General features: G+C 48.4%; 388 protein-coding genes, 3 tRNA genes and 4 pseudogenes (2 of these 395 cut by a window edge). 198 read left to right on the forward strand and 197 right to left on the reverse strand.

Annotated features, from left to right (window positions below):
- Both CWM47_RS00725 and CWM47_RS00730 read right to left on the reverse strand, forming a co-directional pair.
- Window positions 1-496 carry the 5' portion of a thymidylate synthase gene (locus CWM47_RS00725; RefSeq protein WP_100985898.1) on the reverse strand. The gene continues 296 nt to the left of window position 1, outside the view, so 496 of the gene's 792 nt are visible here — the first part of the coding sequence; the start codon lies at window positions 494-496; its stop codon lies off the left edge, out of view.
- A 239-nt stretch (window positions 497-735) separates the two neighbouring features.
- A complete protein-coding gene (locus CWM47_RS00730; protein WP_100985899.1) occupies window positions 736-1,197 on the reverse strand; it encodes an OsmC family protein in 462 nt (153 codons plus the stop codon).
- A gap of 87 nt (window positions 1,198-1,284) precedes the next feature.
- Between CWM47_RS00730 and CWM47_RS00735 the strand changes: the two genes are divergently transcribed.
- From CWM47_RS00735 to CWM47_RS00775, 9 genes are all read left to right on the forward strand, one after another.
- On the forward strand, window positions 1,285-1,638 hold the full coding sequence (locus CWM47_RS00735; protein ID WP_100985900.1) for a hypothetical protein: 354 nt from the start codon (window positions 1,285-1,287) through the stop codon (window positions 1,636-1,638).
- Window positions 1,639-1,822: 184 nt separating this feature from the next.
- A complete protein-coding gene (locus CWM47_RS00740; protein WP_100985901.1) occupies window positions 1,823-3,253 on the forward strand; it encodes a glycosyl hydrolase in 1,431 nt (476 codons plus the stop codon).
- Window positions 3,250-4,695, forward strand: coding sequence for an oxidoreductase (locus tag CWM47_RS00745; RefSeq protein WP_100985902.1), 1,446 nt, complete (start codon window positions 3,250-3,252; stop codon window positions 4,693-4,695). Before CWM47_RS00740 ends, CWM47_RS00745 begins: the two co-directional genes overlap by 4 nt.
- Window positions 4,692-5,477 carry a 3-ketoacyl-ACP reductase gene (locus CWM47_RS00750; protein WP_100985903.1) on the forward strand — a complete coding sequence of 262 codons (786 nt, stop codon included), beginning with the start codon at window positions 4,692-4,694 and terminating at the stop codon, window positions 5,475-5,477. The genes CWM47_RS00745 and CWM47_RS00750 overlap by 4 nt, the downstream gene beginning before the upstream one ends.
- 117 nt (window positions 5,478-5,594) lie before the next feature.
- On the forward strand, window positions 5,595-6,899 hold the full coding sequence (locus CWM47_RS00755; RefSeq protein ID WP_100985904.1) for a Gfo/Idh/MocA family protein: 1,305 nt from the start codon (window positions 5,595-5,597) through the stop codon (window positions 6,897-6,899).
- A 228-nt stretch (window positions 6,900-7,127) separates the two neighbouring features.
- A complete protein-coding gene (locus CWM47_RS00760; protein ID WP_206170588.1) occupies window positions 7,128-7,601 on the forward strand; it encodes a 5-fold beta-flower protein in 474 nt (157 codons plus the stop codon).
- 284 nt (window positions 7,602-7,885) lie between these two features.
- A complete protein-coding gene (locus CWM47_RS00765; protein ID WP_100985905.1) occupies window positions 7,886-9,106 on the forward strand; it encodes a PQQ-binding-like beta-propeller repeat protein in 1,221 nt (406 codons plus the stop codon).
- Window positions 9,107-9,180: 74 nt separating this feature from the next.
- Window positions 9,181-10,380, forward strand: coding sequence for a DUF4249 domain-containing protein (locus CWM47_RS00770; RefSeq protein WP_100985906.1), 1,200 nt, complete (start codon window positions 9,181-9,183; stop codon window positions 10,378-10,380).
- A gap of 36 nt (window positions 10,381-10,416) precedes the next feature.
- Window positions 10,417-13,818 (forward strand): carboxypeptidase-like regulatory domain-containing protein, encoded by a 3,402-nt coding sequence (locus tag CWM47_RS00775; protein ID WP_100985907.1) that lies wholly within the window; start codon window positions 10,417-10,419, stop codon window positions 13,816-13,818.
- Window positions 13,819-13,981: 163 nt separating this feature from the next.
- Here the strand turns inward: CWM47_RS00775 and CWM47_RS00780 are convergent, their stop codons facing one another.
- From CWM47_RS00780 to CWM47_RS00810, 7 genes are all read right to left on the reverse strand, one after another.
- A complete protein-coding gene (locus tag CWM47_RS00780) occupies window positions 13,982-14,398 on the reverse strand; it encodes a hypothetical protein (RefSeq protein ID WP_100985908.1) in 417 nt (138 codons plus the stop codon).
- 183 nt (window positions 14,399-14,581) lie between these two features.
- Window positions 14,582-15,124 carry a hypothetical protein gene (locus CWM47_RS00785; protein WP_100985909.1) on the reverse strand — a complete coding sequence of 181 codons (543 nt, stop codon included), beginning with the start codon at window positions 15,122-15,124 and terminating at the stop codon, window positions 14,582-14,584.
- Window positions 15,125-15,554: 430 nt separating this feature from the next.
- Complete coding sequence (locus CWM47_RS00790; protein WP_100985910.1) at window positions 15,555-15,929, reverse strand: nuclear transport factor 2 family protein; 375 nt, start codon at window positions 15,927-15,929, stop codon at window positions 15,555-15,557.
- 202 nt (window positions 15,930-16,131) lie between these two features.
- Entirely contained in the window at window positions 16,132-16,479 is a 348-nt protein-coding gene (locus tag CWM47_RS00795) for a DUF6970 domain-containing protein (RefSeq protein ID WP_240625660.1), read from the reverse strand.
- Between the two features lie 147 nt (window positions 16,480-16,626).
- Window positions 16,627-17,508: a monofunctional biosynthetic peptidoglycan transglycosylase gene (gene mtgA, locus CWM47_RS00800; RefSeq protein WP_206170589.1), complete on the reverse strand. Its 882-nt coding sequence runs from the start codon at window positions 17,506-17,508 to the stop codon at window positions 16,627-16,629.
- A 95-nt stretch (window positions 17,509-17,603) separates the two neighbouring features.
- Window positions 17,604-18,728 (reverse strand): radical SAM family heme chaperone HemW, encoded by a 1,125-nt coding sequence (gene hemW, locus CWM47_RS00805; RefSeq protein ID WP_100985911.1) that lies wholly within the window; start codon window positions 18,726-18,728, stop codon window positions 17,604-17,606.
- Window positions 18,729-18,882: 154 nt separating this feature from the next.
- Window positions 18,883-19,335, reverse strand: a complete 453-nt coding sequence (locus tag CWM47_RS00810; protein WP_100985912.1) for a GNAT family N-acetyltransferase — start codon at window positions 19,333-19,335, stop codon at window positions 18,883-18,885.
- Window positions 19,336-19,386: 51 nt separating this feature from the next.
- On the opposite strand from CWM47_RS00810, the gene CWM47_RS00815 reads away from it, so the two are divergent.
- Complete coding sequence (locus CWM47_RS00815) at window positions 19,387-20,766, forward strand: hypothetical protein (protein WP_100985913.1); 1,380 nt, start codon at window positions 19,387-19,389, stop codon at window positions 20,764-20,766.
- Between the two features lie 330 nt (window positions 20,767-21,096).
- Here CWM47_RS00815 and CWM47_RS00820 read toward each other — a convergent pair whose 3' ends face one another.
- The 6 genes from CWM47_RS00820 to CWM47_RS00845 all read right to left on the reverse strand — a co-directional run bounded on the left by CWM47_RS00820 (window position 21,097) and on the right by CWM47_RS00845 (window position 24,204).
- Window positions 21,097-21,927, reverse strand: coding sequence for a PhzF family phenazine biosynthesis protein (locus tag CWM47_RS00820; RefSeq protein ID WP_100985914.1), 831 nt, complete (start codon window positions 21,925-21,927; stop codon window positions 21,097-21,099).
- A gap of 49 nt (window positions 21,928-21,976) precedes the next feature.
- Window positions 21,977-22,654, reverse strand: coding sequence for a hexitol phosphatase HxpB (hxpB, locus tag CWM47_RS00825; protein ID WP_100993676.1), 678 nt, complete (start codon window positions 22,652-22,654; stop codon window positions 21,977-21,979).
- Between the two features lie 32 nt (window positions 22,655-22,686).
- Window positions 22,687-22,881 (reverse strand): hypothetical protein, encoded by a 195-nt coding sequence (locus tag CWM47_RS00830; RefSeq protein WP_100985915.1) that lies wholly within the window; start codon window positions 22,879-22,881, stop codon window positions 22,687-22,689.
- A gap of 28 nt (window positions 22,882-22,909) precedes the next feature.
- Window positions 22,910-23,197 carry a YciI family protein gene (locus CWM47_RS00835; protein WP_100985916.1) on the reverse strand — a complete coding sequence of 96 codons (288 nt, stop codon included), beginning with the start codon at window positions 23,195-23,197 and terminating at the stop codon, window positions 22,910-22,912.
- Between the two features lie 142 nt (window positions 23,198-23,339).
- Window positions 23,340-23,642, reverse strand: coding sequence for a HEPN domain-containing protein (locus CWM47_RS00840; protein WP_240625661.1), 303 nt, complete (start codon window positions 23,640-23,642; stop codon window positions 23,340-23,342).
- Window positions 23,643-23,868: 226 nt separating this feature from the next.
- Complete coding sequence (locus CWM47_RS00845; protein ID WP_100985917.1) at window positions 23,869-24,204, reverse strand: nucleotidyltransferase domain-containing protein; 336 nt, start codon at window positions 24,202-24,204, stop codon at window positions 23,869-23,871.
- 72 nt (window positions 24,205-24,276) lie between these two features.
- Between CWM47_RS00845 and CWM47_RS00850 the strand changes: the two genes are divergently transcribed.
- Window positions 24,277-26,745 (forward strand): prolyl oligopeptidase family serine peptidase, encoded by a 2,469-nt coding sequence (locus CWM47_RS00850; RefSeq protein ID WP_100985918.1) that lies wholly within the window; start codon window positions 24,277-24,279, stop codon window positions 26,743-26,745.
- Between the two features lie 43 nt (window positions 26,746-26,788).
- Here the strand turns inward: CWM47_RS00850 and CWM47_RS00855 are convergent, their stop codons facing one another.
- Window positions 26,789-29,107 (reverse strand): T9SS type A sorting domain-containing protein, encoded by a 2,319-nt coding sequence (locus CWM47_RS00855; RefSeq protein WP_240625662.1) that lies wholly within the window; start codon window positions 29,105-29,107, stop codon window positions 26,789-26,791.
- A 111-nt stretch (window positions 29,108-29,218) separates the two neighbouring features.
- Window positions 29,219-29,713, reverse strand: a complete 495-nt coding sequence (locus tag CWM47_RS00860; protein ID WP_100993677.1) for a hypothetical protein — start codon at window positions 29,711-29,713, stop codon at window positions 29,219-29,221.
- 397 nt (window positions 29,714-30,110) lie between these two features.
- Between CWM47_RS00860 and CWM47_RS00865 the strand changes: the two genes are divergently transcribed.
- From CWM47_RS00865 to CWM47_RS00895, 7 genes are all read left to right on the forward strand, one after another.
- A complete protein-coding gene (locus tag CWM47_RS00865) occupies window positions 30,111-30,848 on the forward strand; it encodes a peptidase (protein WP_100985920.1) in 738 nt (245 codons plus the stop codon).
- 87 nt (window positions 30,849-30,935) lie between these two features.
- On the forward strand, window positions 30,936-31,766 hold the full coding sequence (locus tag CWM47_RS00870) for a transglutaminase family protein (protein ID WP_100985921.1): 831 nt from the start codon (window positions 30,936-30,938) through the stop codon (window positions 31,764-31,766).
- A gap of 103 nt (window positions 31,767-31,869) precedes the next feature.
- A complete protein-coding gene (gene glmM / locus CWM47_RS00875; protein ID WP_100985922.1) occupies window positions 31,870-33,282 on the forward strand; it encodes a phosphoglucosamine mutase in 1,413 nt (470 codons plus the stop codon).
- 247 nt (window positions 33,283-33,529) lie between these two features.
- On the forward strand, window positions 33,530-33,886 hold the full coding sequence (locus CWM47_RS00880) for a YtxH domain-containing protein (RefSeq protein ID WP_100985923.1): 357 nt from the start codon (window positions 33,530-33,532) through the stop codon (window positions 33,884-33,886).
- Between the two features lie 270 nt (window positions 33,887-34,156).
- Window positions 34,157-35,113, forward strand: a complete 957-nt coding sequence (locus tag CWM47_RS00885) for a TolB family protein (RefSeq protein ID WP_100985924.1) — start codon at window positions 34,157-34,159, stop codon at window positions 35,111-35,113.
- A 24-nt stretch (window positions 35,114-35,137) separates the two neighbouring features.
- Window positions 35,138-36,538 carry a Gfo/Idh/MocA family protein gene (locus CWM47_RS00890; protein ID WP_100985925.1) on the forward strand — a complete coding sequence of 467 codons (1,401 nt, stop codon included), beginning with the start codon at window positions 35,138-35,140 and terminating at the stop codon, window positions 36,536-36,538.
- Between the two features lie 113 nt (window positions 36,539-36,651).
- Window positions 36,652-37,776 (forward strand): esterase, encoded by a 1,125-nt coding sequence (locus CWM47_RS00895; protein WP_100985926.1) that lies wholly within the window; start codon window positions 36,652-36,654, stop codon window positions 37,774-37,776.
- A gap of 374 nt (window positions 37,777-38,150) precedes the next feature.
- Here the strand turns inward: CWM47_RS00895 and guaA are convergent, their stop codons facing one another.
- Window positions 38,151-39,683: a glutamine-hydrolyzing GMP synthase gene (gene guaA / locus CWM47_RS00900; RefSeq protein WP_100985927.1), complete on the reverse strand. Its 1,533-nt coding sequence runs from the start codon at window positions 39,681-39,683 to the stop codon at window positions 38,151-38,153.
- A 76-nt stretch (window positions 39,684-39,759) separates the two neighbouring features.
- A complete protein-coding gene (locus tag CWM47_RS00905) occupies window positions 39,760-41,829 on the reverse strand; it encodes a sialate O-acetylesterase (protein WP_240625663.1) in 2,070 nt (689 codons plus the stop codon).
- 344 nt (window positions 41,830-42,173) lie between these two features.
- Between CWM47_RS00905 and CWM47_RS00910 the strand changes: the two genes are divergently transcribed.
- Window positions 42,174-43,400 (forward strand): ABC transporter permease, encoded by a 1,227-nt coding sequence (locus tag CWM47_RS00910; RefSeq protein ID WP_100985928.1) that lies wholly within the window; start codon window positions 42,174-42,176, stop codon window positions 43,398-43,400.
- A 5-nt stretch (window positions 43,401-43,405) separates the two neighbouring features.
- Here the strand turns inward: CWM47_RS00910 and CWM47_RS00915 are convergent, their stop codons facing one another.
- The 12 genes from CWM47_RS00915 to CWM47_RS00975 all read right to left on the reverse strand — a co-directional run bounded on the left by CWM47_RS00915 (window position 43,406) and on the right by CWM47_RS00975 (window position 61,324).
- On the reverse strand, window positions 43,406-44,884 hold the full coding sequence (locus CWM47_RS00915; RefSeq protein WP_100985929.1) for a T9SS type B sorting domain-containing protein: 1,479 nt from the start codon (window positions 44,882-44,884) through the stop codon (window positions 43,406-43,408).
- The gene (locus CWM47_RS00920; protein WP_100985930.1) at window positions 44,877-45,737 is read right to left on the reverse strand and encodes a glycosyltransferase family 2 protein; all 861 of its coding nucleotides are present in this window, start codon (window positions 45,735-45,737) and stop codon (window positions 44,877-44,879) included. Before CWM47_RS00920 ends, CWM47_RS00915 begins: the two co-directional genes overlap by 8 nt.
- A 23-nt stretch (window positions 45,738-45,760) precedes the next feature.
- Window positions 45,761-46,840, reverse strand: a complete 1,080-nt coding sequence (locus CWM47_RS00925) for an acyltransferase family protein (protein ID WP_100985931.1) — start codon at window positions 46,838-46,840, stop codon at window positions 45,761-45,763.
- A gap of 12 nt (window positions 46,841-46,852) precedes the next feature.
- Window positions 46,853-47,950 (reverse strand): glycosyltransferase family 4 protein, encoded by a 1,098-nt coding sequence (locus CWM47_RS00930; RefSeq protein WP_100985932.1) that lies wholly within the window; start codon window positions 47,948-47,950, stop codon window positions 46,853-46,855.
- A gap of 38 nt (window positions 47,951-47,988) precedes the next feature.
- Complete coding sequence (locus CWM47_RS00935) at window positions 47,989-48,861, reverse strand: alpha-1,2-fucosyltransferase (protein ID WP_100985933.1); 873 nt, start codon at window positions 48,859-48,861, stop codon at window positions 47,989-47,991.
- A gap of 228 nt (window positions 48,862-49,089) precedes the next feature.
- Window positions 49,090-50,046, reverse strand: a complete 957-nt coding sequence (locus CWM47_RS00940; protein ID WP_100985934.1) for a hypothetical protein — start codon at window positions 50,044-50,046, stop codon at window positions 49,090-49,092.
- Between the two features lie 27 nt (window positions 50,047-50,073).
- Entirely contained in the window at window positions 50,074-51,510 is a 1,437-nt protein-coding gene (locus CWM47_RS00945; protein ID WP_100985935.1) for an MOP flippase family protein, read from the reverse strand.
- Entirely contained in the window at window positions 51,507-53,741 is a 2,235-nt protein-coding gene (locus CWM47_RS00950) for a GumC family protein (protein WP_206170590.1), read from the reverse strand. The genes CWM47_RS00945 and CWM47_RS00950 overlap by 4 nt, the downstream gene beginning before the upstream one ends.
- Window positions 53,742-53,745: 4 nt before the next feature.
- Window positions 53,746-54,606 (reverse strand): TolC family protein, encoded by an 861-nt coding sequence (locus CWM47_RS00955; RefSeq protein ID WP_240625664.1) that lies wholly within the window; start codon window positions 54,604-54,606, stop codon window positions 53,746-53,748.
- Window positions 54,607-54,622: 16 nt separating this feature from the next.
- The gene (locus tag CWM47_RS00960; protein WP_100985936.1) at window positions 54,623-55,843 is read right to left on the reverse strand and encodes a glycosyltransferase; all 1,221 of its coding nucleotides are present in this window, start codon (window positions 55,841-55,843) and stop codon (window positions 54,623-54,625) included.
- Window positions 55,830-57,332 (reverse strand): O-antigen ligase family protein, encoded by a 1,503-nt coding sequence (locus CWM47_RS00965; protein WP_100985937.1) that lies wholly within the window; start codon window positions 57,330-57,332, stop codon window positions 55,830-55,832. The genes CWM47_RS00960 and CWM47_RS00965 overlap by 14 nt, the downstream gene beginning before the upstream one ends.
- 536 nt (window positions 57,333-57,868) lie before the next feature.
- Window positions 57,869-61,324 (reverse strand): carbohydrate-binding protein, encoded by a 3,456-nt coding sequence (locus tag CWM47_RS00975; protein WP_100985939.1) that lies wholly within the window; start codon window positions 61,322-61,324, stop codon window positions 57,869-57,871.
- A 156-nt stretch (window positions 61,325-61,480) separates the two neighbouring features.
- Between CWM47_RS00975 and CWM47_RS00980 the strand changes: the two genes are divergently transcribed.
- Window positions 61,481-62,671: a glycosyltransferase gene (locus tag CWM47_RS00980; protein ID WP_100985940.1), complete on the forward strand. Its 1,191-nt coding sequence runs from the start codon at window positions 61,481-61,483 to the stop codon at window positions 62,669-62,671.
- A 23-nt stretch (window positions 62,672-62,694) separates the two neighbouring features.
- Here CWM47_RS00980 and CWM47_RS00985 read toward each other — a convergent pair whose 3' ends face one another.
- Entirely contained in the window at window positions 62,695-63,528 is an 834-nt protein-coding gene (locus CWM47_RS00985; RefSeq protein WP_100985941.1) for an SdiA-regulated domain-containing protein, read from the reverse strand.
- Between the two features lie 190 nt (window positions 63,529-63,718).
- On the opposite strand from CWM47_RS00985, the gene CWM47_RS00990 reads away from it, so the two are divergent.
- The 4 genes from CWM47_RS00990 to CWM47_RS01005 all read left to right on the forward strand — a co-directional run bounded on the left by CWM47_RS00990 (window position 63,719) and on the right by CWM47_RS01005 (window position 67,248).
- Window positions 63,719-64,072, forward strand: coding sequence for a hypothetical protein (locus tag CWM47_RS00990; protein ID WP_157815869.1), 354 nt, complete (start codon window positions 63,719-63,721; stop codon window positions 64,070-64,072).
- A 100-nt stretch (window positions 64,073-64,172) separates the two neighbouring features.
- Window positions 64,173-65,360, forward strand: coding sequence for a sensor histidine kinase (locus CWM47_RS00995; RefSeq protein ID WP_100985943.1), 1,188 nt, complete (start codon window positions 64,173-64,175; stop codon window positions 65,358-65,360).
- 51 nt (window positions 65,361-65,411) lie between these two features.
- Window positions 65,412-66,188, forward strand: a complete 777-nt coding sequence (locus tag CWM47_RS01000; RefSeq protein WP_100985944.1) for a LytR/AlgR family response regulator transcription factor — start codon at window positions 65,412-65,414, stop codon at window positions 66,186-66,188.
- 139 nt (window positions 66,189-66,327) lie between these two features.
- Window positions 66,328-67,248, forward strand: coding sequence for an RluA family pseudouridine synthase (locus CWM47_RS01005; protein ID WP_100985945.1), 921 nt, complete (start codon window positions 66,328-66,330; stop codon window positions 67,246-67,248).
- A 103-nt stretch (window positions 67,249-67,351) separates the two neighbouring features.
- Here the strand turns inward: CWM47_RS01005 and CWM47_RS01010 are convergent, their stop codons facing one another.
- The gene (locus tag CWM47_RS01010) at window positions 67,352-68,035 is read right to left on the reverse strand and encodes a glycosyltransferase family 2 protein (protein WP_100985946.1); all 684 of its coding nucleotides are present in this window, start codon (window positions 68,033-68,035) and stop codon (window positions 67,352-67,354) included.
- A gap of 40 nt (window positions 68,036-68,075) precedes the next feature.
- Window positions 68,076-69,539, reverse strand: coding sequence for an ArnT family glycosyltransferase (locus CWM47_RS01015; protein WP_100985947.1), 1,464 nt, complete (start codon window positions 69,537-69,539; stop codon window positions 68,076-68,078).
- Between the two features lie 272 nt (window positions 69,540-69,811).
- Here CWM47_RS01015 and CWM47_RS01020 point away from each other — a divergent pair, with 272 nt between their 5' ends.
- The 3 genes from CWM47_RS01020 to CWM47_RS01030 all read left to right on the forward strand — a co-directional run bounded on the left by CWM47_RS01020 (window position 69,812) and on the right by CWM47_RS01030 (window position 74,049).
- Window positions 69,812-72,622: a TonB-dependent receptor domain-containing protein gene (locus CWM47_RS01020; protein ID WP_100985948.1), complete on the forward strand. Its 2,811-nt coding sequence runs from the start codon at window positions 69,812-69,814 to the stop codon at window positions 72,620-72,622.
- A 153-nt stretch (window positions 72,623-72,775) separates the two neighbouring features.
- On the forward strand, window positions 72,776-73,492 hold the full coding sequence (locus tag CWM47_RS01025; RefSeq protein WP_100985949.1) for a DUF4405 domain-containing protein: 717 nt from the start codon (window positions 72,776-72,778) through the stop codon (window positions 73,490-73,492).
- Between the two features lie 209 nt (window positions 73,493-73,701).
- Window positions 73,702-74,049 (forward strand): DUF3024 domain-containing protein, encoded by a 348-nt coding sequence (locus CWM47_RS01030; protein ID WP_100985950.1) that lies wholly within the window; start codon window positions 73,702-73,704, stop codon window positions 74,047-74,049.
- A 620-nt stretch (window positions 74,050-74,669) separates the two neighbouring features.
- On the opposite strand, the gene CWM47_RS01040 is transcribed toward CWM47_RS01030, so the two are convergent.
- The 9 genes from CWM47_RS01040 to CWM47_RS01080 all read right to left on the reverse strand — a co-directional run bounded on the left by CWM47_RS01040 (window position 74,670) and on the right by CWM47_RS01080 (window position 83,187).
- A complete protein-coding gene (locus CWM47_RS01040) occupies window positions 74,670-75,863 on the reverse strand; it encodes an MFS transporter (protein WP_100985952.1) in 1,194 nt (397 codons plus the stop codon).
- A gap of 38 nt (window positions 75,864-75,901) precedes the next feature.
- The gene (locus CWM47_RS01045) at window positions 75,902-76,405 is read right to left on the reverse strand and encodes a carbonic anhydrase (RefSeq protein ID WP_240625665.1); all 504 of its coding nucleotides are present in this window, start codon (window positions 76,403-76,405) and stop codon (window positions 75,902-75,904) included.
- Window positions 76,387-76,713 carry a SulP family inorganic anion transporter gene (locus CWM47_RS01050; protein ID WP_157815870.1) on the reverse strand — a complete coding sequence of 109 codons (327 nt, stop codon included), beginning with the start codon at window positions 76,711-76,713 and terminating at the stop codon, window positions 76,387-76,389. Before CWM47_RS01050 ends, CWM47_RS01045 begins: the two co-directional genes overlap by 19 nt.
- Before the next feature lie 218 nt (window positions 76,714-76,931).
- On the reverse strand, window positions 76,932-77,588 hold the full coding sequence (gene pgmB / locus CWM47_RS01055) for a beta-phosphoglucomutase (protein WP_100985954.1): 657 nt from the start codon (window positions 77,586-77,588) through the stop codon (window positions 76,932-76,934).
- Between the two features lie 41 nt (window positions 77,589-77,629).
- Complete coding sequence (locus CWM47_RS01060) at window positions 77,630-78,361, reverse strand: DUF4386 domain-containing protein (protein WP_100985955.1); 732 nt, start codon at window positions 78,359-78,361, stop codon at window positions 77,630-77,632.
- A gap of 28 nt (window positions 78,362-78,389) precedes the next feature.
- Window positions 78,390-78,839 (reverse strand): hypothetical protein, encoded by a 450-nt coding sequence (locus CWM47_RS01065; RefSeq protein WP_100985956.1) that lies wholly within the window; start codon window positions 78,837-78,839, stop codon window positions 78,390-78,392.
- A 101-nt stretch (window positions 78,840-78,940) separates the two neighbouring features.
- Entirely contained in the window at window positions 78,941-79,504 is a 564-nt protein-coding gene (locus CWM47_RS01070) for a Crp/Fnr family transcriptional regulator (RefSeq protein WP_100985957.1), read from the reverse strand.
- Window positions 79,505-79,552: 48 nt separating this feature from the next.
- Window positions 79,553-81,157 (reverse strand): sensor histidine kinase, encoded by a 1,605-nt coding sequence (locus CWM47_RS01075; protein WP_100985958.1) that lies wholly within the window; start codon window positions 81,155-81,157, stop codon window positions 79,553-79,555.
- Window positions 81,158-81,309: 152 nt separating this feature from the next.
- A complete protein-coding gene (locus CWM47_RS01080; protein WP_100985959.1) occupies window positions 81,310-83,187 on the reverse strand; it encodes a glycoside hydrolase family 13 protein in 1,878 nt (625 codons plus the stop codon).
- A gap of 151 nt (window positions 83,188-83,338) precedes the next feature.
- Between CWM47_RS01080 and CWM47_RS01085 the strand changes: the two genes are divergently transcribed.
- The 3 genes from CWM47_RS01085 to CWM47_RS01095 all read left to right on the forward strand — a co-directional run bounded on the left by CWM47_RS01085 (window position 83,339) and on the right by CWM47_RS01095 (window position 87,068).
- Entirely contained in the window at window positions 83,339-85,072 is a 1,734-nt protein-coding gene (locus CWM47_RS01085) for an alpha-amylase family protein (RefSeq protein WP_170069395.1), read from the forward strand.
- Window positions 85,073-85,134: 62 nt separating this feature from the next.
- On the forward strand, window positions 85,135-86,016 hold the full coding sequence (locus tag CWM47_RS01090; RefSeq protein WP_100985960.1) for an N-acetylmuramoyl-L-alanine amidase-like domain-containing protein: 882 nt from the start codon (window positions 85,135-85,137) through the stop codon (window positions 86,014-86,016).
- Window positions 86,017-86,087: 71 nt separating this feature from the next.
- The gene (locus tag CWM47_RS01095) at window positions 86,088-87,068 is read left to right on the forward strand and encodes a hypothetical protein (RefSeq protein WP_100985961.1); all 981 of its coding nucleotides are present in this window, start codon (window positions 86,088-86,090) and stop codon (window positions 87,066-87,068) included.
- 70 nt (window positions 87,069-87,138) lie between these two features.
- On the opposite strand, the gene CWM47_RS01100 is transcribed toward CWM47_RS01095, so the two are convergent.
- Window positions 87,139-88,734 (reverse strand): S53 family peptidase, encoded by a 1,596-nt coding sequence (locus tag CWM47_RS01100; protein WP_100985962.1) that lies wholly within the window; start codon window positions 88,732-88,734, stop codon window positions 87,139-87,141.
- Window positions 88,735-88,857: 123 nt separating this feature from the next.
- Window positions 88,858-89,271: an EamA family transporter gene (locus tag CWM47_RS01105; protein ID WP_100985963.1), complete on the reverse strand. Its 414-nt coding sequence runs from the start codon at window positions 89,269-89,271 to the stop codon at window positions 88,858-88,860.
- 222 nt (window positions 89,272-89,493) lie between these two features.
- Here CWM47_RS01105 and CWM47_RS01110 point away from each other — a divergent pair, with 222 nt between their 5' ends.
- Window positions 89,494-91,983, forward strand: a complete 2,490-nt coding sequence (locus CWM47_RS01110) for a TonB-dependent receptor domain-containing protein (RefSeq protein WP_100985964.1) — start codon at window positions 89,494-89,496, stop codon at window positions 91,981-91,983.
- A 136-nt stretch (window positions 91,984-92,119) separates the two neighbouring features.
- Here CWM47_RS01110 and CWM47_RS01115 read toward each other — a convergent pair whose 3' ends face one another.
- Window positions 92,120-92,332: a hypothetical protein gene (locus tag CWM47_RS01115; RefSeq protein WP_100985965.1), complete on the reverse strand. Its 213-nt coding sequence runs from the start codon at window positions 92,330-92,332 to the stop codon at window positions 92,120-92,122.
- 153 nt (window positions 92,333-92,485) lie between these two features.
- Here CWM47_RS01115 and CWM47_RS01120 point away from each other — a divergent pair, with 153 nt between their 5' ends.
- The 6 genes from CWM47_RS01120 (at window position 92,486) to mnmE (ending at window position 98,766) form a co-directional block, all read left to right on the forward strand.
- On the forward strand, window positions 92,486-94,060 hold the full coding sequence (locus CWM47_RS01120) for a serine hydrolase domain-containing protein (RefSeq protein ID WP_100985966.1): 1,575 nt from the start codon (window positions 92,486-92,488) through the stop codon (window positions 94,058-94,060).
- Window positions 94,061-94,092: 32 nt separating this feature from the next.
- Window positions 94,093-94,611 carry a GNAT family N-acetyltransferase gene (locus CWM47_RS01125; RefSeq protein ID WP_100985967.1) on the forward strand — a complete coding sequence of 173 codons (519 nt, stop codon included), beginning with the start codon at window positions 94,093-94,095 and terminating at the stop codon, window positions 94,609-94,611.
- 169 nt (window positions 94,612-94,780) lie between these two features.
- Complete coding sequence (locus CWM47_RS01130) at window positions 94,781-95,161, forward strand: response regulator (protein WP_046575488.1); 381 nt, start codon at window positions 94,781-94,783, stop codon at window positions 95,159-95,161.
- 93 nt (window positions 95,162-95,254) lie between these two features.
- Window positions 95,255-96,016: an MBL fold metallo-hydrolase gene (locus CWM47_RS01135; RefSeq protein ID WP_100985968.1), complete on the forward strand. Its 762-nt coding sequence runs from the start codon at window positions 95,255-95,257 to the stop codon at window positions 96,014-96,016.
- Between the two features lie 119 nt (window positions 96,017-96,135).
- Window positions 96,136-97,230 carry an oxygenase MpaB family protein gene (locus CWM47_RS01140; RefSeq protein ID WP_100985969.1) on the forward strand — a complete coding sequence of 365 codons (1,095 nt, stop codon included), beginning with the start codon at window positions 96,136-96,138 and terminating at the stop codon, window positions 97,228-97,230.
- Between the two features lie 159 nt (window positions 97,231-97,389).
- Window positions 97,390-98,766 (forward strand): tRNA uridine-5-carboxymethylaminomethyl(34) synthesis GTPase MnmE, encoded by a 1,377-nt coding sequence (gene mnmE / locus CWM47_RS01145; RefSeq protein ID WP_206170591.1) that lies wholly within the window; start codon window positions 97,390-97,392, stop codon window positions 98,764-98,766.
- A gap of 105 nt (window positions 98,767-98,871) precedes the next feature.
- Here the strand turns inward: mnmE and CWM47_RS01150 are convergent, their stop codons facing one another.
- Window positions 98,872-99,915 (reverse strand): glycosyltransferase family 4 protein, encoded by a 1,044-nt coding sequence (locus CWM47_RS01150; protein WP_170069396.1) that lies wholly within the window; start codon window positions 99,913-99,915, stop codon window positions 98,872-98,874.
- 272 nt (window positions 99,916-100,187) lie between these two features.
- Here CWM47_RS01150 and CWM47_RS01155 point away from each other — a divergent pair, with 272 nt between their 5' ends.
- Both CWM47_RS01155 and CWM47_RS01160 read left to right on the forward strand, forming a co-directional pair.
- Complete coding sequence (locus CWM47_RS01155; RefSeq protein WP_100985972.1) at window positions 100,188-101,243, forward strand: glycosyltransferase family 4 protein; 1,056 nt, start codon at window positions 100,188-100,190, stop codon at window positions 101,241-101,243.
- 76 nt (window positions 101,244-101,319) lie between these two features.
- The gene (locus tag CWM47_RS01160) at window positions 101,320-103,158 is read left to right on the forward strand and encodes an ABC transporter ATP-binding protein (RefSeq protein WP_100985973.1); all 1,839 of its coding nucleotides are present in this window, start codon (window positions 101,320-101,322) and stop codon (window positions 103,156-103,158) included.
- 2 nt (window positions 103,159-103,160) lie between these two features.
- On the opposite strand, the gene CWM47_RS01165 is transcribed toward CWM47_RS01160, so the two are convergent.
- The 5 genes from CWM47_RS01165 to CWM47_RS01185 all read right to left on the reverse strand — a co-directional run bounded on the left by CWM47_RS01165 (window position 103,161) and on the right by CWM47_RS01185 (window position 113,231).
- Complete coding sequence (locus tag CWM47_RS01165; protein ID WP_100985974.1) at window positions 103,161-104,396, reverse strand: glycosyltransferase family 4 protein; 1,236 nt, start codon at window positions 104,394-104,396, stop codon at window positions 103,161-103,163.
- A 315-nt stretch (window positions 104,397-104,711) separates the two neighbouring features.
- A complete protein-coding gene (locus CWM47_RS01170) occupies window positions 104,712-104,855 on the reverse strand; it encodes a hypothetical protein (RefSeq protein WP_157815871.1) in 144 nt (47 codons plus the stop codon).
- 254 nt (window positions 104,856-105,109) lie between these two features.
- Window positions 105,110-107,215, reverse strand: coding sequence for an outer membrane protein assembly factor BamB family protein (locus CWM47_RS01175; RefSeq protein WP_100985976.1), 2,106 nt, complete (start codon window positions 107,213-107,215; stop codon window positions 105,110-105,112).
- A gap of 182 nt (window positions 107,216-107,397) precedes the next feature.
- On the reverse strand, window positions 107,398-109,899 hold the full coding sequence (locus CWM47_RS01180; RefSeq protein ID WP_100985977.1) for a bifunctional YncE family protein/alkaline phosphatase family protein: 2,502 nt from the start codon (window positions 109,897-109,899) through the stop codon (window positions 107,398-107,400).
- Between the two features lie 173 nt (window positions 109,900-110,072).
- Entirely contained in the window at window positions 110,073-113,231 is a 3,159-nt protein-coding gene (locus CWM47_RS01185) for a TonB-dependent receptor (RefSeq protein WP_100985978.1), read from the reverse strand.
- Between the two features lie 360 nt (window positions 113,232-113,591).
- Here CWM47_RS01185 and CWM47_RS01190 point away from each other — a divergent pair, with 360 nt between their 5' ends.
- The 12 genes from CWM47_RS01190 (at window position 113,592) to CWM47_RS01245 (ending at window position 133,702) form a co-directional block, all read left to right on the forward strand.
- Window positions 113,592-115,301, forward strand: coding sequence for a tetratricopeptide repeat protein (locus CWM47_RS01190; RefSeq protein ID WP_100985979.1), 1,710 nt, complete (start codon window positions 113,592-113,594; stop codon window positions 115,299-115,301).
- Window positions 115,302-115,564: 263 nt separating this feature from the next.
- The gene (locus CWM47_RS01195) at window positions 115,565-118,321 is read left to right on the forward strand and encodes a TonB-dependent receptor (RefSeq protein WP_100985980.1); all 2,757 of its coding nucleotides are present in this window, start codon (window positions 115,565-115,567) and stop codon (window positions 118,319-118,321) included.
- A 26-nt stretch (window positions 118,322-118,347) separates the two neighbouring features.
- Window positions 118,348-119,619: a hypothetical protein gene (locus CWM47_RS01200; protein WP_100985981.1), complete on the forward strand. Its 1,272-nt coding sequence runs from the start codon at window positions 118,348-118,350 to the stop codon at window positions 119,617-119,619.
- 104 nt (window positions 119,620-119,723) lie between these two features.
- Window positions 119,724-120,785 (forward strand): phytase, encoded by a 1,062-nt coding sequence (locus CWM47_RS01205; RefSeq protein WP_100985982.1) that lies wholly within the window; start codon window positions 119,724-119,726, stop codon window positions 120,783-120,785.
- Between the two features lie 280 nt (window positions 120,786-121,065).
- Complete coding sequence (locus CWM47_RS01210) at window positions 121,066-122,082, forward strand: YncE family protein (protein WP_100985983.1); 1,017 nt, start codon at window positions 121,066-121,068, stop codon at window positions 122,080-122,082.
- Window positions 122,083-122,292: 210 nt separating this feature from the next.
- Window positions 122,293-125,055 carry a TonB-dependent receptor gene (locus CWM47_RS01215; protein WP_100985984.1) on the forward strand — a complete coding sequence of 921 codons (2,763 nt, stop codon included), beginning with the start codon at window positions 122,293-122,295 and terminating at the stop codon, window positions 125,053-125,055.
- A gap of 58 nt (window positions 125,056-125,113) precedes the next feature.
- Complete coding sequence (locus CWM47_RS01220) at window positions 125,114-126,544, forward strand: hypothetical protein (RefSeq protein ID WP_100985985.1); 1,431 nt, start codon at window positions 125,114-125,116, stop codon at window positions 126,542-126,544.
- A 123-nt stretch (window positions 126,545-126,667) separates the two neighbouring features.
- Window positions 126,668-128,113, forward strand: a complete 1,446-nt coding sequence (locus CWM47_RS01225) for a purple acid phosphatase family protein (protein ID WP_100985986.1) — start codon at window positions 126,668-126,670, stop codon at window positions 128,111-128,113.
- Window positions 128,114-128,210: 97 nt separating this feature from the next.
- Window positions 128,211-128,951, forward strand: a complete 741-nt coding sequence (locus CWM47_RS01230; protein ID WP_100985987.1) for a DUF4405 domain-containing protein — start codon at window positions 128,211-128,213, stop codon at window positions 128,949-128,951.
- A 487-nt stretch (window positions 128,952-129,438) separates the two neighbouring features.
- Entirely contained in the window at window positions 129,439-130,362 is a 924-nt protein-coding gene (locus CWM47_RS01235) for a metallophosphoesterase family protein (RefSeq protein WP_100985988.1), read from the forward strand.
- An 83-nt stretch (window positions 130,363-130,445) separates the two neighbouring features.
- Window positions 130,446-132,293 (forward strand): alkaline phosphatase, encoded by a 1,848-nt coding sequence (locus tag CWM47_RS01240; protein ID WP_100985989.1) that lies wholly within the window; start codon window positions 130,446-130,448, stop codon window positions 132,291-132,293.
- A gap of 26 nt (window positions 132,294-132,319) precedes the next feature.
- Window positions 132,320-133,702, forward strand: coding sequence for a purple acid phosphatase family protein (locus CWM47_RS01245; RefSeq protein ID WP_100985990.1), 1,383 nt, complete (start codon window positions 132,320-132,322; stop codon window positions 133,700-133,702).
- Window positions 133,703-133,763: 61 nt separating this feature from the next.
- On the opposite strand, the gene CWM47_RS01250 is transcribed toward CWM47_RS01245, so the two are convergent.
- The 4 genes and pseudogenes from CWM47_RS01250 to CWM47_RS40000 all read right to left on the reverse strand — a co-directional run.
- The gene (locus tag CWM47_RS01250) at window positions 133,764-135,299 is read right to left on the reverse strand and encodes a RagB/SusD family nutrient uptake outer membrane protein (protein WP_100985991.1); all 1,536 of its coding nucleotides are present in this window, start codon (window positions 135,297-135,299) and stop codon (window positions 133,764-133,766) included.
- Between the two features lie 69 nt (window positions 135,300-135,368).
- Window positions 135,369-138,713, reverse strand: a complete 3,345-nt coding sequence (locus CWM47_RS01255; protein WP_100993681.1) for a SusC/RagA family TonB-linked outer membrane protein — start codon at window positions 138,711-138,713, stop codon at window positions 135,369-135,371.
- A gap of 39 nt (window positions 138,714-138,752) precedes the next feature.
- On the reverse strand, window positions 138,753-139,622 hold the full coding sequence (locus CWM47_RS01260; protein WP_100993682.1) for a hypothetical protein: 870 nt from the start codon (window positions 139,620-139,622) through the stop codon (window positions 138,753-138,755).
- Between the two features lie 384 nt (window positions 139,623-140,006).
- A pseudogene (locus CWM47_RS40000) lies at window positions 140,007-140,266 on the reverse strand (ATP-binding cassette domain-containing protein); the annotation flags it as partial.
- Between the two features lie 304 nt (window positions 140,267-140,570).
- On the opposite strand from CWM47_RS40000, the gene CWM47_RS01270 reads away from it, so the two are divergent.
- Entirely contained in the window at window positions 140,571-141,881 is a 1,311-nt protein-coding gene (locus tag CWM47_RS01270; RefSeq protein ID WP_100985993.1) for an esterase-like activity of phytase family protein, read from the forward strand.
- A gap of 278 nt (window positions 141,882-142,159) precedes the next feature.
- On the opposite strand, the gene CWM47_RS01275 is transcribed toward CWM47_RS01270, so the two are convergent.
- Both CWM47_RS01275 and CWM47_RS01285 read right to left on the reverse strand, forming a co-directional pair.
- Entirely contained in the window at window positions 142,160-144,112 is a 1,953-nt protein-coding gene (locus CWM47_RS01275; RefSeq protein ID WP_100993683.1) for a KUP/HAK/KT family potassium transporter, read from the reverse strand.
- 951 nt (window positions 144,113-145,063) lie between these two features.
- Window positions 145,064-145,483, reverse strand: coding sequence for a response regulator (locus CWM47_RS01285; RefSeq protein ID WP_100985995.1), 420 nt, complete (start codon window positions 145,481-145,483; stop codon window positions 145,064-145,066).
- 240 nt (window positions 145,484-145,723) lie between these two features.
- On the opposite strand from CWM47_RS01285, the gene CWM47_RS38895 reads away from it, so the two are divergent.
- From CWM47_RS38895 to CWM47_RS40155, 3 genes are all read left to right on the forward strand, one after another.
- Window positions 145,724-145,969, forward strand: a complete 246-nt coding sequence (locus CWM47_RS38895) for a hypothetical protein (RefSeq protein ID WP_206170592.1) — start codon at window positions 145,724-145,726, stop codon at window positions 145,967-145,969.
- A complete protein-coding gene (locus CWM47_RS40150) occupies window positions 145,891-146,187 on the forward strand; it encodes a PQQ-dependent sugar dehydrogenase (RefSeq protein ID WP_206170593.1) in 297 nt (98 codons plus the stop codon). Before CWM47_RS38895 ends, CWM47_RS40150 begins: the two co-directional genes overlap by 79 nt.
- Window positions 146,188-146,323: 136 nt before the next feature.
- Complete coding sequence (locus CWM47_RS40155; RefSeq protein WP_157815872.1) at window positions 146,324-146,608, forward strand: hypothetical protein; 285 nt, start codon at window positions 146,324-146,326, stop codon at window positions 146,606-146,608.
- 79 nt (window positions 146,609-146,687) lie between these two features.
- On the opposite strand, the gene CWM47_RS01300 is transcribed toward CWM47_RS40155, so the two are convergent.
- The 5 genes from CWM47_RS01300 to CWM47_RS01320 form a co-directional block, all read right to left on the reverse strand.
- The gene (locus CWM47_RS01300) at window positions 146,688-147,002 is read right to left on the reverse strand and encodes a hypothetical protein (protein WP_100985997.1); all 315 of its coding nucleotides are present in this window, start codon (window positions 147,000-147,002) and stop codon (window positions 146,688-146,690) included.
- Between the two features lie 161 nt (window positions 147,003-147,163).
- Window positions 147,164-147,376, reverse strand: a complete 213-nt coding sequence (locus CWM47_RS01305) for a hypothetical protein (RefSeq protein WP_100985998.1) — start codon at window positions 147,374-147,376, stop codon at window positions 147,164-147,166.
- Window positions 147,377-147,602: 226 nt separating this feature from the next.
- A complete protein-coding gene (locus CWM47_RS01310) occupies window positions 147,603-147,848 on the reverse strand; it encodes a hypothetical protein (protein WP_100985999.1) in 246 nt (81 codons plus the stop codon).
- 83 nt (window positions 147,849-147,931) lie between these two features.
- Window positions 147,932-148,381: a hypothetical protein gene (locus tag CWM47_RS01315; protein ID WP_100986000.1), complete on the reverse strand. Its 450-nt coding sequence runs from the start codon at window positions 148,379-148,381 to the stop codon at window positions 147,932-147,934.
- 122 nt (window positions 148,382-148,503) lie between these two features.
- Window positions 148,504-149,070 (reverse strand): DoxX family protein, encoded by a 567-nt coding sequence (locus CWM47_RS01320; protein WP_206170594.1) that lies wholly within the window; start codon window positions 149,068-149,070, stop codon window positions 148,504-148,506.
- A gap of 123 nt (window positions 149,071-149,193) precedes the next feature.
- Here CWM47_RS01320 and CWM47_RS01325 point away from each other — a divergent pair, with 123 nt between their 5' ends.
- On the forward strand, window positions 149,194-149,796 hold the full coding sequence (locus tag CWM47_RS01325) for a hypothetical protein (protein WP_100986001.1): 603 nt from the start codon (window positions 149,194-149,196) through the stop codon (window positions 149,794-149,796).
- Between the two features lie 43 nt (window positions 149,797-149,839).
- Here the strand turns inward: CWM47_RS01325 and CWM47_RS01330 are convergent, their stop codons facing one another.
- The 5 genes from CWM47_RS01330 to CWM47_RS01350 all read right to left on the reverse strand — a co-directional run bounded on the left by CWM47_RS01330 (window position 149,840) and on the right by CWM47_RS01350 (window position 155,097).
- The gene (locus CWM47_RS01330) at window positions 149,840-150,376 is read right to left on the reverse strand and encodes an arsinothricin resistance N-acetyltransferase ArsN1 family B (RefSeq protein WP_100986002.1); all 537 of its coding nucleotides are present in this window, start codon (window positions 150,374-150,376) and stop codon (window positions 149,840-149,842) included.
- A 6-nt stretch (window positions 150,377-150,382) separates the two neighbouring features.
- Complete coding sequence (mgtE, locus tag CWM47_RS01335) at window positions 150,383-151,735, reverse strand: magnesium transporter (protein WP_100986003.1); 1,353 nt, start codon at window positions 151,733-151,735, stop codon at window positions 150,383-150,385.
- Between the two features lie 66 nt (window positions 151,736-151,801).
- Window positions 151,802-152,617 carry a 16S rRNA (adenine(1518)-N(6)/adenine(1519)-N(6))-dimethyltransferase RsmA gene (rsmA, locus tag CWM47_RS01340; RefSeq protein ID WP_100986004.1) on the reverse strand — a complete coding sequence of 272 codons (816 nt, stop codon included), beginning with the start codon at window positions 152,615-152,617 and terminating at the stop codon, window positions 151,802-151,804.
- A gap of 168 nt (window positions 152,618-152,785) precedes the next feature.
- Window positions 152,786-153,181, reverse strand: a complete 396-nt coding sequence (locus CWM47_RS01345) for an endonuclease domain-containing protein (RefSeq protein WP_100986005.1) — start codon at window positions 153,179-153,181, stop codon at window positions 152,786-152,788.
- 185 nt (window positions 153,182-153,366) lie between these two features.
- Window positions 153,367-155,097 (reverse strand): Ig-like domain-containing domain, encoded by a 1,731-nt coding sequence (locus CWM47_RS01350; RefSeq protein WP_100986006.1) that lies wholly within the window; start codon window positions 155,095-155,097, stop codon window positions 153,367-153,369.
- A gap of 202 nt (window positions 155,098-155,299) precedes the next feature.
- Between CWM47_RS01350 and CWM47_RS01355 the strand changes: the two genes are divergently transcribed.
- From CWM47_RS01355 to CWM47_RS01385, 7 genes are all read left to right on the forward strand, one after another.
- On the forward strand, window positions 155,300-156,808 hold the full coding sequence (locus CWM47_RS01355; protein WP_100993684.1) for a hypothetical protein: 1,509 nt from the start codon (window positions 155,300-155,302) through the stop codon (window positions 156,806-156,808).
- A 105-nt stretch (window positions 156,809-156,913) separates the two neighbouring features.
- Window positions 156,914-157,357, forward strand: coding sequence for a hypothetical protein (locus CWM47_RS01360; protein ID WP_100986007.1), 444 nt, complete (start codon window positions 156,914-156,916; stop codon window positions 157,355-157,357).
- Window positions 157,358-157,472: 115 nt separating this feature from the next.
- Window positions 157,473-158,963 (forward strand): hypothetical protein, encoded by a 1,491-nt coding sequence (locus CWM47_RS01365; protein ID WP_100986008.1) that lies wholly within the window; start codon window positions 157,473-157,475, stop codon window positions 158,961-158,963.
- Window positions 158,964-159,092: 129 nt separating this feature from the next.
- A complete protein-coding gene (locus tag CWM47_RS01370) occupies window positions 159,093-162,527 on the forward strand; it encodes an acetate and sugar kinases/Hsc70/actin family protein (protein ID WP_100986009.1) in 3,435 nt (1,144 codons plus the stop codon).
- A gap of 72 nt (window positions 162,528-162,599) precedes the next feature.
- Window positions 162,600-163,946, forward strand: a complete 1,347-nt coding sequence (locus CWM47_RS01375) for a hypothetical protein (RefSeq protein ID WP_100986010.1) — start codon at window positions 162,600-162,602, stop codon at window positions 163,944-163,946.
- Window positions 163,939-164,511 (forward strand): retropepsin-like aspartic protease family protein, encoded by a 573-nt coding sequence (locus tag CWM47_RS01380; protein ID WP_100986011.1) that lies wholly within the window; start codon window positions 163,939-163,941, stop codon window positions 164,509-164,511. The genes CWM47_RS01375 and CWM47_RS01380 overlap by 8 nt, the downstream gene beginning before the upstream one ends.
- A 48-nt stretch (window positions 164,512-164,559) precedes the next feature.
- Window positions 164,560-165,978: a WG repeat-containing protein gene (locus tag CWM47_RS01385; protein WP_100986012.1), complete on the forward strand. Its 1,419-nt coding sequence runs from the start codon at window positions 164,560-164,562 to the stop codon at window positions 165,976-165,978.
- 3 nt (window positions 165,979-165,981) lie between these two features.
- Here CWM47_RS01385 and CWM47_RS01390 read toward each other — a convergent pair whose 3' ends face one another.
- From CWM47_RS01390 to CWM47_RS01400, 3 genes are all read right to left on the reverse strand, one after another.
- A complete protein-coding gene (locus CWM47_RS01390; protein ID WP_100986013.1) occupies window positions 165,982-166,842 on the reverse strand; it encodes a hypothetical protein in 861 nt (286 codons plus the stop codon).
- 302 nt (window positions 166,843-167,144) lie between these two features.
- Window positions 167,145-168,236: a hypothetical protein gene (locus tag CWM47_RS01395; protein WP_100986014.1), complete on the reverse strand. Its 1,092-nt coding sequence runs from the start codon at window positions 168,234-168,236 to the stop codon at window positions 167,145-167,147.
- 5 nt (window positions 168,237-168,241) lie between these two features.
- Window positions 168,242-168,577, reverse strand: coding sequence for a PKD domain-containing protein (locus tag CWM47_RS01400; protein WP_100986015.1), 336 nt, complete (start codon window positions 168,575-168,577; stop codon window positions 168,242-168,244).
- Between the two features lie 157 nt (window positions 168,578-168,734).
- Between CWM47_RS01400 and CWM47_RS01405 the strand changes: the two genes are divergently transcribed.
- On the forward strand, window positions 168,735-172,439 hold the full coding sequence (locus CWM47_RS01405; RefSeq protein ID WP_100986016.1) for a PAS domain S-box protein: 3,705 nt from the start codon (window positions 168,735-168,737) through the stop codon (window positions 172,437-172,439).
- A 74-nt stretch (window positions 172,440-172,513) separates the two neighbouring features.
- On the opposite strand, the gene CWM47_RS01410 is transcribed toward CWM47_RS01405, so the two are convergent.
- From CWM47_RS01410 to CWM47_RS01420, 3 genes are all read right to left on the reverse strand, one after another.
- The gene (locus CWM47_RS01410) at window positions 172,514-175,798 is read right to left on the reverse strand and encodes a CotH kinase family protein (RefSeq protein ID WP_170069397.1); all 3,285 of its coding nucleotides are present in this window, start codon (window positions 175,796-175,798) and stop codon (window positions 172,514-172,516) included.
- Window positions 175,799-176,074: 276 nt separating this feature from the next.
- Window positions 176,075-176,914, reverse strand: a complete 840-nt coding sequence (gene ypfJ / locus CWM47_RS01415) for a KPN_02809 family neutral zinc metallopeptidase (protein ID WP_100986018.1) — start codon at window positions 176,912-176,914, stop codon at window positions 176,075-176,077.
- 100 nt (window positions 176,915-177,014) lie between these two features.
- On the reverse strand, window positions 177,015-178,070 hold the full coding sequence (locus CWM47_RS01420; protein ID WP_100986019.1) for an NADH:flavin oxidoreductase/NADH oxidase: 1,056 nt from the start codon (window positions 178,068-178,070) through the stop codon (window positions 177,015-177,017).
- 81 nt (window positions 178,071-178,151) lie between these two features.
- Here CWM47_RS01420 and CWM47_RS01425 point away from each other — a divergent pair, with 81 nt between their 5' ends.
- The gene (locus tag CWM47_RS01425) at window positions 178,152-178,406 is read left to right on the forward strand and encodes a DUF6582 domain-containing protein (protein ID WP_100986020.1); all 255 of its coding nucleotides are present in this window, start codon (window positions 178,152-178,154) and stop codon (window positions 178,404-178,406) included.
- Between the two features lie 111 nt (window positions 178,407-178,517).
- Here the strand turns inward: CWM47_RS01425 and CWM47_RS01430 are convergent, their stop codons facing one another.
- The 7 genes from CWM47_RS01430 to CWM47_RS01460 form a co-directional block, all read right to left on the reverse strand.
- Window positions 178,518-179,624, reverse strand: a complete 1,107-nt coding sequence (locus CWM47_RS01430) for an alpha/beta hydrolase (protein WP_394341974.1) — start codon at window positions 179,622-179,624, stop codon at window positions 178,518-178,520.
- 35 nt (window positions 179,625-179,659) lie between these two features.
- Entirely contained in the window at window positions 179,660-180,703 is a 1,044-nt protein-coding gene (locus CWM47_RS01435; RefSeq protein WP_100986021.1) for a proline iminopeptidase-family hydrolase, read from the reverse strand.
- Window positions 180,704-180,914: 211 nt separating this feature from the next.
- On the reverse strand, window positions 180,915-181,706 hold the full coding sequence (locus CWM47_RS01440) for a 3-keto-disaccharide hydrolase (protein ID WP_100986022.1): 792 nt from the start codon (window positions 181,704-181,706) through the stop codon (window positions 180,915-180,917).
- A 118-nt stretch (window positions 181,707-181,824) separates the two neighbouring features.
- A complete protein-coding gene (locus CWM47_RS01445; RefSeq protein WP_100986023.1) occupies window positions 181,825-183,027 on the reverse strand; it encodes a DUF2235 domain-containing protein in 1,203 nt (400 codons plus the stop codon).
- 103 nt (window positions 183,028-183,130) lie between these two features.
- Window positions 183,131-183,943 (reverse strand): M90 family metallopeptidase, encoded by an 813-nt coding sequence (locus tag CWM47_RS01450; protein WP_100986024.1) that lies wholly within the window; start codon window positions 183,941-183,943, stop codon window positions 183,131-183,133.
- A gap of 11 nt (window positions 183,944-183,954) precedes the next feature.
- Window positions 183,955-185,328, reverse strand: coding sequence for a DUF4403 family protein (locus tag CWM47_RS01455; protein WP_100986025.1), 1,374 nt, complete (start codon window positions 185,326-185,328; stop codon window positions 183,955-183,957).
- 215 nt (window positions 185,329-185,543) lie between these two features.
- A complete protein-coding gene (locus CWM47_RS01460) occupies window positions 185,544-186,092 on the reverse strand; it encodes a DinB family protein (protein ID WP_100986026.1) in 549 nt (182 codons plus the stop codon).
- A 140-nt stretch (window positions 186,093-186,232) separates the two neighbouring features.
- On the opposite strand from CWM47_RS01460, the gene CWM47_RS01465 reads away from it, so the two are divergent.
- Together CWM47_RS01465 and CWM47_RS01470 are read left to right on the forward strand one after the other, a co-directional pair.
- A complete protein-coding gene (locus tag CWM47_RS01465; protein ID WP_100986027.1) occupies window positions 186,233-187,264 on the forward strand; it encodes a S66 peptidase family protein in 1,032 nt (343 codons plus the stop codon).
- 84 nt (window positions 187,265-187,348) lie between these two features.
- Window positions 187,349-187,588 carry a DUF3820 family protein gene (locus tag CWM47_RS01470; protein WP_100986028.1) on the forward strand — a complete coding sequence of 80 codons (240 nt, stop codon included), beginning with the start codon at window positions 187,349-187,351 and terminating at the stop codon, window positions 187,586-187,588.
- A gap of 34 nt (window positions 187,589-187,622) precedes the next feature.
- Here the strand turns inward: CWM47_RS01470 and CWM47_RS01475 are convergent, their stop codons facing one another.
- The 3 genes from CWM47_RS01475 to CWM47_RS01485 all read right to left on the reverse strand — a co-directional run bounded on the left by CWM47_RS01475 (window position 187,623) and on the right by CWM47_RS01485 (window position 193,984).
- Window positions 187,623-190,325: a M14 family metallopeptidase gene (locus tag CWM47_RS01475; protein WP_240625668.1), complete on the reverse strand. Its 2,703-nt coding sequence runs from the start codon at window positions 190,323-190,325 to the stop codon at window positions 187,623-187,625.
- 185 nt (window positions 190,326-190,510) lie between these two features.
- Window positions 190,511-192,424 (reverse strand): hypothetical protein, encoded by a 1,914-nt coding sequence (locus CWM47_RS01480; protein ID WP_100986029.1) that lies wholly within the window; start codon window positions 192,422-192,424, stop codon window positions 190,511-190,513.
- 198 nt (window positions 192,425-192,622) lie between these two features.
- Window positions 192,623-193,984: an amidohydrolase family protein gene (locus CWM47_RS01485; RefSeq protein ID WP_100986030.1), complete on the reverse strand. Its 1,362-nt coding sequence runs from the start codon at window positions 193,982-193,984 to the stop codon at window positions 192,623-192,625.
- Window positions 193,985-194,140: 156 nt separating this feature from the next.
- Between CWM47_RS01485 and CWM47_RS01490 the strand changes: the two genes are divergently transcribed.
- Window positions 194,141-194,803 (forward strand): NAD-dependent epimerase/dehydratase family protein, encoded by a 663-nt coding sequence (locus CWM47_RS01490; protein WP_100986031.1) that lies wholly within the window; start codon window positions 194,141-194,143, stop codon window positions 194,801-194,803.
- 156 nt (window positions 194,804-194,959) lie between these two features.
- On the opposite strand, the gene CWM47_RS01495 is transcribed toward CWM47_RS01490, so the two are convergent.
- The 3 genes from CWM47_RS01495 to CWM47_RS01505 all read right to left on the reverse strand — a co-directional run bounded on the left by CWM47_RS01495 (window position 194,960) and on the right by CWM47_RS01505 (window position 197,345).
- The gene (locus CWM47_RS01495) at window positions 194,960-196,006 is read right to left on the reverse strand and encodes a LiaI-LiaF-like domain-containing protein (RefSeq protein WP_100986032.1); all 1,047 of its coding nucleotides are present in this window, start codon (window positions 196,004-196,006) and stop codon (window positions 194,960-194,962) included.
- A gap of 59 nt (window positions 196,007-196,065) precedes the next feature.
- On the reverse strand, window positions 196,066-196,578 hold the full coding sequence (locus tag CWM47_RS01500; RefSeq protein ID WP_100986033.1) for a PspC domain-containing protein: 513 nt from the start codon (window positions 196,576-196,578) through the stop codon (window positions 196,066-196,068).
- A gap of 131 nt (window positions 196,579-196,709) precedes the next feature.
- Window positions 196,710-197,345: a phosphoribosylanthranilate isomerase gene (locus CWM47_RS01505; protein WP_100986034.1), complete on the reverse strand. Its 636-nt coding sequence runs from the start codon at window positions 197,343-197,345 to the stop codon at window positions 196,710-196,712.
- Between the two features lie 433 nt (window positions 197,346-197,778).
- On the opposite strand from CWM47_RS01505, the gene CWM47_RS01510 reads away from it, so the two are divergent.
- From CWM47_RS01510 to CWM47_RS01535, 6 genes are all read left to right on the forward strand, one after another.
- Window positions 197,779-198,117, forward strand: a complete 339-nt coding sequence (locus tag CWM47_RS01510; RefSeq protein ID WP_100986035.1) for a PadR family transcriptional regulator — start codon at window positions 197,779-197,781, stop codon at window positions 198,115-198,117.
- A gap of 109 nt (window positions 198,118-198,226) precedes the next feature.
- A complete protein-coding gene (locus CWM47_RS01515) occupies window positions 198,227-200,854 on the forward strand; it encodes an ABC transporter permease (RefSeq protein WP_240625669.1) in 2,628 nt (875 codons plus the stop codon).
- Between the two features lie 76 nt (window positions 200,855-200,930).
- The gene (locus CWM47_RS01520; protein WP_100986036.1) at window positions 200,931-203,594 is read left to right on the forward strand and encodes an ABC transporter permease; all 2,664 of its coding nucleotides are present in this window, start codon (window positions 200,931-200,933) and stop codon (window positions 203,592-203,594) included.
- Between the two features lie 337 nt (window positions 203,595-203,931).
- On the forward strand, window positions 203,932-204,270 hold the full coding sequence (locus CWM47_RS01525) for a PadR family transcriptional regulator (RefSeq protein WP_100986037.1): 339 nt from the start codon (window positions 203,932-203,934) through the stop codon (window positions 204,268-204,270).
- On the forward strand, window positions 204,267-206,924 hold the full coding sequence (locus tag CWM47_RS01530; RefSeq protein WP_240625670.1) for an ABC transporter permease: 2,658 nt from the start codon (window positions 204,267-204,269) through the stop codon (window positions 206,922-206,924). Before CWM47_RS01525 ends, CWM47_RS01530 begins: the two co-directional genes overlap by 4 nt.
- Window positions 206,925-207,017: 93 nt before the next feature.
- Entirely contained in the window at window positions 207,018-209,426 is a 2,409-nt protein-coding gene (locus CWM47_RS01535) for an ABC transporter permease (RefSeq protein WP_100986038.1), read from the forward strand.
- A 90-nt stretch (window positions 209,427-209,516) separates the two neighbouring features.
- On the opposite strand, the gene CWM47_RS01540 is transcribed toward CWM47_RS01535, so the two are convergent.
- A complete protein-coding gene (locus tag CWM47_RS01540; RefSeq protein ID WP_100986039.1) occupies window positions 209,517-209,879 on the reverse strand; it encodes a DoxX family protein in 363 nt (120 codons plus the stop codon).
- Window positions 209,880-210,032: 153 nt separating this feature from the next.
- On the opposite strand from CWM47_RS01540, the gene CWM47_RS01545 reads away from it, so the two are divergent.
- The 3 genes from CWM47_RS01545 to CWM47_RS01555 all read left to right on the forward strand — a co-directional run bounded on the left by CWM47_RS01545 (window position 210,033) and on the right by CWM47_RS01555 (window position 213,621).
- Complete coding sequence (locus CWM47_RS01545) at window positions 210,033-210,437, forward strand: winged helix-turn-helix transcriptional regulator (protein WP_100986040.1); 405 nt, start codon at window positions 210,033-210,035, stop codon at window positions 210,435-210,437.
- Window positions 210,438-210,587: 150 nt separating this feature from the next.
- A complete protein-coding gene (locus tag CWM47_RS01550) occupies window positions 210,588-210,932 on the forward strand; it encodes a PadR family transcriptional regulator (protein ID WP_100986041.1) in 345 nt (114 codons plus the stop codon).
- A gap of 46 nt (window positions 210,933-210,978) precedes the next feature.
- Window positions 210,979-213,621: an ABC transporter permease gene (locus CWM47_RS01555; protein WP_240625671.1), complete on the forward strand. Its 2,643-nt coding sequence runs from the start codon at window positions 210,979-210,981 to the stop codon at window positions 213,619-213,621.
- Window positions 213,622-213,841: 220 nt separating this feature from the next.
- On the opposite strand, the gene CWM47_RS01560 is transcribed toward CWM47_RS01555, so the two are convergent.
- Window positions 213,842-215,440 carry a hydrolase gene (locus tag CWM47_RS01560; RefSeq protein ID WP_100986042.1) on the reverse strand — a complete coding sequence of 533 codons (1,599 nt, stop codon included), beginning with the start codon at window positions 215,438-215,440 and terminating at the stop codon, window positions 213,842-213,844.
- A gap of 229 nt (window positions 215,441-215,669) precedes the next feature.
- On the opposite strand from CWM47_RS01560, the gene CWM47_RS01565 reads away from it, so the two are divergent.
- The 8 genes from CWM47_RS01565 (at window position 215,670) to CWM47_RS01600 (ending at window position 229,217) form a co-directional block, all read left to right on the forward strand.
- Window positions 215,670-218,027 (forward strand): ABC transporter permease, encoded by a 2,358-nt coding sequence (locus tag CWM47_RS01565; protein ID WP_100986043.1) that lies wholly within the window; start codon window positions 215,670-215,672, stop codon window positions 218,025-218,027.
- A gap of 196 nt (window positions 218,028-218,223) precedes the next feature.
- Window positions 218,224-218,562, forward strand: a complete 339-nt coding sequence (locus tag CWM47_RS01570; RefSeq protein WP_100986044.1) for a PadR family transcriptional regulator — start codon at window positions 218,224-218,226, stop codon at window positions 218,560-218,562.
- A 99-nt stretch (window positions 218,563-218,661) separates the two neighbouring features.
- Window positions 218,662-221,340: a permease prefix domain 2-containing transporter gene (locus CWM47_RS01575; RefSeq protein WP_100986045.1), complete on the forward strand. Its 2,679-nt coding sequence runs from the start codon at window positions 218,662-218,664 to the stop codon at window positions 221,338-221,340.
- Between the two features lie 97 nt (window positions 221,341-221,437).
- Complete coding sequence (locus CWM47_RS01580; RefSeq protein WP_100986046.1) at window positions 221,438-221,662, forward strand: permease prefix domain 2-containing transporter; 225 nt, start codon at window positions 221,438-221,440, stop codon at window positions 221,660-221,662.
- Between the two features lie 13 nt (window positions 221,663-221,675).
- Complete coding sequence (locus tag CWM47_RS01585; protein ID WP_100986047.1) at window positions 221,676-224,090, forward strand: ABC transporter permease; 2,415 nt, start codon at window positions 221,676-221,678, stop codon at window positions 224,088-224,090.
- Between the two features lie 129 nt (window positions 224,091-224,219).
- Window positions 224,220-225,953, forward strand: a complete 1,734-nt coding sequence (locus CWM47_RS01590) for a serine hydrolase (protein ID WP_157815873.1) — start codon at window positions 224,220-224,222, stop codon at window positions 225,951-225,953.
- A gap of 188 nt (window positions 225,954-226,141) precedes the next feature.
- Window positions 226,142-226,477 (forward strand): PadR family transcriptional regulator, encoded by a 336-nt coding sequence (locus CWM47_RS01595; RefSeq protein ID WP_100986049.1) that lies wholly within the window; start codon window positions 226,142-226,144, stop codon window positions 226,475-226,477.
- A 124-nt stretch (window positions 226,478-226,601) separates the two neighbouring features.
- Complete coding sequence (locus CWM47_RS01600; RefSeq protein ID WP_240625672.1) at window positions 226,602-229,217, forward strand: ABC transporter permease; 2,616 nt, start codon at window positions 226,602-226,604, stop codon at window positions 229,215-229,217.
- 55 nt (window positions 229,218-229,272) lie between these two features.
- Here CWM47_RS01600 and CWM47_RS01605 read toward each other — a convergent pair whose 3' ends face one another.
- From CWM47_RS01605 to CWM47_RS01620, 5 genes and pseudogenes are all read right to left on the reverse strand, one after another.
- On the reverse strand, window positions 229,273-229,665 hold the full coding sequence (locus CWM47_RS01605; protein WP_100986050.1) for a VOC family protein: 393 nt from the start codon (window positions 229,663-229,665) through the stop codon (window positions 229,273-229,275).
- 174 nt (window positions 229,666-229,839) lie between these two features.
- A pseudogene (locus CWM47_RS40005) lies at window positions 229,840-230,343 on the reverse strand (ABC transporter permease); the annotation flags it as partial.
- On the reverse strand, window positions 230,333-230,932 hold the full coding sequence (locus CWM47_RS40010; RefSeq protein WP_394341975.1) for an ABC transporter permease: 600 nt from the start codon (window positions 230,930-230,932) through the stop codon (window positions 230,333-230,335). The pseudogene CWM47_RS40005 and the gene CWM47_RS40010, both read right to left, overlap by 11 nt.
- A complete protein-coding gene (locus tag CWM47_RS40015) occupies window positions 230,826-231,176 on the reverse strand; it encodes a permease prefix domain 2-containing transporter (protein ID WP_157815874.1) in 351 nt (116 codons plus the stop codon). The genes CWM47_RS40010 and CWM47_RS40015 overlap by 107 nt, the downstream gene beginning before the upstream one ends.
- On the reverse strand, window positions 231,173-231,508 hold the full coding sequence (locus CWM47_RS01620) for a PadR family transcriptional regulator (RefSeq protein ID WP_100986052.1): 336 nt from the start codon (window positions 231,506-231,508) through the stop codon (window positions 231,173-231,175). Before CWM47_RS01620 ends, CWM47_RS40015 begins: the two co-directional genes overlap by 4 nt.
- A gap of 315 nt (window positions 231,509-231,823) precedes the next feature.
- On the opposite strand from CWM47_RS01620, the gene CWM47_RS01625 reads away from it, so the two are divergent.
- The 11 genes from CWM47_RS01625 to CWM47_RS01675 all read left to right on the forward strand — a co-directional run bounded on the left by CWM47_RS01625 (window position 231,824) and on the right by CWM47_RS01675 (window position 243,988).
- Window positions 231,824-233,080 (forward strand): exo-beta-N-acetylmuramidase NamZ family protein, encoded by a 1,257-nt coding sequence (locus CWM47_RS01625; protein ID WP_100986053.1) that lies wholly within the window; start codon window positions 231,824-231,826, stop codon window positions 233,078-233,080.
- A 257-nt stretch (window positions 233,081-233,337) separates the two neighbouring features.
- Window positions 233,338-234,528: a tRNA 2-thiouridine(34) synthase MnmA gene (gene mnmA / locus CWM47_RS01630; protein ID WP_100986054.1), complete on the forward strand. Its 1,191-nt coding sequence runs from the start codon at window positions 233,338-233,340 to the stop codon at window positions 234,526-234,528.
- Window positions 234,529-234,739: 211 nt separating this feature from the next.
- Entirely contained in the window at window positions 234,740-235,477 is a 738-nt protein-coding gene (locus tag CWM47_RS01635; RefSeq protein ID WP_100986055.1) for a 3-keto-disaccharide hydrolase, read from the forward strand.
- Between the two features lie 82 nt (window positions 235,478-235,559).
- Window positions 235,560-235,787 carry a hypothetical protein gene (locus tag CWM47_RS01640; RefSeq protein WP_100986056.1) on the forward strand — a complete coding sequence of 76 codons (228 nt, stop codon included), beginning with the start codon at window positions 235,560-235,562 and terminating at the stop codon, window positions 235,785-235,787.
- 11 nt (window positions 235,788-235,798) lie between these two features.
- A complete protein-coding gene (locus CWM47_RS01645) occupies window positions 235,799-236,485 on the forward strand; it encodes an HAD family hydrolase (RefSeq protein WP_100986057.1) in 687 nt (228 codons plus the stop codon).
- Window positions 236,486-236,591: 106 nt separating this feature from the next.
- On the forward strand, window positions 236,592-237,635 hold the full coding sequence (locus CWM47_RS01650) for an agmatine deiminase family protein (protein ID WP_100986058.1): 1,044 nt from the start codon (window positions 236,592-236,594) through the stop codon (window positions 237,633-237,635).
- Window positions 237,636-237,798: 163 nt separating this feature from the next.
- Window positions 237,799-238,137, forward strand: coding sequence for a n-acetylglutamate synthase (locus CWM47_RS01655; RefSeq protein WP_100986059.1), 339 nt, complete (start codon window positions 237,799-237,801; stop codon window positions 238,135-238,137).
- Window positions 238,138-238,217: 80 nt separating this feature from the next.
- Window positions 238,218-238,922: a hypothetical protein gene (locus tag CWM47_RS01660; protein ID WP_100986060.1), complete on the forward strand. Its 705-nt coding sequence runs from the start codon at window positions 238,218-238,220 to the stop codon at window positions 238,920-238,922.
- A 91-nt stretch (window positions 238,923-239,013) separates the two neighbouring features.
- The gene (locus CWM47_RS01665) at window positions 239,014-241,383 is read left to right on the forward strand and encodes a peptidylprolyl isomerase (RefSeq protein WP_100986061.1); all 2,370 of its coding nucleotides are present in this window, start codon (window positions 239,014-239,016) and stop codon (window positions 241,381-241,383) included.
- 136 nt (window positions 241,384-241,519) lie between these two features.
- Window positions 241,520-242,899 carry a peptidylprolyl isomerase gene (locus CWM47_RS01670; protein WP_100986062.1) on the forward strand — a complete coding sequence of 460 codons (1,380 nt, stop codon included), beginning with the start codon at window positions 241,520-241,522 and terminating at the stop codon, window positions 242,897-242,899.
- Between the two features lie 126 nt (window positions 242,900-243,025).
- Window positions 243,026-243,988 carry an AAA family ATPase gene (locus tag CWM47_RS01675; RefSeq protein WP_100986063.1) on the forward strand — a complete coding sequence of 321 codons (963 nt, stop codon included), beginning with the start codon at window positions 243,026-243,028 and terminating at the stop codon, window positions 243,986-243,988.
- A 50-nt stretch (window positions 243,989-244,038) separates the two neighbouring features.
- On the opposite strand, the gene CWM47_RS38725 is transcribed toward CWM47_RS01675, so the two are convergent.
- The 3 genes from CWM47_RS38725 to CWM47_RS01685 all read right to left on the reverse strand — a co-directional run bounded on the left by CWM47_RS38725 (window position 244,039) and on the right by CWM47_RS01685 (window position 246,971).
- On the reverse strand, window positions 244,039-244,215 hold the full coding sequence (locus tag CWM47_RS38725; RefSeq protein ID WP_170069398.1) for a hypothetical protein: 177 nt from the start codon (window positions 244,213-244,215) through the stop codon (window positions 244,039-244,041).
- A gap of 60 nt (window positions 244,216-244,275) precedes the next feature.
- Complete coding sequence (locus tag CWM47_RS01680) at window positions 244,276-245,280, reverse strand: ABC transporter ATP-binding protein (RefSeq protein WP_100986064.1); 1,005 nt, start codon at window positions 245,278-245,280, stop codon at window positions 244,276-244,278.
- 68 nt (window positions 245,281-245,348) lie between these two features.
- Complete coding sequence (locus tag CWM47_RS01685; protein ID WP_100986065.1) at window positions 245,349-246,971, reverse strand: NADP-dependent glyceraldehyde-3-phosphate dehydrogenase; 1,623 nt, start codon at window positions 246,969-246,971, stop codon at window positions 245,349-245,351.
- Between the two features lie 229 nt (window positions 246,972-247,200).
- Between CWM47_RS01685 and CWM47_RS37940 the strand changes: the two genes are divergently transcribed.
- A complete protein-coding gene (locus CWM47_RS37940; protein ID WP_012925412.1) occupies window positions 247,201-247,368 on the forward strand; it encodes a lmo0937 family membrane protein in 168 nt (55 codons plus the stop codon).
- 121 nt (window positions 247,369-247,489) lie between these two features.
- Here CWM47_RS37940 and CWM47_RS01690 read toward each other — a convergent pair whose 3' ends face one another.
- Together CWM47_RS01690 and CWM47_RS01695 are read right to left on the reverse strand one after the other, a co-directional pair.
- A complete protein-coding gene (locus tag CWM47_RS01690) occupies window positions 247,490-247,762 on the reverse strand; it encodes a hypothetical protein (RefSeq protein ID WP_157815875.1) in 273 nt (90 codons plus the stop codon).
- A 188-nt stretch (window positions 247,763-247,950) separates the two neighbouring features.
- Window positions 247,951-248,493: an RNA polymerase sigma factor gene (locus tag CWM47_RS01695; RefSeq protein WP_100986067.1), complete on the reverse strand. Its 543-nt coding sequence runs from the start codon at window positions 248,491-248,493 to the stop codon at window positions 247,951-247,953.
- Between the two features lie 103 nt (window positions 248,494-248,596).
- On the opposite strand from CWM47_RS01695, the gene CWM47_RS01700 reads away from it, so the two are divergent.
- Window positions 248,597-248,776, forward strand: coding sequence for a hypothetical protein (locus CWM47_RS01700; protein WP_100986068.1), 180 nt, complete (start codon window positions 248,597-248,599; stop codon window positions 248,774-248,776).
- 304 nt (window positions 248,777-249,080) lie between these two features.
- Here CWM47_RS01700 and CWM47_RS01705 read toward each other — a convergent pair whose 3' ends face one another.
- Window positions 249,081-249,410 (reverse strand): hypothetical protein, encoded by a 330-nt coding sequence (locus tag CWM47_RS01705; protein WP_100986069.1) that lies wholly within the window; start codon window positions 249,408-249,410, stop codon window positions 249,081-249,083.
- 334 nt (window positions 249,411-249,744) lie between these two features.
- Here CWM47_RS01705 and CWM47_RS01710 point away from each other — a divergent pair, with 334 nt between their 5' ends.
- The 3 genes from CWM47_RS01710 to CWM47_RS01720 all read left to right on the forward strand — a co-directional run bounded on the left by CWM47_RS01710 (window position 249,745) and on the right by CWM47_RS01720 (window position 252,592).
- Window positions 249,745-250,023, forward strand: coding sequence for a hypothetical protein (locus CWM47_RS01710; protein ID WP_100986070.1), 279 nt, complete (start codon window positions 249,745-249,747; stop codon window positions 250,021-250,023).
- Window positions 250,024-250,076: 53 nt separating this feature from the next.
- Window positions 250,077-251,999 (forward strand): exo-alpha-sialidase, encoded by a 1,923-nt coding sequence (locus CWM47_RS01715; RefSeq protein ID WP_100986071.1) that lies wholly within the window; start codon window positions 250,077-250,079, stop codon window positions 251,997-251,999.
- A gap of 179 nt (window positions 252,000-252,178) precedes the next feature.
- Window positions 252,179-252,592, forward strand: a complete 414-nt coding sequence (locus CWM47_RS01720; RefSeq protein WP_100986072.1) for a nucleoside deaminase — start codon at window positions 252,179-252,181, stop codon at window positions 252,590-252,592.
- Between the two features lie 162 nt (window positions 252,593-252,754).
- Here CWM47_RS01720 and CWM47_RS01725 read toward each other — a convergent pair whose 3' ends face one another.
- The 3 genes from CWM47_RS01725 to CWM47_RS01735 form a co-directional block, all read right to left on the reverse strand.
- Window positions 252,755-253,378: an HAD family hydrolase gene (locus CWM47_RS01725; RefSeq protein ID WP_100986073.1), complete on the reverse strand. Its 624-nt coding sequence runs from the start codon at window positions 253,376-253,378 to the stop codon at window positions 252,755-252,757.
- A 424-nt stretch (window positions 253,379-253,802) separates the two neighbouring features.
- A tRNA-Leu gene (locus CWM47_RS01730) sits at window positions 253,803-253,886 on the reverse strand.
- Window positions 253,887-254,019: 133 nt separating this feature from the next.
- Window positions 254,020-255,258 carry an ABC transporter permease gene (locus tag CWM47_RS01735; RefSeq protein WP_100986074.1) on the reverse strand — a complete coding sequence of 413 codons (1,239 nt, stop codon included), beginning with the start codon at window positions 255,256-255,258 and terminating at the stop codon, window positions 254,020-254,022.
- 163 nt (window positions 255,259-255,421) lie between these two features.
- Between CWM47_RS01735 and CWM47_RS01740 the strand changes: the two genes are divergently transcribed.
- Window positions 255,422-256,684, forward strand: coding sequence for an asparagine synthetase B (locus tag CWM47_RS01740; protein WP_100993691.1), 1,263 nt, complete (start codon window positions 255,422-255,424; stop codon window positions 256,682-256,684).
- A gap of 28 nt (window positions 256,685-256,712) precedes the next feature.
- Here the strand turns inward: CWM47_RS01740 and CWM47_RS01745 are convergent, their stop codons facing one another.
- Window positions 256,713-260,459, reverse strand: coding sequence for a sensor histidine kinase (locus tag CWM47_RS01745; RefSeq protein WP_100986075.1), 3,747 nt, complete (start codon window positions 260,457-260,459; stop codon window positions 256,713-256,715).
- A 437-nt stretch (window positions 260,460-260,896) separates the two neighbouring features.
- The gene (locus CWM47_RS01750) at window positions 260,897-261,976 is read right to left on the reverse strand and encodes a DNA/RNA non-specific endonuclease (protein WP_100986076.1); all 1,080 of its coding nucleotides are present in this window, start codon (window positions 261,974-261,976) and stop codon (window positions 260,897-260,899) included.
- A gap of 61 nt (window positions 261,977-262,037) precedes the next feature.
- Between CWM47_RS01750 and CWM47_RS01755 the strand changes: the two genes are divergently transcribed.
- Entirely contained in the window at window positions 262,038-263,264 is a 1,227-nt protein-coding gene (locus CWM47_RS01755; protein WP_100986077.1) for a BaiN/RdsA family NAD(P)/FAD-dependent oxidoreductase, read from the forward strand.
- 1 nt (window position 263,265) lies between these two features.
- Here CWM47_RS01755 and CWM47_RS01760 read toward each other — a convergent pair whose 3' ends face one another.
- From CWM47_RS01760 to CWM47_RS01805, 10 genes are all read right to left on the reverse strand, one after another.
- The gene (locus CWM47_RS01760) at window positions 263,266-264,195 is read right to left on the reverse strand and encodes a bifunctional riboflavin kinase/FAD synthetase (RefSeq protein WP_100986078.1); all 930 of its coding nucleotides are present in this window, start codon (window positions 264,193-264,195) and stop codon (window positions 263,266-263,268) included.
- Window positions 264,192-264,908, reverse strand: a complete 717-nt coding sequence (gene truB / locus CWM47_RS01765; RefSeq protein WP_100986079.1) for a tRNA pseudouridine(55) synthase TruB — start codon at window positions 264,906-264,908, stop codon at window positions 264,192-264,194. The genes CWM47_RS01760 and truB overlap by 4 nt, the downstream gene beginning before the upstream one ends.
- A gap of 115 nt (window positions 264,909-265,023) precedes the next feature.
- A complete protein-coding gene (locus CWM47_RS01770) occupies window positions 265,024-265,869 on the reverse strand; it encodes an undecaprenyl-diphosphate phosphatase (protein ID WP_100986080.1) in 846 nt (281 codons plus the stop codon).
- Window positions 265,870-265,958: 89 nt separating this feature from the next.
- A complete protein-coding gene (locus CWM47_RS01775; protein ID WP_100986081.1) occupies window positions 265,959-266,297 on the reverse strand; it encodes a DUF3098 domain-containing protein in 339 nt (112 codons plus the stop codon).
- A gap of 109 nt (window positions 266,298-266,406) precedes the next feature.
- On the reverse strand, window positions 266,407-267,288 hold the full coding sequence (locus tag CWM47_RS01780) for a cell division protein FtsX (RefSeq protein WP_100986082.1): 882 nt from the start codon (window positions 267,286-267,288) through the stop codon (window positions 266,407-266,409).
- Window positions 267,289-267,434: 146 nt separating this feature from the next.
- Entirely contained in the window at window positions 267,435-268,199 is a 765-nt protein-coding gene (gene truA, locus CWM47_RS01785) for a tRNA pseudouridine(38-40) synthase TruA (RefSeq protein ID WP_100986083.1), read from the reverse strand.
- Between the two features lie 96 nt (window positions 268,200-268,295).
- Window positions 268,296-269,720 carry a DUF6600 domain-containing protein gene (locus tag CWM47_RS01790; protein WP_100986084.1) on the reverse strand — a complete coding sequence of 475 codons (1,425 nt, stop codon included), beginning with the start codon at window positions 269,718-269,720 and terminating at the stop codon, window positions 268,296-268,298.
- A 178-nt stretch (window positions 269,721-269,898) separates the two neighbouring features.
- Complete coding sequence (locus tag CWM47_RS01795) at window positions 269,899-270,723, reverse strand: mechanosensitive ion channel family protein (protein ID WP_100986085.1); 825 nt, start codon at window positions 270,721-270,723, stop codon at window positions 269,899-269,901.
- Window positions 270,724-270,834: 111 nt separating this feature from the next.
- The gene (corA, locus tag CWM47_RS01800; protein ID WP_100986086.1) at window positions 270,835-271,785 is read right to left on the reverse strand and encodes a magnesium/cobalt transporter CorA; all 951 of its coding nucleotides are present in this window, start codon (window positions 271,783-271,785) and stop codon (window positions 270,835-270,837) included.
- Between the two features lie 94 nt (window positions 271,786-271,879).
- On the reverse strand, window positions 271,880-272,572 hold the full coding sequence (locus CWM47_RS01805; RefSeq protein WP_240625674.1) for an N-acetylmuramoyl-L-alanine amidase: 693 nt from the start codon (window positions 272,570-272,572) through the stop codon (window positions 271,880-271,882).
- A 262-nt stretch (window positions 272,573-272,834) separates the two neighbouring features.
- Between CWM47_RS01805 and CWM47_RS01810 the strand changes: the two genes are divergently transcribed.
- Window positions 272,835-274,154 carry a chorismate-binding protein gene (locus CWM47_RS01810; protein ID WP_100986087.1) on the forward strand — a complete coding sequence of 440 codons (1,320 nt, stop codon included), beginning with the start codon at window positions 272,835-272,837 and terminating at the stop codon, window positions 274,152-274,154.
- Between the two features lie 79 nt (window positions 274,155-274,233).
- Here the strand turns inward: CWM47_RS01810 and CWM47_RS01815 are convergent, their stop codons facing one another.
- The gene (locus CWM47_RS01815; protein WP_100986088.1) at window positions 274,234-274,413 is read right to left on the reverse strand and encodes a hypothetical protein; all 180 of its coding nucleotides are present in this window, start codon (window positions 274,411-274,413) and stop codon (window positions 274,234-274,236) included.
- Window positions 274,414-274,498: 85 nt separating this feature from the next.
- Window positions 274,499-274,756, reverse strand: coding sequence for an adhesin (locus CWM47_RS01820; protein WP_100986089.1), 258 nt, complete (start codon window positions 274,754-274,756; stop codon window positions 274,499-274,501).
- 163 nt (window positions 274,757-274,919) lie between these two features.
- Between CWM47_RS01820 and CWM47_RS01825 the strand changes: the two genes are divergently transcribed.
- Window positions 274,920-275,993: a glycoside hydrolase family 130 protein gene (locus CWM47_RS01825; RefSeq protein ID WP_100986090.1), complete on the forward strand. Its 1,074-nt coding sequence runs from the start codon at window positions 274,920-274,922 to the stop codon at window positions 275,991-275,993.
- Between the two features lie 41 nt (window positions 275,994-276,034).
- Here the strand turns inward: CWM47_RS01825 and CWM47_RS01830 are convergent, their stop codons facing one another.
- Window positions 276,035-276,712: a DUF6624 domain-containing protein gene (locus tag CWM47_RS01830; protein WP_157815876.1), complete on the reverse strand. Its 678-nt coding sequence runs from the start codon at window positions 276,710-276,712 to the stop codon at window positions 276,035-276,037.
- An 81-nt stretch (window positions 276,713-276,793) separates the two neighbouring features.
- Between CWM47_RS01830 and CWM47_RS01835 the strand changes: the two genes are divergently transcribed.
- Complete coding sequence (locus CWM47_RS01835) at window positions 276,794-279,751, forward strand: alpha/beta hydrolase family protein (RefSeq protein WP_100986092.1); 2,958 nt, start codon at window positions 276,794-276,796, stop codon at window positions 279,749-279,751.
- A 51-nt stretch (window positions 279,752-279,802) separates the two neighbouring features.
- On the forward strand, window positions 279,803-280,957 hold the full coding sequence (locus CWM47_RS01840) for a hypothetical protein (RefSeq protein ID WP_100986093.1): 1,155 nt from the start codon (window positions 279,803-279,805) through the stop codon (window positions 280,955-280,957).
- Here CWM47_RS01840 and CWM47_RS01845 read toward each other — a convergent pair.
- Window positions 280,917-282,116, reverse strand: coding sequence for an alpha/beta hydrolase family protein (locus tag CWM47_RS01845; protein ID WP_240625675.1), 1,200 nt, complete (start codon window positions 282,114-282,116; stop codon window positions 280,917-280,919). The genes CWM47_RS01840 and CWM47_RS01845 overlap by 41 nt on opposite strands.
- Window positions 282,117-282,418: 302 nt before the next feature.
- On the opposite strand from CWM47_RS01845, the gene CWM47_RS01850 reads away from it, so the two are divergent.
- The 5 genes from CWM47_RS01850 to glgX all read left to right on the forward strand — a co-directional run bounded on the left by CWM47_RS01850 (window position 282,419) and on the right by glgX (window position 286,662).
- On the forward strand, window positions 282,419-283,132 hold the full coding sequence (locus CWM47_RS01850; protein WP_100986095.1) for an OmpA family protein: 714 nt from the start codon (window positions 282,419-282,421) through the stop codon (window positions 283,130-283,132).
- Window positions 283,133-283,199: 67 nt separating this feature from the next.
- Window positions 283,200-283,418 carry a hypervirulence associated TUDOR domain-containing protein gene (locus CWM47_RS01855; protein WP_100986096.1) on the forward strand — a complete coding sequence of 73 codons (219 nt, stop codon included), beginning with the start codon at window positions 283,200-283,202 and terminating at the stop codon, window positions 283,416-283,418.
- A gap of 2 nt (window positions 283,419-283,420) precedes the next feature.
- Complete coding sequence (locus CWM47_RS01860; RefSeq protein WP_100986097.1) at window positions 283,421-283,768, forward strand: DUF3140 domain-containing protein; 348 nt, start codon at window positions 283,421-283,423, stop codon at window positions 283,766-283,768.
- A gap of 177 nt (window positions 283,769-283,945) precedes the next feature.
- The gene (locus CWM47_RS01865) at window positions 283,946-284,401 is read left to right on the forward strand and encodes a ferritin-like domain-containing protein (RefSeq protein WP_100986098.1); all 456 of its coding nucleotides are present in this window, start codon (window positions 283,946-283,948) and stop codon (window positions 284,399-284,401) included.
- A 134-nt stretch (window positions 284,402-284,535) separates the two neighbouring features.
- Window positions 284,536-286,662, forward strand: a complete 2,127-nt coding sequence (gene glgX, locus CWM47_RS01870; protein ID WP_100986099.1) for a glycogen debranching protein GlgX — start codon at window positions 284,536-284,538, stop codon at window positions 286,660-286,662.
- 156 nt (window positions 286,663-286,818) lie between these two features.
- Here glgX and CWM47_RS01875 read toward each other — a convergent pair whose 3' ends face one another.
- The 5 genes from CWM47_RS01875 to CWM47_RS01895 form a co-directional block, all read right to left on the reverse strand.
- A complete protein-coding gene (locus CWM47_RS01875) occupies window positions 286,819-287,550 on the reverse strand; it encodes a DUF3891 family protein (RefSeq protein WP_100993693.1) in 732 nt (243 codons plus the stop codon).
- Between the two features lie 83 nt (window positions 287,551-287,633).
- Window positions 287,634-288,140: a pyridoxamine 5'-phosphate oxidase family protein gene (locus tag CWM47_RS01880; RefSeq protein ID WP_100986100.1), complete on the reverse strand. Its 507-nt coding sequence runs from the start codon at window positions 288,138-288,140 to the stop codon at window positions 287,634-287,636.
- 60 nt (window positions 288,141-288,200) lie between these two features.
- The gene (locus tag CWM47_RS01885; protein WP_100986101.1) at window positions 288,201-288,407 is read right to left on the reverse strand and encodes a DUF2188 domain-containing protein; all 207 of its coding nucleotides are present in this window, start codon (window positions 288,405-288,407) and stop codon (window positions 288,201-288,203) included.
- Between the two features lie 285 nt (window positions 288,408-288,692).
- Window positions 288,693-290,171: a hybrid sensor histidine kinase/response regulator gene (locus CWM47_RS01890; RefSeq protein WP_100986102.1), complete on the reverse strand. Its 1,479-nt coding sequence runs from the start codon at window positions 290,169-290,171 to the stop codon at window positions 288,693-288,695.
- Between the two features lie 92 nt (window positions 290,172-290,263).
- The gene (locus tag CWM47_RS01895) at window positions 290,264-290,683 is read right to left on the reverse strand and encodes a response regulator (RefSeq protein WP_100993694.1); all 420 of its coding nucleotides are present in this window, start codon (window positions 290,681-290,683) and stop codon (window positions 290,264-290,266) included.
- 697 nt (window positions 290,684-291,380) lie between these two features.
- Between CWM47_RS01895 and CWM47_RS01900 the strand changes: the two genes are divergently transcribed.
- Complete coding sequence (locus CWM47_RS01900; RefSeq protein WP_100986103.1) at window positions 291,381-292,025, forward strand: porin family protein; 645 nt, start codon at window positions 291,381-291,383, stop codon at window positions 292,023-292,025.
- Between the two features lie 119 nt (window positions 292,026-292,144).
- Here CWM47_RS01900 and CWM47_RS01905 read toward each other — a convergent pair whose 3' ends face one another.
- Both CWM47_RS01905 and CWM47_RS01910 read right to left on the reverse strand, forming a co-directional pair.
- Entirely contained in the window at window positions 292,145-293,620 is a 1,476-nt protein-coding gene (locus CWM47_RS01905) for a sigma-54-dependent transcriptional regulator (RefSeq protein WP_100986104.1), read from the reverse strand.
- A gap of 90 nt (window positions 293,621-293,710) precedes the next feature.
- Window positions 293,711-294,085, reverse strand: coding sequence for a response regulator (locus tag CWM47_RS01910; RefSeq protein ID WP_100986105.1), 375 nt, complete (start codon window positions 294,083-294,085; stop codon window positions 293,711-293,713).
- A 493-nt stretch (window positions 294,086-294,578) separates the two neighbouring features.
- Here CWM47_RS01910 and CWM47_RS37945 point away from each other — a divergent pair, with 493 nt between their 5' ends.
- The 4 genes from CWM47_RS37945 to CWM47_RS01925 all read left to right on the forward strand — a co-directional run bounded on the left by CWM47_RS37945 (window position 294,579) and on the right by CWM47_RS01925 (window position 297,201).
- Window positions 294,579-294,746, forward strand: coding sequence for a lmo0937 family membrane protein (locus tag CWM47_RS37945; RefSeq protein ID WP_111348847.1), 168 nt, complete (start codon window positions 294,579-294,581; stop codon window positions 294,744-294,746).
- Between the two features lie 415 nt (window positions 294,747-295,161).
- The gene (locus CWM47_RS01915; protein ID WP_100986106.1) at window positions 295,162-295,413 is read left to right on the forward strand and encodes a YtxH domain-containing protein; all 252 of its coding nucleotides are present in this window, start codon (window positions 295,162-295,164) and stop codon (window positions 295,411-295,413) included.
- Window positions 295,414-295,451: 38 nt separating this feature from the next.
- Window positions 295,452-295,826, forward strand: a complete 375-nt coding sequence (locus CWM47_RS01920) for a YtxH domain-containing protein (protein ID WP_100986107.1) — start codon at window positions 295,452-295,454, stop codon at window positions 295,824-295,826.
- A gap of 211 nt (window positions 295,827-296,037) precedes the next feature.
- Window positions 296,038-297,201 carry an efflux RND transporter periplasmic adaptor subunit gene (locus tag CWM47_RS01925; protein ID WP_100986108.1) on the forward strand — a complete coding sequence of 388 codons (1,164 nt, stop codon included), beginning with the start codon at window positions 296,038-296,040 and terminating at the stop codon, window positions 297,199-297,201.
- Between the two features lie 77 nt (window positions 297,202-297,278).
- On the opposite strand, the gene CWM47_RS01930 is transcribed toward CWM47_RS01925, so the two are convergent.
- Window positions 297,279-297,551, reverse strand: coding sequence for a DUF4242 domain-containing protein (locus tag CWM47_RS01930; RefSeq protein WP_100986109.1), 273 nt, complete (start codon window positions 297,549-297,551; stop codon window positions 297,279-297,281).
- A 164-nt stretch (window positions 297,552-297,715) separates the two neighbouring features.
- The gene (locus CWM47_RS01935; protein ID WP_100986110.1) at window positions 297,716-300,388 is read right to left on the reverse strand and encodes a sodium-translocating pyrophosphatase; all 2,673 of its coding nucleotides are present in this window, start codon (window positions 300,386-300,388) and stop codon (window positions 297,716-297,718) included.
- Window positions 300,389-300,612: 224 nt separating this feature from the next.
- Between CWM47_RS01935 and CWM47_RS01940 the strand changes: the two genes are divergently transcribed.
- From CWM47_RS01940 to CWM47_RS01955, 4 genes are all read left to right on the forward strand, one after another.
- Complete coding sequence (locus CWM47_RS01940; protein ID WP_100986111.1) at window positions 300,613-303,630, forward strand: DPP IV N-terminal domain-containing protein; 3,018 nt, start codon at window positions 300,613-300,615, stop codon at window positions 303,628-303,630.
- A gap of 364 nt (window positions 303,631-303,994) precedes the next feature.
- A complete protein-coding gene (locus tag CWM47_RS01945; protein WP_240625676.1) occupies window positions 303,995-307,282 on the forward strand; it encodes a SusC/RagA family TonB-linked outer membrane protein in 3,288 nt (1,095 codons plus the stop codon).
- Window positions 307,283-307,372: 90 nt separating this feature from the next.
- Window positions 307,373-308,803, forward strand: coding sequence for a SusD/RagB family nutrient-binding outer membrane lipoprotein (locus tag CWM47_RS01950; RefSeq protein WP_100986113.1), 1,431 nt, complete (start codon window positions 307,373-307,375; stop codon window positions 308,801-308,803).
- 125 nt (window positions 308,804-308,928) lie between these two features.
- On the forward strand, window positions 308,929-311,487 hold the full coding sequence (locus CWM47_RS01955; RefSeq protein WP_100986114.1) for a PIG-L family deacetylase: 2,559 nt from the start codon (window positions 308,929-308,931) through the stop codon (window positions 311,485-311,487).
- Window positions 311,488-311,625: 138 nt separating this feature from the next.
- Here the strand turns inward: CWM47_RS01955 and fdhD are convergent, their stop codons facing one another.
- Both fdhD and CWM47_RS01965 read right to left on the reverse strand, forming a co-directional pair.
- Window positions 311,626-312,480: a formate dehydrogenase accessory sulfurtransferase FdhD gene (gene fdhD / locus CWM47_RS01960; protein ID WP_100986115.1), complete on the reverse strand. Its 855-nt coding sequence runs from the start codon at window positions 312,478-312,480 to the stop codon at window positions 311,626-311,628.
- A gap of 116 nt (window positions 312,481-312,596) precedes the next feature.
- Window positions 312,597-315,170, reverse strand: a complete 2,574-nt coding sequence (locus CWM47_RS01965; protein WP_240625677.1) for a DUF5686 and carboxypeptidase-like regulatory domain-containing protein — start codon at window positions 315,168-315,170, stop codon at window positions 312,597-312,599.
- Window positions 315,171-315,551: 381 nt separating this feature from the next.
- On the opposite strand from CWM47_RS01965, the gene CWM47_RS01970 reads away from it, so the two are divergent.
- Window positions 315,552-316,733, forward strand: coding sequence for a glycoside hydrolase family 88 protein (locus CWM47_RS01970; protein ID WP_100986117.1), 1,182 nt, complete (start codon window positions 315,552-315,554; stop codon window positions 316,731-316,733).
- A gap of 87 nt (window positions 316,734-316,820) precedes the next feature.
- On the opposite strand, the gene CWM47_RS01975 is transcribed toward CWM47_RS01970, so the two are convergent.
- Window positions 316,821-317,513, reverse strand: coding sequence for an SGNH/GDSL hydrolase family protein (locus tag CWM47_RS01975; RefSeq protein WP_100986118.1), 693 nt, complete (start codon window positions 317,511-317,513; stop codon window positions 316,821-316,823).
- A 175-nt stretch (window positions 317,514-317,688) separates the two neighbouring features.
- Between CWM47_RS01975 and CWM47_RS01980 the strand changes: the two genes are divergently transcribed.
- Together CWM47_RS01980 and CWM47_RS01985 are read left to right on the forward strand one after the other, a co-directional pair.
- On the forward strand, window positions 317,689-318,291 hold the full coding sequence (locus CWM47_RS01980) for an RNA polymerase sigma factor (protein ID WP_100986119.1): 603 nt from the start codon (window positions 317,689-317,691) through the stop codon (window positions 318,289-318,291).
- A complete protein-coding gene (locus CWM47_RS01985) occupies window positions 318,281-319,957 on the forward strand; it encodes a hypothetical protein (protein ID WP_100986120.1) in 1,677 nt (558 codons plus the stop codon). Before CWM47_RS01980 ends, CWM47_RS01985 begins: the two co-directional genes overlap by 11 nt.
- A 70-nt stretch (window positions 319,958-320,027) precedes the next feature.
- Here CWM47_RS01985 and CWM47_RS01990 read toward each other — a convergent pair whose 3' ends face one another.
- From CWM47_RS01990 to CWM47_RS02005, 4 genes are all read right to left on the reverse strand, one after another.
- Window positions 320,028-321,344: a PQQ-dependent sugar dehydrogenase gene (locus tag CWM47_RS01990; RefSeq protein ID WP_100986121.1), complete on the reverse strand. Its 1,317-nt coding sequence runs from the start codon at window positions 321,342-321,344 to the stop codon at window positions 320,028-320,030.
- 56 nt (window positions 321,345-321,400) lie between these two features.
- Entirely contained in the window at window positions 321,401-321,763 is a 363-nt protein-coding gene (locus CWM47_RS01995; RefSeq protein WP_100986122.1) for a DUF3471 domain-containing protein, read from the reverse strand.
- Window positions 321,764-321,832: 69 nt separating this feature from the next.
- Window positions 321,833-322,240 (reverse strand): GNAT family N-acetyltransferase, encoded by a 408-nt coding sequence (locus CWM47_RS02000; RefSeq protein WP_100986123.1) that lies wholly within the window; start codon window positions 322,238-322,240, stop codon window positions 321,833-321,835.
- 1 nt (window position 322,241) lies between these two features.
- A complete protein-coding gene (locus CWM47_RS02005) occupies window positions 322,242-323,189 on the reverse strand; it encodes a threonine ammonia-lyase (RefSeq protein WP_100986124.1) in 948 nt (315 codons plus the stop codon).
- Between the two features lie 241 nt (window positions 323,190-323,430).
- Between CWM47_RS02005 and CWM47_RS02010 the strand changes: the two genes are divergently transcribed.
- The 3 genes from CWM47_RS02010 to CWM47_RS37950 all read left to right on the forward strand — a co-directional run bounded on the left by CWM47_RS02010 (window position 323,431) and on the right by CWM47_RS37950 (window position 326,916).
- Entirely contained in the window at window positions 323,431-324,357 is a 927-nt protein-coding gene (locus CWM47_RS02010; RefSeq protein ID WP_100986125.1) for a sugar phosphate isomerase/epimerase family protein, read from the forward strand.
- Window positions 324,358-324,509: 152 nt separating this feature from the next.
- Complete coding sequence (locus tag CWM47_RS02015) at window positions 324,510-326,120, forward strand: aldehyde dehydrogenase (NADP(+)) (RefSeq protein ID WP_100986126.1); 1,611 nt, start codon at window positions 324,510-324,512, stop codon at window positions 326,118-326,120.
- 115 nt (window positions 326,121-326,235) lie between these two features.
- Window positions 326,236-326,916, forward strand: coding sequence for a hypothetical protein (locus CWM47_RS37950; protein WP_157815877.1), 681 nt, complete (start codon window positions 326,236-326,238; stop codon window positions 326,914-326,916).
- Window positions 326,917-326,937: 21 nt separating this feature from the next.
- Here the strand turns inward: CWM47_RS37950 and CWM47_RS02030 are convergent, their stop codons facing one another.
- The 3 genes from CWM47_RS02030 to CWM47_RS02040 all read right to left on the reverse strand — a co-directional run bounded on the left by CWM47_RS02030 (window position 326,938) and on the right by CWM47_RS02040 (window position 328,863).
- Window positions 326,938-327,639 carry an SDR family NAD(P)-dependent oxidoreductase gene (locus CWM47_RS02030; RefSeq protein ID WP_100986128.1) on the reverse strand — a complete coding sequence of 234 codons (702 nt, stop codon included), beginning with the start codon at window positions 327,637-327,639 and terminating at the stop codon, window positions 326,938-326,940.
- Between the two features lie 71 nt (window positions 327,640-327,710).
- Window positions 327,711-328,469: a GTP cyclohydrolase I FolE gene (gene folE, locus CWM47_RS02035; RefSeq protein WP_100986129.1), complete on the reverse strand. Its 759-nt coding sequence runs from the start codon at window positions 328,467-328,469 to the stop codon at window positions 327,711-327,713.
- On the reverse strand, window positions 328,432-328,863 hold the full coding sequence (locus CWM47_RS02040) for a 6-pyruvoyl trahydropterin synthase family protein (RefSeq protein ID WP_100986130.1): 432 nt from the start codon (window positions 328,861-328,863) through the stop codon (window positions 328,432-328,434). The genes folE and CWM47_RS02040 overlap by 38 nt, the downstream gene beginning before the upstream one ends.
- A gap of 297 nt (window positions 328,864-329,160) precedes the next feature.
- Here CWM47_RS02040 and CWM47_RS02045 point away from each other — a divergent pair, with 297 nt between their 5' ends.
- From CWM47_RS02045 to CWM47_RS02060, 4 genes are all read left to right on the forward strand, one after another.
- Window positions 329,161-330,246 (forward strand): MBL fold metallo-hydrolase, encoded by a 1,086-nt coding sequence (locus CWM47_RS02045; protein WP_100993695.1) that lies wholly within the window; start codon window positions 329,161-329,163, stop codon window positions 330,244-330,246.
- Between the two features lie 254 nt (window positions 330,247-330,500).
- Window positions 330,501-331,877 carry a Gfo/Idh/MocA family protein gene (locus CWM47_RS02050; protein ID WP_100986131.1) on the forward strand — a complete coding sequence of 459 codons (1,377 nt, stop codon included), beginning with the start codon at window positions 330,501-330,503 and terminating at the stop codon, window positions 331,875-331,877.
- 163 nt (window positions 331,878-332,040) lie between these two features.
- On the forward strand, window positions 332,041-333,261 hold the full coding sequence (locus CWM47_RS02055) for a sugar MFS transporter (protein WP_100986132.1): 1,221 nt from the start codon (window positions 332,041-332,043) through the stop codon (window positions 333,259-333,261).
- Between the two features lie 96 nt (window positions 333,262-333,357).
- Window positions 333,358-334,443, forward strand: a complete 1,086-nt coding sequence (locus CWM47_RS02060; protein ID WP_100986133.1) for a GHMP family kinase ATP-binding protein — start codon at window positions 333,358-333,360, stop codon at window positions 334,441-334,443.
- A gap of 216 nt (window positions 334,444-334,659) precedes the next feature.
- Here the strand turns inward: CWM47_RS02060 and CWM47_RS02065 are convergent, their stop codons facing one another.
- Both CWM47_RS02065 and rbfA read right to left on the reverse strand, forming a co-directional pair.
- On the reverse strand, window positions 334,660-335,868 hold the full coding sequence (locus CWM47_RS02065) for an ABC transporter permease (protein WP_100986134.1): 1,209 nt from the start codon (window positions 335,866-335,868) through the stop codon (window positions 334,660-334,662).
- A gap of 91 nt (window positions 335,869-335,959) precedes the next feature.
- Complete coding sequence (gene rbfA / locus CWM47_RS02070; RefSeq protein ID WP_100986135.1) at window positions 335,960-336,343, reverse strand: 30S ribosome-binding factor RbfA; 384 nt, start codon at window positions 336,341-336,343, stop codon at window positions 335,960-335,962.
- 216 nt (window positions 336,344-336,559) lie between these two features.
- Here rbfA and CWM47_RS02075 point away from each other — a divergent pair, with 216 nt between their 5' ends.
- Complete coding sequence (locus CWM47_RS02075) at window positions 336,560-337,969, forward strand: hypothetical protein (RefSeq protein WP_100986136.1); 1,410 nt, start codon at window positions 336,560-336,562, stop codon at window positions 337,967-337,969.
- Between the two features lie 92 nt (window positions 337,970-338,061).
- Entirely contained in the window at window positions 338,062-338,850 is a 789-nt protein-coding gene (locus CWM47_RS02080) for a queuosine precursor transporter (RefSeq protein WP_100986137.1), read from the forward strand.
- A gap of 3 nt (window positions 338,851-338,853) precedes the next feature.
- Here the strand turns inward: CWM47_RS02080 and CWM47_RS02085 are convergent, their stop codons facing one another.
- Window positions 338,854-340,728: a cytochrome c peroxidase gene (locus CWM47_RS02085; protein ID WP_100986138.1), complete on the reverse strand. Its 1,875-nt coding sequence runs from the start codon at window positions 340,726-340,728 to the stop codon at window positions 338,854-338,856.
- A 71-nt stretch (window positions 340,729-340,799) separates the two neighbouring features.
- Window positions 340,800-341,555 carry a TrmH family RNA methyltransferase gene (locus CWM47_RS02090; RefSeq protein WP_100986139.1) on the reverse strand — a complete coding sequence of 252 codons (756 nt, stop codon included), beginning with the start codon at window positions 341,553-341,555 and terminating at the stop codon, window positions 340,800-340,802.
- 31 nt (window positions 341,556-341,586) lie between these two features.
- On the opposite strand from CWM47_RS02090, the gene tamL reads away from it, so the two are divergent.
- The 6 genes from tamL (at window position 341,587) to secG (ending at window position 349,395) form a co-directional block, all read left to right on the forward strand.
- Complete coding sequence (gene tamL, locus CWM47_RS02095) at window positions 341,587-344,235, forward strand: translocation and assembly module lipoprotein TamL (protein WP_100993696.1); 2,649 nt, start codon at window positions 341,587-341,589, stop codon at window positions 344,233-344,235.
- 202 nt (window positions 344,236-344,437) lie between these two features.
- A complete protein-coding gene (gene miaB / locus CWM47_RS02100; RefSeq protein ID WP_100986140.1) occupies window positions 344,438-345,904 on the forward strand; it encodes a tRNA (N6-isopentenyl adenosine(37)-C2)-methylthiotransferase MiaB in 1,467 nt (488 codons plus the stop codon).
- A gap of 122 nt (window positions 345,905-346,026) precedes the next feature.
- Window positions 346,027-347,397 carry a sigma-54 interaction domain-containing protein gene (locus CWM47_RS02105; protein WP_100986141.1) on the forward strand — a complete coding sequence of 457 codons (1,371 nt, stop codon included), beginning with the start codon at window positions 346,027-346,029 and terminating at the stop codon, window positions 347,395-347,397.
- Entirely contained in the window at window positions 347,387-347,947 is a 561-nt protein-coding gene (gene lptE / locus CWM47_RS02110; protein ID WP_100986142.1) for an LPS assembly lipoprotein LptE, read from the forward strand. Before CWM47_RS02105 ends, lptE begins: the two co-directional genes overlap by 11 nt.
- 114 nt (window positions 347,948-348,061) lie before the next feature.
- Complete coding sequence (locus tag CWM47_RS02115) at window positions 348,062-348,916, forward strand: hypothetical protein (RefSeq protein ID WP_100986143.1); 855 nt, start codon at window positions 348,062-348,064, stop codon at window positions 348,914-348,916.
- A 74-nt stretch (window positions 348,917-348,990) separates the two neighbouring features.
- Window positions 348,991-349,395 carry a preprotein translocase subunit SecG gene (gene secG, locus CWM47_RS02120; protein ID WP_100986144.1) on the forward strand — a complete coding sequence of 135 codons (405 nt, stop codon included), beginning with the start codon at window positions 348,991-348,993 and terminating at the stop codon, window positions 349,393-349,395.
- 57 nt (window positions 349,396-349,452) lie between these two features.
- Here secG and CWM47_RS02125 read toward each other — a convergent pair whose 3' ends face one another.
- Window positions 349,453-350,160: a hypothetical protein gene (locus CWM47_RS02125; RefSeq protein WP_100986145.1), complete on the reverse strand. Its 708-nt coding sequence runs from the start codon at window positions 350,158-350,160 to the stop codon at window positions 349,453-349,455.
- A gap of 248 nt (window positions 350,161-350,408) precedes the next feature.
- Here CWM47_RS02125 and CWM47_RS02130 point away from each other — a divergent pair, with 248 nt between their 5' ends.
- The 3 genes from CWM47_RS02130 to CWM47_RS02140 all read left to right on the forward strand — a co-directional run bounded on the left by CWM47_RS02130 (window position 350,409) and on the right by CWM47_RS02140 (window position 353,063).
- Complete coding sequence (locus CWM47_RS02130; RefSeq protein WP_097124490.1) at window positions 350,409-350,705, forward strand: co-chaperone GroES; 297 nt, start codon at window positions 350,409-350,411, stop codon at window positions 350,703-350,705.
- A gap of 111 nt (window positions 350,706-350,816) precedes the next feature.
- Window positions 350,817-352,457 (forward strand): chaperonin GroEL, encoded by a 1,641-nt coding sequence (groL, locus tag CWM47_RS02135; protein WP_100986146.1) that lies wholly within the window; start codon window positions 350,817-350,819, stop codon window positions 352,455-352,457.
- A 177-nt stretch (window positions 352,458-352,634) separates the two neighbouring features.
- Window positions 352,635-353,063: a DoxX family protein gene (locus CWM47_RS02140; protein WP_100986147.1), complete on the forward strand. Its 429-nt coding sequence runs from the start codon at window positions 352,635-352,637 to the stop codon at window positions 353,061-353,063.
- 304 nt (window positions 353,064-353,367) lie between these two features.
- Here the strand turns inward: CWM47_RS02140 and CWM47_RS02145 are convergent, their stop codons facing one another.
- Window positions 353,368-354,030 carry an ABC transporter ATP-binding protein gene (locus tag CWM47_RS02145; RefSeq protein ID WP_100986148.1) on the reverse strand — a complete coding sequence of 221 codons (663 nt, stop codon included), beginning with the start codon at window positions 354,028-354,030 and terminating at the stop codon, window positions 353,368-353,370.
- Between the two features lie 140 nt (window positions 354,031-354,170).
- Between CWM47_RS02145 and sucC the strand changes: the two genes are divergently transcribed.
- Window positions 354,171-355,388, forward strand: coding sequence for an ADP-forming succinate--CoA ligase subunit beta (gene sucC, locus CWM47_RS02150; RefSeq protein WP_100986149.1), 1,218 nt, complete (start codon window positions 354,171-354,173; stop codon window positions 355,386-355,388).
- A 121-nt stretch (window positions 355,389-355,509) separates the two neighbouring features.
- Here sucC and CWM47_RS02155 read toward each other — a convergent pair whose 3' ends face one another.
- Window positions 355,510-356,343 carry a M48 family metallopeptidase gene (locus CWM47_RS02155; protein ID WP_100986150.1) on the reverse strand — a complete coding sequence of 278 codons (834 nt, stop codon included), beginning with the start codon at window positions 356,341-356,343 and terminating at the stop codon, window positions 355,510-355,512.
- A gap of 198 nt (window positions 356,344-356,541) precedes the next feature.
- On the opposite strand from CWM47_RS02155, the gene CWM47_RS02160 reads away from it, so the two are divergent.
- From CWM47_RS02160 to CWM47_RS02205, 10 genes are all read left to right on the forward strand, one after another.
- Window positions 356,542-357,153: a fumarylacetoacetate hydrolase family protein gene (locus CWM47_RS02160; RefSeq protein ID WP_100986151.1), complete on the forward strand. Its 612-nt coding sequence runs from the start codon at window positions 356,542-356,544 to the stop codon at window positions 357,151-357,153.
- 70 nt (window positions 357,154-357,223) lie between these two features.
- Window positions 357,224-359,293 carry a M23 family metallopeptidase gene (locus tag CWM47_RS02165; protein ID WP_100986152.1) on the forward strand — a complete coding sequence of 690 codons (2,070 nt, stop codon included), beginning with the start codon at window positions 357,224-357,226 and terminating at the stop codon, window positions 359,291-359,293.
- A gap of 54 nt (window positions 359,294-359,347) precedes the next feature.
- A complete protein-coding gene (gene bcp / locus CWM47_RS02170; RefSeq protein WP_100986153.1) occupies window positions 359,348-359,797 on the forward strand; it encodes a thioredoxin-dependent thiol peroxidase in 450 nt (149 codons plus the stop codon).
- 58 nt (window positions 359,798-359,855) lie between these two features.
- On the forward strand, window positions 359,856-360,713 hold the full coding sequence (locus tag CWM47_RS02175; RefSeq protein ID WP_100986154.1) for a transketolase: 858 nt from the start codon (window positions 359,856-359,858) through the stop codon (window positions 360,711-360,713).
- A gap of 39 nt (window positions 360,714-360,752) precedes the next feature.
- Window positions 360,753-361,730, forward strand: a complete 978-nt coding sequence (locus CWM47_RS02180) for an AAA family ATPase (protein ID WP_100986155.1) — start codon at window positions 360,753-360,755, stop codon at window positions 361,728-361,730.
- 143 nt (window positions 361,731-361,873) lie between these two features.
- Window positions 361,874-362,296: a hypothetical protein gene (locus tag CWM47_RS02185; protein ID WP_157815878.1), complete on the forward strand. Its 423-nt coding sequence runs from the start codon at window positions 361,874-361,876 to the stop codon at window positions 362,294-362,296.
- Window positions 362,297-362,328: 32 nt separating this feature from the next.
- On the forward strand, window positions 362,329-363,282 hold the full coding sequence (locus CWM47_RS02190; protein WP_100986157.1) for a transketolase family protein: 954 nt from the start codon (window positions 362,329-362,331) through the stop codon (window positions 363,280-363,282).
- An 87-nt stretch (window positions 363,283-363,369) separates the two neighbouring features.
- Window positions 363,370-363,942 carry an RNA polymerase sigma factor gene (locus CWM47_RS02195; protein ID WP_100986158.1) on the forward strand — a complete coding sequence of 191 codons (573 nt, stop codon included), beginning with the start codon at window positions 363,370-363,372 and terminating at the stop codon, window positions 363,940-363,942.
- Window positions 363,943-364,011: 69 nt separating this feature from the next.
- Window positions 364,012-364,476 carry a hypothetical protein gene (locus CWM47_RS02200; protein WP_100986159.1) on the forward strand — a complete coding sequence of 155 codons (465 nt, stop codon included), beginning with the start codon at window positions 364,012-364,014 and terminating at the stop codon, window positions 364,474-364,476.
- 10 nt (window positions 364,477-364,486) lie between these two features.
- Window positions 364,487-364,939 carry a hypothetical protein gene (locus CWM47_RS02205; RefSeq protein ID WP_100986160.1) on the forward strand — a complete coding sequence of 151 codons (453 nt, stop codon included), beginning with the start codon at window positions 364,487-364,489 and terminating at the stop codon, window positions 364,937-364,939.
- Window positions 364,940-365,030: 91 nt separating this feature from the next.
- Here CWM47_RS02205 and CWM47_RS02210 read toward each other — a convergent pair whose 3' ends face one another.
- The 6 genes from CWM47_RS02210 to CWM47_RS02235 all read right to left on the reverse strand — a co-directional run bounded on the left by CWM47_RS02210 (window position 365,031) and on the right by CWM47_RS02235 (window position 372,352).
- Window positions 365,031-367,826: a M14 family metallopeptidase gene (locus tag CWM47_RS02210; RefSeq protein ID WP_100986161.1), complete on the reverse strand. Its 2,796-nt coding sequence runs from the start codon at window positions 367,824-367,826 to the stop codon at window positions 365,031-365,033.
- 153 nt (window positions 367,827-367,979) lie between these two features.
- Entirely contained in the window at window positions 367,980-368,753 is a 774-nt protein-coding gene (locus CWM47_RS02215) for a glycoside hydrolase family 25 protein (RefSeq protein ID WP_100986162.1), read from the reverse strand.
- 113 nt (window positions 368,754-368,866) lie between these two features.
- Window positions 368,867-369,112: a hypothetical protein gene (locus CWM47_RS02220; RefSeq protein WP_100986163.1), complete on the reverse strand. Its 246-nt coding sequence runs from the start codon at window positions 369,110-369,112 to the stop codon at window positions 368,867-368,869.
- A gap of 219 nt (window positions 369,113-369,331) precedes the next feature.
- Window positions 369,332-369,967 carry a peroxiredoxin gene (locus CWM47_RS02225; RefSeq protein WP_100986164.1) on the reverse strand — a complete coding sequence of 212 codons (636 nt, stop codon included), beginning with the start codon at window positions 369,965-369,967 and terminating at the stop codon, window positions 369,332-369,334.
- 146 nt (window positions 369,968-370,113) lie between these two features.
- On the reverse strand, window positions 370,114-370,770 hold the full coding sequence (locus CWM47_RS02230) for a response regulator transcription factor (RefSeq protein WP_100986165.1): 657 nt from the start codon (window positions 370,768-370,770) through the stop codon (window positions 370,114-370,116).
- A 4-nt stretch (window positions 370,771-370,774) separates the two neighbouring features.
- On the reverse strand, window positions 370,775-372,352 hold the full coding sequence (locus tag CWM47_RS02235) for a sensor histidine kinase (RefSeq protein WP_100986166.1): 1,578 nt from the start codon (window positions 372,350-372,352) through the stop codon (window positions 370,775-370,777).
- Window positions 372,353-372,443: 91 nt separating this feature from the next.
- Between CWM47_RS02235 and CWM47_RS02240 the strand changes: the two genes are divergently transcribed.
- On the forward strand, window positions 372,444-372,941 hold the full coding sequence (locus CWM47_RS02240; protein ID WP_100986167.1) for a DUF3299 domain-containing protein: 498 nt from the start codon (window positions 372,444-372,446) through the stop codon (window positions 372,939-372,941).
- Window positions 372,942-373,055: 114 nt separating this feature from the next.
- Here CWM47_RS02240 and CWM47_RS02245 read toward each other — a convergent pair.
- Window positions 373,056-373,129 (reverse strand) — tRNA-Ala (locus tag CWM47_RS02245).
- A 168-nt stretch (window positions 373,130-373,297) separates the two neighbouring features.
- Between CWM47_RS02245 and CWM47_RS02250 the strand changes: the two genes are divergently transcribed.
- Window positions 373,298-373,552, forward strand: a complete 255-nt coding sequence (locus CWM47_RS02250; RefSeq protein WP_100986168.1) for a GIY-YIG nuclease family protein — start codon at window positions 373,298-373,300, stop codon at window positions 373,550-373,552.
- Window positions 373,553-373,613: 61 nt separating this feature from the next.
- Here CWM47_RS02250 and CWM47_RS02255 read toward each other — a convergent pair whose 3' ends face one another.
- The 3 genes from CWM47_RS02255 to CWM47_RS02265 form a co-directional block, all read right to left on the reverse strand.
- Window positions 373,614-374,237, reverse strand: a complete 624-nt coding sequence (locus CWM47_RS02255) for a C40 family peptidase (RefSeq protein WP_100986169.1) — start codon at window positions 374,235-374,237, stop codon at window positions 373,614-373,616.
- A 68-nt stretch (window positions 374,238-374,305) separates the two neighbouring features.
- Window positions 374,306-376,447 carry a Tex family protein gene (locus tag CWM47_RS02260; RefSeq protein WP_100986170.1) on the reverse strand — a complete coding sequence of 714 codons (2,142 nt, stop codon included), beginning with the start codon at window positions 376,445-376,447 and terminating at the stop codon, window positions 374,306-374,308.
- Between the two features lie 151 nt (window positions 376,448-376,598).
- Complete coding sequence (locus CWM47_RS02265) at window positions 376,599-376,790, reverse strand: cold-shock protein (protein ID WP_012925283.1); 192 nt, start codon at window positions 376,788-376,790, stop codon at window positions 376,599-376,601.
- Window positions 376,791-377,020: 230 nt separating this feature from the next.
- Here CWM47_RS02265 and CWM47_RS02270 point away from each other — a divergent pair, with 230 nt between their 5' ends.
- Entirely contained in the window at window positions 377,021-377,812 is a 792-nt protein-coding gene (locus tag CWM47_RS02270) for a M23 family metallopeptidase (protein ID WP_206170666.1), read from the forward strand.
- A gap of 74 nt (window positions 377,813-377,886) precedes the next feature.
- Here CWM47_RS02270 and CWM47_RS02275 read toward each other — a convergent pair whose 3' ends face one another.
- From CWM47_RS02275 to CWM47_RS02285, 3 genes are all read right to left on the reverse strand, one after another.
- On the reverse strand, window positions 377,887-378,096 hold the full coding sequence (locus CWM47_RS02275) for a hypothetical protein (protein ID WP_100986171.1): 210 nt from the start codon (window positions 378,094-378,096) through the stop codon (window positions 377,887-377,889).
- A gap of 97 nt (window positions 378,097-378,193) precedes the next feature.
- Entirely contained in the window at window positions 378,194-379,669 is a 1,476-nt protein-coding gene (locus CWM47_RS02280) for a CCA tRNA nucleotidyltransferase (RefSeq protein ID WP_100986172.1), read from the reverse strand.
- Window positions 379,670-379,734: 65 nt separating this feature from the next.
- A complete protein-coding gene (locus CWM47_RS02285) occupies window positions 379,735-380,298 on the reverse strand; it encodes an L-threonylcarbamoyladenylate synthase (protein WP_100986173.1) in 564 nt (187 codons plus the stop codon).
- Window positions 380,299-380,456: 158 nt separating this feature from the next.
- Here CWM47_RS02285 and CWM47_RS02290 point away from each other — a divergent pair, with 158 nt between their 5' ends.
- Entirely contained in the window at window positions 380,457-381,578 is a 1,122-nt protein-coding gene (locus CWM47_RS02290; protein ID WP_100986174.1) for an AI-2E family transporter, read from the forward strand.
- Here CWM47_RS02290 and CWM47_RS02295 read toward each other — a convergent pair.
- A complete protein-coding gene (locus CWM47_RS02295) occupies window positions 381,575-382,582 on the reverse strand; it encodes a nitrilase-related carbon-nitrogen hydrolase (RefSeq protein WP_100986175.1) in 1,008 nt (335 codons plus the stop codon). The genes CWM47_RS02290 and CWM47_RS02295 overlap by 4 nt on opposite strands.
- 271 nt (window positions 382,583-382,853) lie before the next feature.
- On the opposite strand from CWM47_RS02295, the gene bshB1 reads away from it, so the two are divergent.
- Entirely contained in the window at window positions 382,854-383,573 is a 720-nt protein-coding gene (bshB1, locus tag CWM47_RS02300) for a bacillithiol biosynthesis deacetylase BshB1 (protein WP_100986176.1), read from the forward strand.
- Window positions 383,574-383,744: 171 nt separating this feature from the next.
- On the opposite strand, the gene porG is transcribed toward bshB1, so the two are convergent.
- The 6 genes from porG to CWM47_RS02330 all read right to left on the reverse strand — a co-directional run bounded on the left by porG (window position 383,745) and on the right by CWM47_RS02330 (window position 388,855).
- On the reverse strand, window positions 383,745-384,416 hold the full coding sequence (gene porG / locus CWM47_RS02305; RefSeq protein ID WP_100986177.1) for a type IX secretion system protein PorG: 672 nt from the start codon (window positions 384,414-384,416) through the stop codon (window positions 383,745-383,747).
- Window positions 384,417-384,500: 84 nt separating this feature from the next.
- Window positions 384,501-385,520 carry a DUF6089 family protein gene (locus CWM47_RS02310; RefSeq protein WP_100986178.1) on the reverse strand — a complete coding sequence of 340 codons (1,020 nt, stop codon included), beginning with the start codon at window positions 385,518-385,520 and terminating at the stop codon, window positions 384,501-384,503.
- A gap of 167 nt (window positions 385,521-385,687) precedes the next feature.
- The gene (locus CWM47_RS02315) at window positions 385,688-386,563 is read right to left on the reverse strand and encodes an NAD kinase (protein ID WP_100986179.1); all 876 of its coding nucleotides are present in this window, start codon (window positions 386,561-386,563) and stop codon (window positions 385,688-385,690) included.
- Window positions 386,564-386,676: 113 nt separating this feature from the next.
- Window positions 386,677-387,345 carry a CBS domain-containing protein gene (locus CWM47_RS02320; protein WP_100986180.1) on the reverse strand — a complete coding sequence of 223 codons (669 nt, stop codon included), beginning with the start codon at window positions 387,343-387,345 and terminating at the stop codon, window positions 386,677-386,679.
- Between the two features lie 119 nt (window positions 387,346-387,464).
- Window positions 387,465-388,241, reverse strand: coding sequence for an alpha/beta fold hydrolase (locus tag CWM47_RS02325; protein WP_100986181.1), 777 nt, complete (start codon window positions 388,239-388,241; stop codon window positions 387,465-387,467).
- A complete protein-coding gene (locus CWM47_RS02330) occupies window positions 388,238-388,855 on the reverse strand; it encodes an anthranilate synthase component II (RefSeq protein WP_100986182.1) in 618 nt (205 codons plus the stop codon). Before CWM47_RS02330 ends, CWM47_RS02325 begins: the two co-directional genes overlap by 4 nt.
- Before the next feature lie 218 nt (window positions 388,856-389,073).
- On the opposite strand from CWM47_RS02330, the gene CWM47_RS02335 reads away from it, so the two are divergent.
- Entirely contained in the window at window positions 389,074-390,390 is a 1,317-nt protein-coding gene (locus CWM47_RS02335; protein ID WP_100986183.1) for a protoporphyrinogen/coproporphyrinogen oxidase, read from the forward strand.
- Window positions 390,391-390,476: 86 nt separating this feature from the next.
- On the opposite strand, the gene CWM47_RS02340 is transcribed toward CWM47_RS02335, so the two are convergent.
- Entirely contained in the window at window positions 390,477-392,102 is a 1,626-nt protein-coding gene (locus tag CWM47_RS02340) for a carboxylesterase/lipase family protein (protein ID WP_100986184.1), read from the reverse strand.
- A gap of 171 nt (window positions 392,103-392,273) precedes the next feature.
- On the opposite strand from CWM47_RS02340, the gene CWM47_RS02345 reads away from it, so the two are divergent.
- Both CWM47_RS02345 and CWM47_RS02350 read left to right on the forward strand, forming a co-directional pair.
- On the forward strand, window positions 392,274-393,014 hold the full coding sequence (locus CWM47_RS02345; protein WP_100986185.1) for an NUDIX hydrolase: 741 nt from the start codon (window positions 392,274-392,276) through the stop codon (window positions 393,012-393,014).
- Between the two features lie 35 nt (window positions 393,015-393,049).
- Window positions 393,050-393,877: a hypothetical protein gene (locus CWM47_RS02350; RefSeq protein WP_100986186.1), complete on the forward strand. Its 828-nt coding sequence runs from the start codon at window positions 393,050-393,052 to the stop codon at window positions 393,875-393,877.
- Window positions 393,878-393,921: 44 nt separating this feature from the next.
- Here the strand turns inward: CWM47_RS02350 and CWM47_RS02355 are convergent, their stop codons facing one another.
- Complete coding sequence (locus CWM47_RS02355) at window positions 393,922-394,863, reverse strand: hydrogen peroxide-inducible genes activator (RefSeq protein ID WP_100986187.1); 942 nt, start codon at window positions 394,861-394,863, stop codon at window positions 393,922-393,924.
- A gap of 342 nt (window positions 394,864-395,205) precedes the next feature.
- Between CWM47_RS02355 and hemH the strand changes: the two genes are divergently transcribed.
- A complete protein-coding gene (gene hemH, locus CWM47_RS02360) occupies window positions 395,206-396,267 on the forward strand; it encodes a ferrochelatase (RefSeq protein ID WP_100993698.1) in 1,062 nt (353 codons plus the stop codon).
- A gap of 237 nt (window positions 396,268-396,504) precedes the next feature.
- Here hemH and CWM47_RS02365 read toward each other — a convergent pair whose 3' ends face one another.
- The 4 genes from CWM47_RS02365 to CWM47_RS02380 all read right to left on the reverse strand — a co-directional run bounded on the left by CWM47_RS02365 (window position 396,505) and on the right by CWM47_RS02380 (window position 400,295).
- Entirely contained in the window at window positions 396,505-397,497 is a 993-nt protein-coding gene (locus CWM47_RS02365; protein ID WP_100986188.1) for a c-type cytochrome, read from the reverse strand.
- 187 nt (window positions 397,498-397,684) lie between these two features.
- Window positions 397,685-398,272 carry a carboxymuconolactone decarboxylase family protein gene (locus CWM47_RS02370; RefSeq protein ID WP_100986189.1) on the reverse strand — a complete coding sequence of 196 codons (588 nt, stop codon included), beginning with the start codon at window positions 398,270-398,272 and terminating at the stop codon, window positions 397,685-397,687.
- Between the two features lie 92 nt (window positions 398,273-398,364).
- Window positions 398,365-398,919 carry a peroxiredoxin gene (locus CWM47_RS02375; RefSeq protein WP_100986190.1) on the reverse strand — a complete coding sequence of 185 codons (555 nt, stop codon included), beginning with the start codon at window positions 398,917-398,919 and terminating at the stop codon, window positions 398,365-398,367.
- A 293-nt stretch (window positions 398,920-399,212) separates the two neighbouring features.
- Window positions 399,213-400,295, reverse strand: a complete 1,083-nt coding sequence (locus CWM47_RS02380) for a hypothetical protein (RefSeq protein ID WP_206170595.1) — start codon at window positions 400,293-400,295, stop codon at window positions 399,213-399,215.
- 203 nt (window positions 400,296-400,498) lie between these two features.
- Here CWM47_RS02380 and CWM47_RS02385 point away from each other — a divergent pair, with 203 nt between their 5' ends.
- Complete coding sequence (locus CWM47_RS02385) at window positions 400,499-401,431, forward strand: OmpA family protein (protein WP_100993700.1); 933 nt, start codon at window positions 400,499-400,501, stop codon at window positions 401,429-401,431.
- A 92-nt stretch (window positions 401,432-401,523) separates the two neighbouring features.
- On the opposite strand, the gene CWM47_RS02390 is transcribed toward CWM47_RS02385, so the two are convergent.
- The 8 genes from CWM47_RS02390 to CWM47_RS02425 all read right to left on the reverse strand — a co-directional run bounded on the left by CWM47_RS02390 (window position 401,524) and on the right by CWM47_RS02425 (window position 411,840).
- Entirely contained in the window at window positions 401,524-402,381 is an 858-nt protein-coding gene (locus CWM47_RS02390) for a DMT family transporter (RefSeq protein WP_100986191.1), read from the reverse strand.
- 55 nt (window positions 402,382-402,436) lie between these two features.
- Window positions 402,437-402,736, reverse strand: coding sequence for a DUF5615 family PIN-like protein (locus tag CWM47_RS02395; RefSeq protein ID WP_100986192.1), 300 nt, complete (start codon window positions 402,734-402,736; stop codon window positions 402,437-402,439).
- Window positions 402,733-402,972 (reverse strand): DUF433 domain-containing protein, encoded by a 240-nt coding sequence (locus tag CWM47_RS02400; protein ID WP_100986193.1) that lies wholly within the window; start codon window positions 402,970-402,972, stop codon window positions 402,733-402,735. Before CWM47_RS02400 ends, CWM47_RS02395 begins: the two co-directional genes overlap by 4 nt.
- 27 nt (window positions 402,973-402,999) lie before the next feature.
- Complete coding sequence (nadE, locus tag CWM47_RS02405) at window positions 403,000-405,099, reverse strand: NAD(+) synthase (RefSeq protein WP_100986194.1); 2,100 nt, start codon at window positions 405,097-405,099, stop codon at window positions 403,000-403,002.
- Window positions 405,100-405,366: 267 nt separating this feature from the next.
- Window positions 405,367-407,856 (reverse strand): S9 family peptidase, encoded by a 2,490-nt coding sequence (locus CWM47_RS02410; RefSeq protein ID WP_100986195.1) that lies wholly within the window; start codon window positions 407,854-407,856, stop codon window positions 405,367-405,369.
- Window positions 407,857-407,916: 60 nt separating this feature from the next.
- Window positions 407,917-408,858 carry a phosphatase domain-containing protein gene (locus tag CWM47_RS02415; RefSeq protein ID WP_100986196.1) on the reverse strand — a complete coding sequence of 314 codons (942 nt, stop codon included), beginning with the start codon at window positions 408,856-408,858 and terminating at the stop codon, window positions 407,917-407,919.
- Between the two features lie 154 nt (window positions 408,859-409,012).
- Entirely contained in the window at window positions 409,013-410,191 is a 1,179-nt protein-coding gene (locus tag CWM47_RS02420; RefSeq protein WP_100986197.1) for a hypothetical protein, read from the reverse strand.
- Window positions 410,192-410,331: 140 nt separating this feature from the next.
- Window positions 410,332-411,840 carry a nicotinate phosphoribosyltransferase gene (locus CWM47_RS02425; protein WP_100986198.1) on the reverse strand — a complete coding sequence of 503 codons (1,509 nt, stop codon included), beginning with the start codon at window positions 411,838-411,840 and terminating at the stop codon, window positions 410,332-410,334.
- A 152-nt stretch (window positions 411,841-411,992) separates the two neighbouring features.
- Here CWM47_RS02425 and rpoN point away from each other — a divergent pair, with 152 nt between their 5' ends.
- From rpoN to CWM47_RS02455, 6 genes are all read left to right on the forward strand, one after another.
- Window positions 411,993-413,444, forward strand: coding sequence for an RNA polymerase factor sigma-54 (gene rpoN, locus CWM47_RS02430; RefSeq protein WP_100986199.1), 1,452 nt, complete (start codon window positions 411,993-411,995; stop codon window positions 413,442-413,444).
- Window positions 413,445-413,578: 134 nt separating this feature from the next.
- Entirely contained in the window at window positions 413,579-414,166 is a 588-nt protein-coding gene (locus tag CWM47_RS02435; protein WP_100993701.1) for a phosphatase PAP2 family protein, read from the forward strand.
- Window positions 414,167-414,181: 15 nt separating this feature from the next.
- Entirely contained in the window at window positions 414,182-414,979 is a 798-nt protein-coding gene (locus tag CWM47_RS02440) for an enoyl-CoA hydratase/isomerase family protein (RefSeq protein WP_100993702.1), read from the forward strand.
- 66 nt (window positions 414,980-415,045) lie between these two features.
- Window positions 415,046-415,122: transfer RNA gene (locus CWM47_RS02445), tRNA-Arg, on the forward strand.
- Between the two features lie 149 nt (window positions 415,123-415,271).
- Entirely contained in the window at window positions 415,272-415,847 is a 576-nt protein-coding gene (locus tag CWM47_RS39045) for an ISAon1 family transposase N-terminal region protein (RefSeq protein WP_240625678.1), read from the forward strand.
- Between the two features lie 134 nt (window positions 415,848-415,981).
- Entirely contained in the window at window positions 415,982-416,614 is a 633-nt protein-coding gene (locus tag CWM47_RS02455) for an ISAon1 family transposase (protein ID WP_449448543.1), read from the forward strand.
- Window positions 416,615-416,625: 11 nt separating this feature from the next.
- Here CWM47_RS02455 and CWM47_RS02460 read toward each other — a convergent pair whose 3' ends face one another.
- Window positions 416,626-416,829: an SDR family NAD(P)-dependent oxidoreductase gene (locus CWM47_RS02460; protein ID WP_394341976.1), complete on the reverse strand. Its 204-nt coding sequence runs from the start codon at window positions 416,827-416,829 to the stop codon at window positions 416,626-416,628.
- 128 nt (window positions 416,830-416,957) lie between these two features.
- Between CWM47_RS02460 and CWM47_RS02465 the strand changes: the two genes are divergently transcribed.
- Window positions 416,958-417,317 carry a winged helix-turn-helix transcriptional regulator gene (locus CWM47_RS02465; RefSeq protein WP_100986200.1) on the forward strand — a complete coding sequence of 120 codons (360 nt, stop codon included), beginning with the start codon at window positions 416,958-416,960 and terminating at the stop codon, window positions 417,315-417,317.
- Between the two features lie 42 nt (window positions 417,318-417,359).
- On the opposite strand, the gene CWM47_RS02470 is transcribed toward CWM47_RS02465, so the two are convergent.
- The gene (locus CWM47_RS02470; RefSeq protein ID WP_100986201.1) at window positions 417,360-417,716 is read right to left on the reverse strand and encodes a winged helix-turn-helix transcriptional regulator; all 357 of its coding nucleotides are present in this window, start codon (window positions 417,714-417,716) and stop codon (window positions 417,360-417,362) included.
- 162 nt (window positions 417,717-417,878) lie between these two features.
- Between CWM47_RS02470 and CWM47_RS02475 the strand changes: the two genes are divergently transcribed.
- From CWM47_RS02475 to CWM47_RS02490, 4 genes and pseudogenes are all read left to right on the forward strand, one after another.
- Window positions 417,879-418,751, forward strand: a complete 873-nt coding sequence (locus CWM47_RS02475) for a pirin family protein (RefSeq protein ID WP_100986202.1) — start codon at window positions 417,879-417,881, stop codon at window positions 418,749-418,751.
- A gap of 91 nt (window positions 418,752-418,842) precedes the next feature.
- Window positions 418,843-419,391: pseudogene (locus tag CWM47_RS02480) on the forward strand (YceI family protein).
- Between the two features lie 121 nt (window positions 419,392-419,512).
- Window positions 419,513-420,076: a Gfo/Idh/MocA family protein gene (locus CWM47_RS02485; RefSeq protein WP_100986203.1), complete on the forward strand. Its 564-nt coding sequence runs from the start codon at window positions 419,513-419,515 to the stop codon at window positions 420,074-420,076.
- The gene (locus CWM47_RS02490; RefSeq protein ID WP_157815879.1) at window positions 419,992-420,633 is read left to right on the forward strand and encodes a Gfo/Idh/MocA family oxidoreductase; all 642 of its coding nucleotides are present in this window, start codon (window positions 419,992-419,994) and stop codon (window positions 420,631-420,633) included. The genes CWM47_RS02485 and CWM47_RS02490 overlap by 85 nt, the downstream gene beginning before the upstream one ends.
- 1,122 nt (window positions 420,634-421,755) lie before the next feature.
- Here CWM47_RS02490 and CWM47_RS02505 read toward each other — a convergent pair.
- The 8 genes from CWM47_RS02505 to CWM47_RS02545 all read right to left on the reverse strand — a co-directional run bounded on the left by CWM47_RS02505 (window position 421,756) and on the right by CWM47_RS02545 (window position 429,477).
- The gene (locus tag CWM47_RS02505) at window positions 421,756-421,953 is read right to left on the reverse strand and encodes a hypothetical protein (RefSeq protein ID WP_100986207.1); all 198 of its coding nucleotides are present in this window, start codon (window positions 421,951-421,953) and stop codon (window positions 421,756-421,758) included.
- A 578-nt stretch (window positions 421,954-422,531) separates the two neighbouring features.
- Window positions 422,532-424,019: an MBOAT family O-acyltransferase gene (locus tag CWM47_RS02510; RefSeq protein WP_100986208.1), complete on the reverse strand. Its 1,488-nt coding sequence runs from the start codon at window positions 424,017-424,019 to the stop codon at window positions 422,532-422,534.
- A 12-nt stretch (window positions 424,020-424,031) separates the two neighbouring features.
- Window positions 424,032-425,108: a hypothetical protein gene (locus CWM47_RS02515; RefSeq protein WP_100986209.1), complete on the reverse strand. Its 1,077-nt coding sequence runs from the start codon at window positions 425,106-425,108 to the stop codon at window positions 424,032-424,034.
- 40 nt (window positions 425,109-425,148) lie between these two features.
- Window positions 425,149-426,003 carry a hypothetical protein gene (locus CWM47_RS02520; RefSeq protein WP_100986210.1) on the reverse strand — a complete coding sequence of 285 codons (855 nt, stop codon included), beginning with the start codon at window positions 426,001-426,003 and terminating at the stop codon, window positions 425,149-425,151.
- 627 nt (window positions 426,004-426,630) lie between these two features.
- On the reverse strand, window positions 426,631-427,467 hold the full coding sequence (locus tag CWM47_RS02530) for a hypothetical protein (protein ID WP_100986212.1): 837 nt from the start codon (window positions 427,465-427,467) through the stop codon (window positions 426,631-426,633).
- Window positions 427,468-427,671: 204 nt separating this feature from the next.
- On the reverse strand, window positions 427,672-428,427 hold the full coding sequence (locus CWM47_RS02535; protein WP_100986213.1) for an SDR family NAD(P)-dependent oxidoreductase: 756 nt from the start codon (window positions 428,425-428,427) through the stop codon (window positions 427,672-427,674).
- A 26-nt stretch (window positions 428,428-428,453) separates the two neighbouring features.
- Window positions 428,454-428,951, reverse strand: a complete 498-nt coding sequence (locus CWM47_RS02540; protein ID WP_100986214.1) for a hypothetical protein — start codon at window positions 428,949-428,951, stop codon at window positions 428,454-428,456.
- A gap of 25 nt (window positions 428,952-428,976) precedes the next feature.
- Entirely contained in the window at window positions 428,977-429,477 is a 501-nt protein-coding gene (locus CWM47_RS02545; protein ID WP_100986215.1) for a nuclear transport factor 2 family protein, read from the reverse strand.
- A gap of 556 nt (window positions 429,478-430,033) precedes the next feature.
- Between CWM47_RS02545 and CWM47_RS02555 the strand changes: the two genes are divergently transcribed.
- The 7 genes from CWM47_RS02555 to CWM47_RS37955 all read left to right on the forward strand — a co-directional run bounded on the left by CWM47_RS02555 (window position 430,034) and on the right by CWM47_RS37955 (window position 437,072).
- The gene (locus CWM47_RS02555; protein WP_100986217.1) at window positions 430,034-432,046 is read left to right on the forward strand and encodes a histidine kinase; all 2,013 of its coding nucleotides are present in this window, start codon (window positions 430,034-430,036) and stop codon (window positions 432,044-432,046) included.
- Window positions 432,043-434,061, forward strand: a complete 2,019-nt coding sequence (locus tag CWM47_RS02560) for a sensor histidine kinase (protein ID WP_100986218.1) — start codon at window positions 432,043-432,045, stop codon at window positions 434,059-434,061. Before CWM47_RS02555 ends, CWM47_RS02560 begins: the two co-directional genes overlap by 4 nt.
- Before the next feature lie 108 nt (window positions 434,062-434,169).
- Window positions 434,170-434,925 (forward strand): LytR/AlgR family response regulator transcription factor, encoded by a 756-nt coding sequence (locus CWM47_RS02565; protein ID WP_100986219.1) that lies wholly within the window; start codon window positions 434,170-434,172, stop codon window positions 434,923-434,925.
- Between the two features lie 535 nt (window positions 434,926-435,460).
- The gene (locus CWM47_RS02570) at window positions 435,461-435,640 is read left to right on the forward strand and encodes a hypothetical protein (RefSeq protein WP_100986220.1); all 180 of its coding nucleotides are present in this window, start codon (window positions 435,461-435,463) and stop codon (window positions 435,638-435,640) included.
- Window positions 435,610-436,209, forward strand: a complete 600-nt coding sequence (locus CWM47_RS02575; RefSeq protein ID WP_157815880.1) for a DDE-type integrase/transposase/recombinase — start codon at window positions 435,610-435,612, stop codon at window positions 436,207-436,209. The genes CWM47_RS02570 and CWM47_RS02575 overlap by 31 nt, the downstream gene beginning before the upstream one ends.
- A complete protein-coding gene (locus CWM47_RS02580; protein ID WP_100993703.1) occupies window positions 436,151-436,510 on the forward strand; it encodes an integrase core domain-containing protein in 360 nt (119 codons plus the stop codon). Before CWM47_RS02575 ends, CWM47_RS02580 begins: the two co-directional genes overlap by 59 nt.
- Before the next feature lie 322 nt (window positions 436,511-436,832).
- Entirely contained in the window at window positions 436,833-437,072 is a 240-nt protein-coding gene (locus CWM47_RS37955; RefSeq protein WP_157815882.1) for a hypothetical protein, read from the forward strand.
- 166 nt (window positions 437,073-437,238) lie between these two features.
- Here CWM47_RS37955 and CWM47_RS02590 read toward each other — a convergent pair whose 3' ends face one another.
- On the reverse strand, window positions 437,239-437,763 hold the full coding sequence (locus CWM47_RS02590; RefSeq protein ID WP_100986223.1) for a DinB family protein: 525 nt from the start codon (window positions 437,761-437,763) through the stop codon (window positions 437,239-437,241).
- 439 nt (window positions 437,764-438,202) lie between these two features.
- On the opposite strand from CWM47_RS02590, the gene CWM47_RS02595 reads away from it, so the two are divergent.
- Both CWM47_RS02595 and CWM47_RS02600 read left to right on the forward strand, forming a co-directional pair.
- Window positions 438,203-439,033 carry an AraC family transcriptional regulator gene (locus CWM47_RS02595; protein WP_100986224.1) on the forward strand — a complete coding sequence of 277 codons (831 nt, stop codon included), beginning with the start codon at window positions 438,203-438,205 and terminating at the stop codon, window positions 439,031-439,033.
- 76 nt (window positions 439,034-439,109) lie between these two features.
- On the forward strand, window positions 439,110-439,604 hold the full coding sequence (locus CWM47_RS02600; RefSeq protein WP_100986225.1) for a nuclear transport factor 2 family protein: 495 nt from the start codon (window positions 439,110-439,112) through the stop codon (window positions 439,602-439,604).
- Between the two features lie 741 nt (window positions 439,605-440,345).
- Here CWM47_RS02600 and CWM47_RS02605 read toward each other — a convergent pair.
- Window positions 440,346-440,981 (reverse strand): methyltransferase domain-containing protein, encoded by a 636-nt coding sequence (locus tag CWM47_RS02605; protein ID WP_100993704.1) that lies wholly within the window; start codon window positions 440,979-440,981, stop codon window positions 440,346-440,348.
- A 744-nt stretch (window positions 440,982-441,725) separates the two neighbouring features.
- Between CWM47_RS02605 and CWM47_RS02610 the strand changes: the two genes are divergently transcribed.
- From CWM47_RS02610 to CWM47_RS02640, 7 genes are all read left to right on the forward strand, one after another.
- Window positions 441,726-442,589 carry a pirin family protein gene (locus CWM47_RS02610; RefSeq protein ID WP_100986226.1) on the forward strand — a complete coding sequence of 288 codons (864 nt, stop codon included), beginning with the start codon at window positions 441,726-441,728 and terminating at the stop codon, window positions 442,587-442,589.
- Window positions 442,590-442,605: 16 nt separating this feature from the next.
- Window positions 442,606-443,217 (forward strand): NADPH-dependent F420 reductase, encoded by a 612-nt coding sequence (locus CWM47_RS02615; RefSeq protein ID WP_100986227.1) that lies wholly within the window; start codon window positions 442,606-442,608, stop codon window positions 443,215-443,217.
- Window positions 443,218-443,280: 63 nt separating this feature from the next.
- A complete protein-coding gene (locus CWM47_RS02620; protein WP_100986228.1) occupies window positions 443,281-443,562 on the forward strand; it encodes a GNAT family N-acetyltransferase in 282 nt (93 codons plus the stop codon).
- Window positions 443,563-443,727: 165 nt separating this feature from the next.
- A complete protein-coding gene (locus tag CWM47_RS02625; protein WP_100986229.1) occupies window positions 443,728-444,720 on the forward strand; it encodes an alpha/beta hydrolase in 993 nt (330 codons plus the stop codon).
- Between the two features lie 32 nt (window positions 444,721-444,752).
- Window positions 444,753-445,499 carry an SDR family NAD(P)-dependent oxidoreductase gene (locus CWM47_RS02630; RefSeq protein WP_100986230.1) on the forward strand — a complete coding sequence of 249 codons (747 nt, stop codon included), beginning with the start codon at window positions 444,753-444,755 and terminating at the stop codon, window positions 445,497-445,499.
- A 153-nt stretch (window positions 445,500-445,652) separates the two neighbouring features.
- Window positions 445,653-446,012, forward strand: coding sequence for a nuclear transport factor 2 family protein (locus CWM47_RS02635; protein ID WP_100986231.1), 360 nt, complete (start codon window positions 445,653-445,655; stop codon window positions 446,010-446,012).
- 33 nt (window positions 446,013-446,045) lie between these two features.
- Window positions 446,046-446,900, forward strand: a complete 855-nt coding sequence (locus tag CWM47_RS02640; protein WP_100986232.1) for an NmrA/HSCARG family protein — start codon at window positions 446,046-446,048, stop codon at window positions 446,898-446,900.
- Window positions 446,901-446,963: 63 nt separating this feature from the next.
- Here the strand turns inward: CWM47_RS02640 and CWM47_RS02645 are convergent, their stop codons facing one another.
- Window positions 446,964-447,557, reverse strand: coding sequence for a Crp/Fnr family transcriptional regulator (locus tag CWM47_RS02645; RefSeq protein WP_100986233.1), 594 nt, complete (start codon window positions 447,555-447,557; stop codon window positions 446,964-446,966).
- Window positions 447,558-448,033: 476 nt separating this feature from the next.
- Between CWM47_RS02645 and CWM47_RS02650 the strand changes: the two genes are divergently transcribed.
- On the forward strand, window positions 448,034-448,852 hold the full coding sequence (locus tag CWM47_RS02650) for a CPBP family intramembrane glutamic endopeptidase (RefSeq protein ID WP_100986234.1): 819 nt from the start codon (window positions 448,034-448,036) through the stop codon (window positions 448,850-448,852).
- Window positions 448,853-449,020: 168 nt separating this feature from the next.
- On the opposite strand, the gene CWM47_RS02655 is transcribed toward CWM47_RS02650, so the two are convergent.
- Together CWM47_RS02655 and CWM47_RS02660 are read right to left on the reverse strand one after the other, a co-directional pair.
- Window positions 449,021-450,265, reverse strand: coding sequence for an RNA polymerase sigma factor (locus CWM47_RS02655; protein ID WP_100986235.1), 1,245 nt, complete (start codon window positions 450,263-450,265; stop codon window positions 449,021-449,023).
- Window positions 450,266-450,604 carry a YciI family protein gene (locus CWM47_RS02660; RefSeq protein WP_100986236.1) on the reverse strand — a complete coding sequence of 113 codons (339 nt, stop codon included), beginning with the start codon at window positions 450,602-450,604 and terminating at the stop codon, window positions 450,266-450,268. It lies immediately after the preceding gene.
- Between the two features lie 343 nt (window positions 450,605-450,947).
- Here CWM47_RS02660 and CWM47_RS02665 point away from each other — a divergent pair, with 343 nt between their 5' ends.
- Window positions 450,948-452,222, forward strand: a complete 1,275-nt coding sequence (locus tag CWM47_RS02665) for a flavin-containing monooxygenase (RefSeq protein ID WP_100986237.1) — start codon at window positions 450,948-450,950, stop codon at window positions 452,220-452,222.
- Between the two features lie 230 nt (window positions 452,223-452,452).
- On the opposite strand, the gene CWM47_RS02670 is transcribed toward CWM47_RS02665, so the two are convergent.
- A complete protein-coding gene (locus CWM47_RS02670; protein ID WP_317046710.1) occupies window positions 452,453-452,821 on the reverse strand; it encodes a winged helix-turn-helix transcriptional regulator in 369 nt (122 codons plus the stop codon).
- A 115-nt stretch (window positions 452,822-452,936) separates the two neighbouring features.
- Here CWM47_RS02670 and CWM47_RS02675 point away from each other — a divergent pair, with 115 nt between their 5' ends.
- The 4 genes and pseudogenes from CWM47_RS02675 (at window position 452,937) to CWM47_RS02690 (ending at window position 455,784) form a co-directional block, all read left to right on the forward strand.
- Entirely contained in the window at window positions 452,937-453,986 is a 1,050-nt protein-coding gene (locus tag CWM47_RS02675) for an NtaA/DmoA family FMN-dependent monooxygenase (protein WP_262512038.1), read from the forward strand.
- Window positions 453,987-454,016: 30 nt separating this feature from the next.
- Window positions 454,017-454,697, forward strand: a complete 681-nt coding sequence (locus CWM47_RS02680) for an NADPH-dependent F420 reductase (RefSeq protein WP_100986239.1) — start codon at window positions 454,017-454,019, stop codon at window positions 454,695-454,697.
- 448 nt (window positions 454,698-455,145) lie between these two features.
- A pseudogene (locus CWM47_RS02685) lies at window positions 455,146-455,349 on the forward strand (IS3 family transposase); the annotation flags it as partial.
- A gap of 18 nt (window positions 455,350-455,367) precedes the next feature.
- Window positions 455,368-455,784: a metallophosphoesterase gene (locus CWM47_RS02690; protein ID WP_100986241.1), complete on the forward strand. Its 417-nt coding sequence runs from the start codon at window positions 455,368-455,370 to the stop codon at window positions 455,782-455,784.
- Between the two features lie 98 nt (window positions 455,785-455,882).
- Here the strand turns inward: CWM47_RS02690 and CWM47_RS02695 are convergent, their stop codons facing one another.
- Window positions 455,883-456,677, reverse strand: coding sequence for an NUDIX hydrolase (locus CWM47_RS02695; RefSeq protein ID WP_100993705.1), 795 nt, complete (start codon window positions 456,675-456,677; stop codon window positions 455,883-455,885).
- Window positions 456,678-457,304: 627 nt separating this feature from the next.
- On the opposite strand from CWM47_RS02695, the gene CWM47_RS02700 reads away from it, so the two are divergent.
- Both CWM47_RS02700 and CWM47_RS02705 read left to right on the forward strand, forming a co-directional pair.
- Window positions 457,305-458,999, forward strand: a complete 1,695-nt coding sequence (locus tag CWM47_RS02700; protein ID WP_100986242.1) for a TolB family protein — start codon at window positions 457,305-457,307, stop codon at window positions 458,997-458,999.
- Between the two features lie 210 nt (window positions 459,000-459,209).
- Entirely contained in the window at window positions 459,210-460,739 is a 1,530-nt protein-coding gene (locus CWM47_RS02705; RefSeq protein ID WP_100986243.1) for a hypothetical protein, read from the forward strand.
- Window positions 460,740-460,859: 120 nt separating this feature from the next.
- Here CWM47_RS02705 and CWM47_RS02710 read toward each other — a convergent pair whose 3' ends face one another.
- Window positions 460,860-461,373: the 3' portion of a GMC oxidoreductase gene (locus tag CWM47_RS02710; protein WP_100986244.1), read on the reverse strand. The gene runs 1,202 nt beyond the window's last position; the window shows 514 of its 1,716 coding nt (coding positions 1,203-1,716); the start codon falls outside the window, past its right edge; its stop codon occupies window positions 460,860-460,862.

Below are 461,373 nucleotides of genomic sequence, written 5' to 3' on the forward strand. Positions count from 1 at the left end.
TCCGCTGGTAAAGCTGGCAGGACAGTTTATTATCGGCTACATAGAACTGCATCAGCAAATGACAGGGCGGCAAAGCCATGCTGGGTACATCAGCGGGATTCCAAGCCGATATGATCATCCGACGCGAATCGGGAGTGTTTTTGAGTTGCTTCAATACGTCGCTTAGCTGGTCAATCGTTTTACCATCCGACTGCCAGCTACGCCACTGTTTCCCGTACACCGGCCCCAGGTCGCCGTTTACATCGGCCCACTCATCCCAGATCGAAACGCCATTATCTTTCAGGTATTTTATATTCGTATCACCTTTAATAAACCACAGCAATTCGTGGATAATCGACTTTGTATGGACTTTTTTGGTAGTCAGCAGTGGGAAGCCATCCTGAAGATTAAAGCGCATTTGATAACCAAATACACTGATCGTTCCGGTGCCGGTACGGTCGGTTTTGCGCGTGCCATTGGCAAGGATATGGCGAAGCAGGTCGTGATATTGTTGCATGAACAAAAGTCGTAATACAAACGCTATTAAAAAAATACCCCCCCGCCAGAAAGGCGGAGGGGCTGGATAAGTACATACGGCAGAAAGGCATTTAGGCCTGAGCTTTTTTCATGCAGCACGCATGGCTTTTATCACAATTTAAGGTTCTTAACGCATTAACGTGCATTCCCAGAATTTATGCAAAAACTACGCCATTTATCGAGCAAACCTATACGATTTTTGAACCCTTATAGGTGTTGTTATTCCTGAATCTCAAACGAATACGTAATCTCAGCTGATGGCCGAAATTGAGCAGTTGCCGAGCAGTATTTATCCATCGACAGATCGATAGCCCGTTTCACTTTATCAGCGTTCAGTTGGCCTTTCAGAAGATAGGTGATATGTATTTTTTTGAACGGTGCGGGTATCGCGTCCTTTTCGCGCATACCATCCACTTTCAGACGGAAGTCTTCGATAACCTGTTTTTGTTTTTTCAGGATTAAAATGACGTCAATAGCCGAGCAACCTGCCAGTCCCATCAACAACATTTCCATAGGGCGAGCGCCAGCATTATGGCCACCAATATCTGTTGCTGCGTCGATATGCTGGGCTACACCCGATTTACCAAGTGCTTCAAAATGAAACCCATCGTCGACGCGTACCAGCTCAACCTGCATCGTATTAAATTCCTGAATGGCCTCAACTGGTTGTGTATCAAGCATTGTCTTTTTTGCGTTTAATAGAAAGAGTTCGTATTTTCACCGGCTCAGACCCGTTTTTGCGGCTCAAGAGAACAAATTTAACTAGTCATGTCCGAAAAATTCACCGACGACCTTTTCGATCTTAAAAACGACCGGCGGCTGAGTGTTTACCTGTATCGATCAGGCTTCGGTGCCTGGCTTCTTTACATCCTGTCGGGTGCAAGGTTCATGCACCCGGTGAGTATGTATCGAACAGATTTTGGTGTGTTCTCGTTCTTTTTAATGGTCATGGGCTTGTCGGCGTCCATGATCTATGATTACTACCACCATCCGGTGGAATTTGCCCAGAAAAAAAAGTGGCTGGCTTTCAGCTATTTAGTTTTAGCTGGATTAGTTTACTTCCTTATCCTGCATAACAAACCTGTTGCCTTGCCGCACGTCTTCGGGCAGGGACTCTTCTAATTTTCGTCTGTTACTTTCTGCTTTCGCCTGGCTGTCCTGAGGAATATTTTCTATCTGGCCAAATCCGAATGAGTAAGTATTAGCTCGCCTTATACAGTAGCCATCTGTGTTCTTATCCTTTGCTGGTTTAGACTATTCCGTGATAAACTATTATCCGATCTCTAAACCTGCTGCTTCCCATTCAATGCAGATTGATAACGCCATCCATCCCGCCGACCTCTCGTCAAAACTCGCTCAGTTCTGGGAACTCTCCGGTCAGAAAATACAACTCATTGAAAACGAATACGATGTAAGCAAAGGCTCACCGGTCTTTACAGCGCAGGGCCACTACACGACTCGCGGCTGGACAGAATGGACCCAGGGATTTCAATTTGGCTCGGCAATTTTACAGTTCGATGCCACCTACGATGTTGATTTTCTGGAAATGGGCCGTCAGAAAACATTGTCTGTAATGGCCCCGCATATCAGCCATATTGGTGTCCACGATCATGGCTTCAATAACGTCAGCACCTACGGGAACCTACTCCGGCTGATGCAGGAAGGCCGAATTCCGACCAATGATTGGGAGAAAAACTTTTATGAATTAGCCCTGAAAATTTCCGGGGCCGTACAGGCCAGTCGATGGACACCCATCAAAGACGGAGCAGGATTTATCAGTTCCTTTAATGGCCCTCATTCACTCTTTGTCGACACCATTCGCTCATGCCGGGCTCTGGTGCTGAGTCACGCACTGGGGCACGTTTTTCAGGGCGAAGGCGATGTAAAAATCAACTTACTGGAGCGGGCTCTTCATCATATAAAAGCTACCGCCGACTACTCAGTGTTCTACGGGGAGGGCCGCGACTCATATGACCTTTGGGGCCGTACTGCTCACGAAAGCATATTTAACGTGAAAGACGGGAATTTCCGATGCCCAAATTCGCAGCAGGGCTATTCGGGTTTCACGACCTGGACACGCGGACTAGCCTGGGCCATGTGCGGATTTGCCGAACAACTGGAATGGCTCACAACGCGCGAAGATGCCGAGCTGGAACTCGTTGGCGGGCGAACCCGTATTGAAGCGTTTATGCTGAAAGCGGCCACCGCTACCTGCGATTTTTACATCGCCCATACGCCTATCGACGGTATTCCATATTGGGACACGGGTGCCCCAAACCTACACCGCCTGGGCGATTACCTTAACCGCCCCGCCGATCCCTACAATGACGTCGAACCGGTCGACAGTTCGGCAGCGGCCATTGGCGCACAGGGACTGTTACGGCTCGGCAACTACCTGACCAACAAAGGCAATGCAGAAGCAGGGAAACGGTATTGGCAGGCAGGCTTAACGGTGCTTAACACCCTGTTCGACGTGCCCTATCTGAGCACAGACCCGGCGCATCAGGGCCTGATTTTACACTCCATTTACCACCAGCCAAACGGCTGGGATTACGTACCTGCCGGAAGCAAAATTGCCAACAGCGAATCGAGTATGTGGGGCGATTATCATGCCCGCGAGGTGGCACTCTATCTTCAACGAATTATTCGTAACGAACCGTACTACACATTCTTTAACCGGGTCGCCGAACCGCGGGTCGCCGGAACGCCGGACCGCCAACCGTCCCTACCTCAATGAGCGAGAAATATAAACCCGCTTTCCCCCGCATGGCCCAGTTAAAAACGGCTGCCGACCTGCGAAACTACCTGACAAACAACGACATCGACCTGCCGTTCGACGATACCCTATTACCCCCCGCCGAAAGTCCGTTCAACCGACCTATTCCCCTAAAGTCAGGCCAAAAAATTGGCAACAGCCTTTGCATTTTACCGATGGAAGGCTGGGATGGAACCCTCGACGGTCGACCAACCGACTTTACCCGGAATCGCTGGAAGAAGTTTGCGATTAGTGGCGCCAAACTCCTGTTCGGATGTGAGGCAGTGGCGGTTTGCCATACCGGAAAAGCCAACCCAAATCAGTTGGTATTGAACAACGACACGTTTTCTGATTTTGTCGACCTGCGGCAATTGATTCTTGATGAACATACCGAAGCGTTCGGCACGACAAACAATTTAGTGATTGGCCTCCAGCTTACACATTCGGGGCGTTTTTGTAAACCAAAAAGTACCAAAGCTTTTGAACCGAAGATTCTGTACAGCCATCCGTTCCTGAACAGCAAGTTTGGTATGAGCGCCGACTACCCGGTGCTTACAGATGACGACATTGACAAGATTATTGAACAGTATGTGGAAGCTGCTGTGCTGGCGCAGAAAGCGGGTTTTGATTTTGTGGATATTAAGCACTGTCACGGCTACCTCGGCCACGAGTTTTTGAGCGCTGTAAGTCGGGAAGGGCGCTATGGGGGTTCTTTCGAGAACCGAACGCGCTACCTTCGGAACATCGTTGCGGGTATCCGGCAGGCCGCGCCGGGCCTGGAAATCGGTATGCGTTTGAGCGCATTCGATATGATCCCCTTTAAAAAAGACCCTACGGGCACAGGAATGCCCGAAGCGGCCGAGCAGTATCCATTTGCTTTTGGCGGGAAACCGAACGGCTTAGAGCTTGATCTGACCGAGACAAAATCCTTACTGACACTAGCCGAATCGCTCGGTATCCAATTGGTTTGCATTACCGGCGGCAGTCCCTATTACAACCCGCACCTGATGCGCCCGGCTTTGTTCCCGCCCTCAGATGGCTACCTTCCTCCCGAAGATCCGCTGCTGGGTGTAAAACGGCAAATCGACGTAACAAACGAGTTGAAACAGGCTTTTCCTGAGTTGGTAATCATTGGGTCAGGCTATTCGTATTTGCAGGAATGGCTTCCAAACGTAGCTCAGGCTGTGTTGCGCCAGGGCATGGCCGACAGCGTAGGGTTTGGGCGTATGGTGTTATCCTATCCAACCATGCCCGCCGATATGCTGGCGGGTCGACCACTTGTTCGAAACCATATATGCCGCACGTTTTCTGACTGCACAACGGCCCCGCGCCACGGTCTGATTTCGGGCTGCTTTCCGTTAGACCCGCTCTACAAAAAAAGCCCTGTAGCCGAACAGCTTAAGGCGATAAAAGAAAGCCTGTGAAGAAACTAGATCGTCCTCAGGTAGCCTTTATAACGGGCGGGAGCCGGGGCATTGGGTACGGAATTGCGGAACAGTTAGCCGATGCCGGATTCGATCTGGCCATCAACGGCGTTAGGCCCGAAGAAGCGGTGAGCGAAGCATTGGATGCGTTGCGAAAGCGAGGGAGTAAAGTAATTTACTGTCCCGGTGATATTGCCTCTACGGAAGCCAGAGCCAATATGATACAGCGCATTAAAGACCATTTCGGTCGGCTGAACGTGCTGATAAATAATGCGGGCGTAGCGCCAAAAGAACGTAGGGATATTCTCGAAGCCACCGAAGAGAGCTTTCAACATGTGCTGTCAACGAACCTGCAAGGGGCTTATTTCCTGACACAGGCGACCGCCAACTGGATGATTGAACAGGGAACAGAGCGAGCTGATTTCTGGGGATGTATTATCAATGTATCGTCCGTTTCGGCCACGGTTGCGTCGGTGAACCGGGGCGAATATTGCGTAGCGAAAGCCGGGCTGAGTATGGCAACCCAGTTGTTTGCCGCCCGACTTGGTGAATACAACATCCCGGTTTATGAAGTACGTCCGGGAGTCATTAAAACGGACATGACGGCGGGCGTAACCGCCAAATACGATGCGCTCATCGACAGCGGGCTATTTGTTCAGAAGCGCTGGGGCTTACCTACCGATGTGGGTAGGGCCGTAGCTTCGCTGGCAAAAGGCGACTTCCCCTACTCGACCGGACAAGTCATTCTGGTCGATGGTGGCATGACGATACCAAGACTATAAAGGGTATTTGGTTTATGGTTTTCGGTAGGCTGACGCGTTCAGCACTCGTGCGCCAGCCAGCCGAAAACCATAAACCGAATACAGAATACCATAAACCTTAAACCCAATTTCAAACTCATGAACGAAAAACAAGTTTCCCGGCGGTACGTCCTCAAGGCAGGGGCGGTTGGTTCGCTGGCGGCAATCGGTATGCCTACTTTCATTCCGGCCAATGCCTTTGGGGCAAATGACCGGGTTCGCGTGGCGGTCATTGGTATAAATGGTCGCGGTAAAGATCACATTCAGGGGTTTTCGCGCCTGAAAGATGTAGAAGTAGCTACGCTTTGCGATGTAGACAGCACAGTTCTCCAAAACGGAGCCGCTGATTTTGAAAAGAAATACAACAAAAAGGTGAAGACCATGCCCGATCTTCGGCAAGTCTATGAAGACAAAGACATCGATGTCGTAAGCATTGCCACCCCCAACCACTGGCACGCGCTGGCGGCCATCTGGGCGTGTCAGGCAGGCAAAGATGTGTATGTCGAAAAGCCGGGTGCACATAATATTCGGGAGGGCCGTAAGCTGGTCGAAGCGGCCCATCACTACAAACGAATTGTGCAGCACGGCGTGCAATTGAGGAGTTCGGTGGCTATTCAGGAAGCGATTAAGCACCTCCGCGATGGACTGATTGGCAACGTGTATATGGCTCGCGGACTGGTGTACAAGTGGCGTCCGGATATTGGCAACAAAGGTCCCTCGCCCGTTCCGGCAGAGCTAAACTGGAATATGTGGCAAGGCCCGGCCCAGGCGAAAGAGTTCAGCAAAAACTACGTCCATTATAACTGGCACTGGTTTTGGGATTATGGCAACGGCGACATCGGCAATCAGGGCATCCACGAAACAGATCTGTGCATGTGGGGGTTAGACGTAGGCCTCCCCGAAGAGATAACCTCAGCCGGCGGTAAATTCCTATGGAAAGATTGCAAGGAAACTCCTGAAACACTGACCTCGATCTATAAATACCCATCGTCGGGAAAAGTGATTCAGTTCGAGGTTCGTCCCTGGATGACGAACAAGGAAGACGGTGTCGAGATTGGCAACCTCTTTTACGGCGACAAAGGTTATATGGTTATTAACGGGTATGACGACTACAAAACCTTTTTAGGGAGAGAGAGAACCCCAGGCCCAGCCCGAAAAGAAGGGGGCGACCATTACCTGAACTTTATCGAAGCCGTTCGGGCGCGGGATACATCGAAGCAAAATGGCCCCGTCGAAACAGCGCACCTGGCTTCGGGTATTGCGCATCTGGGCAACATCGCCTACCGGTTAGGCCGCACACTGCACTTCGATCCGAAGAACGAAGTATTCACCAACGATAAGGAAGCCAACCAGATGCTTACCCGCAAATACCGCGCTCCGTTTGTGGTGCCGGAGAAGGTATAATTTCTTGATAATAAAGCAGGTTGATTTCTGTAGAGCGGGTAAAAAGTGGCATAAATGAGTAAAGTCATTGGTTTGGCTGACGCAACTCTATACGTCACAATGGCACCCGCTCTATGTTTGTACCCAACAGTGTCTGACTTCGCGGGCGTTTAGTCAACGGGCAAATTTGCCCGGACAAACCCGGCCTACGTTTAACACCAACCATAAAACAGACAATCAACCTGCCAAATGAACAAACTAGCATTTTATTTCGCAATCGTCCTGGGCTTATCGACTTCAGCGGCCTTTGCCCAACAACCTCAGGATTTCAAAGGCCACTACATTAACGCCAAAGGGGATGTGTATGTCCAGGGAGAAAAAGTTGGCTTAGTGACCAAACAGGGCATTATTCAGGATGCCAAAGGCAAGAAGGTAGCCTTTATGAACTCCGATGGCACCGTGTCGGATGCCAGCGGCAAGAAAATGGGTAAAATTGCCAAAAATGGTGAATCATATTATAACACCAACGGCGAGCTGGTTTTTACGGTGAAAGACAAAGCAGGCGAAACCTGTGATATTTTTGATGCGAAAGGCAAAAAAATTGGTTCGGTCGATGATGGGCTAAAAGGTTCAGCCTGTGCCCTGCATTGTTTGAGCAATGGTCTGGATATGACTACCCATCAAAAACCGGTAGCTAAAGTAGCAAAGAATGCCAAGCCCTGATACGTCCATTCAATCCTCTTCTCAGGGCCGTGTCCTCACGGCCCTGAGAAGGGCCTGCCAGCATTTGTAAAACCACCCTATGATAAATACAGCGGCCGATCTCTCGTAAGAGTGGATCGACCGCTGTATTATTTTTTTGACCCGTAAGAAAACAATCGGCGCTTGAGTGAGTTTAGTCTTTTTCATATGTAATTACTTCCCGTGCCAACGGCGCATTCAGGCTAGCGTGATTCCATCTTCGGGCAGGTAGCCGCTATTGAACAAGTCATAAATTACTTCTCGTTATGACTGCCCTCTACAGTCCTGCGGCCATAGTAAATTACGTTTCCAGGGCGCTACAAGTTTGGCGGTTGGCTGGACTTCTGTGTTTCCTGACAGGGCTTGCCAGTTGCTTAACAGGTTGTGGCTCCACATCTAAATTAATTGTAAAGCCCGTTCCCACGCCACCCGCAGCTGTAACGGCCACCACACCACCCACCACAGTCGTTACGGCCCCACTCGTATATGTTGCCAGCTTCGACCGGAATCTATATGCGCTCGACACGGCTACGGGCGTTCAGCGATGGGTGTTTAGTGCTGATACCGCCATTCAATCCAGCCCGGTAGTGGCCTATGGAATGGTATATGTAGGCAGCAATGACAACAACCTCTATGCCATTGATGCCACAACGGGCCAGAGACGGTGGACATTCAAAACAGCTGGCTTTGTTCATTCCAGCCCGGTAGTCATGAACGGAATTGTGTACGTTGGCAGTCAGGATGGCAATTTGTATGCCATTGACGCCACTATGGGCAATCTACTCTGGGTGTACACCGTTGGGTTTGGGCTTTATTCCAGTCCGGCAGTGACTAACGGGATCGTCTACATTGGCGCACAGGACAACCGGTTCTATGCCGTCGATGCCGGTAACGGGATTCTGCGCTGGCGGTTCGATGCCGATGGCTATTTTTTGTCGAGCCCGACCGTGTCGAACGGGGTTGTTTATATTGGGTGCAGCAACCGTAAACTCTACGCGATCGATGCCGATACGGGCCGTCAGCGGTGGGTATTTCTGGCGGCTTCGGATATTGAATCTAGCCCCGTGGTAGCCAACGGACTGGTCTACGTAGGCAGTAATGACAACAACCTGTATGCTCTTGATGCAGCCTCAGGCCAGCTAAAATGGAAATTTGGGACAAATGGCGTAATTTTTGGTAGTCCGGCGGTTGTCGATGGCGTTGTGTATGTTGGTAGCCGCGACCACAAGCTCTACGCGATTGATGCCGCAACAGGCGTACAGCGCTGGTCGTTCAGCACGAACTTCGACATTTACTCGACCCCAGCCGTTACGAATGGTGTGGTGTATATAGGCAGTAATGATTATAATTTATATGCCATCAAAGCGGCTACGGGTCAAAAACGTTGGTCGTTCAGAACCGGGAATGTCGTTGTGTCCAGCCCGGTTTTTGCACAGAAAAGTGCGTCACAGGGAGCCTACCCAACCATTAGCGGGGCAGGGAAATAATCGGTATTGACAGACTATACACAGCAGCTAAGGCTCGGTATAATTGTAAGCGTTTTTAATTGCTCAGCGTACTTATGGCGTTCTTTTCGCAGGTTATTCGGTGGATTGGTTGTAGTTGTTTGTTGGTCGGTTTGCAGGGATGCGTGAACGCGTATGACCCCAGCCTGACGCTCAACGCCAATTTGATTGTTGTTAGTGGTATCATAACAGATTTGAACGAGACACAAACGATTAGCCTTAGCCGTTCCCGTTCCAGTGTCGACAGCCTTAATGTGACAATTCCCATTCAGCGGGCTATTGTTACCGTCACCGTTAACGGCACCACACCCATTTCGCTGGTTGAAGCGCAACCGGGCATATACCAGTTCCCGGCCGATTTTCGGGGAAAGGTGGGGAACAGCTATCAACTCCACTTTCAAACATCCGAAGGTACTGTCTATGAATCGTCGGTCGAAACGATGGCCTCCGTACCCGCCATTCAGCGAACCTACGACCAGTTCAACCCCCAGGGGCCAAAAAAAACGGCCGATGGCCTGCCCATACCCGCCAACGACATTTATCTGGACATGCAGGACCCCGCCGATGGGCGCAACTTTTACCTCTGGCGGTGGCGGCTCTATGAGATTCAGCTGTGGTGCGCTACCTGCCAGCAGGGGCGGTATGTGGTGCGGGATATTGGCCCCGTAGGCGCTGGCCCGATTGACATCATTGGCTGTATTCGGGATACAACCGTGGGCACGACCAACCTTTTCGATTATCCATGCCGGGGTTTATGCTGGGATATTTTTCACAATACTGACGTCGATGTTTTTTCGGATGTGTACACCAATGGGCAGGCGCAGGTGGGGCATAAGGTGGCCAGTATTCCCATCTACCAGCGCGACCCGGCCCTGATTGTGGTGGAGCAACTGTCGATATCGGCCAATGCGTACCGATACTATCGACTATTCGCCGATCAGGTTCAGAATACCGGAACGCTAGCCGATTCACCTCCGGCTCCTATTTCGGGGAATATCAGAAACGTAAATAACTCATCAGAAAACGTGGTGGGCTATTTTTCGGCGGCTTCAGTCGCCGTCAGTCGACACAAAATAAGTAGGCAGAGCGTCAATACAGGTATGTTTCAGGGGCTGTTTTACGCCATAAACGGCCGGGCACCCCGACTGGAAACATCACAGCCGGGTAGCAGTCCATTTGGCAGCACGGCATCGTCGGCGCTTTGTATTCCGAATAACAGCCGCACGGATCAGGTGCCACCGGGCTGGAATGAGTAACGGTTATCTATATTCACTCCCTGCGCCCTGTTTATCATGACTAAATCTATCCTCTTTCTGTGCCTATTGCTGTTCATCGACACGCGGGTAGTTGCCCAGACCGTGTTTCGGCTTTATGATGGCATAGCTCCTGGGTCCGAACACTGGACATGGAATGAACAGCTCGAAACAGATAGTCTGTCGAAAAACCGTGTCGTTACGAATATAGTTACCCCCTCAATAACAGCTTTTATACCCGACAAAGCGGTAGCTACAGGAACGGCAGTGCTGCTGTTTCCGGGTGGAGATATGAAGAGTCTTTTCTTTGATGATGGTGTCGTCATAGCAAAGCAACTTACGGCAAAAGGGATAGCTGCTTTTGTTGTAAAGTACAGGCTTGCCCGACGCAAGACTCCGGGCACAACAGGACCATCGCAGTCGGCAGACGTTACCGAATCTGATTCGGCTCATACGATGCCCCTGGCTATTGCCGACGGTAAGGCTGCCATCGACTACCTCCGCCAGCATGCCGAAACATTTGGCATTCAGCCTAATCGCATTGGGGTATTGGGCTTATCGGTAGGTGGTACCCTTGTGCTCAACCTCGCTTATCAAAACGTGGATGATAGTCGGCCCGATTTCGTGATTCCAGTAAATGCCCGATTTGGCACACTTACTACCCTAAACGTACCACCGAATGCACCTCCTTTGCTCATTGTTTCGACCAGTGGCAATTCCCGGCAGGATGCCGTACAGGGTGCAACGGTATATCAAAACTGGATTCGAGCTGGCCAGTCGGCGGAGTTTCATAGTTATATAGAGAGCGGGACTGATCCAGACCTAAAAAAACAGGATTTACAGCCCATCAATTGGGTTGGACTTTTAACAGACTGGTTAGCAAGAAAGGGTTATTTGACAAAGCAGCTTACTGTCGCACCAGTCCAGACACACATAAACAAGGAGTCGGCGGTTTCGGCAAAGCAACCGGATACCGAACGTATTTCTCAGGCAAAAGAGCCTGCGTCCAATGCACCTCTTCAACAGGCTAACCAATCCAGTGTACCTGCGAAATTGAAGCAGGAGCCCCGTGTAAGAACGAGAATCCAGGCTGCGGCCAATCAATCAACCGGTTTTCGGGTCAGTGGAACGGTGCGCGATTCGGCAACGGGTCAACCGCTACCGGGTGTTGCTATTGTTATCGACTACCGGAAGCACCTCACCGGCACAAACACCAATGCCGAAGGGCAATACAGCATCGAATTGCCGACCGGTAATCACATTCTGCTTGCCCGACTGGTTGGCTATACACCCATACGGAAGGAAATACGCTTAGTCGACAATTCGCTTACGGTCGATGTAAACATGGTGAGTGTAGCAAGCCAACTGGAAGAAGTCGTTGTAACGACCAAAGGCTTTGATCAAACTTTGCGTCAGCCTATGCTTGGTGCCAACCAGCTAAATATCAACGCCTTGAAAAAATTACCCTCTGCACTTGGCGAAGTTGATTTGTTACGGGGACTGCAAATGCTGCCGGGTGTTACGAGCGTAGGAGAAGCCTCGAACGGGGTAAACATTCGGGGTGGTACAACCGATCAGAACCTGATTTTGCTGGATGATACCCCTATTTTTAACCCGACGCATATGTTCGGCTTGTTCTCGGTATTTCCGCCCGATGCGCTGAGTACTGTCGACTTGTACAAAGGTAACGTTCCGGCCCGCTTTGGGGGTCGGGCCGCTTCGGTACTCGATGTGTCGCTTCGGAATCCCAGCCTCGACCAGTTTAGCCTGTCGGGAGGAGTGAGTGTGGTATCAAATAAACTCACCGCCGACATACCGATTGTAAAAGGAAAGTTCGGGATTATGGTTTCCGGGCGGGGCGCTTTCAATGATTTCCTACTTCCCATCATATCCGACCGGCTGGCCAATATCCGGGCAAAGTTCGGCGATGGTGTGCTAAAGGCTTTCTGGCGAATCGACAACAGAAATACGCTGACCGTTACAGGCTATGCCAGTCTGGATGTATTTCGAACAGACTTGCTGGCGAACCTGCCCAACGTGAACGGAACGGCAACGCGCTATAATCATCAGACGATTAATGTAATGGCCCGTTGGTTTCGGACGCTTTCACCCCGTCTGAACCTGCAAACGACTGGTATATATGGACATTATGTACCAAAAATTCTATCGCCTGAATTAAGCGGTAATCTGGTTACGTTGCGGTCATCGGTCTTGCAACGGCAACTGAAATCAAACCTGAACTACCAGCTATCCAATCAGAAAATTGAAGTTGGCATTAGCGGAACGCACTACCGACTTGAGCCGGGAACCCTGTTGCCCGGCCAAAGTGATCGGGTTAATTACATCACAACACCCACCGAAAATGCACTCGAACTGGCTCTTTATGCCGATTACGAACGAAGTTTAGGCCCCAGACTAGCTATTTCGGCGGGGCTTCGATACTCTCAATTCCTCTCCCTTGGGCCATCGCTGGTGCGACACTATGCCGTGGGCGAACCCCGCGACGACTTCTCAGTTGTCGACTCCACCCGTTATAACGCAGGTCAGATTACGCAACGCTATGGTGGCCCCGAACCCCGGCTGGGCATACGCTACTCGCTGGGCACTAACTCATCGGTTAAGCTGGGCTACAATCTGATGCGGCAATACTTGCAGGTAGTGACCAACACCACCACGCCCCTACCCACCTCGCGCTGGAAAACATCCGACCCCAACGTGCGACCCCAGATCAGTCAATTGCTGACAGCGGGCTATTTCCACTCGTTCAAAAACAATATTTATGAACTAACCCTCGAAGGCTACTATAGGGCCACGGAGCACATTATTGACTACCGTCCGGGGGCTGATTTTTTGCTACAGCCCTACCCTGAAACGCAACTTTTGCAGGGGCGCAGTCAGGCGTATGGCATAGAGTCGATGATTTCCAAAAAGAAGGGAGAACTGACCGGCTGGATTAACTACACCTATTCACGAACACTCAATCAGGTCAATGAAGGGCCCAGCGTGCAGCAAAACGTAAATAATGGCAATTGGTATCGAGCTAATTACGACCGTCCTCACTCGGTGAATGCCAACATGACCATCGACGTAGATCGCCATAACAGTTTTGGGTTCACCTTTGCGTATAGCACTGGTCGGCCTTATTCGGCCCCTACCGGCTTCGTTACGATTGATGGGGCGCAATACCCTTACTACGGCATTCGTAACAACGAGCGGCTCCCGGACTACCACCGGCTCGATTTCACCTGGAATATCTACAATCCCGGTATGCGTGCCAGGCGGTGGGAAGGCCGATGGGCGTTTACGGTGTATAATATTTATGGAAGAAAAAATGCTTACTCTATTTTTTTTAAAGCGGAGAACGGAAAAACAAACGCCTATCAGCTACAAATCTTTGCCGCTCCTATTGCTTCGTTATCGTATAATTTTGTGTTTAAGTAAGGCTTTTGCATAAAACTGAGATCCAACTTCACCAATAAAACAGGGCAATTCTACCCTAATTCTTATAACATAATTATTAGTTATATAACCGTACTCAATAAAATACAATGTATGGGTACTTATTAGGGTGACCACGCATTGCATTTATCAATAAAAGCTATCTTTAAAGACACCTACCAAGTTCTTGATTGGGTCTTGATAAGGAGTCAACTTTGTTCAGACTTTTCTTTGACATAGCAGCCTGTTGCAAAACAGTTTTACTAACCTGTTTCCATTGACACGCCATTCCACTATGAATGTCAACTTCAATAGCTAACTCATTTGAGGCTTTGTGATACCACATAGAATTTCTACTAAAATCTCCAGGATCAGCATCTCGGAAAGAATATATCACTTTATAATATTCATTCTGAGGCAATGAGCCATACTGACTCAGTATATGAGTAATCGCCTTGTTTTGTGCTTCTAATTTGGTATCGAACGTACCTAATTCTTTATAGCTGCTTTTCAAAAGATCAGAATCACAGGCTATACTGAGCATGATTAATAAACAAAGGGAGATCTTAATCGTGAATTTCATATTTGACGTCATTAGAGAGTAAGGTATAAATTTTTAATGATTTGATTACTAAAACATAGTTGTACTTATTCAAGATTTGTTGTATGACTACCATTATGTAAAGGGATTAAAAACCGACTGCTTTAATGAAGATGCAGAATAACTTCTCTTAAAAATCTTATTCTTCCCTTCGCTCAAACTAATTTAATCGGTCTCTTCATTACTCAATTTGTATCGTTTTACTTGTTGAAATCGGTAGGACAAGCCTATCAGTGCACTTAAGCCAACAGCCGAGGCCTGTGTGTTGACCTGATAAAAGGTTGGATCACTGTTTTGTTGTAACTGGGCACTCTGTGTGACTATAGCCTGATGGCTAAATAAGCGATTTACTTGTAGGGTCAAATCAATTTGTTTTAACAGTTGATAACCTACCGTAATACCTAAAGTGGTTGATAGAAACGTACTTTTTGACGTTGTCTCCTTAACAGATCTAATCGTACTTGTTGTGCCATCCGACTTGCCACTAATGAAGGTGACTGTTGAGGTAGAGGGTAATAAATTTTCCTCCAAGTCTGCATTGATAGCCGCTCCGGCCAGTAGGCCTATCTGGAAGTGCTTACCTAGTTGCCAAAGGGTATATTGACCCGTTAGGGGAAACTGCCAATAAGTAACCCGCACTGCGGATCCAATGATGGTTTGGTCGTCACTCGTAAAACGAAAACCAGTATAAACGGGAAATCTAATCATACCCGTTTCTAAATTAAATCGACCTACATGATAGCCAATAGCTAATCCATAACGTGAGTTTCGCAGATCATGAGGATGCGAGTTACTAAAATGAGGATCTCCCTCATATTTGGAGTAAGACCAGTGTAGACCCAATAAGGGTTTTACATAGTAAAAAATTGTGTTGCTTGTAAGACTAGTTAATAGATTGTCCTGTTGAGTTGACTGGGCTTGTATATTTTGTACATGTAGACTCAAGCAAAACACGAGATGTGTAAGACACAGCTTGGAACAGAGTCTAGGGAAGCATTTAAAAAAGTGATTTTTAAGCGACTGCATTGTGTCTACAATTTACAAGTCCAGTAAAATACGAAACAGAGGAAACGTAATCTCTTTCGCAAGGCCAAGCTGTTGTATAAGTGAACGTTATGTTGACCTAAGGCACTATATGTCAGTTGGCAGGATTGTCCAGATAAAGATACAGTTCTTTGATCAACCCATTCTCAATAATGGCAATGTCCATTCCTGTCGCGGCAGGTGTCGCTTGAGCGGCTCCTAATGTCCAAGCTACTTGACTAACGCCGTGGTTGATAACGGCTGGCTTGACCAGCGTAAAGACGAACTCTGATGGCCACTGGTCTTGTAGTTTCTCAATCAGTGAATTGATGGCTTGATGACCTGTAATAACTGGACCATTATCGATTTCATAAAAAGCGATGTCGGCGGCATAAATCTGCTTCATGACCTCCAATCGTTGCTGGTTGTCGCGTTCACTCCAAACTTTCAATAGGCTGTCTTCTAACAAGTGCACAGTAGCGTAATTCATATTGTTCTATTTACAAAAGCCTTAAACATACCGGGGTAATTGGAAAAAACAAAAGTATCTGGTGAATCTGCCTTTACATTTAGTTCTCTAATCTCTTACATGTCAACTAGATATAATAATTTTCAAGAAATCCATTCCGATAAAATCACTAAATTCCTAATCTTTCACTTGTACAATTACGCAGCGACACCAAAAATCTCCGCTATCGTGAATCTTTCCAGATCAATTTTTCATCCGATCGAACTTTGAAAAAGTCAGTGCATCCTCCATCTCCCCCACCGCTGATACCTCCATCGGGCGAGCAAACAGTATTGCATTGTTCATCTAACAGGACACTGGGTATATCACAACACCGTTGGGGGATAAAATAAACGACTTTTCCTTTATACACGTAGCGATAAATAGATGCTGGTGGACTCCATTTGTCCTGGCTCTTGATTTGATTGATCATGTTGACAATACAATCCGGCGTTCCGGTGGGTATTATGTCATTTTTACAATCGACCAGGAGTAAGCCAATGAAAGCGAGGTACTGTGTTGTACGTTTCATTTGAGGCTGCGTTTGGCGTGTTAGTAGTCATTTCTTGTAAGACGCCCTTCTGCCTAAAAACGTTGGAATTGATTGGCCAATAAGTATAATTTATTTTATTTATGGCGAACTTATACAACAAGCAATCAACTCAATAGCACCAGCTACTTACAAATTCCGAATATACTTTTGCCCGCCCAGGTAGCGCATCTGGCGGGCAATCTGCCGAGTCCGGCGTTGAATATAATTAGAGGGCTTTTTGATTGAAAACAGACGAGGATTGGGCAATACAGCCGCAATACGAGCGGCTTCGTCGCGGGAGAGTGACACCGACGAATGGCCGTAGTACCGTTGTGAGGCAGCCTCTACACCAAAGGTCATTGGCCCCATTTCGGCTATGTTCAGGTACACTTCCAGAATGCGTTTTTTACCCCAGATCAGCTCAATCAGCGCGGTAAAATAGACCTCCAACCCCTTTCGGAGATAGCTGTGCCCGTTCCAGAGAAATACATTTTTGGCTACCTGCTGCGAAATTGTGCTGGCACCCCGAGCACGTTTTCGGGTTTGATTCTCTTTGATAGCGTCCTGAATTTCGTCGAAATCAAAGCCCCAATGCTGTGGAAACGCCTGATCTTCAGAAGATACTACTGCCAGTGCGGCTTCTTTGCTGATCTTGTCATAAGGACGCCATTTTTTATACACCTGGCTGCTTTCGTCTGTACCAAAGGTGTCCACCCAACGCGAAACGATCAAAGGCGTTACCAAAACCGGCACATACTTCAGGGCAATTACATAGACAAATGACCCAAAAAATAACCACAAAAAGGCTTTGATGACAAACCAGTAAACGCGTTCCAGCAATGGCCGCTCGCGCATGAACCGACGTGCCTGCTGCCACCTCCGCGACATCCCGCCTGCTGACGCGTTCTGGCCTGACGATGGCTTACGCCCGGCGGGTTGCGTCCGCCTTGTAGACGCCTGATCGGGCTTGGGCCTTGGAATCGGCGCTGGCTGCGTGCGGAAGGTATTGACTGGGCGTTGCTGGCTCATATACGTGATGTCATACTGCGAAAATAACAGTCAGTCGGTTGGAAACACGCACGTGTGGCTGATTTAACGTGTAAGTTCCAAAAAAAACGTCACACCTAGTCTTCGACAAATAAAGTGGCGGCCACCCGGTCGGCAAAGAGCTTACCCGACTGAGTCAATAGTAATTGGTCGCCATTACGTGAAAGCCAGCCTGTTGCGTACATTGCGTCGAGATCACGCGCCTGTTTTTTCGAGAAATCGCCCGATAACAAGGTGTCAAGTTCGGCCAGAGAACAGCCCCATTTAGTACGAAGCCCGGTCAATAAATATTCATTTACCTGATCGGCCATCGATAGCACCTCGACCGTTGCCGGTAACTCTCCCCGCCGGATTGAGGCAATATACAGGCTGTTGTTCGCTATATTGTATTGCCTCGAATAACCATTGTACGAGTGCGCACTCGGCCCTACGCCCAGGTAAGATCGCCGTTGCCAGTAGGCGCTGTTGTGCCGGGCATACTGGTCGGGTTTGGCAAAATTCGAGATTTCGTAATGCTCATATCCGGCATCTGTCAATACCTTCGCGAGTTCTTCAAACTGATCGGCAGCAAGAGCTTCGTCGGCAGGGGGTAGCTTGCCTTTTTTTTGCCAACGGCCAAAAGCGGTATCAGGCTCGATCGTCAGGGCATAAGCCGATAGATGAGGTACGCCGAGCGCAAGAATCTTCTGCAAATCGAGCTGCCAAAGCGACTTATTGCGATTGGGGATTCCGTAAATCAGATCGACACTCATGTTCTCAAAACCGGCCTCCCGCGCCAGTTGAACACAGGCTTCGGCTTCGGTAGCGGTATGCGCCCGGTTCATCCACCGCAGTGTGGGTTCATCAAAGGTCTGGATACCGATACTCAGCCGATTAACATACCGACGAAGTAATTGAAGTTTCTCCCGGCTCAAGTCGTCAGGGTTAGCTTCGAGGGTTATTTCAGCCGTTGCCGATATGGTAAAGTGTGCGTGTATAGTCGAAAAGATTTGCGCTAACTCACTCTCAGTCAATAAAGAAGGCGTTCCTCCACCAAAGTAAATCGTGTCTAACTCCCGACCGGGCAGGTACTCACTCTGCCGCGAAATCTCAACACAAAGCGAGTCAATCAACACCGATTTCTGCCCCATGCTGGTGCTAAAATGGAAGTCGCAGTAATGGCAGGCCTGCTTACAGAACGGTATGTGAAGATAGAGATGCATCTAGCCTAATGACAACAAAGCTGGCTGATGGGTTCATTTGGCATCTATGTGATAATGTAAGCTAGTGTAATGGTTAAGTGAGTGCAGCAATCCAACCAACAGCGAGCCGTAGTGGCACGGATTTACTCACTGCACCTACTTTACTAACCACTGATTATAAGTTCTTTTCCAGAACAATTGTCAGCCCATGTTTTCCCTGCAAGGTTCCGATAATATCGAAACCAACACGAAGGTTAAGTATCAGCATACCCCGCCACTGATTATAGGTCTGCGTTCGGACAGTATGATAGTTCTGTTGGCGACACCAGTCGTGTTGTCTGCGCATCAATTCAGATGCAATACCATATCCTCTAAAATCGGGATGAACGCCCCCTAACCAACTGTAAAAATGATGGGGCTTCCGTTCATAGCCAAGCTTACAACCCACTACCTGTCCGTTGCTAAAGGCGAGTACTAATTGCAGAGCTGTGCGCTCCTGCTGATACGTAAGTTCGGTGAGTAAATCAGCGCGGGACTGGTTGCTGAATATAATCACGAGTTGGTCAATAAGCGAGGCAAGTATAGGTTCGGCGGGTAATCCGATAATTAATTCATAGCGAACATCCATAGCGTAAAAATACAGAGAAAACCCTATTTTGCAGTTCAACCGAATTGCAGCATGGATCTCCCTGAACCACTTAAGTCTGAAACTTCGCCCGCCGAAGAAGCAAACCAGCCCCATCAACTTAGTGATCTCACCAGTCAAAGCTGGAATCTGGAGCTGGTTATATCGGGCGCAGCCTTATTCGCGACGCTGAACCTGCCCGATTTCCTGGATAGTGTGCTAGCCTACTATCACTATAACCTCATGACGGATACAGATTACATTCATGAAGCGTTACCAACGCAGACGATGGCGTTGATAAAAGGGGGATCTTACTTCTTGTTTGGCGCGTTTCTGGCCCATTTTATCATGCGGGCCTTTTGGGCCGGACTCGTGGGACTGCTGGCCGTTTATCCTGACGGTATTCGCTACAATCAGATTTACAACCTAAGTCAATACGCCCAAAAACAGTTTGCTCAGAAGATGGGCTCACTGCCGGATTATATCATTCGGCTAGACCGGCGGTGTAATATTATTTTCGCCCTGGCTTTCAGCCTGGTTCTGCTCTTACTCGGCATAGCGGCTGCGTATGGCCTGTTTATTCTTTTCGAAATTAGTTTACAACTACTCCTTCCAAACACACTGTACAACACCACCCGAGAACTGGTAGGCTGGATATTTGGCATTGGGGTTGGTGTGATGAGTGTTGCCAATTACATCTTAAATCTTCCCAGATTTCGCGAAAATCCCCGGCTTGCCCCTTTATCATTTCGGCTGATCCAGTCATCTTCGGCTGTGTTTCTTGGGTTATATAAGCCTTTGCTTTATATCACATACACGTTCTACAGCCAGATTCCCAAAGAAGTACTGAAACGGCGACTGGCCTGGTTTCTAACGATCTTTTTCCTGGCAGAATTTTCGTTTATGGGTGTAGAGCTATTGCAAGGTCTGGGGGCATCTGATGTACTGGACAGCCGATCGTTTATTACGCTGCGTGTTCCCGATAAAACAGCCAATGCTAATTCATTTGACAATTTACGCCCCCCGAGTGAACAGATTAACACGGCCAGTATTCAGGCCGATGTGATTCGGGAACCGTATGTACGGTTGTTTGTGAGCTATCCAAAATCACTGGATGCGGAGTTGAGCAAGCGATATCACGAACCGAACTGGCCGGATAGTCTTACCCGAAAAGAAAAGCGCGAACGGCGGGCTACCTGGTATTTAAGTGTATTCGAAAGCTATTTCGGGGTCTACCTGAATGATTCACTCTACAAATCGCCCGGCTTTCTATTTACGCAACACGTCGATACCGGCCAGCGTGGACTAACAACGGTGTTGTTAACGGCTAATCTTAAAAAGGGCGGGAATCTCCTTAAACTGACAGTTCCGGATTCGACGAATAAACCAATGCCTTACTACCAGATTCCATTCTGGTATGTGCCCGAAAATTGAGTATCAATCAGGACATTTTTTGCAGCGTTTACCTTTCTTGTATTTTTTACAACACTTTTTCAGAACACACTCGTGACCCATGAATGGGTTAGTCTGGATAAGTGTTTTTGCGTCATTGGACGACACAGAACATTCGGAAGCGTTAAGGTCAAGCGTCATTCACAATCGTTGTTTATGAAGGCAAAGGTACGCTTGTTTAGATTTATTACAAATTAAAATAAGGCAATAGTCTATTTTTTCAAACACAGAGTTGCACAGAGAAAACGGAGACACACCGAGCAAAATAACTGCCTGGTATATCTCCGTTTTCTCTGTGTCTAAGAAAGTAGATTATTGATGGATTTCGCCGGTTAGATACAACTGCACCTGCCCTGAAATATCGACCCGGCTGGGGCCTTCGCCGTTATCATTAAGTTTACAACGCAGGTAACCACCCCGTTTTGATAGCTGGCGGGCCGTAAGTTCGGTTTTGCCCAGTTTTTCGGCCCAATAGGGCACCAGCGTTGTATGGGCTGAACCCGTAACGGGGTCTTCGTCGATACCGGACTGCGGCCCGAAAAACCGCGATACAAAATCCACTGCTTCTCCTTCGGCATCACCGGCACGACCCGGAGCCGTAACAATTACGCCCCGCGCTGGCACACTACTCATCTCCCGAAAATCGGGAGTCAATGCCTCAATTTGGGCCTGTGTTTCATAAACAAGCATGTAGTCAGTCTTTCCTTTGAAGATAGCAACCGGCTTTTCACCCATGCTGGTTACCAGAGCGGGCGGTTGAACATTCGCTTTATGCACCACATCAGCAGGGAAATCGAGTGTAAGCCAACCGTTATCGCCCCGGCAAACCTTTAATAAACCGCTTCGGGAGTTAAAATAGATTTGGTCGCTGTCGGGCGAGGTATTTTCCAGAAAAAACACCACATAACCCGAAGCTAAGGTGGCATGACCGCATAGATCAACCTCTACAGTAGGCGTAAACCAGCGAATGTGATAGGTGGCGTCTTCGTTTGTTTTGACGTAAAAGGCCGTTTCGGCTAGGTTGTTTTCGGCGGCTATCCGCTGCATCTGATCATCGGGCAGCCACTCGGACAGTGGCACCACAGCCGCCGGATTACCCGCAAACAGCTTGTCGGTAAAGGCATCAAGTTGATAAATTCTCATAGATTTTTCAGCCTGCAAAAAGGCAAGGTTTAGGATATTAGGACTGTTATTATTTGGCCTGCAAGGTGTCAAAGATTTCCACAGAGAAGGCCGTTAGTGAAGGAATTACATGATCGGCGATGGCGAATTTAGGGTCGCCATACTCAAATTCAGCAGGTACGGCCACCGTGAGCATACCGGCAGCATATGCCGACTTCAGGCCGTTACCCGAATCTTCAAAGGTTATGCAGTTAGCTGGCAAAACGCCCAGTTTACGGGCCGTGCCCAGATAAACATCTGGAGCGGGCTTGTTACGGGCTTCGAGCGTGGCCGAGTGCCAGAGGGTTAGCATATCCCGAATACCCAGGCGGTCAACGACTACCTCGATCAGGCTCATGGGCGAAGCCGAGGCAATTGCCGTTGGAATTCCTCGGCTGGCAAAAAACTGAAGCGTTTCGAGAGCGCCCGGCATAGGCTCGGCCAGGGTAGCGATTCGTTCATGAACCCCGTCTGTAATAGCATCGGCAAGGTCCTGCTGGGTTTTACCCGCTGCGGCTTCCTCCGTCCAGGGCGCACGTTCAAACCAATAGCGTATTACCTCCGGAATAGGCAGTCCGGTTGTTTGCTTACATTCATCGTCGGTTAGGTGCAGGCCAACAGTGGCAAACACAACCCGTTCCATAGCACGCCAGTGGGGTTCAGAGTCCACCAGTAGCCCATCCATATCAAAAATTGCTGCGTTTATCAAAATTCGTACTATATAAGTTTTATACGTGGTAATCAACGAGCGTGCTCTGTTTGTTTGGATTTGGGCACGTCATCGACTTCAAGCGTATCATCATCGACAATGGTTGTATCAACCGGAACAGCAGCTGCTCTTGTTTTTTCTTTCTGCCCACAGGCCGACATCGACCCTAAGAATATCAGCAGGCAAACACCGGTGAGGTGAATTAAACGAATAGGGGGAGTACTCATTTTTATGAGCGAACGAGTTGATGGTTTGTTATACATCGGCCTGACGAAACGGCTTCACATCCACCTTATCCCACACGCCCTCAATGATATAGGGGTCTGTTTTCAGGTAGTCCTGAAGCTGGCTCTCTGTGTCAAACTCAAGTAGAATCATCGACCCAATCATGGTTCCCTCAGGGCTGAGAAGGGCGCCACCTAACAAAAACTGACCGGTTTCTTTTAGCTGACGCATATAATCGAAATGATGGGGCCGGACAGTCATACGCCGGGCGAGCGCATCTGCACCGGTATGATCGTAAGCGTGTATAACGTACTTCATCGACTGAATTAAGGTTTCTTTAAGCAAGATACCACCTTTCAGTTGTCGGTCAATATTACCTAACTGGATTTTTGGTAAAGTAATCGAGCGTCAGTTCATAGAAGGTTCGGGCTCCATTTAATAAGTGCTCAGCCTGTTCTTCTCAAAGGTCGGCCTCCATATCATAATCAGCAGATTGACGGGCTGCAAAATTTCGTTCCAGAATCTGACCTGCTTCCCGAGTGAAGCGGCCTGTTTTCACAAATAGTTCATGAAATTTAACCCGTGCCCCTTCGTGTTTTTTTGTGGTGATTCCCTCTGTAAGCAGTAATGCAGAAGCACAATAGAAAATAGCATAATACGACCTGTTAGCGAGTGCTAAAATACGTCCACCTTGATGCAGAAAATTAACATCATCCAGCGCGTCGGTGGCATGGTCTAAAAAACGTTTAATCTGTTCCTCCATGTAGATATACTCTGTCTATCAACAACTTATTTTATCTTTCAGGAAAGCCCCGTTATGAAGTTGTTTAAACTTTTATTTCTCAGGTAGAATTAGGTGTTTTTTGTCATCCCGACGATAGGAGGGATCTTCGCTAGCAACAAAAAAGCCTACTACCGAAGATCCCTCCTATCGTCGGGATGACAAAAAACACCCATTGCAAGCTTGATTGTAAAAGTTTAAACAGCTTCTATATATACAGTCCTTCGCGACGGGCATTTTGATAAACTGGCCCAAATGATTTTCGATACCGTCTCGCAGAAATGGGCAACACAGATATTGCTTTACCATATCGGAGTATATAATCCAACGTAAAATCACTTAACCGAAAAATCTCCGCATACGTATCCACCTGCTCATCGGCCAGCAGAATCATCAGATCAATATCTGACTCTTCGTTGCAATCGCCACGGGCGTAGGAACCATACAAAACCACGTCGCACAGGCGATCTCCGTAAAGCGCTTGCACAGCCGCTTTAAACTCCCTAACAATAGGCTCGATAGCCGGATTGATGCGCGTTTTCATGTCGAAAAGTAAGTGTTTCGCTGTTTTCTTCCTAATTTCCGGTTTTACCAGAATCACTCACTTCATTCATCAATGAATCGTTTCCTCTTCGGGTTACTTGCACTCTCCAGCGCATCAATTTTTGCGCAATCTCCTCAAAAAAGTCCGACTCCGCTCACCGTCGAAACCATCATGCAGGACCCGAAACTATGGGTCGGCACGTCGCCATCAAACCCGTTTTGGTCCGATGATTCCCGAACGCTTTATTTTAACTGGAACCCCGATAAGGCCAAGGGAGATTCGCTTTATAAAGTAACACTCAACAAGACAACGGGCCGTTCCAGCCGCGCCAGTGTGTTGACAGCCTCGCAGCCCCAAAAAGTTAGCCCAGCCGAGCGTCGTTTGTTGGCAACGCCCCCCGTGTCGGCCTACAACCGCGCGTATACTCAACGCCTTTTCGACCGGCAGGGCGATCTATTTTTGATCGACTTAAAGTCGGGCAGTACTCGGCAATTAACCAACACGGTCGAAACCGAATCAGACCCCGTTTTTTCGGGCGACCAGCAACAAGCTGTCTTCCGACGCGGATCCAACCTGTACAGTATCGACCTTAAAAGCGGCCTGATTGCTCAACTGACCGATTTTCAGACAGGAGCGAAAAAAGCCGAACCTAAACTGACCGACGAAGAGAAATTCCTGAAAAAGGATCAACTCCGCTTATCGTCGGTGTTGACGGAACGGAAGGAAAAGAAAGATGAAGCCGACCGGATTAGTAAGGCTGATCGTCCCAAACGGCCAAAGGAAATTTACCTCGACGATAGAACGGTTGTCAATCCGCAACTCAGCCCCGATGGTCATTTCGTTACCTATCGACTGACCAAACGGGCAACCAACGCTAAAACGACACAGGTGCCTAATTACATAACCGAATCGGGTTATACAGAGGACATTTCGAGCCGGACTAAAGTGGGGGCTCCTGTGGCCAGTCAGGAATTTTTCGTTTACGATATGGCCAAAGACACCGTTCGGGCCGTTTCGGTGAAGGATATTCCGGGTATAACAGATAAACCGGCTTATCTGCAACCAGCCCGAAACGCAAAACCCGATACAGCAAAAAAAATGCGTCCGGTTACGATCGGCGGGCCGGTATGGTCGGATGATGGCAAGCTGTGTGTGGTTGTTATAAAGTCGCTCGACAACAAAGACCGCTGGATTATGCGGTTCCAGCCCGAAACGCTGAAACTCTCCCTTCTCGACCGTCAACATGACGACGCCTGGATTGGCGGGCCGGGTGTAAGCTCATTCAATTCAACAGGCAACATGAACTTCCTGGCCGACAACCAAACGCTCTGGTTTCAGTCTGAGGCCGACGGTTATTCGCACATCTATACCGTCAATGTACTTACCGGCGAAAAAAAGCAATTGACATCGGGCAAGTTTGAGGTGCAGCAGGTCGTGTTATCGAAAGACAAAACCACCTTCTTCCTGCAAACCAACGAAGTTCACCCCGGCGAGCAGCATTTTTACCGTATGCCGGTGACTGGCGGGCAACGGAAGCGCCTGACAACGTTGACCGGCGCCAACGACGTAACACTCTCCCCCGACGAAACCCGGATGGCCATTCGGTATTCGTCCAGCACGCAGCCGTGGGAACTGTATGTATTGGATGTCAGCCAACAGTCGGTCGGTAGCGGCAGAAAACAGGCTCCTCAGGCAGGAACACCCCAAACAGCTGGCACAGCGACGAAACTCACCAACTCCCTGACAGACGCGTTTAAAGCCTACGCCTGGCGGGAGCCCACCATCGTGACGATTCCGGCCCGCGATGGGCAACCGATTTACGCCCGGTTATATAAGCCGGCAAACGCCGAGTCTGGCCGTGGCAAGGCCGTTGTGTTTGTACACGGAGCCGGTTATTTGCAGAATGCGCATAAATGGTGGAGTCAGTATTCGCGCGAGTACATGTTCCATAACTTACTTGTTGAAAAGGGGTATACCGTTCTTGACATCGATTACCGGGGCAGTGCGGGCTATGGCCGCGACTGGCGTACGGGGATTTACCGGCATATGGGCGGCAAGGACTTGGAGGATCATGTCGACGCGGCCAAATGGCTGGTGCAAACGCAGGGCGTCGATGCCAAACGTATTGGCCTTTACGGTGGCTCCTATGGCGGATTTATTACCCTAATGGCGATGTTCACTACGCCCGATGTATTCAAAGCAGGTGCAGCCCTGCGGCCCGTAACGGACTGGGCAGCGTATAATCACCCTTATACGGCCAACATCCTGAACGAACCCCAAACCGACTCACTCGCCTATCAGCGTTCGTCGCCCATTAACTTCGCCGAGGGCCTGACCGGTTACCTGCTCATCTGCCACGGCATGGTCGACACGAACGTGCATTTTCAGGATGCCGTTCGGCTGGCGCAACGACTTATCGAGCTTAAAAAAGAAAATTGGGAGCTAGCTCCCTACCCCGTCGAAGATCACGGTTTTGTGGAACCAACGAGCTGGATGGACGAATACAAACGGATTCTGAAACTGTTTGAAGAGCGACTTTAACCCTGTAATATGAGCCCGATTCTATGGTAGAATCGGGCTTACGCTATTCGACCAACACCCTAACCGTCGACTGGCGCGAGCTGGCATTCACTTTCAGGAGATAATTACCTGCCGCAAGGCCCGTTAGCGGCCATTCAGCTTGTTTTTTGCCTGTGAAGGCGGGGAGTTGGCCAGCCATTACGGCCCGTCCTGATGCATCAAATAACTCAACCGTTACTGCCGACCGTTCGGCTTGCTCGATTTCCAGCCTCAGCCGATCAATGACCGGGTTCGGCACTACCCGAACAGCCAGCAATGCCGTTGGTTCCGCCAAGGCAGTGAGCACAAAGTTAATGGCGTCTGATGGTGGTGATGAGCAGCCATTGGCCGTTACAATCACATAATACTGACCACTCTCAAAAGGCACAATGGTCTGGCCGGTTGCATTGGGAACGGGCTTGCCCGAATCGCTACCCGTACGAATATACCATTGAATACCCAGCGCTGGATCAACCAGCAAAATACTACTTCCCGTTTGCGTGACTGTGGGCTTTGAGGGTATAGGATAGGTTGATTTCAGGGGAATAAACAGCGCATTTGCCGTACACCGATTGCTATCGACAACACTAACGGTGTAAGTACCTTCGGAAAGACCGGTTTGAGAAGCGACCAACGCGCTGAGCGTATCCCGGCGCTCGGTTGCCCAGTAGACTGTAAATGGCTTGGTGCCTCCCGCAATCTGAACGGTTGCTTCGCCATCACGGCCACCCTGACAGGTAACATTTTTACTAGTGCCCACTGAGAGGGAAATGGCATTCCCATTCGTCACAATGGCAGATAAAGATTCTGTACAACCTGCTTCATCCGCCACCCGAAAGCGATAGGTATTGGGACTTAAGCCGTTAATCTGACTGTTGGTCTGGTAAGGCTGGCCAATAACCTGATACTGACGAACGGTGCCTACACCGCCGGTAGTCGTAAATTTCACAGCACCTGTGGGGCAAACACAACAGGTGGCGGCAATGGAAGTTGCTTGCACTTTCAACGGAGGGGCCTTATCCACCGTTACCGACACGAGGCCCGTACACCCATTGGCATCTGTTCCAACAACAGTATAATCGCCCTCAGACAGTCCCGTAAAAACCGCACTGCTTTGTAGTGTTTGGCCCGTTGTAAGCTGATACTGCACAGCCCCTGTACCACCAGCGGGGGTAACAGTGATGGCACCACTGGCAGCGCCAGAGCAACTAACCGGTCTCGAAACAGCCGATAACGTAAGGGGCGTTGGTTGCTCGACCGTTACCGTTTGTTTACCGAGGCAGCCGTACCCATCCTGTACCGTCACTTCGTAGGTAGTGGCAGCCAGCCCCGTAAACTGAGTACCTGCCTGAAAAGCCCCTGTACCAATCTGGTATTGGTAGGCTCCGGCCCCACCCGTAACGGATACCGTGACACTACCATCAGCTGAGCCAACGCAACGGGTTGGCTTCATGGACAGTTTAATATCGAACGGAGTGGCAGCCCCGATAGGTACCTGTTTGTAGAGTATACAAGTATTTTTGTCGGTTACGGCCAGCGTATAGGTTGTGTTCTCTTTTAGATTGATAAATGTACCATTCACCTGAGGTAAGCCCGATTCGAGGATATACCGGTAGTCGCCTACCCCACCTGAGGCTACGGCAAACAGGGCTCCGTCTGATCCACCTATGCACTTAGGTGTTATTGGGGTAACACTCACGCTCAGCGCGGGAGGTTGTTTAACGTCAATCGTTGACTGAACTGTACAGCCGAGTGCATCTTTAACGCCAACGGTATATGTTCCTGCGGTTAAATTCCCAAAGGCAGAATTAGTTGTCTGAAACGGTTGCCCATTAAATTGATACTGTAACGCACCTGTACCTCCCAAGGCATTAATAATTACCTGACCATCTTTCCCGCCATTACACGATGTCGACAAAGACGTTGGCGTGAGCACAATGGGTTTGTATACCTGAACGGTTCCCGCAGCGGTTGTTGTGGCGGCAGATGGGCCCGTTACCTCACAAATAGCGGTGTAGGTCGTAGACTGTACCGGACTTACGATAATGGTCGCACCTGTCTGTGTTGTCGACCAGCGAACAGCCCCATTGGCCGGACAGCCAGCAGCAGTAAGCGTTGTACTGGCACCCGCACAAACCGTTGCTGAGCTCACCGAAACCGTTAGTACTGCCGGGGCCTGATCGGGTGTTTTCTCTATCGCCCATGCCGCAGTTGGTAAGCCAGCAAACATGAATAAACAGAGCAGACTTAGTTGGCTGAAACGCAGGAAAAGACAATGATAAGCTGGTAAATGATTATCCATAATGATGAGTTTGGGCCACCACAAAGGTAGTTTATCAGACATAAATCTTGTACAGAGAGCGGGCGGTATACCAGCAAGGCCACTCAGATAGTGTCTGAGTGGCCTTGCTGAGCGTAATTTTTCAATCAATATTTTCCTGATGACTTGTACCAGCTAGTAAAACAACCCCCAATCATCCGGAGCGTCGTTATCTTTATCAAACCCGTTCACCCATTCGACAAACAGCAGTCGAAATTGCTCGATTTCTTCCCTCAATACGTTCAGGTAGGCCGTTTGAGCCAATTTTTCGGCCTTGCAATAAGAGGTTTGAGCCAGGAGTTCGCGCGCATGCATTTTTATAATGACGGCATTTTCCATGCGCAGGGTATAAAGATCACCCCCTTCTGCACCAACAATTTTAGGCGCCAGCATCATGGCATTAGCCAGCATTTGTTCATGCATCATCAACACATCTTCTTCCTTGTTAATGGTCTCGACAATAGCCTGTGTCAACTCCATTAATTCATTAGCCTTTCGCAGAATAGGCAGATTCTTAATACGCCGATTTTCGGCCTCCATCTCGGCACGGGCTTCTTCGGGATCATAGTCCTCATCGAAACCATCCCAGTCCATGAAGCTATCGTCGTCGTCTTCGTCGTCAAAGTTCATTGCAAAAAGGGCAGAGGGAACAAACACCATCTGAATGCCAAAGTAACACAATCGATAACCAAAAACAAACCCTTCCCCCCCAAAAAGCTATCCATGAAACCCTGAAGTAACTACCAAACCAACTTGTTAATTTGCACGTAACAGAAAACGTTCGACTCTAATTTGAACAGGCCTTTTTACAGGTCAGAAAATAGCCGAACAATAGCTAACATTCTGCATGTCAAGAACTTCATATAATAACAAAAGACAAAACCCGCTGTTTTTCAAGTTTACCAACAAACATAAATTGGGATATTTAGCCTTGCAATTTCGAGAAAACAGAAAGCTAAATCGAACAAAAACGGGGGTAACCTGTATATTTGTTGGGTTTACCACCTGAATTTTCCCACTGTATAGAATGACGTATTGTTTAGGAATTAAAGTTGCGTCGGGCTTAGTTGCCATCGCCGACAGACGACTGACCTCAGGCTCCGAAGTTTCGTCGAACCGGAAAATTTCGGTTCATGAAGTCGAGAATCACTCCCTGTTTATCATGACATCGGGCTTGCGTTCCGTACGCGACAAAGCCATTACCTATTTTAAGGAAGTACTGGCAGAACAGGACCGTTCATTCAATAAACTGTATAAAGCCGTTAATGCATTTGGCGAGCAGGTGAAGCGGGTAGCGCTGGAAGATAAAACATCTATCGTTGCCAGCGGTTTAAATTTCAACCTGAACGCCATTGTAGGCGGTCAGTTGGAAGATGATGAAGAACACAAATTGTTTATGCTGTATCCCGAAGGCAACTGGGTTGAAGTTGATCAGGGATCTCCCTTTAAAATAATTGGCAATTCAGGATACGGAAAGCCGTTGCTATTCAGGAATTTATCCTACGAATCCAGTATGGCCGATGCTTTGAAGATTGGCTTTTTAGCCTTCGATGCAACCCGTGTCAGTGCCAATGATGTGGATTACCCGTTAGATGTCGTGATCTATCCGAAAGATAGTTTTCACATGACAGAGTATCGACTTGAAAAAGAAGATATGGACGAAATTTCCCACCAGTGGAGTGCCCTTTTAGGAAACTCAGTGCGCAAAGTACCCACGTATTGGATGGACCCTATTTTTGAGAAAGTAAAAGCTGCCCATAAATGATGTATGATATATCATATATAATGTAGGGTGTATTTACCCATGTGGTAACTCGTACTGTACAGGCGGCACAATCATTTATCATTTACTATGCAGCTTCACGTTCGGCACGAATCCGAATACAGGTACGATTACCCGGTTGCCCTTGGCCCGCAAACGCTCTATCTGTATCCGCGAGCCTATCCCTACCAGCGTCTGCTAAAGTACGAACTGCTGATTGACCCACAACCGGCGCGAATGGTGCGGAATGTTGATGTAGAAGGGAATGTTCAGCAAATGGTTTATTTCAATCGACCAACAAGGCATCTTCGTGTATCTGTCGAAATGGAACTTCAATCCGACGAGTTCAATTCGTTTGACTTTGTTCTGTTTCCATTCGATACCAAACGGGTGCCTTTTCGCTACCCGAAACCGATTCAGGACTTACTTCAACCCTACCTGGAGCAAGTTGGCGTATCAGAGCGGGTAGCTAGCTGGGCCAGGGAGTTAGCGGCCGAAGCCAATTGGAAAACAACCGGATTTCTGATTGCGCTGAATCAGGCCATTCGAAAGTTTACATACGAAATTCGTGAAGTTGGGGCCCCTTTTCCGCCCGAGCAAACGCTGATTTTGCATAAAGGCTCATGCCGCGATTATACTACGCTGTTCATGGCCGCTTGCCGGAGTTTAGGGATAGCCGCCCGTTTTGTCAGCGGCTATTTATTTGGCAATCCGCAGCAGGAACACCAGCTTCATGCGTGGGCCGAGGTTTATTTGCCTGGTGCCGGCTGGCGAGGTTTTGACCCAACAGAGGGTTCTTTGGTCGTGAACCGACATATTTTTCTGACGTCGACGGCAAAACCAGAATTGGCGGCCCCCATTAGTGGTACATTCCGGGGACGAGCCAATTCGTCCTTACAGTCGGAGCTTACCTTTATTTAACATACTTATTAGTTGGTAGAACTTTACAATCGCCGAACAACTTTTGCTTGCCGACTATCGACTATCTTTGCAAACTCATTAAAATTACTTACCAATCCATAACGTGGCATTAATTAAGTCTATTTCCGGGATACGAGGGACGATTGGGGGGCGCAGCGGAAACGGACTGACCCCTTTGGATGTAGTGAAGTTTACGGCCGCCTTTGGACAATGGCTCCGGCTACGTAATCCGGAACGGCAATCGGTTGTGATTGGCCGCGATGGCCGGTTGTCGGGCGAAATGGTCTCAAAACTGGTAGCCGCAACTTTACAGGGACTCGGCCTGACGGTTATTGACCTGGGCCTGTCTACTACACCAACTGTCGAACTGGCCGTTACCGGCGAAGGGGCATCGGGCGGAATTATCCTGACAGCCAGTCATAATCCCATTCAATGGAACGCCCTCAAACTCCTGAATGAAAACGGCGAATTTATCTCAGCGCAGGATGGTGCCGAGGTGCTCGCCATTGCCGAAAATGAATCCTTTGAGTTTGCCGAAATCCGTAAATTAGGAAAATACACAGCCGACGACACCTGGCTAAAAAAACATATCGACCTGATTCTGGCGTTGCCGCTGGTTGATCGGGATGCTATTGCTACTCGTAATTTTCGGGTTGTTGTCGATGCCGTCAACTCGACTGGCGGCATCGCCGTTCCCATGCTACTGGAAGCGCTGGGCGTTGAAAATATTACCAAACTACACTGCGAGCCAACGGGCAACTTCGCCCATAACCCGGAGCCCCTGCCCGAAAACCTGCGCGACATCATTAAAGAAATGGAGAAAGGCAATGCCGATCTGGGCATTGTGGTCGATCCGGATGTTGACAGGCTGGCGCTGATATGTGAAGATGGATCAGCATTTGGCGAGGAATATACGCTGGTAGCCGTTGCCGATTACGTACTCAAGAACGGACCGGCAGGCAATGGAGGCAATACCATTTCCAACATGTCGAGTACGGTTGCGCTGCGGGATGTAACCCGGAAATATGGTGGGCAACATTTTGCTTCGGCTGTTGGCGAAGTTAACGTGGTAGAAATGATGAAGGAAAAAGACGCTGTTATTGGCGGAGAAGGCAACGGCGGTATTATTTACCCCGACCTGCACCACGGCCGTGACGCGCTTGTCGGCATTGCGCTCTTCCTGACGCATCTCGCTAAATCCGGCAAATCGGCCTCAATGCTGCGCCGGACATACCCGAACTATTATATTTCCAAGAACAAGATTGAGTTAACGCCTGATATTGATGTAGATGCCGTACTCGACCGAATTCAGGCTAAATACGCTAAAAACCCAATTAACACCATCGACGGTGTGAAAATTGAGTTTGATAAGGAATGGGTGCATCTGCGAAAGTCAAATACCGAACAAATTATTCGTATTTACTCCGAATCGGACACACTCGCTACTGCCGACCATCTGGCCGGAAAAATTATCAATGATATACGGGAAGTACTCGCCGAAAATAGACAATTGTAAGTAAGCAAGCTTTCTAAAACGACAACGTTCCGGGCCGCTCATTAATGAGCGGCCCTTTGTTTTGCCCATTAGAAACCCCTAAGCTGTGGAATAATCTACTCACCAGAACGAAAGAAAAGTGTACGAAAAAATAATCTAAGCTAGTCAATCCACTAATAACCAATGGATTATTCGCACGAATGTACCTATGGCACAGTTTTTAGACAATATGGGTAAACCCAAAAACGAGATTTAAACAAACACGATTATGAGCTTTATAAGAGGAATACTGGCAGGTTTGGCGATTGGTTATCTAACAGCACCCCGTAGTGGTAAAGAAACCCGCGACAAACTCACAAAAAGCGCGAATGATTTACAGAGCCAGTGGGAAGAAGGCGTATCACAGGTAAAAGCGCAGGTTGATAAGCTGGTCGGTAATGCTGAAGCAAAGGCTAATCAATATGCCGATAAGGCCGAAAATAAGTTCGATCAATATAAAAATGAAGCACAGTCGGCCTATAATAAAGACCGCGCTAAGTCGAGTTATAACGATGCAGTTGATAACACTGCCGACGCAGCGAAGTCGGGTGTAAACAACATTGAGGACGCATTGAAACTGAACTAATCCGGTTCTTTTTCCGAAAAACAGTAAGTAGTATTTACGCACTTGCCCGTTTCTGATTTAACCAGGAACGGGCGAGTGCGTTTTATAGCCTCTATTTTTCTCTACCAATTATCGATTACTTATTATCCATTTACGTATCAGGGCTTGCGTATAAAATGACCTGTTTGCAAGTCAGATTCCGAAACGCCAGCCCCGATAAGACTCGATAGCACAAATAGTTTCCAAAACGTCTAGTTAAATGCCTTTAATCGATTACCCAAATCAATTTTTATGAAAAACTATCGTGCAATCCGTTCTTCGCTGCCCGGTTTCAGATGGCTTGGCCTGGTCGTCCTGTTTTTGTTGTACTCGTTGTATTCTGTGGCACAAAGCAAGCGCGATACCACGAGTTATATTCAAACGCTCGACATCAAAACCGGCAGGATTGATACTGTCTTTAGCACCCGTACCCATTTTGAAGCACCTAACTGGCACCCTGACAACTACCTAATTCTCAACAGCAAAGGCAAAATCTACACCTTGGATTTGGCGTCTAAAAAAGTAACCGAGCTCAACACGGGTTCTGCCAACCAATGCAATAACGACCACGGTATTTCGCCCGACAAAAAATGGTTGGTCGTCAGTCATAACGACAAAACCAACCCTTCGACAAAATCATATAAATCAGCCATTTTTCTGGTGCCTATCGCTGGTGGGCAGCCCAAGCTACTCACCCCCGAAGTTCCCTCCTACTGGCATGGCTGGACTCCGGATAGTAAGACAGTGGCCTATTGTGCCGAACGCAATGGCAATTACGATATCTACACAATAGGTATTAACGGAGGCACCGAAAAACGGCTGACCACTACAGAGGGACTCGACGACGGCCCCGATTATTCGCCCGATGGGAAATATATCTATTTCAACTCCTACCGCACGGGACACATGCAAATCTGGCGGATGCTGGCGGACGGATCTCAACCGGAACAATTAACCTTCGATGAGCATTCGAACTGGTTCGCTCACCCTTCGCCCGACAACAACTGGATTGTGTATATTGCTTATACATCCGACGAAAAACAAGCTCATTTATTTGGGAAACAGGTCAAACTCCGTCTGATGAACCTCAAAACGAAAGCAATTAAAGACATCACTCCTGTCTTCTTTGGCGGTCAGGGCACAATCAACGTGCCTTCCTGGAGCCCTGACAGTCAAAAAATTGCCTTTGTCAGTTACCTTGTCAACTAATCGTTATTCTTACCCTTTATTTTAATGAAAAAAGACAGTTCAGCCTCTAGAAGGAAGTTTTTACAGCAAATTGGTGCCACCAGTTTAGTAGCTGCGTCCGCTCCGTTGTCCTCGCTGGCCGCTCAGGAAAAAGCAGAAGTACGCATCCTGCAGTATGAAAGACCGGTCTCGGCCAATGACACCATCCGATTAGGGGTCATTGGGTATGGTGTTCAAGGTCATTTTGACCTGGCTACTGCCCTCAAAGTGCCGGGTGTCGAATTGGCCGGCATTTGCGATTTATACACGGGCAGGCTGGAAAACGCTAAAGAGAAATTTGGCAATGAGTTATATACTACCCGTAACTACAAAGAACTTTTAGACCGGAAAGATATCGACGCGGTGATCATTGCTACCCACGATGTCTGGCACGCGCGTATCGCCCTGGATGCATTGGCCAAAGGCAAGCACGTGTACTGCGAAAAACCAATGGTCTACAGGATCAGCCAGGGTTATCCGGTGATAGCAGCCGCAAAAAAAGCGGGTAAGGTGTTTCAGGTGGGCAGCCAGCGGGTGAGCAGCATCGGGTATGCCAAAGCAAAAGAATTGCTGGCGGCTGGTGAAATTGGTAAACTCAACATGGTGAATGCCGTTTATGATCGGCAAAGCTCGATTGGCGCCTGGGAATATACGATTCCAAAAGACGCCGATGCGATGACAACCGACTGGGAGCGATTTATTGGCGTGACGGCCAAAATGCCGTTTGATGCCAAGAAGTTTTTCTGGTGGCGGGCCTTTAAAGAAGTGGGCACTGGCGTAGCAGGCGACCTGTTTATCCACTTGCTGAGCGGCACCCACTTTATAACCAATTCTAAAGGCCCAAAAAGTATTTATAGTACAGGTCAGTTCAGCTATTGGAAAGATGGTCGGAATCTGCCGGATGTCATGTCGGGCGTGATGCAGTACCCCGATAGTCCGGAACACTCGGCTTTTCAGCTGACCCTACAGGTAAATTTTATCAGTGGTACGGGTGGACAGGAGGTGATCCGGCTGGTTGGTTCGGAAGGCGTCATTGATGTGATTGGCAATAACATTACGGTTAAGCATAGTTTAATGCCTGAAGCGCCCGGCTTTGGCGGCTATGATTCGGTGTTCACGTTCTCAAAAAGTATGCAGGATCAAATGCAACAGGAGTATGATGCCAAATGGACTGTCGACCAGCGAAAAAGGCCAAGCAAAGCGGATATTGTCTTTAAGGCCCCAGACGGCTACAGTGACCATCTGGACCACTTTACCAATTTCTTTGATGCAATTCGGATGAACAAGCCTGTCGTTGAGGACGCGACGTTCGGATTGCGGGCAGCCGCCCCTGCGCTATCCTGCAACGCTAGTTTTTTGAGCAAACAGATTGTGCATTGGGACCCTGTCACCATGAAATTGACGTGATTTGGCGTAATCAAACGAGAAACATGGCTCCTAATATGCCAGAGGATGGACCAGCCAAATTAGTTTGACTGAAGAGTGGATTTACGTGAATTTCGAAAACCAGACCGTATAAAATGAAAAAGATGCTCTTTATGTGCCCGTTGTTTTGGGGAGCCTTATCTGCCTTGGCGCAGCCTGCCCGGCCCGCACCTACACCGAATGACACACTAAAATCTGTCCATGTATCGTCGGCCAATCAACTGGTTTTTAACCTCTATGCACCTAAAGCAACTACCGTAACGGTGTCTGGGGATTTCAGTAAGAGCTATGGCCCTAAAAATCTGGTCAAAGCAGAATCTGGCGTATGGACATACACCACAGAACCTATTCGGCCGGATCTGTACAGTTATGATTTTGTGGTGGATGGGGTAAAGACAATCGATCCTAAAAACACCCAATTAAAGGAAGGCGAGAATGGCTACTCCAATTTGTTTGCCATGCCGGGTTCGGAGATGGACTATTGTGCCATTAAGGATGTACCTCATGGTACACTTGAACAGGTTTATTTCTTTTCCAAAGTGACGGGTAAAACCAGTCGTTTTCACGTGTACACGCCCCCAGGATACGAAAAAATGAAGGCTTCGTTACCCGTATTATATTTACAGCATGGAGGTGGCGATAATGATGCATCCTGGTCAACGGCAGGCCGGGCAAACTTCATTATGGATAATTTATATGCACAACATAAAGCCAAACCAATGGTAGTAGTTATGCCGATGGGACATCCGGGAAGTGGCTTTTACATGAACCCTGGTATTGATGAAGACCCCTACTATAAGCAATTATTTGACGAAATCATGCCCCTGGTCAGCACACGGTACCGTGTACAGAGTGATCGAAACCATACGGCCTTTGCCGGGCTGTCAATGGGTGGGCTTCAGGCGCTGAACATTGCTTTGTTTAGTCCGGAGAAGTTTGGGTATGTATTGCCGTTAAGTACGGGCTATTTTCCTCCGCAGCAGAAAATGCTGGAGGAAAAGTTTGCTGCTCAACTACGTAATCCTGAAATCAATCGGTTGAAACTATTTTGGATTGCTATGGGTGGAGAATCTGACATTGCCTACAAAAATGGCGTGGCCGTTAATGCCCTTTTAGATAAATACGGGATAAAATACCAAACAAATTCCTACGATGCAGGTCATACATTTATTACGTGGCGACATAATCTAGTCGAATTTGCTCCCTTATTATTTAACTGAGTCGAGTTACGCCGGTATATATCATGAATGGGTATGGTTCCTACTTTCAAAAAATCAATCATTATGGAACCCACCATCGTCATTTCGTCGTAACTACATTTCACAAAGAATGAAACTTAGCTGATATAAAAAGGCCAGTTTTTGTCATCCCGACGCCAGGAGGGATCTTCGGTAAACCCGAAAAGCTTAGTATCGGCCGAAGATCCCTCCTGGCGTCGGGATGACAAAAACTCATTAAATAATCTCCTGATTATTAACGAAATACCTCGAAATTTTTCCACAATACACGTTACTTGATTGTCATACAACATACCGCATAAAAATGCCCGATACAGTTTCCTGTATCGGGCATTTTATTAACCAGTTTAGTGACTCTACTCCCACTCAATTGTGGCGGGTGGTTTCGACGAAATGTCGTATACAACGCGGTTAACCCCTTTTACCCGGTTAATAATTTCGTTCGATATATCGGCCAGGAATTCGTAAGGTAAGTGTGCCCAGTCGGCGGTCATACCATCTATACTTGTAACAGCCCGTAAGGCAACAACACGTTCATAGGTGCGCTCATCGCCCATAACGCCAACCGACTGCACAGGCAGCAGCATAGCACCCGCCTGCCACACTTTATCATACAAACCTTCGCGCTTTAGCCCGTCGATAAACAAGGCATCGACCTGTTGCAGAATCTCGACTTTTTCGAGGGTTACATCGCCCAGTATCCGAATGGCCAGGCCAGGGCCGGGAAACGGATGGCGGCCCAGAATTGCCTCTGGCAAGCCCAGCGTACGACCGACAGCCCGTACTTCATCTTTAAACAGGGTATTTAGCGGCTCTACAACTTTCAGTTTCATGAAGTCGGGAAGGCCGCCCACATTGTGGTGCGATTTTATCGTTGCCGAAGGCCCTTTTACCGAAACGGATTCAATAACATCCGGGTAAATAGTCCCCTGCCCTAACCACGATACGCCTTCTATTAAATGAGCTTCGTGATCAAATACCTCGATAAAGGTCCGTCCAATTGCTTTTCGTTTGGCTTCAGGATCGGTCAATCCGGCAAGCGCCGTATAGAATTGCTCTTTCGAATCAACTCCTTTTACATTCAGGCCCAGCGTTTTGTATGACTCCAGAACGCCCGAAAATTCGTCTTTCCGAAGCACCCCATTGTCAACAAAAATGCAGTAGAGGTTTTTGCCGATTGCCTGATGAATCAGTACGGCGGCAACCGATGAATCGACTCCACCCGACAAGCCCAGCACGACTTTATCGTTTCCAATTTGTTCCTTCAGGCGAGCTACTGTCGTTTCGGCAAATGACTCAGCCGTCCAGTTCTGCGAACAGCCGCAAATATCGACAACGAAGTTATGGAGCAATGTTTTGCCTTGCAGTGAGTGCGTTACTTCGGGATGAAACTGAATCCCATAAGTGGGCTCATTGTTTACCTGAAACGCTGCCACCCGAACCGTGTCGGTTGAGGCAATGATGGTAAAGTTATCGGGAACACTGGTGATGGTATCGGCATGCGACATCCAAACCTGTGAGTGTTGGTCGATTCCCTTCATAAGCGGGTTTTCGCTATCGACAGTACCCAGTTTAGCACGTCCATATTCGCGGATGGCCGATGCTTTCACCTCGCCCCCGCTGGTATGAGCCAGCAACTGCGCACCATAACAAACGCCCAGAATAGGCAGCTTATGCCGGAAAGCGGCTAAGTGAACCTCGGGCGAATCGATGTCGCGTACAGACGATGGACTGCCAGAGAGAATGATGCCCTTCACATCGGGCGTAATGGTTGGGAGTTGATTATAGGGATGGATTTCGCAGTAAACGTTCAGTTCGCGCACCCGGCGGGCAATGAGTTGAGTGTACTGCGAACCAAAATCCAGAATCAAAATCTGTTCGGTGGCCATGAATTGGTCTCTAAAATGCAAAGTTAGGGCATTTTTTGTGAAAATGCCCTACCCATGTTACCTTAAGTCTGAATCGTTAATGAGTAACCACCAGCCGACACCGCACACCACCCGTTGTATACTGCATGGTTAGCACATAGGTTCCGACGGGTAATGATGCTACAGAAAAAGACAGAAAGGGCGTTCCTGCCGATACCTGATTGTTTCGCTGCAGGGCAATGTTTCCTGCTTCGTTGGTCAAGGTGAGCAACACAGCACCACCCGACCAGTCCAGTGGCAATCTGACACGAACCTGATTACTTGCAGGATTTGGATAAACCAGCACACTCGAATTAGCTAACGAACCGGTATAATCCAATTCCAGTTCAGGCCCTACCTTCGGAATCACGGGCAATTGGAAAGATACACTTGCAACTGGTGAATAACCCGACTCAGCCAGTCGCCCGATAGCCTGCACACGGTATTTATATAGCTTTCCAATTATAAGAGAATCAGGGCCATTAGCATTGCGAAGGTCAAGGTAGGTGGTCGAATTACCCGGCAGTAGGGCCAGCGAATTAAATGTACCGGCGCTATCTGCCCGCTCGATGGCCCACTGTTTAACACTATCTGACTTGGCGGCCCAGGTAAGTTTAATAGCGCTTGTATCGACCGGAACAGCCTGCAAGCTGGTTGCAGGCGCCAACGGTGCGGCTATTGGCACTTGATAGAATGTCAGTGCCCTCATTCCCCGGCGATTACGAATAACAGGCCCAGCATAATACCCTACCTCAATATCCTTATACGATGACGGCAAATAAGTAAAGTGCTTAGCCGTACTCGGTTTTGTCAGTTTCAGGACAAGGCGATTTTCCTGTTCGGTTACAGACTTGATTGTAACGTTCTCGCCCGTTGGGTAGTCCGTGAAGACGAAACTGGATAAACTTTGCGTGTATTTCCGTCCCGTAGCTGGATTTGTAATGATTGTATCGGCAGGCCAATGCACTTCCTGACCGGTGTCGAATTCAAGTGTAATTTCGTCCTGTTCGGGCGTGCTGTAATAAAGACGTTGTACGTTCGGTGAGCGAATGTTGCTGGTATCGGCAGAGGCATAAAAATCACGGGCAATGAGTCGGTATAATTCCAGGCCATATTGCCGATAGCCTGCTTCATTATAATGTAACCCCTGATAACCGGGTAAACCTACTGTGGCAATTGGCTCGTTATCGCCAAACGTGGCGTTTGATCGTCGTTGAAAATCACGTAAAGCGCCTGCTCGCACTACATTCTCTGCCAGAATATTCAACTGGGAATGATACACCTTTTTCAGTCCCGGATAGTCTTTTTTCCAGTAACTATACAGCCGGGGAAATACGCGTATGTAAACATCCGGGTCATTAGCGGCTTCGGCCTCACCCTGTCGCCAGATCATGGCTTTAACCTGGCTGGCTACACCCGCTTTACTGGCTCTGTAATAGAGACGCCCATACAGGCTGTTCATAGAGGCTGGCTGATTGGCATCCCGTTTGGCATGACTGGTGATATCCGTTGAGCCAACGGCGCCATTGATGATGGCGGTCGGAATGCCCTGTTTCTCTTTTATATAGCGCTGTAATTCAACGCCCCATAAAGTATTTACCCCTTCGCTGGTGTTTGTCAGACACCAGGCGGTATCAGCTGGATTATAGCCAACATCCCCTTTATTGACACCAAACGTACGGCAGAATTCACTTCGAAACGGGTTGCTGTCAAACCGCCCGACAGCATTCGACTGGCCCATGATCAGGAACACATCGCCACAAACGATACTATCGCGAAAGGCGACCTGAATCGAATCATGAGTTATTGTCCGATGCGCAAATACCTGAAAACTATACTGACTCAACTCAGCTTTAATAATAGGTTTGAAAGCAAAACGACCTGTTAAGGAATCTGTATTTGTACGGGCATATTTGTATCGCTGCTGATTTCGAAGCACAACCAAGGAGAGGGTCGTTACATCACCTGTCGACACACGACCGGCAATTGATACGGTACAATTGCTTGTCTGGTCACGCGGGTAAAGTTGTAATCTTGCAGGCCACTGCTCAAACACAACTGAGCTTTGCCCTAATCCGTAGAAAGGGCAAAGAAAAAATATGAACAAAAAAGTTAATACGAACTTCACAGTGTTACGGAAAAGTACAATACAGTACATGAAAACCAGTACAAATATATTGAGTTTTAAGTAAACTTTTTGCACACACATTGTAACATCGACATATGCCCTTTTGAGATGGTTCCATTAAGATGGACAAGACAAACAGACGAAATTCAATAAAAACAGCGTTCTGAGCAAAGTCTGCCGGATAAGCGGGAAGTGCATCACTCAAAATCCTTACTTTTACAAAGGAAAAGAATTTAAGTGAGTAAGTCAGTAAGTTGTAAGTCGGCGAACGTAATATCCATGTGGTAGCCACTTACAACTTACTCACTTATCAACTTACTCACTTATCAACTTACTGACTCATCTTGAACGTTCCTGTTTTTTTAGCTCGCAAAGTTCGTCATGCACCGGAGGGCAGTTTTTCTGCCACCGTCACACGCGTAGGTGTTGCCAGTATAGCGCTTGGACTAGCGATTCTCATTGTGGCATTTGCCGTTTTATTCGGCTACAAGAGGACCATTGAGCAGAAGATCTTTTTGTTCGGAGCGCACTTGCAGGTCAGCAAGTTCACAAACAATGCGTCGTACGAAGAAACGGCTCTTCCGCTTAACACATCTCTTTACCGCGACAGTACCCGGATTCCGGGTGTGCGCCATATTCAGGCCGTTGCGCTGAAAGCAGGTATTTTAAAAACGCCGGAGGAATTGACCGGGGTAATCCTGAAAGGTGTAGGTCGTGACTATGACTGGAATCTGTTCAGGGGATCGCTGGTTGCCGGTGAGGTGCCTACTGTTGGTGCCGATACAGGATCTGGCTCAACACAATTGCTGATCAGTAAGTTGATGGCGACTCAGTTGAAAGTAGGCGTTGGCGATGCGATACCGCTCTATTTTCTGGGAAATCAGCCACGCGCCCGCAAAATGACGGTGGTTGGCATTTACGAAACCGGCCTCGAAGAGGTTGACAAAACAATTGCTCTCGGCGACATTCGACTTGTCCAGAAATTAAATCGCTGGGGGCCCGATTCGGTAGGTACTTACGAAATATATGTCAATAATTTCGATCAGCTGAAATCCGCTGCCGATAATGTATTTGAGGCTATGACGCCCTACATGCGCCTGACCCGCGTAACGGACCAGTACCGACCCCTCTTCGACTGGATGCTCCTGCTCGACCGGAACATGGTCATTTTGCTGACCCTGATTACATTTGTCGCTTCCTTCAACATGGTGTCCGTACTGCTGGTACTCATGATGGAACGAACGCCCATGATTGGTTTGCTCAAAGCCCTTGGCGGTGCGAATTCGCTCATCCGACGCATGTTCGTCTTTGTCGGGCTGAATATGGTTGGCTGGGGGTTGCTTATTGGTAATACGGTGGGATTGGGCATATGCTTTGTCCAGGAACGCTATAAATTGATTCCGCTGGACCCCAAAAATTATTTCATCAGCTACGTTCCTATTGCCTGGGACTGGCAGACGATTCTAGCTCTAAATGCGGCAACAGTCGTGATGATTGGGCTGGTACTCTGGCTATCTACGGTTATCATCAACCGGATTCAACCCATCAAGGCGCTGGCGTTCAAGAAATGATATCTTCACCGCACCAGCATCACCCGTCCGCTTCGGACAAAATGATGCGTCTGGTTCAACGGATTCAGCACACTGTAATCAGCCGTCCAGGCATAAATACCGTCGGAGCATGGTCGGTTCAGAAAGGTGCCATCCCAGCTTACATCTATTTGACGACTTACAAAAATAAGGTTTCCCCACCGGTCAAATACCCGGAAGGAATAGGTTAAAAACGCACCTGCATGGAAAACAACCAACTGGTCGTTGTGGGTATCGTTGTTGGGCGTGAATGCATCGGGGACATAAATATCATCGAGTCGACAGTTTTGGGATTCGACAATGACACTATCCCGGTATGTACAGCCGTTGAAATTTGTTTCCAGCCAGTAAGTACCCGCCAACGAGACCGTTAGATTCTGACTTTTACTTTGGTCAGACCAGACGAATGTAGTTCCGGCTGGCAAAGATGTCGGTGCCGGTATCGCTTGTGTTGTACCCTCACAAAGCACCTGATCCGGACCGAGGCTAAATGGCGAATCGGGAAGCCCGTTAACCACCAGCACATTTGATTCGGCAGAACACTGCGCCCGACCTACGGCCGAAGCATTGATGGACTGGGTGTTTCGAAGCCGATAATACGTTCTGCCCGGTCGAACGGGGTTAATGGCGTAAGTAGAAAGAGTTGCATTGGGTATGGCCGTCCAGGTTACGTTATCCTGACTTTGCTGCCACAGGTAAGCAGGACTGATATACCCGGTAGCGGTCCCTACCGTCAGGGATAGACGGGTATCGGCGCAAACCGTTGTTTCAGCATCCGGCGAGTTCGAGAACTGAATGGATAAACCGGGATGAACGGGCCGAAAGCCTATATCGTCGATAACCAAATCGTTGCCGCATCCGCCAAGCCCTTTGTTGACCAATTTTACCACAATGTCGTTGCTACTCGTGGGTATCGAGAATTGCATGGACAACGAAACCCAGATGGGTGTTGCGGTTCGGGTAATGGCAGGCTGAATTATCTCTTTAATTAATGTACCATCGGGCTGTTCAATCCGCATGGCAATAATTGGGTTGCGCAGGATGTATTCATCACAGGCACCGGCAGTCAGAATACGGTTCAGATTCAGTGCCCACAACGAAAACTCGTATATGACGCCAGGGCATAAGCCAGCTACCTTCTGGCTATAAAACTCACTGGGTTGATATGACGCGTTAACAACGAACATGTTGCCCCGCACATCGTTGGGCGTGTGATCTTCCAGAATAGGATGCCAGGCCTGACCATGACAGTCGCCGGATACTGTATCCAGTAGCGTGTATTCGCCATCATCGGGGCAGGCTCTGGCCCGGTAAGTGAAATTAGTTATCCCCTGCGGCAGCAGACCACGCGGCCCACTACCAAACGTTTCGCAAATGATAGCGCCCTGGCTGCACTGTGCCCGGCACACGACGCTTGTCTTTATCACCAGCAACAGCAGGATAACGAACGTCACCGTCTTACTCATTCACTGACGTTTTTGTATCATGAGGAGGCTGCGGCACAAACATGCTGGTCAATCGCTTGAGTTCGATACCTATTTTCAGGAAGAGCGTTCGTGAAAAACTACCATCTTTTTCCAGCGTTCTGGTGCCGGTCCAGACACGGGCTTTAGTCGATTTTACTTGCTTTACCGTTCCGTATTTCATCAGGTCGAAGCACATCCGACCATCCTCACCCCGCACTTTATGCATCACATACCCTATTTTCAGGCCATATTCCCGAATGTATCCAACACTAATACCATATGCATTGAGGTGTGGACGTTTGAGATGGCGGATTTCGGAGATCGTGTCTTTCAACGCTTCATGCAGCGTTAATTTCCAGCGGGGAAAACCCTTCGAAGGAATGAAGGAGTAGCGGCCGTAGACACAAATAACGCCCGGCTGCTGTAGCACAGCCATCATTTCATTGATCCAGTCCTTTGGATATACTCCATCGGCATCGGCCGTCAGCAGATATTTTCCTTTAGCTCCTTCCAGCCCCATTTGCCGGGCGGGGCCCCACCCCTGGATGGGCTGAAATACACTACGAACATGAAGTTTATCCAGCGTTTTTTGCATCTGATCCGTCGAGTTGTTATTGACAATCAGAATTTCGACCGGGTAAGTCGTTTTCGATTTAGCCAGCGATGCAATACTTCGGAGGATGTTCACCTCTTCGTTCCAGCCCGGAATGACAATACTAACAAGGGGTTCGGGATGTTGAAGGTTGTCAAGATCCTGATTGATGGCATCAAAAACAGGCTGAGGAATCTGCTCAAACGATTCGTAGGGGAAGTTAAATTGATCGAGCCAACTAGGCGCTTTACGAATATTCATCGGATATAACGGTTAGATCGACCCTACATAGGCGCCATTTCGGCAACCGGTTTGCTGGTTCGACTGGGTGGAACAGATTGAAGAATTAATTCAACATGACGATAGGTGAAGACAGACAGCAGATGGATGCAGACAAGGCAGCTCAGCACAAAAAAGAACTCACCCGCAGGTGAATGAGGGAGCTTGACCAGTTTAAAAAAAAGCAGATCCATCACCGCCAGCACAACCGTGTGATTCAAGTAGTAGGAATAGGATAATTTGCCCAGAAAAGCGAAACGATCAGCGGCCAACAGGTTGGAAACAGCCCCCTTTTCGCGGGAAAACACAACGATAACCAACGCAAACAGCAGTGGCATCAACCAGCTTTCGGCGTGGGTAAACGAGCTCACAGCCAGTATAGTAAAGCCAAGCAGCAATACTTCGACAAGTGAATAGGCATTGCGATTGAGAGTATCCGGCAACTGATGACCAAGTCGATAAGCCAGCATCCCGATCAGGAAACTATACAGGCAGCGAACGAATCCATAATCATAATTATAAATAATGCTGCCGTTGTGTTGCACGATAAACCAGGCCAGCAAGGCAAAACTGATGCTGCACAGGAGGGCGACGTTTTTGCGAAACAGCACCAAACAAAAGGCCCAGACAATGTAGGTATAGAACTCAACGCTAATGCTCCAGCTAGGGCCATTCCAGGTAACCCCATGAAACAGGTTAAGCGATTGTGTTAGTGTTAGATTGGCAATAAATGATGGCAGATTCTTATCCTCGGCAAACACAGGATTGCTTAACGGAACGACAAACCGATTTACTCCATACCGAAACAGTTCGAAAAGCAACACCAGCAGGAGCGTAACCAAATGGAGTGGATACAGTCGTTTGAATCGCTTGACGACAAAGGGTTTGATGCTGGCCAGATTTGTGATTTTAGTGAAATTGCTGTGGGTCATGACAAAGCCCGACAGCACAAAAAAGAAGTCGACAAAGATGTCGCTCTTCGCAATAAAAGCACTGCCCGACAGCAGGTCAAGATGTTGTAGGTGAAACAGAATAACCAGTATGGCAGCCATGCCCCTAAATGTATCAACCGCTCTGAATCTCATGGCAACAGCTAATTAGGCTAACGATTTATACACCTCCAGGGTCTGATCAATGGACTTTCGGAGCGAGAAATCCTTGAGTCGTTGCGTTCCTTTCTCCACAAGTTGGGCTTTCAGGGCTGTGTTCGTCAGCGTATCAGCCAGCGTCTCGACCAGATCGTCAAGGCTGGTCGGGTTGAAATACACGGCTGCATCGGCGGCTACTTCGCGAAAACAGTCGGTATCACTTAGCAGGATCGGACATTTTGCTTTGAACGCTTCCAGAATAGGCAATCCAAAGCCTTCATACAGTGAAGGATAAGCAAATAACTGAGCCTGCTGATAGAGGTAGGTAAGCTGTCCATCTGTAGCGCCAATGTGCCGTACCCGATCGGATAACTTTAGTCGCTGAATAAACTCCATATCGGCCACCTCCAGCTTTCCTCCACCCGCGAGGATCACGTGCAAGTCCGGAAAACGGGCCGTTAGTTTGCTTACGGCATTCAGGAACAGGTAGAAATTTTTGTAGCCGCTCCGATCTCCCACAAACAGCACATACTGCTCAGGCAAATTGGCGACCGGCTCCGTTACCAACGGACTATCGAGGTCTATTCCATGATAGATAATCGATACTTTTTTGGGGTCGACATCGAAAAAGCTGAGCAGATCGTTCCGGGTCGTTTTCGAGATCGTGATGATCGAGTCGGCCCGAAGGATATTCTCCCGTTTTTGGCGGGTGAGCGGGTCCTGCGCCCAGAAATATTCGGGCAGACGCTCATAAGTCATGTCATGAATCGTAATGACCAGCGGTTTCTTTAACTGCTGGAAATAATACGGATCGTAATACGTGGGATGGAACACGTCAAAATCGGCCTTACCAAGCAATCGTTTACAATACAGCTCATTCAGCCGGTAATCGTAGCGGTCATTACGGTTCAGGACCAGATCGCTCAAATGGCCTTTTACGGGCAACGGTTCGTTCTGGATGTAATGATTCTGGGCATGTATTACGCCCAACTGATAGCTAACATTGTCGGTACGCTTGATGCCCTGAATAATATTGGCAAAGTACCGGCTGATACCCCCATACCGCTGCGTACTGAATTTCTGGTGATCGATAAATACTTTAGTCATTATACACAACGGTCGTACAAGTGGGTCATAGAATCAGGTTAAAGAGCTAGCCAAGTGGCTGGCAGCAAATCTTTGGTGTTCCAGGTTGGTTGTTGTTTGTACCACTGCCGGGGCGAAATGACCAGTTTAGCGGGGTTTGGATTGAGCCAGGCACCCCACCAGCTAAAGGAGCTGTTCGCGATGATGTGGTGACGACAGTGGCTCATCAGCATCATATCGGCAACATCGGCATTAGGGCCTGTATTCTGCACAAAAACCGTATCGTCGGGCAGGGCCAGGTTTTGATGAACCCACTCATGATCGTCGCTGAAAACAAACAGACGAGCATTTTCATGTCGGGCATTCAGTTCCTGGAGGGCCTGTTTGTAGTAATCTATACCTACGAAACCAAACGTCTTGCTGAATTCCGGATGGTTGACATAATCGCCCCGCCGGATATGAATAGACACGGGCGTTGGCGTATTGGCAATGAGTTGCTGGTACTGTTCGAATTCGGGACTGGGTATGCTGTTCAGCGTCAGTTCGCGCCTGATCGTATCGGCACTATCCCGAAAATAGGCTTCCGATTGCCAGAAACCTTCCAGCGTAATGCAGTTGGCCCGTGCCTGAATAACACTGTTGTCGAAGTGGAACTGTTTCTCTTTCAAAAACAGAAAAATGGGCGGCAAACTCCGGTTTGGCAGGAGTTTTGTGGCTTTGGAAACGTACTCCATTGGCGACTTCTGGAGCAGTTTGTAGGGAACAGCAAACTGTCCTAACTTAAAAGGCCTCACCGTATCTGTTGAGTACTCATAGAGATAATAACTCAAGTCCAGGTACAAGGCTGTTTTATTTTTCAGCGCGAGATGCCGGGCAGCAGCGTACTGAAAAAGCTGATTTCCTAAGCCACTGGTAATTCTGCCGATAACCATAGTAAAAAATTACTAGCAGGCAGGTACTGGCACGTTTGACACATCCCTGAAACTACCCTCCTGCCTTAATTATTTAATTTTATCTTTATAGACTATCTATTAACTATAATAAATTCCTTTGACGTATAAAAATACACTATATAAGTGAAAATAAAATATTGTAAACAAAAATTTAGGGTATTTTTTTGTCATTCCGACCTCTAAAGGGTTATTAAGGTTTACTATCCTTCAATAATTCATCTTTAAATGAGTCAGTACTTCTTCTCTGGTACGAGCATGTAAAATTTTAGCTCCCGACAGGTTAGGGAATAAGTTTTCGTATTCATTGAACGGATGCTCTTTTCCCCAGTTTGGATTGGACAGGATAATATTTGTACCGCCAAAACAGCTCGCCAGTGCCGCTGTGCCGCCGTGCATGGAAATAAAATGGTTGCAGTTGGCGTATACCATCAGCTGCAGGTGATTGTAATTGTTGACAACCGATGGATGATGCTGCCTATATAGATCATCCATCAACACCACCTGAGGGTGATTTTTCCGAAGCCATGCATGTTCGTCCAGCACCAGCGTTTCGCTATTGTCCTGCACAATCTGGCTGGGTAAGGGTCGATTATAGACGATCTGATAATCAGATTCGTATGTCTTGATGATCTGGTCGAGCGTAGGGATGTCCAGAAAGTTGATTGGGTCCTGATCCCACTCAATGTTGTATTTGTTGGCGATGACCAGCAGTGGCTTATCGAAGACAAACAGGTCATTTTTGAAATGATCCTTATAAGGCACCCGCGCCCACTTACGAAAGCTATAGGTGTTACTGTGCGTCATATTAGGCACGTTGTAGTGGCTGTAGGATTCCAGCCAGACGCGCTTATCAAACCGTTCCTCGTGATTTGAACTGAAAAAATAGAACTCTTTTGTGTCTTTGGCCGAGATCGTTTTATCCAGCGTGCCATTCAGGTAATGCCAGTACGCAAATGGAATCACATAGCGGAGTTCCTGATCAAACTCGCCGTGGTAACTAATGACCTTATACTTTTTCTTCAACAGGTAATCCTGAAACACATAACGCCCCTGAACCAGCTTACAGTAATAATTATCACGCACAAAATAGCCCAGATCCGATGGCAGATCTGGGTATTTAACTCGTGCAAGCACATACAGGGATTTCAAAATTAACTTTTGCATAGACGAAATAAACAAGGTCGTACACTATCAAGTAGCCTTTCCAAGGGTTTTTAGTTCATTGAGAGAGTATTTATAGCGAAATGTTAGCCCGATATAAATAAGTGCGCCCATAGCAACTTCCACACTGATATTGATCACATTGATGGAATCGGCATAGGATTTATAGAGCGAAATTGCCCCGACCATAACCAGGCAGAATACGATTGGCTTGACGATATTCTGGGAAAACTCCCCCAAAAATGACCCAATGAGTGAGTACACTATTCGGAAATTAATGAGGAGGTTGGCCATTGTTGCCACCAGAAAAGCGGACGCAATGCCTATCACGCCCCACTGCTGAGCAAAGAAATAAACCAGCGGTATTTTGATGAACAGCGTAATCACGTTTAGGAAAAACAGCAACTTCGGCTGTCCTTTTGAGAAGGCGAGCGTGAAAAGCGGATTGCTCAGGAAGGTAAACAGGCTGACGAAAACGAAGATCCGGATCAGTAGAATAGTCGGCTCCCAACCCGGCCCGTAGAACAGCGGCACCACACTATCTGCCGTAATGAACAAGCCCGCCAATAGCGGCAAATTCACGTAACTGAGCAAATCCAGAATGGTCAGGTACGACTTTTTCAACTCGTTGGTATCGCCCTTGAATCGCGCCAGAATAGGATAAGCTACCTGCAACACGATTGGACTCAGCCTCGAAATCGGGAAAACAGCCAGTTGCGATGCCAATGTATAATAACCAAGTTGTTTTACACCCAGCATCCCGCCAACCAGGATGTTGTCTGAGTTGGCCTGAATGAAGCCAACTATACCGTCGCCCACGTTGTAAAGACCGAATCGAAGGTGATCTTTGATCAGGCTCAGGTCGAATTTCAGTACCGGCGAAAACAGGCTGGCCCCATAGACGACCTGCAGCAGTGACTTGATGGCCTGCTGGGCCAACTGTCCAATAATCAGCGATAATTCTGCATAGCCATTATAGGCCAGCGCTACCGTAATGATACTGCCAACCACGGTTCCGGTAATGTCTATGCTGGCGACAGACTTAAATCGAAGCTCTTTCTGAAGTAGAAACAGGTAAATCTGCCCGAAATAAACGATGATAAAATACAGCGACGACAGTTTGATAACCTGTTCCAGGCGGGGTTCTTTGTAATACCCCACGACCAGCGGCCAGCTAAAAAAAACGACAATGCCGATGATCAAACCCAGCGCCAGATTGAGTAGGTAAATGGTAGACAATACCTGCCGATCTTCTTCCTGTTTGTAAATAATGGAGTTTGAAAACCCCAGATTCGCAAAAATGCTGAAGAAGGCAATCATCAACGTACTCACGCTGACGATCCCAAAAACCGACGGCTCCAGTAGCCGGGCCAATACGGCGACCTGGCCAAACTGAAACAGTGTGGAAATCGCTGTGGACATACTCATCCACTTACCACCACTCAGCGCCTGTTTTTTATGGTTCATTTAGCTTGTTGATCAAGGGCAGTTTCGGCCACGGGTGTGCTAGCAATCACTGTGTTAGGTTCGGCAAAGCGTTTGGTTCGAACCATTCCCTGTTCGATATCACCCAGTGTTGGCGCGTCGGTATCTTCACCTTCCACTTTGTTGAGGGCAATCAGGATAGGGTGTTTGGCAGCTTTTGCATACAAGCCAAATAATTGCTTGTCCCGACGTCCCCAGATCGTGTGAACGCTCAGGGCCATAATCGACACGGCACTCTGGTTTATCAGGTGCAACGGAATTGGACTACCAACCAGGGCGGGCAATTCAAGAATGATTTTAGTAAATGTGCTCGTTTCGAACAGCTCGTTACGCGTCAACAAATCCGTCAAATCCCGCGCGTTCATGAACGTAGGATGTAGTTCGTAAGGCACGAACATAATTCCTTCCTGCTCAAAGCGTTTATCGCTATCTGTCAGGCGGGGATAGAAATAGGCTACCTGATCGCCCGACTCCGCATACATGCGGGCGAGGCCATGTGCAATCCATGTTTTCCCCTGCTTCGACCGCATACTGAACAGCGTGATGAGCGCGGGGTGCACGGGTACGCGCTGATTTTCGATGTCGATATTGATGGCATTCCCCAGTTGTTCGAACATACCCACGGCGGCCCGACTGGCCCGCGAGTTGACGGCGAATTTTTTAACCAGTGGAAATACGGCCATTACTGAGCGACCAATCCACTGTTCGGCCTGTTCGAGTGAGTTGATTCGCTTGTCGGCCCAGAAACGGATAGCGGCCAGCAACAGGGCAATAACAAGCCCGGCTCCCGCAGCGATAACACTGAATAGCATACGCTTGGGTGCCTGTGCCGATAGCGGAAAGGCAGGTGGGTCGAGCACCGACAGCGAACCATCAACGGTAATGTCCTGCCGGTGCGTAGTTGCCTGATTCAGCGACTGAACCAGCGTGAGGTATTCTTTTTCGGCAACGTCCAAATCGCGGGTCAGTTGGCGCTGCTCAGACTCAAGTGGAGAGAACGTTTTCGATTCGGCCTGATAATCGTCCAGTCGTTTCTTGATCGGTCCCAGTCTGGCACCGGACTCTTCGAACTCCAGCACCTTACCCAGCCATTCATTGACCAGTTTCTGCTTCGGTACGGACTCCGACGAATTGTCGGCGGCAAAATAATTCTGGGCAATCACCTTTAATTCTTCCGATGCCTGATTGATTTTAGCCTGGTATTTATCCAGTACAGCCTGGGGTTGCCCATTGGTGCGGGCATTGATCAGTTGTCCTTCGGCAGCCGTCAGTTCGGCCTGTTTGTCGGTTAGGGCGGTATTGATCTTGAGCAGACTCCCCCCCTGCGTCATGCGCTGACTCAAGGCATTCATAGAGGCTTTAGCCCCCTGGTTCCGCATTACTTCGTTGTTATATTCAGCAACCAGAGCCTCGCGGGTAGCCGAACGGGTTTTCAGCTCATCTTCAAAGTTGAGTACATTATGCTGCACGTTAAATCCCCGAAGTTTCGCTTCGGCATTGTCCAGCAGGCGCTTCGCATCCTTTGCTTTACCTTCGTAATACTTTACAACTGGGTTGGCCTCCCCCCGTTTCAGGGCTGTGTATCGTTCGTTAAGTTCGGTCACGGCTATATTCAGTGTTTGCTGTGCGATGGCCGGATCATCGGCTTCGTATTCCAGATCCAGCATGTCACTCCCGCTTCGGCGGTTGGCTTTCAGCTTCTTACCGATATAGTCTGCCGAATAATATGAATCGGAACCAAGCAGTAGCTGCCGGATCGGATTATCGGTCTGGCTTTTTGCCAGGCTGTCGAGCCGAATGCGGGTATAAGCCGGGTCGCCCGGGCGAACCAGCGACTGCCACAAACTGGCAGGAATCGTTTTTTGCAAGTTCTGAAAACTGGCAGCCGAGAGTTGATAGGGCGTTGGTTTACTGAGTTGCAGGTGTTCACTCAACATGTTCAAGCCTACGTAATAGAGCGTCTGATTGGAGTTGAGCGTTGTCAGGATATTGTCGAAGGCATTACTAACGGCCGAGTAATCTGTTTGGAAACCTTCCTGCGCCGAACGCAGCGAGTAACCAGACGTAAAGCCTGTATACAGCGTTGCTTTAGTTTTGTAAACCTTCGCTTCATTGCGCATGAAGTAATATACTGTTCCAGCAGCCAGGCAGGGGAAAAGTATGAACCAGATAAGATGCTGCTTCAGGAGCCGCCAAAGTGATTGAAGTGTCATATGGCTAGTTGCGTTTCAGTTGATGAATAGGAACCCCTACGACTAATTCGAGGGCGTAAATATTTTTAATAAACTGGGTCTTGGCCTGTTCCACCGTTGACCGGGTTTCGGCATAGCGGTTGCTGTTGAAGGCGTGTGTTTCGGGCGTGATCTTCCCCTTCTGCAACTCCACCTCGGCAATCCGAAATGCTGCCAGCGATGCCTGATCGTCGCGCAGGCGAATCTGCAAGACCCGCTGCGATAAAATCAAGTCCTGATACAGATTGAACAGGTCTCTTTTTAGCCCAATTTCGGCTGTCCGCTTCCGTTCTTTTGTCGCTTCGTGGTTCCACCTAGCTAACCGAATCTCCTGCGGACGAGCGAATAGATCGTGAATACTGATAACTACGTTTACCCCGGCCCGGTAGCCATTTGAAATTTGTGCCAGTTGATCCGACGCACCCGTTCCGGTCGATATTATAGCCTGATTACCAGTTGAGTAATTAACAAAGCCCGTAAGATTTTGCAGTACCTGAAGTTTGGAAAGATGCAATGCCGATAGCTGTGAGTTTGCCACGGCCCCCTCAAATTTAACCAGGGGTGAGTAAGCCAGCGCCAGCGTATAGAGCTCGTCGAACGGGATTAACTGGATTGAAATTTCCCGATTGAAATCGAACGCCATGGTATCGATGGGTAACCCATCGGCGGCTGTTATCAGTGGTTTAGCCGCAACTGTTGGTGTCGTAACGCCACCCTGCCCATAAACAGCGCTGCCCAGTATGGCCCACATGACCAGACCCAATATCCATTGACGCAGTATGAATGGGTGGTTCAGTCGGTTTTTATTACACCCGTTGAAGTAGAATTTTTTGCGGTATAAAATCATGTCTGTACTCGTTTCCTCAATGACTATTTAGTAATGTAGCTGTCTGTTCCTGCCGCCAGAATTTGGGCAGGCTCTGTATAACTGATTCAAATTCTTTGGCCCGATGCTTCCAGGAGTTGGCTTGTGCCATATCGACCCGTTGCTGAACGCGTGGCGCATCCGTATCGACCAGCGCCCGTTGCAGGGCCTCGGCAAAGAGCTGGGGAGTACGGGCTATCTCGATAATGCCGGTAAAATCGTCCAGAATGGAAAATGGCGTTGCCACAACCGGCAAGCCGGCAGCCAGGTACTCGTTTATTTTAAGCGGATAAATAGTATACGTGTGCTTGTTGCACACAAATGGAATAATGCCCACACTCAGTTTTGCCAGTAAGGGGGGTAAATCGGCGGGTTGGCGGGGCGGAATAAATTTGACATTGGTATAGGTACTCAATCGCTTCGTCAAGGCTGGCTCATACACTTCGCCAATAAATTGAAAGTCAACATCCGGCATTGTACGGGCGCAGTACTCCATGAGGTCAATGTCGATTCGATTATCAGCCGAGCCGAGGTAACCAACGATTGGTTTTTGGGGCGGGTGTTGTTGAGCCAGTTGTCTGGCCTGGTTAAACAGATCGAAGTTGACTCCGTTCTTGACGCAGAACGTTTGAGGTTGCAGCTTCACCTTGTCCTGTTGTAAGGTTTCGGATGTTGTAATAACGGCATCGACGCGCCGGATGAATTCGTCTTCGTACCGGTTTCCGTGTCGGCTCATCCATTCGCCCGCCGTCGTGATTTCGTCAAAACAGTAATAGATCGTACCACACTCATTCAGCTTACCCAACAAAGGCAACCCAGCCACTGGGTTATACGCATTAATTACCAGTGGCCTGCGCATATCCAGGCGCTTCATGATGCCTTTCAGACTGCTGGTCAGCACGTTCGTATTCCAGCCAAGCAATCGATCGTGCGATTTTTGAGAGAGCCAGTTAATCGGCAACATCAGCGGTGGCGTCCAGACATACAGTTCGCCACCGGGTTCGGTCTTCACCTTCATCAACGGGTTTTTGAGCCGCATCGCTTCCCGAGCCGGCAACTCCTTTCGCCCCGTTGCCAGGTCTTTAACGGTGTACAGATAATCGACAAACAACACCCGGTTACGAACCGACAACTCAGTCATGAGCTGCACAACGGCCTTCTGAAAATCGCCCGTCCAGGGGGTTTGTGTAATACAAATGATGCTGTCAAATTGCTTCATAACGATCAAGCTTAAGTGAGGCAGTTTCTTCAGTCACGGAGCCGTCAATTGATGGGGCGGTGTCCCAACGGTTGCAGGTTGCAACCAGCATGGTACTGATAAAAATCACACTACTGGTTGGAAATTGACCCAGCACCGGATTCGAATATCCCATGAGGGCAATCCCGACAAATTCGGCCAGAAATCCGTACATAATTTTAATTAGCCAGGGGTCTTTTAACTGCCATACCCGGTATACGCCGATCCCGGCAAATCCCATCAACATCAGTATATACAGGGCGACCCCCACGCGGCCCGTTTCGATCCAGAGTTCAACATACCAGCTATCGGGCGGGGTTTGGGCAGCCCAGTGCCAGGGCGAAAAACGCGCACCCATGTCGGTCGATGTCCCGATACCTGCGCCAAACGGGAGATCTTTCAGATACCCCTTCAGCTTTTCCTGATTCTGAAGACGGAGTATGAACGAAGGGTCGTTCATGGGTGTAAGGGCCGACCGCATACGCTGAACCTGGTAATTCGAACTGCCAATGCTGGTGTACATCAGCAGCAAAAGCAGCGGTACAGCCATCGCCGATCCAATCATCAGTTTCAGCAAATCGCGTTTCAGCACCAGGTAAAAGGCGAATCCGGCTACCAGAACAAACAGGGCACTGCGTGTTCCCGAAATAGCATAGCCCCAGAAGTAGATCAGCGTGAGGCAGGCATATACGACTTTGGTTACCAGCTTTTTCTCTTCGAAAACCCGGATCAATGCCACCAGCGTTACCCCCGCCATCTCGGCCCCGAACTGAGCCGCATCCGAGTAAAACGAGAAGCAGCGAAGTTGCCCGAACAGCATGTGTGTTCGGGCATTGAAGCCACTATTGAGCCAGACTACTTCGGCGGGCGACAGCCCCAGATACTGTTGTTTGAACGCCCAGAGAGCCGCCAGTAATGACCAGATAAGCCATGAATTAACGAAAAACCGGATGTCTTTTCGGCTGAGTGGCGTGACCAGTATGATGCAGGCCACCAGAAACCAGTGCAGTGAAAAGGCTCTTACATGGAAAAACCAGGCCGGGCGGTAAGGTGCTTCGGGATTGATCAGTTCGATAACCGTATATACAAACCAGATTGTTATCAGGGCAAATGTCAGGCTGCGCAGCCGTCGCCACTCCATTCGTTGCCCATTTACGAATAAACTGAGCAGCGTAAGAGCCAGTAGCCCGTCGATCAGCAAACCAACCGGAATATCGATCTGAACAAAGCGCGTGAACCCGACCGTAAAACTGAGCTGCACATAGAGCAACATGCCTACCCGTGGGTCCAGCAGTACGAAGACGACCAACGCTATAACAACTGGCGCCAGTACGGCTAAAATGGCACCTGATGCACCCATTTTACTGACCAGATACCCAACCATGATGGTATATAGCCCTCCCATGAAGGTATACAGCCAAAATTGAGGTAATCCCGTGTTTTTATTCAGTAAAAATGCTGGCTGAGCCATAATAGGTGCCTGTGGTATATAATTAGTTTATGTTTGTTCAGTTAATGAAGTTGCACGGTATCAAAGGTTCCTTCAGGCAATTAGCTTGCCAACTAGGGTTGGGCAAGCCTTCCCGATTGCCATTATCGACCACAACAATGACAAAATAAGGCCAGCTAATTGATCGGGTCGACTTCAGCAAATGGCAGGCACTGTTTGTTTGATTGTGATTGATAGTAATTAGCGATATGAGCAGTGTTGTATATGCCGTTTTTATATCTGCCATATTTAATATGTGTATAATAGAGATGAGGCACGTATGCTGAGATTACCAGAGATTGGCACATCATCGATAAACTAAATGTGTACTTGATACTTACTTGAAGGTAGCTTATGGGAAGATTTATTTATAAATATAAAAGTAAACTCAATAGATTCATTATAAAAATAAAGTAAACAATATTTTTTTATATATACTCTATTAATTCATTTTTCAATGTAGTCAATAACAGTGAAGTTAAGCTTTAAGGCCCGACTTCACTATTATTGACTACACTTTATTCCACTTTTAACACTTTCCGTACTATTCGCTCGGTGCCTTGTTTTATTTCCAGTAAGTAGGTGCCCACCGGCAGACGCGACAAATCGACCTCACCCGAAAAACGGTCACCTTGGCCCTGAATCTTTACTTGTTGGTGCATATGACTCATGCCTGCATCAAACACATTTATTTTAAGTGAATACGTAGATGACCGCTCTGCCTGAACCGTTACGAAACTGGCCGTTGGGTTAGGAAACACCCGAACAACTTCGTCCAGACTTTTTACATCTGACGTGGCAACGGCTGCCTGACGTGCGTTTGGTGCGATATTTCCCGGCATCACGAACAGGGGGGTTTCGGTAACGGTAAGCTGCAACTTGCCCTGGTTTGTACTGACAAGTTCCATATCCATGTCATTGCTACCCACTTTGGGTCGGTAAACGCGGGCCTGGGTCGCGCTGCCCAGATCGAGTGTGTAGGTAGCCGTACGGCCAACTTCGTCGGGTACTACAAGTACATAAGCCGAGTTACCGTTTCGCTCATAGCGATCCACGAATGGGTTTCGGTTGATGGTTTCTTTGTAGATGTAATCGCCGAATAGCTTTTTGGTCTGATACAGGTAATCGGCGGCTGGTCGGCGAGTCAAGTTATCTCCATTCGCCAACCCCGACGTGCCGAACATGCCGCCCGTCGAATTGTCGTCGTAGAGCTGATAGAAAAACACTTTCTCGATTCCCTGCCGGGCATACAATAAAGCCGTTCGTAAGATCCAGTCCCCCTGCGTTTCCAGCGCCGATTTGTTACCGATAGGAATGGCCCGTAATGGACTACCCTGATTGACATCATAACCCGTTTCGGTAATCCAGACCGGCATATCGTAGGACTGCCGGTGTGCTGTTTGCCGGAAATCCTCCGCAATCAGGTTAACAGGCGTTACCTCCGGTGCCGCTCCCCGCGTGGAGGTACCACTCTGCGACGACGACGTATTATCGGAATACATGTGGTAGTTGATAATGTCCCAGCATAGGTTAACGGTACCATCGGGTTTGTAGCCACGATACTGTTTGCACCAGTCGATCATCCCTTTTACATAATCTGACCCGCTCGATGCCGAGGCCAGTCCGCCAATAACCACTTTTACCGTAGGGTCAGCATTTTTTACGCCTACACCCGGCCCCATGCTGTTTTTATGGCCATCATAAAACGCCGACAGGTTCGCGGCATATTCGCGGGCTGTCTGGTAAGCTTTCCGGCCTTTCCACCACTTGTCGCGTTCGTTGTCGCACTCAATGTATTTGATTAACCCCATGCCTATTTTTATTGAGTTTGGGGTGTCACCCGTCCAGCGGGGAGTCGAGTTAACACTCAGCAAGGCCGGATTCACATTTGTGTTATAGCCGTATCGGGCCATGTATTGAAAACCCATTTTTGCCTGCTCCAGATAAGACGTTGGGTCGGCGAAATCTTTACCAAACCGTAGGGGTGTATTCTCGGCATCGCGCTGATCCTGCGGATAGGTGTTGACCATCCAGTCGGGAATGGTTTTCAGACAGGCCAGCACCTCAATACCATCTGCTTTACAGCGTTCATAAATAGCGTCGAAATTCCAGCCACCGCTCATCGTTGGGCTGTATGAGTAACTGGCTTCATTGGACTCAAGCTTATTCCAGTCCATGTAATGCCGGATGCCGGAAAACCCTTTGACGATGTTCATTTTGGCCTCATTGACCATCCAGGGTGTATTGCCATCTTCGAAGTTCCACTCATAAGCGTTCACGCCCAGCATATCGCCAAGTTTAACAGACTTTGCCGGTACCGGGGTTGGTGTCTGGCTGGGTGGCGTGTAGGAACCGTAAAGTTCCATCTCGGTGGGGAAAGCACCGTACGTATTGATGACCAGATAGCGGGCGTTGCTGATTGGCTGATCCAGTTTAAAACGCATATTACCGCTCGTTGACCGGTTGGGGTACGGCCCTACCCAGTTCGCATAGTCGCTGCCCGTAAAGGTGGCAACCGGAATCCGCTGCCATTGGTCGTTGATCACCCACAAGGTCATTGGGTTATCCTGACACGAGCCGACAAAATCATACAACCGCACGCTTTCGAGGGTTATCGTCTCGCCGTTGAGTAACGGATAATAGGCATCGTACTGAGGCAGCACTTTACCCCAACCCGTTTCTACCACGGCATCTGTAACCCCATCGAATAGTCCCTGTAGCCCGTTGCTTACATTGGTAAGCTGATACCAGCGTTTGGCATCGATTGGAATTTTCTTTTCGGGCGCAATGATCGAAGAGGCACGAACAACCTGCGTTTGTACTACATTTTCGGCCGCTAGGAAGGTAGATGATGCAACCTGCGATGCGGTAATTATTGCCGTTCCGGCAGCCACGACAGACGCCTTCCACGAACCGGAAGCGTTCGACACAGTAAGTACAGATGGATTAGATGATGTGAATGTAATAGGCGTATCCGTATTGGTACTCGTGGCGATTAGCGCAAACTCACCGTCGTCGGTTGTTTTATCGGGCAACGCGGCAAAACTGATGCTTGCCGGTGCCAGAATTATGCCCCCCTGAGTGATGTTGACCCAGTTGAAATTCCAGGCTCCGCGCACCGAGTAGATACGCAGCACCTGACTCCCGGCTTGCAGCGTAGCCGTTGTGTTGACGGTTGTCCAGTTTTGCCAGCCGCCCGTGCGAGGTACGTCGAGGCTACCCAACACCACCCCCGCTTCATTTTTTATGTTAATTAATCCATTGCCCCAACTGTTGGCCACCCGAAACCCAAACGTGTAGACGCCCGTTGTGGGCACCGTAACGTTATAATCCATCCAGTCGTTGTCGTCAATATAATTAATGTCGATTCCGCCATCGGTATCAGACGCTTGTTCAGGGCGAACATCCGTTGCCACATCGAAGCTTTCAGCCTCCAGTTTTCCGGGAAGGGTATGTCCATCGGCGGCTTCGAACCAGTTGAGATTCCAGTCGCCTTTCAGGACATAAATCCGCAATGTTTGGCTGCCTGCGTTCAGGCGGGCCGTTGCACCAATCGTCTGCCAGTTTTGCGTGCCGCCCGTTCGGGGCACACTAACGGTACTCACCACCGTGCCATTGGCCAACCGAAGTTCAAAAGCCGAGCCATCGCCATAGCCATTGGCGACACGAAACCGGAATGAGTAAACCCCGTTGTGCGGCACATTGATGGCATAGTCCATCCAGTCGCCGGTGTCGATGTTTCCAACATTTTGACCACCGCCATCATCAGCTGTTGATTCGGTGCCAATTCCCTGCATAGTGGCGTAATTTTCAGCTTCAACACGGCCTGGTAAGTTTACAGCTAGCAGGCTGGTCGACATGAAATTAAATCGACTCTGCTTTTTCGATGTAAAAGCGAATAAACTGAAAGCAAGTAAACCTATACTATTAACAATGAGTATATAGGTGTAAGCAGAACGTAGAAATTTGCTCATATATAGAAAAGGGGGTTTAATTATGGCTAAAATTTAAAGTTTTATTTATTATTATAAAATAAAACTTACTAAATAGAACCTTTATCTAAAAATTGTTAATATTGTGTACTTCTTTTCAGCATTATATATAATATACTCATAGTCTCTTTAACCATAATGGCTTTTATACTGTATTTCACTTGTGTATTTATAGGTGGCTACCTTTTATTCAACGTTGCTTATTTTCTTATATCGGCAATTGCCGGTCGTTTAGGCAGCGCCGACGATGTTTCTCCATCAAAGGCTGTGGATCGATTTCGCCGGATTGCGGTGCTGATTCCAGCCTATAAAGAGGATGCTGTTATTGTGGGCTCAGTAATAGCCAATTTAAACCAGACCTATCCATCGGATTTATTCGACCTGATCGTCATTGCCGATTCGTTTCAGCCACAAACACTGGAAAAGCTTTCCCGCTATCCAATACAGGTCATTCGTGTTGAATTTGAGCAGTCGACCGTTCAAAAATCCATTATATATGCTCTCAATTCGCTTCCTGAAAATGTATATGATATTGTTGTGATTTCTGACGCTGATAATCATATGGCGGCCGATTTTCTGGAGCGAATCAATCAGGCATTCGGGCAGGGATGGCGGGCTATTCAGGGACACCGGGTTGCCAAGAACACTAATAAAGGCGTAGCCATTTTCGACGCTATGAACGAAGAGGTTAACAACAATCTATTCCGGGCAGGACAGCGGGCGCTGGGGCTTTCGGCTATGTGTACAGGATCAGGCATGGCATTTGAGCCAACTTTGCTGAAAGATGCGCTGGATCAGATAAAGACAGTAGGTGGTTACGACAAAGAGCTGGAAATGCTATTGACGATAAATCACATTAAAGTTGGCTATTTGCAAGAGGCTATCATTTATGACGAAAAAGTACAGAATGTAGCGGTATTCAACAAACAGCGAACACGATGGATAGCCGCTCAAGTGTACTTCGTAAAAGCCTACTTTACAATTGGTATACAGCAACTGGTCAAGGGCAATGGACAGGCCTTCAATTCAATGTTTCGCTCGCTGTTGCTTCCCCGACTGATTTTATTGACTATTTTATATCTACTGGCATTTGCGAGCCTTTTTATTGACAATCAGGAATTTAAACTTTTAAGCTTGGGAGCATTTGGGTTTATGGTCATAAGCCTGGCCATATCAATTCCTGTCTCTTTATGGCAAAAATTATCAATACGCGACTTTTTGGTGCTACCGATGTTGATCTTCAGCATGTTTAAATCGCTGCTTAACTTTAAAAAAGCCAGCAAAGTATTTTTACATACGCCCCACGCCGAAACATCGGACGTGAACTAAGCAGCAATTGAGGCTGGCCAACCTTATTTCTGATACCTGAACTTCAGAATATATCCTTTTTTCCCGTCGCCCTCACTGGCAATGTACAGATCGCCGTTTGGCGCAAAACAAATGCCTTCGGGCTGTCGAAACGCTTTTGGATCGAGCGATTCTGAATAAATAATTTTAGCTTGTCGGCTGGTAATAAGCAGGCGTTTCCCTGCCGATGTAAGGATGTACCACTCCCCGGTAATGGGATGTACGGCAATGCCCGATGGTTTATAGGTTTTGGGGTCAATCCCCGCCCCTTTCAGTTGCTCGTCGTTGAGGCTCATGTCTTTAAAAACAGCCCGATTCAACAGATCGAACGAGTAAACAGCTTTATCGCTCGACCCTTCACCATTTTTTACAGCTATAAGCAGTCGTTTCGTTTTAGGGTTATAGCCAAGTCCTTCTACTTCGGTTTTTTTGGGTAAGTCGGTTTTTGTCCGGCCAATTTTTGTTGATTCGGGTTTAAATCGGAACAACGTACCGTTACTTTCAAGGACATACACTTCGTCGTTTACATACTCGATGCCCTCAAAATCGCCATAACCACCAAAGCCAAAATCCTTTACGACATTTCCTTTTTTTGTATCGAATACATATACGACAGCCTCTTCGTCCTGAACGCACAACAACTGATCGTCCTTATAATAGGTTAAGCCCGATATTTCTTTCAACTCTTTTGGCAGCGTGTAGTTTTCGTCAGGCTTACTGAGTTGGTAAGGGAGTTTAAATACGGCATCAAGCGTTCCGGTTTCCGGCTTGTCGGTTTGTTTGGCCGAGGGGCCGCAGCCTGCCAACAACACTAGTAATCCGATAACAAAGCGATTCATAAAAAAACAGGTTTGGGTTAACTGTATAGAATTGACATCAAGGCATATGCCACCCGACAGCCTATTGCACTTAGCCCGCTGAAAACCAGAATCATACCAGAAAAAGTGGCACTCGTCAAGTTTTAGTTTCGGGTAGCGTGTTCAACCTACACCTTTGTTTCAGTTAAACGAAACAAAAACTAAAGAAGCCATGAAAAATGTACTCATTCTGATGCTGGGTTTGGTAATCGGAACCACATCGTTCGCTCAAACAACAGAACACATAACGCCCGTCGCCACCGTTTCCATCACCACCGACCAGAAACTCAAGCTGGTTGTTGATCGGGAAGATGCCGTTGCCAGCGTGACCCTGCGCGATACACAAGGGCATTTACTTTATAGTTCTAACGTCAATCTTCGCGAAGGGTTTACGCAAAAATTCAATATTGACGAACTCACGGCTGGCTCCTATCAATTGGCCGTTGCAGTTGGTAACGATTCATTCGTTAAGACGTTTGTGGTTGCAGACCAACCCGCTCAGAAATTAATAGCCTTACGTTCATGAACAGAATGGCGTCATTCAGATTCCCGAAACCGGCATTCCGCCGGTTTCTTTTTTGTTGGTTTTCCAGAATTACTAGTTTTGATTATAAACCTTACCTACCATGACGTACCGTTTAACGACTTCGCAAAAGTGGCAGCTCGCCGTTAGCGTGTTCGTTATATACTTTCCTATTCGATTATATGTCAATGTCCCATCGCTGAGTTGGTTATTAATGGCCCGCAGCGTTCCCTTCTGGATACTGGAAACGGCCCTGACTGTTTTATTCTTTTATGCCTGGCTCACCGTAACCGAGTGGCTTCAGCAGGAGTTATTCAAGCGTTTCGGCGAGGATTTCCTCATTGAGTTCAAGATACCGGCCCAGCTGGCTACCCTGGTCATTGCCAGCGCCCTGGCCCTTGTTTTTAACTTTGCCTTTTCCATGACATGGCGGGGTCTGGATACCGTTCTGGAAAATAATTTCGGTATTTATCGTGAACAGGACATTCGTCCACAACGACCAGCGATGACACCTACCATCCTGGAAGAACGGCGCAAACGAGCCGAACAACGCCGACGGGTAAACAATGGCTTGACGGTTATGGCTATGCTGTCGGCTTTTTATCTGGCCGCTAACCGCCGGGCTTACCGGGAGCTGGAAGTTGTGCAGGTACGCGCCGAACGGCTGGAAAAAGAGAATGTTCAGGCGCAGTTTGCGGCCCTGAAAAGTCAGGTGAATCCTCATTTCCTGTTCAACAGCCTCAGCATATTATCCTCTTTAGTTCATGCCGATGCGGAGCTATCCGAGAAATTTATTGACCAGTTGTCCAGGGCTTACCGCTATATTCTGGAACAGAAAGATAACGAGCGGGTGCTGCTCAAAACCGAACTGGAGTTTATTCAAGCCTATCGCTTTTTATTGAATATCCGCTTCGAGAACAAATTCGATGTGCTGATCACGGTGCCTGAGGCCGACCAGACCCGGTACAGCATAGCGCCACTTACCTTACAATTATTAGTAGAAAATGCGGTGAAGCATAACCGAATGTCGGCAAAAGAGCCTCTGAAGGTGCATATTATGCTGGATCAGGATTGCCTTGTTGTCAAGAACAATTTGCAGCCCCGCCCGCAGTCAGAAACATCTACGGGTATGGGCTTACAAAACATCATAACCCGGTATGCCCTGCTCACCGCCCGCCCCGTTTGGGTGGGCGAAAGCGAAGGCAATTTTGTTGTGAAGGTTCCATTATTACTCAATGAGCGAATGAATGAATCCGCGAGTGACCGGGCAAGTGTTTCCCGATCATCATAGCCTGTATGCGCTATTCTCGCTGTCAATTATTCGAGCATCCCTATTACTTATATGAATGTAGTCATTATCGAAGATGAAAACCTGACAGCTAAACGGCTCGAAAGTTTGCTCCACAAATACGATTCGGCCATTACCGTTCTGGCCCGGATTCCATCGGTTGCCGAAGCCGTCAGTTGGTTTGATGAGTCGAATAGCCCTGTCGACTTGATCTTCATGGATATCCACCTCGAAGATGACCTTGGATTCCGCATCTTCGAACAAACACAGCTGACTACGCCAGTTATTTTTACAACGGCCTATGATGAATACATGATTCAGGCCTTTAAGGTCAATAGCATCGACTACCTGCTCAAACCCATCAATTACGATGAACTGGTGGCGGCCATTGAGAAATACAAAGCTTTGAAAAAGCAGTTTGGCCAGGCAACATCAACCTCCCACGACCTCGAAACACTCTTGAACCTGATTGGCAAATCGAAGCAAACCGATTATAAAGAACGGTTTATGATTACGGTTGGCACGAAGATTCGCAGCATCGAAACCGGCGACATCGCTTATTTTTACCTGGAAGAAAAGGTCGTTTTTTTAGTAACGAAAGACGGCCTGACGCTGCCCGTAGACTATAGTTTAGACAAACTGACGCAGGTCCTGAATCCACGTCGTTTTTTTCGCATCAGCCGCCAGTTTCTGGTGTCGTTGTCTGCCATTCAAACCATTCATACGTTTTCGGCGGGTAAGCTCAAACTTGATATGACGCCTAAATCGCGCCAGGAAGTCTTTGTTAGTGGCGACCGGATGACCGAGTTTAAAGAGTGGTTGGGAAAGTAAGCCCGTTTACCCGCAAGCACGATATGCGCCTTCATGAATTGATTCTTAACCTGATTCTGAGCAAATAACTACGTTCGTAAAACGAACAAGAAAGAGCGCCAGACGGGTAAGATCGGGAATGAAGGTGTACCTTTGTAGCATGGAGAACCCAAACCAGCCCCGTAAGCAACGTGGTCAGCGGACCGACGCTACTCTTACCGTTTCGGAACCCGCCGAACTAATGGCGTTTTTGATTGCTCAATTGCCGCATAAAAACCGGAACAATATCAAGTCACTGCTTGGCAACAAGCAGGTGCTGATTGATGGCAAAGTTTATACACAGTTCAATCATCCCCTGACACCGGGGCAAGTTGTAACCGTTGCCGGAAACCGGGCGCCCGAAACGTCGCAATACCGGGGCCTGACTATTTTATACGAAGACCAGAGTCTGATCGTCATCAATAAGCAGGCAGGTTTGCTGTCGATGGCAACCAATAAAGAGCGCGATCGCACAGCCTACGGTATCCTAAGCGACTACGTCAAAAAAGAGAACCCCAAAAACAAGATATTTATCATTCACCGACTCGACCGCGAAACGTCGGGTGTAATGATGTTTGCGCGAAGCGAAAACGTGCAGCGGCTGATGCAGGAGTCCTGGAATGCAACGACCAAAGAGCGGACTTATGTAGCCCTGGTAGAGGGCGTTCCCGAACCGGAACAAGGCCGCATTACATCCTATCTGCGTGAGAGTAAAGCCCTTATCGTTTACTCGAGCCAAAACCCCGATACAGGGCAGTTGTCTATCACTAACTATAAAGTACTGAAGGCAAACAACGGCTATTCGTTGCTGGAGCTGGAGCTGGAAACGGGCCGTAAGAACCAGATTCGGGTCCATATGCAGGACATTAAACACCCCATTGCGGGCGATGCCAAATACGGGGCCACCTCCGACCCCATCGGGCGGCTGGGCCTTCATGCCGAAACCCTGGCCTTCGAACACCCAATCACCGGCGCTCCCATGCGTTTCAGCGCCCCCGTACCCAAGCTGTTTCAGGCAGTGATGAAAACGGTGAGTGAGTAAGATAATGTATAATGAAAAATGGTTAATGAAGAATGAAAAAAGGCTGATTTCCAGACCGCAATTCATTCTTCATTAACCATTTTTCATTATACATTATCTTAGCTTACTTCACAATCCGGTACTTGAGCAGCACCCAGATTGCTTCGATACCGTCCAGCCATGAAATCTTTTTACCCTCGGCAATGGAGCGGGGATAATAACTTATGGGTAACTCCCGAATACGGATACCCCGTTTAGCTACTTTAGCGGTCACTTCGGGACAGAACTCAAAACGGGTACATTCGAGGGGAATAGACCGCAGAAAATTAGCGTCGAATACCTTGTAGCAAGTCGGCTCATCGGTGAGTCGCTGGTTGAAAAGCAGGTTCGTCAACAGTGTAACTACTTGTCCACCAATATAAAAGCTAAAATAGGAATGGCGATTTTCGGGTTTCAGGAACCGGGAGCCGTAGATAACTTTCTCCTTTCCTTCGGCAATAGGCCTTACCAGAAACAGATAATCCAGGGGTTCGTACTCTAAATCTGCGTCCTGTACAATAGCAATATCGCCCGTCATGTGCTTAATAGCCGTGCGAATGGCAGCCCCTTTACCCTGGTTGTGATCATGAAAAACAACACGAATGTTGGGTACTGACTCGAAGGTTGCCAGACGTTCGCGGGTACCGTCCGTCGAACCGTCGTCAACAATAATTATTTCTTTCGTTAGAGGAACAGCCTGTATTTTCTCAAGTAACGTATCAATAGACTTAATTTCGTTGTAAGCAGGAATAAGAACAGATAGCAGCATAAAGCAAAGATAAGCGATAACGGGCAAACAATTTTTCGGGTTACTTACGCACCCAGTATATCAACGGAAAGCGGGGATTTTTTACTTTAACAAAATTCTTTTGCAATCCCTCCCGCAGTTGGCGGATGGCATACGCATTGGCCGGTTGAGTTAACGCCGTACTATCGTCAATAACACTCGACCGATTTCCAAAAACAACGACCTTCAGACTGGTATCGGCCAGCGCGCGCCCATAGGTGTCAGGGTGTGACTCTATGTAGTGCGAGGTCTGCATCTCCGTAAAAATAAACGGAACATTAGGCTCCCGATCCGACAGGTAATACAAACTCATGCCATTATCGATCAGGAGTGCCTTTCCGGTCGGGCCGGTTTGTTCACGGATAAAGTCACCAGCCTGTTGTTCACCCGAATAATCGGCAATACTTATAAAACGCTTAATTGTAGCCGGACGATAAAGAAGACCGCTGATTAATAACAACGCACCTACTACTCCAACGCCCGCCAGTACAAACCGGTAGGGTAATTTCCGGTTACGGGACTCATACTGCCCAAGCCATAGATCGGCCATAAAGCCCAAGTGCAACACAAAGAAAACTGCAGCCGGAAAAAAGTAATGACTGGCCTGCGTTTTCAGCATGGCTACACAGGAAAACACAGCCAGCAGCAGGGCCAGCCACAAAGCCGGTGTTTGCCGATACACATTTCGGTAAGGCGGCTGCCATACCAGCACAAACGAAACAGCCAGCAACAGCAACAGCCAACTTATTTTGATCAGAAATTTGACCAGAAAAATCGTGTGGGATGGATAACCGCCAAACGGATAAATATAGGTCCACTCCAGATGGTCGTCTAATCGATTGGTAGCGTAAAAATAGAGTGCAGACAACCCTAGAGGCAGTACGAAGCCCAACAAAACCAGCATTCCCCGGCCAACCATTGACCAGAATGTGAGTCGTCCTGCGAACCAAAGCAGAAGAATAAATGCCCCAAACCCTACGACATAAAAAGCGGCTACACTTTTGAAGCACATGGCAATGCCCAGCAAAACGCCAGCCCCCAGCCAACGCAGGTTGGCAGATCCTTTGTTGCCAACAGCCAGGGCAAATGCATTTAGCCCAAAGATGGCAATCCAGCTTTCGGGTTCCAGAAAATTCATTTCCATGAATGCACAACAGGCCGCCGTCAGCCCAACCGTAACGAGCGCTACCCGTTCACCAAACAGACGTGCCGCCCGCCAGGCCGATAGCAAAACACCTGTGGCCAACAGTGTTATCAGGGCCGAAACACTGACGTGGTTGTAGCCACCCAGCAAATTCAGCAACACATTGGTCGATGAATAGAGCAGATAAGATTTCGACGGAATGAAGTCATACAAGGCATATCCCTCATTGAGCGAGCGTGCTATTACCAGATATTCATAGGCATCGTAACCATAGCCAGAGTTATAGGCGAATAAAAAAAAGAGCGGACAGAATAGGGCAAGAAATAAAAAAAGTCGCGTCATAGAAGGTCAAAACGGTGCCGGACAAGTTACCAGCCAGCCAACAAATGTACTGGTTTACGCACTAGCTACCAGCTTGAAAATGCCTTTTTATTGCCCACTCGCTCACTCAAAGGCACGGTAGAGTACAACAAATCAGGCCGAAATCTCTTTTCATCTGTTTATACTTCACCAGTCTATTTTTTGCTTTCGGCATTGAAAAAACGGCATTCAGCCAAATAGTTTTTCGCGTATAACTCTATGGACTCAACTTTGACTCGCTAATTAAAAATCACATGAAAGCCCTGCTACTCTCTTTACTCATCGTTAGCGCGACAACATCATTCGCCCAAACGCCTACTGTTCCTACCGCGCCTGCCAGCGGGACGGTAGCCGCTCCGGCAAGCAACCCGACCCCTATCGTTACCCCAGCGGCCCCGGCAGTGTCCGATCCGTTTGGCAAAACGCCAACCGATACTACGCCCACCAGCTTCACCGCACCTGGTGGCCCAACAATGATTCAGGCACCCGGCACACAGCCACAACCGGCAGCAACGACTTCAGAAGCCGAGCCCATTGCCCGCGGAAACGGCAAAATTACGGGTACGTTAATTGACTCGACCTCCAACAAACCCGTTGAGTTCGCTACCATTGCCTTACTAAATACCGCGACCAACAAACCCATCGACGGAACAACAGCCGATGCCAAAGGTCAGTTTACGATTGGCAAACTGGCTCCCGGAAAATATCGCCTTCAGTACTCGTTCATTGGTTATAAAGACAAGCGTAGCGCCCTGATTACAGTTGACCGGGGTAGCGCAATAAACGTTGGCTCGGTTAAACTTTCTGCCGATGTTCGGACATTGAACGAGGTAAACGTGGTAGGTCAGGCGGCTATGATCGAAGAGAAAGTAGACCGGCTGGTGTATAACGCAGATAAAGATATTGCCGCCAAAGGGGGCGACGCCGGTGATATTCTTCGCAAAGTACCGATGCTGTCGGTCGATCTGGATGGCAACGTTAGTCTGCGCGGAAGCGCCAATGTAACGGTACTGATCAATAACAAACCATCGACTATTGTAGCCAGTAGTGTTGCCGATGCGTTGAAGCAGATTCCGGCCGACATGATCAAAACTGTGGAAGTAATCACCTCGCCATCGGCTAAATACGATGCAGAAGGCTCAGCCGGTATCATTAACATCGTTACCAAGAAAACAACGTTACAGGGTGCCACACTCGATGTGAACGGGGGCGGTGGCAACCGGGGAAGTAACCTCGGCCTGAACGGTAACTACCGTACCGGCAAAATGGGCTTCTCGTTAAGTGGATTTGGCCGGGCAGAATATAATGTGAAAGGTGCCTTTGCCAACGATCAGACGACCCGCAACTACGATGCCGCGACTAACACCTACTCGGCCAGTACACGGACAATTCAAACTGCCCAGACGCAAAGACAGAATCTGTTTGGCAACTATCAGTTGGGTTGGGATTATGATATCGACAAGCGTACGTCACTTACCGCCAGTATTCGGTACGGCGCCCGCAATGGCATAAATAATCAAAATAACCTGCTGACGCAGACAACGTCTCCGCTAAGCTACTTCCCGACAATAAGCGACCGGAACGTAAAAACCACTGATTTGTCGGGAACGGTAGATGCCAACCTGACCTACACAAAGACCTTTAAACCTCAGAAAGAATTTAGTATTCTGGCCTTGTTCAGTCGGAATAACCGCACCAATAATTTCGTATCGGACATTTTGGGCGGCACCGATTTCCAGACAATTACATCACGAATCAAAAACGATAACCTGAGTTACAACCAGGAATCTACACTCCAGATAGATTACCAGACACCCATCAAAACCAATCAGTTAATTGAGTTTGGTGTTAAAGGTATTTTCCGGAAAGCGAACAGTGACTACCAGTACTACCTCGCTAGTGGCGACACGGGTGATTTTGTACAGGATAACACCCGGCCAGCCAACACGCTGTTTTACAATCAGAACATTGCGGCTTCTTACCTGTCCTATACGATGACAACCAAGAATAAATACACCATTAAAGCCGGGGCACGTTACGAATACACGATGATTGACGCCCGTTTCAGCAACGAATCAACGGGAACCGCAACAGACATTCCGAATTATGGAACCCTGGTTCCAAGCATCAACGTCTCGAAAAGTCTGAAAGGCGGCAAGATCATTAAACTGGCCTACAACCGCCGGATTCAACGGCCGGGTATTCAGTTCCTGAACCCGAACGTTAACTCGGCCAACCCAACCAATATATCCAAAGGTAACCCATTGCTATCGCCGGAATTCACCGACAATCTTGAGTTCAGCACCAGCGCGAACATTAAAGGATTGTACCTGAACGGGTCTTTGTTTGCCCGTCGGACGAATGGTGAAATCACGGCCGTTCGCGATGTAATCCAGCAGCCCGTTGGCGACCCGACTAATCAGGTTTTCCAGCAGGTCATTCAAACCACGTATCAAAACGTTGGTCATCAGGATGCATACGGTATCAACCTGTTTGGTAACGGAACCTTATTCCGTAAACTTCAACTTGGTGGTGGCCTCGACCTGTATCATGTTAGCCTGACGAATAATAACGCAAATCCAGTTTATTCGGCTTCCAATTCGGGTCTGGTCATTGCCGGACGTATTATGAGCAGTCTGTCGCTCAGCAACGGTTGGGGATTCCAGTTGTTCGGTGGTGGTCGCGGCAAACAGGTGCAATTACAGGGGTATCAAAGTGCCATGTATTTTTACAGCCTGGGTATGCGGAAAGAGTTCAATGATAAGAAAGCAAGCTTAGGGCTGGCTGTTGAGAATATCTTCAACCACCCATTTGTCCAAAATTCCGAACTGTCATCGCCCATCCTGTCTCAGAATTCGCAAACGAGCTTTTACAACGCCGGTGTTCGGTTGACTTTCAGCTACAAACTTGGCAAGATGAGCTTCGATGCACCACAAAAACGCAAAAAGTCAATCGATAACGACGATGTTAAAGGCGACGGCGGTGGTGATAACCAGCAGCAGGCAGCCCCCGCAGCAGCCCCAGCAGGTGGCGGTACCCGGACGGGCGGAGGACGGCCCCGCTAATACCAAAAATTTACGCCCTGCCATGTAGCATGACAGGGTTCATGATAATTAGATTAGGTTGGTGATCAATCCCTCTTGCTTTGCAGGAGGGGTTTCTTGTTTTTACATATTTCATTTACATTTACTTGTACATTTCCTCCCTTCACGTTTCTTATGAAATCAAAAAATCTGGTTAGCCTTTCGGTTGCCGCTGTATTTTTCGTACTGGCCATTACGGGTCTCTTAATTTATTTTGGACAAGGTTCTCACGTTGTTGAGCATACCCATGCCTGGTTTGGCGTTCTTTTTGTTGCCGCTGCGATATTCCACATCATGAATAACTGGGCATCGATTGTAGGTTATTCCAAAAATCGACGGACGGGAGGTATTCAAAAAGAACTTGTTGTTCCAGTTGTTATTGTAGCCATTTTCGCGCTCGGTATTGGCTTTGACTTACCCGTTTTCGGGAAACTGGCCAATTTTGGAAAAGGATTATTTAAGGGCGAACGGCCACGTGGTGGGCCTATGGAACAAACAAAAGTCGATTCTATTGCCAACGCCGTTGAAACAGCCTATGCCACGGCCTATACCAAAGGCGACACGGGTGCATTGGCAAAATTATTGCCCATTAAAACGTCTCTCCTGACCGAAGCCGGCACCATTTTGAGCGGTTCAGATATTCAGAAGAATATACTGAAACGGACAGCTCCGGAAGTCGTAAAAACGAAAGTTGACCGTGCCGAATCGCTCGATGAGCGCACAATCCTGGTGTATGGCACGTCCACAAACTCTACAACCACATCGCCGACTGTTTTCTCGCACCTCTTGAAAGAGCAGGACAAAAAGTGGACAATCATAGCGGCTCAGCGCGCCTTTCCTGCGGTGCAGTAGGTAATCGACATTGCCGCAATTTTATGAAACAGGCATACTGGCTATTTTATCGGATAGACATTATCTGCCCGATTGTGTAAATAGACATGCCGCTTCGTTATCGATAACGAAGCGGCATGTCTATTTGGTGAGTATAGAAACAATGTACTTGTCTTCGCCAAACTAGCGGTAGGTCCAACCAGGTATTTGAGATAAATCAGTGAGAAGCAATGAGCCTTGATATACTATTGACGCTGGATACCATTGAGGTACTGGAAAACTACATTGATAAAGTTCGACCGATCGAAGAGCTTCGGGATCAGGTTGATGTAGCTTACAAAATAGAAAACCAGAGTATTATTATTTATGAGATCAGGCCCCGGTTTAATCAGCCTGACCAAACGTTTGAATCAGCCATTGCTAAAGCTACGTTTGTGAAAGCGACAGATTGCTGGAAAGTATTTTGGCAACGGGCTGATTTAAAATGGCATACTTATAAACCAAAACCTATTGTAAAGACAATCAAGGAGTTTGTGACCCTGGTCGAAAAAGATGAACACTATTGTTTTTGGGGATAATTACCGGCGGCTGGCTTATACAGGCATAAAGCGTAATCCAAAAAATAAAAAAGTAGCGACAATGAAATAAAAGACGGCCGCTAAACTACACTTAACCCGGCACAGTTTACCCAAATCAGTATAAACGGCCTCGTGCAGAAAACTGCTAAACATAGCGAGCTGTAAGACAATCGAAATACCAAAGAATATAAGCTTCATGGCCGGGGGTTGCAAATATAAAGTTTGATCAAATAGAACTACTTGTTTACAGATTTACGTACACACATTGCAATGAGATAATAAAGTTACATACGTACATTTATATAGTCAATACTTGCACGAAAAATTAGTTGTTTTTACTCAGGCTAAAACTACTCAATGCTCGGATTGCTTTCCGGTTGAATTGAGATCATGAAACACACATTCAATTTATTTATGCAACGTTGAATTCCTTTTGTACAGGGACCTACATGCCCGGCCAACGTGACTTCTGTTACCGAAATACACCCATTCATAATGTGCTTATATAGTTTTATCACACGAATGGGCAGGGCATACTGATGGTTACCCCGGCCGTTACAAACCCCGGCCAGACCATTGAGCAGTTCACCATGATTGTGATAAGTAGTGAAGACAGGACTTTATTTCACTTTCCCTTTCAAACCATACCCGAGTGCGACGAGCAATAACACCAGAGATAAGAAGCCTAAAGCGGTGGATAAGGAAAACTGTTGAGCAACAAAACCCAGTATCGCCGGGCCTGCCAGCAGACCGGTATAACCGATCGTCGTTAGCGCCGATATACTGACCGTTGGCGCAACACCAGGTATCGTACCGGCGGCACTGAAGAATATTGGCACAATATTGGCCACCCCCAACCCCAGTAGTACAAAGCCAACCAGTGCCCCATAAATCCATGGACTCATTATGGCCATCAGCAAGCCTACTGCACCAAGTAAACAGCCTCCCACAACGACCGTTTTGCTGTTCAGGCGTGCCACTAATTTATCGCCCACCAAGCGCATTGTGGCCATAGCAACCGAAAAGGCGGCATAGCCCGCCCCTGCCAACTCCGGTTCAATTCCTTTGGTGTCCCGCAGAAAGATGGCACTCCAGTCGAGAATGGCCCCTTCTGCCAGAAAAATAGCAAAGCACATGATGCCCAAAAATAAGACACTGCCGTGCAACCAGCCGAATCGCTGCTTACCCTGTGTTGGCTTGTCGGCTATCGTTGAGAACCGGGCAATAATCCCTCGCTCTGCAGCAGCCCCAAATAAGTACTTGTATTGGGTAAGGGTAATGATTATCATCAGCGCGGCAATACTGACAATGGCATAGATCGGGTTAAGTCCCAGCTTAATTAAAAAACCTAACCCCAGAGAACCAAACAGCCCTCCTACGCTAAAGAGGCCATGTAAGGACGACATGATGGGTCTCTCATACAGGTTCTGTACTTGAACACCGTGCGCATTCATCGCTACATCGACGGAACCAACCCCAGCACCAAAAATGAATAGTGCAAGAGCCATAGCAACGGGAGAGGTCAGAATGAGCAACAACGGTAGCGAAAGAGCCATGACCAACACGGCAGCCGTCATGACAAGGCGGCTACCCAAACTGCTCACCAGCCAACCCGAGGTAGGCATCATCAGCATGGCCCCGGCGCCTAATAGCAGCAATAATAGCCCCAGGTTAGCGTCGTTCAAGGCTAAACGGTCTTTGGCATAAGGCACCATGGGCGCCCAGCTAGCCATACCCAGCCCGCACACCAGAAATATCAATTGGGTAGCCCTGCGGGCCTCACGAATATGATCTGAAGGTATAGTTACATTCATAAAGTAAAGAAGTTGAGTATAAACCTAATCAATAGGGGTTAGCGGATGCTTGCCGTCAGTTTTTCTTTTTCTGCCACAGGCATAAGAGGTGGCACCAGATTAACTACTTCATTCAGCAAACCACTACGGAGGTTAAATACCCAACCATGCAAACTTGGTATTTTATGGTTAGCCCACATAGTTTGCACGCTTGCGGTTTCAACCAGATGATTGACCTGCTCAAGCACATTTAATTCTACCAGCCGATCAAACCGGGCATGGTCATCCGCTATCTGGTCTAACTCAGCCTGGTATTTGTCCCGGACATTCTTGATGTTGACGAGCCACTGATCGATCAAGCCTAGCTTTTTGCCCGCCATAGCCGCTTTCACGCCCCCACATTCGTAATGACCGCAGACAATAACATGCTGCACCTTAAGGACTTCTACTGCATACTGAACAACGCTTAGTATGTTCAGATCACCTGGAACGACCATATTGGCAATGTTTCGATGAACGAACATTTTGCCCGGATCAGCTCCTGCTATATGTTCGGCCGACATACGACTATCTGAGCAGCCAATCCACAAAAAGTCTGGCTTTTGGTCATGCGACAACACATCGAAGTAGCCATCGTTGAGCTCAAGTCGATCTTGCTAACACTAACTTCGGAGCCAGATAATGAGCCAACAATAAGTCCGCCAACAATACCCGCGATCAAACCGGCGAGCGAAGGTGCCCCTGAAGCTAATGCAATGCCCAGACACAGCGGTAGCGACGCAAAAAAAACGGATAGTCCAGCCGTCAAATCGCCCGACAAATAATCTGGCCGGTACTGTTGAAGTGTCTTGAATGGATTAGTGAATGGCATTCGTCTTGTGAGTTTTGTATCTCAAACTGATTTATATACGGTGATACACCAGAAAACTAATCTCAAGTTATAGCCCCATAGCTAGCTGTTGCCTGTACGTCAACAAGCTAACGACTATAACAAACCGTTTTATGAGTTAAATCAGCCCCTAAATAGATGCATTATTATTTACAAAACCACGACAGATTAAAAAGTAATTAAAATAACTTAATTGAACATTATGAACATGCTGTTAGAACGGTTTCCACCGTGAGGCTCTCCAGCGATGGAGCTACCAGATCGGCTTGCGCGAGTGTATCGGGAGAGCCAAGACCAACCACAAACATGCCACCCCGTTTACCGGCTTCAACGCCTGCCACAGCGTCCTCGAATACCACACATTCTGCCGGACTTACGCCCAGTTCAGCGGCTCCTTTCGTGAACACTTCCGGGTCGGGCTTACCCTTGCTGATCTTGGTACCGTCGATGATAGCTTCGAAGGCGTCGGTCATGCCGATACGTTCCAGAATAAGGGGGGCGTTTTTACTGACGGAGCCAAGTGCGGTTTTTAATCCGGCCTGGCGAACCTGCGAGAAAAAAGTAGCCACGCCCGGCAGGATATCGTTGGATGACATGCGGCTGACGAGTTCGAGGTACCAGTCATTTTTCTGAGCGGCCAATTCGGTCTTTTTCTCGTCGGACAGGGTCAGGCCGCCATGAGCCAGAATGAGGTCGAGGGAATCGGTACGGCTAACCCCTTTGAGCCCTTCGTTAAATTCTTCGGAAATATCGAAACCAAGTTCGTTGGCCAGCCGTTTCCAGGCCTGGTAATGGTAAATGGCGGTGTCGACAATGACCCCATCGAGGTCGAAAAGGAATGCTTTTATCTGACTCATTTGTGCGTTATCTGCTGAATAAGGCCCAAAGGTAGGCAGATTTAGACAAGTGCAGCCACAGTCTTATGCCCGGCCAGTCGCAAAAAATGTACACCTATAATAAGTACCCACACCAACCAGAGCGTACTCCCCAACAATCCCGCCAGATGCCAAACTGGAAAGCCGGGTATAACTGTTGCGAACAAATCGCCCTGCGCCAGCAAATAAATGGCCGATGCACCATAGGCAAACCAGCTTGTCCATTTTGGGAATAACCTCAGCGTGTTAAAAGCCGACGCGATCATGACTGTCCAGGCAATCGTCAGCAATTGACCCAGATGCTCGCCCAGCATAACCCCGCCGTATTGGTGAATTGTCTGAAATGCCACGACACTGGCCGCCCGGATAGCCGGGTTAGTTGACTGCACATAGTTGTCAGCCAGCACCGGTACAACAAAAGTCCATCGCAGCAGACCTATGATCTGCACCAGACCAGAGATTACGCCCAACATGGTAGCCAATCGAACGTAGTACAGTTTGTTTTCCAATCGCTCACCTATAAGCCTGTAGGCTTGCAACAAGGGTAGACACGTAATGGCAAATGACCACCATACAGCAATAAGCGTTGGCCCACCCGCCTGAAATCTCGTTAATACAATGCCAGGGGCCTGACGTAAAATACCAGGGTAATCGAAGATAATAGTCAGAATAGTATAGGGAATAAACACAAGAACAGCACCCGAGAGTAGTAGGCGGCCAATGAGTCGGTTAGAGGAATCAGTAGTCGTTTCCATCAGTAAATGAGGTTTTATGGATGATTGACTACCAGAAAAACGAATAGCTGATACCGGGCGTCGGGTTGACTTTAAGGTCTTCGCCGGGAGCTGTCAACACGGCTGCACCAATACGAAGATTTAGCCCTTTCCAGACCATCCAGCGAAAACCTACTTCGCCCATTAGCCCGTTTTTTCCTTCGTATTCGCGATCCATACCCCGAACGTACGATGCTGATGCGTAAAACGACGATGGATTGGCTTTCTGTCCGACGGGCAGAAACCAGTACGTCAGGCCCGTTCGGATAAACGAGGTGGTAATACCGGGTGTAAATCGGGTAGGGTAATAACCTGCGCGAACAGATACATGGCTCCTGCGGTATTCCAACCCGATAGAGGGGTTACGAAAACCGTTTATACTAAGCTCATTGCGGGAGAATTGTTGTGCAAAGAGGGGGCCGGACAAGAGCAGCAGACCGAGCAGCGTAATTGATTTCATATCGTCTTTTGTTTGTGATTTACGATACAAAGTTGGCCGACGGCTCAGCGGATCTACTGGACAAATGTCTAAATCGATTGCAGGGTCCGAACTAATTTAATTTACCGGACCTGCCCACGAATACGACTCAGATGACGGGGCGTCATCCCCAGCATGGAAGCCAAATACTGGAGCGGGACTTCCTGCAACAAGCGAGGCTCTTCATCGAGCAATTTCTGATACCGCTCTTCGGCCGTGAGCGTGAGCAGATTGAACCGGCTTTGGTCAATACAATTAATTTGATATTCCAGCAAACCGATGTAAAACGTTTCGAAATAAGGAATTGCCCGGCGTAATTGATCGAATGCCGGCTTCGGGATAACCCAGAGTACACTGTCTGTGAGGGCGCGAATGCTTTCGCGGGTGGGCTGCTGTCTCAAAAAACTCCCTAACGATACCACAAAGCCGCCTGGGCCCGTCGTGTACGTCGTAATTTCTTCGCCCTCCCGTAAACAGAAAAACTGAAATAGCCCCTGTTCTACAAAACCAAGCTGCAGACTAATTTGTCCTTCCTGAAGGTAAAAATCGCCTTTGGTCAACACCCGTCGAGTAAACTGCTGCGTGATTAGTGCTAGTTGTTCCTCATTGAAACCACTGTCAAGTAAGAAAGCTCTTAGCTTTTCCATTGGACCTAGACTAGTTTAATAGTGGTAATCATGCAGGAAAAACTCAACTCACATAGGCAGATAAACGGTGAAAACAGCCCCCTTTCCCGCTTCACTTTGCGCCTGAATAGCCCCATCGTGCAGTTCCACCACTTTTTTAACGACTGCCAAACCGATACCCGTACCCTCAAATTGTTGCCGACCGTGTAGGCGTTGAAAGATCTGAAAAACAAGATCAGCATGCTTTTGGTCGAAACCAATACCATTGTCGGCAACGCAAATAGCCCAGTACGAGCGATTTACGGATAAATTTTGTCTCACCTCTACAGGAAGATCTGCTCCTCTAACTTCAGAAGCGCAGACGTTTATGATCGGTGGAATGGGAAGTCCATCTGCCCCGGTCCGGTAAAATTTCAGGGCATTGGATAGCAGATTTTGAAAGAGCTGGCGCAACTGAAAGCGGTCGCCAACCAGTTCGGGTAGCGGTTGGTCATCATCTTTGCCAAAGTCAATGCGGGCCTTCGTCTGCTGAATGGGGTGCCAAAGGTCTTCGAGAATATCGTCGAGCAGTTTGCTTAGCGAAAATGGATGAAACATATCCCGCTGGGCCGCAATGCGGGAATAGTCGAGCAAATCGCGAATAAGTGCCGACATCCGTTCTGCCGCCGACTGCATGCGGTCAATCATGTGGCAGCCATCGGTATCCAGCACTGGTGCATACTGTTCTTTGAGAAGATCGCCAAACGCCTGAATCTTTCGTAGTGGCTCCTGCAAATCGTGGGAAGCTATGTAAGCAAAGGATTGTAGGCTTTCGTTAGACCGTTTCAGTTCCATATTGGTCGCTTCGAGCTGCTGGCGGTAACTCCGGTTTTCGGTGATGTTCATATTGGAAATGACCACACCATCGCCAGACTTCGCTGTAATCCGCAGCCACCACTGATCGCCAATCGAAAATTCGGCAAAATCCGGCTCGCCCGTTTCAACGACCCGTACATATTTCGGAAAATCTTCTTCTTGCTGAACGGGTGTACTTACCTCAAAAAATGTTTTCGTCATAATCGGCTCGGCAAACTCTTCCCACATGGCTTTGGACTGTCGATTCGCCATAACCGTCCGAAAGTCAACAATTTGGTTTGTCGTATTCCTAATGGCAGCATGAAGTGAAATAGCGGCCTGAGCATTATCGAGTACGGTCTGAAACAGCTCAGCCTGTTTTTTCACCAGCCGTTCGGCCTGTTTGCTGTCGGTAACGTTCATGAATGTCACTACGACCGTGTCATTTCCCTGACGCACCGCCGACACGGCAAACCAGGCCTCCAGCCCGTGAACGTCGTTATAATACTGTGTCGTTTTTTCAGGTTGCCCAGTGTTGATCACACTAACATAAAGGTCAAACAAACCGGATTCAATATTACCAGGAAAGGTGTCCAGCAATCTTGTTCCAATGATTTTGTCTGGTGTCATAGACAGACTCTCTTCAACAGCCGGATTAGCCGACCGCATTAAAAAGTCTACAACTTTTCCGTCAGCATCCCGGATCGCCGTCATAGAAATAATACTATTCAGTGACGCATCGAATGCAGACAAGGCCAAACGAATGGCTTCAGGCGACCGCTCTGCTAGTGGATCAACAGGCAATTGATCATCGAGACCAGGAACAGGCGACAGATTCATGTAGTTACGGCTTATAAAAATTGGTTATCTATTCGCCCGTTAAATTAATGAAAAGTATGTTATAGCCAACAAATTTCAATGCAAACGGCCATGTCCAGTGGTGACAATCAGGGGGGCACCCTACACACGGCCGTTGTATGTATTGCGTAGGCTTACTTCATCAACTCCAGTACAAGAGCTGTTTTAGCCGGTAACTTCACCAGTTTAAGGTCAGTCAATGTAGCATCGGTCAGTACGTTACGGGCCGAGGTGTAGCCGTTCATCCGTTCGGCGAAGCGGGCGGTATCGAGCGAAATTTCCTTATCGCCGGTGTTGGTCGCCACCATTACGGTTTTGCTGCCATCGTAACGAAAGTATACATAGGTTCCTTCCTGTGGCAGAAACTGCATGAGTTTTCCCGTGTGCATAACCGGATTATCGCGCCGGTAGGTCGCCAGTTTACGCACAAATAGATAAGCGGCATTTTCCTTATCAGTCCGTCCGGCGGTTTCAAATTTATTGTCTTTATCGCCGGGGAAGCCGCCGGGAAAATCCTTACGTACTTCGGCATCGCTAGGGTTTTTGGTGCCGTTCATCAGGATTTCGGTTCCGTAGTACCAATGCGGAATACCGCGTGTGGTCAGCAGCCAGGTAACCCCGATTTTGTACTTATCGTAATCATTGCCAATTACCGATAGGTAGCGGTCTGAATCGTGATTTTCCAGAAATGTCACCAGCTTGTTGGGGTCTGCATACACATCATCCTGCGCCAGTACCTGATGAATCCGGTTCACTCCCGAATCCCAATCGTATTTCTGATTCAATGCGTCGTTGAAGGCATTATACAGCACAAAATCCAGCGCACCCGGCTGATTACTTTTGAACGGAAAGCCAACGGTATTCTTCACAAAGAAAGCTTGCCCGACAGGGTTGTTCACCACCGATTCGCCGAAGAGGTGAATTTTCGGATACTCGTTCATGAGCGCCTGATTGCAGCGATTCATAAACGCCAGATCATTGTATTTGTACGTATCGATACGCCACGCATCGAGGCTGAACATTTCCGTTGACCAGATGGCGTGCTGAATCAGGAAGTTAGCTACATACGGGTTGCGTTGATTAAGATCCGGCAAAAACGGGGTAAACCAGCCATCTAACAACGTTTTCTGATCACCTGCTGCTCCATGCGGGTCATAGAGGGGCTGTTCTTTATGAGTCGAACCGGTATAGGTTGGCCAAACGTTGACCCAGTCTTTCATGGGCTGATCCTTAAAAAACCAGTGGTCGTCGCTGATGTGGTTGTAAACTGCATCCTGCACCAGTTTCATCCCGCGCTTATGCAGGGCAGATGCCAGTTCAATATAGCCCGCATTGCCGCCAAACCGCTTGTCGATTTTGTAATGGTCGGTGAAGTGGTAGCCATGATAACCCGCCTGGTTACGGTCGGGGCCTTCCTTTTTCAGGCTTTCATCATTATCAATGACCGGGGTCATCCAGAGGGCCGTTACGCCAAGATCCTTCAAGTAATCGAGCCGGTTGATAACACCCTTGAAGTCACCTCCATGCCGCAGATACGGATTTTTGGTATCGGCCTGTGGGTCGAGCATATCGGCAAATTTGTCATTTGTCGGGTCGCCGTTAGCAAAGCGGTCAGGCATGATGAGGTATATAAAATCGGCGGCTGTAACGCCCTGCCCTTTTGGCGATTTGTCGCGAGCTTTTAGTTCAAACGGCTGTGTGAGCGTCTGACTACCGCGCTTGCCCACAATACGCATTGTACCTGCTTTGGCAGTGGGCGCAATCGTCAAATCCAGAAAGGCATAATTTGGATTTTCAACCGTGTGGGCCTTCACTAATTTCACCCCGGCATAGTTGATTGTATAGGTCAGGGTTCCGGCATTGGGGCCATAAACCAACAGTTGCAAACTCGGATTTTTCATACCGACCCACCAGTTTGTGGGGTTGACCCGCTGAATCTGCGCATTCTGGGCAAGTACCAACGAAAAGCCCGTTGAGACTGCCAATAAGAACGTAAGTAAGATTGTCTTCATAGATTGGTTACGCATAAACGCACTTGGTTCTGTTTTTGACTAAGAATAATGCAACAAGAACGTAAAAATAACCCAACCTTTTCGCCTAAAAAGGCCATAGTTTTGTGTTCCGTGACGTAACTATTCACGCAACCCGATTCAACCAGACCTTATGCATACGACATCCGTTGTTCCTGTAATGGATAAATTGATTATCTATCAGATTTTTACGCGCCTGTTTGGTAATCAAACCACCACCAACAAGTGGAATGGAACCTATGCTGAAAATGGCGTCGGCAAATTCAACGATATCAACAATGCAGCCCTGCAGTCCATCCGGCAATTCGGGGTTTCGCATATTTGGTATACGGGTGTTATTGAACATGCAACCCAAACCGACTACTCAGCCTACGGTATCCAGCCCGACGATCCAGCCGTCGTAAAAGGCAAAGCCGGTTCGCCCTATGCCATCAAAGACTACTACGATGTCGACCCCGATCTAGCCGAAAACGTGCCCAATCGTATGGCCGAATTCGAAGCGCTGGTGCAGCGGACCCACGCCCACGGCATGAAGGTACTTATCGACTTCATACCAAATCACGTAGCCCGGCAGTACAAATCCGACGCCCGGCCAGCAGGGGTTACCGACCTGGGGCAGGACGATGATATGTCGGTAGGCTTCGCGCCAGACAATAATTTTTATTACCTGCCGGGTCAAACGTTCAGCCCCCCTACCCCCCAGAGTGGTGTTTCGGCTTCGCCTGTAGGCATGGGTTGGGTAGAATATCCGGCCAAAGTTACCGGCAGTGGCTCCATCACGGCCACGCCCGATGGTAATGACTGGTATGAAACGATAAAGCTGAATTACGGCGTCAACATATTCGACGGCCGTTGTCATTTCGACCCGATTCCCGCTACCTGGCATCAAATGCTCGACATTCTGTTATTCTGGTCGGAGAAGGGCGTCGATGGTTTCCGGTGCGACATGGCTCATCTGATACCTGTCGAATTTTGGAAATGGGCCATTCGTCAGACCAGGCAACGGTATCCGAGCCTGATTTTCATTGCAGAAATTTATGATCCCGGCTTATATCGGTCTTTTATTTTCGATGGTGGTTTTGACTACCTCTATGATAAAGTTGGTCTATATGATGCTGTTCGGCGGTTAATGGAAGGGCATGGCTCCTGTTATGAACTGACGCGCGTCTGGCAACAGGAATCCGGCGACTTTGGGCAGCATATGCTCCGCTTTCTGGAGAACCACGATGAGCATCGGGTTGCTTCCCGTTTTTTTGCCAATAACCCCTGGGCGGCTGTACCCGCCATGACCTTGTCGGCTACCATGCATACGGGTCCGCTTCTTATATATTTCGGACAGGAAGTTGGCGTACGGGCCGAGGGTGCCGCAGGATTCAGTGGCGACGATGGCCGAACGACCATATTCGATTACTGGGGTGTAACCGAATGGCAGAACTGGCTAAGCGACGGCCGCTTCGACGGGGCCGGCTTAACCGATGAGCAGCGGCAGTTACGGGCTTTCTATCAGCAGTTGAACTACCTCGTTAGCGGGTCAGATGCCATCCAGAACGGGTATTTTTATGATCTGCAATACGTTAACGATAATGGACAAAGTGCCGGCTATGACGCGCATCAAGTGTATAGTTACCTACGGTATACAGACCGACAGAAATTGCTCATTGTCTGTAATTTCTCTCAGCATTCGACCTATTACGCAACCATTAACATTCCCACTCAGGCATTTGATGCGATGGGCCTCAATGCAACTCAACCGCTTCAATTGACCGATATTTTTCTTGTGAACTCGACAATAGAGACTGTTGGTCAGACGGGTGTGCCTGTGGTACTGCCCCCCTGGAGTGTACGGGTGTTGGAAATTAAATCGTAGATTTATGGTACCTTTTGGGTATAACTCCGTCAAGAGAGTACGCCCAAAACGCTATCCCACGAATGAAAAAACTGTTTACTGCCTTTTTCCTGCTGTTGGTATGCTCCCTTGTACGGGCACAGGATGGTACATCCAGCGATATACGTTCGCTAACGCTGCTGAGTGGAAAAACACCCGCCGAGACAGCCATTAATATCGGCAAACAGTTTTTGGGCAAACCCTACATTCCACACACCCTCGACATAAACCCCACGGAGCAATTGGTGGTCAATCTGCGTGAGTTCGACTGCACCACCTACCTGGAAAGCGTATTGGCCCTGACCCTCGCCTGGCAGGAGGTGGCTACCCGGCCAAATCCGGTACTTGCCGAACAATCATTCCGAAACTACCTGACCCGGCTTCGTTACCGAAACGGACGTATTGATGGCTATGCCAGTCGTTTGCACTACTTCTCGGACTGGCTTCGCGATAATGAACGGAAAGGCTTGATTGCCGATGTAAGCAACGAGCTGCCGGGTAACCTGACGGTTGCGAAGCCGGTATCGTATATGACGACAGCCACCTACAAATACCCTCACCTAAGCAACCCCGATACGTTTAAACAGCTTGCCCAAACCGAAGCCTCGCTGAGCCAGCAAACATTTGCCTTTATTCCAACCAAAAACATACGGCAGGCCGAAGCGCAATTACACGAAGGCGACATTGTTATGTTGCTTGCCGCCAGACCCGGTCTGGATATGAAACATGTGGGGCTGGCCATCCGGCAGCCCAATGGCCGGATGCATCTTCTGCACGCATCATCCGATCATGGGATGGTCGTTATATCGCCCTACCCCATCAGTGAATACCTGATTCAGCACAAACGTCTTTCCGGTATTCGGGTAGCGCGACTGCGTCCGGCACAGGGTGGCGTAGCCAGTATGACTGCCGGGGAAGGCAAGTGACCCCGGTTGCTAAAGAAGAGTCCAAAGAAATCAATACTCTTTAAGGCCATCAAGTACATTATCAACTACTAATGAGATTCACTCATTTATGGGCTCTTGTGCTAATTGCACTACTCAGCAACTGCAATCAGGCCAGTCAGAATAACCCTATAACCGGTTTATCAGGCACATCAAAAACGGGATCAAAAACCGATGCCGCTTTCAGAGTTAAGTACTCACCTACTCAAGTCAAGGCAGATACAACCCTTTTTACGCAGCCCCAATGGCTTGGGAAGCTAACCGATGAGTCGACAGTTGAAGCCTCAGGAATAGCCCTGAGCCAAACGAATTCGGGTTGCTTATGGACGGAGGAGGACTCAGGGAACCCAAATCAAATTCAGCTTTTAAATCAGGATGGCACCGTTGTCGCCCGTTTCGTACTTGATGGTTTAACCAACAACGATTGGGAAGACATTGCCGTCGGGCCTGGACCCGTGCCCGGCCAAAGCTATGTTTACCTGGCGGAGATCGGTGACAATCAATTTCAGTATCCTCAAAAAATCATTTATCGGTTTCCGGAACCAGACGTCAGCAGGCAAACCTTGCCTGTAGAGAGGCATATTTCAGCCATCGACGTTATTCGGCTCCAATTACCCGAAGGCCCACAAAATGCGGAAGCAATACTGGTTGATCCCATCACAAAAGACCTGTTTATTCTATCGAAAGATGACGTCACAACGGTGTACCGGGCCGGATTCCCGCAATTGACAACGAAGGTTTCGCTAATGACTCCGGTACTGGTTTTACCTTTTGAAAAAGTTACGTCGGCGGCAGTATCGGTTGATGGCAGCGAGATATTGATCCGAACCTACGAACGGCTTTATTATTATATCCGTAGCCGTGGCGAGTCCATCACAGATGCCCTCAAACGCGAGCCGAAGATGCTGCCCATGGCCTATGAACCCCAGGGCGAAGCTGTTGGCTGGGCAGTTGACGGTTCGGGTTATTACACGACGTCAGAAAAAACATTCTCAACAACGCAGGTTCTTTATTTCTATCAGCGAAAGAACTAACAGCCGCCCGGTCTCCGCACGTATGAGTGGAGGCCGGGCGCCTGTTAGTTTACCCGTACATGAGTGTCGATCAGGCTATCGTTTGTTCGCCTAACACGCCAGCTAATTTCGTCCCATCGGCAACGCCGAGTCCGGTGCAGGCATCCCAACCCGCTGTGGCCGAATAGCCTTTATTCCCCGTCGTTGTGCTGTTATTCCCCTGTATTATATCCCGAAACGCTTTCGGGTTGGCGTAGATGATGGGGTGAATAAAGCCAACCGCTTTGCCGCGTTTCTGATTAATCAGCGCAAGCAACCCAGCCATTAGGGGTGCCACGGCACTGGTTCCCCCAATAATAAGATTACTGCCATCGACCCGAACGGCGTAGCCCGTGGCCGGATCAGCTACGGCAGCCACATCGGGAACGCCCCGACCAATTCGCGTTTTGTCATTCACCGACGGTGGGACGTGGCTATTCTGTTGGTAATCGGGCAGGTCGAATGTATCGCTGATACCGCCCCCGGTGGCACTGGTTTTACTTTCGTGCCAGACAACCTCCGTCGAAATTACGTTTCCCGAGACTGTCAATTTAGTACCACCGCAAGCCAGTACATAGGGACTCGAAGCGGGAAAATCAACATGGGCTTTTCCATCTCCTACGCTATCGTCAGAACCCGTATCGCCCGCAGCGGCACAAACCGTAACACCCAAAGCGGCTGCCGCCTGGAATGCCTCGTTGAAGGATGTAAGGGCTTGCGGTGTCCAGTTCGTTTCGGCAGCGCCCCAGCTGATAGAAATTACGGATGGTTTATTTTTTGTATCGTGAATGGCCGTAGTAATGGCATCCAGAAAACCCTGATCTGTATTCGGAGCAAAGTATACAACAATACGGGCACCGGGAGCAACGCCACCCGCCACCTCAATGTCAAGCATCACTTCGCCATCGGCCCCGTCGGCGGTACCAGGAGTGTTATGGCCACCATCCACAGAAACCGCCACAACAGAGGGTGCCTTTAGCCCCAGGCTGGTGAAATAAGCCGTTATATCGGCTTTGCGAAAGCCCCCTCCTAACTCAATAATGCCAATACACTGCCCTTTGCCCGTTACGCCGGTTGGGTAATTATAAAGCCGGGCCAGTTGAGGGGGCGTAAATGAAACACTGGTCGCCAGAGGAGCAACTTTCGTCTTACTATCAGGCTGATACACCTGAAAGTGAGGCTGAGCCTGCGGACGATCATCCAGCCCAAATACGCCTTCTATGCTGCCGACTAACTCAACCGGCACATGGATAGCACCGGCACGACCCCGAAATTCAGTTCCGTCGGCCATGCGGTAATTGGCCAGCGAAACACCAAATGCCCGTTCCAGTTGTGCAACGGTGCCGCGCAACAACACACTACGACGGGCAGCGCTTTGCTCCACCAGACTCAGGTCATAAGCCGTGGCAAAGGCTTCAACCTGTTTCAGAACGGCAGGTTCCGCACCATACTGGCTGGCATAGGCACTACGGCTGATGACTTTATTCACAACCGACCTTGTGCTAACCATAGGCGTCAGCGATTTCTTCCGGTTAACGCGAACGGTAACGGTCAATACCTGATTCGGGGCGAGGGTGTCCAGTGGCGTGGCATCCGGGGCCGTTTTTTCGCTACCCGGTAGCGGAACGAGTTGATCAAAAGCGCTCATAGTAGGTTGAATTAGCGGAAAAAGTAAGTCATTGAACCAGTACTTTAGTAACGATTCGTACCTTCATTTGTCAGATTAATTTTTCATTAATCTGCCGATTCAACCTGCACAGCCTATACCCTCTTACAGAATCAATACAAGTGTTCCTCCTATAATCAGGATGGCTCCGAGAGCGACTTTCCACGTAAGCACTTCGCCCAGAAAAAGAACGGAAAACAGAATGGCAATAGCCACGCTGAGTTTATCGACCGGGGCCACCTGCGATACCTTGCCAAGTTGCAGAGCTTTGAAGTAAAAAATCCATGACAAACCTGTAGCCACTCCCGATAAAATCAGGAAAATCCAGTTCTGCCTTGTCAGCGTTGGGAGCGATTCGATGCCACCCCGCGCGAATACGATGCCCCAGGCAACAAACAGAATAACAACCGTGCGAATGGCCGTTGCCAGATCGGTATTGACGCCTTTAATACCAATTTTTGCCAGTATGGCTGTCAGGGCCGCAAACAATGCAGACAGTAAGGCATAAATCCACCACATAATCGTTTCGTCAAAATTGCTTCAGAATCCGGGAATAGCTTTGCAAGCTAAAACCAAACACCCTGAATCAGGAGGTTGGTTGGGATAAATCATTACTCACTCCCCAATAAAAGCCTTTAAACGATCAAAAAAGGGCACTCGGCATACTCCATTTTTGAAAAGGCTTAGTAGCAGGCACCTTTGCTATAGTCAATACAACCGTCAACTTTAACTGATTGCTCAATGCGGCATTATTTTACCGGATTTCTTTTTTTACTGTCAACAGGTTTTGCCCTGGCGCAAACACCAGGGACCCCACCCGCCACAACTTCTTCGACTGGACTTACGGAGGATTCTCAGACAAAAGGGAACGCCAAAATTATAGGTTACGTAGTCGATTCGACCCTGACCAGGGCAGTTGAATTTGCCAATATCGCCTTATACAACAGCTTGACCAATAAGCTACTTGATGGAACGGTTGCCGATGAGAAAGGTAAGTTCAGCCTGCCCCGCATTGCGCCCGGTCAATATAGGCTCCTTATCTCGTTTCTGGGATTTACCTCAAAAACTATTGAGAATGTAGTCATTGTAAAAGGGCAGACAAAGGACATGGGCGCTATTCGGCTCAGCGCCAGTACCCGAACATTAGGCGAAGTGACCGTGACGGGTCAGAAAGCCCTGCTCGAAGAAAAAGTAGACCGGCTGGTGTACAATGCCGACCTCGACCTGGCGGCCAAAGGGGGCGACGCGACTGATATTCTTAAAAAAGTGCCGATGCTGTCTGTCGATCTGGCGGGCAACGTGTCCCTTCAGGGAAACAATAATGTACGGGTGCTGATCAATAATAAGCCGTCGTCTATTCTGGCGGGTAATCTGGCCGACGCCCTCAAGCAAATCCCCGCCGATCTGATCAAAACGGTCGAAGTTATTACCTCGCCATCAGCCAAATACGATGCCGAAGGCACAGGAGGTATCATTAACATCATTACCAAGAAAAACACTTTGCAGGGACTGCACCTCGATGTGGACGGTGGCGTTGGCAACCGAACGTCCACGCTGGGGCTGAATGGCAGCTTCCGGCAGGGTAAGCTGGGCGTAAATCTCAATGGCAACGGCCGGGCCATTTATAATAAAGCCTCAACAGAGCTTGACCAGAGTACATTTATTAATGGAACAACCGTTCGCACCAGTCAACAGGCCGATGCCTTTGATCATGGCATGTTTGGGCAGTATGCATTGGGCTTTGATTACGATCTGGCTAAAAACCAGTCGCTCACGGCGGGGGCTCGGTTTGGCATTCGGAATTTCAACCGTGACCAGCACCAGACAACGACGTTGTTTACGGACGAAATAACCGGTTCGCCCTCAAAACGGGATGTGTTCAGTAAAGACCTGTCAAATTCCATTGACCTGACTGTCGATTATCTGCACACCTACAAACCCCAGCAGGAATGGAGTATTTCGACTCAATACAGCCAGAACAACCTGACTAATAATTTCGACGCTAATTTGCTCGACCTGGCAGGTAGCCTGACCAGCCGCCAGCGAAACCTCAACTTTAATACGAACAAAGAATTTACCTTTCAAACCGATTACCAGATGCCCTTGACCAAAGCATCGTCGCTGGAGTTTGGCGGAAAGGCCATTGCAAGACAGGTGAGCAGCCAATATCAATACCAGTTGGCTGGCGTTACGCCCGATTTCGTGACCGATGACAAACGCCCGGCGGGGTCGCTCAATTACGACCAGACCATCGGCGCGGCTTATTTATCGTACACGCTCACAACCCTGAACAAAATTACTATCAAGGCGGGGGCGCGGTATGAGTACACCGATATTCGGGCAACAGTGGGCGACAATAAGGCCATTGCTATTCCCTCCTATGGCAAGCTGGTTCCGAGTGTGAATCTCTCGAAAAAAATAAGCGAAAAATCAACTCTCAAGCTGGCCTATAATCGACGTATACAACGCCCCGGCATTCAACAGCTTAACCCCAATTTCAACACGGCCAACCCGCAAAATATCACCGTTGGCAATCCGTTGCTCAAACCCGAAACGACAGACAAAGTCGAGCTGGGCTACAGCACATACATCAAAAAAACATACCTCAACTTCACGTTGTACACCCGACTGAACACCGACGATATTCAGCAAATGAGTCAGCGATCCGATACGCTGGCGGGTGCGGTGATCACCTCGTTTCAGAACATCGGCAAGGAATATAACTACGGGAGTAATCTCTTTGCCACGATCAATATTACCCCCAAATGGAGTGTTAACGGCAATATTGACTTCATGTACCGGTACATAAGCGGGTATGCGCCCGACTTATCGGGTCAGTCGGTACTTGTTACGAACACAGGCCTCAGCATCGGCGGGCGTCTTGACACACAGGCACAGTTGGGTCATGGCTGGGCTATTCAGGGCAATTTCGGGACGCGTGGCCGACGCATTCAGTTGCAGGGCTACAGCAGTGGTTTTATTCAATATTCGCTGGGGCTTCGCAAAGAGTTTGTCAACAAACGAGGCAGCGTCGGATTGGCCGCCGAAAATTTCCTGACGAACGGTATGGTCTTTAACACCGTGCTGAATTCGGTGGCGTTTAACCAGATGTACCGGCAAAACATTTATAATTCAAGTGTCCGGCTCACGTTCAGCTATAAAATTGGCAAACTAAGCGTAGCACCACCCAAGAAAAGCCGGTCGGTTCGCAATGATGATGTAATCGAGTAAGAGCAGTGGTAAGGCCTCAATACAGGTTTATTCTATAGGCTATGTGACCAATAGAATGTCCGTTTGGTCTAAACCAATGTAATTACCAACCTATGATAAAAGCCCGACAAGCATTCTGCAAGTCGGGCTTTTTGGTTTACTCTGTTTTCGTTTCGTCTTCTAACCGTTGCTTAATTCGTTTAAGCATCTCTCTACTAGCGCCATCCCCGGCCCGAATCCCGACAATAGCCAGGTCTATGGTGTTTTTCAAATCGAATGTCGAGTCCCAGGCTGAAATCTGGAAGTAGCCTTTTGGCGGCAATTTTCGCCCCTTAAAAAAGGCAATCAATTTTTCATCGTCACTGTTCATCAGGCAAAAATACGACCCAGGCGACCTTCCCTCCGCCCGAAAAATGTTTATTTGATTAAGTGGTATCCGTAGTTATCAGTAGTAAAGGGTTGATTTAGCAGTTATTCACTATGTTAGCACTCTCGAAACATAACTACACGCTTCACTGCTGACATGAAATTTCTTTATCCTGCTTTCCTTCTCTTTACTTCGGCTGCACTGGCCCAGCAAACGGCTCCGGGTCGTGTAGCAACGCACATCGCAACCTACCAACCGCCTGTTTTTAGCGATGCCAACCGCCTGAAAACACTGGAAGCTGCCTTTCCAATCGTCGAAAAACTGTACAAAGACTTTTCCGAAAAACGGCATATCCCCGGCCTGACCTTCGGTATTGTAGTTGATGGACAACTGGTTTATTCGGGTGGAACGGGCTATACCGATGTGGCGAAAAAGACAGCGGCTACCCCAAAGTCGCTGTTTCGCATTGCGTCGATGACCAAAAGCTTAACAGCGATGGCCATTCTCAAACTGCGGGACGAAGGCAAACTGCGGCTCGATGACCCCGCCGAAAGCTACATTCCAGAACTTAAATCGCATAAATACCTTACCGCCGATGCACCCCGTATTACGGTCCGTAACCTGATGGCCCACTCGGCAGGCTTCCCGGAAGACAACCCCTGGGGCGACCGCCAACTAGCCGACTCCGACGCAGATTTGCTCAAACTTATCAACAGCGGTATCTCGAATGCCAACGTACCAAGTTTTGCCTACGAATACAGCAATCTGGGCTTTGCCATGCTTGGCCACATCATCACCGTTGTTACGGGCAAACCTTACCAGCAATACATTACCGACACTATTTTGAAGCCGCTGGGCATGAACGATACGCAATGGGAATACAGCCGCGTTCCGGCCGACAAACTGGCACTGGGGTATCGCTGGCATGACGACGGGTCAGGAACAGCCAAATGGCTCGATGAGCCGCTCCTGCACGACGGTTCTTATGGAGCAATGGGTGGGTTGATCACATCTATCGAGGATTTTAGTAAGTATGTGGCCTTGCATCAGGCCGCCTGGCCAGCTCGAAATGACGCTGACAATGGGCCTGTTAAGCGGAGTTCGGTACGCGAAATGCAGCAACCCTGGACGTTTTCGGGGTTGTCGGTACAAGCCAGAAACGCGGCAGGGCAACTATGTCCCGTTACGAGCGGCTATGGCTACGGACTAAGCTGGAATAGAAACTGTGTCGGACAGGTTTGGGTTGGCCACAGCGGTGGACTGCCCGGCTTTGGCAGTCAATGGCGCATTTTGCCCGATTACGGTATTGGTATTATTTCGTACGGCAACTTAACTTATGCCGGGATGGGCTCAGTGAACTCGGCGGTGATGGACACGCTGATGGCCATCGGCCACTTACAGCCCCGCCAACTGCCCGTTTCCAACATTCTGGCCCAACGAAAAGCCGAAATCGTCAAGTTGATCCCCGACTGGACAAACGCTGAGCAAAGCGGCATTTTTGCGGAGAATTTCTTTCCCGACAAATCGGTAGCTATCCGCAAAAAAACCGTGCAGGACTTATACGCCAAAGTGGGTGACATAAAGCGCGTTGGCGAGTTAATCCCCGAAAATCAGCTACGCGGCCACTTTTTGCTCGAAGGTGACAAAGGAGCTATTGATGTATTTTTCACGCTAACTCCCGAAAACCCCGCACTGATCCAGCAGTTAGATTTTCGGGAGGTAAGTAAATAAGGACACGACCTCACCGGCCAACTACTAATTTTATGGCAGAATTTTTACTACCTACCGCCACCGAACAAGACATTTCAGCCCTGGACCATCTGGTGAATAGTGCCTACAGGGGCGACAGTTCCCGTAAGGGTTGGACGACCGAAGCCGATCTACTCGACGGCATTCGCACCAGTGAAGAATCATTGCGAACGATGATACAAAACCCAAACGCTTCGATCCTGAAGTACGAGGAAGCGGGCCAGTTACTGGGTTGCGTGTATCTGGAAATGAAAGGTAATGACCTCTATCTGGGCATGTTGACCGTTTCGCCCGAAGCACAGGCCAAGGGCATTGGCAAGCAATTGCTGTTGGCTGCCGAACACATTGCCCAAAGCCGAAAATGCCATGCCATTACGATGACGGTCATCACGGTTCGGCATGAATTAATTGCCTGGTATGAACGGCGCGGCTACAAAAAAACCGGCAAAATAGAACCCTTCCCCAATGATCCACGCTTCGGTATCCAGAAGCGGCTACTTGAGTTTATGGTTCTGAAAAAGGAAATTATTTAGGCCTGAATAGTACATCTAGCCTGTTTTTTATTGATTTATCAAGAGCAAATCGCGTCGTTTTCGCTAAAATAACCACTTGTTTAAGTGCCGAATCCAAACCCTTTTTGCGTTTGCCGATTTAACTCTATAATTTCACCACAGTAAAACGAAACACGATACGTCAAGCCTTATGTCAGCTTCCAAACGAGTCCTGATTGCCGAAGATAGCTCCGTTATCCAGAATCTGGCCCGCAAAATTCTTGAGTTTCAGAACTACGACATCACTGCCGTTAAAAACGGAGAGCAGGTGTTACAAATTCTCGAAAAAGAAGATTTTAGTATCCTTCTATTAGACATCAACATGCCCTTGATGGACGGTATGGAGTGCGTTAGGCGAGTGAGAGCCCTACCCGAAAAAGAAAAAGCCAGTGTTCCTATCGTAGCCATTACCGGCAACGCCAAAAACTACACCGAAGAAGAATTCAAAACCGCCGGCTTCAACGATGTGCTGGTGAAACCCCTTAACTTCGACCGCCTGGTAGAAGTCGTTAATCAACTGACGGATAAATAAAGTATGTAGGAGCGAGGAGTGAGAAGATAGGAGTTGCTGACGCATTTATGCTGCCGATGACTCCTCACTCCTCGCTCCTCACTCCTCACTCTCATGTTCATCACACTACTAGGTACGGGCACATCGTCGGGGGTGCCGCTTATTGGCTGCAGCTGTGAGGTATGCCGTTCAGTCGACTTTCGGGACAAACGACTCCGCACCTCCGTTCATATCGCCGTAAATGGCCGTAGTTTTGTCATTGACACTGGGCCCGATTTTCGCCAGCAGGTCCTTCGCCTGAACCTGCAACAGCTTGATGCTGTACTGTTTACACACGAGCACAAAGACCACACCGCAGGTTTAGACGAGATCAGAGCCTATAATTTCCGGTCGGGACAGGATATACCCGTTTATGGTCGACCAACGGTTCTGGCGCAGTTACAGCGCGAATTCGCTTACGTCTTTGCCGAAAATAAATATCCCGGCACGCCCCACGTTGAGCTTCATAACATCATTAATGAGCCTTTTGAGGTATTGGGTGTTCCGGTCATCCCAATTGAGGTAATGCACCATAAACTACCCGTTTATGGCTATCGGGTTGGGGACTTCACCTACCTCACCGACCTCAATTACATTTCGGACGAAGAACTGGAAAAGGTGTATGGAACAAAAGTCCTCGTCCTCGATGCGCTCCAGTTGAAGCCTCACATCTCGCATTTTACCCTCGATCAGGCCGTTGCCCTCGCCAAACGCGTTGGTGCCGACCGAACGTATTTCGTGCATATCAGTCATAAACTAGGCATGCATCGAGAAGTCGAAAAAGAACTCCCGCATGGTATTCGCCTTGGGTATGACGGCCTGCAGATCAAATTATAGTCATGGCTAAGCTCTGGCTTGGCCCTTGTCATTTCTACGACTAAGCCAGAGTTTGGCCCTGACAGCATCAAACCAATTCCCTTCACGCATCGTTAGCCTTTAAGAATTACCTCCCTACGATGCAGACCCTAATTAAACCCTCCCGCTCCTTTACCGACCCACTTTTAGATCGTTATCGCCAGCAGGGCGATCCGGTGGCCGATGCGGTTATTGCTACTATTGTGGAAACAGAAACGGCAACCGGTTTACGAAATCTGATGCGCTGGCTGGGCGATACCAACGATTTTTCGACCACGAACCAACATCCGGCCGTACAGGACTTTTTTGAAAAATACGCGGCTCTACCCACTTGGGCAGAGCCTGTCCGGATGAAGCGGGGCATGGTTTTTTTCAAGAAACATGCGCAGCAGATCGGCCTCACACTCGGCTTCTTTTCTTTGCCTTACTCCTACCTCGGTGCGCATGGAGCGCAGGTTCTGTGGCTAACCGAACGCATAAAAAACGACACCGCCCGCCGATTGCAGGAAACCGGCGAATGGGTATTTGCCGTCAATAATGCGAAAGAGTGGCGTTTTGATTCACTTCAACCAACCAAAAACGAAGGAAACGCCCTGACACGAACGGTAAAAATTCGCCTGATCCACGCCGGAGCCCGTTGGTTTTCTTTACATTCCGGTCGATGGAATATGGCTTGGGGATACCCTGTCAATCAGGAAGATATGGCCGGCACCAGTCTGTCATTCTCCTACGTTGTTCTTCAGGGATTACGAAAAGCGAAAGTAACCATGACGGAGCAGGAAGAGGAAGATTATCTGCATCACATTAACGTAGTTGGTTATCTGAATGGTGTTGCCGAAGAACTCATCCCCATAAATCTGCGTGAAGCCTATAACCTCGGCACGGCCATTGCCAGACGGCAGTTCGCTCCATCCGAAGCGGGAGTGGGTTTAACTCGTTCTCTATTAAATGCTATAGCCGCCGTTGCTTCATCCAGCCAGCTTTCACCCAACAACCCTGGGCAAACAGCCGGTTCTTCGAAATCCAAAGTAATTGGCCCCGAAACCATTCGGAACCTCGCAGCCGGTGAAATGCGTTTCTTCATGGGCGATCAATATGCCGACTGGCTCGGCATTCCCAACGTCCCTATCGAAAAACGGGTGGCAGGTCTGCTGAATCGCCTGCCTATTTTTCAACAGCAGTTATTAACTCTGTAAGCAGGATTCCCTTAGTAGAGGATATAAATTACACATTAGTCAGGGTTGGGTGGGTAGTTGGTTGGGGCAAACGCCATATCTTAAAGATATGGCGTTTGCCCCAACCAACTACCCACCCAACCACCCAACCCTGACGCAAGCCAACTTATAACTACGAACTTGTATCAATTAGAACCCATTGCTGCGCTGGCCACTGCACCCGGTATTGGCGCTATCGCCGTTGTGCGTGTGTCGGGCGAAGGTGCCATTGAGGTAACGAATCGCCTGTTTCGGGGAAAAGACCTGACACATCAAGCCAGTCATACCGCCCATTTCGGCACCCTCCGCAACGACGACGGGAGCATTATCGACGAAGTGTTGGTAACCGTTTTTCAGTCGCCAAAGTCCTTTACGAAAGAAGACGTTACAGAAATTTCGTGTCATGGTTCGGAGTTCATCATCCAGCAAATTTTGCGTCGGCTCATGCAGGAAGGCGTTCGATTGGCCCAGCCGGGTGAGTTTACACAACGGGCGTTCCTGAACGGTCAGTTCGATCTGGTTCAGGCCGAGGCCGTTGCCGATCTGATTGCTTCCGACTCCGACGCCAGCCACCGGGCGGCTCTGAATCAATTACGCGGAGGATTTTCCAGACAACTCAAGGCCCTTCGGCAGCAACTCATTGATTTTGTAGCCCTTGTAGAATTGGAACTTGATTTCGGCGAGGAAGACGTTGAATTTGCCCACCGCGATAAACTTCGGCAGCTCATGCTCGACATTCGGCGCGTGCTCCACCCGTTGATCGACTCATTTTCCACTGGCAACGCCATAAAAAATGGGGTGCCAACGGTAATTGTGGGAAAGCCCAACGCGGGCAAATCGACGCTGCTCAACGCGTTGCTGAATGAAGAAAAAGCCATCGTTTCTGATATTCCCGGCACCACCCGCGATGTTATTGAAGATGAACTTTTCATTGACGGTATTCGCTTTCGGCTCATCGACACCGCCGGACTGCGCCAGGCCACCGACCAAATTGAGGCCATTGGTATCGAACGCACTCAGCAGAAAATGCGCGATGCCGCCCTGGTGGTGTATCTGTTCGATGCTAAAAACGTCGAATCCGGCGAATTGCAAACGGCGGTCGATGAGGTTCGGGCATCCGGTAAACCCTATCTGCTCGTCGGCAATAAACTTGATGCAATCACCGATGCCACCCGCGAGTTATTGGAAACGATGTTGGGCGAACCGGTTGTCTGGATCTCGGCAGCTAAACAAACGCATTTGGAAGAACTCAAATCGGCCTTATCGGCCCGTGTCCGCACCGATGCCGCCGTACAAACAGGCAGCGCGGTAGTTACCAACGCCCGCCATTACAATCACCTCACCGGAACCGACAATGCGCTGGCCCGTGCTGTTACCGGACTGGACTCCGGCGTCACCCCCGACTGGCTGGCGATGGATTTACGCGTGGCATTACAACATCTGGGCGAGTTGACGGGAGAGATAACAACAGATGATTTGCTGGAGTCGATTTTCAGTAAGTTCTGTATCGGAAAGTAACCGCACTTAATACCTTATGCCACAGATTACATGTGACAGCTTTCAAACCTGTCAGGTGAATAAATCCCCGCGCTGTCTGGCGTTTACGCCCCCGGTATGTTTTTTTCAACTCATTAATGACTGATAAAGGGTTAGATACTGTCTGGCGCTTTCTTCCCAGCTAAAGCGCGAGGTATTTTGGACAATAGCTTCGGCCCTTGAGGTGCTTTTGTAGATTTTCATTCCCTCTTCAAACACGCCCTGCACTACCTCAGCCTCATAACTCGGAAAGTAGAAAGCCGCATCGCCCCCCACCTCGGGCAACGACGTAGCCATTGACAAAAAAACCGGCTTACCGAACTGCATGGCTTCAAGGACAGGCAACCCAAAGCCTTCTGCCAGCGAGGGATGCAGGAACGCTTTGCAATGCTTTAAATACCAGGCTTTGTCTGCTTCAGAGACGGCCCCCAACAGATGCAGTCGCTGGTCAACGCCCATGCGCTGGGCAATCTGCCGCATCTGGTCGACGTAAACCGGATCGTCATGATGCCCTACCAGTAGCAGTTCCAGGTCAGGTTGCGATTGAAGTAAAGGCAGCAGGACGTGAAAATTTTTTTTTCGATTCTGATAGCCAATACCGAGCAAAAACTCGCGGTCAGGTTTGTAGGAAACAGGTTGCTTTTCTACCTGAGCGGGCACTTTATTAAGACCATTGTAAATGACGTGTACTGGTGTATTACCGACGTCGCAATGAGTTAACACGTCGCTTTTTGTAAAGTTGGAAATACAGACAATGGCATCACTCCGATCAATTAGGGATTGAGTGTGGGCCAGACTTTTTTGCTGTAAAGCCTCCGATTTTCCTTCGTGCAGGACGTTCAAATCATGAATGGTCAACACGACCTTAATGTTGGGATAGCGCTTTTTGCTGGGCAAAATCCGCCCGGACTGAAATGGCGCATGCCATACCCGGCAGTCCTTCAAAAACGGCCGAAACAGCTTGTGCCATCGTTCTTCAGGCAAGTGATGTGGCTCAGCATCGAGTTTCAGGGTTCGCCGTGGGGGCAAATATAGTTGCATGAGCGGCTGTTTTTCTGCCCTGAGTAACGGATTGATATGGTTGCCAAGTTGCTGACAATACTGGTATAACCCAGAATGTGAATACTTCATCAGGTGACAATCCAATATGATTCGAGACATAGATTAGAATTATACGTTTGCTGAAGGCATACCCTCATTTTTTAACAGTTTATACAACATTATCGGGCATAAGACGGTATTTATTACAGGACATATTACTCCGGCAACTTCCAACCCTTCCATCAGCTTAAGGCTCTGCATTAATAAACGAAGTGTCGAGCGCCTGAATCGTACAGGCATGCGATTATTTTTCGCCACGACACTTCCTGTTCAGCTAATCAACGTAGAAAAGCAATTTCTTTATGCATCAAATCATTTTTGACTGCGAGCGAATGAAATACGTCAACACGGGTTTGTACTATTTTTGTCTCAATCTGGGTAGGGCCCTTCAACAGAATACAAGTCGGGAAGCGCTATCGGTATACATGCCGAGCCACATGCCATCCACGTTTGGCCCCTCAGTTCCTGTCTTGCCACAGCACTCATTGCAGAAATTCTTTATGCCATCAGTTAGCCAGTATCAATTGTGGCACTGTACGTATCAGAGTTCAAACTACCTGCCCCATCGGAACAAGAAGATAAAGGTACTGCTGACGATTCACGACCTTAATTTCCTGTACGAAGATAAGCCCGACCGGAAAAAAATCCGGTACCTCCGGCATTTACAGAAGAACATCGACCGTAGTGATGCCATTGTCTGTATATCTGAATTTACCCGCAAGGATGTGTTGACCCACTGCGACGTCGGCAACCGGGCCGTGCACGTGATTTATAACGGCACCAACGGTTTACCTAAACCTGTGCTGGAAGAAAAATCATACCAACCCGCCGTTCCCTTCCTGTTCAACATAGGTGCCATTACCCGCCCAAAAAATCAACATCGGATTTTACCACTTTTACAGAGCAATCCCAGCATGGAACTGGTACTGGCCGGTCGACACCAGGACAAAGCATACGCGGATTATATCCGGCAGCAGGCATCAGAATTGAACGTAGCCAGCCGAATGCACCTGGTTAATGAAGTGACTGAAGGCGAAAAGTCGTGGTACTATCATAACTGTCAGGCTCTGGTTATGCCGTCGCTGGCCGAAGGGTTTGGCTTGCCCATCACCGAAGCTATGTCGGTTGGGAAGCCCGTATTTTTGTCGAAACACACGGCCATGACAGAGATCGGCAAAGACCTCGCCTTTTATTTTCAGGATTTCGACAACATGCACGACGATTTCCAGTCCGGGATGCAGCATTACCAAAAGTCCGGTAGCTATATCCGGGAAGCAATGAAAGCCCACAGCGCTACGTTCAGTTGGGATAGTGCTGCCCGGGAATATCTGAACATTTACCGATCTTTGCTCAAGTAAACCACCCACATTAACCCAGTTAAATCATCTGATCCGAAGGCGGATTGATGACATTAATACACCTTACGACCAACGAATGAAGGTATATAGACGGCTCATGGCGTATGCCAGGCCTTATGGAAAATTCATCTTCCCTTTCTTTTTCTTTACGATCATCAGTGTGTTTTTCAACATTTTTCAGTTTGCGTTGATTATTCCACTGCTCAACTTTCTGTTTGATCCAATCAACACTGCCGACGCGGCCAGGTATGCGTCGATGCCGGAATTTCAGCTAACAGGGACTTACTTCAAGACTATTTTTTACCATTTCATTTATCAGTTCAAAACAACAAATCCGATCTATGCGCTTTATTTCCTGGCGGGAATGATCGTGGTGGCCGTGATCATGACCAATTTATTCCGGTTTCTGGCACAGCGGTGCTTATTGGGAGCCAGAACACTGCTGGTCAAACGATTACGAGAGGCTTTGTTTGCCAAAATCAACCATCTGCACCTGGGTTACTTCACCAAGGAACACAAGGGGGATCTGCTTTCCCGGCTCAACGGCGACGTGTACGCTATTGAAAGCGTGGCGGCCAGTTCGATCGAGGTTGTCTTTAAAGAGCCCTACATGCTGATCGGTTATTTTGTGGCGCTCTTCCTGATATCGGCCAAACTGATGCTCTTCACGCTCGTCATCATCCCTATTTCGGCCGTAGGCATTGCGGCTGTCACCAAGCGGCTTAAGAAGGAAGCCAAGGATGTACAGTCGTCAATGGGGCGGATGCTTACACTCATGGACGAAACGCTGATGGGTATGCGGATCATTCGCTCGTTTAATGCGACTCCGTTTGTGTTGCAGCGGTTCAGCGTCGAAAACGACTTTTACCGTAAAGCCAGTCTGGAAGGTTTCAAACGACGGGAAATGGCTCCTGCTTTTTCCGAAGCATCAGGCGTCTTCATTGTTGCCTGTATCCTGGTGTACGGAGGTAGTCTGGTGCTCAACAGCGAAAGCAATTTACAGGCCAGTTCATTTATCGCGTTCATTGCTATTTTCTCCCAGGTGATTCGGCCCGCCAAGGCTATGGTAGTGGCCATCACCACTATTCAACAGGGACAGGCCGCTGGCGAGCGCGTTATCGAACTGCTGGACAAACCGGTCGAGATTGAAGACAAACCAAACGCCATACCCTTGGAACGGTTTCAGCGAGATGTTGTCTTCGAGAACGTCAGTTTCCGCTACGGCGACAAACCTGTGCTGAAAAACATTAATTTCCAGATGAAAAAAGGGCGAAAAATAGCGCTGGTTGGCCCTTCGGGCGTTGGCAAATCGACCATTGCCGATCTGATTCCCCGTTTTTACGAACCCACCCACGGCCGCGTCCTCATCGACGGCGTCGACGTGAGCGACTACACGATGGAGTCGTTACGGAAACAGATGAGTTTTGTGACGCAGGAAATCATTCTTTTCAACGACAGCATCTTCAATAACATCGCCCTCGGCCAGCCGGACGCCCGACTGGAAGACGTTATGGCTGCGGCTAAGGTCGCCAACGCCCACGCGTTTATTATGGACACCGAACAGGGGTATAACACGAACATTGGCGATCGGGGTATCCGTTTGAGTGGCGGGCAGCGCCAGCGATTGAGTATTGCCAGGGCGGTGTTCAAAAAACCATCCATTCTCATCCTGGATGAAGCAACCTCTGCACTGGATGTCGATTCCGAGAAATCGGTTCAGGAAGCACTGAACAATTTAATGGAAGGCCGGACGACACTGGTTATCGCACACCGTCTGAGTACCATCAAAGAAGCCGACGAGATTCTGATTATGGAAGGTGGGGAGATTGTGGAGCGCGGTAGCCACTATGATCTGCTCAACCGTACTGGCAGCATCTATAAACGACTAAACAGTATGCACGAGAATCTTCAGTAGATCTATGGCTGCGTCGCTACATAGTCCACGGCTTTGTTAAATTTGGCAAGTACAGTGTCCCAGGTATAGTACCGCTGAACGTAGGCGCGGCCGTTATTGGCCATTTCGGTCGAATCCTGGTTTAGTATCTGATCGACTGCCGTTTCAAACTCTTCGTAGAGCCGATACAGCAGTCCCGCCTGACTCCCGACGATATGGTCGCGTAGAACGGCGCATTCAGCGGTGGCAATAACGGGGATGCCCACGGCAAAACTTTCCAGCGTCACCATCGACAGGCTTTCGTAGGGCGACGGCATGATCAGCGCTTTCGCGTGCTGCAACAGACTCGCTTTTACAGGTTCGTCCACAAATCCAACCGGCAGCACATCAGGGTGCTCCGGAATTGGCATCATCGCCTGTCCGACCAGTACCAGTTTTAACGGCGATGGATGTTCGGCTTTATATCGTGTGAAAAATTCGAACATCTTGTCGCAGCCCTTGGCCGGATCAATTCGGCCAATATATAACAGATAATCGGCATCGGTACCCAGTAGTTCACTTACCGTTTGTTCGGCTAACCTGGTGGCCGGTTCGATGCCTACGCCGACGACGTCATTTGGAATGGAATCATTTCTGAACAGCTTGTGCACAAAGCTCTGTTCGGCCGGAGTAAGAAATAAAATGGTCCGGGGCTTCTGGAACAGCTTGCGGAACAAGGGCAGATAGATCGGAGTTTCGTCGTGCGCCGTGGGAATAAAGATCGACTTGTGGGGCGCTATGGCCAAACCGGCAATGGTAGGGTAATACAGGTACGTAATGAAGATCAGCGCGTCGTATTGTTGATGGTTTCGTTTCAGGTAGGTAATCAGGTCGGGCGTATAAGGCCCCTGGTAGGTTGCCCACAAGCGGCTATACCGCCTGATGTGCTTACCCACCAATGCCCGCGCCCACATCTTGAGTCGGTTGAGTCCCTGGCTCTGCTCGGGCCGGGACCATTTATTAAGTTTATGCTCAGCGCGGGACGTTTGTTTGAGCAATCGTTCGTGCTTCGTGGCAAACCGATGAACCCTTACTCCGTTGATGGTTACGGTTTCGGCCGGATACCAGTTGGCCCAGGTAACGTATTCCAGAGCGCAGCTGGTCAGCACGTCCACTTCGTAGGTATTTGCCAGCCGCTCGGCCATCAGTCGACAGTAGTATTCGGCCCCTCCATTGACGTCAACACCGTACCGCTGCACAACAAACGCTATTTTCTTCATGTAACAAAATAAAGGGATACTGCCCGATTTTTGGCGGATTCCCGGCTTATTTCACCGGGATACCTCAACTGCGTGTATGATAAACCTGGTTTATTTTTTGAAATATAGCTACGGATGTGCGTTAGCAGCTAGTAGAATCGTACCATATCACCTATCCACCTGCCTTGTTTAAACGTGTTAGTTTAACGATCCTGTTCAACCTGGACAACCGGTTGAACCGTAAAAAGAAAAAGGGCCCAACAATATAGGTAGGCCCTGGAAGGCGAGTATTACTGTAAGGTCTGGTATGCTCCTGCGCACCCAACCGACCGCTTGCTAACTCGGCTTTTGCTCTGTTGTAACGGTCTTGGTCGTTTTCTCTTCCCCATCCGGGGTATCATTCGTTTGGGTTACCGTCGTTTTGGTTTCTTCGGTATGTGAATCCTGATCGATCTCCTTGGTTTGTTCTGTATCTGGCATACTTAGTTCGTTTAAGTTGAGCCTATAGAACCCTAAGAGAGACTGTTTGTTCTGGAGAATACTGCCCAGCTCCATTGCGCCCACGGATGTAAAGACAGTGGATGAGTCGCTGTAGATGGTAAGCTTAGCCCCTTCTCCCCATCTAATCACGGTTCGAACACCGGTAAATTTTCAGAGCATGACAACTTCTTTGCGTCGCCAAATTTGGGTAGCATAGATACCTTTAAGCGATCACTGAACGACCAGCTGGCTGTTTACGGTAATGCAAACGCTACGTACCGATCCCCCGACTTCGTTTTGAGTTTACCGCCCCCGCAGGCAATCACCACGTATTGCTTGCCATCAACGGCGTAGGTACTCGGCGAAGCATACCCGGCAGCAGGCAGTTTGGCCCGCCAGAGTTCACGGCCCGTTTTTCGGTCGAAAGCCCGAATCAGTTCGTCACGAGAGGAGGCAATGAAGAGCAACCCGCCCGCCGTGACAGCCGGGGCACCATAGTTGTCGGTGCCCGTTGGGGGTATGCCCTTCGCCACTAGTTCAGGGTACTCGCCCAGCGGGACTTGCCAACGGTGTTCGCCCGTATTCATATCAATTGCCGTCAGCGTGCCCCAGGGCGGGCGGCTCACGGGGTACCCGGCCCGGTCGTACCAGCGGGTAAACCCGGTATGGTGATAGGGGGCGGTGTTAAGCCCCCCCTTACTGGCGACAGACGTTGTTTTGCCGAACAAAAAATCCACGATGGCCTTCCGCTCGGCTTCCTTCAGGTTGGTGAAGGCAGGCATCATGCCCTGGCCTTTTGCCAGAACCTGGGCCACCGACGTCTCGTTGCGTTTTTGAGAGATGCTGACCAGAGCCGGGTAGCTCCCGTCATGACTGCCTTCGCGATTTTGGCCGTGGCAGTTGGCACAATGGGTTTGGTAGAGTTGGCTACCCGTGCGCTCAACGGTCCTGACTGACAACGAACCGGCGGGGGTCGGAACCAGCGCCATGGTGACCGGAATTTGCTTCGAGGGAACGTACATGATGCCGGCTTCGTCCACCGCTGCTCCACCCCACTGTGCGCCCCCGTCGGTGCCGGGAAAAAACACGGTTCGGTTGGGGCTCAGGGGAAGGGGAAAAAATTGTTTTCCTGATTGCCAGCGCCGGAGCTGAGCCAGTACAGTGTCGCGGTCGGTGACAAAGTCGTTTATATCGCTTTCCGGAAACGATTGCCGGGTAAAGGGCGCAGGTTTGAGGGGAATCGGCTGGGTGGGCCAGGCTTTTTCTCCCGGAACAGTGGAAGCGGGCATGGGTCGTTCCTCAATCGGAAACAGCGGCTTACCCGTAACCCGGTCAAAGGCAAAGAGGAATCCTTGTTTGGATAACACCGAAACGGCATCCACCTTTTTACCATCATGAACAACGGTAAATAAATTAGGGGGAGCCGGAATATCGCGGTCCCAGATGTCGTGGTGGATCGTCTGGAAATGCCAGCGTCGCTTTCCTGTGGCCGCGTCTAGGGCTATAAGGCTGTTGGCAAATAGATTCTGGCCGGGCCGGGTACTGCCGTATAAATCGAATGCCGCAGTCCCCGTGGGGACATAAACGATGCCGCGCTGCCGGTCGATGGCCATGCCCATCCAGTTATTGGCTCCCCCGAAATTGCGGTGACCATCTTTGGGCCAGGTGTTAGCCCCATACTCGCCGGAGTGTGGAATGGTGTGGAAGGTCCAGACGAGCCGCCCCGTGTGCAGGTCATAGGCGCGCACGTCGCCGGGCAGGGCCGGTGCAACTTCCGACACCCGGTGACCCATGATGAGCAGATTTTTATACACTACGCCCGGCGTGTTGCTCACCACGTACTCATCGGCTCCGGGTCGGGCCAGGCCTTCTTTTAAATTGATTTTCCCACCTTTACCAAAACTGGTCACCGGTTTCCCCGTTCGGGCGTCGAGGGCGTAGAGCAGCGAGCCATAGGCGAAGTAAATCCGGGCTTGCCGCCCATCCGTCCAGTAGGTAACACCCCGGCTATTCATGGCGAAGGTATCGTCGGTGAAGGCCGTTTTCCAAAGTTCCCTGCCCGTAGCCGCGTCGAGCGCAAAGGCCTGCGACCCTGCCGAAACCCCGTACAGCACACCGTCGATGATGAGCGGGTTGCACTGAATCTGGGTATTGTTTTTGAGCGTGTCGACTCCACCCGAAGCATATTCCCAGGCGACCTGTAAGCCCGCCACGTTGCCGGCATTTAGCTGCGTGAGGGGCGAGAAATGATTACGATCGGGCCCGCCATTGTATTCGGGCCAGTCGGTGGTGGCGGGTTTTTCGGTCAGGCTGAGCAGACCAACGGTCAGGAGTAAGGCTGGGTAGGTGAACCGTTTCATGAGCAGGTTTAGAGGAAAGTACAAATGAACACAAAATGACCGAAAGTTGTGGTGACACCTCGGCTTGTATTCACACGGTTCATTTTATTGATCGACAAACCTGATCTCCTGACTGCGGGTCTGAACTACCCCGCTGTTACCGTGAGCACCTTACGGCCAGAGTAAGAAACTGTCTACATCTTCTAATCATCATCATCATCATCGGTCAAGCCCGTTTTTCCTGATCGGACAAAAGCACCCCGGCGAGGGGCAGGCATGTTACTAGTTGCGCCACGTACCGTTTGCCAAACAATCTCACTGAAAATCAGGTCGTCAATCTCGTCGGGACGGCTCAGATTGAACATCGACGATCGTTTCGAATTACGATTGATCGCTACATTTTTCTGGTTAATGTCAATGCCCGGTTCGAGAGATTCAAACCCGGCAGGATCAGCTTGCTTGCTGAAACAACGCCACAGGGGTGTCGCAGCAGCATCGTATTGACTCATGGGTTTTAGTCCTAAAATCAATTCGATGGTTCGCAGCAGCCCCGACGTAGAATACATAGTATGATCGACAAAATGACGTTTCACAAAACCACCGGCCACAAACGCAATCGAGCGGTGTGCATCAACATGATCGGGACCATTTTGGGCATCATCTTCCAGTATAAATACGACAGATTCTTTCCAGATTGGACTTTTGGACAGGTGCTCGACAAACCGGCCTACGGCCAGATCATTATCAGCCAGGGCGGCATCGGGTGTAGGCATCCCAATGCGGGCCCCTGATGTATGGTCGTTGCCAAAACGGACCGTACTGAGTTGAGGCACTTTACCAGCCGCTACCAACTCGTCGAAGTCCTTTTCCCAAGCTTCCTCTCGCTTACTATCCAGGTAACCCAAATTATACCCTTTAAAGGTGGGGCAAAACTTACCTTCCAATGTTTTAATATTAGGCTTCTCGTCATCGGCAAACCAGCCATAACTCCGGAAACTGACACCGGCCCGCAAACAGTGATCCCAGATAAAGCCGTCGCGCGGATGGGCAATTTCTTTTTGACCTTCGTAATCATACGTGCCACCCCGACCGCCATAGCTAGTCACCCAGTTTTTTTCGACGTAATCATTGGCATATGCGGCTGATGACCAGTTATGCCCGTCGGCGCTGACTTCGGCATCGACATAAAAATTGTCCAGTAGCACAAATTGTTTCGCCAGTGCATGCTGGTTTGGAGTAACTTTTTGGGGAAATAAACAAAGGGCGGCATCGCCATTGCCTTCTTTCATATCGCCCAATACCTGATCGTACGTTCGGTTTTCCTTAATAATGTAAAACACGTATTTTATCGGTGAGCGTGCATTTCCCCCTACCCGCATCGGGATTGGGTTTCCCGCTTCCCCTTCCGAGCGGAGTTCCTTGCTCTTGGTGTACGGTGTATTGGCATAAACCAGTCGCGAATAGGCCGCTAATACCTCGCTATCAGGCATGTCGATGATCGAAAGGGTGCCTTTGAATAAGCCAGCTATGTACTGAACCGGCCCTGGGTTAGCCTGCGGATTGGGCCCGACTTGCTGGGGTGTTCGCGTTCGAACGGGATTTGGCCCGCGGGGGTTGGCTTGCGAAGAAAACCCTTTCCCATTCGTAACGAACAGTTTGGAACCGATCACTTTTACCGCTGTCGGATACCAGCCGGTGGGAATAAATCCGCTGGATTGGCTGTGACCTTTCCGGGTCACATCAAACACCGCCAGACAATTATTGTCGGCGTTGGCAATGTATAGTGTGTTTTCATTATCACTCAGGGCCAGTCCATTGGGTGTGCTCCCTACCGGAGCATCCGGAAATAGCGACGTCGTCATGGTTTCAATAACTTGCTGTTTAGCCACATCAATTAGCGCAACCGTGTTATCATTGCCGTTGGCCACAAAAAGATGCTGTCCATTTCGAGTCAACAACAGATCGTTCGGGTTTTTATTGGTCTTGATTTTAGCCACTATTTTCGGCGTATTGACATCAACAATCAACACGCTGGCGCCCCCCCACAGCGATACGTAGAGCTGATTTTTATCGGGTGACAATAGGCATGTATAGGCGGCAGCTCCTATAGGTAGCTTATGCAGAATCTGCCGCGTTTTCGTGTCGGCGATATACAGGGAACTATCCTCTTTAGTGACCACATAGAGCCGATTTTTGGCATCATCGACGCACAGACCCGTTGGTGAAATTTTTGTTGGCCAAGGTTTCCCCAGCACAATTGGCTCATCGGGCAGTAACTTCTGGTTTTCCAGTTTATAAACAAGAATCCGATTGTCGTTACCACCCGACGCATACAACCTCGTCTCGTCTTCGCTAAAGGCAAGGCCCAGATAGGATTTACCAACCCTAACTGTATCCAGAATTTTTTCAGTAAGGGCATCCAGCAGCGTAATACTTTGGGTGCTCTGCCCATTGTTGGTAACAGCCAGGTATTTCCGGGATGGAGACACCACCAGATTTAAGGGTAAGTCATCCAGATCGAGGCTTCGTCCAGGGGGTGTGAGGGCCCAGCCATTAGGCAAATTGACCCGCTTTGCCACCAGTTTTTTATATACCTCAACTTCCTCTGTTGCTGGAGTCGAGCTATTTTTTCGATTACATCCCGCCAGAATCGACAGGATAAGAAGCACCCAAACGCTATAGAAACTAGTTGAACGGTTCATCATTTGAGAATTGGACATACGCTTGTTTTAAGTTAATTAAAATCACGTCAAATTCTACTGAATGCGTCGAAGCATCTTCGCGCTTATTCGTCACATACGCCAAACGAGGTCACCTGAAGTAGGTAACCTCGTTTGGTTAGCAGAACTCGACAACACGGGCTGAATAACGAGTGCCGCTAAAACCCGTACCGGGCGCCAAGTTGAAATTGATATGGATTTCCACTTAACCCGGATACACCTGCGTTGGTATTGACGGCATATTTATAATTGTTGGTAGTCGTATCGAACCCAGATCTCGACAGCAGCGTGGTAGCTCCCAGCGCATGGTTAACACCCCATGATTTGTTGATCAGGTTGGCCGTATTAAACAGATCGCCGGAAAGTTCGAGGTATTGTTTTTTGAACGTTTTTACTTTGTAGGTCAGGCGCAAATCAACTGTTCCATAAAAAGGGTTCACCCCGCCATTACGTTCAGCAACCTTCCCAAAGCTATTACGGATGTAATCTTTTGCACTTTTTTCCACGTTTGGATTGTTCAGAATCGAATTGATGCCGTCTCTCAAATATTGTGGCGTTTCTGCGCTGGTCGGGTCATACACAAAAGCCAGATCGTTTGTTTCTACGAAATCGCCGTTGATATTGCCATTCACAATCATCGAGTAGCGCGTGCCACTCAGGCCTGAAAACCGGAACCCCAGGTTAAATCCGTAGAACGTAGGCGTATTCCCATAAACCACAATTTTGGTCCGGAAATGGTTATCCGAGTAATTCATCTGGTTCAGGGTGCGCGGGTCGCCAGCCGTGTATTGTACCAGTGTTGCCGTATTGGCTACGTTTCCGTTGTAAGACGTGTTATCCTTGGTCTGGTTCCAGGTATATGAGAAGGCAATTTCTCCATCTTTGAAATACCGGTAATTGGCATCAACAACAACGGCAGCCTGATTCACTTTACCCAAACTTTCCAGTTGCAGCACGCGGCCTACGTCAGTTGTTTTACGGCCCAATATCCAGTTTTGGGAACCATTCGACGTCAGAATGGAGGAAGCAGGCACGTAAACGGGCCGGTTGGCTTCCTGCGACAAGGTGAAGTACGGCTGATCGACCATATTCTTGTCGATATAGGTGTAGTTGTTCCGGGCGAACGACATATAACCCGCAATACTCATTCTGAAATTACTACTGAAGAAGTGGCTATACGATCCATTGATTTTATAAACGGTGGGTACTTTGGCGTCCTTGCCATTCATATTGATGGTGTACAGTTTAGGTATGTGGGGATTATTGACCAGATCAACACCCGGCGCCGAGGCTGGGTTAGCGCGATAAGCGGGGAAGTTTGGTGTAGGAACCAGATTGCCCGTTACATCAATGCTGGCAATGTGGCTACCGTCAAACAGCATATTATTGATCATGGAATAAGGGTTCAGGGCTGACCCCAAAATACCACCCCCTACTCGAATGATATCTTTCCCGTTCTGGCGAACATCCCAGGTGGCCTGTACACGCGGCTGTACCTGAAGGGTAGCCAGTCTGTTATCCGTTCTTAGCCCCAGCGTGTTGAATACCGTTTGATTGAAATTCGGTTTAGTCAGATAGTCGGTATAGTCCACCCGGATACCCCCTGTAACGTTCAGGCCCGGCGCAACGGTCGTTTGTGCCTGGGCGTAGATGGTAGGAATAAGTACGTTGAATTTAACATTGGGTGTGTTACTCAAATAAACATCCCGGGTGAAGCGATAGGGTGCCAAATTCTCAAACGCGGCCAGTCCGGTATACCAGAAACGGCCGTTGGTTTCACTGCCATAAATGGAATTTTGGTTGCTAAACGTCACACCCGCCCCAAACGTGAAGTTGAATTTATTGGTATTCACGTACACATTGTTAACCAGTTGGATCAGGTTATTATTAAAATAATCCCCCCCGTATCGCTGTCCGCCCAATTGAATGCTCGTGAACAACGACTTGGTTGAATCGATCGGATTGACAGATGCTACGTTGGCCACCGTTGCTCTTGGGATATTATCTTCCGGCAACTGGGGGTTGGCATACATTTTATTATACTCCCAGAAGTGCTGAATTTTTAACTCATTGGTCACCTTCGGATTGATCGTTGTTCGCAACGAAGCCATCAGGCTATTGTTAGAACTTTTACGGGTGCTGTATACTTCATACATGTTGATGGCCGTATTATCTCCGTCCGACTGGTTATCCAGATCATAGATATAATTATTGCGGATCGTAAGCAGGTTTTTGGCATTGATCTGCCAGTCAATACGGGCAAAAAGAGCCTGCGTATTTTTGAAACGGGTAAACTGGCCAAACTGAGGAGCGTTGCCCACACCATATTTGCTCCGGGCGATACTCAGAAACCTGTCTTCGGTAGCTTGAGTGACGTTGTAGCGCAAAGCATCGGCAGTTGATTGAATAGGTGCGATTAATAGCGGTTGCGTACTGGCCTGACGGTCCCAGGCAACAAAAAAGTGCAGTTTGTCTTTAATAATGGGGCCACCCAGTGAAAAGCCGTACTGAGCCGTGTTGAAAGGAAGGTTTCGTTTTTGTTCATTTAGTCCGTAAGGACTTGACAGCCAATTCGTTCTCAGGAAAGTAAATGCACTGCCGGTCAGTTTATTCGTCCCCGACTTCGTTACCGTACTGATAGTACCTCCCCCGGCGTTTCCGTAGGTAACGTCATACTGGTTAGTCACCACCTGAAATTCCCGAACGGCCTCCATCGTAATCGAATAAGCACCGGTAGGCTGTCCACCGGCAATGGTGCTTCGGGCCGCCATACCATCAATGGTAAAATTGGTAGCAGACCCTAACTGCCCACCCAGACTATTCCCGGTGGACAGTGGCGAAAGGTCAGCCAAGGTCGAGAAGTTCCGTCCGTTTACCGGTAGCCGGTTAATATCTTTGGCTGTAATAGCGGTTGACGTACCAATGTTTTCGATCTTGTTGGTTAAGGAGTTTGAGGAAATCACGACCGTTTCCAACTGCTGGGAGTTTTCGACCAATTTGAAGGATACCTGTAGCAGATCTCCCTGGTTGAGCGCAAACCCGGTTTGTGCCTGAGTGGCCATTCCGACAAATTGGACCGTGATGGAATAAGGCGCGCCCAGTGGTAATTCCTTTAAACGAAATTCCCCTTTCTCATTGGACACTGAATTGGCTCTAAAACCGGTCGATTCATTTTTAATCTGAACGGTCGCCATTTCCAGCGGCTTCCCATCCTGATCGGTTATTTTTCCAGAAATGCCCGCCAGGTTGGTCTGGGCTTTTGAGAGATGAACTGTAAATAGGAAAAGTACAAAAATAAGCTTTGTAAAATTGAGCATTGTGTGAGGCTTTTTGTGCCCTCAAAGGTCTCTACAGAAGATTTCCTGGGTGTGACTTATATGTTATCTTACTTTAAATAGAACAAGAGTTATGTTTATAAAAAGTAAACATAACCCTTGTTCCAGTTTCAGTCGTTTCCCTTATGCAACTGATTACCGTATGCTAGGCCAAAGGTTGATAGGCGATCCCTTTTTTAATTTGTCAGCAGACTGATTGAGTTCGTAATTAAAGAGACACGACAAGTAACTGGTTTTTAGTGCGTTATCAGACTGGAATAGTATCACACTTGATAACAAAAACTTCATACTGTATCCTGCGGGATACCCGCTAATTTTACGAGTTAGATCAATCCATACAGGATGCATCCTATTTATGCTTTCGCTGCTTTCTCCCTACCTGCTTGCTACCTGCGTTCACGATTAAGGTTTTTAAGTTTAATCGTGTGGATCGTTAGTTGTTCTGCTATAGTAGCCAAAGCGCAGGCACCTGTTAATACAGAACAATTATCCCGTCAGTATCCCGATTCAGCTTACCGGCTAGTCAAGGTTAGGCTCGATAAAGCTATCAGCCAGAGCGATAAGCTGACCGAGGGCGATTGTCTGCAGCAAATAGGGCTTCTGTTCTATCATCAGGGCAGCTACGCACAGGCTATAAACTATCTGCTGCAGGCACAGAAAATTTTCATCAGCACGAATGATGGCAATCGCCTTGCCCGCAACCGCAATGAACTTGGCACCGTTTATTATTACAATGAGCAGGCCGATGGAGCACTTACTCAGTTTAACGAAGCCTTAGCGTTCTACATCAAAAGCCATGATGCACAGGGCCTGGCCCAAACGTATGCAAACATTGGGCACATCTACGAAAAACGACACGACCCCAAACAGGCTTACCAGTATCAGAAGCTTGCCCTCACAAATTGTCTGGCGGCAAATGACGTAGCTAGCCTGGCTAAAATTTACGAGAATCTGGGCAGTATTTTCGAAGATGAAGCCCGGTACGACTCGGCTTACTCATATTACCAGAAAGCACTAACCCTCAGTCAGCAGACCCGTGATGAAATCGCGCAAATCGAAATTATCAATAATCTGGGCGATGTCTACCGAAAAACAGGCCGCTACCAAAAGGGGCTAAGTCACTCACGTGAAGCCATGCAACGGGCCACTCGACTGGGCGAAAAGTACCAACTAAGTGCGGCCCTCCGCGACATAGCCAAGACGTACAGACTACTGAGCCAGCCCGATAGCGCCTATAATTATCTGGAACGAAGTCGCGATTTAGTCGATGCAATCTATGCGACTGAAAACACCCGGCAGATTGCCTTGTTGCAAACGCTGTATGAGGTGGAGCGGAAAGACAAGGAAATCGTACAGTTGAACGCCCAAAAACGAATCGACTTCATTATTATTCTGGCGACCAGTATTGTATTGGTATTGATTGGCATTCTTGGAGCCGTCATCATTAGTCGGCAGCGGCTGAAAATCCGGAATGAACAGGCCCTTAATCAGCAAAACCAGCAGATCTTTCAGACCCAGAACGCATTGATGCAGGTTGAATTAAAGAACCAGCAACTGGAAGAAGAAAACCTGAAAGGACAACTCGAATTAAAGCATAAGGAACTTACGACCCATACGCTGCAAATTATTCAGAAAAATCAGGTACTCGAAGAGCTGAAAGAAGATTTGACTGCCATACTGAAAGACGATAAACGCGATCAGAAAAAGCAGATCAAACAATTGGTGGATAAGATCAGCCTGAACTTCAGCCAGGATAAACACTGGGACGATTTCAGAACAATTTTCGATCAGGTGCACCCCTATTTCTTTACGCAGCTGACCCAACAGTTTCCCGACTTAACCGCCACAGACCTGCGTCAGATTGCTTTACTTAAAATAAATATCAGTTCTGCCGACATGGCTACCTTACTCGGTATTTCGTCGGATAGCCTGCGGGTTTCCCGATACCGTCTTCGCAAAAAGATTGGCCTTTCGGAAGGGGAATCACTATCGGCCTACATTCAACGGTTCCCTCTTCAGCCGATGCCCTCCCCGGAAATCAGTCTGATTTGACTCCTTCGGTTGGGCTTCACAATTAGGAAACAGTTTGGTAACAATAACATAATGGCTATTATCCCCCTCAATAAAGCACTGAATATCAGCAGGATAATTCAAAAATAATCTACTTGTTGCTTTTCTGCATACGGTTATAATCAGCATGTTGCCTTTCTGTTCACGGTTAAAATTTGCCGGGCACCTTCACTCCCCCCCACCTTTGCGTCATCAACGACAATGGCCTTGGATAGGCCACGTTGTCATTGCCATTCGCAAACCGTATGAACCGACTAGTACTGATAATCGTTTGCCTGCTTCTTGTCTCCAGAACCTGGGCGGGTACCATCCGGGGGCGAGCTATTGATGTCACAACGGGTCAGCCCGTTATTGGGGCCACACTCCTTCTGGAAAACAGTAAACTGTATGCGGTATCGGGATTAGATGGCTCCTACCTGATAAAAAATGTACCCGTAGGCAGCTATAAAATCCGGGCTAGCTACGTCTCGTACAAAACGCTAAGCCGCGACATTGAGGTAACAAATCCCGAGCAGATCATTACGCTGGAGTTACCCATGGAGCCTGAAAATGATCGTCAGCTTACCGAAGTGACGGTGAAAGCCAGACGTGATGGGAGCAGCGACCGTACAGCCCGCGACCTCGAACGGAATGCCCTCCAGGTAACCAACATCGTATCTGGCCGAACCATCGAACTCTCCCCCGATTTAACCGTTGCGAATGTCATCCAGCGCGTATCGGGCATTTCCATCGAGCGGAACAGCAACGGCGACGGGCAGTACGCCATTCTGCGAGGCATGGACAAACGCTACAACTACACGCTCGTCAATGGTGTAAAAATTCCCAGCCCCGACAACCGCTATCGCTACGTTCCACTCGACATTTTCCCGGCCGAACTTCTGGATCGACTGGAAGTCTATAAAGCCCTGACACCGAGTATGGAGGGCGATGCTGTTGGGGGAGCCATTAATATGGTCATGAAAGATGCCCCCGACCGGATGACGGTTCTGGCGAATATCTCAAGCGGTTATAGCGAGCTGTTTTTCAACCGGCCGTTTGTAAGTTTCGATGCGAAGCACGTCAATTCGCAGTCGCCTTACGAGCAGTTTGGTAGCCAGTACAGCGCTAAATTTTCCGATTTCAACAAAGCCTCAACCACCTACACCAGCCAGGCTCCACCCCCAAACTTACTCGGCAGTTTTGCCGTAGGTAACCGATTCTTCGACCGGCGATTTGGGATCATGCTGGCGGGCAGTTTGCAAAATACATTCCGCGGTAGCAACAGCCTGTTTTTCAATGGCGACGTGGTCGATACGCTGCGCGGAATAACCCTCACCAAACAAAGCGAACGGCAGTATTCGGAGCATCAAACGCGCTACGGTCTCCATGCCAAAATGGATTACCGCCTTAATGAAAACAACAAAATCCAGTGGTTCAATGCCCTTATCAGCCTGGAGAATCAGCAGATTCGGGAAACCAGGTCGACCGAACTGGGCATTGGAGGATTCGACCCCGTGCTGGGTAATGCCACCCTTGGTTACGAAACCCGCTCGCGGCTGACGAAGCAGAAAATCTATACCAGCACTCTTCAGGGTACACACCAACTTACGCCAGCTTTCGGGATCAACTGGTCGGCGGTGTATTCACTGGCCACCAACGAAGTGCCTGATCAGACTTATATACCGTTGCTGGGTATCCGCAAAAACTTTGTGGATCAACGCACAACCGTCAATGATGGCCAACGCCGTTGGGAGCATAATTCGGATACGGATCTGGCCGGTTACCTGAATCTGACACTCAAAACGAATCTGGCAGGCATAGCCGTCGAATGGATGGCGGGTGGCCTCTACCGGGACAAACAGCGGACTAATTTCTATAACAATTACACCCTGCGGCCCAGCAATCCATTTGCCCAGTACGGCGTCGACTTTACAGACTACAATCAGATTGCCTGGAACATCCAAAACCCGCTCGGTTCGGTCGCTTCGGCACTGAACTATGATGCAGCCGAGAAGACGGCATCCGGCTATCTGCAATTCCGAACTACCGATCAACCACTCGAAATTACCGGTGGTGTCCGCATCGAGCACACCGATCAGGGGTATGCAATGAAATTCCCGATTGGTGAGGATAACCCAACGGGTAGCCAGATTTACACGGATGTGCTGCCGAGCCTGCACTTTCGGTACCGGCCGGATGAGCGCACCAACTGGCGGCTGTCTTATTTCCGGTCGCTGAACCGGCCCGGCTTTTTCGAGATTGTTCCCTATCGGATTGTCAATGAAGAATACCAGGAGCGCGGCAACCCGAACCTGAAACGGGCTATTGCCGATAACGTTGATCTGCGTTACGAGTTTTTTCCTCGTCCGCTGGAGCAGTTTATGGTTGGCCTGTTCTACAAACACATCCAGGACCCAATTGAATATACGCTTCAGAAAGATGCCATCCGTGGTCAGGATCTGTATTATGGACCGGGCAACTTCGGCAACGCAACGAACCTGGGGCTGGAGGTAGATGCTATTAAATATTTCCGACAGTGGGGTATAAAAGCAAACTATACCTATACCAACTCCAGCATTACCACGCCCAAATCGAAGCGTATCCGCAACGCCCAGGGCGATCTGCAAACCATCACCGTTAATCAGACGCGGGCACTTTATGGGCAGTCGGCTCACGTTGCCAACCTATCGTTGCTCTACAAAGATGCCGCGCATGGCTGGGATAGTCAACTGGCAGCCAGTTACACCGGTGGACGGATCAACACCGTTTCGCAGTTCGTCGATAATGACCTCTACCAAAAAGGGTTCATTCAGATGGATGCATCAGCGGAGAAGCGGCTAGGCCGGGGTTTTCTCCTATTTGCCAAAGCCAACAACCTGCTGAATACACCCACCGAGATATTCATCAAAAATGCCAGTAGTAAAAATTCCGACGTACCGAATCAGGACCTCTCGGGCAAGACCCTTATCCGGCGCGATTTCTACCAGCGTTCCTATGTGCTTGGGGTACGTTATAAGCTTTGAAAATCATTACTAACCAATTAATTACCATGAAACAAGTTCTTATTCTAGCCGCTTTCTCCGCTGCCCTGCTTGTGGGTTGTTCCAAGAGTAGTGACGATACCAGTGCGGTAACCCCTACGCCGACGCCCGTTGTGAAAGAAGCCGTATCGGGCGATGTTTCCGGCACCTGGACAAAAGGGAATACCTACAAAATTACGGGACACTTGCAGGTTCCCACCAGCCAGTCCTTAGTGATCGAAGAAGGGGTCAATGTCATTTTCAGCGACTCAACGGTAAAGCCTGAGTTCATTGTAAAAGGAAACCTATACATTATGGGTACCTCGGCGAATCCGGTAAAACTTACGGTACCCGATGCCTGGAAAACTGCCACCAACCAATGGGGTAGCCTATGGGGTGGCATTATTGCGGCCCCTACCTGCGCCGAATTGCTGATCGACAACGCCATCATTGAATATGGCGGAGCAGTAACAACTGAGAGTTCACCTTCGGTAAAAGCGGGGCTATACAAAGCGGCAGCGGGTAACCACGTTCCAGCCGTCAACTACTCGAACGTAAATGGCAAACTAGTCATTGTTAACAGCCGGTTGAACAACCAGAATGAAGATGGTTTTTATATTGAAGGGGGCAAGGTCATCATTGCCAACAACAAGATTTATACGCAGGGTGTATCGGGTGGCGATGCCATTAACATTAAATCGGGTGTTCAGGCCGATGTAGCTTTTAACCTGGTGTATAGCCCCAACACAAACGCGTTAAAACTCTCGAACACCGGCGACCGTACACCGCAAGCCTATGTCATTGCTTATAACAACACGGTGCTGAACGCAGGCTGGCGCAGGCCGACCATCAAAGGTGGTTCGATTTGGGTAGAAATAGCGGTTCGGGCTGAGTTATACAATAACCTGCTGGCCAACGACCGGTTCGGTGTTAAACGGGACCCTAAAAATCCGGAAGATGCCCGTACCAAAGTGAGTAACAATCTCTATTACGGCGCTACGCAGGATGGCGTTACGGGTTTCCAGCCCACCACCGAAATTCTGACCGGTACCAACGATGTTATCAGCAAAACCGTTGGCGACAATGATCCGAAGTTTGTGAACTATCCGCTGACTACCGATTCTAAAAACGCGATCTTCAATACGGCCTGGGATTTCCGCCTGCAAGCGGGTTCGCCTGCTATTGGCAAAGGCACAACGAGCTTTACCCGCCTGTATGCTGATGGGATTTCGTTTGCCAACGGCACACTTTACAAATCACCTGCTCCGTCAACGACCATTGGCGCCTTCGGTACGAACTAAGTTTAAAAAATATAACACAGAGATTACAGAGAAAAACGGAGGCTCACAGAGACCTCAGTGTACCTCCGTCTTTCTCTGTAATCTCTGTGTTACCACTTTTCTACATGAAAATTTACCTTCCGTTGCTGCTGGTTTTCCTATCGGCTTGCCATAAGCCTGCCGCCCAGACAACAACGCCCGAAACAAGCCAGACTGCCGTTGTTCAGCCTGTTTATATTACTGACACCGTTCGGCATGATACCGACGACCCGGCTATCTGGATCAATCCAAGCGACCCGGCTAAAAGCCTGGTTATTGGAACCGATAAAGACCAGGATGGTGGCCTGTACGTCTTCAATCTACAGGGCAAGATCGTTAAGGAAATTCATGACCTCAAGCGGCCTAACAATGTAGACATTGCCTACGGCCTGACGCTCGGCGGCAAACCCACCGACATTGCCGTAACCACCGAACGGTTTACGCACAAGCTTCGTATTTTCTCGCTGCCCGATATGCAACCCGTTGACAATGGCGGGCTTGAGATGTTCGTTGGCGATACAAGTGCTGGTTTTCGGGACCTGATGGGTATAGCGCTTTACAAGACGGCATCTGGTGTCATGTATGCGATGGTCGGCCGGAAATCAGGCCCAACCGATGGTACCTATATTGGCCAATACCGACTTGAAGACAATGGAAATGGGCAGGTAAAGGCTACGCTGGTACGAAAGTTCGGGATGTATAGCGGTAAGAAAGAAATCGAGTCGATTGCCGTCGATAACGAACTCGGCTATGTCTACTACTCCGACGAAGGGGTAGGTGTACGTAAATACTACGCCGATCCTGCAAAAGGTAATCAAGAGTTGGCTCTATTCGCTAAAACAGGCTTTTCGGAAGACCACGAAGGAATCTCCATTTACAAAACGGGGCCTAAAACGGGGTACATACTAGTCTCAGACCAGGGAGCCAATCAGTTCCACATCTTCCGTCGAGAAGGAGAAGCGGGCAATCCGAATGACTATAAATTGCTGAAAGTGGTAAAAGTGGCCGCCCAGGTTAGTGATGGTTCCGATGTTACGAACGTCCCCCTAGGCAAGCAATTCCCTCATGGCTTGTTTGTGACGATGTCGGAAGGAAAAACGTTTCACTACTACCGCTGGGAGGATATTGCAGGGAAAGATTTAAAGTAAGAACATACCAATCAATACAGCTAAATTCATACATAATTTATTAACACATCCTGTTTGATTTTTTCGACCTCCCTTGAGACCCAATTGCCCAAAGCGTATGTTTTCGCCTGATAAACTGCGCTTTGGGTCATATAGGAAATAAAGAATGGCGTCTATTCTTCAGATTTCCTCCAGAATGTTTTAATGTAAATATTACCTTTCTGTAAAAACTAAGATAGTGCCATTTTACTAATAGTCAGTCAGTTAGCTTTGCAAAAAAAAGTTACGTAACTGAATTGCTATGCAGAAGCGACATTATCTACTTATCCTATTTATTCTTTCCGGTTTCAATAAGGCGCACGCCCAAACTCCTCCTCAGTATCAGTTCCAAAGAAAGATAAATCTTCCCACTGGCGAGGGAAAATGGGATTACCTGAAAATGGACGGCGAACGTGAACGACTCTTTGTTTCGCACTTCGACCGGGTACATATTATTGACCTTAAGACCGATAAACAGATCGGTGAGATTACCGGGCTGAAAGGCGTACACGGCATTGGTCTGGCGAAGGAGTTGAATAAAGGATACATCACCAATGGTGCCGACAATACTGTTACGGTTTTTGATTACAATACCTTCAAGGTTCTGCAAACCATAGCGATTACGGGCAAAAAGCCGGACGCCGTTATGTACGACAAAGGGACAAAACAGGTTTTTGTCTTCAACAATGGCAGTGGCAACGCAGTCGTGATTGACGCGCAAACGGATAAAGTCGTTGGCAATGTAGAGATGGGTGGCGCACCCGAATTCGCCGTTTCGAACGAAAAAGGCAGTATTTTCAACAATAACGAAGATACCAACGAGATTTTTGAGATCGACGTGAAGACGCTGAAAGTCAAAAATAAATTCTCATTAGCACCCAACGGCGTGCCAACGGGCTTAACAATCGACGTTGCAAACAACCGGTTATTTTCCGTCTGCCGAAAGCCCCAAACGCTGGTAATTCTGGATGTGACTACGGGCAAAATTATTCAGACGCTGCCTATTGGCGGGGGCGTTGATGCTGTCGTGTATGACAAGGAGCTAAAATTAGTCATGACCTCGAACGGCGAGGGCAACGTCACGATTGTACATCAGGACTCACCCGATAAATATTCTATTGTTCAGACGCTAATGACAAAACCCGGCTGTAAAACGCTGGTTCACCGCGGAACCACCCATCGTATATACCTAAGCGGTGCCGACTACCAGGCCGATGGAAAAACTCCTGCTGCCGGTACGTTTGGCGTATTTGTTTACGGCCCAACCCTAAAACAGTAACCGCTCAGAGCTGTAAGGTTTTTGAAAGTGCTTTGGCGGTTCGACTTACAGATCTCCATTCACTCGAATTACAGTTTTTTTTATAAAGCCTGATTTCAGGCTTGCAGGGCCACGCTTTGCCTTTATCTGTCTGGTGGAGGAGCATTAAGACCGGGCATTTTTCAGAGAAAGTACCACTGGATGTACGGATTACCATTTACGTTCAAACGAATGAAATACACACTTTACTTATTCTTGCTGCTGGGCTCGTTTACGGTTCAGGCTGCTACACTAAAAGGGACAATTACCGATGCTCGTACGGGAGAGCCACTGATTGGCGCTACCGTAATGCTGGCAAATACAAAATTCGGAGGCACCGTTGGACTGGATGGCAACTACGTAATCAAAGGTGTACCGGCCGGAACCTACACGTTCACAGCCCAGTACATCAGCTATCAGAAAACCCAGAAAGTTATTGTGGTTGGTAACGAGTTAGGGGTAGTCATTCACAACTTTGCACTGGCCGAATCGAGCCACGATCTGACCGAGGTTATCATTACGGGTCATGCCGACCGCGAAAGCGATGTAAGTACCCGAAAAACCGAGCAACAGGCCGATAACGTCCTGAATATCATTGGTGCCAAAGCGATTTCGCTCCTGCCCGACATCACGGTTGCCAACGTACTACAGCGTGTATCGGGGGTATCCATTGTGCGAAACAGCACGGGCGACGGGCAATTTGCCGTCATTCGGGGTATGGAGCGTCGGTATAATTACACGCTCGTGAACGGCATTAAAATTCCCAGCCCGGACAACAAAAATCGCTACGTGCCAATGGATATTTTCCCGGCCGATCTGCTCGAACGTCTGGAAGTAGTCAAAGCACTTACGCCTAACATGGAAGGCGACGCCATTGGTGGGTCGATGAACATGATTATGCGTTCGGCTCCCGATTATCTAGTGCTCTCGGCTACGGCATCGGGTGGGTATAGCCAACTATTCAGTAGTCAGCCCTTTTCGGGGTTTAGTGCCAAAGGCATCAATTTCAAATCGCCGTCGGAAGTATCCGGGAGCAACACCACCTATGCCCAACCGGAAGAATTCTCCCGGCAATCGCTCAATTACAAAAATGTGTCGCTACCCGTCAATGGCCTGTTCAGTCTGTCGGTTGGTAACCGGATTTTCAACCATAAACTTGGCTTCTTATTAGGCGGCAGCTACCAGCACACCTACCGGGGCAGTACTACAAAATTTGTGGGACTCAACGGGCAGCCAAGCCCCGATCCAAAACCCAATACCCCCATTTTCAACTCAGTAGATACTCGGCTTAATTCCAACGAGCTAGCCCGGACGGGCCTGAATCTGAAACTGGATTATGCATTTAACGCCAACAACAAGCTAAGTCTCTATGGCTTATACATGAACCTGGATGACAAACAGCACCGTACCATTCTGGGCGATCAGCTTACGGCATTCGGCGATGTGAGCACCAGTGAGCGATCGGTATTCCGGCGTCAGAATGTCTATAACGGCACCTTACAGGGCGACCATAACCTGACAGACAAACTAAAACTAAACTGGTCGGCGGTTTATTCGCAGGCGAAAAGTCAAACACCCAGTTGGGGTTCGTTTGGGCTTACCTACCGCGTAGAGCCGGATATAAACGGCAATCCGGTTCGGGGAGCTGAATACATCAACTCGGTAAGTTATATCTGGACGCACAACAGCGACCGCGATCTGGCAGGTTATGTCAATTTTATCTACACGCTGGCTCCAAATGCTGAAGTATCGGCGGGTGGACTTTACCGCGATAAAGACCGGGCGAATTTCTACAACGATTATTCGCTGGCCACAGTGCTAACCGGTGGCGACCGGCAGGTATATACCAACATCAATAACGCTATACTCTCTTTCCGGCCTATTTCAACTGCGTTGTCTGACAGTGCCAACGGCAATAATTACACGGCCAAAGAACAAATTGCAGCGGGTTATATACAGGGCAAAGTCACCCTTGCCGATCGTTGGCAGTTTGTTGGCGGTGTTCGGGTTGAAAACACAAACCAGACTTATTTATCGGCCTTGCCAATTACTTCCGCAGGTAAAACAGGCACTATTCAGTACATGGATATTCTGCCAAGCCTGCACCTCAAGTACATGTTGTCGGCAAGGGAAAATGTACGATTTTCCTATTTTCGGGGTATCAGCCGACCCGGCTTTTTTGAACTCGTACCGGCCAACTTTCCCGGAGATTTCTACACCGAATCAGGTAATCCATACGTCAAACATACCGTTGCCGATAACGTTGACCTGCGCTACGAATTCTTTTCCCGTGGCAGCGAGCAACTGTTGATCGGTGGTTTTTACAAGAATATCCAGAACCCTATTGAATACGGGTTCAATGTGGTCAGCAACGTAAACACGGTATACCAACCGTTGAACTTCGGCACGGCGACCAATTTTGGGGCCGAGCTGGTATTTGCCAAGTTTTTCAACAACTGGGGTGTATCAGGCAACTACACCTTCACCAAGTCGAGTATCACTACCACGAAGCGGATTTACAGTCGCGATGCATCGGGAAGTATTATCTCTACAGAAGGTACCCAAACGCGCCCTCTACAGGGGCAGTCCGATCACATTGCCAACCTCTCGCTGATCTATAAAAATCAAAAAACTGGATTCGATGCTCAACTGGCCTGGGTGTATACGGGCAAGCGCATCAATATCGTATCGCCATTCTTAGGACTTGACTACTGGCAACGCGGCACCTCACAAGTGGACTTTTCGGCCGAAAAGCGCTTTGGGCTGAAACAGGGTGCTTCCCGATTTTCAATTTTCGTGAAGCTGCAGAACCTGCTGAACAACCCTATTATCGTCGAAATCTTACAGCCCAACAGCCTGACCAATTTACCTGACCAAACCCGTACCGACCGGATTCTGGTGCAGAAAGACGTGTTTCAGCAAAGCTATATTCTTGGCTTTCGCTACAAACGCTAAGCGAACGACTACACACATTATTTATTCATAATCAGTTCTTAATCAAGCAAGTAAATCAATGAAAATGCAAATCAAACTCAATGCGCTGGCTTCTTTACTTGTTGCCGGAGTCATGGCAACGCTAACGGGTTGTAACAAGTCGCAGGAAGACGTAGTGGTATCGGCTCCACAGTTTAAAGTTGGGGCAGCTATCAGCACCAAAACACCGCTGGCTGGGGTTATCAAAGGCACGCTTCTGGCCGATTCAACGTATCGGGTTACAGACAACGTATTCATCAACGAAGGCGATACGCTGTTAATCCAGCCCGGCGCCAAGATTCACTTCGATGGCAAAGGCGTATGGAGTTTCATCGTGAAAGGGTCATTATTATCATTGGGCACGCAGGATAAGCCCGTTTATTTCACGGTTCCAACGACAACCAAAACGGATGTACTCGGTGCCGACGTTACCAAAGATCCGGCTTATTCTGGATTATGGGGCGGTATTCTGGGCGAAACAACGTTCAAAAACATTATTATCAAATGGACACACCTGGAGTTTGGCGGTGGTCGGGTAGTTACGTCGCCCGTATCGTTCATTGCCAATGGTGGAGTTGCTTATACTCTTTCTTCGGCCAACTCCGACGGCATCGTGGTACTTGAAGACTCATGGGTCTACGGTGCGGTCGATGATCCAATGCGGCCTTTTGGTGGCAAGTACAACGTTATGCGGAATACGTTTGAAAAATGTGGATTTACGGGTGGAGAAGCCTGGAACGTAAAAGGCGGCACCGTAGGGAATTTTGCCTACAACCTAATCATAGGCTCGGCAACGAATGGCCCTAAAGGCTCCAACAACGGTCAGAAACCAGGTCAGCCACAAACGAACCTCCTGTTCTACAACAACACCATCGTTCACAGTGGGTATCGCCGGTCGGCCGATGGTCGTGGGGGTTCGATCAACTTTGAAGAAGGCTCACGCGGTGGTTTTTATAACAACTTGATGATCAACGACAAATACGGCCCACGGATTGTTGGTGCAACGGCAAACTATGCCGGTAACGCCCTGGTTGTTGCCGATACGGCCAACATCAAATACAGCAATAACTACAACTACGTCGATTCGCTGAAAATGGCGAACCAGATTTATCCGGTCCTGTTCACGACCAAGCCACAGGCCAGCGATATTCCGGCCCCTAGCACTTTCCTGCCAACCGGCTACAAACTGGGTCAGGCGTATGACGGATCGGCGGTAGTTCAGAAAAACAATCCGCTGTTCGTAAACTTCCCGCTGCCTTACGTTGCCACCAAAAAAGTGGCCGATGTAAGTTTTGTTGGCACCTGGAATTTCCGTTTACAAGCCAGCTCACCCGCTATTGGCAAAGGCACAACCAGTTTCACACCGATGGCGGTTGTGCCCGTGAGTGCGAACTTCGGATCAACGGAAATCACCCCACCAAGCACAGATGTAGGCTGCTACCCAAGCAACGGAAAAGGAAACCTGCATTAAGGCAAACTAACGAAAGAGTGAAAGAGCGAAATAGTGAAAGAGTGCCTGGCACTGAGACGTATGTCGCCGGATAGCTTTCGCTCTTTCACTCTTTCGCTCTTTCGCTCTTTCGCCCATTCACTCATGAAAAACACACTTATAGCGCTTTTGTTGATCGGGCAGATCGTGTTAGCCCAGACCTGTGTGGCACAGGAAAGGAAAACGGATGAACCGTTCATTGCCCGACCCTATCTTCAGATTGGCCGCACTCCTTCGCCCGAGACCTTACAACTCCTTTGGCATACGCCCGACGCCAGCACCGACTGGGCTGTTGAATACCAAACGAAAGCCAACGGTACTTGGAAAAAAACGGACGCCCCAACCTCCGTTCGGGTGGCCGTGGCAGGTATTGAACCGCATCTGGTTTATGATGCCACGTTTACCGGCCTGACACCGGGCAGCAAATTCAATTACCGGCTGTTGAAGGCGGGCAAAGTGGTGTTTACCGCCGAAGCACAAGCCACGAAAAAAGCCGACCAGCCTTATCGTTTTGTCGCATTTGCTGACATTGGTGCCGAAACGCCAGCCCAGAAAAAACTTGCTTCCCGTGCTTTTCTGGCAAAACCAGATTTCGTAGTGGTTCCCGGCGATATTGTCTATGAACGAGGTCTTATTTCGGAGTACCGCACCCGATTCTGGCCAATTTATAACGCCAATCAAATCGACTCGACAGGAGCCCCACTATTACGGTCGGTGCCTATGATCGTTGCCCCCGGCAACCACGATACCGACACACGTGACTTAGACAAATATCCCGACGCACTGGCCTATTACTACTACTGGAATCAGCCACTGAACGGCTTGGGCGGCACAGAAGGCGGCCCGATGGTACCAATCCTAACAGCATCAGTTGACAATCGAAAAGCCTTTACCGATGCGGCTGGTGATGCCTATTTGAAAATGTCGAATTACTCGTTTAACTATGGCAATGCCCACTGGACGGTGATCGACTCGAACCCCTACGTCGATTTTACGGACAAAGCCTTGCAGGAATGGATCGCAGCTGATTTAGCCAGTGCCAAAGACGCTACCTGGCGGTTCGTGATGTTCCACCATCCGGGTTTCAACTCGGCTCGTGAGCATTACGAACAGCAGCACACCCGACTTTTGTCGCCACTTTTTGAAGCCGGAAAGGTCGATGTGGTATTCACAGGTCACGTACACAACTACCAGCGCTCGTTTCCATTAACGTTTGTTCCCGACCGTAAAGGCGTTTTGTTAGTAGCGAGCATGGGGGCCAAAACGGCGCGGGGACGGGTAGTGAACGGCCGCTGGACACTCGACAAGTCATTTGACGGCAAAACTAAAACTACGCCAAAGGGAATCATTTATCTGGTAACGGGTGCGGGTGGCCAAACGCTTTATAACCCGGAGCAAAATAATGATCCCGATTCGTGGCAGAAGTTTACGGATAAATTTTACTCGAACGTCCACTCCCTCACGGTAGCCGATGTAGATGGCAAAACACTAACTGTCCGCCAGGTTGATGTCAATGGCAAAGAACTCGATTCGTTTAAAGTAACTAAGTAACCCCTGTAAATCTGGCAGCCTGCCGAGACGAATCGTTGCGGCAGGCTGCCAGATTCTTTTTGTAAAACGGACTATTTCGTCAAAGCATATCTGTTATATGAAATCTAAAAACCTGGTTAGCCTTACGGTAACTGCCGTTTATTTCGTGCTGGCGATTACTGGCCTACTGATTTATTTGGGACAGGGAAATCATTTCTCAGCCAAACACATTCACGCCTGGTTTGGTATCCTGTTCTTCGTTGCTACTGTTTTCCACATTATCAACAACTGGTCTTCGATCAAAAACTATTCGGTTAACCGCAGGGAAGGTGGTTTCCGGAAAGAATTGATTCTGCCGGTGTTTATTACTCTGGTATTTGTGGGTGGCATTGCCGCTGATCTACCCGTTTTCAAAGAGTTAGCCAACGCAGGTAAAAAAGCGTTTGGCCCCGAAAAAAAGAAAGAACGCGGGTTGGCGCAACAGGCGGTTGATTCCATTTCCCGAAAAGTGATGATGGATTATGCGCTGGCAGTTAGTGAGGGCGATACGGCCCTACTAAGGCGCACAATTGCAAAGCGGGCCATGATTAGTAGTGAAGAAGGTAAGTTTATCGAGGAAACAACATCAACGAATCCCATCAAAAAAAATACCACAGCCGAGAAGACAATCATTCAGGTCGAACAGGCAAAGGCACTTGACGAACATGTCATTGTGACAACGGGAATCACGAGCACTCGCTTGTCTGGTACAGACCTGATACGTTTTACCGGTGTTCTCAACGAAACCGACGGTCATTGGCAAATTGCGGCTTTACAACTGGCCAACTTACCCATGCAGAAGCACGTGGCGGTTCGTTAATTTATTAGTTCTTATCTGAACGCAAAGCGGGTGCACAGTAGATCTTCACTTGAGTACCCGCTTAATACGACCTCTTCAACTACTCCTGGCGCATCACAATTTCATAATATGAAATTTCTTGCTCAGTTATTTATTTTCAGGCAATTAACCATATAAATATCTGAATGATAAGACATTATATTAACGAACTAATGAATTTAGTAGCAGGAAATAGCCGTTACGTTCATTATTCGTGGAAGTGGCAACTTATTTTTTCACTTGGTCTTCTTCTTATTCTGTCCATTCCGGTTCTACTATTCTACTTTTTATAGATTCTGGCTTTCCTCAAGTAGAACATTGGCGTCAGTTAACCAACGTCCCTAGAGTCTTATTTAGCTGCCTTTGTTAACAAATATCGCTAACAAGAAACATTCCCTAACAGAAATGTAAAGCGGCCTTAATCAACACGTAATAGTTAGCACCTTACTTTGCGCAAACCAAAGTATGTATGAATCGTCGGGATTTAGTTAGGCGAATGGGTGCTGGCCTTGCCGCTCTTTCAGTAAACAATTTAGCCTCCGGGCATACCCTGGTAAAACCGAAACAGCGGGTATTCCGGATCGCTCACCTCACCGATGTACACATGCAACCTATGGTGGGGGCAGCCAAAGGCTTCGAAAAATGCCTCCATCATGTACAGAGTCTCCCCGATAAACCAGATCTGATTATCAACGGGGGTGATGCAATCATGGAAGCGCACGGCCGGGGAAAAGATAGCGTGAGCCGGCAATGGAGCCTCTACCAATCTGTGCTCCGTAGTGAAAATGCGTTACCCATCTTAAGCTGCATCGGAAATCATGACATCTGGTGTAAAAAGGAAACCAAAGTTTGCTTCGAAGCGGGTCGGCAGTGGGCGATGGATGAATTTCAGCTAGCGAAACGCTATTACAGCATTGACCGAAACGGCTGGCATATCATCATGCTGGACAGCGTACAGCCCAAGCCTGACGAAAGCTGGTATACCGCCCATCTGGATGAAGACCAGTTTCAATGGCTCGAAGCCGATCTTAAAGCAACCCCCGTCGAGACGCCAATTCTGGTTGTTTCGCATTTACCCATCCTGGCCGCCTGTGTGTTTTTTGACGGCGACCGTTTTACGAGCGAAAACTGGAATATCCCTGCTCGCTGGATGCATAGCGATACGGTTCGTATAACCAACTTATTCCATAAGCACCCGAATGTAAAGGCCGCTTTGAGCGGCCATATTCATTTAGTTGATCGAGTAGATTACAACGGCATTTCTTATTTCTGTAACGGAGCCGTGAGCGGAGCCTGGTGGTTTGGCAAGTATAAACAGACCGCTCCGGGTTATGCGCTTGTCGACTTATTCGACGATGGATCGGTTGAGAACACGTATACCCAGTACGTCTGAACCCAATTTTTGCAGAATCAGCGTATACTCTCCTTCTTTCCCGCCCGGTGTGTCTATTTCGGTTAGCGATTCCTGATAAATCCATGAAAAAACAGATTCTATTGGTTCTTGCCGCCTGGGTTGCCGGGATTTTGATGGCGAGAGCCCAGCCGCGCACGTCCTACTCACCCGCTCAGGCACACTCGCATAATGATTATGAGCAAACGATTCCGTTCCTGCAAGCCTATGACCAGGCCTTCGGCTCAGTAGAAGCGGATATCTATGCCCGCAACGGCCAGCTTTACGTAGCCCACGATTCGGCCAATATTACCCCCGCCCGGACATTGGAAGCGTTGTACATTAACCCCATTGTCGAAAAAGTACGCGCGAACAAGGGTAAACTGTATGCCAACGCCAGCTACGGCCTGCAATGGCTAATCGACTTAAAAACGCCTGCCCGCTTGTCGCTGCCTATACTGGTAAGGGCGCTAAGTGCTTATCCGGATATTTTTGGTTCTGGCGGGCCGGTAAAGGTTGTCGTGAGTGGCAACGTACCGACACCTGACCAGTTTAAAAATTACCCCGACTGGCTCCAGTTCGATGGACGCCCCGAGGTTGTTTACACGCCTGAACAACTCGCGCATGTTGGCCTCATCAGTCAGGCGTTTCCCGTCTATACGCGCTGGAATGGAAAAGGCTTAATCGTCAAAAATGAACGGGCCAGGATCCAGACGGTTATCCAGCAGGTACATCGACAGGGTAAAAAAATCCGTTTCTGGGCAACACCCGATAATATCAACACGTGGAAAACGCTAATGAATATGGGTGTCGATTACATCAATACCGACCAGATTACCCCCCTCGGGCATTTTCTGAGCCAACGTCAGACGGCCGAATACCAGAACCCAACGCCCCATACGCTCTACCAGCCAACCTACCGGAATAACGATAGCCGCAGCCGGGTCAAAAATGTGATCCTGCTGATTGGCGACGGCATGGGGCTTGCCCAGATTTACGCTGGACTAACGGCGAACCGGGGCGATTTAAATCTGGCGAAACTGTTGAACATTGGCTTTTCAAAAACGAGTGCGGCTGATACCTACATTACCGATTCGGCGGCCGGAGCAACGGCCATGGCCACAGGGCAAAAAACCAATAACCGTGCCATTGGAGTCGATTCGTCAGGTAATCCGGTACCTGCGATTCCGACATTGATCAAGAAATGGAACATGGTGAGCGGGCTGATATCGGCGGGTCCAGTTACCGACGCGACACCAGCGGCTTTTTATGCCCATCAGCCCGACCGCATGTTCGAACGGGAAATTGCGTCTGATTTTCTTCGTAATCCGGTTCAGATTCTGATTGGGGGCGGCTATCGGTATTTTAAGGAACAGAACGTTCTGGACACGCTCCATCAGAAAGGGTATCAGGTCGGCACGGCATTCGATCAACTGGAGAGCCTGAAACGCCCGTTTGTGTTACTGGACGATCAGTCAGTGGTGGCGGTGAGCAAAGGGCGGAAAGACTTTTTGCAGCGAAGTCTTCAAAAAACACTGCATGACCTTGACCCTAACAAAGCGGGCTTTTTCGTCATGGCTGAGGGTGCCCAGATTGACTATGGCGGACATGCCAACGACATGCGGTACGTTGTTGACGAAATGCTGGACTTTGACCGGACCATTGGCGATGCCATTCGATTCGCCGACTCGAATGGTGAAACGCTGGTTATCATCACGGCGGATCATGAAACGGGCGGATTGAGTCTTTTAGATGGCGATCTGAAGCGAGGGTATATCGATGGCAACTTCAGCACCAACGACCATTCGGGCATTATGGTGCCGGTTTTTGCCTACGGCCCACATTCGCTGGATTTTCGGGGTGTTTATGAAAACACAGAGATTCACCACAAAATCATGGCTATTTTACAGAAATATCATTTCCCTGGCAATTAGACTACCACCGGCATCAATCGCGGATTATGAAAACTATTTTCCAGATTTTCTGTCTTGTTCTGACACAGCTTTCGGTTCAGGCCCAGCTTCATAAAGACTATCCCGCGTCGGCTTATCCGGATCGGGTCATTCTTGGCTGGCAGGCTAATCCTGCTACCTCGCAATCGGTCAACTGGCGAACCGACTCGACGGTCACTAAAGCAGTTGGCGCTATTACCGAAGCAGATCCGTCACCCGATTTGGCGAGTAAAGCAACGCTCATTTCGGCCACTACCGAGCGCGTCGGGATGGATGGAAAAACGGTTCTGTATCATTCCGTTCATTTCAACGACCTGAAACCAGCTACTAAATACAACTACCGGGTGGGCGATGGCACCCACTGGACGGAGTGGTTTCAGTTTACAACAGCGCAGGATCATCCGGCTCCGTTCTCGTTCCTCTACTTTGGTGATGCTCAGAACGACATCCGCTCGCTGTGGTCGCGTGCCATTCGCGGAGCCTATTCCAAGTTGCCTACGGTAAGCCTGATGATTCACGCCGGTGACCTAATCAACAGTTCCAATGCCGACTGGCAGTGGGCCGAATGGTTTGAAGCCGGTAGTTGGATCAATGGCGTGGTGCCAACACTGGCCGTGCCCGGCAATCACGAATATTTTAAAGATGAACAGGGCAAAGCCCGTGTGTCAAGACACTGGCGACCTTCGTTTGTATTACCCGAAAACGGCCCAAAAGGCTTTGAGGAGACTGCGTACTCGTTCGATTATCAGGGCACTCGGTTTATTTTTCTGAATTCACAGCTCGCTCTGGTCGATACGTCAGCCATGACTCGTCAGGCTAATTGGCTGATTCAGACCCTGAGCAAGAATCCTAATCGCTGGACCGTGATCACCCACCACCATCCCATTTATTCAACGGCTAAGGGCCGGGATAACAACGAATGGCGGGAGCGCATGGAACCAATTTACCGAAAATACCACGTTGATCTGGTGTTACAGGGTCACGACCACACCTACGGACGAGGCTTGAACATGCCTTTAGGAAAAAGCCGTAAACATCCGGATGGACCAATCTACGTCGTGTCGGTGAGTGGCCCGAAGATGTATGATATTGGCTTACAGGACTGGATGGATCGGGCAGCTTCAAACACACAGCTTTATCAAACCATAACGATTAACAGCGACAAGCTGACCTATCAGTCCTACACCGTAACGGGTGAGAAATACGATTCATTTGAACTGGTCAAAGCCAGTAACGGACAAAACACCCTCAATGATCAGGCACTCGTATTAGCACCCGAACGGCTCGAACTACCCGTAGAGTACCGAAAAAAATATACCCCCGAACAGCTTGACGAGTACCAAAATCGTTTCAAGAACTACAAAGCGCGTAAACAGGCGAAGAAGGAATAAAGAAACATATATAAAAAGGGGCTGCTTGCTAACACCGTTCAGCAAGCAGCCCCTTTTTATATCAGTAACCCGGGTTTTGGTACATACCGGTCGGATTCAATTTTACTTCGTTGAACGGGATTGGATAGTAATAATCCTTCGTTCCGAAGTTCGTTAATTGGGCAGCCCCAAAGTCGGCCTGGCTTTTCGAGCGTATGTACGCAACCAGTTCCGTGGGTGTAAAGAAGCGTAGTAGATCAAACCAGCGTTGGTTCTCAAAAGCCAGTTCAACCCGCCGTTCGTGGAGGATAGCCAGTTTGAGCGTTGGGAATTTAGCACTGTAGTCAGGGTTGGTTTTGGCAATACTATACACCGGTAACTTGGCCCGTTCCCGAACCTGATCCAGAAACCCGATAGCCGTTGCTTCGTCGCCCAGATACAGATTTACTTCGGCCAGCATCAGGATAACATCGGCATACCGCATCAGAATCCAGTCATTGCCGCCATAGCCACTCGTTCCGGCGGTTGAACTGGCATCCCGAAATTTGGTGACGAAATAATCTTTCACCACCGCTGCGTTCGCATATTTGATGGAGTAATCCTTCCGAACATCACCGTCTTCGTATTCTTTTACCAGATCGGGGGTTACGTTACCCCCAACGCCCGTTGTTGTCCGAAGAGAATTGATCGTTTCACCCTGTGCCTGATTATTTGCGGCTATACTCGACGAATAGTTGATGTCGCCCTGTTTGTAAACAATCTGAAAAATCGTTTCCGGATTGGTCGTTTTCTTACTCACATCGAACACATCCGCGTAAGGAATCTCTTTCAGTAAACCGAACGTCCGCTTGCTGTAGGCATTGGTCAGAAAGGTTTTCGCCTGTGTCAGATTAGCGTTTCGGTTTGCCTGATCGAGTGTTGTTGCCATCGTCAGATAAACCTGTCCCAGGAGGGCGTTACCAGCCACTTTCGAAACCCGGCCTTTATTGGCAGCGGCCTGAACATCGGGGAGCGGGCTGTTTATTACGTCCGTCAAATCGGCAACAATCTGCTTATATACCGTTTCTTTTTTCTCCCGAAACGTGTTGGCCGTAACCTCTTCCGTTGTGGTAAGGGGTTTGGTCACTAAAGGCACGTCACCCCACTTGCGAACCAGCGTAAAATAGATCAGCGCCCGGATGAATTTAGCTTCCGCCTGGTACTGCGTTTTTGTTTCCGGCTTCGCAAAGGTTACCATCTCAGAACCGGCCAGCACATAATTTGCCCGCGTGATCGTCTGGTAAAGGGAATTCCAGTGCGTTTGCAGGTACGAATTACTGGGCAGGAGCGCAAAGGCGTTAAACTGAAACGGCTCTCCGGCGTTTGACTGGTTATCATTCCGACCGGTATTATCGGAGCGTTCTTCCGAAAACAGGCCACTGTTCTCGGCAATCCCGTTGTTATCGCGGAGGGCTTGATAGACGCCGTTCAGCGCCAGCAGCACATCGTTTTCGGTCTTGTAATAATCGGCCGTTACAATCGCGTTCGGGTTGTTTTCGATCAGGAAATCCTGACGGCATGCGCCCAGCAGAACCAGTATCAACACTGGTAAAAATCGAGAGAATAGTTTATACTTCATGATTTTTCAAGATTGGTTACCGGGCGAAAGCAACACCAGCGCCCGGCGTTTTCACTATCTGGTTATGGCTTAAAATGAGATTTTAGCGCCTATGTTGTAGCCTCTGGCCAGTGGGTATTTACCATAATCGACACCCGGCGACAGGTTTGCACCGTTGTTGTAATCGACTTCGGGGTTATACCCTTTGTACTTCGTTAGGGTAAATGCATTGTTTACGTTAACGTACAACCGAATACCACTTACCCGCGCTTTGGTCAGTCCGGCCACGGGCAGGTTGTACCCCAGGGTGATGTTCGTACAGCGCAGATAGGAGCCGTCCTGTAAATAGAAAGAAGATAACCGGGTACTGTTGCTCTGGGTACCTCCACGCGACGCCCGGTACACCAACCCATTGCCCGGCTGCTCTTCAGAACGATACCGGTCAGCCACGGTAGAGTACTGGTTGCCAGACCCTTCCATATTATAGACGTAATAATCCTGCCCGTCGAGCACCTGATTTCCGTAAGAACCGTTGAAGGACGCACTGGCATCAAACTCTTTATAACTGGCGTTTACCGAAAACCCATAAGTGAACTTTGGATACGGTGTACCAATCACCTGTTTGTCGGCATCCGTTACCACACCATCGCCATTGACATCCTGAAAAATCAGATCGCCGGGGCGGAGTGGGTTCGTGGAGGCTACTGACCGGGCGGGGCCTTTCAGCACATAGCCGCTTGGAAATGACTGGGTTGAGGCATTATACACCGCATTGTCGGCGGCAATATTATCCACGTCTTTCTGCCGCACCATGCCAATTACCTTGAACCCGTAAAACATCCCAACGGGCTGGCCTTCCTGCGTGATGTGGGTAATGTAGGAGCGCTCGGCACCCGCCACCAGAATGGTATTGGCACCGCCCATATTCAGGACTTTGTTGCGGTTGAACGAAATGTTTCCGCTCAGATTCAGTTTGACATCCTGCGTTGAGATAGCCCGGCCATCGACCTGAAACTCATAACCCCGGTTCTGAATTTTAGAGTTTCGCAAATTCGTCAGGATACTTGTGGCCCCGGAAATAGCCGAAATGGGCTGATTGAACAGCAGATTATACGAGTCACTAAGGTAGGTATTGGCAATAAGCAATAGCCGGTTGTTGAACAAGCCCACATCAAGGCCCAGATTAAATTGCGAGGTAGATTCCCAGCCTAGTTTCTGATCTTTGAGCGCACCGGAGTAGAAAGCTGTCTGAATCGTGCCTGATCCGAAAACGGCACCCGTCGGACTGGCCATTGTCTGCTGATACCCATACAGCGGAATATTGTAGTTACCAGTCAGGCCCCAGCTTCCCCGTAACTTAAGCGTTGAAGCTGCCCCGAGCCAGTCGGTATAAAAAGGCTCGTTGGAAATTGTCCAGCCTGCCGACAGGGACGGAAAACTACCCCAGCGGTTGGCCGGGCCAAATCGCGATGAGCCATCTGTCCGGAAGGCCGCTGTCAGGTAGTACCGGCCATCGTAGTTATACTCGGCACGGGCCAGGTAAGAAAGCAGTGTTTCTTCCTGTTTCCCTGTTCCCGTAAACCCAACACTACTGGTGGTATTGCTTTGAAAGAAATTGGTTGGGTCAGCACCTTTGGCCGTTATTTCCTGCACGGCATCATTCTGGAAACCCTGCGCCGATACACTGATCTGATCGAGGTTCGTTTTCTGAGCCGTATAGCCTACCAAGCCGTTCAGATAGTGTTTGCCAAGCTGCTTCGTATAGGTTGCGGTAAATTCGGCCAGCACGTTCTGCGTACTGAGCGTCAGGGCCGTAGCAGTAGCGGCTGCGATGGCCTGGGGTGAATAGGGCGGATTGTTCCCGTTGCTCAGGCTCGTGGGCAGGTAGTACTCGTACTTTTCGCTATAGGTCTGTAAACCGAGATTGGCTTTGGCGATGAGGCCCGGAATAATTTCGTAGCTAGCTGTTCCGTTATACGTTCCCCGTAATCCCTTACGGTTAATGTTTGTTTCCATGGCCAGCGCCACGGGATTTTCGATGGTCTGATACCCATAGACCGGCTGCTGGGCGGCTACTTCATTTTTCACCAAATTTCCCTTGTCGTCGTAAGCTCTGAAGGTTGGCGGCATAATCAGCGCTCCCAAAATGGGCCCCTGATTGAATCGTCCCTCCTGTACCTCACGGTTCGTATTTGAGGTCACAAAAAGGCTCGCGCCAACTTTGAACTTCTTGCTGATTTCGCCGTCGATGTTCGCCCGAAAGTTTACCCGTTCCTGCTTGGTCGCGACGATGATCCCCTGTTGATTTTGATACCCTCCGCTAATCAGGTAGCGCAAGCCGTTGTTACCGCCCGAAAAGGTAAGGTTGTGGCGACTCATGGACGCATTCCGGTAGAGGGCGTCCTGCCAGTCGGTGTTGTACTTAGGGGTGATCAGTTTTTGATTCGCGAAATCGTAAATATCCGTGGGGATACTCACTGAACCGGCATTCCCTACTTTGCCAATACGGGTCGCATTATCATCCGAAAACATCGCGTCGGTCCAGGTTTTGCCACTGTTCTGGACCAGATCGCGGTAGGTGTTGTTTCGTCCGTCGATAACGAGTTGAGCAAAGCCACTGGCATCCAGCAGTTTTACTTTTTTTGCCAGTTGGTTAATGCCATACTGGTACTCATAATCAAACTTACCTTTCCCGTCTTTCCCCCGTTTCGTTGTAATAATCACAACACCCCCCGACGCCCGCGAACCATAAATAGCTGCCGAAGCAGCATCTTTCAGCACGTCGATACTCTCAATATCATTGGGGTTAATGAATACATCATTACCTGCCGGAAATCCGTCGATAACATAAAGCGGATCTGAACTGGCGTTGATCGAGCCAATGCCCCGCACCCGGATTTTAGTGGTGTTATAGGGTGCTCCACCCGTCTGGGATACCTGTACACCGGCGAGTTTACCTACCAATGCCTGTCCAAGCGTTGGGGCTGTAACATTCAGTTCACGCGCTTTCACGTTTGAAATGGCACCGGTTACATCGCTTTTGCGTAAGGTTTGATACCCCACGGCTACCACTTCATTGAGTTGATTGACATCTTCTTTAAGTCTGATGGCGAGTGTCAGTTGGGAGCCAACCACCACTTCCTGCGTAGCGAAACCAACTGATGAAAATACCAGTGTGGCACCGGGATTTACGTCCAGTGTAAACTTCCCCAGAGCATCCGTAACGGTGCCTTTCCGGGTTTGTTTTTCAACGATATTGACGCCGGGAATCGGTTGATTTTGCTCATCCGTTACTGTACCCGTTATTGTCGCGGCATGGCTCAAAAGCCATCGGGCTGTATGTCTGTCAGCCAGCGTTAGTGAGTTGGGAACCAAACTGCCCAGTACCAGCAGGCAAATCAGTAACCTGCTCAATTTTGTTGAGTAGTGATTCATAATCATAGGGGTTGTATTATGGTTAGAGAAAAGCCTCTCCTACCAGGTGAGGCCTACAAAATGCACGTTACTGGTTCGTGACGACGTTACGGCCAGGCCCGTAGCCTGATCGTTGAGGAGCGTAAAGCCTTCCAGTTCATCGGCTTTATCGATGTCGATTTCTTTAATCACCTGCTGTTTGCCTTGCTTAACAGACTGATTCAAATCCACGAATGTGAACCGCCAGCGCCGACCTTCGATCTGATTCTGAATAAGTACGAGTATACCTTTGGATGGTATCCAGTGCAGGTTTTGCACCCAGGGTGAGCAGGTGAATCGCTTGACCACAACACCGGGATCGCTGGTCTTTTTTGCAGTAGCCAGACGTTCGGGGTCGTAAAGTCTTACTTCATTGCGTTTATCGCCATAATCGGCGGTAGCCACGTACCATTTATTTTGGTACTGGACGTATTCGGGACGCGTACCCTGAATGCAGGCGTCGTCTTCAATGGTATTCAGCAGATTACCGTCCAGTGTACCCGTGCGGAGCAGGCCCTCCCAGTTGACATTATAAATAACGGCACGCCATTTAGTGCCTTCGGGATTCAGCCGAATACTATTGCCGATAAACGTGGGGCCTTTACCCGTATACGCGATGCAGGTTGGGTGGTTAATAACGTCCTGGCCACCTTCTGTCAATTTGACTTCCTGCCCTGTGTAGGTAATGTTGTTTTTTTCGACAGTATAGGTACGGATAACCCCTACTTCACGGTCACCATACAAATACGCTTTATTCCCCTGATAACTAACCCCCTGGCAGGCACCGAGCGAATCAAGCGTCAGGGATGAGGAGAGCGCCAGATTAACGTCTACCCTTGAAAAGGTGACGATTTCAGCGGTGCAGATTAAGATGAAGTAGAATGCCCTCATGGGTAATTGCTGGATGAAGTTTAAGTGGGCGATGGCAGGTTTGGCCAATGTTGAATGCCCCAAAACCAGATAAAGAAGTACCCTCAGTTGATCGCTTTTTAAAAGTACAAAGGACGCCTTCGTAGATTACCTGAGTTTTAATCCAGCATTTCTATAGTGTTATTATTCTATCAGATTTTTATTAAAGAAATAAACCGGTCTTGCAGGAGATCTACAGGTCAATTATTTATTTTATCCAGCCATACAAATAAACGACTGAATGACAGGAAATTAGATTAATAAATTTATGAATCTGGTTGCCGAAAATAGCCGATACGTTCAGTATACCTGGGGAAGGCAATTTATTTTTCTACTGCTATTCTCCTCTTTCTATCTATTCCGGCCAAGGCCCAATGTGGGTTCATCCAATAGCAGTACGGCTGGTTTAATGGCTGATGCCCTTGCAATGCACAACAGTTGCTGCTGGCCACCTGATAGTGTCAGCGCCGATTTTTTGAAGTCGTCTTTTACCTCGCACCACAAACCAGCCTGGGTCAATGAGGCTTCTACGGTTTCCTCCAGTTCATCTCTTGTTGGTAGCCGATTGATTCAATTCACAACCCGCAAACTATATTGCCAAATATGAACTTCGGAAACGGGTTGGGCTACTTTTTCAAGAAACTTTACCAAGCGCAGCCCCAATCTTTAGACGATTTACCATGAGTTGCTACTTCTGAAGCGTTGATCAATTTGTCGAACCTGATTGCGTTTGCAATGGTAACCTTACTAAAATGGACGCCTTTTTCCGCTGGCCAAACAATTCATTGGTGTAATTGAGCAGTCGGGGGTATTTTCAGCCAGATCATTGACAAAAGGTTTAAATTTAACAATGGCCTAACAAAGCCAATCGTTATATTACATTTAGGTAATGTAGGACACAATAGCTTTGCGATAAACAAAGCTGATCTTATGAGATTATCCTCTTTACCTAGCTCAATTGCCACTAGTTGTGTTCTTATAAGTGGCCTTCTGGTAGCCGCCTGCGAAGACCACCGAATCCCGGCTATCCTTCCTTCGTTTGCCGAGGCATCAAATCCAGCGGTGCTGTCAACCTCCCCCAACGGTACGGTGCTTTATAATGGTGGATTCGGATCGGCCATTGCTCAAGATCCTAACGATCCGACCGTATTTTATTTACTAACAGATCGGGGACCAAATGCAGCCGGTTCAGCCGCCAATACCATTATTTTTGGCAAAGCGGATTTTACACCCCAAATCGGCCGGTTCCATGTAGTGGGCAATCAACTGGTTTTAGAAAAAACAATTTTGCTCAAAAACGTAAATGGACAGGCATTGACGGGATTACCAAACCCAACAGGTCAGGGTAATACCGGCGAAATTGCCCTTGATCTGAATGGGCAGACGATTGTACCTAGTGCCGATGGTATTGACTCGGAAGGGCTTGTGCTGGCATCAGACGGAACGTTCTGGATCAGTGATGAGTATGGCCCGCATATTGCGCATTTTGACGCCACCGGTAAAACAATTGAGCGGATCAATCCCTTTGGTTCGGGTACCGGTGGACGCACCTTGCCTAAAGTGCTGGCCCGGCGTCGACCTAACCGGGGTATGGAAGGACTAACGATAACACCCGATGGAAAAACATTGGTGGGCCTGATGCAGTCGCCCATGTACAATCCATCATCAGGAGCCATAACGGGTTCAACCGTAATCAGAATTGTCACCTTCGAAATAGCGACCGGCCTAACGAAACAATATGTGTATTTGATGGAAAATGCCAGCTTGACAGGATGCAGTGACATTGCTGCCATTACTAACACAACCTTCTTAGCACTAGAACGTGACGGCGATTATGGTGGTAATCCAGTAAAGCCAGCCACATTTAAGCGGGTATATAAATTTGATCTGGCGGGCGCAACCGATATATCGGATCCAACAAATAGCGACGGTGGCAAACTCTATAATGGTTTGACTGTCGAGCAACTAAAAGACAAAGCTGGCTTGCAAACTGCGGGCGTTATACCCGTTACGAAAACGCTGGTCTTCGATCTACTAACGGGGATTTCTCCGGTTTACCCACACGATAAAGCAGAGGGTATTTCTATACTGAGCGCAACCCAACTGGCTATTTCCAATGATGATGATTTCGGCGTGGTCGATAACGGTAAGAATGGATTCACTGCCAAAATTCTACCTGCCACAGGTAAAGTTGATCTGAATCGAATTTATTTCGTGACACTACCAACCCCGCTTAAGTAAAAATAGCTTGGCTGGTCTGGTGAACCAGTCGCACAGAATCCTTGGAATAAAGCCCTTTCTTAATAGAAAGGGCTTTATTCCAAGGATTCTGTGCGACTGGTAGTTGTTGGCAGTTAGTAAATCAACGTCTTCACATTTACCTTTTACTTTATTTTAGTCAAAAAAAACGTCCGATTTAAATCGGACGTTTGCGCACAAATTTCAACATCTGTCCAACTAGATCAATAGCCTGCTCACACGTTTCGATGCTTTCCTGTAGAACAGAATATAGTTTATGATCAGGACGTAATCCGTTTTAACTGAACGTTTTCCACAGGTCGGATAACCAGTGGCACTTTCTCCACTTTAACCGAACTGCTGTCCAGCCCGAACCAACGGGCCTCGGGCGTGGTGACAGATTTTATCGAAAAGTAAATGTTCATAATGAAGCGCTCCACGGGCGGCAGCTCATTCTCAAAGGAAAGAAATTTCTCCAGGACCACAAACCGAAAATCACCAATCACATTCTGTCGACTAAGTGATTCATAGCGGCTCGTAATGTCGACCTCCTTGTTTCGAACCATGTCTTCAATCACCTTGCGGAAAAACAGATTGATCCGCTGTTCAACCCGAAACCCCAACCGAAAGGTTACTTTGTAGGCATCATCGGGGGCGATGGTATTTACTTTGTATTCCATCGTGTAGGGATCGTCGGTAATATCGACGTGCACGAACCAATAGATGTCGGCTCGTTTGGGACGCTTTTGAAAAATTGAGTAAATGATTTTCGATTCAATTTCAGACTGACGGGCCGCATTGCTCATAAAGACAATGTGGGTGGCGTACTTGGGAATACTTATATCGCGGCTAAGTTCCTTGATCGCCTGCGTATACTGATCGATTCGTACATATTCGGTCAAGCGTAGCTTAATCCGAAAGGCTTGCAGCCAAATGTACATGACCCCGGCTATGATCGACCCAATCAGCACTGAAACCCAGCCCCCGTGGGGAAACTTGATCAGATTGGCCACCAAAAAACTACCTTCTAGCCCCAGATATATCGTCAGAAATAAGACCACCCACCAGGCCTGATATTTATGGGTATACAGATAATACGACATAAGCAGGGTCGTCATCAGCATCGTTAAAGTAATGGCCAGTCCATAAGCGGCTTCCATGTGGGCCGATTCCCGAAAGTAAAGCACGACCCCTACGCAACCGCTCCAAAGCAGGAAATTAATACTGGGCACATAAAGCTGTCCCTTTTGGGCACTGGGATAACGGAGTTGAACCTTGGGCCAGAAATTGAGCCGAATCGCTTCGCTTATCAGCGTAAAGGAACCGGTAATTAAGGCCTGGCTGGCAATAACGGTAGCGGCAGTAGCGATAAAAATGCCAATAGTTAAAAACCAGGAGGGCATGATTGCATAGAATGGAATCCGATCCTGCAGGGATTGTCCCGCCTGGCTCAACAGCCAGGCGCCCTGCCCAAAATAGTTGAGCAGTAAGCAGGTTTTGACAAACACCCAGCTAACCCGGATATTGGCCCTGCCACAGTGGCCCATGTCAGAATACAGGGCTTCAGCCCCCGTTGTACAGAGAAATACCGACCCTAACAACCAGAAACCACCCGGATATTCGGCTAATAACCACCAGGCGTAATAGGGATTCAGCGCGGAAAGAATAGCTGGTGCCTGAACAATTTGCAAAGCCCCCAGCGTACCCAGCATGATGAACCAAACCAGCATAATGGGCCCAAAAGCGGTTCCTACTACACTGGTGCCAAAGCTTTGGATTAAAAACAGGATCGTCAGAATACCAATGACGATTTGAATAATAAGCCCATCGCTAATGGTAGGATATAACAACCGTAAGCCTTCAACCGCCGAAGAGACCGAGATGGGCGGGGTAATGATCCCATCGGCCAGTAGTGCCGCTCCGCCAATGATGGCGGGCACAGTCAGCCAGCGAGCGTGGCGACGAATTAGTGCGTATAAGGCAAAAATACCCCCTTCTCCCCGGTTATCGGCCCGTAATATCAAGATGACATACTTAATGGTGGTTTGTAGAGTAAGCGTCCAGAATACGCAGGAAATCGCTCCCCGAATAACATCTGCTTTGATGGTTGCTGTCGGCCCGATTATGGCTCGTAAGGTATACAAGGGTGAGGTCCCAATATCACCATAGATAATGCCCATGGCGACTAATAGTCCCGCAGCAGATACTGTATCAAGGTGGCTTTTATTATTCATACTGACTTTAAATAGTTTCCGCATAACCCGCTCATACGGACATACGGCTAGTTTTCGCTGGGCATTGCCAACTTAAGTATAGGGGAGATAATCCAATTCATGGGGAGCGCACGCTGATTCACCGATTGTGGCGCATTGGTGCAAAGAACTTAACTGGCGAGCTGCACATAGCTAATTCCGGCTTTTCACTAGTTCAGAGAAAAGTCAAAGAGACTGGTTCGACAGTTATACAATTGACTGATCTCAGGCAGTGCCATTTTGATTTTGGAGGCCCGGCTGAGTGAACTTACCGGGCATTATTCAGGACCAGCACCTAATTCATTCATCGCCGACCAGAGCCGCCTGATTCCAGCCATCGAAAAAACGAACTGGTTTCATACAACAGCTTTTCAAAGCTGGAAAGCATGCCTGTGCCTGAAAGCTTTCCTACTTAAGCCATTGACAGCACCGAAGGTAAATTCGCCTGAAAGGGCTAAATGATGACCGGTTACTGTGCTGTATAAAGAGAGAGTCTGGTGCCAGGAACAGGCTGACAAACGATATAGTCTGGCTGATTTGTTCTGTTGACCGCAACGTAGAGACCGTAGCCGATTGGATTGAATTGGCGACATACTTGACAGGTAAGTAGGTCTCGCAATAATCCCCCCAGGTATTGACTATCTTCTGGGTATTCACTTCAACAGCTGAAATGAAGAAACACAGGGTCAAGAGGTGTAGAAGCCATAAACGCCAGCGGGTGTTCATAGGTGCAAAGATATCAATTTAGGGAATTCTCATCACGGTGCAGCCCTTATTCTTTTCAGTTGTTTCTGCCAGGACACGTGTAAACATTCGCTACGTATCCGTAGATGGCTTGTAATAAGTGATGACCTGATTGATCAATAGAAAAAGGGTGATCATGTTTGACGTTAATTTGTGCCGGAAGTACTGCTCAATTCTGTTGAATCTGAATTAAGCGGCCATTGATACCTGATTCAATTCCAGCCAGTATTGACAAATGGTTGACATAGAGACCTGTAACGAAGCTGGATCCAGACGTTTTAGTATAAATGAATTAGCCCCTGATTCATAACAGTTGTTGATCTCACTACTAGAGGCATGAGCACTCATCATGACAACCGGAATCCGTTTATAGCTAAGATGTTGCTTTAAGATTTCCAGGGTCTGATGCCCATCCAGACCGGGCATATGCCGGTCGAGTATGATTAGGCTAGGTGGCTGGCTCATCTGAGGAAGGGCATCTAAAAAAGATTGACCACCTGCAAACAGGCGAATGAAGTACCGGGGACAAGACTGTTGGAAGAATAGCTGGAATATTGCGCGATAATCGGCATCGTCATCGACGACACAGATCCATGGAGAAGATGTCATCAGGTTGTGTCAGTTGGTTGCAGACTATAACCGTCCAACTAGTCTTGTTGACTGATCTTGTTCAACAATATTAAGGGAATGGGACAGCGATAAACACTACTTTTTGACAGGCAGGCCTTACTACCTGTCAACCGGTTATCTATAGCCTGAGGTGTTGTCACTTAGTTGTAATTTATACGTACATTCAATACAGTTACAGGCAGTAAACGAAATCCATAAATCATCCAACTAAACGTTAACATGAAAAGTAGATACCTGTTCATTTCACTTGGGAAAGCAATCGCTGGCTTCGCCCTGCTTTTTCTGGTTCAGTGCCAACTGGTGCTGGCGCAAAGTTTTCCGGGCAATTTTGCTGGTGTTCAGGTAGCGACCGGGCTAGACCCGGTTGGAATGGACATTGCTCCTGATTGGCGCGTTTTTCTGGCGGAGAAAATAGTAAGCTGCGAATCGTCAAAAATGGCGTACTATTATCAACTCCTTTTCTGACGATTCCCAATGTAGACAACTTTAATGAGCGAGGGTTGCTGAAAGTGGTACTAGACCCTAATTTCAGCACTAACAACTTCCTCTATGTTTATTATACTTACAAAGCATCGGGCAGTTCGGTTAGTAATAATCGCATCAGCCGATTTACGGCGAACGGGGACTACTATAAGCACTCTAGTTACACGAAAGCAGGTAGATGGCTACTGGTATCAATATGACTGCAGCAGCAGCAAACATCGCCCTTCTTTTAAATCTACCTGTCTTTACCTCTATCAGTTTGAGAAACCTGTAGGCTGCCTTTATACCTTTCCTTTTGTATACGCCGATTGCCTCTATCGGGATAATTTGCCTGGCATGGTCAACCTGTCCCGATTCATAATCAGCGTAAAACCTTTTCGCTCGCTCCTTAAACGTAAGCGCATTGATCTGGTTTTGGTCATCTTGATACTGGAGCAGCTGTTGCTCAGCATTCCAACTAAAGCCGCAATGCAAACATTGCCGATCTCGGTTGTCACCGCTGAACAAATCAGCCAGCACTTGATTTTCTTCTTCTTTGTTGAAACTTATATCAGTAAGGCTAATCGGTTGCTTATTGCCAAACCCAGCCAGCTGATCCGACCCACACTTCGGACAATGTAACAGATTATACATGTTGAAAAACGAATAGTTGGTTAATGGACTTAAACGGATTGACTTGTCAGGCTTATAAGATGACGAATTACGCTTCCTGTAGCTGCTTTACTAGTTTTCGAAACCGTTCCTGTAACCCTTCCAGCGCATATGTTTTGCGCTCGGCTGGCTGGGGACTGAGCGTATTGACGCTAAGGAAGTAGTCATAGTCTGCATTAAATACCTCTTCCGGTCCTATTATATTGGCAACAGGTCCCGATTCAGGTTTTGCCACTACCTGATCTGCCAACGCGGTGATCAGCGTATACTGGGAAACAATAGTATCGTTATCGGTATTGACCGTATAAGTCAGGAACTCTTTGAGTTGACTAATTAGTCGCGACTTTACATCGTCAGTTTGCATAGTTACAGCGAAAGATTATTTTATCTTATTAACGCCCATTAGGTAGCAAGGTTTGAATAAGCCGTAAGCAGTTCGCCAAATGACCCGACCAGAAATGCGTTAGCCGCCTGTAGTAAGCGCAGACAGCGAGTGTTCAGGCGGTGCTATAGTAGCTCTCTTTATTAAAGCGTCACGTTGCGTTTCACAAAACGAATGGCGAGGTAGGTATACAGACCAAGGGCTGATGTCTCCCCGGCCGCTTCCAGATAGTTCTTTCGGTAAACTCCCGTCTGAACGTCATCCACCCAATCCATCCAGGCGTAACAATAACCCATAAACCCGACGAAGGCGCCTACCATAAGAAGTAAAGCGAAGAGCATTTGGCGCGTGGTCATAAAGTTGACTAAGTCGAGCAAGTCGATGGAATTAATTTCGATCAACTTAACTTAGACAAAATCCTTGCCAAATAAACTGGTCATCAATTCTTTTCAGGTAAGACCCTCATCAAGGAGCAGCACCGTCATCTGCCTGGCCATACCGTGTAATAAGGGAGAATATGATCACAAAAAAAGCTTGCTACTGGTCAGTAGCAAGCCGCATAATTTATTGTCCTGACTTGATCTAGTCACTTCCTTCTACTTTCACTAGTTTATTATACAAGCCAAGTATCAAAAAGGGAGCCGCCCATTGACCGATGAATAAACTACGATCACGGTCGCCGGTATATTGAAGGTATAATGAAGCGCCCATGGAGCCCAGAGCTGCCCATAAAAATAAGTCAGAAGGGAGCTTAGCCGTTTGTTCTTCAATCGTCTTGGCGACAGGGCCTTCTTTGTGTTCTGGATTGGAATTATCTGGATTAGCCATGAGGTGAATTAATAAGTTTAGTGACTACCCTGTAACAGAACGTTTGTAATAAGGTTTGATCATTTTTTTGCCGCCGGAGTTGGTTAGTGAGCCAGATACATGATCGTCGATGCACCGATCGACTTGGAGAGCTTTTTAACCAGATCGTTCAGTTGATTGAACCCGCTCCGTTCGACCCCGCTTCCAGAGCCTTTATTAGCCAGAGGTACGTTGGTGTATTTATTACCCGACACCTCCGCTTCGCCATATCCTCTAAAAGTAACTGTATTGTTCTGAATAGAAACGACCACTTTTATGGCGATCTCATCCCCCATATTTTTGAACTCCGTTATCATGAACCCTTTGCTCTGGTCTGACTGATCCATAAAAAAACCCAACGTCTCAAGCCTGAATTCAATCATATCGAACAAGGCCGTATCTGACAGGGCGGTCGTGATTTCAATTCGGTTGGCACCTTTCGGGATTAACAGCTTTTGGGAATAACTCGCACTAAAAATCAATAAAAACAGGAGCGTATAAAGTCCACTTTTCATAGTACAGCAGGTTTGCCGTAAAGATAACCCCTATCCGAATTGGTTCTGCCCAGAGGAGTTGCTGTTCAGGCTACTTTGTTTCGCTCTTGTATCGTCTTCACCATTTCTTCAGGCAATCCGTTTTATACGGCCGCGACCTTACCGGCAAGGCGTTTCACACCATATACACCAGGAATACGCCCTTTCAGGGTACTTCGTAAACTTTTGGGTTCGGCAACAATGCGTGCGCCCGTCCAGGTGGCGGCAATCACCATGCCAGCCGCTACCAGTATGATATCCTTAATGATGTACTGAGCGGCTAACGTTGGCGCATGCAAGGGACCGGGGAACAGTTCGCCGGGATAGATGAGCAAAGGCGACATCGCCCCTATCATCTGGGCGGCCATCAGCCAGACACCAACCCGTAGAAATCGACCTGTAACAAAGCAGATGCCGATTATACACTCCAGAGCAGCTACGAAGTCCATAGCGTTATGTCCGGTAATGACACCCAAGGTGAGTACCGTTGTGGTTCGGGTGGCCAGCGATTCAATGGGGCTGATACCCGGAAAAAACTTCAGAATCCCGAAACCAAGAAATATAATACCCATACCGATACGCAATAGTAAAATGCTATAGGTAACAAGCCATCGATTGATGTTTGTATCCAGCCGGTCGAAGCGGTTAAAAAGATTCATTAGTGTTCTCATAGTCGTTAAGTCGGTAGCAGGGTTTATTTTTGTTCATACTAACGCACAAATCGCTACTTATAGATTTACGCGGTACGAATGGTACTAACCAACACCTTATCACTTTCCCGTTTATAGCGACTTATGAGACATTTCTGCTTGAGAAATAGCCTGTATATATTTCTGTTCTTAACCCTCTCGACCCGCTATCTTCGGGCCCAACAGTCAGTAAAAGACTCGGTAAAAGCTACATTCAATTTTAAGCAGGCCCCCTGGTATGCCAGATCGGTGCCGTTTGCCATTTATACAGGAGCAGGCAAAACAAGCGACCGGGTGGCCCAAAATATTGAAATTGGTAAAACATTCCACGTTATTGACATAGGTGTCGCTTTCGGCAGAAACACCCTTAGACCCGATACGACCCTATTCTTAGAAGGACGGGTAACGATGAACGTAGCCAATTATGGCATCTTTGCGAATGAGATGGCTCTAGGCGCGGGCAAGCTTTTCGACTCAAAAGGAAGTTTAATGCTCGAACTGAGCTACAATATTTTTGCGCAGCTTTCGCCTAAACTCGGCTTTGGTTTTACCACAGGCTATTATGATTTCAGCAACGATTCGTTCGATAGCTCAAAAACATTCTATGGGTTTATCCTTCGCTATGGCTTACCCCGAAATGACTCAGGCGGTATTGTTGGCCTTGGGCGGGGTGGCCGTCGGATTCGGGCAAGGCATGTACACCGATGAGTGAATTTCCCAAACCTATAAGGTTTCTAGAAACCTTATAGGTTTACAATAGCAGCCCGATGGGCAATGGATTAGTTGGGTTTAGCTCGTGAGGCTGCAAAGTCAGTTGAAACCAGGCTACATCGTGCCAGCCACCCATTTTGTAGCCAATATTGGCGTACGTACCAATGTAGTCGAAGCCCATAGCCCGATGAAACGTCTCGCTTTTCAGGTTCGGGCTTGTGATCCCCGCATAGGCATTATAATAGCCCTGCCGACGCAGAAACTCAAACAACAGAGTATAAAGCTGGCGGGCAATGCCCCTTCGGTACCCATCGGGATGGACATACACCGACGTTTCGACCGACCATTGATAAGCAGGTCGGTCCCGGTGCTTCGACGCATAGGCATAGCCTAGAATTTGCCCGTCCAGTTCGGCCACTAAATACGGAAACTGTTGCTGAATGGTCTGGATTCGGGCGGCAAATTCCGCTACCGTTGGCACCTCATACTCAAACGTAATGGTGGTACCGAGAATATAAGGCGCGTAGATGGCCAGAATAAAAGGGGCATCGTCGGGTGTAGCGAAACGGATAGTCATAGCCTGTTAAACTTCGGCCAAAAGCCATTGTGCAATCATGAAATAAACACCAATGCCAATCAGGTCATTGGCTGTTGTAATGAATGGTCCCGACGCTACAGCCGGATTTATCCCTATTTTATTGAGTAACAGGGGCGTTACCGTCCCCATGAACGACGCCAGCATAACAACGGCAAGCAGAGACGTAGCCACCACGAAAAACAAACGCGGTTCGCCAATGATAAATGTATACGTTCCGGCGATCAGGCCCACCACCAGCCCGTTGATAACCGCCACCAGCAACGTTCGCAGCAACCGCCGACCAAACGTTACGCTCAATCCCGAGGTATCGGCCAGGCTTTGTAAAATCAGCGATGACGTCTGAATGCCAACATTACCGCCGGTCGATCCGATAATAGGAATGAAAGCAGCCAGAGCCGCAACTTTGCCTAATTCACTCTGAAATCCATTGATGACGGTGGCTGCCATCAAACTCCCCAACGCCCCCGCCACCAGCCAGGGAAGCTGCACTTTGGAGCGTTGCCAGACGCTATCGTCCTCCTCTACCTCGCCCGAAAGCCCCGAAATAACCTGAATATCTTCTTCGGCCTGATCGGTAATAACGTCGACCACGTCATCAATCGTGATCCGGCCCAGGAGCCGCTGCTGCACGTTTACAACCGGAATAGCATCCAGGTCATACTTCTGCATCACCTCGGCTACTTCGGCAACCGGGCGATACGTTTCGACAAAAACGATGTCTTCATCGTAGATATCAGCAATCTTGGCGTTCTTCCGGGCCAGCACAATCTTCTTCAGCGATACCAGACCCAGTAATTTCCCAACATCGTCGACAACGTAAATCGCATACACATTTTCGACATCTTCGGCTTGCTGGCGAATCTCCTCGATACAGGCGTTGACCGTTAGATTGACATTGATCCGAATCAACTCTTTCTGCATCAAACTACCCGCAACACCATCCTCATAGTGGAGCAAGTCCAGAATAAATCGAGCCTGTTCGCGGTCTTCCAGAAAACCGATCACCTCTTCCCGAATCTGAATAGGCTGTTGATTCAGGACGTCCACGGCATCGTCGGAGTCCATCTGGTTGATGAAGGGCGCTAGCTCAGCCGATGTAAACAGTTTGAGCAAGGCCGTCCGCTCGGTCTGGTCGAGGTTAGCTAGAATTTCGGCACCAACCGTTTTATCAAGCAGGCTGAGTAGGTAATGGGCGGATTCGGGGGTTAACTCATCCAGAATCCCGGAAATGTCGGCGGGAAACAGTTCCTCCATTTCCGTCCGCAACAGCGTATCATCGCTCGCATCAATAGCCGACTGAATATGATCGAGGTAGTCTTTGGTGAGTTCGAAAGTCACAGTTGTAAAGAGCGAAAGAGTAAAAGAGCGAAAGAGTGATAGACCGGCATTCCGGCTGGCGTATGTTCACTCATTCGCTCTTTCGCTCATTAACGAAGTTAATTCCACAAACTCGGCCACGCTCAACTGTTCAGCACGTTTATCCATAAAAGGGCTGGCAAGAGCAACTTCGGGTGGACTTAATGGTTTGAGCGCGTTACGCAATGTTTTTCGGCGCTGGCTGAATCCCGCCTTTACGACCTGTGTAAACTTCCGCTCGTCGCAACCGAGATCAGTAGTGCTGTTTCGCCGGAGTGAAATCACGCCCGAAAAGACCTTTGGGGGTGGATTGAACACGATGGGGTCAACCGTGAATTCATACTTAATATCGTACCAGGCTTGTAGCAATACGCTCAGGATTCCATAGTCTTTATTGCCTGGCCCGGACGCTACCCGCTGGGCTACTTCGCGTTGAAACATACCCACAATTTCGGGAACCCGTTCGCGCATTTCGAGTGCTTTAAACAGAATCTGGGTTGAAATATTATAGGGAAAGTTACCAATAATGGCAAACGGCTCGACGCTGTCGGGCTTTTTTGTTGGTAATAAATCAGGCCGGATATTCAGAAAGTCGGCACCCAGAATTTTGCCTTCCAGCGCAGGAAAATGCACTTTCAAATAATCGACTGACTCGCGATCAATTTCGATAACGTAGGTTTCGAACTGGTCATTCTGGAGCAGAAACTGGGTCAAAACGCCCGTTCCCGGTCCAATTTCGAGGATTCTTTTATAAGGCACCCCATCGACGCCCGGATGTACGGAAAGGAGTTCAGCAATTCGTTGGGCGATGCTCAGGTCCTTCAAAAAATGTTGACCGAGTTCTTTTTTAGGTTTAACGTACATAATACCGATGGGTTTTGGGTGAGGTTGGCAGCCCAGTGCAAAGGTAGAGGGAATTGGCTGTCTACCACCCCCAACCCCCTCCTAAAACAGGAGGGGGCTATGCCGAAGGGTATTTGGTCACTGGCTCCACCAGGGTTAGGAGAGGAATATGCCAAGAGTACCCCGTTACTAAGCCCCCTCCTGTTTTAGGAGGGGGTTGGGGGTGGTGAAATGTTGTTGAATCTCACTGAGCACTTTGCTCACATTTTTTAGAACGTCTGCATTCTGAAAGCGAAGAACCCTAATATCCAGGGTCTCAATCGCTTTTTGCCGTTCTTCATCATGGATTTTAACATCAGGGGCATCATGTATCCCTCCATCGACTTCAATAGCAAGCCGTTCAGATGGGCAATAAAAATCCAATACAAACAACCCAATACTATGCTGTCTCCTGAATTTTCGGCCAGCTAGTTTACTACCTTTTAACTGCTCCCAAAGAATTTTCTCCGAATCGGTTGCGCCGTTCCGTAGCTCCTGGCGGATAAATGTCAATACTTTCAAATTGTTCAACTGCCCGTTGCGCATTGTTTTGTAGGTGTTTGATTGGTAAATGACCACCCCCAACCCCCTCCTAAAACAGGAGGGGGCTTTTTAAAAGAGCGATTTTGTCAACTTTCCCATCTGTTTTAGTCAGGGGCTAAAAAAAGAATACACCTCTGCGGAGCCCCCTCCTGTTTTAGGAGGGGGTTGGGGGTGGTAAACCCACCCCCTCAAAAATCCAGATCCGTCAATTCGAAATCCTGCTTGACCCGAATAGTCCCGTTCTCTTCGGTGCCGGGATTGTAGATCATTCGTTCGGGTTGGATGCCCTTCTGCACATTGCCGATGTCACGTTTCCGGTTTTTATTGGCGTCGATAATTAATCGAAGTCGGTATAATCCCGGTTTAAGTCGGCCAAAGCTATAAGCTGGTGTGTTGTAGGCCGTTCGAATAACCTGATATTTCTCATCCAGTAACTCGACAAGGAAATTCGTACCGGCGGCTCCCAGGGTTGCGGGATTCACTTTGCCAGCGATCAGGCCGTAACTGTCATCTTTCGCAATCAGATACCGGGCTGAGTAGCGGGGCAACGTATCGCCCTGCACACTGATAAAAGCCCCTTTTTGAAGTCGGAAGAGCAATGTATCACGCAAATCGGTTTTCTGCCTGATGACCAGACGGGAAGAATTATTGCTCCACGTCAAACTAGCCGGTGTCAGTTTCATTGGCTTGGTGCTATCGGCCCCAATGATGACCAGATCGGTTTTAAACTGAAATACCGGCTTGTTAAACGTCAGCGTAAATTCCAGATTATAGTCAATCGGCTCACTCGACGGAGGACTTATCTGTACGGATAAAGGGGTACGGTTCTTCGCTTTAGTTTTCAAAGGCGAGAAATAAACGCGCTCTCTCAACTCCGTGATGTTACCCACCGAATCCTCGGCCATAATGGTCATGTGGAGCGTATCGTCGGCAGCCCGATTGGCAGGGCGATACAGGCGAATCATTTTCGGATTTTCCAGAAATGAAATCAGCGTATCCTTCGAGGTACTTTCCGGCGATACGGTTGATGCACCAGGAGAAGTACTGGTTGCCGTCGTGGATACGGCTGTCGTAGATACAGCCGACGTGGATACAGGTCTACCGAATCGTATTTTGTAGCTGGCAATACCCGTACTGAGTTCCAGCCCCAATGTCTCGTCAGTACGCTCGCGTCGGCTGATACGCGGTTTGCCATAACCGCGAAAGGCAACCATATCCAGGCCAGTATAATTCCGGTTCAGATTCAGTACGCTATCACGGAAAGCTACGCGCTCACCGGGCGTGTTATTCACCAGATTCAAATCTTTATCATCGAATCCGTAAATTTTATACAAACCCGCCTTCACATTTTCAATACGGTAATTGCCACTGCTGTCTGTTCTCGCAAAATACTGGGGCCGTTTTCGATTGATTGGCAACGTATCAGTCGAGGCAAACAGCCCGACCACAAAGCCAAGCAGCGGCTGGCGGCTTTCGTCGTCAACTACGTTGCCCGCCAGAGAAAGCGAATCAATAAATGGCCCTGTGCTGAAAACGATCTTGGAGTTTTTGGCAATGTTTCGCTCTGTGATGTCGCGAATGCCATCAGCGAAGTCAATGGTGTAGGTCGTATTGGGCAGAAACGCCTTGTTAAAGTTCAGCCGGAGGCCCAGCGGCAACGATTTCACCACAAACGTATTACTGTCCTGTGGCGTAATCGTTATTTTTTGCTGAATGTTTTCAGTTTTTACGTATTCGCTAAACTCCAGTTCGACAGACTTACCGGTATAATTCAGTTGGCGGGCGGTGGGCATACTGCTCACCAGTTTCGGCGACAGGGTATCTTTCTTGCCGCCAGGGGGTTGAGCCACCTGTGCGCAGTTTTGAAGAAGAACGGGAAGAACCAGCAAAAAAATCAGTACGAAATGGCGAAGCGTCATGTTGGGTGTAATCAGAACTACAAAGGTAAACGTCCGTTCATCGTTTATCCGTACCGATTGACATAAAATGGCTCACTGGTTCGTTACGTTCTATAGTAATTTAAGAAAATTTAAGGTCACTTAGTTAATGGCGGGCTCGTCTGTGCGCGATTTGGTACATTTGCCGCTCGTCAGTTGCTTACCCAATCACCCAAAAACATTCATGATCCACCCCCGTTTTTGTTTGTTGCCGCTTCTTGTTCTGTCGCTGGGCTGGCTATCCGGCTGTTCCAGTTCGGGCGATAAATTAGATGACCAGATCAGTGATGCCCTGAGCAATGACAACGCTATTGATGTAACAGAAGCCGATGCCTTACGCGTCTTTATTGCGCAGGAAAGCAAAGAACTTGGCGACGACAAAAAAACAAAGGCACTCCTGACACCCGATGGAAAAATCAGCGAGTCGGCGCTGGAAGCCTATATAAAACGCAATCGTACGTATCGAAAACTGGCGAAAGAGGGCAAAACGCCTGCCGTTTCGCTGGCGGGTGCCGTATCATCCAGTAAACCATTACGATTAAAACTGTATCTGGAGGCTAGTGGCAGTATGTTTCCCTACGACGCCCCTACCGGAAATGGGGCTTTTAAGCGAACGCTGAACGATGTGCTCACCGAATTTGACGGGATCAATCCGAATCAGGGAAAGCTGTTCGTCGTGAATACCGAAGTGAACGACATGGGCCTAACTCTGCCCCAGTTTTTCAAAGAGAAAAACATCTTTACGGTAGCCAAAACGAAAGGCAAAACGACTAGTACTGACTTCGAACGGATTTTCGGCGACATTCTGCGAAACACGTCTGGCGATGACCTGAGCGTACTCGTTTCGGACCTGATCTATTCCGACCCTGGTTTGGCGGGCATGAGTGCCCAGAAAACCCTCGACGCGGCCAGTTCACTCTTGACAACGGTTTTCAACCCCTACGCCAGTACCCACTCGATGCTGGTAATCAAACTCAAATCCGATTTCGACGGTACGTATTATAGCTGGAACAATGCCAAGAAAAAGTACACCGGCGAGAGGCCATATTACCTCTGTCTGATCGGTCGAAACGAAACCATGAAACGGCTGTATCAGGATCAAACTTACGAGACCATCCGCCGGTTCGATCAGTTGCCGGGTTATGCCGACTCCTGGTTTTTCGGCCGGGATACAAAAGCTGTTACCCCTTTTTACAGCATTCTGGTCACGGACCCCGCCCGCAAAGGGCGTTTCAAGCGGTCGGACGAAGAGGTGCGCAGTCATGCCAAAGCCATTCATTCGCTCGCCGATGTTCAACCTGATGTTACGGACAAAAACCTGACAATTCCGGTAGCGGTCGACCTGTCGGCCATGCGCCTGCCTGCGTCGCTCCTGACCGATGCCAGCCAGTATGTTGTTGAGGGTAAGGACAACTTCAAGGTGTCGGCGGTGCAGGCGTATTCCGGGGCGAACAGCACCACGCATAAGCTGCTTCTATCAACTGATAAACCCGCCCGGGGCAACCGCACGGCAACAATTCGACTTCGTCGCCAGTTTCCACCTCGCTGGATTGCCAGCACCAACACCACCAACGATGCCTCGCCGGATGCCAACTCAACCTTCGGTATCCAAAACCTTTTGCAGGGCGTCGAACGAGCTTACAACCCAAATAACCAAACCGAATATTTCACGCTGATAATTAATTTAGAATGAGTGAAAGAAATTTAAAGAGCGAAAGAATGAATGAGCGAAAGAGCGAAAAACTGCCGCGAGTTTCCTTTCACTCTTTCACTCTTTCACCCTTTCGCTCTTTAACAAATGGAAGAATCACTTTATAACTTTTACAACCTGTTCGTTAACGGCAGCCTGCTCGAAGATTTGTATCAGGAAGAACTGCTGTCGCCCCTGACCTGGACGGCCATAGGCCTTGCCTTCGTTGTTGCATTTGCCTTTTATATCTGGCCCTTCAACAGGGTGAGTTTTAGTGGCTTTGGTAGCTGGCTTTTAATGACAGGCGTGAGTGCACTGCTCCTGTTCGTCATTACGCTCGTGACCTGCTACCAGAAAGCCAACCAGGAAATTCCGCGCGACGAAGCCGACCTCAACCAGGGAACGATTTTCGATCAGGGAATTAGCGTATTTCTAAGCTACGCCTTCGAAATGGCGCTACTCACAGCCCTTATCTTCTTTATCATCTCGATGATGCTGAAAAACTTTAGTAAAAACGCCAAACACCGGCCCATGCTCTGGCCGTCGAAATAATAATGTACCAAACACCATCCTGGTGTTTGAGCCGCCATAGCGGCTAACTATTGGCTACATTGTTAGTCTTCGGCTCAAACACCAGGATGGTGTTTGGTACAATAACCCAAAAAACATGGCAAAATTATTTGTATTCGCCATTGGCGGAACCGGCTCACGGGTATTGAAAGCCCTCACGTTTTTGCTGGCGTCGGGCGTTAAAATGAACAATACCGACGAGGTTATTCCAATCATTTTGGACCCCCACGCCACCAACGACGACCTGCTGCGCACGAAAGACCTGCTGCGCGAGTACGGAAACATCCGCGCTGGGTTGCAAACCAAACCGACATCGGGTTTTTTCAGTACCGAAATTAAGACGCTCAATCGGGCCATTGGGGGCAATGCCACCATTGCCGATACGTACGTTTTTGAATTACAGGGTGTTCAGCAGGAGAAATTCCGGGACTATATTAATTACGAAGGGCTGGATGCACCTAGTAAAGCCTTCGCCAGTTTGCTCTTTTCGGAAGAAAACCTCGAAACCAAAATGGATATTGGCTTCGTGGGCAACCCGAATATTGGCAGTACGGTACTGAATCAGTTCCGCTATTCGGATGTATTTCAGGCGTTTGCCGAGAACTTTGGCGCCAACGATCGGATCTTTATTGTCAGCTCCATTTTTGGTGGAACGGGTGCCGCTGGTTTCCCGATTTTGCTCAAGAACATCAGGGGCGCGCAGGCCATTGGCCAGATACCTAATCCGGCCTTTCTGACGAATGCCAAAATCGGAGCTGTTACGGTTATGCCCTATTTTAGCCTGACCACCAACGAGAACAAACTCATCGACCCGGCCTCGTTCATTGCCAAAACCAAAGCCGCGCTTAATTACTACCAGAAGGGCGTGAATCCGTCGGTAAACGCGCTGTATTACATTGGCGACGATCAGACGAAAGCGTACACCTATGACCCTGGCGCGGGCGGGCAGAAGAACGAAGCGCACTTTGTGGAGATGGCCTCGGCGCTGGCTATTGTCGACTTTATGAACACCGACGATAGTAGTCTGGCCGTTTCGAACGGTCGGCCAACGAACCCGATTTACAAAGAGTTTGGTATTGAGCAGGATGGTCTGAGTATTCAGTTGGGCCATTTGGCAGCCGGGACGAAGCAACTCATCAGCTTGCCTCTTTCGAAGATGGCGCTGTTCAGCACCTACCTCAGCCAACGGCTTAAGCAGGCGGCTGGCACGGTGCAGTGGTCGAAAGGCAATCCCCAAATTTCGACCTCTTTCCTGAACTCGGGCTTCTTTACAAGCGTCAAAAACTTTGATACGTCCTTCCGGCAGTGGCTGTCCGAAATGCGGGGCAACAAACGGTCGTTTGAACCATTTTTGCTCGATGCGACTAATCTGGGCCACACCGTTCGGGGTTTCGAGCCGAAGAAGAAAGGAATTTTCGGCGGTGAATCCGATGTGAAGCTCGACATTGTCGACGACCTGGATCAGACGCTGAACAAAACCGCTGAAGGCAAAGCCTACGGCAGTGAGGCCGATAAATTCATTCAGTTATTTTCAGAAGGCACCGAGCAATTCGTCCGCGAACGTCTCCCGAAGGTACTGGACTATTAGATATTAGTGGAGTTACTCAAAGTAGGTGGAATTAGTAAAATGGTGATGTGGTGGAGTGGGGAAATAAGTACTTACTGTACTACTTAACTTACTCCACCACTTCACTAACTCCACTACAAACTACAAAACATGCCAACAACATTCAGTTTACATAACCCTACTCCCGGCCTGCACTGGTACGTCAGTAAGCCCCTCGGCACCGACCAGATTGCGGCCATTCGTGACCCGCAGGGTGGTCAGACGATCAAGCAGCCTACGTCTATTCCAAGTCCGTTTGCGCGGATGGATTTAGTACGCTCCGCCTTTTTGAATCTTGCCATTAAACCAGACCTCAGCGGCACCGTCAACGACCAGCGCGTTGTGTCGGACTGCCTTGATGTGGGTGAGCTATTTTTCAATTACGACAAGCTTAAGACGTTCGTTACCATCACGCCTTTCGATATTCGCACCGACCTTGACCGGTTGCGGCAGTCGAGCAGCCAGGGTCATAAACGGTTGGGCGATGCGCTGAAACTGTTTCTGGATCAGGATGCGGCCGAGTACAACTTTGGCGACATCAACCGCCTGTTTGTCCTCAGCTATCGCGGTCGCGTTGTTGGCGGCACATCACCAAAAACGCTGTTTTTCAGTTCGGGAAATGATTTAAGTTGGGTCGACGTGTCAATGGGAAGCGACCGTCTGTTCGACTCGTCGGTTTGCCCGTTACACCAGCGCGACATCGAATACCAGAAGTTCTGGTACGCGATCAAGCTTTTTATGCCCAACTTCCGCGACCGATTCCGCGAGGTAGACGACTACCTCAACCGCAGTCGGGCTCTGTTACAGCAGCAAAACCCGACGATGTTCTACGACCACATCGAGTCGCAGAATGGTCAGCCGCTGTTAACACGGGAGCAGTTCGATCAGGATTTTGATGAGCTGACTACTGGCCCCGGCGATGTAGTAGAGGTGCTTGGGTTCCCGCTCCGCAAGAAAAAATCCGACGCCCGCGCCATCGACAAGGTCAGCGACTTTATTATCCGGTCTGACAAATACACCCGCCTGAATCCGAACCAGCCACGCCCTATGGCGTTGCAGAATCGGTTTTTCCGGCAGTTCACCTATGTGCCGCAGGCGCAGTGGAATTCGAACACGCCTGTCCCCTATTACGCCCGTGAATCGTGGCGGGATAACCAGCGGCCGTTGCCGGGTCAGCCGGGAAATTACCCCTGGCTCACGGTCAGCGATATGCTGGAACCGTACCTCATTCGTCTGCCATTCCCCACCGACCGGGGACGGTTCTTCGACGGCAATCTGCAAACGTCTGCCACCGATAAGGGCTTTCTGTTGCCTCTCAAAAAAGACTTCTTCGATTTCTTTGACATCGACGATCTGTTGCAGGGCCGAGTACGTATTAAAATGACGCCACAAGGCGCAGGCATCAACGTCACGCTCGACATTCCCGTTACCGCGCCCAATCAGCCCGGCAACCAGTTCGTCACCTTCGAGCGGCTGTATAACCCAACCGTTGGCACCTCGAATGCGCCAAACGAAACTACTAATGAAGGCATCATTGTCGAGAACTCGTTTACGGTCAATATTTATCCCTTCGTGCGCTCAGGAGCTGTTACCGTTCCTGCCGATTACCGGGTGCAATTGATCGAGTCGGGATTCGACAGCCAGAATCAGTACGAATTAACCTATTTTGGTCAGCGAAACAACACCGAAGTCAAAGCCGAATCGAAACACCAGCGCACCGTTCGGCAGCAAAATACCGACGGGTCGAGTGTATATTATGTCCTTCGCGAAGAGTTCGACTACCTGCAAACGCACATCCGCGCCGATGGCCGCGAGATGAATGGCTTGCTTATTCCGCGCTGGCAGGAATACAGTGGCGGCAGCAAGGTGTTTGAATTCTCGGTCGATTTTGGAACAACCAATACCCATATTGAATACAAAGTAGATGGCGGTTCGCCACGCCCCTTCGATGTGGCCGAACTAACCCCGCAGGTGGCTACACTGGTGGCTCCGGCGCAGTACAATCCGGCCTTGTTCGAGCTGTTTTTGCTCTATGATCTGGAGTTTGTGCCGCCCACCATTGGCCCCGGTCGCCCGGATAACTTTCCGACGCGCACGGCCATTGCCGAGCCCATGAACCTGAGCTTTAACCAGCAAACGCAGGCCCTGGCCGACTTCAACATCCCATTTTACGTCGAACGTCAGCCAGCCGGTTCCAACCGGATCACGACCAACCTGAAATGGGCAAAAACCAGCGACCAGACCGAGCGACGCGTAGAAGCGTTTCTGGAAGAATTGCTGATGCTGATCAAAAACAAAGTGCTGACTGAAGGCGGCAACCTGTCCCAAACGACCGTTTACTGGTTCTTCCCGGCCAGTATGACACCCGGTCGGGTAAGCCAGCTTCGTGCCGACTGGCAATTACTCTACGACCGCTACATTGGCGGATCGGCAGGTCGGTTGCGCGAAGTGTCGGAGTCTGTGGCCCCGTTTTATTATTACAAGCAAAACCCAACGTTGAGTGCGTCGGCACGTCCGGTTATCAACATCGACATTGGTGGCGGCACCTCCGATGTGGTCGTGTATGAACGCAATGAACCCCGCTTGCTGACGTCCTTCCGATTTGCGGGAAACGCTATTTACGGCGATGCGTTCAGCGAGTATGGAGCCGCCAGCCACAACGGTTTCGTTCGCAAATACAGCGACCGTATCCAAACGCTTTTAGACAGCCAAAGCCTTGGAAATCTGAGCGATAACAACCGCCGAATGCTGGAAACGAACCGCTCGGAAGACATTATGGCGTTTTGGTTCTCCATCGAGAAAAGCAACGATGTAAAGGCTAAAAGTATGCTATCCTTCAATGGTATGCTGGCCAAGGATGAGGACATGAAAATAGTTTTTGTACTCTTCTATACAGCCATGATCTACCATGTTGCACGGCTAATGAAGCACCGGAATATTAATTTGCCGGGAGCCATTACGTTTAGCGGTACCGGCTCGAAGGTGTTGACGATCATCAGTTCCGACGATCAAATGTTGGGTAAACTGGCGCGGGCCATCTTCGAAAAAGTCTATGAGCAGCCTTACGACACCAGTGGGCTTACGCTATTCTACGAACGCAAAGGCCCCAAAGAAGTAACCTGTAAAGGTGCTCTGATGCAACCGGCCAACAGCCGCCCGGTTGATACCGAAGCCATCAACTATGTGTTTCCAGCTACGTTCAATGACGAGTATCCGACTCTCACTTACGCTGATTTACGAAAACCAGAGGTGGTCGATTCACTTCTGAAAGAGACGAACGCGTTTATTGATTTCTTCTTCGCCCTCAACCAGCAGTTCAGTTTTGTTCGGAACCTGAACGTATCGGCCCGCTCGCTGGTGGTAGCACAGCAGGAATTACGCACGCATCTGGACACCTCACTTATGGACGGAATTCAGCGGAAAGAGAGCGACGTAGCCGCCGAGTACAGCGGTATGCTCGACACGCTCAGCGCCCCAATCGAAGAAACGCTGTTCTTCTACCCGCTGATCGGTGCCATCAATAAATTAGCAAATGCACTGGCGTAGTGTATTTGGTTTTTCAGCGTCGCCGGGTTCAACCCCGAAGACGCTGAAAAACCTGTTCTTTAACCTTCTTTTATGCTAAGACTATCTTGTATAAGCCTCTTTGCCTTACTCACATCCGCATCGCTGGTCGTTGCACAAACTCCCAATCAGGCAGCCGTTGATACGTTGACCAAAGACGTGGCTATAGCTGTTTTTTCAGGCATCAGTCAACCCAAAGCGCAGGAAATTCATGCGCAATTACTGGCCTGCGGGGATGGCTGCGACCCACAGCAGGTTATTCGGGGCGTGGGCAGTTGGGATCAGGTTGGGGTAAAAATGCAGGAACTGGCAACGATAAAAAATACGGCCACCTTTGTCGCCATGTCGCCCGCAGATGCCAATACGGCCATTCGGAAGCAGCTGGCCCAGTTTTACGCAAAATACAAAAGCGACAAAAATTACGGAAAACCGCTAAATCCGGCGGTTCAGGCCCAGTTACTGGCCAAACTGGATGAAATGCTCACGCCCGTCCCTGTAGCCGAGCCCGTACCAGCAGCCGACAATACATCGGCCGTTTCGGGAACGTCGGCAGATGAGGATACCGGTATAACGCCCGAAGCCATTCAACTCAGTCAACTGGAACGCCAGACAAAAGCGGCAGAAGAAAAACAACTTTGGATGATGATACTAGGGGCAATTGTTGGGTTGATAGTGGGTGCCGGAGCGGTTTATCTACTCGCCTATCGTTCGTTAAAAAATGAAGTAGACCGCCTGAACAACGAGAATAACAAACTGAGTCGCCAGTTCGATAGTTTGCGCAACAAAACCGTTATGGCGACCAATGAACCCAGGCAACCACAGGGGCAGGGCGATCTCCGGCAAAAAGCGAATGCCTACGATGCGGTTCTGGCCGAGCTAGGCACCGACAATGCACTGATGGCTATCCGGCAGTTGAAACAGCAAACGAGCCGCTCGGTACCACCGACCGCCAAGGTCGTACGCTCTGGTGAGCCGGTTATTGAGCCGAATCAACAGATAGAACCAAGCCCGGTTCAGACGCAGCCTATGCCTGTGCAAACACCAACCAAACCGGTTGAAGCACCATTGGCAGCCCGCTCAGAGGTGTTTTATTTCCCGCCCCCCGATCCAACAGGCCAGTTCGACAGTCAGCAGAAAAGCGAGACACTTTCACCCGAATCGGCGTACCGGTTCAGCATCAACGCCACGAATCCGTCGGTTGCTACGTTTCGATTTGAGGCCGAACCCGGCCGGGTCGCGCGTTTTTTGACCTACCGCAACTACATGGTGGAACCCGCCTGCGAAAGTGAAAATAGCTTTAGCAGCACCTATACCCGCATCACGATGCGCCGGGATGGCGAAGCTATTCTCGAAAACGGGAACTGGCGGGTAAAGACCAAAGCACAGATCCGGTATGAATAGATTCCTCATCGTTTTGTTCCTTGTTGGCAATCTGCTTTATCTGGCTGGCTGTTCGGGCTGCTCACGTTCGGGTAGTCACCAGCCGCGCCGGAATAAACGCAACACCGATAAACCCGAACAGACAATTACCGAGACAACACCGCCAAAAACGAAACCAACGTTGACCAAAATTGGTAGTGGCCCCACAGAGGTGGCCATGGAAAAAGTAAATGGCGTGTACAAAGTGCCCGTTACGATCAATGGTACACCCATGAAGTTCATTCTGGATACCGGTGCCAGCCTGATTTCCATCACATCGACAGAAGCTGACTTTATGATGAAGCACGGCACCATTACCGATGCCGATATTGTGGGGCAATCCCGGTTTCAGGATGCGAATGGCACTATTTCGCCCGGTGCGGTAATCCGGCTCAAATCCGTTCAGATTGGCAACCGGGTACTTGAGAATGTCAACGCGAATGTCGTGGCAAGTGCCAAAGCCCCTTTGCTATTAGGCCAGTCTGCGTTGTCACAATTCGGAAAAATTTCGGTGGATTATCGACGTAATGTTGTGACGTTCGATTGAAATTCGGTGTTTTGTGTTTAAACAGGCTAAAACCTGTCATCTTTTTCCATGACCGAAACCGAACTGACCGACCGACTTCGTGAAGCCATCGTGCTCAACGGCCCCGATGTTTGGCGTACAAACGGGTATCTTGACGATGCCCGACAGGCCGGTATTCCACAGGCTGATGCGATAAAAAAAGCCACTGAGATAAGTCAGGAGGTTGCTAACAACAACCTGCTTTTCCAGAATATACAGGCCCGCATTACGCGCATGGCGCAGCCGTCGCGGGCACAATACTATGACCAGGATTTAAACCAGATTGTTAACGCGGCCAGTTCGCTGAAGCTCTCTGCCGACTTTGTCAGAAACAAATGGGTACCAACCGTCCTGAACCGGATAGTGGCCGAATCAACCCCTAAGCAGCCTGAACCTGTTATTGCTCCCACTCCTCCGGTAGTTGCTACGCCCGTTGCAACACCAACGTATGAAGCGTTAATAGAGAATAAGCCGGAGCCGCCAAAACCAACCGTTACCGATCTGGCAATGCCCAACACCCCGGCAGTTGAAAAACCTGTTTATGTAGCCCCGCCGGTTGCTCCCGTTGAGCGGCCCATCAAACCGCCAAGTCCGCCGGAGCCAGTTCCCATTGTTCGCTCCTTTACGGCTACGCCCGCCCGCGTACAAAAAGGGCAACCCGTTACGCTGGCCTGGGAAGTCGAGAATCTGCTGGCCGTTACGATTGATGATCTTGGTGAAGGTTTGTCGCCCAGGAACCGAGGATGGGTAAAGCCATCTAAAACAAGCGATTATACCCTTTTCGATGCGAACAACAACCCGTTAAGCACTGTCCGAATCGAGGTAATTCAACCCGACCGAAGCGGGCTTTATGGCGTTTTGTTTGCGCTGGCCTTATTGGCAATCATCTACTGGTTTATAAAGAGTAACAATGCCAGTGATAACACGTTACCCAGAACTAATAATAAAACGGAACAGACAACAGGCTCGTCTAAGGAAGATGGCTCAAGTCGAAAAAAAAAAGTAAACCAAGACGAGCTTCCGGTAGAAAACGAACCAACACCAGAAACGGCCAACCCACAGCCAACTGAAACCACCAGCGAGCCAACAGTCGCGGTACCCGATAATACGCCAAAAGCGGAAGCGCCCATTACCAAATCAACACCTGAGGAAAAAACGGCATCCAGCGAGCCAGCGCCCAAACCAGCTACACCGGCAGATGCCCGGCAGGGAAAATACGAGGAGTCGTTTGGCGACAAACCCTACGATAAAGTTGAACTGGGAGCCGATGAGCGCGGCTGGCGTCGTGCCCGAAGCAATGGCCGCTGGGGCTACATCAACGAAGCCGACGAATGGGTAATTCGCCCCGAATTTGAAGCCGTTACCCCTTTCCGGGGCAATACCGCAGCCGTTTTCCTGAACGGCCAGCTTCTGAAAATTAATCGGGAAGGTGAGCAAGTAAGAAATTAATGCTTACAACCCCAGTGTGACGGTCAGCTTCTGGAAGGACGTCCAATAACCTGAGGCCATCAGGCCAATACCGTTTCCGGCAAACATTTTGAACGGATAGGGACTACTTCGTATTTCAACGGCGTTTACGTAAAAATGCAGTTCGTCACCCCGTCGCTGTATGCTAAGTCGATCACGGTTTTTTTCGACCGATACCCCCGGCGAAAAGAAATCACCGGGCATATAATCGCCGAATGTACTTCCATTCGCCACCCGAATAATTGATACTTCACCCTTCGCATTCAGGGTAAAGGCATTGTAATTGAGCGAATCTTTTATGCCAAATACAATACCACCCGATGGAACCTGACCCGAATCGGCCAATACATCTACTTTTATCGTGAAGACCTCGGCACGGTTCAGATTGATGTCTGCGGGTAGTTCAACGGTGCTCAACGCGACCTGGGTAGTATTCGTATTCCGCTTGCGAATGCTGTAGCGCCCCAGGCCAATCTGGAAATAATAATCCCCTTTAATCCCCGCTTTCCATCCGTTGCGGTTTGTAGCGAAGTCGCCGGTGAAGGCCGGATGATAATCGGAATTTACGGTAGGATATGGAGCCGTGCGGGCAGGGGCCATAACCTCCGTCGGATTCGTTACAGTTACTGGTGCCGCCTGACCAACAGGCGAACTTGCTGGCTTCTCAACGGCTGTTGATGGCCTGCCAGATGGGCTTACAGCTAAGGCACTCGTTGGCTTCAGCGTTACCTTCTGCCACTCGCTGGACGCAGAGAAAATAGCCATTTTCGGACGCCGTCCCGTCGATTGTGCAACGCTGTTGACCAGAGTAATAACTACAAGAGCGGTTGTCAGGAATAAACGCATAGTCAAATTAATGGATAATGGAACAATGTAAAATGAATAATTGAGAACGACTGATTACTCACAAGGATTCATTCTACCTTGACCTAAATTATGGATGATTTAAAAAGTAAACTATGCGTTTTTTTGTCATCCCGACGCAAGGAGGGATCTTCGGTAAGATGAATCACTTCGTCTTGTCCGAAAATCCCTCCTTGCGTCGGGATGACAAACCTAATTAGTTGAATTTCAACACCTTAATCACAAATTCAACTATTATCCATTCTACATTTAACATTATACATTATCCGGTCGATTGGGCCCTATTAAAACGAAAAACGTACCAGCGCCGTAGGCTGTCCGGCCTGTAGACTCGGGCTAAGGGAAACAGATTGATTTCGTCTTGCTTCCTTCTGCTGCTGACTATTCCGAAGTCCTTTAATAAACGTTAGCACAACATCGGCAGCCGCAACAATAACCGCCCCGCGTGTTGCCATAAAATAGGCATGATGGTGATCATTTGCCGTCTTATAATAGGGTTCGCCAGCCGCCATATTCTTCTGTTGTTCGTAAAGCGCATACTCATCCTGCGACTTCTGCCGCTCCGACAATCCATAAATCAGCAAGCCATAACACCCCACTGTCAGCAAAGGTCTTAACCCTATTTTTGGCTTCGGTGTTTGTACGAAGATATTACCAATGCCGGGTGCTACTGCCGATACTAACGCCCAGGCAGGCCCGGCATAACGCCCCCTGCGCGACCGTACTGAGTCAGTAGGTGCCGCTGCCGGACTGCGTTCAGTTGATTGAGCCAATGGCTGGGTGTCTGGTGCTTTGGGCTGTGCTACAACAACTGTTGGCTTTGGTTGCGACGAAACGGAATCGGTCGAAAAGATAGACGACTTTCTCCCTTTCGTTTGCTTTGCCGGAGAAGCAGGCTCGGGTGTTGGCTCACTGGTCTTTTTCTCCGATACAGCTATTGGGTCACGTTGAGTCACCTTTGGCGGGGCCGCTTTGACCGGGGGCGTTGTTGCAGATATAGGCGATTGCTGCGCTACGACAGGTGCTGCTGGTGTAGTCATGGAAGCGCCCGTTTTAACGAGTACCCTGGCCTGGATTTCTTCATTGAGCGAGTAGCCATTCGCCAGTGCATTCCAGACAATGCGCCGGTCGGAACCCGCCGTTATACGAGTCCCTAAATCGCCCCTTACAAATTCGGGCGAAATACGTAAAGCACCACGCAGACGGCTGACAACGTTCAGATAAACCGAGTCGCCAACTCGTGTATTGATCAGATCATACCGAATTTCGAGTTGCGATGAATCGACCACTCGTACCCGAACATTTCGAACACGCTCCTGCGCCTGACTCGATAGGGCCGCAATGACACAAAGAAAAAAAGTGAAAAGTAAACGCATAGTCGTTAGTTCTGGACGGTAATTTGTTTGGTGGTCGTAAAATTATCGTCGCAGGAATTGGCGAGTACAAGGGTAACGGTGTAGGTACCTGCCTTGTCGTATGTGTACGTTACCCGGCTTCCAACGCGGCTTTTGCCTTTACCGTCGCCAGCGTCCCAACCCACAACACCAATATCGCCTTGTGGATTATCGAGAAAAAATGTAACATCTAATAAACCAACAGTATAGCCAATACCTGCCGAGGGTTTAGCACAGGTTGGAAACGTTTTTTTTGTCAGGTCGAACGGTTCACAGGCCATCATCGCCAGTAACACCAACAGGTAAATTGATCGTTTTAACATAAATGGGTTTAGTATTCTTAGCAAAGTAAACAATACTTGGGGAAACGTTTATGGTCTACACAACCCCGCATTGTGATTCATATCGAGAATAGCCGAATACCGGGATTTTTCGTAAATTTATAAAGTCCAACGACACATTAACTCACTGCCCTATTCCATGCGCTGGTCTGCCAAAACCAAAGATGAACTAGTAGCCGAAATTCAACGGCTTCAACACGAGCGGAACGACGTAGCCGTAACCGATACTGTGCCCGCTTTTGACGTTCGCCATACCGTTGACCAATTGAATCTGGTTGGCCTTACCATTGAACGTGACGGAACCCTCAGTTACGTAAATCCCTACACTTACCGTGTCACGGCCTGGCAACCGGAACACATTATCGGTCAGAATTTTTTCGACGTCTTCATCCTGCCTAACGACCGCGACCGACTCAAGACCGAGTTCGAGGAAGCACTGGCCAAAGGTGGTTTCCCGGAACAGAAAGAAATCATTATTCTGGCCCGAAGCGGAGCTTTACGCAGTGTTCAGGTTAACTCATTCATCCTGAACGGTACCGATAATCATGTCAGTTCGTTTACGATTATTGGTGAAGATGTAACCAACAAACGGCGGGTGGCCTCGGCGCTGTCGAACACCAATGCGCAGTTGCAGGATTTGGTGGATAACACCTCCGACCTGATCCAGTTACTGACCCTTGACGGTAAATTTATTTTCGTTAATCGGGCCTGGCGCGAAGCACTGGGATATAGTTCCGAAGAAATCTCGGCCCTTAACCTGCGCGACGTTCTCCATCCCGATTACGCCGAAAGTACCCTCGGCCTGCTCAAACGCATTCAGGAAGGTGATCAACTCCCCTATGTCGAAACGGTGTTCAGGACAAAATCCGGAAAAACACTGTTTCTGTCGGGGAGTGTCAACTGCCGCTTCGACAATGGTCGGCCAACGGCTTTCCGTTGCATCCTGCACGATACAACAGGCAAAATCCGGGCCGAAAAATCGCAGAAGCTCTATTATAGTATTGCAAACTGGACGATCAATACGCCTAACCTTGATGAGTTGTACCATCGAATTCATGAAGAACTGGGCAACATCATCGACGCCCGTAACTTCTTTATCGCCCTCTACGATGCCAGCAAAACGTATTTATCGTTCCCCTATTATGTCGATGAATACTTTGGTGGAAATGTGCGCTTCACGAAACGAAAGCTGGGTAACGGCCTAATCGAATACACGATTCTAGCCAACAAACCCCTGTTTTTATACGAAAAAGACATCCGGCAACTGGCTGATCGCGAACATGTTGATCTATATGGCCAGCTTCAGCCGCAGGTAATGCTGACCGCTCCGCTCCGTATTGGCGATGAGATTACGGGTATAATAGGCGTGAAATCATATGATGATGCCCAGACATACGGGCCTCGTGACCTCGAATTGCTGGAATTTATTTCGGGACAGGTGGCGCTGGCCATTGCCCGGAAGCAATCCGAAGCCCGTCTGGATAAGCAGAATGCCCGCCTGAACGCCATCTTCGACAGTAGCACCTACCTGATCTGGTCAGTCAATAAGGCATTGAAACTGACGTCGTTCAACAAAAACTACGCCCGCCTGATCGAGTACCAGCTAGATGAAATTCCATCTATCCAGACAAGTGCGCCCGACCTCGGCTGGCGTATGATAGGTAACGAAAACCGGAAACGGCTGGAAGAACGATATCGCCAGGCGTTTCGGGGGTTTGCGCAGAATTTTGAATTGTTCTTTGAAACGCCTAGGGGTGAGACCTATCTCGAATTCCACCTCAACCCGATTCTTCTGGCAGGCGGGGTAATTGACGAAGTGTCGGGTATTGCCCGCGACATTACCAACCGCAAACGGGCCGAAATCACTACCCGGCAGAGTGAAGAGAAATTCCGGGGTATTTTCGAGAATCTTCAGGATATATATGCCCGTGTGGATCGCAAAGGGCACATTACGATGATAAGCCCATCTATCTTTAAACGGATGGGTTACACCCCCGACGAAGTACTAGGGCAGGATATAACCCAATATTTCATCGACGAGAACGATATCCGCCACGCCATGTTCAAGCTTGGCCGGAATCGTAGTCTACGCAATTTTGAAGCCAGCATGCGCCGGAAGGACGGCAGTGAACGGCAGTTTATGTTTAACATGCTGATGCTCAATGATGGCACCAGCGAATCCAATCGAAGCAGCGATTCGGTTGTGGCTGTGCTGGCCCGCGACATTACCGAATTGAAAAAGCAATCGGCTGAGCTGGTGAAAGCGAAGAACGAAGCCGAACGCTCACTGAAAGTGAAAGAACAGTTTCTGGCCAACATGAGCCACGAAATCAGAACACCGATGAACGGCATCATCGGCATGATCGACCTGCTCAACGATACAAGCCTGGACGAAGAACAGCGTAGTTATGTCAAGACGGTGAAACGGTCGTCGGAAACGCTGTTAAATATCCTCAACGACATTCTGGATTTGTCGAAAATCGAGGCCGGGAAAATGGTTCTCCACGAGTCGCCGGTGGCGTTTAAGGAGATTTTCGAGAAACTCATTGCCCTCTTTGGGCAACAGGCCAATTCCAAGAACAATGAACTGACATACCATCTCGGGTCTGACCTGCCCACATTCGTCATTGCCGACCAAACGCGGCTATTGCAGGTGCTGTCCAACCTGACCTCCAACGCCATCAAATTCACCGAAAATGGTACTATCCGGGTCGAAGCAAAGCTGCTCAGCAAGCACGGTAAGTTCAACCGCATCCGAGTGTCGGTCAATGACTCAGGTATTGGTATTTCGACGCAGAATATCAACCTACTGTTCAATTCATTTAGTCAGGTCGATACCTCGTCGCGCAAATCATTCGGCGGTACCGGCCTGGGGCTAGCCATTTCGAAAGAGCTGGCCAGTTTGATGAAAGGTGAAATTGGCGTCGACTCAACCGTGGGCATGGGCAGTTCATTCTGGTTCACTATTGAACTTAAGGAAACCAGTATCAGCCCAACGCAACAGGCCACAGAGGTGGCCGAAATTGCCCTTGCCAACTTCTTCAGCGATTACCATCCAAAAGTGTTGCTGGTCGATGACAACGCCGTGAACCGGAAAGTTGCCAGCGAAATTCTGCGCAAATCAGGCTGCGTAGTCACCACGGCCGACAGCGGCCCGGCAGCCATAAACGAAGTTCAAAAAGCCCATGACCTGAAAGGGAAAGATGGTTTCGGCGGCTTCGATGTCATTTTCATGGACATTCAGATGCCCGATATGGATGGTGTCGAAACGACCCAAAATCTGCGCAAACAATTTGGTAGTCAACTGCCCATCATTGTGGCCATGACGGCCTATTCGATGCGCGAAGACCGCGAACGTTTCATCAGTCAGGGTCTCGACGACTATATTGCCAAACCGATTCGTGCTCAAAGTCTGATTGCCAAAGTGAAGGAACTGACCGATGCCAACCGGGCCAGGCAAGAGCCGGAGAAACCACTCTTACCCAAACCCGTTTCAACAATAGCAGACGTTAAGCTGCCAGTTATCGACGATGAAATTGTGGGGCAGCTCCGCGACATAGGTGGTCAGGAACTTGTCGACAGCATCATGGAAGAGTTCGTAACAGAGGCAAACGATCTGGTTACCGGGGCATTGTCGGCTTACGATCTCGGCGATATACCCACGGTGAAAAGCCATTTACACACCCTCAAAGGCAGTGCCGGAACCATTGGCGTAGCCCGTATGGCCGATATTGCCCGCACGGCCGAAGGCAAGCTTAAAGTAAATGATACCAGCGGTTTGTCGGACGCGCTCCAGGCGTTGAAACAGGCGTTTGATGAGTTCTTGGCCGAATGGAAAAAGTAGCGCTCTAAACCAGTGTTTTCAATCACCAGTCTCGCTGGCAAGTACCGGCTGACTGGTGATTACATGCCGACAAATCAAGGCTGCTGTATCAATAGTTTTGCCGTAGTGTTGTCATATTGAAGCCTGGCGTTGGTGCCAAATTGTACGCTTTTCGCCTGAGCATTGCCGATCGTCAGGTTGATAACATGGCCATTGTTTATCACGACATCGTCGCACACCGTGGGTATCCGGCCGCATGTCCAGGTGGCGGTGGTACTCCAGTTGCCGGAAGCCAGACTTTCGCATTTGCCCCGGCTCACGACGATGTCATCCAACCGTAATTGATCCCGCGACCCCGACGCACCCACACCTGTCCAGTAGTACTGCCATAGCAACTGAACATAGGGTTTATCAAGTAAGGTGGCGGGTAAACTGACCGGCCCAATAAGCTGGCTATGTCCGGCCGTGGCATTCCGCACATATTCGACGGGATTGTTCGAACCATCGAGTAGATCCTGAAACACACCACTATCCCCGATCCGGTAGCGTAACCGAATTCTATATTGACGGCTGTTGGGCGTAACGGTACCACCCCGCCATTGAACAGCCGCTTGTGTCAAACCCGTTGTTCGTATCGCCAGTAAAGCCCCGCCGAGTGCGCTGGCCGCATAACCTGTATTGCCTCCTCCGGTGTTGATAAACGAGATTCCATCAGCGCCAAGGCCATTGATACGGGTACTGCTGGTTAAGTTATAGGCCCCGGTAACGGTATCGGCAATGGTGGCCGATAAGGTAGGGTCAGTCTGATTCATGACCACAAACTGCATATTAGCCGGGTAAGTGGCGGCTGGTGCTGTGGCCGACCAGTTCGAAAAGTTGTATTCGCAGTTTAGCAGCGTAAACGATAACGGGTTGGAATTATAGGACTGATCCAGATCGAATACGGCCTGTAAACTCCGGTCAGCCGTAGGGTTAAAACTATAGGCCGTGTCTGTCGACACAACGGTGTTGCCCTCTTTCCAGGATTGGAATTTATAGCCCGCTTTAGCTTTGGCAACAACCCTGATGGCATTACCCTGAAAATAAATACCCGTCCAGGGGTAAGGTGTGCTGGATACGCCAACTGTGGTGGGCAATATATCGATGGTGTTGACTTTTACATAGCCCTGCGCTGTGTTGGAGACATTAACGGTCAGGCTGCGGTTGGCGGTCAGACTAAATTTATTCCGAAATTGATCGCGAACGTAGGGCGACCGCTGCTGTACAAAATTTTTGATATTGGTTATGTTAGCCAGCCAGCCATCGTAATTATTACCGGAAGGCCACCGGGCAAAATGTTCCTGCATATACGGCTGATAATTCTGCTGAAATGTGTTCAGTAAATCGACCGTTCGAGTGGGCAGAAATGTTGTGTTGAGCAGATCGGCGGAGCGGTTGATAAAGTAACTTCTGAATTCGGGAATATCCAGCAACCGTCTAAAAAACAAGGTGTACTGATTATCTTCAGTAGCGTTGTTAAGGGTTGGTTGCGTGTATGTGCCCACCAGGCTGAGGCCAAAATCCATGTCCTTCAACATCCATCGCCAGCGGCCATCCTGCCCCCGAGGTGCATTGGGTAGGTATTGACTGGTTCGTTTCCGCCAGTTCAATTGATTGTTATGCGGCCAGTCGGTGTTGGCCGCAAAGATCTCCGAGATTTCATAATCAGCTAAATTTTCGACATCGATTTTGGTTTTTGCGTAGGCATAATCAACAGGATTATTCTGGTTAAAATAGGTAACCAATGCGTTGTAGCTAACTAAATCGCCTTCATCGGCCGAAAAACCGGATCGGATATCGACCATATCCACACTATCCGGGTCAACACCGAAATTCCGGTTTATGTAGTACTTATCGTATCGCTCATCAAGATTATGTACACCCCAATATTCGCCATTCATAAACACGGCGCTCGGGCGGGTCGACTGGGTTTCGACGTTCAGATGGCGCACCATTGTTTGCATATACGAGTCGATGAGCATCGTATAGGCCCAGTCGTTGCCGCCACTTCGCAACAACAGCCGATTATAAAAAACAGAGGCTGGCCGATTGGAAAAGAAAGGATATTGGAAATCGCTGTCGCCATACAGCCGGACGCTTTTTCGGGGAAACAAGCGGGAACAGCCGCCGTGTATCCTCAAGCCAATTGGCTGATTAATTATTGACGAGTTATTGAGAAAGAACTCCACGTTGGCAGGCCGCTCCCAGTCGTCACCTTCCATCGTATAATTTCCCACTGTACACCCATCGACCAGCGTAGATGGGTTGGCCGTTCGAAAATTGTCGAACACGGCACCGGCCGTATAAATACCTGTATTATAGTCAAACAGATGCTTTTCGTTTAGCGAAATCGACACGACGGGAATTGAATAGCGTGTCGTAGAGGGCGTAATAAAATAGGTCTGGGTAACAACGTCGCTGGCAAGCGCATTGGCTTTGTAGGCCACGGCACGCACAACAGTCCCTTTGAAAACCGGATTAGGGGGAAAATAAGGTTGATACCCTGTCGACGAAAAATTATTGGTCGATGACTTTAGCGATACACTATTAGGGCTGCTCGTGCGGTCGCTAATGGGAAGAGGAGCACTATAGGCAAATGTTTTGTAAGAGCCTGTTAAAGTTGGCCCAAACGCTTGACCCGGTTGTTCGGGATAGCTGTTTTTGTAAGGAAAGGTAACTGCATTCGTGTTTGTCGGATTAGGGTCGGAGCCATCCATTGTATAATAGATGGTTACCGATGGGTCTGTTGAGCCGATGGACAGGTTGAAATTGCTGGTATAAAAGCCCCCCGGTTGCGAAAAAGTTGGCGCAGTCAGAAATTGAGGATAGCCTGTTTTGCCATTATTGGATGCTCCGGGGCTCGTATTCGCTCCCTGAAAATAGAGCCAATTGGCATTGCCATCCGGTTGGCGCCCCCGCGAAACATCGGTCCGTTGAGCACCAAACGTGGTGCTATCCACGACCGTGACCCCATCAGCTCTATACAAACCGATCTGTTCGCCCTCTGCTCCCAGTTTCCAGCTAACATGAAGCGGCCCCCTGGTAACTTCTCCACTAGCCCACATAATCAGGTAGCCATTTGCGGGAATAATCGTTTGGGAGGAACCCGTTGGAATTTGGTACTTGGTAGGATTGCTTAAGTTATCCGTGATGTAATAGCCACCAATGTTAACTGAAACCGAGTTCGGATTATAAATTTCGAACCAGTCTTCATGAGCACCTGTCGCATCACTTATCGACTGGCTATTGGAGGCCATCAGCTCATTGATATATAGCTGCTGGCTATACCCAACACGGTAAAATCCTGCTAGAAGAAAAAAACATAGTAAATTCTTTTTCATAATTATAGTATACATTATGGTGGGCTTTAGTATATTTTATTGAATAAAATATACTATTAAAATATTGAGTAACAAATAATACACCTAGTAGTTACTTTTTGACATTTTACACCATTTTCCTAGTGTACGGCCCTTATATCATCTACTTCTCAGCAGAGTTGATGACACACGCAGTACCAGAGTGGGCAGATGCTGATGAATTTATGGATGGATATGGCACAAAAAAAAGCCGACCCTAATGAGGCCGACTTTCTTGTATGCAGTAAATCGGTGTGCTTATAAGTTGGCGTCTTCGCGACTGTTGAACGTATCGCCCTGATTAATGTCGCCGGTTTTTAGACCTTTCGAGAACCAGTATACGCGCTGGGCGGAGGTGCCGTGCGTAAACGCATCCGGGACAACTGTTCCCTGGGTTTCCTGTTGAATGCGATCATCGCCAATGGCATTGGCAGCAGTCAGCGCACTTTCAACGTCGTTTTTATCAATAGAAATACTTTGTCCCTGAGCATGATTAGCCCACACACCCGCAAAGAAATCGGCTTGAAGTTCGAGCCGGACAGAAACCTTGTTATATTCTTTTTTGCTCAGGCGACTGCGTTGCTCATCCACTTTGTCCATAATGCCTAGTTGCTTCTGGATGTGGTGCCCCACCTCGTGAGCAATAACGTAGGCCATCGCAAAATCCCCCGGTGCGTTGAACCGTTCTCGAAGCTCATCGTAAAACGATAAGTCAATGTACAACTTCTGATCGGCGGGGCAGTAAAATGGTCCCGATGCCTGCGAAGCCGTTCCGCAGCCCGACTCAGTCATATTACGAAACATCACGAGTGTTGGGCTACTATATTGGGACCCCTGATCGGCAAACAACTTTTTCCAGACATCTTCTGTACTGGCCAGCGTTTTACGGGTAAATGCAGCGGCTGCGTCATCGGCTTGCTGGTTCACCGGTTCCTGACTAGACGAACTCTGTAAAATTTGTGACGGATCGCCACCCAGCAACATGACGATTACGGCAATAACGACCGAACCGATGCCCCCGCCAACGAGCAGTCCGCCACCACCACTCCCCCGGCGATCTTCAACATTATCACTTTCACGTCCTCCTAACCAGCGCATGATTTCTTATAGTTTACGAACAAATGGATTGTTCTCGTTTGACTTCTGATGGCAAGATTACTATTTCTAGGGACAAAATGTTTACATCCACCTCAATTATTCATCGGGGTTTCGCGCGTTCATACTGTATCGGCCAGGTCACTGCATCGCCGAGCGTATGGGCCGCATGCAACGGAAAATACGGATCACGTAAAAATTCACGGGCCAGCAGAATCAAATCGGCCTGCCCATCTGTCAGGATTTTATCGGCCTGTTCGGCGGTGGTAATCAACCCAACGGCGGCTGTTTTAATACCGGTTTCCTGTTTGATACGCTCAGCAAAAGACACCTGATAGCCTGGACCAACCGGAATTTGGGCATGAGCCACATTACCCCCCGTCGATGTATCGATCACATCAACCCCTTTTTCTTTTAATACCGCCGACAACTTTATAGACTCTTCCGGCGTCCAGTCGGTGGCGGATATACGCACAAAAATTGGCAAGTCCGATGGCCATACCGTTTGGACGCGTTCGATAATTTCGAGTAAAAAACGAATACGATTCTCGAATGAGCCGCCATACTGATCGGTACGCTGGTTGCTCAACGGAGACAGAAACTGGTGCAGCAAATAACCGTGTGCGGCATGCAGCTCGATAACCTGAAAACCTGCCGATACTGACCGTTCGGTAGCTGACACAAAATCGGCTCGTACTTTTTCCAGCCCCTCATCGGTGAGCGCCAGCGGTTCGGGACTCTCGTCGCTAAATGGTATGGCGCTGGGTGCTACGGTTTGCCATCCCTGTTCATCTGTTGGAGAGATTCCCTTACCACCCTCCCACGGGCGTTGCGTGCTGGCCTTCCGCCCGGCATGTGCCAGTTGAATTCCCGCCACAGCACCCTGTTGTTTAATAAATTGGGTGATCCGTTTCAAGCCGTCAATGTGTTCATCTTTCCAGATACCCAGGTCGTTAGGCGATATACGGCCTTCGGGCGAAACAGCCGTTGCCTCGGTAATAATCAGGCCCGCGCCCCCAACCGCCCGACTCCCTAAATGCACCAGGTGCCAGTCGGTCGAGAAGCCGTCTTCGCTGGAATACTCGCACATGGGCGAGACAACAAGGCGGTTTTTGAGTTGGATGCTTCGAAGGGTAAGCGGAGAAAAAAGAGCAGACATATTCGTTAGTTGCGACGTTACTCCTGATAAACATTCATTGGCGATTATCGTTAGAAATACCACAACAAAAACTCAATTGATATGGCAAGCGATTCGAAAATTGACAAACGAGATGATGTGCTTCCAACAGAAGGTGAGCACAAATATGGCGACGTTGATTTCGCCGACCGGACGAACAAAAAGTACCCTATCGACACGCCTGAGCACGTTCGGGCGGCATGGAGCTATATTAACCACAAAGACAATGCCGCCAAATATGATGCCGACGAAGTGGATGTGATTAAAGAGCGCATCAAAAAAGCTGCGAAAAAACACGATGTTCATATTGAGGAGTAAGAAGTAATGACTTGACAAGTTAAATGCCCCAACGCCCGGTTTATCTAACCGGGTGTTGGGGCGTTTTTGCATTATGCTATGAGACAGCTTTTCAGATTAACCGATATCTCCTCACTTTTCCTTCCCTCCTTTCACCAGTTCCGTCGATAGGTTTGCGGTGAAGAACGGCAGCATCTTCTGTTCAATGCGCTCGGCAATTCGGTTGATGTGGTCGCCGTCGTATTCTTCGTAGGTATGTACAATTTTGTAGTTGGTGAGCATACCATCCAGCACTTTGTTGGTGGCGGCTATTGTCGCGTCTTTTGAGCCTGCATCGAACGCCAGCGCGTGCAGTTGCCTTATGTTGCCAATATTCTGGTCGAGGGTAGCGAGGGGTGCGTTGGCCGCCCATTTGGCCGTAACCAGTGGCTGCGGCTCACCTTCTTTAGTGGGTAGGTCCAGAAAGAACGGGGCATTTGTCGGGTTGGGCGACCAGGAGGCTGCCGAAGCAAACATGGCTTTCGTGCCAAAATCCGCTTTTTGCAGGTCGGCCACAGTCTTCACCGCTTCCATGCGGCTCACCATTTGCGGGTTACCCGGCATGTTAGGCGTCATGCAGCAGGGACTCAGCAGGTATAGACTGGAGAAAATTTCGGGGTGTTTCTGCCCAATGCGGATGGTGCCGTAGCCCCCCATCGAATGCCCCGCCAGCCCCCGACTGGCCGCTTGCGGAATTGTCCGGTATTTTTCGTCCATATAAGCCACCAGCTCTTTGGCTACATAATCTTCCCAGTTGCCAATCGTTACCGAGTTGGAGTACATGCTGCCAAAATACCGGTTGTCGGCGTTTGGTGTCACAATGATAAACTCCCCGGTTTTGCCATCGGCCAGCGTTTTATCCGCCACGGCAGGCAGATTAATCCAGTGCTTCGTGAATCCGTACCATTTATCGTCGCTGTCTGTAAATCCATGCAGAAAATAGATAACGGGATAATGCCGCTTCTTATCGGTCTGGTAACTGGGCGGCAGGTATACAGACACGTCGCGGTCGGGCGAATCGCCGGCGAGGTTGCCCTCCAGCCCTTTGCCGTGTACTTTGATGCGCTCGACCTTACCGGTCTTCATCGGGTTGGTCTGACTATATCCTGGGGCAGCTCCCGCCAAAGCAGCCAACAAAAACAGGATCCGACATAAACGATTCAAGGATATAAATTGATGACTCATGGGACGTTTGTTCATGTCGATAGAAGAAAGATAAGCGCCGTTTTTACTTCTCACAGACTTACCTTCTTCTCTCCGGTATCCACGCCTTTTATGAATTTGATCAGCCCCTTCATGTATGTTTTCTGGTCATCGTACATGGCCATGTGGCTACCGTTGGGGCAATAGAGGTAGCTGCCGTTGGGCAGTTGAGTAGCCATCCATTTCATGTGTTCGGGGTCCATCGTGTCATACTTCGCCCCAATTGTTAATGTGGGTGCCGTAATTTTAGGCAGCTCGGCCTTGACATCCCAGTTGGTCAGGTTGCCCGCAATCCCGAATTCACTTGGCCCCTGCATGGTTACATACAGCGACTGGTTTGATTTGCCCAGCGCGCGTGTCATGGGTTCGGGCCATTGGTTCAGAGGAATACGGCAGATGTGTTTGGCATAAAAGTTCGGCATGAGTAACTCCATATACCGGGGACTCGTATACGCACCTTTGGCTTCAATGTCATTTACCTCTTTTACTACGGCGGGGTCCATCTGTTTAGCCAGTACATTATCGGCATATTTGCCGTAGTCGGGACAACTGGACATCATATTGGAGATCACCAGTCCCTTCAGATTCTTGCCATATTTGAGCGCATACTGCATGGCCAGAATCCCGCCCCAGGAGTGGCCCAGCAAATAAAAGTTATCGGGGGTGAGGTTCAGGGCAGCACGAACCTGCTCAACCTCTTCCACGTATCGGGGCAAACTCCAGAAGGTGGTGTCATTAGGGTTATCTGAATTACCTGTACCTAACTGGTCGTAGTAAATGAACTCGATACCTTCGGCGGGCAGGAAGCTTTCCATCACCTCAAAGTATTCATGCGTAGCACCGGGTCCGCCGTTGAGGAGCAGCAATTTGATTTTCGGGTTATTGCCAAAGCGCTTCGTCCAGACGTTAAAGGTGCGATTAAGCGTCTTGATCGGAATAATCCGTACGCCCCCATCAGCTACACCACTGGTATCTGAAGAGAAATACGTTTTCAACGTGTCTGTATCCGTATTCCCTGAGCGGCAAGCCGAAACCAGAAAAGTCGTGCAAACCAGTAGAATGAAGAGGTGTTTCATTATAAAAATGGCTAAAGATGAGTACATTGGCAAGTATACACATCTTTAGCCATTTCTCCAGATACTGTTCTTTCGTTTGACAGTAGCCCGGCAGCGCGAACGCATCCAGTGTCAACTTTCAGACAAAATGAACACTGGTTATTTTGTCAGCATGATAAAAAGCGCCTGAATCGACTTAAAAAAAGTCAACCAGCTTCTTGCCTCGTACAGCTTAAAAATCGGTGTTAGGCTGCTTTATATCCATTGGCTTGATCCAGATATTGCGGTAGAACACATCGTGTCCTTCGGCTTGTAGCTTGATGCCGCCGGGTGTATCGGTCACGCCTTTGCCACCATCGTTACCCCCGTCGATACCCGAATTGGGGCCACCCCACACCTGGGTTATTTTCTGATTGGTGTGTGCTTTTTTACCGTTCAGATACATCGTTACCATAGCGGGCTCGGTACGTTTGCCATCGGTGAACCGGGCCGCCCGAAATTGAATATCATAGGCGTTCCATTTCCCAATGCCCGTATAGAGTTTATAGGGTGATGGCGATTCGTTGATTACAGCACCCAGGCCATGAGTAGTCGTGTCGCCGTCAAAAATCTGAATCTCGTAGCGATTCTGGAGGTATACGCCACTGTTGCCACCCGCCTTGCTCACGTAGAACTCCACATGCAGCCGAAAATCGCGGAACGTTTCCTTCGTCACAATATCGGCGGCACCGTAGAGGCCGCCCGCAGCGGCCGGATCATTGGTATTCATGACCGTGCCGTTGCCCGCAGGATCTTTTTCGATCTGCCATTTAATAGGCATACTTGCTTTAAGCCGTGGCCCCTCCCAGTACACCCACTTTTCGTCGAGCATCTTCCTCGACCCGTCAAAAAGCACTTCGGCTTCTTTTGGTGCTTTGGTACCAACGCCTAGCGGCTCTTTGACCAGTGGGACCATAGCTACAGTTAAAATAATCATAACTACGTCCGGAAGGAAGGCATACAGTTTTTTAGCGGAGCGTTTCATTGAGTCAAAATTGATTTGATATGTATCCTATGGTAAGGAAGCCGGGCGCAGTATTTACTTATATCGACCCTGAATACTGTGGCTGCCCGATGGATACAGACCAGAAACCCTGCTTACATCAAAACCCTTTTTCAACGTGGTGTTTTTGGGGCAGACTCACTTTATACGGTTTCTTACAGATAACTGACTTTTGCCGTTCAATAGCACTTTCAGCAATGACGGGCACAATACCTACTTTCGTACAGATCTCTTCGAGGTTACGAATCCCTTTTTGAAACAATACCCGTTTTATCCAGCGGGTTCGTTCATCCCGAATTTCGCCATAAAACGTATCGGCCTGTGTATACCGGGTTAAGTATGAATCCGAGAATTTAAGGCCATGCTGTTTCGCCTGTTCCACCATCCAGAGCAGCGCATTATCTGACAGGCCCGAATCGGCATAACCTCCACCAACATTACTGTGAATACCCGTAAACCACACCTGCTTAACACATTGATGAGATTGCAGGCTGGTTTCATCCCAGAGGGTTGGCAAAAACGCCCGCCTGTTTTCGTCGATAGACAGCGCGTGATAGGCCGCTTTCACCTTACTATTGAGCCCCACGTTCAGAAAGCGATAATTCCCTAATAACCACTTCGACAGGCGTTCCGACACTGTTTTGCCGAGTAACCATTCCGGAATCAGCAAGGGTATTCCCAACGAGCCTACTGTATCCCAAACGCCAATCATTTCGATATGGGGCTCATAACAGTCATGCTTGCTTTTATAATCGCTGACGACATGATCGCTTTGTTCTGCTTTCAGCCGTTTGTAAGCCAAACGAAGTTGGGCGAGGTGGTCAATCGACTGGTTAGCCTGCGTTGTTGATGTCTCCTGAGGGCGATTGTCTTCGGTTGTAATGGCTGGCTTGTCTGCTTGTGCCGGGTCAGTTGGTTTAGGTTGGGCAAGGGCTTTGTTTGTCAGGGCTTTGTCGATACCAAACTGGCCAATCAGCCCCGCCAGACTCCGTACTGTATAGGCCCCGCGACTAAAGCCAAAAAGGAAAATTTTGTCGCCGGGCTGATAGCGTTCGGCAATAAAATGATAGCATTCAAAAATATTATGAAGCAACCCATTGCCCGTAAGGCCACCCATAAACCGGTCCAACCCTTTCCCGGTGCCAACGCCGAGATCATAGAAAATATCCTCTTGCCCCTCGGCTTTCGCCAGGGCCAGCGCACGGGCAATTTTTACAACATTGGTAGGTACCAGACTCCCCCGGTCAAGTTGTTCGGGGTCATTCCAGGTGCCATCGGCACAAACAATAATATTCTTACTCATGGTGCAGTTTTTTTCAGATCAAAAACTACTGAAAAGTAGCATCCAGCGGGCGAGTAATTTATTTACCGTACATGATTCTGTACGAGTGTATTTATTCCATTGGTTATGAACCCGTTTCGGGCGCGGATGAGTCTACTGATTTATCCATTTCTGCCGGATTCTGCCGGAATATTTCTTCCAGCCGGGCAAAGAGTTCAGGGTGGTTTTTCTCCAGCAAATCCGGGCGTTTGAAAAAGTATTCGGACACAACGGCAAAGAACTCTGCTTCGTTCGTGATGCCATACGGGTTGATGTCTGACTGATTAGCTTTTATCTCACCAATACTCTTATGTATAAGTTGCACCCAGGGCTTTACATGCTCTTTTTCAAGCAGGTTTTCCGGAATTCCGTCGGTAGCTCCATCCGTTTTATCGAGCAGGTGAACAAACTCGTGAATACCCGTATTTTCTTTGCTGGTGTCGTTGGCAAATCCTTCATACAGCGCCGGCTTTGACAGGACCATTGTACTCTGCAAAGCTCCGCCCTCACCCACCATACCCAGAATATTCCGGTCATCGCCGGTGGTTTGGTAATCGGCATTGAAGCGGTCTTCGTAGAGCAACACATTGGTAAGCGGGTAATACCAGTCATCAAAACCAAAAATGGGAATTATCGCACTACTGGCTACCAGGATCTTATCGACATCATTGATGGTTGTGCCGACTCCTTCCACTGTGGTGGTAGCCAGGAACCGGCTCACCCGATCTTCAAATACCGTTTTCCTATCGTCCGAGAGTGCTTTGTAGTACGAAACGTGTTCCTGCAATAACTGAGGATACGTGGCGAGCAAAGGCTCAACGGGCGTCCGTTTCTGACTCATGTATTGCCAGCCAAACCAGCCTGCCACGAGTAGTGTGATGCTGACGAAGAGTACCATGTTCGATTGGTTTATAGTTGATTTACCTTCACCTTTACCTTCGATTTCACAAAAATTAGCGCCTGGATACCATCAGGTCGAATAGCTATTTTTTGGGGTACAAACCGAAATGTTTGAATACTCAGATCCGTCTTTTTACCTGGTCCTCCCTGCTCAAACGCTTTGTCAATTGCCTGGGGCAGTTTGGCGATATCATCGCCCAGCGGAATTGTCAGCAGGCTTTCCAGCAATTTCCGAAGTCCGGAATGCCAAATGGAATCACTGCCTTTGGGGAGCACCTTCCAGGTTTCCGAGTCGAAATCCAGATTACTGATGTGCAGTGTGTTGGTTAGTGTATCAAATACGGGTCGGCCCCGCAAATAGACCGTTCCATCCATCAATCCGCTCACATCGGCTTTAACAATAAGAGCATGCTGACCGCCATATACCGATAGGGTATTGATCGTCAGGGAGCCAAGAGCCAGTTTTTTGTTTCTGTTATTGGTTGTTACGGCCAGCATACGATTGATGTCGGCATAGGGGATAAAGCTCATCAGGTGCAGATCGGAGGTTTGCGAAACAGTATCCCGTTTCTGCAACTGAGGCAGGGGCGTCCTTGCATGTTTCGGCTCGCTGGGCTTCAACTCGGTTTGTGTCTCAACGGCAATCCGGATATGCGTGGTTAGTTGGTTACCATTGCCCGTAACCGGACCAGCTGCCACACTGATAGGCCTGGGCGTGAGCCAAAGACCATATTCCTTATTGATCAGCAATGGATTCTGCAGATCGTGCCAGATTGGCTTCACCATCTTGTCAAAACGCAATTGGGTATGAACGGCCGAGTCGATGGCCATTTCTATGTCCGTTTTGTGCTTGTCCAGTATATTCTGAACGATATTCGTCAGGGAGATTCCTGCTAGTTTAGGCTGAACGATCCATTTGTAATCTGTAAAGGTGGTACGGCTCCCTAATCGCCAGTTGGGCGTTACGCTGATTGGGCTTTTGAAGTTAACGTCTATCGCGCAAAAGGGGGTTTTAGGTGCTGCGGTATCCCGGCTAAACGGTTTTGTCAGCCACATTTGGATGGGTGCGGATAGCTTTATCTGCTGATCGGCATACTCAACATGCACGGGTCCCAGGCGTTTTACCCGAAACGAAATAATACCTTTTGTCTTGCCGTCTTTTGTCTGCTTCCCCACCAGAACGGGGTCCAGCTCTTTGTTGATCTTATTTTCCAATTCACGAAGCTGAAAGGTAATCGGGCCAGCCAAATACGAGAGAGCGGGTGGAATGGGTGGGTCAAACCCTTCGGCTTTGGGCGCTTCTGGCTTTACTTTCTGGCATTCAGCCAGAAGAAACATAAGTCCGAGGCCAATAAAATAGTAACGAAATGGTGGTGTTTTCATTAATGGTGGTAGGCGTCAGTTAACTGTAAACCACGACTTTTTTACAACCCGACTATGGAATAACTGATGTTTCGGTTAGGATGTTTTCACCTTCCCTATACGCAGAAACAATGAAGGCCCGCCACTGGCGAGCCTCATGTAGTACCGACCGTCCCGGTCGGGTGAGAAATGTTAAATACAAGCCTAACCGATACGGTCGGCACTACTCCAATCTCTTAAAACAGTTTCTCATTGGGCGGCTTAACGCCTTTCATGCGGATATAGATCGTGCATTGTCCCCGGTGGTGGGTCTGGTGTTCGAAGGCTTTGGCCAGTACAACTTCTTTCGTCATTTCACGTGGCCCCATCTTCACGCTTTCGGCCAGTTGGGCTTCTGTCATGCCTTTCACTGCGTCGATCATAAAATCGTAGCTGTCCATAACAGCCTTGGTCAGAGCAGCTTTAGTTTTCAGCTCGCTCATTTCTTCCAGTTTCTTTCCTTGCATCGGATTCGGTTTTCCACTGGCCAGTGCACCAAAGTTGTAGTTGGCGGCTGTCAGGTGCAACATTTGCTCGGCAAAGCTGCGAATCTCTGGCGTTGGCTTATAGTTCACGCCATCCTCGGGCATTACATCCAGATACTCTTTCGTGTATTCCTTCGCGCGTTGCCAGTCGGCTGTCATTTGCGCGATCGTCGTCATGGGAGCAGCGGCCTGAGCAGCCGAAAATGCCCAAAGCAGGCTTACCAGGGCTAGTAAAACCCGGACAGGTAGTTTAGTGATCATTGCAGGATTTTGATTGGTTAGTAGCTAATTTTGATTTTTACTTATAAAAGTTTGCCAAAGGCATAAGCTACTGATTTGGTTTGCCCACATGCCCGTTTTCGGTTATCTTTCTGCACTGTTCTGATTCACGCACCAGCCCGATGTCTTCACGCCGTTCCTTTTTACAAGCCACTTCACTTGCCCCGTTTCTGTCGCTGACAAGCAGCCTGCCTGCCCCTCTGCCTACAATTAAACCAGACCGTTTACGAGCGGGTGATACCATCGGACTGTTTTGTCCGGCGGCTCCGGCCTATAGTCGAGAAGCGGTACAGATTGCACAGGAGTCGCTCCAGGCATTAGGGTTCAAAACGATTGTAGGGCCGCACGCCTTTGACCGGTACGGCTACCTCGCCGGGCGTGATGCCGACCGGGCTTCCGATCTCCACGCCCTGTTCAACGACCGAAACGTTAAAGCGGTGATGGCTATTCATGGCGGCTGGGGCAGTGCCCGTATGCTCCCGTTATTGGATTACGACCTAATTCAACGCAACCCAAAAATCCTGATTGGCTACAGCGACGTTACAGCCTTATTATTGGGTATTTACGCCAAAACAGGGCTGGTCACCTTTCACGGTCCGGTAGGCTCGGCCACGTTTAACGGATACACAGTCGACTGGTTTAAACGGCTCCTGATCGAGGGCGAGGCCGTTACCATGAGTAACCCCACCGACAAAGGCGACAATCTCACCCAAACACAGGATCGAATCACGACGATCCATCCGGGTCTGGCTCGTGGGCGGCTGGCAGGGGGAAATCTCACCGTGTTGAGCCATATTATCGGGTCGCCCTACCTCCCCGACTGGAAAAACACGATTCTGTTTCTGGAAGATACGCACGAAGATATTTACCGGATGGATCGAATGATGACCCAACTCAAACTGGCTGGTATTCTGAATCAGCTGGCGGGTTTCGTCTTTGGCAAATGCAGTGACTGCGGACCGAGTAGTGGTGGCTACGGCTCACTAACTCTGGACGACATTCTGACCGAGTACATTATTCCATTGAACAAGCCCGCTTATTCGGGAGCCATGATTGGACATATTAAGGATAAATTTACCGTTCCTCTGGGCATCGACGCCGAACTGGACGCCACGGCGGGCACTATTCGACTGCTGGAATCGGCAGTTGGGTAACTATTCATTTCTCCAATTTGCGAGAAACGTTGCAATTCAGTTGATTGCAACGTATGTACAACTCATCAACATACCAGAGACGACATGGCTGACGAACCCGCACAAGGCAACACCGATATTTTACGGGAATTGATTCATTATCAGATGCCCTTCGGCAAATACAAAGGGCATCTGATCAGAACGCTACCGGTTTCTTATCTGGAATGGTTCGTACAAAAAGGGTTTCCAGCGGGTAAACTGGGTATGTTATTACAAACGATGTACGAAATCCGGCTCAATGGACTGGAGTATTTGCTGGATGGATTGAGGAAGGGAAAAATGTGATCATTCTGGCGCGGGTCGCGCCAGAATGATCACATCATTTTGCTGCCGGAACCAACGGTGTTTTCCAGAACTCCGGCGCGCCATACTTTCCTTTGGCAACGTCACCACTATATAGTACCGAGTTGAGCAACACCCGGTAAGTACCCAGAGGTTGCCCGCGCCACTGAGGGCGGAAACCATGTAGAATGACATTCCCTTTTCCATGCTGAACATCCAGCGAAGCTGCGTATCCGTGTAAATATTTTTCACCCAGCAAATACCCCGACCGCAAGGGCGAACCGCCTACGGCAAACTTCGCCAGTGCCTGCCCTTTAAAGCCGTCGAGAGTGGCAAAAACAGGGCTACCTTCTACGAAGACAGCGGCCCGAGTTGGCATGCCGGCCATGACCGGGTGGGTGGCGTCGGTTTCGATTTCCAGGAGCGATCCACCCGTAAAAAAGTCTTTGCTGTTAACTCCCGCCACCACATTTTTGACGGGCAAATTCAGGGCTTCGATAGCGTAGTCGCTACTGGCGTTCAAACAAACGAGTGTGCCGCCCTGACTCACAAAACTATTCAGATTGCTGGCCCCCAACTCGCCCAAACCACCTTCGTAGGCGGGTGGAACCGAGCCTTTTGTAAATCCATCTTTGATATTTCTGGGCCGATCAGACGCAATGAGGATAACATCGAACCGGTCGTTCAGATCGCCCGCAAAAACGTCGGCATTGCTGATGTTGACGAAAGGGAATTCGAACTGTTCCAGCACCCAATGCGTCCAGCCTTCGTCCATGCTGGCCGTCCAGGGTTTGTAGACGGCAATACGAGGTTTCACCGTTGCTCCAGATGTATTGGTGGTCAGTTCGGCGGTCACGCCCAGGTCTTTTATCCAGGGCTCCAGGGTAGTTCTCCCAACTCCACTGATGGCATAGCGCTGGTTGTCTTTGCTGTACTTGACCGTTCCGCCCGCTTTCAACGAGCGGGCAATGATTTTAAAGGCATTGTTCTCGACCGGGTTAACCAGCGCTATCGTACCCGCACCGGTCAGCCGACCTTCGGGCGCTTTTATACCCGCCGATACCGGGTTCGTATCGAACCCAATACCCATCACAAAATCGGCGGGGTTGGCGTCTTTACGGTCATCGGCTGTCCAGTCTTTTCCAGTGCCCGTTACCAGTTGAATAGCTCCTTTCAGGTCGGCCGTTAAGGGCGTTGTGGCCGGAATAACATTCAGTTCAAATTGTAGCGGCAGTGTCCAGCCAGCCGCATCATACGGTTGCTCGGGTGGCCCACCCGGAAACTCGCGCAAGTCGGGATACGATTGCACATCAAGCAGTTGTTTCGTCAATTCACCATACTCCTGATTCATGGGTATGACCCAGGTGCCTTTGGGGTAGATTCGTCCTTCAAAGGCAACTTCTTTACTCAACTGACCAATGCGAATGCCGTGAAAGGCCAACCGACGCAGGAGTTCGGCAGGGCGGGCGGGGTCGCGCTGTTTTTGGGGAATGAAATAAGCGTATGGCGGTTCCTGTTCATATTTTTTGATGGTGTTTCGCCCCGCCTGATAGCGATTATAGAGGAGCACGTCGCCGTATTTAGCGGCATAATCCAGGGTAGCCAGCGAAGCCGTTTCCATATAGGCCATCGCGTCGCTGATACGCCACCAGCCACCCGGCCACGGACTCGAATATAACGACTCCACCCGAAGCTCATTTTTGTCTTTCGGGAAGTCGCGAACGGTATAAAAGTGGGGCGTGGCGTAGTTATACAAGGCCGTTTCGGTCCAGAAAGCCGGAATATTTTGCAGCACCGGCATGTAGTCGATATAGCCGGGATACCAGGCATCGAAGCCCGTACCCATGTGTGTGGCCCCTTTCTGGCCGTTGCTTTCCAATGCCTGCGCCATTGCCATACCAATCATATTCACTTCGCGGGCAATAATGGGGGGCGTCTGCGACGCAATCGGTTCGGCAAAGGGTGGCAACCAGATTCGCGTTGGAAACGGTGCCGTTTGGTGGTGAACAAAGATGATATTCGGCTCCCACTCGCGCCAGGTGCGGATCACCACCCGCGACTCGATCATGTTGAGCATATAGGCATCGCGGTTGTTGTCGTGACCAACATATTTCTGATACAGAAACGGCGGTGGGGCGATTTCGTAGGGCGTGCCAACATTGGATTTGTACCAGTCGCCAATCATCGTTTGCCCATCGGGGTTGAGCGATGGCCACAGCAGCAGAATCACATTATCCAAGATGTTCTTAATCTTGGGATCATCTGCTTTGGTGAGGATATCGTAAGCCAGCGAAATCGTGTGTTGCGCTCCGGCCACTTCCGATGCGTGCAAGCCACCGTCGATATGCACTAGCGGTCTGCCTTCCAGCGACAGTTTTTTGGCTTCTTCATCTGTCAGGCCCGCCGGATGCGCCAGCCGTTGAGCAATAGCTCGGTACTTGTCGATATTATCGAGGTTCTTTTTGGCTGAGATCAGGGCAAAATACCAGGGTCGTCCTTCGGAGGTTTCGCCCACATGCACCAGCTTAACCATGTCGCTGGCGTCGTCCAGTTTTTTAAAATAGGCCAGTGATTGTTCGTAGGTAGCGAGTTTAAAATCGGCCCCCACGGGAAAGCCAAGCGTTTCTTCAGGTTTTGGAATGGCTTTCTGCTGCCCGTTTACGAATGAACTGGTTAACCAGAAATAAGTGCATACAAGTAGTGAAATACGTTTCAGTCCGCACAGTGGGGAGATGTTCATTGATATGATTCAGGTTGTAGTAAAGGGCAATTTTATAGGGCATCTGATAACGTCAACACCACAAAAAAAGAAGAATCTTATTTAGCATTTCTATAAGACCGCAATATTTTCACAAACATACTTAACGCTTCTGTAAAATTTAATTCGGCATTACTATCAATATTCATTTTAATCTTCACTCAGCACTAATCCTTCGTTATTTTCACATTACTGATGTACGCCTTTATATTTTCCGAATCATCGCTGATGTTCTCCCAATTGATGGTGGTGAATTGAATGCCAGTTGGAATCAGGCAATATGCACAGGGTTTACCATATTTGGTTTTGAAGTCAGCGGTAGTAGCTACTTGTTTGTCATTGATAAACAGCGTCACACGATCGCTTCGCTTTTGTAAGGTCACGTGCACTTTGTTTCTGCGGTTGGTGAAAACCATTTGCGGCAAAATGGACTCTCCTCCCGCGTCCATCTGGAAATTTGATTTGTCTACCGGATAACTGATTACCTCAATTTTGACCTGCCCGCGATAGTTACTGCTAAAATTCGCTTCGTTTCCGGAGGTAACGTCTACCCGAATACTGGTAGCGGCTGTTTTACCATCGCCCCTCATGCCCCCTTCCAACGTCAACCGAACGGCCCCGCCGGTACGCGTGGTAAAGTCCGGGCTCGTGGCCAAATCATAGTCCAGCGTAAAGTTTTCGGGGAGTGGTTTTTTGAGCGTTGTCGGGTCGATTTTGTTGTTGTAGCCAATCTGCACCCAGTTGCCCGGAAAGCCTTTTAAGGTGGTCACCCGCGATGCTTTCCCGAAAGAAGAAAAAAACCATCCATTGGGTCGAGTACCCGGCTCATTATTGGCAAAATCGTCCTGAAAAAGAACGCCAGCAGGTAAAGCCGTGCCAGTCGATGCCGCATTTTTCCAGTATGCCCGTTTACTGTAGTTTGCTAACGTAGCCTTGAGCAGGGCTTCATTGACAGGTTTGTAGGGCTGCCCTTGTACCTTGGAGGGGTCAAAAAAATAGTCGTAGACGTAATCGAAGTTGAAATGCTCCGTAATGGCCCGGTACAGTTCGTACTTCTTTCTACCATCTTCTTTGGTGGCATACGGGAAGTTGATAGCGATCCACTGCGGCTGGTCCGTCAGGCATTTTTCGTTAACCGTAGATTCATAGGTGTAAACGCCATAGGCATGACCTAGCTCCTTTTCAGATGCGTCAATCTGAAACGGGTCCATAAAGCCATCGACTGTATGAATAGTGGGCTGCATATCCTGAATCACGGCTGGCTCATTCAGTTTACTGCTGTATTTTGCCCGTAAAGCTTTCAATTTCTCCCGATACGTTTTCACCTTTTCCTGTTCCAACACCATCACTTCGCCCTGGGCTTTTTCGCTGGGAAACTGGCGGGCCACGTCCTCTTTTTTCTGTTGTAGGTAGCGATCAAATGACTCATCCGACAACTGGATAAATTCGCCTTTCGTGAGCTGCCGGATCGGCAATTTATTGCCCGGCACTAAATACACCGTTAGGCCACCACTGCTTACGACAGTCAGGTACTTGTAAACGTTAGGGTGAATTTTCGGGTCTCTACCGCCAAAGTTTTTCCGAAAAGCATCACCATCCATATAGCCCTCCGGGACAAGTGTGAACAGGTACTGCGACGGGGTATTGAGGTAATAAGCCGGGTTGGCCTCAGCTATCCAATTGGCAACGACTTGAAACGGCACGCCGGTTTCGGGTTCGGGCAAGAAATGCCCCTGCTTGTCCAGTGTGCGGAAGTCAACATCAAACGTCTGAAAAAATGCACTGTACGCATGCGGGAAATATTGATCTTTTCGGGCGTAATATCGCTTTCTGAACACCCCAATGCCGCTCACGGGTGTGTAGGTCTGCTGCATCCATTGCACAAATAAGTTCGTGATTTCCTGTTGCCGGATTGAAAACGTCTGCCCTCCCGACAGCAACGGTTTTACGGGTTTATCGGCAAGGGTAAGTTTCGTAAACCAGCCAACAACGGTATCTTCAATCATTTGCTGCCTACTCGGCTGGGCAACTAAAACAGAAGTGCTAAGCAGGAGTGAAATAAGGAGTAAGCTGTTTTTCATAAATACGTGAATGCGTTAACTTCTCGCCAATTAATTCACCCGCCTGGCGCGGGCATTTGCCGCACAGGCGGCCCTGCCGTGCTTGTTAATATAGCAAGCATTCGCCTGCGTCAGTGAATACTGACTTTATATAAAGGCACGGGCGAATGCCCGCGCCAGAGGGGGCACAGGCGGCCCTGCCGCGCCAGGAAATGTACATTACTGTTTCTCCAGCTTCTTCAACTCTTTTTGGATATAATCTTTCGACAGCCAGTTCGTGCCGATCATCACGCCATCAATATTTTTGGTTTGCGAGATGTCGGTTAACGGGTTGCCGCTCAGCAATACCAAATCCGACACATTGCCGGTTTTAATGACGCCCCAGTCGGGCTTGTTCAGGTACGAAGCGACATTGACGGTGCCCGTTCGCAGCACCTCGTAGGGTGTCAACCCCGCATCGACCATGTATTTCATTTCGTGGTGAATCGAGAAACCGGGTACGTTGAAAATCTGGGGAGCATCGGAGCCCAGTAATAAATCAACACCATTTTTCTGGCATTCATAGATCAGTTTCCGGCGAATCTGAATGAGCTTTTCGGCATGTTCTTTCGAGAAGTTAGGATTAGCGAGGTAGCCTTTTTTCGTATTTTCCCAGCCTGCCACTTGCTCCGGTTTCATGTATTTCATTTCGGGGTCGTTGGTAAAGGCATCGGCCGGGAGGGGTGAAAGCCAGCGTTCGGCCAGGGCTTGCGTAGGAACCACCCGGATGTGTTTTTCGCGAAGCCCCTTCACGAGTTTGGGAATCTGCGACGCATCGGCCCGGTACGCAATCCACGACGCGAACAGGCCGGTTTCGTGCTCAGCCAGCGTGTCGGAGCGGGGAACAATGGCTTCGACAAACCCATCCATATGGTCGATGGACGAGTAGTCCGCATCGATGGCCCGCCAGACGCCCACATTGAACGACACATGCCCTACAAACGGAATACCAACTTCGTGCGCAGTTTTGGCAATGGCCGGAAACGTCTCTTTGGTCAGGCCGGGGTGCAGTTTCAGAAAATCGTAGCCAGCGGCTTTCTGCTCACGCACCATCTGGGCTCCTCGTTCGGCCGTTTTCACGGTTTGCCCGTTGAAGGATGGGCCAGTGGCATAAAAGTGCGGACCCAAAATTTCCCCGCTGTTTATTTTACTGCGCAGTTCCAGGTGTTTTGGGTGCCCCAGCATACCCCGAATGGTGGTAATCCCATTGGCCAGATACAGTATCATCACCTCTTTCATTGGCTCAATGTCGTCGATGGGCGGCACGTGCGCGTGGATTTCGGCCCAGCCCGGCGTCAGGTATTTACCTTTGGCGTCAATGACCAGGGCGTCTTTGCCGACAGTCACTTTCCCTTCGTTCCCAAGAGCGGTTATCTTCCCATTCCGCACGACCACCGTCTGATTTTCGATAACCAGCTCCCGATCCATCGGAATAACGTTTACCGATTTAAATACAATGTCACGCTGACCGTTGCTGACAAGTTCCTGCGCAGACACAGACGATGTTAAAGCGAGAAGCAGAACAAAAAGTAGACTTCGCATAGAATCAAGCGTTTAGACAAGGGAGGCAATACTGGCCGCCTATGAACTTATTCCATTTGGTTCTAATTTGGACAAGTAAAAAGCAGGTCGGTAAATTTATTCAATTCAACCTGAATAACCGACGGGCAGCCCTCCCTTGACAAAACGATTTACTACATGAAAATCAGAGCAATTATAACCGGTGCTACGGGTATGGTAGGCGAAGGCGTTATGCACGAATGTCTACAACAGCCCGATGTAGAACAGGTACTTCTAATTAACCGCAAACCCAGTGGCGTATCGCATCCGAAAGTAAAGGAGATCATTCACAAGGACTTTTTCGACCTGTCGGCTATCGAGTCGCAGTTGAGCGGGTACAATGCCTGTTTTTTCTGTCTGGGCGTGTCGTCGGTCGGAATGAAAGAAGACGAGTACCGCCATCTGACCTACGACCTGACGTTACACGTGGCCCAGACATTATCGAGGCTCAACCCCGACATGACTTTCGGCTATATTTCGGGTGCAGCTACCGACAGTATAGAAAAAGGGAGCAGTATGTGGGCGAGGGTGAAGGGAGCGACAGAGAATGCGCTGATGCGTCTGCCGTTCAAAAAAGCGTATATGTTCAGGCCGGGCTTCATGAAACCGACCCCCGGATTAAAAAATACGCTGGTCTATTATAAGTACATTAACTGGCTGTACCCCATTGGCCGGGCGCTTTACCCGGCTGGCTTTTCCACCTTGCAGGAGTTGGCACAGGCGATGATCAAGTCGGCCTCAATTGGCTATGAAAAGCCTGTTCTGGAAGTGAAGGATATTGTAAAGCTGGCTAATCGTTGACCGCACAGGCGGCCCTGCGGGATTTTAGCAAGATTTAAAGGCTTAAACAAGATTACAGAACCAAGCTGACTGTGTCAGCAGAAAGTCTTTAATCGGCTGTAGTAATCAGGAAAATCCTTTAAATCTTGCTAAAATCCCGCAGGGCCGCCTGTGCGGTCAGTAGCGCACCACCTTGAACTTTGAAATACCCCCGTTGAATCGGATGGTCATTTTCTTTTTTGTGGCATCGTAACCGGAGCTTACGAATTCTCCACCGCCTACGTCGGTAAAATCGTCCAGTTGTTCAATGTTGAGGGCTCCGTCTTTCTTAACCCGGCATCCCACTTCTTTAGGGACCCGAACGGTAACTGAAGCTGCACCAACATCCAGTTTCACATCGGCCTGATCGACTTTGGCACCCAATTTCAGGTCCAGTTCAGCTGCACCGGCACCGAGTTTCAGGCTTCTAACCGCATACGAACTTAAATCGAGATCTGCCTGCCCCGCGCCGAGGGCCACATCCATCGACCAGACGGGCGTAGCGTTCAGGTGTACATCCACCCGGTTTTGGTAGTTGCCATCTTTCAGGTCAATATGATTTTCTTCGTCTGTTGGCTTCAACTCAATGGTTGGCGTGTGGGTCGTTTCATCACGCTCTACCGACATCGAATAGCTTCCAACGGTCTGTTTGGTATCGGCTTTGATGAGTTCGCTGGTAGGTTCACTGATGATAAACCGACCTGCCCCACCCGATAATTTCAGCACAGCCTCCCGCGTATCGCCCTGCATGGATTCGGCAAAGGTGTTGGTGTGCGTCTGCGTGCTTTCGGTATCCCGGTGATCACGCTCCGACCGATACTCTTCTTCATTGTCGTTATCGTCGTCATTGCCGTTATCATCATCCGAATCGCTCTCATTGTTATTGTCGTCGTCATCGTCGTCATGATTCCAGCGCATATTGAACCCATCGCGATCCCGGTCATGCGACAGAAAACCAAAGAGCGTTGTTGGCACCGCTACGGCCAGCATCACCGTTGTGATAAACGCAGCGGGATTCCCGCGTCGTTCCAGAATCAGGTTTACGCCTGCCAGAATCAACAGAACCGGCCACAAATTCACCAGCGAATGCCAGTCTACATCTAACCAACCTGCCCGCCGGGCCAGGAAAAGTACCCCTAGCGTGAGCAGAAAAATGCCCCAGAATAATCCGTTACTTCGTTTCATAAGAAAGGATTGATAAAAAGAAGATGAATGATTTTTAACCATCCATCTTCCTTCATCATTTATAATGTTCCGTTGTTGGGGTCGTTTTGCGTTGGGTCGTTTTTGTAGGGATCGTTCTTGTAGGGATCATGTTGATTCTGATCGAACGGGGTTTTGATACGATCCCGGAAAATCAGCCATAATCCGATGGCAATCAGAATGAACGGCCACAGATCGCGGAAATTGATGTCGAAATAGCGGTCAATCAGGAACATTACGCCAAGTAAAATCAGAACAGCTCCGCCAACGAGGCTACGGTCGGGCGATGCGGGCTTATTGGGATTGTAAGGATTCATGGAGAAAACAGGGTTTGCGTAAACAGTTGATTGAGCCACAGAACCGGCAAAATGACGAACAGGTAATGCGATCCACAAGATAACATAAATGATGACAGCCGGGAAATGGGGCAGAAAAATCCCGATTACAAAAAGTACGCGTACCAACGCGCGATCGATTCCAAAATAATCGGCCAGACCAGCGCATACGCCCCCAATTTGGGCCTGGTCAGCAAAGCGTTCTAATCGTTTGTTCATGGCTTCTAGTGTCTAAAACCATTGTAAACCTAGCAGATGAACAAATGCTGTGGAAGGAGATTAGGAAGAATGGATGCGCTTATGGATGGATGTATGTTTTCAATGATAGTAGGTAATGCATAGTAGTGGTTTTAGTCCTCCTCTATCGCTTCGAGGATATCCATCAACTCCCCAAACTCCTTGTTGCCGGGTTGCTCTTCGAGTCCTCCGCTTAGGGAAATACCGCGCACGGATAGCTCATCCAGTAAACTATGAACGTTTTCGGCAGAGATACCGATTCCGAGCAGGATAGGATAACGGGCGGCATACCGCTGAAGAAGCGCTTTCAGGTCATCGTCCAGATGCACCGGGCCATTGCTCTCGAGCAGAACATAGTCGGCACTGGCTGCCCCTGTCTGCAAAAGTGTATCGAGTTGGTCGAGGGTTAGGTGAGCTATATCTATGCGTAAAATATAGCGCAGTTCATTCTCAGACTTACTGAGCGTACTCAGATAAGGAAGTAAAGCCGATTCGTCGACCTGAAGTAAATCGGGTTGGTACGACTCCAGCAATTGCTCAATCACGTCCGGGTCGGTGGATGTGGTTTCACCAACGATTTGTACACCCGCTACCCAACCGCGGATTTCGGCAAACTTCTTTGGCTCAACATAGTCTGGCGAGTCGGCATCCATCGAAAAACCGAGCATATCAACACCCATACCCGCACAATAGCGAGCATCGCTGAGATTTGTAACATTAGAAATTTTAACCAGCGTTTTAAGGGCCATAGTAGTAGGTAACTGTAAGCGGTGAATACTAGCAATATGTGACTGCGAAGTTACGGACACACACCCAATCTATTACTTGACCAATTTAATTGTTATGCTAATTGAAGGACGAGATCTTGTCTGGGCCAAGCTCTGGCTTGGCCTTGGAAATTTATTTCGCATTGCGTGTTTTTTTGTCATCCCGACCAAAGGAGGGATCTTAAAGTCGACTAATAGGCAAGTTTAAGATCCCTCCTTTGGTCGGGATGACAAAAAAACGCCCTAAATCTCACCAAAAGACGAACTCCCCCTATCCGGAATGTTCACCATCGGACAGCGGTGTACGATTTCGGACAAACCTACTTGTCCCGATAAGGCGAATGCAAGCTCAGGACAGCGTTTTTAGAACTTGGCAAAGCATTTGTTCTACAAAAGTTGATCTTATTCTTTTGGCATGAAACGAACGTACCTGGGTGAGTTTGAAGAACTGGTATTACTGACGGTTGCTGTCCTGCACGAGAGTGCCTATGGTGTTGCCATCACCGACGAACTGGACCGGCAAACAGGTCGCTCGGTGAGCATCAGTGCGGTGCATGCGGCCCTGCATCGGCTGGAAGAGAAAGGCATGCTTAAGTCGCAAATGGGCGAAGCCACCGCCGAACGGGGCGGACGACGCAAACGTCTCTTTACGGTTACGGCTCTGGGTAGCCGTGCCCTACACGACATCCGCGCTATGCGTGACCAGTTGTGGGATTCCATTTCTCCAACTGCCTTACCGGCCATTGCAGGTTAATGGAAAATGTGTAATGTATAATGTACAAAAGGGTACCGCCGGGTGTAAATCACGCTCCAAATCAATTGAATACATTTTATTATTCATCATTCATTAACCATCATTCACTATGAACATGCCGCCCCGCTGGGCCGACCGCCTGCTCGAATGGTTCTGCGCTTCTCACTTGCTGGAGGAAATACAGGGCGATTTGCACGAGCGGTTCATACGTGATGTCCAAATGGCGGGCTCTGCAATAGCAAATCGTCGTTACTGGCTCAACGTGCTTCGTTTTATACGGCCATTTGCGCTGAAACGTCAATCCGAACTATACCCTTCAGTCTCCTTATTCAGCCCGGCTATGTTACAGAACTATATTAAAATCGCCTTCCGAAACCTCGCCCGAAACAAGGCGTACTCGGCCATTAATATTATCGGTTTGAGCATTGGTCTGGCAGCGGCTATGCTGATCATGCTGTATACCAAAGACGAAGTTAGCTACGACCGCTTTCATGCGAAAAACCCGTCTATTTACCGGATCACCAGCAAATCGCTGACACCGGCTGGCATTGTTGACTACTTACAGGCATACATCGGTGTTTTTCCGGGGCCAAAATTCCACGAGGGAGTCCCGGAAATAACGGACTTTGTACGGTATCGGGAAAACCAGCTGGATATGAAACAGGGCAATGAAATAAAAAGCCAGGCCGTTCATTTCGCCGATACCAGTTTCTTTTCAATTTTCACATTCCCACTGTTAAGCGGCAACCCAAAAACCGCGCTGCAACAGCCAAAAACCGTTGTTATATCGGAGGACATAGCGGAGAAAAACTTTGGTACGACAAACGCGCTGGGCAAAACGCTGTTTTTTAAAGACTATGAAGACAAATTCGAGCCTTACACCGTGACGGGCGTAGCGAAAAAATGCCCACAAAATTCGTCTATTAAGTTCGATGTGCTTATGCCGCTGGTGATCGGGGCTGAAGAGATGGCCAATAATGAGAATTGGTTCAGTGTCTTCATGAACACGTTCGTACTGGTCAGCCCCGGAGCAAACCTGAAGGCGGTGGAGGCTAAAATGAATCAGGTCTACGTAGCCGATGCACGGGAGAGTATTAAATCAGTTACCAAAAAGTTCGGCATCATGGGCAAAACGGTGTACATGCTTCAACCGTTTACCGACATGCACCTGAGTAAAGAACTACCGGCCAGCAACGGACTTGTTGACGAAAGCAACCCTACCTTTTCGTATATTTTATCGGGCATTGCGCTCTTCATTCTTCTGATTGCCTGTATCAACTTTATCAATCTGACCGTGGCCCGCTCCCTGAAACGAGCCAAGGAAATAGGTGTCAGAAAAGTAGTTGGCGGGGCCAGAACGCAACTGATCATCCAGTTTTTAGGCGAATCGTTCCTGTTGTGTTTTGCGGCCTTTCTGTTTGCTATCGTCCTGATTGAACTGGCCTTACCAACGTTCAATCAACTGGCAGACAAATCTCTTGCGCTCTCGTATCTGTTTGACGCTAAACTGGTTGCGGGCTACTTCGCCCTGTTTATTATCACAAGCCTGTTATCGGGATTTTACCCCGCCCTCATTTTATCGGGCTACAGTCCGGTTCAAACACTGTATAGTCGATTTAATCTTTCCGGGAAAAACTACTTGCAGAAATCACTCGTAGTACTCCAGTTTACGCTGGCTTCTTTTCTGATCATTGCCTCCCTGACCATCTACTCTCAATTCAATTTTCTGACCAGTAAAGAATTAGGCTACGACGATAAAAATCTGGTAGTGATCGACAAGTCGAACATGAAACGAAGCGAAGCCAAACTACTAAAAGAAGAATTGATCAAGAGTCAGAGCATCATTGACGTCGCACCCAAGAATGGCGGCTTTTGGGGTACAACGGCTAAAATTAACGGGGAAACGCAAGTGAACTTTACCTACGAAACAGTCAACGAAAACTATCTACCGCTCTTTGACATACCGATTGTGAAAGGGCGAAATTTTTCAGCATCGTTCCCCTCCGATTCGTCGCATTCGATACTGGTCAACGAAACGTTCGTTAAAGAAGCAGGCTGGAAAAAGCCTATTGGTCAAGTCGTTGACTTCTGGTTCAAGAATGAAAAGTACACCGTCGTCGGCGTCGTGAAAGATCATCATTATCAGTCGTTGAGCGAGAAAATAAAGCCGCAACTATTTACCATGAGACAAAGCAATGACTATGGTAAGGCGTTTATTAAAATCAAACCGGGTACAGAAACGGCCAGTCTTCGGCACATCCAGAAAGTCTTTAAACGGCTATTTCCCCTTAACCCCTATTCGTATAAGTTTCTGGATCAGGAAAACCTGAAACGGTACGAGTCGGAGGCCAAATGGAAGCAGATGATGCTCTACGGAGCCATCCTTACCATCTTTATTTCCTGCATCGGCCTGTTCGGGTTAGCCACCCTTTCGGCCGAGCGACGCACGAAGGAAATCGGCATTCGGAAAGTACTGGGTGCTTCGGTTGGCAGCGTTGTTCAGTTGCTGTCGACCGACTTCCTGAAGCTGGTTTCGCTCTCGTTCATCTTCGCCTTCCCGGCCGCCTGGTATGCTATGCAGGAATGGCTTAGCAACTATCCTTACCGCATCAGTATTGGCCCCTGGATGTTCATCGCCACCGCACTTATTGCGATTTCAATTGCCTTTCTAACCGTTAGCGGGCAGTCGTTACGGGCCGCCATGATTGATCCGGTGAAGAGTTTAAAAGCGGAGTAAGTGTAGTGCCGGCCGACTCGGTCGGGTGAATAGCCTATTGTTAATCTCACAGCCGACCGAAACGGTGGGCACTACAATGAAAAACACACCACCCCGCCGAGCCGACAGGTTTCTCGAATGGTTCTGTGCCCCGCACTTACTGGAGGAGGTACAGGGCGATTTATATGAGCGGTTTTTGCGCGATGTACGGGATGTGGGTAGCCAACGTGCCAGCCAGCGTTACTGGGTCAACGTGTTGCGCTTTATTCGCCCATTTGCCCTGAAACGAGAACCCAGTGAATTTGTTTCATCTCCCATTCTACGTCCTGTCATGCTACGAAACTACCTCAAAACCTCGCTCCGCAACCTGACTAAACACAAAGTCAGCACGCTCATTAACCTGTTCGGGCTTACACTGGGTATAACGGCCTGTCTGGTTATTTACCTCATTACGAACTACGAACTGAGCTACGATACATTCCACCCCGATAGCGGCCGGATTTACCGGCTGGTAGGCGAGTCGCAATACGGTAAGTCGGGGGAGAAGCATCCCGTAGGGTTCATTCCCAATGCTGTTCCCGGAGCCATTCGACAGGAGATTAGCGGGCTGGAAACGGTGGCAGCGTTTCACAATATCTCGTCTGATGTGCTCATCCCAACGGGACAAGAGAAACCGAAGCGATTTCAAAGCAGCAGACATGATGAAATCGTGGTGGTAGACCCGCAGTATTTCGACATTTTCAAGTACGAATGGCTGATAGGCAACCCTAAGAACGCCCTCAATGAACCCTTCAAGGTGGTACTCTCCGAGCAGAAAGCCCGTACTTATTTCGGGGATATTCCGCTCAATAGTATGGTGGGGAAAGAGATCATTTATGAAGATTCGGTGCAGGTGAGTGTGGCGGGTATCGTGAGAGCGTGGAAGCAGCCAAGTGATTTTGTGTTCACCGACTTTATCTCATTTGCCACCATCCGGGCCAGTCAACTCAAAAAAAGCATCGACCTCGATCAGTGGAATGATATCTGGTCGGCCTCACAGGCATTTGTAAAACTTCCCGAAGGTGCGGCACCTGCTCAGTTCACAAGCCAGTTTCAGCGGTTTGGAAAACTCCATTTCCCGAAAAGTATGGAGTTAAAATTTACGCCCGCCCTGCAACCCCTGGCCGACCTCCACTTCAACGATGATTATGACGACAACTACTCCCGTAAAGCGCATTTACCCACGCTCTATGGCCTGATGGCGATTGCCGCGTTTATTTTGCTGATCGCTGCAATCAATTTCATTAATCTGGCCACGGCACAGTCGGCACAACGGGCTAAGGAAACCGGTATTCGTAAAGTAATGGGCAGTAGCCGGGCTAATCTGGTGTTCCAGTTTCTGAGCGAAACCGCCACGCTAACGCTTGTTGCCGTTCTCATTTCTTTGCTACTTGTTGGCCCCATACTCAGCGCGTTTCAATCGCTGACACCAGAAGGACTCACAATCAATTTGTTCAGTTGGCAAACGTTGGGATTTCTGCTTTTTGTTACCATAACCACCTCACTATTAGCCGGATTTTACCCTTCCTGGATGCTCTCTTCGTACGTACCAGCCTTAACGTTAAAGGGCCAGACGACCAGCAAAGGCGGGGAGAAAGGATACTTACGAAAGGGTTTGATTGTGTTTCAGTTTACCATATCGTTGGTGTTCATAATCGGCACGCTCATGGTGAGTCGACAGCTTAACTTTATGCGCAACAAGGACCTGGGTTTTAGGGCAAACGCTATCGTTTCGATCCGGCCGGGCCGCGATGAAAAAGGGCCGGTACTGGCTCAGAAAATAAGGCAGTTAGCGGGTGTCGAGCGAGTTACGATGGAGTGGTTTCCGCCTATGGGACAGGCCTTCATGGTGACTAAACTAACTTATCGGGGGCCGAAAAAGGCTATAGACATGGACGTTTCGGCCAAAGTAGGCGACGAGAATTTTATTCCCCTCTATCAACTGAAGCTTCTGGCTGGCCGGAATTACCTAAAAAGCGACTCTCTCCGCGAGATGGTCATCAACGAGACGTATGCCAAAGCCCTAGGCTTCAAAAAACCAGCCGATGCCCTGAATCAGTTGATTAGTTTTCAGGACAAAACCGTCCCGGTTGTTGGTGTGGTAGCCGATTTTCATGAGCAGTCGTTCCACGAGAAGATCGGCCCGGTATTCATCGCCAACATGCCGCAGGCTCGAAACATAGGTGTAAAACTGGCTACCAAGGGCAAACAGCTCAGCGACCTGACAACCACGCTTGCCCGTCTGGAACAAGCCTGGAAAACCGTTTACCCCGACCGCAAATTTGAGTATTCATTCCTGGATGACTCCATTGCTAAACTCTACGAAAAGGAGCAAAAAACCGGTCAGCTTGTCAACATGGCTACGGCTATTGCCATTCTGATTTCATGCATGGGTCTGTTCGGGCTGGCTACGTTTACCGCACAGCAGCGCACTAAAGAGATTGGCGTCCGTAAAGTGCTGGGGGCATCGGTAGCGAGTATCGTCACGCTACTTACTAAAGATTTCCTGAAGCTGGTTTTTGTCGCCCTGTTATTAGCATCTCCCCTTGCCTGGTGGGCTATGAGCCAATGGCTTAAGGATTTCGCCTACAAAGTCGACCTCGATTGGTGGGTCTTCGCGTTGGCGGGTGCTCTGGCTGTCGTCATTGCCATGCTGACCGTCGGCTTTCAAAGTGTTAAAGCGGCCCTGATGAATCCGGTGAATTCGTTGCGGAGTGAGTAGGGATTACCGCCTTTTACCACCCCCAACCGAAACGACCACCCCCAACCCCCTCCTAAAACAGGAGGGGGCTATGCCGAAGGGTAGCCTGTTCTTGCTCCCATCTATACCAGGATAAGACAACGCTAAGGGTATCCTTGTTTAAGCCCCCTCCTTTTTTCAAGGAGGGGGTTGGGGGTGGTCAATCCGGTTACCCCTGTCCCATACCGTACAGATTTTGTCCGAATCTGGACAACCCAATATCAGTTCTTCCTCAAAAAGTCCCTTAAAAGCCCTCTCAGTGGGCTTTTTTTGTTATGGCAAGGCATTTGCTCAGCAAAAATAGAACTAATGAACCGCTATGAAACGGACCTACCTGGGCGAGTTTGAAGAGATCGTACTACTCACCGTTGCTGTACTGGAGGGGCAGGCGTATGGGGTTGCCCTCACCCACGAGATCATTGAACAAACCGGTCGCTCGGTGCGGCTGAACCAGATCCACGCGGCCTTGCAACGGCTGGAAGATAAGGGCATGGTGAAATCCGAAATGGGCGAACCTACCGCCGAGCGCGGTGGCCGCCGGAAACGGCTGTTTACGGTGACTGCCTATGGTCGGCGGACGTTGCAGGAAATTCAGGAGGTTCGCGTTAGTCTGTGGAGCCGCCTGGTCAACCCGTTTAAACCCGTAACCAGCGTATGATAAAGCCCCGAAACGTAGGACCGCCCCGTCTGGCTGACCGCTTACTGACGTGGTTCGTGGCACCGCACCTGCTCGAATCGCTGCAAGGCGACCTGCACGAAGAGTTTGCGTATCAGGTACAGCGCGTTGGCGAACGACGTGCCAAGTGGCGATACTGGCGGGATGTACTGGGATTCTTCAATCCATCTACTATCAAACGAAAACCGGCAAGTAACCCAATTCAGCGTGCCGAATTCACTCACTACTCACCATCAAATTACCGGACTACGTCTTCACTCAATCCTGCTATGATCCGCAACTATTTCAGAACCGCCTGGCGCAATCTGGTCAAGAACAAATTTTACTCCTTCATCAACATTTCAGGTCTAACCGTCGGGCTGGCGGTTGGCATTTTGATTCTTTTATGGGTGCAGGATGAGTTGAGCTTCGACCGGTTTCATGCCCAATCGTCGTCTATATACCGACTCGAAAACTGGGCGGGTACTGGCAGCAGTCGGCAAATCTGGACAACTACCGTCGCACCCATTGCGGGCTTCGCCAAGCGGGAAACCCCGGAGGTAAAAGAGGCCGTTCGGCTAACGGAGAACTACGCCTATACGCTGTTTAAATACAAGGAGAAGACCATCAGCGAAGAGAAAACGTTCTTTACCGACCCTACCCTATTCTCGGTATTTGACTTCAACCTGATCCGGGGCAACCCGGCGAAACCCTTTACCGATAACAACTCAATTGTTATTACTGAAACGACGGCTAAACGGTATTTCGGCGACGAAAATCCGATTGGCAAAGTACTGGCGGCTAACGATAACACCGCGTTCACGGTCAGTGGTGTTATTCTGGATTTCCCAAAAAATTCGTCTATTCAGGGCGATATGTTTTTACCACTCTCCCTGTTCTTCAAGAATATATACGCAGACAACAGGGATGGAAAAAACATGGACAACGATTTTTCGCAGTTCAGGTATTCTACTTATTTGCTAGTTCAGCCAAACACATCGATTGCAAGTCTGGCGACTAAACTGCGCACGATTCACCTCCGCAATAAACCCGACGATACTGACCTTACCTATCTGTTACAGGCCCTGCCCGCTATGCACCTGTACAAAGCCGACGGCACGGAAGGAGGCATCGAAACAGTCAGGATGTTCTCCATTATTGCGTTGCTGATTTTAGCGATTGCCTGTATCAATTATGTAAACCTGTCTACTGCCCGCTCTCTGCTGCGCTCCAAAGAAGTGAGTATGCGTAAAATTGTGGGAGCCGCCCGGAGTCAATTGTTCGTACAGTTTCTAGTCGAAACCACGCTCCTCTTTTCGCTGGCAGCCGTGCTGGCCCTTAGTCTGCTCTATGGTTTACTGCCCTTTTATAATGAACTGGCGGGCAAAGAACTCGTTCTGAATGTCAGCGACTACCACATCTGGCAGATTATCGGACTGACTATCATCGGTACGCTGGCCGCGTCGAGTATCTACCCGGCGGTGCTGCTGTCGTCGTTTGAGCCCCTGAAAGCACTGAAAGGCAAAGTGTCGGCCCGGTTAAGTGAAGCCTCGTTTCGGAAACTGTTGGTCGTGGTCCAGTTTGCCGTTTCGGTCATTCTTATTGCGGGGACGTTTATTATCAACAACCAGCTGCAATACATCCGCTCCAAGGAACTAGGGTATGACAAAACGCATGTGTTCGCTTTTTTTATGCGGGACATGAACAAGCATTACGACGCGGTGAAAGCCGACCTCTTAAGTCAGCCGGGTATAACGGCCGTTACCCGCGCCAATGCCAATATTGTCCAGTTGGGTGGCCAGACCGGTGACAATGACTGGGATGGAAAAGCACAGGGCGAAACCATGATGATGCACACTGTAGCTATCGACAAAGACTTTATTCCGTTCTTCGATATGAAGCTACAACAGGGTGCCAACTTTAGCGGAGCCGTTGCCGACTCGCTGCATTTTATCCTGAACGAAACGGCGGTTAAAGCCGCCCGACTCGATAATCCGATTGGCAAGCGGTTCCGGCTCTGGAAGCATAACGGCACCATTATCGGTGTAGTAAAGGACTTTCATTTTGCGTCAATGAAGCAAAAAATAGAGCCTTCCATATTTTTTTACGAACCCCAGTACTCGGGGGCAATCTATATCAAGACAACCGGAAAGGAGGCTGAAAACGCCATAGCCTCGGCAAAAAAGTCCTGGAAACACTACAATGCCGACTTCCCGTTTGAGTACTCATTTCTGGACGATGTATTCAATAACCTCTACAAATCCGAGCAGCAAACCGGGCTTCTGTTCACGATCTTTTCGTCCATTGCCATCCTCATTTCGTGCTTAGGCCTGTTCGGGTTAGCGGCTTATACGGCACAGGTTCGCACCCGCGAAATTGGCGTTCGTAAAGTATTGGGGGCTAGTGTTACCAGCGTCATTCAGTTACTGGCAAAAGACTTTATCCAATTGGTTATAATCGCTATTGTCATTGCCGTTCCGCTTGCCTGGTGGGCTATGAGTCTATGGCTTGAGGGCTTTGCGTATCGAATCGACATTGAGTGGTGGATGTTTGCCATTGCCGGTCTATTGGCGCTGGCCATTGCCTTGCTGACCGTCAGTTTCCAAAGCATCAAAGCCGCTTTGATGAACCCGGTGAAATCGTTACGGAGTGAGTAAAGTGAATAAATACAAATGCTCCTTAACAAATATTAACGGTCTGTCTATAAATAACTTACGTATCTTTCTGACCGACTAAGCTACGGATAGACCATGTTACGAAACTACCTTAAAATTGCGATCAGAAATCTGCTCCGGCGCAAATTCTATGCCCTGCTTAACATCATTGGTCTAGCCGTTGGTATGACGTTCACGCTGCTTATTGGCAGCTACGTCTGGAGCGAATTACAGGTAAATAACGAATTACGAAATGCAACGAATCAATACATCATCCGCAGTAAATGGAAACAGCCCGGTTTAGGTTATGAAGATGTAACGGTGGCCCCGCTGGGAAAAACGCTGAAAGAAAAATACCCCGACTTAGTCGCTAACTATTACCGGTTCGACGTACTTACTACCGCCATATCCAACGGGAACAAGCATTTTGTCAGGGAGGTAGCCCAAGCAGGTGATTCAACTATGATTTCCATGTTTGGGTTTACCATGCTGTATGGCGATGCCCGAACAGCCCTCAAGGCGCCAAATTCAGTGGTGATTACGGAAGAAAACGCCATCAAGTATTTTGGTAAAACGGATGTACTCGGGCAAGTCCTTACTCTGAGCAATTACACTGGCAGTAAGCAGGAATTTGTGGTAACGGGCGTATTGAAAAGTCTGCCCAAAAACTCGGTTACCTACCTGTGGGATTTGCCGGTAAACGTCTTCATCCCTTTCAATAGTTTGCAGGGCCGCACGGATGCGGATGGCTGGATGACCTGGAATATAGCCAACTACATCGAGTTAAAAGAAGGCATAAACCAGGAAGATATACAGCAGCCAATGGAGCAGATTCTGGCCACCTACGCTCCCAAAACCGTTCGTAAAAATCTACAGCCCTACCTCACACCACTTAAAGATTACTACCGCGATTTTAACAAGGGCATTGTCCGGAAAACGATCTATACGCTATCAGGAATAGCCTTGTTTATCCTATTGATGGCTATCGTCAATTTCGTCAACAGCGCGGTGGCCAACTCAAGCTCACGCATTAAGGAGATTGGCATACGAAAATCATTGGGTGGGCAAAAACAGCAATTAATCGTCCAGTTTTTGGCTGAGTCGACCATAATAGCGATGCTGTCGATGACCGTATCGCTGCTTTTTTACGAGTTATTCCGGTCTTCATTCGGCGATATAGTCGGCAAGAAAATCGACTCACTTTGGACGGTATCACCTTATTTCCCAGTTGTACTTAGCTTGTCGACGCTCCTGATTGGACTGTTGGCCGGACTCTATCCCGCACTTATCCTATCTTCTTTACCGTCGGTCGATTCCTTAAAAGGTAAATTGAAATCAGTAAAAGAGGGGATCGTCTTCAGGCGGTTCCTGATAACGACTCAGTTTTCCATTGCGCTGCTTGTGGGTTGCGGAGCTGTGATTGTCTCCCAACAGGTTACCTATTTATTTGACAAAGACTTAGGCTACAATAAAGAGTCGATTGTACTGCTATCCCTACCCCGTGACTGGACACCACAGGGCGTGGCCAGCATAGAAGCCGTTCGGAACGAATTGGCCCGATTGCCCGTGGTAAAAGACATAAGTATTTCCTCATCGAGCCTCAAAGGCGGTCCGGCCTACGACCTGCACCTGTATCCGGTTGAAAAAGATTCTACCGAAGCCATGTCGACATCCATCCTCCAAACCGACGAAAATTTTGTTCGAACATACCAGATACCACTGCTTGCCGGTCGGTTTTATACGTCTTCAGCGCGGGCAGAGCAGGAAAACAAACTCGTGCTTAATGAGTCAGCCGTGAAGGCATTGGGTTACCACAACCCGGAAGCGGCTCTTGGACGACAGGTCTATATCCAGGGTTACCGAAGTCCCATAACCATCATTGGCGTGACGCAGGATTTTAGCTTTCGCTCGATGAAGGAAAAGATTATGCCTGCGGCCATCGGCCATATCAACGGAGCCGGTTATCTGTTCGCTTACTTTTCGGTTAAACTTAGCTCCGGCGATTTACCCGGCTCTTTGGCCAGTATCGAGAAGAGATTCCACGAACTGCTCCCTGACGCGCCTTTCGAGTATTCGTTTACCGACGAAGCATTGCAGCAATTGTATCAAGCCGAAATTCAACTAAAAAAAGCGTCACAGACAGCTACCCTACTGGCGCTACTTATTGTTATGTTGGGTATTCTGGCGATGGTTTCGCTGAGCTTAGTTCGGCGAATGAAGGAAATGGGCATTCGCAAAGTACTGGGCGCGGGTGTGCCAGGGATTGTCCTGTTGTTTATGAAGGAGTTTATCCTGGCATGGTTAATCGCGATGCTGGTAGCGTACCCCGTAGCCTATCTGCTTATGGAGAATTGGTTGCAAACTTTCGCCTATCACATCGACGTCAGCATGTTCTCATTTGGTTTCATTAGTTTGTTCTTTCTACTACTCATTGGCCTGATCGTCAGTTTCCAGAGCATCAAAGTGGCCCTAATGAACCCAGTAAAGAGTTTGCGTAATGAATAGTAAAATGGTGGAGTGAGTGAAATAAGTGGAGTGAGTGTAGTACCGACCGGGACGGTCGGTACTACACTCACTCCACCAATCACCACTCCACTACTCCACCGACGCAGGCAAAAAAATCGTTTTGTCGCGCAGGAAAGCGGCAATCCAGATTAGAACAAGAGGAAGAAATGCGTTAAGGGGCGAACCGTGAGTCATTTCGGTGGCGAGTGCCCCGGCAAAGTAGCAGGAAAGCAAAATGAAACCCAGTTTCATGGTTTTAGGGTAGATGAACAGAGCAGCAAAGCCGATTTCCATCAAGCCCAGACTAATTGCTTTGTCCCCTGCCCCCACTTTCGTGAGTGTGTCAACTACCTCTTTCGACTGGGTCAACTTCATTACTCCACTGAGAATGGCCATACCAGACGCCAAAACGGTCATAACGATTGTGAGGATACGCATTATTTTTGGATTCATGATAAGTACAATTAACAGTAACCTTCAGTTATTACAGATTAAAAAGCAAACCTACCAAAACCAGCTATCTTTTTGTAAGCACTATACCAAAGGATACCACTATACTTTAGGATACTTCATGGCCTTATGAAACTAGCCTGTTACCTTTAATTCATGAGCACTATTCCTGAGGCAACTCCTTCACCTGTCAACGGCTTAAGACCCGCCCATTCCGCAGCAGACTGTACACAGAGCTCACAAGCGGTTCAGGACGCCCTCTATGTTCTGAGTGGCAAGTGGAAACTACCCATAATCGTTGCGATGAGCGGTGGGCCAAAGCGCTTCGGCGAGTTGCAGCGGCTAGTTTCGGGAATTACAGCCAAAGTCCTCAGCAAAGAATTGAAAGAACTGGAAATGAACGAGTTTGCTGTTCGGCGTGTCTACGCGACAATGCCTGTCACGGTCGAATATGAACTGACCGAATACAGCCAGTCCCTGAACAGCATTATCGAAGCCTTACGCGATTGGGGCATCCAGCACCGGGCCAGGATTCTTAGAAAAGATAAGCTGGACATGTAACCCACCCTGTCCAGATACGTACGAGACTTGTCCGTTTCTGGACATTATTACTACGAGTCACAGTTTAAAAAGTGCCATTCCAAATCGGGGTGGCACTTTTTTTAGTTTGGCCGTTCATTTGTTATACATATACACAACTAATGATCGGCCATGAAGGGAACCTACTTAGGCGAATTTGAAGAAGTGGTATTACTGGCGGTAGCGATCCGGTCGGGAGATGCGTATGGAGCAGCCGTAGTTACAGAAATCGAGCAGCAGATGAACCGCTCGGTCAACCTGGGTGCTGTACATTCCGCCTTGAACCGGCTCGCCGAAAAGGGACTGGTGACGTCAGAATTAGGTGGCGTAACAACCGAACGCGGTGGCCGGCGAAAGCGACTTTACTCCGTTACAACGGCTGGTCGACGGGCATTGCAGGAGGTGCGGCAGGTGCGCAATCAGATGTGGGAGGCCATAGTAACGAATAATGTAGAATGGATAGTGAATAATGGGTAATGAATAATCAATAACTCCGCAATTAATACATTCTACATTCTACATTATGTCTCCGCCCCGCTTCGCCACGCGCCTATTACACTGGTTCTGCGCTCCCCACCGGATCGATGAACTGGAAGACGATCTGGATGAGTTATTTCAGCAACGCATCGAACAAATTGGCTTGCGACAGGCTCGCTGGCGCTATATAAAGGACGTCTTGAGCCTAATGCGACCCAGCCTAATGCGGCCCAACCTGATGAAACGACAACCAACTAGTGAATACAGTCAACCTTTTTTTGTAAGCCCTGTTATGATCCGCAACTACGTCAAAATCGCCTGGCGAAACATTGTTCGCAACAAAGCCTTTTCGGGCATTAACCTGGCAGGTCTTGCCCTGGGTATGATGAGTAGTTTGCTCATCTTACTTTGGGTGCAGGACGAACGTAAAGTGGATAGCTTTCATGCCAACGGGAAGCATCTATACCAGATATATGAACGGCAGCACTTCGATGGAAAAGTGTACGCCAGCTATTTTACCCAGGGGCCACTGGCCGACGAACTGAAGCGGTCCTTTCCCGAAATACAGTATGCCAGTAGCCTGGAGTGGCCATACAGCACCACTTTTGAAGCAGGGGATAAAATCAATAAGTTATATGGAACATTCGCCGGAGCCGATTTTTTCAAGATGTTCAGCTATCCCTTTTTGCAGGGAACGCCCGCTACAGCCCTGAACCGACCGGGCAGTATTGCCATCTCCCGCAAGATGGCCGAACAGTTTTTTGGTAGTCCCGAAAAAGCCATTGGCAAATCCATCCGGTACGAAAACAAGGAAGATTTACAGGTAACCGGCGTTTTTGAAAACTTACCCGCCAACTCGTCGGTACAGTTCGATTACCTGCGTCCGTGGAGTGATTTACTTAAAGATAACGAATGGGCAAAAACCTGGACCAGCACGGACCCCGTCACCTACGTGCAGCTTCGCCCCGACGGTGCTGGTCAACCAGTTGACGCGGCTCGTGTGGAAGCGAAGATCAAGGATTTTATGTATAGATACCTACCCAAAACCAAAGGTTTTCTGGTCGAATTGGGTTTACAGCCCTACCCGGAAAAGTACCTCCATTCTACCTTTAAAGATGGGTATCTGGACGGAGGTCGTATTGAGTATGTACGTTTATTCAGCATCGTGGCCATTTTTATTCTGCTCATTGCCTGCATCAATTTCATGAACCTCAGCACGGCACGTTCGGCTAAACGGGCAAAGGAAGTAGGTGTGCGAAAAGTGGTTGGTGCAGCCCGCTCGGCGCTGATGGGACAGTTTGTGGGCGAGGCCATGTTGCTAACGGTCCTGGCTATGGGTATGGCTGTGGTACTGGTAGTGGTTTTGCTGCCAGCGTTTAACACCCTGACGGGTAAAATGCTGATCCTGCCGATCAATGACCCACTTTTTTGGGCTAGTTTGCTGGGTCTGCTTCTGCTGACAGGCTTTGTTGCCGGTAGTTATCCGGCCCTGTTTCTGTCCTCGCTCAACCCGATTCGGGTGTTGAAAGGGAGTGGTCCGTCATCACGGCTCCGGTTTAGTTCGGGAGCCACCTTTTTCCGGCAGGGGTTGGTGGTGTTTCAATTTGGTTTATCGATTCTGCTCATTGTTGGCACAATTGTCATTTACCGGCAGATGAACTACGTACAGACGGCGAATCTGGGCTTCAACCGCGAGAATCTGGTTTACATACCCATCGAAGGTGATCTGACACAGAAATTCGACCTTTTCAAAGAAGAAGCGGGCAAGTTGACCGGTGTTTCGACCATATCCCGAATGCGGGAATCTCCAACCGGCATTGGACACCATGTAGATGACATTAGCTGGTCGGGGAAAGACCCGAATTTGAGAACGGCTTTTGCCAATACGGCCGTTGGGTATGACTTTGTCAAGACGCTGAATCTTCAGCTAAAGGAAGGACGGGATTTTTCAAAAGAGTATGGCACAGACTCCCTCGGGTTTATGATTAACGAAACGGCCCTGGCTAAAATCGGGTATCAAAACCCGATTGGCAAGCCGCTGGACTGGGGTGGAATTCATGGCAGAATCATCGGTGTCGTGAACGATTTTCATTTCAATTCCATGCGTCAGGCCATTGAGCCTTTGATCATTCGCCTAGACCCCAAACCAAAATGGGGGACTATCCTGATCCGTGCCGAAGCGGGCAAAACGAAAGAAGTCATTACAGGTCTGGAGAAACTTTGTAAGGAGTTAAACCCCAAAACACCCTTCTCGTACCAGTTCTCCGATCAGGAATATGAAAACCTTTATCGGAGCGAACAGGTCGTCAGTCAGTTGGCCAACTACTTCGCACTGCTGGCCATTTTCATCTCCTGCCTGGGTCTATTTGGTCTGGCAACATTCACAGCCGAGCAGCGTACCAAAGAAATCGGGGTTCGAAAAGTGCTGGGGGCTTCAGTTGCCAGCGTCGTCACTTTGCTATCGACCGACTTCCTGAAACTGGTGCTGATTGCCATTCTCATTGCGTCTCCCCTGGCATGGTGGGCTATGAATCAATGGCTTCTGAGATTCGTTTACAAGGTCGATATCGAGTGGTGGATATTCGCACTGGCGGGGTTGCTGGCCATCGGCATTGCTTTATTGACGGTCAGCTTCCAGAGCATCAAAGCCGCCCTGATGAACCCGGTAAAGAGTTTGCGCTCCGAGTAATATAGCGGCTACTAAATGCTGAGGCCTATTCGTAAAACGAGGTTGCCCGTTCTCGCAAATTCATAAACCCGGTGGTTGTTTCTGCGTTTTTCAACAAAAGTCAGAAATCAGCCACCGGGTATTTTCTTGTAGATACTGACGCGTATTGGGGCAATGCCAGCATATCAACATAGCCACAGTATATTTCAGGACAGCGTGATTCGACTACCACACGGCTGTTTTACTGAATCTTAGCCAGCCACAGCGACGCATTGATATGCAAGGCCGGGTGAGACGTAAATCCGGATGGAGAATCGCCCGACCAGCCATTGAACAGGCTATCGTTCGTATCTCCGGTACCATCGTCGGCGGGGGAGCTATCGCCCACAAAAACAACCCGTCCGGTACCATAGGTCGATAGCAGTGCCATCACGCCGGTTGTCCCGTTCAGGGTGCTGCTCGTCCGCCAGAAAAGGCCCTGAACATTCGTGTTATTGGTCGGATATAGCGTAGCCGTCGAGCCATTGTAGAAGGCCAGTTTAGAGGCCGTTCCGGCCAAACCACCAAGTACTTTCTGGGCATTGGTATTCGTGCCGGTATATACCTTGGTAGTTGGCTGATCGCTGATGTCGACATAATCTATTACGAAACCAAATGGCTTGTTGTTGTTGATGCCGTTGTTGGACATCAGGTCATTCCAAACGCGGGGCGAGTCGAAGCCATCGCCATCACGGTCTGATGGATTATACCCGTTGGCATCGGTACCGGCGGTGGTCGCAGCCGTGTGATCGGCAATCATCATCAGACCACCACCATTGGAAACGAAATTCATGATCGCCGTTTTTTCCGCTGCTGTAAATAGCCGATTGGGCTCCACAACTACAAAAACGGCATAATTACTCAAATCCTGCGCATTGGTCGAATTGCCATAGGTTATGACAGAGCCGCTTGGCAATGTTTCGACCCGATTTCCGCGCTTCACCAGTTCTACGGCCCACGACGAAATACCGCCTTTCCAATAGGTTTCGGGCGTGGTTGAGGTAATGCCGGTGTAAGAAGGTGTTGGCACTCGCTGCGCTTTGGTTTCTACCGTTGTACCGCCAGTATACATAGGTACGCTTTCGGTACCATCGGCGTCGATCTGCCAATCGGCACTACCTGCATTTTCCAGATGGCTGGCATCGAACAGGAAGACTTTGCCAGTCGGTGGTGGTGGTGTGCCGCCCGAATAATCGTTAATGAGAATATCGTCGATGTTGATTCGATTCGTTGAGCCCGACACTTTACGAATCTCCAGCCGAACGCTTCCCGTTACATTGAGGGTAAAGGTTTGGGTTTGAATTGTCGACGTTGTTGTGGTAGCAACTCCCGTTTGAGTCCAGCTACTACCCGCATTGGTCGAGTACCATAAACTCCATTGGCTGGCGGCATCGGTGCCATAGGTGCCGTGTTTAATGCTAACCGTGCTGATGCCGGTTGTGACATCGAACAGCATAGTAATCTTACCCGTATTTCGAATTCGTGCCGACCAGGCACCTGCCTTCAAATCGCCACTGAGGTTACCAATCACTGCATCGTACAAGTTCCAGGATTTAGTTTGAAGCGTAACATTGTCGCCACTGGATGAGCCAGCGGGCGAAACATCGTAGGCTGTTTTAGGATTTGTTGATCCTACCTCAAACCCTTCAGACAAGCTGACCGCTTGCAGTCGGGCTGAACGAATCAAATCGCTGGTGTCAACCGTTGGTGTTAGTTCGCTGAACGAATGGCATCCAACCAGCATTGACCCCGCTATCAGGCAGGAAACATAAATGGTTCTCGTTTTACTAAAGTTGGTCATAAAACAGAAGAGTTAACAAAACAGAAGAGATACATACAAATAACTTAATTTAACCAACATACAAACTACAAAAAGTTATTACTATTCTGTTATGTTATACCGGATACTTATTCTAAAACAAAGGCTACATATAGTAAGCAGGAGATTCGCCGATGTTGTGCGTAGGTGAAGCAACGGAACAGGATTTCCTGCGTCTTTCTGGCATCTATGTCCTCAACCGCTGGAAAGCATGTTCCGAAACTATCTCAAAATCGCCTGGCGTAACATTGCCAAAAGTAAAACCTTCTCCTTTATCAATGTGCTGGGCCTTGCCCTTGGCATGACCAGCAGCCTGCTCATTTTACTCTGGGTGCAGGACGAACGCAGTATCGACCAGTTTCACACCAACGGCCCGAACATCTATGCAGTATTGGAGAACCAGCAATGGACAGGCAATGATATCAGTACTACGCCATCTACACCTGGTCCGCTGGCCTTCGCGCTTAAAGCTGACGTTCCGGAAGTAGTACTTAGCGTTAAGGTTACTTGGCAGGAGGAACACCTGCTCTCGGTTGGCGAGAAAGCTTACAAGGAGAAAGGTCGGTATTCGAGCCCCGATTTATTTCAGGTTTTTTCGTTTCCATTCGTGCATGGCGACCCAAAAACAGCCATTGCGGAGCCAACGTCTATCGTTATCTCCGAAAAAGCGGCTCAAAAGCTTTTCGGTCGAACCGATGTCCTTGGGCGGATGGTTCGGGTCGATAACAAAGAGGATCATAAAGTAACGGGGGTGGTGAAGGACATCCCCGAAACATCCTCCCTTAAGTTTGACTTTGTCTTACCCGAAGCCCCGTATGAGAAGGAAAATAATTGGCTCGAAAAATGGGATAACAACGGTATTCGTACCTATGTGATGCTGAGCCCCGGCGCTAATGTAGACGCTGTTAATGCCAAAATCCTGAACTTCATCAAGAAGCACGACAAGAACGTGACGACCATCACGACGTTCATGTTCCCTTATGAGAAAGCGTATCTACAATCGAAATTCACGAATGGTAAACCCGATGGCGGGCGGATCGAATACGTTCGGATTTTCACCATTGTCGCTCTATTCCTGCTCATCATTGCCTGTATCAACTTCATGAATCTGGCTACGGCCCGCTCGGCCAAACGGGCAAAGGAAGTCGGTATCCGGAAGGTTGTTGGGGCCGAAGGTTCATATCTGGTGGGTCAATTCGTTGGCGAAGCGATACTAACGGCCCTCTTTTCCCTGCTCGTTGCCATTATTCTGGTTCAGGTACTGCTTCCAAGCTTCAATACGCTGACGGAGAAACATATAGACATTCAGTATACGAATCCTTTTTACTGGCTCACCCTTCTTGGGCTGGCGCTAATAACCGGGCTTGTGTCGGGCAGTTATCCTGCCCTGTTCTTGTCGTCCCTTCAACCGGTTAAGGTTTTAAAAGGCACACTTCGGTTTAACACGGGGGCCGTACTGTTTCGACAGGGGCTAGTCGTTTTTCAATTTGCTCTTTCCCTGCTCCTGATTATCGGGACGCTGATCGCTGGTCGCCAGATTGACTATATACGCACGAAAAACCTGGGACTTGACCGGGAGAATGTGGTTTATATGGATCTGGAAGGTGATTTACAAAAACGGTTTGATGCTTTCCGGGAAGAACTGATACATGCCCCCGGCATTCAGTCGGTATCGTCGGCGGGCAATGACCCCATGCAAATTGGCAGTTCAACTACCGGCGTCGAATGGACAGGAAAGCCCGAAGGTGACAAGACACTGTTTACACAGTTGCCCATCAGCTATGACTTCGTAAAGACCATGAAAATTAAGCTGCTCGACGGCCGCGAGTTTTCAAAGGGTACGATAACGGATAGCACCAATTACATTGTCAATGAAGAAGCAGCCCGACGTATGGGTATGAAACAGGCCGTGGGTCAGGATTTAAAATTCTGGAATAAGTCAGGGAAGATCGTCGGCCTGATCAGGAACTTCCACCTGAACTCCCTGCGTGTTGCCATTGAGCCCCTCATTTTGCGGTTAGACTCGACGAACAACACCCTGCTGGTGCGTACAACCCCCGGCCAGACAGAAAAGGCGCTCAAGAGTATGGAACGACTGGCCAAACAATTTAACCCAGCCTATCCATTCGATTATAAATTTGCCGACGAAAGTTTCAAGGAGCAGTACAAAAGCGAAACGCTGATTGGTACACTGGCCAACGCCTTCGCCATTATCGCCATATTTATCGCCTGCCTGGGTTTGTTTGGCCTGGCCATGTTTACGGCCGAGCAACGCACGAAAGAAATTGGGGTTCGCAAAGTGCTTGGAGCCTCGGTGCCCAACATCGTCGCCCTTCTCTCGAAGGATTTTTTAAAGCTGGTGATGATTGCCATTCTCATTGCGTCTCCCCTGGCGTGGTGGGCCATGCATCAGTGGCTCAAAGACTTCGCCTATCGAATCGACATCAGCTGGTGGGTCTTCGCATTGGCGGGCATCATGGCCATCGCCATCGCTCAACTCACCGTAAGTTTCCAGAGTATCAAAGCCGCCCTGATGAATCCCGTGAAAAGTCTGCGAAGCGCGGAGTAATAGTCTTGTCGATATGGTTAAAACAAGGCAGCCCGAACGTCGGGCTGCCTTGTCCGTTTTACGGACAAACCGTGTCCAGAAACGGACACTTCACTCACCGTCTATAAGTCATTTATGGCGATTCCAGTCAACCAACAGTAATTTTATGAGTTGGCATCGCATTTGATCGACATTATCGTAGCAAATAACTTTTGGTATGAAACGGGCCTTTTTAGGAGAGTTTGAAGAGATTGTGCTACTCACCGTTGCGGTACTGGACGAGGGAGCGTATGGCGTAAACGTTACGCAGGAGATCGAACAGAAAACGGGGCGGACTGTCGGTTTCAGCACGGTTCACACGACGCTGCAACGGCTGGCTGAGAAAGGTTTTTTAAGCTCTCACATGGGTGGTGCAACAGCCGAACGCGGTGGCCGACGAAAGCGATTCTTTACCGTTACGGTCGCCGGTCGACGAGCCTTGCAGGATGTCAAACAAGTGCGGGAAGAGTTATGGAATGCCCTCCCACCCCAAACGCTGCAACTCATGGGCGGGTAAACCAATGGTAAATGTACAATAGTCTGTAGATCAGCCGTTCCACTTCCATTATCTGTTTTACGTTTTTCACTACTCATTGTCTATTATTCATTATCTACGATGAAACCACCCCGCTGGGCAACCAAACTCCTGAGTTGGTGGGGCCACCCCGATACGCTCGAAGAAGTGCAGGGCGACTTGCTCGAACTGTATAACTACTGGGTAGAAACCGTGGGCGAACGACGCGCCAACTGGCGATATGCATTGAGTGCTCTGAAATTGCTACGGCCATTGGCTAGCCTGAAAAGAAAGGAGCAGTATACCTCCCCTTATTCATTTAGTATAACCATGATCCTCAACTATATCAAAATAGCCCGGCGTCAACTATGGCGTAATCGACTTTTTACGGCGCTCAATGTTGTCGGCCTATCCATCGGATTAAGCGCTTGCTGGGTCATCTACCGCATTGTTTCCTTCGATTTCAGCTTCGATACCCAAAACCCCAATCGGGACCGAATTGTACGAGTGGTCAGTCGGTTTGTGTTTGACGGAAAGGAACAGGGAAATCCGGGCTCCCCCCTTCCCATGGCTAATGCCGTTCGAAAGGAACTCAGTGGTGTCGACCGGGCTATTCCAATATGGGAAGAAGGGATTGAACACGTTCAGATTCCGCAGCTAACGGGTAAACCGGTACAGTTTACGGATGTAAAAAATGTAATCGCTACCGATTCCAACTACTTCCGGATGGTACCGTACCAATGGCTGGCTGGCAATGCCCGCCGGGCACTCTCCCGGCCTAATCAGGTCGTTATTACCCAAAGCCGGGCGGCTCAGTATTTCCCCGGATTATTACCCCAGCAACTCATAAATAAGACTATAACTTACTGGGATTCAGTCAATGTGCAAATTGCCGGTGTTGTGGCCGATCTGCCGTACGCATCTGATTTTACGGGCCAGGAATTTCTATCGATTCCGACAATCAAAAAAGAAATCGGGAAAAATGAGTGGGGAAATACAAATTCCGATGTCCAGCTTTTTCTGATGCTTTCGGATAAAGCAGACCCAAAGCAACTAGAAAAACAGGTCAACCTGCTGTCCGGTAAATACTCAAACGAGATTCTGAAACAATGGGGTTCCTTTAAACGATGGCACCTCCTGCAACCGCTGGCCGATCTCCATTTCGGGATCGACTATCGTGAACGAGCCCGTCGGGCCAACAAAAATGTCTTATACGGCTTAATTGGCCTGGCAGGATTTATACTGGCGCTGGCGGTTGTTAATTATGTAAATATGGCCTCGGCGCAAGTGCCACAACGAGCCCGCGAGATTGGTATTCGTAAAGTATTAGGTAGCCGCCGTCGGCCGCTTATCGTTCAGTTTCTAGGTGAAACAGCCGCCATTACGTTATTAGCCTTTGGTCTGGCTTTCGTCTTTTCGAACTTCTTTTTCACAAAATTCAGCGATTTAATTCCGGAAGGTATCGACCAGCACATCAATTGGCCATGGCTTGTTTTATTTCTGGCTGGCCTCCTGATCAGTGTAACGTTACTGTCGGGCCTGTATCCGGCCTGGCTTATTACCCGGTTTCAACCGGTAGCTGTCCTGCGAGGCCAAACGGGCTATGCCGTAACGGAAGGGTCCAACCGGCTAACGCTCCGTAAAAGTTTGATCGTCTTTCAGTTTTTTATTGCGCAACTGTTCATTGTCGGCTCCTTCATCGTCAACCAGCAGTTAAACTACTCATTACAGGCCGATCTGGGGTTTGTGCGTGACGCTGTTGTAACGGCCTCTACCCCCTGGAAACCAGACGAAACCAACCGGGCAAACAGGCGTTTTGCGCTCAAGCAGGAATTACAAAAACTACCCGGCATATCGGCGGTTAGCCTGGGCGATCAACCCGCATCGAGTGGGTATTCGAGCAATGTTCATCAGTACGTCGGTAAAAAAGGCAAGGTTGAGCTGAATATCTTCCGTAAACATGTAGACACCGATTTTATTCCCTTCTATAAACTTCCGCTACTGGCCGGCCGAAACCTGCAACCGAGTGATACCGTTCGGGAGTATGTCCTGAACGAAACAGCTGTTAAAGCGTTCGGCTTCGAGCGACCTCAGGATGCCATTGGAGCCATAATCAAAGAGAACGGTGGCGATGCGAACCGGACAGTGCCCATTGTGGGAGTGGTTCGCGATTTTCACACCCGCTCCTTCAAGGAAAAAATTCAGCCGACAGCCCTGATGACAAATCGCGAAAACGCCAACACGTTCAATATCAAACTGGCATCGGGTAATCCGGAAAACTGGCAACATACATTAGCCGAAATCAACACAGTCTGGAAGCAATTTTATCCGGATGATCCGTTCGACTACAAATTTTACGACCAGACGCTGGAGGAGTTTTACAAGCAGGAGCGGCAACTATCCAGGGTTGTTAATCTGGCAACGGGAATCGCTATCCTGATCAGTTGTCTTGGCTTGTTCGGACTGGCAACGCTGATGGCTTATCAACGTACCAAAGAAATTGGCATACGAAAGATTTTAGGAGCGAGCGTGACAGGCATAGTGGCCTTACTATCAAAAGGCTTCCTGAAACTGGTGATTATTGCCATCCTGATTGCCTCACCTTTAGCCTGGTATGGAATGGACAAATGGTTACAGGATTTCGCCTATCGAATTGACATTGAGTGGTGGGTGTTCGTACTGACCGCTTTACTGGCCATTGGCATTGCTTTACTGACAGTTGGTTTCCAGAGTGTAAAAGCGGCTCTGATGAATCCCGTTAAAACGTTACGGTCGGAGTGATCATTGGATAATGAACACTGGCCAATGGAACGAACCCTCATTCCCGGTCAAGCGCCATCAGTAGCCAGTACTCATTGTACATTATTCATTATAAATTATGCAACCACCCCGCTGGGCACAAAAGCTAATCGAAACCTATGGACATCCCGATACACTCGAAGAAGTGCAGGGCGACCTGCTCGAACTGTATGCCTATTGGGTGGAAACGGTTGGCAAACGACGCGCCAACTGGCGATATACTCAGTGTGCTGAAATTGTTGCGGCCACTGGCGAAACCGAAAAAACAGCATTATTCAAGACCGGAATACCGGACCACCTATAGCCTAAACCCCGATATGCTTCGCAATTACGTTAAAATCGGATTCAGAAATCTTGTTAAGAACAAGGTCTATTCGGGCATTAACATTGGCGGATTAGCGCTGGGTATAGCCTGCTGCCTGCTCATCAGCCTTTATGTGTATGACGAATTCAGTTACGACCGGTTCAACGCCAATTACAGGCATATTTACCGGATTGTTGAACGACAGAAACAGCCCGAAGGTATTTTCGATGTAGCGACTACACCGGGTCCGCTGGCTGCTACCCTTACGAAGGACTTTCCGGAAGTACAGCGTACTACCCGTGTTGGTCGGTGGAACGGGCTACTGACGCAGGGCCGCCACCTGATCGAGCCGGAGCATTTTTTGATTGTTGATCCCAGCTTTTTCACCCTGTTCACGTACCCACTCGTGTTGGGCGATACCAGCACAGTTTTCCGGGGACCCAACGAAGTGGTTTTTAGTGAAGCTGCCGCCGAACGTTTTTTTGGTCCCGACTGGCGTCAGAAGAATGTGTTGGGGCAATCCATTAAACTCAATAATGAACAGGTACTCAAGCTGGTGGGTGTAGCCAAAAATCCGCCCATTCAGTCGAGTATCCAGTTTGATGTGCTGATTCCATTCAAGTGGCTCGAACGCAACGACGAATGGAGTATGAAATGGAACAGCAACAGCTACCACACCTACGTTCAACTCCGGCCAGATGCAGTCAGGGAAGCGGTCAGCCCAGTCTTCTTCGGCACCAAAATTCGGGAGCAGCTTAAGCGATACGATTCAAGGAATGAAACGCCACTGCTTTTACAACCCTTATCGGACATTTATCTGTATTCGAAATTTGCCTTCCAAACCGATTATGGCAAACGCAGCGACATCGCCTACATCCGCATCTTTGTGGCCGTTGGGCTCATTGTGCTGCTTATTGCCGTAGTTAACTTCATCAATTTAGCAACCGCACGGGCGTCGCAGCGGGCAAAAGAAGTGGGCGTCCGCAAAAGCGTTGGGGCACAGCGGTCAAGTTTAATTGCCCAGTTTTTAGGAGAAGCCTTCCTGATGACGAGCCTTGCCATGCTGGCGGCTCTGTTTCTGGCCGAACTACTACTGCCCGTATTCAATGACCTGACTACTAAAACGCTGAAAATCCCCTATCAGCTTCCGGCCTTCTGGCTCGTATTGATTGGTCTGACTGTCGTAGTCAGTTTATTGACGGGCCTTTATCCTGCGTTCTTCCTTTCGTCATTCCGGCCTGTCAGCGTATTAAAAACGGGTATCGCTGGTCAATTTGCCAATGCACGAACAGGGCTGAGTCTTCGGCAATCACTAGTGGTGGGCCAATTTGTTCTATCTATTGCACTGGCCATCAGTACGGTAGTCATCTATCGACAACTAGCTTATTTGCAGAGCACCAAACTGGGATTCGATAAATCACAATTGCTCTACGTTGGGCTCAAAGGCGATTTGAAACAAAATGCCCAGCGATTCAAGACTGAAGTGGCGCAATTGCCGGGGGTGGAACAGACGTCCGCTGCCACGAGCAATCTGGTCGACATGAATAATAGTACAACTATTGAATGGGAAGGCCAGATGCCAAAAGATGAATTTTTGATCACTCAGATGAACATAGACGCCGACTTTATAAAGACAACCGGCATGTCGATAGCAGCGGGGCGGAATTTCTCGGCTCAGATTACGAGCGATACACTAGGCAAACTCGGGGCTTACATGATCAACGAAACGGCGGCCAAACGTATGGGCTGGACACCCGCTAAAGCACTGGGCAAACGGGTCAAGTTTTGGGGAACGGATGGCTTCATCATCGGTGTCGTGAAAGACTTCCATTTCCGTCCCCTGCGCGTTAGTATAGAACCGTTTATTTTCCGGTTTCGGCCCAAGGAGTTTTATTTCACGCTATTGGTTAAAACTAAACCCAATCTAGTAGCCCACACCCTGACTGATGTAGCCGGCGTATACAAAAAACTAGACCCTAGCACCCCCATCTCTTATGGCTTCGTTGATCAGGATCTTGATAAGCAGTACCAGTCCGAACAACGTATCGGTCGGGTTATTCTCTACTTTGCCATCCTCACAATTCTGGTTTCCTGCCTCGGCTTATTCGGCCTGACCGCGTTTACGGCAGAACAGCGCACCAAGGAAATCGGCATTCGGAAGGTATTGGGTGCTTCGGTCACCAGCATTGTGGCCCTGCTATCCAAAGACTTCCTGAGACTGGTGCTGATTGCCCTCGTCATAGCCTCCCCAATCGCCTGGTACGCCATGAACCAGTGGCTGCAAAGCTTTGCCTATAAAACCGATTTCGAGTGGTGGATGCCCGCTCTGGCCGGATTGATGGCCGTTTGCATTGCCTTGCTCACCATCAGTTTCCAGAGCATCAAAGCGGCCATTGCCAACCCGGTGAAAAGTTTGCGGAATGAGTAGTTTGTTTGGCCTAAGCGCTGGCTTGGCCCTAGAAATAACAAAGGCCATGCCAGCGCTTGGCCCAGACTTACACGCAACTATTTCTTATTCTTGCTGTCCTTTACCCGTACTCTTTCTTACTACATGTTTATGCGTCATCCTCTCGCTGTCATTTCCTTACTCCTCCTCGTTTCGCCGGTCCTCGCCGACGATCTGGACGATTTCATTCGTGACCAGTTACGAAAACGACACGTACCCGGTTTGTCAATCGCCATCATTCAGGATGGCAAGATTGTGAAGGCTATGACGTATGGCTCAGCGACTAAAAATGGAACGACACCCCTCACAACGGCCACCCTGTTTCAGGCAGGGTCCATCAGTAAATCGGTGGCGGCTGCTGGCGCGTTGTACCTGACAGAAGCGGGCAAATTATCACTCGACGAAGACGTGAACGTGAAGCTACGTACCTGGAAAGTGCCGGAAAATGAGTTTACGAAAGACAAAAAAGTAACCCTGCGCGGGTTGCTCAGCCACACAACGGGGCTAACGGTTCATGGCTTTCCTGGCTATGAAGTCGGTAAACCGATACCAACAATCCCGCAAATTCTCAACGGAACAGCTCCCGCCAATACAGCTCCCGTTCGGGTCGATTTTGTGCCCGGAACCAAATGGCGGTATTCGGGTGGGGGCTACACCGTCATGCAGCAACTCATGCTGGACGTGACCGGCAAACCCTTCCCTCAGTTTATGAAGGAAACGGTGTTGGGGCCAATGGGCATGGCTGAAAGCACGTATCAACAACCATTGCCTGCTGACAAAGCCAAATTGACAGCTACAGGCTATTATGGAGACCGAAGCGAAGTAAAAGGACGTTGGCATATTTACCCCGAAATGGCCGCTGCCGGACTCTGGACGACACCGTCTGACCTGGCACGTTTTGCCATCGGCATTCAACAGGCGTTCGCCGGGAAACCGAAGGCCGTCCTGTCGCAGGAAATGACCCGGCAAATGCTCACCGATCAAAAAGACAACGACGGGCTGGGCGTTTTTCTGGAGGGCGAAGGCCACACAATGCGTTTTGGTCACAATGGCCGCGATGAGGGTTTCGATGCGCTGCTCACTGCCGGTGTCGAAACCGGGCAGGGTGTGGCTATTATGATCAACGCCAACGATAACTCCCGAATGATGGGACGGATTGTGGATGCCGTAGCTAAAAAATACAACTGGACGGGTTATAAAGTAACGACGGCCATCGAGCGCAAAGCGGTTGCGGTAGAGGCTAAAACGCTGGCGGCTTACGAGGGGCGCTATGAGTTTGCCAATAACCGAATGATCACGTTCATGGCCGATAAGGGTCGGCTGGTAACGCTCGTGGATGGTTTTGCCGATGAAGAATTTGTCCCCGAAACGCCAACTCGGTTTGTATCGGTAGATCGTGATGCCTATTTGACAGTTACACCGGATGAAACCGGAAAAATAACCGGGCTGGTATGGAAACACGGTACAGACGAACGAACAATACCGCGCATCGGTCCACTTCTGAATATGCTAAAACCCAATAAAGACTCGAACGAAGCCCGTACCCATCAAATTGAGACGGCACTGAAGGCAACAATTCAGGGCGGTAAAAGCGTAGCCGATGTTCCTGGTATGTCGCCCGGTGCCCGCCGGGACTTTGCCAGTGGCGTGCCGGAGTTGGCAGGTTTCAAATCCATTGTGTTCATTAGTGATGCCGATGTGACTGGTCGCGGTATAGAGCGACATGATGGCAAAGTAGCGCATGTACTGAACTATAAACTCACTTCGGACAAAGCCTCTAAATACATACTGGTCTATCTGACATCCGACGGGTTACTGACAGATTATGACGTAGTAGACAAATAGAGCTAACAGCGGCTAAATTTCTGTCCGTTTCTGTTCGCACAATGTCCGTTTCTGGACAATAGGCAGCACTAATCATTCACAAAAGAGCCCTTCCTGAAACAGGAAAGGCTCTTTTGTTCTTTGGCACCGCATTTGACATACAGAAATAGAGGAAATAAAACAAAGCGCAGCATCTTAACCATTGACTCATGCGACGGAGTGATTTAGGCGAGTTTGAAGAGGTCGTTCTACTGGCTGTGGCGGTATTGACTCCCAAAGCCTATTCGGTCGTGATTGCCGAAGAACTGGAACGGGAAACGGGCCAGACGGTCAGTACTGGTGCCGTACATGCCGCCCTGCAACGGCTCGAACAAAAAGGCTACCTAAGCTCCGTCCTGGGCGAGGCAACAGCCGAACGGGGTGGCCGCCGGAAACGGATATTTACCATCACGGCCCTTGGTGGTCGCGTACTGAGCGAAGTGCAGGCAGTACGTGTCCGGTTTTGGGATCGTATCATTCCAAACATCCGGCTAGAGTGGAGTTGACTGTAGGGAGGTGATGGGTAATGGTCAATGGATAATAATTAATGAAAAATGTATCCAACCTGTAAAAACTCCTGCCTTCATTATTCATTACCCATTCCCCATTATTCATTATTCATTCCCCATTATGAAACCGCCCCGCTTAGCCGACCACCTGCTTACATGGTTCTGCGCCCCTCACCTGCGGGAAGAGGTGCTGGGCGATTTGCACGAACGCTACGCGCTGCGGGTCACTCGCCTGGGAGAAGCAAAAGCCCGACGACGCTACTGGCGCGATGTGCTGGCCTACGTGCGGCCTTCAATAATTAGACGACAACCAACCCAGTTCTCAACACCAAAAACAACAACAATGCTACGCAACTACCTCAAAATCGCTCTACGAAATATTGTCAAGAACAAGGCCTATTCAGCTATTAACATTGGTGGGCTGGCGGTAGGTATGGCCGTGGCCATGCTGATTGGGCTGTGGATTTACGACGAACTATCCTACGACAAATACCACCAGAATTATAACCGTGTGGCTAAAGTCATGCAACGCGGCATATTTGAAGGAGTGTTTGGCGCAGGGGGCTACATGCCTCTTCCACTAGCCAATGAATTACGCACCGATTTTGCCGACGACTTTACGTACGTTGTCATGTCGTCCTGGACCAGAGAGCATATTCTGGCCTTTGGCGACAAAAAATTCACAAAACAGGGAAACTACCTCAGTCCGGAAGCGCCCGATATGTTCACATTGAAGATGCTTCGGGGCACGCGGGCGGGCCTGAAGGATCCAGCGTCGATTATGCTGTCGGAGTCCGTTTCTCAGGCACTTTTCGGGAGCGACGACCCGATGGGAAAAATCGTAAAGATCGACAACAGACTGAATGTAAAAGTGACGGGCGTATATGAAGACTTGCCCTACAATACCGAGTTCAGAGACATGAACTTCATTGCTCCCTGGGATCTATATGTATCGTCGGAGGAATGGGTAAAGCGGGCACAGGACAATGTAGAATGGAATAATAATTCCTGGCAAATACTGACTCAGATTGCGCCAAACGCGACTTTCGACGCTGTTAATGCCAAAATCAAAGGCTTACGGGTAAAGCACGTTCCGGAAACGGCTCCCTACAAAGCAGAAGTTTTTCTACAACCTATGAGCCGCTGGCACTTATACACCGGCTGGGATAAGCAGGGCAACGTGGAAGGACGCATTCAGTATGTCTGGCTCTTCGGTATTATTGGCCTGTTCGTCCTCCTGCTGGCCTGCATCAACTTCATGAATCTGAGCACTGCTCGCTCTGAAAAACGGGCCAAAGAAGTAGGTATCCGTAAAGCGGTGGGGTCGGTACGCGCCCAACTCATCAGCCAGTTTTTCAGCGAATCGCTGATGGTTGTTGCATTTGCGTTTATCCTGTCTATGCTGGTGGTCATTCTCGTACTTCCCCTCTTCAATGAAGTGGCCGATAAGCAATTAGGCATCTTATGGACCAACCCTATGTTCTGGCTTTCGGGCATCGGGTTTAGCCTGTTCACAGGCATCATTGCGGGTAGCTACCCGGCGCTTTACCTGTCTTCGTTTCAGCCGGTAAAAGTCCTGAAAGGCACTTTTCGGGTAGGTCGTTTTGCCAGTATGCCCCGGAAGGTGCTGGTGGTTATCCAGTTTACAGTTTCGGTTACGCTCATTATTGGGACCATTCTGGTTTTTCGCCAGATTCAGTATGCCAAAAACCGTCCGATCGGTTATGATCGCAATGGGTTGATTACGATCACCATGAACACACCCGAGTTGCACACTCATTACAATGCTCTGCGGGAAGAGCTATTACGAACGGGTGCCGTTATAGACATGTCTACTTCATCGACACCCGCAACGGATTTGAATTCACAAAATGGCGGATTCGAATGGGAAGGAAAAGACCCAAATTTCAAAGCTCAATTCGGGACTATTGCGGTAACCCACGACTTCGGCAAAACGGTTGGCTGGCAGTTCAAAGAGGGCCGCGATTTTTCCCGAAACTTCACCACCGATTCAGCAGCTCTGGTCATGAACGAAACAGCGGCTAAGTACATGGGCTTGAAAACCGGCTCGCCAGTGGGTATGATCGTAAAATGGAATGGCAAACCCATGCGGGTATTGGGCGTTATCAAAGACATGGTGATGGGATCGCCGTTTGAACCAGTTGTCCAAACTGTTTTTATGCTGGATTATAACTGGGCGGGTGTTATAAACATCAAACTCAATCCGGAACAAAGCGCACCAGAATCACTGGCCAAAATCGAAACTGTTTTTCGAAAATTCAATCCCGGCAGTCCGTTCGATTTCAAATTTACCGATCAGCAATATGCCCTAAAATTTGCCACCGAAGAACGGATTGGCAAGCTCGCTTCAATCTTCGCTATGCTCGCCGTCTTTATCAGTTGTCTGGGCATATTTGGTCTGGCTTCTTTCGTAGCCGAACAGCGCACCAAAGAGATTGGTGTACGAAAAGTGCTGGGAGCCTCAGTCTTTAGTTTGTGGGGCTTACTCTCTAAAGATTTTGTGGTGTTGGTTACCATTGCTTTCGGTATTGCCACGCCCCTTGCTTATTACTTCCTGAGCAACTGGCTCCATAAATATGAATACCGAACCGACATATCCTGGTGGATTTTTGCGGTAACAGGCGCAGGTGCCCTGGGTATTACGCTGCTCACGGTGAGTTATCAAAGTATCAAAGCGGCCCTGATCAACCCGGTAAAGAGTTTGAGAAGCGAGTAGAGTCGTCCAGATTTAGAATGAAAAGTTGACACATTCAAGTAACAAACTTATCTCATCATTGCCGTTGCCCATAGCAGTAACAAAGTCCATCGGGCGCAACGACGAAAAAGACTTTCCACGTTACATTGCCATGTTGTTGCTGGCTAAAGTCGGGCGTTATATTGTCGAAGCCTGTTGCCATTAGTTCTGTCAACATCGTTTCGACATCATCGACTTCAAAAAAGCAACCGTCCTGCTGCGGGTCGCCCCCGTTTTCGGCTAGGTCAATCTGAATACCGTCGCGCTCCAGTACCGCCGATTGATGGGGCGTTTCACTTCGTGATACCAGCCGAAAGCCCAGAATGGTTTCGTAAAAAGGTAAAGCCGTTTCCAGATCGGCAACAGGTAAGTTCATTTGATCCTGCTGGTAAGGCCAGGCGTTTTTCAGCGTTGCTTGGGGTGACTGCATCTGTCGGGTTGCTTAATGAGCACAGGTAAATGTTTCGACACAAGTATACACCGCGCAGGACGTAATCTTTTTATGTCCTTGCTGAGCTTCGAAAAAAGTAAAAGGGTTTTACGAATTAATTTCGAATAGGGGAGAACATACGCCATATCTTGGAAATATGGCGTATGTTCTCCCCTATTCGCTCCGTAAACTCTTCACTGGGTTCATTAGGGCAGCTTTGATACTCTGGAAGCTAACCGTTAGCAATGTAACGACGAGAACGCCAGCTCCCGATACGGCGAAAATCCACCACGAGGGATCGGTTTGGTATTCGTACTGCTGAAGCCAGTTTGTCAGGAAGTAGTACGCGATGGGTGTAGCGATGGCAAACGAAATAATGACCAGCACCAGAAAGTCTTTGGAAAGTAGTCCCCACAGATTAAGTACGCTGGCCCCCAATACTTTGCGGACGCCAATCTCTTTGGTCCGCCGTTCCGCTACGAAAGACGCCAGGCCAAACAAGCCCAGACAGGAAATGAAGATAGCCAGCACCGCAAAAAACGAAGCTAACGTGCCAATGCGGGCCTCGACGGCAAATTTTTCGGTGTATTCGGCATCAGCGAACTTGTAGTCGAAAGGGGCTGTCGGGTTGTATTTCTGGTAGACGACGTCAATTTTAGCCACCGCTTCACTGGTGCTCATGGTCATATACACCCGTCACTTTAACCGCCGTTTGAGCCTCTATTTTCATCAGCTTTCCCATCGGATCAGCCATTCCGAACAGAGCGCTGGCGACCGATTTTGACATCATGATGAAATACGGTTCGTTCAGGCCCGCTCTGGTCCCTTTGATCATTGTTAGCGACAGCCTAGCGGGCGCTTGCGGTTCGATGTAATTGCCCGTTTTCCAGAATTTCTTTTCGCCGAATGACAGAATATGACCCTCTGTCCAAGAAGACAGTACGATGTGTTTGAAGTCAGACCCGTATGCGTTGCGCAACACATTGGCCAGCGGAATGGGAATAGTTGGGGCCGTACTGACAGCCCCATTTATGGTCTGATTTTGCATGACCTGCGCAATGCGGTCGTAGTTTTTGTGGTATTTATTGAACGATAGTTCATCATAAATCCACAGCCCGATCAGCATGGCCACGGCCATGCCTACCGCCAGCCCACCAATGTTAATGAAGGAGTACAGCTTTTGACTTTTCAAATTTCGAAAGGCGATTTTCAAATAATTTTGTAGCATGTCGGGGTGTAGGAAAAAGGGTTGTTTTAGCCTGTTCATGCCTGGGTTTCCGACGGCACACAAAGGGTGGCAGTACAGATAATACATTGAGCACATAGCGTACTGTAGCCTGCGTCTGGCCTGATCGCTCATACCAGTAGGCATAGAGTTCGTAGAGGTCGCCCTCAACCTCTTCGAGGGTATTTTCGGGGTGGAACCAGCGGAGTAACCGTTGCGCCCAGCGCGGTTCGTGGTTCGGTACTCCGGTCCTACGGTTCGGTTTATGTTTAGGTTGATTCATCATCTGGCGAGTTGAAGCGTGTTGGGTGGGACCATCTGCCACAATTCCTGCCGTAGTTGCTGAATTTCCTGCAACGCCTTACTGCCCAAGGCCGTTACCTGAAACAGCCACTTACGTCGTCCACCCCGCTCGGTGGTGGCTCCGCCCAGTTCTGAGCGAACAAATCCTTTCTCCTCCAGTCGGATCAGCGTGTTATGAACCGTACCAAAGGTCACGATTCGACCGGTGTGCTCTTCCAATGCCTGACTCACGGTGACACCGTAGCCCTCGCCATCCAGAATAGCCACCATCAACAATACTACTTCTTCAAATTCGCCTAAATACGTGCGACGCATTGCTTCATTTGATTAGTCTCTATTTTATCGTACAAATCTGAGACCAATGTCAAAAAGGTTCAGATAGGGCATTCAGGCCATTATTCTGAAAAAATCAACCTGTTTATTCTGTCTGTAAATGGACAGCATGTGTCCCGCAATGGACACCGGAATCCAGTACGGTATCATTCAATCTGGCTGATTTGGCTTTTGTTGTATTCTCTGTTTTGCACAAGAAGCTACGCGATGATAGCAGACTTTTAGCGTATCTATTATTAAGTTTACCCTGACTAATGTACCAAACCGTCGTTTTTTTGTTGTCATTACCCTGAATTCATGAAAATCAGCTCATTCATAATTATCCCCCTGACCCTAGGTCTATCGTGTGCCATTAATCCGGCAGTTCGCTCCACCCAGCCATCCGACTTCGACACGCCTGCTACCGTAGTCACGCAGGCCAGGAAAGTGACCACCGGTGCTGACCAGATCTCGGCTTACCTACCGTATCTTAAAGGCAAACGCATTGGCATGGTCGTTAACCAGACGTCGATCATTGGCAGCAAACCCAGCGTAGACAGTCTGGTAAGCCTGGGCGTGAACATCGTCTCGATCTTCGGACCTGAGCACGGATTTCGGGGTAATGCCAGCAACGGAGCTAAAGTAGATGATGCGGTTGATGCCAAAACCGGCATTCCGGTTGTTTCGCTATACGGCAAAAACAAGAAGCCGTCTAAAGAGCAGTTAGTGAACATCGACCTGATGATTTTCGACATTCAGGACGTGGGTTGCCGGTTTTACACCTACATTAATACGCTCAACCATGTAATGGAGGCCTGTGCCGAGAACAACAAAGAGCTGATGATTCTGGACCGGCCCAACCCGAACGGCTTTATCGTCGATGGCCCTATTCTGGAACCTCATCTGTATTCAGGGATTGGGATGCACCCAATTCCTATTACGCATGGCTGCACCATCGCCGAGTTTGCCCAGATGATTAATGGCGAAGGCTGGGGAGGAGTCGCCAAAACAAAACCGTGCAAGCTACATATTGTTAAGGTAGCCAATTACAATCACGACATTCCTTATACGTTACCCGTTTTGCCCTCGCCCAATCTAAACACGCAACAGTCAATTTTACTGTACCCCAGCCTTTGCTGGTTCGAAGGAACGATCATCAGCCAGGGACGGGGCACCTACATGCCTTTTACCGTTTTGGGGGCACCCGCCCTGAAGGGTCTGTATTCGTTTTCCTTTAAACCAGTAAGTCTTAAAGGTATGAGCGAAACACCCTTACATCAGGATGAGGATTGCTACGGTCTTGATCTACGAAAATATGATACCAACCTACTACGCAAAACCAAACAACTCAATCTGCAATGGCTGATGGAATTATACAAAGCGTATCCCGACAAAGCCCGCTTTTTCGATACGAGTTACAGTAAGCAAATCGGGAATTTCAACTACCGAAGCGGTAACGAAGCTTTAAGAAAACAGATCATTGCAGGCGTTTCCGAAAAGGAAATCCGACAAAGCTGGGAACCGGGTTTGTCTGCTTATAAGCAGATGCGGAAGAAGTATTTGATTTACCCGTAGTCAATCCACTGATGGCGAAATCAAATAAGTAACCCAAATAAATATATAATACTAGTTGTTCTCATTTTCACCTTGTAAATCTGCCCCCGCGTTAGATTAACAAGGATGGGATAGAAATTCTTTACCCTCTAAAGCCAATTCATCCCTTCCGAAACTAAGACCCCTCTCATTTGCGTTCGTATCTTTGTGTGTCGTTTCCAACGGAGATCGGCATAGGCAAAAACACTAAAATCGCGGGGCTTTGGACCCCGGCAGATATGAGCAAACACGGACGAATTCTAGTCGCCATGAGTGGCGGTATTGACTCTTCGCTGGCAGCGGTCATGCTTCACGAAGAGGGTTACGAGGTCATCGGAATGACCATGAAAACCTGGGACTATGCGTCCTCAGGCGGTACTAAAAAAGAAACGGGCTGTTGCAGTTTGGACAGTATCAACGACGCCCGCAACATTGCCGTTAGCCTCGGCTTTCCCCATTACATTCTGGACATTCGGGAGGAATTCGGTGACGCCGTCATCGACCATTTCACGGGCGAATACCTCGAAGGTCGGACACCTAATCCCTGCGTGATGTGTAACACCCACATCAAATGGGATGCCCTCCTGCGCCGGGCCGACCGGCTAGATTGTGAGTCCATTGCCACCGGGCACTATGCACATATTCGCGAAGAGGGTGCCGGTACGGCTTCCCGGCGATTTGTTCTTTCCAAAGGCGTTGATTCCCTAAAAGACCAGTCCTACGTATTGTGGGGCGTATCGCAGGAGAGTTTGAGTCGTACTAAGTTGCCGCTGGGTCATTTGCGCAAATCCGAAATTCGCGAAATGGCCAAAGAGCGCGGCTTTATGGAACTGGTTACCAAATCGGAATCCTACGAAATCTGTTTCGTGCCTGACAATGATTACCGGGGCTTTTTGAAACGGCGTATGCCGGGTCTGGAAGCCGAGGTAGCCGGAGGTAACTTCGTGATGGAAGGCACCGGAAAAGTGATGGGCAAACACCAGGGCTATCCGTTCTACACCATCGGCCAACGCAAAGGGCTGGGCATGGCGTTTGGGCAACCGATGTTTGTAACAGAGATCAGGAAAGACACAAATGAAGTAGTATTGGGCGTCGATAAAGATTTGTTCCGCGATGGCATGATTGTGAGCAAGTTGAATCTGCAAAAATACCCTGCCATTAATGCACCAATGGAAACGGTCACGAAAGTGCGGTACAAAGACCCCGGCACAGCAGCTACCATTTCGCAGTCGGGCGACAAAATCGAAGTACTCTTCAACGAAGGTGTTTCAGCAATTGCACCCGGTCAGGCGGCTGTTTTCTATGAAGGCGACGATGTGATTGGGGGCGGATGGATTATGAAAAGCTTTCGTCAGGGCGACGAGTTCACCCGTACGGATAGTAACAAAGATACGGCAGTTCACCCGCAACTTGCGGTGAGCAGCTTATAATACCATTAGATTGAGCTCGTTACTACAGCGTGTGCAGAATAACTTTGCGAAGTTCTGTACACGCTGCTCTGGTTCAGAGCAGTCTTTCTATAAAAAAATAATAGTGTTTCTTTGTGGCTATAAATTAAGTGATTGGCGGCCCCGTCCGTTGTACAGACCCGATAATCACTTGAGATTAACTATTTAGTGCAACCTGATTAGGCCCCTTTACATGAAAAAACTTGTTTTACTTGCGGGATTTGTACTAGCCTGTACCGTCCAATTAGTTGCCCAAACATCAGTATCCACCGGGGCAGCATCCACGGCAACCGCCCCTATTACACCGCCTAAAGGACACCCTAACTCAAGCGGTGCAGGCTGGAAGCCACTATTTGCCAGTGACTTGTCTGACGCTGGCTTCCCAAAGGGCATCTGGACGTTCGATGACGGCGGGGTGTTGACGGCTTCAGCCGATGTAGCCATATGGTCAGCCATACCTTACGACGATTTTGTACTGGATCTGCTCTTCAAGACCGCCGATGGCACGAACAGTGGCGTAGTGGTTCATGCCAGTGACACCACTAACTGGATTCCGAACTCGGTGGAGATTCAAATTGCTGACGATTACGCAAAAAAATGGGCCGATTCGCCTGCTAACTGGCAATGTGGCGCATTTTTCGGTCATCAGGCGGCCATCAAACAACAGGTCGTTAAAAAGCCTGACGAGTGGAATCGCTATACGATTACCTGCCAGGGAAAGCTAATTTATGTCGTGCTGAACAATCAATTAGTCAACACCATCGACCTGTCGAAGTTTACCTCAGCCAAAGCCAATCCCGATGGTTCAGAGGTTCCTTCCTGGCTCAACAAAGCACCCGCCGACTTACCCCTTCGTGGCTATATTGGTTTGCAGGGCAAACACGCAGGAGCCCCGATTTACTTTAGAAATATCAAGATAAAGGCGTTGTAAGTAGCGCGGACATCCTGTCCGCATGGCTGAAACTACGTTAGCTTTCTGCCATGCGGACAGGATGTCCGCGCTACAAAAAAATATGCAAACCGACCCCCAAACCCGTCATAGTCGCGCACTACCCGAATTGCGTTTCTCGCTCAATCTGCTCTATATGGGTCGCTTGTTGCTGGGTATGAAATCGACCTCGCTTGCGAATGACGACGGTATCGACGCATTCGATGAACGCATTGAAGACGTAACAGACGAGCTGGTCTCTACGGAACTGCTCCACGAAGCGGCCATTTTAGCCGGAGACATTTTATCATAAATTCAATTTTCATGCCCACTACATCTACGGCCCAAAACTGGGCCGCTCTGTTCGACATGGACGGTGTCCTGGTCGACAATACCGACTTCCATGTCAATGCCTGGCTGCAATTTGCCCAACAGCATGATCGCCCGTTGACAAAAGATCAGTACGTTGAAAACATCAACGGACGCGTTTCGGCTGATGCGATGGGATATCTGTTTCAGCGGCCCATTACCCCCGGTGAATTGATTGTACTGACTGAAGAGAAAGAAGCGATTTACCGCGAATTATATCGGCCGCATCTGCAGCCCGCACCGGGTCTACTGGATTTCCTGAACGCCTTAAAAGCTCAGTCGGTTAAGTTGGCGGTAGGCACATCGGCCCCGGAAAGTAATGTTCTCTTTACGCTGGATGGACTTCCCCTTCGCCCCTATTTCGATGCTGTTGTGGATGCCAGCATGATCCATCGCGGCAAACCCGACCCCGAAATTTACCTCACAGCCGCTGAACGCGTTGGGATTGAACCAGCCCGGTGTGTGGTGTTCGAAGATGCCTTTGCCGGTATCGAAGCCGGACTTCGGGCAGGCATGAAGGTGGTGGCGCTCGCAACGACCCATACACCCGATGAACTGGCAGAGACCGGCGCATCCTTGATTGTCGCTGATTTCACAAAACTGACTCCAGAGGCAGTGCGCGCATTGATTCAACCGGCATAAAGACAAAATCTTTATCGTCTCGCCGTACCTTTGCGGTAGTAAATCGTAATTCGTACCGCAAAGCCGGACCGTCTATAGATCGTATATCGTAATTCGTACATCGTTCATGGCATTAATTCCCGCCCGTGAGGGCTTTTTCTTTCCTGCCGAGTGGCATCCGCATGTGGCCACCTGGCTCAGCTGGCCACATACCGAAGCTTCCTGGACGCGCGAACGGCAGGAGTTGATGTTTCCGGCCTACATTGAGTTTATCAAAGCCATCGCCGAAAGTGAACAGGTGTGCATCAACGCACATAACGACATTGTGATGCAGTCGGCTAAGATGCGCCTGTTAGCGGCTGGAGCCGACATGAGCCGCATTACGCTCCTGCCACACCCCACCAATGACTCCTGGTGCCGCGACCACGGCCCGGCTTTTCTGATCAATCCGGACAAAAAAGAGCGGATGATCGTAAACTGGGGCTACAACGCATGGGGTGGCAAGTACCCGCCCTACGATCGCGACGACCTGATTCCGGTAGAAATTGCCCACTACCGTAACCTGAATTACGTAACACCGGGCATCATTATGGAAGGCGGTTCGGTAGAGTTCAATGGCGCCGGAACCGTGCTGACCAGCCGTGCTTGTTTGCTCAATCAGAACCGAAATTCGCACCTGACACAAGCCAATATCGAACAATACCTGTGCGACTATTACGGCGTTAAACAGGTGCTGTGGGTTGAAGAAGGGATTGTGGGCGATGATACCGATGGGCATATTGACGATACCGTTCGGTTTGTGAATGAAGATACCGTCATTGCTGCGTATGAATCAAACAAAAACGACGCGAACTACCCATTCCTACAGGAAATTCATCATGAATTGAAACAAATGCGCTTGCTGAACGGGAAGCAATTGAACATCGTCGAGTTACCCATGCCCGACCCGGTCGAAAGTGATGGACTGCGGCTTCCAGCTTCCTATGCCAATTTCCTGATCACTAACGGTGCCGTTATCGTCCCAACCTTCCGATGCGACAAAGATCAACAGGCGTTGGATATTATCGGCTCGTGCTTTCCAGACCGCAAGATCATCGGCATCGACTCCACCGATATCGTTTGGGGCCTCGGTAGTTTTCACTGCCTGAGCCAGCAGGAACCAAGTATCTGACCGGGATTTTAAGAAGATTAAAAGGATTTTCATGATTACTGCAAAAAAGGCAGCTCGATTGTTCAACCTACAGCTTCAGTACCAATAGACTTTTCGGGTTTATTCAGATTTTTCTGCAGTAATCAGGAAAATCTGATTAAATCTTCTTAAAATCCCGTTCCAGATGTATAACAATAAAACTTTTCGCTCCGTCACGAACACCACCAATGGCGAGGTGAGCTCTGAAACGATCTTTCATTATCACCAGCAGAATAAACTGGTGTGGGCCGAGTATGCAGGCGGAAGCATCGTAAAAGGGTTTCTGATTGCGACTGTACAGGCCGACGATAGCCTGGATATGCGCTACGAACACGTCAACACACAGGGCGAGTTGATGACCGGCAGGTGCCTGTCAACACCTGAACTCCTGCCCGATGGACGCCTGCGACTGCACGAAAAATGGCAGTGGACCTGTGGGGATCAATCTTCAGGCGAGTCTGTCGTTGAGGAGATTTTAATTTGACTTATTACAGCATAACAGGCGTGTTCAGTCAAAAAATCGCTCATCATAGAGATCATAAAAATCGGCGTTCTATTTACATTATGAGAATCATATTAATTAGTTCAATCCTGGTTCTGACAACTGGCTGTGCCCGACAACCGGTACTTAGAGCCGAGTTGACACCCCGCACGCTCAAAGCGGTGAACCTGGAAGAAACCGTAAGTCGGCGGGATGAACTGATGATGGCGTATTCCTTAACCAGCTACGACGCCAACAACAAAGCCGTAGCTGTTGTGAATGGTGGATGGGGTGTTGAACGTGTACAGAAAGATCAGCAACTCGACCTTCAGGCTACTCCTCAATCGGGCGAACCCAGTAAGGCAAAATCAATCAATTTGGAACTACCCCGAAACGGGCGAATTGTTGCCTCGCTGGTCCTTATCGAAGTCGATAATTACGACCAGGCGCGGCAAACGATGGCAAAAATTCAGAAAATACACAACCTGATCGCCCTTCCGGCAGGGCTGCTCCTCACGGCAACCGAGGTGTTAACACCCTTGAAATACGTCTCGGCAGGATTGGTAGCGTCGGGGGTTGGATTGCAGTTACTGGATAAACTCGACGACGATGATTTGCTTGGACAAAGCAGTGTAGAACTTCGTGAGGCCGATGTACGGAAGAAAAAACAGCGATTCGTTCGTGTACCCGCTACGTTTACCGGGCAAAATCTAAAGGACTCATTTGACTACCGGCTTGAGTACGACATCACCCTCAAGTCGGTGAAAATCCGGCCAGTGCGCCAATAAGGACGCTTGACTAACGTTGCTTATACATATCGAATGTTTTTCCTGCCGTATCTGTTTTACTCCTATAATCAATATCACCTTTTCAGACGCTATGCGCCATTTCACAGGCGGATTTTTACTGGCTTTACTTGTTACAGCCTGTAAAACAACCGCACCCGTTGTTCAGCAAACACCACCAGAACCCGTTATTCTAACGCTGGGCAATAAAGCCTTTACGACCAACGATTTCTTTCAGTCGTTTACCAAAAATCAACTTTCAACTGATTCTGCCCAGCGAACCGACGTAAAAAATTATTTTGACCTCTACACGAACCTGAAGTTAAAAGTACTGGCGGCCGAATCTGATGGGCGCGATACAACCGAGGCTTTTCGGGAGGAGATGAGCACCTACCGGAAACAACTGGCGCAGTCATACCTGACCGACAAAGTGCTGGTAGAGTCGTTGGCGGCAGAGGCATACCAGCGTATGCAGGAAGAAGTCAATGCTTCGCACATTCTGATTCCTGTTTCGGCATACGCATCCCCTGCCGATACCCTGGCGGCTTATCAAACCATTCTGTCTTTACGCAAACAAGCCCAGGCAGGAGACGATTTTGCCAAATTGGCTCGTGAGCATTCGCAGGATGTCAATACAGCTTCAAATGGCGGAAATCTAGGTTATATCTCTGTTTTTGGTGTCGTTTACCCGCTGGAAACTGCCGCTTTCGCCACGCCAACCGGTAGTATTTCGGCCCCTGTTCGCACACGTTTTGGCTATCATATTATTAAAGTCAATAACCGTCGATCAAGCAGGGGGCGGGTTCGCGTAGCGCATATTTTACTAAGAATTAGCCCATCAGCTGATGAAGTTGGCCAGAAAGCAGCACAGGAGCGAATCAATTTGGCCTATGATCGGCTACAAAAAGGCGATTCTTTCGAACAGGTTTGTCGACTGTTTTCAGATGATGCCACCTCCAAAGCCAACGGAGGTGTTTTGCCTATGTTTGAGCCGGGCCGTTGGGTACCTGCCTTTGAGGATGCGGCCTTTTCGCTATCCAAACCCGGCGAATACACCAGGCCCGTTCGTACCAACTACGGCTGGCACATCATTAAACTCATTGAACGCAAAGGGCTGGATACCTACACCATTCTGGGGCCTTCGCTACGACAGCGCGTAACCACCGACAGCCGCGCGGAGGTTCTACGCCAGAGTACGGTGCATCGTTTACAAACGGAGTATGCTGTCAAGACCGACCAATCTCTGCTAGAGGTTGCGCTGACCAAAGCCGACAGTAGTTTGCTACGTGGTCAATGGCGCGTTGCCGAGCCGCTTGAGCCCAGCCTTCAAAACAAAGCGCTAGTTACCATTGGTCAACAAGTCTACACGGTGAATCAGTTTTTTGGGTACGTTCGGCTGCGTCAACAACCCCAGCGGAACCCTGCCTTGTCAACATCGAACGCAACAAATTCAGCAACGTCACCCGCCGAACGCCAGTCTGGCGGCTCACCAACGGTGGCGATGCGGCAGTTATTCGACCGTTTTGTGGGCGATCAACTGATCGCTACAGAAGAAGCGAATCTGGACAAAAAATCGCCTGAATTCCGGGCTTTGCTGAATGAAATCCGGGACGGTGTTCTGTTATCGCAGGTAATGGAGCAGAACGTCTGGGAACGCTCCATGGTCGACTCTACAGGTCAACAGCAGTACTTTGAGCAGAATAAAGCGAAGTATAGTTTTCCTGAACGCGCCCTGGCCACCATTGTTGTGGCACAGAATGATAGCCTCCTCAAACAAGCGAATACTATGCTCAGTGGCCGGGCCCCTTACCAGCTTCGACGCTCGGCGGCACCGCTGACGTTTGCCAAAGGGCAGACAGCCCTGACACCCGGCCTTCTCGAAACCCTGTTCGATGTACTGGTTGTTATGAGTGCCAATCCTGATTATGTGCTCGAAGTAAGCGGCTCTCACGACCCTACAGAAAGTGATTCGGTTTCAGCGGGGCGCATTCGGACGGTGGTCAGTTATTTGCAGAAAAACGGCGTTTCGCTTAGCCGCATTATGGAAAAAGATTTTCAGGGAGCCAGGCCCGGAGCGGCTAAAGATGCCCAGCGGAATGTAGCTTTTCAGTATTTCAGCAATGCCAAAAATGATATTGCGAAAGTACTCAACAGCAAATTCGCATCGCCAGCCTCCGACCCGGCAGTGGTTATCACAACGGGTTTGTTTGCTCAGAACGACAATCCTTATCTGGACAGCATCAAGGAGTGGAAAGTTGGAACAAATAGCCTTCGTCGCGACAAGAAGGCCGTCTCAGTGATCATTGACCGCATTGAACCGGCACGCGCCAAAACGTTTGCCGAAGCACGGGGAACGGTCATCAATGAATATCAGGCAACGCTTGAAAAACAATGGCTGGGCCAGCTTCGGCAAACCTACTCGATTAAGGTCAATGAAGAAGAAATTCGGAAGTTGGCGAAATAGAAATTAGTGTAGTGGGTGCAGTCAGGTCGTTACCGATTTACTTATTCCACCTACTTCCCTACTTTCCTACCTTCTTATTCCACTTAAAATTTCTTAAAACGCAGAGCAACAACCATTATCTGCTTATCTTTAAAACATGAAAAAAGTAATCAGCAGTGCGCTTGTCATTTTGGTTGGCTGGTTTCTGACCGTGCCCACCTTTGGGCAGGGCCAGGGCATTAGCCTGAATAAAATCATTGCCAAGGTCGACAACTACTATGTGCTTCGGTCTGACCTGGAAGAAGCCTATCAATCATATGTGGGTCAAAACCAAACCCCACCCCAAAAGTGTCAACTGCTGGAGAGCTTGGTCATCAACAAAATGATGTTGGCCAAAGCCGAAATTGACTCTGTAATGATCGAAGAGAAGATCGTGGACAGCGAACTTGATTCGCGGATGCAGTACATGATTCAGCAATTCGGTTCCGACAAAAACATTGTGGAAGCCTACGGTAAAAGCCTTGAAATGCTGAAAAGTGAACTGCGTACGCAGGTGAAAGAGCAAAAGCTTGTTCAGAAGATGCAATCGAAAATTACGTCGGATGTGAAAGTGACCCCACGCGACGTTCGTAAATTTTTCGACGGTATTCCGAAAGACAGTTTACCCTATATTCCTGCCGAAGTAGAAATTGGCCAGATCGTTCGCTTTGCCAAACCTACAAAGGAGCAAAAAGATGTGCTTCGCCAAAAACTGCTCGATCTCAGAACGCGCGTTGAAAAAGGGGAGGATTTTGCCAAACTGGCAAAAGAATTTTCGGAAGACGTTGGCTCGGGACAGAATGGTGGTGACCTAGGCTTTGCCAAACGTGGCGCCATGGTGGCTCCCTTTGAGGGCGCAGCCCTGAAGCTGAAGCCCAATGAAATGTCGGACGTTGTTGAATCGGATTTTGGCCTTCACCTGATTCAGCTGCTGGAAACTCGTGGAGCAGAATATCACTCCCGGCACATTCTGTTACGTCCTGATTATAACCGGCTGGACGTTTCTGGCCCAACGCATTATTTAGATAGTCTGCGGAATCTGATTAAAATCGACTCGCTCAAGTTCGATAAAGCGGCTAAAGATTATTCGGAAGATAAAGGTACAGCCGATGCTGGCGGCCTGCTTCGCGATGCCCAATCGGGCAGCAGCCGGATGGCTATGGACGGATCGATGGAATATGCCATGTTCCAGATGCTCGATACGATGAAAGTTGGTGAAATTTCGGCTCCATTACCGTATCGTACCGAAGATGGTAAAAGTGCGGTACGATTGTTGTATTTCAAAAGTAAAATTGCTCCACACACGGCCGATTTCACGAAAGACTTTGAAAAACTGCAAACAATTGTGCTTCAGAATAAAAAGAATCGCGCCATCGACAACTGGTTCAAGAAGTCCGTTGCTGATGTTTATATCACAGTTGACCCTGAGTTTCATAGCTGTAAAATTTTCGGCACAACCCAGGGCAGTGCGGCAACCCTCAGCGGTGGGGGCAATTAATAATAAATGTAGAATGTAAAATGAACAATGTAGAATAGTAAATGACGGCAGACCCCCTCTTTTAACATTCACTTTTCACTCTTCATTCTTCACTCTTCATTGTTTATCATTCATAATTAGATTCCTGTGCCCTACTCATCGGATGTCGCGGCTGCCGAAGCCCTTACAGTATCTTATCAGAAGTTAAAAACTGAAATTTCGAAAGTTGTTATTGGTCAGGATGATACGGTTCGCTTATTGCTGACTGCTATCTTTTGTCAGGGCCACTGTTTGTTGGTAGGGGTGCCGGGGCTGGCAAAAACATTGCTGATTCAAACCATTGCTGGTGCACTGGATCTTGATTTTAACCGCATACAGTTTACGCCCGATTTGATGCCTTCAGATATTCTGGGTTCCGAAACACTGGATCAGGAGCGCAATTTCAAATTTATTAAAGGCCCAATTTTCGCCAATATCATTCTGGCCGATGAAATTAACCGGACACCGCCTAAAACACAGGCGGCCCTGCTCGAAGCGATGCAGGAGTACTCGGTTACGATTGCCGGTCAAAAATACAATCTGGACAGACCTTTCTTTGTTCTGGCTACCCAAAACCCTATTGAGCAGGAAGGTACCTACCCCCTGCCCGAAGCGCAGTTAGACCGGTTCATGTTCAATATTTACCTGGACTACCCTTCGTACCAATCGGAGCTGGATATTGTTAGAAGCACTACATCCGACAAAAAATACGATGTGCAACGAGTGATTACGGGCGAAGAAATCCGTGAATTCCAACACTTGGTTCGCCGGGTGCCGGTTGTCGATAATGTGATTGAATACGCCGTTTCGCTCGTTCATAAAACCCGGCCAAATACGGAAAAAGGGTCGCCGGATGCGAATTTATATTTAGAGTGGGGAGCAGGTCCCCGGGCATCGCAGGCACTCATTCTGGCTGCCAAATGCAACGCCCTGTTAAACGGAAAATATTCGCCCGATATTGAAGATGTTCGGGCCGTAGCCATGCCTATTCTTCGGCACCGGGTTGTCCGCAACTTTAAAGCCGAAGCCGAGGGCATATCGGTTGAACAGTTGATTAAGCGCCTGATGTAAAAAGGGGGAGTAAAGGGAAGCAAATGACTCCCTTACTCCCCCTCCTCCCTTTACTCCTCGTCTTTCCGATTTGTCTTGCCCAGATAATCCTGCCCCTCTTCGCCCATGCCGGTTGAGTGGTCATCTACTCCCGAAGCGTCCACATCCTCGGTCTGTTCACCGACCAAAAAATCATCTTTCCCGCTGGGTTGATCCACGCCGGGGTCTGGTTGTTCACGGTTTTCCATAACGTGTTGTTGATTTTGTTTACCATACAACCCAGAACGAACCGGAGGGTTTAATCAATGTCAAGGCTTTAAATACCAGGCGGACTCCGCGGCAACCCGAATACGCACTTGCTGGCCCACTTGCATATCGCTGCGCGTGGTCAGCAAACGCAGGCACACATAGCGCGAAAGTTCGACCTCCAGTTCGTAATGACTCCCTTTAAAAAATAAGGCTCGTATAGTGCCGGTTGCCCCTGTTTCGTCAAGGTGAATCTGTTCCGGTCGTAGACAAACCAGTTCATTCGGATTGTTCGTGTCGGGCAGGTGCAGCGTGGGCAGGTGTTTGGCTTTTAGAATATTGACCGGACCCGTCATACGGGCAGCATATGCTGTCGTGGGCCGACGATACACGTCGACCGGTGACCCGATCTGTATCAATTTTCCATCGCGCATAATACCCAGAGAATCAGCAATGGAAAGCGCATCGGTAGCATCGTGTGTAACAATAATACAGGAAGTCTGGCCAGACCCACCATTATCCTGACGAACCATGTCAAACAATAAATCGCGAACGATAAGCCGGTTAGGCAGGTCGAGATGGCTGAATGGCTCGTCTAACAACAAGATAGCGGGTTTATCGGCGATAGCGCGGGCAATGGCTGTCCGTTGCTTTTCGCCCCCCGACACCTGACGGGGTATCCGATCCTGCACGTCGGTCAGTCGGCAAAGTTTCAGCAACTGATCGACCCGATACTCCCGGTAGCTTTTCTCGAAAAACCGGAGGGCATATTTGATATTCTCCCGCACCGACACGTTTGGCATAAGCTGGTATTCCTGATGCACCAGCCGAATATTGGCATGGCCCGGCACCAGCACTTCCGATGGCCCTACTACCCGCTCGTTATTGAGTCTTACCTCGCCCGCATCGGCATCAGCCAGGCCTGCCAACAGATTCAACAGGGTACTTTTCCCCGAACCGCTGGCGCCTACGAGTGCCATGATCCGGCCGGGTTCGAGTGACAATGAAACATGCCGTACCGCCTGAACATCGCGATAGGTTTTGGTGAGTTTTGTTGCTGTGAGCATGTAGCACCGACCGTCCCGGTCGGCCGTTTAATCGTATATATCAGCCGACCGGGACGGTCGGTGCTACGTTAAAAAATGAAATTCGTACTCAGGAATGTTGATTTATGATGGCCCACAATGTCATTCAGAATGGCTTTGTTGGCATCAGACTCTTTGGTTGCCACTGCCGACCGGATCGAGAATGAACGAAGTGCGTCTTCGACCGAAAGCGTGCCTTCGGCAGAATCCTTGCGGCCTGTAAATGGAAACGTATCGGGGCCGCGCTGGCACTGTGCATTAATATTAACACGACTAACCAGGTTTACCAGTGGGTCGATGAGCTGGGCTATTTTGGCCGAATCTGTACCGAAAATACTTGCCTGCATGCCATGATCGTCGGTAATCAGGTATTCGATAAATTCTTCGACATCATCGTAAACAACTACCGGAATAACCGGCCCAAACTGTTCCTCACGATAGAGTCTCATGCCTTCTTTGACCGGAGACACCACCGCCGGATAAAACAGCGATGCTACCGTAGCGCCCCCATTTTCGTTAACAATAGACGCGCCCCCCGCTTCGGCATCGGCAATGATATCGGACAGGTATTGCGTCTTGGTGAGTTCAGGCAGCGGTGTAATCTGCACACCGCTATCCCAGGGCATACCGGGTTTCAGCTTGCTGACTTCGGGGCCAAACCGTTTCAGAAATTCATCAGCAATGGATCGGTGCGCCCAAATGATTTTGATAGCGGTGCATCGTTGACCATTAAACGACAGCGTACCCAGCAGACACTCTTTCACAGCCACATCGAGGTCTGCATCGGGCAGAATAATGGCCGCGTTTTTAGCGTCAAGGCTCATGATTGAGCGTAGCCGGTTGAGCTTTGGGTGTTGCCGTTGCAGTTCGTCGGCTACGCGGCTGGAGCCAATGAGCGTCAGCACATTTACCTTACCCGATTGCATAACCGGTGGAATTACATTGGCACCCCGTCCATACAGTGAGTTAACAACGCCCTTCGGAAAACTGGTGCGGAAGGCTTCAAGCAGTGGATAGTGCAGCAGAGAGCCATGTTTAGGGGTTTTAAACAAAATGGTATTACCCATTAAAATGGCCGGAATAAGCGTTGTGTAGGTTTCGTTAAGCGGATAATTAAACGGGCCCATCGCCAGCACAACACCCAGTGGCGACCGACGAATTTGCCCGATAATACCTTCATCAATCCGAAACCTTGACGAGTTCCGATCCATTGTTTTAAGGGTATCAATGGTATCGTAGATGTAGGTTACCGTTCGGTCGAACTCCTTTGTCGCATCGGCCAGATTTTTCCCGATCTCCCACATAATCAGGTTCACAACCAGCTTTTTCTGTTCCAGCATCTTCCCAACGAAGGTATCCATGCACTTTATACGGTCGGCAACGGCCATTTGCGGCCACTCACCACGACCATTGTCGTAGGCCGCAACAGCAGCCTCTAAAGCTTCCATTGCTTCGGCAGGGCCCGTTACGGGAAAGCTGCCAACCAGTTTGCGCTGTAGTTTACCGTCTGCATCCGGAAAGCAAACAGGGGAATAAACGTCTGAAACGGCTCCATCCCACTGGCGCATTTCGCCATTGAGCAGGTACTCGCGCTGGTGAATGGGTTCGATGCGGTAGTCGGCTGGAACCTGGTTCTCTGAGGGAAAAAGCTGTGTAAGTTCTAAGGTAGTCATTGCAGAGGGACAAATTAGAAAAGAAACGCTGGCAAACGTCGCCATTCGACCGGCTAAATCCAACCCGACAGAAAACAAAATTGTCTGATTCGCCTAACCAGCCGGTCTATAAATTCGTCACTTATTATCCCTGTCAGCCGAATAGCGTCTTTCCCATTTAATCAGTTTTATAAGCATTTACGGCGCTTGCGAGTTGAACTCTTGAATATTCACTAATTAAACAAACATCATGGGAAACTTACTTTACACCATTGCGGTGATTCTGATCATTATCTGGCTTCTTGGCTTCTTGGGCGTTTTAGGCACAGGCATCGCTTCCAGCGGCCTGATTCACGTCTTGTTGGTGATCGCTGTTATTGCTATTATCCTGCGTTTGATACAAGGTCGTGGTGTATGAGTTATCTGGTAGCTTAACGAATTAACAGTAAGAAAGCCCCTAACAACTGTAAAGTCGTTAGGGGCTTTTGACGTTATCAGGCAGTCTCTCCTGCTGACAAAACAACGTGTACTTTCTGTCTTTATGGTACGTTTATAAATGCAAGTTTATCATCTAAGCAAACCAGTTTGATATCAAACTTCATTCTATGATTCGGGGCAACTGTCTCAGGATCGTCGAGCAACCGTTTAAAGGAATGAACGGTAGGGTTATTGCCTGTTTCTCCGGGCAACAGAGTTAGCAGGTTAGCCCAGGTAACCCAATGGATAAAATAATCATGAACGGGTAAAATGATTGGCTCCATATGCCCAAAAACGGAGTACTCCTTATAAGCATAAGCTAACTTTTGGGCCATGTGGGCCCGGCATCTGAAGCTGAATAATTGGTTCTGTTCAGTTGTAAGAATGGATTGTTCTGAGAACCAGTTTGTAATGTCCTTTAGGGAATAGTACACTCCATCTGACGTTATATATCGAATCATATGCTTTTGGCTTAAAACAGAACATAGAGCGCTGACGCGTAAGCTCAACTTGTAGAGCTTTATTAATTTGCAGCGGCTATGTAGAACTGGCGAACTTTGTCGCGAGATCGTTTCAGACGCATTTTTACAGCACTTTCTTTCAAGTTAAATTGATTGGCAATCTGTTGAATATCGAGCCCTTGCTGGTATTTCATTCGCAGCAAGGTCGATTCCTGAGGGGTCATGCTTTCCAATGCCCTGGTGAGATACTGTACCCGTTCTTCATCAGGCTCGTTGGAATCAGTATATTGATTAATCACATTATCTTCCAGCGTAGTCATCAACAACCGATTGGACACCTTGATCTGATCCATACAGTAGTTGAAGGAAATCGAATATAGCCAGGTAGAGAAAGTCGACCGTTCCTGGAAGCGATCCAGGCGGGCAAAAGCGCGAATAAAGATATCATGCGTAAAATCTTCCGCTTTTTCGACATCTTTTGTTAGTGAAAGACACCGTTTATAGACCTTACCGACATAGCGATTATAAAGCGCTTCGAAACATACGTTCGGATTAGTTTTTAAATGCTGACGGATTAATTCTTCATCATTCAGTTGAACTTTCATGGTATACCGAGTTTATGGGCGTGTAGTGCTGGTTGATTAATATCCCCTGCGTTTTGGTACCACAAAGTTGTCTTCTGTAGGTCTCCCGCCAATAGACAATTCGATGAAGTGTCGTTTTTGCCCGTTTTTCTGCTGGCAACCTGTTTATTTTGCTGATTTGACTGTGTATTCGTTCAGGAACCTACCCATACTGGCTAAAGGTCAGTTCCTGAATGACATTGAGTACTTATTGCCCATCCTGTTTCAAAGCAAGTCCTTTCCCAGCCTGATTTTGCTGGATTAAAGCAGGCCACGAATGAATAGGTCTCATGCTTTTAGACGACTACAAGCCAATACGGCTCATCGAACTCTATTGTTCGTAATTTAACAACGTCAATTCGCAGAAATGGCCAACAGAAGGCGCTTGATTCAGGAGCAAACGGGTCCTGACGGGGATGGGATTCAATGAAACAGCTTTAGTGCTGTTTTTCTCTCAGCCACCTGTGGAAGGTAAACTGGTACTATTAGTATAAAGGCTGTATAAACAGTAATTGACTTAATTATGCTCTGGCTAAGTATTTTTTAAATTGGCAACAGGTTAGCTTGTCTTAGGCGATGAATTTACCTGTAGTCAGTTCCTGTTGCTGGCGTGTCCAGATCAAATCCCGTTTTATCTCAAACAGTCTGATCACCGTTTCCTCACTTACCAGAAAATCCTGCTGGTCTACGAGGCTTTTGTGAGTACCGTTATTTTTAACCTGATCAATAGCCTGACTTTGTAATTTATAATGCTGCTTCCACTCCAGAACATGATGCCGAAGCATCTCTACCCACGTTGGTTTACTATCAGCTGAGCCGGAAGGAATTGAATCGATGCAGCTCTCTACAGCCTGTTGATAATAGGCTTCAAATAACTTATTAAATGTATTACTCTGCATAATCAATTCACTAAAATGCCTTATTATTATACCGTATATGTAATTGACTTCATTAATCTAACTTATGTTTAACAAATTTAATTATTATATAACTATTTTTTGATAGATTGATTAAACGGTACGAGTCAATTCATTAAAAAAAGGTTAATTAGTATACTTATTTGCATCAAGCTAATTAATAGAATGCATATGTAACACAAATTTTAAATAGAATATATAGACTACACCGGTTAGTAAATAACCCCCTTTTTATTACTGTTTATTTTAAATTTGTCATTGTAGTAAATAATTAATAGTTAAAAATCAATTTAAGGTAACCAAATTACGATATCCAGTGAAGATTTCAATAGAGAAAACTAAAGACAGGGCTCATCTTGAAGCACAAAAATATCAGCTTGAGCATAACATGGCCACTAGTAAAAAATTTTTAAGTTTCTTCGAATCCAGACTTCCTGAGGGATATAATAAGCTAAGTAGTAAGGATTTTAAAACAGATTTGCAAAGCCAGTTTGCTGAATCTGCTTACAGTCATAAGCAACTCATTGCCATGCTGGAAACGTACCATAATGAGGTTATGAAAGCACTGGCTCTGTATGATAAGCAAAGGAAATAAATAACCCATTGCCTTATCGTTATTCTTGTAGACATAAATCAGGATTACGAAAAATGAGGCCATTTATCACCGTAAACATAATAAGGCGAAAAACTGGCCTATATCTGACTATACTGGTAGCTGTTCTTGGCAACTTTATTACACCAATTTATGGCCAGAAACAGGATAGTCGTTCCATTAAATATGGAGTAATTATTCCCGACGAAACGTACAGCGACCAACCCTACATCGTTAAAACCAACGATGGCGCCTGGCTTTGTGTGCTAACAACCGGAACTGGGCAGGAAGGGGCTTCTGGTCAGCATATCATTTCTGAACGTAGCCTTGATCAGGGCAAAACCTGGATTGACAAAAGGGAGGTAGAGCCCGGCAACGGACCCGAGGCCTCTTATGCCGTTCTCTTAAAAGCCCCTTCAGGCAGAATCTTTGTCTTTTATAACCATAATACGGATAATATCAGGGCTGTAAAAGGAGATAACCCGCCGTATAAGGATGGGGTAGTTAAACGAGTGGATAGCCAGGGGTATTTTGTCTTTAAATACTCGGATGATAACGGCAAAAGTTGGTCTACAAAACGAACTACCATTCCAATACGGAACTTCAAGATTGATCTGGAGAATCCGTATCAGGGAAAAATTCAATACTTCTGGAATGTGGGAAAAGCCTTTTCCTACAATGGATCGGCCTATGTACCCATACATAAAGTTGGCGGGTTTGGGGAAGGGTTCTTTACATCAAGTGAAGGAGCTTTAGTAGAAAGTGTAGATCTGCTCACGGTAAAAGACCCCGATAAGGCGACATGGACTACACTGCCAGATGGCGATGCTGGTTTACGTACCCCCTTCAAAGAAGGTGGTCCTATAGCCGAAGAACAAAGCGTCTCTATCTTAAGCGATGGTTCTTTCTTTTGTGTCTATCGAACAATAGATGGCCATCCTGCCTATACGTTCAGCCGTGATAGGGGCCATACCTGGGATCCTCCCCAATACATGCGCTACGCCAATGGTCGGCTCATTAAGCATCCACGAGCGGCTAATTTTGCCTGGAAGTGCGAGAATGGTAAATTTCTCTACTGGTTTCATAATCACGGTGGACGATTTATACGGCAGAGTCCCAATCGCCGAAGTATGGCCTATGAGGACAGAAACCCGGTATGGGTTTCAGGCGGTGTTGAAGCCGATTCGCCAAAGGGTAAAATTATACGGTGGAGCCAACCTGAAATACTACTTTACGATGATGACCCATTAATCCGGATAAGCTACCCCGATTTAGTTGAAGACAAGGGTGCGTACTATATTACTGAAACCCAGAAAGACATTGCTCGCGTCCATCAACTTGACGAAACACTACTAACGCAACTCTGGCGCCAGTTTGACTGGGCAGAAAAAACGCAGGTAGGTATTTTATCATACTGGTCAAATAAGGGCGGAAGTTTTCCACAATCGATACCGGCCCCCGTGTTACCTGATTTTTATAAACGAGACAATACCAGGCTTGAGCAGCCGGGCATAAGCATACCGAACGGATTTACAATAGACATAGCATTTACATTAAAAAAACTAACTGAAGGTCAAGTGCTTATTGATACACGCACACCTGATGGAAAAGGGTGGTATCTACGAACGACAGATAAAAAAACCCTGGAGATTGGTTTAAATGACGGGCGAATGCAATCGGTCTGGTCCTGTGATGAAGGGTTGCTTAGAATTAATCAGAAGCAGTACGTCAGCATTATTGTTGATGGAGGGCCTAAAATCATTTCTTTCGTCGTCGATGGTGTCTTTAATGACGGTGGAGATACCCGACAATTCGGATGGGGTCGATTTAACCCTCAGTTGAGATCCGCTGCGGGCGGACCTGATTTGCAAATTGGTACCAACCTAAATGGATCGATTCAGCAGATTACAGTATATGGCCGAGCCATTAAAATATCGGAGGCCATTGGCAACTACAGTTCGTTTATAAAGGCTCAATAAAGTGGGGCAGTCATCCATCAGTTACAGGGCAGTTTAATAGATAGCAGCGAAGCGACCCGTCTAGCCTTGGCTAACCTGGATAAGAAGCAACTTATTCCCACTGCCCTTTCAACGGTTCGAAGACTGCGAAGCCAACAACTACAGAGCAGCCTCAGAAGGAATGTATCAAGCTTATCCTAATGGATCGACACGAGGAATTTATGAACCGATGCCGGGAGCTGGCCGGACAGGCAGCTCAAACGGGCAACACTCCGGTCGGGGCCGTAGTAGTGCGTGATGGTGTTATTATTGGTGAAGGACAGGAAGCCACACATCCCGGAAATGATATCACCTGTCACGCTGAGGTAGAGGCCATTCGGGATGCCGTTCGGCGATTGGGTGGGATGAAGCTGTCGGATTGTATTCTGTACACAACCCACGAGCCGTGCATTCTATGTTCGTATGTGATACGGCACCACCGGTTTGGCCTGATTGTGTTCGAGATCGCTGTGCCTTCGGTTGGGGGCTTAACGAGTCCCTATCCAATTCTGACCGCTACCGACATTCCGGTTTGGGGACCACCACCATTGGTAATACAGTTAAAAAGAGGCTAAATTTTCATTTAAATTGGAGAGGCAAATCTACACAATCCGAACGTGGAAATTAGCTACTAACGAACCAGGAGGAATCTTCGGGTGAGGAGTGACTTTCTGGCTCACCCGAAGATTCCTCCTGCGTCGGAATGACAAGCTCGCACCACTTTTTACTCTTTATACCTATTGAGTAAGGGATAACCCCAAAGACATCAACTTTTCACAAGTCGATTCATAGCTGGTATGCTCAATGCAGTGCATCCCCAACCGTTGGGCGACCTGAACAAACATCAACCGGTCGTCAATATAGACCACCTCCTCAGGAGCTGTTTGGCTTATATCCAGCGCCAGCTGGAAGATATCCGTGTCGGGTTTGCGCAGGTGTACGTAGCATGATGATACAAACGCATCGAAAAACGTGTCGAGCCCGAACTGGCGAATGCGATGCGCATTGATCTCACGGCCTTCGTTGTTGATGGCCAGCAATTTTAACCCATGCTCCTGTTTCAATTTTTTCACCAGTTGAATCATCTCCGGAAAGGGTTGGGACTGCTCCATGATAAAGCGGGTAAATTCTAATGCGGAGAAAGTCCGATTTTCATAAAAGACGATTCGTTGAAGATAGTCTTCAAGGCTCAGTTTGCCCGATTCATAGGTGTCGAATGTCAGATGGTGTCGTTCATTAAGTTGGTCGTAGTCCAGCTTGAAAAGTTGGGCAGCGCGGTGCCGAGCGCTCCTATCCCAGCCGTTCGTTAAGAGGACACCACCAATATCTAAAAAGAGCGCTTTAATTGGTTGAGACTGCATAACTATGATTTTTCAAATGGCCTTTGTTTACTTCTGATCCGTGAGTAAGGCTGTACTATTCGTAACTTTTTCATCATCAGCCAAAAACGGACCGATGCTGGCGGACTAGCATTCTGTGCCAGTGCGGTTAACAGCGTAAAGATGTGTTTAACGTATCGACCCTAGAAATTCCGGCCTCCATAGACACCTTCATGAAGTGTCCACTGGATATAAACATCAGCCGGGCGGGCTTGTAACAAAATACTGGACAGCGGGCAATTGTCGAAAAGCCATTCAAGCAGATATTAATCTTACGCCTACCACTCTACTTTGCTTTATTCAGTCTTGATTGAGACTTATATAGAAATTTTTTCGGTAGACTTTCGGCAACAAAGCAAAAACCCCTACAAAATGCTGGTTAATAGGCACTTGTAGGGGTTCATTGTACCGGGAGCCGGACTCGAACCGGCATGTCCTTGCAGACAATGGTGTTTGAGACCATCGCGTCTACCGATTCCGCCATCCCGGCGACAGAATCGTCACGCCATTGGCGTGATGCGTTTGTCAAACGTGGGTGCAAAAGTAGTAATTAATGGATAATGTACAATGTCTGATGTATAATTTATTTCATTCTTCATTCTTCATGCTTCATTCTTCCCAGCCTATTCATACCGTAAAGCTTCGATAGGATCAAGCTTTGAGGCCCGAACGGCGGGGTAAATGCCTGCAAATAAACCTACCGTCACGCAAACCACGATTCCTAGTCCCATCCAGGCCCAGGGCACGATGAATCCGCCTTTACCCTGACTAACAATACCTGAAATCAGGTTACCGATACCCAGACCCAGCAAGACGCCCCCTACCCCCCCGAGAATGCAGATCACGATGGCCTCTATGAGAAACTGCTCCCGAATACGTTTGGGCGTTGCACCAAGTGATTTGCGGATACCAATTTCACGGGTGCGCTCCGTAACTGACACAAGCATGATATTCAGTAAGGCAATGGCTGCCCCCAGCAACGTAATGAACCCAATGCCGAAGCCGCCAATGCGTAGATAGCCTGTGATATTTGCAGTTTCTTTCGCTAAATCATCGGCGCGTTCGATTTCAAATGAGTCGAGTTGACCGAGCGGGTCACGCCGAACTAGCCGCATAACACCCCGCGCTTCGCCAACGGCCTCGTCCTGGTCCGATACACTTGGTACAGATGCCGTAATGTCGAATGATATTTTCTGGGTTCCAGCCAGCGCCCGGGCATTATCAAGCGGAATAAGAATGAGTCGATCATCGCCACCACCCGAAAAACCACCTTTTTTATCCAATACACCAATAATTTTATACTGGGTACCTGATACACGTATGACTTGATTGAGTGGGTTTAATTTTTTCTCAAATAATGTATTCGCTACTTCGATGCCAATGATCGCCACATTGGCAGCCTGGTTCAAATCATTCTGTGTAAAATTCCGTCCGCTCCCAATCGTAAAGCCTTTCACCGTCAAAAATGAATCCTCACCACCGATAAGCTGCACGTTCGGATTCGTTTTTTTGGATCCGAATTTTGCCTGAGCCGCCTGCGACACAACTGTCGAAACAGAAATAGTTGCGCCATAGGGAAACCGTCGTTTGAAGTTAACCGCGTCGAAATAATCAATAGGTTCATCCTGCTTTTGCACACGACCGCCCCGCCGGAATGCATCCTGCCGGGCTACAATGCTGAATGTGTTAGCACCTAAACCAGCAAAGCTACTGTCGACCGAACTTTGTATGCCTTCGATAGCCGTCAATATACCCACCAGTGACGTAATGCCGATAGCGATAATAAGTGACGTCAGGATAGTGCGAAGGCGATTGCTGGCAATGGAGCGCAACCCTTCGCGAATATTTTCTAGTAAGTTCATCTATCGAATGAGTGAATGAGTGAACGAATGAATTAGTGAATATGGTAAGCGCAAGTCATTCATTAATTCACTCATTCGCTCATTCACAATTAATTTCTCGCACAATATTTGCCTATCTTTCGTTATGACAAAACTACCACATGCTTTTTTATCGGGGAAACCAATGAAACGCCTGCTGTTGCCGCTTATACTAATTCTCACGCTGACGGGTCAGGTGTGGGCCTCTAAAATTCTGATTCCCATGGATGATACCCAAAAGAATCATTTGAAAGCCTATGGTATTGCCTACTGGGTACTCAAAACTCATGATACGGAAATCGACTGGCTGCTTAATTACCGGGGTGGCTCGTTTATGATGCCCCAAAGCCAGTCGTTTATCAACGAGATGGTTATCCGGGGGGTTAGTTATGAGGTTATCTCGGATGCCCAATCGGCGCAAATTATGGCCGAAGTGTCGGCAGCCGATGCCAATATGGACGCTGTAAAATTGCAGAAGCCCCCGAAGGTAGCCGTCTATTCCCCTAAAACAAAACAACCCTGGGACGATGCCGTGACGATGGTCATGACGTATGCGGAAATTCCCTACGATATTGTTTTTGATGAAGAAGTGATGAATGGTAAGCTGCCCGAATACGACTGGCTGCACCTGCACCACGAGGATTTTACGGGCCAGTACGGCAAGTTTTTTCATTTCAAAGATCAGCCCTGGTATATTGCCCAGAAGAATGAAGCCGAAAGTATCACCCGAAAATTCGGCTTCACGAAAGTGCCTCAGCTAAAACTGGCCGTATCTCAGAAAATCCGTGATTTTGTGCTGGGGGGCGGTTATCTGTTTGCCATGTGTAACGCTACCGATACCTACGACATTGCGCTGGCTTCTCACAACACGGATATTGTCGATTCCTTCTACGATGGCGACCCTGCCGATCCCAACGCCAATAACAAGCTTGACTACAGTCAGACACTCGCTTTCCGGAACTTTCAGGTATACACCAACCCCTACCTAATCGAGTTCTCCAATATTGATAACCAACCCGAAGAGCGCGGTCTGAGCGAACACAACGATTACTTTACGCTGTTCCAGTTTTCGGCCAAGTACGATCCTATCCCAACAATGCTGACACAAAACCATGCCAATGTCATTAAAGGATTTATGGGTCAGACAACAGCGTTCAAGAAGAATTACATCAAGCCTGAGGTAGTTATTCTGGCCGAAAACCGTTCGGCAGGTGAAGCTCGCTACATTCACGCACCCTATGGCCGGGGCTTCTTCACATTCTATGGCGGGCACGATCCCGAAGATTACCGGCACGAAATCGGCGAGGAACCGACCGACCTTAACCTTCACCCCAACTCGGCCGGTTATCGTCTGATTCTTAACAATATACTCTTCCCTGCGGCTAAGAAGAAGAAACAAAAGACCTGATAAACAGGTAGTTACTTTTGACTATCCATCAAGTACTTGCAGTTTCGTTAGCTTTCGCAGATTTCAGGGTGACTGTACAGGTAGTTCCTTTCTTTTCTTCACTGGTCAGTTCCAGTTGACCACCGTTGAGTTCAACAAATTGTCGGGCAATGACCAGCCCTAAACCTGTTCCCGGAGCCTCATTCGTGTTGCTTGCCCGAAAGAAGGGTTGGAAAAGGTTAGATAGCTCGCTCACCGGGATACCTATCCCTTCGTCGATGACCTGAAAGACAACGCTTTCGTCTGAAAAAATAAGGCGCAGGTGAGGGGATTTAGTGGAGAACTTAAAAGCGTTTGATACTAAATTTATCAGTACATGATTTATTAGTTTAGCATCCACGTAAACCATGCGTTCGGTTCCCTCGATCGATAACTGAACGCTTCGATTATCGCTCCGATGGCTGAAATGAGTTTCTATAACCTCTTTACTAATCGAAACAATATCGACCCAGTTAGGCACGAAATGCACTTTGCCTGACTCAATTTTTCCAATGGTTAATATATCGGTCAGCAGGCTGGTGAAGTGATTAATTTCCTGTTTGATAACACCCAGGTGCTTACTGATAGCCCCGCGCGCACTTACGGTGGGTGAATTCAGATACAACTCGATCAACTCGGTACTCGACTGAATCGTTGTTAACGGCGTGCGGAACTCATGTGAGGCTGTAGAGACAAACTGTGACTTGAGTTGATTCAATTCCTGCTCGCGCCTGAGGGCTTGCTGAAGCACAAATTCCTTTTCTTTCTGGTCCGTTACGTCATTGGCGATACCTATATGGCGAAGCACCTCCCCTGCTTCATTTCGGATAATAAACGTACGAATCATTAACCAGCGCAACGGCTCGCCTTTTACCTCTGTCCGGTAATATAATTGCCCTGCTATACCAGCTTTGTACTGCTCAAAAAAGGCCGAAACGGCAGGTCGATCTTCCAGCAGTACGGTTTTCATAAATAAAAATGGCTCTTTTTGCGCTTGCTGGAATGTTGTATTCAAGACCCGTTCAAAGGCTGGATTGACATAAAGTAATTGAAAGGGTTGAGCCGAATGAACCCAGAACACTTCATCAACATTTTCGGCAATTTCCCGAAATCGCTGCTCACTCTCCTGCAGCTGTTGTTCAGCGGCCTGCTGTTCAACTTTGGCCTGAAGTAACTGCACATAAAGTGCCTGATCTTGTAACTCCTGTTTCTGTTGGAGTACTTCGCTGGTTCGAGCCAGGACTTGGTTTTGCAGAATCAACTGCTGGGCTTCAATACCCTTCACACGCAGGCGATACAGTGCGTAAAGGCCACTGAGCAGCATCAAGGCCATCAAACTTTTAAACCACCATGTCAGCCAAAATGGTGGCGTAATAATTACGGTCAATGAAGTCCCCACATTATTCCAGACCCCGTCATTATTAGCGGCTTTTACCCTGAAAACATAGGTCCCGGGATCCAGATTGGTATAAGTTGCCGTTCGTTTTGTGCCAACGTAATTCCATTCCTTATCAAAACCCTCTAACCGATATGCGTATTTATTTTTTTCCGAAACGGTATAATTGAGGGCCGAATATTCAAATGTAAAAACCGATTGTTTGTACGACAGAGTTATTGACCGTGTTTCACTAATTTGTTTTTGAAGTAATTGATCTTTATCACCAACCGAAATTGACTTATTAAAAACTTGAAAATCAGTAATATATACGGGCGGAATGAATGTATTATCGTTCAGGCTGTCTGGGTAAAATGTACTAAATCCATTTACACCGCCAAAAAATAGTTGCCCGTCGGGCGTCTGATAACTGGAATTATCTCTGAACTCATTGCCCTGCAACCCATCGGAAATCGAAAAATTACGGAATGTCTCTGTTTTGGGATCGAACAGGGAAAGGCCATTATTTGTACTCAGCCACAACTTGTTGGTATGATCCTTTTGAATAGCAAAAACAACGTTGCTGGCTAAGCCGTCTTTTTCGGTGTAGGATTTGAATGTTTGTTTGTGGGCGTCAAAATAATTTAAACCACCACCTACTGTACCAATCCATAAGTTGCCATCGTTTGCACCCAAAATAGACTGGACGTTGTCATTGGAAATACTTAGTTTATTCTGATTATCATGTTGAAATCGCCTGAATTTTTTCCGGTCACGGTCGAGTAGATTCAGTCCTTTATATGTACCAACCCAGATCGCACCTTTTTTATCCTGAAAAACCGTTGTCACTATATCATCACTAATACTTGTTTTATCGTCAAGATTAGTCCGGTAATGAACAAACGAATTATTGCTGACATTGTAGAAGTTGAGACCACCTTTCCAGGTTCCTATCCAGAGGTTACCGTCTTTATCCCTGAACATGTTGTTCACATCAGAGATGGACAAACTCTGGCTATCATTTACTTTTGGTAAATGATGGGTAAATACGCCTGTTTTTTCATTGAATAAATCGAAGCCCCCGTTATGATAACCGAGTCCCAATATGTCTGGTGACACACGGATTACGGATATAACATAGTCATTACTCGGCGAATTTTTATTTTTATCGTTATGTATATAATGCGTGAAGTTTTTGGTTTTTCGATCGAATAAATTCAGCCCTCCTCCATCTGTACCAATCCACACAGCATTGCCTGTAGATGCACCACAGATAGAAAGCACAAGATTGTTACTCAGGCTATTAGCGTCGTTTGCAATTTGATGGTATGATACAAATTTATCACCAAATTTTGGCACGAAATTTACCCCTCCGGCATAGGTTCCAATCCAGATATTATCGGCATCGTCTCTGTAAAGACAATAGACTGAATTATTATTCAAAGAAGAATTATCCTCTGGATTATATTTATAAGTAGTAAACTTATGGGAGGCAGGATTATATATGCTTATTCCACCGTTTTCTGTGCCAACCCATAGGTTTCCCCCTTTATCCTCCATAATGGAAAGAATATCATTGTGGGCAATAGTGAACGGATTATGGGGGTTATGTTGAAAACTATGAAAGGAATTCGTTGCTCGATTGTATAAAGATAAGCCCCCACCATGTGTTCCTATCCAGATATTTCCGGCACGATCTTTATACAAATCTTTAACCCAGTCGGATCGAATACTATTTTTCGTAAGCGAATCTTTAAAGTAGCCGGTTACCTGTCTGATCTTACTATTATACCGGTAGAGACCATCATCTGTCCCGAACCATAAATCAGAGTTGCCATCTTCTATAATCCGATTAATAGTGGCACTAAATTTACTGCGTCGTTTTTTCGTGACCTCCTGATACGATGTATAAGAGCCGGTATGTACATTAAATAAAAATAAACCACTTTCTGTCCCTAACCATATTCGACTTTTACTATCCTGAAAAATATCATTAATGTTGTAATTATTCTGGCCATCCGGATAGTGAATGAATTTGTTTTTTGCCCTATCGAATCGGTCCAGACCATTAGCTGTAGCAATCCAAAAATTCCCTTCTTTATCTTCTAATATATCCTGTACATTGCTATTACAAATGCTACTTTTATTCGTAAGGTCCTGTTTATATTGTGTAAACTTATACCCGTCATATTTATTAAGTCCATCCTCACTGCCAAACCACATGAATCCTTTTTTATCTTTCAGAATTGCATAAACATGGCTTTGCGAAAGTCCCTGATTTGTATTTATATGGTTAAACTTGATACTTTGCGCCTGAATTATGTTTAGTGGTAAACAGATTATGTATATAAAAAATACAGCAGTATTGAATGGGCTTTTCATTTAATAAATAGGGTCATAAATAGTGCAGTTTATACCCACCTTTTAATGACAACCAATTGGTGTAAATTTTTTGATTAGCAATTAGTCGATTTTATTACGTTGAATTTCAAGCCTGTAATTTGTCAAAGCGAAAACATAAGCGACAACAGACAAACAAGTCACTGAATTGAAGAAAATATAACTAAATAGTTACTATCGATAGGTAGTCAATGACCAGTATAAAGTTAGAATGTTAGCCCTTTCTCTGCTTATAATTACCGTTTATGATGAATGTAACAAGATTGATTCGATGAAATTAGTATTCGGCCGACAGTAGCTCAATCTTTATCCATTCGAATTAAAGTATAATATTATATATATTTTTAAACTTTTTATTAACTTTCACCAAAAAATTTAACTTTTATTTACTATATTCCATTAATAGGCTAATTAAATAGTTAATTAGCAAACCAGTCTGCCACCATTTCGTCACGACTTTTGCTTTCCAGTTTCCGCTCCAGATCGTCAGGAATTTTTGGAAAGAAATCAATTCCCGTCAATTGCTCGATCCGATCAACAGGCACCACGAACTGCTGGAGTGATGCGTTCGATGCTGTATTATCCAACAAAAACCCAATCATTCGGATATCAGGCTTGTTGCAATACAGAATCACCTTATAAAATTTTTCGGGAACGCTCACTTCATTTGCCTTGCCAATTGTGGGTAGGCCGGGCTTTAGAACAGGGCCTGTTATAACATAAACGCCCTTGTCTCTTATCGCCCATGTACGTACCAGCTCTTCAAGCTCTTTCCAGATACCCCGGTTAAAATCAGGCGTTTGGGGGGTTATATTGCTCATGAAGAACGTTTCCTTCATGATTCGCTGCGAGAACTTGAAATCACCAGCGGGTGCAAGGTGGCCCCGGTCATAACCAGAACGGGTATAATCGGACGGAAGGGCCGTGCCATTGCTAACAGCCGGATCGGGCTTAAACTGTTCGTACTTGCGGTCGGCGTCGCCCGTTGTTTCGTAGGCCAGCAACGGGTAAGCAACCCAGTCGGCATCTTTATATTGATCCCGATACCGGAGTGTGTAGCCTTCCCGCTGGACTATATCGTCGCCCGGTTTAACGGCTGGCAAAATGAAATTAACCTGTTTCTCGAAGTCGAACCGCGCATTCCCCGACGATGCTGTTGATGGCGAATTTGTCGGCGCCGGGGCATCCGTTTTTGTATCACTCGCTTCACTTTCATCGGATTGAGATCCTTTATCCCGTCGATTATCCGTTGCAACATCCGGTTCATTGGGTTCGGGCGCTTTATAAGGGTTATCTTTCCGAGTATCAGCCCGCGAACGACCAAGCCCGATCATCTGCCGAAAATCGTTCCAAAAGGCAACTACCGGCTGTGTTCGACCACCATAATGCAGAAACAATCCGATTAGGAAAAATATAAACAGTAACACGAGCGTATTACCACGTAGCCGAAAGCCCCGGCGAGCATATTTTTTAGTTGAAAAACGAGGTTTGAAGAACATAAGGGTAAAGTTACACGGTTTTTGTCATGAACCGTAAATCGAAAACTGCTGTTAAAAATCCATGTCATCGTTGAATATTATCGTTATTGGTGGCGGAGCAGCCGGTTTTTTTGGGGCCATAACAGCCGCCGAAACGTTTCCGGAAGCCACCGTTACCATCCTTGAGAAAACCCGTACTGTACTGAACAAAGTCCGCATTTCGGGTGGAGGACGCTGCAACGTTACCCACGCCTGTTTCGATAATCGGCTGCTGGTGAAAAATTACCCGCGTGGCGAGAAGCCGTTGCGCCCCCTGTTATCTGTGTTCGACGCAACGTCGACCGTTGCCTGGTTCGAAAAACGGGGTGTAAAACTAAAAACAGAAGCCGATGGGCGCATGTTTCCCGGCACCAATACCTCGGCCACGATCATGGATTGTCTGTTCCAGGCTGCCCGTAAAGCGGGCGTTGGTATTCGCACCAGTTGTGGCGTTAGTTCGATGATGCACATAGAACAGGGACGCTGGCAACTGCACTTGCTCGCCGACGAGATTATTGAGGCCGACCGGGTCCTGATTGCGACCGGGGGTTATCCTAAAGTAGACGGGTATGAGTGGCTTCCCGAACAAAGTGAGCCGCTTATGTCGCCGGTACCTTCGCTATTTACTTTCAATGTTCCCAATAATCCACTACTGCCCCTGGCGGGTGTGGCGGTGCCGGATGCAAAAGTCTCTATTATTGGTACCAAGCAGGAGCAGCGCGGGCCTGTGCTGATTACCCACTGGGGATTTAGCGGCCCTGCCATTCTGCGTTTATCAGCCTGGGCAGCCCGCGATCTCGCCAATGTCGACTATCGGTTTACACTGCGCATCAACTGGGTACCAACGCTGAACGAGAACGAATTACGGAATACATTACAGGATTTCCGACAGCAAAACGGGCGCAAACAGGTCGTATCCCAAAATCCGTTTGGCCTCCCCTCCCGCCTTTGGGAAGCATTTGCTACCGAATCGGGTATTTCGGAAACCCAACGCTGGGCTGATTTACCCGCTAAAAACCTTAACCGGCTATCGGAACGACTTACAAACAGCCAGTTTCAGGTTGTTGGGAAGAGCACGTTTAAAGATGAGTTCGTAACCTGCGGAGGTATTTCTTTTGGTGGCCTTGACCCGCAAACCCTTGAGAGTAAAGATCATCCGGGCCTATACTTCGCCGGAGAAGTGCTGGATATTGATGGTATTACGGGTGGTTTCAACTTCCAGAGTGCCTGGACAACGGGCTATGTGGCAGGACTCGCTATTGGGCGTTAATCTATGGTTTTAACACCGCCCTTGCCGACTCCTCATCGAGCTTTAACTGCGCAACCAGGGCGGGTAAACCCTCGAATTTCTTCTCTGGGCGAAGAAATTCCCTGAAGCGAAGCGTCATGTGCTCCCCGTAAATATCTTTATCAAAATCAAAAATATACGTTTCGATCGTTTGGTGCGTACCGGCAACCGTAGGGCGAAAACCAATATTCAACATACCACCGAACGTTTGTCCGGCATAGTTAACGTCAACAGCATAGACGCCATTGGCCGGAATAAGCTTGGCCGGATCATCTACCTGCATGTTGGCCGTTGGGAAGCCAATGGTACGGCCAAGCTGTCGGCCTTTCACAATGGTGCCGGTCAGGCTATACGGCCTCCCCAGAAAGCGATTGGCCGTATGAATATTGCCTTCGTTCAGAGCAGCCCGAATTTTTGAGGAACTAACCCCAACGGCTTCCACATCCTGACGCGGAATCTCCTCTACCTCGAAACCATACTCATTCTGGTGCGCTTGGATATAGTCGAAACCACCTTCCCGATCTCGCCCAAACCGATGGTCATAGCCAATAACCAGCTTTTTGGTACCGATTTTATCAATCAGAATTTGCTGAATATACTCCTCCGAAGTTAGTTCGGAAAAGGAGCGTGTAAAGGGAATAACGACCAGATAATCGACGCCCGCCTGATCGAGAAGTTCGATTTTCTCCTCGAGCGTTGTCAGTAGTTTCAGGTTCTGGCTGTCATTTGACACCACTGTGCGCGGGTGCGGCCAGTAGGTTATCAGGACAGATTCGCCCCCGCTTGCCTGTGCAACTTCTGTCAGCCGCGACAAAATTGTCTGGTGTCCACGGTGAACGCCATCAAACGTACCGCTCGTGACAACGGCGTTGGGCAGCGGTTGAATAGCATCGAGGCCGTTATAAATAATCATTCGTTTGTCGGTAGAGGGTCAGGCAACGCAGCACGATGCGCGACAATAAACTGCTCAATGGTGGCGGCATCTTCCACCCGAAAATTGCCGATGCGCGTTCTGCGCAGACTACTCATGTAGGCACCATTATCGAGCAATAAGCCCAAATCGCGTACCAGACTGCGAATATAAGTCCCTTTTGAACACACGATACGAAAATCAACCTCAGGAAAGCGGTCGGTGTTCACCTCAAAGACAGATACCGTTACCTGACGGGATTTAATACCACCCTCAACGCCTTCGGCGGTTTCACCCCGACGTGCTTTTTCGTAGAGCCGTTCGCCGTTTACCCGAATGGCGGAGTAAATGGGCGGCACTTGCAAAATATCGCCCGTTAGCTGCTTTGCTGCTTCCTGGATCTGTTCGGCTGTAATGCCTGTTGTGTCAAATTCTGCGTCAATGGCAGTTTCGAGGTCCACAGAGGGCGTGGTTTTACCCAGCACAAGCGTGCCGGTATATTCTTTTTCCTGCGCCTGATACTGGTCAATCTGCTTGGTCATTTTGCCGGTGCAAAGAATAAGCAAGCCCGTTGCCAGTGGGTCAAGCGTACCAGCATGACCAATTTTCTTGAACTTACAGCCGTATTTGAGCTTGTTGGCCACGTCGAACGACGTCCAGGTAAGTGGCTTGTCAATCAGGATAACCTGACCAGGGTCTGTTTTTTGTTGTTCCAAGTTATTAGGTTTACGGTGTCGGGTTTACGGTTTAGGGCTTACTGACCTCATGGGCAACCTCCTTAAGAAAGCTTACCCGTCAATTACCATAAAACCGTAAACCGAATACCTGAAATTATAGCACGTCCAGCTTTACACCGGCGGCCATTAAGCCCAGCAAAAGCAAACCGAGGGCAATTCGATAATAGCCAAACACCTTGAAGCCGTAACGGTTCAGGAAGCCAACGAAGGCCCGGATAGCCAGCAAGCCAACGACGAAGGCAATGGCATTACCGATAAGCAACGTCTGATAGTCAGCGGGTTGGAGAAGTTTATATGTTTTGAGAAGCTTATACCCGGAAGCAGCTGCCATCGTAGGAACAGCCAGGAAGAATGAAAATTCAGCGGCCTGTGTGCGGCTCAATCCCTGGAATACCCCACCAATAATGGTAGCCGCTGATCGGGATACCCCCGGAATCATGGCGATACACTGAAAGAAACCGATACGTAGCGCATCCGGTACGGTTACTTCCCCATCTTTCGGCTGGCGGTTGATGATTCGGTCAATAAAGACGAGCACAATCCCACCTACTAAAAGCGAAACGGCCACCGTAGTGATACTTTCGAGCAACGAGTCGATAAAGTCGTTCAGGAGAAAACCGATTACAGCGGCAGGCAGAAAAGCAATCAGGATTTTGCTGTAAAAATCAGCCAGAGGCTGGAACCGGATCGGCAGCGATTTGAGGTAGCCGGGAACGACAAACGTACCCGTGCGGGTATCGGTCATGAAACGGCGGTGATACATCACCAATACTGACAGGATGCAGCCAAACTGCACATCGACCGTATAAAGCTTGGTAAATTCATTTCCGGCAATACCTACCAACGAAGAGTAAATGATCATGTGGCCTGTTGAAGAAACCGGCAAAAACTCGGTCAATCCTTCAATAATAGCCAGCGCAATAGCGTGAATGAGATCCATTAAAAAGAGTTGTACAGTTATACAGTTACAAAGTTGCTAGTAAAAAACTTTATAACAGTACAACTGTACAATTTTATAACGTTACTTATCTACGCCTTTGGACGCGCCAGAATAGCAAAAAACTCCAGCATGAAGCCCCCCATCACGACAATTGGGCCGAGAGTTAATCCGAGGAAGCCAAAGCCAAATTCTTCTTTGTCGAGGCTCATGATAAAGAACCCGGCCAGAATTACACCAATGCCAATCAGCATGAGTGTATAGTTCTGCCGACCAAAAGGTAATGCCGCTGCGGTATCCCGGCGAGTTGGCTCGCCAAAGGATGGCCGGGTTGAAAGCGGTTTAGGCTGTACCGGGACCGTAGCCACTGGTTTGGGCGCTGGTTCATTGCGCGTTAATGTTGGCACACCAGCTAATTTATCTTTTGCCATGTTCGTTCGTCAGTTATGCTTTTTGTGTAACCTTAAAATCGACTTGTAGTTTTATTTGTCGTTGTCAACCAGCGTTTAAACTGCACTATAGATTGACAAACAACAAGACCTAATAAAGTTCATCTAATGTTAGCCCCAGATACCGGTTAACTGCCTGAAATGTACTCAGAAAGCCAATCAACACCCCCAGGCCAACAATACCAGCCATCAGGAATATCATTTTCTCGGTATCCTGAAATGTCCCCAGTTCGGGCAGATTGTGAATGGCAACCTGTAAGCCCGCCCAGAGTAACACAATGGCAATAACGCCCGCCAGAAACCCCTGCCACATACCACGCCCCAGAAATGGCCGTGTTATAAACCCATTCGTGGCACCCACCAACTGCATACTCCGAATGAGCAACCGTTGTGAGTGAAGCGCCAGCCGAATGGTGTTATTCATAAGCACCACGATAATCAGCAGTAGAATTAACGCAAAGGCCGACATCACAGCGTAAATTTTAGTAATGTTCTGATTGATGTTATCCACCAGATTTTCCTGATAAACGACCTCAAATATACCGTCTGTTTCTTCCAGATTCTGCTTGACTGCCTGCAGTTTCGCTTCCTCGAAATAACCCTCGTTTAGCTTGATGCGGTAGCTATCATGCAACGGATTTTCGCCCAGGAACTTCGAGAAATCCTCTTTAGTCTCTGCAATGAACTCCTTGGCCGCTTCGTCTTTTGTCACCAGCGTTATCTGGGGTACACCGTTGACTTTCAACACATAAGGTTGTTCGGCAATGGTTGTAAACAAAGCAGTACTCTTCTTGGTACTAAGGTCTTTATCCAGAAATGCCCGCACTTCATAATTCTCGCGGATGTATGTTACCAGTTTCTTTGACTGGATAGCCAGCATTCCGCAGAAACCAATTAAAAACAAGGCCAGTGTCAGGCTGAATAAAATCATGCCACTGGGATACGTACCTACTTTTTTCTTGTTACGAGCCATTTAGCGGGTTCGTGTTATTGAGACAAAAATAATAGAATTCAACCCTGAAAGGTCGAATTTAACATAATTTAAAGACAAACAGATAAAGGCATGGGGAAGGATACATACGACAAACGATCTTGCGCATGCTCTTTGTTTCGTATACCCTATTCCTTTTGCCTTTGTGCCAGCACCTCAGCCGGATAGCCAACATCAACCAGATACAAGCCATTTGCGGGTGCGGCTCGCCCCGCTATAGTACGATCACGCGCCAGAATAATTTGCTCGAACTGCTCGAGACTCATGCGCCCCTGTCCTATTTCGAGCATGGTTCCAACAATAGTGCGGACCATCCCCCACAAAAACCGATTCGCTTTAATATGAAACGTCAGGCAATCGGCATTTGTATGTTGCCAGTAAGCAAAATCGAGACGGCAGTGAAAATGGGTTACGTTAGCCCGCGCTTTACTGAAACTCTGAAAGTTGGTATGCTGCAGGAGTATCGCGCATGCGGCATTCATGCGTTCAATATCCAGATGAGGCCGAAAATGGTAGGTCAGGCTGCTTTGAAAAGCGTTTTTCTGACGCGTAACGTGGTATTGATAGTAGCGGGAATTAGCCGAAAAGCGGGCATGGTCATTTGGCTGAACCGGGAAAATAGCGTGAATAGCGATATCCTCCGGCAGGATACAGTTGATCGAATAAATAAACGCTTCGGTCAAATTAAGCGGCTCCTCTACATCGAAATGGGCAAATTGCTGCTTCGCATGAACGCCTGCATCGGTCCGGCCACTTCCCATTATATAAATGGGCTTACCAAGCCGTTGCGTCAGGGCTGCTTCGAGTGTGATTTGCACACTAACGCCATTGGCTTGCGTTTGCCAGCCATGATAGGCCGTGCCCCGATACGATAATTCAATAAAATAACGCATATCGGGCAAAAGTACCGCTTAATGTTCAACACAACGGCCATAAAGAGAATCTATCTCCTTATGGCCGTTGTCCATTCTAAAATCAAAAGTTATCTGTTAGCGTGGTCCTCGCTGACGTTCACCGCCACCAGTCGGACGTTGCTGCTGGTTCTGAGGCTGGGGCTGAGACTGGCCTCCCCGGTTTTCCGGCATCCGCTGGAAACTTCCCCCATCACTGCGACCTGCCGGTGCCGATGGAGCACTTGGCGTAGCGGGAACGCCTATCGACCCCGGCCGCTCTGCCCGCTCAAAGGTCCGGTTGGGCTGCTGTTGTTGGAAGCCTCCCGGTTGCGCGTTACCTCTCGATGTCCCCACAGGTTGGGTATTGTCGGGAGTGAAACCACCACGGCTGGGCTCAAACCGGTTTGAAGGCGTCGGGTTGGTATTTACAGGATTCGGTGCAGGGCTGTTTATAGTTCCACTCCGATCTGACGGCGACGAATTGTTAAAGTTTCCATTGTAGCTTCCACGGCTTGGGCTACCGTTGTAGTCACGACCCGGCGTACTGCTGCTGTTGCCCGTATTATCCCGACCGGGTATGTTGGTATTGTAGTCCCGGCCCGGCGTGTTGATGTTACCATTATTATAATCCCGGTTCGACGCATTGTTGCCCGTATTATCCCGATTGTTGCCACCGTATGAACCACGACCGGGGGCATTGTTATTGTTGTTATAATTTGGCCGGGGTGAGTTGTCGTAACGGTCGTTGCGGTCATATCTATCGTTGCGGTCATTACGGCCATACCCTGACGATTGATTGTTAGGCCGGTAAAAACCTACCGACCCATTGCCCACTACCGAACGTCCCGGACGGTCCATTTGGTCGATTCGATATACGGGCACATTGCGTCGGGTAATCCGCTCAATATCTCCCCTCGGCGGACCATATACATACGCCCGGTTGTTAGACCGATATATGTTGTTGATATAGGTCGTGCTCTGATAGATGTTTATCACGTTTGGCCGCGCTACCCGATAGCTGTACAGGTATGGGCTGGTGATGTAAATCTGAGGAACAAATGTCCAGTATGGGGCTGGAATATTGATGTTTACGTTTATGTCATAGCCTGGGCCCAAGGGTGCCCAGCCATAATACCCGCCCCCAGAACGCCACGATACCCAGGCTGGTCCCCAGTCGTTACCCGGTACCCATGCCCAGCCATACTGGCTGTCGAAGTACCAGCGGCCGTAGTGAAACGGTGCCCATCCCCAGGCATAATCGGAGACCCAGGTGTTACCAAATTCAGTAACAACCCAGTGGCCATCTGTAGCATAAGGCTGGAAATCAGGGCCAGCATTCGGCAACCAGACTGAGCCATATTGAGGGTTTGGCACCCACTGCCCGTAGGGAGCCAGCTCATTATAGAATGTCTGAACCGGAATGCTAACCCCCGGCTGAGCCATAACGTTTTGGGTTGCGGATGGTGCTAAAGCGAGTACCGCCAGTAGACCAAGTATATTCGCTGTTTTCAGGATAGACATGTCATTAAGTCGTTTTCTGTAACGTATTGAAACGCTTCGAAGGTTAGATGCATCAGCACGCCAAACGTTTAACGGGTCATTAAACAAACTTTGTTTCTTTCTATACAAACAACGCCCGGCTGAATTGTTCGGCCGGGCGTTGTTTTTCTAAAGCGACTGTGTCATCTGAGGAAGCCGACTATTCTTCATTCGTAATGAACATCTTTGGTTTGGGTGCTTCGATACCATCTTTACTAAACTGCCGGGCAAGGTTCTCCAGCATGTAATAATACGTATCCCAGTAATTCTCGCTCCTTGTCCAGACCCGAACATCGTACTCCCGCGAGTTTGGATTCAGTTTGGCAATCAGAACGTCATGAGCACGGTCTTTCAGTGCAAACGGACAGGCATCAACTACGGTCATAATGGAGGCTTTGGTTGCGTCAATATCATTTTGACTACCTACGCCATACACCTGATCGACCCGAATGACACCTTTCGTGCTGATGTTGGTAATCGCCGTTGTCGACAGCGGGCCGTTAGGCAGAATAATTGTTTTGTTATCGAGGGTTACTAATGTGGTATCGAAGATTCGGATTGCTTCGACATTACCCGTAAAGCCCTGTGCCGAAATCAGATCACCTACCCGAAAGGGTTTGAAAATCAAAATCAGAACCCCACCGGCAAAGTTTGCCAGGCTTCCCTGAAGGGCCAGCCCAACAGCCAGACCAGCAGCGCCAACAATGGCAATGAACGAGGTTGTCTGGACGCCAAGTGTGCTGGCAATACTTAACAGTAACAACACGCGCAGCAACCCATTTACCAACGACAATAAAAACGGCTGTACATCCCGATCAACGTGCCGCTTTGTCATCATAGACGATAGCAGTTTCACGATCCAGCCAATAACCCAAAGACCAACTATTAAGGTTATAATAGCCAGTAGTATACGGCCACCATAAATTGTCGCGAACGCTAACACTTGATCATAAATACGCTCCATTCGAGTCTGAGCCTGTTCCATACATGTGAAGGGGGGAAAGTTAGTACACTGGGAATCAGACGCAAAGAAGCAAAAAAGTAACTTACCAAAACGTAAATTTTGTTATTACACCATCGCAAATTTATTTGCCAGCTATAGCCAGTTTTTACGCCGGAATATCCAGACTGTGAGGGCAGATGATAAGACCATCATGGCCAGCGCGAACACATAGCCGTATTTCCAGTGAACTTCAGGCATCTCGTCGAAATTCATGCCCCAGATGCTGGCCAGCAGCGTTGGTGGTAGAAAGACCAGCGATACGACCGTAAAGATTTTAACGACTCGGTTTTGCTCCAGATCAATTAGACCGAGGTATGTATTTTGAAGGAACTCCAACCGCTCGAAAATGAAGTTGGTGTGCTCAATAAGCGAGTTGATATCCTTAATAAGTGTTCGCAGTCGTTGCTGCTCTGCATCGTTGAACCAGCCGTCAGATCGAATCATGGATGTTATAACCCGTTGTTTATCAACCACATTCTCGCGAATCAACATGGTCAATTCCTGGTAGTCGTTGATATTCAGCAGCATTTCGCGGTCGAGGTTGGCATCAAGGTCAAGCAGGCGATTGATGGCTTTGATCTCACCGGAAACCAGCTCGATCAAATCGGCGTCGTAATCAATCCGCGATTCAAAGATGGAAATCAGGATTTGTGCCCCATCGCTAAACAACGCCCGACGCGACTTAATCCGCTTTACGGTATCAGCAAAGGATTTCAGGTCGGCGTTCCGGTAGGTGAAGAGGGTGTCGTCTTTGAGCAAAAAACTGACGGGCACGTTGATGTATCGTTGATCGGCATCGGGCACCAGAAAATTGGAATTGGCAATCAGAAAATCGTCTTCCTCAATGTAGCGCGAACTGCTTTCAATTTCCAGCTGCTCCTGCTGGCTCAAAAAATCGACATCGAATTTCTCTTCGACACTCTTGATTTCGGCGGGCGTCGGATTTTGAAGATCGACCCAAAGGGTACGCTCCGTATTGGAAAAGGAGTCAATATCACGGATTTTTCGGACGGATGTTGCGTCTTGCTGAAAGATGCGGATCATAAAGTCGAGAGTAGCGTTACGACCGCGAAGTTCGCAGAAACAAATCATTTATCCCTTTCATAACTTTATTTGTATTCACAGGTCTGTCCCCTAGTCACTCCGCCTGCAATGGGCTTCCTTTCAGGTTCAGGTCTTTCACCCGTTTTCGCACATTTTTCATGAAGGCTTTCCCCGGATCGGTTTTCTTGGTCAGGTAATTCGGGTCGGTTTCTTTCCAGAGCGGTGTTCCTATAAAATCTTTGTATTCGTAGTGGCCAATCAGGTACTCGATGTCATACTGGCTTTTCAGATAGCGCATCAACTGCACATTGGCTTCGAGTTGCGCGTCGGTCAGGTCGTTATTCCCAACGTTTTCAATACCTATCGCACAGTAGTTTAGCCCAATACAATGGCGGGCAAAAGTCGTATCGGGCAGAAGCCGGTAAATAGTGCCGTCGCGATCAACCAGAAAAGGCACAGCCGTATTTAACCGACTAGCCGCCTGGAGGTCGGGCCGACCGGGTAATACACTCGGATTGAACACATTGAACGTAGAATCGAGGGTAGAGATGGCGGTCCAGTGCAGAATAATCATCCGTGGTTTTATATACGGCTCCGACTGCTGAATACCGTGTCGGCGAGCCAGATAATCGAGCGATAGGTCCTTACGCTGCTGATCGAACACGATTGGTCTGTCAATGATACGGATGGATGATTCCTGAGCTATGCACGTACGCACAAACAATACTGCCATACATAGCATAACGATTCGCCCCAGGCGAAATACTGAAAAACTGGAGTGATACATAGGGTTTGGGTTGAACAGCTACAAGGAAAGAAAAACAGAGCAGATTCAATCGATTTTCTTTTTAAGCGTATTCGAATTTGTTTGGGCAGGGATGCAGCAAAAAAGCGACCTGTACTTTATCTGGTTTATAATTATTTAAAGTCTAACCCGCTCTGTAAGACAGATTACAGGGTAAACATTGACTCTTTTACTATATTTCGCACAAATTCATTACATAAACTGTTATGCCTTTAGCTGGACCTAATCCGTTCGGCTATTGCCTATGCAACCCGATTATCCTATTAATACGCTCTCCACTACCGGCCGCCAGCTCAAGGCTATTGACCTTTGGGAAACGGCTCACTCTCTTGGCTTTCCTGCAGCGCTCTGGCGACTGCCGAATCAACAGGACAAACACCTGATTGTGTCGTTTGACGAGGTGCTTCCCCGTGTACCAGCCGATTTGGATGAGCTGCCTGCTGGTTTTCTAGTCAGTCCGTTTGACAACCTCAGCAGTACGGCTCAAACAAATATGTCGGCTAATGCTACATTAGAACTTAGCACGAGCAATCGAGCCCTTTTTCTTCGGGCCGATATTCAAGCGCTTTTTTCTGAAACAAATGGTGTACAGTCTGGACGTGTCCGGTCTGACAGCCTAACAGCTAATGAAAGCACGGCGGATAAATTCTGGCAAACGTTAGCTGCTCAACAGAATAATTTAGCGGCTGCGCAAGCCAAACAAACTACCGTAACGTCTTTCTCCGACCCGGATGCTCAGGCCGAATACGTTCGTAACGTAGCGCTGGCTGTAGATGCCATGAAACGGGGTGAAATTAGAAAAGTGGTTTTATCCCGGACAAAGCGCGTGCTGTTTTCCGATACGCCAAATGCGGTTGACCTATTCGATAAACTATGCCAAAAATACCCAACAGCGTTCGTGTCAGCGGTTTCGATTCCGGAGAAAGGGCAGATCTGGATAAGTGCTACACCCGAACGGCTGGTTAGTATCGACGCAAACGGTATTTTTCGGACAGCTTCACTAGCGGGAACCCAGTCGGCGTTTGAGCCGGACGGTACGCCAAAACGCCCGCCCGAAGCCATGTGGTCGCAGAAGGAAATTGAAGAGCAGGCTTTGGTAAGCCGTTATATTATTGAATGTTTCAAGAAAATCAGGTTGCGCGAATACCTCGAAGAAGGGCCTAAAACACTCATCGCCGGGAATTTGATGCACCTAAGCACCTGTTTCATCGTTGATACGCAGGCCGTACGCTATCCGCAACTGGGCACGGTGATGTTGCGTCTTTTACACCCCACATCTGCCGTTTGCGGAACACCGCGCGATGTGGCCTTTACCTTTATTGGTCAGCATGAAACCCACGACCGCGAACTATACAGTGGTTTTCTGGGACCTGTCAATATCAACACCAACAACGAAGGGCCCGAAAGTGACCTTTTTGTCCACATCCGTTGTATGAAACTCGAAGGCAGACTGGCAACGCTTTATGCCGGGGCGGGCTTGACGGAAGACTCTGTTCCCGAACGTGAATGGCAGGAAACAGAAATGAAATGCCAGACGCTCCTTAGCGTAATAAACAATGTGTAATGGACAATGAAGAATGTATAATGAAGAATGAGCACAAGGGCTCCACTATTCATCATACATTTTTCATTGTCCATTTAAATTAAGCTCCCTCTGCAGGATCATTGGGGGCGCGGGAGCCATCTTCGGCTGTGCGATCACCCGCTTCACTGGCAGCAGACGATTGCGTATCGGCGTCAGGAGCAGTACCGTCCGTTACGGCATCTGCCGAAGTGACGAGTTCTACTTCTTTCGGATCTGGATTTGATTCTAAATCGGCCATAATTCGGGGGTAGAGTAAAGTATTGGAGTGAAATGATTCGAGCAACTGGACCTAAACGGGCTGTGGATCGTTAGTTAAGGATAGCTTACTCCATGCTATCGTCGTCCAGATCATCTTCGATTGAATCGTCATCCAGCTCCTCCAGATCGTCCTCATTGAAATCTTCTTCGATATCGTCTATATCGTCGGCTCCATAGCCGCTGGCGGCACCGGTGCCCAGTTCATCAAATTCGGCTCCCTCCTCGTCGAAATCATCTTCATCATCGTCTAGGGCGGCTGTTTCTGGATCGGGGTTAAGCATCAGCACGTCTTCGTCCTGATCAAACGCGGGTTCATAAATCATGGTTTGAGGAGTATAAAAGTTAGTTCACCCCTTTTAACGCGTCTCTTTCCCGGAAGGTTTAATCAATCTCTAAACAAATTAGCCTTTTTGATGCTAAACACCACATTCTGTTTACGAGTTACTGGTTATGAGCGCAGTATCTGCCAGCAAAAAATCTGTGTAAATGAGAAATTATCGACTTCAACGTCTGTCTAACCAACCAATTCTTCAAACAAGTGACGTAAAACCTACTTTTTCGGGTTTTGACGTGCTGGGTGCGTTTAATCCGGCAGCCTGTATTTTCAACAATGAGATTTTACTGCTTTTGCGCGTAGCCGAAGCGCCCAAAGCCGAAAAAGGAACGATCCTTGTCCCATTAATTGAGGACCAGAATGGTGTTCCAACCTTAACAATCAAACGTTTCCCGGAGCCTGATGAACCCTATGACCCCAGGGTTATCACGCTTCAGGGAAAAGTGTATCTAACCTCTCTGAGTCACCTTCGTCTGGCTCGCAGTCGCGATGGCATTCATTTTACCATCGACGAAAAACCATTCCTGTTTCCTGCTCGAATGGACGAATCATTTGGTATTGAAGATGCCAGAATCACCTATCTGGAGGGCAAGTACTGGATTACCTACACAGCTGTTTCTGAGAATGGGCCGGGGGTTGGACTTGCCGTGACTACCGACTTCGAAACCGTTGAACGCGTTGGTATGATTTTACCACCACCTAACAAAGACGTTGCGCTGTTTCCGCAAAAAATTAACGGTAAATACACGCTGCTTCATCGGCCAATGGTGTCAGACATTGGTAAACCGTCGGTCTGGCTGGCCAATTCGATAGATGGTATTCATTGGGGAAATCATCAATTTTTGTTTGGTGGACGAGGCAACCCAGGCCTGGATCGTACCAACAACCCGTTCTCGTGGGAAGGCGGCAAAATTGGCACAGGGCCGGAACCCATATTGACTGATGAAGGCTGGCTCGTGTGCTACCACGGTGCCGACGAAACCCATGCCTATGCACTGGCATTGGCCTTACTGGATAAAGATGACCCGTCAATAGTGCTGGACCGCTCCGAGACACCACTCCTTACACCCGAACTATCCTGGGAAAAAGAGGGATTCTTTCCAAATGTTGTTTTTTCAAACGGCTGGATAAAGTGGCCGGACGATAGTGACAAAGCCGGACAAATCTGGGTGTATTACGGTGCCGCCGATTCGGGCGTAGGGCTGGCTGAGTTGGTGTGGGAATGAACAGCACGACGGTAAAACACACAATGCTCAGGTATCAAGCATCAGAAAACGTACGTTTTACGAGCCTGCTCTACCGTTATGGCTGGCTCATAAGCCGCATTCAGGCGATTCGCGTTTTCTTCGACAGTAAGGTCAAAACCTGCTTCTTTTCTGCGTTCGTTCACCAATTTTGCATTGGCGATGGGCCAGACAAAACAGCGTGATTTCTTTGTCTGTTTGTGCTGTCGGCAGGTTACCTGTGTGCCATACAGCTGCGGCTTTTGCCCATGCATCAGTGACCGGTCAAGCATCATGGCATATTGGTAAAAAGGCAATTCCCCCTGATCGGCGGCTTTCTTTACCAAGGGCATGTATGTATCGATTTTGTTCGAATGCTGGATAATATAAAATACCACCTCATTGGTAGGTGCCCCCACCAGACTTTTTCCCGGATAGCCATGCTGTTTGAGAATTGCTTCGGCTCGTGCCAGATTCGCCGTGTCAATCTTTGTTTGTTCAGCCCAAAGCACACCGGCAAGTTTAGTACGATCTGTATTGTATACCTTACTCAGACTATCTGTCAGCGGCTGGTTGTTACCCAGCTTAGTTAGCCATTCCCGATTACGCTGGTCAAGCACATACATACTATCCAACTCATGTTTGAGTTCTTTAACCTGCTGGCCAAAGGCAACGCCGGATAAAGAGGCACTTAGACACATGATCAATTGTAAATATCTCATAAGTAATTGACCTATTAAGCGACACGACCCTAGTGGACGTGTCTTTTTTGTATTTTCGTTGGTTCTAAACTTTACTTCTTCATGAAGCACTTCAGCCAACTTTTACTCTGTTTTTTACTTTCGACTTCGCTCTTCGCACAAAGCCAGAAACGACCGCTCACAGCCGCCGATTATGACCGCTGGCAAAGCGTTCGATCCGAAAAAATTTCGGATGATGGCCATTGGATTGCCTACCAGATTGACCCGCAGGAAGGCGATGGTCGGTTGGAGGTAACCGCTACTGGTAGCAACACGAACCGAACGAAGTATGTTTTTCCAAGGGGCTACATGGCGCAGTTTACCCCCGACAGCAAGTTTCTGGTTATGCGGCTGAAGGCTCCGCTGGCCGATACCCGGAAAGCGAAACTCAAGAAGAAAAAGGCCGACGAAATGCCAAAGGACAGTTTGGCAGTCATGACGATGGCAACGGGGAAAACGACTAAACTCCCCAACGCAAAGTCTTTCGTATTCGGCAAGGATTCGGGTTCATGGTTGGCGGTGGTGCAGGAGCGTAAGGACAACAACGAGAAACCTACCCCAAAAACGATATCCTCAAAAGATACGCTGACACCCTCCGCCCCGATTTCGACAACGACCGTAGCCACGCGTAGAGGCCCTGTAAAGAAACCCAAAGGCGATTATCTGACGCTTCTGAACATGGCCGACGGCTCACAAAAAACCATTCGCTACGTGTCTGGCGTGGCTATGTCCGACAATGGTCAGGCGGTTTTTTACAGCAAAGAGTCGGCGAGTGATTCGTTGAAAACGGGCGAAGCAAGCATTCCCGGTGTGTTTTTGTTCAGTACAACCAACGGGCAAACGATGCTGGTTGATACCAGTTCAACGCGTAAGATTTACAAAGGCTTGGCAATCGACAAAGTTGGACAGCAACTTGTCTGGATGGCTTCTGCCGATAGTGCCGGAAGCGATGTGAAAGTATTTACGCTGTATTATAAAAACCTAGCACCCATCGCTTCCATAAAAGGCAGAAAAAACAAAGCAATAGCTCCCGAAGCTCCGTTTAGAATTATATCCGACACGACGACCACAGCCTTACCCAAACGCTGGTCGGTAAATGAATATCGCGAACCGAAGTTTGCCGACGATGGTAAACGGCTCTATTTTTCAACGTCGCCCATTGCGCCAAAGCCAACTAAAGACAGCCTGACGCCCGATGATGAGAAAGTGAAAATGGACATTTGGACATGGACCGATAGTCGGTTGCAGCCCATGCAGCAACGGCGGCTTAAAGAAGAAAAGGAACGTGGTTTTTTGGCCGTTTACGATCTACCTTCCGGCAAGGTCATTCCCTTGGCCACCCGTGAAGTGCCAACCGTTTCTTTCGATCCGAAAAAGAATTCACGCTACCTGTTGGGCCTGAGCGACCTGCCTTATCAGGTTCAGGCATCCTGGGACCCCGGCCATACCGACCTCTACTTGGTAGATACCCAAACCGGAGACAAGAAACGTATTGCCAATGACATCATGGCCTCTCAGCCTAAGCTGTCGTCCGAAGGTAAATACGCATATTGGTTTGATGAACGCGACTCACTCTGGCGGGCCTGGTCTATTACTGATGGAAAACGTATTGATCTGACCCATGGTTTACCAAGTAAATTTTTCGACGAAGAGCACGACACCCCAAACCTGCCCGGCTCGTATGGTTCGGCGGGCTGGACAACCGGCGACCGTTACCTCTGGCTCTATGACCGGTACGACATCTGGCAAATTGACCCAACCGGGAAGGAAAAACCCATGAACCTGACGACCGGCTGGGGCCGAAAAAATAAAATCCGCCTGCGTCGCGCGGAACTGGACAGCGATGATGATACGCCCGGTCGTCGGGATGGCGCTATCGAAAAAGCCATTGACCCTAAAAGTGAACTGTTCCTGACCGGCATTTGGGAAAGCGACAAAGCGACGGGTATCTTAAAAAGTAAAAATGGCCTGGCCGCTGTCGAACCAGCGGTCATCACGCGCAGTAATCACCGGTACTTTGGCTTGAATAAAGCGAAGAATGCGTCGGTAATGTCGTTTTACAAAGGCAACTACCAGGAGCCAATTAATTTATTCCAGACCGATACGACGCTGGTCAATCCGGTACAGCTCACGCATGCCAATCCGCAACAGGACAGCATTCGCTGGGGAAGCGTGGAAATTGTGAAATGGACTGGTACGAACGGTACAAAACTGGAAGGATTACTCTTTAAACCGGAAGGTTTCGACCCAACGAAAAAGTATCCAATGTTAACGTACTTCTACGAACGGAATGCCGAAACGCTGAACGATTACCGGGCGCCATCGCCGAGTCGCTCAACCATAAATATTCCGTTCTGCGTGTCGAATGGCTATCTGGTATTCGTGCCGGATATTGTCTACACGACTGGTCAGCCCGGCCCGAACGCTTATGACTGCGTTGTACCGGGTGTGTTGAGTTTGCTCGATAAAGGTTTCGTTGATCGCGACCGGTTGGGTATTCAGGGGCAAAGCTGGGGTGGTTACCAGACTGCTTACATCATTACCCGCACCAATCTGTTTCGTGCCGCCGAAGCGGGCGCTCCGGTAGCCAACATGACCTCTGCCTATGGGGGTATTCGCTGGGAAACGGGGATTAGTCGGGCATTTCAGTACGAGAAAACCCAAAGCCGCATTGGCGGTACGCTTTGGGATAAGCCTATGAACTACATCGAGAACTCACCCCTTTTCTTTGCCAACCGCATTGAAACGCCGTTGATGATGACCCATAATGACGCCGATGGAGCCGTCCCGTGGTATCAGGGAATTGAGTTATTTTCGGCCCTGCGTCGGTTGAACAAGCCGGTTTGGATGCTGGTTTACAATGGAGAAGGGCACAACCTGACCCAGCGGCACAATGCTAAAGACCTGAGCATTCGGCTGTATCAGTATTTCGATTATTACCTCAAAGACGCCCCCATGCCGGTCTGGATGAAAGAAGGCCGCAGTGCCGTTGAGAAAGATCGGGGCGAAATGAAATATTAAGTACTGTAAAAGCCACCACCATTACGTAATTACGAAATCTACAATCTCGAGATGAAACGCTTTTATCCCGCTCTTGCCCTTATAACGCTCCTATTTTTTTACGGCTGTAAAACAAACAAGTTACCAGCAGATTCCGGGTTGATCTCTGCCAGAATTACAAAAGAAGGTTTGTTAAACTGCTTCACCGCTGGTACTTCACTTAACGGACAAACCGTTTGGTGTGAAGCATCGGCGGTGCTGTACGATGGCAAAAATCTTTTCTTTGCCAATGACAAAGACATGCCGGTCGGCATGAGCCCGGTTTTTGAAAAAACGCCGGGTCAGCTAATTGATTCAACGAAAACACCGGTCTATCTGACACAACCCGTTTTTTCGTCGGCTCGTAAATACGAAGATTTTGCCCAATCGCCCGATAGTCCCAAAGGGACTCCTGGCTATGTTTTTTTGACAACTGCCTTCGATAGGGTAAAACCCGGAAGCCGTGATTGGGACAACTACAACACCATCTTATATTGGCGCAAAGGCGATGAACAGCATCCACACGTGCTGGCTCCCGACGATACCAGCCGCACATCCATTGGCTACCGGCCACAGATTGCCAAACTACTGGCTACGGCCGAATTTCCGGGTGCCCTACCCTATTTTAAAATTGAAGGACTGGCGGCTACGGATAGGCAACTGCTGTTCGGTATTCGGGAGGAGGGCAAATCGTATGAGAGTTTTTCCTATCGGGCAAAAATTATCAGCGTAACCTACCGAATCGAGAATACAGCCGCTGGAGAGCGCATCCGACTGGAAAACGACTGGAAAATCATCAATGACTTCGATATAGCGAAGCTGGATGCCAGCTTACCCAAGCCATTGGCTCTTTCCAGTCTGGAATACGATCCATACCGCAAGCGTTTCTGGATGCTCACCTCCCTCGAATTCAATGGCCAGTTAGATGGCTATATCTGGACAATTTCGCCCGAGGATTTGTACGCCAATAAACCCTTTACCCTTATTCGTGATGCCCAGGGCCAGCCCCTGCACACGGCCGGTCACAAAGCCAAAGACCTTACCTTTCTGGATGCTAATCTGGTACTAATCATCCACGACGACGACCGGGGGCGTACTAAAGTCGGCAATCTTACCCGACAACCCAATCAGGCGGCTTATAGCGTCCTTACTGTATCGCCCCAAAAAAATCGTAGGTTCCTAAAATGAATGCCAGAATGCCGGTTGCATGGGTAGCACCCGGAATGCGGATCAATTGTACACTGGTTGCACCCCGTTTTTGCATGGCGTCATAAGCATTCTGCGAATTTAGAAAGTCAACGATCTCATCGGCATCGCCGTGATAAAGTCGAGTTGGCGTTCGGGGTTTCCAGTCATGAACATCATTATCCTGTACGGCCTCCAGGAAAGCCTTGTCGGTACCATCATTAATTCCCTGCTTAAAGCTATCCGTGAAAATCTGGTTGAGACTAACATTGACTGATACATCTTTACCCTGTACCGTAATTTGCGTGGCATAAGGTTCCTTAAAGTACGCTGACATTGGTCGGTTTAGTCCATAAATGCGGTCGTAGGTCTGTAAAACCCAAATGTAAAGCCGATTGATATAATCAACGCCGGTCGTTTGGTTATTAATGATCTCCTTCATGAACGCCGGTTTGTCGTAGGCCCCGGCTCCACAGCTCGACGCCACCAGATTGAACTCCGTGTCGGCTTCCTCTTCAATTTTCTTTTGAAGCGACATGGTTGCGTAACCCCCTTCCGAATACCCGGCAATAAACAGTCGCTTGTCCCAATTGACCTTTTGATCGCTCAGAAAATCTCGGGTGGCGCGTAGCATATCGAGCGATGCCGTTGCCAGCCCATTGCGTTGCTCATAGGTGTGGGGCAAGTCTTTCGAGGCTCCATAACCAATATAATCGGGGGCAGAAATGATGTAGCCCTGCGAGGCAAACACTGACCCAAAACTATACGCTTCGCTGCTGGAACGGAAATTGGACGGTGCATCATTCTCGCTCGTAATCGTACCATGCTGCATACTTAACAGCGGTACCGCTGTTGGCACGTCGGGAATAATGAGCGCCCCAGATGCTTTAATTTTCTGCCCATCGGTATTTGTGGTTGTGTATTCCAGCCGATAAGCTTTAACACCATATCGGATAAAGAATTGCAGTGCGACATTGGCACCCGTAAAACGGCTCCGCAACTGGGCAGTAGAATACTCTCCGATCAGGGAGCTGGTTACCAACGTGCGGGCAGGAACCGGCGTAACAGAATCATTATTCTCAGACTGCCTGCAACTGGTTGGAGTTACCAGTAACATAGTGCCGAGAAGAAACAAGATGAGTGTTGATTTAAGCAATATCATGCAGATAAAAAGATGGAGTTGCTGGTCTATTTTAACGTTTATAATCCCCTTTTCGTTTGCATTTATTAACGTCTGTGCATTTGACCGGCGAATGTGGAACCCACTCCACAACAATAGGCATCTTACTTCCCGATTACTATATAAAATGACTTCGCTAAAACATAAGCAATGAGCTTTCTTCTTTGACTTTACCTACTGTCTATCAGCCACTTAATTGCCATAACAGGATAGTAACAAATTAAATATAGTAAACTGGTACAGCGTTTGGGTATCTATAGACAATACCAAATTCTCACAACACTATGAATAATACGTTGAAATCAGCCGGGACGAAATCATTTGCGGTCCTTATGGCCGCAGGTATTTTATCGGGTAATGTTTTAACAAGTTGCAAGTCATCAAGACAGTCGTTAAATCAAACACAACAAGGTGGAGTTATTGGCGCCAGTAGTGGTGCCGTTATTGGAGGTATCCTTGGCAACAAGAAAGGGAACACTGCTTTAGGCGCTATTATAGGTGCGACTGTTGGTGGTGCCGCCGGTGCTGTAATTGGCCGCCGGATGGACAAACAGGCCGAAGAGATGAAACGTCAAATGCCAAATGCCCAGGTTGAACGGGTTGGCGAAGGAATCAAAGTTTCGCTTGGCTCTGATATTTTGTTCGATGTCGACTCCTATACGCTGAAGTCGGAGACAAAACAACAGTTGATTGAGTTTGCCAAATCACTCAACAAATATGAAGATACGGATATCCGAATTGAAGGTCATGCTGACGCTACGGGGTCGGATGAACACAATTTGAAACTCTCTAATCAGCGTGCCGAAGCAGTTGGCAGCTTTCTTGAAGCACAGGGCGTGAAAACTTCCCGGGTTGATGAGAAAGGCTATGGCGAAGCTCAGCCCATTGCCGATAATACGACAGAGACAGGTCGTCGAAAAAACCGTCGGGTTGATGTAGCCGTTTTTGCAAACAAACAGCTACAACGCGATGCCAAAGACGGCAAAATCGGCGAGTAATAGTAAAGACAGGTGGCTGTACAGATAGTGTATGGCTACCTGAAGTTTTTGAGCAAACAGCAAATCTATGGCAACGGTAAAAAAGGGTGACGAGGTAACCTGGAACTACGGCAAAGGCAAAGCAAAAGGCACAGTAGCCGAAGTCCATGAGGACGATGTTGAGCGAACCGTACAAGGCGCTACCGTTAAGAGAAAGGGCTCAGAAGATGAGCCTGCACTGGTTATTAAACAGGGTGACAAAAAAATTATTAAGTCTTCCAGTGAAGTCACAAAAAACAAAAAATAGTCATGGCAGCAGTTACTGAAGAAGCGCACAGAAAAGCGCTAAAGCATGACTTTGATTCAGTTGTCAATATGTCTGCTTCGCAAATTGAAAAATGGCTAAAGACGGAAGAGTCAAAGTCGGTTGGCCAGACAAAAGAAGGAAGTGATGAGTCTATTGGCCACAAATCGGGCCATCGTATCATTGATATCCTTAACAAAAAAGACAGCGATTTATCTGACAGCGATTATGATCACATGAGCAAAGTGGTCAGTTATGTAAAACGCCATAGTGCCCAGCGTCCGGCTCATGTAGATGGTTCTAACTGGGAATATTCCCTAAAGAACTGGGGTCATGATCCTACAAAAAAATGAATGGACCATTTGCTCACTAACTAGATCAATTGCAGTCAATTTGGTTACTGATTAGTAGGAACGAAATGATTTAACCAACTTGATAACAATTAGTTAGCGAATTTAATTACACTTTCTGATTTACTCAACTATAACAAGTACCTAATTAAATTCACCCTACTTAAACACAACATCGTTATGAACGTTAAAGAAACAAGAGGAGAGATCCTGGATCAGCTTAGCCGACTATTAACCCTTAGCCATGATGCCGAAAAGGGATACAAAGAAGCGGCAGAGAATGCAAAAGACAACGAGTTAAAGAGCCTTTTTCTAACTCAGTCGCGCCAGCGGTCGGAGTTTGCCATTTCACTGGATCGAGAGATTCGCGCACTGGGTGGCGAACCAGACAACGGCACCAGTATTGCGGCTGATTTACACCGCGCCTGGATCAACATAAAATCGACATTTGCCTCCGACGACGATAAAGCAACCGTTCAGGAGTGCCACCGGGGAGATCAGGAAGCCCTGGATACATATAACGCCGTGTTGCAGGAAACAGACTTAGCGGCTAGCACACGCGAGCTATTGCTTCAACAAAAACAGAGCATCGATTCGGCTAATTCCACGATGGCTCGTTTGGCCTTGGTAGTGTAGTGAATGGTGGGATTAGAAAGCCTGCCCCCGTTGGGGGTAGGCTTTTTTGTGTTTAAACCACTCAGAAAACAATCCCAATTCACAAGGTGTTATCCTACCAATAAACTATATATAGTTCTCTACACAACAACGTCATGAGTAAACAGTCTAAATCGAATTTTTCCTTCGAGTCGATTCAATCCAAACCAGGAAAGCCTTACCCACTGGGTGCTACGTATGATGGCGAAGGTGTTAATTTTGCCCTGTTCACCGAAAACGCAACGGCGGTTTTTTTATGTCTTTATGATTCTGCCGATATAAACGAGGAGGTCGCACGTATATCGCTGACAGAAAGAACTGACCTTGTATGGCATATTTATCTTGACGGATTACAGCCGGGTCAACTGTACGGTTTCCGGGTCGACGGGCCTTATGAACCACAGGCAGGTCATTTCTTTAATCCCAATAAACTTCTGCTCGACCCTTATGCCCGCGCCATCAACGCGCCAATAAACCATGACAATTCCTGGTTAGGGTATAATTATAAGAAAGCCGCCGATGGTGAAGATGCCGATGCAGCCATTAGCATGAGTAAGGAGGACAGTGGTCCTTCAATGCCTAAAAGTGTTGTTGTCGATACGGCGTTCGATTGGGAAGATGACACAGCCCCCGATACACCCTTGCACCGCTCTGTGATCTACGAACTACACGTTAAAGGATTCTCACATCTGCATCCCACTATTGATAAAGACATTCGGGGTTCGTATGCCGGCTTGGGCACCCCAGAAAGTGTTGGATACCTCAAGAAGTTAGGCATCACGGCAGTTGAGTTGCTACCGGTTCATCAGTTTACTGACGAAAGCTATTGGGGGTATAACAGTATTGGCTTCTTTGCGCCACAAAACACATATGCGTCGTCTGGAATGGCGGGTCAGCAGGTTGTTGAATTTAAGCAGATGGTGAAAAATCTGCATAAGGCGGGGATTGAAATAATCCTCGACGTAGTTTACAACCATACCGCCGAAGGCAACCAACTCGGGCCAACGCTTTCATTTAAAGGCATCGATAATCGGGTATATTATCATCAGGTCGGTGATAATCCTGAATATTACATGGATTACACGGGTACAGGCAACACCTTTAACCTGAGTCATCCACGTGTTTTACAGTTGGTTATGGACAGCCTGCGCTATTGGGTAACCGATATGCACGTTGACGGTTTTCGGTTCGATCTGGCCTCTGCCCTAATCCGGACTGACGAAGAATTTGGCACCGTTTCGTCTTTTCTGGATACAGTGGCTCAGGACCCCATTCTGGCGCAGGTGAAACTCATTGCCGAACCCTGGGATATTCAGTCCTATCATGTGGGAGGTTTCCCGGTGCGATGGTCGGAATGGAACGGTAAGTACCGCGACACGCTGCGGGCATTCTGGAAAGGCGACGACGGAAAAGCTGCTGAAACAGCTACCCGCGTGCTGGGCAGTCCTGATTTGTATGCCAATGACGGTCGTTCACCAGCCAATAGTATCAACTTGATCACAGCCCATGATGGCTTTACGCTCAATGACCTCGTTAGTTATAACGACAAGCATAATGAGGCCAACGGCGAAGATAATAACGATGGGTCGAATGATAATTTAAGCTGGAACTGCGGTGCAGAAGGGCCAACAGAAGACGCGGCCGTTAACGAACTTCGTGAACGGCAGAAACGTAACTTCCTGACCACAATGCTACTCAGCCAGGGTACGCCCATGCTGGTAATGGGAGATGAGTGTGGTCGTACCCAACATGGCAATAATAACGGGTATAATCAGGATAGCGAAATTAGTTGGATGAACTGGCACTGGAGCGAAAAGCAGCAAGCTCTGTTTGAGTTTACGAGCCAGCTTACCGCCCTTCGTCATGATATTCCATTGCTGAGTCGGCGTCGGTTCTTCGGTAACGAACAGGTTGCGTATTTGCGCCCCGACGGAGGTGAAATGACTGGCGATGACCTGAACAATCCTAATACGCACTGTCTAGCACTTTTCATCGACGGTATGCGGGTCTCGGAACAAACCGAAGATGGGCAGGATATTGGCGACGAACAGTTGATCTGGATTATGAATGCCTATTGGGAAGATATTCCGTTCATGCTCCCCAAAATTGGCCGCAAGAGTTCGCTGTGGGAAGTTATCGTCGATACGGCGACTGGTAATGTTCACCCCGATGGTGACCCTATCAAAGGCGGTCATTCGATCGACGTTCCTGCTCGTTCGTCGCTGCTAATACGGCTTAAGTAAACATATGTTGATTACATAAAAAAATGCCCTGACATACTATCAGGGCATTTTTTTATGTAATTGGCTACTTAAAATTTCTTTTTGAGGAATGATAGAGGTATTTTCTGTAGCTCTGGACTTGGTTTAAAATTTAACCTGCCTATAAATGAGCAGAACTTAGTCTTGTCCAGTAAAAATCCACGTCTTCATAACCACCGGGGAATCCTGCAACGCGTTGTAAAGTTGTTTATCGTTTTTGAAGACTAACTGCTCGACCTTAAATATCTCAACATGAACTTCAACTGTTGGCGCATCAAATGGCCAGGGCTCCAAAGAGAATGATTCATCAATGCGCTTTCGGATGTAATAAGAAACCCCGTCTGGCCCAACGCTCACCTCCATTCGACGGCCCTCGGGCGGAACCTGATCCATACAAAGTACCAGTGACAAAGCATCGCACCATTGCAGGAAAGCGTATCCATACTCAGCTTCTGCTTTTGTAGCGTTTACTTCCTTTCGCCATTTGGTCTGGTTGGTAACTTGCTGATCTAAAAACTCGTCCAGTGCCTTGTCAGTACCACGCTTGGGCTCATATAGAAATGATGTGTGCATAGACATAAGCAAGGCATTCCAGCGGCTTTTTTGCAGGCCAATCTGGATCATTTGCTTACACTGCTCAGTCGAATACTGTAACAGTTGAAAATCAAGCGGAGCACCCGCTGTAGTTAGGTGATTCCGTCCTTCCCAAGCATCCTGACCATCATCATGCTCAGTTAGGGCAATCAACGTTTCGACCCAATGTGTGGGCCGTTTGTCAACCTGCCAATGCAAAGCGAACTGCACTGCCAGTAGACCATGTGCCTGTTGGTTAATAATCTGCCAACCGGTATCTATTTGGGTAACGATCATGGGAAAAAGTGAAAGAGCGAAAGACTGAAAGAGCGAAAACAATTCTGTTAACACGCTCTTTCAGTCTTTCGCTCTTTCACTCATTAATTATTGTATACCTTCTCGTTTTCGCCCATTTTTGGTGGGTTGCCCGTAATGGCAGCCGTAGCTTGCTGGAACAAGCGCACCATAGTGCTGTCACTTGCATTCCAGTACTCCGCCATGTCGATATGTACTTTCAACAGAATTAATTCGGGATCGTCTTTTCCTTTCGGAAACCAGGCTTTCGCCTGTGGATTCCAGAGTGCGTCAACTTTAGCACGATCGTCCAGTTCCTGAGCCGTACCCGACACCGACACATAATCGGCATCACTTACGTCGGCAAAAGACAGATTCACTTTATGTTCGTTATTAGCAATCTGATCAACCTTGGGCGACGAGCGCTTCGTGAAGAACCAGATCGTACCGTCTTCGTCTACCTGAAGGGCAGCCATCGGACGACCTACTAAATTTCCTTGTTCATCAACAGTTGTCATCATGGCGATACGAATGTCTTCGATCATACCGCTGATTTTTTCTAACTGTGTGTTGGTTTGTTGTTTCGTTTCCATAACGTTATTTAGTAGCAGATAAGTAAATTGGTACTGGTTGACCAACTAACAAATCTTTAATTAAGCAAATGTGCGTGCTTGAACCCAAGCTTGTTCCGAACTGGCTTTGCGAGCCCATCGTCTAGCTTCATCGACACTAATGGCCACAGCTTTCTGGTTGTCTATCTGCCCTTGTTCAAGCAGCTGATTAGCTATTTCGATTGCTTTTGCCCGAGTACTTGGATTAAGCGACCGCATAGCCGCCGGGAAGTGCGTTGTTGACCACATAGCGTTAATGAATTGGTTACCTATTCTATTAGCCTATATTGTGCCAGTATAGTATGAGACATAACATAAGAGGCACCGCCCCCAACAACTATTTAACTATCAATAAGTTACTCTTTGTTATCATTTATAAATCTGTAAAAGTACTTAGGCATTTGAGTCCTGAATGTAGAAAATAGACAGGATAGTGGGTATATTTCTACCCATACATTCCACAAAAAAGCCAGCTCCTTAGCGGTGCTGGCCGTAAATGTGAACCAAAATTCTGCTACCTGAATAATCTGGCAGTTACCTTGGGAAATAAAGTCGGAATGTTGTTCCAACTCCTGACTGGCTTTCTACTTCAATCGATCCCTTATGGCTGTTAATGATATTCTGTGTAGCCGTAAGGCCTAAGCCCATGCCACCCGACTTTCCCGTAAAAAACGGGTCGAACAGCCGCTGTCTGTCTGTTTCATTGATACCGCCACCATTGTCAGCCACTTCTACATAAACGCGCTTATCATCCGTACAATTTGTTTTGACAGACAATATGCCTTTGCCTTCCTGCATAGCCTCAACGGCATTGACCAGAATATTGAGCAAGGCAGTTTTAACCTGATCGCGGTCAATAAGAGCGTCGCAGTTGTCGATAACGAAATTCGTTTCAAGCCGCATGCGCTTTAACTTAATCCGGTCACTAACGAGTTGCAAAGTCTCTTTCACCACCAGATTGAAATCCTGCTTTTTACGGTCCAGATCGCGGGGCTTCGAAGAGTTGAGCATCTCGGTAATAAGCTGCCCGATACGATCTACGTTACGGCCAATGATGTCGGTAAACATCGTAATGTATTCATTGTCCGTATCCAGTTCGTCTTTCAACTGCTCCAGTGCCAGGCTCAGGTTCGTAAGCGGGTTACGAACTTCATGGGCTATACTTCGCGCAATCTTACCGGTCATGGTCAGCTTTTCGGCCAGAATAAGGTCCTGTTGTGCTTTCTTCTGCTCGGTAATGTCGCGTACTATACCCTGATACCACTCAGGTCGGCCACCAAGGTCGTCAACAGCCCAAACCGAAATCAGACAGATACGTTTGCGCCCGTTGCGATGGATAAGCGTCGTTTCGAAATCTTTTATTTGTCCGTGTTCACGAACATTGAAACGCAGATTACGGAGGTGATTCAAATCGGCAAACAGGCGAGCCGGATTCAGACTTCGTAACTCATCCCGGCTGTAGCCCAGCAATTGCTCTACCGACGAATTGGCATCCTGAAACCGTAATTCGTTGCTAGCCACGAAAATGGCATCTATAGAGCGTTCAAACAGGGAGCGGTATTTATTTTCTTTTTGCGCCACTTCGGCCAAAACACTAGCCTGCCGAAGGGCATACCGAATACTGCGTCCGAGGAGTTGGGCATCTATCCGACCCTTTACCAGATAATCGGCAGCGCCGAGTTCAAGGGCTGATTGATCGACGGTCAAGTCATCCTGTCCTGTCAACAAAATCATGGGAGCCCGACAACCTCGACGGAAAGCTTCCTGAATCAGATCAATACCGGTATGATGGCCCAGCCGGTAATCGACCAGATAAACATCGTGCTTATGCTTATCAATCTCCTCCAGAGCAAGATCATAACTATCAACCCAATCAAGCTTGATCGTTGCATTTTCCTTTGCTGATACCAGTGCTTTTGTCAGCAAATAATCATCTTCGTCATCTTCAATAAGTAAGACACGAATCGTTTCTTTTTCGTCGGCAACGTCAAGTAAAGCTGCAACGGGAGTCATAAATAAAGTGCAGTTAATAGGTACCCGGAAACAATAAGCAGCGAACAAGCAGCCGTCTGGCTAACTACCTTATTAAGCAGCAAGCCTACTCCTTACGGTAATTTCACGGTGTCCATCCAATAGGTTTTCAACGCACCAACCATTTCAACCAACCGGTTGAAGTTAAAGGGCTTTGTTACAAATGAATTAACGCCAAGTGTATATGTCTTTAATATGTCTTCGTCTGCCGATGATGTAGTCATGACGACTACAGGTAATCGGCGTAATTTGGCATCATCTTTAATTTCACTGAGTGCCTGAAAACCGTTTTTACGAGGCATATTCAAGTCTAGAATTAACAAGTCTGGCCAGGGAACCTCTTGATTGGCATATCGTCCACTCTGACGTAAATACTCCATCAGTTCTTCACCATCTTCCACAAATTTTATTATTTGTGTATAGCCACTCTGTCGAAGAGCACGTTCCATGAACAATCGATCATCAGAATCGTCATCGGCAATGAGAATGGTCATAAGGGCTGGCTTACGGTGCATACAGGTAATATTGGGTAAAGCAGTTACGGCTACGGCAACAAAATTAATTTTCACAGATAAGTAAATGGCGTGAATACAGTTTTTGTAACTGATCAACGCCTTTAACACTTAAAGTAAACTTACTGACAATTTATTCTCACCATTCAAAGATACTCAAAAACATTAATTTATGAATGTCTTATCAATGGCTAATTTGAAGGTTAATTTACTCCGATTTCAATACTAAACCTACAACTAACTACTTCATAATCAAACGAAAAAAGAAAATTAACAAGAGAAAAAACTTATGTAGTTCAGATGCAAAAGCAGCCAATAGAAGGATACAGAACCCAAATAAAGGAAACTCTACAGATATTCTCAAGAAATTTACGTTGAACGGTAGATGATTCAAACTAGGTATATGTTGATTGTTCTTCGAGTTTCTAGGCAGACCCTGTTACTTACCTACGTATAATTCATAAAAAAATTGACTAACGTACTCTACAACTTGGGGAATTTCTTCCGCAATAAATCAAATTCTGGTATCAATTAATGTTTATAAGAAAAGAGTGCAAATAGGTATAATACAACACTATACGCCCTTTCTGAGCAAATAGGCTAGACTTGGCACGATTTTAACCTATTAGTGATTCATAACAAGCGCAATTTATGCGCAATTACTAATTCACTAATAGTTATGAAAAAGTCAGTAAATACCTTGCTTGCAACAGCCATGCTGTTAACCGGTATATTCTTCTTAAACTCATCAGATGCATCGGCACAGGGGCGGACCCGCGTTGGTTTGAAAGGCGGTTTGAACGCCAGTTCTCTTTTCTATGACAGCCAGAACGCCACAAACAAAAATGAACGTATTGGTTTTCATGTGGGCGTATTTGCCCAGGCACCTGTAGGCGAATTTTTTGCCATTCAACCCGAATTACTTTATATGACTAAAGGTGCCTCTGCCGATTATAATGCCCTTGGCTTTACAGGTAAAAACACATTTAAATTAAACTACGCCGAATTACCTGTATTGGCCACATTTAAACTTGGACAGGCAGTAGAGCTACAGGCTGGTCCCTATGTTTCATATCTGCTTAATTCCAATATAAATTCAAATGGAGATTTTGGTAGCGGCACGAGTGCTATTAACCGGGACAATTTCAACAAAGTTGACTACGGTATTGCGGGTGGCCTGAATATTTACTTTGGAAAGGCTTTTGTTGGCGCTCGTTATGAACAGGGTTTAAAACAAATCGCCAACAGTGGCGCAGCCAAAACGCTGCTAGGTAGTGCAAAGAATGGTGTTGGTCTGATATCAGTAGGCTTCAGCCTGAATTAACGTTGAATAAATTTTGAGTGACAGAATGAAAATGGAAGTGGGTACTATAGAAAATAGGTTTATCCTATCGATTCTAGTACCCACTTCCATTTTATCATTCAAAATTCACTCATTCAACATTATAAATGTATATCGTACGCTTTCAATTTGTTATAAAGCGTTTTTCGGTCGATGTTAAGGACTTCAGCTGCTTTTGTTTTGTTATAACCTGTCTTCTCCAAAACTTTCAAAATAGCTGCCCGTTCTGCATTTTCTGAAACCGACTTTAAGTTGGCTGCCGATTGGCTGAATACCGGCACCCCCGGGCGGGCGGGATCGTAACTAATCTGGATACCCGGTGAGCCAGCATCTTCATGCGAAAAATACTGGGGCGAAACGATTTCCTGAGGCAGCACATCAACTTCAATATATTCTCCCTGTGTGAGCAACACAGATCGTTTCACTACATTTTGCAACTCCCGAAGGTTGCCATGCCAGTAGTATTCCTTTAACTTTTCTTTCGCTTCTTCGTCGAAACCCAATATCTCTTTTTCCAACTGGACATTGGCCGACTCCAGAAAATGCTCCGCAAAAATCATAATATCGGCCTTTCGCTCACGCAGGGGCGAAAGATGAATTTCAAACTCTGCGATACGGTGGTAAATGTCTTCCCGAAATTTCCCTTGCCGAACGGCCTCCCGAAGATCTTCATTCGTTGCTACAATAATCCGAACATCGACCGGAATATCCTGATTACTGCCAATTCGCCGGATTTTGCGTTCCTGCAATACCCGAAGTAATTTAATCTGGTTGTCGTAAGACAGATTACCTATTTCGTCCAGAAAGATTGTTCCACCATTTGCAAACTCGAAACTACCGGCTTTGTCGGCCATAGCACCCGTAAAGGAACCTTTCACATGACCAAACAATTCACTACCGGCCAGTTCCTTTCCTAGAGCGCCACAGTCAATTGCCACAAAAGGTTTGTCGGCACGTTTACTTTTCAGGTGAATGGCATTAGCAACAAATTCTTTGCCCGTTCCGGTTTCACCGGTAATAATAACCGACATATCGGTGGGGGCAATCAGGTCAATATGTTTTTGAAGTTGTTCGGCAGCGCGGCTCTTACCAAATATAAAACGCTTTCCATCGGGTGTCAAAGAGACTTTAGATGAAGCCTGTTTTACTGTGGGTGTTTTAGCGGAAGATCCTGCGCTGGCTGAGGAAGAGCTTTTGGGCTGGCTCAACGATTGACTGCGTCGTTCAAGAGCACCTTTTATCGTATATAAAATCTCGTCGGGGTAAAGTGGCTTGGTAACATAGTCATAAGCACCGTGCTTAACTGTTTGCACTGCCACCCGAACGTCAGAATAACCGGTAATAATGATGACGGCCGTTGTTGGGTGCATCACCTTAATTCGGCGAAGCATTTCAAGGCCATCAATATCTGGAAGTTTGAAATCGCAAATTACTAATTCGTAAGCCTCTTTTCGTAACAGAACAAGACCATCATCGCCCCGCTGCACTGATGCCGTTTTGTATCCCTGCTTGGTCAGAAAACGTTCTAAAAGCAGGCATATATCATTATTGTCGTCAATAATCAGAATTTTTTCCATGAATAGGAAGCAGCTTGTTCAAAAGACCATGCACGGCCCAGCGCAAAATGCAACAATAAATGCCTTAGCTGGCTGTATGAACAAAGTTACTCAAACCTGAATGGTTTGCAAAGCCGTTTCCACAGATCGGCGGGTGAAAGGTTTCCCTATAAAATAGTCAGCACCTTGCTCGGTTGCACGACGTCTTTCGGCTTGGCCATCAAAAGCACTGATCATTATTATTTTAGCTTCGTGCTGTCCTTCTTTGATAAATGGGAGTAAATCAAAGCCTAAACCGTCGGGCAGGTTTAAGTCCAGAAAAATGGCGTCGAACTGTTGTGAATCTAACCATTGGCGACCCTCTTCAATGAAGTGAGCGCATGTTGGTTGATAACCCAAACGGCGCAGAAGTCCTGATAATAGCAAACATATATCTGCTTCATCATCTACAATTAACACTCGTTTAGCCAGCGATGTTGTATTCATTACGGTCGGTCTGAATTGAGATCCCGCATTGGCTCCTATTATCGGTCTTACCACGGTATTTTTGTTTTCTATATTCCCTGTTGACATATTCTCTATATAAAATATGATGCCGGAAATGTGGCAATGCGTTAAAACTACTTAATAATACCTGATAAAGACCATTAACTTACCCTTTTGCGTTTTTTTGCCTGTTTGTTTCCCTCCAACAACCATGATTGTTTGATGAATAATTTATCATGAATATGGGTAATTTCTCTACGATTATTCCCCATTTGTAGAATTTATTCCACACCTTCTTCGGTATATCTATTAACTATTCTTCCAGAGTAGACGATTAGCGCAAATTTATTAATGTCTCATTTCCAAGCCCATAGGGCTATTTATAACCTAAAGGTCAAATATGCAGATGTGGTATAAACTGAGTTGGCACAAATTTTTCTCTTAAGATTGACAGTTGCGAGACATAGTCTTCTGATTTACTCACGAAAGAATAATGGGAAACCTTCTCTACACAATTGCAGTAATACTCATTATCATTTGGCTTCTTGGGTTTTTAGGTGTCTTAGGTACAGGTATAGGTAGCAGCAGTCTGATCCACGTTTTACTGGTAATCGCCGTCATTGCGATTATACTACGGTTGATTCAGGGACGCGGTGTGTGAGAAGAGAAGTACCAACAGCGATATTGTTTAATAGATAATGTCAATTGTTCAAAGATATTCCTGATTAGGAAATTTCATTTTAGGTTAAGTACAAGTTACGGTGGGTACGGAATCCCTGCGCCAAATTGAGCGCGGGGATTTTTATTTTTAACTTATTGTTGAAAAAGGCTAAGTTTATGTCTTGCAATGGCGAAGTCATGATATCCACAAAATGTCAAGTACGGGGTATTATTGCGTAAAACGTGGACGCCCTTGTAGAGAAAAGTCCTCAACTGCTTAACTTGATTTCAGCGGAGACCAGCCATATAATTACTTAACTTACAGTAGGTTATCTACCAAATACAATTACTGGTACGGATTTTTCTATGCGGTTGGCATCAGTATTAAGTTTATCATTCACAAAAGTTTAGAAATTATGAAAGCATTGCCAGGAATATTAGTAGGTCTAGCGGTTGGCGCTGTTGTTGGTATTCTCCTTGCTCCTGAGAGCGGTCATAAAACGCGTAAGCGTATTTCGTCGGAGTCTGACTCGTTCTTTAAAGACTTGCAGGATCAGCTTCAATCCGGCTTGGAGAGCATAAAGAGCCAGTATAATGACTATGTTGATTCGGCAACCGAAAAAACACAGGATCTGGTTAGCCAGGCCAAAAAGAAAGCAAAACAGTAATCAAACGCACGACAAACTCACCTAAAACGATTAGACTAATGAGAAGCACGAGAGATTTTCTGACCGGTATTATCACAGGCGTTGTTATTGGTATTTTAACAGCTCCTCGTAGCGGTAAAGAAACACGCGATAAATTAACTGAAGAAGCTAACAAGCGTAGTGGCGACCTGAAAGATCAGTGGGAGAAAGGTGTGTCGCAAGTGAAAGATGGATTAGAGCAGGCTAAAACCCAGGTAAATCAGTATACCGATAAAGCTAAAGAGCAGTTTAATCAGTATAAAGATCAAGCACAATCTGCCATCAATAAGGACAAAGATCAAGTAAAAGACCAGTATAACGATAAAGTTGATGAATTAGCCGATGATGCTAAATCTGGTATTGACAACGCTCAATCGTCTATCAAGGTCAATTAAGTAGTAATACTTGGTTCCCTGAACGTTATTGATAGTAGCCCCCATTGGTTCTCCAGTGGGGGCTACGCTTGTTTAGGGGGTTTAATAACCTTTTAATTTTGGTTTAAGAAGCCTTTAATTAGGTGTGCAGACCTTTGTAGCGGAAAACATAGCCATGAAAAAATACGTCCTTTTCTTGTTCCCTCAACTCTGCAACCATTTGAGGTCCATCATGCGAACACTATTGACTAAACAACAAACGATTACGTTACTTCCAGTCATATTGCTCAAGCCTGTCAAAAAGGGAAGGCACTTGCACCTGTATGTATTAGCGGCCCTCCTGGCAATCGTTAGCTTAAGCAGTTGTGGCAGTTCAGCTAAAACTGAAAAAGCCACGCCAACGCAAGCAGAACGAGGCAGCAATCTGCTTGCCACGGCTACCTACGATGTCGCAAAGCTGGAAAATGCCCGAAACGAACTAAACCTGACGGGCAAGATTACGTTTAATCAGGACCAGGTGGTTAAAGTGTTTCCGTTGGTAGGTGGTCACATCGAAACGATCAAAGCCGACTTGGGTGATTATGTAAGAAAAGGGCAAATCCTGGCAGTCATTCGTTCTGGTGATCTGGCCGATCTTGAGCAGCAGGCAGTATCGGCACGGGGAGAACTGGCGGTAGCGCAAAAAAATCAACAGGTTACGGAAGACATGACAAAGGCCGGTTTAAGCTCACAACGCGAACTTGTAGCCAGTCAGGAACAACTTCAGGCGGCTAAAGGCGAAGTAGAACGGGTGGGCGAACGGCGTCGGATTGTAGGCGGCACGGGTTCTGTTTATCTTGTCAAATCGCCAATGAGCGGTTTCATTGTCGAAAAAACAGCTTCTCCCGGCATGGAGCTTCGTTCCGATGATCCGGAGAATCTTTTCACTGTTTCTAACCTCGATCACGTTTGGGTGCTGGCCAATGTATATGAGTCTGATCTGGCTAATGTTCATGAAGGCGATGCCACAACAATTACGACCATCTCCTACCCCGATAAAATCTTCCACGGCAAAATCGACAAGATTTTTAATGTTCTTGACCCAGACAGTAAAACGCTGAAAGTGCGCGTCACGCTCGACAATGCCGATTATCGGCTCAAGCCCGAAATGTTCGCCAATGTTAGTGTTACCTACGCAGGTCACGACCAGCGCATAGCCATTCCGGCGGCTGCGGTTGTTTTTGACAAAAACCGCAACTTTGTCGTGATGGTCAATAAAGCAAACCAACCCATTGTACGCGAAGTGGAGATTTATAAAACGATTGGTCAGAAAACGTATTTGACAAGTGGCATTGCCCCCGGCGACCGTGTAGTAACAACAAATCAACTTCTGATTTATAATGCGTTAGGCAGCTAACTACGTCAATATACAGGTATAAAAAATGCCCGTTACAACCGATTGTAACGGGCATTTTTTATACTGAACACTACGGTTTACTCAGCAGTTGTTGGATCAATTATGGTCGACACTTCGCTTATAACGTTGGCAGGGAATCCGCCCTGCTTAGCATGTTCCCGAACCATTTCTTCGTTTGGCGCAATGTAAACACAATAGATTTTGTCGCCCGCCACATAGCTCTGTACCCATTGAATCTGCGGCCCCATGTTCGTTAGAACGTTACAGGAAGTTTGCGAAATTCCTTTCAATTCCTCTGCTGTCAATTTACCCGCACCCGGAATGTTCCGTTCAATTACATATTTCGGCATCAGTATGTTGTTTAGCTTTTTGCTTACTCTGTTCGGTTTTCAGCTTCCCCAGCCCATTAACCTGATCACCAGATGATAGACAGACTGAAACTAAACGAAAGAAAGTCAGCCCGTTTAAAAGGCTGACTTTCTGGCAAAAGACTTTATTAATCGGTAGTGTACAACTACTTCTTCGTCACCCGCATCGAGATCCGGCGGTTTTGCGCCCGGCCTTCTTCGGTATCATTTGAGGCAACGGGATGCTCCTGGCCGTAACCTTCTGCTTCCAGCCGGTCTTTAGCAATACCTAATTTCTCTAACTCTACGCGCACCGAATTTGCCCGATCCTGAGACAATTTGAGGTTACTGGCCGCAACACCCGTATTATCTGTATAACCACCAACTTTGATATTAACAGCAGGATACGCTTTCAGAATCTGAGCAACGTTGCCCAACTGCACCTGCGACTCATCTTTCAGCGTGGCTTTACCCGTTTCAAAAGTAAGGTTATCGAAGTCGAACCAGGTAGTTTTGTCTACAGCTTTATCGGAGTTGATAAACTCCATCAATTGCTCTTCAATCTTACCAACACCCGACAGCGTCAGATCGACACCTGTTTTATCATTTTTGAATTTCAGCACATTTACAGTCGCCGAATCATGCTGAGCAGCTGTTGATTTCTCCAGATCGACTCCATGCATTCCACCCTGCGCTGTAATACCTTCCCGGTTGCCTTCGCTGGCCGAAGTCGATTTAACAGCGATATAAGGCGCAATGACAAGCGACACGATAGACATCAGTTTGATGAGGATGTTCATTGATGGCCCCGATGTATCTTTAAATGGGTCACCAACGGTATCGCCCGTCACAGACGCCTTGTGCGGCTCCGATTTTTTGTAGAACATCTCGCCGTTGATCAGTACGCCTTTTTCAAACGACTTCTTGGCATTATCCCAGGCACCACCGGCGTTGTTCATGAAAATACCCATCAACACGCCCGACACCGTAACACCGGCCAGCAGACCACCGAGTACTTCGGGACCGAAGATGAAGCCGACAATAACGGGCACTGTCAGGGCAATAGCACCTGGCAGGATCATCTCACGGATAGAGGCCTGTGTCGAAATAGCTACGCACTTTTCGTATTCCGGCTTGCCCGTTCCTTCCATGATACCCGGAATTTCGCGGAACTGACGACGAACTTCTTCCACCATCGCCATTGCAGCACGACCCACGGCCGCAATAGCCAGCGACGAGAAAATGTATGGAATCATACCACCCACAAATAAACCGGCTAGTACATCGGCCTTGTAGATGTCAATAGCCGAAATGCCCGACAGACCCACAAAAGCAGCAAATAGAGCCAGGGCTGTCAGGGCAGCCGATGCAATAGCAAAACCTTTGCCTGAGGCAGCAGTCGTGTTACCAACAGCATCGAGGATGTCGGTACGGCCACGAACTTCTTCGGGCAGATAGCTCATTTCGGCAATACCACCGGCGTTGTCGGCAATTGGTCCGAACGCGTCAATGGCTAATTGCATGGCCGTTGTAGCCATCATGCCAGCCGCCGAAATAGCGACACCATATAAACCAGCGAAGTGATATGACGTATAAATACCGGCAGCCAGAACAAGAATTGGCAACACCGTTGATTCCATACCTACCGATAAACCACCGATGATGTTGGTAGCGGCACCCGTTGCCGATTGCCGAATGATCGACAGTACCGGACGACGACCCATAGCCGTATAATATTCGGTGATTATACTCATCAATGCACCTACAACAAGACCCGTTACAATGGCATAAAACACATCCATCCGGTTAAACTCGACACCCCGAATTGACATCACGCCTTCTGGCAGCATAGCATTGACCAGAAAATAAGACGCTACGAGCGTAATGGCAATCGACGCCCAGTTGCCCAGATTCAAGGCTGCCTGTACGTTACCGTTGTCATCCTTCACCCGAACAAAATACGTAGCGATGATGGAGAAAATCAGGCCAAGCCCGGCAATAACCATCGGCAACACAATGGGAGCATGACCAACAATCGGATCATTTGGAATCACAATTTCGCGGCCCAGCACCATCGTAGCCAGAATTGTAGCCACATAAGACCCGAACAAATCGGCACCCATACCCGCTACGTCACCTACGTTATCGCCCACGTTGTCGGCAATGGTAGCCGGGTTGCGCGGATCATCTTCGGGAATACCCGCTTCTACTTTACCCACAAGGTCAGCCCCAACGTCGGCAGCTTTGGTATATATACCACCACCCACACGAGCAAAAAGCGCAATAGATTCGGCACCGAGCGAGAAACCAGCCAGTACTTCAAGAGCTTTTTCCATCGGTAACCCGTTTACATCGCCAGATGGCTCAACGTATAGTTTATACAGCACAATGAACAGGCTTCCCAAGCCAAGAACGGCAATACCGGCAACACCGATACCCATAACCGAACCACCCGTAAACGATACTTCCAGAGCTTTGGTCAGACTTGTGCGTGCTGCATGAGCCGTACGAACGTTCGCCTTGGTAGCGATATTCATACCGATATAGCCTGCCAACGCCGACAGAAATGCGCCAAGAATAAAGGAGAACCCAATGAGTGGGCTGGAGTTCGGAACTAAGCTGCCCATATAGGCTAGCAAAAGAGCTACGATAATGCCGAAATACGTCAAAACACGCCACTCAGCTTTCAGAAAGGCAATAGCGCCGTCGGCAATGTAGCCTGCAATTTCTTGCATCCGGGCGTCGCCAGCATCCTGCTTCGAAACCCACATGAATTTGGTAAACATCACTAACAGGCCAACAATGCCAAGGATGGGGACCAGGTAAACACTGTAATTCATAGAAATAGGTGTATGTTAAAGAGTTGATTGCCCGCAAAGATAGAATTTGCCGTTGCATAACGACCAATATGACAGCAAATTCATAGACTTTTTTTAAGTTTTTTTTCGGTTTTTCAATGAGATTTCTCCTTTCAGCCCCTCAATTGATAGTCAGGCTTGGAAGTCGGCGATTGCCTGTGTAGGTTCAAGAGGAAAAGGCCCCAATTAACTGCTTACCCCCCCTTATGCAAAATATTCGCTATTCAATCTACTTACTCATAAGCATATCATTCTGGCTAATCTCTATTTGTCAAAATATGGCGAATGCGAATGGAGCTGACTCAATTCGTGTTACCGTAACCGAAGGGACCAATATGGCGGCCGACCTATCGCCCGATAAACGACAGATTGTCATTGACTTACAAGGTACTATCTGGCTTGTACCCGCAACAGGAGGAGTCGCCAGACCGATAACCGACAATCTGGGTGATTGCCGCCAGCCCAGTTGGTCGCCCGATGGTAAACAGATTGCGTTTCACTCATTTTGGGACGGCCGGTACCACATTTGGAGCGTAGACGCATCGGGCGGAAAGCCAAAGCAGTTGACTTCGGGCATTTATGACGACCGAGAACCACACTGGTCGCCCGATGGAAAACGACTTGTGTTTTCGTCTGACCGCAGCGGCAATTACGATATCTGGCAACTCAACCTGAGCGATGGTCACCTTACCCAGCTCACCCACGATACCGGTAACGATTTCAATCCGGCTTTCTCGCCCGATGGCAGACAAGTCGCGTTCCTCTCCGACCGGATGAATGCTCCCGGCGTGTACACGATAGGTCCGGACAATACCGAAAAACTGATAACGACGGTTGCCGGTAAACTCGCCGGAGCCGCCTGGCAACCCGATGGGTCTCACTTGTTTTACAATGTGTTGAACAACTCTCAGAGCGGTTTGGCAACTGTGGCGCTGGCAGACAGTAAAGCGCAAATGTTGACTGAGGTTAGCGAAGATGTTTTCCCGTTTCGGGCAAGCTGGTTTTCGGCCGATGAATACCTGTACACCGCAAACGGTCAGTTGAAACGGCGTAAAATCGGCAGTTCAACAGCCCTAACCATCCCGTTTCAGGCCATAATTGCCTTGCCCCGGAATACTTACAAACGCAAAACATATGACTTTGATACCCAGAAGCCACAACAGGTTCTGGGTATCAAAGGAACGGCTATTTCGCCCGACGGAAAACAGATCGCCTTCGCGGCTCTGGGCGATTTATGGCTTTTGGCTAAAGGCACAAAAACGCCCGAGCGCTTGACGCAGGCAATGAGTATGGAAATGGAACCTGACTGGTCGCCAGACGGTACGAAACTAACTTATGTGTCGGATCGAAACGGAAATATGGATGTCTGGATTCGCGATTTAAAAACCGGGCAGGATCGGATTCTGGCAGATATGCCCGACGACCTGCATTACCCAACCTGGGCACCCGATGGCAGCAAGATCGCCTTTTACCAGAGCGATCCCCGTAACGCCTGGGGCCGCAGTACGCTCTACGTAGCCGATGTTACGTACACAGCAGACGTGACCACGCCTAAAACCCGGAAACTACACGAATCATTATTCGTACCCAGTCAGGCCAGTTGGGCTGCCGATGGTAAAACAATTGCCGTGTCGGCACTTCACCCCTACTCATCGCGCTATCGCGAGGGCGTGAGCGAAGTACTGCTCCTTTCGCTCGATGGGAAAAACGACCGGTATGTTTCGCCCGCACCGGCACACAGTCTGGCCACGAGGGGACAGAACGGCCCGGTATGGTCGCCCGACGGCACCAAAATGGCCTATGTTCTCGACGGCTTATTATGGATTACAGACGTAAAATCAGATGGAACTATAGTTGGTACGCCCCGACAGTTAACAACCGAACAGGCCGAAACACCGACCTGGACAGGTGATTCCAAAAGTCTGTTGTTTCTGGCCACAGATGTTTTCAAACAGGTTTATCTGGCCGATGGCCACGTCGAAACCCATCCAATGGCTTTGTCCTGGAAAATAAGCCAGCCTACCGGAACTATTGTGGTTCATGCCGGTCGGTTGTTTGATGGCAAGGCGAATACGTATCGTACCAATGTTGACATTATACTTGATGGGCACCGGATCAAAGCTATTTTACCCCATCAGGCCGGTCGTGCGGGCACGCTCATCGACGCATCGACCAAGACCGTTATACCGGGTCTGTTCGAAATGCACACCCACCAGCACTCGATGGTTGGCGAAAAAATTGGTCGACTATGGTTGTCCTTTGGCATCACCTCCATTCGCGAACCCGGTGCCGACCCGTATGATGCCCTCGAACGAAAAGAAGCCTGGGCAAGCGGCACCCGGCCCGGTCCGCGCCAATTCTTTACGGGTGGCCTGACCGACGGAAACCGAATTTATTACGGAGCCGCCACCAGCATCAACTCCGACGAACAGCTCGACCGCGAACTCAACCGCTCCGTCCAGCTGGGTTACGACATGATCAAAACCTATGTCAGAATGCCGGATGCCATGCAGCAACGCATTACGACCTTCGCCCATGCGCATGGATTGCCGGTGTCCTCGCACGAGATTTTCCCGGCCATGCGCTACGATGTCGATGCCGTCGAGCATATAGGCGGCACGAGTCGGCGGGGGTATTCGCCCAAGATAACGGCCATGAACAAGAGCTATCAGGACGTGATTCAACTGCTGGCTAAGTCGGGCATGAACATTACTCCTACGGCTTCATTGCAGGGCGGCTTTGCGGTACTGACCACAAAAGACCCGAGTCTGTACGAAAATCGGCAGTATAAAGCCTTTTATTCCGAAGACTATACAACGGCCCTTCAGGTGGGCTCTGCCCAGTACGCCAAAATCAGTCCCGGCTACCTCAGCAATTTTGGGAATCTTGAGAAAGGGGTAAAAGCACTCGTTGATGCAGGTGCTCATGTTACGACGGGTACCGATAGCCCGTTTGTGCCCTACGGCATGAGCCTGCACACCGAATTGCAGGTCTTTGTCGATGCGGGTCTGACGCCGTATCAGGCATTACGGTCGGCAACATTATGGGCGGCAGAAACGGTTGGCGTCAGCAACGATTTAGGGTCGATAGAGCCGGGTAAACTTGCCGACATGGTGATCGTTTCTGGTGACCCGTTGACTAACATCCGCGATGTGCTCAACGTAGAGCAAGTTATCCGCAACGGCGAGGTGATTTCTATTGACAAATTGTTGACGCGCCCCTAGGTATCGTTAACAGTTTATCTCACTTATCTATAAAAAAAGGCGTCTTGCAAGACGCCTTTTTTTATGCCCTTATACGTTTCAGGTATAGTTTTTCTACTCATAGATAAAGCTAATTGTAAACAGCTATATGACTGATTGACAATAATTTTAAAATCATAAAGCTTGCACTGAACTACTAAGTAACGAGTAATTGTACTCTGAAGCATAGCAATACTTATACTCAAATATAATTAATTGGGTAATATTTTGTAAATAAGAAATATAATTCTCTATTATACTTTATAATCAAAATTATATTTTGCAGATTCACTTCATATAATACCTTTGTAGGGGAGGTATGACATTTCTTAACTTACTTAAAACTATGATGAGATCGTTACTTATGAGTCTGCTTTTTGTGGGCTTGAGTTGCTCAGGTGTATGGGCACAGGGGCGAAAGATAAGCGGTACGGTTATGGCCGATGAAGGCACAGGTGGGTTTGCCGGTGCTACGGTCGTTGTAAAAGGCACAACCATTGGCACGGTCACGGATGCTAAAGGCCAGTTTACGTTAAGTGTTCCAGCTTCGGCGAATGCACTTGTCTTTTCGGCGGTTGGCATGGTAACAATGGAAGAAGCCATTGGCGCAAGAAACACGATTGATATTACACTCAAAAGCGACACCAAACAGTTGGGCGAAATCATTGTAACAGCCTTAGGTTTGAAAGAAGAACGCGATAAGTTCGCATCATCGGTGTCTACTGTAACCGGTAAAAACATTGCTAAATCTGGCGAAACCAGTTTGCTGACGGGTCTGAGCGGCAAAGCATCGGGCGTGATCATTACCCGGAACGGCGGTGACCCGGGTGCGGGTGCTTATATCCAGATTCGTGGACAGAACACCATCAATGGTAATGCCCAGCCACTTTTCATTGTCGATGGTATTCCGGTTAGTAACTCCAGCGACAATAACGGATCGGCCGCCGGTAACTCTATTGTCCAGCAGTCGCGTATCAACGATATTAACCCCGAAGACATCGAGAGCATGGAAGTGCTGAAAGGGGCTTCGGCGGCTGCATTATGGGGCACACGAGCCGCTAACGGCGTAGTGGTTATCACAACAAAAAAAGGGAAAGACAGCAAAGGCAAAGTGAATATTACCTTCAAATCGAGCGTTTCGTTCGACAAGGTTAATAAGATGCACCCGCTGCAAACGACCTACGGGCAGGGTACCAATGGTCTTTATAGCCAGGGAAATAAAGTAAGTTTCGGCGATCTCATTTCTGATCGTAAAGGGGGCGAAGATACCTATATAACAGACCCAAATGCGCCGGGCTATCAGGGCTATGTTACCTTCCCGGATGGCACCAAACGGTATGCTATTGCGGCTGGTACGGCAGCAAACCCACATGGCGGTAAAAATTCGAAAGATGTTTTCGACCATGTAAATGATGTCTATCAGACAGGGCATTTTACGGATAACAGCCTAAATATCAGCGGTGGCAATAACCGATCAAACTTCATGATCAGTTATTCTAACCTGAATCAGGAAGGGATTGTAAAGGCGTTCAGTAATTACCAGCGCAACACAGCCCGAGTCAATGTAGCCAGCCAGTTTACCGAATGGTTCCGGGCGTCGGCTAACCTAGCTTACTCTAAAGTATTTTCGTCCCGTAACCAACAGGGCGACAACCTCGACGGTATTTTGCTGGGTGGAACCCGGACAGCGCCCGATTTCGACAACTCCTACTACACAGGAACGTACACCAATGCCGCCGGGCAGGTTTTCACAAACGAACACGTTTCGTATCGGAACCCACTGGGTAAAGACCAAAACTCGATCTACTCGAACCCGGTCTGGAATATCAACAATAACAAAAACACTACTGATGTTGACCGTATTACGGGCAACATTGAATTGGGAATCACACCAACTTCCTGGCTGAGTATTACAGGCCGTTCGGGGATTGATAATTTCACTGATGCGCGTCTGGAACGTTTTGCCCGTAACTCATCCAGCTATCTTGGTGGTTATCTGTCAAAAAACTGGATCACCGAGAAGCAGTTCAACACCGATGTGTTTGCCAATGCAACCAAAACATTCAGTAATGATTTCAGCGGGTCGCTGCTGGTAGGTGTCAACTATAACAGCCGCCGGAAGGCCATCTTAACCGATGCCATTACGAATCTTATTGTGCCAACAGCGCCTGATATTCTAACGAACGCACTGAATTCGAACCTCACGGCAACCAACTATAATTCGCTGATTAGAACCTACGCTTATTATGGGCAGGCTGAGTTACAAGCGTACAATATGCTGTTTTTGACCCTGACAGGCCGTAGCGAAAGTGCATCTACCTTTGGGGCCAAAACCAAAAGCAGTTTCTTCTTTCCATCGGCTGCTTTGGCCTGGCAGTTCAGCAAGTTGAAAGGACTGGAAACTAACCCCGTACTTAGCTTTGGCAAACTGCGTCTGACTTGGGGACAGGTGGGTATTCAGCCCCAGCCTTATCAGAATTTCACGACATTTTCTCCAGCTTCCTATGGCGATTCGTTCGCAGGTGGTTTATCATCGGCCAGTTCGCTCTACGGCGGGGGTTATGTTCGGAGTTCTACAGCGGGTAACGACTTCCTGCGCCCGGAGCGGAAAACAGAAACCGAAGTTGGGGTTGATTTACGCTTCCTCAACAACCGAATCAACTTCTCGGCAACGGCTTACACCAACAGCACAAAAGACGTAATTCTGTCACTGAACGTACCCTACGAAACAGGTTATACTGTTCGGAACATAAACGCTGCCGAACTCTCCAACAAAGGAATTGAGTTGGAAGCTGGTGCCGACCTGTTGACCATTGGCGATTTCAAATGGAATCTGGCCGCAAACTTCTCCATGAACCGGAACAAGGTAATTTCACTGGCCGGCGCTTCTGTTCAGATTTTACCGGATAGCTATCAGGAAAATGCGTCCCTGATTCCGGGTCAACCCTTTGGTATCTTCTACTCGACCGATTTCCTGAAAGATGAATCGGGCAAGTACAAGCTCGATGCAAATGGTTTTCCTCAGGGTGGTACAGACAACGAAATTATCGGTAATCCAAACCCAAAATGGCGCGGTGGTCTGGGAAGCACATTCTCCTATAAAAATGTATCTCTTTATGTGCTGTTCGACCGTGTAGCGGGTAATGACTTTTACAACGGTACACGCGGAGCGCTGTATAACATCGGTACCCACGGCGACCAGGGTTATACTGCCATTGCTCCGGCAGGTGGCATAAAAGATGTAACGGGCAAGACCATTGCCGCCGGTACGTCTTTCCAGGGTCAAATTAAAGACTTTGGCGCAGGCCCGGTAGCGTTGAACCAGGCCTGGTATCAGGGTCGGGGAACGGCCTTCAACTCGGCTTCATATAAACAGTTTATTGAAGACGGCAGCGCCACCCGTATGCGCGAAATAACGCTGAGCTACAGCCTTCGCAGCGAGAAATTCCGTCGGCTAACGCACCTGTCGAACGTCGATTTCAGTTTAACCGGTCGTAACCTCATTCTTTGGACCAAGTACACCGGTACTGACCCAGAGGTGAACATTACGGGCGCTGGCCTGTCCAGAGGTCAGGACTGGTTTACGAACCCCAATACGAAATCGTTATTGTTCTCGCTGAAAATCACGTACTAACTGACGTTTACTGTTTTCAGTTTACAGTGGCTCATCACCAGGGAGGCTAACCGAAAACGAAAAACCGTAGACCGTAAACTTACTTTAAACATGAGAAAATCATTTTCACATAAAGTTGCCATTGCACTACTAAGCATCACGCTGTTAAGCAGTTGCAAGGAGTTGTTTAATGAGCCGAACATCCAAAGCAATCCCAACGCCGTTACGGATGTGGATGTCGCTACGCTGCTTTCGGGAACATTGCTGGGTGTGGCCATGCTTCACGAAGATACCGACGTTCGGATTGGCGCCATCTGGGCAGGCCAGTTAAATGGTCTGGCTCGCCAGCACCAGGGTTATGCCGATTATATCGTTTCGTCGCAGAACTTCACCTGGAGTCCACTCTATCCGGCCGCAAGCCAGACGCGCCTTATCCAAACCAAAGCCGATGCCGTTGGCGACAAATGGACCAAAGGCGTTGGCCAGGTGCTGGAGGCTTTATTGATTGCCAAAGCGACAGACTTTTATGGCGATATTCCATATAGCCAGGCGTTTGACGATGTCAAATACCCGACTCCTGTGTTTGACAAACAGGCTGATGTTTACGCATCCCTTCAAACAACGCTCGATAACGCGATTCAGAACCTATCAGCCCCATCTGGCCTAGCGTTTGCCAGTCAGGATTTCATCTACAAAGGAGACGTTTCTAAATGGAAAGCGGCTGCCAACACGCTCAAAGCCCGGCTTTATTTACACACCGGCGACTATGCAAAAGCCGCTACCAGTGCAGCTTCGGGCATTAGCAGCACGGCTGGCGATGCGTTGATACCGCATGGTACCAGTCAGGGTGTTGACTTCAATCAGAACTACGACTTTTTCCGGGTTAACCGGGCGGGCGATACGGGTTTCGATGGTGCTTACCTGCCTACCTTGATGCAATCGCGGATTGGTTCGACCAACACCAAAACCAACGAAACGGCGCTGTATAACCACTATTTCAAAATTGGCATTACGGCAACGGGTAGCCTGGACCCAAACACAACAGATGGCGCCTTTACAGCTTCGTCGCCCCACCCGATCATTACGTATTATGAGAATCAGCTTATCATAGCCGAAGCACAGGCTCGGTTGGGTGATACGGCCAAATCGCTGGCTGCGCTAAACTTGGTTCGGGCCAGCCTTGCAACTGGATATTACAACGGCAAAACGCTATCCACTACGGGCCTCAAGTACGATCCTTATGTAATAGCCGATTTTGCACCGACTGGTTTAGCCAACCCAACAAAGGTGGCCTCAGCACAAACTGCCCTGTTGTATGAAGTTATTACCCAGCGGTATATTTATTTTCTGATGCAATACGAAGCATTTAACGACGTTCGTCGGCTGGAAAAAGCTACCCCTGTTGTACAATTACCGATCCCTCTTTATACAGGCACAAAGAAGCCAGAACGGTTCATTTATCCACAGGGTGAAGTCAATACAAATCCAAACGTCCCGAAACCCCTTCCGGATCAGTTCCAGAAAGTCCCAATTTTCCAATAATGCGTTTAGTTGTTAGGTAACGCGGGTTAAAAGGCTACCAATTTTTAGGTAGCCTTTTCTTGTTTTTAGCTTGAACTTTAATCGTAAATTTGCCCAATACCCCAATAATCAGCCACCTCCTGCCTGTGTCTCTCAAAAAACTCCTGCCTACACTGCTTCTTGGCAGTCTGCTTACGTCACTTTCTTTCGCACAAGTTCCATACGGCCCTATCAAGCCTGTTGCATCGGGCGAGATCCTGTCGAACTTAAAAAAACTGAATGTACTTGGATCGGTGCTGTACATAGCCGCCCACCCCGACGACGAGAATACATTGATGCTAGCCTATTTAGCCAAAGACCGGCTGGTGCGCACCGGTTACTTGTCCTTAACGCGGGGCGATGGCGGGCAAAATCTTATTGGGCCGGAACAGGGCGAAAATATTGGTATTATCCGTACGCAGGAATTACTGGCTGCCCGGCGGGTCGATGGGCCGGACCAGTTTTTTAGTCGGGCTTATGATTTTGGTTTTTCTAAAGCAACCTCCGAAGCCGTTCGTACCTGGGGGCAGGATAAAGTGCTGGCTGATGTCGTTTGGATGATTCGTAAATACCAGCCTGACGTAATTATTACGCGTTTCCCTCCCGACGCCCGCGCCGGTCATGGACACCACAGCGCATCGGGATTTCTGGCCGAAGAAGCGTTCAAGATTTCCAGCGATCCAACCAAATTTCCCGAGCAACTGGCTTTTGTGAAACCGTGGCAGGCAAAGCGCATTATGTGGAATATGTTTATTCCCGGTGCATTTTTGAGTAACAAAAAACCCGAAGAAGCGGGTAATTTGATTGGCATCGAAACGGGCTTGTATAATCCGTTACTGGGCAGATCGTATGGCGAAATTGCTTCCGAGAGTCGGAGCCAGCACAAGAGCCAGGGCTTTGGAGTACCGGCTAACCGGGGTGCCAAAATTGATTACCTGCTCCTGAAAGGTGGCGATCCGGTTCAGAAAGACCCACTCGAAGATGTTGATATAACCTGGAAACGAGTGCAAAATAGTGGTGCCGTTCAAGCGCAGGTTAACCAGGTAATTGCCGGTTTCAAACCCGATCAACCGGCGGCATCGGTACCCGCTCTGGTTCAGCTTTACGGCGCTATCGGGAAGTTGGACACAACCAATATTTATGTAAAAGCCAAGCGGCAGGAAGTTGAAATGCTCATTCGGCAATGCCTGGGTTTATATTTCGAAACCAACCCCGCCGATTATGCCGCGACCCCCGGCGAGACCATCAAGATAACAACCAACGTCGTCAACCGGGCCGATTCGCCCGTTACCCTGGTTCGGGTTCAGTACTCGACCGGCAAGGATACAACGCTTAATATAGCCTTGAAGCCGAATGACGTTATCTTGTGGCCAACGAGTGTAACGGTTCCTAAAACGGCTAAAATATCGCAACCCTACTGGCTCGAAAAACCGCTTGATAAGGGCTTGTTTCAGGTCGATAATCAGCAGTTGATTGGTCTGCCCGAAAACCCGGCAGCGTTAACGGCTAATTATACATTCGACATTAGTGGCCAACGGTTTACGTTCAGCCGTCCGGTTGTTTATAAGTCGACAGATGCCGTGGATGGCGAAATCTATAGACCATTCATTATTCAGCCCGACGTGACAGCAAACCTGATCGAGCGGGTATTCACCTTTGCCGACAATACGCCCAAAACGGCGGATCTGGTTCTGAAAGCAGGGCGGGCTAACGTTTCGGGAACGCTAACGATGACGGTACCGGCGGGTTGGAAAATCGAACCAGCCTCACTCCCGTTCGACCTGAAAAATAAAGGCGACGAGCAGCGAGCTACCTTCAAACTAACCCCAACCGATAAGGCGCAGAATGGTAAGCTACAGGCTGTTATGACTACAGAAACGGGTACATTTACTACGGGTCTTCGTCTGGTTGCGTACAAGCACATTCCCACGCAAACGCTGTTTCCGCCAGCCGAGGCTAAATTGGTGAAGCTGGATGTAAAAGTAACGGCTAAGAATATAGGCTACATTGTTGGCGCAGGCGATGAAGTTCCGGCGGCTTTGCAGCAGATGGGGTGCCGCGTAACGCTTCTTGGCACTACAGAATTAAATGGTAGTCTGGCAGGATACGACGCTATTGTGGTGGGCGTTCGTGCCTACAACACCATCGGCGCAACTATGACTCGTTACCAGCCCAAACTGATGGAGTATGTCAAAAATGGGGGCACCATGATTGTGCAGTACGTGACGCCCGTTAATTCGTTTTTCCGCAATGAAGCTCCTTTGCCACAACTTGGCCCCTACCCTTTCACGATCTCGAATGAGCGGGTAACGGAAGAAGATGCGCCAATGACGTTCATTACTCCTACTCACCAATTGCTTAATTATCCCAACAAAATTACCGACGCAGACTTTGGGGGCTGGATTCAGGAGCGTGGTATTTACTTCGCCCGCGATTGGGACAAAGCTTACGAACCCATTTTCTCTGCCCACGATCAGAACGAAGCGGCCAAAGAAGGCAGCTTGATTTATGCTAAATATGGCAAAGGCCACTTCATGTACACAGGTCTTGTATTCTTCCGCGAGTTACCGGCTGGTGTACCGGGTGCTTATCGACTATTTGCCAATATGATCTCGGCGGGTAGTAATTCAGCGGCCTCCGTATCAGGTTCCCAGCCGAAACGATAGGGTCAAAAGAAACATCGCTGCCTATTTTTCAGAAGGCCTTACCAAAGAGAGTCGGGCAGGGTTCTAACCCTGCCCGACAGTAATAATTTGAGAACATGACATTATAAAACCCAAACAGCCCCTAGCTGTTTGGGACCATTAACTGTCGAAAATCAATTGCGATGTATTTACCCGCTCGGGTTCACTGTAGAGATTGAATCGACTGTCGCGCACAAAACCGGCGAGTGTCATCCGGGCTTCTTTAGCCATTTGTACAGCAAGGCTTGATGGTGCCCCCACAGCCGCCAGCACAGGAACGCCAGCCAGCCAGCTTTTTTGGACCAATTCAACGCCAATCCGGCCACTCAAAAAAATCCCGAATTGGCTCAGAGGTAGCCAGTTTTGCCAGAAAGCCGCCCCAATGAGTTTGTCAAGCGCATTGTGGCGACCAATGTCTTCCCGAACGATCAACAATTTGCCGTCGGCATCGAACAACGCAGCCGCATGAATACCACCCGTGTAGGCAAAGGCCAGCTGCGTTTGCCGGACTCGCTCGGGCAGCGCATGCAGGATCGCCGGTTCGACCGAAAAGTCAGCCGTAATAGTACCGGGCGATACTGCCATAACAGCGTCGATGGTAGCTTTTCCGCACAGGCCACAACTTGACGACGTAAATGTATTTCGCTCCAGGCGCGACCAGTCCACCGCTACATCCGGGTGCAGTTCGACCCGCAGTACATTACCTTCTTTTTGTGAATCCTGCACGCAGTGACGGCACGAAATAATATCGGCAGGCTGCTGAATAATGCCTTCTGTAAACAGAAATCCCATAGCCAGTTCTTCATCGTGGCCGGGCGTGCGCATCGTAACCGACACGGGCCGTTGCTGCCGGTCTGTTGCTGGTCCGAAACCCAAACGGATTTCTAACGGCTCCTCAACAGCCAGCAGATCGGGGGCCTCAGAGAGGCTTTCGCCAGCTATTTTATGGATGGTAACAGGGGCAACGAGTGACATTTTGGGTGAAGTTAGTTATTGGTAACGTGGGTGGAAACCCGCGCTGTCTTACTCATAATCGCGGGTTTCCACCCACGTTACTAAAAATACTATAACCAATGATTCATCCAAAATGATTAAAAACTAAACGAAGCCGATGCTTTCAGGGCAAATGAGTTCAGGGGAATACCATTGGGGCCATCGTTCAGATAATTTAGTCGGTGAATGGCTTGAACACGAATTATTTTGAAAATATTGTCGATTCCATATCCCACCTCCATATACGGTTTGTTCCCATCGAGTGACCCAAAATAGATGGGTCTTGTTCCACCCGGCAGTGGCTTATAACTCTGAACGGCCTCATTGGCTTTTGATTGAGCCCCCCAGAGCGCATCGAAGTTGGCTACCAGCCGCCAGTTGAGTTTCCGAATGCCGGGGATTCGATTGAATAGCAAGCCTTCAAACCGATGCTGAACGTGAATAGCTACGAAACGATCACTGACGAACTCATAAAACTGCATCCGGTTAAAAGTGTTGGTTGTCAGCAGCGGAGTTGGGTTGCCTATATGCGGAAACAACAGAGGTGCGGGCAAGGTCGAGGGTATGTATCCGGCCGAAAGCAGGTAGGTCATGCGGCCAAGTGGCCCGAGTCGTAATGATTGCTGCGCCCGCAGCGTAAACCGGTCATAATTATACTCCCCACCCAACGTTTTTGACCCGTGAGTGTAGCGAATGGTGAGAACGGGGGCTCGTTTAGTACCCAGCGTGATGCGGTCATTCCCTTCCATAAGGTATTTTTCTTTCCGCGCCAGCCTTACTTCAAGTGACCAGAAGGCATCGAAGACATCGGACCGTAACTCCGACTGATCGCCCAGTTCAGGCTGCGTTCGGTAGTGAAACGGGAAGAGTGGATCAAATGTGCGGGTGCCTAATTCAGCCGTAAACAAAACGCCCTTTACGGGCTCTGTCTTAAAAAAAATCTCTTTCTGGTGGCTATGATAGCCTCCTCTGTAGCGGCCAAACCGACTCAATGCATAAAATATCCGGTTCCCTCCAATTAGCTCGGGCGTTAGGCCAAGTCGTTCCAGATCGTTAGCCATCCGCACGCCTAGTATTGTCCAATGCTGCTTCGAGAAGAGATAGTTTATTTCTCCGCCGTACTTAAACTCCTTGGCCAGCGTCCCATAAGCAACATACCCGCGCAAAACCCAGTTTCGGCTGAATTGCTCATTGGTGCGAAACCCGATCCGTGTCCGTAAGCCCTCTACGCTGTTCACTGCGAATAAATAAGGGTATGGTCCAATGTCGAAACCACCAACTTTATAAAATCCCGTAACGGCCACCTGCCCTACCGCTTCGGCCATTTTTACGGCTGGAACAGCCCGAAGCTTCTCAATGACCTGCCGGGTTTTCTGGTCCTCTTTATTCAGTGAATCGGCACCGGCCAGTGTACCCTGAACGGTATGCCAGTAGGCTTCATTGCTGGTAGCGATGGTATCATTTTGCTCGATAGGCTGTTCGTAAAAGGAAGCCGCGTGGGGGTGATTCACCACAATGTTACTGTTGCGAAGAGTGACCTGAGCCCGCAGGCCAAGCGATTGTTTACCCACCCCGGTAAGGTCAGCTTTAAGACGAATACTTATCGGCAACCACCCTGCTGTTACCGATTTACTGGTGGTCGAATCGGTCGTTGTTTCCAGCTCCTGCTCAATAGTCAGTTCGCGAACATAGTTCAGGTTGGCCCCTTTTCCAATACGGGTTTCAATCTGGCAGAGGGCAAACGTCGTTGTGTCAATCCAGGCTTTACCCGTAAACGCAAGATCTTCCGGGCGCTTGGGATCGAACTGGACTTCGTAACAAATATGGTCGCCAATCTGCGTTGTATCGGCCAGAAAAAACTCGTACCAGTTTTTCCAGTTATCGCCGACGGGTGAGGCAAAATCTTTCCCCAGAATGGGAATGTAGTTGTCGTAAAAATTCTGACTGACCAGATTGGTGCCACCCAGCAATTGCGAGCTTAGCCCGGCATCGTCGACGGCAACGCCTTTAATGCGTGTTTTGCGGATATCTTCCCGTTTACGTTCGGGACTGGCCTTAAAATAATATCGCGATACTGACTCCGACGCCAGCAATGGCAACACCCGATGGCCTTCTCTATCAATGATCGAGTCGTGTTGGCTCATGGCTTCGTTGATCCGCTTAATAAGCGGATTCTTGCGCATGCGGTCTGAAACGTGGCTAAGGGCAATTTCGGTCTTCACATAACTGTCGTACTCATAAGCCGAGAGTCGTTTACGGTCATTGATTGAGCGATTTTTACGTAATTGCCGAAGTACCCGCCAGGCCGGATTTTCGCCCGCTTTTACGGTTACCTCCTGTAAAGAATTACCGCCCGATTCGAGTTTAAAATCAACTGATTGCGTAAGCCGTTCCGGGTCAATTGCCCGACGCAGCATTTTATAGCCTAACGAGCTAACGGCCATAGAATCGGTTAAAATTTTGGCCACCAATGTGAATCGACCTTTTTCGTCGGTAACGGTTCCAGTCCGGCGCCCCACCAGTGCCACACTGGCAAAAGGTATAGGTTCTCCCGTGTTTGCATCTGTAACAAGCCCCGAAACGGTGTAAACTGTTTGCGCCTGCGCAGCAGTTCCAGCCCATATGAGTACTAACCACAGAAGAACCAGCAGGCTATGTATTCGTGTCTTCAACGTTCTATCGTTCTTTATTGGCCTGTATTGTACAATGAATATTGGACTCATACAGGCTATTAATGGGTACAAGGAAGGGCAAGATGTCGGTAAAAGACATTAAATTGATAAAACTCCTGTACATACTGGTACAGCACAGATTATATTTATTATTCGTCATAACTGACTTGTGAGTCAGTATTTATACTTAAGAAATAAAGAGCAAAGAAATTACTTTTCAATCGATTATCAAGCAAACAAAGTCTTCATTGTACCTCGAAGAATAGGTTTATTTAGCAGAAAGCCACAACTGGCAGGTTAAAAACCAGAGTCTCTTTACTTACTACTACGACGAGTCTGCTATAAAAAAAGATGTGACCTGTATTCTTACATAAAACACGCATGAAACGCTATCTAGCTATTTGTTTACTTTTACTGGCACAGGTGACCGTTGCCCAAACACCTGTTAACGTCGATAAGGAATTTGATTTTGCGGCTAAACAATATGCCTTAATGCTCAAATCTCACCCCGACATTACTAAATTCCCCCAGTCAACAAAACCCGATGGCTCGCCGGATGACAGGACGTCAGATTGGTGGTGCAGCGGTTTCTTTGGCGGTTCACTATGGCATTTGTATGAACGAACAAAAGATCCGGTCTGGAAGGAAGCCGCCAATAAATGGACAATGGCTGTAGCCAAAGAACAAAACAATACTGGCACGCACGACCTGGGCTTTATGCTCTATTGCCCATTTGGGAATGGATACCGGCTCACGAAAAACCCAGCTTATCCGCCCATTCTATTGACCGGAGCCAAATCGCTGAGCACGCGATTTGACCCAAAGAGAGGGGTCATAAAATCCTGGAATAAATTTCTGACCTATGACTACCCGGTTATCATCGACAATATGATGAACCTGGAATTTTTGTTCTGGGCGGCTAAAACGTCGGGTAACAAAGACTATTATAACCTTTCGGTAACCCACGCCGACAACACGATGAAAAACCATTATCGGCCTGATTATAGTAGTTATCACGTTGTTTGCTACAATCCGGATGGCACCGTTGCGGCAAAAAAAACAGCGCAGGGATATGCCGACAACTCGGCCTGGGCGCGGGGCCAGGCCTGGGGATTGTATGGCTACACGGTGATGTATCGGGAAACGAAAGACAAAAAATACCTAGAGCATGCCCGGCACATTGCTGATTTTTACCTGAACCACCCCAACCTGCCTACCGACAAAATTCCGTATTGGGATTTTAATGCGCCCAATATTCCAAGCGAAGAGCGGGATGCCTCGGCGGGCGCTATAACCGCAGCGGCCTTACTCGAACTCTGCACCTATGGCGGACCATCGGCGAAGACCTATTATCAATCGGCAGTGAAGATGCTGGAAAGCTTATCCAGCCCGACTTATAGAGCCAACCTGGGCGAGAATAACAACTTTATTCTGAAGCACAGTGTGGGTCACAAACCGCAAAAAAGTGAAGTGGATACACCAATCATTTATGCAGATTACTATTATCTGGAAGCGCTGTTGCGTTACGATGCACTGCGCAAAAAACCCGCATTTCGCTCGTAAAGCACTAAGGCAAAAAAAGTGGGGTGTAAATGTGGTGGCAGGTTCTCGGACCTGCCACCACATTTACACCCCACTTTTTTTGCCGTTTTAGTCTTTTCGAAAGGCCTGAATCGTAACGATGGTGGGTGCCGATTGATAAAAGTCAAACAACGACCGTCCTAACAATTCATGGCTAATGGCATTTAGATGCTCTTTATCATTCGGCAAAAAGTACTCCTCTCGCGGCCGAATCACTGAATCGGTATCAAAAACACTGACAAGGCGTCTGTCAGCTTCCTGTAGCAACACGGCCCGGCTCCGATTTCGCAACCACCGGCTTAGCGGCTCCCGATGCGAAAAAGGAGTGAGCAACAACACATTATGGCGATAAGGTCTCAGCTGATTCAGTAATATTGAAATTGATGTAAGGTCGCGGGGTGTTCGAACAAGCGAAAGTAACCCGGCACCAAGCGCTTTCATCCGGCTTGACAATGAAGGACGAGACAGGCTGGCCGAATTGGGAAACACGGGCACTGTCACCCCCGACGAATACAAAAAAGGGGAAGCCGCCGTTTGAATAAGGGTATAGTCGAGTTGAAGTATAATGAGATCATACCGGTTTAAGGGCAATTGCGCCAGCGTGGCTATTGTTTGCGCCATTGTCAGGTGCGCGTATGCTTCAACAGATACCGCCCGCCCTGCTCTGCTGATCTGTCGAATAAAATGACCTATATAACTAAGATTTCCTCCCGACAGCCCATATCCATAGGTATGTTCGTCGCCTATTACTAACACCTTCATTCGTCAACCATAAACGGGGTGAGTAAACCCATTTGTAGCCAGTACGTAACGAGTTGCCTAAGCGTTGCTTAGTTAAAAAAAATAGTTAATAACCTGACTAGTAGTTGCAACGTTATACGTTGTAGATGCGTAGTCTTTATGTAGTCAGGAATGTTTACGTAAATCCGACCGAACTTTGTTTTTCCGAAAATCGTCTCCGTTCGCCGATAATGACCTGCTGAGTGTCATTCGGGCCTGCCGTGCCAACGATCCGCGTGCGCAGCGAACGCTGTTCAAGCAGTTCTTCGGCTATGCAAAAAGCATCTGTTTGCGCTATACGTCGAGCGTTGAAGAAGCCGAGGACGTATTGAACGAAGGGTTTTTGAAAGCATTCCAACATTTAGACAGTTATGACGAAACATTACCTTTTAAAGCGTGGCTGCGAACAATTTTAGTTAATACAGCCATTAGCCATTACCGAAAAAACCATCGTTTTGAACAGCATGCCTCGCTGGAAACAGGCGAACAGGTGGCCTTTGATGAGGATGTGGTTGATCAGATTGCAGCCGAGGAAATCCTTGCTCTGGTGCAGCAATTGACACCAACCTATCGTACCGTGTTTATGATGCATGTTGTGGACGGATACAGTCTACACGAAATTGCCGGTCTGCTTAGCCATAATGAAGCGACCGTTCGCTCCAACTTTGCTCGGGCCCGGCAAAAATTACAGGTACTCGTCAAACAAGCCCACTACACTAAAACTGGCTCTACAGCCTCTATTCCGTATCATGAAAACTGACCGATTTTCCGATATTATCCGGCGAAAACTGGAAAGTATTCGGCCGGAATTTTCCGAAAAAGACTGGACCAGGATGCAGTCGTCACTGCAAACCGGCCTCCCACAGCCCGCTACGCCCCCTAGTGGCCACCCTTTCAGCGGTGGCATTTGGTCGGCAAAACCATGGTTGATGGCAGCGGCTACTGTCAGCGCAGTGGTGCTGGTTGGGTATAGCTTCTGGCAGCATCAGGAAATCAACCAGCTTCGCCAGACGATGGGGCAATTACATAAACAGCCAACGCACCAAACTGCGCCGAAGCAACCTGCCCTCGCTGCGCCCGGGACGGATACGCCGACAGTAACGCAGGCTGAAGAAAAACAGCCTCAGGCTAGTCGGGAGGAGTTGCCAACAACATCTGATACTAAAGTAGCCCAACGGGGCCAGCGCGACACGGTATATATAACCCGCTATATTGCCGTGCCCTCAAAATCGCACGTGGTACCGCCCGAAAACGAACGTTCGGTTGACCGTTTAGAATCGCCAACAGAACAACGATACGTGACGAACAACCGCACACCCAAAGCAACGGCTCAACCAAATCAATCGGACAATTCAACAAGTATCCCGAAAACAGACACGTATGGTGAACCCTCTACTTCTCCCAATACAACAATTCGTAAAAACAACACCGACAATTCATCTATACCGTTAACAGAAGCAACTAATCAATCGACCCGCGCCCAACGCCCGAAAGGCGACTACGCGGGCAGTCGATCAATAAAAAACAGAATCAGGTCAACTGCTGGTTCGGTTGACAAGTCGGTTTATACAGACGAAACCAGTGTTGTCAGAACGCCCCAGCCTCAGCAAGAGTCGACTATACCTATAGCTCCGGCAGAACCACAAGAATCGGCAACATCGGCCAGTTATGAGTTTGTTACTAGTTTGCCTCTGTCAACTCAAAGCACCAACTGGAATGGGATGCTTGCACAGCAGGCGAAGCGTATGCGGCCAGCACGCACAACGGTCGTATCGGGTGTGGAGCAGACAAAGGCCCCAGAGAGTCAGCCGGTTGTGCACGTGGCCACGAATTTCCGGGCAGGCATAGGAGGAGAAGTATCAACGAAAGTAGTGAGTGCCGGTGTATTTACCGAATTGCTTCTGGGTAAACATTGGGCAGTAAGTGCAGGGCTTTCGCAGGCAGTTTATACGAGTAAGTTCACGAACGATTATGATTTCGACGAACATATGCGTCGGAACTTCCGTAAAGAGTTTGCCCGTGGCATTGAGCCCTATCGTCAGATTCTCAATATTGATACCCGCACAACCCGCATACAGGTCCCTATTACCATTGGCTACCGGTTTCCGCTTACAAGTAGCCTAACGTTAACGCCAAATGTGGGTACTTACCTAAATTTATCGAGCAAAGAAAATGCGTCATTCTATTGTCAGGGGCTAATACCCCAACGTGGATACGAAGAACTAAAGAGTGATAACGTTCGATCGGTTGAGTTAATAAATAGCCTTGCTCTTGGTGCCGGTCTTGAATGGCAAAAGGGTCATTGGGTTGTACAGGGAACTCCTGTACTAACCATGCCTATTGAAGCGAACGAATTTCAACCCGACCCTAGTTGGCAGAAATCAACGACAGTTGGTTTACGGGCACGGGTGCTGTTTCAGTTTTAGCGTAAATTTTTCAAACACAAAAAGGGGAGGGCAAATATGCCCTCCCCTTTTTGTGTAAACTATATCGAGGCTACTTGTTAGCCGTTACCCGCCAGATCCGTCCGCCAGCGTCATCGGCAACCAGCATAGACCCGTCGGGAAGTACGGCTACACCCACCGGACGACCATAGGCATCTTTGTCTTTACCAGTCAGAAAGCCAGTGAGGAAATCCTCTGGCTTGCCGGGCTTACCATCCTGAAAAGGGACGAATACCACTTTATAGCCCGAAAAAGTTGACCGGTTCCAGGAGCCGTGTTGCCCTATAAACGCGCCATTCCGGTATTTTTCCGGGAAAGCTGTTTTATCATAAAAGGCCAGTCCAAGTGAGGCCGTATGCGCCCCCAACGGAACATCGGGAACGGTGGCTTTTTTCACCAGATCAGGGCGTTCACCTTTCCGGCGCGGGTCTTCATTCTGACCATAATATGAATAAGGCCAGCCATAAAACGCCCCTTCTTTCACGCTCGTCATGTAGTCGGGCACGAGTTCATCGCCAAGTTCATCGCGTTCATTAACAGCGGCATAGAGCGTCTTTGTAGTAGGCTGCCAGCCCATACCCACCGGATTACGCAATCCACTGGCATAAATGCGCTCACCGGTACCGTCGGGATTGATTTCCAAGATATTGGCCCGCCGGATTTCGTTCTCAGGGCCGTGTTCACCCACATTACTCCCCGATCCAACCGAAACAAAAATTTTCTTCCCATCAGGACCCGCCAGCAAATTGCGTGTCCAGTGATTGTTGTAGCCGCCAGCGGGTAGGCTCAAAATTTTCTTGCCGGGGGCGGTTATCTTCGTTTGACCGGGTTTATAGTCGTATCGCATCAGCCCATCGGTATTGGCCGCATAGAAACTATTACCCATCACTAACATACCAAATGGCTGGTTGAGGCCGGTCAGGAACGGTTCGCGCAGGTCGGGCTTGCCATCTTTATTGGTATCGCGCAGAAGCGTAATTCGGTTGGCGCTAGCTTCAGTTCGCTCGGAGTTGCTTTTTCCGGTTACAGCATTGACAACAGCCGTTTTGATACCTTTCCGTTCTGTATTGGCTTCGGCCACAAAAATATCACCATCGGGCGCAACGTATATCCAGCGCGGACTTTGCAGATCGCGGGCATATTCGGTAACGGTAAATCCGGCTGGTGCCTGAGGCATTTTACCAGCTGGCCAACCCACTACATTACTAAATTTCTGACTTGATTTTGTAGCATATGGCGCGGGCAGATCAAGCGTAGTGTCGGCAGTAGCTACCGTTTCCCCGCTTTGATCGGCTTCTTTTTTCTGACTACACGCCAGTAGGCTTACTGACAGCACCGTGGCTGACAGGAAAAGTTTTGTTGTTTTCATCGTTGAGTTGAGTCAATTATAGCACTAGTTACTCAACTCACTGAGCAATCGTTTGGTTATGGATTGTCTTTTCTGGCTGTCAATTCGGTTCCCTGCGCAGCGATTGACAAGCTGGTAACCGCTTTGGTAGCAGCATCCCGAACGAAGGTGATCATCGACCCATATGAACTGGTAGACTGAAAAGTGTCTGCCTTCGTTTGCTTCACCAGCTTGTTCTTTCCGTAGCTATCGGCCTCTCCATAGAGCTCACCTTTGTCGGCCGTGATGGTATATTTTTGAATTGGGCTGCCACTCGCAAACGTATAAATGCCCGTATAGGCTTTTAGAGAGGCTGAGTCAGTTGATGCCATTTGGGCATTGGCGGTAGCGCCAACAGCTAACAGGCAAACCAGCAAGAAGAGTGAACGAACCGATTTCATAGATTTAGGAGGAGTTGAGGGAAAAGATTATACCAAACCAGCAGTCAAGCCTGATCGACCTGACAGTCGCTACAAGGTACGCGAAAATCTGGCATAGGGAATAGGCCCTTTGTAGAATACTTCGCTAACGGCCTCCATCCCAAACCGACGGTAAAAGTCGGCCGCATCCAACCGGGCATCGCACCAGAGTGTACTAGCCCCTAAGCGTTGGGCTTCGGCCATTACATGGTTTAACAAGAGCGTTCCCACACCCTGCCGCTGGCAATCGGGCCGGGCCGCAAATTTGCGAAAGCGACTTTCCGGCCCATTGACAAATAGAGAAATTACGGCAATCAACTCGTCGTTCCGATAAGCTCCAAAATGGTATCCGTCACTGTCATTCTCAACTTTTACGTACTCAAGGAGCTTGTCGGGCCAAAGCACCGAGTGGCGCAATGCATACGTTTGTTCGGGAGTAATGGACTGAATATGAATCATGTTAAAACGGCAGCTTTCCTAAATCGACGTTTCCCCCCGTCAGAATAATCCCGATTTTTTGACCGGCAAACTGATCTTTGTGTTTGAATACAGCGGCCAACGGAACGGCGCATGAGGGTTCAATAATGATTTTCATCCGCTCCCAAACCAGCCGCATAGCCGCTATAATCTCGGGGTCCGAAACGGTCAAAATATCGGTAACGTGTGTCCGAATAATAGCTAATGTCCGTTCGCTGAGGCTCGTCATCAGGCCATCGGCAATGGTATTAATATAAGGCGCTTTTTCAACATGGCCGCTTCGAAAGGATAAAACGGCATCGGCTGCACCCTCCGGCTCCCCGGCAATAATACGGGTTGTTGGCGATAGATAATGAGTCGACAGAGCCGTTCCACTCAGTAGTCCTCCCCCACCAACGGGTGCCAGAATAACATCAAAATTTTGGTCCTGTCCGAAATCTTCAATAAGCTCCTTGGCGGCTGTGGCTTGTCCGGCAATAACCCGATCATCGTCGAACGGGTGTACCAGTACCGCACCGGTGCGCTCCATTACCTTACGAACACCGGCCTCACGAGCCTCCAGTGTGGGTTCGCACTCAATGATTTCGGCACCGTATCCCCGAACAGCATCTTTTTTAACCTGTGGCGCCGTGCGGGGCATAACGATATAAGCGGGCATACCCAACTGCCGGGCGGCAAAGGCTACAGCCTGGGCGTGGTTGCCCGATGAGTGCGTCGTAACGGCTGATCCTTCTTTATTTTGCGCTACCTGTAACACAGCATTTAATCCGCCCCGCGCTTTAAATGCACCTATTTTCTGAAAGTTTTCGCACTTGAAAAACAACTCGGCCCCGGCGCGGTCGTTAATGGTTTGGTTCGTTAGTACGGCCGTGCGGTGGATGTGTGGCCGAATGCGGTCGTGCGCTTCCTGAATAGTATCGATTGTAATCATTGATCAACGGCTCAAACAGGCTCCGGCTGTTTGTATGGGTATTACTAACCTGATGTCAAACAGCCAGAGCCTGTTTGAGTCGTTTTCAGATTCAGGCAAATTACGGAAGAAAACCATTCGGTATCGTTAAACTTACGGTCCGCATCCAAATCGAATGAGTAATTTATCTTTGTTTTATTTCTTTGTTCGGTAAGCAGTCGTTTGCTTTCCCAAAACTCACTTCTCGTAAACCCGTTTCGTTATGACCTCCGATCGTCGTACATTTTTGAAACAAGCTGCTGGCTCATTGGCTGGCATGGCTATTATGCCGACTGTTTTTGCCGAAGCTCCCATGAAAAAGATGTTTTTCGACATCTCGCTGGCCGAATGGTCATTGCATAAAGCGTTGTTCGCCAAAAAGATCACGAACCTGGACTTCCCCGGTATTGCCCGGAAAGAGTTCGACATCAGCATTGTCGAGTATGTGAACCAGTTCTTTAAAGACAAAGCGCAGGATAAAACGTACCTCAACGACCTGCTTACCCGCTGTAAAGACAATGGTATAACCAACAACCTGATCATGATTGATGGCGAAGGTAATCTGGGCGCTTCTGATGCCGCCGAACGTGCCAAAGCCGTTGAAAATCACCACCGATGGGTTGAATGTGCTAAATACCTGGGCTGTAAAACCATTCGGGTCAATGCCGCCGGGCAGGGTACAGCCGAAGAGGTTTCTAAAGCGGCCGTTGATGGGCTGAGCAAGCTGGGCGAATTTGCCAAAACGATGAACATCAACGTTATCGTTGAAAACCACGGTGGTTACTCCTCAAACGGGCAGTGGCTTTCGGGGGTAATGAAGCAGGTAGGCATGAAAAACGTAGGCACGTTACCTGACTTTGGCAACTTCTGTCTCAAACGGGGCGAAGGACACGCCTGCGCCGAAGAATACGATCGCTACAAAGGCACCGCCGAGCTAATGCCGTTTGCTAAAGGCGCATCGGCTAAATTCTATGACTTCGATGCGAGTGGTAATTGCGTTGAAACCGACTATAACCGGATCATGAAAATTGTGAAAGACAGCGGCTTCAAAGGCATTATCGGTATCGAATATGAAGGCGACAAACTAGAGGAATACGCTGGTATTCGGCAAGCCAAAGCTGTTTTGGAGCGCGTTGGTCCAACGGTTTAAAAGGTAATGCGAACCTAGCGCGGACGTCTCGTCCGCGTAGCCAAAGGCTAATTCTGTAGTTAATTAAACTAGTTAGCCTTCGGCTACGCGAACGAGACGTCCGCGCTAGGTCGCACACGCCACTTTTTTGGCTAATTTATTGTTCAAAAATCATGTCAACCACGCAACAATCCTTCAACGTCAGTTTTATTGGCAATGAGCCCGCTCCGGGCGATGGCAACCTATTTCGCGCGTTTGCGCCCGCCCGTCACGAGAACCTTGCCGACGAGTTTGCGAACGTTTCTCCCGAACAAGCGGATCAGGCCGTTACCAAAGCTGCCGAAGCGTTCCCCATTTACATCAAACTTATGCCTGCCCAACGGGCTGATTTTTTAGATGCCATTGCCTCCGAGCTGGAAGCATTGGGCGACGAACTCATCGAACGGGCAGTTCTTGAAAGTGGTCTGCCAACAGGCCGTATTTCGGGCGAACGGGGTCGCACAACAGGGCAGTTGCGTATGTTTGCTAACCTGCTCCGCGAGGGTTCGTGGGTCGACGCCCGTATTAATCCGGCCATGCCCGACCGCCAGCCATTACCCCGCACCGATTTGCGCCGGATGCTGGTGCCAATTGGCCCTGTAGTAGTCTTTGGGGCCAGTAACTTCCCGCTTGCCTTTTCGGTAGCGGGTGGCGATACGGCTTCAGCGTTGGCGGCTGGTTGTCCGGTTGTAGTGAAGGCTCACCCATCGCATCCCGGAACGTCATCACTGGTTGGTCAGGCAATTGTGGTAGCTGCCCAGAAGATGGGAATGCCCGATGGCGTTTTTTCGCTCCTTCACGCCGATAATGAAGTTGCCCAGCAGTTAGTTGCGCATCCATTGGTGAAAGCCGTTGGCTTTACCGGTTCACGGGCTGGCGGGCTGGCGTTGCTTCGCGTAGCCCAGGGACGACCGGAGCCTATTCCGGTTTATGCCGAAATGAGTGCCGTTAATCCAGTTGTTGTGCTGCCGGGCGCTATCAGTCAGGATAGTGGTCCCAATTCGGCCACGACTGTTGCGGCCGGATTAGCTGCTTCGGTAATCCTGGGTGTGGGTCAATTCTGCACCAATCCGGGCTTAGTATTTCTGCTCGATTCGCCGAATACAGCTAGTTTTCTGGAAACAGTTGCCGAGAAAATCAAGGCGTCGTCACCGGCAACGATGCTGAATGCAGGCATTTGCAGTGCCTATCAAAAAGGCGTTCAACAAAATAGGATTGTTCCCGGCGTTCATGTGCTGGCGGAAGCCGACGTTGATGGCGAAAGCAGCCAGACGCAGGGACGACCCATCGTTTTAAGCACTACAGCTCCTATATTTCTAAGCAGCGAATTCCTGAGTGAAGAAGTCTTTGGCCCATCTTCACTAATCGTTGTTTGTGCGACAGAAACGGAATTGGAAGAATGTTTACGTTCGCTGGAAGGTCAACTCACGGCAACGATTTACGCTACTCCGACCGAGTTGACACATGCAGACATCGACTGGATTTCGCTTCTTCAGGCAAAGGCCGGGCGAGTACTGTTTGGCGGGTTTCCTACGGGCGTAGAAGTATCTGAAGCAATGACTCACGGCGGCCCATTCCCGGCTACCAGCGATAGCCGGTCAACATCCGTTGGTACAGGGGCTATTTTGCGGTTTGTTCGGCCAGTTACGTTCCAAAGCTTCCCCGACGAGTTATTACCATCCGCATTACAGGATGCTAATCCGCTGGATATCTGGCGAAATGTGGATGGAAAAATGATGAAGTAGAATGCGTAAATGTGGGAATAACCTTTAAAGGTCATACTGTACAAAGAAATTGACTTAACAGTTCTTTGTACGGTATGGCCTTTACTTAAATATAATATTTTCCTATATTTGGCACATGACACCGAAACAGCGACTTAACCAACTAGAGCCTGAATTTGCTGAAGTTCTTCAGAAAGTAGACCGACTCATCGAATCTAATGGTAAAATTTTAGATTTGGCCGTAGGTACCAAAGCAGATTTAAATGGTCTTACCGAGAATTTCACTGGCCTTAGTGATACCGTCGATGGCCTTAGTGGTACAGTTAATGGTCTTAGTGATACCGTCGATGGTCTTGTCGGTACCGTCGATGGCCTTAGTGGTACCGTTGATGGTCTTGTCGGTACCGTCGATGGTCTTAGTGGTACTGTCGATAGTCTTGTCGGTACCGTTGAAGCCCTAACAACTACTGTTACTGGCCTTGTAGGAACCGTCGATACGCTCAATGAAACTACGAATGATTTAGCTTTTAATGTAGCTAACCTTACAGTTAATATGGATAGTTTAACTGAAAATGTAGCTAGGGTTGAAATGAAGGGAGAAAGTACGGCTAGAGATGTAACCGGCCTTACCAATAACATGGTTAGTTTAACTGAAACGGTAACCAGAGTTGAAATGAAAGGGGATAGCACGGCTAGAGCAGTAGCTACACTGACAGTATCAACAGACCGGCGATTTGACGAGCTAAAAGCTGGTCAAGTGAGATTAGAGCAGACACAACTGGAAATTTTGACCTTCCTGCGCAGTAAATTCAATTAACTGCGCTCCCATTTACTGTCTTCATTTCAAGCTTCCCATCCCGCCATCTATGCCGATAATCTGCCCTGTAATCCAGCTAGCCTGGTCGGTGATCAGGTAGGCAGCCATACTGGCAATGTCCTCGGGAGAACCATACCGATTGAGCGGATGTCGTTTGTTGGCCGCTTCGCGCTTTGTATCGTCGCCCAACAGGAAACCCGCCAGAGGTGTATCAGTTAATGAAGGAGCGATGGCATTTACCCGAACATTGAACGGAGCCAATTCGGCCGCCAGCGATTTAGCCAGTCCTTCAACTGCCGACTTGGCTACGCTTACCGATGAGTGCATTCCCATGCCTAATTTAGCCGCTACCGTACTAAAGAGGACAATACTGGCCGATTTTGACTTCTTGATCGATGCGTAGCATGCATGAATGGCGCTCACCGCGCCCAGCACATTGATCTCAAAATCACACCGATAATCGTCCAGCGTAAGCCGTTGAAACGGTTTGAGATTGATGCTGCCAGGACAGTAAATCAGCCCATGCAAGGTATCGGGTAGTTGGTTGAGGGCATCAACGGCGGGGGTTTGGGTAACATCCCACGTCATATGTGTAGACTGAATGCCCTCGGGTTGTGTGCGACCGGCCGTAAAGAGAGTGGCCCCCTGCGCCTGAAGTTGCTGAGCCAGCGCGTGTCCAATACCTGAACTGGCGCCAATGATAAGGATATTTTTACCTTGCATAAAAACGGTTTGGAATAAAAAAAACGGACTCGTGATTAGTCACAAGCCCGCACTATCAATGAAGTGTTTACTCAAATTGTTACACTCGGTTGGGAAACATAGCGAAGTAGCTCCTGCTTTGTAGCATCTTCGGCAAATTTACCGCTGTAGGATGACGTAACTGTTGAACTGTTAATGTCGCGAATACCCCGCGTTGACACACATAGGTGTTTAGCATCGATAATGACAGCTACGTCTTCCGTTTCCAATACCCGCTTTAATTCGTCGGCGATTTGTATGGTCAGGCGTTCCTGCACCTGTGGCCGCTTACTGAAATATTCAACAACCCGGTTTAGTTTCGATAAGCCAATCACTTTGCCACTGGAGATGTAGGCAACATGCGCTTTACCAAGAATAGGCACAAAATGGTGCTCACAATAGGTTTGAACCGTGATGTCTTTTTCAACAAGCATCTCATCATAACCGAATTTATTGTCAAACAAAGTCGGTTTGGGCTTATTGGCAGGGTTCAGGCCGCTAAAGATTTCATTTATATACATCTTGGCAACCCGCCGGGGCGATCCTTTCAGACTATCGTCGGTCAGGTCGAGCCCCATAATAGTCATGATTTCGCGAAAATGCTCTTCAATGAGGTCTATCTTGAGGTCGTCATCCATCGCAAACGCATCGGCACGCATAGGTGTGTCGACCGATGCGGCACCGTGGGCATCCCCAATTTCATCTACTAATTCGTCGACCTCCCAGGCAGGCATACCAACCGGATTGGCTGGATGACCGTTCACCGCCTGTCCATTAGATGGGGTATTCGACGAAGTTCCGTTCAGTTTCATAAAGTCTGATTTTAAGGTCTAAGCCCTCGCTTATTTTGTTACGTAAAATATTGTAGATGATAATGGCAATGTTTTCGGCCGATGGGTTCAAGTCGGCAAACTCTTCGGTGTCGAGATTCAGGTTTTTATGATCGAATCGGTCTGTAACGTGCTCCTGAATAATTGAGCCAAGTTGTTTCATGTCGATCACATAACCGGTTTCGGGATCAATTGGGCCGTTAACCTGCACAATTAACTCGTAGTTATGCCCGTGATAGTTGGGGTTATTGCATTTTCCGTATACCCGTGTGTTTTTCTCATCCGACCAATTAGGGTTGTTCAGACGATGAGCCGCATTGAAGTGTTCCTTCCGAAACACCGCAACCCGTGGGGCACTAGCCCGAGAATTATCCATAAAAACGAATCGAAATAGGGTTCGATCAACCTGTCGTTACAAAGTTTGTGCACAACACAGGCAGACAGTAGAGCGAGTAGCCAAATCACTCTTTCGTATGCGATTGATACTGTATAAACCGACGTTAAATATTTTTTGTTCAAGATTTGCGGGAAAACATTAAACAAAACTTTTGCCGATCCAGATAAATAACATCCGCTTATCCGGTAATGTTCCCTATCATCTATTCGCTTAGCAAGGGCGGAACCAGATATAGACAACACCCGTTGTGCCCCCATGAAACGCTTGCGAAAACCTATGCTACTGACTCTATTTATTGTAACTGGATTGATTGCTGCCACCTTCCTGTTTATGCAACAAAGCACGTTTGGCAGTAACCCAACCGCCACCCGACTGGAACGAATCAAACAATCGCCAAACTACCGCGACGGTGTATTCCAGAATTTAGAGAAAACCGAGGTTATGCGGGAAGATGCCTCCTACATGGGCATGATGGGTGATTTTATCAATAAAGACAAAGATAATACACCCCCAAAACCGTTGCCTTCCACTAGAACAGACCTACGGGCATTACCCGATTCTGCACCTACAATTGTCTGGTTCGGCCACTCGTCTTACCTCATCAAATCGAAGGGTGTTACCATTCTGGTTGACCCGGTATTTAGTGGCAATGCCTCACCCGTTTCGTTTTTTGGCAAGGCATTTCCCGGCTCCAATGTGTATAGTGTAGAGGACATGCCAGACATTGATATGCTGGTTCTCTCCCACGACCATTACGACCACCTTGACTACCTCACCATCAAGAAGCTTATTCCTCGAGTCAAAAAGTTCTACACTGCGCTGGGCGTGGGGGCTCACCTCGAACGCTGGGGTGTTCCAGCCGACAATATCGTTGAATTTGATTGGTGGGAAAGCAATCACGTCGCTACCGATATTGACATGACCGCAGTGCCAGCCCGTCACTTTTCGGGCCGCAGCTTCGCTCGTGGTAAAACACTCTGGTCAGCTTTCGTACTGAAATTACACGGGTATTCGCTGTATCTGGGTGGCGATTCGGGTTATGGCACGCATTTCAAGGAAATCGGCAGTAAATACGGTCCCTTCGATTTGGCCATCCTCGAATGTGGACAGTACGGAAAAGACTGGCCGAACATCCATATGTTTCCTGAAGAAGTGGCCACAGCCGCGCAGGAACTTCATGCCAAAACGGTTTTACCCGTACACTGGGCCAAATTTTCGCTGGCTATGCACAGTTGGACTGAACCCATTGAGCGATTCACCAAACGGGCATCCGAACAAAATCTGGACGTTACAACACCCATGATTGGCGAGCCACTTACGGTAGGCATAAACTACCCAAAATCGACCTGGTGGCGTTATTAGGGGGAATGGCGCAAGACTCCGGCTGCGATGGCGCAAGGCTCCAGCCTTGTGTCTAGTATTCTCCGGCCTCTGGCTGAGTTAAACAAAAAAAAATGACAAAACGGCCAGAGGCCGGAGAATACTAGACACAAGGCTGGAGCCTTGCGCCATCGCAGACATCCCGTCATACTCATAGGCAAATTCTACATGACGTATGTTTTTTGCTGTGAAACATCGTTCTTTGGTACGTAAAATTTCTTACGTACCAAAGAACGATGCAGACACCTACCCGGCGCCAATTCATTCGCACGGCCGCGCTAACCGGCGCAGTCACTTCAGTTGCCACATCCTCTGTTTTTCCGGCTATTTTAACAGGTGCCAAACCCGCCGACACTAAAGTCAGGCTGGCGTTTATTGGCGTTGGTTCGCGGGGGCGCAGCCATGTAGAACAGGCACTCTACCGCGATGATGTCGAGATAACTGCCATTTGCGATCCTGCTCCCGAAGCCATCAGCCGGGCTACAGCGATGATTGAAAAGGCGGGCAAGAAAGCTCCGGTAGCGTATGGCAAAGGTGATGAAGCGTTTAAGGATATGCTCAAACGCGATGATATTGACGGTGTTGTGATTGCCACGCCCTGGGAGTGGCACGTGCCTATGGCCGTAGCCACCATGAATGCGGGCAAGTATGCGGCTGTAGAAGTATCGGCAACGGTGACGCTCAAAGAATCCTGGGATCTGGTGAACGCATCCGAAAAGTCGGGTTCGCCCTGTATGATTCTGGAAAACGTTTGCTACCGTCGCGATGTGCTGGCCTTACTAAACATGATTCGGAAAGGCATGTTTGGCGAGATGACCTATGCACATTGCGGCTACCAGCACGACCTACGCAATATCAAATTCAACGACGGTAAATCCATTAGTGGCGTTGGTGCCGAATTTGGCGAAAAGGGCTATTCAGAAGCGCACTGGCGAACTCAGCACTCCGTAGACCGCAATGGAGATCTATACCCAACACATGGGCTTGGCCCCGTTGCGCACTGGCTCGATATTAACCGGGGCAACCGCTTTACTCACCTCACGTCAACAGCTACCAAAAGTCGTGGACTACACAAATATGTAGTCGATAAAGGAGGGCCAAATCACCCGAATGCAAAAGTCAATTTCAAACTCGGCGATGTGGTGACGACGGTAATCCAGTGCGCTAATGGCGAAAACATTGTCATTATCCACGATACGAATTCACCCCGCCCCTACTCGCTTGGATTTAGGGCGCAAGGCACCAACGGCATCTGGATGGACGACAACGATATGATTTACCTCGAAGGCGTTTCGCCCAAACCACATAGCTGGGAGCCTTTTGCGGCCTATCAGGAAAAGTACGACCACCCCCTCTGGAAACGCCACGCCCAAACAGCCGAAAACGCAGGCCACGGCGGCATTGACTTCTTCGTTCTGCGGGCCTTCATCGAATCGATAAAAGCCAAAGGCCCTGTTCCCATCGACGTGTATGACGCAGCCGTTTGGAGTGCCATCAGTCCATTATCGGAGCAGAGTATTGCCGGTGGCAGCAAGCCGATGGAAATTCCTGATTTCACACGGGGAAAGTGGAAAACCAATAAGCCAATTTTTGGACTGACAGATAATTATTAAGAAGGTATTTTCTCACCCATATACACGTATACCGGTGAGAAAACCCATTCTAACCCTTGAATTAAAAACAGATAATTGCTGAGAAGTCAATTACTATTTTTAATTTGTAAAAATTTTTAAAATCCTTTACCCCTTCACCTGCTCTTAACTCACGAATCAGCCAATGACACCTACTGCTCCGCCTAAAACCCAAAATTACACGGGCCCTTTGCTTATTATCGGCGCCCTATTCTTTGTTTTCGGCTTCGTTACGTGGGTCAATAGTGTGTTGATTGCGTTTTTTAAACAAGCCTTCAATCTTAGCACGGTTGGTTCCAACCTGGTAGCATTCGCGTTTTTCATTTCCTATACGCTGATGGCTATTCCATCCTCGGCCCTTTTGAAGCGGACGGGTTTTAAAAACGGAATGTCAATGGGTTTGCTGGTCATGGCAGTGGGTACCATTGTTTTTGTACCCGCAGCCAAAGCCGTTTCGTACCCCCTGTTTCTAGTTGGTTTATTCCTGATCGGTATTGGCCTGACGGTCCTGCAAACAGCGTCGAATCCGTATGCTACGATTCTTGGTCCCCGCGAAAGTGCTGCCCAGCGTATTAGCTTCATGGGCGTTGCCAATAAGCTGGCCGGTATATTCAGTCAGTTTATTTTTGGCGGCTTACTACTAACGGGCGGTAATGCCCTGGCCGGAGCGGCATCGCTTGAAAAAGTGGTGACGCCCTACATAATTCTAACGGGTGTGCTGGTCGTACTGGCCATTCTTATTCGCTATTCAAACCTCCCCGAAGTATCGGAAGAACAAGACGATGCGCCCGCCGAGTTGACGATGCGAACCAGTATCTGGCAGTTCCCAAGTCTTGTTTTGGGTGTTCTTGCCTTGTTTTGTTATGTTGGGGCCGAAGTTATTGCGGGCGATACGATTATTAACTACGGCAAGGCTATGGGCTTCTCGAATGACGAAGCTAAATACTTTACGACCTACACGCTTTATGGGCTACTGGGCGGCTATATCCTTGGCATTATAGCCATTCCCAAATACATCTCGCAGCAAATGGCCTTGCGCGTTGGGGCCATTCTGGCGTTGATTCTGACCACAGCCGCTATCCTAACCGATGGCTTTACCTCTATTCTTTGCGTCGCTCTGCTTGGATTTGCCATCTCTCCAATGTGGCCCGCCGTTTGGCCACTGGCGCTGAACCGGCTTGGAAAATTCACGAAATTAGGTTCAGCACTATTGATAATGGGCATTTCGGGCGGGGCTTTGTTGCCGCTACTTCATGGCTATTTAACAGATGCTGTTAGCCCAAAAATGGCCTACGCCCTACTTTTACCCCTATTTGGCTATATTCTCTACTATGCCGTTTCGGGACACAAGAAGACGAACTGGTAATTAATTTCTAACCGCAAAGGGCGCTAAGGGTTTCGTCAGGACCGCACTATATTTACTTAGCGCCCTTTGCGAAACCCTTAGCGCCCTTTGCGTTTCATGATAGCCTCTACACCCGGCCGTATTTGCCTTTTTGGCGAACATCAGGATTACTTAGGTTTGCCCGTTATTGCGGCTGCCATTTCGCGCCGGATTCAGGTGGCGGCTCATCAGTCGGATAATCGTGGGTTTCGGCTCAATCTGCCCGATATAAACGGCTCGGTCGATATTCCGTTCGATGGACAACCGCTGCCCTATCCGCAGATTCGGGATTACTTCCGGTCAGCGGTCAATGTTCTGCTGCGGGAAGGGTTTACGTTCGGGAAAGGCATCGACGGCGAGGTACATGGCAATATCCCGATCAACTCGGGCACATCGAGTTCATCGGCCCTACTTGTTACCTGGCTTACCGTGCTCACGCAACTCGCCGATAATCCGCGCACACTCCCTGCCGAACAGATTGCAGAGCTGGCCTATGTGGCAGAGGTACTGGAATTTGGCGAACCCGGCGGCATGATGGACCATTACTCAACGGCTGTTGGCAATGTCATTTATTTAGAATCACAGCCAAAAATCCGGTTAGAGAAGCTCAGCCCCCCTTTAAGCACATTTGTTCTTGGCGATTCGCAGGAGCCGAAAGATACCATCGGCATTTTGCAGCGGGTTAAGTTTGGTATGCTGGCGATTATCAAGAACCTGAAAACGATCAATCCAGGCTTTTCGCTGGAAACCTCCGATAGTACCGAGGTTGCTGAGTTCAAGGACTTTCTGACCAAAGACGAATACATTCTCCTCAAAGGCAATGTATCGAACCGTGATATTCTGCGCGATGCGCTACGTCTATTACACTCGTCAGATGGCTCAGTAGCGCATTTCGATCACGTCCGTTTTGGCCAACTCCTGAACGACCATCAGGCGAACCTGCGAGATGCCCAACGTATTTCGACGCCTAAAATAAACCGAATGCTCGACGCTGCCCTTGCAGCCGGTGCCCTTGGTGGCAAAATTAACGGCTCAGGTGGCGGAGGCTGTATGTTTGCGTACGCACCCGAACAACCCGAAGCAGTTGCCGAAGCCATCGAACGTGAAGGTGGGAAAGCCTTTATTATTAATGTTGCTGAGGGGACCACGATCTCAACCAAGTAATGTTACTAATGGCCACATCGGGCTAAAATTCACTCAACTATTCACATTTATAAAAAGATTTCAACCACAGAGGCACGAAGTACACAGAGATCTAAAAGGGCACATTCTTCCCCAATGAACCTCTGTGTGCTTCGTGCCTCTGTGGTTGAAATCTTTTTGTGATTAACTAGTATAGTCTCGTAAACCTTGCTAACCAACCCGACGGGCGGCACTACACTAACGAACATTAGCGGCTCGTTGGGCTGGGAACCAGGAGGTTAGAATGGTCATCACGATCGTGAGAGCGCCTGTTAAGAGAATATCGCTGGTATCAAGCCGCACAGGGTAGGCATCAATGATAGAACTCACCATACCCATCCGGACAAAGCCGTAACTTTCCTGCGCCAGGCAAAGACCAACGCCCAGAATCAACCCGGAAATAGCCCCGGTTAAAGCAATGATGGCCCCCTCGGTCAGGAAAATCCGGCGAACCATTTGCCTTGTTGCGCCCAGCGCATACATGATTCGGATATCTGCCTTTTTCTCAATGACCAGCATCGACAGAGAAAAGAAAATATTGATCGACGCCACCAGAATGATAAATGACAACGTAAGGGCAACAAATAACTTCTCCACACGAATAGCCCGGTACAAATCGAGGTTTAAATCATCCCGGCTCTGAACAATTAAATTCTCACCAACAACATCCTGCAACGCCTGTTTTGCTTTGTCTTCGTTAGTGCCGGGCCGAAGCTGGATTTCGATACTGGTCACTTCATTGGGCTTATAGTCAAACAACGCCCGGGCCGAACTGATAGGCGCCAACACGAAGTTGTCATACTTCGACTCAATGAAAAAAACACCCGAAACCGTAAAGGCTTCGCGGTTGAACGCATCCTGATTAAGCACATTGAACGACTGCCCGCTTTGCGGATATAGAATCTCCAGGGGCGTCAGAATATCGACCGGCGAAACAGAGAGGTCACTTCGCACACCATCGGCCACGATAGCATAGTTCACCCCATCCCGACGTAACAATAGCTTCCCTTCGAGCATGGCGGAGTCAAGTTGCTGCCGCTGAACGTAGTTATCATCTACGCCCTTCAGGCGCACAACCGTCTGTGCATTTTTGTAACGCGCTAGGGCATTATCCTGCGCAATGGCGGTCAACAGGCTTACACCCGGCGTTTGACGTAATTTTGCCAACAAATCCGGTGAAGCCAAAAACCGTTTTCCCTGTTTGGGGGCAACGGTCATGTCGGCTTCAAATGTCTTAAATATTTGCCGGTTCAGTTCTTCCATCCCGTTAAACACCGACAGCACCACCACGAGCGCCATTGTGCCAACGCCTACTCCGAGCATCGACAAAATAGACAACCAGCTTATGAAACTGCGTTTCTTACGGGAGAAAAAGTACCGACGGGCAATCCAGACGGGGAGGTTCATGCACTATTTTTGAATGAGTGAATGAGTAAATAAGCGAATGACTGAACACACTATAGCTATTTAATCATTCGCTCATTTACTCATTCAAAATTTACTCACTATCCTCATCCTCCTCCACCGGGGCGGGGGGAATATCGATACTGGAGAAAAGTTTATCCATTTTGTCGGCGTAGTCGGCGGTGTCGTCCAAAAAGAAATGCAGTTCGGGAACGATACGTAATTGGTGCCGCACCCGGTCGCCGAGGTGCTGCCGAAGCACTTTACCCTTTTCCTGAATCGTTTCCAGCAAAAGGTGTTTATTTTTAGTAGCCAAAAAACTCAGGTATACCCGTGCTACGCTCAAATCGGGCGATATGCGCACACTTGTGACTGTGATAAAGGCACCATTGAACAAATGGGGCACATCACGCTGAAAGATTTCACTTAAATCTTTCTGTAACTGCCGGGATACTTTTTGCTGTCGTTTCGATTCCATACTATCGGTACTTGGGTACTCACTGAACGGCCTGAACTGACGAATGGTTTACATTCATCCAGACCTCTATTCTGCAAATATCCGCCCATTTTTCCGTTCTGCCGAAATTGACTGTAATTTTACCACGAACAGTTGATAATAAATGGCCTGTTTGCCAGTGTCTTTGTCCAATCAACTGCCTCTGTATATACTAACTGTTACTATTTTCGCTACCCTTTGCTACGTTTCTTTCAATCTTATTTCCCCTACCAATACATCAGTCTGCTGGGTTTGTTGCTGCTTATCCGGTTGCCGCTCCTGCTGCATCCGTTGCCGCTTCTAATTCCCGAACTGAACTGGATGCTTGTTGGCGAACAGATGAGTCAGGGTAATTTGCTTTACCGCGACATCTGGGATAGCGTTAGTCCATTGTCTGCGCTGGTTTACTGGGGTATAGACAGTCTGTTTGGTCGGTCTTCACTGGTACTTCACGGCGCGGCAACACTGGTATCTATATTCCAGATCGTCTATTTTAACTACCTGACAAATAATCGGGATGTATATCCGGACAGATCGTTCTGGCCCGGCCTGATTTATATGCTGTTTATGCATCTCTCGTTCGACTGCCTGACGCTCTCGCCAGTGCTTATGTCAACGAGTTTTTTACTTCTGGCCTTTGGTACGCTCATTAAGCAGATGGATCGACGAGGTGCTACCGATGAGGTGTTTGAAGTGGGTTTCTATATTGGCATTGCGGCTCTCTTTTATCTGCCTTCGGCCTTGTTTCTTCTTTGGGCCATCATGTCGCTGCTGTTTTATACGGGCGCTACCTTTCGGCAATATTCACTATCACTATTCGGTTTTCTGTTTCCTTTTGCGGCTACGGTGTTGTTTTATTACCTCTGGGATAGTCTCGACGATTTCAACCGTAACCTCTTATCGTCCGTGTTTCGGGTTCGGCAATATTCGCTGTCCGATTTCCAGTCGCTGGCAGCTTCGCTCTTTATCCCGTTGGGATTGGGCGTATTAGGTTTTTTGAGCCTGTTCAACCGACCGGGGCGGTACGTTAACTTTCAACAGCGGGTACAGCAAATTATGGCCATCTGGTTTCTGATCGCCGTATTGACAATTGCACTGATGCCGTTTCTGGCTCCAATGGTGTTTCTAACGTTTGTGCCGCCAATGGCCTATTTTGCCTATTACTATTTTGAGAATATCCGCAAAGCCTGGTTAGCCGAAATCACATTCACGATTGCCTTTTCGCTGATGCTTTTGCTGTTTTATCAAGGCGCATTGGGCCTGATTCCGGGGGCGGGTCTGGGTCGATTAAGTAGTTTGCAAGTGCGAAAATCACCGTTACCCAATGATATTAAAAATCAGCGAGTACTCATCATTGGCGAAGACCTGAGTGCGTATCGACAGAATCAACTGGCAACGCCTTATCTAAACTGGGACCTGGCTAAGTATGATCTCAAGAACCTGGATAATTACGAATCGGTCATCAACGTGTTCGACCATTTTCGACAAGATCCACCCGACTATATTATAGATCGGGAAAATGTTGTCGAGAAACTCTTTCAACGCGCCCCCGCACTGGCTCTTCGCTACGAAAAAACAGCTACGCCGGGCGTTTACAAACGAAAATAAGTATGGTTTACGGTTAAAGGTTTTACGGTTTTTCGACAACTTTGTAACTCCCCACAGTACGCCGTAAACCATAAACCGTAAACCATATCTGCATGGCTTCCTCTTTTACCAACAAGCGTACAAACCTGTATATTTTTCTGAGTGCGGTATTCCTGACCAATGCGCTCATTGCCGAAATCATAGGTGTCAAAATCTTTTCGGTCGAAACATTACTTGGCACAAAACCGGCTCAGATTCATGTCTTCAGCGATTTCATTCTGGACTTTAACCTCACGGCGGGGGCGGTCATCTGGCCGTTTGTGTTTATCACGTCCGATATTATCAACGAATACTTTGGCAAGTCGGGCGTTCGGCGGATTTCATTTCTGACGGCCGGATTTGTTGGTTTTAGCTTCCTGGTCATCTTTGCGGTTACGTCGCTGCCTCCGGCACAGTTCTGGCTCGATGTTAATGCCAAAGACTCGGCTGGCAATCCAATCAACATCAATAATGCGTTTCAGATGATCTTTCGGCAGGGTCTGGGCATCATTATCGGCTCATTAACAGCCTTCCTGATCGGGCAGATTCTGGACGTATATGTCTTTCATTCGCTCCGGAAAATTACGGGCAGCCGACAAATCTGGCTTCGTGCTACTGGCTCAACATTGGTTTCGCAGTTAGTCGATTCCTTTGTCGTGTTGGGTATTGCCTTCTATATTTTCGGAAACTGGTCGCTCTCGCAGGTGCTGGCAGTAGGCATTATCAATTACATCTATAAAGCGACTTCGGCTATTATTCTGACACCGGTACTGTATATAGCACACTATTTTATTGACCGATATTTAGGCAAAGAACACGCAGAAGAACTGGCTAACGAGTCGGCGATGAGTTCATTTATGTAGCGACTAATACCGTCCACCAATTCTCCGCCGGTTCAAAACAGAGTTCCCGTCAACCAGCGGGAGTTGGTAAGGCCGCTGGGTAAGGCCGGTCGTATCGGTCAATGAGCGCAGGAAAGCAACCAGCGCCGTTTGCTCAACGCCTGTCAACTTGAGTGGCGTTTCGTTCAGCGTCTGCCCATCAAGTTGAATACCAATTCCCCGCCCCCCACCCCGATTATAAAAATCAACCACCTGCTCCAGCGTCTTATACACGCCATTATGCATGTATGGGGCCGTTAAGGCCACATTTCGAACAGTGGGCGTTTTGAACGCAAACCGATGACGGTCTTTCTGATAAGTATCGAACTTGCCAGGATCCGTGTCGATCTGGGCGTTTCGTATTTTCCGACGACGGGGTACGCCAATAATTTCGCTCTCTGTTTTTTCGTAATGGGGCGGAACGAAACCATTGTAAATCGGGAAGAAGTGACAGGTGGCACAGCGTGCTTTTCCTAAAAATAGATTTAAACCAAGTTTTTCATCGGTAGAAAAGGCCACTGCCTCGCCACGCAGGTAGCGATCCGGGCGGGCGTTCAAACACGTAAGACTTCGAATGTAACAGGCTAGTGAGTTCCGTATGTTTGGCGCAGTCAGGCCAGCCGGAAAAGCGTCAGCAAACCGTTTTCTATAGTCTGCGCTTGTCATCAGTTTCTGCACAATGTCTTCTGGCGACGTCTTCATTTCGTGCGCATTCGTCAGTACGTCGTGCGCCTGGTCTTCCAGATAAAACGCCCTTGAGTCATAGAATTGAGCATTTTGCAAGCCCGCATTTAGCAAAGTAGGTGCATTTCGAAGTACCCGCTTCCGACCACTGAACGAATGACTCTTGGTAAACCCATCCGTAAAGGCCTGCTCTGGCCGATGGCACGAGGCACAGGATCGGGCATTATTACCCGATAATAAAGGGTCGAAGAACAGAATTTTCCCAAGGGCTACCTTTTGCGGTGTACTGACAAACGCGCCGAAGTTGATCAGGTAGTCAGCCCTAAAAGCCCCTGAGTCAGACAGCGTCGCGACCATTGGCGACAGAAATCGCCTTGTCGTAGCCAACGGAATAGTAAGTGATTTACGTGCTTGTTGTAAAGCCCGGCTGAGTGGATAAAGTTGCTCCCGTATAAACGAAACCCGGTCGAAATCAGCAAAATCAGACGCCGTTTCCAATACCCGAATCGCGTCCGTCCAGTGTTGTGACAGTTCGGTAGCCATCGGCTTTGAGAGCCGCGCGGCATAAGGTCGAAATACGTCGCGCAGAGTACGCAGGCTTAAAGCCGCTTCTGACAAACCTGTTCTGGTTTCGGGCGCATCGTAGCCTGTAATGCCGGCTGTGAGTAGTCGAAACAACTGCTGGCGCATAGCCTCCAGCACATCCGTATCCGTGATTTTATCGGCGGGAATTCCTTGTTCCAGACGAGCCGCATAGGTAAGCGACGCGGTCAACTCTCGGGTGATATCGGCTTTACGGTCAGCGTTATACACCGGGAACAAGTACGGTTCCAGAACTTGTAGTCCAGTGGGTAAAATTGGGGTTTGTCCCGGTTCTGTTCCCTCCACCTCTATCACTGGCGGACCGTTGATATGACTTGCCAGAAAAGGCTGATAGTATTCCAGCAACCATTCGATTCGCTTGTAAGCCAGCCGACTACGGATGAAAGCCGCCCGGAGCGAATCAGCGGGCAAATCAGTGGCTACATAGTCGGCGAGTTGCTGTACTTGCTGGTGAAATTTGCTGTTATCGGCCAGAAACTGATCGTAAACCGGTGGGCCAACAGGTTCTGCTTCTTTGGCTAGAAAAGCAGGAATCGTTAGCGCCAACAAAAACAAACCGATTAGCCGATACATAAGTAAAAGAATGTAGAATTAACAATGAATAATGTAGAATGAGTAATGACTGCGTTACACGCCATTCTACATTATTCATTGTCCATTTTTACCCGCTGCCAGTTATCCAGCAACACCGCCGTAGCAATGCCTACATTCAGCGATTCGGCATCACCGTAACGCGGAATCGTGACCCGTTGCGTAACAAACGTACCGACTTCGGGGCGGATACCGTTCGATTCATTCCCCATTACCAGATAGCCGGAAGTCCCAAAGGCAAGCGAATGCACATCGGCACCATCCAGAAAAGCGCCATATACCGCACTCGTCGACTGGGCCAGGACTTTTGTAATGTCGCCATACCACCAGCTCACCCGCGTAAACGAACCTTTACTGGCCGAAATAACTTTCGGATTGTACACATCGGCGGTGGTTTCGGAGCATAAAATCTTACGAACGCCGTACCAGTCGGCAATACGAAGAATGGTACCGAGATTACCTGGATCACGGATATCATCTAAAATCAACGCAATCTCATTAGGTCCGGCCAATAGAGGACGGTTCTCTTTCGTTCTGACCACAGCGAGAGCCGCGTTGTTACTTTCCAGCGTGCCAGCCCGTTCCAGATCGGCCACAGACGCGATTTCGACCGGCGTTCGTTGGTTGTCTGTAAGGTGAGCGTTTTCTTTGTAGAATGATTCAGTTGCAACAACCAGTTCCGTCTGAAAGTCGGACTGTAAAACCTCCTGCACGCTCTTGGCCCCTTCGACCAGAAAGGCACCATGTTGCTGACGGAATTTTTTCTGATGCAGCGACTGAATATATTTAAGTTGATTTTTAGAAAGCATGATTTATAAAATGAATAATGTACAATGGATAATGACTAATGTAAGACGCAGCCATAGCCTCCTTCGTTATTCATTGTACATTATTCATTGTACACTGGTTATCTCCCTATCGGGCTGTTTGAGTTCCAAGCAGTTACGGGAAAATGGATATATTCTCACTGCTCAGACGGTAAAGGGCAACCGTGCCATATCAGACGACAACCTGTTGAGTCTGATTCCGCAAAAGCCAAACCGGCGGCTCCTGGGCTTGCCCATTACAACGCAACTTTGGTTTTATCAACTCGGCCTGCGCCGATATGACCGTGAAGCAGCTCTGCGCGAGTTTCAGGCCAAAACTAACGAATTTGAACAGCAAAGCCAGCTGGTAGCCAATCAGCCAAAAGAACTTAAAAAGCTAAACAGTCGGTATGGTCGTCAGTTAAAACATCTTCGACAAAAAGCTGAGGAAGGCAACTGGGTTATGCGCAACCTGGGCGAACCTCCTTCTTACTTCTCCGAAAAAGATGCACAAGCCAATGTAGCCAAAATGCAGAAGTACCTATCGGACAAGGGTTTCTTCAATGCAAAAACGGCCTATGAACTCGACACCCTTCGTCGAAGCCAGATCAGGGTCAATTATCTGGTTGCCGAAAATGAAGGCTTTTACCTGCGAAATATTCTTTATGAAATTGCTGATCCCCGCGTCGACTCCATCGTTCGAAAATCCTTTGACAAATCGAAGCTTCAGGTAGGTGACCGGTTCGATTTCGACAATATGTCAGGCGAGCGTCTGCGCATTGAGACCATATTACGTGACCAGGGGTATTACACATTTTCCCGGCAGTACATCCGGGCCACGGATGTCGATACGATTCGTCGTGGGAATGACCGCCGTTTTCGCGATGGTCTCGAACCTGGCGACTCCTCCCGGCGAAATGTGGATGTTAAGCTCCAGATCGTAAACCCACCGGGTCAATCTGCCCATCCAATCTACCACGTTGGCGATGTAGAAATGCAGATTACCGCTGCCGAAGAGACTGCTGCCGTAGACCCGCTCACCGTAAATCCATCGGCAACAGCCAGACCCACCTTTGATACCTTGAGTCGCAATGGTGTAACCTATCTACTCGGTGGGCGCGATATTTCGGTACGGCTGCTGGATTCAAAGATCCTTTTGCGGCCAAACCAACTCTACAGCCAAAGTGATTATCGCGATACACAGCGACAGCTTTTTCTGTTAAATCAGTTTAAGTTCGTCAATCTTAATTTCGTTGATACAACCAATCGTCGGTTACGTACCCTTATTACGGCCACGCCCTTAGATAAATACGAAACCACTGCCGAGGGCGGAGTCACTGGTCTTTTGTATCAAGGCAAGCCATTCCCCGGTGGCTTTGGTAGTTTGATCTTTCGCGTGCGAAATCTATTTGGTGGCCTGGAAACCTTCGAAACCACCCTTCGTTATGGTCTGGAAGCGCAAACCGGTTTTGTTTCCGACCCAAACAATCCTAAAAACGCGGTCTATACATCTCAAGAGCTTGGTGTTAGCAGCTCACTTACATTCCCGCAGCTTTTATTTCCCGGACGTTTTCGCTTCCGGTTCAACCGTTTCGCTCCCCGAACGCAAATCAGTCTGAGTTATAACAATACATTCAGACCCGATTTTCGGCGGTCGCTCCTGCGGGCAACTATGTCCTATAATTGGCAAACGACGCCAACCAAGCAGTTTAGTTTCCTGATTGCCGACATCAATCTGATCAACACTGGGGATGGCGCCGAATCGGTAATTAGCCAGGCGTTCAAGCAGCAATTGAATTCGTTAAAAGCTCAGGGGAGCACTGTGTATCTGAGTTTTCGGCGTTCGCTCAGTTCAAGCTTTAGCTTTGCCTATACCTATAATACAAACGTTCCAGGGCAAAACCGTCGGGCAAACTTTCTGCGCACAGTCGTTGAGTCGGGTGGAACAACGCTCAACTTTGTTTCGGATAAAACCGTTTCTCGGTGGAGTGACACTATTGGTGGCACAGGCTTACAGTTCTATAAGTTTCTACGGGGCAACTTCGATTATCGGCATTACATTCCTATCCGTAGTCGGACAACGCTGGCCTTCCGCATCAATACCGGTGTTGCTTATGGCTATGGACCAGATGGCGGGCCGGTTCCGTACGAAAAATTCTTTTTCGCCGGCGGTAGTAACAGCATTCGGGCGTGGCTACCCCGGCGGCTGGGGCCGGGTTCTGCATTTCCGTACCAAACGGATCCGGCAACACCGGCTTTTACGTCCACAAAACAGTTCATTTATCTGTTTGAACAACCGGGCAATGTTCTTCTTGAAGGCTCTGCCGAACTGCGCGGACGATTGTTTCATCTTGGTGCAGACATTAACGGGGCCATTTTTGTAGATGCAGGCAATGTCTGGACATTAACCGATAACATCTCCCGGCCAGGGTCTATCTTTCGGTTCAACTCGTTTATTCCTCAGATTGCTGTTGGTACCGGAGTAGGCTTACGTATTGATTTCTCCTTCTTCGTCATTCGTTTCGATGGTGGCATCAAGGTTTGGGACCCTGCCCGCCTTTATCCAGACAAGGATAATGTTATACAAGACGAACGATTTATTCTGCCTCAATTTTCTCTCAAACAATTGACAAAAGGGCCCAATCCGCTGGTCATCAATTTTGGTATAGGTTATCCCTTTTGATTAGTTATTAGTTATTGATTATACTATTAACCAATAACTAGTAACCAATAATCGACAACCACCCTTAAGGTATTTTAACGACCAAATGCTGACAAAATGACAGCACTATCGGGGCTTTCTTTGTAATTTTGCAATCCGTCAGTAATTAATGGTTTTCGGCTATTGATTACCAGCGGCCTATAATCAACGACGATAGACTATTATGACGCTCATACCCGAACTGACTATACTGCAACCCGAAGACAAAGAGCAAATTGACCTCCCCCGCACGTCGGAAGATGAATTCGCTGTTGGCAAAAAACGGCTGTATATCGAAAGCTACGGTTGCCAGATGAACTTCGCCGATAGTGAGGTAGTTGCGGCTGTTATGCGGAATGCAGGCTATGCGACCACCTCTTCGGCTACGGATGCCGATGTAATTTTCCTGAACACCTGCGCTATCCGCGAGAATGCCGAGCAAAAAGTGCGGCACCGGCTCAACCATCTAAGAGGGCTTAAACGGCTGAAACCCGAACTAATGGTCGGGATTCTTGGCTGCATGGCCGAACGCCTGAAAACCAAGCTTCTGGAAGAAGAAAAAGTAGTCGACATTGTAGCTGGCCCTGATGCTTACCGCGATATTCCGAAATTAGTCGAAGAAGCCGGATCGGGTCAAAAGGCAGTTAATGTATTTCTCTCTCGCGAAGAAACCTACGCCGACATTTCGCCTATTCGTTTGAATTCCAATGGTGTAACGGCTTTCGTATCCATCATGCGGGGTTGCGATAATATGTGCAGTTTCTGTGTGGTACCTTTCACACGGGGCCGCGAACGAAGCCGTGATCCACACAGCATTGTTCGCGAAGCGCAGGATCTTTTTGACCAGGGCTACCGAGAGGTAACGTTACTGGGACAGAATGTGGACTCTTATAAATGGCAGGAAGGGGAGAAAAGGGAGGATGGAGAAAAGGGAGAAAATGCCCTGATGGATTCGCCCGCCGTCACGTTTGCCGACCTCCTCGAACGGGTGGCACAAATCCACCCCGATTTGCGGGTGCGCTTTTCGACCTCGCACCCTAAAGACATTACCGACGATGTGCTCCATACCATGGCCCGGTATGACAACATTTGCAACTACATCCACCTGCCCGCCCAAAGTGGCAACAGCCGGGTGCTGAAGTTGATGAATCGAACCTACGACCGCCCCTGGTATATAGGCAAGATTGACCGTATACGCGAAATTCTGGGCGAAGATTGTGGTATTTCGACCGATATGATTTCGGGCTTCTGTACCGAAACCGAAGATGAACACCAGGAAACGCTGTCGCTCATGGATTATGTGCGATACGACTATGCCTATATGTTTGCGTACTCGGAACGGCCCGGTACGCTGGCAGCAAAAAAATATAGAGATGATATTTCGGAAGACGACAAAAAGCGTCGACTGAACGAAATCATTGATCGTCAACGCGGGCATTCGGCCGAGCGCAACCAACGCCATATTGGCCAAGTACACCGCGTATTGATCGAAGGCCCGTCAAAACGCTCCGACGATTTTCTCAGCGGACGAAATGACCAGAACAAAGTGGTCGTTTTTCCAAGAGGTACTCACCAAAAAGGCGAGTACGTCAATGTATTAGTCACAGAATGCACATCAGCTACCCTGCGGGGAGAGGTTGTTAATGAATAATGGATAATTGATAATGAATAATGTACAACGGATAATGAGTAACGAGTAGTCCCTCCCCTCATTACCCAGTTTACACGCTTCATTATTCTTTATTCATTTTACATTATTCATTACACATAGTTATGAATCAACAGGAAATTCAAAGCGTTAAACAACGTTTCGGCATAATTGGCAACGCTCCCGGCCTCAACTACGCCATTAACGTAGCCATGCAGGTGTCGTCGACCGATTTAACCGTGCTCATAACGGGTGAAAGTGGTAGTGGTAAAGAATCATTTTCCAAGATTATCCATAGCCTAAGCGCCCGAAAACACGGTCAGTTTATTGCCATCAACTGCGGAGCCATCCCTGAAGGAACCATCGACTCAGAACTGTTCGGGCATGAAAAAGGCTCATTTACAGGCGCCGTTGATTCACGGAAAGGGTACTTTGAAACCACCAATGGCGGTACTATTTTCCTGGACGAAATTGGCGAAATGCCACTGGGCACCCAGGCTCGACTGCTTCGTGTGCTCGAAAACGGCGAGTTTATTCGGGTGGGCTCCTCGAAAACCCAGAAAACGGATGTGCGGGTGGTGGCGGCTACAAACGTCAATTTGATGGAAGCCGTTGAAAAGGGGAAATTCCGGGAAGACCTGTATTATCGGCTCAACACCGTCCCCATATTTGTCCCCCCCCTGCGCGAACGCGGCACCGACATTGAATTATTGTTTCGGAAGTTCACAACCGACTTTGCCGAGCGTTACCGCATCAAGCCCCTTCAACTGACCGATAGTGCCAAACAAGCCCTGGTTCGGTATCCATTTCCGGGAAATATCCGTCAGTTGAAAAATATTGCCGAGCAAATATCCATTCTTGAATCAGAACAGGAAAAGCCAATTGACGCCGACATACTAGCCAAATACCTGCCTCAACAGCAAGCACCCAATCGGTCGCTGGCGTTATTTCCACAGGCAAACGGCAGTTCGGGAAGCGACAATTTCTCGGAACGGGATTTACTCTACAAGGTGCTGTTTGATATGCGTCGGGATGTGAACGACCTCAAAAAACTCGTTCGGGATGTATTGCTTGGGAATGATCAGGACACGGGGCAGATTTTGCATACGCACAAAGATTTATTCGATTCTATTTCAACGGATATCGACAATCGTCCTCCCTCCGACACCAATATAACGCGACTCCTTCCGCCTGTCAATGGGACCGTGCGAACCGAAACGCATGCCGCACCACCGTCAGAAACCTACGGCAGCCACCCGCCGGTGCAAATTTATGATGATGTTGATGGCGACGTGAACGACATGACTGAGGTAGAAGATGTAACACACGAAACAGAAGAAGATGACTCGCTTTCGCTCGAACGCCAGGAGAAAGAGATGATCCTGAAAGCCCTCCGCCGTAATAACAACAAACGCAAATATGCCGCCCAGGCACTTGGCATCTCCGAACGCACGTTATACCGAAAAATTAAACAGTATGAGATTGATGAAGAATAAATTTTTAGTTAAGAATGAAGAGTTAATAGTTAAGAATAAAGAATTCACACCCGTGTTTTTTCTATTCTTCATTCTTAACTCTTCACTCATCATTCAATCCTGTGGGGTGTATTCGTTCACGGGTACAACCTTGTCGCCCGACATTAAAACGGTAACGGTAAACAACTTTACGCTGGCTACAGCTGGTGGCCCGGCCAATTTGCCTTTAACCTTCAATGAACGGCTAAAAGAATATTACCAGCGATACACAAACCTGAAGGTTGTACCAACCAATGGCGATATGGTACTGGAAGGTAATATTACAGGCTACGATCTATTGGCAGTGGCCCCAACCGCACAGGACCAGGCTGGTGTTAACCGCCTTCAAATCACGGTTCTGGCCCGTTTTTACAATAACAAAGACGAGACTAAGAACTTCGAACAATCGTTTTCGTTTTATCAGGATTTCCCCCAAGGCCAAACGCTCAGCCAGAACGAAAGTCGGTTAGTACCCAAAATTCTGGATCAGATCGTCTTGGATATTTTCAATAAAACTGCCGCCGACTGGTAAAAGATTTACGGCCTGCGGTCAATAACATACGAGCTAAAGAAGTACTTTCGCATGCTTACTCTATAGATTCTCCTATTCTGTAAAATCATCCATCGTAAATCGTAACTTGAACACGTGCTCGCCCTAGACAAAGAAACATTCTCCTATTGGGTCACTCATCCCGACGACCTCGCTCCCACTGACTTTGTGCAGTTGCAGGAAAGTCTGGAGACATATCCATACTGCCAAACGCTGCATACCCTAACGGCCAAGGCCGCGTCAGTACATCAGCGCGGTCAGTCTATTCCCATCGTTCGTCAGGCAGCAGCCCATGCACTGAGTCGCAATGCGTTGCGGAAATTAATCGATAACGAGTTCCAATGGTCAGAAAATCTACTGACCAAACTAAATGAACTATCGGCCAAACACGTCCCTATTCCCGACGATTACCAGCAGGAAAGCTACGCGCTCTTTAAATCGAAGGCTGGTTTGGGCAATGGATTTTCACAACTGCCCCTTCTTAGATTACCTGGCCAGAACATCCAGCCTGCCGATCTGGAATCAACCGAAGCTGCGGTAACAATACCAACGCCCGAAGACCCAACGTTAACCGAAAAGAACCTGCAAAACGACCTTGCACAGATCGCCGAAGCGACTCCTGCCCTACCAACCCTTTCTCCTGCCGACATCGAACGTCAGCGTCAATTAGATCTTATTGATAGTTTTATTAAGAAAGAACCCCGAATCTCGCAGGTACGGGCAAAACCCGGTGAACCGCTCAATCAGGAAGACTTAACCAAACGCACAAAGCCTGTAGGGGGTAGTTTAGTAACAGAGAGTTTCGCTAAAATTCTGGAGAAGCAGGGTAAGATCGATAAGGCTCGCGAAATCTATGAGAAACTTATGGTGAAAAACCCAGAAAAAAAGGCGTACTTTGCGGCAAAAATAAGCGAATTAACGAGGGAGGACGGAAGATCGACGGAATCGTGAAGTCACTCGCATAAGCTATAAGTCATTTACTCTTAACTGTTTAACGCACCGGCGATCCGGTGACTACTGATTTCATGATAACGGCAACTATTGTCATCATTTGTATTATCACCGTTCTTCTGATTCTTATTGTACTCGTTCAGAACTCTAAAGGTGGCGGACTGACCGGCGAATTTGGCGGCTTAGGGTCTAACCAACTTATGGGCGTTAAGAAAACCACCGATTTGCTTGAACAGATTACGTGGGGTCTTGGTATCGCTCTGATGGTATTATCTATGGCCACTTATGTTATGGTTGACCGTACACAGGCGGCAGGTATCAACAGTGCAAACGTAGATCGGGCACAGACACAAACATTACCAGGGTCAGCGGCTCCAACACCTGCGCCCAGCGCGGCCAACGGTGCAGCTCCAAGTCAGGCAGTCCCAGGGGCGCAGACCCCCGGAGCGTCAACTTCTGCTCTGACGCCACAGAAGTAAGATTTTACACCAACAAAAAAAGCCAGGACTTTGTAATCCTGGCTTTTTTTGTTGGTGTCAGGCGGCTGCCTGTGCCAGCAATTGCCGCGCAATGGGCAGTAAGGTTTCCTGAATAGGATACTCTTTCTGGCTCTCCAGCATATAGGTGGCCGGATTGGGCATATACTGATGCCGCCGGATCAAATCTAGTTTAATATTCTCGAAGGTATTTAACAAACTCTTTCGCACAGCCTCCACAAAACGCAGTTGCACCAGCCGTCCACCCGGCTCCTGATCGGAATAGAGCGTCAGACAAAAATAATACACCTGCGTTTCGGACTGATTAGTGGCATGGACAAGTAAATAGCCTTCTTCCGGGCGTAAGGGCAACAAGCCCACTGGTGCAAGTGTCAGTGATTGGGCAATATCGGCCCAGCGTTGTTGCCCTTCGGTCAACATAGACTGAAAGCGCGGCAAAGCAAATTCCATGATCGCGTCCATTTCTGTCATAAATGCCGGGTCCGTTACCTCAGATTTGTATTCGATTCGGGGTGGTGGGCCGGTAACTCGGCTCACTCGCTTGGGGAAAGCGGCATTTAACGTACCTTTGCCCCTCGAAAAACGGATACCTGCGTCGTAGTGACTTCGCAGTTCAGGTAGGTCCGGGCAGAGTTTGTGATCAACAAAGTTCTTCTGAACCGCCTGTAAGTATGCCATCACGACATACTTTTGATATTCGGCGTCAAGCCAATTTTGCGTGAACCAGTCAGGTTGTAATTTTTTCATAAACCGGAAAAATTCATTTTAAGGCATATGCTTTGGTTAAACTAACCAACGATTGTTGTATTGCCAAATTCTGTTTGCTAAAAGTGTGTCCTCGACCAAAGGAAGTTTAGCAAACAAAGCAAATGGCAGTATGTCAGGCGTAAACCGGAAAATTTGGCAGTTTAGCGCATTGGCACAGTAATTGGCGATCAAGAACCGTCGTGTAAGTACAAACACAAACAGTTTAAAACCTTAATCAACTCATTATCATGGTAGCAGAAACGGAAAGCGTTAAAGTGAACGTGAAACCGCTGGCCGACCGGGTGCTGGTAGAAGCCGCACCGGCCGAAGAAAAAACCTCGTTCGGAATTATCATTCCTGACACGGCAAAAGAAAAACCCCAGCGTGGAACGGTCGTCGCCGTTGGTGCAGGAAAGAAAGATGAGCCGCTAACAGTTCAGGTGGGCGACACAGTTTTGTATGGCAAATATGCTGGTACAGAAATCACTGTAGAAGGTAAAGAGTACCTTATCATGCGTGAATCTGACATTTTCGCAATCCTGTAAGTTGAATGAATAATGCATAATGATTAATGTACAATGATATAAAGGCTTCATTTGCATTCCTCGTTTTTCATTCTCCATTCTCCATTTTTCATTCTACATTTTCCCAAAACAATGGCTAAGAAAATATTTTTTGATACCGAAGCGCGTGAGCGTATTAAAAAGGGTGTTGATACCCTTGCCGATGCGGTAAAAGTTACCCTCGGACCTAAAGGCCGGAACGTAATTCTGGATAAAAAATTCGGCTCTCCTGTAATCACCAAAGATGGTGTTACGGTGGCCAAAGAAATTGAACTGAAGGATGCCATGGAAAACATGGGTGCCCAGTTAGTAAAAGAAGTTGCTTCGAAAACCGCTGATTCGGCTGGTGATGGTACAACGACGGCTACGGTATTGGCACAGGCGATCTACTCGATCGGTGCGAAAAACGTAGCGGCTGGTGCTAACCCAATGGATTTGAAGCGTGGTATCGAGAAAGCCGTTATTGCCGTTGTTAAAAACCTTGGCGAACAGGCACAAACGATTGGTGACGATTTCGGCAAAATTCAACAGGTTGCTACCATTTCAGCTAACCACGACGAAGAGATCGGAACGATGATTGCCGAAGCCATGAAAAAAGTTGGCAAAGAAGGCGTTATCACGGTTGAAGAAGCTCGTGGTACCGAGACGGAAGTTAAAACCGTTGAAGGTATGCAGTTCGACCGGGGTTACCTGTCGCCTTACTTCGTTACCAACACCGAGAAAATGGAAGTTGAACTGGAGCGCCCGTTCATCCTGATTTCGGAAAAGAAAGTATCGTCGATGAAAGAACTGCTTCCAGTTCTGGAGCAGGTTGCTCAAACCGGCCGTCCTTTGTTGATCATTGCTGAAGATGTTGACGGCGAAGCTCTGGCTACGTTGGTTGTTAACAAAATTCGTGGTGCCCTGAAAGTAGCTGCCGTCAAAGCTCCTGGCTTTGGCGACCGTCGGAAAGCTATGCTGGAAGACATCGCTATTCTAACGGGTGGCCAGGTTATCAGCGAAGAGCGTGGTTTCAAACTGGAAAACGCTTCGATCGAATACCTGGGTCAGGCTGAAAAAATCCTGATCGACAAAGACAATACAACTATTGTCAATGGTGTTGGTGAGAAAGAAAACATCACAGGCCGCGTAAATCAAATCAAAGCCCAAATCGAAAACACGACGTCAGATTACGACCGCGAGAAATTGCAGGAGCGTCTGGCCAAACTGTCGGGTGGTGTGGCTATCCTCTACATCGGTGCTGCTACCGAAGTAGAAATGAAAGAAAAGAAAGATCGCGTTGACGACGCCCTGCACGCAACCCGCGCAGCCGTTGAAGAAGGTATCGTAACGGGTGGTGGTATCGCGTTGATCCGCGCTATCTCGTCGCTGGACGGTATCACGACGATCAACGAAGACGAGAAAACCGGTGTTAATATCATCCGTGTTGCCCTCGAATCGCCACTACGCACGATTGTAGCTAACGCCGGTGGCGAAGGTTCTGTTATCGTGAACAAAGTGAAAGATGGTCAGGGTGGCTTCGGCTACAACGCCAAGAACGATACGTTCGAAGATCTGTTTTCAGCCGGTGTTATCGATCCTAAGAAAGTAACCCGTCTGGCTCTGGAAAACGCAGCGTCTATCGCCGGTCTGTTACTGACAACCGAGTGTGTGATTGCTGACGAGCCAGAAGAAGCGCCAGCTGGTGGCGGTCATGGTCACGGTGGTGGCGGTGGCATGGGCGGTATGATGTAATCTGAACCGCGATTTTCCTGATTTAAAAGATTTTCCTGATTGTTACAAAAAAGCCCCTGATCGAGAGATTGGGGGCTTTTTGCTTTTTCAGCCAGAATAAATGCTGCAACGAGCGATTTAGGCTACACAATGATTCATTAACTTTTCCACTTATTTACGTCACGGCTTACAGTATCCATGAAGAAACTCTTTTCAACAGAAGCTATTTTACCAAACACGGGCCTGGCCCTTGTGCGAGTTTTAATAGGCTTGTTCCTGGTCTATCATGGGTGGGAAGTCTTTGATGCAGCAAAGATGAAAGAGTACGCGGCCTGGGATGTCTTCAAGCAGGATTCATCGCCTGCTCTTATGGTTTATCTTGGCAAAGGTTCTGAGCTGGTGGCCGGAGCGCTGCTTACAATCGGTTTATTGTCAAGGCTAGCCTGCCTGATCATTATTGGCACGATGCTATATATATCCTTTTTTGTGGGCCACGGGAAAATTTGGTACGAAGATCAGCACCCGTTTTTATTTGTCCTGCTCGCGTTGGTTTTCTTTTTTGCCGGGCCAGGGAAATGGAGCGTAGATACCTTACTTGAGAAGCATTTTCTAAAAAAAGTGCACTAACAACAGTGCAAAAAAATAGTCTCAAACACCGGGCGTTTTGAGACCTATAGGCAAACAAAAAAGCCAAGCGAGACACTCTCTTGGCTTTCTGATTTACTCAACGTTATGAAAAACTTTTCTTTTCGATACAATTATAAAACAATTTCATTGGAAATTGATTCTTTCCTTTAAATATTTTTTACTAGCAAAAATAATGTTCTGATATACAGGTAGTTAACAATATAAAAATACTCAATTTTTATTTAATAGATAAGTATATATACTTAAAAAAATAATCAAAATATAGCTTTGCATATGTTACTATTTACATAAACAAAAGCCCATCCCGGATAGTTACGGTGCGATCTGCCAGAGCTGCCAAAGCTTCATTGTGGGTAACAATAATAAACGTCTGACCAAGTTCATCCCGAAGTCGGAAGAACAATTGGTGCAGTTCTTCGGCGTTTCGTGAATCGAGATTACCACTGGGTTCATCAGCAAATACAATGGCGGGTTCGTTAATCAATGCCCTCGCTACAGCGGCCCGCTGCTGCTCCCCTCCCGACAGTTGTGATGGTAAATTTGTTAGCCGGTGTTGTAACCCAAGAGTCGTTAACAATGCTTCGGCTCGCTGCCGAACAGCGCGTTCTTCCTTGCCAGCAATAAAACCGGGCAAGCAAACATTCTCTAAAGCAGTAAACTCGGGCAGTAAGTTATTGAACTGGAATACGAAACCAATGCGCTCGTTCCGAAACTGTGCCAGTTGACGGTCATTTAGGGTGAACACGTTTTGACCGGCAATATGCAATTCGCCTGAGTCGGGCCGGTCGAGTGTACCTAGAATTTGTAACAATGTGGTTTTGCCGGCCCCGGAAGCGCCTACAATAGATACAACTTCGCCCGGTTCAATGGCTAGATTAATACCTTTAAGAACAGGGAGATCGCCGTAGTTGCGACGAATATCAGTAGTTTGAAGAAGCGAACTCATTGAGTATGAAAAATGATGAGTAAAGAATGAATAATAGACGATCAGGAGTAATTATTCATCACTCAGCACTCATCATTCTTCATTTCCTGTTAACTTGCCGCACAAAAATACGATTTCCAATCCTCCTTGTTGCAGTTGTCATGAATATACACGAGTATCAGGGCAAAGAAATTCTCAAAAAGTACGGTGTCCGCATTCAAGAGGGTATCGTTGCTGAGTCGCCCGAGAAAGCCGTTGAAGCCGCCAAGCTCCTGATTGCCCAGTCAGGTCAAAAGTTTGTGGTAGTTAAATCCCAAATTCACGCTGGTGGGCGCGGAAAAGGCCAAATCGTTGGTTCTGAGCAGCGTGGTGTTGCTTTGGCTAAATCGGTTGATGCCGTTCGCGACATCACAAAAAATTTAATTGGCAATATTCTGGTCACCCACCAGACAGGACCGGAAGGTAAACGCGTCAACAAAGTTCTGATCGCTGAGGATGTTTATTACCCAGGCGTTTCGGAGCCCAAGGAAATGTACATTGGTATTCTGCTCGATCGTACTAAAGCCTGCAACGTCATCATGGCAAGTACCGAAGGTGGTATGGACATTGAGGAAGTAGCGGAACATAGTCCCGAAAAAATCGTTAAAGAATGGATTGATCCGGCTGTTGGCCTGCAACCGTTCCAGGCACGCAAAGTAGCTTTCGGCTTAGGATTGGAAGGCGAGGCTTTCAAAGAGATGGTTAAGTTCGTAACCGCCCTTTACAAAGCTTATGTTGATACAGATGCGTCGATGTTCGAAATCAACCCGGTTTTGAAAACGTCGGACAATAAAATTCTGGCTGTTGATGCCAAAGTGAATCTTGACGACAACGCGCTGTACCGTCACCTCGACCTGAAAGCCATGCGCGATCTGGCCGAAGAAGACCCCCTCGAAGTAGAAGCCTCGGCAAACGACCTGAATTATGTAAAACTCGACGGTAACGTGGGTTGCATGGTGAACGGTGCCGGTCTGGCTATGGCTACGATGGACATCATTAAACTATCGGGTGGTGAACCGGCCAACTTCCTAGATGTTGGGGGTGGAGCAAATGCCAAAACCGTTGAAGCCGGTTTCCGTATTATCCTGAAAGATCCAAACGTAAAAGCGATCCTGATCAATATCTTCGGTGGTATTGTTCGTTGCGACCGTGTAGCAACGGGTGTTGTTGAAGCCTACAAAGCTATCGGCGATATTCCCGTTCCAATCATTGTTCGCCTGCAAGGCACCAACGCAGAAGAAGGCGCCAAAATTATTGACGAATCAGGCCTGAAAGTACAATCGGCTGTGCTCTTGAAAGAAGCGGCTGAGAAAGTACGTCAGGTTATAGCAGCGTTGTAATGTACCCGACAGCCTCTGGCTGTCGGTATATAAATAAGCATAACACCGACAGCCAGAGGCTGTCGGGTACTACAAAAAAAGCCGAAGCTCACGCTTCGGCTTTTTTTGTATTTAACTAATTCTACCGCCGTGCGCTGGCATAATACTTTTGCGCATCGGGTAGTATTTTTTTCAAATCGGCAATCCGGCGCTCGTCGGATGGGTGATCCGACAGGAATTCGGCAGGAGCCTTTCCACCCCCTGCTTTAGCCATGCGTTGCCAAAAAGTAATCGCTTCAGCAGGGTCATAGCCAGCCATCGACATAAAGATCAGACCTAAGTGATCAGCTTCCGATTCCTGGTTTCTGCTGTGTGGAAGAGCCCCAAAATACTGATACATGAGCGGTCCTCCTGTTCCAATAGCCTGCTGAAATAAAGCCTGCGTTTGTGGGCTTTTAGCAGATGTCGCAATACCTGCCGCTACTTGTCCCGCTTGTAACAGGCCGTTGGCCACTAACCCTTCGCTCATGCGCTCATTTCCGTGCTCGGCAATAGCGTGTGACACTTCATGCCCCAGTACGGTAGCAAGACCAGCTTCATTCTGCGTATAAGGCAAAATACCAGAGTAAACAACGATTTTCCCACCAGGCATACACCAAGCATTTACCTGGCCGCTCTGCACTAAATGATACTCCCATTTAAAACCTTCGAGCCGTTTGCCGTATCCGTTGCTATTCATATAACTTTCAACAGCCCGACGAATACGGTCGCCAACTCGGCTAACCATCTCAGCATCTGCATTGCTGGTGCTAATTACTTTACTGGTATCCAAAAACGCCTTGTACTGAGTAAAACTCATCGAAAGCATATCATTATTAGGAACTAAAATCAGTTGCTTCCGTCCTGTTAGAGGCACTTTCTCGCAGGCTGTAACAGCAAAAGCGAGCGACAACATGATAATTATGACTTTTCTCATTTGTTTGTGTATTGTTTGGTAGAGTATTCTGACGTTATATGACGTGCAAAGTACCTGAATTGTTCAAATTTTTCTAAACTGATGCGGTTGACCCCTCTTTAGTCCTTAGATTTGTGGCATTTGAATAGGTTTAATGTTGGGCGGACATCCTGTCCGCTTTTTACCTCATAAGAGCGGACAGGATAGCCGCGTTACTCCATGAAAATTATTTGCGTTGGCCGAAATTACGTCGATCATATCAAGGAACTTAACAATGAGCAGCCGGAAGATCCCGTCATTTTCATGAAGCCAGAAACGGCTATTCCCCTAAAGAACGAGCCTTTTTTTTACCCCGAGTTCTCCAGCGACGTTCATCATGAAGTTGAAATTCTGGTAAAAATCAATCGGGTCGGGAAAAACATCGACGAGAAATTCGCGCATAAATATTACGACGAAATTGGCATTGGTATTGACTTCACGGCCCGCGATGTGCAAAGTAAATTAAAGGCAAAAGGATTACCGTGGGAGTTGGCAAAAGGGTTTAACGGCTCTGCACCTATCTCGGGCTTCGTATCCAAAACAGACTTCCCTGATTTACAGAACCTGAACTTTCACTTAGATGTGAACGGTGAAACCCGTCAAGTGGGAAACACAAGCCTGATGTTGTTCAAGATTGATTACCTGATTTCGTTTGTATCGCGGTACTTCCTGCTGCAACAGGGCGACATTTTGTTTACCGGAACGCCCAAAGGTGTGGGTCCTGTTCATGTTGGCGATAAACTGACAGCTTTCATTGAAGACAAACCTATGCTCACGTTTGACGTAAAATAAGCGTTATACATCTGTTAAGCCCCTTGTTTTTCGGCTTAACAAACGCGAACATGTTCAATTAATTTAGCTTTTGAGACAATTACTGATTTATAGTTGGGTAGCAGTTGCTCTGTTAAGTTCGAATTTGGCCAATGGTCAAACTAGTGTGAATTCAACGGCAAACAACTCAACGACCCAAACAGGCTACATTCAACCCGGCACTATTGAAGACGGTTATTTTCAATTCCCGATTCAGCCTGGTAGCGCCAATTCGCTGTCGGGTGGGATGGGCGACTTGCGTCCGAACCATTTTCATGCGGGACTTGACATTCGTACGGGTGGTCGCGAAGGTCTGGACGTTCATGCAGCCGCCGACGGCTATGTATCGCGCATTGCCGTTTTTACGGGTGGCTACGGTAACGTTATTTTCATTAAACACCCAAATGGCCTGACTACCGTTTACGGTCACCTGAAAGCGCTGAAAGATACGCTTGGCGTTTTCCTTCGGGAACAACAGTACGAGAAAAAAACTTTTGAAATTGACCTACGTCCGCAACCGGGTCAGTTCCCGGTCAAGCAGGGCGATGTCGTGGCAGCATCGGGCAATACGGGTGGTTCTGGCGGGCCGCACCTTCACTTCGAAATTCGCGACGCCAAAGACAACCTCATCAATCCACTATTATACAATTTTTCGGAGCTTCAGGATAACGTGCCGCCGTATTTCGAGCGCATCGCCCTGAAAACCATGACCCCAACATCGCGCATCAATGGCGAGTATCAGCGCGTTAGTTATGCGCCCATTCGTCAGTCCGATGGTTCATATATACTTACGAAGCCTATAACCGCATCGGGGCTCGTTGGGCTTGAGGTGCTGGCATACGATAAAACCAGTGGCTCTCCATATCGCAATGGGATAAGCTGTCTGGAAGTAAGGCTCGATGGCAAAGAGGTGTTTGCCTACAACATGAACAGTTTCCCGAACGAGCAAACACGGTTCATGAACATCCATGAAAATTACGAAGTGGAGCAAATGACCGGGCAACGCTACCACCGGGGGTACATTGCGGATGGTAATATTCTGAATCTGTATAAGCTACAGAGCAATGCGGCTTATCGAGGGCGTTTGCCTTTGCTGGATGGCCAACCGCACGAGGTTACGTTAATCCTTTACGACGCTTACGACCACTCGACCAAACTGACATTTACGCTTCTACCCGAAGTAACCACAAACCCACCCCGACTGGATTCGCTAGCCGTTCAACCCGCGGGTTATTCGTCAGAAGAAACGGATAACGAAACCGAGGCCACCGTGACAACCGACGAAAATGTACTGAAGATAACGGTCCGGAATATACAGGCGGGCAACGCACCTATCGCGAAACTTATTACCGGGCGCACCGTCACGGAACAACCGGTTAGTTACATTCGTAACAATCAAGCCGTTTATCTCATAGATTTGCGTCAGTCTTTACCAGACTCCGTTCAATTTGGGCGAGGTGTGATACGAACAAATTTCAAGAAGCGTATAATACCGGGTCGAGCAGAGGTGGTTACCGATGGCAACACCCGGCTTGAATTCAGTCCGAAAACGTTGTTCGATACCTTGCATCTGGCTATGCGTGCATTGCCGGGAGGAGGTGTTGAAATTAACCAGCCAACGATTCCACTCAACGAGTATTTGACGGTTCAGTATGTACCGAACTACCCGATTGCCATTGATACCATGCGTACCAAAGCTTACTGGGTAAGTGGCGGCCGCGAAAGTTTTCTGGGCGGCAAGTGGAACAAGGGAAAGATTGAATTTAAAACCCGTTCGCTGGGGCGCTTTCAGTTAATGACAGATGCCAATCCGCCAACGGTTGAAATTTTAAGTGCTACCCCAAAGGGCATTACAGCCAAAATAAGGGATGACCTATCAGGGATTGCCGAGTTTCGGGCGTTGGTAAATGGTGAGTGGGTATTGATGCAGTACGATTACAAACGGGCCTTGCTTTGGTCGGATAAGTTGAATGCCGACGAGCCATTTGAGGACGGGGCCGAAGTGCTTGTGCAGGTTAAGGACCGATCTGGCAACATTGGTTCCGACAGTACAACTATTGATGTACCCCGACCAGTTGTACGTAAAAAAGCCGCTCCCAAAAAAGGGCGAAAGAGAAGATAAATCATAAACCTATACGGTTTTCAAAATCGTATAGGTTTGCAATCGTAAACCAGCATGAGCCTAAATATCGGCGATACCGCCCCTGATTTTACGAGTACAGACCAGAACGGCCAGCCAATAAAGCTATCTGATTATCGGGGCAAAAAGGTGGTTTTGTATTTCTATCCCAAAGACAATACGCCGGGTTGCACCGCTCAGGCCTGTAGTCTACGCGATAATTATGCCGATTTACGGTCAGCGGGCTACGAAGTTCTGGGCGTCAGTGTAGATGACCAGAAGTCGCATCAGAAGTTCATCAGTAAATACGAGTTACCATTTACGCTCGTAGCCGACACCGACATGCAGGTAGCCGAAGCTTATGGTGTGTGGAAAGAGAAATCAATGTACGGGCGAACGTATATGGGCACAGTCCGTACCACCTTTCTGATTGATGAGAACGGTATCATCATGGACATCATCAGTAAAATAGACACAAAAAATCACTCGGCACAGATTTTACCTTAATGCGGTTTAAAACCCGTTATTCTTGATTAAAAAAGCGGATTTCTACCCGCACTACTACATGGAAATAGAACAACTCGAAAACACTGCAACCGCCGTTCGGCGTGACATTCTCCGCATGGTCGCGGCCGTTAATTCAGGTCACCCAGGCGGCTCATTAGGCTGCACTGACTTCCTTGTCGCTCTTTATTTTGAGGTAATGAACTTGAAAAAAGATGCCGATGGCACTCCTATCTTCGACATGGATGGGCGCGATGAAGATCTTTTCTTCCTGTCGAACGGGCACATATCTCCGGTATTTTATTCGGTGTTAGCGCGGGCGGGCTACTTTCCAATTGCCGAGCTGGCCACCTTCCGTAAGCTTGACAGCCGCTTGCAGGGGCACCCAACTACAGCCGAACACCTGCCTGGTATTCGCATTGCTTCGGGCTCTTTAGGACAAGGTTTGTCAGTAGCCAGCGGTGCCGCTTACTCCAAAAAACTGAACGGCGATAAAAGCCACGTGTATGTTTTGATGGGCGATGGTGAGCAACAGGAAGGTCAGGTTTGGGAAGCGGCTCAGTTTGCTCCTAACAAAAAACTTGGCAACCTGACCGCTATCATCGACCTTAACCACGCTCAGATCGACGGCACCACCGACAACGTAAACAGCAACCGCGACCTGGCGGCTAAATACCGCGCGTTCGGCTGGTTTGTTGATGAGATGGAAGGTAACGACATTGCTGATGTCATTCGGACCCTCAAAAAAGCGCAGGAAAATCCCGAAGTACCAACAATGATTCTAATGCATACCGAAATGGGCTTCGGTGTTGAGTACATGGTGGGCAACTACAAATGGCACGGCACGGCTCCCAACGCTGACCAATTGACGCAAGCCCTGAACGGATTGCCATTGTCGATAGGTGTAACGGATTATTGATCGTACCGAACAGCAAGATGCTGTTTAGTAGATAGCCTTATGAAAATTAAACGCCTGGTCATCGAAAATTTCAAGTCCATTGAACGGATCGAGCTCATTGAGCCGAATCCGTTCACGGTCTTTGTCGGCCCTAACGGGTCGGGCAAATCGAATATTTTCGAGGCTTTGGAATTTGTGAATATTGATTACGTATCTGACAGAGCTATCAATTTATTCGGCGTAGATAAAATCAGGAGGAGAGTCGCAATGGCCGACAGTTTTAGTTTTAGTTGCGATTTAGAGGAATTTATTGTTGTTAAGTCCCACATTTCACAGCGAACTGGAATTAAAATAGAGGAAAATTCTGAACTCCTTTATGAGCCGGACATCAGGCGTAAAGTAGTTAAGTACTTTGCCGAATACCAGCAATACATTAATGGATTTAGCCGAATTTTCATCCGTAATGAAAAGCTGTTAAAGCAACCTTTTAAAGATGACAGCAGACTTGCTTTAGATGCTAGCAACCTCGAACCCGTTTTAAAACGTATCTTAACTGAAGATGTGTTGAGATCAGAGATTTTCGAGTGGCTTGAATTATTTGTACCGGGATTCAAAGCAGTCGAGATAGATGACCGTGACGAGTTGCATTGGTTTGAAGAGTTCTCTCCGGAATACTTCACAAAGGATTTAATCTCAGATGGCACTTACAATATTCTTGCTCTTCTCACTGCTGTTTATCAGAGTGATGATAGACCTCAATTTCTATGCATTGAGGAGCCTGAGAACGGCCTTCATCCACAAGTAGCAGCTGAATTAATTGATTTCTTCCGAATTATGTGTGAAGAGCGAGGTCACCACATTTGGTTAAATACGCACTCACAATCCATGATAGCCCGGTTAAAACCAGAGGAGATAGTTATCGTTGATAAAAAACAGGGAGCGACTCGTATTAAGCAGATTTCAAAGGATGATTTCAAAAACTGGCGGATGGACGAAGCTTTATTAATGAACGCTTTCGGAGGGGGGCTTCCGTGGTAAATATCGGTTTTGTCTGTGAAGGAAAAACAGAACAAGATATTATTGAGTCAGCCAGTTTTCAAGAGTGGCTCTATCGAAATGGGTTGACTTGCGTAAGTCCTGTTTTTGACGTTGCCGGAAGTGGGAATCTACTTCCTCATCGTATGACCGATATTCGCGAAACGCTATTTAGAAATGGAGCAAGTGTAATTGTTGTTATCACTGACCTTGATCAAGATGAATGTATTACAATCACTCGTGAACGTGTTACTAACCAGAATAATCAGGTCGTGATTGTAGCTGTACAACAAATAGAGTCCTGGTTTTTGGGTGATACAATTACGTTACGCAGGCTGTTCTCAGATGATACTTTTGAATTTAATAATCCAGAAGCAGAACAAAACCCATTTGCGACGCTAAAGCACTTGTTTAAATTAAAAACCCAGCGAGGTATTGGGACAAAACCGATGTTAGCCCGTCGAATGCTGAAATATGGTTTTACCATCGAAAATGCAGCTCGACACCCAAATTGCTCCAGTGCCAATTATTTTTTAACCAAATTGCAAACCCTCGCTTCGGCGAACTAACAGACGTAAAGGATTGCGTCTCTACATAGACCATGAAAAAGTACGAATACACAGAGAAAAAAGATACGCGTTCGGGCTTCGGCGCGGGCATTGCCGAGTTAGGCCGGACGAACCCTAACGTGATTGCCCTAACCGCCGATTTGGCCGGATCGCTCAAACTGGACGTTTTCATCAAAGAAAATCCCGAGCGGTTTGTTCAGTGCGGTATCGCCGAAGCCAACATGATTGGTGTATCGGCAGGATTAACCATTGGTGGTCACATCCCCTTTGCTACCACATTTGCCAACTTCGCTACGGGTCGGGTTTATGACCAGATTCGCCAGTCGGTGGCGTACTCAAACAAGAACGTTAAAATATGCGCATCCCACGCGGGCTTGACCCTCGGCGAAGATGGCGCTACGCACCAGATTCTGGAAGATTTGGGCATGATGAAAATGTTGCCCAACATGACCGTTATCAATCCTTGCGATTATAACCAGACCAAAGCAGCTACTCTTGCCATTGCCGAACACGAAGGGCCGGTTTATCTGCGCTTCGGGCGGCCGGTGATTCCGGTTTTCTCCCCCGCCGACCAAAAGTTTGAGATTGGTAAAGCATGGACCGTGAACGAAGGGAAAGATGTTTCGATTTTCTGCACGGGTCACCTTGTTTGGGAAGCCATCAAAGCGGGCGAAATGCTGGCGGAAGAAGGAATCGAAGCCGACATTATCAACATTCACACGATTAAACCGTTAGATGAAGAGGCTATTCTGGCTTCGGTGAAGAAAACGGGTTGTGCTGTATCTGCCGAAGAGCACATGATTAATGGTGGTTTGGGCGATAGCGTCGCACAGGTGCTGGCTCGCAACTACCCTGCCCCACTTGAGTACGTAGGTGTTCATGACACCTTCGGCGAAAGCGCTACACCTGACCAGCTTATGCAGAAATACGGTCTCACTGCCGACAAAATCGTTGAGCAGGTGAAGAAAGTAATGGCAAGAAAATAGTGGAGACGCAACCCTTTGCGTCTTATGACCAGGTGATTTTAGCTGACGCACAGGAGACGCAAAGGGATACGTCTCTACAAATAACGAATGACTGACGAAGAAATCCTCGCCAAATACCGCGATCCGTCGAGCCGGAACTACGCCTTTAATCTGCTGGTGCGCAAGTACCAGCAGAAAATATATTGGCATATCCGCAAGATGGTTATCGACCATGACGACGCCGATGATTTAGTGCAGGAAACGTTCATAAAAGTCTGGAACAGTCTGGAACAGTTTCGGGGTGATAGTCAGTTATATACATGGGTGTACCGCATTGCTACCAACGAGTGCCTTAATTTCCTGAACAAGAAACGCCGACGCTTTTTTCTGCCTATTGGCGACGTAGAGGGTGAGCTGATGGAGAAACTGGAAAGCAACTCCAATTATGTGACATCGGGTAGCGAACCAACTGGTGAGGAAGTGCAAATGAAATTGCAGAAGGCACTGCTTAAACTTCCCGATAAGCAACGGCTTGTTTTCAACATGAAGTACTTCGACGATATGAAGTATGATGAGATTTCGGAGATTACCGGTACATCGGTTGGTGCTTTGAAAGCGTCGTATCATTTAGCTGTCAAAAAAATTGAGGATTATATCACGAAAACAGATACGACCGATTAAACCTCAGCCGCTTGACACTGTCCAATACCTAAACTGAGACAGAATTGTGTAATACACACACCACTTACCATGAACGAGGATAAACACTTCCGACTTGACGAACTACCACCAGAACACCCAATGCGGCAACACCCGTTTGTGGCACCGGATGGCTATTTCGATACGTTGCCATCTCGGGTACAGGCGCGTGTAACGCACAAAGCAAAACCGGCATTTAGCATCAGTTGGTCGTGGCAGCGCACAACTGCATCGTTAGTGGGCGCTAGTATGATTGCCTTGCTGGTTTGGCAAACCTTGCCCCAGCGCCAGGAGTCATTGCCAAGCGAAGCTTTAGCCGGTGTAAGCAATGACGTTATTACAGCCTACCTGGATGAGCAGGGAGTCAACGCCGATGAACTGGCCGACAGCCAACAACTCCACTCATCTATGGGAAATGATACAACGGCGATTCAGTATCTGAACGTGCAGCCTCAAGACATTCAGCAACATATTAGGGATGAGGAATTTTTCGACAATCCAAATATGGGCTCCTGATTTATAAAGAATGGTTAACTCTACCAAGATGAAACACGCATGGATTGGCTGGATGATTGCCCTGACGCTGACGACGCAACTCGCCAATGCGCAGAATGATCTCAATGGACGCCAGAAAATTGAATCGGCAAAGATTGGTTTGATTACCAACCGACTGAACCTGACAACCGATCAGGCACCCCAGTTTTGGGCAGTGTATAATGAATACAACGCGAAGAAACAGGAGTTGAACCGTCGGATTCGGCAACTTAATAACGAACCGTCGCGTACCAACTTGAATGATAATCAGCTGGTGAACGGCCTCAGGGAAGTTAATGCGACGAAGCAGAAACTGGCTGATCTCGACGAAGAATATATGAGTCGGTTCCTGAAAGTCATCAGCCCGGCGCAATTAGCGGAGTTGTATAAAACCGAACAAATGTTCAACAAAATGCTTCTCAACAAGCTCAACAACTCGAACTAACAAAAAGCGTTAGTCAACAAAAAGCCTGACCGAATTTCGGTCAGGCTTTTTGTGTTTTACGTAGCGTGGGTGGTCCGCGCTATGTTAACTGTTACGGCGTTTTAAGCGCGTAAAGCTGATTGAACAGCAACTTAAACGTCCCTTGCGATTGAGCGCGGAAAGTGATCTCGGGGCCAAATGCATAGAGTTTTCCAGAACCCACCGGGGCCATAAAGGCGGCAACACCATCCTGCAAATAGGATTGTCCCCATGCCCAGCCACTGCGTAACGGTTTGTTTGTATCGAACCAGGCAAGCGGCACCACCGTTCCTTTAGCAATGGCTTCAGGAGCCAGATTAAAGACTGGACTAGCATCGAAGTAAACATCTGTCTGATTCGATAAACCCCAGGTAGCGTGCTGTGTCGAATCCAGACTTACCCGTAATACACTGCCGGGAATGTAATATTTCTCACCCGGTAGCGGCCTTTCCTGTCCGCTGTTTGTCATCTCGGTAAGCGCATTTTTCACGGGCAGTTTTAGATGGTAGGCAAGATTCGTACTGCTGCCAATAGTCACAACCGTTCCGCCCGACTCCATAAATGTTTTTATCTGTGGAATCGACTTGTCGGCCGTAATTTTGCCCATCCACGGACGGTACATTTCAGGGGTTGTTTCTTCCTTTGGCGCACGTTCCAGCGCAGCAAAAATATCATCGTCCTTGGCACCAACTGGTGGAATAGCGCGGGTAACAAAAACGATTACATCGAATTTCTTACGCAGATCCCCGGCATCAATGTCTTTAGGATAGATAACCTTCATCGGGAAATGGTATTGCTCCATCAGCCAGCGAATCCAGCCCGACGGCATCGACCCACCGTAAGAATCCCAAAGGGCAATTCGCATTGGCGACACTTTGGTCATTGACGTGGTTGGCCGTTTGGAAAGGCCACTTACTTCCAGGCTAAGTTCTTTGGCCGATTTATCCAGCAGTGATTTTGCTTTTGCAGAAGCCGGAACAAAGAAAGCACCTGCCTCCACAGTCGATTTTTCGCCAACACCATTTGGTAATCTATATACTTCAACACCCGACGCGAGCAGGTCATTAACAGCAATAAAGGAATTATTAGCTTTGGCACTCAATACATACCCCGCGCCTGATGCGCCATTGACGTGCCCTTCCGGCGACTGAAGTTCGCCAATTGGTAACTTCTTGAATGGGCCATCGAAACCATCCAGAATACGGTCGAACTGAACGTTCATCAGGTAGGCGAGTGTCCAGCCTGCCGCATCGTATGGGCGAACCGGTGGCCCACCCGGATATTGGAAGTCATTGGGGTGATCCTGCGGTTCGAACATGTCCAATATGTGCGGACGGAATGCCTGATCGGTTTTAACAACATAGGAGCCAACCGGATATTTCTTGCCCGCTACTGTAAAATCGGCGGTTGCCTGCTGAATTTGAATACCCGTTTTAACCAATGCATTGATGAATTTAACTGCCGTTGCAAAATCGGGCTGATTGGCCGGAATGATAAACCCACGTGGATCGCGCAGAACCGGCGCCTTCATGATGGTATCATAATACTTGATTGGCATACCGCCACCGCGAGGCACAAAGCCGTATTGGGCCAGGGCTGCATTTGTAGGGGGAACAACTTTTTTCGGATCGTTTTTGAAAGCCTCATCAATGGCGTCGATACGTTTGGGCGAAAGAGCCCAATAATCCCGACTGCCGCGTTCAATGGAGTTTTTACCCATCCGATAGATGTTGAACAACAGTTCGTCGCCATAACGAGCCGCATAATTCAGTACCGCGTAGTTTAGCGAGATCGAATAGTCAATTGACTGTTTGAAATGCCATTTTTGGGGCGTAACAGGAAATGGCGTATTACCATTCGGGATCAACCGTTTGGGAACAAGGGGGATATCCTCTGGCGTTGGGCCACCAATTATTTCTGTCAGCAAGCCAACCATGTTGTGAAAGTGTGTTGTAGTACGCAAACCGCCGTTATACCAGGTTGAGAAAACGGAGCCGCCGAGACGAGTAAAACCAGGCTTGTTTTCGGCATTCAGGCGATTGATCATGGCTGCGCCGAGGGCGTCGATGCCTGTTACCATCAATGGATCGAATACGTAATTGAATGGATCGCGATAGGGCGGACCTGCCAGCACCGACCCAGCCGGGCCGCTCTGGTGGTGATTGTACATAATTTGCGGAATCCATTCAACAAACAACTGGCGCCCGATATTCTGGGTTTCCTTCATGTTCATGATGAAGAAGTCGCGGTTGTTGTCGTGGCCCACGTATTTTTGATATAACCTCGGCAAGTTATCCAGTACGCGTTTTTCAGCTTTAGGTTCGCGCATGTACCAGTTCGTCACTATTTCCTGCCCGTCGGGATTGGCATGCGTGAGCAGGATAATGTCCTTATCTAGAATACGCATCGTTTCAGGATCTTTGCGGCTTGTCAGTTGATAAACCGTTTCGATGAGCTGGTGCGTGCCAACGGTTTCAGTGGCATGCAGGCCACCATCAATCCAGACAACTGCTTTCCCTTCATTTGCCAACGTGTGCGCTTGCTCGTCGGAGAGGTTTTCGGCGCGGGCAAGTTTCTGCGAGATTTCCTTGTACCGGTCCAGTTTCTTCAGGTTTTCGGGCGAAGAAACGATAAGCATTAACTGATGACGCCCTTCCTCAGTCAGGCCAATGTCAACAAGTTTCACCCGGTCTGAGGCTGCCGCTACTTTTCTGAAATAAGCCTCGGTTTGCGTGTAGGTGGCGAGTTGATAATCATCGCCGATGTTGAAGCCAAAATGCTCTTTAGGGGTGGGAATTGTCTGTGCCTGGGTAGCTAGCAAGCCCAGAGCTAAAACAAACATAAACGAATGGAGAACTTTTTGAATCATAGAGGTATTTAGTCAGATTGTCGAAGTAACCCCACCAAATTAGGGACTTTTGCACATACTAGTGTTATCTGACCAAACGAACTTCTTAAGATTTTTTCAGAACTTTTATTTGTAGTCTTTACTATTTCCCAATGAATCCTTCTCTTTTGATAGTTATAAACAAATATCCTTTAAGCGATATTCATCCATTACGAATACATTAAAGTCAACTTGCCCCCGAATACCATGCACCCAACCACTCTGATTATGTTGCCAGAGATAAAGTTTATCAGGATTATAATTGCGCAGGTGTTTGGCCGAATAGTCGGCAATCCAAAGAGGATATTCGTCGAGGTTACCCTTAATATATCGTTTATATAAATTGCCATTCGTATAAATCATTGGCCGGGCGTGGTAGTGCTCCTCAACCGTTTCGAGCCAGAGCTTTAACCCATTAATTATCGTCTCATCCGACTGGCCGTTTATGACCTCAAAGTCAACGACAGGAACGAAATCACCTTCACTCAAATCGACCGTTCTTATAAAATTATTGGCTTGTTTAAGTGGGTCGCGGGTGGGGTGGTAAAAATGGTAGGCACCCCGACGTAAGGCTGATTTCTTCGCTTCACGCCAGTTTTTTTCAAAATGCTTATCGGCCAGTGTAGCACCTTCTGTCGCTTTAATAAACACGAACTGGAGTCGAACCCCATCGGCCTCCATCTCTCGAACACGTTCCCAATTGATACGGTCATTATGCCGGGATACGTCAATCCCATGAATACCGAAACGCATGGGCAACCGGATACCAAAGGCCCGCACAAACTGCCAGTCGAGTTCAGCAGCGCGACGCGACCGAACAACGAAGAATGTGATCAATACAAGTAAAAATGCCCCGATCCATAGACCATATCGTCGAACGATAATATTAAATAGAACGCGGTTTTTCATTCAGGTCGTTGATTAGCGTGCCAAAAATACAGCATTAGCAATAAACAAACCGCACATAAAAAAGCCCCCTGCAATTGCAGAGGGCTTTTTCACAAACTCTCATTTGAGTCTTTTTAGTCATGCCCTTCCAGCTTGACCAACTTGTTATATAAACCCAGCAACAGGAAGGGAGCCGCCCATTGACCAACAAACAGGCTTTTGTCGCGTTTATTGACCGACTGCAAATAGAGCGAAACGCCCATTGAGCCTAACGCGGCCCATAAAAAAATGTCGGAGGGCAGTTTGGCGGTTTGTTCTTCAATAGCTGTTGCCACTGGTCCTTCGGAATGTTCGGGGTTATTATTTTTATTTTTTGCCATAACGTTAAGTTGTTTTTAGTTAGTACCAGCGCATTTAACTCAGTAATGAATTAGAAAGTTTTATGCCGGATGCGTTCAAAACAGATAGTATGCGTATGGTCCAATTTAAGGTGTCTTAAAACAAAACCAGATCAGAATCTATAGTCACTGCCTTCATATTATATGGTAGCAGATACAGATTCTGATCCGGCAGAATGGATCGGCAAACCCAACTAACTATTACTTATTAGGCTGGGGCGTGGTACGGAGGTAAGGCTTAACAAACGTTACGCCTTTAGGGAATTTAGCTTCCAGTTGATCATTTGTAACAGCGGGCGTAACAATTACATCGTCGCCCTGTTGCCAATCGGCAGGCGTTGCCACCTGGTAATCGGCCGTTAATTGAAGTGAATCAATAACACGGATCAACTCGTTAAAATTGCGACCCGTTGACGCCGGGTACGTTAGTGTCAGCTTGATTTTTTTATCAGGCCCAATCACAAATACCGAGCGAACAGTTGTTTTTTCGCTGGCGTTGGGATGAATCATATCATACAAGGTCGCCACTGTCCGATCTGCATCGGCAATGATAGGGAAGTTAACTTCAGTGCCCGTCACCTCTTTGATATCGGGTGTCCAGCGGTTGTGCGAATCCAGATCATCTACCGATACGGCAATGACCTTTACGTTACGCTTGCCAAATTCATCTTTAAGCAAGGCAGTTCTGCCTAATTCGGTGGTGCAAACGGGCGTAAAATCGGCAGGGTGCGAAAACAGCATTCCCCATGAATTACCGAGCCATTCATGAAAGTGAATATGGCCTTGTGTTGTGTCGGCCTCAAAATCGGGAGCAATATCTCCTAAGCGCAGTGACATAATTAAGTGGTTTTTTATTAGTGCATAAATCCTATCTAGTTAATATAGTAATAACTAAATGGAAAACCGGCTATTAGCCGGTTTATAGAGCAAACCTAAAAAAGAATTCTCAGGTTCGCAATTTTTCAAGTATCCAATTTTCAGATTCAGATTAGCTTATCCTCCACGGCCATTCTGACCAGCTCGGCGGCATTGCGCACCTGAAGCCGACGCATCATATTGGCCCGATGGTTATCAACTGTCCGAACACTGAGTTGAAGTTTTTCGGCAATTTCGCGACTGCTCATACCATCAACCAGAAACTGCAAAATCTCTTTTTCTTTGTTAGAAAGCTTGGATTGACGTTCGGCGCGACCGTGGCGATCTCCTTTTTTCAACTGCTGCATATAGCCACTCAGAATAATGGAGGCTACCGGTGAGCTGTAATATTTTTCGCCAGAGGCAATGGTACGAATGGCTTTGATCATTTCATCGGAGGATGAGTCTTTCAGAATATAGCCATAAGCACCTGCTTCCACCGACCGCAAAATATAATCTTCATTATTGTGCATCGACAGCATCAGCACACGCACGTTTTTATATAATCGACTGACGACCTGAGTCGTCTGAATACCCGACATGCCCGGCAGTGAAATATCCATCAGGATTAAATCAGGCAAAAGGGCTGGTGTAGGCTGAAGCACTTTCAGCTTATCGAGGGCCTCTTCGCCATCATTGGCTTCATCAATAATTTCAAGGCCATCGGCTTGTTCGAGCAAAAGTCGAATACCGTCACGAACGATTGAATGATCGTCCACTAACATTAATCTAGTAGGTGTCATGGGATGCAAACTGCGTTTTATAGGGAATACTAACTTGTATTTTAGTGCCTTTACCAATCGCAGATTGAAGTTTAAATTTGCCGTTGAGCAACTTGGTTCGTTCCTGCATATTTTGTAAACCCTGAGAAGGGGGCCGTAGTTCTAATGAATGGGGTGTATCATCGTTAATTTCCGTTTTTTGCTTCGTTGACCCGTTTTCCTGCTTTTTTCTGGGTACCTGAAATCCTTGGCCATCATCGCTCACGAGCAGATGCAGCGTATTACCCAGTTCATTTAGTTCAATGTGAATATGCGACGGTTTAGCATGCTTGACGGCATTACTTACCGCTTCCTGAGTGACCCGATACAGCATAATCTCAACGTTTTTATTTAGTCGTGGCATATCTGGTGTGAAATTCGTCTCGAACGTTATGTCAAACAATTCGCTTCGATCATGCTCAGCAATCATTTTTATAGCCGGTATTATACCAAAATCACTTAACACACTAGGCATAAGGTTATTAGAAATCGTTCTCGTCTCCTGAATCGTCTGTGTAACCAGCGTTTTCAATGTTTTCAGGTTTTTGGTGTGTGGTATTACACCCGTTTGTTCGGATGCTGCGGCCCTGGCTAAGCTGGCTTCAAGTCCCTCAATTTGCAGTTTGATAGCCGTCAGCATTTGCCCCAGTCCATCGTGCAGTTCGCGCGACAGGCGTTTTCGTTCCTCTTCCTGACCGGCAATCAAGTACGACGTTCGCAATTTTTGCTCGTCAATCTCCTGCTGGTATTGCAGTTTGGTAGCCTCAAATAGTTTCTGACGTGTTTCTTTCAATACCCGGTTCGCATTGAGCAATTTCTTATTGGCAGCGGTGGTCTGGCTTTCGGCTTCAATAAGCTGCGCAAATGTCTGCTTAAGTTTTTGAGCAGCCGGTTGGAAAATCAACAGTCCAATGCCGATTAGTACCGATACTGTAAAAATATACAAGTACAATTCTATGGATTGCAGCAAGGTTAATTTAGCCCTCAGTTCGGTAGTATACTCCCGGACAATACCATCCATCTTTTCTAGAAATGGCTTTTCATTGGCCAGCATCAGTTTAATACTAGACTGAATCTCAGGACTTTTAACTTCTTCATACTGTTTCAGCCGCATTAGCCTATGGGCGCTTTGGCGGAAAGCGTCGAATTGTGGCCGAATACCTTCGTATAATTGTTGAACTGTACTGGAGTTTACAATGGATACTCTGGGGTTATCTGCCTGACCTTGACGCACCTGCATATGGTAGCGCTCAAAAACAGGAAATACCTGTCTTAATGCAGTAACGTTCTCTGAGAAATTTTCCTGTTCGTTAGGGTCAGCGATCTGTAATACCTCTTTTACGATCTGCTGGCTCTGATGCCGCTGTATGGCAGAGTAGCGAATGATCCACAACTCATCTTGCGCTGCGCGAAGTCGCCATTGGGTCAGCCCCTGCCCTACCGTTAGTAAAACGGCAAGAAAAATCAGAAGGCTTAAGTATAGGCGGGTAAATCGAAGGGGAATTACCGAGCCGTCTTTTGTGTTGTCGTTGAGTGTGTCAGGCACGAGTAGCGTTGTCGATACAAAAGTGAGTTAGTAAAAGTAATATTTTTTGTATTTTTACCAATTACAACCTCTCGTTAAGACTTTCAACAATATGGCTCGTTTACTGATTGCCTTATTTTTCGTATCACTTGCAGCCCCGGCCTTTCGTCCGGCCCTGCCACCTGTTGACCGTGTAAAACCGGGCGTATCAGTTTCTGCAGTTGCCGAACCCGTAAAACTCTCCTGGGAAGTTTTGCGAGATGTGACCTTCAAGAAAAAATGGTATGCCGAAGAATCTGTCTACATGCTTTACCCAACGTTTGGACAAGGCATCCAGAAATTAAACGGAAAAACGGTTGATCTGACAGGCTATGTCCTGCCTGTTGATCTGGAATCAAATATATATGTGCTATCGGCTTTCCCGTATAGCGCCTGTTTTTTCTGCGGGGGCGCAGGACCTGAATCGGTTGTGTCGCTGAAATTCAAAAAGTCTGATAAGAAATTCAAAACGGATGAACGCCGGACATTTCGAGGCACGTTGAAACTGAATGCTGATAATATTTACGAGCTCAATTATATCTTGGCTGATGCCGAAATGATTGCTCAGTAAATAAGGCTTCTCATCATAAAAAAACAGGGTTCCCAGCGAGAGCCCTGTTTTTTTATGATGAGAAGCCAGTAAATAAGAAAACCACTCTAGTCGAGTGGTTTCTGTATTCAGAAGTGGAGAATATCGGAGTCGAACCGATGACCTCTTCCATGCCATGGAAGCGCTCTAGCCAGCTGAGCTAATCCCCCCTAAACGCCTATAGTGCCGTTTTGTGGGTGCAAAGATGCGTAAAAAATAATCCTGACCCAAACGCAAACTCCTTTTTTTTTGACATTACAGCATAACATAGTGCCCCTGTAGTCCAATATTGGTTTTGTATTATCAATTGCGTAGTTTTGATAATACTTCCGATACCCATGCATACAGTATATATTATCTATAGCCCAACAGCTGACCGGTATTTCATCGGTCAGACCAAAGATTTGAAAATAACGCTGTGGCAACATAACGCTAAAACAAACCCGGTTACGGCCGATGGAAAGCCTTGGGAAGTACGATTCACACGGGCATTTGACACGAGAAATGAAGCCTTAAGCTTAGAAATGAAGCTCAAAAAGAAGGATCGCACACATTGGGAAGAGCTTATTAACAGCACCCAATCAGCCGTTTAGATCCCTTCTCATAAAAAAAGCCGCTTTCGAAAGCGGCTTTTTTTATGGCTATCAATACAAATTAGAACGGGCGCAGTGCTTTAACAAATCGTCCTTTGAAGTAATCGGCATATAAATTATCCTCCCGAACGCCCCGCGATGAAGACGCATGAATGAACCGAATATTCTGTGAACCATTCACCTCTGTCACAATACCCGTATGCGAAACGTAACCCGCCTGTCCCTTATCAGGTACAAAGAAAATCAAATCACCGGGTAGTATTTCAGCAACTTCCACTTCATGCCCTACTTCAGATTGTTGCCATGAAATACGGGGCATTTTCAGACCAACCGTATTAAAGACGGCATATACAAGCCCCGAACAATCAATACCGTCGGATGTATTACCACCCGACCTGTAGGGGGTTCCTGTATAGGTGCGGGCAATTTTTACTACTTCGGGCACATAACGATTTTCGTAGGTACGGCTATCGACTACTTTACCTGTCGGCTTTGCCGGAGCAGCCGGTGAACGAACAGGTGTTTTTCCAGTCGATGGGCGATTGGCAACCGGCTTAGACGACGGTGGGCGACGACTGACGGATGGGCCAGAGGAACGGAGCGCATTACAGGCAATAAGTAGCCAGAGCAGGCAGGCACTCAGCAGTACGGGACGTATAACATCCCGAAACCAGCGTTGTTGCATACAGGGATTGGGTTAAGGCAGTATAGGCAATTTTTTAACGTTGTGACACATTCGCGTATTGCAACCTATCAAAATTTCATAGTTAATGCAATCCGTTTACGGGCCTTATCGACTTCCAGGACTTTAACTTTTACTTTCTGAAATACTTTTACAACCGTTTTGGGGTCAGACACAAAATGATTGGCCAATTGAGACACGTGTACCAGCCCATCTTGCTTAACGCCAATATCGACAAACGCCCCAAAAGCCGTGATGTTGGTTACGACACCCGCCAGCACCATCCCTTCGTGCAAATCATCGACCGAACGAACGCGGGCATCGTATTCAAACACGGATAGTTGTTCACGGGGGTCGCGGCCGGGTTTGGCGAGTTCGGCCAGAATATCGCGCAACGTAGGCAAGCCGACGGCGCTGGTCACGTACTTTTCGATTTTAATTTGCTGGCGTAACTCTGGCCGATGGATAAGATCATTAACACGACTTCCTACTTCAACAGCCATCTTCTCTACCAACCCATACCGCTCTGGATGAACCGCACTATTATCCAGAGGATTTTTAGCCCCTTCAATACGAAGGAAACCGGCACATTGCTCATACGCCTTGGCACCAAGTCGAGGCACTTTTTTAAGTTGTTCGCGCGAAGTGAAAGCCCCATTTTCTGCCCGATACGCGACAATATTACCAGCTAATTGCGGCCCTAAACCCGAAACATAGCGAAGCAAATAAGCACTGGCGGTATTGAGCGATACACCTACCTGATTAACACAGCTCTCCACTACAGTATCAAGGCTGGTTTTTAAATCACTTTGATTCACATCGTGCTGATACTGCCCCACACCAATCGACTTAGGGTCAATCTTCACCAATTCGGCAAGCGGGTCCATAAGTCGACGGCCGATACTAACAGCTCCCCGAACGGTAACGTCACGATCAGGAAACTCTTCGCGGGCTACATCCGAAGCAGAGTAAATAGATGCTCCCTGTTCACTCACCATAAAAATCGGCTTGTCGAGTTGTAAAGCCTGCACAAACTCTTCTGTTTCTCGCCCGGCGGTACCATTTCCAATGGCAATAGCGTCAATAGCATATTGCGATACAAGTTTCTGAACTGTACTGATGGCTTGCTGCCGCTGAGATTCAGAGTGGGCTAAATACAGCACCGTTTCGGTCAACAGATTTCCCTGTGCATCGAGGCAAACCGTTTTGCAACCCGTTCGATAGCCGGGGTCAATGGCCAGCACGCGCTTTTGACCCAGTGGCGGGCTAAGCAAAAGCTGGCGCAGGTTGTCAGCAAAAATTCGGATAGCCTCTGCATCGGCTTTGTCTTTAGACGCATTGGCAAATTCGGTTTCGAGCGAAGGCTTGAGCAAGCGTTTGTAGCCGTCACGAATAGCCAGCACAAGTTGCTCTTTACAAACGGGCGTACCCGTCCGATCAGCTACAAACTGCCGTTCGAGCCGTTCGGTAGCAGCTTCTTCGTCAGGACCGATACTAACGGCCAGAAACCCTTCGGTTTCTCCCCGTCGCAACGCCAGCAACCGGTGTGAAGGTACCCGCCGGAGCGGTTCGGCAAAGTCAAAATAGTCCTTGAATTTTATACCCTCCGTATCTTTACCTTTTTTGACAACAGCGCGTATGATCGCTTCCCGCTCAAAGAGGTTACGAATCCGCTGGCGGGCATCGGCGTCTTCACTAATCCGCTCAGCCAGAATATCGCGGGCGCCCTGCAACGCATCAGACACCGTTGGAACGGCATCGGAAAGGTGCCGTTGAACAATTCGATCCAGGTTTACTTCACGTTGGGCAATTATACTATTGGCAAGAGGCTCCAGTCCTCGCTCAATTGCGATTGTGGCACGGGTTTTCCGTTTTTGACGGTAGGGAAAATAGAGATCTTCGAGATCGGTGAGCGAGTCGGTAGCTTCGAGTTTCCGGCGGAGGTCGGAGGTAAGTTTCCCCTGCTCATCGATGGATTTTATAATTGTCTCCCGGCGTTTATCGAGGTCGAGGATTTTTTGCAGCGTTTCTTTAATGTTCCCGATTTCGACTTCGTCAAGGGGCGAACCATTGGCCGATGCGGTAGCTTCTTTACGATAGCGGGCGATAAAGGGAACAGTGGCCCCGCCGTTGAGTAGTTCGATAGTGGCGGTTACCGACCGAATGTTCAAGCCCAGCCGGGCCGCAATACGTTGTTCAATGGATTGGGTCATACTAAAACTAAAAAAGACCTTTTGTGATGGACCTAAATTGAATCCAGCGCAAAAAGTCCTGCAAAAATGGCCATACGAACCGACAGGGCAAAAAAAAACATGCCAACTGGCATGTTTTTTACAATAGTGTGTGTCTTGGTATATCTTACGATTAAGCCATTTCGACGTTTACGGCATTTAAGCCTTTCTTACCGCGTTCGACATTGAATTTAACTTTGTCGTTTTCACGGATTTGGTCGATGAGACCGGAAGCGTGTACAAAAATGTCTTCGCCACCGTCATCGGGTTTAATAAAACCAAACCCTTTGGTTTCATTAAAGAATTTTACAGTTCCTGTTTGCATTGCTATTTTAAATTTAGGCGAAGGACGGTACTATCAAGTTCATTTCCAAATGTATTTCTAAAATTTCTTTAAAGATTCGAAAATATTTTTTCAAATAGGTCAAAATAGTGCTCATTGGCCGTTACAATCGACTTCACTAGCCATATTATATGCGCCTATCGCGCTACTTTATGTATTTTTACCGTCCTAATAGAATACAACCAGTAGTGAAGATTGACGTAACTTCGTTCATGCGGATAGTAGGCATTTTAGGCGCATTGTTAATTGGGGGACTAAACGCGGCCTCGTCGCAGGTAGTTCTCAGCAATTCCGATGAGCCTACGCTTTATAGCTATTGCCAGCAGTTTCAAACTTTATACACGCAAATTCGTGAACAAAGCATAACGCCCGACTCGGCCCGATTACAGTTCAGTGGCATCATGCATGGCCTGCAAACGCGGTTTCGTAGTATGGAAACCTACAAACAAGATTCAATTCAACGAGACAGCCTGCGCCGTACGGGCCTGTATTTCAGCTTTCCCATTCGTGGCTATTCGACAAGTGCCATTGGTGGTACACATGGCGAAGGCTATCGGGGCAATGGCTTTGACCTGTTCGATTATACCGTACGCGGTAGCCATCCCGCCCAAGATATTTTCATCAGCGACCGCAATCAGGACATCATCGACGACCGTACGGGTAAACCCGTCGATATTCTGGCGATGAGCCGGGGGCTGGTATTGGCTATTGAAACCTCCTGGAAACCCGGCTCCGAGTACCGGGGCGGCAACTGGATCTGGGTGTATGATCCCAACCTCCACGGTTTGTTCTATTATGCCCACAACAGCCAGGTCGATGTAAGGCCGGGACAGTGGGTAACAGCTGGGCAGAAACTCGCCGAAATGGGCAGAAGCGGCTTTAATGCGTATAAAAGCCGTTCCCCAACGCACCTACACCTAATGTATCTGCAGATCAAGCCCGACGGTCTCCCTCAACCTATCAATACCTACGAGTGGCTGCTTACAGCAAAACCAGCGAAATGATGTGAGATGTTTAGGATGTATTACTTACGCCAGTTTTCATATCATACGTTATATATAATACATCCTACATCTTTCTACGATTCACGCACGAGGTTGACACCTGTAACCAGGAAAATCATGCCTACGATGAAAGGGGCAGCTGATTCAGCTTTCGATACGTGTAACCCTAATACTGCTTTGCCTTCGGAGAGGAAAGCCACTAAAGCAAACAGTACGACTACTACGCCCAGAATGGTAAGCGATGCGCCAAAAAAGCGCCGGAAATTAGTATTATTATTCTCCATAAGTTTTTAATCAAAAATGATAAGCCCGGATGTATGCTGTGGCGTGCATCTGAGCGAGAAAGAGCAATCTCTGTCAGATACTGTCCAACAGTATACATTATGCAACTGCGTTCAATCCACGTTTACGGCCTTCTTCAAGTAAGAATGGATAGGCGTCTTCGAGTGTATTCGTAACGAGACCATCCAGGATGGCTTCGCGTAAAGCAGCTTTCAACTCCCCTACTTCTTTCGATGGGGGCAATCCAAATGTTTCCATGATAAACTCACCCGTAATAACCGGCTGAAAACTACGAAGTTTATCGCGTTCCTCAAGGTCTTGAAGCTTTCGCTCTACGCGATCGAAATTACGCAGGTGTTTTTGGACTCGCTCATAGTTTTTCGACGTAATGTCGGCGCGGCAGAGGGCCATTAGTCCCTCCAAGTCATCGCCTGCGTCAACAAGCAGCCGTCGAAGGGCAGAGTCGGTGATTTGCTCTTTTGTGAGGGCAATAGGCCGCAAATGCAGGCGCACGAGCCGCTGTACAAACCGCATGTGTTCGTTTAGGGGCAGTTTCATTGTCCGGAAGATACCCGGCACCCAACGCGAGCCCATATCTTCGTGACCGTGAAATGTCCAGCCAACTTTCTGGTCGAAACGTTTCGTAGCCGGTTTGGCAATATCGTGCAAAAGAGCCGCCCAGCGTAGCCAAAGTTCATTGTCAGCCTCCCCGGCATATTTCGTTGGCTCAGCGCGACTGGCAATGTTATCGAGAACCTGAAGCGTATGGTAAAAATTATCTTTGTGACCCTTCCCTTCTATGGTTTCAACACCCTTTAAAGCGATCAATTCCGGGAAGATCCGCTCCAGTAAGCCAGCGTGATAAAGCAGTTTGAATCCATACGAAGGCGTGGGCGACAGGATGATTTTATTCAGTTCATCTGTAACACGCTCCCGCGAAACAATGGTAATTCGTTCGTTCATCCGCACAATGGCATCAAACGTATCGGGCTCGATATCGAAACCCAGCTGCGAGGCAAATCGAATGGCCCGCATCATGCGCAGTGGATCGTCGGAAAAGGTGATATCGGGGTTGAGGGGCGTACGGATAATTTTTCGCTTGAGGTCTTTTAATCCCTCAAATGGATCGAGCAGTTCACCAAACGCTGTAGACGAATTGGCGTTGCGATTCAAGCTGATACCCATGGCATTGATGGTAAAATCCCGGCGATTTTGGTCATCTTCGAGCGTACCATCTTCTACAATCGGTTTGCGCGAATCGCTTCGATACGACTCCTTACGAGCACCAACAAATTCGACCTCCCACTCCTCTTCACCTGCTGGCACGGTGGATTTGAGCATGGCCGTTCCGAAATTAGGAAACACGGCTACATTTGTTCGAAGGGCTTTCCCAACGGCTTCGGCCAGGGCAATGCCGCTGCCAATACATACTACATCAATATCTTTCGACGGACGCCCCAAAACCAGATCACGCACAAATCCACCAATGACGTAGGTTTGCACACCAAGCGCATCGGCTTGTTGAGCAATGACATCAAAAACCGGATTCTTATGTAAGGTGTCGCTAAAATTCATGTACAAAGTTTTGTTGTCACACGTCAGACTCTACTGGCCTTTTTAACCAACGCCCGACTGACAACCTATTTTCTGATAAAATTAATTTCCCCATTAACTGCCAATCGCATAATGCGTGATCGTTTTGGCATGCCCGGCAGTGACCCCATTCTCTCGGCAATGAGGGCTTCGGCGGCAGGGGGCAAACTCAACGCTTCCAGTGGAATAGAGAGCACTCCCCGCCCGAAACTGCTGATCAGGCGCTGTAAATCGGGGTTCAACAGGCGTCGAACAGCTACTTCGCCCGTTGGTTGTCCGGCGGCACCCGTTATTGTTTCCACAGACCGCCACAAAACCGTTGACAGGTTCTTGCCCTGTTCGAAGATAACAGTTAACGGAATTTCTGTAAAATCAACCAGATCGTAGGCTATCTCCGGGAGTTTCGCTACATACATGCCCAACTGATCGGCGCTATGAATGAGCACAGTTGGCTGCAAACCAGCGGGTATAAACGCCTGTAGGGTCAACAGTTTCTCCACAGCCGAATCATTAACGGGGTCGGCAACCACAGACCAGCCTGTTTCGTCGGCAAGCGCAATAAGTTGTCCCTGTCTGAGTTTGTAAGCGAGATCGCGAATGTCTGTAGTCATAGTTGAATAAACCACAAAAATACAGCAAGTTTGGAGAAAGACGGTCAGCCATAGGGAAGATAGCGGGTAAGTCTCTGTTGAATGAACAAAAAAACCAATGCGATGTTGAGACTCTGGTTCGCCAAACGACTCAATTTCCATGAACCATACGCCCGCTTATGTCTGCAGAACCTTTACGACCGCACTACCATCAGTTTTCGCATTCTCTACTTGCCTTGGCAATTATAACTGTCGGTATCTATTTAGGACAGGATATTCTGGTGCCGCTGGCCATGTCGGGTCTGATCGCGGTGCTCTTACGGCCAGTTGAAAACCGGCTCATTCGGTGGGGTATTCACAAAGTCATTGCCATTAGCCTGGCGTTGCTGTTTGCCATTATTATCGTGGCCGGAATAGCCATTGCCCTGTCTATGCAGTTGTCCGACTTTACAGACGATCTACCTAAAATTCGGCAGAATTTAACTGATTTTTTCAGCGATGCTAAACAGTGGATTCGACGTGAATACAATGTGAGTTATCGGCAGCAGGAGAAATATCTCCAAAAGGCGCAGGCGCAAACACTCGATAGTTTGCAGAGTACTGATACGCTCGGGTTCATTACGGGGCCACTTGGCACTCTGACACTGGTGCCCATTTATGTTTTTTTATTGCTTTACTACCGCACCATGTTGCTCCATTTTGTGGTCGTTCTTTTTGCCGAAAAGCATACCGACCGGGTGCGTGAAGTGTTGGGTGAGGTGAAAGCCGTTGTTCAGAGTTATATGGTCGGTTTGCTTATCGAAACCGCTTGTGTAGCCGCCCTTAATTCGGTCGGACTTCTTATTCTTGGGGTCCAGTATTCAATTCTACTGGGCATTATGGCAGCTATCCTAAATCTGGTGCCCTACATTGGCGGTTTGGTAGCCACGGTTTTGACCGTCATTGTCACGTTTAGCAATAATCCTGAACCCTCTCTTATTGTCGGGGTGATTGGCGTCTTTCTGTTCGTTCAGTTTGTAGATAATAATGTATTGGTTCCACTCATTGTAGCGTCTAAAGTCCGCGTCAATGCGCTCGTGTCTATTGTGGGTGTGTTAATTGGTGGCGCACTGGCAGGCGTATCAGGCATGTTTCTATCTATTCCCGCTATTGCCATCCTGAAAGTAATTTTCGACCGCGTTGATGGTCTACGTCCTTGGGGCGTTTTGCTAGGTGACCAAACCCCCGAAGAAGCAGGCAGTAATCTATTTCGGTTACCACGACGCCGACGAAAAGTCGTGGTAACCGAGACAAATGCTTAACTATACAATTTCTTGATGACCTCCTGCTGTGTTCGGGTAAAATGAGGTCGTTCGGCGGGTTGGTTCAAGAGTGTATCAGGCGGGTAGATGCTATGATTTGCATAACTCTCGGCATAGAGTTCCACCCGCTGACGAGCAAGCTGATTCCCGACAGCGGGCCGTTGGCGAAACTCCCGCAAGGCAGCCAGATCAATGTCAGCAGTAGCAACAATACTCTCTCCATAGGCAGCTTCAGCCAGTATTATTCCTTTAGGGTCAATGATTTTGGAACCCCCATCGGTCGTGCCGGATGGTATCGAACTGCCCACCACTCCGGCCGAGTTGGCCGATACAACGTAGGTCATATTTTCGATGGCCCGTGCCTGTTTGGCTATGTTTTTGGGTGTTGCTTGCGGACTGCCTATTTCTGAAGTTGAATGGATCAGGATTTCGGCCCCACGCATGGACAAACAGCGGGCGACTTCGGGAAACAAAATGTCTTCAGATGCAATACACGCCAAACTTCCAATGTTCGTTTTCGCTACCGGAAACAACGAATCGTAGCCGTAAGCATCTACATATAACTCCCAAACATCATGAGGGGTGGGTGTATACATGGCGTTCAACCGGCGATAACGCAGAAGAATATCGCCATTGGGTCCAATAATAAAGCTGGTTTGAAAATAGAGTTCAGGAAAAAAAGGGTCTTGTTCGTAAGCATTCCCGGAAAAGTATATCTGTTGCCGTTGTACCATTGCACCTAGGGCTTCATAAATCCGGCCATCAATTTCAAGAGCGGCTTTTTCTCGCCATTGGTGCACCGTTTCGTCTACTGGTGGGCCTGTCAGGAAAAATTCAGGTACGGTAACAAGCAATGTGTCACGACCTAGCAAACCAACCGATGCGGCAATCTGGCGTTCAATACGCTCAATTGACTGAAGCATAAGCGATTCGGCTTCATCGCGAGTTTGATAGACGTTTACTGTCTGGCAAGTTAGTTGGAGGGCAAGGGCTTTATAAGACATAGTTAATTGATAGGAAATGTAGTTACAGCGGGCTTACAGGTTAGTTCGCTAAAATAAAGCGTTTCCATCGATATACTAGCAAACCGTTGCCTTCGGGGTCGAACAGGAACGAATCGGAGGTCAGGTTGATTACCTACTCATCGGGTTTGTCCGGAATTAATACGGACAGAATGTTACTAATTTTTTACTCCCCGATTTCCCAAAGCGGTTTACCTGTTGAGGGGCACTGATAGTTACCTACATAACCACCAACCAGTCAAAGAATACAGACATGACCGTTGACGTACTGGCCATTGCGGCCCATCCCGATGATATTGAAATGACCTGCTCGGGCACAATTCTCTCGCTTATTGCACAAGGCAAAACAGTAGCAGGTGTTGATTTAACAAGGGGCGAATTAGGCACACGTGGAACTCCCGAAATTCGCGCGCAGGAAGCCGAAGAAGGTGCCCGATTGATGCATTTAGTTGCTCGTGAAAACATGGGGTTTCGGGATGCCTTTTTCCGAAATGACGAAGAGCACCAACTAGCGCTTATTCCTATTATCCGACAGTATAGGCCCGAAATCATCCTGACGAATACCCCGGACGACCGCCACCCCGACCACGGACGGGCAGCTGAACTTGTTGCCGATGCCTGTTTTTATGCCGGTTTGCGGCAAATAAAAACAGTAGGCAAAGATGGAAAACCACAGGAGGCCCATCGCCCAAAATACATCTACAACTTCATTCAGGACCGGTCATTGAAGCCTGATTTTATTGTCGATATTACACCTTACTGGGATCAAAAACTAGCCGCCATAAAAGCGTATAAAAGTCAGTTTTTCAACCCCGAAAGTACAGAACCTCAAAGCTACATTTCGGGCGAACCGTTTATGAAATTTCTGGAATCCCGGATGCGGGAACACGGTCACATGATTGGGGCAGAGTTTGGCGAAGGCTTTATCAGCAGACGAATGCTGGGTGTAAAGGATTTGTTTGCATTGGTGTAGTCTGATATTCAACGTTGCTATTCAGGAAATAGCGACACTAATCGCCTAACCAAATTTTTTTAACCACAGAGACATAGAAAACATAGAGCTTCAATTGATTTACTATCAGGATATTAAAGCTCTGTGTTCTCTGTGCCTCTGTGGTTAGAAAAATTTGCTTAGTACCGATTGTTAAGGGCAAACGATCTTATAAAATGTATAACTCAGTGTTATCGTCGTGTAGGTATAGCTGTCTTTTAGTGCCGGGTTGCTCTGCGATACTTTGGTGACCGCCGGTCCAAATGTATATTCACCCAGGCCATCCAAATAGTCATTCCGAGTAAAGCGGGTGCCAAACTCAACGCCCACACTCCACGGCCTCTTTATCTCATACTTGAGGCCTATGCCCAGCGGATAAGTAACAACGCCACCCATCCGAACCACGGCATTAGTAAACCTGCATAAACCTATACCACCAAATATATAAGGCGTCCAGTTTTTTACTTTAGGCAATCCCTGATAGTTCAGAAAATTATATTCAAAGTCAATTTCCGCTTCGGTAATATTTGTTCGAAATGAATAGTCGCGGGCTTGTTGTAATGGGTCGGAGCTAGCCTGATCATCTGCGCGAAGACCACCAATAGCACCACTTCCCCGTACTGAGAAAGAACGGGTAGCATTATACCGAAAAAAAAGACTACCGGCAGGCCTGTAAAAGCGGGGATTAAGTGCCGGAGATACATCGCCTTTATACAGCATGCCCCCCAAACCACCCCCAATTTCTATTTTCTGCGCCTGTACACTCAGGCTGATAAAAAGCCCGGCTACAATAAGCCGGGCTTTCTTGATTCCATATTGATGCATAAATCAGGTGACAGTAACCACCAGGCTCTAGAAACGTGGTCATACTAACCAACAACTTCATACATAACTGGTGCCAGCCGCTGTTTACTTAGTAGGCGGACACTTGATTTTGCCCGGAATGATATAATGGATTGAGAAGTTGGTTAATAAATAACCATCATTAAATAAACCATCAGTACTACGCACAGGCGTATTCAACGCATCTGAAATTGCGGCCTGCTGCTGAGGAGTACCGCTATTGTACATATTGATCAATGTAGTGTAACGATCAGGCGGACTTTTCACATAGCGTGCAGCAAACGTCTCCGTTTGCCGCCGGTCCGACATGACAAGAGCAAGCCCATTCAAATTGGTGCTACCTGGGTAAGTCCCTGAGCCTACATCATCAAGATAATCGGTAAAGGTGTACCGGAAGCCAATCTCGGCCCCAATGTTAAAGCTCTCATTTAGTTTATAACGAACGCCGAAGCCAACAGGAATTGACAGTGTTACCAGCGAATAGGGTTTATCAAATCCGGGTTGCCCCTGGCCTTCTGTATGTAAGGGCTGGAGTTTAACCCAGTCTTGACCTGCATACGGACTAGCATTTGTACCCTCTGCCACAGGCGTGCGAGCCTCGGGACTGTGCGCCAGTAATGCTATACCCCCGAATATATAGGGTGTAATTTTTGCTCGTGATTCTGAATTCCGCCCATCCTCAATAAAATTATAAATACCCGTTACGGCAAACTCTTTCAAATCATTCCGGAAGTGAAGATTCCGGGCATATTGAGGCAGGTTAGCCTCAATATTGCTTTTTGAGAATGTATAATCATCACCCACAATACGCGCCCAGGTGAACATAGCCCGAGCAGCAAAATGAGGAGTAAACTGACGCGTATAGCCTAACCCCACGTTCCAGCGGGGTAAGGTAGTCAATGCCTTAAATGGCTTACGGTAACCGGCCAGATCACCAAAATAGGTGGACGTACCTGCCCCAAACGTAATTGACGAATAGGGTGCGAAATGGGTGTTTGGTCGCCGTTGTGCCAAACTTTCCGTAACCAAACCTGACAGCAAACAGATTGCCGCAGCGCCTATTACTACCTGTTTATACTTATTCATACTCATTAAATACGTGAATCAACACAACTAACCCAAAAGCCAGCCAATTCCGAAACGGAAGGGCCGTTGCTTTTATTGGCAATAGGTCCTAAAATTTATGTCACACAGGGAAAACAACGAAATGAAATGCGATCATTCGGCAGAATTTCAGCACCGATACCCGTTTTTTAATTACGGATGTCCCAGCCCCAGTTAAGTTTACTGCGCAGGGTGTTCAGAAAATTATCATCACTTAGTTTAACTAATCGCGCCTTGAACGTTTCTTTCTGAACACTAATTCGAACAGAGGTATCGACCGTGTACGAACGGGAGTCCAGAGCCGCCAGGAAATTGCCACTTCGACTTTCGACCTCAAACGCCAGTTGGCAGGTATCCATCACAATCATTGGCCGGACATTGAGGTTATGCGGGCTTATGGGGGTGATAATAAAACTTTCTGTTTGGGGTAAAAGAACCGGACCTCCGCAACTAAGAGAATAGCCTGTGGAACCCGACGGCGTTGAAATAATCAACCCATCGGCCCAATACGAATTTAGAAATTCGCCGTCGAGGTACGAATGCACGGTGATCATCGACGAGGTTTGGGTTCGCGTAATTGTGAAGTCATTTAACCCAAACGGCAGATTACCAAAAATATCCTGCGTTGAGCGCACACTTACCAGACTTCGCTCGTCGATGGTGTATTGTCCATTAAAAAGGGCATCGATCATAAGCCTTACTGAGGCCGGCGCGACTGTAGCCAGAAAGCCCAAGCGACCGATATTAATGCCGATAATTGGAATTTGGCGTGCGCCAACATGGGTAACAGCGTCGAGAAGCGTACCATCGCCCCCCAGGCTGAAGATGAAGTCGGCATCAGAAACGCCCTCTTCAACGGTATAAGTAGCCTGACTGTAGTGAGCTACGCCCGTATTATCCAAATACTCGCGATACCCTTTCGAAATAATTACCTCGGTCTGCCGTCTGGCCAATTCCTCAAACATCGACTGAATGTAGGGCCGTGCCGATTCGGGAAAGTTGCGCCCGTGAATGGCGATTTTCATAGAGAAGTAGTGAGTAAGTGGCAAGTTAATAAGTGGTAAGGTATAAGTGGCTGGCGCGAAAGCTATACATGCGTCATCCACTTATACCTTACCACTTATTGACTTGCCACTTTTTAGGTATTTAGATAACGAAGCAACGAATCGAGCCGGTCCTGGTCAATACTTTCGACGGGGGCGTTGGCAAAGGCTGCTTCAATGTGATAACCAAAGCGTTCGAGTGTTGAGATAACGGAAGTAATGTCGCGCCGGTTAAGCTTAAGCGTCAACCGCGAGCGGTCGGGCATTCCATAGGCAGCGCTGGCAAAATAACTGCTTATAATTTTAACATTATTTGTCTCGATCAGGCGGCTAATTTCGGTTAATGAGTAATCGCGCTCATTCATGTTCAGGATCAAAATAGCCCCGGCTTCCTGTACACCCAATTCCTGTGCAAATTTTTTGAGCAGTTCATTCACAGAAATTGTCCCGCTAAACTCGCGTCCCTCCGTGATAACAGCGATGACATCCATCTGATGTTGCACAACCAGGCTTATGACTTCGAGCAAATGTTGATCTTCGTTCACAAAGGTTTTCTCGAACAGGCACATCACATCGCGCAGCGGCAAGTCCTCATCGGCAACATCCATGAGTAGTTCTTCGCTTACGATGCCCCGGTATTCGCCCTGGTCTGTCAGTACGAGTTGCCCGACGCGATGCTCCTCCATCCACGCCAAAGCCTGCCCGACCAGGTCGGTTGGCTTCAGAGCCGGCAGCATGGGATCTATAAGTTCGGCAGCCAACATAAGTAATAGAAAGTCGTATGGTAAAGAGAAACTGTCTGCCGAAAACTACGGAAATTCTTCCATAGTTTTCAACTTTCGCACAGGGAACAGAATTTATGCTATCTGCTATATAAACAAACTTACGCAACTAACTCGTTCACTGGATTTCTGGCAAGCCAATTATCCAGTAATTCGTTAAACTGGTCCGGGCATTCCATCATGGGCGCATGGCAGCACTTGTCAATAAAGTGCAACTCTGACTCCTCAATTAATCGATTAAATTCGTGCCCCACCTCGGCTGGTGTAATGGTATCATTTAGACCCCAAACAAGCAACGTGGGCACCTGAATTTTATACAAATCTTTTGCTACGTTATTTCGCTGGGCCGATTTGGCAATACCCACAATGCTCATACATTTAGGAATACTGCTGGTGATCTCGAACACTTCGTCGATCAGGTCTTTCGAGGCCACTTTGGGATCGTAGAATGTGTAGGCTACACGCTCCGCAATATAATCGTAGCTGCCACGCTTGGGAAACGAGCCACCCATACCGTTCTCAAACAACCCCGAACTGCCCGTCAGTACTAACCGACGCACTTGTTCTGGATTTTTGAAGGTATAGAGAATGGCTAAATGCCCACCCAGCGAATTGCCCAGCAGTGTCATATCATCCAGCGATTTCTGCGCCACAAATTTTTCGATATAGACCAATAGCCCTTCCAGACTTGCCTGCCGAATGGGCATTTCGTAAATAGGCAACAGCGGAATAATAACCCGATACCGATCCGAAAACGTATTAATAACGCTGTCCCAGTTACTGAGAGCACCGAACAGGCCATGCAGCAGAAGGAGCACTTCGCCCTGGCCTTCATCTACATAGCGGAAACCTGCTTCTTCCCGAATCTGATAGTTCATGCGTATTGCGCGGTTAAGGTTGTGGTAGGGTGGTTATTTTTATACGTAAAAAAGACAAAATCAATCCAGTTTTCGATGAGCGTCAGCCCATGCTGTGTCAATGCGGCTTCGGGATGGAACTGAACGCCCCAGATGGGTAATGCTCGATGCCGCATGGCCATTAATTCGTTCTGCACTGTTGCTGCGGTAGTGACCAGTTGCGTGGGCAATTCCGTTAAAATCAGCGAATGATAGCGCGTCACCTCAAATTCTGTCGGCAATCCCCGCCATAATACATCGTCTGTCTGGGTCTGAATAACAGACACTTTTCCATGCATAGGGCGGGTAGCCAGTGCGAGGGTAGCCCCAAAAAACTCACCCAGTGCCTGATGGCCCAAACAAACACCTAATATCGGTACGCGCTGATGATAATGAGCGACAATATCCAGTAAACGGCCCGCCTGTCGGGGTATACCCGGCCCGGGCGATAACACAACCGCATCAACCGGGGCATCGGTAAGGCGGCTCCACGAGTCATTGTTCCTGACAACCCGGCAGTTTGCGCCTGCCTGTTGCAGGTAGTCTACCAGCATGTAGGTAAATGAATCGAAATTATCAACCACCAGCACGTTCATGCCGCTATAACACAAATCGTTTTGACAAAATTAATGTTTCTAAAAAAAAACAACAAGTATTATTTTTTAGCCTTTGATTATCAATATGTTAAAAAATAAACAACTTGGAAATAGTCAATTTTTATAAAAAAAGTACTACCTAAATTCAATGGAACCCATTGATTGGTGTGCACAGCGTTTAAATTTGACTTTTATTCACGAACCTGTTCCTTTTGGGTATGCCTATAGATTCAACCAACGCTGGAGTCAAACCGACCGGTGCACCTGTCATCATCATTGGCGCCGGTATGGCTGGCCTGACGTGTGCTGTTTATCTAAAGCAAGCCGGTATCGACGCACTTGTGCTCGATGCGGCCGATGGTGTTGGCGGCCGGGTTCGCACGGATGTTGTGGATGGTTTCCGGCTCGACCGGGGGTTTCAGATTTTGTTAACGGCCTATCCCGAAGCGCAGCGACTGCTAAACTATTCGGCACTTGATCTACGCTCATTTCGGTCGGGGGCGCTTATTCGTCAGCAGGCAGAGCCGCAATGGATGAGTTTACTGAATTCCTTTCAGGAACCTCTCTCAGTATTTCAAACGCTGGCCTCGCCGGTTGGCACGCTGGGCGATAAGCTGCGTATTGTCGAGCTTCTGCGACGAACCCAGGAGTTGCCTATCAGCGAGCTTTTTCGGCAAACACCAACAACCACGCTCGCCCTGCTTTACGAAATAGGATTTTCTGACCAGATTATCGAACGATTTTTTCGCCCGTTTTTTGGGGGGGTGTTTCTGGAGGATGCACTCACCACATCGAGCAATTTCTTTGAGTTTTGCTTTCGGATGTTTTTTGTAGGCGGAGCGGCTATACCTGCAAAGGGCATGGAAGCCATTCCGAATCAGTTGGCCGGTCGGCTGGCACCCGAGCAAATCAGACTCAAAACGTCTGTTAATAAGGTTAACGGGAATACGGTATATCTGGACTCCGGCGAAACCCTGACTGGCCGGGCCATTGTGCTGGCTGTCGATGCCACGCAGGCCGCCCGCCTGACGGGTCGACCGGTGCCGCCAGAACAAGCCTTCAACCACACGACCTGTACGTATTTTGCCGTACCGTCTGCTCAGTTCACCAACGGCCCAACCCAGAAAAAACTCTTATTGCTCAACACCCACCGCAGCTCGGCAGTACACAACGTAGCTATATTGAGCGATGTAGCACCCGGTTATGCACCAACCGGGCAAACGTTGATTTCCGTTAGCACACAGAGTTTGGTCATGTTCGATGAAGCCGAACTGACGAAGAAAATCAGAGAAGAACTGAATGGATGGTTTGGCGAAGGCGTACAGAAGTGGCGGCATCTGCGAACGTATCATATCCCTCACGCATTGCCCGACTACACGCCCGAACAAGCGGGGAACGACGCCATTCGGCAACCGCTTCAGTTAACGGATAGCTTGTACCAATGCGGTGATCAAACGGCCTACCCCTCTCTCAATGCAGCCATGCAAACAGGTCGGGAGGTGGCAGAGTTGTTGATTGGTGGAATGGTGAAGTAGTGAAATGGTGGAGTGGTTAACTGGCTGGCCCAAATACACCACCAATTAAGCACTCCACCATTTCACTATTCCACCACTCTACCAAATTACTGATTACTAATGAGTGGGTCCAGAAACAGGTAACGTGCCCGGTTGGTCTCTGTTTCGGGGCGGGTGTTCACATCAATGTGCATATACTGAACACTGTTGCCGCTGTTGGCCGCCGACCATTTCGGTAAACCCGGTCCATTTGGGTTTGCTGTTTTTATGAAGTTTGCAAAGTAATTCTGCATCACTTCCGACACTTTATAATCATCCGGTGTCCAGGCATAGGTTTTGTTCGTAGCCAGATTGCCCATAGCATACTCAATCTCAGCCGAGTGAACAGCGCCCGTTGCCGGTGCAATTTTCATAGCGTTTGTATCCGTCGACTTCACAACACCACCTGCCAGACCCGGTGTGGCATTGCCCATTTCGGGGGTCATAGCCGGACGTGGCCGCGAGTAATAATACCGGTAAACAGGTTTACCACCCGTTTTGCTCTGCATATCGGCCCATTTCCAGGTGCTATAGGCCAGAAAACGGTCGCTGGCCAGAGCCGTTGCCGACTGTAGAACTTCGGCTTCGGTTGTGCCCGGATAGAGTTTCAGAACCTCGTCGGCTTTGTCGTTATAGAGTTTTTTTACGGCGCTGGCATAACTTTCCGGTGTTGGCTGCTCTTTGCCCAGAACAGCCCGATAGTTCATTTCTTCCGAATTCCAGCCAACCAGCAAGGGGACGTGTGCCTGTTCACCAGCGGCAAAAATTTCGAGCGGAGCCTTTGGGAAGAAATAGCCATCAACAGTCGAGTTGAAACGAGGTGTTGTTGGTTTAGCCGTAGCTTCCAGCAGTTGGTCGGCCGGTATGGCCCGAAGTTCGGCCAGTGAATTGGCACCAACAGCCGTTGCAAACGTAGTGCCCGACTCTTCTCCTTTGGCAAGGGGTGTAGGGGGTAAGCCACCGAGCAACGAGCCACTTTCGCCAATAGCTCCGGCTATCAGGTTTTTCGAGAGTGGCGACACCATAAGTCCACTTACTGCAATGGAACCAGCTGATTCGCCCGCGATCGTTACCCGTTTAGGATCTCCGCCAAAGGCCGCAATGTTCTGCTGCACCCAACGCAGAGCCGCAGCCATATCCAAATAAGCATAGTTACCCGACGAGTGATGGGGCGACTCCTTCGTTAATTCAGGATGGGCCATAAAGCCAAACACGCCAAGCCGGTAATTTACGGTCAGGGCCACAATGCCTTTACGGGCCATGCTTTCGCCATCATAACGCCCCTCCGAACCATCGCCAGCCATAAAACCACCTCCATAAAAATACACGAGCACGGGCAGTTTCTCATTGGCTGATTTGGCGGGCGTCCACACATTTAAATACAGACAGTCTTCACTCATGCCATTCGAGCGAAAACCCATATCGCCAAAAATAGCCCGTTGCATAGCGCGGGGGCCAAATTTATCAGCCTTACGCACGCCCTGCCAATTCTTGACGGGCTGGGGTTCTTTCCAGCGCAACTCACCTACCGGAGGCTGGCCAAAGGGAATGCCTTTAAAGGCACGAATGCCACTGGGTTCGGCTATGCCCTCAACGAGGCCATTAGCCGTTTTGGCCTGTGGAGCCGGTGTTTGCGCTAGGGCCGAATGGGCTACTTGCATAGTCAACAGCGACAGGATAAGCAGGGTTTTCATCTTATTTGGTTTAGTGTATTCGTAAAAAAGGAATCTGTTAGTTATGATTTATGGATAAATCAGGAAACTAAATAATGAATTACTTCTATTATTGTAACAACTTGATACAATAATACACCCATCACTCGGAACGACCAAAATTTTTGTTACTTGCGGCTAAATTTTAATGGCATGAGCGATCAGTTGCACCCGGTAGAGATCACACCTAATGGACAAGGCTTTTTACCAGGCATAGCCATCGACGCGGTTATTTTTGGATTTCATCAAAATCAACTGAAAATTCTCCTGCTTGAATACCGCAATACGGGGCTAATGGCATTGCCGGGGGGGTTTATTCTGGCAACCGAAAATTTGAACGATGCCGCCCGGCGGGTCTTATCGGAGCGAACGGGGCTCGATGATATTTACCTGGAGCAATTTTATGTCTTTGGCGATCTCAATCGCGCTGACCCGGCCCCCATGCGGGCCATTATGACTGCCAAGGGCCTAATCCCTGCCGAACACCATTGGTTATTGGGTCGGTTTATTTCGGTAGGCTATTATGCGCTGGTCGATTTTACAAAAGCTGTACCCATCCCCGATTCACTGTCGGATAGTTGCGGCTGGTATGATTTATCCAACCTCCCTCCGTTGATACAGGATCATAAAACTATTGTGCAGAAAGCATTAAACACTTTACGCACAGACCTTGACCGGAAACTAATCGGATTTAATTTACTGCCGGAAACGTTCACAATGGCCGACCTGCAATCTCTTTACGAAACCATTCTGGATCAAAAACAACATCGCTCCGGCTTCCAGCGCAAGATGCTTAGCCTGGGTATTTTAGAGCGACTGGATAAACACTATAGCGGAGGTGCGCATAAAGCCCCTTATTTGTATCGGTTTATAACAGAAAGCCAGCAGTTATAGTCTAAAAACTGCCAAACTGCTTTATTGACTTGTTCATGCGTGGAAACGTATTTGTGTTCGTTCGGTATTTTTTACTCGTCCTGATTGCCTTACCGATTAGTTTCTTCATGCTGTATCCGCAAGTACTGAGGTGTATGCGCGTCGACTCATCGGCAGACTTTCGGCAACTCAAGGGAATAAGCGGCATCTACGTAAATCGAACAGCTACGGCTAAACAGGAAACAACGCTCCGGCAACATACGCAGGCAGCCCACGACCGAATACGGCGGTTCTGGGGCAATAAACAGGGTAAGGCTAGTTTAATTTATTGCCCAACTCAGGACGATTACGAGCAGTATTGCGCCGGGGGCGAAGGCGCGGGGTGCAGCGTTGGAACACCCTGGGGCAGATCGTATCTGATACTGGGACCAGACGGAAATAACACCGATGTGATTGCCCACGAGCTTTGCCACGACGAACTCTTTGCCCGACTCGGCTGGTGGCGCGTTAAACGGCAGATTCCGCAATGGTTCAACGAGGGGCTTGCCCTGATGGTCGATTACCGATTCAGCAGTCCCTCCGTCTGGGAGCAACCGGACAGTTCCGAGCAAACCACGCCTTTTATGGGTGAGAAGACCATAATCCCCTTCCCGCAACGCCCTATGCTTAAGCTGGCAGACCTGGAAACCACCCGCGATTTTTTTGGTGGCGACTATACCCACACCATGCTGGCCTACCAGACAGCCGTCGAAGAACTAGCCCGCTGGCTCGCCGTAGTTGGCCGGGCTGGTGTTCCGGAACTAGCCAACGCGGTAAAAATTGGCAACGAATTTGGCGAAACCTACCGACGGCTTGAACGAGTAAAACGGAACAGTAAACGCTAGCTCATCATCATCTCTAGCGTATAATAGACAAAGAATAAGTCTGGCTAGCGCACATTCAGAACAGCTCCCCGCTTTACCGTTCCAGCCAATTCGCTGGGCAAATTCGCCAAAATATCCTGCTTGAAAGCGTTGATGAGGTGTCGTTTCAAAAAGCTTCTGTGCATGACCAGACTTACCTCACGAACAGGGGCAGGTGCATCGAATGGACGCAGTCGCGACTGGCGAACGGCATCCATATCGAGCGTAGCCAGATAAGGCAGAAGTGTAAACCCGTCCTGTTTATCAATCAGTTTAATGAGCGTTTCAAGCGATCCCGTTTCGTAACGTAGTGTCGTTTTACCGTTGGCATGACGGTCGGCACCGCACAGATTCATAACCTGCGTACGAAAACAGTGTCCTTCGGTCAACAGCCACAATCCATCCGACAGCAGGTCCGTTGGCGAAACGGTTGATTTACTTAACATTGGGTTTGACTCAGCGGCATAAGCAACGAACGGCTCCTGAAACAGCGGAATTTCTGTAATGCCATCCTCGTCAAGGGGAGTGACGACCAACCCCACGTCAATAAGCCCGTTCCGCAGTTTTTCAATCACTTGCTCGGTTACCAGTTCCTGAATATGCACCGATACGGCGGGATACTTTCCAATAAATTCACCGATAAAATAGGGCAACAAATACGGAGCCAGCGTTGGAATAATACCAACACGAAAATCGCCTTTGAAGTCTTCCTTCGACTCACTCACAATTTCAGGTATCCGCCGGGCTGCCCGGAGCACATCTCTTGCCTGGACCAAAATCGACTGCCCCGTTTCGGTAGGTACAACAGGTTGCTTCGACCGATCAAACACCTTTATGCCCAGTTCATCTTCCAGCTTTTGAATCTGCATACTCAGCGTAGGCTGCGTTACGTGGCAAGCTTCGGCTGCCGTTGCAAAATGCCGATAGGTATCAACGGCAACAATATAATCGAGTTGGGAAAGAGTCATTACGTTTAAAAGTATAGAAGTTGTTTAAACTTTTAAAATCAGGCTCGAATTGGGCGTTTTTTGTCATGCTGACGAAGGAAGCATCTTTGGATAAGCTAAAATGGATTTATCCGAAGATGCTTCCTTCGTCAGCATGACAAAAAACGTTATGATTTATATATAAAAATAAAAGTTTAAACAGCTTCATAGATAAAATCAATACAAATCTAAATCACATTGAACGAAACAAATCTTTCTCTGTCGTATTTTTGTGGGGTCAAGAATCCGACTCAACCGACCTGAATGCAGATTTGTATAAAAACAGGCTGCAACTTACTCGTTATCTTCACTGTTTCTCTGAACATGGACGTCTCTGTTTTGCAACCACCCGTTAGTGCCAAAAAATCGTACGGCAAAACGGGCGTTTTAATCGTTAATCTGGGCACTCCCGACAGCCCTTCTGTTCCGGATGTACGCAAATACCTGCGCGAGTTTTTGATGGATGGTCGGGTAATCGACATTCCGGCTATTCCGCGCTCATTACTTGTAAACGGTGTTATTGCGCCCTTTCGGGCCCCTAAATCGGCCAAAATTTATAAGCAGCTCTGGACCGACACCGGCTCACCCTTAAAATACTACGGTCATGTTGTTGAACGTGAGCTGCAGCAATCACTGGGCGATGACTATGTCGTCAGGCTGGCAATGCGCTACCAAAGCCCCAGCATTGACGCTGGACTAGACGGATTTCAGAAACTTGGATTAACCGATATCATCGTCATTCCGTTTTTCCCGCAATATGCCTCGGCGTCAACGGGTTCGGTTTACGAGAAAGTGATGGACATTGTGAAAACCTGGCAGGTAATGCCAGCCATCCGGTTTATAAACCGCTTTCTGGAACACCCGAAATTCATTGAAGGCTTTGCCCAGATTGGCCGAAAACACATGGCCGCTTATGACTACGACCATTTTGTATTCAGCTACCACGGCTTGCCCGAACGGCAAATCCGGAAAGGCGACGTCACGAAAAGCGTTTGTCAATTTGGCGAGTGCTGTGGGTCGCTTCAGGCGTTGAATCAGCATTGTTACCGGGCGCAGTGCTTCGAAACCACACGCTTACTGGTGAAGGCACTCAGCATTCCCGAAGGCAAATTCACAACCTGCTTTCAATCGCGTTTGGGCAGCGATCCCTGGATTAAGCCCTATACCGACGATATCATTAAAGAATTACCCGGCAAAGGCATTACCAGTGTGCTCGCTTTTTCGCCCGCTTTTGTAGCCGATTGCCTCGAAACAACCATCGAAGTGGGTGTTGAATACAAAGAATTATTTGAACAGGCTGGCGGTAAACACTGGCAACTGGTTGAAAGTCTGAACGACAGCCCACTCTGGATTGAAACGCTGGTTGATCTGGTCAATCATGGTTGATTAGTGAGTGAACAAACCATTTCACCAATCGACTAGAAAAAACTAAAAGCCCGCTTCTCGCTTGGAGAATGCGGGCTTTTCATTACGGCAGATACAGCACGAAAAGTCTTTTTAATGCACTTATATAGATTTGGGGTACAACGCCATAGCAACACGGTAAGGCTTATGTATATATACCCTGCTGTAACTGTGTTATCTCTTCCTTAACAATAGACTAAAGAGATTGTTTAGTCTCCGTCATCGATTGGCTACCAATTTTGTTGCTGGCGTAAACCGCTCTACTTTATGTTCAACAGGTTTGAGCGTTCGGAGATAGTCGTACACGGCACCTAAGTCGCTCTCAGTCATGCCACTTAGCACGGTCCAGGGCATAACTGTATTGAATTCACCGGCTTGAACAGCGGGTTGCTCCTTGTGCTCATACGCTTTAAATCGACGAACGAATGTCTCTTTTGTCCAACTGCCAATACCCGATTTATCGGCTGTAATATTCATTGACCGCACCGTGCCCGTGGGTACCGGGAACTCACGTCCACCGGCAAAGTCCATGCCTGGTAACGCTTTTCCCTGCCCGTCGACGGGTGTATGACAATCCGCACAGGCAGCAAACGTGGTGATGTATTTGCCATACGCTACGGGGTCGGTTGTATCAGGAAGTTTGCCCCCTTCAGGTTTAACCGGCATTGTATTAATGATAAAGTTCATTGGAAAGTCCGACTCGGCCGCTGGTATCACATTGTCAATCGGCTTCAGTGTTCGCAAATACGCAATGATATCCTTGATATCAGCCGGGTCCATTTTCGCGTAACTTAAATAGGGCATTACCGGAAACAAGGCATGTCCATCGCGGCTAACACCGGCTGTAATTGCCCTGTAGATTTCGCCATCGGTCCAGTCACTGAGATAGGCTGGTGTCAGGTTTTGAGCATAGTAATTGCCGGGAAACCCCATTTCACGCAGGAAGCCCTCCCCGCCTTTTCCTTCGGTGCCAGCGACATTAGGCCCGGTTAGCTTCGAGAAATCCCGGGAAGAGTGACAATGCATACAGGAAGCCACATGATTTGCCAGGTAGCTCCCGTGCTCAATTTGAGCCGCTGTTGGTTTAATGGCCATTTCAGGCGCAGCCTCAACGCCAGGTAAAGCCAGTTTGAGATAGACCGCACACAGAATTACCAGCAAGATGAATGCGCCGAGGACGCTCAGAACAATTTTTCCAATTCGTTTTTTCATTGCAGAGAGGATGGTTTACAGGCAATTATAAAATAAATTTTAAAAAGCTGGTAGTCAATGTTTGTAAGCGGTGGGTGATTTCAATAAAATGTATACAAAAAGCCCGTTAGACCTTCACAATGAAGGTTTAACGGGCTTTTTGCAAGTTAGAACTCAAGCAGCCGAAGCTAACCTGACTCCCGGTATTTTACAGCAACGTAATAAAGCCTTTGATTACCGACACAAGTCGAATAGCATCGAAAATGCGGGCTTCGGTGGCACCGTGTTTCAGGACGCTCTCTTCGTGTGACCGAACGCACAATTCGCAACCATTAACCGCCGATACGGCCAGACTCATAAGTTCAAAAAACTCTTTACCCAGCACCGGATTCATCATGATACTCATGCGAATACCCGGCTGTGTCTGCTGGTAATAATCTTTGCTGATGAAGTGACGGAACCGATAAAATACATTGTTTGTGCTCAGCAAAGACGTACAGGCAATGGTTTCAGCGATTTCGGCGTCGCTGGTACCTTCCTGCTTGGCGGCACTCGTCAATGAATCAATCAGAGGTTGATATTTTTCATTAACAGCAACAGACAAAGCCAGTAACAAGGCTTCTTTTTTCGTTAGCGTCTGGGTGCTGTTCAGCACATTGCCAACGTTGATTTTCAGATCACGCAGGTAGCGATGATCGGCTTGCGCCAACGCATCAAGCGCGGGATGTTCGCCAGCGGTATCCAGCCCTACCAAATTCAGCAGCGATACAACAGTTTCGTTTTGGGTAGTTGTCATTCTTTAAAGAGTGAAAGAATGAAAGAGTGGAAGAGTGAAAAGTCAGTGGGAGACCACTCACTCTTTCACTCTTCCACTCTTTCGCTCATTGATTAAGCCGATAGTGTTTCTTCGCCTTTAACCCAGTTGCAAGGGCAAAGCTCATCGGTTTGCAGGGCGTCTAATACGCGGATTACTTCGTTCACGTTCCGGCCAACCGATAGGTCGTTGACAGCTACCCAACGAACAATACCTTGTGGGTCAACGATGTAGGTTACACGGTAAGCAACTCGTTCATTTGCCTCCAGAATGCCTAATTCTTCGGCCAGTGATTTCGATGTATCGGCCAGCATTGGGAATTTCAATCCACGCAGATCGTCGTGGTTTTTGCGCCATGCCAGGTGAACGAACTCACTGTCGGTCGAAGCACCGATAACCATCGTATCACGATCCTGAAAATCTTCGAATTTGCTGTTGAATTCAGCGATTTCAGTCGGGCAAACAAACGTAAAGTCTTTAGGCCACCAGAACATAACCAACCATTTGCCGGAATTTTTGTAATCATCCGACGAAACTTCGTAAAACTCATTGCCTTTATCGAGCGAAACAACAGCCAGTTTTTTGAACTCAGGAAAATCTGAACCAACGGAAATAATATGGTTTTTCATGGAATTTATTGAGGTTGTAATTAGCGTACATCTTGATTGAGTGCAAAGTACGCTAGCAATTCTCAGATGATTTATGATTTTTATCAATCAAGCAATAGACAAAATCTATCATTTATCAGCAATTATTATGACATTCAACTACTTGCGCAAAAGGAATATAGCAGGGCGATGGAAATATTCTTAAAAGAATAATCTAATTAATTAAATACGTCCTAATTATAATTTTACCGATACAAACAAAAAAGCCCGATAAACAGCTATGTCTATCGGGCTCATCTAAAACCAATTTCCGGTTAAGCAGCCATACGCATATAAGGTTCTTCTCCCGACTGGGGTTCTGCCAGCATAGGTGCTATAATCGTGTTCATCCGCTCACGCACAAAGCTCTCCTGCAAATAGGAAGGCAATTTCGCTACCAATTGCCGATAAGCCTGAATGCCAAGTGCTTTGGCAATGTATGCTTCATGCACTGAGTTGACGTGAGCAACGATGTTTACCAAACTCTGGTGGAATAGTTTGACATCTATTTCAGAATCAACAAAGCGCTCGATCTCACGGTTTGTCGATGAGATTCTCAGTCGACTCAGCATATCGAAGTAGGTGGTATAGCCAATTTGCTTCGCCAGCTGCTTGTACTGCTCTACGCTGAATTTTTGCAGAATCTCGCCCGTTTTGGGACTACGTAGCGCCGTTTTCGGATTTGTCTGGATAGCGTTGCGTAACGCCCGGACACGCTGATCGCGGGTAGTTTTCAAAAACTGGGACAATTCAGCCTGCGCCGAAGCCGCCCGCGAAGGCAGCAACAGATCAGTTTTTGAGGCAACACTAAATCGCTTCGACATGGGCAATCGCTGGATGCGATAGCTGTTTATAGGACCAAGTGCATAATAGCCAATGGAGGCTGGGTAATAGCCCCGAACAACCGAATTGCCGATCCGCTTCCGAATCAGTTCTTCGTTACTTACATTAATGCCCTGCACAGCTAAAAACGCCCGTGCGCTAAACAATGCACTGTAATAAGCCTGCGGGAATGTCCAGTGCAGTGAACTTTGCAGATACTGTTCGTCATTGACGACGGGAGTGATCCGCAACGCATATTCAGCACTCCAGCTGTTTAATAATAATTTCTCCAATGCCTTACGGCTCTCGTCGGTTGCACGTCCGTAAAACTGTTGAAAGACGGGAAACTTTGCGAGGTCAAAAAGGTCGTTCTGGTGATGGATGTGATAGTCCATCGCAAAAAAATGGTTCAGAAATACCTGCGCCGGAATGGATTTCCGCCAGTTGTCGTCGAGCGGTAAATTACCCGTCGAAGCCGGTGCAAGGGGTGCCTGTGCGTCCTGGGAATGCATCGTCACGTTGGTTATCTGTGTCATATTTTATTAACGAAAAAGTGGCTTTCGTCGTTCATTTCTCATCAACTTTTTTAGCTATATAAATAATTGATAATCAGATAGTTATATTCGATTTTTCAGCTCAAAAATTGAGCTGAAAAATGACCTCTTCGTATATAGACAAGACGTTTGATTTTGCTTATTTAGATGTACTTTTGACCGACTTTTCAACGTTGTTTTATCACATGAAGTGGATAAATTATGTATTGCTCGTTGGGTACCTGTTTTTAAGTAGCCTGACAACGTCAGTTTTATGGGCTCAGCCCCAGCACAAAGTAGCCCCGACTGAGGGGACGGCCTCAATGGAAGGAAGGGTAGTAGATGCACAAACCAAGCAACCCCTTGCCGGAGCGATTGTGATCGCTAAAAACCAGGAAGGCGCCGTTCGGACGCAACAGTCGACCGTTGCTGATGGCGCCTACCAACTTATCCTGGACCCCAAGCAAACCTATATCATTACGACTAAAGCCGACGGGTACATTACGCTTGATGAACAATGGGTTTTCACCTCCTCAAAAGCCGACCGAGTTATTCGCAAGCCAACGCTTCTCTTTCGGTTTAATGCACAACAGGCCAAGGCGGCAAGTTCACCGACTGCTAAAGCTCCACCTGTTCCAACTCCGCCGGTTTCTACACAGGCAGCCAGCCAGCCACCTGTAGCTAGCCAACCGATCGCTGGCAATGCGCCAACCGCCGATAATCAGCGGGTAGCTCCACCAAAAACGCTTGATGCAAAGGTTGTTTATACGCCACCGCTCATAGTGGCAGCGGTTGGTAAAACGACGCAGTTACGCGCCCTTCAATTTGTACAAAGCAAGACCGAACTGCTGCCCGATGCCCAACCGGCGCTGGAACAGCTTCTGCAATTCATGCAGGGCCAACCCACCGTTGAAATCGAGCTATCCGGCCACACCGATAATCAGGGCGATTTTGACGAAAATCTGAAACTGTCAAAGCAGCGGGTGGATGTTGTGAAAGACTATTTAGTAAAAAGTGGAATAGCTGCCAATCGAATTACCACACGCGGCTACGGCCCTACGCGTCCCATTGCCAGCAATAACTCGGAAACAACGCGGCAACAGAATCGCCGGGTAGAGATGATTGTCGTGAAGCAGTAGGATCGGTTTACGGTATTTGGTTTATAGTGGCTGGCGCATGAGACTACTACCATAGCGGTGGATCACCTTAAACCAAATACCATAAACCGACTCTACTGCCTCCGCCCCAGCCAAAGCCCCCCGATCACCAGCCCAGTGCCAACAATGGTGTAGCTTGTGATGGGTTCACCCATAAGGAAGTAAGAATAGGCGAACCCAAAGATCGGGCAAAGAAACAGCCACAGAGAAGCCCGAATGGCATCTTGACGAACGAGGTAAAACCAAAGTTGCAAAGCCCCTACTGACACGGGTACAATAAGCCAGAATACGGACAACCAGAATCGTTCGTCGTAGTGCGCATTGCTAAAATCGGCAGTCAGGAGCGTGAAGGGCAGTATCAATATACCACCCAGTAATACCTGCCAGCCATTGATAACCAAATCAGGAAGCCGCCATTTGATACTGGCATAATAGACTGTGGCAGCCGAAACCGAAACCATTCCACCCAGCAGGATCAATAGGCCCTCAACTGTAGCGTAGCTATTTTGAAGCAGTGGGTAAGTGGCTACGCCAACCCCCACCAGACCCAGCAGTAGCCCACTAATCTGATATAAGGTCGGCATTTTGCGCAGCCAGAGGGCCGACAGCAGCGCGATAAACAGCGGATTCGTTGCTGTAGACAAGCTACCGATTCCGGCCGATACCTGCTTAAGCGCCAGCACAAACGCACCGAGATAAATAGTTGTATTGAGCAGCGCAAAAATGGTAAGCTGCCGCCATTCTATGCCCTTCGGCCAGGCGTTTTGTACACGCTGAATGCCGTAGGCAAACATGAGCATGCCGCCCCCGGCTATAAAAAACCGAACGGTAGCCAGGATGAGCGGATGCACCGACTGCACACCAAATTTAGTAGCCACAGAGGCCGATGCCCATAGGGCGGCAAAGAGAAGACCGGGGAGGAGTTGACGCACAATTATAATTTTCGAATTCGCACTTTTTTCACCGTGAGAACTGTAAAGGAATCATTCAGTTTTCACCGAACTCCTGTACTGTTTTTAAAATAATCCGAGCTTTTTCTTCGGTAGTCGTTCGAGGTAGTCTATAAAATAAAATGCCCGAATGAACATGACCTTTTTGAAAATGCAACTTCCCAAAATCGCTGTCACCCGTCAACAAAACAGTGGCTGACAAAACAGCTGTTTCCAACACTGTTTCATCAGCCACACCACTTTTTGTTTCCTGAATGGAAACGACACTGTATCCTTCAGAACGTAGCAGGCGAATCACTCCTGCTTCCACATTTTCATCAGCCAGTAATTCAATCATGCGACCAGTTTGCGGCTGCGTTTGCTGTGCACCGTATAAGCAGCAAACCGCAAACAGGCATAAATCTGCTCACGAGTCAAGTGTGGATAATCATCGAGAATTTCCTCGACAGTTTCAACAAACCCTAACTTCTCAACAATCAGTTCAACAGTAATCCGGGTACCTTTAATGATGGGTTTTCCGACCATGATGGCCGGATCAGCAGTAATATAGTCCTGCCATTTTACATCAATCATGATCGTGTCATTTTTTACAAATATACATTAAAACCCAATTTTGCCCCGGGCTGGATTGCCTTTCCGTCCATTGGGCTTCTGTTCATTCGCCCAATCGCGCATCTCGGCGAGTTCTTTCTCGAAACCGCCCGACAGGATTGGGAAGCGGCACCACGAACGGGGGTCGAGGTTATGATCGTCGAGGTGGAACGAGGGGGCGTAGCGTTCACGCTTCCACTGATTGCGACTCCAGAGTTTGAAGAATCGCTCCACCCAAATCACCAGCTTGTCGCGGTCGTGCGCACCGGCATAGCGTACTTCCATCAATTTCAATACTTCAACCGGCGATTGCTTGTCGCGAATGGCCGACTCTTCAATAGAATTCAGCACATCGTAGGGCATCAGGTCGTCTTCGTCGGTTTGTTTTTTGTCCAGCGGCCGGAGCTCGGCGGTGGGTTGCAGGCTATTCACGGCATTCAACCCTTTCACTTTAATCAGTTCATCAGGTGCCGTCGGGCTGGTAGCCAGACTGGTTCGGTCGGTGGGTTCGGGCGCGTTTTTAACGTTCAGTCCCACGGTTTCGAGCCAGCGCAGCCAGCCCCGTAAAAAATGCTTGTCGATGCCGGTTATGGGCGAAATACTGCCCGACGTATCGCCATCCATCGTCGCATAACCAACGGCGGCTTCAGAGCGGTTCGAGGTGGTGAGCAGCAAAGCGTTATTAATATTAGCCAGCATCCAGATACTCGGAGCCCGCACCCGTGCCTGTATATTTTGCAGCGCCAGATCGTCGGTATCCCACGACAATTTGCGGCCCAACTGCTCTTCAATCAAGCCTGTATAGGTTTCCACCAACCCGTTGATATTGATGTTCAGGAATTTTGCACCAATGTCGTCGGCCAGCTCTTTCGCCGAGTTGTACGTATCGTCCGATGAGTTTTCGGTACCCTGATACATCACTGTCAGCAGTTTACCAATTACCTCTTCAGGCGTTTTGCAGTCCTGAATCGCTTTGATATAGCCAAGTTTTTTCTTGACACCATCCATGCCGATGTTCTCAACCGCCATCCGAATCATCAGGAAAACAAGGGCCGCAATGGACGATGAATCGGCGCCACCGCTCAGGGAGAGCACATAGCCCTGCGAACGGCTTTTACGCAGGTAATCGAACAGACCAAGCGCAACAGCCCGCGCAAATTCTTCTTCTTTCAGGTAGCCGCCCCGCTCCCAGCCTTCGAGTTGTGCTTTCTGAATAACGGGTGCGATTTCGGGCCAGTCGAAGCGATCGGAAACCCGCAGATTCGGGTAGGCAAGCGCAATATTTGCGCGATTTTGAGTCTGGTTCAGGCGGGTAGCTTCGACGTCAACAACCGCCGGAACGATCAAGAAATCTTCATAACTCAGGCGCGGACCCGATACCAGCAGTTCACCATTGGAGGCAACCATCGCATCGCCATCGTAAATCATCCGGCCCGATTCGTTCCCCAGCATATTGGAATACACGTAGCTAACGCCAAACGCCCGCGAGGCATCGACCACAAACCGTTCGCGCACCTGCGATTTCAGAAAGGCAAAATGACTGGCGGTTGGGTTCAGGATAATATCAATTCCCCGCTCGTACAGAATCCGCCCCGGACGGCTGGCCACCCAGGCGTCTTCACAAATCTCAAACCCAATACGAACCCCTGACAAATCATAGACCACATCGCCAAAGGGATACATAAACTCCCCGATTTTGATCTCATCCCGAACATAGGCAGGCCAGGGCTGGAACCAGCGCGTTTCGTAATGGACGCCGTTATTGGCCAGATACTGTTTGGCCGTGAATCCCAGAATCCGCTTGTTGGCAATTAAACAGGCCGTATCGAACGTTCGGTTGTTGTGGCGCAGGGGCAGTCCCACAGCCACGACGATGTCATTCGTATGTTCAACGATTTCCAGGAGTGACGCAATGGACTGGTCGATGGTATTCTGAGCAAAAAACGCATCCTCGCAACCATAGCCCGAAATACAGAATTCGGGCAGACACAGCAAACTGACGTTCTGCCGTTGGGCTTCTTCGATGGCATCAATGATATTTTGCTTGTTGTGCTCCCACGCAAGCGGGATTTGATTCAGGACACCAGCGGCTACTTTAAGGAGTTTCATAAGTAAAAGGCGAAAGAGCGAAAAGCGAAAGAGTGATTCACTCAATCGCCGACGCGGTACTGTGTATGATGCTGCAAGGATAACAAAGATTGTTGGCAAATGGGTTTGTCAACAAATCGCATTGCTCGAAAATATGAATAACCCATAAATTAATGCAGCGGAGTAATGCCCTTTACAGGATATATAATTAGTGATTGGGTTAGTAAAGACGAAAGCCGGGCTGGTACGTCCAGACCCGGCTTCGTCTTTACTGTCTATCCTGAAAAACTACTTCTCATTATTCCCTCCTCCCACTTTACCAGCCTTGTTGGTCTGAGCAGCGGGTGCCGGGTTTTTGACGTATTTATCCATCCAGCCGTTCATCTCCCACAACATGTGTAGTAGAGACTCTTTAGCCGTATAGCCGTGGCTTTCGTAGGGCAAAAAGACCAGTCTTGTAGTGGCCCCGAAGCCTTTGAGGGCATTGTAGTAGCGCTCAGACTGAATAGGAAAAGTCCCGGTGTTGTTGTCGGCTTCGCCGTGAACCAACAATAAGGGCGTCTTCATTTTGTCGGCGTTCATAAACGGCGACATTTTATTGTAGACATCCGGTGCCTGCCAGTAACTGCGTTGTTCATTCTGAAACCCGAACGGCGTCAGCGTGCGGTTATAAGCCCCACTGCGGGCAATGCCCGCTTTGAAAAGCTTGCTATTGGACAACAGATTGGCTGTCATGAAGGCCCCATACGAGTGACCGCCCACACCCACCCGACTCGAATCAACAACGCCTAACCGAACGCCCTCATCAATGGCCGCTTTGGCACTCGACACCAGCTGCTCCACGTAGGTATCATTTGGTTCTTTATCGCCTTCACCCACAATAGGAATGCTGGCATTGTCCAGAATCGCATAGCCCATCGTCACGAAGGCCGCCCCGCCCCAATAGCTGATCCGATTGAACTGGTAGGGTGATCCAGATACCTGACTGGCGGCTTCTTTACTTTTAAATTCGGCAGGATACGCCCATAAAAATGTAGGTAACGGCCCCTGCTCTTTCTTGTAGCCAACGGGCAAATAGAGTGTGGCGGTCAGTTCAACACCGTCGGCCCGCTTGTAGCGAAGCTGCTGTTTCTGAATCCCTTTCAACTGCGGATAAGGATGGGGGAAGAAACTAGCCTGAATGGGCGCAATCCTCGCTTTCAGGTTGCGAACAAAATAGTTCGGATTTTCGTCAGGTGTTTCGCGGGTAGTCAGGATTACCTGTCTACCCGCATCCAGAACGGCAATGGGCTGCTCGAAATACGGAGCCGCCGAGCGCCAGAGTTCGCGACTCTGTTTTGTTTTCAGATTCAGCAGACTCACAAAGGGGCGGTCACCCTGGGGCGATGAACCAACGGCGTTCAACATCAGAATGTCGCCACTGGGCAACAGGTTCAACACCTCACGACCGTACTGATTGTGCTTCATATCGGGCTGGCCGGGATTGTTGTACCGGTCTTCGTATGAACGGTCGAAGAGGACTGCCGTTTGCCAATCGGCAGGATTAACCGTCTTTGTGATGGTCTTACGCGTCTGCCACCAGCGTTCTGTGGCCAGTGCTGTCGACTCAGTGCCCCAATCAAAGTTCTCGAACCGGAACTGAGCGGCATAAATTTCTTTCGGCTGAGCCGAGAAGGGCGCGTCAATCATGAACACCTTATCCCGAATATCGGCTTTCACTTTCGGGTCGCCTTTATCCTGAGCCACCGTATAGTACACAGAAGCCGGGGCGTCAGCCCGCCAGTTGAAATCGCGTGGGCCAGTGGGTGCTCCATCGGGACTGTAGGGCACGCTCTCCTGCAAAGGCCCATCATTCAGGCTCTTAACCAGCGAACCGGCCATAGCATAAATTTCTGTTTTGAGCGGAAACCGACCAACGGGCACCAGATACGAAAACGGCGTATGGACAGTCTCAACCATAACGTACTTACCATCCGGCGAGGGCTCAGCCGACCGAATGATTCCCGGCTGACCAATATTGGTCGTCGTTCCGTCAAGACTCATCCGAACGACCTGCGCGGTTGTATGGAACGCAAACTGCCGCTCATCGGACGGGCTTTTTAGCAAGTCCTGATAGGTGGGTGCCTGCCCCCGTGAACCCGCCACGTTCTCCTGCGTAGTTGGTCCGCTGGGCACCCGGCTCACTTCCGAAGCGGGGCCACGGTTGGCCGGAACCGTTTTCACGATCAGGCTTTTGCTGTCTGATACCCAATGATACGGCATCCCCAGTGTTGCATTGAGTGCCAGGGAGCCAACTTTTTGGGCTGTGGCCGTAGCAACATCGGCTACGTACAGGTCGATCTGGCTGTTAGTCGAATTGGCAAAGGCAATCTTCGTTCCATCGGGCGCCCATTGAACGAAGCTAATGAGGGACGTAGCAGGCAGGCCCGTTATTGCTTTATCGTCTTTATCAGTCAGTTTTTTAATTTTTAGCCCCGTAACGTAGCGAACACGGCTGGGGCCGGTGTTGGCCGGGTTCAGCCGCAGACCCGCCAGTTTGAGTTCAGGCTGTGCCAGTTCGGCTATACCGGGAGCTGCAGCCTGTTCCAGAATAAGCATCATATCCCCTTTCGATGACATACTCACGTTCGGGGTGAGGGGTGCCGTCACCAGATCAGCCAGCGCTTTGGGTGGGGTTTGGTAGGCGGGCGCATCCTGGGCATAGCCCGCAAGCGAAAACGCAAGCCATAAAATACATAAAAGCCATCGGCTTTGTTTAGCGGTCAGGTTGTGAAGCATAAGAGGTTATTTCAGATCAATTGCGTATTAAAGATACCCTGATTCCACCTAATTATCACCCTAAAAATTACCATATTCTACCTGCACGCAGGTTAGCCCCAGGGTTTGCCGCCACATATCTACAACTTGCTGGCGGTCGTCAACAACCAGTTCGACATAATACTGCCCGGCAATATGCTGGTCGAATAATTCATGTTTGACCAGTGCGTCTTTCCGGTTATCGTTTTGTGGACGCATGAGGAGTTGGTAATCGGCTGGTTGCCAGCTAAAATACTGCTCGAGCCAGGCCATCGTCTCGGCTCGGCAGACAGCATCTCGACCCGAGAGAAACACAACCAGATAACCCGACGCCCGCAATGCCTGTACCAGTCGGATAATTGGCCAATTGGGTGCGTCGATCCCTACCCGATGCCAGGCAAAAGGTGAGCGATCTCCCCGCAGCGCAACCGTACCGTCAATATCGACAAGCACACAACGAGTTAAGGTTTCATCCTGTTTACGCACAAAGGCAGGGCTGCGCGTAAGTACCTCCGTCTGAAAATTGAACGTTCGTTTCAAGGCGGCCAACTGTTCGGCTTGCCGTAAAATACCGGTCTCTCCTATCGAATCGTCACGGTACTTATCGCGTTGAATACACTCAGCCACAGGTATGTCCAGCAGTTTGTAGCTGATTTCGACCGCATCGAATTTGGCCGTAAGCATCCGTCGGAACTCATTGAAGTAACTCAATCTCAGATTCGTGTTGTCGATCAGCACGTGCCAGCCCCGCGCTAAACCTTCCAGAATGGTTGTTTTTTGTAATTCACTAACGAGGACTTCGATTCGATCTTTCTCACGATCTGGCCAGGTTTGCCAATACTCAGTCAGCGAAACGGGGAGCAAACTGCGACGCAGGTCGTCGCGATTGACACGCAGCCAGTTTGGATTCTCCAGGCAAAACCGTTTGGCAAACGTTGATTTGCCGCTACCGCTTAGCCCCGATAGAATGAGCACTTTTTTCATAACGAATTCTCGAATCACCTACGTAAACACGTCTGTTAAGAAACTAAACAAATTTTTAACCACAGAGGCACAGAGTACACAGAATACGCAGTTTTTGAGCGCAAAAAAGCCCGGCCTCTACCAGAGAAGCCGGGCACAGGATGTATGGTTCGATTTATAAGACGATAATTTTCAATGTCAGCCGCGTTGCGCCCTGCTGACCACCGAGCAAATACAAGCCGGGAGCGAGTTGCTGAGTGGGCACTAAAATGACCCGTGTATCCGATTCGCGACGAAGCTGAACTGGAATTGGTGCGCCCGTCACGCTTTGTAAGGTCAAAGTCAATGGGTCAATATTTCGGAGCGCAACACGAATAAAATCACCCGCCACAGGGTTTCCAACTAGGCTAAACGATGGCGTTACCTTATCGAGAACAACGGCAATGAGTTGAGAATAAACTATAGATTGATCGTCGCCTTTATCAACTTGCTTTAGTCGATAATAGCTTGTTCCGGCCAGTGGCTCCTGATCCAGTAACGAATACGTCTGCTTCCCATCCGACTGGCCAACAGCAGTTACCCGCCCTACGGCACTAAACTCATGTGCATCGTGACTGCGTTGCACCTCGAAATAATCGCTGTTTGTTTCCCAGGCTGTTTCCCAGTTTAAGGCAACCTGACTACCAACAGTTTTAGCCTGAAAATCAACTAAATGCACAGGTAGGGGTGCAAACCAGGTTAAATCTTCAATCGTTATGGTTTGCGCTCCAGGATTAGCGATGACCTGGGCAGCATTGTTACAATAGGTAATGGTAATTTCGGTGACGACGTCTGCAAATAGTACCTTATTACCCGGATCTGAGGCCGATGGCGGTGCATCGCCGGTACCCGTTATTGTGCTACCCGAAATACTTGAGTATGTACCTGCCGTGCCCGACGCACTGATCGTTGGCGTTACGTTGCCACCAACGTTCTTACCACTAACGCTTACCTGATCGATAAAATCAAACAAAGCCCCATTGACCGCCCCTCTGTCAATATTCAATAACCTGAACGTTAATCCCTGAACGCCAGGACTAAAACTAATGGTCGTGGTCACACAAGCTGAGTTTGTTGTATGGTTGACTGCCAACTGAAGCCCCCGGCTAAATGCCTGTGGAGAATTGCTTTGCAAACCAGACGTCGTTCCCCCCATTACGACAGTGACATTGGTAACCGGATTACCTATCCCGGTATATGATTTGGACAAGTCGTGAGTGGTCCAGCCGCCATCAGTAGTCTGAAAGTCTAAATCAGGTTGCGCAAAGCCTACGCTACTTATCAGTAAACTCACAATTAAATAAACGTATTTCATACTCATCCAGGGGTTACGCTCAGCAGAATAGCTATACTGAACAGGTAGGTGGAAACCCAAAGATAAGTATCTATTTATTTAAAATAATGTATTAACAAGTGTCCAATAATTTATTAAGTTAAATTTATTGATATACTGACTTATACTTGCGTCTGACCCTCCCGAAGTGATAAAATTAACTTCGTCTTCAACTCATGTAATCCTTTCTCCAACCCGACGGGGTATGTGTGCGGATTGACAAAGCGTTTTACACCCGGATGCAGCTTAGCCAGTTGGGTTTGTACTTTGGCCCGCACACTGTGAATGTCCGGTATTTCATAAACCCGTTTCCCCAGGCGAAATACAGGAATCAATAGATCATCAAAATCCTGATTGGCGTCGAAACGTCGGCGTTTCGTAAAATCCAGCGGGTCAATCATCGTGATGGCTTTGCTTATTGAGCCATCCATACGTTCCGAATCATAGATCATATCGGCAATAAAGCCTCGCTCGTCGCTGAATCGGCGCACCTGCTGAATGCCTGGCGTTGAAATTTTAATAGCCTGCTCCGAGAGCTTCATTTTGTACTCCCAGGCCAATGCGCCGTCCTCATCCGGCTGGCTGGACCGTTCCCGTCGTAATGCGGCTAACTTATATACGCCCCCCAGAGCCGGCTGGTCAAAGGCCGTAACTAGTTTTGTACCGACGCCCCAAACGTTAATTTTTGCCCCCTGCTGCCGTAAACTGCTAATAATCGTTTCGTCGAGGTCATTACTGGCCACGATGGCCGTATCCTCAAAACCGGCCGCATCGAGCAACTTCCGGGCTTCGATACTCAGATAGGCCAAATCGCCTGAGTCGAGCCGAATACCGGCCAGTTTATACCCACGCTGTTTCAGCCTGTGCCCGGTCTCGATGGCGTGCCGAACACCCTGTAAACTATCATACGTATCAACCAGCAGGGTCACATTGTTGGGTAGTACATCGGCATAGGCATCAAACGCCTGTTGCTCATCGGTAAACGACATTACCCAACTGTGCGCGTGCGTCCCCCCCACCGGAATATCGTACAGCTTACCGGCCAGCACATTCGATGTAGCATCACACCCACCAATATAAGCAGCTCGGCTTGCTGTCATCCCCCCATCAACTCCCTGTGCCCGACGCAAACCGAACTCCAGCAAGGTGTCATTTTCGACCACAAGCCGAAGCCGGGCTGCTTTTGTAGCGATGAGTGATTCGAAATTAATGAGATTCAGTAAGGGCGTTTCGAGTAGCTGACATTGTAAAATCGGGCCGCGTACCCGCACCAGTGGCTCATTCGGGAATACGACCGTTCCCTCTGGTATGGCTTCTATGTCGCATGTAAGTTTCAGATTAGCGAGGTAGTCGATAAAAGCCTCTTCAAACAAGGGTTTTCCATCGTTCCCAACCAGCGTTTTCAGGTACCTCAAATCCTTTTTCGAAAACCCGAAGTTATCAATGTAGCCAATGACATTTGCCAAACCACAGGCAATAGTAAACCCTCCATTAAAGGGATTTTTTCGAAAATAGAGGTTAAAGACAGCCTCTTTCTCGGCTGTTTTTGTTTTCCAGTAACCATAGGCCATCGTTACCTGATACAGGTCCGTCAGCAAACTCAGGGATGTATCGTAGAGCTTATTTGTCATAGGTTGCGAAGGTAATTAAGCCCAGGCTTCGCAGAAAATAGTACATAGAAAAAGATTTTTTGATTAATTTGGCCTAATAATTGTGAGGGCACTTTTATTGAATGCTCACCCACTCGACGTAACGAACTAATCTACAGACTGTAGCACCATTCATGCAGAAATTAAGTCTTTCTCAATCTCTCCAGCAGAAGTTATCTCCGCAGCAGATTCAATTCATCAAGCTGTTACAGATTCCTACTATTGAACTGGACACACGCATTGAAGAAGAGCTGGAAATTAATCCGGCGCTCGAAGAGGGTATGGATGAGGACTATGACCAAAAAGATGATGACGACTCCTTCGATGATACAGATGACTTCAAAGACCGTGATAATGACCTCGATATAGATAGCTATATTCAGGACGAAGACTATGCCGGGTATAAGATGCAAGGGGATGGCAACCAGGGTGAAGAGGAGCGCGATATGCCACTGGCAACCAGTTCCAGCCTTACCGATTCCCTATTGCAACAGTTCGGGTACTTGAATTTAACGGAAGATCAACGTGTCGTTGGCATGCAACTCATTGGCAGTATTGAATCAGATGGGTATATCCGTCGGTCAATTCAGGCTATTGTAAACGATCTGGCGTTCTCCCAAAACGTATTCACCGACTCGGAAGAGGTAGAAGATGTACTGCATAAAATTCAGTCTTTCGATCCGGCAGGTATTGGTGCCCGCTCACTACCAGAATGCCTGTTGCTACAACTTCGGCGCAAAGACCAGTCAGACCCTTATACCATTCTGGCTATTCGAATCATCGACGAATTCTTTGACGAATTCTCTAAAAAGCACTACGACAAAATTCAGCGACGGTTAAACATCAGCGACGAGTCGCTAAAGCGGGTTATCGATATCATTATCAGGTTAAATCCCAAACCCGGCTCTATGGAAGGCGAATCGGGTAACATTCAATACCTGATTCCCGATTTCCTGCTGTCGAACAGCAATGGTAAGCTTGAATTGACGCTAAATTCCAAAAACGCGCCCGAATTGCGTATCAGCCGCTCGTTTGCCGATATGCTCGACACTTACGACAAAAGCAACAAGAAGCAGAATAAGAACCTGAAGGAAACGGTCTCCTTTGTAAAGCAGAAGCTGGATGCCGCCAAATGGTTTATCGACGCTATCAAGCAACGTCAGCAAACCCTGCTCAGGACAATGAACGCAATTGTTCGCTACCAATATGATTTTTTCCTGACCGGCGATGAATCCCGGCTTCGGCCCATGATTCTGAAAGACATTGCCACGCTGATCGACATGGACGTATCGACAGTGTCGCGGGTGGCCAACAGCAAAGCCGTTCAGACAGAATTTGGCATCTATCCGCTTAAATATTTTTTCTCGGAGGGTATCTCTACCGATACCGGTGAGGACGTCAGCAGCCGAGAGGTAAAAAACATTCTGAAAGACCTGATCGATGCCGAACCTAAGCTTCATCCGCTCTCTGATGATAAACTCGAAAAAATCCTGAACGACCGGGGCTACAACATCGCCCGCCGAACGGTAGCCAAATACCGCGAACAACTGAACATTCCGGTAGCGCGACTGCGGAAACAGTTATAAAAATGAATACTGGATAATGTAAAATGCAATAGACATAGCGCGTATTTTTACAGCATTATTCATTCTACATTATTCATTTTCCATTGAGTATTCCTCTTGCCCGTGTTCTGTCGGTTCTTCTTCATCCGTTGCTGATGCCGACGTTCTTATTCGGTCTGTTGCTATTCCGCGTCCCCGGCGTATTAGGGCTGGATGTCTTTTCGCCTTCTTTGCGGGGCAGCATTCTTGTCTTGATTTTTGTGGGCACCTTCATGGTACCATCGCTGGTTATCTACTACCTTTTCAGGGGTGGGTATGTCCAAAGTCTTCACTTGACTACCCTGGCAGATCGGCGTTTACCATACTTCCTGACGGCCGTGATTTATACAATCACGGGTTACTTATTTACCTTTCACATGCAGGTATTATCGACCCTTGCCCCTGAGATCGGCATCCTGATCGGTAGCATTGCAGTGTCGATCCTACTGGTAGGCCTTGTTAGCTTAAACTGGCAAATAAGTGCGCATACGGTTGGTATTGGCGGTGTGGTTGGCGTTGTCAGTGGCCTGATGCTCCGATTCAGCCTGAATGATCTGTTTATACCACTCTTGCTCCTAATCGTGCTGGCGGGTTTTGTAGCGAGTGCCCGGCTCAAATTAAATGCACACACACCGGCCCAGATCAGTGCCGGCCTGGCGCTTGGCTTGGTGGTTAGTTTGCTCACGGTGTTTTGGTTTGTCTAAAGACTTATGATTGGTATGTACGAAAATCTTCTCTACGAGGTTACAGATGCGGTTTGCCGTATTACCCTCAACCGTCCACAAGTATATAACGCCCTCAGCCCCGGCCTGATTCAGGACATAACGACTGCCATAGAAGCCGCCGGTGCCGACCAACAAATTCGGGTAGTAGTGCTTACCGGCGCGGGCGATAAGGCGTTTTCGTCGGGTGCTGACCTGAAAGAAGGCATTACCACGAGTCTATCGGCGGGCGGTCAGCTTGCCCTTGGCGATTCTCTCCGGGCAACTTACCACCCTATGATTCAGGCCATCCGCAATCTGGCCAAGCCCGTCGTTGGCCGTATCAATGGCCTGGCTGCCGGAGCGGGCTGCTCGCTGGCACTGGCCTGCGACGTGGTGATCTGCACAGACGAAGCGTATTTCAGCCAGATCTTTGTAAACATCGGCCTTATGCCCGATGCCGGGTCAACGTTCTTTCTACCCCGACTCATTGGCCCGCAACGGGCATTCGATATGTGCAGCACCGGCCGACGTGTTTACGGACCCGAAGCCGCCCAGATTGGTCTGGTCAGCCGTTCGGTAGCAACGGCGGAGTTGGACACGGCCGTAGATGCCGTTGTGTCCTATTATGCGGTTGCCCCTACCCTTGCCATTGGGAAAATGAAAAAAGTTTTGAATCAATCACTCTACTCTGATCTCGACCACCAGCTCGAACAAGAAGCTGACAGTCAGGACGTATTAGGCCGTTCGACGGATGCGATGGAGGGTATTGGCGCCTTTCTGATGAAGCGCAAAGCAAATTTTTCCGGCAAATAGATTGACAAACGTCATTTTTCTACCTACTTTTGCACTCCCAATCAACGGGAAATGCTACATAGCAATGCATTCGTAGCTCAATTGGATAGAGCACCTGACTACGGATCAGGAGGTTTGGGGTTCGAATCCCTACGAGTGCACCAAAGTACAATTTAAAGGCCTTGCAATTCTCTGATTTGCAAGGCCTTTTTACTTATAACCAATTAGTTAGTACTTTTTTTGGATCAATTCCAAAAGTTGTGGAGAGCGTTGTATTTTTCTAGGTTTGTGCTCTTAATCAAACCTACTTGCTTTGGAGAGTTTCTGGCCCATCATCCAGTTCCTGTTGCCTGAGTTTATTCTGGAAAATTTCGAATTGACATCCATTGACCGTCCCCAGGGCGTCTTTCACGTTTATATCGAAGAGAAAAATGCGGATCAGACGGACCCAGAGCGAAAAAACTTACTCTCTAAAGGATTCTTTCCGGTCATTACTGTTCAGGACTTTCCCATCCGTGGTCAGCAAGTATTCCTCCATATCAAGCGTCGTCGCTGGCTGAACACCAGGACCGGCAAGGTGGTCTACCGAGACTGGACCCAAGTGGCTGATGGAACGCGAATGACGAGTGAATTCGCACGGTCCGCCGTTGCGGGCTTTTTTAAAACAGATCAGTCGATACCAACCCGACTAGCATTCGAGCTATTGGTGGATTTTATGGCGTTGGTGGCCAAGCCTTGTTGCGTCAATACCGTGATTGTCAACGTGGCTTTACGAATTGGGATCAACGGGCACATGCCAAGGACTGACTACTGTATCCCCAAAATCTGGGTCCGCATCTGTCGCTGGATGAAACAAGCCTATCACAGGTTGAGTTCTACACGATTCTGACCAATAAAGCCGCCCAAGGCCGATCTGGCAGCCTTGTGGCCATTGTAGCAGGGACTAAGGCCGAAACGGTGATTGACATTCTGCGTAAGTTGCCTGACAAACAGCGCAAAAAGGTAAAATAGATTACCCTGGACATGGCAGGGAACATGGGGCTGATCGCCAAAAAATGTTTTCCGAAGGCTACCCAGGTAACCGACCGTTTCCATGTGCAGCAACTGGCTTTGGAGGCTGTTCAGGACATGCGCATCCACTACCGCTGGCAAGCCCTGAATGCTGACAATGAGGCCCTTGAGCAAGAAAAGGGGAACCAACTGGTTTATCAACCAGCAGTACTGACCAATGGGGACACGGTGAAACAACTGCTGGCTCGCAGTCGGTACGTGCTCTATAAAAAGCCGACAGATTGGACGGCCAGTCAGCAAGAGCGGGCCACTTTACTATTTGATCGCTATCCTGATTTGAAGACGGCTTATGAGTTGAGTCAGTCGCTGAGTCATATCTTTGAGAAGACGACCGACAAACTCTATGGCTTAGTCCGTTTGGCCAAGTGGCATGAAAAAGTACGCCAAGCCGATTTCAAGGCCTTCAACCCGGTGGCCCGGTCGATCCAGCACCACTACGAGACCATCCTCAACTACTTTGACAATCGCAGTACGAATGCCTCGGCCGAGTCCTTCAATGCCAAGATCAAAGCATTCAGGAGCCAATTTAGAGGGGTTCGAAACGTGGAATTCTTTCTCTACCGCCTAACTCAGTTATATGCTTAATCCTAGATGCTTCACAACTTTTGGAATTGATCCCTTAAATCGGCAGCGATGAAATGAATGCCATTCGTTTGGTCTTCCGGCTTGTTTCGGGCCGTAACGATCACGGTGGCCCCTGCCGTCAGCAGCCGATCGGTGATCGCCTTACCCATTCCTTTACTGCCACCGGTAACCAGGGCTAGTTTGCCTGTCAGTTCGTTTTCAAAAGTAGCCTCCATAACGCTGTTGTTTTGTTCAGGACAAATTTCGGTAGTACGACAGGTGTTGATAAGTACGGACTTACGATTCAGATAGGGATAAATTTATCCCTATTGAAGGGGCCCATGTACCGGGTTATCTTTGTCGTATGTACGAACGAAAGACATTGCCTGAGTTGAACTGCGGGCTCGACCTGATTGGCGAAGTACTCTACGGAAAATGGAAGATGCGGCTTTTGTGGCTTATCCACGAAGGTTTTCAACGCCCCAGCGAGCTCCAGCGAAAAATTCCGGGCGCTTCCCGGCGTGTACTGAACGTACAGTTAAAAGAACTGGAAAGCCACGAATTGGTGGGGAAAGTAATTTATCCGGTTGTCCCTCCTAAAGTGGAGTATTTTCTCACCGATTTGGGCCAATCGCTCATCCCTGTTATTGGTGCTATCGGGCAATGGGGCGATCAGCATGAGGAGCAGTTGCGGACGCTCATTCTGAAGGGCATCAACCCTTAACCCCAATGATAGACACTGTAACCGGTTTCTAATTACGTTCATTCACACGTCCCCCGAGAGGATTTTTTTCCGGTGTAACTCGCCCCAGCTACGTAGTGATTCAATTACCCCGTTAAGGGTCTCACTATGCGGGGTCAACATGTACGTGACTTTGACGGGATAGGTATCGTACACCTTCCGTTTTACTAGACCGTTTACCTCCATATCCCGTAGCTCTTTGGCGAGCATTCGGTCCGTAATCCCGTGGACTTCCTTGGAAATTTCGCCAAACCGCTTTTCCCCGAAGGTGAGGGCCACAATAATAGGCAGCTTCCATTTGCCATTCAACACATCCAGCGCATCCCGGATAGGTCGCAATATACTGATACACTCGGCGTGCTTAAGATCGGTCGTTTCCATTTTATATAGTTGTCATGGTTAGCTGGATTACAATCTAGCCCTGTTAGCTATACTGGAGTATAGTGCTATACTCTAGTATAGTACTCACAAAAGTATAGTAAGAACCGTAAATTTGTATCATCAATGATGAACAATATGTAGCGCCATCTATAAAACAGGAATATGAACCGTCATCGGAAACTCGTCAAAACATATACTCCGCCTACTCAGCCGGGGTTTTTAGGACCTGGCCACTTAGCCAGTCCGGTTATTCAGGTCGATTTTACAGAAAGTGATCCGTTCATTATCTTGATGGATGATCGACTCGACAAGCAAGATGAGCAGCCTGTGGGCGGTCCGCATCCCCATGCCGGATTTGAAACCGTATCCTTGCTCCTGGAAGGTAGCATAGGCGACGACGCTTACCAGATGAAGGGTGGTGATTTGCAGCTCATGACGGCGGGGAGTGGGATCATCCATACCGAAACCATCGAAGGGAAAGCGTCGATGCGCCTGTTGCAGTTATGGTTGAATCTACCCAAGAAAGATCGCTGGGCTACGCCACGGGTACAGGATCTGCCTTTGGAGAAAGTTCCTACGGCAACCCACCAGGGAACAACCATAAAGGTATACAGCGGATCTCTGGCGGGAATGACGTCACCCATTCAGAATTATACCCCGCTTATTCTTGCCGATATCCACTTGCAGCCCGGCACGACGACTGTGCAACACCTGCCGGCCTCCTTCACCACGTTCCTGTATGTGCTTGAGGGAAGTCTGCAACTGGGCGATGAAGCCAACGAACTCCATCGGGATCAAGTGGGCTGGCTGGATAGACACGCCGAAGAGACACTAAGCGAGCTCAAGCTCACAGGCGGTGAAACCGGAGCCCGGATCATTCTCTATGCTGGAGAGCCGCAAGGGGATGCCATCGTGTCGCACGGCCCTTTCATTGGCGATACACAGGATGACATTCGACGACTCTATCAGGAATACCGACAGGGCAAACTGCACCACATCGCCACCGTGGAGGCTTCGCAACGGATTCTCTGGTAAAGCCAGCCACGGCTTCTTTACTAAAATGGCTTTGCCTGCTGGAGAGCCTTCACATAAACTTCGTTATTACAACTCAATAATTTTCAGTCACATGTCAACTACTAAATGGGTTCTTGACCCCACGCACAGCGAATTAGGCTTCAAGATCAGACATTTAATGATCAGTAATGTATCGGGTTCTTTCCAACAGTTTCAGGTAGACGTTGAAACCCAGGATGACGACTTTAGCACCGCTCAAATATGAGCTACCGCCCAAATTGCGTCCATTCATACCAACAATGAGCAACGCGACCATCACCTGCGTAACTCCGATTTTTTCGAAGCCGAAACCTATCCCCAGTTAAGCTTCCAATCGACAAAAGTTGAGAAACTATCCGATGACACCTTTACCGTTTATGGGGATTTAACGATGAAAGGCGTTAGTAAACCGGTCAAACTATCGGTTGAGTATAGTGGCGTAACGAAAGACCCCTGGGGTGGCGTTCGGGCGGGCTATACCATCAGTGGAAAGATCAACCGTAGTGATTGGGGCATTACCTTCAATGGCGTACTGGAAACCGGCGGGGTAGCATTAGGTGAAGAAGTAAAGCTTACAAGTGAAATTCAACTGGTCAAACAGCTGGAGCCTGTAGTCGCCTAACCATAAGTAAAGTAATAAGCAAGCTTTTAAACTCGTTTGCCACCACCTGGCAGGGGCTTTGAAAGGCTGCTTAGTCTTTTTCGGTTCAACTGAACAGGAACTGTCTAGAAAAGCCTAAACGATGAAAAAACAGAAACTACGAGTTGGTCTGGTTGGCTTGCAGGCCGGCCGAAGTTGGGCGGCTGTTGCCCATCTACCGGCGCTCCGCCAATTGACCGACCACTATGAGATCGTTGGCGTTGTCAACTCCAGCCTGGAAAGTTCACGGGCGGCCGCCGAGGCCTGCGCTATTCCTCGCGCGTTCGGCACTATTGACGAGATGGCCGCATCGGAAGATATTGACCTGGTTGTCGTGACGGTTCGCGTACCGCTGCATTATGAGGCCGTCAAGAGCATCCTCTCGCATGGGAAGCATGTCTATTGTGAGTGGCCGCTGGGTCGCACCCTGGCCGAAGCCGAAGAGCTGGCCGCTATGGCCCGCGAGCGTTCCGTGGTGGCGGTGGCAGGAACGCAGGCACGGGTATCACCGGCGATCCGTACGCTCTCCGAGCTCATCCAAACGAATTCGATCGGTTCGATTGTATCCAGTCGCATCCACGGTTGGGCCACCCCCTGGGGGCTACGATCAGCGATACAAAAAACGAGGCATATTTACGGAAGCAAGCCAGTGGGGCTGACCTGCTGACCATCCCGTTCGCGCACACGCTTGCCGCTGTCTGCGATGTGCTGGGCAGTATCCGTGAATTATCCGCCAACGTTCACACGCGCTATCCACGGGTAAAAGTGCTCGATTCGGGTACATATATCGAGGCTGACGCGCCTGATTATATCTCGGTGATCGCCAGCCTGACCAACGGTGCCCCGCTTTCTATGGAGTATACGGGTGGGCATCCGGTTTATGGGGACGCTTTTAGTTGGCAAATTGAGGGAACAACGGGGCAGTTGGTTATAACAGCCTCCACCGGACATACCCAACTGGCGAATATCGCCATTACGCGTTATTCTCCCTCCGGGCAGGAGCCAGAACGTATTGAGATAGCCGGTATGGACCATTTTGGGCCCCATACCAACGTCAAAGAAATCTACCGAAGGCTGGCTAGTGATATACTGAACGGAACCCAAACAGCTCCCTCGTTTGAGGAGGCTGTTTGGCTGCACAAGTTGATAGACGACATTCGCCTTTCCTCCCGGACCGGACAACGGATAAGTCAGGCAACTCCAGTTGGGAACCTGGCTTATTAGTTTAAATCGACGATTTAAATTGTGAAACATTCGATTACACTCGAGTGTTTCTGCTCTTTCTATTTACAGATTGTCTAGTTTGCCATTTCTTGAGACGCCCCCATTAGGCAGCAACAAGTTGAAGGTGAGTATCTCGCAATAACGCTCTATTCTTGTTTCGAGGACTAGACTTTTTAACGCCAAGTGACGGATTTTGTACGAAACGGCAAAGCAACCCAAAGTCAATACTTACTTGAATGAATCCTATAAACGGTTTTTCTGCCGGTTAATAGCCAGAAAATGGCTAACAAATTGGGCTTTTCAAACTCATGCCGGACTTTTGCAACCGCACCGGCGGCCCGGAGCCACTATGATTAGGTTATGTGACAAATTGATGAAAAAATCTGTAGCTGGTCAACCCGATCTGTAATTAACTTTTAAGACTTATCGGCAAGCCATTACTCGCCAAACGGGCTAAGTTTTTTAGTGCTATTGGAAATTTAGTTTTATACTCCTTTCTCAAAAGCAGTCCATAAAATGAGGATAAAAACCCTGTACAAACTACTTCGTGATTAATAGTGCAGCCGCGATCATTGACAATTAGGGTATGAATAAAGCTCATTTTTGCACCCAATAAACTGGTTACCTCGGTATAGCTTTTGAATCGACTTACCTCTGTGAAAATCATATTGAACTTCATTCCATTAGGAGCGGTATTAGTACCGGTTGTGACTACGGCGAAAGGACCATTTAAGCTGATTTTTCCAACCAAAGGATCCCAGGTAGGAGCAATATCAGTGGCTTCATACCATGCTCATACTGTTTCCACAGGAGCTGTCGTCTCTTCGCTCGCTTCCAGATGCCAGTTTTTTGTACAAGTAGGGCGTAGACTAAACCTAAAATGATAACTGCAATTATGATATACATACTATTTTTATTAGACATAAATAGAATTTATTAACAAAGACATTAAACATCATCTGGACTACGTCAAAGCTAAGTCAGATATACCAAGGTCGATGTCAGTAGGGGTTGAGATTTCAACATATCTACTTAAGAATAATATGAAAAAGATATTATGTAAAGCGGAGTCTGCGTCGCAGACACTTACTAATTACTAGTGCTGGGGATGCCCAGTCTTCATTATGAGCGACGGCCGAAAAAGTATTCCTTAAGAAACAAGATTGCAAACCCAAACGCCACAACTGTGCCGATTACGTGTGCAATATCTCCCCCTGTCATGTTCTCAAAAAAGGGACGACCTAACAGGCTTAAAAAGTTGAAGCCTCCAATAACTGTAAACACGAAGAACTGGAGAAGAGACCTGCGTCGATTTTTCATAGTTTTTGGTGTGTTAGGGCCGCATTAATAAGTGCTAATAAAGGCTAGTTACCAATACTCTTTGCAAGCTCTTTAAGCTACGGTGATTCTTGTTGTATAATCAGAGTGGCTCCGGGCCGCCGGTGCGGTTGCAAAAGTCGGTCAGTCTCATAAGCGAATCATTCCGGTCGCCAGTACGTACAAGGACATAATCGCGCCCGTGTGCTGGCAGCAATCATCACGAACCAGACAAGTATTCCCAAAATGAAGCCGAATTGCCCTAATTTTCGGTGATATTTCAGATTACTTCTGGCGGCCAATAGACTCTTAATCAGAAATATGGTCAGCCAACCGGTCATCACAGTTCCATGCGCATGCGTGAACCTGTGAGACTTTAACGATTCGCTGGATACCCCTTGGTAACTGGGCATAAACCAGACTATCGAAATGATAAAAAAGACGATCTCCATGCTGACGAAAAAATAGTGTCCCCGACGATTGGGTCGATTGGCAGCAACTGATTCAACTGGTGAATGGATCATAGAAAGCATATTTTTGCACCTGAACAAGCGTTGAATTAGGAACGCAGTCCCAAGAACCTAAAACTGAAAGTATATAAAGGACCCGCTACTTTTCTGGGTCAGAATTACCAGAATGAGCAGACTTGACCAGCCAAGACTTAGCCCCCACCAGGGCAGCCGTTTCGAAAACGCAAGCAGCGAACTGTCCCGCATCAGCCAGTGACAGACAATAATGCCGATCGTAATACTACTGACCGTCAGGATGGCCAGGTTCGTGAGCATAGGCGCGCCATTGGGAATAACACCAAACATCGACAGCAGCAGCAAGGTAGCACCACCGAACGTAGGAGCCCGGAAAAAGACCCACGTAATGTTTACCAAAAGCAGTGTCAGCATCGCCAGCCCAAACTGAGCAAGCGGACTGGAAACGTGTATGGGTGGAATAATAGCGGCACGATTCAGCATCGACCCGTCGACCATTGCCTCCGCCCGAATTGCCCGACGCTGAGCCGACCTGTCGCGCCAGAATCGCTCGATGCAGAGAAACAACCCATGTAGCGCCCCCCACACAACAAACGTCCACGACGCTCCATGCCAGAGCCCACCCAACAGCATCGTAATCATCAGGTTTATATATGTTCTAACGGTGCCGTGCCGGTTGCCCCCCAAGGGGATATACAGGTAATCACGCAGCCAGGTTGACAGCGTAATGTGCCAGCGACGCCAGAAATCGGAGAACCCAATGGCCGCATAGGGATACCGAAAATTATCGGGCAGTTCAAACCCCAGACACAACGACACACCAATGGCGCAGGTCGAATAGCCACCGAAATCGCAGAAAATTTGCCCCGAAAAGGCTAATACGCCCATCCAGGCATCGAGCGGTTGCACCGGAAACGGCAGGCCAAAGATCAGATCAGCAGATGCTGCCAGCAGCCCGTCGGCAATCGTTACCTTCATGAATAAGCCTAGTGAAAGCAGAAATAGCCCCCAGCTCAGTTGCTGCCCCGTGGCCCGGCGCGGTGTTTTGAACTGCGGAATCAGGTCTTCCGGACGCACAATCGGGCCAGCCACCAGGTGGGGGAAATACGTAACAAACAGCGCGAAGTTCAGAAACGAAGGTTCGGGCGCAAATTTGCGTCGATACACGTCCAGCGTATACGAGAGCGTAACGAAGGTGTAAAAGGAAATGCCGATGGGTAGAATAATATCGGGTTTTACGGCATGAAACACGATGCCCATCGCCGACAGGAGTGCCGTAAAGTTTTCCAGCAGAAACCCGCCGTATTTGAAATAACTCAGCATACCCAGATTCAGTACCAGACTGACGGTTAGCAGGAGTTTTCGATTGCGAGGCCGCTGCTCAACCGAAATCAGGCGTGCCATGTAGAAATCGACGACCGTTGACAGCCACAGTAGCAGAATGAAGGGCGGGTTCCATAGGGCGTAGAACAGATAGCTGGCCAGCAGCAGGTTTATCTTTTTTACCTTCCAGGAAAAAGGCAGGTTGTGCAGCACCAGAATGACCGCAAAAAATAGAATGAAGGTGTAGGAATTGAAGACCATTGTCAGGGTTGATTAAAGCGTAGAGGAAGGCGTTCTGAAAGTCGATACAGATGGATTTCGTTGCAGCGACCAGCCCATTTTCTGCTCAATAACCGGGAGCAGATCCTGTGTGAAGAACACGGCATCTTTGGGCGTCAGATGCGACCATTCCGGACATGTGAAGCGGCTCAAGGCCGGGTAGTCGGCTGCGTGAATTCCGGGGGTATTCGTATACGAAAGCAGTCGATCCCAGTAGGCCGCACGGGGGAACATCTTGTTTTCAATATCCCGCATCGGTCCGTCCGAAGGCGTCCGGATGAAGACGACCTTACCACCGCGCGCCCGAATCTGATTGACCGATTGCCTGGTTTCTTTAAAGATTTCCTCCAGGGGAGGCCCCGCAATGGCTTCTTTAGGGCTATGTGAACCGATATTTACCCATTCATTCTTTACCTGACGCTGCAGGTTGGTATCGGCGACAAAGGCGGGCCACATCTTCGTTTGCCGGTCGAATTGGTTAAACCCGAATTCATAAGGAAATGTCGGTCCACCCCACGTACCAAGTCGATTAGGGATGGGCAGATGAGTCAGCAGGGGCCCCAGCGCCAAATTCAGGTCATCCAGAAACACAAAATTGGCCTCCAGAACGTGGTTGATCTGAAAACTGATCTGCTGGGAAAGTGACCAGTTTGGATATGCCTTGACCCGTTTGATCGCTTCCTGTTCCGGGAAAGACCCGGTTGGCGTAAAAAACAAGGGCTCGGTGACGTCGATAAGTAGCGTCCCTTTGAAGTTCGGATCGTTGCCCAAATCGGTCAGGAATGGCCGTGGAGATGTACCTGGCATGGATAACTGAATCGGTTTCTCACCCGTGATGCGCTCCCAGGTAGCCAGATCGAGGTCGAACTTGATGCGCGAGGAACCAATCAGAACGGGTCGACTATGGCTGCTCTGATAGACCTGTTTTCGTTTGCTGGACCATAAACTCTCGTCGTCGTTATACGAAAGGACATAATTTTCATGCCGCCAGTAGCGTTCCCATCCGATTACGAACGTTAGAACGAGGACTACTGTGAGCCAGCCGGTTTTGGAATAGTTTGTTGTGTTCATGATTTGCCGGTTAAGTGGATCTGGTAAGTGCCAGGCTCTTTTATTGAGTTTTTACAACAATCAGCGGTACGTTGCCGGTAAATTCTGCCGATGCCGCACTAAACCCACCAAACCCACTGTCTGCATCGACGGAACAGCCACACCAAACGCCGAGAAAATAAGCTGAACCCTGTCTCGCAAAGAAGGGAAGGTCAAACACCTCGTGAAAGCCACTTCCTGAACCATTATGGCCTTCTACCCAGCCAGTTCCGTCATTCCAGAGCTGTACACGATTGTCCAGAATGAGCCTGTTTACAGAATTGGTCTGCTCGAAAACGAAGACGCCGACGAAGCCATGATTGTGAGCGGTATAGAAGAGCGATTTGTCCCACCATGAGAAAGAGTAGTCAACAACGGTCCGAAACCGAACAATACCATTGGTGATCGGCCAAAACCATTTACCAATCTGGGCATTGGCTGAAATGGCCCCGGCGCCGATTTCCTGACTACGAACGTGAATCTGGCCAATATCAGCCCGCCCTGAGGCCTCCTGCCCTCCATGCTGGACGCCAAAGTCATAAGGGGGAGCAAAAATGGCGATAATGGAACCGGGCAATAGTGCTGAATCAAATGTTGGCGTATCAGGCGGCTTGACGGGTGGAATTTTGCTAAAAGACGCTTCGAGCTCAGCACGCATCTTGTCCGTTAATTCCGCATAGGTCCGCGCCAGTGCCTCGCTTAGTGGTCTGGTGATTTCACGAAACTTCTTTTGCTGAGTCTGTTGTTGTTCGACTTCGCGCGCAAATCGGGCGCTCATCACGTCAGTCACTTGTCCCGATTCTGCTTCTGACAATGCGGGGCCGTGAATGGCTTCGAGCATTTTACGCGCTTTGTTGGTTTGTTTTTCAGTAGCCATGGTTTTATGGAATTAGTTAAGCGTTAGCCTTATGTATTAGCTATTTTACATTGATGAGTTTCCCCTCGGGGTAGTCCTGCCAAATCATAGCGGCAATTTCTCAGATGCCTTTCTGCTTTTCCAAGACCGAAAACTGACAGGCGTTGATTTGCTGGTCATCGGGCAGGTCGGCAGTCAGGGTAAACGTGCCCCAGGCCCAATGCCCGTTGATGTGGGTTTTATACTGAGTGAATACGTTTTAGGTAGGTGGTACATCGACAAGCTCGATCAAACGATTACCTATCATTTTTACCCTATTGTTGTACCCATGAGCTTCAATCATTACTCCTCCGCCGGGCGCAGCCTGATAATACAAATCCGGCGATTGGACAAAAAGGCTTCCAAAACTTTTGATGTCGCGTTATATCAAATGCCAGCTGCCTATTTTCTAAAACCTGGCGGATGACGGCCTCATCGCCCGACGTTTGATCCAATGAATTCGTTGCGAAGGCAGTCAGTGCAGCAACTGACAGCATCAGTAAAAGCAGGCCGGTTTTTATTAGTTTATGGATAGTAATTCGAATTGATGTTGTTCGATGAAGGCAAACTTTACGCCGACGAATCCAGGGGAAAGCCGGTCTGATCGGCTTAATTTTTAATATCTGCCGGAGCGATTATAATCCGATAGCCCCCATGCGTACCCGGCTGAATGAAAGCGACGCCAATCCCTTCTGATAGTTTCCGTTTTGCCTGACTGGCTCCTGCTTCTGCTTTGGGTAAATACCCGTTAGCAATGGCATATTTTACAATCGGTATCGCTTTTTCTTTGGCCCGTTGCTGGGTAATGCCCTTTGCTTCCTCATCCCAGACTTTTATGGCGAAAAGAGCGGTGGTATTATCCAGAATCAGCGCCAGTTCATTGACATTGATAGTCTTGTTGTCTACCAGCCATTGCTGTTCTTTTTCCAGCGTTATTTCTTTTCCGCTGCTTGTCGAAATATAGTTTGAGGTTGGCTGGGACTGGGAAAGAGCCGGAAACTTAGGTACAATGCCATAGACCAACGTGGTTTGCCTGTCCTTAAACGCTACATCAATCAGCGCCGAAGGCAGCATTCCTTTGCTCACATCTCCTTTAAATTTATACGTATAAACCCAGATGCTCTGCCCGGTCTGATACGTTCGAAAGCCCCTCATGAACTCCATTATTTCCTGGCCAAATCCAAATCCCTTCGCCACAGAATCGATCTTCCTGGCTATTGGGGAAAACTGCTCCAGCGGGGTGGCCTTCTGGGCCTCCGGGTCGAAAAGGTCCCAGGCCTGTTTATAATTTCCATTAAAAACAGCCGCTATGAAGCTACGGGCAACGTGATCCTGCGGGTCGGCTATAGGTTGAGCGTCAGCGGTTACGCTCAGAAAAAGGGGTACCAGTATCCAACAAATGATGCCGCTTTTGATGAGCCACCTGGGTTTACATTGCTTTTTCATGATATGGAAAGATTGAAAAATCCGGTATAGAAGTATAGCAGCAGCTTATACTTGTTTGCTGACTAGTGTTTTATTCATCGGTGCTGTGTCATAGAATCTGTTGGTCAATGGGAAAAACAAAACTGTCCTACTGAAATTGATAGACGTTGTAGTAGTCGGATTTTGGCCTGCCTGGGGAAACGTCCGTTATGACTGATTTTCTGCTTAATGATGGGTCCATCCGCCATCCACGTTGATCGTCTGGCCGGTAATGAAATCACTGTCATCCGAAGCCAGAAATACCACTGCGCCCGCGAGATCATTCGGTTCTTCCCGGCGCTTGATAATCTGCTGGTCAAGCGTAATGGACTGAATGTACTCAACCGTTTCCGGGGGTGCCATTTGCTGGACCCCCTCCGTCAACGTAAGGCCGGGCGTAACACAGTTCACATTGATGCCTGAGCCGGCTAACTCGCGGGCCAGGGTACGGGTGAACGACAGAATTGCCCCTTTCGATGCTACGTAGGGCAAGAGCATTGGCGTGCCCGCCCATATCGTATTGGAGGAGATGTTTATGATCCTACCTTTTCCCTGCTGGCGCATAATGGGAATAAAGGCCTTACAAAACAGCCACATCCCCTTTACGTTGACAGCCATCACCTGATCCCATTCGTCTTCCGAAACCTCATCAAAGGGAGCGAGCTTAGGAATCAGGGCTGCATTATTAACCAGAATATCAATCCGGCCGTAGTGTTGCAGGACACTGTCGGTCATGGCCTGAACGGCCTGCCAATTCTCTATATTGGTTGTTATTTCCGACACCTGCCCACCCGCTTTCTGTACGTCCGAAACGGTTTGTGCACAGGACAGGATATCAACTGCCACCACCAGAGCACCCTCGCGGGATAAAGCCAGACAGTATGCCTGGCCGATGCCACGAGCAGCCCCCGTAACGATAGCAATCCGATCTTTTAGCCTCATTGCAGTAACGGGTTAAGTAGGTAAACTCAGTGGATAATCTGTAGCTGGGAGACACCCGTAAAAGCAAGAACAAAAACGGCTCCCGACGATTGACTAAGCGAGGGCCCTACACCCGCGTAGAGATCACCTATCCGGTCCATCGTGAACTTCACTGTATTGCCGAAGACTTTGATACTGACGTTGATTGTTTTGTGATCGCTGGCAGTCATGGCAACCGACACGCTAAGGGCCTCCGTAGCATTGGCATTGAACGGTTGCCGGGGGGTCGGTGCAAACCCACCCGCAGGGACTGGATCGATGGAAAGCCGTCTGTCGCTGAAATACATTTTCATTGGACTGGCCGATTCCATATGCGCTGGTCGAAGCGGAGGTCCACCAAATTCTGTCCCGCCCGATTGTGGATGAAAAATCAGCGATCCGTCGGCATAGCTGGCGATGCCATTGTTTTGATTACTTACCAGTGTAATGTGGACTGAACTGCCGTCTTTGGCAGTAGCCAATACCTGCTCAAGATTCATGGCCATAATTTTAGTTTTTTAATGTGCTGGATTACTTAATTTCTATCAGATTGCCTTCCGAATATACTTGGGTCGTCAGGGCGGCAATCTTCCATCCAGCCGCCTGTTTTTCCAGAATCAGCAGGTCACGCCCATTCCACTTTTTACCGTCACCCTCCCAGTGGGTCGTTTCATCGACCCAGGCGGTGTTGCCATTGACGTGAATATGGGTATCTGTGCTGGGGATAGGGGTAGGATCGGCTGGGAAATCTTGTGGATCATCTTTCATGTGATTCCCGACCATGTGCGTCATAGCCTCCCAGCCTCGTGCCATATACAAGTGATTATCCGCAGTAGTGACCTGGTAATAGAGCGTTGGCGATTGGATAAAATAGCCGGAAAATACCTTTAGTTCACGCTTATTGAAGGCAAGGTGGGAAGCGTGGAGCACCTGCCGAATGGCGGCTTCTTCGCCCGTCGTTTGGGCAGATGAACAGATTGAAAATACCAGCAGCATGGTAGCTGATACCAAGGAGATCAGGGTAATTTTCATTGGATTTAGTTGGGTTTATTGGTTTGTAAAGGATTGGTATTCATTCGCCCGGCGGCTTTTATCCTCCGAGGCCGCGCGCCGTCGTCATTCGTTTTTAAGTTGCTGATTTTGGAAACTGTACAAACCCTGCTCATCACTGGAAGTACTTTTGGAAATGCTCGAATCACGGATGTTTACCAAAGCTATACTCGCAAAAGGCATTGAACTACCAACTCCATCCTGAACGGTCCCACTTAGAATCGCTTGTGCCCGTACTTGCGTGAAGGGTGTGGATAGAATTAGGAATAGAAGTACAGGAGATTTCATGATTGGTGTAACCAGTAAATACAGCTAATAGCCTCAAACGTAGCGAGTTGACTGGCGGGCTAAAAACAAGGCAGCGTGAGCGGTATGGTATTCTGCGTGAACCGTCATAATTCTGAGTGGCGACTGTAAACGGTCAGGAAAATAGCTCACTCAAAAAAATGACCATTCACTCAAAAGAGGAGGTTGTTCAGCCTGAGAATGAAGAAAGAGGAGGCTGTTTATCAGTACCTTGTATATTATTTATAATGATATGCGCTCACTGTTTCTCCTGGCTCTGTTGCTGAATTGGTTTGCCGTATCAGGGCAGGCTCCGCCCGTGTTTATAATCAGCGAGATACCCCAACAGGGCGTTCTGCTAGACAAAAATTGGAAGTGGCAGACAGGGGATAATCCGCAGTGGGCAAAGCCGGAATTTGATGATCGTCGCTGGCAGGGTATTGATCCAACGAAAGACATCAGGGAGTTACCTCAGTTACACCAGGCTTCAATTGGCTGGTTTCGGTTGCGATTTTCACTGGCCGACTCCCTTGATAGTCAGTTAGCCCTCATGATCTGGCAGTCAGGTGCTACTGAAGTTTACTTAGATGGAAAGCGCATTCACCGCTTAGGGAAACTAAGTAGCGATCCGAACCAGATAAAAGCACTCAATCCCGCTGGCAAGCCTGTTTCTTTCCCTATCAGCAACTTTACCCAACATCTACTGGCAGTACGGTATGCGCTTCAAGCCGACCTATCCTATCCGCCCAAGTCTAATTACGAGAGTCGAGGCTTTAAGGCTATTCTAAACACCCTGGAAAGGGCCATTGATCAAGACCGTCAATTCAAAGATTTTGAAGGAGACTCCTTCAGGCTTGGCGTGTTTTTTATCATGGGAATCTTGTCTCTGGCTATTTACCTGTTTTATCCGGTGCAGAAAGCAAATCTGTATTTTTCTGCTTACGCTTTTTTGCAGGCAACAGGTTGGTTTGTATTACTTTATACGCTTCATCATGATGAGATTGAACCGCAATATCTGCTGCATATTATATTGTTGATCAGCGAAATAATCGCGGATTTATTTATGCTATGGGCTATTTATACATTATTGGCACAGCCTAAAGGCTGGAGTTTTAAATGGCTGGTAGTTTTAGCTGTTTTCAATTCATTTGCCGATGCTTTTATTTATGGCTGGGGTTGGCTAATCTATGCTACGCTCTACAGTAATCTAATCAGTATTGACATCACGCGGATAGCCGTCAAATCGGTTAGAAATGGGCGAAAAGGAGCCTGGATTATAATGGTCGGGTGCATGGGATTCCTCGTGTTTTGGGCCTTATTTTCGCTGCAATGGTTAGATTTCCTTAAGCCGCTCATCCCCTCCCGTATATTATTTAATATAGCTCTACTGAGCATTCCCGTTTCGGTATCACTCTACCTGGCCTATGAGTTTGCCTTAACCCACCGTTCGTTACAGCAACAAATAATCGAAGTCAAAAATCTTTCACGGGAGAAACAGCAGTTATTAACTACGCAGAACCAAATTCTGGAACGCCAATTGGCCCAGCGCACTCAGGAGATTGAACAACAAAGCCGCCTGCTGGAAAGCCAGCGCATTCGTCAACTCGAAACCGAATTCGAACAGAAACTGGCCGATACCGAGATGACTGCTCTGCGGGCTCAGATGAATCCGCACTTCATTTTCAATTGCCTTAACTCCATCAAACTCTACACCCTCGACAACGAAGCCGACAAAGCCTCCGACTACCTGACTAAGTTTGCCCGACTGATTCGGCTCGTGCTGGAAAACTCCCGCTCTGAATTAGTCCCGCTTCAAAACGAGCTGGAAGCCCTTCAACTCTACATCGAACTGGAAGCCATGCGTTTCAAACAAAAGGTCGAGTTCAGCATTCAGGTTGCCCCCGAAATCGACCAGCGGTTTATCCATATTCCGCCCTTATTACTACAACCTTACGTCGAAAACGCCATCTGGCATGGGCTGATGCACAAAGCTGAAGGCGGCACAGTAACCGTGGAAGTGACTCAGCCACAGGAGAATCTACTGCATATAGAAATCACCGACGATGGCGTAGGACGGCAGCGAGCAGATGAGTTAAAGAGTAAGTCGGCAGGTAAGCACAAGTCGTTCGGTATGCAGGTAACAGCGGACCGGATCAGGATGATCAATCAGTTATATAACATCCATACGCAGGCCCGGATTCTGGATCTGGTCGATAGTTTCGGCGAGGCTTGTGGCACACAGGTTATTTTAGAGATACCCGTATGAAGACGCTGTTACGTATCTGTTTAATAGCCGCGCTGGTTTGGCTGTCCGGCCTGACAGCGTGGTCACAAACGTCGGCTCTCTTTCCTATCCATGCTATACCGCCAGATGGCGTTTTGCTGGACAAGAACTGGAAATGGCAGGCAGGTGATGATCCACAATGGGCAAATCCGACATTCAATGATCGTCGCTGGCAGGCCATCGATCCCACAAAAGACATCATGGATTTGCCGCAGCTACATGAGTCCCGCATTAGTTGGCTTCGCCTGCATTTTTCACTGAAAGATTCCATCCCGCATCAGTTGGCCCTGCTGGTCTGGCAGATTGGCGCATCGGAGATTTACCTGGATGGAAAACGTATTCATCAGCTAGGAAACCTAACCAGTGATCCACACGCGATTCGGGCAGTTAATCCGGCAGGCAAACCTATTTCGTTCCCGGTTAGCCCATCGCCTAGTCATGTGCTGGCGGTGCGGTACGCCTTACAGCCTAACCTTACATATACAACCATTTTTCTCTATGAAAACCGGGGGTTCAAGGCGGTCGTTAATACAATGGAACAATCCCTTGACCAGTACCATCAGGCCAACGATTTTGAAAGGAGCAGTTTCAGGATTGGCGTCATTTTCATTCTGGCCATCTTATACCTGGCCTTTTATCTTTTTTATCCGGTACAACGCGTGTACCTGTATTTTTCCTTTTATGGCTTTTTTCAAACCTGTGTCTGGTCAATTGAGCTATATATCCGCTTTCAACCCCGGGTCGACGTACAATACCTGCTGCACCTTGTCGAGTTTAATCTGTCCGTCTTTGATACAGTTCTGATGCTATGGTCCATCTATTCGCTCCTGGAGCAGCCCAAAGGCCGGACCTTTAAAGCGCTTACCGTTTGTGGCATTTTATGCATGATGGCGGGCAACTTTATTTACGGATGGGGCTGGTTACTCTTTGGCTTTTTCTTTCTGAATCTGATCAATCTGGATGTCCTCCGAATCGTGATCAGATCGATCAAACAACAGCGAAAAGGGTCCTGGATTATTTTGGGAGGAAGTCTTAGCTTCCTGTTAGGATGGACTTTGTTTACGATCGCAGTGCTGGGCTACATTCCTCCCCCGCCTGTTGATACGTTCAGCATTGCGCATTTGAGCATTCCCATTGCCGTAGCCCTGTATATGGGTTATGAATCAGCTATCGCCCACCGTGCTCTACACCATCAACTGATAGAGGTTGAACGCCTTTCTCAGGAAAAGCAACAGCTATTAGCGACACAAAATGCCATTCTGGAACGGCAGTTAGTTCAGCAAACCAATGAAGTTATCCTGGAACGTCAGCTCGAAGAGCAGCGCGTTAATCAGCTACGTTCTGATTTTGAACGCCGGGTAGCCGAAGCTGAAATGACCGGACTACGGTCGCAGATGAATCCGCACTTTATCTTTAATTGTCTCAATTCCATAAAGTTATACGCGATTGAAAATGAATCAGAAAAAGCGTCGGAGTATTTAACCAAATTCTCCCGTCTTATCCGGATGGTCCTCGAAAACTCCCGCTCCGAACGCGTGACGCTGCAAAACGAACTGGGAACGTTACGGCTCTATATGGATATGGAAGCGATGCGGTTCAAACACAAATTAGCATTCCAGATCGACGTAGCACCGGATGTCGATGCGAAATTTCTGGAGATACCCCCTTTATTGATTCAGCCTTACGTCGAAAATGCTATCTGGCATGGGCTGATGCACAAACCCGCGGGTGGTACCGTGCATGTACAAGCCACCTTACCCCAGGAAACATTGCTCCAGCTGACCATTACCGACGATGGCGTGGGGCGAACCCGGTCTGCCGAATTAAAAAGCAAATCGGCCAGTCACCGAAAATCGTTTGGGCTGAAGATGACCTCCGAGCGGATTTCACTCGTCAACCAGATTTATCAGACCCATACACAGGTAGTGATCAGGGACTTGATGGACACCAGCGGGCAGCCTGTCGGAACCGAAGTTGTTTTACAAATACCTATTTAAAGAGTGAAATCAGACCGCCGAAGCGGAGCGAATGGCTGACGCAAAAATTTACCAGATGGCACTCACTCTTTCGCACTTTCACTCATTCACCCTTTCACTCATTCGCCTATGAAAGCCCTCATCATTGACGACGAACCGGATAATGTAAGGCTGCTGGCCCTGCAACTGGCCCGGCATTGTCCGCAGGTTGACGTTATAGGCCAGTTTACGGATAGCATCGACGGCCTGAAAGCGATTCAGAGCCTCCGACCGGCACTGGTTTTTTTAGATATTGAGATGCCCCTCATGAATGGGTTTCAACTGCTGGAAAAGGTTGGTGAAATTACGTTTCATATCGTGTTCGTGACCGCATATGACCAGTATGCGGTGCGGGCCTTTCGGTTTAGTGCGCTGGATTATCTGCTTAAACCCATTGATACCGTGGATCTGATTGCGACCGTACGTCGGGCCGAAACCACAGCCCGCATCAACCCCCAGCAACTGGATCTGATGCGGCAATATTATCCTGCCAGTGCGGCAGGTGTTAGCCCAATTACGAAAGGGAGGATTGCTTTACCACATGCCAGCGGGATGGTTTTTGTGGAAACAAAGCAGATTGTTTATTGCGAATCGGATAGTAACTACACGCGTTTCTATTTGGCCAATGGCGAGCAGTATGTGATTGCCAAAACTCTGGGGGATGTCCAGGACGTACTCGAAACGGGTGATTTCGTACGTGTTCACCGACAGTATATCGTCAACCTGGAGCACATTCAAAAATTAGTGAAAGGAGAGGGCACCTATCTTTTGTTAACCAATGGTGTCAATATACCCGTTGCCCGACAACAGAAAGACCGTCTGATGGAACGATTTGGGTGGGTGTAAATTCAGTTATTTAAAAACAACTAATATGGTTATGTCTATCGATTGTACCATTTGAAGTATCCGCTCCTGGCAACTGGGCGACGAGCAGTCACTTCAATTACACGGGAATAACAAAGAGATTTGGCTAAACATGCGCGATCGTTTCCCCTATCCTTATACCCAGGCCGATGCCCGACAACGGCTTGAGTCTGGAGAGAGCACTTATCCCGAAACCAGCTTTGCGATTACTGTTGAGGGTGAAGCTGTTTGAGGGATAGGCTTCGTGCTCCACGACGATATTGAGCGTTGTTCGGCTGAAGTAGGGTATCGGTTAGGCCAAACCTGCTGGGGACGGGGCATCGTATGGTGCTCCCCAAAAACTGGAAAGCAAGAATAACTTGAAACAACTTATCTTGCAACTAAGAAATGTTCAATAATGGCCAACTCCATCCGACGCACTCACGATGCTCAATTCAAGACCAAGGTGGTCTTAGAAGCGCTCAAAGGGCACAAAACTTTGGCCCAGTTGAGCAGCTAATTCGGTATTCATGCCCAGATGATCACCGATTGGAAACGACAGCTACTAGACGCGATACCGACAGCCTTCGAGACTGGTAACAACAAACCGGTCTTATCCGCCGAGCAACGCGAACAAATCGAAGCTCCTCTATTTCAACAAATCGGGCAACTCAAAGTGGAAAACGATTGGCTCAAAAAAAAATTACGGACGAATTAATCGGTGACCGGTGTCGACTGATTGACCCTCAACATGAGCACCTCAGTATCGCTCAGCAATGTAACCTACTGAGCCTCCCTCGGTCGAGTTACTATTACCAGCCGTTAGGTGAGTCAGTCGAAAATCCGGCCTTGATGGTGCGCATCGACAAACTGTTTACCGAACGGCCGGAGATGGGTGTGCGTCGAATGCATCAGGAAATCAGCACGCCAGATAATCCAGTCAATATCAAACGTATACATCGATTAATGCGCTTGATGGCTCTAGAAGCGGTTTATCAGAAACCCAATCTCTCAAAACATGCTCAAGGTCATCAAATTTATCCTTACCTGCTGCGAGGGGTGAACATCCAGGAGCCTAACCACGTCTGGTCCACCGATATTACGTACATCCCAATGGCGAATGGATTTTTATATTTGTGCGTAGTCATCGATTGGTACACACGTTTCATTTTAGGTTGGCGCTTATCGAATACTCTACTGGCCGACTTTTGTATCGACGCTTTAGCCGATGCTTTTGCTAAATGGGGACAACCGTGTATTTTCAACCGCGCGGGCGGCCCCGACTGATCAAGGAAGTCAATTCACCTGTAAAGACTTTTTAACACCTCTACAAGAGCGAGAAGTTGCCATAAGCATGGATTCGAAGGGCCGTGCCTTAGACAATATTTTTGTCGAGCGATTTTGGCGAACGCTCAACCGGGTGGCCGGAGCCATACGAACATGTTTATTTGCGGGCTTATCCAGATGGTTTATCCTTTTTAAAGGGCTGGATACGTACTTCCACTTTTACAACTACCAGCGTAAGCACCAATCGTTAGACTACAAGACACCTGCTCAATTATACGTCGAACAAACGAAGGGGGAATGAAAAATGTACAAATCTGTATCAGCCTCCCCAAGCTTAAATTAACGTGAAAGTTGTCCAACTAATTGGGAGCACCTTAATATCTTTACTTGGATGGAACTGTTAGTGGGGATGCCTTGACAGTAGTAGGTCAAGACACGATTTGTCCGGTTTAGGGAAAGTAACCGGTGTGGTTTGCGTTGATATTGCGACACCATGCTTTTTCACCAAAATATGGTCCGATGATTTTGTCAGGTCAATCAAGCCAACGGATTGGGAGCTGATCAGGCAATACAAAGTTGGGTTATATTATGTGATAGCCCATTTTACAGCTACGGCCACATATATGAGTGACAAGTTTTTGACGTCTCACACACCAGTTACCCTAATCCGGGCTGGAACTATTCAGCCCATGATCAAAGAAGCCGAAAAAGCGAAGTGGCTTACTTGCAGTCAGTTTTTCGGGACAATGCCCAACCATCGCTATATCGTCGCTAAAGATGCCGACCACCGAGTCTGGGAGAAGATCCCTCAACTAGTGATTGAGGAAGTAGTCAATTTATATCAACAAGTTGGGCGCAAGTAAAGTCGAGCCAGTTGATCAGGCACCCTAAGTTCAGCACTATGGAGCTGACGAATCGGGTGTCATAGCTAAGCTAGAGCGAACTAGAAAATTCTCATTAAATCGCTCCTAATGGGGACGAAGAAATTATTATGTACCTGTTTCTTAAATGGAAAGTTCTACCATTCGCTCATTTTGCTAATCGTAGGCCGAAATCATGGCGCTCATCCACCACGCGCTTAATGAGTCCAATCTGGCCACAGTGGTACATGGTGTGCTTTATATTCCAATCAACGGCCTCCCGTTTTGTGGTAGCGATTGGATGAGGTGTATGAGTGGGTTCTAGCAGATCATCTAGTTCTGAAGTTTCCAGAGTTGCTAAGATAGCCAACGACTTTTGTTGCATGAATTGCAAGTCAGCTATTAATTGAACTGAATCTACTTTACCTATTGACAGGGAAGGGCCTGCTGCTGTGAACAACTCACTGTAGTCTCGGATTGGCAACTGTTGAAGTATATCCATTTGGTGCCCCCGAATTACCATAATGGAATGAAAATAATGACTTATAATCAAATGTCCAAGCTGCCAATCAATACTGGATTCTACTGTCGGAGGAATGATCGTCCACTTGTCAAGCGGCACTGACTCAACCAGCTTATTAACCCATTGATACGCGTTATCGGTTTGATTGATCAACATCTGGGTTTCAGTCATCGGTAGTAAACGAGTTTGGCTTAGCTGACAAGCGGTAATTTTTTAGTCGGCTAAGTTATTGTAACTATCTAAATAAGCGAACGAGTGCTCGTTTTTAGATAAGATTTTTGAGTTATTAACGCGAAGACTCTATTAGTGGGACAAGCCCAACCGTCTCGCTAAATCGCTCCCGCTTGAGACGACAAGATGCCCATATTTCTATGCCTTTTACTGGATGGCCAATCAAGGCGTTGCAACAATAAATTGGTAGAGAGAAGTGGCAGATGAACTAGTGTCTATCAAATTTCTTATCTGAAGCAAGGATGGCATCAATTGGTAAGACGGGTCCCTTAAGCGATTGTCCCTCAATCCTAACACGTTTGTAAATCAGGATTTTATACCGTAACATTACTTTTAGATGTTCGCTGGTATTTTCTCCTGAAAGTGAAATTCGCCAACTATGATCAATCGAATTTACGCTCCACATCCTGCCCTGATCAGTTTTATCAAGGGGTATCAAGTTGTTCATGTGCTGACCCCAGCCGGATCGCCTTTACTGACCTACCCGTTTCCACCCCATGCGGTGCAGAATTTATCATACTATCCACGCGATTCAGTCGATGTATTTTACTATCAAACCCGACAGACAAGTACTGCCCCCACCTGTATTGGCGTTGGCGCCCAGATTTCGCGAGTTGATTTGACGATGGGGCGAGATCACCTAATTGTTGCTACCTTTTTTGAGCCGGGCGGCTTACACCGACTGTTGGGCATTCCGATGGCCGAAATCTTTGATTTCCCATTAGATGTTTCTTTACTGTGGAACGCTGAAATCCGACGGGTGAACGAACAACTCCGGGAAACAACACACTATGACAAGATGCAGCAAATCGTCGAAGCCTTTTTGTTACGTCAGTTTCAGAAAAAGCAAGCCCTGAAGCACCCCATTGATAGGGCTTTTCAGTTCCTAGAAGACCCAACCCGATTGGTTTCACTGGATTATCTGGCTGACCAGGCTTGTCTAAGCTCCCGGCAGTTCGAACGCAAATGCTACGAACGGTTAGGACTGGGGCCCAAAATGTTCCGACGACTAGCGCGATTTAGTAAAGCCTTTCGTCTGAAAGAGCAACGGCCCGACCTGGATTGGCTCGAGGTTGCCCTTCACAATAACTACTATGATCTTCAGCACATGCGTCGAGATTTTAAAGAATTTTCGGGCACGACTCCCACCTTGTTGTTGGAAGAGGAAACCCGTTCGCTACTACATCCTTACAGTTCCCACAGTTTTTAACGGATCGATTGTCGTTTTTTTACCCCTATGCTGGTAGGTAGTCTATGTAGTTTTGGCCAAACAAAATCGACTAATCATGAAAAAATTGATTTTACTGGGATGTGCAGCCATGCTGTTCAACATCACCAATGGCCAGCAGCAACCGACCGTATCGAAGCAGGAACAGGCCGCGATCCAACAAGTTATTCTGGATTCAAAGGCTGCTTTTGATAAGCGAAATTTAAACACGTTTTTCAACTATTTCATTAAATCACAGGCTTTATATTACCAGGTTTATGAGGCTTCTGGTCAATTGATTCTGGCTCATGGCTACCCCGCCATGAGCCACATGGTGGGTAGCTATGTGAAAGAACACCCTCAGCCTTCCAAAGGGAAATATGCCCAATTGGATCCCCGTGTTCATGTCAACGGTAATACAGCCTGGGTCAGTGCAACCGGTGAAATGGATATGGGCGGAGAAAAGACAAGTTCCCGCGACTTTTTTGTCCTCGAAAAACAAGGAAGCCAATGGAAAATTTCGGCCATAATCGTGCAGGACTATGCTAAAGGGAAGTTGATTGTCGTAAAGTAGTTTGTTCAACCAGGTGAACAGAGTACTCATTCCTAAAGTAATAGGAACAACTTCACATCTGAATTCTTTCAAAAAGGGGTTATAAACCCCTTTTTCTTTATTCTCATGAAAATCATCCAAAGTCGAGATTTAGCAGGCATCTCAAAATAGCCGAACGCGATTGGGTTTACAGACCAGTAGGTAGCTAAAGCGAGTCCCCTCTTGATTATTTTACGATCCCACTCCGGTGAACCGGCCGTTGCGGTACCTTTTTTAAGATATACTTCAATTAGCCATTTACTTGAATTTAACTTCCACTAAAAAGCAGTGTGGAATCTTGTAGCTGTCGTAAAAGTGTTCCGGATCAACCCGGCTTGAGCTACTTCACAATAAGCTTCACTTTTATCCGCTCTTATATAGGGCGTCACAAAAGCCAGTATATACTTGTTGGCCTCGGGTGCAATGGATACCTGAGCTTCTTTAACAAAGAAACTTTTGATCGCGAATTTTCCTTTTCGCTCGGGTCAACAGGATAGTTTCCACTGGCTGAAAAACCATTAAAGTGAACGGTTTCGTGTACGATTTAAGACGATAACGGCAAAGGGCAAGCTGGGCCGCAACTCAGCCAGTATCGTCCATTTGGCCAAGCGTTTCTTTACTTGACCTCGTACTACATTGACTAGCTGTACAAATTATTGTTGATGGACCATTTCGTATGAATGGGCGCGCTCCCCCATAGTTGCTTATCAAATGAATACCGTATTAATCGTCTGTTGAGCCAATCTCCTCTTTAACCCGGCCTACCACCGCAAATAGCGGATCACTCCAGCCACGCGGGCTACGATCAAGGACCTCTATTTGGTCGAACAGGCCGGTTTGCTCATAATACGAACGGACCAACTGCTGATGTCCCAGATCATCAAGCGATTGCCAGATGGCAACGGCCTTGGTAGGAAACATGCGATTGGAGAACACGGTCAGGAACGGACTGCCGGGCCGCAGCACCCGCGCCACCTCCCGGTAAACAATCACCGGCTGAGTCAGGTACTGCACCGACACCGTTACCATGCCCCCGTCGAAGGTACTGTCGCGGTAAGAGAGGCTGGGTGTTTGGTTGAGGTTCTGTACCACGTACTCGGTGAGTTGTGGGTTGGCCTTCAACTCGACCTCGTTCATGCCCAGTCCGGCTACGCGTCCGTACTGTATGTTGGTAGGCAGGTGGCTTACCCAACTGCTCATCAGATCGAGAATATTACCGCCAACGGGCAAATATTCGGCATATAAGTTGGTGGTAGCCCGGACGGCAGCATCGTCGATGTGGTTGACCAGGCGGGGCTGCCCGTAAAATTGCCGGTCGTCGGTTTCGTCGTACCGTTGAAATGGATTATTAGCGGTCATAAGAATCATGTAACTGATCAAGAGACTAACCGATCGTTTATAGGGGATGTTTTGCTGGATCAGGCGTAAAACTGATCAAGAAATGAGCGAACTTACCCACCATGCTTAGTCTGCTTTGGCTATAATGGTCCGCGTTTTATAGGGGGTTCGGTTTGTTGACTTGTTACCGTTTATCGGTCTGCCACAGCGTATGCTACGAACTGAATTGGACAGATATTAAAAAGTTGGTGTCTTGCAAAAACGCTCATAAATGAGACAGGGGAACATTCAGCTATTTGACTCGACAATACGGGCGTTTGACTAGCCACTCATATCTTTGGTTCGGGCCACCACGCTGAATCTGGTATTCGGAGAAACCTTTATAGGCTCAGGGCTACGGATAGCCAGGTCGCCCGGGAGCCGTACCTGACATACGCTCTAAGGCAACACTTTATAGCTTACCGAAGCAGCAAGACAAGTAGCTTACATTTTTCTAAAACTAATTAGCTAAACCTGGAAACAATAGTACAAATCAGACCGAAAAGCATATGGCATTGTCGACGCCATGATTTGTTGGCTGATGGTTGGTAAGTGACTATTGGTACCTGATAATAAATCGTTTCAAGTCTACTCACTAATCACCCATAACGTCCCATGTGCTACCGGGACGTTGTTGATCTAGGTCAATAGTTTTTATTACCATACCTCAATGGCTGGCCGAGCTGGGCAATCGTAAGTTTGTTCCTCAATAAAAGGAACAACGTAATGAGAAAAAGGACCATTGCCAGCCTGTATACACCGCCTGACGAACGCGGCTTTCTGGGGGCTGGTCATATAGCACGTAGTGTTTTGACCGGCGGTTTTCAAAAAACAGATCCGTTTATTTTCCTGATGGACGACTGGCTGGATAAGAAAAATGACGAACCCGCCGGTGGCCCTCATCCCCACGCCGGTTTTGAAACGGTGTCTCTTCTGATTGATGGGGAAATAAAGGAAATGCTGGAGTCCATGAAAAAGGGGGACTTTCAGATCATGACGGCTGGTAGCGGTACGATCCACACCGAAACCATAGAAGGCCCCACAAAAGGGCGTTTGTTTCAACTATGGCTGAACCTGCCCCGCAAAGACCGCCAGGCTACACCACGTATTCAGATTCTACCCGCCGAACATGTTCCGGTGGTAAACAAAGAGGGCGTGTACATGCGGCTGTACAGCGGTTCACTGGCCGGTATCCAATCACCCATACAACATTACACACCGCTCATTGTCGCCGAGTTTGAGCTGCAAGCAGGCGTTGGCACTAGCGTTCAGTTGCCGGCCAACTTTAACACGTTTCTCTATGTCATCAGCGGTTCCCTACAAATCGCGGGTAAAGACATAAACCACGATCAGGTAGCCTGGCTGGATGTAGTCGATACCGAAGAAGACAGCCAACTGACGATGCAGGCGAGCGAACAGGGGGTGCGTTTTGTGCTGTATGCGGCCAAGCCAACCCACGAGGCCATTGTTTCCTACGGGCCTTTCATCGCCGACACCCAGGCTGAGATTACCGACCTGTACAAACAATACCGAAGCGGGGCCATGAAGCACATCGCCACCGTACCGGAAGCACAGAAACTGACCTATTAATTTTTACACAACAAGCATGAGTTACACAATTGGCATTATCGGTTCAGGCCATATCGGGCGTGGACTGGCTACACATTTAGCAAAAACAACTTACCCGGTGCTGATCACCAACCGCCGGGGACCAGCGTCGTTGACAGACTTGGTGACTTCCATTGGCGGATCGTTGAGGGCCGCCGACTTTACCCAAACCATTGCCCAGGCCGACGTTTTGTTCATCGCCGTCCCCTGGTCACAGCTATCGGATCTGGCCAGCCAACTACAGGGGCATAATGGGAAGATTTTGGTCGACGCCACTAATAATATTCTGTCGGTCAGCCCTTTCCAACTGGCTGATACCGCGGGCAAACCAACGGGTGAACACGTAGCGGCCCTGTTTCAGACCCATCGGGTCGTTAAAGCGTTCAATACCCTGGCGGCTGCTACCTTGGCTCAGCCTTCACAAAGCGGTATTGGAAATACAGTCATTGTTATCAGTGGTGATGATGGCGATGCGAAAAAACAAGTAGCCGACATTACCAAAGCAATGAGTTTTGAACCGATTGATTTGGGCACGTTCAGGCAGGGCGGCCACCTTCAGGATGTGGGCGGGGCCTTGTCCGGGATTGAACTTATTAAGGTAAACCGGTAAGCAACTGACTACGCCAGCAGTAGTACAAGGCCATCATTAATCAGTAGACAACGCGCGTCATTCATGGACATTCAGCATAAAGACAACGGACATAAGGGACTGTTTTACGTAGCGGTAGACGGTAAAACAGAAGCCGAAATGACCTATGTATGGTCGGGCGATCAACGAATCATCATCGACCATACCGGCGTAAGCGAAGCCCTCAAAGGCGAGGGTATTGGCAAACAACTGGTGCAGGCAGCCGTTGTCTGGGCGCGGGGAAAACAGCTGAAAATTCTGCCGCTCTGTCCCTTTGCCCGAGCTATATTTGATAAAACGCCTGACTATCAGGATGTACTGTTTTAACGGGCGAAACCAATAAGTGGGATATACGGTCAGGTTTCGTTGATGTACATCAACAGTGCTTTTTATCATACCTCAATGCCTGCCGCTTTCCGGGGCGCTAATTTTGTCGCGTCCCAAAAGGGATTACCAGTTTCAACATCTTCACAAACTTAACGGCTATAAACAATGAGTAGCACGGCACAGGAGCGCCCGTTTAAAGGCGAGCAGGACCCACAGATTTTTTCAGAGGTTAGAACATTTTTGCAGGCATTGAATGCAGGCGATGGGAAGCCCGTGGAAGCCTTAAGCCCCGCCGATGCCCGGCAGGTATTGACCGGTGCTCAGCAATCGGTCGAGGTCGATTACTCGGGTATTACCGAGACCGAAAAAACGATCTCACAGAACGGCTACCAGGTAAACGTTCACATCGTAAAGCCCGAACAGAGTCAGGATGGTGCACCGGTGTTCCTCTTCATCCACGGGGGAGGCTGGGTGCTAGGCGACTACCCGACCCACCGACGAATCGTGCGTGATCTGGTAGTGCACAGTGGTGCTGTGGCCGTTTTCCCCGATTATACGCCTTCGCCCGAAGCGCAGTACCCAACGGCTATCAACGAGATTTACGCCACCCTGCAATGGGTAGCTGAACATGGCGCTGAAATAGGGGTGGATGGCAGCAACATGGCCGTTGTCGGCAACAGTGTTGGTGGTAATATGTCGGCGGTGGTGGCCTTGATGGCTAAACGCAACAACGGTCCCAAACTCAAATTACAGGTGCTGCTGTGGCCCGTTACCAATGCCGATTTTGATACCGGCTCGTACAACCTGTTTGCCAGCGGTCGGTTCCTCACCAAAAACATGATGAAGTGGTTTTGGGATAACTACCTGCCCGACACCACTAAGCGCAACGAGATCTATGCATCACCCCTCCAAGCTACTGCCGAGGAGTTGACAGGCTTGCCACCAGCGCTGGTACAAACTGCCGAAAACGATGTATTGCGGGATGAGGGCGAAGCCTATGCCCGTAAGCTGAACGAAGCGGGTGTGCCGGTAACCCACACTCGGTATGGTGGTTTGATTCACGACTACGGCCTGCTGAATCCCATTGCCACCGTGCCGGCAGTACAAACGGCTATGTTGCAGGCAGCTGCAGTGATCAAAGCGGCTTTAAAGGCCTAAACGTCTCAAAAAAATAGAAACGAAGAAATACCATGACTAAACTTCAGGGAAAGGTCGCTTTTGTTACCGGCGGTAGCCGGGGAATTGGTGCGGGCATTGTAAAACGGTTAGCCGAAGAAGGGGCCAGTGTTGCCTTCACCTATGTCAGTTCACGAGAGAAAGCAGAAAAACTGGCCACTGAAAGTCAATCCCTGGGTGTCAATGTGCTGGCGATCAAAGCGGATACCAGCAGTGATGCAGAAATTGATGCGGCCATTAAATCAGTAGTCGATACGTTCGGGCGTATCGACATCGTCGTCAACAGTGCCGGCTTATTTATCACCGGCACCATCGATGCTGCCGAAGCCGATGTAGTGGCCTTCAAGAAACAGTGGGAGGTCAATGTGCATGGCGTCGTGCATACCGTTCGTACGGCATTGCCGTATATGGGTACTGGCGGCCGGATCATCAGCATTGGCTCTACCGGCGGCAGTCGCTCGGCTTATGCGGGTATAGGTGATTATGCGGCTACAAAAGCGGCCCTCGCGGCCTACACCCGTAGCTGGGCCCGGGATCTGGGCAGCAAAAACATCACCGCAAACATCATACAGCCGGGGCTGATCGACACCGACATGAATCCGGCCGATGGTCCGTACAGTTCGTCCATGCTGCAATCCGTAGCCCTGGGGCGGTATGGTAACCCGACGGACATTGGCGCTGCGGTGGCCTTCCTGGCGAGCGATGACGCTCAATACATCACCGGTATAACGCTGAACGTAGACGGGGGCCAAACCACGTGATGCGTGCTCTTTGTTGATGTACATCAACGTTTTGCATCGACGGCAACGCGTACTTTTGGGTAGCAAGACACACGAAGCTGTTTGCGTTGAGCGCAAAGCGCTCAACGCAAACAGCTTCGTGCAATGTTAAGAAACGAACGAGCCAGATTCCCTATGGATACCCAGTTATTGAATACGCTCCAGCAAACCCACCTGGCTGTCTGGAACGAGAAAGACCGTACAACGCGTGACGCACTGATGCAAACCATCTATGCCGACGATATAAAAATGTACGACAAGGCGTTTATCCTGAGCGGCAGCGCAGCCGTTTCTGATTTTATCGATACGCTGTTTGCGGGTGATGCCAATTTTACCTTCACCATAGCAAAACCGATGGAAAGCACCCAGCATGGAGCCCGCCTATACTGGGAAATACGGACCGGCCCCCAGCCGAATGTCCTGACCGGCATGGATTTTTTTGTGGTAGAAAAGGAGAAAGTAGCGCATCTGTTTGTATTCATGGATGCTCAATAAAGGGAGGTTAAATCACCAAAAGTAATTCGCAAAATGACCGTAAAACCCGTAATCCTGGTTACCGGAGCCACCGGTAACCAGGGCCGTGCTGTCACAAAAAGCCTGCTGGAGCAGGGTGAATTTACGGTTCGTGCCCTGGTTCGGAACAAGGCGAGCGAGAAAGCCAACGCGCTGGAGACGTTGGGCGCCGAGTTAGTCGCCGGTGATTATGAGGACCTGGCGTCACTGGAAAACGCACTACAGGGCGTCTGGGGTGTATTTTCCATGCAGGATTTTGCCCACGGTGTCGATGCGGAAGTTAATCAGGGAAAAACAGTAGCTGATCTGGCTAAAAAAGTGGGCGTTAGGCAGTTTGTTTATTCGTCTGTGGGAAGTGCCAATCGCCATACGGGTATTCCGCATTTTGACAGCAAGTACCAGATAGAAGCGTATATCCGGGCAATCGGGTTGCCGTATACCATCCTGCGCCCTGTCTACTTCATGTACAATTACAGGAACATGCAGGCCATGATTGATGATGGCCTGATTGCTTTGCCCCTAAGCCCCGACACGAAACTACAGCAATTATCCGAGGCCGATTATGGCAACATGGTGGCGACCGTGTTTGCTGATAGCGCCCGTTTTTTAGGAAAAGAACTAGACCTGGCCAGTGTAAGTATCTCAATGACTGAGCTGGCAGCAACCTTAAGCGAAGTACTCAACAAACCCGTGCGGTACCAGCAACTTTCGCTTGACCGTTTCCGTGAACAGGCCGGTGACGAGATGAGTCTGATGTTTAGCTGGTTTGAATCGGTTGGCTATAGTGCCAACCTAGCGGAATTGGAAACGATGTTCTTTCCACTCTCATCGGTGGATGCGTACCTGGTCCACCATTGGGAAACTACCTGATGGGTTGGATTATAACGCAATAAAGTCGTCACCCTGCCCGGCCATGCGTTGATTGACACTGAATCAGCTTGCTTTTTTCAGATGTTGATGGCGAATGCGGCTCAGCGTTTCTTTGGTTATACCCAGGTAAGATGCGATAATATGCTGGGGAAAACGCTGCAGGAATTCGGGATATAGTTTAGTCAACTCCTCATAGCGGTAATCGGCCGTGTAGTTTTGGGCCATGTTCAGGCGTTTTTGAACTGCCATGTGCTGGTTATCATCCAGCTTTATCCGCATTTCGTTGAAGGCCGGAATGGTATTAACGCGTTCGTAATAGCCATTTGCCTTGGGCAGTAAGAGCAACTCGGTTTCTTCCCAGGCATCTATGTTGTAAATAGACGGTGTTTCTTTATGAAAGCTCTCCCGGTCCGACGTCCACCAGTTTTCGATGCATAAATTGAGCACGTGCTCATACCCTTTTTCGTCGACCGTATATTGCCGGGTGGCTCCCTTCACAATGAAGGCGATGTATTTACAGACTTCACCTTCCTGCAGCAGGAATTGCCGCTTTCTTAATTTTTTGGGGATGAACGCTTCCTCCAGCAGGCTGATATCGGTTTCGGAAAGTGGTATGGTGGAGCGTTCTTGTATATATTGTATAAGTGGATTAACCATCAACCAGCGGACAAAGTAAAAAGTCTAAGACAACGTTTCAGGTGCTAAAGATAGTAACTGGCAAAATAGGGTTTGCTGAAACGGAAAGTTATACAAACCGATGTCTGTCTTATTCTAACGATGTATCGGCGGTTGATAGGACGGGCTAATTATTATATCTGTCAATCATATACTGTATGCCTAAAGGCATATGCTAAGGATTGTGTTTGACAGTTATCAAAAATCAAACGACCATCGTAACATATTCTCAAAAAACGCTCATACATGAGACAGGGCAATATTCAGCTATTTGACTCGACAATACGGGCGTCAAAAGAGATAACTTAATCACTTTAAGATGAAATATCAAATACAAACAACCCTTTATCCCTGAAAGCTACCATTTGAGTAGTATGCTTTGCATAGTACTATGTTATTTATTTTAATTTGTTGAATAAATAATTTGTTGCCTTGCAAAATCTACATTAACAGCCTAGATGCTAACCGATCTTAATAGCTTCAATCAGAAATCAGTCTACACGTTGCTTCGTGTATGGCTCTTTTACATACTTAGTGTGGCTATATTGCTCTTTACGTCCCGATTGACAAAGAGCCTGCCTACAACGATTGCCAATTTGCTGTCAATCGCACTGGCCTCCCTTTTGACTGTCGGGTTGGTGGTTGTATTTGCCCGATGGGAAAAACTCCGTTTAGCCTATGTGGGTCTCAAACCCGGCCGTCAGAGTGCTAACCGATTTGTAACAGGTTATGTCATTGGGGCTTCTATGGCTGTGATGCAGGCATGCTTCGTACTGCTTTTTGGTCATCTTCGGCTTATTTTTAATCCACACATGACGGCGGCGGAGATTGGTTTATCAGCTTTGCTCTATTTGTTGGTGGCCTGTCGGGAAGAACTGGTTTTTCGCGCCTACGCGTTGAGAAGTCTTAGTTACTCCATGACTTCAGCAATAGCCCTACTGATCATTCTTGTGATCTTCATTAGTGAACATGTGCTGGCTGGCATGGGCTGGACGATGGCACTAGTCGGTTCAGGATTGGGTGGCCTTTTATTTGGTATCTCAGCGCTCAAAACTCGTGGACTAGCTTTGCCGGTAGGGCTTCATAGTGCCTGGAACTTCGGTCAATGGATGATGGGCTTCAAAAACAAAAATGGGATCTGGGAAGCAGTCGTCGAAAAAGGGTATGAAGCCAAAACGGAAACCATTGGTTTAGTCGCTTTTGCAGGAGTAATGATTCTGGCGATTGCAGCCGTTTCTCTCTTCTATACTGGCAAAAATAAGCTCGGTAGACTGTAAATGAACCTAAATTCACGGTCTTACGTAAACGCTCGTTTTTTTTACTAATTCTATAAATCAGCGTTTTACGGGGCCACCGTGGCGCGGCTATTTTCATTTTGGTCCGGCTGCTTCGGCAGTCCGACTGGATGGCCCGCACGGGCGGCCCCGCCGTTTTGCACTGAAGACCTAATAGCCCAGAGCAGATAGCTTCCTGACAATCACCTTCCGATCTGCTTTGGAATGGGTTAGTTCCAGGGACGTTTTGAAATGATTTACCGCTTTTTCGTTGTCGATGCCCGTGTACAATTCTCCTAGTAAGGCATGATAGAGATGGTGTGAGGTGAGGTTCAATTTTTCTGCTTCTTTGATCGCGATTTCTTTTCCGTTTGCTTTTGATAATGAATAAGTCCGGTTTAAGGCGGCCATGGGGGAATATTCGATGATCAGCAGTTGGTTATAGAGTTGCAGAATACGCTCCCACTTTTCCTTTGTATCATTTTTGATGGTATGAAAATAGGCGATTCTGGCTTCCAAATGGTATTTTGAAAGCGTATTGCCTGATGATGACTGGTTTAGAAAATGCTCGCCCTGGCGGATCAGGTTTTCATCCCAAAGCCCTTCATCCTGATCTTCATAAAGCACCGTTTCCCCCTCGGAATCAGTCCGGGCTTCGAACCGCGAGGCATGAAAACACATTAATGCCAGCAAGGCATAGACGGGCGGCTGACTCGTGAGCTTACTTTCCAAAAGCAAATTCGTGAGTCGGACAGCTTCCAGGCAAACATCTTTGCGCAAGGTAACATCGCACCCGGAAGCATAATATCCTTCATTAAACAGCAGATACAGGGTGGTCAGCACATTTTCCAAACGGTTCTGAATTTCAGAGGCCTGCGGAAACGCTATTTTTACCTGATTTGAACGCAGTTTTTCCCGTGCGCGAAAAAGTCGCTTAGTAATGGTTTCTTTAGTCGTCAAAAACGCAGCTGCGATTTCATTTACACCAAAACTGCAAAGGATATTGAGCGACAGCCCAATCTGGGCCTCCGCCGGAATGGACGGATGACAGATGGCAAACATCATTTGTAACTGGCTGTCTGTAATGTTCCGGTCCGAAAGATCAATGTCGATTTCCGAACCGGAATTTTCTACACCATTTAGCTCATAGGTAATCTGCTGCGCGATTTTCTGGTTAAACAGCGTATTGCGTTTGAGATAATCCTTTGCTTTGTTTTTAGCGACGGCATACAGCCAGGCCGTTGGATTTTCAGGAAGCCCTTTTATCCCCCATGTTTCCGAAGCCTGCAAAAACGTATCACTCGCAATATCCTGGGCAATTGCAATGTGTTCCAGACCAAACCGTTTTGAAAGAACGGCGGTGATTTTCCGGTATTCTGTTCTGAAAAGATGGGGTATCAGGTCTGGTTCGTTCATTTAAATCGCAATTTCTCTCACTTCTACATTTCCGCCCTCGAGCAGGATCGGGCAAGTACTGGCCATGGCCGCCGCTTCGTCCAATGACTCGGCTTTTACACCGATGTAGCCGCCGATTGATTCTTTGATCTCGGTGTAGGGACCGTCCGTGATCACCTGATTGGGGCGTACCACTTTCCCCTCATGCGCCAATCGGTTTCCGCGATCGGCCAGTTTGTTTTGCGCAGCGATGCTGCCAAACCAGTCCATCCACCGTTTCAGGTTCGCCTGCATTTCTTCCGGTGATGCAGTTGGGCGGGCCTGTTCGGGAGATCTGAAAATTAATAAGAAGTCTTTCATTGCAAGGATGTTTACAGGTTAAAAACGAATGACGATCGGGATGGGTAGGAATGGACAACCTGCTGGAAAAAATTCCTAATCGTCTGTGGTATGATTGTTGAGACTTTCTAGCGCGTTCAAAAGATCATTAACAATTAACCCGTTGGGTGAAATTAAATAATAGAAAAATATTGTACCTGAAAAAACGCTCCTAAGTGCGATACAGTGAATTCTCCTGCCCGAAAATGGGGCGCTTAGTTGGACGTTCACTTTTTTAACCGGAAAGAATTAATGATCTTAGCTACTTGCTTAACCTAGATAACTGTCTAGTAACCAACCCTGTTAACGTGGACTCGATTTGCCTATGAATAAGCCGGTACTGGATGTCATTGTGGTTGGTGCAGGGCATGCCGGGATTTGCGTCAGCTATTGTCTAGCCAAACAGGGTATTCCCCATCTGGTCTTTGAGCAGGGACGAATCGGGGAAACCTGGCGTTCCCAGCGGTGGGATTCCTTTAAGATGAACTCGGCTAACAAATTAAATCTGCTTCCCCAACAGGCGCCCTATTTTGAAGACCCCAATGCCTTTGCTGAGGCAATTGAATTTGCGCTGGCGCTGGAAACCTACGCCTACCAGGAAAATCTGCCCGTTAAAGAATACTGTCCGGTAGTATCCGTACTTATCGACCAGGAACAAGGTGTTTTTCGGGTTATTGTCTCCAAGGAGGGCAAAGAGACAGCTTATCTCAGCCGACGGCTAGTTATCGCTTCGGGTGGTCAAAATAGGATTTGGGTTCCTGACTTCGCTAATCACCTGGCCAAGTCGGTGGTGCAACTTCACGCCAGTCAGTACAAAAATGCTCATCAACTCCCTGCTGGAAATGTGTTGGTGGTAGGGAGTGGCCAATCCGGAACCCAGATCGCCCAGGATTTGCTGGGTTCGGGGCGACACGTTTTTCTCTCGACGGCCCGGGTTGGCCGGATACCAAGACGCTACCGGGGCAAAGATATTTTTGACTGGCTGGTTGAGATTGGGTTTTATAATACGGCTACTGAGGAGGTTACTGACCCGTCTGTGTTAAAGGTCAAAAACCCGCAGGTGTCGGGGGCTGGGCAGCGTGGGAAAACCTCGAGCTTACAGTCCCTAGCCAGAAGTGGAGCCGTCATACTGGGTCGGGCGGACAGAGCCGAAGCCGATACTATTTTTTTTCAGCCCAATTCGTCCTCTAACGTCAGGTACGCTGACGAATTTTCCCGGCATGTGAAACAGCTCATCGACGCGTACATTCAAAAAAATGAGGTGTTGGCTCAGCTTGCTGACATTGATCTGGATGATGTGCCGGATGAAGAAGCCGCCTGCGCGTCTGCTTTGACGCAACTGAATCTTGTCCAGGAGTCGATCACCTCAATCATTTGGACCACCGGGTTTAGCGGTGATTTCAGCTACCTACCCCTGTCCGTACTCACTAACGAGCAGTTGCCCAGGCATCGAAATGGGGTTGGCGCAGTGGACGGCCTTTATTTTATCGGGCTCCCCTGGTTGAGGAAACGGCAATCGGCAATAATTTTGGGGATTAAGGACGATGTCGAATTTATTGTTAGTCAGATTGTAAAAGGTAGCTTCCTTGGCAGTTGGTAAACGAAACGTCCAAATGAATTTTCTCATTGTCATTCAAAGAGATTGGATCGTTTTAAAAGCGCTGCTCCAGCATTAAATATTGACTACCCGAACTAGGAATGGCCAGATCGTGTGCTATGGATAGCATTAGACAGAATTTAAAAAATCGCTGTCTCAGAATACCCTCCTACCTGAGACGAACAGGCTTTGTAGGTCTGCTCCCTAAATGGGGCGTTTAAGGAGACGGTACCCTACTCCTTATTCGGCGTGAACAGTTTGTTCCGGTGGTTTAATCCCCAATCCTTCAGGGCATAGATGAGGGGCGTTAACGTGTCGGCATAAGCCTCGGCTGTATACAAAATCTTAACCGGGTAATCCCCTACCACGTTTCGCTTGATGAGTTGATGCGCTTCTAGCTCTTTGAGTTCCTTCGCCAATACCTTCGGCGTAATACCAGGAATACTTTCCTGAATATCTGTAAACCTCTCATTACCAACTGAAACAGATATGATTATGGGTAATTTCCATTTGCCATTAATCACCTCTAACGTATCCCGAACCGGCTTCACCGTTTCCAGACAATTACAATGACCTCTCTTAACCGCCATGACTTTTGACATACTATTTCGCTTTCCTTTGGGAAAGTGCTATACAAAGGAAAGCAAAACGACCTACTTTTGCAAAACAATCTAGTCCAACATAGATAAATCAAGCGAATGGGTAAACATCGGTTTAATCGCTACCGGTTCTACTACCTTCAATGAGCCTTTTAATCTGGCCCGTCAATTCAAGGCGCTTGATATCATGAGCCACGGTCGGTCCGGCTGGAATGCTATTACCTCAAGCGGGGAAGATGTTGCGGCCAACTACGGCATAAGCATTCCCTCCAGTGAGGACCGTTACGGCAGGGCTCATGAAGTAATACAACTTATCCAAGCCCTTTGGGGTAGTTGGGGAAAGGACGCCTGGGTGCACAACCAGGAGAGTGGTCAGTTTACCAAGAGAGGGCAGATCGTTCCCATCAATTTACAAGGTAAGTTCGTTGGCTCCAGAGGGCCGCTTTACATCCCTCCTTCCGAGCAGGGACAGCCGGTTATCGTTCACGCCGGAGGAAGTCCAAATGCCCATGAACTGGCTGGACGGTTCGCGAGTCTAGTCATCGGGGCCGCCTTTACCATCGACGATGCCCGCGCCCAGCGGAAAGCATTTAGAGAGGCTGCCAAACGGTATGGACGTGACCCGGATGAGATTAAGTATATTCCTGGTTTGATGACTACTATAGCGAAGGATAGGCGTGCGGCCCTGGATCGTCGAATTCAGTTAACGCAGCATCTGTTCCCGCAACGAGTGGTCTATCTGCAACATATGCTGGGCATCTCTCTCGATGCTGCTCACTTGACTGAACCGCTGTCACAACAGCAGTTGGCGAATGCCCACCCATCTCGTCATGACCCTCGCTCCACCCATGCACTGAAGATTGCTAAAGAAGGCTGGAGCCTGCGGGATATATTGGCTCACGGAGTGATTGATTATCACCCGGTGATTGTGGGGCCGGGCATTGAAGCGGCTGATCATATGCAGGCCTGGTTTGACGCCGGTGCAGCCGATGGCTTCTGGATTTCCCCCGACGTGAATGCCGACGGCATTGATGCCTTTGTGGATGAAGTAGTTCCCATCTTACAAGAGCGCGGCCTTTTCCACCAGGAGTATGAAGGCAAGACGTTACGCCACCATCTGGGTGCTCCCGATCAGTATGGCCTTGATCCTCGCGTTTCGAAGCACTAAAACAACCCTGGTAAATAAATTACATCAACTATGGAAATTGGCATCATTGGATCCGGAAACATTGGGAGTATCCTGGCTGGCTACTTAACCGCGCTGGGTCATCAGGTCTTCATAGCCAATTCACGCGGGCCTGAATCATTGGGTGAAGTAGGCCGGAAAACCGGTGCCACGGCCGTGACAACCGCCCAAGCAGCAGGCGCGAAGGATCTTGTCATTATCGCCATTCCTAATAAAGCCGCCGTTAACCTTCCCATTGACATACTGTCTGTTTCGGAAGCTATTATTGTGGATGCGGGTAACTACTATCCTTCCCGTGACGGGCAAATTGCTGCTATTGAAGCTGGCTTGACGGATAGTGAGTGGGTAGCGAACGTGATTGGCCACTCAGTGATCAAGGCGTTTAACAATATCGTTGCCCCAAGTTTGGCAACAAAAGCAGTTTCTGTTGGAAGTCCAAATCGAATTGCCTTATCAGTCGCCGGTGATGATAAGCCGCAAAAATGGGCGGTTATGAAGCTCATTGATGAAATAGGCTTCGACGCCATCGATGGTGGTTTACTTTCGGAGTCCTGGAGACAGCAGCCGGGTGAGCCAGCTTATTGTCAGGATTTGGACAAAGGCACGTTGACATCCGCTTTACAACAAGCTGACATCCGTAAACGAGCTGACAATCTGGCTACGGCTGATGACATGGCGCGTCCATATCTATAGAAAGACTAGTTGCCATACACGGAATATTGAATCGTACAGCTCTAAAAGACGGGCTATACGATTCAATCTCTTGAAACGCTGGTTTGATTTTAGGAATGAGACTAAACGCAACAGGCCAGCTACAACACAATGTGTTAGAGTTGGCCTGTTGGTTTATTGGTGACCCCGGACAGGTTCGAACCGCCACGGCGGACCGCTGTCGACCCATTGATTAAGACAGGGCCGCCTAAGCGGCTGGGCCATGAGCGATAGTATGAAAGCGCTGGAGACGAGTGTGGCAGCTTGGCGTATGGCCCTCACAAATAGAGCAATAAGTGGCCAACTTCTGTTTCATTCCGACCGTGGCATTCAATTTGCCTGCACAAACTTTAAGGATGACTAAAGGACTTGCCGGTGGTGCAAAGTATGAGTCGGAAGGGAAACTGCCGCGTCGGCGGTCCGATGGGATAATGGAGTTGCCGAAAGCTTTTTCAAGACCCTCAAGTGCGAGATGGTCAACCATACTTATTTTGCCACGCGGGCAGCAGCTCGGTTGGCCATCTTCGAGTATATCGAGGGTTGGTACAACTGTCGACGGAAACATTCGGTATTAAATTACCGCACGCCCAGCCAGCAGGAATCTTATTTTTACACTTCCTCAATGGCCGCCTAAAAAATCTTCACTACACTGTTGCAAGTCCAGAACGCCAATTCCATACTTTTTGCGGGAGTGGTTGATCCGGCCGCCAGGGACATTGATCCGCAGGCAGGTCCGGATATAGACCAATCATTAGCCGGAAGCCCGCCGGTCGATTTACGAATCCTACTGGCTCATCAGCCCAATCTGGCGAAAGCCGCCGAAGCTCACTTTGACCTGCAACTGTCGGGCCCTACCCATGCCGGTCAATTTTTTCCCTGGTCTATACTGATCCGACTTTTTCAACCTTTCGCCGTTGGCCTAAAGAAATGGGGTAGCCTGTGGGTGTATACAAATGCCGGGACAGGATTTTGGGGGCCACCGTTCAGGCTTGGCACCACGTCTGAAATCACCCTTATTGAATTGGTAGCCTTCAAAAACTTGGTCAATCTACTAGCGTTTTTGTTTTAAGGTTGATAGCTCATTAATCGCTCCTGCCTGATACGAAGTAGGCTTCATATATCTGCTTCCAGAACGGGGGGTAATCAGACTGTCTGTTTTAATACCTGTCAATGACAATCAGTAGTATACCCTTCATACAAAGTGGGTTTTGGCAGCTGATACAAGTACGGTGCTTTATGAGCAGCACCTGTATACTTCTTCTCCAATCGTTCTAATCCATTAAGACTCAGGATTTTCTTTTGAAAGTTGCCTCGTTCGAAGGGTTTATTTAAGATGGTTTCGTAAAGTTCCTGCACCTCTTTCATGGTGAAGGTTTCGGGAAGTAGGTTTAACACATTCAACTCCTGATCGAGCTTGAGTCGAAGCATTTCAAGCGCTTTGGTCACAATCGCGTTATGATCCATAATCATGGGTGGTAACTGGTTGATATCATACCACTCAATAGACTGATCAAGCTCACTTTTCCGAGGTATAGCCTTGTTCATATCCACAAGGGCATAATACCCGATGGAAACGAATCGTCTGGTAAACCATTCATACTCACGGCGGCCCTCTCCGTCATTGATCGTCGCAGTAGGCCCAATTAATTCAGAATTCAGCTCAATTAACCGGTCTAGAAAGGCTTTACCGTTACGGTTGGCTTTGCCCGTCACCTGAAACTGCTCCAGATAGTTTTCTTCAATTCCGGTTCTGCTCCGAATGATTCGTTGAGCGGCCTCATCAATATCTTCATCCTGAAACACAAACCAACTGGGTAAAGCCCAGAAATCACCTTCGTAGCGAAGCTTAGGAACCAGTACGCTTAGTTGTTTGGCTCGATAGCCAAAAATGACACAGTCAATCGTAAGTTGCTGAATGTAATTTTGCTCACTGAGAATCGGTAACGGTTGGGTTGTGGGCATACTTAACGGAGCATCAATTAGAAGGATTACATCGGTAAAGCTGAGCGTTCTCGCCGGTACAAAGTTATGGTTACTTTGCATACATCATCTTCTGGTCCCTTCATTTGGTTCGTTTCTGCGTCCAGCGAAACCATAGACAATAGACCGCTGCGGTAGGCTTTCAGTCAAGTGTGAAATCGATCCTGTAAAACACTCATTCGAAACGGACATGCCTACCCTGTACAGCGATCAAACGGGCCTCTGTTAACTCAGATAACTTATAACTTACTAAGGCGAGATAAACTAGCAGCCAATTTCGCCAACTACTTTGCCGTACAATCAATGTGTAAGTATATACACATTGATTGTACGGCAAAGGTATACAATTGCAAAAAAATTATTGTGTACTTACTTACACAATAACAATTATTTCTTTTACTTTTGATATAGAATTTGAAAATCCTCATGAATACGAGATTTAAGTCTTTTGTTTTCAGTGTCTTACCAGCGCATCTGTGGCTATCTATCTTATGTCAGCCGGGTTAATCGGTGCGGTCGTGCTCAAGTAGCCATCGTAATGACGAATAGGAAGAAATCGCTCCTTTGCAATTTTTAAAAAATGTAAATCAATTCATTAGAACGAGAATCATGAAAATGGCCAGTTGCTTAATAGGTGTATATCTTGCTGCTGCACTTCTCTGGGCCAACACCGTTGGTTTTAGCCAGACTGTTACTAACCAGAGCCAGAATTATTCGATTATTCCCAAACTTCCTTCTCCACCCAGGCCGGAACCGTTTACCGTTTCAACAATACCCTTACCAACGAATGTGGTTGAAAGTGACTTGGTCAATTATCTCCCGGACGGGAAGCATATCATCGCGGAGGTCCATTTTGCGGGTAAAAAAAAGGGGGATATCGCCGTCATGAACGAAGACGGAAGCGATTTCAAATGTCTGACGTGTGAATTGAAGGAAGAGATTGGCGGGGAAATGCCGGTGCCACTACCGGATGGGAAACGCGTGTATACACCGGATGGTATATTGGAATGCAGCCCGTCTATCGTTAATTGTCAACAGGCTCGTATTCTTCCATTGGTTTATCCGGCTATCCCACAAGCCACTATGGTTATGCATATTGCCACCAATATGTCGCCCGATGGCATCCATGTGGCATCGGGAATAATAACCACGAAAGGATATATTGTATTAGTCAGTGAACTAACGAGAGTATCAGACGGCAAAGGCGACCACTATGAATTGCACAACGGAAAGGTGGTTGCAGGGGGCTCGGATGGATTTGATTTTTCGGCATTCAGACCCAAAATAGATGGAGCCGGAGAAGTGAAAAGTTTTGCTGACGGCGGAAAGTCGCTCATTGATCTCGCCCTGTTTGAAGGTAATAACTACGACTTAGCCAAGATTGACCTTACCAATGGCAAGGTGACTCGTCTCACGAAACATTTCAGCTATGACGAAGGTACCTATCCCTCACCCGATGGCAACTGGGTCATTTTTCAAACCCATAGGCACACCACTCGCATGGATGCTTTTGGTCTAATTCCTCGACCCCTTATTGCCGGATTGCCGCAAGCAGCCGGTGTTGCCATGCAGCGAAATGCAGAGCATGAAGGCAATCCTAAGGCAACACGCTTTTACGGGCTTACCATGGTGGACAAATATGGCGACCGAGCCAGGTTACCTGAAGAAGGCTATACGGGCATAAATCTGATGACCGACAAAGATGATTTTACGCTTTATCATCATTTGGGAAATTTTGCCTGGCACCCGTCCAGTACACATGGCATTTTTTGGGAACAAAAAGATCCTAAAACCGTAAAAGAGGGCGAATCAACCGGGCGGCTTCGTATGCTTCGATTTACATCCAGAAAGCCCACAAAACCCTTAACCCCAGTTGTACCTGTTATCAACTGGGCACCTGACCTGAAGGATTTTAAATGGATCACCCCAACCTACCCGGAACAGGGAATTCTGAAAGGAAAAGTCGCTGGTTATGCTGAAATCAGCACAGTAAAACCAGCACAGGGGTCATCCGATGAACCTCGACGAGTCATTAGATACGTTGACTTTACGGATGATGGTGTTTATATTTTAAATGGTACCGAGTCATCAACAGTCGGTACAGGGGGGTATACTAAGCCTGTATCCTGGGACGCTGATATAAACGTCAGCGGCAAGCAAACCGGGTTTTTAAAAGCCCAAAACGTAAGGTTCAGCGTAACCAGCACGTCATCCGGGACGATTCAGGCAGAACTTGGTAAACACAACGTTGAGGTTGACCTGTCTCGTGGCATTCCGACCGGTGTACCGGGTGTACTTCGGTAGGTTCGTACGCTGACAATAGCCCCTGTGTACGGTCTACCCCCAGGTTGGAAAGAGTAGTATTCAGCGTACCACGTCCAGGCATACCCGGGCTCGACTACTCCCCTCGTGACTGACAAGCGGCTACCAGGTTTGACCTTCACCTGACAGAAGTGTTTCGGTTGACTACCCAGTTAAACGTAGGCTTATCAAAACAATAACGATCTGTTTTTTATGAACAAACTATTGCTTGTTTATTTGTTGTCATTTGTCAGTCTTGTCAGCACGGCTCAGGATAAGAATACCCTTGCGCAAGTGGGGGTAAAACAAAACGCGATCGATTTGAAAGCGATGAAACGTATCGGTAACGTAGATGAGCGGTATCAATCGTTCAATGTCGAAATGTGTGAGGTAATCGGTGGCGACTTCTGGATACCGTATGAGCTGGTCGATTCAGTAAAAAAGCAGTCTACTAAAACTGGATTTGCAGCCCTGAAATGGAAAATTGACCCCATTAACCTGTATGAAAAAAAACTTCGGAAACTGGCATCAGCCCTGGGTCCTACCTACATACGAGTGAGTGGTACCTGGGCCAATGGTGTTTATTTCCAGAACAACGATGAGCCTGCATTGAGTAGTCCACCGACCGGCTTCAAAAACATACTTACCCGGCAACAGTGGAAAGGTGTGGTTGATTTTTGCAAGGCTGTCGATGGCAAATTAGTGAGTTCATTTCCCATTAGTGATGGCATGCGGGATGAAAGCGGAACCTGGCAGCCTAAGCAGGTAAAAGCCATTTTAGAGTACACCAAAGCAATGGGTGGTGAAATCAGTGCGGCTGAATTTTTTAATGAGCCCTCCCATGCCTCACATGGCGATGCTCCAAAGGGCTATACTGGCGCCCAGTTTGCTCAGGAGTTCGCTCTCTTTAAATCCTTCGTAGCTAAGGCTGCTCCTAACATGACTATTATTGGCCCAGGTTCTACGGGGGAAGGGGGCATCCTTCCTTCGGGCCTGGATCTTTCGGTAGATGCCTTATTGTCACCTTCACCCAAACCTACCTTCGACGTCTTTACGTATCACTATTATGGCACCGTATCCAAACGTTGTTTGGGTGGTCAGAAACCAGAATTGGCCCTGACCGCAGACTGGCTGAGTAAAACCGAAAAAGGGCTCGATTTTTACCAACGGGCCAGAGATAAATATAATCCAGGAGCCCCTATCTGGCTCACCGAAACGGCCGAAACCGCCTGTGGAGGCAACCCCTGGGCAGTAACGTACATTGATAGTTTTCGGTATCTGGAGCAACTGGGCCGCCTGGCTAAAAAAGGCGTGCAGGTCGTGATGCACAACACGTTGGCCCGAAGCGAATATGCCTTGTTGGATCAGGATACCCATAATCCACGACCGAACTATTGGGCGGCTTTACTCTGGAATAAACTTATGGGAAGCCAGGTATTTGACGGAGAACAGCTAGAGCCTGGTGTTGATCTGTTTGTCCATAACTCAAAAAAGTGGTCTACTGGCAAAAGTGTCCTGATTCTAAATACGAATGAGAAAGTCACTTCGGTTACTATCCCTGCCGACGCCCTGCAATACTTACTCACCGCCGATGAATTGCTGACCAAAAAAGTAAAACTTAATGGTACAGAATTGAAACTGACCGCTACGGATAATGTACCGCCTATTCAGGGTAAACCCCTAAAAAAAGGGCAAGTGAACTTACCCGCTCATAGCATCCTGTTTCTTGAATTTAGCAAGTAGAAAACGTAAACCCAAGGGCGTTTAATTGGACGGCCTGTTTTAATAACTGTCAACTACAATCCGTAGCATCCGCCTTAGTTGTAACGATTTTTGTAACTTTCTTTAAATACACCCAACGATTCACAGCTTACCCGCCTTTAGTTGCCGAACGGCATAATCGGCCGCGCGGGCCGTTAGGGCCATGTAAGTCAGCGACGGGTTCTGACAAGCCGAGGAGGCCATACTCGCCCCATCGGTCACGAATACATTTTTGACGGTGTGCAATTGATTCCATTGGTTGAGCATCGACGTTTTGGGGTCGCGACCCATGCGGGCGGTGCCCATTTCGTGAATGGCCAGACCCGGAGCCTGGTGGTTGTCAATAGCGGCTGTAACCCGTATACCGGCCGCTTCCATCATCAGTTTAGCCTGAGCAATGGCGTCGCGTGTCATCCGGTCTTCGTTGTCGCCCCAGGCGCAGTCGATGTCGAGCGTTGGCATACCCCACTGATCTTTTTTGTCGGTGTTAAGTTTTACATGATTTTCGAAACGGGGCAGCATCTCGCCCATCGCCGTCATGCTGAACGACCATCCGCCCGGCTGGGTTAAAGACTCTTTGAAATCGGAGCCAAACCCCTCTGTCCAGCTTCCGCGC

Source organism: Spirosoma pollinicola (assembly GCF_002831565.1).
Classification (GTDB): Bacteria; Bacteroidota; Bacteroidia; order Cytophagales; family Spirosomataceae; genus Spirosoma; species Spirosoma pollinicola.

Excerpts from the sequence above, each read along its gene's own strand:
- CWM47_RS02210 (WP_100986161.1), bottom strand. The coding sequence starts at position 367,826 with ATGATTCAAAAAGTTCTCCATTCGTTTATGTTTGTTTTAGCTCTGGGC.
- CWM47_RS01090 (WP_100985960.1), top strand. The coding sequence starts at position 85,135 with ATGAAAAAACTGTTTACTGCCTTTTTCCTGCTGTTGGTATGCTCCCTT.
- CWM47_RS01890 (WP_100986102.1), bottom strand. The coding sequence starts at position 290,171 with ATGACTCCCGTTGCAGCTTTACTTGACGTTGCCGACGAAAAAGAAACG.
- CWM47_RS37945 (WP_111348847.1), top strand. The coding sequence starts at position 294,579 with ATGGGAAACCTTCTCTACACAATTGCAGTAATACTCATTATCATTTGG.
- CWM47_RS02545 (WP_100986215.1), bottom strand. The coding sequence starts at position 429,477 with ATGAAAATTACCCTGATCTCCTTGGTATCAGCTACCATGCTGCTGGTA.
- CWM47_RS01160 (WP_100985973.1), top strand. The coding sequence starts at position 101,320 with ATGAAGGTATATAGACGGCTCATGGCGTATGCCAGGCCTTATGGAAAA.
- CWM47_RS02290 (WP_100986174.1), top strand. The coding sequence starts at position 380,457 with ATGTCTGCAGAACCTTTACGACCGCACTACCATCAGTTTTCGCATTCT.
- CWM47_RS02580 (WP_100993703.1), top strand. The coding sequence starts at position 436,151 with ATGCTTTTGCTAAATGGGGACAACCGTGTATTTTCAACCGCGCGGGCG.
- CWM47_RS01375 (WP_100986010.1), top strand. The coding sequence starts at position 162,600 with ATGCTAAGACTATCTTGTATAAGCCTCTTTGCCTTACTCACATCCGCA.
- CWM47_RS02160 (WP_100986151.1), top strand. The coding sequence starts at position 356,542 with ATGAAAATTATTTGCGTTGGCCGAAATTACGTCGATCATATCAAGGAA.
- CWM47_RS02570 (WP_100986220.1), top strand. The coding sequence starts at position 435,461 with ATGATCACCGATTGGAAACGACAGCTACTAGACGCGATACCGACAGCC.
- CWM47_RS02345 (WP_100986185.1), top strand. The coding sequence starts at position 392,274 with ATGAGCGATCAGTTGCACCCGGTAGAGATCACACCTAATGGACAAGGC.
- CWM47_RS01505 (WP_100986034.1), bottom strand. The coding sequence starts at position 197,345 with ATGGCCCTTAAAACGCTGGTTAAAATTTCTAATGTTACAAATCTCAGC.
- CWM47_RS01865 (WP_100986098.1), top strand. The coding sequence starts at position 283,946 with ATGAACGTTAAAGAAACAAGAGGAGAGATCCTGGATCAGCTTAGCCGA.
- CWM47_RS01535 (WP_100986038.1), top strand. The coding sequence starts at position 207,018 with ATGTTACGAAACTACCTTAAAATTGCGATCAGAAATCTGCTCCGGCGC.
- CWM47_RS01365 (WP_100986008.1), top strand. The coding sequence starts at position 157,473 with ATGGCAAAATTATTTGTATTCGCCATTGGCGGAACCGGCTCACGGGTA.
- CWM47_RS01410 (WP_170069397.1), bottom strand. The coding sequence starts at position 175,798 with ATGAAAAAGAATTTACTATGTTTTTTTCTTCTAGCAGGATTTTACCGT.
- CWM47_RS01780 (WP_100986082.1), bottom strand. The coding sequence starts at position 267,288 with ATGGCTCGTAACAAGAAAAAAGTAGGTACGTATCCCAGTGGCATGATT.
- CWM47_RS37950 (WP_157815877.1), top strand. The coding sequence starts at position 326,236 with ATGACACCGAAACAGCGACTTAACCAACTAGAGCCTGAATTTGCTGAA.
- CWM47_RS00810 (WP_100985912.1), bottom strand. The coding sequence starts at position 19,335 with ATGGATGTTCGCTATGAATTAATTATCGGATTACCCGCCGAACCTATA.
- CWM47_RS02420 (WP_100986197.1), bottom strand. The coding sequence starts at position 410,191 with ATGAAATACGTTTATTTAATTGTGAGTTTACTGATAAGTAGCGTAGGC.
- CWM47_RS02375 (WP_100986190.1), bottom strand. The coding sequence starts at position 398,919 with ATGAAAAACCATATTATTTCCGTTGGTTCAGATTTTCCTGAGTTCAAA.
- CWM47_RS00855 (WP_240625662.1), bottom strand. The coding sequence starts at position 29,107 with ATGTCTGATAAACTACCTTTGTGGTGGCCCAAACTCATCATTATGGAT.
- CWM47_RS01855 (WP_100986096.1), top strand. The coding sequence starts at position 283,200 with ATGGCAACGGTAAAAAAGGGTGACGAGGTAACCTGGAACTACGGCAAA.
- CWM47_RS01190 (WP_100985979.1), top strand. The coding sequence starts at position 113,592 with ATGCATCCTATTTATGCTTTCGCTGCTTTCTCCCTACCTGCTTGCTAC.
- CWM47_RS01815 (WP_100986088.1), bottom strand. The coding sequence starts at position 274,413 with ATGGCCGATTTAGAATCAAATCCAGATCCGAAAGAAGTAGAACTCGTC.
- CWM47_RS02440 (WP_100993702.1), top strand. The coding sequence starts at position 414,182 with ATGTACGAAAATCTTCTCTACGAGGTTACAGATGCGGTTTGCCGTATT.
- lptE (WP_100986142.1), top strand. The coding sequence starts at position 347,387 with ATGAAGAATAAATTTTTAGTTAAGAATGAAGAGTTAATAGTTAAGAAT.
- CWM47_RS02225 (WP_100986164.1), bottom strand. The coding sequence starts at position 369,967 with ATGTCACTGCGCTTAGGAGATATTGCTCCCGATTTTGAGGCCGACACA.
- CWM47_RS02010 (WP_100986125.1), top strand. The coding sequence starts at position 323,431 with ATGACCTCCGATCGTCGTACATTTTTGAAACAAGCTGCTGGCTCATTG.
- CWM47_RS02015 (WP_100986126.1), top strand. The coding sequence starts at position 324,510 with ATGTCAACCACGCAACAATCCTTCAACGTCAGTTTTATTGGCAATGAG.
- CWM47_RS02320 (WP_100986180.1), bottom strand. The coding sequence starts at position 387,345 with ATGTTGGCTGCCGAACTTATAGATCCCATGCTGCCGGCTCTGAAGCCA.
- rsmA (WP_100986004.1), bottom strand. The coding sequence starts at position 152,617 with ATGTACGTTAAACCTAAAAAAGAACTCGGTCAACATTTTTTGAAGGAC.
- CWM47_RS01915 (WP_100986106.1), top strand. The coding sequence starts at position 295,162 with ATGAAAGCATTGCCAGGAATATTAGTAGGTCTAGCGGTTGGCGCTGTT.
- CWM47_RS01030 (WP_100985950.1), top strand. The coding sequence starts at position 73,702 with ATGAGCCTTGATATACTATTGACGCTGGATACCATTGAGGTACTGGAA.
- CWM47_RS02335 (WP_100986183.1), top strand. The coding sequence starts at position 389,074 with ATGCCTATAGATTCAACCAACGCTGGAGTCAAACCGACCGGTGCACCT.
- folE (WP_100986129.1), bottom strand. The coding sequence starts at position 328,469 with ATGAAACTGAACGGAACTTCGTCGAATACCCCATCTAATGGACAGGCG.
- CWM47_RS01040 (WP_100985952.1), bottom strand. The coding sequence starts at position 75,863 with ATGAATGTAACTATACCTTCAGATCATATTCGTGAGGCCCGCAGGGCT.
- CWM47_RS01860 (WP_100986097.1), top strand. The coding sequence starts at position 283,421 with ATGGCAGCAGTTACTGAAGAAGCGCACAGAAAAGCGCTAAAGCATGAC.
- CWM47_RS01315 (WP_100986000.1), bottom strand. The coding sequence starts at position 148,381 with ATGAAAAGTGGACTTTATACGCTCCTGTTTTTATTGATTTTTAGTGCG.
- CWM47_RS01300 (WP_100985997.1), bottom strand. The coding sequence starts at position 147,002 with ATGCAAACTGACGATGTAAAGTCGCGACTAATTAGTCAACTCAAAGAG.
- CWM47_RS02515 (WP_100986209.1), bottom strand. The coding sequence starts at position 425,108 with ATGAACACAACAAACTATTCCAAAACCGGCTGGCTCACAGTAGTCCTC.
- CWM47_RS01435 (WP_100986021.1), bottom strand. The coding sequence starts at position 180,703 with ATGAAACACCTCTTCATTCTACTGGTTTGCACGACTTTTCTGGTTTCG.
- CWM47_RS01655 (WP_100986059.1), top strand. The coding sequence starts at position 237,799 with ATGTATAACAATAAAACTTTTCGCTCCGTCACGAACACCACCAATGGC.
- CWM47_RS01075 (WP_100985958.1), bottom strand. The coding sequence starts at position 81,157 with ATGAATCTGTCGCCTGTTCCTGGTCTCGATGATCAATTGCCTGTTGAT.
- CWM47_RS01935 (WP_100986110.1), bottom strand. The coding sequence starts at position 300,388 with ATGAATTACAGTGTTTACCTGGTCCCCATCCTTGGCATTGTTGGCCTG.
- CWM47_RS01825 (WP_100986090.1), top strand. The coding sequence starts at position 274,920 with ATGAGAAATTATCGACTTCAACGTCTGTCTAACCAACCAATTCTTCAA.
- CWM47_RS02660 (WP_100986236.1), bottom strand. The coding sequence starts at position 450,604 with ATGAAAGACTTCTTATTAATTTTCAGATCTCCCGAACAGGCCCGCCCA.
- CWM47_RS02705 (WP_100986243.1), top strand. The coding sequence starts at position 459,210 with ATGAACAAACTATTGCTTGTTTATTTGTTGTCATTTGTCAGTCTTGTC.
- CWM47_RS02465 (WP_100986200.1), top strand. The coding sequence starts at position 416,958 with ATGTACGAACGAAAGACATTGCCTGAGTTGAACTGCGGGCTCGACCTG.
- CWM47_RS02140 (WP_100986147.1), top strand. The coding sequence starts at position 352,635 with ATGAAGAAACTCTTTTCAACAGAAGCTATTTTACCAAACACGGGCCTG.
- CWM47_RS01745 (WP_100986075.1), bottom strand. The coding sequence starts at position 260,459 with ATGAAAAGCCCATTCAATACTGCTGTATTTTTTATATACATAATCTGT.
- CWM47_RS01015 (WP_100985947.1), bottom strand. The coding sequence starts at position 69,539 with ATGACGCGACTTTTTTTATTTCTTGCCCTATTCTGTCCGCTCTTTTTT.
- CWM47_RS01220 (WP_100985985.1), top strand. The coding sequence starts at position 125,114 with ATGAAAATGCAAATCAAACTCAATGCGCTGGCTTCTTTACTTGTTGCC.
- CWM47_RS37940 (WP_012925412.1), top strand. The coding sequence starts at position 247,201 with ATGGGAAACTTACTTTACACCATTGCGGTGATTCTGATCATTATCTGG.
- CWM47_RS01700 (WP_100986068.1), top strand. The coding sequence starts at position 248,597 with ATGAAGTGTCGTTTTTGCCCGTTTTTCTGCTGGCAACCTGTTTATTTT.
- CWM47_RS01790 (WP_100986084.1), bottom strand. The coding sequence starts at position 269,720 with ATGTCTATCCTGAAAACAGCGAATATACTTGGTCTACTGGCGGTACTC.
- CWM47_RS00765 (WP_100985905.1), top strand. The coding sequence starts at position 7,886 with ATGACTGCCCTCTACAGTCCTGCGGCCATAGTAAATTACGTTTCCAGG.
- CWM47_RS01760 (WP_100986078.1), bottom strand. The coding sequence starts at position 264,195 with ATGATTATTTATAACGGCCTCGATGCTATTCAACCGCTGCCCAACGCC.
- CWM47_RS01155 (WP_100985972.1), top strand. The coding sequence starts at position 100,188 with ATGCATCAAATCATTTTTGACTGCGAGCGAATGAAATACGTCAACACG.
- CWM47_RS01775 (WP_100986081.1), bottom strand. The coding sequence starts at position 266,297 with ATGGCAAAAGATAAATTAGCTGGTGTGCCAACATTAACGCGCAATGAA.
- CWM47_RS01000 (WP_100985944.1), top strand. The coding sequence starts at position 65,412 with ATGAATGTAGTCATTATCGAAGATGAAAACCTGACAGCTAAACGGCTC.
- CWM47_RS01430 (WP_394341974.1), bottom strand. The coding sequence starts at position 179,624 with ATGAACAAACGTCCCATGAGTCATCAATTTATATCCTTGAATCGTTTA.
- CWM47_RS01990 (WP_100986121.1), bottom strand. The coding sequence starts at position 321,344 with ATGAAAACAACAAAACTTTTCCTGTCAGCCACGGTGCTGTCAGTAAGC.
- CWM47_RS01845 (WP_240625675.1), bottom strand. The coding sequence starts at position 282,116 with ATGATATTGCTTAAATCAACACTCATCTTGTTTCTTCTCGGCACTATG.
- CWM47_RS01895 (WP_100993694.1), bottom strand. The coding sequence starts at position 290,683 with ATGACCATTCTCATTGCCGATGACGATTCTGATGATCGATTGTTCATG.
- CWM47_RS37955 (WP_157815882.1), top strand. The coding sequence starts at position 436,833 with ATGAGTGACAAGTTTTTGACGTCTCACACACCAGTTACCCTAATCCGG.
- CWM47_RS02630 (WP_100986230.1), top strand. The coding sequence starts at position 444,753 with ATGACTAAACTTCAGGGAAAGGTCGCTTTTGTTACCGGCGGTAGCCGG.
- CWM47_RS00920 (WP_100985930.1), bottom strand. The coding sequence starts at position 45,737 with ATGAATATTCGTAAAGCGCCTAGTTGGCTCGATCAATTTAACTTCCCC.
- CWM47_RS02455 (WP_449448543.1), top strand. The coding sequence starts at position 415,982 with ATGGCAGGGAACATGGGGCTGATCGCCAAAAAATGTTTTCCGAAGGCT.
- CWM47_RS01605 (WP_100986050.1), bottom strand. The coding sequence starts at position 229,665 with ATGCAGTCACCCCAAGCAACGCTGAAAAACGCCTGGCCTTACCAGCAG.
- CWM47_RS00885 (WP_100985924.1), top strand. The coding sequence starts at position 34,157 with ATGAAAAACTATCGTGCAATCCGTTCTTCGCTGCCCGGTTTCAGATGG.
- CWM47_RS02195 (WP_100986158.1), top strand. The coding sequence starts at position 363,370 with ATGACTGACGAAGAAATCCTCGCCAAATACCGCGATCCGTCGAGCCGG.
- CWM47_RS01185 (WP_100985978.1), bottom strand. The coding sequence starts at position 113,231 with ATGCTCAATTTTACAAAGCTTATTTTTGTACTTTTCCTATTTACAGTT.
- CWM47_RS02155 (WP_100986150.1), bottom strand. The coding sequence starts at position 356,343 with ATGAGAAAAGTCATAATTATCATGTTGTCGCTCGCTTTTGCTGTTACA.
- CWM47_RS01385 (WP_100986012.1), top strand. The coding sequence starts at position 164,560 with ATGACCGAAACCGAACTGACCGACCGACTTCGTGAAGCCATCGTGCTC.
- CWM47_RS02605 (WP_100993704.1), bottom strand. The coding sequence starts at position 440,981 with ATGACCGCTAATAATCCATTTCAACGGTACGACGAAACCGACGACCGG.
- CWM47_RS02510 (WP_100986208.1), bottom strand. The coding sequence starts at position 424,019 with ATGGTCTTCAATTCCTACACCTTCATTCTATTTTTTGCGGTCATTCTG.
- guaA (WP_100985927.1), bottom strand. The coding sequence starts at position 39,683 with ATGGCCACCGAACAGATTTTGATTCTGGATTTTGGTTCGCAGTACACT.
- CWM47_RS01880 (WP_100986100.1), bottom strand. The coding sequence starts at position 288,140 with ATGGAAACGAAACAACAAACCAACACACAGTTAGAAAAAATCAGCGGT.
- CWM47_RS01910 (WP_100986105.1), bottom strand. The coding sequence starts at position 294,085 with ATGAATACAACATCGCTGGCTAAACGAGTGTTAATTGTAGATGATGAA.
- CWM47_RS02275 (WP_100986171.1), bottom strand. The coding sequence starts at position 378,096 with ATGGAGAATAATAATACTAATTTCCGGCGCTTTTTTGGCGCATCGCTT.
- CWM47_RS02340 (WP_100986184.1), bottom strand. The coding sequence starts at position 392,102 with ATGAAAACCCTGCTTATCCTGTCGCTGTTGACTATGCAAGTAGCCCAT.
- CWM47_RS01540 (WP_100986039.1), bottom strand. The coding sequence starts at position 209,879 with ATGAATCCAAAAATAATGCGTATCCTCACAATCGTTATGACCGTTTTG.
- CWM47_RS02285 (WP_100986173.1), bottom strand. The coding sequence starts at position 380,298 with ATGACTACAGACATTCGCGATCTCGCTTACAAACTCAGACAGGGACAA.
- CWM47_RS02415 (WP_100986196.1), bottom strand. The coding sequence starts at position 408,858 with ATGAAAAAAGTGCTCATTCTATCGGGGCTAAGCGGTAGCGGCAAATCA.
- CWM47_RS00780 (WP_100985908.1), bottom strand. The coding sequence starts at position 14,398 with ATGAAATTCACGATTAAGATCTCCCTTTGTTTATTAATCATGCTCAGT.
- CWM47_RS01225 (WP_100985986.1), top strand. The coding sequence starts at position 126,668 with ATGAAAAACACACTTATAGCGCTTTTGTTGATCGGGCAGATCGTGTTA.
- CWM47_RS00760 (WP_206170588.1), top strand. The coding sequence starts at position 7,128 with ATGAACAAACTAGCATTTTATTTCGCAATCGTCCTGGGCTTATCGACT.
- CWM47_RS02695 (WP_100993705.1), bottom strand. The coding sequence starts at position 456,677 with ATGCCCACAACCCAACCGTTACCGATTCTCAGTGAGCAAAATTACATT.
- CWM47_RS02080 (WP_100986137.1), top strand. The coding sequence starts at position 338,062 with ATGGCTTCCTCTTTTACCAACAAGCGTACAAACCTGTATATTTTTCTG.
- CWM47_RS01250 (WP_100985991.1), bottom strand. The coding sequence starts at position 135,299 with ATGAAGTATAAACTATTCTCTCGATTTTTACCAGTGTTGATACTGGTT.
- CWM47_RS01230 (WP_100985987.1), top strand. The coding sequence starts at position 128,211 with ATGAAATCTAAAAACCTGGTTAGCCTTACGGTAACTGCCGTTTATTTC.
- mtgA (WP_206170589.1), bottom strand. The coding sequence starts at position 17,508 with ATGAGCCAGCAACGCCCAGTCAATACCTTCCGCACGCAGCCAGCGCCG.
- CWM47_RS01100 (WP_100985962.1), bottom strand. The coding sequence starts at position 88,734 with ATGAGCGCTTTTGATCAACTCGTTCCGCTACCGGGTAGCGAAAAAACG.
- CWM47_RS01940 (WP_100986111.1), top strand. The coding sequence starts at position 300,613 with ATGCAAAATATTCGCTATTCAATCTACTTACTCATAAGCATATCATTC.
- CWM47_RS02400 (WP_100986193.1), bottom strand. The coding sequence starts at position 402,972 with ATGATTGATGTAAAATGGCAGGACTATATTACTGCTGATCCGGCCATC.
- CWM47_RS01370 (WP_100986009.1), top strand. The coding sequence starts at position 159,093 with ATGCCAACAACATTCAGTTTACATAACCCTACTCCCGGCCTGCACTGG.
- CWM47_RS00775 (WP_100985907.1), top strand. The coding sequence starts at position 10,417 with ATGACTAAATCTATCCTCTTTCTGTGCCTATTGCTGTTCATCGACACG.
- CWM47_RS00860 (WP_100993677.1), bottom strand. The coding sequence starts at position 29,713 with ATGAACTTTGACGACGAAGACGACGACGATAGCTTCATGGACTGGGAT.
- CWM47_RS02000 (WP_100986123.1), bottom strand. The coding sequence starts at position 322,240 with ATGATTCATATTCAGTCCATTACTCCCGAACAAACGTATGCATTGCGC.
- CWM47_RS02220 (WP_100986163.1), bottom strand. The coding sequence starts at position 369,112 with ATGGCAAAAAATAAAAATAATAACCCCGAACATTCCGAAGGACCAGTG.
- CWM47_RS00985 (WP_100985941.1), bottom strand. The coding sequence starts at position 63,528 with ATGAATCGCTTTGTTATCGGATTACTAGTGTTGTTGGCAGGCTGCGGC.
- CWM47_RS01405 (WP_100986016.1), top strand. The coding sequence starts at position 168,735 with ATGCGCTGGTCTGCCAAAACCAAAGATGAACTAGTAGCCGAAATTCAA.
- CWM47_RS01420 (WP_100986019.1), bottom strand. The coding sequence starts at position 178,070 with ATGTCTGCTCTTTTTTCTCCGCTTACCCTTCGAAGCATCCAACTCAAA.
- CWM47_RS02200 (WP_100986159.1), top strand. The coding sequence starts at position 364,012 with ATGAACGAGGATAAACACTTCCGACTTGACGAACTACCACCAGAACAC.
- CWM47_RS00960 (WP_100985936.1), bottom strand. The coding sequence starts at position 55,843 with ATGAAGCAATTTGACAGCATCATTTGTATTACACAAACCCCCTGGACG.
- CWM47_RS40010 (WP_394341975.1), bottom strand. The coding sequence starts at position 230,932 with ATGAACAGGCTAAAACAACCCTTTTTCCTACACCCCGACATGCTACAA.
- CWM47_RS01115 (WP_100985965.1), bottom strand. The coding sequence starts at position 92,332 with ATGAACAGTGACGATGAAAAATTGATTGCCTTTTTTAAGGGGCGAAAA.
- CWM47_RS01025 (WP_100985949.1), top strand. The coding sequence starts at position 72,776 with ATGAAATCAAAAAATCTGGTTAGCCTTTCGGTTGCCGCTGTATTTTTC.
- CWM47_RS01905 (WP_100986104.1), bottom strand. The coding sequence starts at position 293,620 with ATGGAAAAAATTCTGATTATTGACGACAATAATGATATATGCCTGCTT.
- CWM47_RS02535 (WP_100986213.1), bottom strand. The coding sequence starts at position 428,427 with ATGAGGCTAAAAGATCGGATTGCTATCGTTACGGGGGCTGCTCGTGGC.
- CWM47_RS00990 (WP_157815869.1), top strand. The coding sequence starts at position 63,719 with ATGAAAAATGTACTCATTCTGATGCTGGGTTTGGTAATCGGAACCACA.
- CWM47_RS01125 (WP_100985967.1), top strand. The coding sequence starts at position 94,093 with ATGGCAGAATTTTTACTACCTACCGCCACCGAACAAGACATTTCAGCC.
- CWM47_RS01395 (WP_100986014.1), bottom strand. The coding sequence starts at position 168,236 with ATGCGTTTACTTTTCACTTTTTTTCTTTGTGTCATTGCGGCCCTATCG.
- bshB1 (WP_100986176.1), top strand. The coding sequence starts at position 382,854 with ATGACCGTTGACGTACTGGCCATTGCGGCCCATCCCGATGATATTGAA.
- CWM47_RS01020 (WP_100985948.1), top strand. The coding sequence starts at position 69,812 with ATGAAAGCCCTGCTACTCTCTTTACTCATCGTTAGCGCGACAACATCA.
- CWM47_RS00870 (WP_100985921.1), top strand. The coding sequence starts at position 30,936 with ATGCAGCTTCACGTTCGGCACGAATCCGAATACAGGTACGATTACCCG.
- CWM47_RS01150 (WP_170069396.1), bottom strand. The coding sequence starts at position 99,915 with ATGAAGTATTCACATTCTGGGTTATACCAGTATTGTCAGCAACTTGGC.
- CWM47_RS00790 (WP_100985910.1), bottom strand. The coding sequence starts at position 15,929 with ATGAATTACGCTACTGTGCACTTGTTAGAAGACAGCCTATTGAAAGTT.
- CWM47_RS01835 (WP_100986092.1), top strand. The coding sequence starts at position 276,794 with ATGAAGCACTTCAGCCAACTTTTACTCTGTTTTTTACTTTCGACTTCG.
- CWM47_RS01900 (WP_100986103.1), top strand. The coding sequence starts at position 291,381 with ATGAAAAAGTCAGTAAATACCTTGCTTGCAACAGCCATGCTGTTAACC.
- CWM47_RS01565 (WP_100986043.1), top strand. The coding sequence starts at position 215,670 with ATGTTCCGAAACTATCTCAAAATCGCCTGGCGTAACATTGCCAAAAGT.
- CWM47_RS02625 (WP_100986229.1), top strand. The coding sequence starts at position 443,728 with ATGAGTAGCACGGCACAGGAGCGCCCGTTTAAAGGCGAGCAGGACCCA.
- CWM47_RS01840 (WP_100986093.1), top strand. The coding sequence starts at position 279,803 with ATGAAACGCTTTTATCCCGCTCTTGCCCTTATAACGCTCCTATTTTTT.
- CWM47_RS00845 (WP_100985917.1), bottom strand. The coding sequence starts at position 24,204 with ATGAAAACGCGCATCAATCCGGCTATCGAGCCTATTGTTAGGGAGTTT.
- CWM47_RS02395 (WP_100986192.1), bottom strand. The coding sequence starts at position 402,736 with ATGATTGAATTACTGGCTGATGAAAATGTGGAAGCAGGAGTGATTCGC.
- CWM47_RS01490 (WP_100986031.1), top strand. The coding sequence starts at position 194,141 with ATGAAAATCAGAGCAATTATAACCGGTGCTACGGGTATGGTAGGCGAA.
- CWM47_RS02250 (WP_100986168.1), top strand. The coding sequence starts at position 373,298 with ATGCATACAGTATATATTATCTATAGCCCAACAGCTGACCGGTATTTC.
- CWM47_RS01550 (WP_100986041.1), top strand. The coding sequence starts at position 210,588 with ATGAAGGGAACCTACTTAGGCGAATTTGAAGAAGTGGTATTACTGGCG.
- CWM47_RS01575 (WP_100986045.1), top strand. The coding sequence starts at position 218,662 with ATGAAACCACCCCGCTGGGCAACCAAACTCCTGAGTTGGTGGGGCCAC.
- CWM47_RS01170 (WP_157815871.1), bottom strand. The coding sequence starts at position 104,855 with ATGCCAGATACAGAACAAACCAAGGAGATCGATCAGGATTCACATACC.
- CWM47_RS01685 (WP_100986065.1), bottom strand. The coding sequence starts at position 246,971 with ATGACTACCTTAGAACTTACACAGCTTTTTCCCTCAGAGAACCAGGTT.
- CWM47_RS02260 (WP_100986170.1), bottom strand. The coding sequence starts at position 376,447 with ATGACCCAATCCATTGAACAACGTATTGCGGCCCGGCTGGGCTTGAAC.
- CWM47_RS02180 (WP_100986155.1), top strand. The coding sequence starts at position 360,753 with ATGAAAATTAAACGCCTGGTCATCGAAAATTTCAAGTCCATTGAACGG.
- CWM47_RS02435 (WP_100993701.1), top strand. The coding sequence starts at position 413,579 with ATGCCGACGTTCTTATTCGGTCTGTTGCTATTCCGCGTCCCCGGCGTA.
- CWM47_RS00915 (WP_100985929.1), bottom strand. The coding sequence starts at position 44,884 with ATGAGTAAGACGGTGACGTTCGTTATCCTGCTGTTGCTGGTGATAAAG.
- CWM47_RS01400 (WP_100986015.1), bottom strand. The coding sequence starts at position 168,577 with ATGTTAAAACGATCAATTTACCTGTTGGTGTTACTGGCGATGATGGCC.
- CWM47_RS01480 (WP_100986029.1), bottom strand. The coding sequence starts at position 192,424 with ATGAAAAACAGCTTACTCCTTATTTCACTCCTGCTTAGCACTTCTGTT.
- CWM47_RS02380 (WP_206170595.1), bottom strand. The coding sequence starts at position 400,295 with ATGACACAGATAACCAACGTGACGATGCATTCCCAGGACGCACAGGCA.
- truA (WP_100986083.1), bottom strand. The coding sequence starts at position 268,199 with ATGCGTTATTTTATTGAATTATCGTATCGGGGCACGGCCTATCATGGC.
- CWM47_RS02665 (WP_100986237.1), top strand. The coding sequence starts at position 450,948 with ATGAATAAGCCGGTACTGGATGTCATTGTGGTTGGTGCAGGGCATGCC.
- CWM47_RS01165 (WP_100985974.1), bottom strand. The coding sequence starts at position 104,396 with ATGAAGAAAATAGCGTTTGTTGTGCAGCGGTACGGTGTTGACGTCAAT.
- CWM47_RS01275 (WP_100993683.1), bottom strand. The coding sequence starts at position 144,112 with ATGAATAATAAAAGCCACCTTGATACAGTATCTGCTGCGGGACTATTA.
- CWM47_RS01195 (WP_100985980.1), top strand. The coding sequence starts at position 115,565 with ATGAACCGACTAGTACTGATAATCGTTTGCCTGCTTCTTGTCTCCAGA.
- CWM47_RS01105 (WP_100985963.1), bottom strand. The coding sequence starts at position 89,271 with ATGTGGTGGATTTATGCCTTACTGTCTGCATTGTTTGCGGCCCTGACA.
- CWM47_RS02295 (WP_100986175.1), bottom strand. The coding sequence starts at position 382,582 with ATGTCTTATAAAGCCCTTGCCCTCCAACTAACTTGCCAGACAGTAAAC.
- CWM47_RS00835 (WP_100985916.1), bottom strand. The coding sequence starts at position 23,197 with ATGAAGTACGTTATACACGCTTACGATCATACCGGTGCAGATGCGCTC.
- CWM47_RS02265 (WP_012925283.1), bottom strand. The coding sequence starts at position 376,790 with ATGCAAACAGGAACTGTAAAATTCTTTAATGAAACCAAAGGGTTTGGT.
- CWM47_RS01820 (WP_100986089.1), bottom strand. The coding sequence starts at position 274,756 with ATGATTTATGAACCCGCGTTTGATCAGGACGAAGACGTGCTGATGCTT.
- CWM47_RS02065 (WP_100986134.1), bottom strand. The coding sequence starts at position 335,868 with ATGAACCTCCCCGTCTGGATTGCCCGTCGGTACTTTTTCTCCCGTAAG.
- CWM47_RS02045 (WP_100993695.1), top strand. The coding sequence starts at position 329,161 with ATGCTACTGACTCTATTTATTGTAACTGGATTGATTGCTGCCACCTTC.
- CWM47_RS02040 (WP_100986130.1), bottom strand. The coding sequence starts at position 328,863 with ATGGATAATTCTCGGGCTAGTGCCCCACGGGTTGCGGTGTTTCGGAAG.
- CWM47_RS01120 (WP_100985966.1), top strand. The coding sequence starts at position 92,486 with ATGAAATTTCTTTATCCTGCTTTCCTTCTCTTTACTTCGGCTGCACTG.
- CWM47_RS01325 (WP_100986001.1), top strand. The coding sequence starts at position 149,194 with ATGAGACATTTCTGCTTGAGAAATAGCCTGTATATATTTCTGTTCTTA.
- CWM47_RS01995 (WP_100986122.1), bottom strand. The coding sequence starts at position 321,763 with ATGAAATCGGTTCGTTCACTCTTCTTGCTGGTTTGCCTGTTAGCTGTT.
- secG (WP_100986144.1), top strand. The coding sequence starts at position 348,991 with ATGATAACGGCAACTATTGTCATCATTTGTATTATCACCGTTCTTCTG.
- CWM47_RS01455 (WP_100986025.1), bottom strand. The coding sequence starts at position 185,328 with ATGAAAACACCACCATTTCGTTACTATTTTATTGGCCTCGGACTTATG.
- CWM47_RS02520 (WP_100986210.1), bottom strand. The coding sequence starts at position 426,003 with ATGGCTACTGAAAAACAAACCAACAAAGCGCGTAAAATGCTCGAAGCC.
- CWM47_RS01740 (WP_100993691.1), top strand. The coding sequence starts at position 255,422 with ATGAAACGCCTGCTGTTGCCGCTTATACTAATTCTCACGCTGACGGGT.
- CWM47_RS00980 (WP_100985940.1), top strand. The coding sequence starts at position 61,481 with ATGGCTTTTATACTGTATTTCACTTGTGTATTTATAGGTGGCTACCTT.
- CWM47_RS01650 (WP_100986058.1), top strand. The coding sequence starts at position 236,592 with ATGGCATTAATTCCCGCCCGTGAGGGCTTTTTCTTTCCTGCCGAGTGG.
- CWM47_RS01770 (WP_100986080.1), bottom strand. The coding sequence starts at position 265,869 with ATGGATCTCATTCACGCTATTGCGCTGGCTATTATTGAAGGATTGACC.
- CWM47_RS00755 (WP_100985904.1), top strand. The coding sequence starts at position 5,595 with ATGAACGAAAAACAAGTTTCCCGGCGGTACGTCCTCAAGGCAGGGGCG.
- CWM47_RS01060 (WP_100985955.1), bottom strand. The coding sequence starts at position 78,361 with ATGGAAACGACTACTGATTCCTCTAACCGACTCATTGGCCGCCTACTA.
- CWM47_RS00770 (WP_100985906.1), top strand. The coding sequence starts at position 9,181 with ATGGCGTTCTTTTCGCAGGTTATTCGGTGGATTGGTTGTAGTTGTTTG.
- CWM47_RS01985 (WP_100986120.1), top strand. The coding sequence starts at position 318,281 with ATGAAAACTGACCGATTTTCCGATATTATCCGGCGAAAACTGGAAAGT.
- CWM47_RS01755 (WP_100986077.1), top strand. The coding sequence starts at position 262,038 with ATGTCATCGTTGAATATTATCGTTATTGGTGGCGGAGCAGCCGGTTTT.
- miaB (WP_100986140.1), top strand. The coding sequence starts at position 344,438 with ATGACGCTCATACCCGAACTGACTATACTGCAACCCGAAGACAAAGAG.
- CWM47_RS01475 (WP_240625668.1), bottom strand. The coding sequence starts at position 190,325 with ATGAACATCTCCCCACTGTGCGGACTGAAACGTATTTCACTACTTGTA.
- CWM47_RS01140 (WP_100985969.1), top strand. The coding sequence starts at position 96,136 with ATGCAGACCCTAATTAAACCCTCCCGCTCCTTTACCGACCCACTTTTA.
- CWM47_RS02145 (WP_100986148.1), bottom strand. The coding sequence starts at position 354,030 with ATGAGTTCGCTTCTTCAAACTACTGATATTCGTCGCAACTACGGCGAT.
- CWM47_RS00945 (WP_100985935.1), bottom strand. The coding sequence starts at position 51,510 with ATGAACCATAAAAAACAGGCGCTGAGTGGTGGTAAGTGGATGAGTATG.
- CWM47_RS01795 (WP_100986085.1), bottom strand. The coding sequence starts at position 270,723 with ATGGAACAGGCTCAGACTCGAATGGAGCGTATTTATGATCAAGTGTTA.
- pgmB (WP_100985954.1), bottom strand. The coding sequence starts at position 77,588 with ATGAGTCAGATAAAAGCATTCCTTTTCGACCTCGATGGGGTCATTGTC.
- CWM47_RS01345 (WP_100986005.1), bottom strand. The coding sequence starts at position 153,181 with ATGCGCAACGGGCAGTTGAACAATTTGAAAGTATTGACATTTATCCGC.
- CWM47_RS01080 (WP_100985959.1), bottom strand. The coding sequence starts at position 83,187 with ATGAAGACAATCTTACTTACGTTCTTATTGGCAGTCTCAACGGGCTTT.
- CWM47_RS38895 (WP_206170592.1), top strand. The coding sequence starts at position 145,724 with ATGAAAAGTAGATACCTGTTCATTTCACTTGGGAAAGCAATCGCTGGC.
- CWM47_RS02505 (WP_100986207.1), bottom strand. The coding sequence starts at position 421,953 with ATGAAAAATCGACGCAGGTCTCTTCTCCAGTTCTTCGTGTTTACAGTT.
- mnmA (WP_100986054.1), top strand. The coding sequence starts at position 233,338 with ATGAGCAAACACGGACGAATTCTAGTCGCCATGAGTGGCGGTATTGAC.
- CWM47_RS01530 (WP_240625670.1), top strand. The coding sequence starts at position 204,267 with ATGATAAAGCCCCGAAACGTAGGACCGCCCCGTCTGGCTGACCGCTTA.
- CWM47_RS00785 (WP_100985909.1), bottom strand. The coding sequence starts at position 15,124 with ATGATTAGATTTCCCGTTTATACTGGTTTTCGTTTTACGAGTGACGAC.
- CWM47_RS01285 (WP_100985995.1), bottom strand. The coding sequence starts at position 145,483 with ATGACATCTTCTCCATGGATCTGTGTCGTCGATGACGATGCCGATTAT.
- CWM47_RS00895 (WP_100985926.1), top strand. The coding sequence starts at position 36,652 with ATGAAAAAGATGCTCTTTATGTGCCCGTTGTTTTGGGGAGCCTTATCT.
- CWM47_RS02650 (WP_100986234.1), top strand. The coding sequence starts at position 448,034 with ATGCTAACCGATCTTAATAGCTTCAATCAGAAATCAGTCTACACGTTG.
- CWM47_RS02540 (WP_100986214.1), bottom strand. The coding sequence starts at position 428,951 with ATGGCCATGAATCTTGAGCAGGTATTGGCTACTGCCAAAGACGGCAGT.
- CWM47_RS01240 (WP_100985989.1), top strand. The coding sequence starts at position 130,446 with ATGAAAAAACAGATTCTATTGGTTCTTGCCGCCTGGGTTGCCGGGATT.
- CWM47_RS02030 (WP_100986128.1), bottom strand. The coding sequence starts at position 327,639 with ATGCAAGGTAAAAATATCCTTATCATTGGCGCCAGTTCAGGTATTGGA.
- CWM47_RS01625 (WP_100986053.1), top strand. The coding sequence starts at position 231,824 with ATGAAAATCAGCTCATTCATAATTATCCCCCTGACCCTAGGTCTATCG.
- CWM47_RS02060 (WP_100986133.1), top strand. The coding sequence starts at position 333,358 with ATGATAGCCTCTACACCCGGCCGTATTTGCCTTTTTGGCGAACATCAG.
- porG (WP_100986177.1), bottom strand. The coding sequence starts at position 384,416 with ATGCATCAATATGGAATCAAGAAAGCCCGGCTTATTGTAGCCGGGCTT.
- CWM47_RS01560 (WP_100986042.1), bottom strand. The coding sequence starts at position 215,440 with ATGACCAACTTTAGTAAAACGAGAACCATTTATGTTTCCTGCCTGATA.
- CWM47_RS01945 (WP_240625676.1), top strand. The coding sequence starts at position 303,995 with ATGATGAGATCGTTACTTATGAGTCTGCTTTTTGTGGGCTTGAGTTGC.
- CWM47_RS01465 (WP_100986027.1), top strand. The coding sequence starts at position 186,233 with ATGTCTTCACGCCGTTCCTTTTTACAAGCCACTTCACTTGCCCCGTTT.
- CWM47_RS02050 (WP_100986131.1), top strand. The coding sequence starts at position 330,501 with ATGCAGACACCTACCCGGCGCCAATTCATTCGCACGGCCGCGCTAACC.
- CWM47_RS01485 (WP_100986030.1), bottom strand. The coding sequence starts at position 193,984 with ATGCGAAGTCTACTTTTTGTTCTGCTTCTCGCTTTAACATCGTCTGTG.
- CWM47_RS01110 (WP_100985964.1), top strand. The coding sequence starts at position 89,494 with ATGCGGCATTATTTTACCGGATTTCTTTTTTTACTGTCAACAGGTTTT.
- CWM47_RS01305 (WP_100985998.1), bottom strand. The coding sequence starts at position 147,376 with ATGACCACGCGCCAAATGCTCTTCGCTTTACTTCTTATGGTAGGCGCC.
- CWM47_RS02620 (WP_100986228.1), top strand. The coding sequence starts at position 443,281 with ATGGACATTCAGCATAAAGACAACGGACATAAGGGACTGTTTTACGTA.
- CWM47_RS02700 (WP_100986242.1), top strand. The coding sequence starts at position 457,305 with ATGAAAATGGCCAGTTGCTTAATAGGTGTATATCTTGCTGCTGCACTT.
- CWM47_RS00840 (WP_240625661.1), bottom strand. The coding sequence starts at position 23,642 with ATGGAGGAACAGATTAAACGTTTTTTAGACCATGCCACCGACGCGCTG.
- CWM47_RS00940 (WP_100985934.1), bottom strand. The coding sequence starts at position 50,046 with ATGCAAAAGTTAATTTTGAAATCCCTGTATGTGCTTGCACGAGTTAAA.
- CWM47_RS01600 (WP_240625672.1), top strand. The coding sequence starts at position 226,602 with ATGAAACCGCCCCGCTTAGCCGACCACCTGCTTACATGGTTCTGCGCC.
- CWM47_RS02325 (WP_100986181.1), bottom strand. The coding sequence starts at position 388,241 with ATGAACTATCAGATTCGGGAAGAAGCAGGTTTCCGCTATGTAGATGAA.
- CWM47_RS02410 (WP_100986195.1), bottom strand. The coding sequence starts at position 407,856 with ATGCTTCACAACCTGACCGCTAAACAAAGCCGATGGCTTTTATGTATT.
- CWM47_RS02475 (WP_100986202.1), top strand. The coding sequence starts at position 417,879 with ATGAACCGTCATCGGAAACTCGTCAAAACATATACTCCGCCTACTCAG.
- CWM47_RS01205 (WP_100985982.1), top strand. The coding sequence starts at position 119,724 with ATGAAAATTTACCTTCCGTTGCTGCTGGTTTTCCTATCGGCTTGCCAT.
- CWM47_RS02130 (WP_097124490.1), top strand. The coding sequence starts at position 350,409 with ATGGTAGCAGAAACGGAAAGCGTTAAAGTGAACGTGAAACCGCTGGCC.
- CWM47_RS01045 (WP_240625665.1), bottom strand. The coding sequence starts at position 76,405 with ATGTCGGCCGAACATATAGCAGGAGCTGATCCGGGCAAAATGTTCGTT.
- CWM47_RS01065 (WP_100985956.1), bottom strand. The coding sequence starts at position 78,839 with ATGAAATCAATTACGCTGCTCGGTCTGCTGCTCTTGTCCGGCCCCCTC.
- CWM47_RS01570 (WP_100986044.1), top strand. The coding sequence starts at position 218,224 with ATGAAACGGGCCTTTTTAGGAGAGTTTGAAGAGATTGTGCTACTCACC.
- CWM47_RS01085 (WP_170069395.1), top strand. The coding sequence starts at position 83,339 with ATGCATACGACATCCGTTGTTCCTGTAATGGATAAATTGATTATCTAT.
- CWM47_RS01665 (WP_100986061.1), top strand. The coding sequence starts at position 239,014 with ATGCGCCATTTCACAGGCGGATTTTTACTGGCTTTACTTGTTACAGCC.
- CWM47_RS00880 (WP_100985923.1), top strand. The coding sequence starts at position 33,530 with ATGAGCTTTATAAGAGGAATACTGGCAGGTTTGGCGATTGGTTATCTA.
- CWM47_RS01670 (WP_100986062.1), top strand. The coding sequence starts at position 241,520 with ATGAAAAAAGTAATCAGCAGTGCGCTTGTCATTTTGGTTGGCTGGTTT.
- CWM47_RS01525 (WP_100986037.1), top strand. The coding sequence starts at position 203,932 with ATGAAACGGACCTACCTGGGCGAGTTTGAAGAGATCGTACTACTCACC.
- CWM47_RS02365 (WP_100986188.1), bottom strand. The coding sequence starts at position 397,497 with ATGAAAAAACGAATTGGAAAAATTGTTCTGAGCGTCCTCGGCGCATTC.
- CWM47_RS00890 (WP_100985925.1), top strand. The coding sequence starts at position 35,138 with ATGAAAAAAGACAGTTCAGCCTCTAGAAGGAAGTTTTTACAGCAAATT.
- CWM47_RS02350 (WP_100986186.1), top strand. The coding sequence starts at position 393,050 with ATGCGTGGAAACGTATTTGTGTTCGTTCGGTATTTTTTACTCGTCCTG.
- CWM47_RS02530 (WP_100986212.1), bottom strand. The coding sequence starts at position 427,467 with ATGAAAAAGCAATGTAAACCCAGGTGGCTCATCAAAAGCGGCATCATT.
- CWM47_RS01260 (WP_100993682.1), bottom strand. The coding sequence starts at position 139,622 with ATGAGGGCATTCTACTTCATCTTAATCTGCACCGCTGAAATCGTCACC.
- hemH (WP_100993698.1), top strand. The coding sequence starts at position 395,206 with ATGGACGTCTCTGTTTTGCAACCACCCGTTAGTGCCAAAAAATCGTAC.
- CWM47_RS01660 (WP_100986060.1), top strand. The coding sequence starts at position 238,218 with ATGAGAATCATATTAATTAGTTCAATCCTGGTTCTGACAACTGGCTGT.
- CWM47_RS00925 (WP_100985931.1), bottom strand. The coding sequence starts at position 46,840 with ATGAGATTCAGAGCGGTTGATACATTTAGGGGCATGGCTGCCATACTG.
- CWM47_RS02680 (WP_100986239.1), top strand. The coding sequence starts at position 454,017 with ATGGAAATTGGCATCATTGGATCCGGAAACATTGGGAGTATCCTGGCT.
- CWM47_RS02425 (WP_100986198.1), bottom strand. The coding sequence starts at position 411,840 with ATGACAAATAAGCTCTACGATACATCCCTGAGTTTGCTGACGGACCTG.
- CWM47_RS02190 (WP_100986157.1), top strand. The coding sequence starts at position 362,329 with ATGAAAAAGTACGAATACACAGAGAAAAAAGATACGCGTTCGGGCTTC.
- CWM47_RS00815 (WP_100985913.1), top strand. The coding sequence starts at position 19,387 with ATGGATCTCCCTGAACCACTTAAGTCTGAAACTTCGCCCGCCGAAGAA.
- CWM47_RS00955 (WP_240625664.1), bottom strand. The coding sequence starts at position 54,606 with ATGATTTTATACCGCAAAAAATTCTACTTCAACGGGTGTAATAAAAAC.
- CWM47_RS02460 (WP_394341976.1), bottom strand. The coding sequence starts at position 416,829 with ATGGAGGCTACTTTTGAAAACGAACTGACAGGCAAACTAGCCCTGGTT.
- CWM47_RS01585 (WP_100986047.1), top strand. The coding sequence starts at position 221,676 with ATGCTTCGCAATTACGTTAAAATCGGATTCAGAAATCTTGTTAAGAAC.
- CWM47_RS01245 (WP_100985990.1), top strand. The coding sequence starts at position 132,320 with ATGAAAACTATTTTCCAGATTTTCTGTCTTGTTCTGACACAGCTTTCG.
- CWM47_RS01510 (WP_100986035.1), top strand. The coding sequence starts at position 197,779 with ATGAAACGAACGTACCTGGGTGAGTTTGAAGAACTGGTATTACTGACG.
- CWM47_RS00865 (WP_100985920.1), top strand. The coding sequence starts at position 30,111 with ATGACGTATTGTTTAGGAATTAAAGTTGCGTCGGGCTTAGTTGCCATC.
- CWM47_RS00930 (WP_100985932.1), bottom strand. The coding sequence starts at position 47,950 with ATGACTAAAGTATTTATCGATCACCAGAAATTCAGTACGCAGCGGTAT.
- CWM47_RS02655 (WP_100986235.1), bottom strand. The coding sequence starts at position 450,265 with ATGAACGAACCAGACCTGATACCCCATCTTTTCAGAACAGAATACCGG.
- CWM47_RS02085 (WP_100986138.1), bottom strand. The coding sequence starts at position 340,728 with ATGTATCGGCTAATCGGTTTGTTTTTGTTGGCGCTAACGATTCCTGCT.
- CWM47_RS02565 (WP_100986219.1), top strand. The coding sequence starts at position 434,170 with ATGAAAGCCCTCATCATTGACGACGAACCGGATAATGTAAGGCTGCTG.
- CWM47_RS02105 (WP_100986141.1), top strand. The coding sequence starts at position 346,027 with ATGAATCAACAGGAAATTCAAAGCGTTAAACAACGTTTCGGCATAATT.
- CWM47_RS02645 (WP_100986233.1), bottom strand. The coding sequence starts at position 447,557 with ATGGTTAATCCACTTATACAATATATACAAGAACGCTCCACCATACCA.
- CWM47_RS01590 (WP_157815873.1), top strand. The coding sequence starts at position 224,220 with ATGCGTCATCCTCTCGCTGTCATTTCCTTACTCCTCCTCGTTTCGCCG.
- CWM47_RS01255 (WP_100993681.1), bottom strand. The coding sequence starts at position 138,713 with ATGAATCACTACTCAACAAAATTGAGCAGGTTACTGATTTGCCTGCTG.
- CWM47_RS00795 (WP_240625660.1), bottom strand. The coding sequence starts at position 16,479 with ATGAAACGTACAACACAGTACCTCGCTTTCATTGGCTTACTCCTGGTC.
- CWM47_RS01180 (WP_100985977.1), bottom strand. The coding sequence starts at position 109,899 with ATGATGAACCGTTCAACTAGTTTCTATAGCGTTTGGGTGCTTCTTATC.
- CWM47_RS01070 (WP_100985957.1), bottom strand. The coding sequence starts at position 79,504 with ATGGAAAAGCTAAGAGCTTTCTTACTTGACAGTGGTTTCAATGAGGAA.
- CWM47_RS02175 (WP_100986154.1), top strand. The coding sequence starts at position 359,856 with ATGGAAATAGAACAACTCGAAAACACTGCAACCGCCGTTCGGCGTGAC.
- CWM47_RS01680 (WP_100986064.1), bottom strand. The coding sequence starts at position 245,280 with ATGCTCACAGCAACAAAACTCACCAAAACCTATCGCGATGTTCAGGCG.
- groL (WP_100986146.1), top strand. The coding sequence starts at position 350,817 with ATGGCTAAGAAAATATTTTTTGATACCGAAGCGCGTGAGCGTATTAAA.
- CWM47_RS02280 (WP_100986172.1), bottom strand. The coding sequence starts at position 379,669 with ATGAATTTTAGCGACACCTTACATAAGAATCCGGTTTTTGATGTCATT.
- CWM47_RS02670 (WP_317046710.1), bottom strand. The coding sequence starts at position 452,821 with ATGTCAAAAGTCATGGCGGTTAAGAGAGGTCATTGTAATTGTCTGGAA.
- CWM47_RS02595 (WP_100986224.1), top strand. The coding sequence starts at position 438,203 with ATGATCAATCGAATTTACGCTCCACATCCTGCCCTGATCAGTTTTATC.
- CWM47_RS01885 (WP_100986101.1), bottom strand. The coding sequence starts at position 288,407 with ATGTGGTCAACAACGCACTTCCCGGCGGCTATGCGGTCGCTTAATCCA.
- glgX (WP_100986099.1), top strand. The coding sequence starts at position 284,536 with ATGAGTAAACAGTCTAAATCGAATTTTTCCTTCGAGTCGATTCAATCC.
- CWM47_RS00850 (WP_100985918.1), top strand. The coding sequence starts at position 24,277 with ATGAATCGTTTCCTCTTCGGGTTACTTGCACTCTCCAGCGCATCAATT.
- CWM47_RS01460 (WP_100986026.1), bottom strand. The coding sequence starts at position 186,092 with ATGATCACTAAACTACCTGTCCGGGTTTTACTAGCCCTGGTAAGCCTG.
- CWM47_RS01545 (WP_100986040.1), top strand. The coding sequence starts at position 210,033 with ATGAGCACTATTCCTGAGGCAACTCCTTCACCTGTCAACGGCTTAAGA.
- CWM47_RS02635 (WP_100986231.1), top strand. The coding sequence starts at position 445,653 with ATGGATACCCAGTTATTGAATACGCTCCAGCAAACCCACCTGGCTGTC.
- CWM47_RS02470 (WP_100986201.1), bottom strand. The coding sequence starts at position 417,716 with ATGGAAACGACCGATCTTAAGCACGCCGAGTGTATCAGTATATTGCGA.
- CWM47_RS01805 (WP_240625674.1), bottom strand. The coding sequence starts at position 272,572 with ATGTATCACTCCAGTTTTTCAGTATTTCGCCTGGGGCGAATCGTTATG.
- CWM47_RS01390 (WP_100986013.1), bottom strand. The coding sequence starts at position 166,842 with ATGCGTTTATTCCTGACAACCGCTCTTGTAGTTATTACTCTGGTCAAC.
- CWM47_RS01970 (WP_100986117.1), top strand. The coding sequence starts at position 315,552 with ATGAAACGCTATCTAGCTATTTGTTTACTTTTACTGGCACAGGTGACC.
- CWM47_RS02555 (WP_100986217.1), top strand. The coding sequence starts at position 430,034 with ATGCGCTCACTGTTTCTCCTGGCTCTGTTGCTGAATTGGTTTGCCGTA.
- CWM47_RS02230 (WP_100986165.1), bottom strand. The coding sequence starts at position 370,770 with ATGTTAGTGGACGATCATTCAATCGTTCGTGACGGTATTCGACTTTTG.
- CWM47_RS01310 (WP_100985999.1), bottom strand. The coding sequence starts at position 147,848 with ATGGCTAATCCAGATAATTCCAATCCAGAACACAAAGAAGGCCCTGTC.
- CWM47_RS01715 (WP_100986071.1), top strand. The coding sequence starts at position 250,077 with ATGAGGCCATTTATCACCGTAAACATAATAAGGCGAAAAACTGGCCTA.
- CWM47_RS01555 (WP_240625671.1), top strand. The coding sequence starts at position 210,979 with ATGTCTCCGCCCCGCTTCGCCACGCGCCTATTACACTGGTTCTGCGCT.
- CWM47_RS01725 (WP_100986073.1), bottom strand. The coding sequence starts at position 253,378 with ATGCAGTCTCAACCAATTAAAGCGCTCTTTTTAGATATTGGTGGTGTC.
- CWM47_RS02310 (WP_100986178.1), bottom strand. The coding sequence starts at position 385,520 with ATGAATAAGTATAAACAGGTAGTAATAGGCGCTGCGGCAATCTGTTTG.
- CWM47_RS01925 (WP_100986108.1), top strand. The coding sequence starts at position 296,038 with ATGCGAACACTATTGACTAAACAACAAACGATTACGTTACTTCCAGTC.
- CWM47_RS01690 (WP_157815875.1), bottom strand. The coding sequence starts at position 247,762 with ATGGCCCAAAAGTTAGCTTATGCTTATAAGGAGTACTCCGTTTTTGGG.
- CWM47_RS01320 (WP_206170594.1), bottom strand. The coding sequence starts at position 149,070 with ATGAGAACACTAATGAATCTTTTTAACCGCTTCGACCGGCTGGATACA.
- sucC (WP_100986149.1), top strand. The coding sequence starts at position 354,171 with ATGAATATACACGAGTATCAGGGCAAAGAAATTCTCAAAAAGTACGGT.
- CWM47_RS01705 (WP_100986069.1), bottom strand. The coding sequence starts at position 249,410 with ATGCAGAGTAATACATTTAATAAGTTATTTGAAGCCTATTATCAACAG.
- CWM47_RS02640 (WP_100986232.1), top strand. The coding sequence starts at position 446,046 with ATGACCGTAAAACCCGTAATCCTGGTTACCGGAGCCACCGGTAACCAG.
- CWM47_RS01235 (WP_100985988.1), top strand. The coding sequence starts at position 129,439 with ATGAATCGTCGGGATTTAGTTAGGCGAATGGGTGCTGGCCTTGCCGCT.
- CWM47_RS01580 (WP_100986046.1), top strand. The coding sequence starts at position 221,438 with ATGCAACCACCCCGCTGGGCACAAAAGCTAATCGAAACCTATGGACAT.
- CWM47_RS01720 (WP_100986072.1), top strand. The coding sequence starts at position 252,179 with ATGGATCGACACGAGGAATTTATGAACCGATGCCGGGAGCTGGCCGGA.
- CWM47_RS02215 (WP_100986162.1), bottom strand. The coding sequence starts at position 368,753 with ATGAAAAACCGCGTTCTATTTAATATTATCGTTCGACGATATGGTCTA.
- CWM47_RS00965 (WP_100985937.1), bottom strand. The coding sequence starts at position 57,332 with ATGGCTCAGCCAGCATTTTTACTGAATAAAAACACGGGATTACCTCAA.
- CWM47_RS01695 (WP_100986067.1), bottom strand. The coding sequence starts at position 248,493 with ATGAAAGTTCAACTGAATGATGAAGAATTAATCCGTCAGCATTTAAAA.
- CWM47_RS01425 (WP_100986020.1), top strand. The coding sequence starts at position 178,152 with ATGGCAAGCGATTCGAAAATTGACAAACGAGATGATGTGCTTCCAACA.
- CWM47_RS01875 (WP_100993693.1), bottom strand. The coding sequence starts at position 287,550 with ATGATCGTTACCCAAATAGATACCGGTTGGCAGATTATTAACCAACAG.
- CWM47_RS02560 (WP_100986218.1), top strand. The coding sequence starts at position 432,043 with ATGAAGACGCTGTTACGTATCTGTTTAATAGCCGCGCTGGTTTGGCTG.
- CWM47_RS01135 (WP_100985968.1), top strand. The coding sequence starts at position 95,255 with ATGTTCATCACACTACTAGGTACGGGCACATCGTCGGGGGTGCCGCTT.
- bcp (WP_100986153.1), top strand. The coding sequence starts at position 359,348 with ATGAGCCTAAATATCGGCGATACCGCCCCTGATTTTACGAGTACAGAC.
- CWM47_RS01470 (WP_100986028.1), top strand. The coding sequence starts at position 187,349 with ATGGCTGACGAACCCGCACAAGGCAACACCGATATTTTACGGGAATTG.
- CWM47_RS00730 (WP_100985899.1), bottom strand. The coding sequence starts at position 1,197 with ATGCTTGATACACAACCAGTTGAGGCCATTCAGGAATTTAATACGATG.
- CWM47_RS02385 (WP_100993700.1), top strand. The coding sequence starts at position 400,499 with ATGAAGTGGATAAATTATGTATTGCTCGTTGGGTACCTGTTTTTAAGT.
- fdhD (WP_100986115.1), bottom strand. The coding sequence starts at position 312,480 with ATGTCACTCGTTGCCCCTGTTACCATCCATAAAATAGCTGGCGAAAGC.
- CWM47_RS01215 (WP_100985984.1), top strand. The coding sequence starts at position 122,293 with ATGAAATACACACTTTACTTATTCTTGCTGCTGGGCTCGTTTACGGTT.
- CWM47_RS02270 (WP_206170666.1), top strand. The coding sequence starts at position 377,021 with ATGCGGATAGTAGGCATTTTAGGCGCATTGTTAATTGGGGGACTAAAC.
- CWM47_RS00975 (WP_100985939.1), bottom strand. The coding sequence starts at position 61,324 with ATGAGCAAATTTCTACGTTCTGCTTACACCTATATACTCATTGTTAAT.
- CWM47_RS01635 (WP_100986055.1), top strand. The coding sequence starts at position 234,740 with ATGAAAAAACTTGTTTTACTTGCGGGATTTGTACTAGCCTGTACCGTC.
- CWM47_RS01210 (WP_100985983.1), top strand. The coding sequence starts at position 121,066 with ATGCAGAAGCGACATTATCTACTTATCCTATTTATTCTTTCCGGTTTC.
- CWM47_RS02125 (WP_100986145.1), bottom strand. The coding sequence starts at position 350,160 with ATGAAAAAATTACAACCTGACTGGTTCACGCAAAATTGGCTTGACGCC.
- CWM47_RS02330 (WP_100986182.1), bottom strand. The coding sequence starts at position 388,855 with ATGAACGTGCTGGTGGTTGATAATTTCGATTCATTTACCTACATGCTG.
- CWM47_RS01620 (WP_100986052.1), bottom strand. The coding sequence starts at position 231,508 with ATGCGTCGCACGTATTTAGGCGAATTTGAAGAAGTAGTATTGTTGATG.
- CWM47_RS01500 (WP_100986033.1), bottom strand. The coding sequence starts at position 196,578 with ATGAACAAACGATTAGAACGCTTTGCTGACCAGGCCCAAATTGGGGGC.
- tamL (WP_100993696.1), top strand. The coding sequence starts at position 341,587 with ATGACTAATGTAAGACGCAGCCATAGCCTCCTTCGTTATTCATTGTAC.
- CWM47_RS01200 (WP_100985981.1), top strand. The coding sequence starts at position 118,348 with ATGAAACAAGTTCTTATTCTAGCCGCTTTCTCCGCTGCCCTGCTTGTG.
- CWM47_RS01515 (WP_240625669.1), top strand. The coding sequence starts at position 198,227 with ATGAACATGCCGCCCCGCTGGGCCGACCGCCTGCTCGAATGGTTCTGC.
- CWM47_RS01350 (WP_100986006.1), bottom strand. The coding sequence starts at position 155,097 with ATGACGCTTCGCCATTTCGTACTGATTTTTTTGCTGGTTCTTCCCGTT.
- CWM47_RS40015 (WP_157815874.1), bottom strand. The coding sequence starts at position 231,176 with ATGATGAATCAACCTAAACATAAACCGAACCGTAGGACCGGAGTACCG.
- CWM47_RS02240 (WP_100986167.1), top strand. The coding sequence starts at position 372,444 with ATGGCTCGTTTACTGATTGCCTTATTTTTCGTATCACTTGCAGCCCCG.
- CWM47_RS00735 (WP_100985900.1), top strand. The coding sequence starts at position 1,285 with ATGTCCGAAAAATTCACCGACGACCTTTTCGATCTTAAAAACGACCGG.
- nadE (WP_100986194.1), bottom strand. The coding sequence starts at position 405,099 with ATGAAACTCCTTAAAGTAGCCGCTGGTGTCCTGAATCAAATCCCGCTT.
- CWM47_RS40155 (WP_157815872.1), top strand. The coding sequence starts at position 146,324 with ATGGTCAACCTGTCCCGATTCATAATCAGCGTAAAACCTTTTCGCTCG.
- rbfA (WP_100986135.1), bottom strand. The coding sequence starts at position 336,343 with ATGGAATCGAAACGACAGCAAAAAGTATCCCGGCAGTTACAGAAAGAT.
- CWM47_RS01520 (WP_100986036.1), top strand. The coding sequence starts at position 200,931 with ATGAAAAACACACCACCCCGCCGAGCCGACAGGTTTCTCGAATGGTTC.
- CWM47_RS01495 (WP_100986032.1), bottom strand. The coding sequence starts at position 196,006 with ATGAAACGAAGTAACGGATTATTCTGGGGCATTTTTCTGCTCACGCTA.
- CWM47_RS01380 (WP_100986011.1), top strand. The coding sequence starts at position 163,939 with ATGAATAGATTCCTCATCGTTTTGTTCCTTGTTGGCAATCTGCTTTAT.
- CWM47_RS00950 (WP_206170590.1), bottom strand. The coding sequence starts at position 53,741 with ATGACACTTCAATCACTTTGGCGGCTCCTGAAGCAGCATCTTATCTGG.
- CWM47_RS02600 (WP_100986225.1), top strand. The coding sequence starts at position 439,110 with ATGAAAAAATTGATTTTACTGGGATGTGCAGCCATGCTGTTCAACATC.
- CWM47_RS00740 (WP_100985901.1), top strand. The coding sequence starts at position 1,823 with ATGCAGATTGATAACGCCATCCATCCCGCCGACCTCTCGTCAAAACTC.
- CWM47_RS01975 (WP_100986118.1), bottom strand. The coding sequence starts at position 317,513 with ATGAAGGTGTTAGTAATAGGCGACGAACATACCTATGGATATGGGCTG.
- corA (WP_100986086.1), bottom strand. The coding sequence starts at position 271,785 with ATGATCCGCATCTTTCAGCAAGACGCAACATCCGTCCGAAAAATCCGT.
- CWM47_RS01750 (WP_100986076.1), bottom strand. The coding sequence starts at position 261,976 with ATGTTCTTCAAACCTCGTTTTTCAACTAAAAAATATGCTCGCCGGGGC.
- CWM47_RS38725 (WP_170069398.1), bottom strand. The coding sequence starts at position 244,215 with ATGGAAAACCGTGAACAACCAGACCCCGGCGTGGATCAACCCAGCGGG.
- CWM47_RS02090 (WP_100986139.1), bottom strand. The coding sequence starts at position 341,555 with ATGCTTTCTAAAAATCAACTTAAATATATTCAGTCGCTGCATCAGAAA.
- CWM47_RS01360 (WP_100986007.1), top strand. The coding sequence starts at position 156,914 with ATGGAAGAATCACTTTATAACTTTTACAACCTGTTCGTTAACGGCAGC.
- CWM47_RS01595 (WP_100986049.1), top strand. The coding sequence starts at position 226,142 with ATGCGACGGAGTGATTTAGGCGAGTTTGAAGAGGTCGTTCTACTGGCT.
- CWM47_RS02205 (WP_100986160.1), top strand. The coding sequence starts at position 364,487 with ATGGTTAACTCTACCAAGATGAAACACGCATGGATTGGCTGGATGATT.
- CWM47_RS01930 (WP_100986109.1), bottom strand. The coding sequence starts at position 297,551 with ATGCCGAAATATGTAATTGAACGGAACATTCCGGGTGCGGGTAAATTG.
- CWM47_RS01010 (WP_100985946.1), bottom strand. The coding sequence starts at position 68,035 with ATGCTGCTATCTGTTCTTATTCCTGCTTACAACGAAATTAAGTCTATT.
- CWM47_RS01850 (WP_100986095.1), top strand. The coding sequence starts at position 282,419 with ATGAATAATACGTTGAAATCAGCCGGGACGAAATCATTTGCGGTCCTT.
- CWM47_RS02005 (WP_100986124.1), bottom strand. The coding sequence starts at position 323,189 with ATGATTACAATCGATACTATTCAGGAAGCGCACGACCGCATTCGGCCA.
- CWM47_RS01830 (WP_157815876.1), bottom strand. The coding sequence starts at position 276,712 with ATGAGATATTTACAATTGATCATGTGTCTAAGTGCCTCTTTATCCGGC.
- CWM47_RS00995 (WP_100985943.1), top strand. The coding sequence starts at position 64,173 with ATGACGTACCGTTTAACGACTTCGCAAAAGTGGCAGCTCGCCGTTAGC.
- CWM47_RS01735 (WP_100986074.1), bottom strand. The coding sequence starts at position 255,258 with ATGAACTTACTAGAAAATATTCGCGAAGGGTTGCGCTCCATTGCCAGC.
- CWM47_RS00830 (WP_100985915.1), bottom strand. The coding sequence starts at position 22,881 with ATGAGTACTCCCCCTATTCGTTTAATTCACCTCACCGGTGTTTGCCTG.
- CWM47_RS01270 (WP_100985993.1), top strand. The coding sequence starts at position 140,571 with ATGAGATTATCCTCTTTACCTAGCTCAATTGCCACTAGTTGTGTTCTT.
- CWM47_RS02355 (WP_100986187.1), bottom strand. The coding sequence starts at position 394,863 with ATGACTCTTTCCCAACTCGATTATATTGTTGCCGTTGATACCTATCGG.
- CWM47_RS02590 (WP_100986223.1), bottom strand. The coding sequence starts at position 437,763 with ATGACTGAAACCCAGATGTTGATCAATCAAACCGATAACGCGTATCAA.
- CWM47_RS01355 (WP_100993684.1), top strand. The coding sequence starts at position 155,300 with ATGATCCACCCCCGTTTTTGTTTGTTGCCGCTTCTTGTTCTGTCGCTG.
- CWM47_RS00935 (WP_100985933.1), bottom strand. The coding sequence starts at position 48,861 with ATGGTTATCGGCAGAATTACCAGTGGCTTAGGAAATCAGCTTTTTCAG.
- ypfJ (WP_100986018.1), bottom strand. The coding sequence starts at position 176,914 with ATGCGCTGGTTAGGAGGACGTGAAAGTGATAATGTTGAAGATCGCCGG.
- CWM47_RS01050 (WP_157815870.1), bottom strand. The coding sequence starts at position 76,713 with ATGCCATTCACTAATCCATTCAAGACACTTCAACAGTACCGGCCAGAT.
- rpoN (WP_100986199.1), top strand. The coding sequence starts at position 411,993 with ATGCAGAAATTAAGTCTTTCTCAATCTCTCCAGCAGAAGTTATCTCCG.
- CWM47_RS01005 (WP_100985945.1), top strand. The coding sequence starts at position 66,328 with ATGGAGAACCCAAACCAGCCCCGTAAGCAACGTGGTCAGCGGACCGAC.
- CWM47_RS01920 (WP_100986107.1), top strand. The coding sequence starts at position 295,452 with ATGAGAAGCACGAGAGATTTTCTGACCGGTATTATCACAGGCGTTGTT.
- CWM47_RS02370 (WP_100986189.1), bottom strand. The coding sequence starts at position 398,272 with ATGACAACTACCCAAAACGAAACTGTTGTATCGCTGCTGAATTTGGTA.
- CWM47_RS02055 (WP_100986132.1), top strand. The coding sequence starts at position 332,041 with ATGACACCTACTGCTCCGCCTAAAACCCAAAATTACACGGGCCCTTTG.
- CWM47_RS01095 (WP_100985961.1), top strand. The coding sequence starts at position 86,088 with ATGAGATTCACTCATTTATGGGCTCTTGTGCTAATTGCACTACTCAGC.
- CWM47_RS00820 (WP_100985914.1), bottom strand. The coding sequence starts at position 21,927 with ATGAGAATTTATCAACTTGATGCCTTTACCGACAAGCTGTTTGCGGGT.
- CWM47_RS01330 (WP_100986002.1), bottom strand. The coding sequence starts at position 150,376 with ATGACTATCCGTTTCGCTACACCCGACGATGCCCCTTTTATTCTGGCC.
- CWM47_RS01645 (WP_100986057.1), top strand. The coding sequence starts at position 235,799 with ATGCCCACTACATCTACGGCCCAAAACTGGGCCGCTCTGTTCGACATG.
- CWM47_RS01450 (WP_100986024.1), bottom strand. The coding sequence starts at position 183,943 with ATGGTACTCTTCGTCAGCATCACACTACTCGTGGCAGGCTGGTTTGGC.
- CWM47_RS01130 (WP_046575488.1), top strand. The coding sequence starts at position 94,781 with ATGTCAGCTTCCAAACGAGTCCTGATTGCCGAAGATAGCTCCGTTATC.
- CWM47_RS01810 (WP_100986087.1), top strand. The coding sequence starts at position 272,835 with ATGCAACCCGATTATCCTATTAATACGCTCTCCACTACCGGCCGCCAG.
- CWM47_RS02615 (WP_100986227.1), top strand. The coding sequence starts at position 442,606 with ATGAGTTACACAATTGGCATTATCGGTTCAGGCCATATCGGGCGTGGA.
- CWM47_RS02185 (WP_157815878.1), top strand. The coding sequence starts at position 361,874 with ATGACCGATATTCGCGAAACGCTATTTAGAAATGGAGCAAGTGTAATT.
- CWM47_RS01175 (WP_100985976.1), bottom strand. The coding sequence starts at position 107,215 with ATGAAACGGTTCACCTACCCAGCCTTACTCCTGACCGTTGGTCTGCTC.
- CWM47_RS02485 (WP_100986203.1), top strand. The coding sequence starts at position 419,513 with ATGAAAAAACAGAAACTACGAGTTGGTCTGGTTGGCTTGCAGGCCGGC.
- CWM47_RS01445 (WP_100986023.1), bottom strand. The coding sequence starts at position 183,027 with ATGAGTAAGAATATTATTGTTTGTGCCGATGGCACCTGGAATGACCCC.
- CWM47_RS00745 (WP_100985902.1), top strand. The coding sequence starts at position 3,250 with ATGAGCGAGAAATATAAACCCGCTTTCCCCCGCATGGCCCAGTTAAAA.
- CWM47_RS01440 (WP_100986022.1), bottom strand. The coding sequence starts at position 181,706 with ATGAAACGCTCCGCTAAAAAACTGTATGCCTTCCTTCCGGACGTAGTT.
- CWM47_RS01640 (WP_100986056.1), top strand. The coding sequence starts at position 235,560 with ATGCAAACCGACCCCCAAACCCGTCATAGTCGCGCACTACCCGAATTG.
- CWM47_RS02610 (WP_100986226.1), top strand. The coding sequence starts at position 441,726 with ATGAGAAAAAGGACCATTGCCAGCCTGTATACACCGCCTGACGAACGC.
- CWM47_RS02255 (WP_100986169.1), bottom strand. The coding sequence starts at position 374,237 with ATGCAACAACGCTGGTTTCGGGATGTTATACGTCCCGTACTGCTGAGT.
- CWM47_RS01950 (WP_100986113.1), top strand. The coding sequence starts at position 307,373 with ATGAGAAAATCATTTTCACATAAAGTTGCCATTGCACTACTAAGCATC.
- CWM47_RS02315 (WP_100986179.1), bottom strand. The coding sequence starts at position 386,563 with ATGAAAATCGCCATTCACGGGCGCAACTTTCCCGAATCGGCACGGCCC.
- hemW (WP_100985911.1), bottom strand. The coding sequence starts at position 18,728 with ATGCATCTCTATCTTCACATACCGTTCTGTAAGCAGGCCTGCCATTAC.